General features: G+C 70.6%; 380 protein-coding genes, 7 tRNA genes and 10 pseudogenes (2 of these 397 running past the window's edge). 217 read left to right on the top strand and 180 right to left on the bottom strand.

Annotated elements, in window-relative coordinates; translation table 11 throughout:
- The 6 genes in view from ETAA1_RS14800 to ETAA1_RS14775 are tightly spaced (at most 9 nt apart) and all read left to right on the top strand, a layout consistent with a single transcriptional unit that may run on beyond the window.
- Positions 1 to 3,103: the 3' end of a type I polyketide synthase gene (locus ETAA1_RS14800; protein ID WP_145239671.1), read on the top strand. Its footprint begins 4,208 nt before the window's first position; the window shows 3,103 of its 7,311 coding nt (coding positions 4,209-7,311); its start codon lies off the left edge, out of view; its stop codon occupies positions 3,101 to 3,103.
- 3 nt (positions 3,104 to 3,106) lie between these two features.
- Positions 3,107 to 6,259, top strand: coding sequence for an acyltransferase domain-containing protein (locus ETAA1_RS14795; protein ID WP_145239668.1), 3,153 nt, complete (start codon positions 3,107 to 3,109; stop codon positions 6,257 to 6,259).
- The gene (locus ETAA1_RS14790; protein ID WP_145239665.1) at positions 6,256 to 6,528 is read left to right on the top strand and encodes an acyl carrier protein; all 273 of its coding nucleotides are present in this window, start codon (positions 6,256 to 6,258) and stop codon (positions 6,526 to 6,528) included. Before ETAA1_RS14795 ends, ETAA1_RS14790 begins: the two co-directional genes overlap by 4 nt.
- 9 nt (positions 6,529 to 6,537) lie before the next feature.
- A complete protein-coding gene (locus tag ETAA1_RS14785; RefSeq protein WP_145239662.1) occupies positions 6,538 to 7,386 on the top strand; it encodes an alpha/beta fold hydrolase in 849 nt (282 codons plus the stop codon).
- Between the two features lie 3 nt (positions 7,387 to 7,389).
- Positions 7,390 to 8,565: an ABC transporter permease gene (locus ETAA1_RS14780; protein WP_145239658.1), complete on the top strand. Its 1,176-nt coding sequence runs from the start codon at positions 7,390 to 7,392 to the stop codon at positions 8,563 to 8,565.
- Positions 8,558 to 9,244, top strand: coding sequence for an ABC transporter ATP-binding protein (locus ETAA1_RS14775; protein WP_145239655.1), 687 nt, complete (start codon positions 8,558 to 8,560; stop codon positions 9,242 to 9,244). The genes ETAA1_RS14780 and ETAA1_RS14775 overlap by 8 nt, the downstream gene beginning before the upstream one ends.
- Here ETAA1_RS14775 and ETAA1_RS14770 read toward each other — a convergent pair.
- Complete coding sequence (locus ETAA1_RS14770) at positions 9,231 to 10,094, bottom strand: hypothetical protein (protein ID WP_145239651.1); 864 nt, start codon at positions 10,092 to 10,094, stop codon at positions 9,231 to 9,233. The genes ETAA1_RS14775 and ETAA1_RS14770 overlap by 14 nt on opposite strands.
- A gap of 14 nt (positions 10,095 to 10,108) precedes the next feature.
- Positions 10,109 to 11,041 (bottom strand): hypothetical protein, encoded by a 933-nt coding sequence (locus ETAA1_RS14765; protein WP_145239648.1) that lies wholly within the window; start codon positions 11,039 to 11,041, stop codon positions 10,109 to 10,111.
- Positions 11,042 to 11,164: 123 nt separating this feature from the next.
- On the opposite strand from ETAA1_RS14765, the gene ETAA1_RS14760 reads away from it, so the two are divergent.
- Positions 11,165 to 12,421, top strand: coding sequence for a GIY-YIG nuclease family protein (locus ETAA1_RS14760; RefSeq protein ID WP_145239645.1), 1,257 nt, complete (start codon positions 11,165 to 11,167; stop codon positions 12,419 to 12,421).
- Here ETAA1_RS14760 and ETAA1_RS14755 read toward each other — a convergent pair.
- Positions 12,359 to 12,781 (bottom strand): hypothetical protein, encoded by a 423-nt coding sequence (locus ETAA1_RS14755; RefSeq protein WP_145239642.1) that lies wholly within the window; start codon positions 12,779 to 12,781, stop codon positions 12,359 to 12,361. The two genes, ETAA1_RS14760 and ETAA1_RS14755, sit on opposite strands and share 63 nt — an antisense overlap.
- An 80-nt stretch (positions 12,782 to 12,861) precedes the next feature.
- On the opposite strand from ETAA1_RS14755, the gene ETAA1_RS14750 reads away from it, so the two are divergent.
- Positions 12,862 to 14,148, top strand: coding sequence for an MFS transporter (locus ETAA1_RS14750; RefSeq protein ID WP_145239639.1), 1,287 nt, complete (start codon positions 12,862 to 12,864; stop codon positions 14,146 to 14,148).
- Between the two features lie 18 nt (positions 14,149 to 14,166).
- On the opposite strand, the gene ETAA1_RS14745 is transcribed toward ETAA1_RS14750, so the two are convergent.
- On the bottom strand, positions 14,167 to 16,218 hold the full coding sequence (locus ETAA1_RS14745) for a peptidylprolyl isomerase (protein ID WP_145239635.1): 2,052 nt from the start codon (positions 16,216 to 16,218) through the stop codon (positions 14,167 to 14,169).
- 311 nt (positions 16,219 to 16,529) lie between these two features.
- Positions 16,530 to 16,706, bottom strand: a complete 177-nt coding sequence (locus ETAA1_RS31945) for a hypothetical protein (protein WP_202920904.1) — start codon at positions 16,704 to 16,706, stop codon at positions 16,530 to 16,532.
- 109 nt (positions 16,707 to 16,815) lie between these two features.
- Here ETAA1_RS31945 and ETAA1_RS14740 point away from each other — a divergent pair, with 109 nt between their 5' ends.
- On the top strand, positions 16,816 to 18,213 hold the full coding sequence (locus tag ETAA1_RS14740) for an undecaprenyl-phosphate glucose phosphotransferase (protein ID WP_145239632.1): 1,398 nt from the start codon (positions 16,816 to 16,818) through the stop codon (positions 18,211 to 18,213).
- A gap of 21 nt (positions 18,214 to 18,234) precedes the next feature.
- On the opposite strand, the gene ETAA1_RS14735 is transcribed toward ETAA1_RS14740, so the two are convergent.
- From ETAA1_RS14735 to ETAA1_RS14725, 3 genes are all read right to left on the bottom strand, one after another.
- A complete protein-coding gene (locus tag ETAA1_RS14735) occupies positions 18,235 to 19,110 on the bottom strand; it encodes a sugar phosphate isomerase/epimerase family protein (protein WP_145239628.1) in 876 nt (291 codons plus the stop codon).
- An 86-nt stretch (positions 19,111 to 19,196) separates the two neighbouring features.
- Positions 19,197 to 21,455, bottom strand: coding sequence for a hypothetical protein (locus ETAA1_RS14730; RefSeq protein WP_145239625.1), 2,259 nt, complete (start codon positions 21,453 to 21,455; stop codon positions 19,197 to 19,199).
- Positions 21,456 to 21,490: 35 nt separating this feature from the next.
- Complete coding sequence (locus ETAA1_RS14725; RefSeq protein WP_145239622.1) at positions 21,491 to 22,981, bottom strand: hypothetical protein; 1,491 nt, start codon at positions 22,979 to 22,981, stop codon at positions 21,491 to 21,493.
- Positions 22,982 to 23,151: 170 nt separating this feature from the next.
- Here ETAA1_RS14725 and ETAA1_RS14720 point away from each other — a divergent pair.
- The 5 genes from ETAA1_RS14720 to ETAA1_RS31940 all read left to right on the top strand — a co-directional run bounded on the left by ETAA1_RS14720 (position 23,152) and on the right by ETAA1_RS31940 (position 26,868).
- Positions 23,152 to 23,225 (top strand) — tRNA-Pro (locus ETAA1_RS14720).
- 115 nt (positions 23,226 to 23,340) lie between these two features.
- Positions 23,341 to 24,555 carry a tyrosine-type recombinase/integrase gene (locus ETAA1_RS14715; RefSeq protein WP_145239619.1) on the top strand — a complete coding sequence of 405 codons (1,215 nt, stop codon included), beginning with the start codon at positions 23,341 to 23,343 and terminating at the stop codon, positions 24,553 to 24,555.
- Positions 24,556 to 24,654: 99 nt separating this feature from the next.
- A complete protein-coding gene (locus tag ETAA1_RS14710; RefSeq protein WP_145239616.1) occupies positions 24,655 to 25,644 on the top strand; it encodes a hypothetical protein in 990 nt (329 codons plus the stop codon).
- A 177-nt stretch (positions 25,645 to 25,821) separates the two neighbouring features.
- A complete protein-coding gene (locus tag ETAA1_RS14705; RefSeq protein ID WP_202920903.1) occupies positions 25,822 to 26,130 on the top strand; it encodes a DUF1580 domain-containing protein in 309 nt (102 codons plus the stop codon).
- 60 nt (positions 26,131 to 26,190) lie between these two features.
- Positions 26,191 to 26,868, top strand: a complete 678-nt coding sequence (locus tag ETAA1_RS31940) for a hypothetical protein (RefSeq protein ID WP_202920902.1) — start codon at positions 26,191 to 26,193, stop codon at positions 26,866 to 26,868.
- Here ETAA1_RS31940 and ETAA1_RS14695 read toward each other — a convergent pair.
- The gene (locus ETAA1_RS14695; RefSeq protein WP_145233609.1) at positions 26,852 to 28,246 is read right to left on the bottom strand and encodes a transposase; all 1,395 of its coding nucleotides are present in this window, start codon (positions 28,244 to 28,246) and stop codon (positions 26,852 to 26,854) included. The two genes, ETAA1_RS31940 and ETAA1_RS14695, sit on opposite strands and share 17 nt — an antisense overlap.
- A 573-nt stretch (positions 28,247 to 28,819) precedes the next feature.
- On the opposite strand from ETAA1_RS14695, the gene ETAA1_RS14690 reads away from it, so the two are divergent.
- The 3 genes from ETAA1_RS14690 (at position 28,820) to ETAA1_RS14680 (ending at position 32,227) form a co-directional block, all read left to right on the top strand.
- Positions 28,820 to 29,191: a hypothetical protein gene (locus ETAA1_RS14690; RefSeq protein WP_202920901.1), complete on the top strand. Its 372-nt coding sequence runs from the start codon at positions 28,820 to 28,822 to the stop codon at positions 29,189 to 29,191.
- Between the two features lie 138 nt (positions 29,192 to 29,329).
- Positions 29,330 to 30,727, top strand: a complete 1,398-nt coding sequence (locus ETAA1_RS14685; RefSeq protein WP_145239610.1) for a sulfatase — start codon at positions 29,330 to 29,332, stop codon at positions 30,725 to 30,727.
- A 30-nt stretch (positions 30,728 to 30,757) separates the two neighbouring features.
- On the top strand, positions 30,758 to 32,227 hold the full coding sequence (locus ETAA1_RS14680) for a sulfatase family protein (protein ID WP_202920900.1): 1,470 nt from the start codon (positions 30,758 to 30,760) through the stop codon (positions 32,225 to 32,227).
- A 132-nt stretch (positions 32,228 to 32,359) separates the two neighbouring features.
- Here the strand turns inward: ETAA1_RS14680 and ETAA1_RS14675 are convergent, their stop codons facing one another.
- Positions 32,360 to 33,055 carry an SLAC1 family transporter gene (locus tag ETAA1_RS14675; protein ID WP_145239603.1) on the bottom strand — a complete coding sequence of 232 codons (696 nt, stop codon included), beginning with the start codon at positions 33,053 to 33,055 and terminating at the stop codon, positions 32,360 to 32,362.
- A gap of 88 nt (positions 33,056 to 33,143) precedes the next feature.
- Here ETAA1_RS14675 and ETAA1_RS14670 point away from each other — a divergent pair, with 88 nt between their 5' ends.
- The 3 genes from ETAA1_RS14670 to ETAA1_RS14660 all read left to right on the top strand — a co-directional run bounded on the left by ETAA1_RS14670 (position 33,144) and on the right by ETAA1_RS14660 (position 35,006).
- The gene (locus tag ETAA1_RS14670; RefSeq protein ID WP_145239600.1) at positions 33,144 to 33,749 is read left to right on the top strand and encodes a sigma-70 family RNA polymerase sigma factor; all 606 of its coding nucleotides are present in this window, start codon (positions 33,144 to 33,146) and stop codon (positions 33,747 to 33,749) included.
- Positions 33,749 to 34,006, top strand: coding sequence for an anti-sigma factor family protein (locus tag ETAA1_RS14665; RefSeq protein WP_145239597.1), 258 nt, complete (start codon positions 33,749 to 33,751; stop codon positions 34,004 to 34,006). The genes ETAA1_RS14670 and ETAA1_RS14665 overlap by 1 nt, the downstream gene beginning before the upstream one ends.
- 88 nt (positions 34,007 to 34,094) lie before the next feature.
- Complete coding sequence (locus ETAA1_RS14660) at positions 34,095 to 35,006, top strand: NHL repeat-containing protein (RefSeq protein WP_145239595.1); 912 nt, start codon at positions 34,095 to 34,097, stop codon at positions 35,004 to 35,006.
- 111 nt (positions 35,007 to 35,117) lie between these two features.
- Here ETAA1_RS14660 and ETAA1_RS14655 read toward each other — a convergent pair whose 3' ends face one another.
- The 3 genes and pseudogenes from ETAA1_RS14655 to ETAA1_RS14645 all read right to left on the bottom strand — a co-directional run bounded on the left by ETAA1_RS14655 (position 35,118) and on the right by ETAA1_RS14645 (position 36,422).
- On the bottom strand, positions 35,118 to 35,786 hold the full coding sequence (locus ETAA1_RS14655; RefSeq protein ID WP_145239592.1) for a nitroreductase family protein: 669 nt from the start codon (positions 35,784 to 35,786) through the stop codon (positions 35,118 to 35,120).
- A 57-nt stretch (positions 35,787 to 35,843) separates the two neighbouring features.
- Positions 35,844 to 36,200, bottom strand: a pseudogene (locus ETAA1_RS14650) (redoxin domain-containing protein); the annotation flags it as partial.
- 12 nt (positions 36,201 to 36,212) lie between these two features.
- Complete coding sequence (locus ETAA1_RS14645; RefSeq protein ID WP_145239586.1) at positions 36,213 to 36,422, bottom strand: thioredoxin domain-containing protein; 210 nt, start codon at positions 36,420 to 36,422, stop codon at positions 36,213 to 36,215.
- Between the two features lie 151 nt (positions 36,423 to 36,573).
- Here ETAA1_RS14645 and ETAA1_RS33680 point away from each other — a divergent pair.
- A pseudogene (locus ETAA1_RS33680) lies at positions 36,574 to 36,729 on the top strand (peroxiredoxin family protein); the annotation flags it as partial.
- A gap of 153 nt (positions 36,730 to 36,882) precedes the next feature.
- On the opposite strand, the gene ETAA1_RS14635 reads toward ETAA1_RS33680, so the two are convergent.
- Positions 36,883 to 38,493, bottom strand: a complete 1,611-nt coding sequence (locus tag ETAA1_RS14635; RefSeq protein ID WP_145239583.1) for a sigma-54-dependent Fis family transcriptional regulator — start codon at positions 38,491 to 38,493, stop codon at positions 36,883 to 36,885.
- 215 nt (positions 38,494 to 38,708) lie between these two features.
- Between ETAA1_RS14635 and ETAA1_RS14630 the strand changes: the two genes are divergently transcribed.
- The 6 genes from ETAA1_RS14630 (at position 38,709) to ETAA1_RS14605 (ending at position 42,386) form a co-directional block, all read left to right on the top strand.
- Positions 38,709 to 39,296, top strand: coding sequence for a carboxymuconolactone decarboxylase family protein (locus tag ETAA1_RS14630; protein ID WP_145239580.1), 588 nt, complete (start codon positions 38,709 to 38,711; stop codon positions 39,294 to 39,296).
- A 122-nt stretch (positions 39,297 to 39,418) separates the two neighbouring features.
- Positions 39,419 to 39,814, top strand: coding sequence for a YHS domain-containing (seleno)protein (locus tag ETAA1_RS14625; protein ID WP_145239577.1), 396 nt, complete (start codon positions 39,419 to 39,421; stop codon positions 39,812 to 39,814).
- A gap of 65 nt (positions 39,815 to 39,879) precedes the next feature.
- A complete protein-coding gene (locus tag ETAA1_RS14620) occupies positions 39,880 to 40,368 on the top strand; it encodes a nuclear transport factor 2 family protein (RefSeq protein ID WP_202920898.1) in 489 nt (162 codons plus the stop codon).
- A gap of 62 nt (positions 40,369 to 40,430) precedes the next feature.
- On the top strand, positions 40,431 to 41,345 hold the full coding sequence (locus ETAA1_RS14615; RefSeq protein WP_390621250.1) for an alpha/beta fold hydrolase: 915 nt from the start codon (positions 40,431 to 40,433) through the stop codon (positions 41,343 to 41,345).
- Positions 41,346 to 41,428: 83 nt separating this feature from the next.
- Positions 41,429 to 42,034, top strand: a complete 606-nt coding sequence (locus ETAA1_RS14610) for a pyridoxamine 5'-phosphate oxidase family protein (protein WP_145239571.1) — start codon at positions 41,429 to 41,431, stop codon at positions 42,032 to 42,034.
- A 136-nt stretch (positions 42,035 to 42,170) separates the two neighbouring features.
- A complete protein-coding gene (locus tag ETAA1_RS14605; protein WP_145239568.1) occupies positions 42,171 to 42,386 on the top strand; it encodes a hypothetical protein in 216 nt (71 codons plus the stop codon).
- A gap of 206 nt (positions 42,387 to 42,592) precedes the next feature.
- Here ETAA1_RS14605 and ETAA1_RS14600 read toward each other — a convergent pair whose 3' ends face one another.
- Together ETAA1_RS14600 and ETAA1_RS14595 are read right to left on the bottom strand one after the other, a co-directional pair.
- Positions 42,593 to 42,772 (bottom strand): hypothetical protein, encoded by a 180-nt coding sequence (locus ETAA1_RS14600; RefSeq protein WP_145239565.1) that lies wholly within the window; start codon positions 42,770 to 42,772, stop codon positions 42,593 to 42,595.
- Between the two features lie 50 nt (positions 42,773 to 42,822).
- Positions 42,823 to 44,214, bottom strand: coding sequence for a DUF1501 domain-containing protein (locus tag ETAA1_RS14595; RefSeq protein WP_145239562.1), 1,392 nt, complete (start codon positions 44,212 to 44,214; stop codon positions 42,823 to 42,825).
- Between the two features lie 219 nt (positions 44,215 to 44,433).
- Between ETAA1_RS14595 and ETAA1_RS14590 the strand changes: the two genes are divergently transcribed.
- The 3 genes from ETAA1_RS14590 (at position 44,434) to ETAA1_RS14580 (ending at position 48,634) form a co-directional block, all read left to right on the top strand.
- The gene (locus ETAA1_RS14590; RefSeq protein WP_145239559.1) at positions 44,434 to 45,156 is read left to right on the top strand and encodes an SGNH/GDSL hydrolase family protein; all 723 of its coding nucleotides are present in this window, start codon (positions 44,434 to 44,436) and stop codon (positions 45,154 to 45,156) included.
- A gap of 463 nt (positions 45,157 to 45,619) precedes the next feature.
- Positions 45,620 to 45,919, top strand: coding sequence for a hypothetical protein (locus ETAA1_RS14585; protein ID WP_145239556.1), 300 nt, complete (start codon positions 45,620 to 45,622; stop codon positions 45,917 to 45,919).
- A gap of 129 nt (positions 45,920 to 46,048) precedes the next feature.
- Complete coding sequence (locus ETAA1_RS14580) at positions 46,049 to 48,634, top strand: hypothetical protein (protein WP_145239553.1); 2,586 nt, start codon at positions 46,049 to 46,051, stop codon at positions 48,632 to 48,634.
- 76 nt (positions 48,635 to 48,710) lie between these two features.
- On the opposite strand, the gene ETAA1_RS14575 is transcribed toward ETAA1_RS14580, so the two are convergent.
- The gene (locus ETAA1_RS14575; protein ID WP_202920897.1) at positions 48,711 to 49,124 is read right to left on the bottom strand and encodes a DUF3024 domain-containing protein; all 414 of its coding nucleotides are present in this window, start codon (positions 49,122 to 49,124) and stop codon (positions 48,711 to 48,713) included.
- 523 nt (positions 49,125 to 49,647) lie between these two features.
- On the opposite strand from ETAA1_RS14575, the gene ETAA1_RS14570 reads away from it, so the two are divergent.
- Both ETAA1_RS14570 and ETAA1_RS31935 read left to right on the top strand, forming a co-directional pair.
- Positions 49,648 to 50,253: a hypothetical protein gene (locus ETAA1_RS14570; protein ID WP_145239550.1), complete on the top strand. Its 606-nt coding sequence runs from the start codon at positions 49,648 to 49,650 to the stop codon at positions 50,251 to 50,253.
- On the top strand, positions 50,253 to 50,543 hold the full coding sequence (locus tag ETAA1_RS31935; protein WP_202920896.1) for a DUF3024 domain-containing protein: 291 nt from the start codon (positions 50,253 to 50,255) through the stop codon (positions 50,541 to 50,543). The genes ETAA1_RS14570 and ETAA1_RS31935 overlap by 1 nt, the downstream gene beginning before the upstream one ends.
- Before the next feature lie 51 nt (positions 50,544 to 50,594).
- Here the strand turns inward: ETAA1_RS31935 and ETAA1_RS14560 are convergent, their stop codons facing one another.
- Together ETAA1_RS14560 and ETAA1_RS14555 are read right to left on the bottom strand one after the other, a co-directional pair.
- Entirely contained in the window at positions 50,595 to 51,194 is a 600-nt protein-coding gene (locus ETAA1_RS14560) for a SprT-like domain-containing protein (RefSeq protein WP_145239547.1), read from the bottom strand.
- Positions 51,195 to 51,262: 68 nt separating this feature from the next.
- A complete protein-coding gene (locus tag ETAA1_RS14555; RefSeq protein ID WP_145239544.1) occupies positions 51,263 to 52,183 on the bottom strand; it encodes a transposase family protein in 921 nt (306 codons plus the stop codon).
- 224 nt (positions 52,184 to 52,407) lie between these two features.
- Between ETAA1_RS14555 and ETAA1_RS14550 the strand changes: the two genes are divergently transcribed.
- Together ETAA1_RS14550 and ETAA1_RS14545 are read left to right on the top strand one after the other, a co-directional pair.
- Positions 52,408 to 52,803: a TspO/MBR family protein gene (locus tag ETAA1_RS14550; RefSeq protein WP_145239541.1), complete on the top strand. Its 396-nt coding sequence runs from the start codon at positions 52,408 to 52,410 to the stop codon at positions 52,801 to 52,803.
- 6 nt (positions 52,804 to 52,809) lie between these two features.
- The gene (locus ETAA1_RS14545) at positions 52,810 to 53,316 is read left to right on the top strand and encodes a DUF6933 domain-containing protein (protein WP_145239538.1); all 507 of its coding nucleotides are present in this window, start codon (positions 52,810 to 52,812) and stop codon (positions 53,314 to 53,316) included.
- A gap of 69 nt (positions 53,317 to 53,385) precedes the next feature.
- Here the strand turns inward: ETAA1_RS14545 and ETAA1_RS14540 are convergent, their stop codons facing one another.
- Positions 53,386 to 54,945, bottom strand: a complete 1,560-nt coding sequence (locus tag ETAA1_RS14540) for a right-handed parallel beta-helix repeat-containing protein (protein WP_145239535.1) — start codon at positions 54,943 to 54,945, stop codon at positions 53,386 to 53,388.
- Between the two features lie 196 nt (positions 54,946 to 55,141).
- Between ETAA1_RS14540 and ETAA1_RS14535 the strand changes: the two genes are divergently transcribed.
- Together ETAA1_RS14535 and ETAA1_RS14530 are read left to right on the top strand one after the other, a co-directional pair.
- Positions 55,142 to 55,978, top strand: coding sequence for an alpha/beta hydrolase-fold protein (locus ETAA1_RS14535; RefSeq protein ID WP_145239532.1), 837 nt, complete (start codon positions 55,142 to 55,144; stop codon positions 55,976 to 55,978).
- Positions 55,979 to 56,078: 100 nt separating this feature from the next.
- On the top strand, positions 56,079 to 56,663 hold the full coding sequence (locus ETAA1_RS14530; RefSeq protein ID WP_145239529.1) for a CIA30 family protein: 585 nt from the start codon (positions 56,079 to 56,081) through the stop codon (positions 56,661 to 56,663).
- A gap of 32 nt (positions 56,664 to 56,695) precedes the next feature.
- Here ETAA1_RS14530 and ETAA1_RS14525 read toward each other — a convergent pair whose 3' ends face one another.
- The 3 genes from ETAA1_RS14525 to ETAA1_RS14520 all read right to left on the bottom strand — a co-directional run bounded on the left by ETAA1_RS14525 (position 56,696) and on the right by ETAA1_RS14520 (position 58,275).
- Positions 56,696 to 57,235, bottom strand: a complete 540-nt coding sequence (locus tag ETAA1_RS14525; RefSeq protein ID WP_145239526.1) for a hypothetical protein — start codon at positions 57,233 to 57,235, stop codon at positions 56,696 to 56,698.
- Between the two features lie 138 nt (positions 57,236 to 57,373).
- Complete coding sequence (locus tag ETAA1_RS33460; RefSeq protein ID WP_261342019.1) at positions 57,374 to 57,499, bottom strand: hypothetical protein; 126 nt, start codon at positions 57,497 to 57,499, stop codon at positions 57,374 to 57,376.
- A 122-nt stretch (positions 57,500 to 57,621) separates the two neighbouring features.
- Complete coding sequence (locus ETAA1_RS14520; RefSeq protein ID WP_145239523.1) at positions 57,622 to 58,275, bottom strand: hypothetical protein; 654 nt, start codon at positions 58,273 to 58,275, stop codon at positions 57,622 to 57,624.
- 78 nt (positions 58,276 to 58,353) lie between these two features.
- Between ETAA1_RS14520 and ETAA1_RS14515 the strand changes: the two genes are divergently transcribed.
- From ETAA1_RS14515 to ETAA1_RS14495, 5 genes are read left to right on the top strand one after another with little or no spacing between them, the layout of a single operon-like run.
- A complete protein-coding gene (locus ETAA1_RS14515) occupies positions 58,354 to 58,710 on the top strand; it encodes an ArsR/SmtB family transcription factor (protein WP_145239520.1) in 357 nt (118 codons plus the stop codon).
- Positions 58,711 to 58,766: 56 nt separating this feature from the next.
- Complete coding sequence (gene arsM, locus ETAA1_RS14510) at positions 58,767 to 59,624, top strand: arsenite methyltransferase (protein WP_145239517.1); 858 nt, start codon at positions 58,767 to 58,769, stop codon at positions 59,622 to 59,624.
- Positions 59,625 to 59,664: 40 nt separating this feature from the next.
- A complete protein-coding gene (arsD, locus tag ETAA1_RS14505; RefSeq protein WP_145239514.1) occupies positions 59,665 to 60,036 on the top strand; it encodes an arsenite efflux transporter metallochaperone ArsD in 372 nt (123 codons plus the stop codon).
- 30 nt (positions 60,037 to 60,066) lie between these two features.
- Positions 60,067 to 61,839: an arsenical pump-driving ATPase gene (arsA, locus tag ETAA1_RS14500; RefSeq protein WP_145239511.1), complete on the top strand. Its 1,773-nt coding sequence runs from the start codon at positions 60,067 to 60,069 to the stop codon at positions 61,837 to 61,839.
- Positions 61,836 to 62,810, top strand: a complete 975-nt coding sequence (locus ETAA1_RS14495; RefSeq protein WP_145239508.1) for a cation diffusion facilitator family transporter — start codon at positions 61,836 to 61,838, stop codon at positions 62,808 to 62,810. The genes arsA and ETAA1_RS14495 overlap by 4 nt, the downstream gene beginning before the upstream one ends.
- Positions 62,811 to 62,955: 145 nt before the next feature.
- On the opposite strand, the gene ETAA1_RS14490 is transcribed toward ETAA1_RS14495, so the two are convergent.
- From ETAA1_RS14490 to ETAA1_RS32885, 6 genes and pseudogenes are all read right to left on the bottom strand, one after another.
- Positions 62,956 to 63,498, bottom strand: a complete 543-nt coding sequence (locus ETAA1_RS14490; RefSeq protein ID WP_145239505.1) for a hypothetical protein — start codon at positions 63,496 to 63,498, stop codon at positions 62,956 to 62,958.
- A 27-nt stretch (positions 63,499 to 63,525) separates the two neighbouring features.
- Entirely contained in the window at positions 63,526 to 63,675 is a 150-nt protein-coding gene (locus ETAA1_RS14485; RefSeq protein ID WP_202920895.1) for a hypothetical protein, read from the bottom strand.
- 52 nt (positions 63,676 to 63,727) lie between these two features.
- Positions 63,728 to 63,925 carry a hypothetical protein gene (locus ETAA1_RS14480; RefSeq protein ID WP_145239501.1) on the bottom strand — a complete coding sequence of 66 codons (198 nt, stop codon included), beginning with the start codon at positions 63,923 to 63,925 and terminating at the stop codon, positions 63,728 to 63,730.
- 64 nt (positions 63,926 to 63,989) lie between these two features.
- The gene (locus tag ETAA1_RS31930) at positions 63,990 to 64,151 is read right to left on the bottom strand and encodes a DUF5670 family protein (protein ID WP_202920894.1); all 162 of its coding nucleotides are present in this window, start codon (positions 64,149 to 64,151) and stop codon (positions 63,990 to 63,992) included.
- Positions 64,152 to 64,292: 141 nt separating this feature from the next.
- The gene (locus ETAA1_RS14475) at positions 64,293 to 64,532 is read right to left on the bottom strand and encodes a hypothetical protein (protein ID WP_145239498.1); all 240 of its coding nucleotides are present in this window, start codon (positions 64,530 to 64,532) and stop codon (positions 64,293 to 64,295) included.
- A 208-nt stretch (positions 64,533 to 64,740) separates the two neighbouring features.
- Positions 64,741 to 65,118: pseudogene (locus ETAA1_RS32885) on the bottom strand (nitrilase-related carbon-nitrogen hydrolase); the annotation flags it as partial.
- A 177-nt stretch (positions 65,119 to 65,295) separates the two neighbouring features.
- On the opposite strand from ETAA1_RS32885, the gene ETAA1_RS14465 reads away from it, so the two are divergent.
- Positions 65,296 to 65,631, top strand: coding sequence for a hypothetical protein (locus tag ETAA1_RS14465; protein ID WP_145239495.1), 336 nt, complete (start codon positions 65,296 to 65,298; stop codon positions 65,629 to 65,631).
- Complete coding sequence (locus tag ETAA1_RS14460) at positions 65,600 to 66,157, top strand: hypothetical protein (protein ID WP_145239492.1); 558 nt, start codon at positions 65,600 to 65,602, stop codon at positions 66,155 to 66,157. The genes ETAA1_RS14465 and ETAA1_RS14460 overlap by 32 nt, the downstream gene beginning before the upstream one ends.
- A gap of 27 nt (positions 66,158 to 66,184) precedes the next feature.
- Here the strand turns inward: ETAA1_RS14460 and ETAA1_RS14455 are convergent, their stop codons facing one another.
- From ETAA1_RS14455 to ETAA1_RS14415, 9 genes are all read right to left on the bottom strand, one after another.
- Positions 66,185 to 66,880, bottom strand: a complete 696-nt coding sequence (locus ETAA1_RS14455) for a hypothetical protein (protein WP_145239489.1) — start codon at positions 66,878 to 66,880, stop codon at positions 66,185 to 66,187.
- A gap of 184 nt (positions 66,881 to 67,064) precedes the next feature.
- Entirely contained in the window at positions 67,065 to 67,964 is a 900-nt protein-coding gene (locus tag ETAA1_RS14450; protein WP_145239486.1) for a hypothetical protein, read from the bottom strand.
- Positions 67,961 to 68,653, bottom strand: coding sequence for a hypothetical protein (locus tag ETAA1_RS14445; protein ID WP_145239483.1), 693 nt, complete (start codon positions 68,651 to 68,653; stop codon positions 67,961 to 67,963). The genes ETAA1_RS14450 and ETAA1_RS14445 overlap by 4 nt, the downstream gene beginning before the upstream one ends.
- Positions 68,654 to 69,125: 472 nt before the next feature.
- Positions 69,126 to 69,710 (bottom strand): hypothetical protein, encoded by a 585-nt coding sequence (locus ETAA1_RS14440; RefSeq protein ID WP_145239480.1) that lies wholly within the window; start codon positions 69,708 to 69,710, stop codon positions 69,126 to 69,128.
- Between the two features lie 306 nt (positions 69,711 to 70,016).
- Positions 70,017 to 71,441, bottom strand: coding sequence for a helicase-related protein (locus ETAA1_RS14435; protein ID WP_202920891.1), 1,425 nt, complete (start codon positions 71,439 to 71,441; stop codon positions 70,017 to 70,019).
- Entirely contained in the window at positions 71,441 to 72,379 is a 939-nt protein-coding gene (locus tag ETAA1_RS14430) for an IS630 family transposase (RefSeq protein ID WP_202920350.1), read from the bottom strand. The genes ETAA1_RS14435 and ETAA1_RS14430 overlap by 1 nt, the downstream gene beginning before the upstream one ends.
- Positions 72,318 to 73,331, bottom strand: a complete 1,014-nt coding sequence (locus tag ETAA1_RS14425) for a DEAD/DEAH box helicase (protein ID WP_145239473.1) — start codon at positions 73,329 to 73,331, stop codon at positions 72,318 to 72,320. Before ETAA1_RS14425 ends, ETAA1_RS14430 begins: the two co-directional genes overlap by 62 nt.
- Before the next feature lie 247 nt (positions 73,332 to 73,578).
- Positions 73,579 to 74,064 (bottom strand): hypothetical protein, encoded by a 486-nt coding sequence (locus tag ETAA1_RS14420; protein ID WP_145239470.1) that lies wholly within the window; start codon positions 74,062 to 74,064, stop codon positions 73,579 to 73,581.
- Between the two features lie 159 nt (positions 74,065 to 74,223).
- A complete protein-coding gene (locus ETAA1_RS14415) occupies positions 74,224 to 76,089 on the bottom strand; it encodes a helicase-associated domain-containing protein (RefSeq protein ID WP_145239467.1) in 1,866 nt (621 codons plus the stop codon).
- A gap of 1,004 nt (positions 76,090 to 77,093) precedes the next feature.
- On the opposite strand from ETAA1_RS14415, the gene ETAA1_RS14410 reads away from it, so the two are divergent.
- From ETAA1_RS14410 to istB, 3 genes are read left to right on the top strand one after another with little or no spacing between them, the layout of a single operon-like run.
- A complete protein-coding gene (locus ETAA1_RS14410; RefSeq protein WP_145239464.1) occupies positions 77,094 to 78,011 on the top strand; it encodes a ParB/RepB/Spo0J family partition protein in 918 nt (305 codons plus the stop codon).
- The gene (istA, locus tag ETAA1_RS14405) at positions 78,008 to 79,588 is read left to right on the top strand and encodes an IS21 family transposase (RefSeq protein WP_145239462.1); all 1,581 of its coding nucleotides are present in this window, start codon (positions 78,008 to 78,010) and stop codon (positions 79,586 to 79,588) included. Before ETAA1_RS14410 ends, istA begins: the two co-directional genes overlap by 4 nt.
- Positions 79,527 to 80,336 carry an IS21-like element helper ATPase IstB gene (gene istB, locus ETAA1_RS14400; protein ID WP_202920421.1) on the top strand — a complete coding sequence of 270 codons (810 nt, stop codon included), beginning with the start codon at positions 79,527 to 79,529 and terminating at the stop codon, positions 80,334 to 80,336. The genes istA and istB overlap by 62 nt, the downstream gene beginning before the upstream one ends.
- On the opposite strand, the gene ETAA1_RS31915 is transcribed toward istB, so the two are convergent.
- Entirely contained in the window at positions 80,297 to 80,770 is a 474-nt protein-coding gene (locus tag ETAA1_RS31915; protein WP_238389484.1) for a PDDEXK nuclease domain-containing protein, read from the bottom strand. The genes istB and ETAA1_RS31915 overlap by 40 nt on opposite strands.
- 39 nt (positions 80,771 to 80,809) lie before the next feature.
- Entirely contained in the window at positions 80,810 to 81,565 is a 756-nt protein-coding gene (locus ETAA1_RS31910) for a DUF1016 N-terminal domain-containing protein (RefSeq protein WP_202920890.1), read from the bottom strand.
- A 136-nt stretch (positions 81,566 to 81,701) separates the two neighbouring features.
- Here ETAA1_RS31910 and ETAA1_RS14390 point away from each other — a divergent pair, with 136 nt between their 5' ends.
- Positions 81,702 to 82,115, top strand: a complete 414-nt coding sequence (locus ETAA1_RS14390; RefSeq protein WP_202920889.1) for a DUF3024 domain-containing protein — start codon at positions 81,702 to 81,704, stop codon at positions 82,113 to 82,115.
- Between the two features lie 510 nt (positions 82,116 to 82,625).
- Here the strand turns inward: ETAA1_RS14390 and ETAA1_RS14385 are convergent.
- The 3 genes and pseudogenes from ETAA1_RS14385 to ETAA1_RS14370 all read right to left on the bottom strand — a co-directional run bounded on the left by ETAA1_RS14385 (position 82,626) and on the right by ETAA1_RS14370 (position 86,834).
- Entirely contained in the window at positions 82,626 to 83,414 is a 789-nt protein-coding gene (locus tag ETAA1_RS14385) for an MBL fold metallo-hydrolase (RefSeq protein WP_390621249.1), read from the bottom strand.
- A 10-nt stretch (positions 83,415 to 83,424) separates the two neighbouring features.
- Positions 83,425 to 84,593, bottom strand: a pseudogene (locus tag ETAA1_RS14380) (IS3 family transposase).
- Between the two features lie 60 nt (positions 84,594 to 84,653).
- A complete protein-coding gene (locus tag ETAA1_RS14370; protein ID WP_145239449.1) occupies positions 84,654 to 86,834 on the bottom strand; it encodes a recombinase family protein in 2,181 nt (726 codons plus the stop codon).
- Here ETAA1_RS14370 and ETAA1_RS33455 point away from each other — a divergent pair.
- A complete protein-coding gene (locus tag ETAA1_RS33455) occupies positions 86,833 to 86,955 on the top strand; it encodes a hypothetical protein (protein ID WP_261342018.1) in 123 nt (40 codons plus the stop codon). The genes ETAA1_RS14370 and ETAA1_RS33455 overlap by 2 nt on opposite strands.
- A gap of 8 nt (positions 86,956 to 86,963) precedes the next feature.
- Here the strand turns inward: ETAA1_RS33455 and ETAA1_RS14365 are convergent.
- Positions 86,964 to 88,149: pseudogene (locus tag ETAA1_RS14365) on the bottom strand (IS3 family transposase).
- 72 nt (positions 88,150 to 88,221) lie between these two features.
- On the opposite strand from ETAA1_RS14365, the gene ETAA1_RS14355 reads away from it, so the two are divergent.
- On the top strand, positions 88,222 to 88,512 hold the full coding sequence (locus ETAA1_RS14355; RefSeq protein WP_202920888.1) for a transposase: 291 nt from the start codon (positions 88,222 to 88,224) through the stop codon (positions 88,510 to 88,512).
- Here ETAA1_RS14355 and ETAA1_RS14350 read toward each other — a convergent pair.
- The 3 genes and pseudogenes from ETAA1_RS14350 to ETAA1_RS33830 form a co-directional block, all read right to left on the bottom strand.
- Positions 88,467 to 88,730 (bottom strand): hypothetical protein, encoded by a 264-nt coding sequence (locus ETAA1_RS14350; RefSeq protein WP_145239437.1) that lies wholly within the window; start codon positions 88,728 to 88,730, stop codon positions 88,467 to 88,469. The genes ETAA1_RS14355 and ETAA1_RS14350 overlap by 46 nt on opposite strands.
- Positions 88,731 to 88,802: 72 nt before the next feature.
- The gene (locus ETAA1_RS14345) at positions 88,803 to 89,003 is read right to left on the bottom strand and encodes a hypothetical protein (RefSeq protein WP_202920887.1); all 201 of its coding nucleotides are present in this window, start codon (positions 89,001 to 89,003) and stop codon (positions 88,803 to 88,805) included.
- A 30-nt stretch (positions 89,004 to 89,033) separates the two neighbouring features.
- Positions 89,034 to 89,087: pseudogene (locus ETAA1_RS33830) on the bottom strand (hypothetical protein); the annotation flags it as partial.
- Between the two features lie 100 nt (positions 89,088 to 89,187).
- Between ETAA1_RS33830 and ETAA1_RS33450 the strand changes: the two are divergent.
- Both ETAA1_RS33450 and ETAA1_RS32880 read left to right on the top strand, forming a co-directional pair.
- Positions 89,188 to 89,310, top strand: a pseudogene (locus tag ETAA1_RS33450) (helix-turn-helix domain-containing protein); the annotation flags it as partial.
- Positions 89,289 to 90,119, top strand: coding sequence for an IS630 family transposase (locus ETAA1_RS32880; RefSeq protein ID WP_261342026.1), 831 nt, complete (start codon positions 89,289 to 89,291; stop codon positions 90,117 to 90,119). The pseudogene ETAA1_RS33450 and the gene ETAA1_RS32880, both read left to right, overlap by 22 nt.
- A gap of 35 nt (positions 90,120 to 90,154) precedes the next feature.
- Here the strand turns inward: ETAA1_RS32880 and ETAA1_RS31900 are convergent, their stop codons facing one another.
- From ETAA1_RS31900 to ETAA1_RS14290, 11 genes are all read right to left on the bottom strand, one after another.
- The gene (locus ETAA1_RS31900) at positions 90,155 to 90,313 is read right to left on the bottom strand and encodes a hypothetical protein (RefSeq protein WP_202920440.1); all 159 of its coding nucleotides are present in this window, start codon (positions 90,311 to 90,313) and stop codon (positions 90,155 to 90,157) included.
- Positions 90,310 to 91,473 carry an IS701 family transposase gene (locus ETAA1_RS14330; protein WP_145235098.1) on the bottom strand — a complete coding sequence of 388 codons (1,164 nt, stop codon included), beginning with the start codon at positions 91,471 to 91,473 and terminating at the stop codon, positions 90,310 to 90,312. Before ETAA1_RS14330 ends, ETAA1_RS31900 begins: the two co-directional genes overlap by 4 nt.
- 79 nt (positions 91,474 to 91,552) lie before the next feature.
- Positions 91,553 to 91,711 carry a hypothetical protein gene (locus tag ETAA1_RS31895; protein WP_202920440.1) on the bottom strand — a complete coding sequence of 53 codons (159 nt, stop codon included), beginning with the start codon at positions 91,709 to 91,711 and terminating at the stop codon, positions 91,553 to 91,555.
- Positions 91,708 to 92,871 (bottom strand): IS701 family transposase, encoded by a 1,164-nt coding sequence (locus ETAA1_RS14325; RefSeq protein WP_145239428.1) that lies wholly within the window; start codon positions 92,869 to 92,871, stop codon positions 91,708 to 91,710. Before ETAA1_RS14325 ends, ETAA1_RS31895 begins: the two co-directional genes overlap by 4 nt.
- Before the next feature lie 57 nt (positions 92,872 to 92,928).
- Positions 92,929 to 93,267, bottom strand: a complete 339-nt coding sequence (locus ETAA1_RS14320; RefSeq protein ID WP_202920886.1) for an SEL1-like repeat protein — start codon at positions 93,265 to 93,267, stop codon at positions 92,929 to 92,931.
- Positions 93,268 to 93,290: 23 nt separating this feature from the next.
- Complete coding sequence (locus ETAA1_RS14315) at positions 93,291 to 94,820, bottom strand: sulfatase family protein (protein ID WP_145239422.1); 1,530 nt, start codon at positions 94,818 to 94,820, stop codon at positions 93,291 to 93,293.
- A 9-nt stretch (positions 94,821 to 94,829) separates the two neighbouring features.
- Complete coding sequence (locus ETAA1_RS14310; protein WP_145239419.1) at positions 94,830 to 95,879, bottom strand: sialate O-acetylesterase; 1,050 nt, start codon at positions 95,877 to 95,879, stop codon at positions 94,830 to 94,832.
- An 11-nt stretch (positions 95,880 to 95,890) separates the two neighbouring features.
- The gene (locus ETAA1_RS14305; protein WP_145239415.1) at positions 95,891 to 96,796 is read right to left on the bottom strand and encodes an ATP-grasp domain-containing protein; all 906 of its coding nucleotides are present in this window, start codon (positions 96,794 to 96,796) and stop codon (positions 95,891 to 95,893) included.
- Positions 96,797 to 96,803: 7 nt separating this feature from the next.
- Complete coding sequence (locus ETAA1_RS14300) at positions 96,804 to 98,438, bottom strand: hypothetical protein (protein WP_202920885.1); 1,635 nt, start codon at positions 98,436 to 98,438, stop codon at positions 96,804 to 96,806.
- Positions 98,439 to 98,483: 45 nt separating this feature from the next.
- On the bottom strand, positions 98,484 to 99,866 hold the full coding sequence (locus tag ETAA1_RS14295) for a sulfatase (RefSeq protein WP_202920884.1): 1,383 nt from the start codon (positions 99,864 to 99,866) through the stop codon (positions 98,484 to 98,486).
- A gap of 68 nt (positions 99,867 to 99,934) precedes the next feature.
- Entirely contained in the window at positions 99,935 to 102,004 is a 2,070-nt protein-coding gene (locus ETAA1_RS14290) for a sialate O-acetylesterase (RefSeq protein ID WP_202920883.1), read from the bottom strand.
- A 116-nt stretch (positions 102,005 to 102,120) separates the two neighbouring features.
- Between ETAA1_RS14290 and ETAA1_RS14285 the strand changes: the two genes are divergently transcribed.
- The 5 genes from ETAA1_RS14285 (at position 102,121) to ETAA1_RS14265 (ending at position 108,771) form a co-directional block, all read left to right on the top strand.
- The gene (locus ETAA1_RS14285; protein WP_145239406.1) at positions 102,121 to 103,293 is read left to right on the top strand and encodes a substrate-binding domain-containing protein; all 1,173 of its coding nucleotides are present in this window, start codon (positions 102,121 to 102,123) and stop codon (positions 103,291 to 103,293) included.
- 53 nt (positions 103,294 to 103,346) lie between these two features.
- Positions 103,347 to 104,324 (top strand): FAD:protein FMN transferase, encoded by a 978-nt coding sequence (locus ETAA1_RS14280; protein ID WP_145239403.1) that lies wholly within the window; start codon positions 103,347 to 103,349, stop codon positions 104,322 to 104,324.
- Positions 104,325 to 104,338: 14 nt separating this feature from the next.
- On the top strand, positions 104,339 to 105,625 hold the full coding sequence (locus tag ETAA1_RS14275; RefSeq protein ID WP_145239401.1) for a DoxX family protein: 1,287 nt from the start codon (positions 104,339 to 104,341) through the stop codon (positions 105,623 to 105,625).
- A gap of 63 nt (positions 105,626 to 105,688) precedes the next feature.
- Positions 105,689 to 107,446 carry a Gfo/Idh/MocA family protein gene (locus ETAA1_RS14270; protein ID WP_145239398.1) on the top strand — a complete coding sequence of 586 codons (1,758 nt, stop codon included), beginning with the start codon at positions 105,689 to 105,691 and terminating at the stop codon, positions 107,444 to 107,446.
- A 74-nt stretch (positions 107,447 to 107,520) separates the two neighbouring features.
- Positions 107,521 to 108,771 carry an alpha/beta hydrolase family protein gene (locus tag ETAA1_RS14265; RefSeq protein ID WP_145239393.1) on the top strand — a complete coding sequence of 417 codons (1,251 nt, stop codon included), beginning with the start codon at positions 107,521 to 107,523 and terminating at the stop codon, positions 108,769 to 108,771.
- A 20-nt stretch (positions 108,772 to 108,791) separates the two neighbouring features.
- Here the strand turns inward: ETAA1_RS14265 and ETAA1_RS14260 are convergent, their stop codons facing one another.
- Positions 108,792 to 110,189: an inorganic phosphate transporter gene (locus tag ETAA1_RS14260; RefSeq protein ID WP_145239390.1), complete on the bottom strand. Its 1,398-nt coding sequence runs from the start codon at positions 110,187 to 110,189 to the stop codon at positions 108,792 to 108,794.
- Between the two features lie 209 nt (positions 110,190 to 110,398).
- On the opposite strand from ETAA1_RS14260, the gene ETAA1_RS33445 reads away from it, so the two are divergent.
- Entirely contained in the window at positions 110,399 to 110,521 is a 123-nt protein-coding gene (locus ETAA1_RS33445) for a hypothetical protein (RefSeq protein ID WP_261342017.1), read from the top strand.
- A 50-nt stretch (positions 110,522 to 110,571) separates the two neighbouring features.
- On the opposite strand, the gene ETAA1_RS14255 is transcribed toward ETAA1_RS33445, so the two are convergent.
- Positions 110,572 to 112,251, bottom strand: coding sequence for a YegS/Rv2252/BmrU family lipid kinase (locus ETAA1_RS14255; protein WP_145239387.1), 1,680 nt, complete (start codon positions 112,249 to 112,251; stop codon positions 110,572 to 110,574).
- Between the two features lie 44 nt (positions 112,252 to 112,295).
- On the opposite strand from ETAA1_RS14255, the gene ETAA1_RS14250 reads away from it, so the two are divergent.
- Together ETAA1_RS14250 and ETAA1_RS14245 are read left to right on the top strand one after the other, a co-directional pair.
- Complete coding sequence (locus ETAA1_RS14250) at positions 112,296 to 113,330, top strand: vWA domain-containing protein (RefSeq protein WP_145239383.1); 1,035 nt, start codon at positions 112,296 to 112,298, stop codon at positions 113,328 to 113,330.
- Positions 113,327 to 114,436, top strand: a complete 1,110-nt coding sequence (locus tag ETAA1_RS14245; protein ID WP_202920882.1) for a VWA domain-containing protein — start codon at positions 113,327 to 113,329, stop codon at positions 114,434 to 114,436. The genes ETAA1_RS14250 and ETAA1_RS14245 overlap by 4 nt, the downstream gene beginning before the upstream one ends.
- Before the next feature lie 5 nt (positions 114,437 to 114,441).
- On the opposite strand, the gene ETAA1_RS14240 is transcribed toward ETAA1_RS14245, so the two are convergent.
- On the bottom strand, positions 114,442 to 114,636 hold the full coding sequence (locus ETAA1_RS14240) for a hypothetical protein (RefSeq protein ID WP_145239377.1): 195 nt from the start codon (positions 114,634 to 114,636) through the stop codon (positions 114,442 to 114,444).
- A gap of 253 nt (positions 114,637 to 114,889) precedes the next feature.
- Between ETAA1_RS14240 and ETAA1_RS14235 the strand changes: the two genes are divergently transcribed.
- The 10 genes from ETAA1_RS14235 (at position 114,890) to ETAA1_RS14190 (ending at position 131,120) form a co-directional block, all read left to right on the top strand.
- Entirely contained in the window at positions 114,890 to 116,278 is a 1,389-nt protein-coding gene (locus ETAA1_RS14235) for an amidohydrolase (protein WP_145239374.1), read from the top strand.
- A gap of 76 nt (positions 116,279 to 116,354) precedes the next feature.
- Positions 116,355 to 118,721, top strand: a complete 2,367-nt coding sequence (locus tag ETAA1_RS14230) for a DUF1592 domain-containing protein (protein ID WP_145239371.1) — start codon at positions 116,355 to 116,357, stop codon at positions 118,719 to 118,721.
- A complete protein-coding gene (locus ETAA1_RS14225) occupies positions 118,721 to 119,977 on the top strand; it encodes a DUF1552 domain-containing protein (RefSeq protein ID WP_145239368.1) in 1,257 nt (418 codons plus the stop codon). The genes ETAA1_RS14230 and ETAA1_RS14225 overlap by 1 nt, the downstream gene beginning before the upstream one ends.
- Positions 119,978 to 120,057: 80 nt before the next feature.
- Positions 120,058 to 121,611, top strand: coding sequence for a hypothetical protein (locus tag ETAA1_RS14220; RefSeq protein WP_145239365.1), 1,554 nt, complete (start codon positions 120,058 to 120,060; stop codon positions 121,609 to 121,611).
- A 175-nt stretch (positions 121,612 to 121,786) separates the two neighbouring features.
- A complete protein-coding gene (locus ETAA1_RS14215) occupies positions 121,787 to 122,326 on the top strand; it encodes a hypothetical protein (RefSeq protein ID WP_145239362.1) in 540 nt (179 codons plus the stop codon).
- Positions 122,327 to 122,396: 70 nt separating this feature from the next.
- Positions 122,397 to 123,116 (top strand): hypothetical protein, encoded by a 720-nt coding sequence (locus tag ETAA1_RS14210; protein WP_145239359.1) that lies wholly within the window; start codon positions 122,397 to 122,399, stop codon positions 123,114 to 123,116.
- Positions 123,117 to 123,133: 17 nt separating this feature from the next.
- Positions 123,134 to 125,452: a hypothetical protein gene (locus tag ETAA1_RS14205; RefSeq protein WP_145239356.1), complete on the top strand. Its 2,319-nt coding sequence runs from the start codon at positions 123,134 to 123,136 to the stop codon at positions 125,450 to 125,452.
- 95 nt (positions 125,453 to 125,547) lie between these two features.
- A complete protein-coding gene (locus ETAA1_RS14200; RefSeq protein WP_145239353.1) occupies positions 125,548 to 126,906 on the top strand; it encodes a bifunctional folylpolyglutamate synthase/dihydrofolate synthase in 1,359 nt (452 codons plus the stop codon).
- A 117-nt stretch (positions 126,907 to 127,023) separates the two neighbouring features.
- The gene (locus ETAA1_RS14195) at positions 127,024 to 128,799 is read left to right on the top strand and encodes a hypothetical protein (protein WP_145239350.1); all 1,776 of its coding nucleotides are present in this window, start codon (positions 127,024 to 127,026) and stop codon (positions 128,797 to 128,799) included.
- Between the two features lie 83 nt (positions 128,800 to 128,882).
- The gene (locus ETAA1_RS14190; protein ID WP_145239346.1) at positions 128,883 to 131,120 is read left to right on the top strand and encodes a DUF1549 and DUF1553 domain-containing protein; all 2,238 of its coding nucleotides are present in this window, start codon (positions 128,883 to 128,885) and stop codon (positions 131,118 to 131,120) included.
- A 6-nt stretch (positions 131,121 to 131,126) separates the two neighbouring features.
- Here the strand turns inward: ETAA1_RS14190 and ETAA1_RS14185 are convergent, their stop codons facing one another.
- The 3 genes from ETAA1_RS14185 to ETAA1_RS14175 form a co-directional block, all read right to left on the bottom strand.
- Positions 131,127 to 132,353 carry an RNA polymerase sigma factor gene (locus ETAA1_RS14185; protein WP_145239343.1) on the bottom strand — a complete coding sequence of 409 codons (1,227 nt, stop codon included), beginning with the start codon at positions 132,351 to 132,353 and terminating at the stop codon, positions 131,127 to 131,129.
- Entirely contained in the window at positions 132,350 to 132,694 is a 345-nt protein-coding gene (locus tag ETAA1_RS14180) for a YciI family protein (protein ID WP_145239340.1), read from the bottom strand. The genes ETAA1_RS14185 and ETAA1_RS14180 overlap by 4 nt, the downstream gene beginning before the upstream one ends.
- A gap of 104 nt (positions 132,695 to 132,798) precedes the next feature.
- Positions 132,799 to 134,172 carry a YcjX family protein gene (locus tag ETAA1_RS14175; protein ID WP_145239336.1) on the bottom strand — a complete coding sequence of 458 codons (1,374 nt, stop codon included), beginning with the start codon at positions 134,170 to 134,172 and terminating at the stop codon, positions 132,799 to 132,801.
- 92 nt (positions 134,173 to 134,264) lie between these two features.
- On the opposite strand from ETAA1_RS14175, the gene amrB reads away from it, so the two are divergent.
- The gene (gene amrB, locus ETAA1_RS14170; protein WP_145239333.1) at positions 134,265 to 135,464 is read left to right on the top strand and encodes an AmmeMemoRadiSam system protein B; all 1,200 of its coding nucleotides are present in this window, start codon (positions 134,265 to 134,267) and stop codon (positions 135,462 to 135,464) included.
- Here amrB and ETAA1_RS14165 read toward each other — a convergent pair.
- The 3 genes from ETAA1_RS14165 to ETAA1_RS14155 are packed head-to-tail and all read right to left on the bottom strand — an operon-like array spanning position 135,455 to position 139,433.
- Positions 135,455 to 136,540 carry a WD40 repeat domain-containing protein gene (locus ETAA1_RS14165; protein ID WP_145239330.1) on the bottom strand — a complete coding sequence of 362 codons (1,086 nt, stop codon included), beginning with the start codon at positions 136,538 to 136,540 and terminating at the stop codon, positions 135,455 to 135,457. The two genes, amrB and ETAA1_RS14165, sit on opposite strands and share 10 nt — an antisense overlap.
- 7 nt (positions 136,541 to 136,547) lie before the next feature.
- Positions 136,548 to 137,831, bottom strand: a complete 1,284-nt coding sequence (locus ETAA1_RS14160) for a DUF1501 domain-containing protein (RefSeq protein ID WP_145239327.1) — start codon at positions 137,829 to 137,831, stop codon at positions 136,548 to 136,550.
- 15 nt (positions 137,832 to 137,846) lie between these two features.
- Positions 137,847 to 139,433, bottom strand: a complete 1,587-nt coding sequence (locus ETAA1_RS14155; protein ID WP_145239324.1) for a DUF1549 and DUF1553 domain-containing protein — start codon at positions 139,431 to 139,433, stop codon at positions 137,847 to 137,849.
- Between the two features lie 135 nt (positions 139,434 to 139,568).
- Between ETAA1_RS14155 and ETAA1_RS14150 the strand changes: the two genes are divergently transcribed.
- From ETAA1_RS14150 to ETAA1_RS14140, 3 genes are all read left to right on the top strand, one after another.
- On the top strand, positions 139,569 to 141,368 hold the full coding sequence (locus ETAA1_RS14150) for an ABC-F family ATP-binding cassette domain-containing protein (RefSeq protein WP_145239321.1): 1,800 nt from the start codon (positions 139,569 to 139,571) through the stop codon (positions 141,366 to 141,368).
- 2 nt (positions 141,369 to 141,370) lie between these two features.
- Positions 141,371 to 142,255: an RluA family pseudouridine synthase gene (locus tag ETAA1_RS14145; protein WP_145239318.1), complete on the top strand. Its 885-nt coding sequence runs from the start codon at positions 141,371 to 141,373 to the stop codon at positions 142,253 to 142,255.
- A 106-nt stretch (positions 142,256 to 142,361) separates the two neighbouring features.
- A complete protein-coding gene (locus ETAA1_RS14140) occupies positions 142,362 to 142,844 on the top strand; it encodes a fasciclin domain-containing protein (RefSeq protein ID WP_145239315.1) in 483 nt (160 codons plus the stop codon).
- 52 nt (positions 142,845 to 142,896) lie between these two features.
- Here ETAA1_RS14140 and ETAA1_RS14135 read toward each other — a convergent pair whose 3' ends face one another.
- The 6 genes from ETAA1_RS14135 to ETAA1_RS14110 form a co-directional block, all read right to left on the bottom strand.
- The gene (locus ETAA1_RS14135; protein WP_145239312.1) at positions 142,897 to 143,865 is read right to left on the bottom strand and encodes a PhoH family protein; all 969 of its coding nucleotides are present in this window, start codon (positions 143,863 to 143,865) and stop codon (positions 142,897 to 142,899) included.
- Between the two features lie 5 nt (positions 143,866 to 143,870).
- Entirely contained in the window at positions 143,871 to 144,734 is an 864-nt protein-coding gene (locus ETAA1_RS14130; RefSeq protein WP_145239309.1) for a phosphatidate cytidylyltransferase, read from the bottom strand.
- The gene (gene uppS / locus ETAA1_RS14125) at positions 144,734 to 145,498 is read right to left on the bottom strand and encodes a polyprenyl diphosphate synthase (protein ID WP_145239306.1); all 765 of its coding nucleotides are present in this window, start codon (positions 145,496 to 145,498) and stop codon (positions 144,734 to 144,736) included. Before uppS ends, ETAA1_RS14130 begins: the two co-directional genes overlap by 1 nt.
- Positions 145,495 to 146,787, bottom strand: coding sequence for an adenylosuccinate synthase (locus ETAA1_RS14120; RefSeq protein ID WP_145239303.1), 1,293 nt, complete (start codon positions 146,785 to 146,787; stop codon positions 145,495 to 145,497). The genes uppS and ETAA1_RS14120 overlap by 4 nt, the downstream gene beginning before the upstream one ends.
- A gap of 89 nt (positions 146,788 to 146,876) precedes the next feature.
- Positions 146,877 to 147,842 (bottom strand): class I SAM-dependent methyltransferase, encoded by a 966-nt coding sequence (locus ETAA1_RS14115; RefSeq protein WP_145239300.1) that lies wholly within the window; start codon positions 147,840 to 147,842, stop codon positions 146,877 to 146,879.
- Between the two features lie 84 nt (positions 147,843 to 147,926).
- Positions 147,927 to 150,014, bottom strand: a complete 2,088-nt coding sequence (locus ETAA1_RS14110) for a molybdopterin-containing oxidoreductase family protein (protein WP_145239297.1) — start codon at positions 150,012 to 150,014, stop codon at positions 147,927 to 147,929.
- Between the two features lie 253 nt (positions 150,015 to 150,267).
- Here ETAA1_RS14110 and ETAA1_RS14105 point away from each other — a divergent pair, with 253 nt between their 5' ends.
- Together ETAA1_RS14105 and ETAA1_RS14100 are read left to right on the top strand one after the other, a co-directional pair.
- Positions 150,268 to 152,163, top strand: coding sequence for a serine/threonine-protein kinase (locus ETAA1_RS14105; RefSeq protein ID WP_145239294.1), 1,896 nt, complete (start codon positions 150,268 to 150,270; stop codon positions 152,161 to 152,163).
- 291 nt (positions 152,164 to 152,454) lie between these two features.
- The gene (locus ETAA1_RS14100) at positions 152,455 to 154,926 is read left to right on the top strand and encodes a serine/threonine protein kinase (RefSeq protein ID WP_145239291.1); all 2,472 of its coding nucleotides are present in this window, start codon (positions 152,455 to 152,457) and stop codon (positions 154,924 to 154,926) included.
- Positions 154,927 to 154,928: 2 nt separating this feature from the next.
- Here ETAA1_RS14100 and ETAA1_RS14095 read toward each other — a convergent pair whose 3' ends face one another.
- Positions 154,929 to 155,618, bottom strand: a complete 690-nt coding sequence (locus ETAA1_RS14095) for a sugar phosphate isomerase/epimerase family protein (RefSeq protein ID WP_238389443.1) — start codon at positions 155,616 to 155,618, stop codon at positions 154,929 to 154,931.
- A 286-nt stretch (positions 155,619 to 155,904) separates the two neighbouring features.
- On the opposite strand from ETAA1_RS14095, the gene ETAA1_RS14090 reads away from it, so the two are divergent.
- Both ETAA1_RS14090 and ispD read left to right on the top strand, forming a co-directional pair.
- The gene (locus tag ETAA1_RS14090) at positions 155,905 to 156,204 is read left to right on the top strand and encodes a hypothetical protein (protein ID WP_145239284.1); all 300 of its coding nucleotides are present in this window, start codon (positions 155,905 to 155,907) and stop codon (positions 156,202 to 156,204) included.
- Between the two features lie 20 nt (positions 156,205 to 156,224).
- Complete coding sequence (gene ispD, locus ETAA1_RS14085; protein ID WP_145239281.1) at positions 156,225 to 156,971, top strand: 2-C-methyl-D-erythritol 4-phosphate cytidylyltransferase; 747 nt, start codon at positions 156,225 to 156,227, stop codon at positions 156,969 to 156,971.
- Positions 156,972 to 157,075: 104 nt separating this feature from the next.
- On the opposite strand, the gene ETAA1_RS14080 is transcribed toward ispD, so the two are convergent.
- The 9 genes from ETAA1_RS14080 to ETAA1_RS14045 all read right to left on the bottom strand — a co-directional run bounded on the left by ETAA1_RS14080 (position 157,076) and on the right by ETAA1_RS14045 (position 166,166).
- Positions 157,076 to 157,888 carry an inositol monophosphatase family protein gene (locus tag ETAA1_RS14080; RefSeq protein WP_145239278.1) on the bottom strand — a complete coding sequence of 271 codons (813 nt, stop codon included), beginning with the start codon at positions 157,886 to 157,888 and terminating at the stop codon, positions 157,076 to 157,078.
- Positions 157,889 to 157,911: 23 nt separating this feature from the next.
- A complete protein-coding gene (locus ETAA1_RS14075; protein ID WP_145239275.1) occupies positions 157,912 to 159,165 on the bottom strand; it encodes a M16 family metallopeptidase in 1,254 nt (417 codons plus the stop codon).
- 13 nt (positions 159,166 to 159,178) lie between these two features.
- Positions 159,179 to 159,301, bottom strand: a complete 123-nt coding sequence (locus ETAA1_RS33440) for a hypothetical protein (RefSeq protein ID WP_261342016.1) — start codon at positions 159,299 to 159,301, stop codon at positions 159,179 to 159,181.
- Positions 159,298 to 160,539 carry a M16 family metallopeptidase gene (locus ETAA1_RS14070; RefSeq protein ID WP_145239272.1) on the bottom strand — a complete coding sequence of 414 codons (1,242 nt, stop codon included), beginning with the start codon at positions 160,537 to 160,539 and terminating at the stop codon, positions 159,298 to 159,300. The genes ETAA1_RS33440 and ETAA1_RS14070 overlap by 4 nt, the downstream gene beginning before the upstream one ends.
- 74 nt (positions 160,540 to 160,613) lie before the next feature.
- On the bottom strand, positions 160,614 to 161,012 hold the full coding sequence (locus tag ETAA1_RS14065) for a hypothetical protein (protein WP_145239269.1): 399 nt from the start codon (positions 161,010 to 161,012) through the stop codon (positions 160,614 to 160,616).
- Between the two features lie 147 nt (positions 161,013 to 161,159).
- Positions 161,160 to 163,034, bottom strand: coding sequence for a TolB-like translocation protein (locus ETAA1_RS14060; protein ID WP_145239266.1), 1,875 nt, complete (start codon positions 163,032 to 163,034; stop codon positions 161,160 to 161,162).
- 10 nt (positions 163,035 to 163,044) lie between these two features.
- The gene (locus tag ETAA1_RS14055) at positions 163,045 to 164,070 is read right to left on the bottom strand and encodes a DUF1559 family PulG-like putative transporter (RefSeq protein ID WP_145239263.1); all 1,026 of its coding nucleotides are present in this window, start codon (positions 164,068 to 164,070) and stop codon (positions 163,045 to 163,047) included.
- A 188-nt stretch (positions 164,071 to 164,258) separates the two neighbouring features.
- Positions 164,259 to 164,864, bottom strand: coding sequence for a GNAT family N-acetyltransferase (locus ETAA1_RS14050; RefSeq protein ID WP_145239260.1), 606 nt, complete (start codon positions 164,862 to 164,864; stop codon positions 164,259 to 164,261).
- 63 nt (positions 164,865 to 164,927) lie between these two features.
- A complete protein-coding gene (locus tag ETAA1_RS14045) occupies positions 164,928 to 166,166 on the bottom strand; it encodes a serine/threonine-protein kinase (protein ID WP_202920881.1) in 1,239 nt (412 codons plus the stop codon).
- Positions 166,167 to 166,289: 123 nt separating this feature from the next.
- Here ETAA1_RS14045 and phoU point away from each other — a divergent pair, with 123 nt between their 5' ends.
- Positions 166,290 to 166,961: a phosphate signaling complex protein PhoU gene (gene phoU, locus ETAA1_RS14040; RefSeq protein ID WP_145239253.1), complete on the top strand. Its 672-nt coding sequence runs from the start codon at positions 166,290 to 166,292 to the stop codon at positions 166,959 to 166,961.
- Here the strand turns inward: phoU and ETAA1_RS14035 are convergent.
- A complete protein-coding gene (locus ETAA1_RS14035; protein WP_202920880.1) occupies positions 166,948 to 167,703 on the bottom strand; it encodes a copper homeostasis protein CutC in 756 nt (251 codons plus the stop codon). The genes phoU and ETAA1_RS14035 overlap by 14 nt on opposite strands.
- Here ETAA1_RS14035 and ETAA1_RS14030 point away from each other — a divergent pair.
- Genes ETAA1_RS14030 through ETAA1_RS14020 form a run of 3 tightly spaced genes read left to right on the top strand, consistent with a single transcriptional unit; the run spans position 167,690 to position 170,313 of the window.
- A complete protein-coding gene (locus tag ETAA1_RS14030; protein ID WP_145239247.1) occupies positions 167,690 to 169,330 on the top strand; it encodes a formylmethanofuran dehydrogenase subunit A in 1,641 nt (546 codons plus the stop codon). The genes ETAA1_RS14035 and ETAA1_RS14030 overlap by 14 nt on opposite strands.
- 5 nt (positions 169,331 to 169,335) lie before the next feature.
- On the top strand, positions 169,336 to 169,959 hold the full coding sequence (locus tag ETAA1_RS14025) for a metallophosphoesterase family protein (RefSeq protein ID WP_145239244.1): 624 nt from the start codon (positions 169,336 to 169,338) through the stop codon (positions 169,957 to 169,959).
- A 6-nt stretch (positions 169,960 to 169,965) separates the two neighbouring features.
- Entirely contained in the window at positions 169,966 to 170,313 is a 348-nt protein-coding gene (locus ETAA1_RS14020; protein WP_145239241.1) for a P-II family nitrogen regulator, read from the top strand.
- Positions 170,314 to 170,356: 43 nt separating this feature from the next.
- Here the strand turns inward: ETAA1_RS14020 and ETAA1_RS14015 are convergent, their stop codons facing one another.
- Positions 170,357 to 171,631, bottom strand: coding sequence for a Gfo/Idh/MocA family protein (locus ETAA1_RS14015; protein ID WP_145239238.1), 1,275 nt, complete (start codon positions 171,629 to 171,631; stop codon positions 170,357 to 170,359).
- Positions 171,632 to 171,919: 288 nt separating this feature from the next.
- On the opposite strand from ETAA1_RS14015, the gene ETAA1_RS14010 reads away from it, so the two are divergent.
- From ETAA1_RS14010 to ETAA1_RS13960, 11 genes are read left to right on the top strand one after another with little or no spacing between them, the layout of a single operon-like run.
- Complete coding sequence (locus tag ETAA1_RS14010; RefSeq protein WP_145239235.1) at positions 171,920 to 172,117, top strand: hypothetical protein; 198 nt, start codon at positions 171,920 to 171,922, stop codon at positions 172,115 to 172,117.
- Between the two features lie 18 nt (positions 172,118 to 172,135).
- Positions 172,136 to 172,318 (top strand): hypothetical protein, encoded by a 183-nt coding sequence (locus tag ETAA1_RS14005; protein WP_145239232.1) that lies wholly within the window; start codon positions 172,136 to 172,138, stop codon positions 172,316 to 172,318.
- A 3-nt stretch (positions 172,319 to 172,321) separates the two neighbouring features.
- Positions 172,322 to 173,035, top strand: coding sequence for an RsmE family RNA methyltransferase (locus ETAA1_RS14000; RefSeq protein ID WP_145239229.1), 714 nt, complete (start codon positions 172,322 to 172,324; stop codon positions 173,033 to 173,035).
- Between the two features lie 34 nt (positions 173,036 to 173,069).
- Positions 173,070 to 174,047, top strand: a complete 978-nt coding sequence (locus ETAA1_RS13995; RefSeq protein ID WP_145239225.1) for an NAD-dependent epimerase/dehydratase family protein — start codon at positions 173,070 to 173,072, stop codon at positions 174,045 to 174,047.
- A gap of 13 nt (positions 174,048 to 174,060) precedes the next feature.
- Positions 174,061 to 174,882, top strand: a complete 822-nt coding sequence (locus ETAA1_RS13990; RefSeq protein WP_145239222.1) for a transketolase — start codon at positions 174,061 to 174,063, stop codon at positions 174,880 to 174,882.
- Positions 174,875 to 175,810 carry a transketolase family protein gene (locus ETAA1_RS13985; protein WP_145239219.1) on the top strand — a complete coding sequence of 312 codons (936 nt, stop codon included), beginning with the start codon at positions 174,875 to 174,877 and terminating at the stop codon, positions 175,808 to 175,810. Before ETAA1_RS13990 ends, ETAA1_RS13985 begins: the two co-directional genes overlap by 8 nt.
- A 25-nt stretch (positions 175,811 to 175,835) precedes the next feature.
- Positions 175,836 to 177,164: a lipopolysaccharide biosynthesis protein RfbH gene (rfbH, locus tag ETAA1_RS13980; RefSeq protein WP_145239216.1), complete on the top strand. Its 1,329-nt coding sequence runs from the start codon at positions 175,836 to 175,838 to the stop codon at positions 177,162 to 177,164.
- Positions 177,165 to 177,176: 12 nt separating this feature from the next.
- Positions 177,177 to 178,154 (top strand): glycosyltransferase family 2 protein, encoded by a 978-nt coding sequence (locus tag ETAA1_RS13975; RefSeq protein WP_145239214.1) that lies wholly within the window; start codon positions 177,177 to 177,179, stop codon positions 178,152 to 178,154.
- Positions 178,155 to 178,173: 19 nt separating this feature from the next.
- A complete protein-coding gene (locus tag ETAA1_RS13970) occupies positions 178,174 to 179,832 on the top strand; it encodes a hypothetical protein (protein WP_145239211.1) in 1,659 nt (552 codons plus the stop codon).
- 27 nt (positions 179,833 to 179,859) lie between these two features.
- On the top strand, positions 179,860 to 180,660 hold the full coding sequence (gene rfbF, locus ETAA1_RS13965) for a glucose-1-phosphate cytidylyltransferase (protein ID WP_145239208.1): 801 nt from the start codon (positions 179,860 to 179,862) through the stop codon (positions 180,658 to 180,660).
- Positions 180,661 to 180,679: 19 nt separating this feature from the next.
- Positions 180,680 to 181,672 (top strand): GDP-mannose 4,6-dehydratase, encoded by a 993-nt coding sequence (locus tag ETAA1_RS13960; RefSeq protein ID WP_145239205.1) that lies wholly within the window; start codon positions 180,680 to 180,682, stop codon positions 181,670 to 181,672.
- 263 nt (positions 181,673 to 181,935) lie between these two features.
- Here the strand turns inward: ETAA1_RS13960 and ETAA1_RS13955 are convergent, their stop codons facing one another.
- The 6 genes from ETAA1_RS13955 to ETAA1_RS13930 form a co-directional block, all read right to left on the bottom strand.
- Positions 181,936 to 182,586, bottom strand: a complete 651-nt coding sequence (locus ETAA1_RS13955; protein ID WP_145239202.1) for a hypothetical protein — start codon at positions 182,584 to 182,586, stop codon at positions 181,936 to 181,938.
- A 77-nt stretch (positions 182,587 to 182,663) separates the two neighbouring features.
- On the bottom strand, positions 182,664 to 183,572 hold the full coding sequence (locus tag ETAA1_RS13950; protein WP_145239199.1) for a DUF6807 domain-containing protein: 909 nt from the start codon (positions 183,570 to 183,572) through the stop codon (positions 182,664 to 182,666).
- Entirely contained in the window at positions 183,572 to 184,837 is a 1,266-nt protein-coding gene (locus tag ETAA1_RS13945; RefSeq protein WP_238389442.1) for a Gfo/Idh/MocA family protein, read from the bottom strand. Before ETAA1_RS13945 ends, ETAA1_RS13950 begins: the two co-directional genes overlap by 1 nt.
- Before the next feature lie 45 nt (positions 184,838 to 184,882).
- A complete protein-coding gene (locus tag ETAA1_RS13940; RefSeq protein WP_145239196.1) occupies positions 184,883 to 185,830 on the bottom strand; it encodes a 2-hydroxyacid dehydrogenase in 948 nt (315 codons plus the stop codon).
- A 7-nt stretch (positions 185,831 to 185,837) separates the two neighbouring features.
- The gene (locus tag ETAA1_RS13935; protein WP_145239193.1) at positions 185,838 to 186,785 is read right to left on the bottom strand and encodes an N-acetylglucosamine kinase; all 948 of its coding nucleotides are present in this window, start codon (positions 186,783 to 186,785) and stop codon (positions 185,838 to 185,840) included.
- A gap of 32 nt (positions 186,786 to 186,817) precedes the next feature.
- On the bottom strand, positions 186,818 to 189,223 hold the full coding sequence (locus ETAA1_RS13930) for a S9 family peptidase (protein ID WP_145239188.1): 2,406 nt from the start codon (positions 189,221 to 189,223) through the stop codon (positions 186,818 to 186,820).
- 101 nt (positions 189,224 to 189,324) lie between these two features.
- On the opposite strand from ETAA1_RS13930, the gene ETAA1_RS13925 reads away from it, so the two are divergent.
- Entirely contained in the window at positions 189,325 to 190,344 is a 1,020-nt protein-coding gene (locus tag ETAA1_RS13925) for a ThuA domain-containing protein (protein ID WP_145239186.1), read from the top strand.
- Between the two features lie 18 nt (positions 190,345 to 190,362).
- Here ETAA1_RS13925 and ETAA1_RS13920 read toward each other — a convergent pair whose 3' ends face one another.
- On the bottom strand, positions 190,363 to 192,711 hold the full coding sequence (locus ETAA1_RS13920) for a serine/threonine-protein kinase (RefSeq protein WP_145239183.1): 2,349 nt from the start codon (positions 192,709 to 192,711) through the stop codon (positions 190,363 to 190,365).
- The gene (locus tag ETAA1_RS13915; RefSeq protein ID WP_145239181.1) at positions 192,708 to 193,337 is read right to left on the bottom strand and encodes a sigma-70 family RNA polymerase sigma factor; all 630 of its coding nucleotides are present in this window, start codon (positions 193,335 to 193,337) and stop codon (positions 192,708 to 192,710) included. The genes ETAA1_RS13920 and ETAA1_RS13915 overlap by 4 nt, the downstream gene beginning before the upstream one ends.
- A gap of 548 nt (positions 193,338 to 193,885) precedes the next feature.
- On the opposite strand from ETAA1_RS13915, the gene ETAA1_RS13910 reads away from it, so the two are divergent.
- The gene (locus ETAA1_RS13910) at positions 193,886 to 194,746 is read left to right on the top strand and encodes a hypothetical protein (protein WP_145239178.1); all 861 of its coding nucleotides are present in this window, start codon (positions 193,886 to 193,888) and stop codon (positions 194,744 to 194,746) included.
- An 80-nt stretch (positions 194,747 to 194,826) separates the two neighbouring features.
- Here the strand turns inward: ETAA1_RS13910 and ETAA1_RS13905 are convergent, their stop codons facing one another.
- Positions 194,827 to 195,240 carry a hypothetical protein gene (locus ETAA1_RS13905; protein WP_145239175.1) on the bottom strand — a complete coding sequence of 138 codons (414 nt, stop codon included), beginning with the start codon at positions 195,238 to 195,240 and terminating at the stop codon, positions 194,827 to 194,829.
- A 156-nt stretch (positions 195,241 to 195,396) separates the two neighbouring features.
- Here ETAA1_RS13905 and carB point away from each other — a divergent pair, with 156 nt between their 5' ends.
- Positions 195,397 to 198,696 carry a carbamoyl-phosphate synthase large subunit gene (carB, locus tag ETAA1_RS13900; protein ID WP_145239172.1) on the top strand — a complete coding sequence of 1,100 codons (3,300 nt, stop codon included), beginning with the start codon at positions 195,397 to 195,399 and terminating at the stop codon, positions 198,694 to 198,696.
- Between the two features lie 63 nt (positions 198,697 to 198,759).
- On the opposite strand, the gene ETAA1_RS13895 is transcribed toward carB, so the two are convergent.
- Complete coding sequence (locus tag ETAA1_RS13895) at positions 198,760 to 199,077, bottom strand: hypothetical protein (protein WP_145239169.1); 318 nt, start codon at positions 199,075 to 199,077, stop codon at positions 198,760 to 198,762.
- Between the two features lie 123 nt (positions 199,078 to 199,200).
- On the opposite strand from ETAA1_RS13895, the gene ETAA1_RS13890 reads away from it, so the two are divergent.
- A complete protein-coding gene (locus tag ETAA1_RS13890) occupies positions 199,201 to 199,803 on the top strand; it encodes a 5-formyltetrahydrofolate cyclo-ligase (RefSeq protein WP_145239166.1) in 603 nt (200 codons plus the stop codon).
- A 3-nt stretch (positions 199,804 to 199,806) separates the two neighbouring features.
- On the top strand, positions 199,807 to 199,962 hold the full coding sequence (locus tag ETAA1_RS31890; RefSeq protein WP_202920879.1) for a hypothetical protein: 156 nt from the start codon (positions 199,807 to 199,809) through the stop codon (positions 199,960 to 199,962).
- Positions 199,963 to 199,965: 3 nt separating this feature from the next.
- On the opposite strand, the gene ETAA1_RS13885 is transcribed toward ETAA1_RS31890, so the two are convergent.
- The 5 genes from ETAA1_RS13885 to ETAA1_RS13870 form a co-directional block, all read right to left on the bottom strand.
- A complete protein-coding gene (locus ETAA1_RS13885; RefSeq protein WP_145239162.1) occupies positions 199,966 to 201,063 on the bottom strand; it encodes a type IV pilus twitching motility protein PilT in 1,098 nt (365 codons plus the stop codon).
- Between the two features lie 87 nt (positions 201,064 to 201,150).
- Positions 201,151 to 204,513 (bottom strand): DUF1549 domain-containing protein, encoded by a 3,363-nt coding sequence (locus tag ETAA1_RS13880; protein ID WP_145239160.1) that lies wholly within the window; start codon positions 204,511 to 204,513, stop codon positions 201,151 to 201,153.
- 68 nt (positions 204,514 to 204,581) lie between these two features.
- Positions 204,582 to 206,051, bottom strand: a complete 1,470-nt coding sequence (locus ETAA1_RS13875; RefSeq protein ID WP_145239157.1) for a WD40 domain-containing protein — start codon at positions 206,049 to 206,051, stop codon at positions 204,582 to 204,584.
- Between the two features lie 188 nt (positions 206,052 to 206,239).
- Positions 206,240 to 206,326: transfer RNA gene (locus ETAA1_RS31885), tRNA-Ser, on the bottom strand.
- 37 nt (positions 206,327 to 206,363) lie between these two features.
- On the bottom strand, positions 206,364 to 207,599 hold the full coding sequence (locus ETAA1_RS13870) for an outer membrane protein assembly factor BamB family protein (RefSeq protein WP_145239154.1): 1,236 nt from the start codon (positions 207,597 to 207,599) through the stop codon (positions 206,364 to 206,366).
- A gap of 210 nt (positions 207,600 to 207,809) precedes the next feature.
- Between ETAA1_RS13870 and ETAA1_RS13865 the strand changes: the two genes are divergently transcribed.
- Positions 207,810 to 208,712 carry a TIGR03000 domain-containing protein gene (locus ETAA1_RS13865; RefSeq protein ID WP_202920878.1) on the top strand — a complete coding sequence of 301 codons (903 nt, stop codon included), beginning with the start codon at positions 207,810 to 207,812 and terminating at the stop codon, positions 208,710 to 208,712.
- A 49-nt stretch (positions 208,713 to 208,761) separates the two neighbouring features.
- Here ETAA1_RS13865 and ETAA1_RS13860 read toward each other — a convergent pair whose 3' ends face one another.
- Both ETAA1_RS13860 and ETAA1_RS13855 read right to left on the bottom strand, forming a co-directional pair.
- Positions 208,762 to 209,202 carry a universal stress protein gene (locus ETAA1_RS13860; RefSeq protein WP_145239150.1) on the bottom strand — a complete coding sequence of 147 codons (441 nt, stop codon included), beginning with the start codon at positions 209,200 to 209,202 and terminating at the stop codon, positions 208,762 to 208,764.
- Positions 209,203 to 209,286: 84 nt separating this feature from the next.
- A complete protein-coding gene (locus ETAA1_RS13855) occupies positions 209,287 to 210,819 on the bottom strand; it encodes an FHA domain-containing protein (protein ID WP_145239145.1) in 1,533 nt (510 codons plus the stop codon).
- Between the two features lie 342 nt (positions 210,820 to 211,161).
- Between ETAA1_RS13855 and ETAA1_RS13850 the strand changes: the two genes are divergently transcribed.
- From ETAA1_RS13850 to ETAA1_RS13815, 8 genes are all read left to right on the top strand, one after another.
- A complete protein-coding gene (locus tag ETAA1_RS13850; RefSeq protein WP_145239142.1) occupies positions 211,162 to 213,570 on the top strand; it encodes a DUF1549 domain-containing protein in 2,409 nt (802 codons plus the stop codon).
- Between the two features lie 129 nt (positions 213,571 to 213,699).
- The gene (locus tag ETAA1_RS13845) at positions 213,700 to 214,983 is read left to right on the top strand and encodes a DUF1501 domain-containing protein (RefSeq protein WP_238389441.1); all 1,284 of its coding nucleotides are present in this window, start codon (positions 213,700 to 213,702) and stop codon (positions 214,981 to 214,983) included.
- Between the two features lie 90 nt (positions 214,984 to 215,073).
- Entirely contained in the window at positions 215,074 to 216,270 is a 1,197-nt protein-coding gene (locus tag ETAA1_RS13840; RefSeq protein WP_238389440.1) for a deoxyguanosinetriphosphate triphosphohydrolase, read from the top strand.
- A 57-nt stretch (positions 216,271 to 216,327) separates the two neighbouring features.
- Positions 216,328 to 217,443 (top strand): PIN/TRAM domain-containing protein, encoded by a 1,116-nt coding sequence (locus ETAA1_RS13835; protein WP_145239136.1) that lies wholly within the window; start codon positions 216,328 to 216,330, stop codon positions 217,441 to 217,443.
- Positions 217,444 to 217,457: 14 nt separating this feature from the next.
- Positions 217,458 to 218,210 carry a tetratricopeptide repeat protein gene (locus ETAA1_RS13830; RefSeq protein WP_145239133.1) on the top strand — a complete coding sequence of 251 codons (753 nt, stop codon included), beginning with the start codon at positions 217,458 to 217,460 and terminating at the stop codon, positions 218,208 to 218,210.
- A gap of 23 nt (positions 218,211 to 218,233) precedes the next feature.
- Positions 218,234 to 219,175, top strand: a complete 942-nt coding sequence (locus ETAA1_RS13825; RefSeq protein WP_145239130.1) for a cation diffusion facilitator family transporter — start codon at positions 218,234 to 218,236, stop codon at positions 219,173 to 219,175.
- Entirely contained in the window at positions 219,165 to 220,058 is an 894-nt protein-coding gene (locus ETAA1_RS13820; protein ID WP_145239127.1) for a metal ABC transporter permease, read from the top strand. The genes ETAA1_RS13825 and ETAA1_RS13820 overlap by 11 nt, the downstream gene beginning before the upstream one ends.
- Before the next feature lie 20 nt (positions 220,059 to 220,078).
- The gene (locus tag ETAA1_RS13815; RefSeq protein WP_145239124.1) at positions 220,079 to 221,197 is read left to right on the top strand and encodes a metal ABC transporter permease; all 1,119 of its coding nucleotides are present in this window, start codon (positions 220,079 to 220,081) and stop codon (positions 221,195 to 221,197) included.
- A gap of 29 nt (positions 221,198 to 221,226) precedes the next feature.
- Here ETAA1_RS13815 and ETAA1_RS13810 read toward each other — a convergent pair whose 3' ends face one another.
- Entirely contained in the window at positions 221,227 to 223,860 is a 2,634-nt protein-coding gene (locus ETAA1_RS13810; RefSeq protein ID WP_145239121.1) for a c-type cytochrome domain-containing protein, read from the bottom strand.
- Between the two features lie 100 nt (positions 223,861 to 223,960).
- Here ETAA1_RS13810 and ETAA1_RS13805 point away from each other — a divergent pair, with 100 nt between their 5' ends.
- Positions 223,961 to 225,364, top strand: a complete 1,404-nt coding sequence (locus tag ETAA1_RS13805) for a DUF1501 domain-containing protein (RefSeq protein WP_145239117.1) — start codon at positions 223,961 to 223,963, stop codon at positions 225,362 to 225,364.
- Here ETAA1_RS13805 and ETAA1_RS13800 read toward each other — a convergent pair.
- Complete coding sequence (locus ETAA1_RS13800; RefSeq protein ID WP_145239114.1) at positions 225,356 to 226,324, bottom strand: aldo/keto reductase; 969 nt, start codon at positions 226,322 to 226,324, stop codon at positions 225,356 to 225,358. The two genes, ETAA1_RS13805 and ETAA1_RS13800, sit on opposite strands and share 9 nt — an antisense overlap.
- A gap of 57 nt (positions 226,325 to 226,381) precedes the next feature.
- On the opposite strand from ETAA1_RS13800, the gene ETAA1_RS13795 reads away from it, so the two are divergent.
- On the top strand, positions 226,382 to 227,764 hold the full coding sequence (locus tag ETAA1_RS13795) for an alkaline phosphatase family protein (RefSeq protein WP_145239109.1): 1,383 nt from the start codon (positions 226,382 to 226,384) through the stop codon (positions 227,762 to 227,764).
- Here ETAA1_RS13795 and ETAA1_RS13790 read toward each other — a convergent pair.
- The 3 genes from ETAA1_RS13790 to ETAA1_RS13780 form a co-directional block, all read right to left on the bottom strand.
- Positions 227,754 to 228,638 carry a sugar phosphate isomerase/epimerase family protein gene (locus ETAA1_RS13790; RefSeq protein ID WP_145239106.1) on the bottom strand — a complete coding sequence of 295 codons (885 nt, stop codon included), beginning with the start codon at positions 228,636 to 228,638 and terminating at the stop codon, positions 227,754 to 227,756. The two genes, ETAA1_RS13795 and ETAA1_RS13790, sit on opposite strands and share 11 nt — an antisense overlap.
- Before the next feature lie 28 nt (positions 228,639 to 228,666).
- The gene (locus ETAA1_RS13785; protein ID WP_145239103.1) at positions 228,667 to 229,449 is read right to left on the bottom strand and encodes a lysophospholipid acyltransferase family protein; all 783 of its coding nucleotides are present in this window, start codon (positions 229,447 to 229,449) and stop codon (positions 228,667 to 228,669) included.
- Positions 229,450 to 229,514: 65 nt separating this feature from the next.
- Positions 229,515 to 230,507: a phosphatidate cytidylyltransferase gene (locus ETAA1_RS13780; protein WP_145239101.1), complete on the bottom strand. Its 993-nt coding sequence runs from the start codon at positions 230,505 to 230,507 to the stop codon at positions 229,515 to 229,517.
- Positions 230,508 to 230,651: 144 nt separating this feature from the next.
- On the opposite strand from ETAA1_RS13780, the gene ETAA1_RS13775 reads away from it, so the two are divergent.
- The 9 genes from ETAA1_RS13775 (at position 230,652) to ETAA1_RS13735 (ending at position 246,366) form a co-directional block, all read left to right on the top strand.
- Positions 230,652 to 231,812: a tetratricopeptide repeat protein gene (locus tag ETAA1_RS13775; RefSeq protein ID WP_145239098.1), complete on the top strand. Its 1,161-nt coding sequence runs from the start codon at positions 230,652 to 230,654 to the stop codon at positions 231,810 to 231,812.
- A gap of 69 nt (positions 231,813 to 231,881) precedes the next feature.
- Positions 231,882 to 231,953: transfer RNA gene (locus ETAA1_RS13770), tRNA-Met, on the top strand.
- Between the two features lie 61 nt (positions 231,954 to 232,014).
- On the top strand, positions 232,015 to 234,342 hold the full coding sequence (locus tag ETAA1_RS13765; protein ID WP_145239094.1) for a PSD1 and planctomycete cytochrome C domain-containing protein: 2,328 nt from the start codon (positions 232,015 to 232,017) through the stop codon (positions 234,340 to 234,342).
- Positions 234,343 to 234,355: 13 nt separating this feature from the next.
- The gene (locus ETAA1_RS13760; protein WP_145239091.1) at positions 234,356 to 235,762 is read left to right on the top strand and encodes a DUF1501 domain-containing protein; all 1,407 of its coding nucleotides are present in this window, start codon (positions 234,356 to 234,358) and stop codon (positions 235,760 to 235,762) included.
- A gap of 74 nt (positions 235,763 to 235,836) precedes the next feature.
- On the top strand, positions 235,837 to 237,063 hold the full coding sequence (locus ETAA1_RS13755; RefSeq protein ID WP_145239088.1) for an efflux RND transporter periplasmic adaptor subunit: 1,227 nt from the start codon (positions 235,837 to 235,839) through the stop codon (positions 237,061 to 237,063).
- A 13-nt stretch (positions 237,064 to 237,076) separates the two neighbouring features.
- Positions 237,077 to 240,637: an efflux RND transporter permease subunit gene (locus tag ETAA1_RS13750; protein ID WP_145239085.1), complete on the top strand. Its 3,561-nt coding sequence runs from the start codon at positions 237,077 to 237,079 to the stop codon at positions 240,635 to 240,637.
- Between the two features lie 9 nt (positions 240,638 to 240,646).
- A complete protein-coding gene (locus ETAA1_RS13745; RefSeq protein ID WP_145239082.1) occupies positions 240,647 to 244,006 on the top strand; it encodes an efflux RND transporter permease subunit in 3,360 nt (1,119 codons plus the stop codon).
- A 21-nt stretch (positions 244,007 to 244,027) separates the two neighbouring features.
- A complete protein-coding gene (nhaA, locus tag ETAA1_RS13740; protein WP_145239079.1) occupies positions 244,028 to 245,341 on the top strand; it encodes a Na+/H+ antiporter NhaA in 1,314 nt (437 codons plus the stop codon).
- A gap of 77 nt (positions 245,342 to 245,418) precedes the next feature.
- Positions 245,419 to 246,366, top strand: a complete 948-nt coding sequence (locus ETAA1_RS13735; protein WP_145239076.1) for a calcium/sodium antiporter — start codon at positions 245,419 to 245,421, stop codon at positions 246,364 to 246,366.
- Positions 246,367 to 246,375: 9 nt separating this feature from the next.
- On the opposite strand, the gene ETAA1_RS13730 is transcribed toward ETAA1_RS13735, so the two are convergent.
- Positions 246,376 to 248,403 (bottom strand): S9 family peptidase, encoded by a 2,028-nt coding sequence (locus tag ETAA1_RS13730; protein WP_145239073.1) that lies wholly within the window; start codon positions 248,401 to 248,403, stop codon positions 246,376 to 246,378.
- A gap of 63 nt (positions 248,404 to 248,466) precedes the next feature.
- Here ETAA1_RS13730 and ETAA1_RS13725 point away from each other — a divergent pair, with 63 nt between their 5' ends.
- Entirely contained in the window at positions 248,467 to 249,948 is a 1,482-nt protein-coding gene (locus ETAA1_RS13725; protein WP_145239070.1) for an MFS transporter, read from the top strand.
- Between the two features lie 3 nt (positions 249,949 to 249,951).
- Here the strand turns inward: ETAA1_RS13725 and ETAA1_RS13720 are convergent, their stop codons facing one another.
- Entirely contained in the window at positions 249,952 to 251,742 is a 1,791-nt protein-coding gene (locus ETAA1_RS13720) for a hypothetical protein (protein ID WP_145239067.1), read from the bottom strand.
- Between the two features lie 132 nt (positions 251,743 to 251,874).
- Here ETAA1_RS13720 and ETAA1_RS13715 point away from each other — a divergent pair, with 132 nt between their 5' ends.
- Positions 251,875 to 252,741: a fumarylacetoacetate hydrolase family protein gene (locus ETAA1_RS13715; protein WP_145239064.1), complete on the top strand. Its 867-nt coding sequence runs from the start codon at positions 251,875 to 251,877 to the stop codon at positions 252,739 to 252,741.
- A 15-nt stretch (positions 252,742 to 252,756) separates the two neighbouring features.
- Here ETAA1_RS13715 and ETAA1_RS13710 read toward each other — a convergent pair whose 3' ends face one another.
- Entirely contained in the window at positions 252,757 to 254,571 is a 1,815-nt protein-coding gene (locus ETAA1_RS13710; RefSeq protein ID WP_145239061.1) for a hypothetical protein, read from the bottom strand.
- Positions 254,572 to 254,834: 263 nt separating this feature from the next.
- Between ETAA1_RS13710 and ETAA1_RS13705 the strand changes: the two genes are divergently transcribed.
- On the top strand, positions 254,835 to 255,056 hold the full coding sequence (locus ETAA1_RS13705) for a BON domain-containing protein (protein WP_145239059.1): 222 nt from the start codon (positions 254,835 to 254,837) through the stop codon (positions 255,054 to 255,056).
- Here the strand turns inward: ETAA1_RS13705 and ETAA1_RS13700 are convergent.
- From ETAA1_RS13700 to ETAA1_RS13655, 10 genes are all read right to left on the bottom strand, one after another.
- A complete protein-coding gene (locus tag ETAA1_RS13700; RefSeq protein ID WP_202920877.1) occupies positions 255,038 to 255,820 on the bottom strand; it encodes a nucleotidyltransferase domain-containing protein in 783 nt (260 codons plus the stop codon). The two genes, ETAA1_RS13705 and ETAA1_RS13700, sit on opposite strands and share 19 nt — an antisense overlap.
- 5 nt (positions 255,821 to 255,825) lie before the next feature.
- Entirely contained in the window at positions 255,826 to 256,770 is a 945-nt protein-coding gene (locus ETAA1_RS13695) for a nucleotidyltransferase domain-containing protein (RefSeq protein ID WP_145239056.1), read from the bottom strand.
- A complete protein-coding gene (locus tag ETAA1_RS13690) occupies positions 256,770 to 258,491 on the bottom strand; it encodes an outer membrane protein assembly factor BamB family protein (protein WP_145239053.1) in 1,722 nt (573 codons plus the stop codon). Before ETAA1_RS13690 ends, ETAA1_RS13695 begins: the two co-directional genes overlap by 1 nt.
- 130 nt (positions 258,492 to 258,621) lie before the next feature.
- Positions 258,622 to 259,134 (bottom strand): nucleoside deaminase, encoded by a 513-nt coding sequence (locus ETAA1_RS13685; protein ID WP_145239051.1) that lies wholly within the window; start codon positions 259,132 to 259,134, stop codon positions 258,622 to 258,624.
- An 11-nt stretch (positions 259,135 to 259,145) separates the two neighbouring features.
- A complete protein-coding gene (locus tag ETAA1_RS13680; RefSeq protein ID WP_145239048.1) occupies positions 259,146 to 260,597 on the bottom strand; it encodes a PAS domain-containing sensor histidine kinase in 1,452 nt (483 codons plus the stop codon).
- A gap of 31 nt (positions 260,598 to 260,628) precedes the next feature.
- The gene (locus ETAA1_RS13675) at positions 260,629 to 262,752 is read right to left on the bottom strand and encodes a DUF7133 domain-containing protein (RefSeq protein WP_145239044.1); all 2,124 of its coding nucleotides are present in this window, start codon (positions 262,750 to 262,752) and stop codon (positions 260,629 to 260,631) included.
- Between the two features lie 53 nt (positions 262,753 to 262,805).
- Positions 262,806 to 263,528, bottom strand: coding sequence for a phospholipase D-like domain-containing protein (locus ETAA1_RS13670; RefSeq protein WP_145239041.1), 723 nt, complete (start codon positions 263,526 to 263,528; stop codon positions 262,806 to 262,808).
- 14 nt (positions 263,529 to 263,542) lie between these two features.
- On the bottom strand, positions 263,543 to 265,003 hold the full coding sequence (locus ETAA1_RS13665) for a DUF1501 domain-containing protein (protein ID WP_145239038.1): 1,461 nt from the start codon (positions 265,001 to 265,003) through the stop codon (positions 263,543 to 263,545).
- Between the two features lie 117 nt (positions 265,004 to 265,120).
- Entirely contained in the window at positions 265,121 to 268,342 is a 3,222-nt protein-coding gene (locus ETAA1_RS13660) for a DUF1553 domain-containing protein (RefSeq protein ID WP_145239035.1), read from the bottom strand.
- A 30-nt stretch (positions 268,343 to 268,372) separates the two neighbouring features.
- Positions 268,373 to 269,071, bottom strand: a complete 699-nt coding sequence (locus ETAA1_RS13655) for a GntR family transcriptional regulator (RefSeq protein WP_145239032.1) — start codon at positions 269,069 to 269,071, stop codon at positions 268,373 to 268,375.
- Between the two features lie 149 nt (positions 269,072 to 269,220).
- Between ETAA1_RS13655 and ETAA1_RS13650 the strand changes: the two genes are divergently transcribed.
- From ETAA1_RS13650 to ETAA1_RS13630, 5 genes are all read left to right on the top strand, one after another.
- Entirely contained in the window at positions 269,221 to 269,880 is a 660-nt protein-coding gene (locus tag ETAA1_RS13650; protein WP_145239029.1) for a DedA family protein, read from the top strand.
- Between the two features lie 109 nt (positions 269,881 to 269,989).
- Positions 269,990 to 271,168, top strand: coding sequence for an enolase C-terminal domain-like protein (locus ETAA1_RS13645; protein WP_145239026.1), 1,179 nt, complete (start codon positions 269,990 to 269,992; stop codon positions 271,166 to 271,168).
- Positions 271,169 to 271,171: 3 nt separating this feature from the next.
- Positions 271,172 to 272,092 carry a dihydrodipicolinate synthase family protein gene (locus ETAA1_RS13640; protein ID WP_145239023.1) on the top strand — a complete coding sequence of 307 codons (921 nt, stop codon included), beginning with the start codon at positions 271,172 to 271,174 and terminating at the stop codon, positions 272,090 to 272,092.
- Positions 272,089 to 273,288: an MFS transporter gene (locus ETAA1_RS13635; RefSeq protein WP_202920876.1), complete on the top strand. Its 1,200-nt coding sequence runs from the start codon at positions 272,089 to 272,091 to the stop codon at positions 273,286 to 273,288. Before ETAA1_RS13640 ends, ETAA1_RS13635 begins: the two co-directional genes overlap by 4 nt.
- Entirely contained in the window at positions 273,285 to 274,748 is a 1,464-nt protein-coding gene (locus tag ETAA1_RS13630; protein ID WP_145239017.1) for a hypothetical protein, read from the top strand. The genes ETAA1_RS13635 and ETAA1_RS13630 overlap by 4 nt, the downstream gene beginning before the upstream one ends.
- Here the strand turns inward: ETAA1_RS13630 and ETAA1_RS13625 are convergent.
- Positions 274,724 to 275,602 carry a metal ABC transporter ATP-binding protein gene (locus tag ETAA1_RS13625; protein WP_145239014.1) on the bottom strand — a complete coding sequence of 293 codons (879 nt, stop codon included), beginning with the start codon at positions 275,600 to 275,602 and terminating at the stop codon, positions 274,724 to 274,726. The two genes, ETAA1_RS13630 and ETAA1_RS13625, sit on opposite strands and share 25 nt — an antisense overlap.
- A 13-nt stretch (positions 275,603 to 275,615) precedes the next feature.
- The gene (locus tag ETAA1_RS13620; RefSeq protein ID WP_145239011.1) at positions 275,616 to 276,551 is read right to left on the bottom strand and encodes a metal ABC transporter solute-binding protein, Zn/Mn family; all 936 of its coding nucleotides are present in this window, start codon (positions 276,549 to 276,551) and stop codon (positions 275,616 to 275,618) included.
- 159 nt (positions 276,552 to 276,710) lie between these two features.
- Here ETAA1_RS13620 and purD point away from each other — a divergent pair, with 159 nt between their 5' ends.
- From purD to ETAA1_RS13595, 5 genes are all read left to right on the top strand, one after another.
- Positions 276,711 to 278,000, top strand: a complete 1,290-nt coding sequence (gene purD / locus ETAA1_RS13615) for a phosphoribosylamine--glycine ligase (RefSeq protein ID WP_145239008.1) — start codon at positions 276,711 to 276,713, stop codon at positions 277,998 to 278,000.
- Positions 278,001 to 278,095: 95 nt separating this feature from the next.
- Positions 278,096 to 278,947 (top strand): site-2 protease family protein, encoded by an 852-nt coding sequence (locus tag ETAA1_RS13610; RefSeq protein ID WP_145239005.1) that lies wholly within the window; start codon positions 278,096 to 278,098, stop codon positions 278,945 to 278,947.
- Positions 278,948 to 279,084: 137 nt separating this feature from the next.
- Complete coding sequence (locus ETAA1_RS13605; RefSeq protein ID WP_145239001.1) at positions 279,085 to 279,936, top strand: MlaE family ABC transporter permease; 852 nt, start codon at positions 279,085 to 279,087, stop codon at positions 279,934 to 279,936.
- 1 nt (position 279,937) lies between these two features.
- Positions 279,938 to 280,726, top strand: a complete 789-nt coding sequence (locus ETAA1_RS13600; protein WP_145238998.1) for an ABC transporter ATP-binding protein — start codon at positions 279,938 to 279,940, stop codon at positions 280,724 to 280,726.
- Positions 280,727 to 280,765: 39 nt separating this feature from the next.
- Entirely contained in the window at positions 280,766 to 282,253 is a 1,488-nt protein-coding gene (locus ETAA1_RS13595; RefSeq protein WP_145238995.1) for an MlaD family protein, read from the top strand.
- A gap of 5 nt (positions 282,254 to 282,258) precedes the next feature.
- Here ETAA1_RS13595 and ETAA1_RS13590 read toward each other — a convergent pair whose 3' ends face one another.
- From ETAA1_RS13590 to ETAA1_RS13565, 6 genes are all read right to left on the bottom strand, one after another.
- Positions 282,259 to 283,134 (bottom strand): hypothetical protein, encoded by an 876-nt coding sequence (locus ETAA1_RS13590; RefSeq protein WP_145238993.1) that lies wholly within the window; start codon positions 283,132 to 283,134, stop codon positions 282,259 to 282,261.
- A gap of 70 nt (positions 283,135 to 283,204) precedes the next feature.
- Positions 283,205 to 285,250, bottom strand: a complete 2,046-nt coding sequence (locus ETAA1_RS13585; protein WP_145238989.1) for a sensor histidine kinase — start codon at positions 285,248 to 285,250, stop codon at positions 283,205 to 283,207.
- 7 nt (positions 285,251 to 285,257) lie between these two features.
- Positions 285,258 to 285,965 carry a response regulator transcription factor gene (locus ETAA1_RS13580; RefSeq protein WP_145238986.1) on the bottom strand — a complete coding sequence of 236 codons (708 nt, stop codon included), beginning with the start codon at positions 285,963 to 285,965 and terminating at the stop codon, positions 285,258 to 285,260.
- Between the two features lie 99 nt (positions 285,966 to 286,064).
- Entirely contained in the window at positions 286,065 to 287,111 is a 1,047-nt protein-coding gene (locus ETAA1_RS13575) for a sugar phosphate isomerase/epimerase family protein (RefSeq protein WP_145238983.1), read from the bottom strand.
- Positions 287,112 to 287,313: 202 nt separating this feature from the next.
- On the bottom strand, positions 287,314 to 288,057 hold the full coding sequence (gene aat / locus ETAA1_RS13570; RefSeq protein ID WP_238389439.1) for a leucyl/phenylalanyl-tRNA--protein transferase: 744 nt from the start codon (positions 288,055 to 288,057) through the stop codon (positions 287,314 to 287,316).
- Complete coding sequence (locus tag ETAA1_RS13565) at positions 288,054 to 288,692, bottom strand: hypothetical protein (RefSeq protein WP_145238980.1); 639 nt, start codon at positions 288,690 to 288,692, stop codon at positions 288,054 to 288,056. The genes aat and ETAA1_RS13565 overlap by 4 nt, the downstream gene beginning before the upstream one ends.
- A gap of 178 nt (positions 288,693 to 288,870) precedes the next feature.
- Between ETAA1_RS13565 and gyrA the strand changes: the two genes are divergently transcribed.
- On the top strand, positions 288,871 to 291,576 hold the full coding sequence (gene gyrA / locus ETAA1_RS13560; protein ID WP_145238977.1) for a DNA gyrase subunit A: 2,706 nt from the start codon (positions 288,871 to 288,873) through the stop codon (positions 291,574 to 291,576).
- A 32-nt stretch (positions 291,577 to 291,608) separates the two neighbouring features.
- Entirely contained in the window at positions 291,609 to 292,622 is a 1,014-nt protein-coding gene (locus tag ETAA1_RS13555) for an NAD-dependent epimerase/dehydratase family protein (protein ID WP_202920874.1), read from the top strand.
- Between the two features lie 55 nt (positions 292,623 to 292,677).
- On the opposite strand, the gene panC is transcribed toward ETAA1_RS13555, so the two are convergent.
- Both panC and cyaB read right to left on the bottom strand, forming a co-directional pair.
- On the bottom strand, positions 292,678 to 293,523 hold the full coding sequence (panC, locus tag ETAA1_RS13550) for a pantoate--beta-alanine ligase (protein ID WP_145238974.1): 846 nt from the start codon (positions 293,521 to 293,523) through the stop codon (positions 292,678 to 292,680).
- The gene (cyaB, locus tag ETAA1_RS13545) at positions 293,520 to 294,077 is read right to left on the bottom strand and encodes a class IV adenylate cyclase (RefSeq protein WP_202920873.1); all 558 of its coding nucleotides are present in this window, start codon (positions 294,075 to 294,077) and stop codon (positions 293,520 to 293,522) included. The genes panC and cyaB overlap by 4 nt, the downstream gene beginning before the upstream one ends.
- A 61-nt stretch (positions 294,078 to 294,138) precedes the next feature.
- On the opposite strand from cyaB, the gene ETAA1_RS13540 reads away from it, so the two are divergent.
- Positions 294,139 to 294,456 carry a Rieske (2Fe-2S) protein gene (locus tag ETAA1_RS13540; protein WP_145238968.1) on the top strand — a complete coding sequence of 106 codons (318 nt, stop codon included), beginning with the start codon at positions 294,139 to 294,141 and terminating at the stop codon, positions 294,454 to 294,456.
- Positions 294,457 to 294,641: 185 nt separating this feature from the next.
- The gene (locus ETAA1_RS13535) at positions 294,642 to 295,472 is read left to right on the top strand and encodes a hypothetical protein (RefSeq protein WP_145238964.1); all 831 of its coding nucleotides are present in this window, start codon (positions 294,642 to 294,644) and stop codon (positions 295,470 to 295,472) included.
- 55 nt (positions 295,473 to 295,527) lie between these two features.
- Here the strand turns inward: ETAA1_RS13535 and ETAA1_RS13530 are convergent, their stop codons facing one another.
- The gene (locus tag ETAA1_RS13530) at positions 295,528 to 295,956 is read right to left on the bottom strand and encodes a hypothetical protein (protein WP_145238961.1); all 429 of its coding nucleotides are present in this window, start codon (positions 295,954 to 295,956) and stop codon (positions 295,528 to 295,530) included.
- Between the two features lie 82 nt (positions 295,957 to 296,038).
- Positions 296,039 to 297,070 (bottom strand): magnesium/cobalt transporter CorA, encoded by a 1,032-nt coding sequence (gene corA / locus ETAA1_RS13525; RefSeq protein ID WP_145238958.1) that lies wholly within the window; start codon positions 297,068 to 297,070, stop codon positions 296,039 to 296,041.
- 157 nt (positions 297,071 to 297,227) lie between these two features.
- Here corA and ETAA1_RS13520 point away from each other — a divergent pair, with 157 nt between their 5' ends.
- From ETAA1_RS13520 to ETAA1_RS13510, 3 genes are read left to right on the top strand one after another with little or no spacing between them, the layout of a single operon-like run.
- Positions 297,228 to 297,818: an RNA polymerase sigma factor gene (locus ETAA1_RS13520; RefSeq protein WP_145238955.1), complete on the top strand. Its 591-nt coding sequence runs from the start codon at positions 297,228 to 297,230 to the stop codon at positions 297,816 to 297,818.
- Positions 297,815 to 298,501, top strand: coding sequence for an anti-sigma factor (locus ETAA1_RS13515; RefSeq protein ID WP_145238952.1), 687 nt, complete (start codon positions 297,815 to 297,817; stop codon positions 298,499 to 298,501). The genes ETAA1_RS13520 and ETAA1_RS13515 overlap by 4 nt, the downstream gene beginning before the upstream one ends.
- 17 nt (positions 298,502 to 298,518) lie before the next feature.
- Complete coding sequence (locus ETAA1_RS13510; protein WP_145238949.1) at positions 298,519 to 298,974, top strand: hypothetical protein; 456 nt, start codon at positions 298,519 to 298,521, stop codon at positions 298,972 to 298,974.
- Between the two features lie 7 nt (positions 298,975 to 298,981).
- Here ETAA1_RS13510 and pdxH read toward each other — a convergent pair whose 3' ends face one another.
- On the bottom strand, positions 298,982 to 299,620 hold the full coding sequence (pdxH, locus tag ETAA1_RS13505; RefSeq protein ID WP_145238946.1) for a pyridoxamine 5'-phosphate oxidase: 639 nt from the start codon (positions 299,618 to 299,620) through the stop codon (positions 298,982 to 298,984).
- A 75-nt stretch (positions 299,621 to 299,695) separates the two neighbouring features.
- Between pdxH and recO the strand changes: the two genes are divergently transcribed.
- The 3 genes from recO to lptE are packed head-to-tail and all read left to right on the top strand — an operon-like array spanning position 299,696 to position 302,356.
- A complete protein-coding gene (gene recO, locus ETAA1_RS13500; protein ID WP_145238943.1) occupies positions 299,696 to 300,418 on the top strand; it encodes a DNA repair protein RecO in 723 nt (240 codons plus the stop codon).
- A gap of 27 nt (positions 300,419 to 300,445) precedes the next feature.
- On the top strand, positions 300,446 to 301,681 hold the full coding sequence (locus tag ETAA1_RS13495) for a tetratricopeptide repeat protein (RefSeq protein WP_145238941.1): 1,236 nt from the start codon (positions 300,446 to 300,448) through the stop codon (positions 301,679 to 301,681).
- A 15-nt stretch (positions 301,682 to 301,696) separates the two neighbouring features.
- The gene (lptE, locus tag ETAA1_RS13490; protein WP_145238938.1) at positions 301,697 to 302,356 is read left to right on the top strand and encodes an LPS assembly lipoprotein LptE; all 660 of its coding nucleotides are present in this window, start codon (positions 301,697 to 301,699) and stop codon (positions 302,354 to 302,356) included.
- A gap of 57 nt (positions 302,357 to 302,413) precedes the next feature.
- On the opposite strand, the gene ETAA1_RS13485 is transcribed toward lptE, so the two are convergent.
- Positions 302,414 to 306,337: a hypothetical protein gene (locus ETAA1_RS13485; protein WP_145238935.1), complete on the bottom strand. Its 3,924-nt coding sequence runs from the start codon at positions 306,335 to 306,337 to the stop codon at positions 302,414 to 302,416.
- Positions 306,338 to 306,426: 89 nt separating this feature from the next.
- Here ETAA1_RS13485 and purN point away from each other — a divergent pair, with 89 nt between their 5' ends.
- The gene (purN, locus tag ETAA1_RS13480) at positions 306,427 to 307,056 is read left to right on the top strand and encodes a phosphoribosylglycinamide formyltransferase (RefSeq protein WP_145238932.1); all 630 of its coding nucleotides are present in this window, start codon (positions 306,427 to 306,429) and stop codon (positions 307,054 to 307,056) included.
- Between the two features lie 7 nt (positions 307,057 to 307,063).
- On the opposite strand, the gene mgtE is transcribed toward purN, so the two are convergent.
- The 5 genes from mgtE to ETAA1_RS13455 form a co-directional block, all read right to left on the bottom strand.
- The gene (mgtE, locus tag ETAA1_RS13475) at positions 307,064 to 308,494 is read right to left on the bottom strand and encodes a magnesium transporter (protein ID WP_145238929.1); all 1,431 of its coding nucleotides are present in this window, start codon (positions 308,492 to 308,494) and stop codon (positions 307,064 to 307,066) included.
- A 138-nt stretch (positions 308,495 to 308,632) separates the two neighbouring features.
- A complete protein-coding gene (locus tag ETAA1_RS13470) occupies positions 308,633 to 312,238 on the bottom strand; it encodes a hypothetical protein (protein ID WP_145238926.1) in 3,606 nt (1,201 codons plus the stop codon).
- 15 nt (positions 312,239 to 312,253) lie between these two features.
- Positions 312,254 to 312,799, bottom strand: a complete 546-nt coding sequence (locus ETAA1_RS13465) for a KdsC family phosphatase (protein ID WP_145238923.1) — start codon at positions 312,797 to 312,799, stop codon at positions 312,254 to 312,256.
- A 1-nt stretch (position 312,800) separates the two neighbouring features.
- On the bottom strand, positions 312,801 to 313,838 hold the full coding sequence (locus ETAA1_RS13460) for a KpsF/GutQ family sugar-phosphate isomerase (RefSeq protein WP_145238920.1): 1,038 nt from the start codon (positions 313,836 to 313,838) through the stop codon (positions 312,801 to 312,803).
- A 61-nt stretch (positions 313,839 to 313,899) separates the two neighbouring features.
- A complete protein-coding gene (locus ETAA1_RS13455) occupies positions 313,900 to 315,117 on the bottom strand; it encodes a dipeptidase (protein ID WP_145238917.1) in 1,218 nt (405 codons plus the stop codon).
- Positions 315,118 to 315,426: 309 nt separating this feature from the next.
- Here ETAA1_RS13455 and ETAA1_RS13450 point away from each other — a divergent pair.
- The 3 genes from ETAA1_RS13450 (at position 315,427) to ETAA1_RS13440 (ending at position 317,686) form a co-directional block, all read left to right on the top strand.
- Positions 315,427 to 315,497: transfer RNA gene (locus tag ETAA1_RS13450), tRNA-Gln, on the top strand.
- A 112-nt stretch (positions 315,498 to 315,609) separates the two neighbouring features.
- Complete coding sequence (locus ETAA1_RS13445; protein WP_145238913.1) at positions 315,610 to 316,671, top strand: RNA ligase (ATP); 1,062 nt, start codon at positions 315,610 to 315,612, stop codon at positions 316,669 to 316,671.
- Positions 316,672 to 316,858: 187 nt separating this feature from the next.
- Positions 316,859 to 317,686 (top strand): metallophosphoesterase, encoded by an 828-nt coding sequence (locus ETAA1_RS13440; protein WP_145238910.1) that lies wholly within the window; start codon positions 316,859 to 316,861, stop codon positions 317,684 to 317,686.
- Here the strand turns inward: ETAA1_RS13440 and ETAA1_RS13435 are convergent, their stop codons facing one another.
- The 3 genes from ETAA1_RS13435 to ETAA1_RS13425 all read right to left on the bottom strand — a co-directional run bounded on the left by ETAA1_RS13435 (position 317,687) and on the right by ETAA1_RS13425 (position 324,505).
- Positions 317,687 to 318,301, bottom strand: coding sequence for a Uma2 family endonuclease (locus tag ETAA1_RS13435; RefSeq protein ID WP_202920872.1), 615 nt, complete (start codon positions 318,299 to 318,301; stop codon positions 317,687 to 317,689).
- A complete protein-coding gene (locus ETAA1_RS13430; RefSeq protein WP_145238905.1) occupies positions 318,298 to 321,738 on the bottom strand; it encodes a PVC-type heme-binding CxxCH protein in 3,441 nt (1,146 codons plus the stop codon). Before ETAA1_RS13430 ends, ETAA1_RS13435 begins: the two co-directional genes overlap by 4 nt.
- 115 nt (positions 321,739 to 321,853) lie before the next feature.
- Complete coding sequence (locus ETAA1_RS13425; RefSeq protein WP_145238902.1) at positions 321,854 to 324,505, bottom strand: VPS10 domain-containing protein; 2,652 nt, start codon at positions 324,503 to 324,505, stop codon at positions 321,854 to 321,856.
- A 458-nt stretch (positions 324,506 to 324,963) separates the two neighbouring features.
- Between ETAA1_RS13425 and ETAA1_RS13420 the strand changes: the two genes are divergently transcribed.
- Positions 324,964 to 325,974, top strand: coding sequence for an AAA family ATPase (locus tag ETAA1_RS13420; protein ID WP_202920871.1), 1,011 nt, complete (start codon positions 324,964 to 324,966; stop codon positions 325,972 to 325,974).
- A 46-nt stretch (positions 325,975 to 326,020) separates the two neighbouring features.
- On the opposite strand, the gene ETAA1_RS33435 is transcribed toward ETAA1_RS13420, so the two are convergent.
- Entirely contained in the window at positions 326,021 to 326,149 is a 129-nt protein-coding gene (locus tag ETAA1_RS33435) for a hypothetical protein (protein WP_261342015.1), read from the bottom strand.
- Positions 326,150 to 326,341: 192 nt separating this feature from the next.
- On the opposite strand from ETAA1_RS33435, the gene rpsP reads away from it, so the two are divergent.
- From rpsP to tyrS, 5 genes and pseudogenes are all read left to right on the top strand, one after another.
- Positions 326,342 to 326,656, top strand: a complete 315-nt coding sequence (gene rpsP, locus ETAA1_RS13415; RefSeq protein WP_238389438.1) for a 30S ribosomal protein S16 — start codon at positions 326,342 to 326,344, stop codon at positions 326,654 to 326,656.
- 7 nt (positions 326,657 to 326,663) lie between these two features.
- Positions 326,664 to 327,341 carry a tRNA (guanosine(37)-N1)-methyltransferase TrmD gene (trmD, locus tag ETAA1_RS13410; protein ID WP_145238897.1) on the top strand — a complete coding sequence of 226 codons (678 nt, stop codon included), beginning with the start codon at positions 326,664 to 326,666 and terminating at the stop codon, positions 327,339 to 327,341.
- A pseudogene (gene rplS / locus ETAA1_RS13405) lies at positions 327,338 to 327,682 on the top strand (50S ribosomal protein L19); the annotation flags it as partial. The gene trmD and the pseudogene rplS, both read left to right, overlap by 4 nt.
- Before the next feature lie 177 nt (positions 327,683 to 327,859).
- Complete coding sequence (locus ETAA1_RS13400) at positions 327,860 to 328,267, top strand: YraN family protein (protein ID WP_145238890.1); 408 nt, start codon at positions 327,860 to 327,862, stop codon at positions 328,265 to 328,267.
- A 124-nt stretch (positions 328,268 to 328,391) separates the two neighbouring features.
- The gene (gene tyrS, locus ETAA1_RS13395; protein ID WP_145238886.1) at positions 328,392 to 329,591 is read left to right on the top strand and encodes a tyrosine--tRNA ligase; all 1,200 of its coding nucleotides are present in this window, start codon (positions 328,392 to 328,394) and stop codon (positions 329,589 to 329,591) included.
- Positions 329,592 to 329,697: 106 nt separating this feature from the next.
- Here the strand turns inward: tyrS and ETAA1_RS13390 are convergent, their stop codons facing one another.
- Together ETAA1_RS13390 and hisF are read right to left on the bottom strand one after the other, a co-directional pair.
- Positions 329,698 to 330,870, bottom strand: a complete 1,173-nt coding sequence (locus ETAA1_RS13390; RefSeq protein WP_238389437.1) for a type IV pilus twitching motility protein PilT — start codon at positions 330,868 to 330,870, stop codon at positions 329,698 to 329,700.
- 21 nt (positions 330,871 to 330,891) lie between these two features.
- Positions 330,892 to 331,674 carry an imidazole glycerol phosphate synthase subunit HisF gene (hisF, locus tag ETAA1_RS13385; RefSeq protein WP_145238884.1) on the bottom strand — a complete coding sequence of 261 codons (783 nt, stop codon included), beginning with the start codon at positions 331,672 to 331,674 and terminating at the stop codon, positions 330,892 to 330,894.
- 101 nt (positions 331,675 to 331,775) lie between these two features.
- On the opposite strand from hisF, the gene dacB reads away from it, so the two are divergent.
- The 4 genes and pseudogenes from dacB (at position 331,776) to ETAA1_RS33430 (ending at position 334,857) form a co-directional block, all read left to right on the top strand.
- Positions 331,776 to 333,353, top strand: coding sequence for a D-alanyl-D-alanine carboxypeptidase/D-alanyl-D-alanine endopeptidase (gene dacB / locus ETAA1_RS13380; RefSeq protein ID WP_202920870.1), 1,578 nt, complete (start codon positions 331,776 to 331,778; stop codon positions 333,351 to 333,353).
- 74 nt (positions 333,354 to 333,427) lie between these two features.
- A complete protein-coding gene (locus ETAA1_RS13375) occupies positions 333,428 to 334,426 on the top strand; it encodes an IS66 family transposase (protein WP_145238878.1) in 999 nt (332 codons plus the stop codon).
- A 33-nt stretch (positions 334,427 to 334,459) separates the two neighbouring features.
- A pseudogene (locus ETAA1_RS33825) lies at positions 334,460 to 334,702 on the top strand (IS66 family transposase); the annotation flags it as partial.
- 32 nt (positions 334,703 to 334,734) lie between these two features.
- A complete protein-coding gene (locus ETAA1_RS33430) occupies positions 334,735 to 334,857 on the top strand; it encodes a hypothetical protein (protein ID WP_261342014.1) in 123 nt (40 codons plus the stop codon).
- A gap of 66 nt (positions 334,858 to 334,923) precedes the next feature.
- Here ETAA1_RS33430 and ffh read toward each other — a convergent pair whose 3' ends face one another.
- On the bottom strand, positions 334,924 to 336,366 hold the full coding sequence (gene ffh / locus ETAA1_RS13365) for a signal recognition particle protein (RefSeq protein ID WP_145238874.1): 1,443 nt from the start codon (positions 336,364 to 336,366) through the stop codon (positions 334,924 to 334,926).
- A 152-nt stretch (positions 336,367 to 336,518) separates the two neighbouring features.
- Between ffh and ETAA1_RS13360 the strand changes: the two genes are divergently transcribed.
- Together ETAA1_RS13360 and ETAA1_RS13355 are read left to right on the top strand one after the other, a co-directional pair.
- The gene (locus ETAA1_RS13360; RefSeq protein ID WP_145238871.1) at positions 336,519 to 337,889 is read left to right on the top strand and encodes a PQQ-binding-like beta-propeller repeat protein; all 1,371 of its coding nucleotides are present in this window, start codon (positions 336,519 to 336,521) and stop codon (positions 337,887 to 337,889) included.
- A gap of 13 nt (positions 337,890 to 337,902) precedes the next feature.
- Complete coding sequence (locus ETAA1_RS13355; RefSeq protein WP_145238868.1) at positions 337,903 to 338,190, top strand: hypothetical protein; 288 nt, start codon at positions 337,903 to 337,905, stop codon at positions 338,188 to 338,190.
- Between the two features lie 67 nt (positions 338,191 to 338,257).
- On the opposite strand, the gene ETAA1_RS13350 is transcribed toward ETAA1_RS13355, so the two are convergent.
- Together ETAA1_RS13350 and ETAA1_RS13345 are read right to left on the bottom strand one after the other, a co-directional pair.
- Positions 338,258 to 340,015, bottom strand: coding sequence for an alkaline phosphatase family protein (locus ETAA1_RS13350; protein ID WP_145238865.1), 1,758 nt, complete (start codon positions 340,013 to 340,015; stop codon positions 338,258 to 338,260).
- 102 nt (positions 340,016 to 340,117) lie between these two features.
- The gene (locus tag ETAA1_RS13345; protein ID WP_145238862.1) at positions 340,118 to 342,103 is read right to left on the bottom strand and encodes a prolyl oligopeptidase family serine peptidase; all 1,986 of its coding nucleotides are present in this window, start codon (positions 342,101 to 342,103) and stop codon (positions 340,118 to 340,120) included.
- Positions 342,104 to 342,242: 139 nt separating this feature from the next.
- On the opposite strand from ETAA1_RS13345, the gene efp reads away from it, so the two are divergent.
- The 10 genes and pseudogenes from efp to ETAA1_RS13295 all read left to right on the top strand — a co-directional run bounded on the left by efp (position 342,243) and on the right by ETAA1_RS13295 (position 353,372).
- Positions 342,243 to 342,821, top strand: coding sequence for an elongation factor P (gene efp, locus ETAA1_RS13340; RefSeq protein WP_145238858.1), 579 nt, complete (start codon positions 342,243 to 342,245; stop codon positions 342,819 to 342,821).
- 60 nt (positions 342,822 to 342,881) lie between these two features.
- On the top strand, positions 342,882 to 344,234 hold the full coding sequence (locus ETAA1_RS13335; protein WP_145238855.1) for a mandelate racemase/muconate lactonizing enzyme family protein: 1,353 nt from the start codon (positions 342,882 to 342,884) through the stop codon (positions 344,232 to 344,234).
- 186 nt (positions 344,235 to 344,420) lie between these two features.
- The gene (hpf, locus tag ETAA1_RS13330; RefSeq protein WP_202920869.1) at positions 344,421 to 344,750 is read left to right on the top strand and encodes a ribosome hibernation-promoting factor, HPF/YfiA family; all 330 of its coding nucleotides are present in this window, start codon (positions 344,421 to 344,423) and stop codon (positions 344,748 to 344,750) included.
- Between the two features lie 41 nt (positions 344,751 to 344,791).
- A complete protein-coding gene (locus tag ETAA1_RS13325; RefSeq protein WP_145238849.1) occupies positions 344,792 to 345,298 on the top strand; it encodes a PTS sugar transporter subunit IIA in 507 nt (168 codons plus the stop codon).
- Between the two features lie 49 nt (positions 345,299 to 345,347).
- A complete protein-coding gene (locus tag ETAA1_RS13320; RefSeq protein WP_145238846.1) occupies positions 345,348 to 345,671 on the top strand; it encodes an HPr family phosphocarrier protein in 324 nt (107 codons plus the stop codon).
- 15 nt (positions 345,672 to 345,686) lie between these two features.
- Positions 345,687 to 347,462, top strand: a complete 1,776-nt coding sequence (gene ptsP / locus ETAA1_RS13315) for a phosphoenolpyruvate--protein phosphotransferase (protein WP_145238843.1) — start codon at positions 345,687 to 345,689, stop codon at positions 347,460 to 347,462.
- 176 nt (positions 347,463 to 347,638) lie between these two features.
- The gene (locus ETAA1_RS13310) at positions 347,639 to 348,409 is read left to right on the top strand and encodes a TIGR03936 family radical SAM-associated protein (protein ID WP_145238841.1); all 771 of its coding nucleotides are present in this window, start codon (positions 347,639 to 347,641) and stop codon (positions 348,407 to 348,409) included.
- A 39-nt stretch (positions 348,410 to 348,448) separates the two neighbouring features.
- Positions 348,449 to 348,694 (top strand): annotated as a pseudogene (locus ETAA1_RS33820) (S1 RNA-binding domain-containing protein); the annotation flags it as partial.
- Positions 348,695 to 349,378: 684 nt separating this feature from the next.
- Complete coding sequence (locus ETAA1_RS13300) at positions 349,379 to 351,184, top strand: Rne/Rng family ribonuclease (RefSeq protein ID WP_145244651.1); 1,806 nt, start codon at positions 349,379 to 349,381, stop codon at positions 351,182 to 351,184.
- A gap of 88 nt (positions 351,185 to 351,272) precedes the next feature.
- On the top strand, positions 351,273 to 353,372 hold the full coding sequence (locus tag ETAA1_RS13295) for a sigma-70 family RNA polymerase sigma factor (RefSeq protein ID WP_145238838.1): 2,100 nt from the start codon (positions 351,273 to 351,275) through the stop codon (positions 353,370 to 353,372).
- A 3-nt stretch (positions 353,373 to 353,375) separates the two neighbouring features.
- Here ETAA1_RS13295 and ETAA1_RS13290 read toward each other — a convergent pair whose 3' ends face one another.
- On the bottom strand, positions 353,376 to 353,720 hold the full coding sequence (locus ETAA1_RS13290) for a hypothetical protein (RefSeq protein ID WP_145238835.1): 345 nt from the start codon (positions 353,718 to 353,720) through the stop codon (positions 353,376 to 353,378).
- An 87-nt stretch (positions 353,721 to 353,807) separates the two neighbouring features.
- Between ETAA1_RS13290 and ETAA1_RS13285 the strand changes: the two genes are divergently transcribed.
- Positions 353,808 to 354,719, top strand: coding sequence for a DMT family transporter (locus tag ETAA1_RS13285; RefSeq protein ID WP_145238832.1), 912 nt, complete (start codon positions 353,808 to 353,810; stop codon positions 354,717 to 354,719).
- Here ETAA1_RS13285 and ETAA1_RS13280 read toward each other — a convergent pair.
- Positions 354,698 to 355,312: a hypothetical protein gene (locus tag ETAA1_RS13280; protein WP_145238829.1), complete on the bottom strand. Its 615-nt coding sequence runs from the start codon at positions 355,310 to 355,312 to the stop codon at positions 354,698 to 354,700. The two genes, ETAA1_RS13285 and ETAA1_RS13280, sit on opposite strands and share 22 nt — an antisense overlap.
- Positions 355,313 to 355,490: 178 nt before the next feature.
- On the opposite strand from ETAA1_RS13280, the gene rplM reads away from it, so the two are divergent.
- On the top strand, positions 355,491 to 355,922 hold the full coding sequence (gene rplM / locus ETAA1_RS13275; protein ID WP_145238826.1) for a 50S ribosomal protein L13: 432 nt from the start codon (positions 355,491 to 355,493) through the stop codon (positions 355,920 to 355,922).
- 41 nt (positions 355,923 to 355,963) lie between these two features.
- Positions 355,964 to 356,557 carry a 30S ribosomal protein S9 gene (rpsI, locus tag ETAA1_RS13270; RefSeq protein ID WP_145238824.1) on the top strand — a complete coding sequence of 198 codons (594 nt, stop codon included), beginning with the start codon at positions 355,964 to 355,966 and terminating at the stop codon, positions 356,555 to 356,557.
- A gap of 61 nt (positions 356,558 to 356,618) precedes the next feature.
- On the opposite strand, the gene ETAA1_RS13265 is transcribed toward rpsI, so the two are convergent.
- A complete protein-coding gene (locus tag ETAA1_RS13265) occupies positions 356,619 to 357,188 on the bottom strand; it encodes an SMI1/KNR4 family protein (protein WP_145238821.1) in 570 nt (189 codons plus the stop codon).
- Positions 357,189 to 357,232: 44 nt separating this feature from the next.
- The gene (locus ETAA1_RS13260; protein ID WP_145238818.1) at positions 357,233 to 358,423 is read right to left on the bottom strand and encodes an NPCBM/NEW2 domain-containing protein; all 1,191 of its coding nucleotides are present in this window, start codon (positions 358,421 to 358,423) and stop codon (positions 357,233 to 357,235) included.
- Positions 358,424 to 358,514: 91 nt separating this feature from the next.
- Here ETAA1_RS13260 and ETAA1_RS13255 point away from each other — a divergent pair.
- Positions 358,515 to 358,587 (top strand) — tRNA-Arg (locus tag ETAA1_RS13255).
- A 524-nt stretch (positions 358,588 to 359,111) separates the two neighbouring features.
- Complete coding sequence (locus ETAA1_RS13250) at positions 359,112 to 362,672, top strand: bifunctional serine/threonine-protein kinase/formylglycine-generating enzyme family protein (RefSeq protein ID WP_145238816.1); 3,561 nt, start codon at positions 359,112 to 359,114, stop codon at positions 362,670 to 362,672.
- A 1,655-nt stretch (positions 362,673 to 364,327) separates the two neighbouring features.
- Here ETAA1_RS13250 and ETAA1_RS13245 read toward each other — a convergent pair.
- Positions 364,328 to 365,466, bottom strand: a protein-coding gene (locus ETAA1_RS13245) for an IS630 family transposase (RefSeq protein ID WP_145238812.1) whose coding sequence is annotated in 2 segments (ribosomal slippage) — positions 364,328 to 365,025 and positions 365,025 to 365,466 — 1,140 coding nt in all. Because the reading frame shifts where the segments join, the coding sequence is not laid out codon by codon here.
- Positions 365,467 to 365,571: 105 nt separating this feature from the next.
- Between ETAA1_RS13245 and ETAA1_RS13240 the strand changes: the two genes are divergently transcribed.
- From ETAA1_RS13240 to ETAA1_RS13230, 4 genes are all read left to right on the top strand, one after another.
- A complete protein-coding gene (locus tag ETAA1_RS13240; RefSeq protein WP_145238809.1) occupies positions 365,572 to 368,898 on the top strand; it encodes an Eco57I restriction-modification methylase domain-containing protein in 3,327 nt (1,108 codons plus the stop codon).
- 293 nt (positions 368,899 to 369,191) lie between these two features.
- Positions 369,192 to 369,419 carry a helix-turn-helix domain-containing protein gene (locus ETAA1_RS13235; RefSeq protein ID WP_145238806.1) on the top strand — a complete coding sequence of 76 codons (228 nt, stop codon included), beginning with the start codon at positions 369,192 to 369,194 and terminating at the stop codon, positions 369,417 to 369,419.
- 117 nt (positions 369,420 to 369,536) lie between these two features.
- Positions 369,537 to 369,887: a hypothetical protein gene (locus tag ETAA1_RS31880; RefSeq protein WP_202920867.1), complete on the top strand. Its 351-nt coding sequence runs from the start codon at positions 369,537 to 369,539 to the stop codon at positions 369,885 to 369,887.
- Complete coding sequence (locus tag ETAA1_RS13230) at positions 369,884 to 372,280, top strand: DUF3987 domain-containing protein (RefSeq protein WP_202920866.1); 2,397 nt, start codon at positions 369,884 to 369,886, stop codon at positions 372,278 to 372,280. Before ETAA1_RS31880 ends, ETAA1_RS13230 begins: the two co-directional genes overlap by 4 nt.
- A 188-nt stretch (positions 372,281 to 372,468) precedes the next feature.
- Here the strand turns inward: ETAA1_RS13230 and ETAA1_RS31875 are convergent, their stop codons facing one another.
- From ETAA1_RS31875 to msrB, 3 genes are all read right to left on the bottom strand, one after another.
- Positions 372,469 to 373,047, bottom strand: a complete 579-nt coding sequence (locus tag ETAA1_RS31875) for a hypothetical protein (protein ID WP_202920865.1) — start codon at positions 373,045 to 373,047, stop codon at positions 372,469 to 372,471.
- Between the two features lie 733 nt (positions 373,048 to 373,780).
- Positions 373,781 to 373,861, bottom strand: a tRNA-Leu gene (locus ETAA1_RS13220).
- A gap of 12 nt (positions 373,862 to 373,873) precedes the next feature.
- On the bottom strand, positions 373,874 to 374,347 hold the full coding sequence (gene msrB / locus ETAA1_RS13215; RefSeq protein ID WP_145238800.1) for a peptide-methionine (R)-S-oxide reductase MsrB: 474 nt from the start codon (positions 374,345 to 374,347) through the stop codon (positions 373,874 to 373,876).
- A 205-nt stretch (positions 374,348 to 374,552) separates the two neighbouring features.
- On the opposite strand from msrB, the gene tuf reads away from it, so the two are divergent.
- From tuf to ETAA1_RS13200, 3 genes are all read left to right on the top strand, one after another.
- A complete protein-coding gene (gene tuf / locus ETAA1_RS13210) occupies positions 374,553 to 375,728 on the top strand; it encodes an elongation factor Tu (protein ID WP_145238797.1) in 1,176 nt (391 codons plus the stop codon).
- Between the two features lie 122 nt (positions 375,729 to 375,850).
- Positions 375,851 to 377,386 (top strand): TolC family protein, encoded by a 1,536-nt coding sequence (locus tag ETAA1_RS13205; RefSeq protein ID WP_145238794.1) that lies wholly within the window; start codon positions 375,851 to 375,853, stop codon positions 377,384 to 377,386.
- A gap of 233 nt (positions 377,387 to 377,619) precedes the next feature.
- Complete coding sequence (locus ETAA1_RS13200) at positions 377,620 to 380,346, top strand: protein kinase domain-containing protein (RefSeq protein ID WP_145238790.1); 2,727 nt, start codon at positions 377,620 to 377,622, stop codon at positions 380,344 to 380,346.
- A 59-nt stretch (positions 380,347 to 380,405) separates the two neighbouring features.
- Here the strand turns inward: ETAA1_RS13200 and ETAA1_RS13195 are convergent, their stop codons facing one another.
- Both ETAA1_RS13195 and ETAA1_RS13190 read right to left on the bottom strand, forming a co-directional pair.
- Positions 380,406 to 380,621 (bottom strand): hypothetical protein, encoded by a 216-nt coding sequence (locus ETAA1_RS13195; protein ID WP_145238787.1) that lies wholly within the window; start codon positions 380,619 to 380,621, stop codon positions 380,406 to 380,408.
- 283 nt (positions 380,622 to 380,904) lie between these two features.
- Positions 380,905 to 381,261 (bottom strand): cupin domain-containing protein, encoded by a 357-nt coding sequence (locus tag ETAA1_RS13190; protein WP_145238783.1) that lies wholly within the window; start codon positions 381,259 to 381,261, stop codon positions 380,905 to 380,907.
- Between the two features lie 68 nt (positions 381,262 to 381,329).
- Here ETAA1_RS13190 and ETAA1_RS13185 point away from each other — a divergent pair, with 68 nt between their 5' ends.
- From ETAA1_RS13185 to ETAA1_RS13160, 6 genes are all read left to right on the top strand, one after another.
- A complete protein-coding gene (locus ETAA1_RS13185; RefSeq protein ID WP_145238780.1) occupies positions 381,330 to 382,175 on the top strand; it encodes a carboxypeptidase-like regulatory domain-containing protein in 846 nt (281 codons plus the stop codon).
- Positions 382,176 to 382,245: 70 nt separating this feature from the next.
- Positions 382,246 to 382,989 (top strand): 1-(5-phosphoribosyl)-5-[(5-phosphoribosylamino)methylideneamino]imidazole-4-carboxamide isomerase, encoded by a 744-nt coding sequence (gene hisA, locus ETAA1_RS13180; RefSeq protein ID WP_145238777.1) that lies wholly within the window; start codon positions 382,246 to 382,248, stop codon positions 382,987 to 382,989.
- 107 nt (positions 382,990 to 383,096) lie between these two features.
- Positions 383,097 to 385,244: an elongation factor G gene (locus ETAA1_RS13175; RefSeq protein ID WP_145238774.1), complete on the top strand. Its 2,148-nt coding sequence runs from the start codon at positions 383,097 to 383,099 to the stop codon at positions 385,242 to 385,244.
- Between the two features lie 165 nt (positions 385,245 to 385,409).
- Positions 385,410 to 386,135: a MotA/TolQ/ExbB proton channel family protein gene (locus ETAA1_RS13170; RefSeq protein WP_145238771.1), complete on the top strand. Its 726-nt coding sequence runs from the start codon at positions 385,410 to 385,412 to the stop codon at positions 386,133 to 386,135.
- Complete coding sequence (locus ETAA1_RS13165; protein WP_145238768.1) at positions 386,128 to 386,859, top strand: ExbD/TolR family protein; 732 nt, start codon at positions 386,128 to 386,130, stop codon at positions 386,857 to 386,859. The genes ETAA1_RS13170 and ETAA1_RS13165 overlap by 8 nt, the downstream gene beginning before the upstream one ends.
- Entirely contained in the window at positions 386,856 to 387,482 is a 627-nt protein-coding gene (locus ETAA1_RS13160; protein ID WP_145238764.1) for an ExbD/TolR family protein, read from the top strand. The genes ETAA1_RS13165 and ETAA1_RS13160 overlap by 4 nt, the downstream gene beginning before the upstream one ends.
- 11 nt (positions 387,483 to 387,493) lie before the next feature.
- Here ETAA1_RS13160 and ETAA1_RS13155 read toward each other — a convergent pair whose 3' ends face one another.
- The 4 genes from ETAA1_RS13155 to ETAA1_RS13140 form a co-directional block, all read right to left on the bottom strand.
- The gene (locus ETAA1_RS13155; protein ID WP_145238761.1) at positions 387,494 to 388,504 is read right to left on the bottom strand and encodes a hypothetical protein; all 1,011 of its coding nucleotides are present in this window, start codon (positions 388,502 to 388,504) and stop codon (positions 387,494 to 387,496) included.
- Positions 388,505 to 388,620: 116 nt separating this feature from the next.
- Complete coding sequence (locus ETAA1_RS13150) at positions 388,621 to 389,595, bottom strand: DUF1559 domain-containing protein (RefSeq protein ID WP_145238758.1); 975 nt, start codon at positions 389,593 to 389,595, stop codon at positions 388,621 to 388,623.
- 30 nt (positions 389,596 to 389,625) lie between these two features.
- Positions 389,626 to 390,072 carry a hypothetical protein gene (locus ETAA1_RS13145; protein ID WP_145238755.1) on the bottom strand — a complete coding sequence of 149 codons (447 nt, stop codon included), beginning with the start codon at positions 390,070 to 390,072 and terminating at the stop codon, positions 389,626 to 389,628.
- Between the two features lie 214 nt (positions 390,073 to 390,286).
- Positions 390,287 to 391,351, bottom strand: a complete 1,065-nt coding sequence (locus ETAA1_RS13140) for a sulfate/molybdate ABC transporter ATP-binding protein (protein WP_145238753.1) — start codon at positions 391,349 to 391,351, stop codon at positions 390,287 to 390,289.
- 131 nt (positions 391,352 to 391,482) lie between these two features.
- Between ETAA1_RS13140 and ETAA1_RS13135 the strand changes: the two genes are divergently transcribed.
- The 4 genes from ETAA1_RS13135 (at position 391,483) to ETAA1_RS13120 (ending at position 398,994) form a co-directional block, all read left to right on the top strand.
- Positions 391,483 to 392,556 carry a formylglycine-generating enzyme family protein gene (locus ETAA1_RS13135; RefSeq protein WP_238389436.1) on the top strand — a complete coding sequence of 358 codons (1,074 nt, stop codon included), beginning with the start codon at positions 391,483 to 391,485 and terminating at the stop codon, positions 392,554 to 392,556.
- Positions 392,557 to 392,625: 69 nt separating this feature from the next.
- The gene (locus ETAA1_RS13130; RefSeq protein ID WP_145238750.1) at positions 392,626 to 395,922 is read left to right on the top strand and encodes a glycosyltransferase; all 3,297 of its coding nucleotides are present in this window, start codon (positions 392,626 to 392,628) and stop codon (positions 395,920 to 395,922) included.
- Positions 395,923 to 395,932: 10 nt separating this feature from the next.
- Positions 395,933 to 397,561, top strand: coding sequence for a glycosyltransferase family 4 protein (locus ETAA1_RS13125; protein WP_145238747.1), 1,629 nt, complete (start codon positions 395,933 to 395,935; stop codon positions 397,559 to 397,561).
- Positions 397,558 to 398,994, top strand: a complete 1,437-nt coding sequence (locus tag ETAA1_RS13120) for a hypothetical protein (protein WP_145238744.1) — start codon at positions 397,558 to 397,560, stop codon at positions 398,992 to 398,994. The genes ETAA1_RS13125 and ETAA1_RS13120 overlap by 4 nt, the downstream gene beginning before the upstream one ends.
- A gap of 41 nt (positions 398,995 to 399,035) precedes the next feature.
- Here the strand turns inward: ETAA1_RS13120 and ETAA1_RS13115 are convergent.
- From ETAA1_RS13115 to ETAA1_RS13105, 3 genes are all read right to left on the bottom strand, one after another.
- Positions 399,036 to 399,119: transfer RNA gene (locus ETAA1_RS13115), tRNA-Leu, on the bottom strand.
- Between the two features lie 112 nt (positions 399,120 to 399,231).
- Positions 399,232 to 400,839 carry an AAA family ATPase gene (locus tag ETAA1_RS13110; protein WP_145238741.1) on the bottom strand — a complete coding sequence of 536 codons (1,608 nt, stop codon included), beginning with the start codon at positions 400,837 to 400,839 and terminating at the stop codon, positions 399,232 to 399,234.
- 72 nt (positions 400,840 to 400,911) lie between these two features.
- Positions 400,912 to 401,808 carry an alpha/beta fold hydrolase gene (locus ETAA1_RS13105; protein ID WP_145238738.1) on the bottom strand — a complete coding sequence of 299 codons (897 nt, stop codon included), beginning with the start codon at positions 401,806 to 401,808 and terminating at the stop codon, positions 400,912 to 400,914.
- 77 nt (positions 401,809 to 401,885) lie between these two features.
- Here ETAA1_RS13105 and ETAA1_RS13100 point away from each other — a divergent pair, with 77 nt between their 5' ends.
- The 3 genes from ETAA1_RS13100 to ETAA1_RS13090 are packed head-to-tail and all read left to right on the top strand — an operon-like array spanning position 401,886 to position 403,704.
- Complete coding sequence (locus tag ETAA1_RS13100; RefSeq protein WP_145238735.1) at positions 401,886 to 402,812, top strand: sialidase family protein; 927 nt, start codon at positions 401,886 to 401,888, stop codon at positions 402,810 to 402,812.
- Between the two features lie 29 nt (positions 402,813 to 402,841).
- Complete coding sequence (locus tag ETAA1_RS13095; protein WP_145238732.1) at positions 402,842 to 403,186, top strand: DUF3817 domain-containing protein; 345 nt, start codon at positions 402,842 to 402,844, stop codon at positions 403,184 to 403,186.
- Between the two features lie 26 nt (positions 403,187 to 403,212).
- Complete coding sequence (locus tag ETAA1_RS13090; RefSeq protein WP_202920864.1) at positions 403,213 to 403,704, top strand: DUF4112 domain-containing protein; 492 nt, start codon at positions 403,213 to 403,215, stop codon at positions 403,702 to 403,704.
- Between the two features lie 21 nt (positions 403,705 to 403,725).
- On the opposite strand, the gene ETAA1_RS13085 is transcribed toward ETAA1_RS13090, so the two are convergent.
- The gene (locus ETAA1_RS13085; RefSeq protein ID WP_145238726.1) at positions 403,726 to 404,850 is read right to left on the bottom strand and encodes a sulfotransferase family protein; all 1,125 of its coding nucleotides are present in this window, start codon (positions 404,848 to 404,850) and stop codon (positions 403,726 to 403,728) included.
- A 137-nt stretch (positions 404,851 to 404,987) separates the two neighbouring features.
- On the opposite strand from ETAA1_RS13085, the gene ETAA1_RS13080 reads away from it, so the two are divergent.
- The 7 genes from ETAA1_RS13080 (at position 404,988) to ETAA1_RS13050 (ending at position 417,362) form a co-directional block, all read left to right on the top strand.
- Positions 404,988 to 405,461 carry a hypothetical protein gene (locus ETAA1_RS13080; protein ID WP_145238724.1) on the top strand — a complete coding sequence of 158 codons (474 nt, stop codon included), beginning with the start codon at positions 404,988 to 404,990 and terminating at the stop codon, positions 405,459 to 405,461.
- Between the two features lie 67 nt (positions 405,462 to 405,528).
- A complete protein-coding gene (locus ETAA1_RS13075) occupies positions 405,529 to 406,710 on the top strand; it encodes an ROK family transcriptional regulator (protein ID WP_145238721.1) in 1,182 nt (393 codons plus the stop codon).
- Between the two features lie 32 nt (positions 406,711 to 406,742).
- Complete coding sequence (locus ETAA1_RS13070; RefSeq protein WP_145238718.1) at positions 406,743 to 411,203, top strand: PVC-type heme-binding CxxCH protein; 4,461 nt, start codon at positions 406,743 to 406,745, stop codon at positions 411,201 to 411,203.
- 97 nt (positions 411,204 to 411,300) lie between these two features.
- Entirely contained in the window at positions 411,301 to 413,835 is a 2,535-nt protein-coding gene (locus ETAA1_RS13065) for a PSD1 and planctomycete cytochrome C domain-containing protein (RefSeq protein ID WP_145238715.1), read from the top strand.
- 38 nt (positions 413,836 to 413,873) lie between these two features.
- On the top strand, positions 413,874 to 415,346 hold the full coding sequence (locus ETAA1_RS13060; RefSeq protein WP_145238711.1) for a DUF1501 domain-containing protein: 1,473 nt from the start codon (positions 413,874 to 413,876) through the stop codon (positions 415,344 to 415,346).
- Between the two features lie 14 nt (positions 415,347 to 415,360).
- Positions 415,361 to 416,407: a metallophosphoesterase gene (locus ETAA1_RS13055; protein WP_145238708.1), complete on the top strand. Its 1,047-nt coding sequence runs from the start codon at positions 415,361 to 415,363 to the stop codon at positions 416,405 to 416,407.
- Between the two features lie 118 nt (positions 416,408 to 416,525).
- Positions 416,526 to 417,362, top strand: coding sequence for a phytanoyl-CoA dioxygenase family protein (locus ETAA1_RS13050; protein ID WP_145238705.1), 837 nt, complete (start codon positions 416,526 to 416,528; stop codon positions 417,360 to 417,362).
- 4 nt (positions 417,363 to 417,366) lie between these two features.
- On the opposite strand, the gene ETAA1_RS13045 is transcribed toward ETAA1_RS13050, so the two are convergent.
- The gene (locus ETAA1_RS13045) at positions 417,367 to 418,059 is read right to left on the bottom strand and encodes a DUF2293 domain-containing protein (protein ID WP_145238701.1); all 693 of its coding nucleotides are present in this window, start codon (positions 418,057 to 418,059) and stop codon (positions 417,367 to 417,369) included.
- A gap of 87 nt (positions 418,060 to 418,146) precedes the next feature.
- Between ETAA1_RS13045 and rtcA the strand changes: the two genes are divergently transcribed.
- From rtcA to ETAA1_RS12990, 11 genes are read left to right on the top strand one after another with little or no spacing between them, the layout of a single operon-like run.
- Positions 418,147 to 419,196, top strand: a complete 1,050-nt coding sequence (rtcA, locus tag ETAA1_RS13040; protein WP_202920863.1) for an RNA 3'-terminal phosphate cyclase — start codon at positions 418,147 to 418,149, stop codon at positions 419,194 to 419,196.
- Between the two features lie 40 nt (positions 419,197 to 419,236).
- Positions 419,237 to 419,872 carry a 4Fe-4S single cluster domain-containing protein gene (locus ETAA1_RS13035; RefSeq protein WP_145238697.1) on the top strand — a complete coding sequence of 212 codons (636 nt, stop codon included), beginning with the start codon at positions 419,237 to 419,239 and terminating at the stop codon, positions 419,870 to 419,872.
- Positions 419,869 to 420,936 carry a hypothetical protein gene (locus ETAA1_RS13030; protein ID WP_145238694.1) on the top strand — a complete coding sequence of 356 codons (1,068 nt, stop codon included), beginning with the start codon at positions 419,869 to 419,871 and terminating at the stop codon, positions 420,934 to 420,936. Before ETAA1_RS13035 ends, ETAA1_RS13030 begins: the two co-directional genes overlap by 4 nt.
- Positions 420,937 to 420,960: 24 nt before the next feature.
- Positions 420,961 to 421,533 carry a hypothetical protein gene (locus ETAA1_RS13025; protein ID WP_145238691.1) on the top strand — a complete coding sequence of 191 codons (573 nt, stop codon included), beginning with the start codon at positions 420,961 to 420,963 and terminating at the stop codon, positions 421,531 to 421,533.
- Positions 421,534 to 421,579: 46 nt separating this feature from the next.
- Complete coding sequence (locus ETAA1_RS13020; protein ID WP_145238688.1) at positions 421,580 to 423,745, top strand: AAA family ATPase; 2,166 nt, start codon at positions 421,580 to 421,582, stop codon at positions 423,743 to 423,745.
- Positions 423,746 to 423,767: 22 nt separating this feature from the next.
- Positions 423,768 to 424,022 carry a hypothetical protein gene (locus tag ETAA1_RS13015; RefSeq protein WP_238389482.1) on the top strand — a complete coding sequence of 85 codons (255 nt, stop codon included), beginning with the start codon at positions 423,768 to 423,770 and terminating at the stop codon, positions 424,020 to 424,022.
- Positions 424,023 to 424,032: 10 nt separating this feature from the next.
- On the top strand, positions 424,033 to 427,512 hold the full coding sequence (locus ETAA1_RS13010; RefSeq protein ID WP_145238680.1) for a hypothetical protein: 3,480 nt from the start codon (positions 424,033 to 424,035) through the stop codon (positions 427,510 to 427,512).
- Between the two features lie 42 nt (positions 427,513 to 427,554).
- Positions 427,555 to 430,950 carry a hypothetical protein gene (locus ETAA1_RS13005; RefSeq protein WP_145238677.1) on the top strand — a complete coding sequence of 1,132 codons (3,396 nt, stop codon included), beginning with the start codon at positions 427,555 to 427,557 and terminating at the stop codon, positions 430,948 to 430,950.
- On the top strand, positions 430,947 to 431,174 hold the full coding sequence (locus ETAA1_RS13000; RefSeq protein ID WP_145238674.1) for a hypothetical protein: 228 nt from the start codon (positions 430,947 to 430,949) through the stop codon (positions 431,172 to 431,174). Before ETAA1_RS13005 ends, ETAA1_RS13000 begins: the two co-directional genes overlap by 4 nt.
- A gap of 15 nt (positions 431,175 to 431,189) precedes the next feature.
- Positions 431,190 to 432,140: a glycoside hydrolase family 16 protein gene (locus tag ETAA1_RS12995; protein ID WP_145238671.1), complete on the top strand. Its 951-nt coding sequence runs from the start codon at positions 431,190 to 431,192 to the stop codon at positions 432,138 to 432,140.
- A 46-nt stretch (positions 432,141 to 432,186) separates the two neighbouring features.
- Positions 432,187 to 435,534 carry a PVC-type heme-binding CxxCH protein gene (locus tag ETAA1_RS12990; RefSeq protein WP_145238668.1) on the top strand — a complete coding sequence of 1,116 codons (3,348 nt, stop codon included), beginning with the start codon at positions 432,187 to 432,189 and terminating at the stop codon, positions 435,532 to 435,534.
- A 95-nt stretch (positions 435,535 to 435,629) separates the two neighbouring features.
- Here ETAA1_RS12990 and ETAA1_RS12985 read toward each other — a convergent pair whose 3' ends face one another.
- Both ETAA1_RS12985 and ETAA1_RS12980 read right to left on the bottom strand, forming a co-directional pair.
- Entirely contained in the window at positions 435,630 to 436,598 is a 969-nt protein-coding gene (locus ETAA1_RS12985) for a WD40 repeat domain-containing protein (protein WP_145238665.1), read from the bottom strand.
- A gap of 10 nt (positions 436,599 to 436,608) precedes the next feature.
- A complete protein-coding gene (locus tag ETAA1_RS12980; protein WP_202920862.1) occupies positions 436,609 to 437,511 on the bottom strand; it encodes a DUF1559 family PulG-like putative transporter in 903 nt (300 codons plus the stop codon).
- Positions 437,512 to 437,687: 176 nt separating this feature from the next.
- Here ETAA1_RS12980 and ETAA1_RS12975 point away from each other — a divergent pair, with 176 nt between their 5' ends.
- Positions 437,688 to 438,158 carry a four-helix bundle copper-binding protein gene (locus ETAA1_RS12975; protein ID WP_145238659.1) on the top strand — a complete coding sequence of 157 codons (471 nt, stop codon included), beginning with the start codon at positions 437,688 to 437,690 and terminating at the stop codon, positions 438,156 to 438,158.
- Here ETAA1_RS12975 and ETAA1_RS12970 read toward each other — a convergent pair.
- Positions 438,155 to 438,616, bottom strand: coding sequence for a hypothetical protein (locus tag ETAA1_RS12970; protein WP_145238655.1), 462 nt, complete (start codon positions 438,614 to 438,616; stop codon positions 438,155 to 438,157). The genes ETAA1_RS12975 and ETAA1_RS12970 overlap by 4 nt on opposite strands.
- Before the next feature lie 114 nt (positions 438,617 to 438,730).
- On the opposite strand from ETAA1_RS12970, the gene murB reads away from it, so the two are divergent.
- Positions 438,731 to 439,612, top strand: a complete 882-nt coding sequence (gene murB, locus ETAA1_RS12965) for a UDP-N-acetylmuramate dehydrogenase (RefSeq protein WP_145238652.1) — start codon at positions 438,731 to 438,733, stop codon at positions 439,610 to 439,612.
- Positions 439,613 to 439,621: 9 nt separating this feature from the next.
- Positions 439,622 to 440,275 carry a cell division protein FtsQ/DivIB gene (locus ETAA1_RS12960; RefSeq protein ID WP_145238649.1) on the top strand — a complete coding sequence of 218 codons (654 nt, stop codon included), beginning with the start codon at positions 439,622 to 439,624 and terminating at the stop codon, positions 440,273 to 440,275.
- Here ETAA1_RS12960 and ETAA1_RS12955 read toward each other — a convergent pair.
- Together ETAA1_RS12955 and trpS are read right to left on the bottom strand one after the other, a co-directional pair.
- Positions 440,272 to 442,833, bottom strand: coding sequence for a serine/threonine-protein kinase (locus tag ETAA1_RS12955; protein ID WP_145238647.1), 2,562 nt, complete (start codon positions 442,831 to 442,833; stop codon positions 440,272 to 440,274). The genes ETAA1_RS12960 and ETAA1_RS12955 overlap by 4 nt on opposite strands.
- Before the next feature lie 235 nt (positions 442,834 to 443,068).
- Entirely contained in the window at positions 443,069 to 444,151 is a 1,083-nt protein-coding gene (gene trpS / locus ETAA1_RS12950; protein ID WP_145238645.1) for a tryptophan--tRNA ligase, read from the bottom strand.
- Positions 444,152 to 444,223: 72 nt separating this feature from the next.
- Between trpS and ETAA1_RS12945 the strand changes: the two genes are divergently transcribed.
- Positions 444,224 to 444,958, top strand: coding sequence for a hypothetical protein (locus ETAA1_RS12945; protein WP_145238643.1), 735 nt, complete (start codon positions 444,224 to 444,226; stop codon positions 444,956 to 444,958).
- 107 nt (positions 444,959 to 445,065) lie between these two features.
- Here ETAA1_RS12945 and rph read toward each other — a convergent pair whose 3' ends face one another.
- The 4 genes from rph to argB all read right to left on the bottom strand — a co-directional run bounded on the left by rph (position 445,066) and on the right by argB (position 448,889).
- The gene (rph, locus tag ETAA1_RS12940) at positions 445,066 to 445,785 is read right to left on the bottom strand and encodes a ribonuclease PH (RefSeq protein WP_145238641.1); all 720 of its coding nucleotides are present in this window, start codon (positions 445,783 to 445,785) and stop codon (positions 445,066 to 445,068) included.
- 11 nt (positions 445,786 to 445,796) lie between these two features.
- Positions 445,797 to 446,708: an ornithine carbamoyltransferase gene (argF, locus tag ETAA1_RS12935; RefSeq protein WP_145238638.1), complete on the bottom strand. Its 912-nt coding sequence runs from the start codon at positions 446,706 to 446,708 to the stop codon at positions 445,797 to 445,799.
- A gap of 80 nt (positions 446,709 to 446,788) precedes the next feature.
- Positions 446,789 to 447,997, bottom strand: a complete 1,209-nt coding sequence (locus ETAA1_RS12930; protein ID WP_145238635.1) for an aspartate aminotransferase family protein — start codon at positions 447,995 to 447,997, stop codon at positions 446,789 to 446,791.
- Positions 447,998 to 448,010: 13 nt separating this feature from the next.
- On the bottom strand, positions 448,011 to 448,889 hold the full coding sequence (gene argB / locus ETAA1_RS12925) for an acetylglutamate kinase (protein WP_145238632.1): 879 nt from the start codon (positions 448,887 to 448,889) through the stop codon (positions 448,011 to 448,013).
- A 175-nt stretch (positions 448,890 to 449,064) separates the two neighbouring features.
- Here argB and ETAA1_RS12920 point away from each other — a divergent pair, with 175 nt between their 5' ends.
- A complete protein-coding gene (locus tag ETAA1_RS12920) occupies positions 449,065 to 450,459 on the top strand; it encodes a rhomboid family intramembrane serine protease (RefSeq protein WP_145238629.1) in 1,395 nt (464 codons plus the stop codon).
- A 33-nt stretch (positions 450,460 to 450,492) separates the two neighbouring features.
- Here the strand turns inward: ETAA1_RS12920 and ETAA1_RS12915 are convergent, their stop codons facing one another.
- Genes ETAA1_RS12915 through ETAA1_RS12905 form a run of 3 tightly spaced genes read right to left on the bottom strand, consistent with a single transcriptional unit; the run spans position 450,493 to position 453,418 of the window.
- Entirely contained in the window at positions 450,493 to 451,728 is a 1,236-nt protein-coding gene (locus tag ETAA1_RS12915; protein WP_145238626.1) for a TIGR02996 domain-containing protein, read from the bottom strand.
- A gap of 12 nt (positions 451,729 to 451,740) precedes the next feature.
- Entirely contained in the window at positions 451,741 to 452,367 is a 627-nt protein-coding gene (locus ETAA1_RS12910; RefSeq protein WP_145238623.1) for a polysaccharide deacetylase family protein, read from the bottom strand.
- Positions 452,357 to 453,418 carry a glycosyltransferase family 2 protein gene (locus ETAA1_RS12905; protein WP_145238620.1) on the bottom strand — a complete coding sequence of 354 codons (1,062 nt, stop codon included), beginning with the start codon at positions 453,416 to 453,418 and terminating at the stop codon, positions 452,357 to 452,359. The genes ETAA1_RS12910 and ETAA1_RS12905 overlap by 11 nt, the downstream gene beginning before the upstream one ends.
- Before the next feature lie 120 nt (positions 453,419 to 453,538).
- Between ETAA1_RS12905 and rpmG the strand changes: the two genes are divergently transcribed.
- The 3 genes from rpmG to ETAA1_RS12890 all read left to right on the top strand — a co-directional run bounded on the left by rpmG (position 453,539) and on the right by ETAA1_RS12890 (position 456,207).
- A complete protein-coding gene (rpmG, locus tag ETAA1_RS12900; protein ID WP_145238617.1) occupies positions 453,539 to 453,709 on the top strand; it encodes a 50S ribosomal protein L33 in 171 nt (56 codons plus the stop codon).
- A 111-nt stretch (positions 453,710 to 453,820) separates the two neighbouring features.
- The gene (aroE, locus tag ETAA1_RS12895) at positions 453,821 to 455,365 is read left to right on the top strand and encodes a shikimate dehydrogenase (RefSeq protein WP_238389435.1); all 1,545 of its coding nucleotides are present in this window, start codon (positions 453,821 to 453,823) and stop codon (positions 455,363 to 455,365) included.
- On the top strand, positions 455,362 to 456,207 hold the full coding sequence (locus ETAA1_RS12890) for an alpha/beta hydrolase (protein WP_202920861.1): 846 nt from the start codon (positions 455,362 to 455,364) through the stop codon (positions 456,205 to 456,207). The genes aroE and ETAA1_RS12890 overlap by 4 nt, the downstream gene beginning before the upstream one ends.
- A gap of 594 nt (positions 456,208 to 456,801) precedes the next feature.
- Here the strand turns inward: ETAA1_RS12890 and ETAA1_RS12885 are convergent.
- Positions 456,802 to 457,656, bottom strand: partial view of a hypothetical protein gene (locus tag ETAA1_RS12885; RefSeq protein WP_145238612.1) — the 3' portion only. The gene runs 333 nt beyond the window's last position; the window shows 855 of its 1,188 coding nt (coding positions 334-1,188); its start codon lies beyond the right edge, outside the window; its stop codon occupies positions 456,802 to 456,804.

The raw sequence follows: 457,656 nt of genomic DNA, 5'->3' as shown, positions 1-457,656 counted from the left end.
CAACCACAACTCGCCTCACCAAACGGTTCTCGCCGGCACCGACGCCGGGCTCGCCGCCGCGGCCGCGAAGCTGGACGCCGCGAAGGTCCGGCACCAGCGCATCCCCGTGGCCTGCGGCTTCCACTCGCCGCTGATCGCCGCCGCGAAGCAGCCGCTGGCGACGGCCCTCGCCGCCGCCGAGTGGAGCGCCCCGCGGAAGCCGGTGTACTCGAACACCACGGCCGCCCCGCACGGCACCGACCCGTCGAAGTTGCTGGCCGAGCACCTCGTCTCGCCGGTGAAATTCGCCGACGAGGTGGAGGCGATGTACGCCGCCGGCGCCCGCGTGTTCGTGGAGGTCGGTCCGGGCGCGGTGCTCACCGGGCTCGCGGGTCAAGTGCTAGCGGGCAAGCCGCACGTCGCCGTCGCGACCGACCAGAAGGGGCGGCCCGGCCTGGTGCAGCTGTGCCATGCCCTCGCACACCTGCTCGCGGCCGGCGTGCCCGTGCAGCTGGACCGATTGTTCCAGGGCCGCGGCGTGAAGCCGTTCGACGCGTCGAAGCTCAGCGCCGACACCGGCAAGCCGAAGCCACCGGCGACGGCGTGGGTCGTGAACGGCGTCCGCAGCCGGCCGGTGAACGGGCCCGAGCCGCGGCTTCTGGGCCAGGCGCTACCGCCGCGTGCGGAGCCGCCCGCCCGTACCCTCGAAGTCCCGAAGTCTGTGCCCGCCGCGCCCACGGCTAAACCCGCCCCACCGCCCGCTACACCCCGAGACGCCACCCCGACCCCGCGAGCGCCGATGCACACCCCGACGCCCCCCACGCTCCTCCCCGCCGCGACCGGGCCGCTGCCCGACGGCGCGGCTCAGGTGATGGCTCGCTTCCAGGACGTGATGGCGAAGTTCCTGGACACACAGCGGAGCGTCATGCTCGGCTACTTCGGCGGCGCCCCCCTTCCTGCCCCGAGTGCGAACGGCCACGCGGCCGCGCCGGCCCCCGTGCTCCCGCCGCCGATCGCGGCACGGTTGGCGCCGCCCGCACCGGCCCGGCCCATCGCCCCCCCGCCGGTCGCGGTCGTTCCCGCGCCCGCAGCGAGCGGCAAGTACGAAACGAACGGCAAGCACGAAGCGATCGGCAAGTACGAGCCTGCCCCCGCGAAACCCGCCGCCCCGGCCCTCGACCGCGATGCCCTCGTCGCCCGGTTGCTCGATCTGGTCAGCGACCGTACCGGCTACCCGAAAGAGGCACTGAGCATCGACCTGGACCTGGAAGCCGATCTGGGCGTCGATTCGATCAAGCGCGTCGAAGTGCTGGGGGCGTTGGCCGAAGGGATCGAGGCCGCGGCCGGCGACTCCCCGCCGAATCTCGAGATGGAGAAGCTGTCCGTCATCAAGACCATCCGCGGGATCGCGGACTATGTCGCCGGTGCGCTCGCCGACGCGGCGCCGGCCGCGTCGCCGTCGGCCGTGCCGGCCCCGTCGGCGAACGGCAAGCACGACGCCCCCGCCGAACCGCGACCCGGCACGCGCTCCAGTGACGTGCAGCGGCTCGTCGTGCGGCTCGTCGACGCCCCGCTCCCGGCGCGGCCGCGGTTCGCGCCGCCGGCCGGCACGCTGGTCATCACCGACGACCGCCTCGGCACCGCCCGCGAACTCGCCGACCGACTCGCCGAGCTCGACGTGAACACCGTTCTGCTCCGAATGGCAGAGCCCGGCGAGGCCGCGTCCGCCTCGGCCGCCGACCTGACCGACCCGGCCGCCGTCGAGGGCGTGCTGGCGCGGGTGCGAGAAAAGTGCGGCCCGATCGCGGGGCTGGTTCACCTCCTGCCGCTGGCCGAGGCGCCGGAAGGTGAAGCGCCGTCGGCCCGCGCCAGTCGTGAGGTGAAGTCGCTGTACCTGCTCGCCCGCGGGCTCGAAACCGACATCCGCGCCGCGGGCAAGGCCGGGAGCGCCGTGCTGCTCGCGGTCACCGGCATGGGCGGCCGCATGGGCTACGGCGGCGAACTGCCGGCCGCGTTCTCCCCGACGCACGGCGGCGTCGCCGGGTTCGCCAAGTGCCTCGGGTACGAGTGGCCCGAGGCGACGGTTCGCGTCGTGGACGTGGACCCCGAGGTGCCCGCGCCGCGGCTCGTCGAACAACTGCTCGCCGAGCTCGGCGACCCGGACGGGCCGCTGGAAGTCGGCCGCGACGGCGACGACCGCGTGACCTGGCAGGTGGAGCCCGGCCCGCTCGACACCGACACCCCCGTCGTGGACCTGGGGCCGACCGACACCGTACTCGTCACCGGCGGCGCCCGCGGCATCACGGCCAAGATCGCGCTCGAGATCGCCGCCCGCTACCGGTCGCGGCTCGTGCTGGTCGGCAGTTCGCCCGCCCCGGCCGACGAGCCCGCCGACACCGTGAAACTGACGACGCCGGCCGAAATCAAGGCGGCGCTGCTGAAGCGGACGCCGGGTGCGAAGCCGGCCGCGGTCGAGGCCGAGTTCAAGCGACTGGTCAAGGACCGCGAGATCCGCGGCAACCTCGACGCCATCCGCGCCGCGGGGTCGGCGGTGGAGTACCGCAGCGTCGACGTCCGCGACGCGGCCGCGTTCGCGGCGCTGATCGCGGAGGTTCAGCCGACCGGCGTGATCCACGGGGCGGGCGTGATCGAGGACAAGCTGCTCAAGGACAAGACGCCCGAGTCGTTCGACCGCGTGTTCGGCACGAAGGTGGAGAGCGCCTTCACCCTGGCCCGCACCCTCGACCCGGCGCGGACGAAGTTCCTGTCGCTGTACGCGAGCATCACCAGCCGGTACGGCAACCGCGGCCAGTCGGACTACGCGGCGGCCAACGAGGTGCTCAGCAAGCTGGCGTGCCAGCTCGACGCCGAGTGGCCCGGCCGGGTGGTGTCGGTGGCGTGGGGGCCGTGGGCCGAGGTCGGCATGGTCGCCGACCTGGAGAAGCACCTCGTGGCCCGCGGGCTCAAGCTCATCGCCCCGGCGGTGGGCGCCCGCTTCGCCGTGGACGAAGTCGTGTACGGCGGCAAGGGCGAGGCCGAAGTCGTGGTCGCCGGCGGCACCGAGCACGCGGGCCGACCCGGCCAGGCAGCCCCGGCCGAGCTGGCAACGGTGGGGGCCGAGTAACGCATGACCACCACTGTCGCCGCCCCGCGCCCGGCTGCTGTTCGGACGCGCCCCGGCTGGGACACGGAAGTCGTCCTCCTCACCGCCGCCGACCGCGCCGCGCTCGCCGAGCAGGCGCGGGTCGTCGCCGACGCGGCCGAGTCCGACCCGGCGTTCTCGCTCCCCGCGCTCGCCGCCGAGTTGGCCGTGGGGTTCGTGCCCGTGGGCTCGGTGCTGGCAGTGGTCGCCGCGTCGCCGGCCGACCTGGCGACGAAGCTCCGTCGCGCCGCCGGTCGGATCGACGACCCGAAGTGCGAGCAGGTCCGCGACACGAACGGCGTGTACTTCTTCGCCCGGCCGCTCGGGCTCGAAGGGTCGGTGGCGCTGCTGTTCCCCGGGGAGGGGGCACAGTACCTGAACATGCTCGCCGACCTGTGCGGGGTCTTCCCCGAGGTCGAGGAGACGTTCGCGTGGTGCGACCGGCTCGCCGCCGAGGCCGGCACGCCCGAGGCATCGCTGCGGCGGTTGCTGCACCAGCCGGCCGACGCGACCGACGCGCAGAAGGCCGCGGCCGAGGCGGAGCTGCGGCAGCTCGGGCCGTCCATCTTCGGCGTGCTGCTGGCGGACCTGGCGCTGATCAAGGTGCTGTGGAACCTGCAAATCCCGGTGTCCGCCATCGCCGGGCACAGCGCGGGTGAGATCGCGGCGCTCCTCGCCGCCGGGGCGATGGGGGCCGCGGAGGTGCTCGGGCCGCGGCTCGCCGAGACGATGGCGATGATGCAGCGGCAGGAAGACGAAGCCGGCGGCCCCGACATCACGCTGTTGGCCGTCGGCGCCGGCCGCGCCGCGGTGGACGGCGTCGCCGCCGGCGCGGGCGTGATGGTGGCGATGGACAACTGCCCGCACCAGTGCGTGGCCGTCGGCCCGACCGCGGCCGTGGCGCGCGTCGAGGAGGCGCTGACCGGGCGCGGCGTCATCTGCGAGCGGCTGCCGTTCCGCCGGCCGTACCACACGCCGCTGTTCGAGCCGTGGATGGGGCCGTTCCGCGAGCTGTTCGCGCCGGTCCCGTTCACCGCGCCGCACACGCCGGTGTACTCGTGCAGCACCGGCGAGCTGTTCCCCGACGAGCCGGACGCGATCCGCGAGCTGTTCGTGAACCACTGGGTGAGCCCGGTCGAGTTCACCCGGCTGGTGCGCCGGATGCACGCCGACGGCGTCCGGGTGTTCGTGGAGGCCGGCCCGCGCGGCAACCTGTCCGCGTTCGCGGAGGACGCCCTGCGTGGCGAGCGGTTCGCGGCCATACCGGCGAACCTGCCGCGCAAGAGCGGGCCGACGCAGATCAACCACCTCGTCGCGCAGCTGGCGGCGCACCACGTCACGGTCAACGCGGCGCACCTGCACGCGACGCGGGCCGAACGCCCTCCCGTGGCACCGCCTCGGTCTTCGGCGGACGCCGTGATGACAACTTATTTCGAGGTGATGGAGCAGTTCCTCGACGTGCAACGCGAGGTGATGGCGTCGTTCCTCGCCGGCTGCCCCGCGGGCGTGTTCGAGGTGCCGGCGCCCGAGAAGCCGCTGTGTCTGATCGGCGACGTTGTTCACTTCGAGCCGGGCCGGGAGGTCGTGTTCCGCCGGGTCATGGACCAGCGCGAAGACCTCTACGTCGACGATCACACCCTGGGCGGCCGCGGCGTCAGCCGCGTCGACCCGGCGCAGAACGGCCTCCCCGTCCTGCCGATGACGTTCAGCCTGGAGGCCATGGCGCAGGCGGCCCTGCTCCTCGCCCCCGGCAAGGTCGTCGTCACACTGCAGGACGTCCGGCTGTTCCGCTGGCTGCCGTTCGACCCCGAGCCGACGACGCTCGAAGTCCGCGCCGCTGTCGTGAGCGCGGACGACGGCACGGTGCGGGTGAAGGCCGACGTGCGCGACCTGGGCAATTCCTTCCTTGCCGACGCCGCCGGGAAGCCGGCCTGCGAGGCGACGCTGATTCTCGCCGACGGCTACCCCGAGCCGCCGGAGCCGCTGCCGTTCACGCTCACCGACGAGCAGCCGTGCCGTTCGTCCGTCGAGGACTTGCGGCGAAACATGTTCCACGGGCCGCTATTCCAGATGATCCGCAGCCTCGGCCGTGTCGGCCGCGAGGGCATTGAGGGGACGCTGGAGGTGCAGCCGCGAGACCGGTGGTTCGCGTCCGACGCCGACCCGCGCGTGGCGCTCGACCCGGTGCTCGTGGACGCGGCCATGCACATCCTCGGGGCGTGGCACCTGGAACAACCCGACTGGACGGGCCGCATCCTGCTACCCATCGGTGTGCGGCGGCTCGACTTCTTCGGCCCGCCGCCGCCGGTCGGCAGCCTGTTGTTGCTGCGCGGCCACAACGAGGAGGAAACCGCCCGCCAGGTCCGCCACGGCGTCGAACTGTTCGGCGCGGACGGCCGGCCGTGGTTCCGCATGGCCGGGGCCGGGTACTGGCGGTTCTACCTGCCGTTCGGGAACGTCAACTTCTTCGGCCCGAAGGACCAGTACTACCTGAGCAGCCGCGTGGAGGCGCTGGAAGCCGACGGCAGTCGTTGCTTCGTACTCGACCCGCCGGCCGACCTGCAACAGCCGGTGCTGCGCGCCTCCGGCGTCCACGTCACGATGTCGCCGCGGGAGCAGGCCGCGTTTCTGGCAGTGCCCGAGGCGGAGAAGACGGGTTGGTTCTTCCCGCGGCTCGTGGCGAAGGACGCCGCCCGCTCCGCGTGGGGGGCCCGACACGGCGGCGGCATCTTCCCCGCCGACCTCGAAACGGACGTGACCGACGGCCGCACCACCGTCTCGCACCGCGGCGGGGGCGGCGCGCCGCTGCCGCCGGTCCGTGTCGCGGTGGCGAACGGGACGGTGGCCGCGTTCGCCGCCTTCGCCCCGCGCCGCGGGCTGGCGCTCGAAGCGTTGCCGAAGAAAGCGACGGCCGCCGACGAGCGCGCGGCCCGCGAGCGCGCGGCGGTCCGGGCCGTTGCGGACGCGCTCGGTATCGACTCTGCGGGGCTCGCGGTCCGGGGCGACGGCGCCGGGGCGGCGGTTGCCCTGCCGCCGGCCGCCGCGGGCCGATACCCTGAACTTCAGGCCGGCGTGCGCGTCCGGGTGGCCCGGCACCAGGATTCGATCGTCGCCACCACCACGGCCGAGCCCGCATGAACCCGCAGGAGCGCATCCTCGCCGACCTCGCCGCGGTGGTCCGGCGGGCGTTCCCGGACCGCGACTTCCCGGACGCCGTCGGCCCGGACACGCGCGTCCTCGCCGACCTCGGGCTGGCGTCGATCGACGTTGTCGTGCTGGCCGAGCAACTCGGGACGCACTACGGGAAGCGGCTGCCGTTCGGCACGTTCCTGAAGGGGCTCCGCGACCGCGGTGCGGACGACATCGCGCTCGGCGAGCTGGTCACGTTCCTCCAAGCCAACCTGTAACGGACGCCCATGCCCGAGGTCGAGGCGAACGGCACCCGGCTCTTCTACCAGCAGGCCGGCGACGGGCCGGACGTGCTGCTGGTTCACGCCGTCACCAGCAACCAGGCGGTGTGGCTGTTCAGCGGCCTGTTCGACGCCCTCGCCGCCGACCACCGCGTCACCAGCTACGACCTCCGCGGGCACGGCCAGAGCGCCCGCCCGGCCGCCGGCTACACCTCCGCCGACATGGCCGACGACCTGGCGGCGCTGCACGCGGCGCTCGGCCTCGGCCCCGCCGTGGTCCTCGGCCACAGCTTCGGCGGCGTGACCGGGCTGCACGCGGCCGTTCGGCACCCCGCCGCCGTTCGCGGCGTCGTGCTGTCGGACTCGTTCTTCCCCGGGCTGCGGCACGTCGAGCCGAACTTCGGCAAGATGCAGCTGTGGGCCGACGTGCGGGAGAAGTTCGCCCTCGTCGGCGTCACGCTCGGCGACACGGTCGATTTCGCAGACCTGTTCCGACAGTCGGCCGCGCTCGGCGCCGCGAAGCTGGGCGAACTCGAAGCGATCTACGGCACCTTCGGCCGCGGCTGGGTTCGGCAGCTTCCAATGCTCGCGGAAACGAATTGCGGCGCCGACGTGATGGCCGTCGCCGGCTTGACCGCGGACGCGATCGCGGGCGTGCGGCAGCCCGTGGTCGCACTGTACGACGAGTTCTCGCCGTTCCTGGCGACGTGCCGCTGGCTCGAAGCGCACCTGCCGGCGTGTACGGCCGAGATCATCCCCGGGGCCAAGCACCTGGCGATGCTGGAGAACGCGGCCGGCTTCGCGGACGCGGTGCGGCGGCACCTGGCGCGGATCGAACACCCCACCGGCGGCTGACCCGTGTACTTCGTCACCTTCCTGGCCAAGAACCTCCTCCGCCGGCGGACGCGGACGCTCCTCACGGTAATCGGGCTGGCCGTGGCCGTGGCCGCGGTCGTGGCCATGATGGCCGTCGGGCACAACATCGAGTCGGCCGTCGAGCGGGCGTTCGACGGCCGGCGGGTCGATCTGATCGTGCAGCAGGCCGGCCGCTCGGGCGGGCTTAACTCCGACTTCGGCGAGACGTTCGTTCACAAGGCCCGCGAGTTGCCCGGCGTCGCGGCCGTGGCCGAGGGGGTCGTGAACCTCGTGGACGTGACGCGGGCGAGCGGCACCAGCGACCAGGTGATGATCCAGGGCTGGAGGCCCGACAACTTCGGCTACGACGACTTCACCCTGAAGGCGGGTCGGAAGCTCGCCGGCGGCGACCGCCGCAAGGTGATGCTCGGCGCCACACTCGCGGGGAACCTCGGCAAGGGCGTCGGCGAGACGGTGGTGTTCGGCCGCGACGACCCCGACGACCCGAGCAACCGGTACGAGGTGGTCGGCGTGTTCGACAGCCCGGTGATCTTCGAGCAGGGCTCGGCGATCGTGTCGATCGAAGACGCGCGGGCGCTCACCGGGATGCGCGTGACCGGCTTCTCGGTCCGCGTCCGCCGGTCCCCCGACGTCGACCACGACGCCGCGGTTGAGGACGCGCGCAAGGGGATCGAGGCGCTGCGCGACCCGGCCGACCCGACGGCCCGGCTCGCGGCCCAGCGGCCCGAGAGCTACATCAACAACCTGTCGCACCTGAAGATGCTGCGGGCGGTGTCGTGGCTCGTGTCCGCGCTCGGGCTCGTCGTCGGCGTCATCGGCATGCTGAACACGATGATCATGTCCGTGGTCGAGCGGACGCAGGAGATCGGCATCCTCCGAGCCGTCGGCTGGCCGCCGGCGCGTGTGATCGGCATGGTGCTCGGCGAGTCGGTGCTGCTCGGCGTCATGGCGGCGGCGCTGGGCACCGCCGGGGCCGTCGGCGCGACGTACCTCCTGACGCGCTTCCCGCAAGTGAACGGCTTCATCGAGCCGGGCGTTTCCCCCGCGGTGGCCGCCCGCGGGTTCGGGCTCACGGTCCTGATCGGCCTCGTCGGCGGGTTGTACCCGGCTGTGCGGGCGGCCCGGCTGCTGCCGACGGAGGCGATCCGCCATGACTGAGCCGCTGATCGAGGCGCGCGACCTCTACAAGCAGTACCCCGACGGGCAGGTGCGGGCGCTGAACGGCGTAACCCTCGCCGTTGCCGCGGGCGAGTTCGTCGCCATCACCGGGCCGAGCGGCTGCGGCAAGAGCACGCTGCTGAACCTGCTCGGCGCGCTCGACCGGCCCGACCGCGGCGAGGTGTTCTTCCGCGGCGAGTCGCTGACGCGGCACGCCGACCTCGACCGGTTCCGGGCGCGGCAGATCGGCTTCGTGTTCCAGTCGTTCTTCCTGCTGCCGACGCTCACGGCCCGCGAGAACGTGCAGGTGCCGATGTTCGGCGGCACGCTCGGGGCGTCGGACCGCGCGCGGAAGGCGGACGAGTTGCTGGGGCTGGTCGGGATGTCGAAGCGGGCGGGGCACCGGTCGGGACAACTGTCCGTCGGCGAGCGGCAGCGGGTGGCGCTGGCCCGGGCGCTCGCGAACGACCCGGCGTTGCTGCTGGCCGACGAGCCGACCGGGAACCTGGACTCGGAGAACGCGGCCCACGTCCTCGACCTGCTGACGACGCTGCAGCACCACCGCGGGCTGACGCTGGTGATGGTGACGCACAGCGCCGACCTCGCCGAGCGCGCCGACCGCGTGGTGCGCATGCGGGACGGGCGCGTCGAGTCGGGGGCGGCCGCTACCGCCCCTTGAGCCACTCGCGGCGCATGGCCCGCACGTTGATCTGCACCGCAGCCGGCAGCTTCGACCGCAGCAGGTTCGCCCCCGCGAACCACCCCGCCGGCTCCGCGAACACCACGTGCTGTTCCACGAAGATCGCCCCCGCCGGCTCGTGCAACCGCGTCATCTTCAGGTACATCCCCGCGCCGCCGTAGGGCGTCGCCGGGCCGACCTTCTGCGCCCCGCCTTCCTTCGACAGTGACTTCCACTGGTTCGGGAACTCGGCGTCGGTCGTGAAGCGCGGATCGACCTCGGCCGCGGCGGCGACCGAATCGGCGGTCTTGCTCCACGCCGCGTGGCCGGTCAGCTTCAGCCGCACCTTTTCGAGGAAGTCGAACTCCGCGAGGCCGAAGCCTTCGCGCTTCGGGTCGGGAATGATGATCTTCCGCTTCTCCAGGTCCGCGGGGCTGAGGCTGCGGCCGGTGCCGGTCCCCTGCCCTGTCCGCGTCAGGCGGTCGAGAAACTTCTCGTCGTCGGTCGCGGCGAAGTCGCCGTAGGCGACGAAGTACACGTCCACGGTGCGCGCAGGGGCGGCGGGGTCGCTCGGCCTCGCGTCGCCGATCCGCACCACCTGCGGGGCCACGACCGACTGCCGGGTGAACTCGGCGAACGGGTAGTCGGTGCCGATCACCTTCTCGATCACGGCCTTCTGCTGGGCCGCGGACAGCCCGTCGGCCATGACCGGCGGCGCGAACTTGACTCGTTGCGTGGGACCGACGACGAGCCCGGGGTCGAGCAGCCCCTTGTAGACGGCATTGGCCGCGTCGTGGCTCGGCGGTTGGGCCGGGGCGGCGAGGGCCGCGGAGAGGACGAGGGGGAGCATTCGCACACCGGGTGTCAGGGCGAGAAGTCGCGCGCGAGGCGGCGCAATCCGGCTTCCAGATCGCGTGCCGAATCCGGCGAGAAGCGGGTGGTGCCGGCCAGTTGGCGGAGCGAATCGGGCATCGGCCGGCGAACGCCCGGCGGGAGCACTTCGACCGCGAAGGCGTCGTCCGACGGCATCCCGAGCCGGTTGACCTTTCGGCGGTCTACGACCAACTCGGCGGGGTCGATCGTGTTCGTGGCGACGCGCACGACCTCGGCGAGCGCCGCGCAGCCGGGGCCGTCCGCCCCGAGCGACCACATCAGCACGTCGAGCCGGCCCGTGGCGCGGTCCGCGAGGAGGGCGTAGCGATACCGGACCAGGCGGTTGGTGTCGCCGCAGCGGAACCACACCGGCGTGTCGAGCAGGCCGAACGCGGGGCTCCACAACGGCACCACCGCCTTCCGCTGCACGGCGTAGCCCTTGTCGAGGATCATCCCGCCGAACAGACCGAGAGGGACGCCGTGCTTGCCCGCCGTGTCCGACGTAACGACCACGTCCCGGTCCGTCCCCTTCGCCCCGAGGCCGAGGCCGAGGCGCTTGAGGGCGTAGCTACCGTCCGTGTCGCGGCCGACTTCGGCGAGGAAGGCGGTAAACATCCAACCGGCCTTCTCGACGGTGAGGTCGGGGAGGCCGGCGCGCTGATCGGCGCGGACGCGCGGCAGGCTCTTGATGACGAGGTGAGACCACCCCGGCGGCGCGGACTTGTCGACCACCGTGCCGGGGCCGATCTCCGGCGCGGGCTTCGGCGTCAGGTCGTAGCCGGTGGCGGCGGACGGCGGGGCCGCGCGGTATTCGTCCGACCAGTCCGTGGGCTGTGGCTGGACGGGCCATGCGGCCCAGACGGCGGCGGCGGCACCAAGCGCGGCGACCGCGACCAGCCCGATCGTGACACCGCGGTGTCGCACGCCGCTCCTCCGAGGCGCCGGGCGCGGCCCGGCAACACGCCCGTATGCTACGGCCGGTTGTCAACCCGTTCCAGCCCGCGGTTCACACTCGTACACCGCCCGCACACCCGCTACAATCGTCGCATGTCCCGCAAACCCCAGGACGGGGCCAAACACCCCCGCTTGTTCGCCGCCGGGCCCGCCGACGGGTTCGGGCCGTCGCTGTTCCGCCCCGCGGACCACACCGTTGTGGGCCGGGGCGTCAAAGCGTCGCGGCCGGCGAAGCTGCTGCGCGGGGTCAAGGAGCACTCCCCGAAACTGCCCGGCGTGTACGGCTGGGTGGACGGCCGCGGGCGGGTGATCTACATCGGCAAGGCCAAGAGCCTTCGCTGCCGGCTGATGAGCTACTTCCGCGCCGAGAGCCGAGAGCGCAAGGCCGGGAAGATCGTTGAACAGGCGCGGCTGCTCGTGTGGGAGGAAGCCGCGGACGAGTTCGCCGCCCTGCTCCGCGAACTCGAACTCATCCAGCGGCTGCGGCCGAAGTTCAACGTGCAGGGCATCCCGGGTCAGCAGCGCTACCACTACCTGTGCCTTGGCAAGTCGCCGGCCCCGTACCTGTACGTCGCCGGGCGGCCGGGCAAGGGGACGATCGTCAGCTTCGGCCCGCTGGTGAAGCGCTACCACACCACCGATGCCGCTCGCCGGCTGAACGACTGGTTCAAGCTCCGCGACTGCCCGGAAACGGTGCCGCTCGGCTTCGCCGACCAGCGGTCGCTCTTCACCGACGACCGCGGGGCGCGCTGCCTCCGGTTCGAACTCGGCACCTGCCTCGGGCCGTGCCACGGCTCATGTGCCCGCACGGATTACGCGACCGCGGTCAAGGCGGTGCGGGCGTTCCTCGACGGCCGCGACCGCACGCTGTTGGAGCACCTGAAGCAGCAGATGAGCGCGGCCGCCGCCGGGTTCGAGTTCGAGCGCGCCGGGTCGATCCGCGACCGGCTCCAGGCACTCGAGCGGCTCGACAACCGGCTGTCGCTGCTCCGGCGGGCGCGGTCGCGGCACTCGTTCGTCTACCCGCTCGCGGGGCCGGACGGCGGCGAGCGGTGGTACCTGATACACCGCGGCCAGGTCCGCGCCGTCGCCACGGCGCCCGCCTGCGGGGTGAGCCGCGCGCGCGTCGCCGAGTTGATCCGCACCACGTTCGCCGCGGCCCCCCCGCCCGACGTGCTGACCGGCGGCGCGGTGGACAGCGTGCTGCTGGTGTCGAGCTGGCTGAGGAAGTACGCCGCCGAGAAAGGCAAGCTGCTGACGGCCGCGGAGGCGCTGCGGCGGTGCGCGTCAGGCGGTGTAGTAGTGGGGGACGTGGGGCCAGCCGAAGACGCCGAACGCCATGCAGGCTGACACCACCGCGGCGAGCGAGCCGACCATCACGGCGAAGACCGCGTACAGGTGGCCGATGCGGCGGGCCGGGTGGTTGTCGAGCGTGCGCACGGCCCGCCCGCCGAGCACCGCGGCGACGACCCCGAGCACGAACGGCAGCGCGTACGCCACGACCGCCAGTGCCGTGCGTGCCCCCTCGGAGGCGTGCGTGAACTCGGCCCCGGCGGTGTTCCGCGCCGCGTTCAGCGGACTGCCGGCCAGGTGATCCTCGGCCAGCAGCGCCCCGTAGAGCGAGAAGCCGATCGCGAGCAGCGCCAGGCCGAGTGCGGCAACGGCCTGCGTCGGCGTCTTCGTTTCGGTCGTCGTGGTGAGGTCGGCCATCGGTGTGCGGTTGGGTTGTGGCCGTGGGTCCGAGGTGCGGGTATCGTGTGGGGTATCCCTCCCCCGCCGGCGAGCCGCCCATGTCTTCGGAACCGAGCCAAGCCCCCGCGTCGCCGTGGCGGTGGTGGGTGTGCGGGCTCCTGTTCCTGGCGACAACGCTGAACTATATGGACCGCGTGGGCCTCAACCAGATGGCCCCCCGCATCCAGTCCGCCCTGACGATCGACGACTTCGAGTACAGCCTGCTGGAGAGCGGCTTCTCGTTCGCGTTCGCGGCCGGGGCACTGCTGTTCGGCTTCATCGTGGACCGCGTCAACGTCCGCTGGGTGTACCCCCTGGCGGTGCTCGGCTGGTCGGCGGCCGGCGTGCTGACGGGGTACGCCAGCGGCTTCGCGTGGCTGTTCGGCTGCCGCGTCGCGCTGGGGCTGTTCGAGGCCGGCAACTGGCCGTGCGGCATCCGCACCACCAAGGCGGTGCTCCGCACCGACGAGCGCTCGTTCGGCAACTCGCTGTTCCAGAGCGGAACCGCGGTCGGGGCCGTGTGCACGCCGCCGCTCGTGCTCGCACTGCTCCAGTGGGCCGACGCCAACGGCACCGCCGACAGCTGGCGGTTGCCGTTCCTGGTCATCGGCTACATGGGCATCGGCTGGGTGGTACTGTGGTTCGTCACCGTTCCCGGCCGACTGATCGCGTCGGCCGGCGGCCGGCAGGAGGGCGGCGGGCGCTACACCGACGTGTTCCGCGACCGCCGCTTCTGGGCACTCCTGGGCATGGTCGTCACGGTGAACATCGCCTGGCACTCGTACCGGCCGTGGCTGCCCAAGTACCTCATGCAGGTCCGAGGGCTCACCGAATTCGAGATGACCAAGCTGACCACCGTGTACTACCTCGTGGCCGACGTCGGCTCGTGGACGGTCGGCCTGCTGACGCTCCTGCTCATGCGCCGCTTCCGCGTCGCCGGCCACAACGCCCGGCTGATTGCCTACGCCGGCTGCGGCGGGCTCACGGCCGTGTCGCTGGCGGTGCCCTTCGTCCCGACGGGCTGGGTGTTCACGGGCCTCGTGCTGATCTACGCCTTCGCGGCGCTGGGGCTGTTCCCGACGTACTTCGCCATGAGTCAGGAGCTGTCCGCGGCCCACCAGGGGAAGGTGACCGGCACGCTCGGCGCCGGGGCGCACCTCACGCTGTCGCTGGTCGTGTTCCCGATCCAGGGGTGGGTCGTCAAGAACACCGGGTCCTACGACGGCGTTCTCGCCGTTGCAGGGCTGTTCCCGATGCTCGGGTTCGCGCTGATGGTGGTGCTGTGGCCGCCGGAACGGAACGCGGGAGGCCCGCCCGGCGCGCCGGGCGGGCCTCCGCACGAGTGACGGCGGCCGGCGCTCGCGTCAGACGTTGAAGAGCGAGTTGATGTCGATGCCGTTGCTGCCGGACGACGCGGTCGATGCCGGCTTCGACGGGTCGATAAACTTCGACGGGTCGAACGGCGCGCCCGGCGTGCCCTCCGGTGACCCGAACGGCGTCACGAGAATCGGCCGAGCCGCGGTGGAACTCGGGCGATCGCCCACGTCCACGAGAATCCCCTTGCGGTCGGTCGCGTCGCCGGCCAGGAACTTGCCAACGAACGCCGCCGTGCCCGCGTTGTAGATCGACACCTCCGGACCGGCGCCCGGCCCCATCGAGGTCACGATCATCTGCCCGCGGCCGGCGAAAACGTCGCCCAGTTCCACGTCCACGCCGCCGCGCAGGTTGTCGTCGCCGGCGAAGAAGTTCAGCAGTTCCACGCCGCGCTTGAAGTCCAGCAGCGTCACCCGCGGGCCGCCCGAGTCGCCGGCGCCGACGATGACCTGGTCGTACCCCAGGTTCTGGGCGTCGCCGACCTGCACGTACAACCCGCCGCGGAAGCTGTTCTCGAACACCGTCGCCGTGCGGATCAGCGCCCCGGTCTGAGAGTTCAGCACCACGATCATGCTGGCCCCGCCGAACGCCGGCACGGCCACCACGTCCTCGACGCCGTCGCCGTTCACGTCGCCGGTCGCCACGCGCACGCCGCCGGTGAACCCGTCGAACACCGTGGTGCTGTACCGCACCGAGCCGTCGCTGTTCCGCACCGTTACGGTCCCGGGCGTGCCCGCCGCCGAGCCGGTCACCGTAAACGGCCCCGTCGGGTCGGTCGGGTCCGTCGGCGTGGTCGGGGCCGCCGTCACCGTCAGCCGCACCACCTGCGTGTCGTAGTTGGCGTAGGGGTCGGTGCCGCCGGCGTTGTCCGGCTGGCTGGTGGCGCGGACGCCGACCTTGAACTCGATCGTCCCGGTGAACCCGGCGTTCGGCGTGATCGTCACCTTGCCGGTGGCGCTGTCCACCGTCACCGTGGCGTTGGGGATCGTGTTCGTGGTGCCGGTGAAGGCCAGCGACCGCACCGCGATCGTCGTGGGCACCCCGCTCACGATCGTCACCGGAACGGTGAACGACACGGGCGTGCCGGCGGTCGTCGTCTGGTCCGGAATCGGGGTGGTGATGAACGGCTTGGTCGTCGTCACCGGGTTGGGCACGCCCTGCACCGCGAACGTCTGCTGCGTCGGGCTGGTGCCGTCGTTCGCGGTCACGGTCACGTTCGCCGTGCCGGTGAACCCGGCCGTCGGCGTCAGCTTGATGACGGCGTTCTTGGTGTCGGTGAACACCGCGGCCGAGTTGATCGTGAGGTTCGTCGTGGGCGTGCTGCCGCTCTTCGGCGTGTCCCGCATCTTCAGCAGCGTGTCGAACCCGTCGGTGACGATGCCGAAGATGGTGTGGTTGAAGTTCAGGAACTGAATCTGGTCCGACAGCGGGCGGTTCAGGTCAGTGAAGAAGAACTGCGCGTCGTTGCCGTCGTCGCCGGCGTTCGCCGCGGCCACGAGGCCGTTGCTGACGAACCGCACGTCCGCCCGGTACTCGTCGCGCAGGTCCGGCAGCGCCGAGCCGCCCGAGCCGTCGCCGTTCGGCGAGCCGCCCTGGATGATCACGTTGTCGCCGCCGGCGCCGAGCAGGTCGGTGACGCGGTGGAAAATCTTGCCGTTGTAGTAGCCCGAGTTAATCAGGTCGATGACCCGCTGGGTCAGCAGCGGGGCCACGTCCTCGAACAGGCGGATCGTGACGCTGCCGCTGAACGGCGCGCCGGTCGAGTCCACGCCCGAGACGTCGAACCGGACGCTGCGGCCGCCGGTCAGCACGGCGGCCTGCACGCTGGCGTTGTCGGTGGAGACGGTGGTTGTCACCGCCCCGGCAGGGACGCTGGTGACGTTCACCGGCAGGAAGACCGGCACGTCGTTCGGGATCTGCGGCTGTGAGATCGTGCCGAGCGTCACGGCCGGCACTTCACGCGCCTCGAGCGCCTCGAAGCCGGTGAGGCCGCAGCGGGTGTTACGGGACGGAGACGGGGCGCGGAACAAGCGGCGGAGCACCGTCTAACCTCCTGGCTGCGGCGTCGGGTGGCGTCGGACTGGGCCGGGCACCGGGCGCATCCTGATACGGGAGCTTACCCCAAAGTGCCTCATCCTGTAGACGGGCCGGCCGGTCGAAAGGTCGCAGTGGTTGCGAAAATAACCCGCCAAGCCGCCTCGACCGGCACAGCCGGTGGCCCGCAGATCGGGTCACGGCTCCCCTACACCCGTCGCAATCAGCAACGCGCCCGTAAGACGGACCAGGCTCGTAACGTGAGCCAAACCAGTGTCTCGCCGCAAGGCACGGCAGCGCAAGCAGATCGGTGCGAAAGTCAGCCGGGGGGTTGCTTCGCGGCCTCGGCCTGAACGTACTCCTTGAAGCCGGCCATGTTGTACGAAATGAACAGAAAGGCATGGTGGAGCGCCTGATACGTCTCGTCTTCGGGGTCGTCGGCGTAATCCTTCCGAAGGGCGTACAGGCGGGCGAGCAGCTGGTCGGCGGTCAACACGGGTCGGCTCCGGAAGCAGGGTGACCGGGGCATTCTAGCCGGATTGACACCCCCCGCCGGGGGTGATACTGTCCCGCCACCGCACGGACCGCGGGACGCACAGAAGAAGATGACTAACCGCACCAGTCAGCCGCTCGTTGCGTGGTTCGTGCTCGGCGACCTGGCCCTGACCGCCACCGCCTGGCTCGTCGCCTACTTCGTCCGCTTCCGCACCGACCTCATTCCGATCCTTCACCCCGTGCCCGAGTTCGGGCAGTACGTTGCCAACCTGCCGCTCGTCGCACTCATCGCGGTCGTCAGCTATCGCCTCACGGGGATGTACGAAGTCCACCGCATGCGCCGCTTCCGCGAGGAGCTCGTGGCGGTGGCCCGCGGCGTCGGTCTGATGGCCCTGGCCGTCATGGCTACCAGTTTCGTCCGCCACGCCCAGTACGAGTCGCGGGCCGTCATGGTGCTGTTCGCCACCGGCGGCTTCTTCGCCATTGTGGGGTTGCGGCGGGCGTCGTGGCAGGTCGTGCGCGGGCTCCGGCGGCGCGGCTTGAACCAGAGTCACGCACTCATCGTGGGCACGGGCCGGCTGGCGCGCCGCACGTCGCGGACGCTGCGGCACCTGAACTGGACCGGCATCCGCACCGTCGGCCACGTCGAGGACGACCCCGGCCGCATCCCGACCGACCTCCCCGTCGTCGGGCGGATCGAGGAGCTGCCGGAGTTGGTGCAAAAGCACCACATCGAGCACGTGTTCATCGCGCTGCCGCTGAACCGCTACCCCGACGCCCGCCGCGTGTTCGCCGCCCTGTCCGAGACCGTCGTGGACGTGCGGCTCATCGCCGACGTGCCGGCCCTGGCCGGGTTCGGACTGACGACCACAAGCCTGCACGGGATGACGGTGATCGGCCTCCGCGAGAGCCCGCACCACGGCCTGAACGTCGTGGTGAAGCGCGTCATGGACGTGGTGTTAGCGACGACGGCACTGATCGTGCTCGCCCCGTTCCTGGCCCTGGTCGCGCTCCTCGTGAAGGCGACGAGCCCGGGCCCGGTGCTATACCGGCAGGAGCGCTGCGGGCTGAACGGGCGGTCGTTCCACATGCTGAAGTTCCGCAGCATGCGCGTCGACGCCGAGGCCGGCGGCGCGCAAATGACCGGTACGAACGACCCGCGCAAGACGCGCCTCGGCAGTATTCTCCGGGCGACGAACATCGACGAGCTACCGCAGCTGTTCAACGTGTTGATGGGCGACATGAGCCTGGTTGGGCCGCGGCCGGAACGGCCGGTGTTCGTGAGCAAGTTCCGGAAGTCGATTCCGAACTACATGGCCCGCCACGCGGTGAAGGCCGGTATGACCGGGTGGGCCCAGGTGAACGGCTGGCGCGGCAACTCGTCGCTCCGCAAGCGGGTGCAGTTCGACCTGTACTACATCACCCACTGGAACCCGCTGTTCGACGTGCGGATCATGTTCCTGACGGTGTGGCGGATGGTGTTCGCCAAGCAGAAGCACGCCTACTGAACCGCCGCTCGCGGCGGACCATCACGCCCGCGTCAGCTCCTCCCACAGCTTCTTGTAGCCCTTCAGAAACTCCACCCCCGCGGCAACCTCGTAGCTGCGGCCGACCTCGATCAGCGTGTACCGGTCGTAGTTCATCGCGGCAAGCCGGCGGAACAGGTCGCGGTACGGGTAGGTGCCGCGGCGGTCGTTCTCCAGGTCGTTGATGTGGCACGACTTCACCCACGGCCGTAGCAGCTCGAAGTTCGCCCCGATCGCCTTCTGGTCGTCCAGGTCGGAGGCGTTCGAGTTCCACGTCACGCCGACCGCCGGGCTGCTGCACGCGTCCATGATCGCCTTCATGTTCCGCGGCACCGCCGTCACCGCGCCGTGCACCTCCACCCAAATTTCGACGCCGGCGTCGGCCGCGGCCCGGCCGCACTCGGTAAGCGCCCGGCCGATCTGCTCGAACGTGCGGGCCGGGTCGCCGCCGGGCGGGACGCCGTTCGGGCGGACCTTCACGCCGCGGCCGCCCAAATCCTTTACCAACTCGACGAACCGCTTGCAATCCTCGACGTTCCGCCGCACCACGGCCGGGTCCGCGGCGTGGAACTCGCACACGCTGCCGCACCCCCAGAAGGCGACGCCGCTGTCGGCGAACTGCCGCCGCACGTCGCGGCGGGCGTCGGCTGTCAAGGCGGGCTCGACGCCGTGTCGGTGTGTGGTGCGGCACTCGACGCCGGCGATGCCGACCTCACGGCACACGCGGAGCACGGTCGTCAGGTCCCAGTTCGCCGCGACGTTGTAGGTGACCAGGCCGAGCTTGAAGCGAGGCCCGGCGGGCTGCGCGACGAGAGCCGGGGCGGCGGCGGCAGCGGAGCCGGCGGCGAGGAACGAACGCCGGGTGAGGTTCGGGTGCATGGCGGGCTCGGGAGAGGGGTGAAACGCGAGCGCCGCTCGTGGCGTGGCGACCCGCGGGTCGCCACGCCGCGAGCGGGCGGGACCACTCAGTTCCGCGACGACGGCGGCCCCGGCTGGGGCATCCCGCCGCCGGGCATCCCGGGCATCCCGGTCGGCTGGTTGGCCGACGGCGGCGGCGGAGCGTGCAGCGTCAGGTCCTCGCCGGTCTGCCGCTGCGAGGCGACACCGGTGAACCAGTCCGCCGCGAACTGGTTCACCGACACCTTTCCGGCCTCGGACCCGGTCGTCAGGTTGAACGCCCGGAGGAAGACGTCCCAGTTCGTGACCCCGTCGAACGGCATGTCGCGCGGCAGTTTGCCGAGCTCCTCGAAGTAGCGGCGCAGCTCGGCGGGGTGGTTGGTGGCCAGGTGGTGGTACAACGCCCACGACGTGCTGCGGGCCTTGTTCACCAGGAACTCCTGCCGGCGGCGGGCGTAGCTGACCGGGTCCTCGGCGGCGGGCGCTCCGGTCGCCCCGGCCGCCGTCGGGCCGGACCCCATCGGGCTCAGCGGCGGCGGCCCGGACGCACTCGACCCCGGCCCCGGCGACGAACTCGACCCGGGGCGCGGCCCCGCGCCCACACCCGCGCCCGGGAAGCCGCCGCCGGCCACCGGGCCGGCTCCCGCCGGCGGGTCCTTCGGCTTCGGCAGCTTCGGGTCGTCGGCGTCCAGCTTGGCGCTGACGGCCGCGAAGTAGGCGTCGGTCACGACGTTCTTGAGCACCACGGCCGGGTCCGCCGGCAGCACCTTCTTCGCCTGGAAGTCGCGGAACAGCTTCTGCTGCGCGAAGTTCGGCGCCCCGTACCCGGGAGCCAGCCCCACCGTGGCAATGACCTTGTCCTCCGGCCCGTCGGTGAACACGGCCCCGCGCGGGCGGTGGAAGAACTCCGCCGACCCGTGAGCCAGCCACATCGGGCTGCTGACGTGCTTCGGCATCAGGCCGGTGGCGTAGAAGAGTTGCCGGCAGCCCTCGCGGGTCACCGCGGCCAGCTCGGTGTCGTGCTGGTTGTAGGCGTCGGCCATCGCCCAGGTCATCATCCGCGCCACGTCGGCGGCCTTCATCCCCTCCTTGCCGCGGCCGTCGTCGTTGAGCTTCACGATGGGGCTGTCCGGCGTGTAGGTCTCGGGGTGGAGGAGCCGGTCGCGCTGGACGCCGCGGGCGTAGTTGCTGTTCACCTGCCGCTGGAACGTCAGGCCGACCTCGTCCAGCCGCTCGGGCGACAGCACGAGCACGTCGTGGTCAGGGGAGTAGAACCCGTCGGCGATGATGCTCGGCACGTCGAGCGCCTCGCGGAGCCGGCGGACCTCCGTCGCCGACCCGGCCAGGATGACCGGCAGTTGCTTCTCCGGCAGCGGGAGGCCGACGCCGCGGGCGGCGTGCCACAGATAGAAGGCGCGGAAGTTCGCCTCCAGTTGTTCCGACCGCCGCTGCACTTCGACGGCACGGGTACCGCCGGTCGTCACGACGTGGTAGTGGCTGCTGGGCGTGTTCTGGAGGTCGTTGAACCCGACCCCGAGCCGCTCCTTCCAGTCCGGCCCGTCGCCCGAGTGGAGGACGCGGGCGCGGAGCTTGCCCTGCAGCGGGCCGTAGGCGGCGGCGAACCGCTCGACCGCCGGCGTGTTCGTCCCCTTCTTGTCCTTAACGTCCTTGACGGCGGCCAGCAACTCGTCGGCCATCTTCTCGGCGTCGTCGACGAGGCCGACCTCCAGGGCTTCGGACAGGACGTTGAGGAGCTTCTGCGTATCGTCCTTGGTGCGCTGCCACTCCTTGTGCCGGTCGCGGACCAGGCTCGTGTACGTCTTGGTGGTGGCGGGCTTCCCGGCGGGCTCGGCGTAAAGTTGAACCTGCGTGCTGTCCACGAGCAGGTTAGTGGAGCCGAACGGGTGGTGGAGGATGATCGGCCAGCGCGGGTTGAACGTCGAGCTTTCCTTGAGGGCGGGGTAGAACAGCCCGGCCTGCCCGTTCTTGACCTCGGGCGACTTCGTCACCGGGATGACGACGAAGATCGACCGCGTGGGGTCCTGCGGACTGGAGCCGGCGTCGGCCAAGCCCGTCGGCCCGCCGGACGAGCTACCGGGCGCCGGCGGCGGCCCCATCGGCCCGCCGCGGGTGGGGCCGGCCGAACTCGACCCGGGACCGGGTTGCGGCATCGGCATGCCGCCGGTCGGACCGCTACTGGAGCCAGGGGCGCCTCCGGCCCCGCCGCCGCCGCCGCCCTCCAGGATAATGCGGACGACGAAATAGCCGGCGTCGGCGTGGGCCACGACGAGCGTGGCGGCGAGCACGGCGAACAGGAACCGCCTCATCGCGTCGTCTCCGAACGGGGGTGAATCGGGCGGCGTTACGGGTACTGCACCGGCAGGGCCGGGCTGCCCGCGCCGCCGAACGGCCGCGGGGTGATGTCCTTCGACTTCCGCAACACGTCGCGCTGGAACGTTTGCAGCCCGGTGAGGTTCACCGTGCCGGTGGCCGAGCCGAGCGGCGTGATCACGTTGTCGGCGACGGCCTTGGCCACGTCCTTCGCCGAGGCGGGAACGAGCTCCGGCCGGATGACCGGCTGGGCCGGATTCCAGTTCACGTCGAACAGCCCCTGCCAGGTCTTCAGCCCCTCGTCGAGCCGCTGGGCCGTCCCCCGCCACGGCAGCGCCTTGCTCGCCGGGTCGGTCGAGCGCGGACCAACCCAGGTGATGACGCCGGTGGCGATGACGTCGGCCATCGGGGCGGCGTACTGCTTGGCCGCGGCCCCGCCGCGCGGCGGGGCCATGTTCAGGATGCCGAGCACCGCCTCGCCCGCGTCGTTGGCGTCGCCGATCTGATTCTTGGGGGCCGCGACGACGTCCACCTTCTCGCCGCTGACGCTGAACGTCTCCACGGTCAACTTGTTCAACGCGACGAGGGCCAGGGTGTGAGCGGGGTAGAGGGTTTTCCCCTTCTCCGAATCGAACTCGGCGAACCGGACCTGCCCCAGCGCCCGGACGGCCTGCCGGCGGATGAACTGGTGTACGGGCACCTGGTCGGGCGGCAGCACCTTGCGGACGGCGCCCTTCCCGTCCGGAACGTCGATCAGCGGCAGGATCGCCTCCGGCTTCAACACGCAGTTCTGTACCGCGGTGACAAGGGCGCCGACGGTCTTGGCGTCGGCCGCGTGGCGGCGGGAGCGGTAGTCGTTGATGTCGTAGGCGGCGAGGAGGTTGCCGGCGGCCTGGAGGGCGTAGTACCGGACCTCGGGGTCCATGTTCGGGGCGGTGAGCAGTTCCGTCACGGTCGGCCAGTGGGCGCTGGCCCCCGAGCGGCAGGCGGCGGCGAGCATCCGGGCGGCGCCGACGCGGACGACGCGCTCGTTGGACTGCTTCACCACACCTCCGAGCGCCTTGTCGAGGGCCGCGCCGAACTCGCGGATGTACTCCGCCTCCTTGGCGATCATCTCGGTGTCGCGGGCCGTGGCAGTCGAGAGGTTCGGCTGGCCGGGCGTCGGGTGGAGCGGCACGACCGGGCTGGGGACGATGAGGTGGCGGTAGATTTCGTTGAGGAGTCCGTCCACAGTGAGCGGCGCGTTGGGCGGCGGCGGTTCGGAGCGGAAGTCTTGCGGGGCGGTGTGGGTGACGGGGTTGGCGACGTACTCGGCGTGATACTTGGCAAACACCTCGAACGCGGTCTTGGCCTTGGCAACCTCGCCCTTGAGGACACCGCCCTGCGACTTGAAGGTGGCAACCTCCAGGTACTGGCCGGTTTTCTGGGGCAGGTTGGCGGCCTTGGGCGGCTGTGCGGGCGAGTCGCCGACGGCCGCAACGAACACGACCAGAGCGGCGAAGGAGGCGCGGACGGGTGCCATCGGAACCCCTGCGACGGACGTGGAGTGTGGAATTCAGGCTAACCCCCGCACGGACGGGATTCAAGTGCCGGCCGTGGGTCCAGATACAACGCGATTTGTCGGCTGGCGTTGACAACGCCGAGCGGATCGATAGTATTCCCCCACGCACCCACCGGCCCGGCCGCGGGTGACGGGCTGTAGCTCAGCTTGGTAGAGCGCTTGGTTCGGGACCAAGAGGTCGCAGGTTCGAATCCTGTCAGCCCGACTGAAGTAAGTCCTTTGGCCGAACGCACTTCGCGTACCTCCCCCTTCCGGGGAGAGCGGCCCGAAAGCTGGTCCGATCCAGTACCGTACTGGATTCACCCGCCTCGGGGTCCGCCATGTCCGTCCGCATCCCCACCTACCGTTACCACAAGGCCCGCGCCTGCGCCGTCGTGACCATCCGCGGTCGCGACCACTACCTCGGCCTTTTTAACTCACCCGAGAGCCGCGAGGCCTACCACCGCCTCGTCGCCGAGTTTCTGGCCGAGAAGGCCCGCCCCGCAGCTACCTCCACCTCCGATCCGCACCCCTTCACCGTCGTCGAACTGGTCGCGCAGTACATCCGGTTCGCGACCGGTTACTACCAGAAGGACGACCGACCCACCGGGGAGATGTACCCGCTGAAGCGGGCCCTCGCCCTCCTCCGCCGGCTGTACGGCCGCACCCCGGCCGCCGAGTTCACCCCGGCGAAACTCAAGGCCGTCCGCGAGGCCATGCTCGTCGAGCCCGTCACCCGCCGCGTCAAGGTCGTCGACCCGGCCACGGGGACAACCCGGGTCGAGGACAAGGTGATCCAGGTCGGGTGGTCGCGACGGGTCGTGAACAAGCAGGTGGGTCGCATCAAGCGCGTGTTCGGGTGGGCCGTCGCCCAGGAACTCGTCCCGCCGGCCGTGGCCAGCGCCCTCGGTCACGTCGACGGCCTGAAGCGGGGCCGGTCGGCGGCGCGGGAGAAGCCGCGGGTGGGGTCGGTCGACGCCGCGGTCGTCGACAAGACCCTCCCCCACCTGCCGCCGGTGGTCAAGGTGATGGCCACCGTTCAGCGGCTGACCGGATGCCGGCCGCAGGAGGTGGTGCTGATGCGGGCCGAGGAGGTCGACACCGGCGGCCCGGTCTGGGAGTACCGGCCGGGGCGGTACAAGACGGAACACCACAACCCCGACGCCGACCCCGACCGCGCCCGGGTCGTCTACCTCGGCCCACTGGCGCAGGCGGCGCTGGCGCCATTCCTGGGGGCCGGCGGAACGGAGTTCGTTTTTAGCCCGGCGCGGTCCGAGAAACTGCGGCGCGGACCGAATAGCAAGACACGTCGGGTGTACAACGACCGCTACACGGTCCATGCCTACCGGCAGGCGGTGGTTCGAGCCTGCAAGCAGGCCGGGGTGCGGCCGTGGACGCCGAACCAACTTCGGCACCTGCGCCTCACGGAACTCCGCCGAGGGTACGGCCTGGAAGCCAGCCGGGTGTGTGGCGGGCACCGCGAGGTCGGGGTCACGCAGGTGTACGCCGAACGAGATCACGACCTCGCCCGTCGCGTGATGGCCGAGGCCGGCTGACAGCTTCGACCGGGAAGCTCAGCGGTCCATCGCCGGCGATTCGTTGTACTCCATCTTGACCCTTAACCCCTGACCAGGGGACAAACGAGCGAGAAGTGTATGAACAACACCGCCGACAGCTCGCTGCTCCACCGCCGCTGGCTCCAGTGGGACTACTTCCGGATGGGGATGATCTACGCCAAGTACGTTCCCCCGGAAGAGCTCCGGCGGTACCCACCACCCGTCCCTCAGGATCCGGTGGTTGTGAAAGTCCTCGGGGAGGTGCAATACCTCCGTGGGTGTGACACCGTCGTGCGATTGCGCACCCTCTCCGCGCCCCCAGTCAGCCCCCCCGCGGACTTGGGTCCGTACTGCGACCCGCAGAACGGCTTCCAGGAATGGCACGCGTTGGGGTTCGCACTGATGACCTGGCTCATCTCCGCCCGTGAGCGCGTCGCGGCCCGTGCCGCGGCGGTGACTGGGCTACTGACCGGACAGCCCCCACAGCCCGGCAGCCGGGACCCGATCTACGACTACGTGGCGTTCCCCTTGCCCGATGATGTGCTCACAGCTGCCGATGCTGTCGCCGCGTGGGAGCCGACAGCCCCGCAGGAAAGCCTCCCGACCATCCGTCTCCTGACGAGGGCGGCAGCCGGTCACCGGAACGGCGACCCTCTGGAGAAGGTCTGGGAGGCGATCGGGTTGACGTACGCGGGCCGGGCGTCCGGCTTCGCCCCTAACCTCGACCGCCTGATGGTGATGTACCACCTCAGCGAAGCGGTGGAGCGCGACATCCGATTCGCGGCGCTGGGTCGGACCCCAATCCCGTACTGGGACCGCGACAAGGGGGAGCTGTACCTCCACCACCGGCCAGTTCTCGAGCTCGAGGTGGCCAAGTGTGACGGCGCCCTGGTCTTGCTCGACGGGTTCGAGAATGCCGGCTGGCCCAAACGGCTCACGTTCGGGTCCGGCGTTGACACCCAGAACCTTCGGCAGCAGGCGTCGCAGTTAAACGCGAAGATGAGGAACAAATCGGGTGTCAAGTTCGGTGTGAATCACCGGAAAAAGGGGGGGGACGGGATCCACATCACCTGGGAGCTGAACTTCTGACAGGGCGCCGAGACAGAATCTAATCAACCCCCGACAAGTCACCGATCCCATCCCGTCCACGAGCCCGGCTTCGGCCGGGCTCTATTCGTTTACAGTCGCCGAATAGGTCGGACCCGCTCGGTCTGGTGTGATCCATCTTGATCGGCGCTTCTGCCGAGCAGTTGGAGGCATACGTTCGTGGACCAGCTCAAGTTCGTTAAGTTGACCGATCCGCTCATCCCGTGGCGTCAAATCCCACGCGCTGTCAACCCGCAGGCTCCGCCGCACATCTCGGCGGTCGCCCGCTGGGCGCTCACCGGGGTCGGGTCGCCGCGGGTCAAGCTCGAAACCGTGAAGATCGGCGGCCGCCGGTACACCACGGCCGCAGCGATCGAAGCGTTCATCTTGGCGACCTCCGGCTGCCCCCTTCCCGCGGCCAACACCCCCCCCGCCGTGATGGTGGCCGTGCTGCAGGCCGAGCACGAGCTGGACGCCCAGGGTGTGTAGTATCGCGCTTTTCCGATTGGACGAACACCCCCATTACGCCCGACACAGTGAGCGAGTCATATGACCCAAACCCCACCACCGCCTCCGTCTGGCATCGACCGTACTGGCCAGCCGCCCCCGCCGGACGTCCTCACGCTGCACCGCCGTCTCCCGCCGGCCGGTCGGTTCACCCGCGCCCTCGGGGATCAGTGGACCACCGTCGGCGACCCGCTGACCGAGGACTGGCTCCGCGCCCACGTCCGCGGGGTGCAAATCATCGGAGCCTACCCGGCAGCCGACGGGGTCGCGCGCTTCGGTGTGATCGACATTGACCACCATCCCGCTGACGGCGTGGTCGATCCCGCGGCCGTGCGGGCGAACGAGGCCTACGCCCGCGCGAAGCACGCAGAGCTGATGTCGATGGGCATCGTGGCCGTACTCGTCCGGGGCCACACCGCCGGCAGCCTCCACCTCTGGCTCTCGGTCCAGCCCATGGACGCCGCACGGCTCGGCCGGTGGCTTCAGCGGTTCGTCGCTGACCGCGGCGACGTCCCCGTCGACACTTTTCCGTCGCGGACCGGCGGCGGGAACGCTGTCCGGCTCCCCGGGCGACACCACCGGCACCCGGACCAGTGGTCCGCACACTGGAACGCCGCGGCGGCGACCTGGGAGCCGTGGCCGGCGGCGTGGGAAGCGCTCGCCGCGATACCTGACAATGACCAGGCCATTCACGGTGTGAGACTCACGGATTCCGGCTGACTTTCGCCTGACGGGTCTTCTTCCCCTCGTCGAGCAACCGGGCCGTGGAAACATGTGGGCTCTTGTCCTTGATCCGTCGGGTCGCCGTCCTCGTCGGCTTCCGGGGCGGCGCTTTCTTGATCCTCCCAAGGTCGACCTTGCCCGCCCACTCGCGGAGGTGGCCGGCCAACTCCGGGCTGGGCATCGGACCGAACGCCTCCCATTCCGACGCGGGCAGGGCGATCATCATCCCCGCGTACACCATCGCCCACTCCAGCGCCAGGTAATACCCCGACACCTCCTCCTGCACCTTCTTCTCACCATGCACCGCCCGCAGGGCCGCCTTCAGTACGGCCAGCACGTTGTACGCGGCCACCGCCACGCAGAACCCGAACAGCGCGGCCCTGGGGTACCCCAGGGTGTTCACCTCACAGTTCAAGGCGACTGTCAACTCGTGGAAGGCCCCCTCGATCTTCCACCGCTTGAGGTAGATCTCGGCCACCTTCTTGGCCGGCACCTTCGCCGGCAGGTTGGTCAGGATCTCCACCTCCGCGTCCCCGTCCGCGGTCGGCGCCCGCAGCCGCACCCGCACCTGCCGCAGGCGCACCAACCGCGCCCCACCCCAGCAGACCCAGACCCGCCGCTCGCCCACCCAGCCCCGGTCCGTCGCGACCTCGGCCCCGTACCCGGCTTCGGCCTCGACGCTCAGGTTCCCGTGGCGTCGGATGACGACGTAGGCCCGCCGGGCGGCCACCTCACACAGGAACTCCGCCGTGCAGAAGTTGCGGTCCGCGACCCACACGTCCCGCTCCCGCACCAGCGGCACAATCTGGTCGATCAGCGCCCGCTCCTGGGTGTGGGCGTCCTCGCACGGGACGATGTCGGTGACCAGCATCAGGGCCGGGTCGAGCACGACCAAACTCTGCCCGGGCAAGGGGCCGGCGGTGTGCCCCCGGGTGACGCCCAGCCGCCGCTGGGTGGCGGCCAGGTGGTTGCCGTCGAGGACCCGCACCCGGTAGCCCGGCAGCAGGCTCTTGCACCCCCCGCCCAGCGCGGTGATCAGCCCCTCGCACCGGCCCGACACGTGCGCGACCAGCCCCGCGGACACGCCCGTCTCGATGTTCCGGAGCTTGTCGTAGACGCACTTGAGGGTGACCGGGACGCGGTCCCGCAGGTGCCGGTAGGCGGCCTGGACGTGGAGGGCCTTGCCGCCGACCACCAGGGTCATCAGATCGACCGTCGTGGAGAACAGCAACTCCCGGGTGTACCCGCGCTCGGCGGTCCGGTCGAACAGCGCGTCGAGGGCCGAGGCCGAGAGGGCGTGCTCGATGGTCGCCCGGGACATCACGCTGAGCGGGCTCTCCTCTAGGAACCGCTCGAAGACCCCACCGAACAGCATGGGCGCGCCCTCTCCCTGGCTTGGCCAAGTCCCTGCCAGCGGACGGCTTACGACCGGGATGCGTCACCGTGAATGGCCTGGGTTCCGCCACCTGTGCTGATTGGGTGGTACGGGTGGTACGGGATGTGAGGAGTCGTCGAGAGCTGATGCGGATGGATGCCAGTAATTCGTCTCGATGCTCGGAGGCAGCTCGATCCGTACCCTGCGCTCGCCGCTCGTCCACCTCCTCGCATCACTCTCAAGGCTCTTGGACGCCTGGACGGGACCGACGTAGAGCCGGCCCCGGTCGAACCGTCCTCCCCCTGATACAGCACCCACCGCCCACCCCCGACAACAGCCTTCCCGTCGCGGGCGGACCCGACGGTGTGAGCGTCACGCCGGTGGCGGCTTCTTTTTCTGATCCCGCCGTCGGGGTCGATCACGTGCTCGGGCTCCTCGTCATCGAACGGTTCTCTCGACAGCGTGACCCACACGTCGTCGCCGTCGATCCGGCCTTCCGCCGAGAACTCGTTGCTCATCGTGTCCCACCGCAGTTCGGGCGGTTCGTCGAAGATCCCGATCAGGTGCGAGACGGTGCGCGATGTGCTTTACGGCACGTACAGCGGCGGCACCAAGCCGGGGATGCGGTGCGTGAAGAAGGGCGTCTGGAAGCTCATCAAGTACGACGTGCTCGACGGCAGGGTGGGCGAGACGCAACTGTTCAACTTGGCGGACAACCCGCACGAGTTGCTCGCCGAACACCACGACCCGCGGGTCATCGCCCTGACCCGAAACACGCCGGAGAAGAACCAGGTGAACCTGGCCGGCGATCCGCGGTTCGCGGACAAACTCGCGGAGATGGAAGCCCTCCTACTGGCTGAGCAACGCCGCCTCGACGACCCGTACCGCCTCTGGAGCCAGCCGGCCGACGGCCTTACGCCGCCCGCGGAAGCGAAGAAGAAGTAGCGGAACGGTCCGGCGCGGAGCGAGGTCGGGGATGGTCTACAACTGGCCGGGGGCTCGGCCGGCGGCGTCGTTCGAGGCGTGTCGGCTCGGTCGGCGTAGAACGGCGGGTAACGAGTTCCCCGTCCCGGAGGACCGCCCGTGACTCGCTCACTCACCCTCGCCGCCGCCCTGACTCTCGCGTCGGCGACACCGGCCTCTGCCGCCACCGCCGCGGCCGACCGGCTCAACGTCGTCGTCTTCCTCATCGACGACCTCGGCTGGGCCGACCCCGGGTGCTACGGCAACCGGTTCCACGAGACGCCGAACATCGACAAGCTCGCCGCCGACGGCGTGCGGTTCACGAACGGCTACTCGGCTTGCACCGTCTGCTCCCCGACCCGGGCTTCGCTCCTCACCGGCCAGTACCCAGCCCGACTCAGGGTCACCGACTGGATCGCCGGTCACCGGCGACCGTTCGCGAAGCTCCGGGTACCGGACTGGACGATGCAGCTCCCGCTCGCAACGCACTCGCTCGCGGAAGCGTTCCGCGCCGCCGGGTACGTGAGCGCGAGCGTGGGCAAGTGGCACCTCGGGGGGCCGGGTTCGTACCCCGAGCAGCACGGGTTCGACGTGAACATCGGCGGCACCGACAAAGGGAGCCCGCCGGGGTACTTCGCCCCGGAGCGGATCCCGACGCTCCCGCCCGGAAAGGCCGGCGAGTTCCTCCCCGACCGGCTCGCGGCCGAGGCGGTCAAGTTCATCACCGCGAACAAGGACCGGCCGTTCTTCGTCTACCTCCCGCACTACGCCGTTCACACTCCGATCGGCGGCAAGCCAGATGTAATCGCCAAGTACACCAGGAAGGCCGAGGCGATGGGGGTGAAGGCGAACCCGACGTACGCCGCCCTGTTCGAGGGCGTGGACGACAGCGTCGGCACTGTCCGCAAGGCGCTCGCCGACCTGAAGCTCGACGGCCGGACCATCGTGGTGTTCACGTCGGACAACGGCGGGCTCATGCCGATCACCACCAACCCGCCGTTCCGGGCCGGGAAGGGGTCGGCGTACGAGGGCGGGGTGCGGGTGCCGTTGATCGTCTACTGGCCCGGCGTGACGCGGCCCGGCACGACCAGCGACGCGCCGGTCATCACCTGCGACCTGTACCCGACGCTGGCCGAGGCGTGCGGGCTGCGGGTGCCGGCCGAGCACCCAGTGGACGGCGTGAGCTTCGTGTCGCACCTGCGCGGCGGGTCGCCGCCGGCCCGCGACGCGCTCTACTGGCACTACCCGCACTACCACCCCGGCGGGGCGACCCCGTACTCGGCCGCCCGGTTCGGCGACTGGCGGCTGGTCGAGTTCTTCGAGACGGGCAAGCTCGAACTCTACAACTTGAAGGACGACGTCGGCGAGCGCACAGACCTGTCCGCCCGCGACCCTGCCCTCACCACGCGATTGCGTGAACGGCTGACGGCGTGGCGGCAGAGCGTGGCCGCGCAGGTGCCGACCCCAAACCCGGACTACGACCCGGCCCGCGATGCCCCGAAGAAGAAAAAGATTTAGCCCTCACCCCTCCCCATGCAGGGTGCCGCGATGCTCCGACTCGTCGCACTGGCCGCGCTGGCCGTCCTGTTCCACAGCAACTCCGCCCGGGCCGACGCGGCGAAGCGGCCGAACATCGTCTGGATCGTCGTGGACGACATGTCCGCCAACTTCTCGTGCTACGGCGAGACGCTCGTCCGTACCCCGCACGTCGACCGGCTCGCCGCCGAGGGAACGAAGTTCGCCAAGGCGTTCGTGACCGCCCCGGTGTGTTCGCCGTGCCGGTCGGCCCTCATCACCGGGTGCTACCAGACGACGATCGGCGCGCACCACCACCGGAGCGGCCGCGGCGAGATGAAGATCCGCCTCCCCGGAGAAGTGGTGCCGGTGCCGGTGCTGTTCCGGAGGGCGGGGTATTACACCTGCAACGGCGGGCACAACGTCACCGGCAACCGGCTGGCGAAGACCGACTACAACTTCGAGTGGGACCCGGCGATGTACGACGGGAACGACTGGGCCGGGCGGCAGCCGGGTCAGCCGTTCTTCATGCAGGTGCAGCTCCACGGCGGGAAGTTCCGCGGGCAGGGGCCGACCCCGACCTGGCAGGCCCGGGCCCGGCGCGAACTCGGGTCGAACACCGACCCGGCGGCTGTCGTCCTCCCGCCGTACTACCCGCGCGACCCGGTCCTGCTCCAGGACTGGGCCGACTACCTCGACTGCTGCCGGTTCACCGACAAGCAGGTCGGCGACGTGATCGCCCGGCTGGAGAAGGAGAACCTGCTGGCCGACACGGTCGTGTTCTTCATGACCGACCACGGCATCAGCCACGCCCGCGGCAAGCAGTTCCTGTACGACGAGGGGATTCACGTCCCGTTCGTCGTCCGCGGGCCGGGTATCCCGCGCGGGGCAGTCCGCGACGACCTGGTCGAGCATATCGACATGACCGCCACGTCGCTCGCGCTGGCCGGCATTCCGGTGCCGGCGTGGATGCAAGGGCGCGACCTGTTCGCCGCCGGGTACACGGCGCGCGAGGCGGTGTTCGGCGCCCGCGACCGGTGTGACGAAACGATGGAGCGCATCCGCAGTGTGCGCACCGGTCGCTTCAAGTACATCCGCAACTACATGAACGACCGGCCCCACCTGCAGCCGTGCCGGTACAAGGACGACAAGGCCGTCGTGCAGCGGCTTCGCGAACTCCACGCCGCCGGCCGACTCGACGCCCTCACCGAGCGGCTCCTGTTCGCCCCCACCCGGCCGCGCGAGGAACTCTACGACCTGACCGCCGACCGCTTCGAGGTGAACAACCTCGCCGCCGACCCGCGGCACGCGACGACCCTGGAGCAGATGCGGAAGCGGCTGGCCGACTGGGAGCAACGGACCGGAGACCGCGGCCGCGAGCCCGAGCCGCTGGCGATGTACGACTCGGACATGCGCGTCTACCTCGGCGGAGCCAAGAAGGAAAACGCCGAACTCCGCCGTAACATCGAACTGAACCGTCGGTGGCGGAGCGAGGGGAAGTAATCGCGGCCGCCATCCTGCCGCCCGCCACCGCGGCTTGAACTCGCACGTGTACCCCACGCGGCCGGTCACGTCGCGGAGTCTTTCCCGCGGGAGAACCTGGATTCGCCGCTTCACACCAAACCTGCGAGACCATCACGCCGCCACACCCGCACCGGGCGGCGCAGGATCGCTCAAAGACCCCGCGGGCGGGACCACGAGTCGGTGCACCAGCCCGAGAAACGTGGCCGACCACGCGACCAGGGCGACCCAGACGAAGGCGTCTGGGATCGGCTCCAGGTACGGCAGGCGGAGGGCGTCGATCATCGTCCGGGTGCAGACGGTGTACATGCCGAGCGGGAACACCGCCGCCCAGTACCCGTGGTCGTAGGTCAGCGGGAAGTGGCGGGTCAGGTGCCGCCACACGCCCAGCGCGAACAGGATCGGGATCCACCACGTCGCGGTGGCCCAGAACAGGAGGGGCATCCCGAGGGAGAACTCGTCGAGACGCTTCTTGGTGATCCTGGCACCGTTACCCCGTCTTCCGTCATCCTGGGGTTGGGCGAAGACGACGATCAAGTACGGGGCGGTCTCCAGGAACGGCGTGTGGGCATCGGTGCCGATCGGGGCGAGCGCGTCGAGCCACACTTGCGGGGCGCGGCGGGCGTAGAACTCTCGCTCCTCCTCCTCGGCCGCCCCGCGGATGCGGGCCTTCAGGTCCGGGCCCGACACGACCACGAAGTGCCACGGCTGGAGGTTGGCCCCGCTCGGGGCGGTGCCCGCGGTGCGAATGCACGCCTCGATGACCGCCCGCGGAACCGGCCGGTCGGCGAACTGGCGGACGGTCCGCATTCGCGCGCGTCGGAAGAATCGGTGAAAGGTCTACCACCCCACTGCGACTAAGCTGACTCTGCGATCCGTCGCCCGTCGGGAATCCTGAATGGACCGATCCGCTGCCGCACCAACACTCGATCCCGCGACCTGGGTGGACGCGCACGGCGATTACCTCTATCGGTTCGCCCTGGTACGCGTGCGTGACCGCGACGCGGCTGAAGAGTTGGTTCAGGACGCGCTCCTCGCCGCGCTGACCGCCCGGCACTCGTTCCGCGGCCGGTGTTCCGAGCGGAGTTGGCTAACCGCCATCCTGAAGCGGAAGGCGATCGACTGGCTCCGGGCGGAAGTACGCCGCCGAGCGACGCGAGAACCGCCGCCGGACAAGTGGGCGGACGCCCAGTTCACCCGCGGCGGGAAGTGGAAGGCCAAGCCGGACGAGTGGTCCGCGGACGATCCGGGCCGGGGGATGACCGGGGCCGACTTCCGGGACACCCTCGCCGCCTGTCTGGAGAAGCTCCCGCCGCGGGTCCGCCACGCCTTCGTCCTCCGCCACATCGACGAGGCGGCGGCCGAGGACGTGTGCGACGCGGTCGGGGCGTCGGCGAACAACCTGTGGGTGATGCTCCACCGCGCCCGGTTACGGCTGTGGCGCTGCCTGTCGGTCAACTGGTTGGGAGAGGACGCCGGAACGCCTTCGGAGGGTCGGTCGTGATGACGTGCCGCCGGGCCGCCGAGCTGATCTCGTGGGAGCTCGACGCCGACCTGCCGCTCCACCGCCGGGCCGGGCTGGGGTTCCACACCCTGGTGTGCGGGGCGTGCCGGCGGTTCCGGCGGCAGCTCGGGGCGGTGGACGAGGCTGCCGCCGAGTTCGTCGCCGACCCCCGCGCGGGTATCCGCGCCGCCCTGCCCGACGAGACAAAGGACCACCTCCGGGCGGTGATCGCGGCCCGTCTCGAAAAAGATTCCTGACGCCGTGTAAGATCGGACGCCCCGCGCCGACGAACTCCGCGACCTCACACGCCGGATGCGTGTCGGTCACCCCTCACGAGGAGTTCGCATGGTGACGATTCGCACGGTCCGCATGGTGCTGTTCGCGGTCGCCGCACTCGGCCTCTCCGGGGCCGCGGCCGCCGACGAGTACAAGACCAAGGTGGTCGCCAAGAACCTGAAGAGGCCGACCGGGGTGGCCGTGAACCTGAGCGGGCAGGTGTACTTCACCGAGTTGCCCACCCCCGGCGTCGGCGGCGGGGCCGGCGGGAAGAACACCGTCAACGTCCTGAACCCGAAGAACGGCAAGGTCCGCAACCTGACCACCGGCGAGCCGGAGCCGACGAACCTGGCGGTCAACTTCTTCGACGACGTGTACTGGACCTGCAAGAGCGCCGGGGTCATCCTCAGCCTGGAACGGGGACGCGGCGACGCCCAACTCGTGGCGAGCGGGCTGGACAACCCGTCCGGGATGGCCGCGTACCCGCTCGGCTTCGCGGTGTTCTTCACCGAGGTGCCGACGCCCGGCGTGAACGGGGCGAACGGCGGGCGGAACGCGGTGTACGCCTTCCTCGAAGGGATCGGGCAGGAGTTCCTGCTGGACGCCGGCGACCCCCAACCGACCGACGTGGCCGTGGACCTGTTCGGGAACGTGTACTGGACCTGCACCTCGGCCGGGGTGATCGTGAAGCTGTCCGGCGGCACCGCCGAGGTGATCGCCCGCGACCTGGACAAGCCCTACGGGATCGCCACCGACTACCTCGGCAACCTGTACTTCACCGAGGTACCGACGCCGGGCGTGAACGGCGCGAACGGCGGGCGGAACAAGGTGTCGAAGCTGGACCTGAGCACCGGGGCGATCACCGTCATCGACGAGGGCGACCCGGACCCGATCGACGTGACCGTCCAGCCATTCGGGACCACCGTGTACTGGACGTGCCGGTCCGCCGGTGTCATCGTCGAGGCCAGGCGGAAGTGGTAGTCCACTCGCACGGTCGTCGGCCGCACGGGCCGGCGGCCGGGTCGTCGTTCCCGGAGTTCTGCACATCGTCCGCGTCCGTCCACTCGCTCTCGCCGCCGCGTGCGCCGCGAGTCACCGGAACGTGGCGATCTCGTCCAGCCGTTTTTTCGTGATCCGCGGCACCGTCGCACCTTCGGCCGGGTACCCGACGACGAGCAGCAGGAACGGCCGCTCGTTCGCCGGCCGGTCGAGCAATTCGTTCAGGAACCCCATCGGGCTCGGCGTGTGCGTGAGGGTGGAGAGGCCGGCGTGGTGCAGGGCCGCGATCAGGAGCCCGGTGGAGATGCCGACCGACTCCGCCGCGTAGTAGTGCTTCACCGGCCGGCCGTCGTCGAGCCGGCCGTGACTCTGAGCGAACACCGCGATCAGGTACGGGGCGGTCTCCAGGAACGGCTTGTTCGCGTCGGTCCCGAGCGGGGCGAGTGCGGCGAGCCATTCTTGCGGTGCCCGCCGGTGGTAGAACGCGCGCTCCTCGTCTTCGGCCGCAGCCCGGATGCGGCCCTTCAACACCGGGTCGGCGACAACGACGAAGTGCCACGGCTGCAGGTTCGCCCCGCTCGGGGCGGTGCCGGCGGCGCGGAGGCAGTCCTCGATGACCTCGCGGGGCACCGCGCGGTCGGAGAAGTCCCGCACCGTCCGCCGCCGGCGCAGGTCGGCGTGGAACGAGGCGGCGCGGCGGGCCATCTCGTCGGGCGGGTACTCGCGGTAGTCCGCGAGCGGGTCGAGGATCGGTTGCGACATCGCGTTGTCACTTGAGCGGGCCGGGCGGCCCGGGCGCGCCGCCCGGTCGCGTCACGGCTACTTCTTCTTCAGCCCCTCCGCGGCCTTGACGAGTTCGGCCGTCCCGTGCCGCTCCCGGTAGCCGTCCACGAACAGCTTGGCCTTCACCACGCCGTCCGTCCCGACCAGGATGGTGCCGGGGTACGGGACGCCGTCCAGATCGGCCTTCCCGAACTTCTTCCCGGCCGTCTCCTTGTTCCTCAGGGCGTAGGCCGCGATCGTCTTGCTGTCCGGGTCGGAGAGCAGCGGGAACGTGATCTTCTGCTTGTCCGCGAACCCCTTCAGCACCGCCACCGCGTCGTAGCTGACGCCGACCACCTTGACGCCCGCGGCCTCGATCGTCGCCAGGTCTTTTTGCAACTGAACCAGTTGCTTCTGGCAGTACGGTCACCAGCCCGCGGAGCGGTAGAACACGAGCGCGACCGGCCCGTCCTTCAGGAGCGCGGCCAGGTCCCGCTCGGTGCCGGCCTGGTCCTTGAGCTTGAACGCCGGGGCCTTCTCCCCGACCTTGATCCCGGTCTTTTCCGGGGCAGGGTCGGCCGCGGGCGCGGCGAGCGCGACCCCCAGCACGACCGCGAGCGCGAGAACTCGTGTCACGAAGAACCTCCGGTTGCGGCGGGGCGACGAATAGCCGGGACGCCCCCGGCGTCGGACGTTATACCACGACGCGCGGCCCGCCTGTCCCCCTCGCCCCCATTTCTCCCGGAGGTCGGCCGCGACTCGCTCCATCCTGACGGTCGCCGCGGTCCTGTCGGCCGGCGGCACGGGCCTCGCCGCGGGTTACGCCCCGGCGGTCGGCACCCGACACCCGGACTTCACCCTGCCCTCCACCGCGGACGGCAAGTCGGTGTCGCTGTCCGACTTCCGCGGGAAGAAGGTACTGCTCATCCAGGTCGCGTCGTGGTGATGGGAGCGGCGGCGGACTCTCCACCAAAGAGACGCAATCTGGATTTCCTGGTCATTCGCGTCGAGCCGATCACACTCTGTGCGACCGCATGGCGGTCGTCGAACCGGACCGGCTTCTTGACCCGTTCTCCGCTCGCTTTCATTGCGCCGATCACCCCGTGATGCCGAGGGACTTGATCCGCGACGCCAGCGTGGTGGGTTTCAGGCCGAGCAGTTCCGCCGCCCCGCCCGGACCAGACACCTTCCCCTGGGTCTGCTTCAGCGCCGCCCGGATGTTGTCCGCCTCCACCTGCCGCAACTCGGCGTCGGTCAAGATCCTGCTCGTCGCGGGTGCCGGCGTCGGCGAGACTCGACCGGCCGGGGGCGATGCGGTTGGCAATTCGATGGTCAGGCGTCCGCCCTCGGCGGTGATGACCGCCCGCTCGATCACGTGCTGGAGTTCTCGCACGTTTCCAGGCCAGGAGTACTTCTGAAGTGCCTGGACGTTCGCCAGCGTCAGGCGTGGTTTCGGCCGCCCGAGTTTTCGGCACAGCAGTGCCAGGAAGTGCTCGGCCAACAGGGGGATGTCTTCGGACCGCTTCCGCAACGGCGGCAGTTCGACCGGGAACACGCTCAGGCGGTAGTAGAGGTCCTGCCGGAACCGCCCCGCCTCGGCCTCCGCCTTCAGGTCGCGGTTGGTCGCCGCGACAACCCGCACATCGACTTTCCGAGTCTTCTCCTCGCCGATGCGTTCGAGTTCCCCCTCTTGTAGCACTCGGAGTAGCTTCGCTTGCAGGTCGAGCGGGATCTCGCCGATTTCGTCGAGGAATAGGGTGCCGCCGTCGGCCAGCTCGAACCGCCCGACACGGTCCCGCGTCGCCCCGGTGAACGACCCCTTCAGGTGGCCGAAGAACTCGCTCTCGTACAGTTCGCGGGGGATCGCGGCGCAGTTCACCTTGATGAGCGGCTTGCCCGCCCGCCGACTGCGACGATGGAGTTCGCGGGCGACCAGTTCCTTTCCGGTCCCACTTTCACCCAGGACGAGGACGGCCGAGTCGGTCGGTGCCACCAGATCGATCTGGCGGGACACCGCCTCCAGGGCCGGACTCTGGCCGACGAGTTCGCCGAACGCGCCGCTCCGGGTGACCTCCTCCCGCAGGTACTCGTTCTCCAACTCCAGCCGCTTCTTCAACGCCTCGATCTCTTCGAACGCCCGGGCCGTGGCGATGGCGGCGGCGGTGTGGTCGGCGATCGTCCGCAGCCAGTCCATGCAGTCGGGGCCGATGGGGCCGCGGGCGAACACGGCCAGGACGCCGAGCGTCTCGCCGCGGTGGACGAGCGGTTGCCCGCCGAAGCCGCTGATCCCTTCGGCCCGGAGCCACTCCGGGCGGGCGATCCAGTCTGGGGTGCCGGCCGACAGGTCGGGCGCCTCGATGGACTCCCCACTCGCCCCGATGCGCCCGACCTTGCGAACCCCGAGCGGGAACCGGCGGAACGCGCCGTCCAGCCGGGTCCACTCTTCGGCCGGTGCGGTCTTCGAGCCACCTGCGCTCGCCACCAGGTGCAGGCAACGGACGCGGTTCGGGCACTCACCCCTCATCGGGCAGGCGTCACAGATGTCGCCCGGCCGGACGAGCCACACCCGAGCCAGCGCCACCCGCGGCGAGTCCGCCAGACGGCCGACCAGGAGTCGCAAGAGTTCGGACAGGTGGTGCTCTTTCGCCAGGTCCAACAGCAGTCGCTTCGGGTCGGTGAAGAGGGACGAGGTGAGTGGCAGGTCCATGCGGTTGACTTACGAAAAACCGTGCTTCCGTTACGAAATCTCGTCAATTCACGAAAATTCGTGGCTGTATCACATCTGGTTAGATGACTGTAAAGCAATGTGGAGCAATGCTTTGCGACTTCGATTCCGGATTGGCACGGAACCTGATTTGTTACTGCTTCAACCGCCCAGAACTCCCTGAGCGATCGCCACCCAACCTCGAAAGGATCACGACCATGTCCCGCCTGAACCAGATCGCTCCCGAGTCCGCCACCGGCAAGGCCAAGGAACTGCTCGACGCCGTGAAGGGCAAGCTCGGCCTCGTCCCGAACATGACGCGGGCGATGGCCAACGCCCCGGCGGCGCTCAACGGCTACCTGCAACTGAGCGGCGCGCTCGCCCAGGGGGCCTTGCCGGCCAAGACCCGCGAGCAGATCGCCCTCGCCGTCGCCCAGGCGAACGGGTGCGACTACTGCCTGGCCGCCCACACCGCCATCGGGAAAATGACCGGGCTGACCGCCGACCAGATCCGCGACAGCCGCCACGGCACCGCCGTGGACCCGAAGGCCGACGCCCTCATCCGGTTCGCTCGTGTGGTCGTGGACACCAAGGGGCGGGTGTCGGGGGCCGACCTCCAGACGGTCCGCGAGGCCGGGTACGACGACGGGGCCATCGCCGAGGTCGTCGCCCACGTCGCGCTGAACGTGTTCACCAACTACTTCAACCACGTCGCCGACACCGACATCGACTTCCCCAAGGCCGAGCCGCTTGTCGACCACCACGACGCCTGCGCCACCATCCCAGGCTGTGACCCGACGCGGTAGTCACGGCATCGGTCCCTCATCCCCAGTTCCCAACCCGACGCACTGCGGTTCCAGTGCGACCCCAATCCATGACGGGATCGGCGGCCACGTGGCGGCCGGTTCCGTCCGCCCAGGAGTCCGACATGTCCGCGAAAGTCCAACAACTGCAAGTGGCCGTGAACGGGTACGACGCGGTCGCCTACTTCGCCGGCCGGCCGACCCCCGGCGACCCGCTGTTCGCCAGCACGCACGACGGCAGCGTCTACTACTTCGCGACCGAAGCGAATAAGGGGACGTTCGACGCGAACCCGGCGAAGTACGTGCCGCTGTACGGCGGGTACTGCGCCACGGCCGCCAGCGAGGGCAAGCTGTTCGGCGTCGACCCGACCAACTTCAAGGTCACCGCCGACGGCAAGCTGGCCCTGTTCTACCGCGGGGCCGGTGGCGACACCCTGCCGCAGTGGAACGAGAACGAGGCCGAGCGGCGGGCCGCCGCCGACAAGCACTGGGCCGACGGCACTCTCAAGGCCCACGACTAACCCCGCGCCAGACGGCCGGGGTTGTTCCCGGCCGCCTTCCCTCCACCGCACCGAGTGCTCTTGCCATGACCCAGACCCTGCACACTCCTCCGCCGGTGGTGATCGCCCCGCCGTTCACCCTTGAAACCGCGGCGATGAAAGTCCGCCTCGCCGAGGACGCCTGGAACTCCCGCGACCCGCATCGGGTGGCGCTCGCCTACTCCGAGGACTCGGTGTGGCGGAACCGCGACCGCTTCCTCGTCGGCCGCGACGAGATCCGGGCGTTCCTCGCCGGCAAGTGGGCGCGCGAACTCGAGTACCGGCTGGTAAAGGCGCTGTGGGCGTTCACCGCCGACCGCATCGCGGTGCGGTTCCGGTACGAGTGGCACGACGCGGCGGGCCACTGGTTCCGCAGCTACGGCAACGAGCTGTGGGAGTTCGACGACCGCGGGCTGATGCGTCGCCGCGAGGCGAGCATCAACGACGTGGCGATCCGCGAGGACGAGCGGACGTTCTTCTGGCCCGCGCCCGGCCCGCGCCCGGCGGACCACCCCGGCATCCCGGACGTGAAGTAAACCCAGGACTCGATCCCAACCACCCATTCGGAGTACGACTCGTGTTTCGCACCGCACTGCTCCTGACCGGCCTGGCCGTCACGCTCTCCCCGGTCGGCGCGGCCGAGCCGCCGAAGACGCACCACAAGACGGTGAAGGTCGGCGACCTCGACATCTTCTACCGCGAGGCCGGCCCGAAGGACGCCCCCGTCGTGCTGCTGCTGCACGGCTTCCCGACCAGCTCGCAGATGTTCCGCCACCTCATCCCGCGACTGGCCGACAAGTACCGCGTGATCGCCCCGGACTACCCCGGCTTCGGGCACAGTTCGATGCCGGCCCGCGACAAGTTCGCGTACACCTTCGACCACCTGGCCGAGGTCGTCGAGCAGTTCACCGACAAGCTCGAACTGAAGAAGTACGCCCTGTACGTGCAGGACTACGGGGCGCCCGTCGGCTACCGACTCGCCGTGAAACACCCGGAGCGGGTCACGGCCATCGTGGTGCAGAACGGCAACGCCTACGACGAGGGCCTGGACAACGACTTCTGGAAGCCGATCAAGGCGTACTGGAAGGAGCCGACCAGCAAGGACAAGCGGGAGGCACTCCGGGGCTTCACGAAACTCGCCGCGACCAAGTGGCAGTACACCCACGGGGTCAAAAATCCGGAACTGATCTCGCCCGACGCCTGGACGACGGACCAGTACCTGCTCGACCGTAAGGGGAACGACGACATCCAGCTGGACCTGTTCCTGAGCTACGGCAGCAACCCGCCGCTGTACCCGCAGTGGCAGGAGTACCTCCGCACGCACCAGCCGCCGGTGCTGATCGCCTGGGGCAAGCACGACCAGATCTTCCCCGCCGCCGGGGCCGAGCCGTACAAGAAGGACCTGAAGACGCTTGACTACCACCTGCTCGACGCCGGTCACTTCGCCCTGGAAACGAACGGCGACGAGATCGCCGGGCTGATGCGGGAGTTCCTCGGCAAGCACCTCAAGTAACACCCTCGAACCGCCGTCGGCATCGTCCGACGGCGGCCCCTCGTTCCACATTACGCCCTGATGCACCCGACCGAGGCCATCCGATGAGCCACTTCCCCAGCGACATCGCCTTCACCCCCGCCGTGAAAGCGATCCAGTCCCGGAAGGGATCACGGAAAAGCTACGCCAGGATGGAACAGTCCGGCGGGTGGCAAACGACCGTCACTTCCGACTTGACCGAGTTCCTCGCCGACCTGGACATGTTCTACCTGGGCACGGCGAACGCCGCCGGGCAGCCGTACATCCAGTACCGCGGCGGCCCGCCGGGCTTCCTGAAGGTGATCGACGACCGCACCCTGGCGTTCGCCGACTTCGGCGGCAACCGCCAATACATCTCGGTGGGGAACCTGTCCGAGAACCCGCAGGCGTTCCTGTTCCTGATGGACTACGCCAACAGTCGGCGGGTGAAGGTCTGGGGCACCGCGACGGTGGTGGAGGGCGATTCCGAACTGCTGGCGAAGCTGAGCGACCCGACGTATCCGGGCCGGGTGGAACGGGCGATCGTGTTCACCGTCGAGGCGTGGGACGTGAACTGCCCGCAGCACATCCACCAGCGGGTCTCTCAGCGGCAAGTTGCTCCGGTGATCGAGCAACTGCGGCAGCGGATCAGCGCGCTCGAAGCCGACCTTGCGGGCGTCAGGCGTCCGTAAATCGAATCAACCTACTTCACATTCACTTCGACCGTCGCATCGAGCCGCAGGAATCGGCACGGCCCACCGGCGTCGTCGTACAGGTGGTACACGGCGAACACCGGCATCCGCGTCGGCAAGGGAGAGATCGAGGCGATTGCATGGTCACGCCGCCGTGCCGCCGGGCGTGCTGTTCACCTACTTCCTGTTCCCGCCGAACCCGTTCAACGCTTTGGCCCACCGGGTCGCGGACCCGATCACGAACAACTACCGCTACAAGCTGGCCAAGGCGAAGGTGGTCCGCTTGGGCGAGTCGCCGTACAAGAAGGACCGCCGGTTCATGACCTTCCAGCGGCGAGACTTCGGGGGTTGAGATCAAGGACGCGAGTAGGCGGGGCGTACTCGGGGGCGGCGGTCGCAACGACGGCCACGGCCCGACCGGAGTATCCGTTCGTACGGCGGCGACCGTGCGGTTCGGGGGACGGTTCCTTCGCGGCCACCCCCGCCCGGCGGCACGCGTCCACGGCCTCCGGGTGGGGTTGCGAGGCCGTTTGCGAGGCCGCACGCCCGCACATCCTGTCAGGCCGACAGATCGACCGCCGGGGCGGGGACGGCACGGGCGACGCGGTCCCGGAGGAGCCGCACCATTTCGAGGGCCATGTACCCGTAGTCGTCGGGGACGTCGAGGCACACGACCCGCTTGCCGCGGAGGGCGGCCGGGAACGAGCGGGCGAGCTTCGCCCGGTGGGCCGGCTCCATGACGAAGACGACGTCGGCCCACGCGACCAGCTCGGGGGGTCACCGCGCCCTTAGCGCAGCACCGACTCGATCACCCGCCCGCGGGACACGGGCAACGGCCGCCCCTCGATGTCGTGGATCGTCGCGTCCGGGTCGAAGCCGAGGCAGTGGAAGATCGTGGCGAGGTAGTCGGCCGGCCGCACGGCGTCGTCGGTCGGCTCGCCCGCGTGCCGGTCCGTCCTGCCGACGACCACCCCGCCCCTCACCCCGCCGCCGGCTAGGGCGATGGAAAACACCCGCCCCCAGTGGTCCCGCCCGCCCTTCGCGTTGAACCTCGGGGTGTGCCCGAACTCGGCCACCCAGCAGACGAGCGTCTCGTCCAGCAGGCCGCGCTGGTCCAGGTCCTCGATCAGGGCCGAGTACGTCCGGTCCATGGCCGGCATCAGCCACCCCTTGAGGCTCTCGTTGTGCTTCTCGTGGGTGTCCCACCCGCCGCCGTTGGGCAGCTTCTTGTCCGGCGACGCCCAGTTCACCTGGACCAGCGACACCCCGGCCTCGACCAGCCGGCGGGCGAGCAGCACGCTCTGCCCGTGCTTCGTCCGCCCGTAGCGGTCCCGGACGGTGACCGGCTCCCGCGTCAGGTCGAACGCCTCCCGCCCCCGCCGCCCCGCGATCAGGTCGATGGCCTGCTGCCGGTAGCGGTCGTGGTCGGCGGTCCCGGGGTGATCGGCGAGGTGCCGGTCGAGCCGCCCCAGCAACGCCCGGCGGTGATCGACCCGGGACGCGGGCAGGTCGGCGGACGGTTCGCACCCCGGGGTGGTAAACGTCGGGTCCGACGGGTCGCAGTCCAGGGACCACGCCTCGTACTTGCGGCCCAGTGCCCCGGCGTCGGTCCCGGGCCACGGGTACAGGCCGTCGAAGTTCGCCAGCCGGCGGGGGAGGACGACGGACGACGGCAGCCCGTCGACGGCGGGCCGGAGGGCACGCACCACGGCGTTGTACGGCGGCCAGTCGTTCGGCTTGCCGGGGGTGGCGTTCTCCCGGTTCAGGGGGACGTGCGGGAGGCCGGTGAGCATCTGGTAGCCGCTGGTCGAGTGGGCGTTGTCGCCCGTGACCATGGTGCGGACGACCGCGATCTTGTCCGTCAGCCCGGCCGTCCGTGGCATCAGCTCGCCGACGCGCAGCCCTGGGGTGCGGGTGGGAATCACGCCGAACGCCCCCCGGATTTCGGCGGGCGCGTCCGGCTTCGGGTCCCACGTCTCGTGGTGCGGGATGCCGCCGCCGTTGAACAGGACGATGACGGACTTCGCCCGCGGCCGAGAACCCGTCGCTGCCGCCGCGGCCCGGCATCGGAGCAGCCGCGGTAACGACAGGCCGCCGAGGCCGACGGCACCGATGCGTAGCAGTTCCCGGCGGGTGAAGCCGTCGCAGAGGGGTGCGGTCTCACCCGTGACGCGAAGCATGGGAACGCCCTTCTGGCACGGCAGTCGCCCTTCGAATGTGGGGGCGGGCACGCGTAACCGGCGGGGCACCGCCCGGGTCGGCAGGTGCGGAGGCAGGCGAGGAAACTCTACCCGATTCCCGGGAGGTTGCAACAGCCCTCCGGCCCTCGGCAGGAGGTTAGTGCAGCGGACCGCGACGGTGTACAATCGGACCGCCCCCAACCCCGACCCGGAGGCGTGATGCCCGCCTGGCTGTACTCGATCGCCGTCGCCTTCGTCCTGGCCGCCGGCCTTTCCGCCGGCCAGGACGGGAAGAAGGACGCCCCCAAGACCCCGCCGAAGAAGGCCCCGCAGCCGGCCCTCGCCCCGGTCGTGGACGTGCCCGGCCTCCCCCGCGTGCTCTTGATCGGGGACTCCATCTCGATCGGATACACCCTACCCGTGCGGGAGAAGTTGAAAGCCGTAGCGAACGTCCACCGCCCGCCGACCAACTGCGGCCCGACCACCCGCGGGGTCGCTCAACTGGACGGGTGGCTGGGGGACGGCCGGTGGGACGTGATCCACTTCAACTTCGGGCTGCACGACCTGAAGTTCGTGGACGACAAGGGGCAGAACACCAGCCCGGACAAGGGGAAGGTTCAGGTGCCGGTGGAGGAGTACCGGAAGAACCTGGACGCGCTGGTCGGGCGGATGAAGAAGACCGGCGCGAAGCTGATCTTCGCCACGACCACCCCGGTCCCGGAGAAGGAACCCGCCCGGCGGGCGGACGCGGACCGGGCGTACAACGCGGCGGCCCGGGAGGTGATGGCCCGGCACGGGGTCGCGGTGAACGACCTGGACGCGTTCGTCCGCGGGCGCAAGGGGGAGGGGCAGCTCCCGAACAACGTCCACTTCACCCCCGACGGGTACACCGCCCTCGCCGGGCAGGTCGCGGCCGAGGTGAGAAAGGCTCTCGGCCGGTAGCCTCCCACCCGCGCAATCGTTAACGGGAACCTCGGGACGGATCTTGTGGTTGCTGCGCTCTCCCGGCCGACCGGCGTACGGCGACGCCGTGCGGCCCACCCCCGCTGGCCGCCACCCGTCATTCCGCTGACGTGGACTCGTCCGCGCGGAGGCAGTTCGGGCAGTACCACGGGGCCGGGGTCGTGACCGCCGTCGGACTGCGCTTGCGGCACGTCGCGCACAGGTATCGCTTCCCCCGCACGGCGGTCTTGGGGCGGACACGTTTCCCGCTCCGGTCCCATTTCTCGCCCATCGCGGCCTCCCGGCCTCGCGGCTCGCACTCTCGCGTAGATCACCTCGGTCCGGGCTCCGCGATCCGGCACGGCGGAGTTGCAGAGGATCACCCCTTGAGCATAGGATCTCGCCGAGCGTGAGAATCTCTCCGTCGTCGCCGCCACACCACTCACGGGTCACGAGTAGCTGCATGATCGCCTACGTTCTCTATACGCCACTGGCTATTGCGAACGGCATCCTCCTCTACTTTGCGGGACGCGGAGCCGTCCGCGGGTACGGGAACGGCCGGCTGATTCCCCTCACGCTCCTGCTCGCCGCCGCCCTGGCGGGCAGCCTGTACTTTCTGTTCGCCGTTGACGCCGACTGGGGGCGGTGGGTGGCCGTCGGGTTGGTGGCGGCCGTGGCGGTCCCGCTCCTCGCCCCGGTCGCGCTGCTGGTCGTCGGCGTGTTCATCACGTGGCTTAGCGGGAAGCCGATCCGCTGGAACTGAACCGGGCGGTCGGAGCCCGTGGCCGGTCCGGTCGATCGGGCCGCCTCGTTGCCAACCGCCGGCCCCGGCGTACCCAAAGGTGGGGGCGGTTCCCGGCGGTTCCCAGTGGTCGCTGGAGCGGGAGATCCGATGCGCGCCCTCATCGCTGCCGGTCTGGTCGTACTGGCGTCCGGGTCGGCACCGGGAGCCGACCCGCCGCGGTGGATCAAGCCGCCGGCACTCCACGCCGACGAGCAGACCGGGGCGTGGCGGGTGACCTTCGAGCTCGACGCGCTCACCGACGTCGAGGTCGCCCTCGTCGACCCGGCGACGTCCGCCGTCGTCCGACACCTGGCCGCCGGGGTGCTCGGTCCGAAGGCCCCACCGCCGTTGGCAGCCGGCTCCCGGGCGCAGTCGTTGGAGTGGGACGGCAAAGACGACTACCAGGTCCGCGTCCGCCGGCCCGAGGCCGTGGTCGTTCGCGTCCGCGCGGGGATGGGGGTGGCCCTGGAGCAGATCGTGGGCGGCGACCCGTACGCGTACTACTCCGAGGAGAGCGGCCACAACGACCACAGCCCGTTCGGCATCAACGGCCTCGAACGGAAGCCGGACGGCACGGTGTACGTGCTGGGGCACTCCAGCAACCTGGGGCCGCCCGCCGTGCGCCGGTACGACGCCGCCGGGAACTACCTGCGGACCGTCTTCCCGCCGCCCGCCGGCAAGGCCGTCGCGGCCGTGACGGGGTGGGGCATCAACGTCAGACCCGACGGCACCTACACGCCCAAGTTCACCCGGCTGACGGACCCGTCGCTGACGACGACGATCCTCGACACCGCAACGGGCGGGATGGCCCGGTTGATCCCGACCCCCGACCCGACGCGCCTCAGCTTCTGGCACACCGGCCCCGGCAGGGCCACGTTCGAGCTCCTGACGGTCAACGCGGACGGCACCATCCCCGAGGCCGCCGGCGAACGAATGCCGGGGCCGCTGGTGACCAGCCCGCCGCTCGGGCTGGGGCCGGTGACGCCCGACAGCCACGTCGTCAACGCCCTGCTCGGGCCGGTCTTCACTTGCCCGACCCCAGACGGGAAGCACTTCTACCTGAGCGGCGTCTACGCCGCGACGACGAGATACGGTTCGATCCAGGAGATCAAGGCGGACGGCACCTGGCGGGACGGGCAGGTGTGGAAAGTCGATCGGGAAACGCGGACCGCCCGGGTGATCTTCTCACTGGACCCGAGGACCATTCCTACGGTCGTGAAGGACCGCCGGGCGGCACTCGGCGGCACGCACAGCTACGCCGCCCTGCACGGCGTCGCCGCGGACACGGCCGGGAACGTGTTCGTGTGCGACCGGCTCAACAAGCGGCTCGTCGTTCTGGACCCGACGGGGAAGGTCGTCCGCGCAATCCCCGTCGAACGCCCGGATGCCGTTGCCGTGAGCGCGAAGACGGGTGCGCTCTACCTCACCACCCGCTTCGGCGACGAGCACGCGGGCCGCGGGCGGGTGGCGTTGCTCAAGTTCACCGACTGGCGGAAGGACGACAAGCCGGCGGCCACCATCCCCGTGTCCGAGACGGGGTACACCGACCACCACAAGTGCTCCCACCTCGTCGTGTGCGACACCGACACGGCCGTGAACGTCTGGGTCGCGTACACCGAGATGCCCGTCCGCATCTACCGGGACGACGGGAAGGATCTCACCCTGCTCAAGGACTTCTACCGGGTCGAGGGGGCGCAGCGGTGCCTGGGGTTCGACCGGATGGAAGTGGACCAGAAGACCGACGAGGTCTACCTGCTGGACGACCACGCCGGCGTCTGGAAGGTCGGGGACTGGAAGTCCCCCCGCTTCGTGAAGGTGCCGCTCAGGACGGCGAGCATCGCCATCGACCCGCGGAACCGGCACGTCTACGCCCGCACTCTCGCCGACGGGAGTTCCTCCTACTCGGTCGGCAAGGTGGCCCGCTTCCACCTCGACAAACCCGATTACCCGCCGGCGAACCTCGGGGACACGGGGAGCAACCGCCTCACCCCCGCCTTTCACCACGAGTGGTGCTTCACCGGCAACGGCGACAAGGGGATCGCGGTCGCCCCGAACGGCAACCTGGCGGTCGTCGGCGACCCGAAGGACGGCCTGCGGGTGTTCGCCGGGACCGGGGCGAAGGTGCCGTGGGGGGCGACGACTGTCGCCAGGCTGCCCGACGCCGCCGGCGGGGTACGGTTCGACCCCCGGGGGAACCTCTACGTCGGGTACGTCGACCGGAAGCCGCCGGCCGGGTTGCCCGGGTTCGAGGGCGATCGGTTCGCGGGTGCCGTGGGCCGCATCCACAAGTTCGCGCCGACCGGCACGCTGGAGAGCGGCAACTTGTTCCCCATAGCTCCGATCGGCCCGACCGTCTCTTACGACGTGCCGTACGGCGCGTTCGATACGGACTGCATCACCCGTACCCCCCGGTTCGACGTGGACGCCTACGGCCGGCTCTACTACCCCACGAACGTCGCTCAGCGCGTGGCGGTCGTCGACAACGCGGGCACCGAGATCCTCCACTTCGGCACCTACGGGAACCGCGACTCGACGGGCGGACTGCCCGGGGATCTGGTTCCGACGCGGGGCATCCCGCTGGCCTTCCCGAATAGCGTCGGGGTCACGGACGACCACATCTACGTCGCGGACATGGTGAATCTCAGGCTGCTGCGGGCTCGGAAGACCTTCCGGGCCGAGGCCACGTCGCGGTAGCGCGTCGGCCCGCACGCCGGGAGAGCGTGTCGGTGTCGGCACGCCGGGTTGCCGCGACCGCGGTGCCGTCGATCCGCTATGGCACGAACCACGGGTCGTCCCGGATGGCGTCCAGGCACTCGTCCACCGACAGGGCGTCGAGCACCCCGACCCATTCCTTGCCCGTGTACCGCATGGCGTACAGGGCGAACGTGCCGTTCCCGAGCGGTTCCATCCGGGCGAACATCGCCTCGAACGCGGGGGCGAGGGCGGTCGGGCTCGGGCAGGCGTAGGTCGAGAAGAAGTAGAAGTAGTTCCTGTACCACTTCGCCCCGATGTCGGTGATGGAGTTGAGCGGCCCGTCTGTCGGGGGCGGCAGGACGTGCCGGGGCTTCAACACGGTCTCGACCAGATGCGTGGATTTCGCTTCCACCTCGGTCTTGAGGGCGGCGGGTACGGCGGCCCGCGTCCGGGCCGGTCGGATGTTCCACGGTTCTCTCGGCGTCGCCATCGCTTCCGCTCCTTCCGTTCACCCCCAGTTTCCCCTTCCAGATCCGCCTTGCACGCCGACGCCATTCCGGCGAACGACTCCTATTCGGCCGGTGAACTCCACTGCGATCAGTACGGACGCTGTCGCGCGTGTCTCCAAACCTACAAACCGCGTCACCCGGGACACGATGACCGACCTCTCGCTGGCAGGATGCGGCCCGTTTCCGGGGAGTAATTCCCCGCCGCCCCCCACGCGACAAGAGCAGTCCCCTATAAGGATTCTTTTCTCGGATTTCATCCCACCATCCTGCCAGCACATCAACGAAACACTGGTAATCCTGGGGTTTCGTCATGGCAGGATGCGGTTGCCGGCATCCCGCCATCCTGCCAGGGCGGTGGGGGAGGCTTCACTCGCCGAAGTGAAGGAGGCGGCCCCGGTCGCAAGGACGAAAAACCCGAAAACGTGACTGGCCGGCCCGTCGGCTCTCGCCTGGCACTTGGGGGCGGCTGGAACGCCCCCGTGTCACCAACCAGAGGAGGGGACCATGTCCGGGGACGAGCAGGACGACGAGGTGCGGGACTCGATCGAGCGGATCGACCGGGCGCGGCGCAAGCGGTCGGACGCGGCGTGGCGGCCGTTCGAGGAGAAGTGGGCGGCCCTGATCGCGGCCCGGTACGCCGCCGTCTTGGCGGTGTACGACGACGGCCCGGTCGTGACGGCCCCCGAGGTGGAGGCAGGCTCGGCCCTCGACGCCCTCTTCCCCGAGATGGTCCGGGAGGCAGCGCGTGTGGCGTGTGAGCAGGACTTCGAGACGCGCCGTGGCGTCCGCGTCCTGGACGGCGTGCTGGGCGGTGACGACGTGTGCGTCGTCTACAACAACAATCCGTACCAGCAGAAACTGACCCGCCGGGACCAGGAGCTGGGCGAGGTCCGGCGGTGGCTGGCGGACAACGCTGACGAGGTCGCCGAGTTGGCCTACGCCGAGTACCCCGACCTGGGGAGGGACGAGGGGTACACGTACGCCCTGCTGTTGCGGTGCGACCCCGGGTTTGTCGGCGAGGTCGCGGAGCAGTACCAAGCCGCCACCGACCGAAGCCTCGCCGACTTGACCGAGTCGGTGGACGACGGTGGAGCCTTCGGGGACGAGTGATGGACGGGTCGGTTGACCTGCACCTGACCCGGATCGAAGCCTACATCGCGGAGAAGGGCGGCGGGGTCGTCGTCCGCAAAGTCGGCGGCGGGTACTCCCTGTTCCGCGAGTCGTCCGGCCGGCCCGTGGCCCGGTTCCGCCCGACCGGAGCCGGGGACGCGGTCGAGGTGAAGTGGTGGAGCCACCGCGAGCGGTGGGACGACATCGGCGATTTCGGCCCGATCGTCCTGCCGCTCGACCGGGCGTTGGCCTACCTCGCCGAGGACCCGATGGGCTGCTTCTGGCACTGATCGCCACGAACCCGGACCTGCCGTCAGTCGCCCGAAACCACCCGTGCTTTGCTACCCGGCGTTCGGACCGCCCGGCCCGAACACCCACTCCAACTCGCTCCGGGCGGGGCAGCGGCACCGCCACACACCAGTCTTCGGCCGTCTCGCACGCTTGTGAGTGGTGCCGCAGCCGGCACAGTTCGCTTTCCACCGGGTGGGGGCCGGTTCCGTCACAGTGGGCACCGTGGGCTCGCGGGCTGGGTCTCCGGCGTAGGCGAACACGAGTGGAGTTCGTGCCGGACACTTGCAGCGGTAGCCGGACAACGAGCGGGGGCGTTTGTACCGATGGTGGGTCCGGTTGCAGGACGGGCAGGTGGTCCGCCAGTCGCCGGGCTCCACCACCGTGTCGGGCGAGTCGTCGCACGCCCGCGGGGTCGCCCCGAGGCGGGCGGCGACCGCCTGCCACACCGGGCCGTGCTTGGCCGCCGGGCCGGCGAGGGCGTGGGCGATCTCGTGCAAGAGGGTGTCGAGGACGGTCGCGTCCGGGTTGTGCCGGGCGTGGTACTCGCTGATCTCGATCCGCTTCCGGCGGTACTTGCACACGCCCAGCCGCCGCTTCGAGGCGGCCAGCCCGAACGTCCACCCGGCCAGTCGGTGTTCGGCGAACAGCACGGCGGCGGTCTCACTAGAGGCGCGCCGTAATAGTGGCGGTCACGACCGTCCCCCTCCCCGAGAACGGGTCAGTCCGCCGGCCGGGCGTCGATCATCCGGTTGACCAGCCCGGCCACCGCCCGCACCCGGACCTCGTGCCTCTTCCGCCCGTGCCGGTTCACCTGGGTCAGCGACTGGAACACCCGCAGCCGCCGGATCGTGTGCTCGACCACGATCCGGCGCCGGGACACCGCCCGGTTGTACCGCACGTCCGCCGCCGGCCGCGGCTTCCCCCGCGGCTTCCGCCGCGGGGTCGTACACACCACCCCGGGCCGCAACTCGCCCGCCCCGATGTACGCCTTGTCCCCGATCAACCCGACCCCCTTCGGCAGCCGCCCCAGGAGCCGCGACCGCCCCAACAGCTTGAGGTCGGCCGTCGGCCCCGGCACGCTCGGCGGGACGTGGACGACCCGCCCGGTCTCCTCGTCCACCCCGACCTGACTCTTGACCGTGTGCCGCTTCTTCTTCCCCGAGTAGTCGGCCCGCTGCCGCCGCTTCGGCCGGTGCGTCGGCTGCTCGAACGTGTCCACCAGGACGGCCAGCCCGGGGGTGTGCCGGAGCACGGCCGGGAGGTCGCGGCGGTGGTGCTTGCCCGGGTCGGGCATTCGCATGGTGTCCTTCCCGGCCGCGGCGAGGACCGGGACGGACCACCCGGCGAGGCGGCGGGCGGCCGACTCGGAAACCCCGAACAGGTACCCGAGGACGGCGTAGGTCGGGTACACCCGGAGCCAGACGACGGCGAGCAGGATGCGGTCGGGGTGTTCGAGCCCGGTGGTGCGGCCGCCGCCGACGGCGCGGCTCCGGTCGGGTCGGTCGTGGCGGGCGAAGTCGGCGTCGGCCAGGGCCGGGAGGACGTCGGCGAGGAGGGCGTCGAACACGTCCGGGGTGACCCCGGTGAGGGACCGGAAGACGGCCGGGTTCTTCCGGAGGCGGTCGAGACGTGCGATCATGGGCGAGTGTTGGTGTGGGGTCGGAGCCGTGAGCTCAGCCAGGTTAGAACCCCACCCCTTACCCGGCTATTGCGGCGCCCCTCTACTCAGTATCTTCGGCTCCATGCCCTTCACCCCGAACCACGCTGCGGATTGATGCCCATTTTACCCGCTCTCGCGGCGGGCGGGTGCGGTCGGGGTGTGAGAGGATGACGTGCGGAACCGACCTCGGGCGGGGACCGGCCATGACCTGGGCGGAGTGGTACAACGCGTTGGCGAAACCGAGGTGGACCCCCGACGGGGGCACCATCGGGCTGATCTGGTCGCTCCTGTACCCGGTCATCGCGGTCACCTTCGGGTCCGTGTTCGTGCAGGCGGTGCGGCGGAAGATCCCGCGGTCGGTGGCGGTGCCGTTCGCGGTCAACTTGGTCGCCAACGTGATCTTCACCCCGATCCAGTTCGGGCTGCGGAACCTGCCTCTGGCCGCGGCCGACATCCTCGTGGTGCTTGTTTCCATTGTGTGCTGCATGGTCGCGGTGTGGCCGCATTACCGCTGGGTCGCCGTGGCGCAGGTGCCGTACCTCGTCTGGGTGGGCACCGCCACCGTGCTGCAACTCTCGATCACCCTCTGGAACTGGTGAGGCGACATGCTCCTCCGGCTCCCGCAGACGCTGAACGCCCGCCTCGGGGGCGGCCCGCCGGCGGCCTCGGCGTCGCACGCGAACCCGCTCCTCGACTGGTCGGTCCGGGCGTTCGCGGCGGGAACGAAGGCGTACCTGCTGCTGAGCAACACGCGGTCGCTCTACTCGGTGGTGCTCGTCGAAGTGGCCGGGGAGACGAGAACCCAGTTGGCCGAACGGGTCGCGGGTGCCGTTGAGGGAATCCTCGACGGAGCCGGCCGGCTCGCGGGCGTGGGCCGCGATCTCGCCGCGGAATCGGTGCGGTTCGCCAAGGCCCTCGACCGTTCCGTGACGGGGTCGATGAACGAACTGGTCGCGTACGCCGAGCTGCTGTTGGCCGACGGCGACCTGTCGGTGCCGGAAGTCGGGGTGCGGCTCAACGACCTGCTCCTGTCGGCGGCGGCCGGCGAGGGCAAGAAGTACGGCACGCCGCGGGCGGCGTTCGCGGCACTGGTCGCCGGTTCGTGTTCGTGACCGCACCGGATGCCGAGCCGACCGCTTGTGCCCCCGCCGAAAGCCAGTGGCCACTCCGCTCCGGACGGGTTACTTCTTCTCGCCCGTCACCACCGTGTTGCCCTCGACCAGCCCGGCCGTCCCCTGAACGTCCGCCACCTTCGCCTGCGGGTCGTCGGACCTGGCCGTGTTGCCGGTCACGTGGGGCGGCTTCCGTCCGTCCTTGACGATGATCGCCGTCCCTTGAAAGTTGTGTATCGCGTTGTCGGTGATGGAAACCGTTGCCTTGGTGGCCGAGACGGGGGTGCGGTAGCCGTCGAAGGCGTTGTCGGACACGGTCGCGGTCGAGCCCTCCCAGATCCAGACGGCGTTCCCCTGGCCCTTGCCGCCCCCGGTGAACGTGTTCCCGCTGATGGTGGCCTTGCCCTGGACCAGAACGGCCGCGACCCCACCGCCCGTGATTCGGTTGTTGGTGATCGTGGCCGTGGACCCGTCTTTCACGGCGACCAGCGGCGGCTGGCCGCCCGTGCGGGACAACTCGTTGTCCGTGATCACCGCCTGCGACCCCTCCGTGACGCCGATCGCGACCAGTTTGTTCCCGCCGCACGTGTTCTTCCGGATGACGGCGTCGGCCCTCCCCTGGAGGCCGATCCCCGCGGCCTCGTTGTCCTTGCACTCGTTGCCGACGATGAGCGGTTTGGCCCCGTCCCGGCAGCCGATGCCGGCCAGCTTGTTCTTCCGGCACACGTTCTTCCGGATGACGGGATCGGCCCCGTCCCGGCAGCCGATGCCGGCCATCTCGTTCTCGTCGCACGTGTTCGCCTCGACGACCGGGGCCGTCCCCTCCATCCGGATGCCGATCCCGGCCCGGCGGTTCTTGGAACAGGTGTTGCCCCGCAGCACGGGTTTCGCCCCCTCGCGGCACCCGATCCCTGCCCGGACGTTGCCCGAACACAGGTTGCCGATGACGATCGGGTCCGCCTTCCGACACCCGATCCCGGCCCGCAGGTTCTCCCGGCAGGTGTTGCCCCGAACGACCGGCTCGGCCCCCTCGGCAATGCCGATCCCGCCGCCCATGTTGCGGAACACGACGTTGTCGGCGATGAGCGGTGCGGTCGTCACCTTCTCTTTGCCGAGGATGCCGATCCCGACATCGCCGTTGTGGTGAACCAGGCAGTGGGTGACGGTGCAACTGACGCCGTGAATGCTGACGGCCGGGGTCGTCCCTTCCGCCCGCACCGAGCCCTCCTCGTCGCCCAGTTCCTCGCCCTTCGAGTCGAAGTGCTTCTTCCAGGTCGCCTCGTCGTAGGCCCCGACGTTGGTGACCGTGAAGCCGTCGAGGGTACTGCCCTCGGCCATCACCACGCCGGGCAGTTTCCCCTCCTTGCCGCCGTCGATGACCGTCGCCTCGGCCCGCTTCAGGCCGTCCACCCCCTTGGCGTCGTCCCCGCGGCTCCGCAAGGCGACCCCCGGCGTCAGGCGGACACGTTCGGCGTACGTGCCCGCTGCCACCGTGACGGTGTCCCCCGCTCGCGAGGCGTTGATCGCGGCCTGAATGGTCTTGTGGTCCTCCGGCACGCGAAGGTCGGCCGCCGCGGCCGACGGGGCGAGACCGAGGGCAATCAGAATGAGAAGGGCGTGGCGGAACACGGGTTTCCCCCTCGCGGACGTGACCCGATTCGGGGTGAATGCGGGTGCTCACGTCGTTGTAGTGGGCGGCGACCAAACTCGCGGGTGCGGCAGTATACCAATGGCTGTACGGCTGAGGTCGTGACCGCGACGGGCGTGTTCGCCTCGGCGTGCGGGCGGGTGAAGGCTTCGTCGCCGTGCCCGAGGAGGACAACCCGTGAACCGAGTGAACGGCGTCGGCTTGCTGCTGTCGGTGCTCGTCGCCCCGTCCGTTCGGGCCGACGAAAACGTCACGATCTCGGAGGCGAAGAAGGACGATGGCGGCGTCCTCGTCCACGAGGTCCGCTCCCTCTATCAGGCCAAGACGACGCAACTCCGGGTGCTCCTGCCCGGCGAGGTAGAGAAGGGCAAGACGTATCCGGTGGTGTATCTGCTGCCGGTCGAGGCCGGCACCGAGAGCCGCTACGGCGACGGGCTGAAGGAGATCCAGAAGCTCGACCTGCACAACAAGTTGTCGGCCGTGTTCGTGGCCCCGACCTTTTCGCACCTGCCGTGGTACGCCGACCACCCGACCAAACCCGAGGTCCGGCAGGAGAGCTACCTGCTCAAGGTCGTGGTCCCGTTCGTGGACAAGACCTACCCGGTTCGAACCAAGGCCGACGGGCGACTGCTGCTCGGGTTCAGCAAGTCGGGCTGGGGGGCGTGGTCGCTGCTGCTGCGGAACCCGGACGTGTTCGGCCGGGCCGCCGCGTGGGACGCCCCGCTCATGATGGACAGGCCCGGCAAGTACGGGAGCGGCGACATCTTCGGCACGCCGGACAACTTCGAGGGCTACCGGGTGAGCAAGCTGCTGGAAACCAACGCCGACAAGCTCCAGAACGAGAAGCGGCTGGTGCTGCTGGGTTACGGCAACTTCCGGGCCGAGCACGTGCAGGCCCACGCCCTCATGAACAAGCTGAAGATCGCCCACGAGTACCGCGACGGCCCGGACCGCAAGCACGACTGGCACAGCGGGTGGGTGAAAGAAGCGGCCGAACTGCTCCTCGGCAAGTGACTCCACCCGCCCCGGCGATCCATGGGCGACCGAGAAGCCCCCGCACCGGCCGCCTATCAATGAGCCGGGTGAGGACCGCGTGGGAACGGGGGACGGTGTGATGACCGGCCGCAACTGCTTCTTGGTTACCAGTGTCACGCTACTGCTGTCCGGGGCGGTCCTCATGGCCGACGACCAACCGCGAGTCCTGTTCGAGTTCGCCGGGGCCGACGCCGCGAAACAGTGGCAGGCGGTCAACGACGGGGTGATGGGCGGGGTCTCCGAGGGCACGTTCAAGATCACCGACAAGAAGACGCTGGAGTTCTCCGGCATACTGTCGCTGGAGAACAACGGCGGTTTCGCCTCGGTGCGGACGAAGGCCCAAAATCTCGGTCTTGCGAAAGGTGACACGCTGGTCGCCCGCGTTCGGGGCGACGGCCGGGTGTATTCGATGAACCTCTATCTGAACAAACCGCTGACGGCGTTCTCGTACCGGGCCGCGGTCCCAACCAAGAAGGACGAGTGGATCGAGGTGAAGGTGCCACTGGACACCTTCGAGGCGAGTTCGTTCGGCCGGGTGGTCAAGGACGCCGGGGCGGTGAAGCCGGACGAGGTGGCCGCCTTGGGCTTCCTGCTCGGCGACAAGAAGGCCGGGGCGTTCAAGCTGGAAGTCGAATGGGTCAAGGTGGAGCGGGCGGGTCGGTGAGCCCAACCGACGAAGAGTGGACGGTACACGGGCTATTTCGCCACGACGTACACTTTCACAGAGTCCTTAAACTCCTGAAGCCGAACTTGGTCGTTCACCTTGGTCTCGGCGAACTTGATCTCGACGCGGTACTCGTTGTAGGTGGTGCCGTTGACCGTCTTCTGACCGAGCAATTTGCTTTCCAGTGCCCGGCACGCGTCCGCCGGCAGCTTGACCGTCGCCGCCGGCTCGGGCACGTCCGGGAACAATCCGTCCGAGTGCTGATTGTTCAACCATTTGGCCATGCCCTCCGGGGTCGCCTCCTTGGCGAACTGGCAGACTTTGCCGCTTACGGGAAACCCCTTCTTGCCGTTGTCGATGTCGATCACCACCACCACCCGACGGTCGGCGAGCGTGTAGAACACCTTGGTGCTGGTGAACCCGATCTGGGACTGGCTGACCTCCAGCCGCTGCACCGTCTTCCCGCTCAGGTCGAGCGGAGCGGCCCCCTTGGGCGGCTCGTCCGCCGTCGCGGTCGTCACGAACACGGCCAACAGGGTCACTTTGAGGGTGACGGCTTTCAGGATGAACATCGCATCTCTTTGTTGTGCGAATCGCTGGGAACGGATCGCTCCCGCCCGACGAGGTCCGGGCGGTGCCGGTTCCGGACCAGTGTCTGTCCGCAGCCGGCCCCGGTCAAGCACGTTCCCCCTGCGGTCAGGGGGCGGCCGTCAGTCGATCGCCAGTGAGGCGGCGATCGCTTGCACGTCGGCAGGTTTCGGTGCCATCGGGTCGATGCCGTCGGGCAGCGTGAGAAACCGGAAGTGAGCATCGACCTTCAGCTCGACTTGTGCCAATTCTCAGGCACCTGGAACGCTGGAATTCCTTGAGGATGCGAGCATCCGAGGGATTTTTTGGACAGGCCGGGGTCGGCGCGGCGTCTTATGAAAACCCAAAAACCCCTTGTTTTCGCGATAAATCAGCAAAAGAGCCCCTGAGAATTGGCACAAGTCGAGTTCAGTCGCTCGGTGAAGAAACTGTTCATCCCTTGGTCGAGCGACGCGGCGAATCTAGCGAGTTGCTCGGCGTCCCAGCCGGCGTAGAAGCTGGCCGGGGCGAGCACGCACCAGCGGGCCGCGTTTGTTGCCAGGACCGGACGCAACGTGCCGTCGGTGACGTACCCCATCTCTTCGGCTCGGAAGCGGGCTTGAGCCCACGCCATCGCGTACCCGACGATCTCGAAGGCGGCGTAGGCCGGGTGGTTCGACGCCCATTTCAGCTCGACGAACGCGATCGTCGCCCCGGACCTGTGGGCCAGATCGACGTTGGCCTTTCGGCCGCCGTCGTCGAACAGGCCCCTCGCCGTCGGGATGGCGTTGGCCCAAGTGTCATCCGCGGTGCTTATCAGCAACTTCTCCAGGCTGACTTCTGCTGACCGATTGTCCTCGCTCAGAGTCGGTATCCGCTGCCACCGCCACTTCTCGCTTGAGGGGCGTCTGCCGTCCGTCCGCGTTCTGGCCCGCCACCGACGCTCCAGGTTGGCGTACACCAGCTCGCACGCCAAGCGGCCGTCGAAGTGGGGAGCGGCGAGCACCTTCACCGTCGGGCCGATGGTCGGGAGTGGTCGTACCACCCCCCGATGGTCTACTCGATTGACATCTCGATGCGTGGGCACTATAGTTCATCGTAGATAGACGATAAAAGAGCTCCTATGCCGCCACACCGGAAGACCGCCGCCGATCCCGAGCCCGATTGCTGCGTCCCGGCGGCGGTCGCGGCCCGTGCGGTTCCCGACTCCGCCGCGGCCGACACGCAGTTGGCCGCACTGGCCTGGGCGGTCGCCCACCCGGCCCGGGTCCGCATCCTCCGCATCCTGCTCGCCCGTACGGCGTGCGTGTGCGGCGAACTGGTCGATCAGATGCCGCTGGCCCAGTCCACCGTCTCGCAGCACCTGAAGATCCTCAAGGAGGCCGGGCTGGTGCAGGGCGAGATCGACGGGCCGAAGGTGTGCTACTGCGTCAACGCGGACGGGCTGGCACGGCTCAAGGAGCTCGTCGGCGGGCTGTGAGCCGCCTTTTTTGGGCCGAATCATCGTCCATCGACGATAAACAATAGGAGACCGTCATGTCCGAGTCCGTGGTGGAGAAGGTGCGGGCGAAGTACGCGGCGGTGGCCGCGAGCGGGCTGTTGAACGCCCATGCCGGGGTGGCGGCGGTCGCCGCGGCATTCGGCTACACCCCCGACGAACTCGCGGCGCTGCCCGCCGAGGCCAACATGGGCCTGTCGTGCGGCAACCCGACCGCGACGGCCAACCTCCGGCCCGGCGAGGTGGTCGTGGACCTGGGCTGCGGCGGCGGCATCGACGTGCTCCTCGCCGCGAAGAAGGTCGGGCCGACCGGCACGGCGGTCGGCGTCGACATGACGCCGGAGATGATCGGCCGGGCGACCCTCAACGCCATCAAGGCGGGCGTCACGAACGCGGAGTTCCACCTCGCCCGGATGGAGTCGATGCCGCTCGCCGACGGCTCGGCCGACGTGATCATCTCGAACTGCGTGATCAACCTGGCCCCGGACAAGCCGGCCGTGTTCCGCGAGATGTTCCGGGTGCTGAAGCCCGGCGGCCGGGTCGCGGTGTCCGACATTGCCCTCAAGAGGCCGCTGCCGGACGAGGTGGCGGGGAGCGTGGCCGCGTACGTCGGCTGCGTCGCCGGAGCGATCCCGGTCGCGGACTACGAGCGGATGCTCCGCGAGGCCGGGTTCGAGGGCGTCCGGGTGATCGACGCCGGGAAGGACCTGAACGCCTACGCGAAGGTGGAGGGCGGTGAGGGCTGCTGCTCGCCGGCCCCGAACTCGTCCGGCTCGTGCTGCGGGGCGGCCGGGGAGGCGGCTCCCGATTTGCATCCGGGCCTGGCACAACTGCTGACCCGCTTCGACGTGAACGAGTACGCCGCGAGCGTCCGCGTGTTCGCGGTGAAGTCCTGAGTCCCGTTTCCGCACACCCCCGTGACAGGAGGATACACCCGTGGCCACCCTGCAAGTGTTCGACAAGCCGATGTGCTGCTCGACCGGGATCTGCGGCCCGACGGTCGACCCGGTGCTGCCGAGGTTCGCCGCCGACCTCGCCTGGCTCAAGGACCAGGGCGTCGCCGTCGAGCGGTACAACCTGGCCCAGCAGCCCCAGGCGTTCGTCGCCCACCCGGACGTGACGGACGCCATCCGCGAGAACCACGAGCACGCCCTCCCGCTGGTCCGCGTGGACGGCCACATCGTCTGCAAGGGCGTCTACCCCGCCCGCGAGATGCTCGCCGCGTGGTGCGGCGTGTCGCAGTCGAAGCCGCTGACCGTGGCCGAGCCGACCGGCGGCTCGTGCTGCGGTTCCACCGGCTGCTGCTGACCCGACCCACCCGCACCCGAAGGTAGCGACATGGAGTTCCTGAAGCCCCCGACCCGCGTCCTGTTCTTCACCGGCAAGGGCGGGGTCGGGAAGACCTCCGTCGCGTGCGCCGCGGCGGTGAAACTGGCCGACGCCGGGAAGCGGGTGCTGCTCATCAGCACCGACCCGGCGTCGAACCTCGACGAGGTGCTCGGCGTGCGACTCGGCAACACGCCGACCGCCGTGCCGGGCGTCTCCAACCTGAAGGCGATGAACATCGACCCGGAGGCGTCCGCGAAGGCCTACCGGGAGGCCATGGTGGCCCCGTACCGCGGGGTGCTCCCCGATGCCGCGGTGGCGAGCATGGAGGAGCAATTCTCCGGCTCCTGCACGCTGGAGATCGCCGCGTTCGACGAGTTCGCCCGGCTCCTCGGCGGCACCGCCACAACCGGCGACTTCGACCACGTCCTGTTCGACACGGCCCCGACCGGCCACACGCTGCGGCTGCTGTCGCTCCCGTCCGCGTGGGACGGCTTCCTGTCGGCCAACACGACCGGAACCTCGTGCCTGGGGCCGCTCGCGGGGCTCCAGGCCCAGCAGAAGCTCTACGCCGATACAGTCAAGGCCCTCGGCGATCCGGCGGCGACCACCCTCGTCCTCGTCGCGCGCCCGGATGTGGCGGCGTTGCGGGAAGCAGAGCGGACCGCGGGCGAACTGGCGGCCCTTGGCGTCCGCAACCAGCACCTCGTCGTCAACGGCGTGTTCCGGGCGGTCGAGACGGCCGACCCCGTCGCACGGGCGATGGAGCGGCGTGCGGAGGAGGCCGTGTCGCGCATGCCGACGGGCCTGACGCACCTGCCGCGGACGGTGATCCCGCTCGCCCCGAACGGGCTGGTCGGGATCGACGCCGTGCGGGCAATGGGTTCAACTTCGCCGCGGCCCGCCACCGCCCCCGCGACGCCGGCCTCGGACGTGCCGCCGCTGGGGTCTTTGATCGACGACCTGGCCCGCCACGGGCACGGCGTCATCATGACGATGGGCAAGGGCGGCGTCGGGAAGACGACGGTCGCCGCGGCGGTGGCCGTCGCCTTGGCCGACCGCGGGCTCCCGGTACGGCTGAGCACGACCGACCCGGCCGCCCACGTGGCCGCGGCCCTGAACGGCGAGGTGCCGAACCTGACCGTGTCGCGGATCGACCCGCGGGCCGAGACGGCGGCGTACGCGGCCGAGGGCATGGCCACCGCGGGCAAGGATCTGGACGCGAAGGGCCGGGCCATGCTGGAGGAAGACCTGCGGTCCCCGTGCACCGAGGAGATCGCGGTGTTCCGGGCGTTCGCGGCAGCGGTGGCCGGGGGCGCGGGCGGCTTCGTGGTCCTCGACACGGCCCCGACCGGCCACACGATCCTGCTGCTCGACTCGGCCCTGGCGTACCACCGCGAGGTGACCCGGCAGGCGAGCGGGATGCCCGAGGCCGTCGAGCACCTGCTCCCCCGGCTCCGCGACCCGGACTTCACGCGGGTGCTGATCGTCACCCTGCCCGAAGCCACCCCGGTCCACGAGGCGGCGAAGCTCCAGGCCGACCTGAAGCGGGCCGGCATCGCCCCGTTCGCGTGGGTCGTCAACCAGTGCCTGACGCCGCTCGCGGTGACCGACCCGGTGCTGGTGTCGCGGCGGGCGCACGAGGCCCGGTACGTGCGGGAGGTCGTCACCGAACACACCCGCCGGGCCGCGTTGATCCCGTGGCAGGTCGAGCCGCCCGTCGGGCGGGGACCGCTGCTGGCCCTGACGGCCCCGGCCGCGGCGGAGGAACTCGTCCCGGAATGAACGCACCCCCACACGACCACGGTCGAGCGCACGGCCACCCCGCCGCGGACGCGACGGGCCGGGTGTTCCTCGTCGCCGTCGCCCTCAACCTCGGGTTCGTGGCGGTCGAGGTCGCGGCCGGGCTGTACGCCAACTCGCTGGCCCTGCTGGCCGACGCCGGGCACAACTTCGGCGACGTGATCGGGCTGGTGCTGTCCTGGGTCGCTCTCGTGCTGGCGAGGCGCAGGCCGTCGGAGCGGCTCACCTACGGGCTGCGGGGCTCGACAATCCTCGCCGCCCTCGGCAACGCCATGCTGCTGCTCGTCGCCGTGGGCGGCATCGTGTGGGAGGCGGTCTGCCGGCTCGGCGAGCCGGTCGCGGTCGGCGGGCCGACCATGATCGGCGTCGCGGCGGCGGGCGTGCTGATCAACGGGGCGACGGCCCTGATGCTGATGAGGGGTCGGCAGGCCGACCTGAACGTGCGGGGTGCGTACCTGCACATGGTCGCGGACGCCGGGGTCTCGGTCGGCGTGGTGCTGGCCGGGGTCGGCATGTGGTGGACCGGGTGGGCGTGGCTCGACCCGGCGATCGGGCTGGTCATCGGCCTGGTGATCCTTGCCGGCACCTGGGGCCTGCTCAAAGAGTCGGTGTTGCTGTCGCTGCACGCCGTCCCGGCCGGCATCGCCCCGGGCGAAGTGTCGGCCTTCCTCCGCGGCCTCCCCGAGGTGCGTGACGTCCACGACCTCCACGTCTGGGGCATGAGCACCACCGAGGTCGCGTTAACCGTACACCTGGTCACCCCGCGGGGTCACCCCGGCGACGCGTTCCTCGACCGACTCGCCGGGGAACTCGCGCACCGTTTCGGGATCGCTCACGCGACTGTCCAGATCGAACTGGGCGATCCCGAAGCGGTGTGCCGTCTGGCACCGCGGACCGTCGTGTCGCCCGCCGACGCGACCCGAGACGTTCCGCACTCACCGCGGCAGCCGTAACACCCGATGATCGCCCTCCGTCGCCGCCTCGCCGCCGAGTCGATCGGCACCGTCGTGCTGGTGTTCGCCGGGACCGGGGCGATCGTCACCGATGCCCTGACCGGGTCCGTCGTCCACCCGGGGATCGCCCACGACTCGACCAGGGTCAGCGGTAGAAGTCGATCCACTCGATCAACAACGACTTCGGGTTGTCGCGGAGGAACGCGGCCGGGAGCGTGACCTCGAACTGCCCGCCGTCGAGCGGGACGCCGGCGGCCGTCTTCCCGTCCTTGCCGAGCACCCGGATCGCCAGCCGGCGGGGGTCGGCCGGGGCGAGCGGCGTCTCGTCCTTGTCCGGCACCCACTGCCGGGCCTCGACCTTGCCGTCCCGGACCCCCGCGGCGGCCCCGACCGCGACCGCCCCGGCCGACACCTTCAGGTTCTCCAGCCCCTTCAGGTGTAGCCGCACGACGACGGCCTTCGGCCAGGCGTCGCCCGTCCGCTCGACCACCGCCCGGCTGATCCCCGACGGGCTCTTTACGTCGAGCGTGGTGCGCTCCCGGTCGCCGCCGACCGCCACCGTGTCGTCCGCCTTCCGGGTGGTGACGGTGAACCGGGCAGGTGGGTCGTCGGACGCGGCAGGTGGTATGCCGCGCGCGTGCGACGCCACATACAGCGTGAGAAGTAAGCTCGCAGTCGCCGCACGCATGGTCGGTCCTCCACACCCCGCCGGCCGTCACCCCGGCAGCGTCCGCGACTCGGGCTTGTTCAGCGGGTGCTGGTCCTTCCGCCCGTCGGCCACCACCTCCACCCACTCGGCGAACCGCCGGCCGAGTAGGCGACAGGCGTCCTCGACCTCGGCATCCCGCGGCTCCTTCGCGGCCACCGCCCCGTAGTGGCAGGTCGTCGCCTTCCCGGAGTGGTCGATGACCCCGATGTCACGCCGCCTCGTCCGTCGGCTTCTGCTCGGACGGTGCCGGAACCCGCTCCCACCACTGATGCGGGCACCCCCGGCACCGGTACTTGGTCTCGACGAACTTGCCGTCCACAGCCTCGACCGTCCGTCTGGCCCGGAACAGATAGCCCTTGTGCTGGCACTTCGGGCAGCAGCGGTCGGGACGAACGAACGGCGTCATGCAGCGGACTCCGGGACCGTCATGTCGGTAGTCGTGAGGGGTATCGTCAAGGCGGGCGACCGGGTCAGCCTCGCCGGCGGCCACCGAGCACGCGGAGCACGATCACCACCAGGACGAGGAGGAGGATGAGGTGGATGAAGGGGCCGCCGAACGGGACGATAAACGCCCCGAGAATCCAGAAGAGGACGAAGACCAGGACGATTGTTTCGAGCGGGTAGCGGAACATGGCGGCCTCGGGGCGGGGTCCGGGCGGATACTAGCAACCCGCGCCTCCCGCCAGACGGGTGACTCGCCTGTTAGCGACCGCTGCCGGTCGGCGGAGGGTCTCCTCCGACCGGGCGGCGATGGCGTGAGCGAACCGCGGGAACTACTCGCCGGGGCCGAGGTCGGACTCGATCTCGGTGCAGCTGATCACGTTCGCGGTGTCGTTGAAGTACACCAGCACCTCGGTCCCGTCCGCGTCCTTCCCGGAGTGCACCCCGCCCTTGTCCGGCTTGAAGTCGATCCGTGCGGCCCGTGTGAAGGCCGTGCCGCGCTTCACCGACGGGCTCAGATCCGCCTTCGGGTGCTTGGCCCACAACTCCGCAACCGTCTCCGCAAACGTCATCGCCGCCCACCTCCGCTGGACAGGAAACGGAACGAGATAGGGAGAGGGAAACCTGCCGTCAAGCGCGTCGGCCGAGCCGCCAAGGAGTAGCGACGGACCGGCAAACGACTTGCGCCAGTGGCCCGGCCGGCGGCGGGGCCGGTCTCGCCGGGACGGAACCCCTGGAGCACGCGCCGGCGTAGGTGGGACGCCCGCTCGTCAGGTCCATCAGCGGCGACCCGTCCGGGCCGAAGAACAGGGCGGTGCAGTAGAGCGTCGTGCCGGCCCGCTCGACCGCCCCGACGACCAGGTGGACGCCGAGCTCCCGGGCGACCGCCCCGATGGCGGCGGTGGCCGGGCCGGGCACCTCGACCGCGGCGTCGAATTACCGGCGGAACTCCTCGCGGCCCTCGGGCGAGCGGGAGCCTATCCGGGCGCCGAACCCGAGCCCCTTCGGGTAGCCGCCGACGAACGCCTCCGGGAACACCACCAGCCGCGCCCCACGGCCGGCCGCGTCGGCGGTGAGGGCGGCGAGCTTCTCCAGCGTGCGGGCGGTGTCGAACAGGACCGACCCGGCCTGGACCACAGCGACTCGGACGGTGGGCACGGCGGCCTCGCTCGGGACGATGACCTGGCGGGCACGACACACCCCGCCGGCCGGGCATGATGCCCGAGGCGAAGCCGGTCTTCCGCGCCCTCACCGGCCCGTTGCTCTGGCCCACCACCGCGGTCATCGCGGATAATGCGGGGGTTGCGTTACTGTAGTGCAACCCGGGGGGACGCCGTGGGCTGGGACCGCAAGAAGCGGGGCTCGGGGACCGGGTACTTCTACCTGAGCGTCCGCACCCCGGCGGGGGTCAGGAAGCTGTACTTCGGCCGCCGGACGGCCGGCCACCTCGCCGCCGCCGTGGTCGAGCAGCGGCGGCAGGCCCGACAGGCGGCGTGGAAGGTCATCCGGGAGGAGCGGGCGGCCACGGCCGAGGCCGACCGCCTGGCCGCCGAGCTGACCGCGGCGGCCGAGGCACTGTCCGCGGCCTGGCTGGTGCTGACCGGGCACGAACGCCGCCGCGGGGAATGGAGGAAGCGACGTGGCAAGGAAGCCGAAGGGCGGAACGCGTAAGTGGTCGATCGCCACCTGCCCGCACCACGCCCGGGAGATGATCAAGCTCCTGACCATCCACGCGAGCCACGGGCACCCCGAGGCGGTCGACAGCATCGCCCGCTGGCTGGAGAAGTTCCCGGCGCTGAGGCCCGAGGTGCGGGCGCTGGACGACCTGGCGGCCAAGGCCGAGGCCGCGTGGGTGGCGGCGGTCGGGTTCGGCGACCCCGTGGCCGAGCGGGCGGCCCGGGACGAGGCGGCGGCGATGAAGGCCGAGCTGCTGGGCGACGCCCCGTCGGCCCTGGACCGGGTGCTGGCGTCGGCCGTGGTGGTCGCCCGGCTCAGCCACGACCGGGCCACCCGGGTCGCCGCCCAGACGGCCGACCACCCGGGGGTGCGGGAGGCCCGGGAGCGGCTGCTAACGGCCGCCCAGAAGCGGCTGGTCGCGGCGGTGAAGGCGTGGCAGCTGCTCGCGGGGAAGAAGTCCCGGGGGATGACCCCGAGGGGGAAACTCAAGCTGTTCGAGCCGAGCGGGGCCGCTGCGTAGACCCTACCAGCCCCGGAGCGACGTGCGTCACGTCCTGGTTGTCGCCGGGCCAGTCGGGCCGGCGGGTGCGAGTTCGGCAGCGGCGACCGCCTGGACCCGCTCGACGGCCTTCGCCGCCCGCCCGACCACGACCTTCAACTCGTCCGACAGCTTCGCCCCGGCCGCGGCGCCGAACCGCCGCCACTTCTCGCACAGGGCGATGAGCGCGTGCAGCAGCTCGGGCCGGGCGTCCGGGATCTGCGGCCGGTTGCCCACGTGCTCCCGCCGGCCGTTGACCGCCTGGACCGCCCGCTCCAGCCGGGTCACCCCCCACCGCCCGCGGACCGCCTTCCGGGTCAGGGCGTCCCGCTTCTTCGCGTCGGCGACCGCCATCACCCGGGTCAGGTGGGTCGGGCCGAACCGCGCCGCGTGCCGCTCGACCAGCCCGCACAGCTCCTCGACCTGCTCACTGGTGTAGAGCCGCGACGCCTTCCACGCCTTGGCCAGGGTGTCGTGGTTCATCCCCTCGTCGGCCGCCGCCCGCTTGAGCAGCTCGGTCTTGTTCCCGTGGACGTAGCCGACTTGCTTCCGCCTTCGTGCGGCCCGTTTCTTCGTAACCGCCGGGGCCTCGTCATCCGTCGCTCCGACCCGGCCCCAGCTCGCCCGCCCGGTCTCCCAGAACGACCGGAGGGCGGCGACGGCCGTCGCCACCTGGTCCGGGCTCGCGGGCTTGTTGGTCGGCACGGGTCCACCGGGATAAGCACCGAGTCCCACTGCGGGCTCGTCCCCGGCGTCTTATGCCCGCGGCCGGCCCGCGGGTACACCTTGCCTGCGTCCCTGACCCTCGCGTCGTGGCGATCCCACCCCGACCAAGGGCCGGAGCGAGGGGCCGGCCCCGTCCGCCGCGCCGAACACGCCCTCGGAGCAGTCAGCCGCCGCCTTCGCCGTCGGCCTCGTCGGGCGGAACCAGGACAACGAACGTCCGCCCGTCCCCCCGGCGCGTGAGGATCAGCCCCAGCTCCCGGAGCTGGGCAAGCCCGCGCTTGACGGCGTCCGGGGGCAGCCCGCTCGCCACGGTCAGTTCCTCGCGGGTCGCCGCCAAGTACCGCACCCCGTTCTTCCCGCGGCGGATGAAGTCGCGGTGCCGGGCGGACGCGGAGCCCATCAGCCCGGCCAGCCAGACGTACAGGGCGAACGCCGGCCCGGTGCCGAGCCGCTGGGCCATCCACGGCGAGACGACCGCCGTCACCCCGGCCGGGTCGGGCCGGGCGGTCGGGAGGTCGTCGCCGCCGGGGCCGTCCGGGCACCACCCGCCGGCGGCGAGGTACGCGAGGAGCTGGTGGAACGGCTCGGCCGTCAGACGGTGCGGCGGGGCGTCCCCCGGGATCGGGTACTGCAACCGGACCCCGCCGGTGTCGACCGCCCCGTTGTGGATCACCACGCCGCCGCGGTAGCCGCCGAACGGGACCACCAGCCCGACCGGCCGGCCGCCGGCCTCGTCCCCGTGCCGGGCCAGCGCCTCCGCGTACAGGTCGGTCAGGAAAAGCCTGTCGGGCCGGCGGAACAGATCCGCCAGCTCGACCCGATCGCTGAGGCGGCCGACGTGCCGGGCGTCGAGGACGACCGGGAAGGTCGAGAACCGCCGCCGGAACCCGGCGAAGGTCAGCGTTCGGGTGTTGCACTCCCGCTCGTGTGCGTCCAGCAGTTCCCACTTCTTGTTGCTCAACCCGAACGACTCCAGCACCATCGCCACCCGGCTGTCCTCGAACTGGACTTGAGCCGGGGTGGCGTCGCCGTCGGGGCGAAGGCTGTTGCACCGAGTAATCACGTCCGCACCCCCCGGTCGTGCCGCGCCGCGAACGCGTCGATCAGGCTCGCGTAGAACTCGGCGGCCCGCGTTGTGAACCCGTCGGGCAGGTGCCCGTCGACCCCGTACACGGCCGCGTTCTCCTCCGCGTCGCGGCCGAACTGGAAGAGGGCGTCCCCCTCCAGCCGCCGGGCGATGCGCAACAGCTTGTTGGTGCCGATGTCGCGGGCCAGCACGTAGCAGAACAGCGGGCTGAGGTCGAGGTGGCCGCCGTCGGCGACGACGTTGATCTGGGCGAACTCGGGCTTCTGACCATGCGCCTGCTGGCGGACGGTGAGGTTCCGGCGGGCGGTCTCCTTCTCCCGCCTGAACTGACCCGCGATCTCCAGCCGGACCGTCGGCAGCGTGCCCTCGTAGAGGTCGAGCCGCCGGGCTTCCAGGAGGCGGTTGGGCTCGGGCACCTTCGGCGGGTAGCCCACCTGCGGGGCGTCCAGACACCACCGGACGTACCGGGCGGGGTCGAGCCCGCGGGCACCGGCGGCCGAGCGGAGCTTCCGCCAGACGCTGTGGTCGGGCGACCAGACGGCCGGGAGGACGTACCCGTTCCCGGCGGCAGGGATGATCCGCGTCAGCCGGTCGCGCTCGAACTGGTACACCCGCGCCAGGAACGCGGGGGTTGCCCCCGGATGCTTGATCGTCGTCGCCGGCATAAAGATACCTCAAAAGTGGTTTTTGGATTAACTCGGATCGCGTCACACAATGGGTCATCACTCGCCCGCTCGCAGCACCCGCCCGTCGGTGATGAAGTCGCACGTCACCAGGTTCTGCTTCCCGCCGTCGGACACGAGTCCGGGTCGGGGCACGGCCGGGTGTCGAGCCCGAGAGCCTGATCGGAGACGGAGTCGTCGGTCGGTGCGGACCCGGTCGCGTCGGTCATGACCATCGTCTCCGACAAAACAAGAAAAGGGCCTCGCTCCCGGCGGAGCCGGAGCCCAGTCAATTCTTGTCTCTGAATGGTGATCTCTGGTGGTAGCCTTCTGGGTAATCTCTCTTAGATGGACTGGCGTCGTACGCCACCCCCCTGACGTCGTACGCCACCCCCCTGGCGTACGACGCCACCCCCCTGGCGTATCACACCGCCCTCACAGTGCGATTTCGCCCAGTCACGATTCAGCGCCACCATCACCAATCCTCCTGCTTCCGCCCGGCCGCCTCGATACGCCGCTCGGCCGCCTCGTCCAGCTCGCCGACCACCCCCGGGTCGATCCGGTACAGCTTGGGCTTCCGCCGCCCCGGGTTGTAGTGCGTGATTAGGATTCCCTTCTTCACGAGCGACCGGACCCCCCAGCGGACCTCGGACGGGGTCAGCACCCGGACGTCCGCGGCCAGCTGCCTGTAGAACTTGTACAGCCACCACCGGTCCTGCCAGAACACTGTCACCTTCAACTTGCCCTTCTTGGTCGCGGCGAACCAGTACGCGATCTGGGCGAGGACCAGGTACTCGGCCTTGTTCGACCCGGTGACGCGCGCGACCCAGTCGGGGCCGAACGTGCCGGGCTGGCCGTCGCCGGCGGTCCGCTGGTACTTGCTCCCGACGAAGTCGGGGGGTGAGCCCGGGTCGAGGTACTCGCCGTCCGACTCGTCCTCGTCCTCCCCCTGGGTGAGCGAGTTGAACGTGGGCTCCTCACGCGGCGATAGGAACCGCGGCGCACCGGTGGCGCTGCCGTTCGGGGTGCCGGCGAGCAACGCCGGCAGGCAGCCGGCCAACCGCTTCGACGCCGGGGCGCGACCCCGTACGCCCTCCCCACGAGCGGGCGTGGGTCTTGATCCTAAAAGTGGTTTTGAAAACTGATCCCCCGTCGTCGTCGGGCTGGGCTCGTCGGCCGTACCGTTCTTGACCGCCCTCTTGGAAGCGCGTACACTCACGTCGTTTTCTCCTGGACGCCGGCCGAGCGCTGTCCGCAAAAACAGCTCGGCCGGCGTTCTTCGTATCTGGGTCCGAGCCGAACACCGTATCGCGTCCCACCCTATCGGGTCAACAGAGGCCGTTGACTTGTGCGAGACCGACCCGTGTCAGTCGTACCAGCCGTCCGCCTTCCACCGCCCGACCCGGTTCCACATCACCTTCTCCCAGGCCGGTCGTAACTCTGTCCGCCTGTCCCGCAGCAGGCGTTCGAACTCGGGGGTGAGCAGGACGCCCTCGGCCTTCAGGAGGGCGACGATGTCCTCCTGTTGAACGTCGGCCAGTGCGATCCGGCGGTTGCGCCCGGGAAACACGAGCCCCGGCCGGGCGGGGCCGCCCCACTTGTAGTGGGCGGCGTTGAACAACTGCATCCACAGCGACAGCCAGAGTGCGATCTTGTTGAAGTCGTGGGTGCCGTGGTGCATACGCACTTCGAGCAGCGGCACGCCGCCCCGGGCCTTGGTCAGGTTGACGGTGTGGTAGCGATTCCGGTAGGCCCGCACGAACCCGCCCAGGTCGAGCTGGTCGGGCTCGCCGAGGCCGCGGAGCGGCAGGCAGAATTCGTTCCCCGCACGGCGAGAATACCCGCCCCCGTGCAGGTCGAAGGGGTAGAGCCGCGACGGGGCGACGAGAGTGAACAGCCCGGGTTCTAGCCGCTGGACGAGCTTCACGAACCCGCGGTGCCGGTCGTCCGTGTCCAGCCGGGTCGCCAGCGCCAGGTGCAGCCCGGTGCGGTGGTTGACGCGCACCTCGCCGCCGCTCCCCTCAACCAGTTCGGTGATCGCCCGACACGCCCGCTGAAGTTCGTCGACCCCGCCCGCGTCCACGAGAATTGGGCTGACGACCTCCCAGCCCGCCGAGCCGTCGTACGTGACCCGCCAGGCGGTGAGCGGCCCGCCCTTGCCGGTCAGCGGCTCCGGGTGGACCGGGGCGGTGACGTGTCGGCCCAGGTGGTCGATCAGGCTCCGGGCGACCCGCCGCCATTCGGGTCCGACGTCGGGGACGTCATCCCGCGCCGTCAGCTCGATCTCGAACCCGAACGTCTGCCCCAGCGCGATCGTGATCGTCCCGAACCCGGGGATCACGTAGTTCTCGAACTTCGGGACGTCGGGCGGCTCGGTGTGGCGGGCCGGGGGGTGGTACGTACGCGGCCTCGCTTCCCGAGCCAGCGACGGGTAGACCGTGCCGGCCCGCACCACCTCGCCGCCGAACCGGGTGATGTTGTCGGCGAAGTCCACCACCAGGAAGGTGTCCTTGCCCGGGGCCATTCGGGCACCCCGGCCGACCATCTGAACCCACCGCCGGAGGCTGCGGGTGGGGCGGGTGAGCAGCACGGCGTCGACCGGCGGGTGGTCGAAGCCCTCGGTCAGTTGGTCCACGTTCACCAGGACGTTCACCGCGTCGGTCCTGAACAGCCGCTCGGCCTCTTCCTGCTCGCGGACGGACTGTTGCGAGTGGACGGCCCTGGCCGGCACACCCGACTCGGACAGCCGCCGGGCGAGTTCCTGGGCGAGGGGGATGTTGGCGGCGAACACTAAGCAGCCGGCCGTAGTTGTTTCCCAGGTTCTGGGCGGAGCTTTTGGGCATATGAGTTGAAGCCCTGCTCGACGGCCGCCCGCAGATCGGACCGGGTGGCGTAACTGCGGGTCGGGATCTCGTGGTGCTTGACCTGCTTGAACACGGCCTCGATCCGGTTCAACTCGGGGCTGTACGCCGGCAGGTAGTACAGGTAGACCCCCGACTTCGCCAGCTCGGGCCGGGCGGCCTTGACCACCTTGCTGGTGTGGATCGGGGCGTTGTCCAGAACCACCACCCGGGGTCGCCCGACCGCGGGCCTCCCCCGCAGGTAGGCCACGAGGTCGTCCGACGTGAGCGTCCGCTCGAACGGCACGGCATCCAAGCGGGGGGCCGGGCCGAGCGGCTCGTAGGTGGCCAGGACGTTGACCCGCCGACCTTGGGGGTACTCGTACCGGACCCGCTTCCGCTGGCCCGGCAGGCACCACGAGTACCCACCGGGCAGCGACGGGGCGAACCCGCACTGGTCGAGATAGTCCAGGACCAGCCGGCCCTCCCGGGCCTTCCGTTGCAGGCCGCCCAGGACGGCCGCCGCCCGGGCGACCTTGGGCCGGTTCTGCTTGTGCTCCAGGGTCGAGGCCGTCCGCCGGTACCCGGCCCGCAGTCGGGCGAGGTACCGACGGACCTGACGGGCACGGAGCCGGATCCCGTTGGGGCGGAGGGCGTCGGCCAGTTGGGCCGCCGTCCACGTCCGGTCCTGGCCGAGCAGGTCGGTCAGCCGGGCGGCCACCTGATCCCGGCGGGCGTAGTTGGGGGCCGGCCCGGGCTTGCCGGGGTAGAGGGCCGGCACCCCCCGGGCGTTGAACCCGTGGATCACGGCCCGGGCGGTCTGCGGGTCACACCCGAGGTGCCGGGCGATCCGGGGCGGGGACCACCCGGCGTCGGACAGCAGGACCATCTCCAGCCGATCCCGTACCCGGGGCGGGAGGGGGTCCCGCCGGAGAGCCTGCAACTCGGACTGCGTCGCAACGGTGAGGTGAACGCGGATCATGAAACATGGTACGCAATCGGGGCCAACTGCTTAGGATGCTCTTGGCCCGGCCGGTCGTCAGTAGTTCGACCACCTTGCCCACGACCAGAGCGTTCCGGCCGCCGTCGGCCGCCAGCACCCGGAGCGAATCGGAGGTGAACTCATCGCGCCGCACGTCCGGGGTCCAGACCACCCCGGTTTCCACATGCTCGAACTCGGGGGTGGCCAGCACCGTCCCGAAAAAGTCCTCGGGCGTCTTCCGGTAGATCACTTCGGCCCAGTTCGACGCCATTGGCGTCGCACTCAGGCCGAGGATCGGCACCTGCCTCCGGTACACCTCGCGGAAGGACCGCCCGATCGACTTGTGGAACGCCCAGTGGACCTCGTCCCAGACCACCGCCGGGTTCGCGGCGGGGGAGATCGTGTCCGGGAGCCGGTGCCGCCGGCGGTGCCAGGACTGCAACGTCGTGAACACCAGGCCGCCGCGAAGCAGCCGCCCAGGACACCGCTTGCTGTCGAGCCACCGGACCCGGCCGGCGTACTCGGGGAAGTAGCGGGCGAACTCGCCGGCGGCCTGCCGCAACAGCCGCCGGCTCTTGCACACCCAAAGGACCGTCTGCCCGGCCTCCATCAGACAGGCGGCGACAGCGACGCCGACCCAGGTCTTGCCGGTGCCGGTGGGCAACTCGACCACTTTGACTTTGTTGCGGTCCCGGATGCCGGCGAAGTACGCCCGGACGGCATCTTTCTGGTAATCTCGCAGCGGCATCCGAGACAGTGTCGCCTCGACCGCTTCGGGGGTGATGGTCGGACCTCGTCGAGATCCACTGGCAGTCGATGGAGACGCTAACCTCTGGTCAGCTTGGACCGGCATGTACATTCCTTCAGACACCCCTACTCTGCAAGCTCGGAACGCCAACCTGAGATGGGTGTCCTGGCTTTTCGGCACGTCGGGCCTCCCTTGGGGGGAGGCCCTCAGAGGCGTTTTCGCCCCTGCTTCATTGCGGATTCGCACTCGTCTGCTCGTTACCCCTTCCGGCCCGCCCGCGGCGACCGGAGTACGCCCTGTGCGTTCTGTGATTGCCCGACAAGCCGGGGGCAGAAAATCCGCCCCCGGCCGAGTCCTTCTACTCGTCCGCGTCGACCGGGATCGGACGCCGGTCGACGACGTCGAACCGATACCGGGTCTGCGGCTCGCCGCCCTCGAATCGGCGGCGGGCCTTCTGCAACTGGAGCGTGATGAGCGCGTCCTCGGTCTCGGCCACGACGGTCTCCCCCGCGTGGTTCGACAGCACGACGCCCGTCCCCCGGACCCGCCCGTCGGCCGTGTCCTGGTCCGCGACCGGGATCCACACCTTCGTGAGCCCGAGTTTGGCCACCCGGGCGGCCCAGTCGTCGGTCCGGTCCCACGCGGCCGGGTACGCCGCCCCCAGGAGCGCCAACCCCCGTCGGACCGGATCGTCCTCCGACAGCCGCGTCACCCGGTTCGCCAGGAACCCCTCGAACCCGCTCACCATCAAGATCCCGCCCACCTCCCTGGCCCACTCGGGGAACGACGGGTGCCGGGCCGCCTCGTCCGGCGGCCGGCCGGCGGCCTTCCACTTCTCCACCATCCCGCGCAGCTCTCCGGCGATCCGGTCGCGGTTCCGCGGCAGGGGCTTCGAGTCGCTTGTGAACTGGGAAGAATTGCAGCGACTAATCGCTGACGGTTGACAGCCAGACGAGGGGAACGGCACGCTGCAAAGCCGGCATCCGGGTTCCACCCCAGGCCCTCACCCGGGCGGGACCGGCCAGACGAAACCGAGCCGCCAGGCCACCTTCCGTACCGCGTCCAGATCGGACTCACGGACCACCACGAACCTGTCCCCGGCCCGAAGGCACATCCCCTTCAATCGCCGGTCGGACGCCAGCTCGGCCGCTATGTGTTCGTCGGCACACGCAATCAGCCGGGCCGGCCCGGCGTCGACCAGCCGGCCGGCCTTGGCCCGCAGGTCGGCCAGAAAGGTGGTGACCGTGCGGGGCACTTCCCCCGCCGCCCGCGACGCCAGGAACTGCTCCAGCTCGTCCACGCTCCCGCCCTTCTCGACCACCCCGAGGATCTTCTCGGCCGACAGCTTCCACACCCCCTCGGACGCCGGGTCGGCAAACCGCCCCAGGGTCAGCCGGTCGGCCGCCGGGAGCGGGCCGGCGGCGACCACGTCCCGGTTGGCCAGCACCCGCAGCACCCCGGTCCGGGCCGGGGCCGCCGGACGGTATGCGTCGGTGGTCCCAAGCAGCCACGCCCCGAGCGGGTTGACCCGCAGGCACAAGAGCCCGTCGTACCGGGACAGGCACTCGAACTCGTCCGCCCCCCACCGGCCGTGGAAGTCGTGCCGTACCCCCTGCGGCGGAACGTAGGCCACGTCGACCACTCCGAGGGTGGCGGCGGACTCGAACAGGAAGGCCAGCACGAACCGCCCCTGAAGCTGCTCCCAGGCGTGCTCGTCGTCGTACCCCAGGTTCCCGTAGTAGTGCTCGGCGATGTACAGCGCGTGGGCCGCGTTGGCGACCACGAACTCCCGCCCCGTCGCCCGCAAGAGCCGGAAGAAGTCCTCCACGGTGAACCACCGCCCGGCCGGGCAGGCGGCCAGGGCGTCGGCCACCAGCTTCCGCCTCCCGGCGGCGGCACTCATCCGTGCCCGGCCCTGCCCCTTGATCGCGTCCACCCGGGCGAACTCGTCGAACTGCCGGGTCTTCAGCCAGGCCGCCCAGAGCTTGCGCAGCACGTCCGCGGGCGGGGCGGTCAGGGCCTTCTTTCCGGCCGCGGTGAGTTTCAGAGCGTCCCCGCTCTTCTCGGCCAGCCCGCCGGCCTGCACCAGCACCGGCCAGGCGAACGCCTTGATCGAGATGTCCGCGGCCGGGTCGTACCTGGACTCGGAGGCGTCGTCCGGGGCGTAGAAGTCGCCGCCGGCCAGTACCCCGGCCACCGCCTGCCGGGCGGCCTCGGTCGGGATCAGCTTCTTGTCCGTCACCCGGAGCCTGCCGGCGTCGACGAGCCGGAGCACCGCCCGGACGTCGGCCTCCGCCTCGGACGCCGTCTCCCGCACCCGGACCGGCTCCTCCTTCTCCTCCTTGACGCTGCCCCGGTCGTGCCAGACCTGCTCGTACAGGATGTGGGTCGCCGGTGGGGCGTCGACGGTCGGGACGGCGAACGCGTCGGGCGGCGGGACGAACCCGCGGAGGATGTCCCGGGTGTCCGTCGGCAGGTAGTCGAACCGGGGGAAGAACAGCCGCAGCGGGGTCGGCGGTCGCTGCGACCGTCCGTACCCGTACGCCCGGCCCCGGGGAGCCGGGCCGGGCTCGTCGAACCGCGGCGGCTCGCCGAACCACGCCCGGAATTTCTCCCGGTCGAGCCGCCCGTTGGCGTCGGCCGCGGCCACCCGGACGGCGTCCCGCGACAGCGGGTCGAGGCCGTCGTACAGCTCGCGGACCCGGGCCTCGTTCGTCATCACCCGGGCCAGGAGCGGGACGATGTCGCTCTTCTTCGTCGGCGGGTCGGCGGCGACCAGCTCGGCCAGCGGCCGGAGGTCGTCGAGGGTCAGCTTCCCGAACGCCTCGCGGGCGGTCAGGGCCTCGTAGTCGGTTTTGCCCCACGCCATCGGACACCCCCCGTCACGAACCGCCGGCCCCCCGGGTCTCCAGGGCGTGCTTGGTGGCCAGGATTGTCGGCAGCGGCTTAAGACCGGGCCATTTTCGCGGTGTGGCCCGGGCCAGGGCGCGCGCGGCTGATCGCGGTGTGGCCCGAGCCAGGGCGCGGGAGTGGGCGTGTCGTTCGCGGGGACGGGTGGGCCGGGCGGTGTGGTAGTCTGGAAGCACTTCGTGATGTGAACTGGATCCACCCGCAAGAAGTCGCCTCGGAGCCAGGCGTCAACCTGGCTCCGAGACTTGACCGTCGGGGACAAGCCTCCCTGAAGGCCCGTGTCATTTCACTGTTCGACACCGCTTCGGCCAGAGCCGGGGCGTCGTTCTCGGGTTCGCCGGTGCCTGCTCAAGGGGTGCGAGCAGGCGTTTGTGCCGTCGCGTCCGCAGTCGCGGTACTGCCGCGAGGCGTGTGCGCGGTCGGCGCAGCAGTGGCGGCGGTGGCGGGCCAGTCGTCGGTATCGGGTGAGCGAGTCGGGTCGGGAGCGGCGGCGGGCGCAGCACGTTCGGTATCGTCTGCGACGACAGGAGCGAGCGGCGGCGATGGAACCTGCCGTTGTTGCGACGGCGACCACGGCGGCGTGCGAGGGCCAGCGCCCGGCGGAAATCCCCGAAGATTTCGCGGCGTGCTCGTGTCATCGGCCGGGGTGCCACGTGGAGTTCGCGGTCCGGTCCGAGGGTTCGAGCCGTCGCTTCTGCAGTGTGGCGTGCCGGCTGGCGTTACGTCGCGTCCTGGATCGGGAATCGCGCTGGCGCTGGCGTCGCCGGCGTGGGCGGCCGCGTCGAGTGACGGGGCGTTGGCACTCGCCGGACACGTCGTGAGTCACGTCTTTGGCCCTGGAGTCGGCTTCACAGCGCGTCTACAGTCCCACGACCCCACGGAGGAAGGAGCGGACGCGTCGGAAGACCCTTCCGTCCGTCCGCTTCCGTTCTTCGGGCGGGGTCGTTCGGGGAGGGTCCGCGCATGGACTGGGAGCACGGCGTGGTGCGGCCGGTGCCGCTCGACCGACTGGGTCAACGCTACCGCCGCTACCGCCTGGCCGATCCGCTCGCGGAAGAGGCGATGGCCGGTTCGCTGCGTCGCTGGGGGCAGTTGTCGCCGGTCGTGGCGTGCGTCCGCGGCGACGGCCTGGAGTTGCTCGACGGCTTCAAGCGCCTGGCGGCGGCGCGGCAGGTGGCGGGATCGACGAGTCTGAGCGTGCGGGTGGTGGAGCTGGACGAGCCGCTGGCGAAGGCGGCGATCCTGGGCCTGAACCGCGGCCAGCGTGCGGCGCGGGAGCTGGAGGAAGCGTGGGTCGTGCAGGGGCTCGTCCGCGACGACGGGTTGACGCAGGTCGAAGCGGCGCACCTGCTGGGTCAGCACAAGAGCTGGGTGTGCCGGCGGCTGGCGTTGCTGGAGCGGCTGAGCGAAGCGGTGGTGGAGGACCTGCGGCTGGGGCTGCTCGGCCCGGCGCTGGCGCGGCAGCTGGTGCGGTTGCCCGCGGGCAACCAGGAGGCGGTGCTGGCGTTGACCCGCCGTGCGTCGCTGACGGCGCAGGAAGTCGGCGGCGTGATCGACCTGCTTCGCGGCGCGAGTCCGGAGCAGGCGGCGTTCGTGCTGGCGAAGCCGCGGGAGGCGTTGCGGCAGGTGAACGGCGTGCCGACGGCGCTGCGCGACCCGCGGCTGAGCCGGGCCGGCAACTGGCTCGTCAAGCACCTGACCCAGGCCGCGGACGTGCTGACCCGTCTGGAGCAGTGGCTCGTCTCGCCGGGCGAACGCGAACTGGCCGACCGCGATCGTCGGATCGTGGAGCCGGTGCTGGTGCAACTGGGGGATCAGGCGAGCCGCGTGGCGGAACGGGTGCTCGGTCCGGCAGTGCTGCGGGAAGGGAGGCGGCCATGAACGAGGCCACGCGGCTGGAGATCGTGCAGCGGCATCAGCAGGGCGCGTCGGCGCGGTCGATCGCGCGTTCGCTGGGGATCTCACGCGGCACCGTCGATCGCGTGCTGGCCCGGATCGAAGCCGCCCGCACGGGCTCGACCGGTCCCGGCGATCCGCCGCCGCGTCGCGGCAGTCGCCTCGACGCGTACGAGCCGATCCTGAAGGAACTGCTCGACCGCTACCCGAACCTGACCGTGGAACGCGCCCTGCAGGAGTTGCGGGCACGCGGCTTCGCGGGCGGGTACACGATCGTCCGCCTGCGGGTGAAGCGACTCCGTCCGCGGGCCACGCCGCCACCCGTGCCGCGCTTCGAGACGGGACCGGGCGACCAGGCCCAGATGGACCACGGCGTCTACGACCTCGACTTCACCCGCGAAGGCCGCCGCCGCGTCTACCTGTTCAGCTACCTGCTCGGCTACTCCCGCCGCCAGTACCTCCGCTTCGTCGAGTCGACGGACCTGCCGACCACGCTCCGCGAGCACGTCAACGCCTTCCGCCACCTGGGCGGCGTGGCGCGGACGTGCCTGTACGACAACTTCAAGGCGGTGGTGTTGCGGCACGACGCCGAGGGGCCGCTGTACAACCCGAAGTTCCTGGCCTTCGCCACCCACTACGGCTTCCGACCCCGGGCGTGCCGCGTGCGACGGCCCCAGACCAAGGGGAAGGTCGAGAGGAAGTTCCACTACGTCGAGGTCAACCTGCTCAACGGCCGCACCTTCGACTCGCTCGATCACCTCAACGAGGTGACGGCCCGGTGGCTGGCGACGGTCGCCGATGTTCACACGATTCGCGACTTCCGGGAGACGCCACGCGACCGCCACGAGCGCGAACGGCCGCACCTGCTGCCGCTCCCCACCCGCGACTTCGACACCGCTCTCGTGGTCTATCGCCACGTCAACGTCGAGGGCTTCCTCACGCACCGATTGAACCACTACTCGGTGCCGTGGTCGTTCATCGGCCAGGTCCTGCCGGTCCGCATCGCCGACGGCGAGGTCATCGTCTACTCGGTCGGTCTGGAGGAGGTCGCCCGCCACCCCCTGGTGCCGGCCACACGCAGCGGCGTGCGGCAGTCGATCAAGAGCCATCATCCGACCGGCGATCCCGAGGAGCGGACGCGGCTGTTGCGACAACGCTTCGCGGACCTCGGCCCGGTCGGCACCGCGTTCCTCGACGGCCTGCTCGCCCGGCAGATCCAGGGCAAGTTGCAGGCCCAGCACCTGCTCGCCCTGGCCGCGCAGTACACGCGGGACGACGTGCGTGCCGCCCTCGACCGCGCCGTCCGCTTCGGCGCCTTCTCGCTCGCCGCCGTCCGCCGCATCCTCGCCGCCCGGGCTCGACCCCGGCCCCGGCTCGACGAACTCGCCGAACTCCACCGCGATTCGCTCGATCCCACCCTGCGCGACGATGTCATCGGGCCGCGGTCCACCCGCGACTATCAACACCTGCTCGCGTCCGACGAGCCCGAGGAACCCGGCGATGACACCCCGCCCGAAGACCGCCCCGAACACGACGCCGGCCGCGACCCCGGGCCGGCGTGACCAGATCCTCGCCGACTTCGCGACCCTGCGCATCCCCGTGACCGCCGAGCAACTCGACGCGGCCTTGCAGCAGGCGCAGGATGCCGGCCTCGCGCACCTCGACTTCCTGCACCGCTTGCTCGCCGACCAGGCCGGACTCCGCCGCGAGCGTCGCATCGAGCGACTCGTCCAGCAGGCCCGCTTCCGCGAAGCCCTGCCGCTGTCCACCTTCGACTGGACCTTCAACCCCGCCATCCCCCGCGTGCAGATCGAGGCCCTGGCCCAGGGCGACTTCATCCGCCGCAACCAGAACGTCGTCTTCGTCGGGCAGTCCGGCCTGGGGAAGAGTCGGCTCATCCAGAGCATCGGCCTGGCCGCGTGCCTGCTCGAACAGGCGGTGTACTACACCACCAGCGGCGACCTCCTCGAAGACCTCACCGCCGCGATGGCCGATCAGACCATCCACGACCGCGTCCGCTTCTACGCCCGCTTCCCGCTGTTGATCATCGACGAGTTCGGCTTCGACCGCATCGAACGCAGCCTCTGCCCGCAGGCGGCGAGCCTGTGGTACAAGATCATCGACGCCCGCAGCCAGCAGCGTTCCACCGCCCTGATCACCAACATCGACTTCGGCGACTGGGCCGAATACCTCGGCGACGCGCCGCTGGCGATGGCGTTGCTGGACCGCGTCGTCGACGGCGCGACCATCGTGAAGCTGAAGGGCCAGTCCTACCGCGTCCACCGCCCCGACAAGCCCGCCGCGAAATGACCGTCCGCTCGCTCCGCCCGGCAACTCCGACTGGCCCGCCTCCGACCGCGAAAGTGGCCCTGTTTCAAACCGCGATCGACAGCCAGGATCTCCCGCCGCAGGGTGGCCTCGTCCGGGAGCACCGTCCTGTAGGTGGACGCGAACACCCGGGCGTTGATCCCGCCCATCGCGTAGTGGACCACCGCGTCGTCCTTGTCGCTGCACAGGATCAGCCCGACCGGGTCGGCCTCCCCGGCCACGACCAGGTGCTCCCTCGCGTAGTTCAGGTACAGGTTCATCTGCCCGGCGTCGGCGTGGGTGAACGCCCCGAGCTTCAGGTCGATCACCACCAGGCACCGGAGTACCCGGTGGAACAGCAGCAGGTCGATCTTGTACCACGAGTCCCCGACCCGGACCCGCTTCTGCCGGGCGACGAACGTGAACCCGGTCCCCAGCTCCAGCAGGAACGCCTCCAGGTGGCGGACGATCGCCTCCTACAGGTCGCTCTCGGCGTACTCGTCCTTGAGGTCGAGGAACTCCAGCACGTACGGGTCGCGGATCGCCTCGGCCGGGGTGACCACGTCCGCCGGGTCGCCCGCCCGTCCCCGGGCCAGCACGGCGGCCTTGTTCTTGGCCGCCCCGGTCCGCTCGAACAGGAGCGTCGAGACCTGCCGGTCGAGCTGGCGGACCGACCACCCGCCCTTGATCGCCTCGTCCTCGTAGAACCACCGGGCGAAGTCGTCCCGGACGGCCATCAGCCGGACGTAGTGGGACCACGGCAGCGGGAACGCGTCCAGCAGCGTGGCCGCCGGGTCGAGCGGGACCGCGGGCACCGGGGAGGTGCCCGGGGCCAATTCCGCAGACACCGTCTGCGCTTTTCCGGCCGGGGGTGATTCAGGCAGCTCGCAGCGGACCCGCACCTGGGACTTGCCGGACGGCGTCTGGCCGAACTGCCAGCCCAGGTAGAACGCCCGCATTTGCTCCAGGTTCCGGCGGGAGAACCCGCGGCCGAACCGGGCCACCAGGTCGGCGGTCAGCCGCTTGAGGAGTTCCTCCCCGTACCCGGCCTTCCGCCGGCCGCCCTGCTCGCGCTCGACGACGTGCCGGCCGACCTGCCAGTAGCTCGCCGCGAGGACGGCGTTGACGGTGCGGGCGGCCGACCGCCGGCCCTGCTCCAGCACCGCCGAGACGCGGGCGAGCAGGTCGGGGTAGTCGGCCTCGGCGGCAGGCTTGGCGGGCTTGCGGGGCATCAACGGTTCCGGGCGACGACGGAGAGCGAGCCGCAGTGCAGCCGGTCGCCATTCTACCGACGGCGGCGTGAACCGCGGGATCGCCGGTGGTAGGCTGGGGACAGAGGCCCGCGCACCCGGATCACGGAGATAAGCCGTGGCGAAGCAGAAGAAGACCTGGGTGTACTCCCCGGGCCTCGACCCGCGGGCCAGGGCGTCGGACGCCCTCAAGGCCGAGGTCGAGCGGAAGGCGAACGAGCTGATCGGGACGGCCCTGACGCCGAAGTACGTGCAGCCGCCGCCGCAGAACCCGAAGTTCAACTACGTGACCGGGCTCTCGACGAAGTGGCACGGCCGGTACTTCTACTTCGTGGCCACCTACGCCTGCCCGTTCCCCGACGCCGCGTCGCCTACGTTCGAGGTGAACTTCGCCCGGCTGGAGCACACCACCGTGGGGCGGTTCAACCTGGCGTACCTGCGGCACACCGGGAAGTGGCACCAGCTGTTCGCCGGGCTGACGCTGGACGAGTGCCTGAAGTCGGTCCGCGACGACCCGTGGTTCCAGCCGTGAGCCCGGCCCCCGCACCCGTCACATTGATCACACCCGCCACACCCAGCACGCGTGGGGGCCATGAAGTCGGGCGGTGTGGCGTACCGTTCTGTACCGTCGATGTACCGAATAACCCCCTCCGTACCGTCTCAAGCCGCCCTTCCCTGCCCTCCTTCGCCTGTGCTTGCCATCCCATCAGAGGGGATGTAAAGTGCTTGTGGAACACGGCTTCTTTGCCAATCTGACGGCTGTTCTGCTGAATGCTTCGGGACCAAGAGGTCGCAGGTTCGAATCCTGTCAGCCCGACTTGTAAGTGTCTTGGGGATAAGGGTTTGCGACGACGAGTTTGGTGCAAATCCCCAGTGTAAAAGTTGGTGTAAGCGGCGGTGTAAAATCCCCGCCCCAAAGTGACCGAGCAAGACACCACGAAACCCCACCCGATCGGATCGGGTGGGGTTTTCGCTTGGCGGGGCCGAACACCGACCGCCGGGGCCGTATCGACCGCCCTTCCCTCCGCCACGACGCACGCCTTCAGACTTCCCCGCTCCGCATCTCGTCGGCCAGCCGCAGGACTTCGGCCCGCATCTCGTCGGCAGGTAAACGCACCCGCTGGCCGTGGCCGGGCAGCACCCACTCGAAGCGGTAATCCGCCAGCCGCCGCATGGAATCCGCCTGCTGCGGCCACGAGTACCAGCAGTAGTTCTCGGAGGCCGCAAGGCGCTGTTTGTCCCGGTCCCAATCCAGGTGGTCGCCGGTGAACAGGAAGCGGTCCTGGACCAGCAAGGCGCAGTGGCCCTCCGTGTGGCCCGGCGTCGGGATGGCGAGGAAGCCGGGGGCCAACGCCCACGGCCCGCCGCCGTCGAGGACGACTTCCGCACCCGGCTGCGAGGACAACTCGGCCCGGTGGATGACCCGGTGGGCGTGGAAGTGGGCGGCGAAGCGGTCGGCGTCGGCCACGTCGTCCCGGTGCGTCAGGAAGAAGTGGGCGACCCCGCCCAGCGCCTCCAGCCGCCGCACCAGCGGGGCGACGAACTTCGGGGCGTCGATCAGCCAGTTGCCTGCGGCGTGCCGGACGAAGTAGCTGTTGCCGCCGTATGACTTCGGGGAGTAGTACCCGCAGTAGTACACCGGCTCCTCAATGACGTGCGGGAAGTCGTCCGTCACGGCCTTCACGTCGTCGTCGCCGAGGCAGCCGATGGACCCGGTGGGACACGCCAGCAATGCCTGCAACGCAACTCGCCGCTCGGCCCTGGCGGTGGGCTGGGCCTTCACGAAGGACGTGCCGACGGCCTCGCCGAACTGATCTTCCCGAAGAAAAATGGAGTCGAAGTTAACGGTGGGTCTGGTGGTACGTCCGCTCGAACTCCTCGGGGGACACGGACCCCAGGGAGGAGTGGCGGCGGACGCGGTTGTAGAACACTTCCAGGTACTCGAGGATCACGGCCTGGGCGTCCTCCCGGGTGGCGAACATCGTGCCCGGCGCGATCCCGACCTCGCACTTCAGCCGGCCGAAGAAGCTCTCGACCGGGGCGTTATCCCAACACTGCCCCACCCCGCTCATGCTGCACACGATCCCGGCCCCGGTGAGGACGCGTTGGTAGTGCTCGCTCGCGTACTGGCTCCCGCGGTCCGAGTGCGCGAGCAGCCCGACCCCGGGACGGCGGCGGGCCAACGCCAACTCCAGGGCGTCCACGACCAGCCGGCTCTCCATCGTCGCCGCCATGCTCCACCCCACGATCATCCGGCTGAACAGGTCCTCGACGACGGCCAGGTACACCCACCCCTCGCGGGTCGGGACGTAGGTGATGTCGGCCGACCAGGCGGCGTTCGGGCGGGCCGGCGTGAAGTCCCGGTCGAGTCGGTTGTCGGCGACCGGGTGGGCGTGCCCCGAGTCCGTCGTCCGCACGAACCGACGCGGCGTTCTCGCCCGGATTTCGTGGGCCGTCATGAGCTTGGCCACGGTGTTCTCCGAGCACGCCTGACCCCGGGCGTTCAACTCGGCGGTCATGCGCGGGCTGCCGTACCGCTCCCTCACCTCGGCGTGGACCTCCCGGATCGCCGCGACCAGCTCCCGCCGCCGCTGCTCGGCCGCGCTGTCGGCCCGTGACGCCCAGGCGTAGTACCCGCTGGCCGACACCTCCAGGGCGTCGCACATCCACCCGACCGGCCACTCGGCGGCGTGGTCGGCGACGAACCGGAACGTCAGGTCGGCGGGTTGGCGAAGTACGCGGCGGCCTTTTTTAACAAGTCCCGCTCGGCACGAAGTCGTGCGTTCTCGGCGCGGAGTTGGCGGAGCTCCTCGTCGGCCGGGGACGGGTTGCCGTGCCCCGGGAAGGCGGCGTCGCCGCGACCCCGGTGGGCCTTCCGCCACTCGTGGAGGACGTTCTCGCTGACCCCGAGGCGGCGTGCGGCCTCGGCGACGGAGAGCTTCTGGTCGGTGATCATCTTTACCGCGCGGAGCTTGAACTCGGCGGTGTACGTCGCACGCAGTCGGGCCATCGGTGTACTCCTCCTCGGAGCATACACCGTTAACTTCGACTCCACGAAACTTGGGGAGGGTCAGTTCCCTCCACTCTGCGAATGCGTTGTCGCACCCCTCGGACCCGGTCGCCTCGCCGGTACGGTCAGATCTGGCGAGGGCGTCCGCCGGCCGTGGTGCTTGATCTCGAACGCACGCAGTCGGCGGAGTCGCTTGAGTTCCGCCGCGTCGGCCCACACGATCCACCTCCCATTCTCGCCCCGCAACTGTCGCGCGTGTAGCCACCCCGACCACCGCCACCGGTGCACCACGATCGGCTTCACACCCAGACGCTTCGCCAACTCCGGCAGCCAGCACTCGTCGACCCCCGGCAGGTCGCTCGCGTCCCGCACTCCCGGTGGGACGCCCGTCTGCCCGAACCGGGCCAACAACTGACGCACCCGGTCACCGGTGAACCCGTCACCGCGCGCCACCCGGTGCCCCTCGCGGTTGAGCACCTCGGCGATTGCATCCGCGGTATGACCGTCGCCCCGCAGCTCCAGGATGCGCTCGCGGAGCTGCGCCAACCCGCCGAGCGCTCGGTAGGCCCGCAGCCCTTGGCGGATCTCGTGTCGCGTCACCAACCCGCCACGCCAGTGGACCGTCACATCGGCCCGTTCCGTCTCGCCGTGCCGCGCCAACTCTACACGCTCGATCAGGAGCCGGACGACGGCCCGCCGGTCGCCCCCGGTCGTCGTTCGGCTGTGCCACAGCCCCGGCAGGTCGGCCGCCAGCGCCACGATCCGCTCCCGGTCGGCGGCGCTGAGGTGCCGCGGCCGCTCGGCCTGGAACCGGGCGTAGTCCTCCGCCAGCCGTTGCTGCTCGACCAGCTTTGCCTCCCACTGCCGCTCCAGCGCCCGGGCCACCAGCCGGTTCTCCGGGTCCACCGCGTCGTACTGCCGCCGCGCCCGGTCCGCCTCGTACCCGGCCCGCTCCAGCCGCTGCTTCCAGTGGGCGTGCAGCCGCTCCCGGTCCTGCTCGGCCCGCTCGGTCGCCCGCAGGCTCAGCTCCAGCGACGCCGGCTCGACCGCCTTGAGGACCGACTCGACCAGCCGGTCCGGGTACGCGGCCACCAGGCTCTGGCACCGCGGCCCGCCGTACTCCCGGAACTCCCAGTCGCAGGCGTACCGCGGGTTGGCCGACGCCCGCGCGTTCCGCGCCCCCATCGCCCGGCCGCACCGGCCGCACCGCACGATCCCGTTGAGGAGCGTCGGCGCCCGACCCGTGGCCTGCTTCGACCCACCCCCGCGATCGTTCGCCGACGACCGACGCCGGGTCTCCTCGTACTGCTCCCACGAGATGTACGCCGGCACCTTGTCCCGGAGCAGGCACACCCACTCCTCGGGCGGGGCGTTGCGGCGTCCGCCCTTCGGCCGGGTCGGCCCGCGCCGGGTCGGGTCGAGCGGGCTGCGACCGTAGGCGTAGGCTCCCGCGTAGAACGGGTGCCGGAGCATCTCGTAGAGGGCGCTGCGCCGGGGCCGGTGCCACACCAGCCGCCCCTTGCCCGGTCCCTTGTACACCCGCAGCCCGAGCTGGATGTTGTTCGCCACGAGGTACGCGTGCGTCTTCGTCAGCGACCCGAGTTCGGCGTACTTAGCGAACACCAGCGACACCACCCCGCGGACCTGCTCATCCGGGTCCAGGGCGATGCCGCCGTCGGGCGACCGCACGTACCCGACCGGCACGCAGGTGAACAGCTCGCCCCGGCGGGCCTTGTTCAGCTTGCCCTGATGCATCCGGGCCTTGAGGACATGAAGTTCGGCCTCGGACATCATGCCGCGCAGCCCGAGCAGGAGGCGGTCCGACGGGTCGGTCGGGTCGTACACCCCGTCGGCGTCGGCGATCAGCACCTGGAACAGGGCGCACAGCTCCAGCAACTGGTGCCAGTCCCGGCACGACCGGGACAGCCGGCTCACCTCCCGGCCGAACACGACCCCGACGTGGCCGAGCGACACCTCGGCCAGTAGCCGCTGGAACCCCGGCCGGTTCTCGACGGAGGAGCCGCTGATCCCCTGATCGTCGTCGATCACCAGCACGCGGTCCTCGCCCAAACCCAGGGTGACAGCCCGCTGTCGCAGTTGGTACTGCAAGTCGGTCGACTCGCGGTTGCAGGCGACCTGTTGCGGGCTGGACTGGCGGACGTAGACGACGGCCAGCCGGTCGAGGTGCCGGGGGCGGAGCTTGTGGCCGAACGGGGAGGCCGGAGGGTTACCGCCGCTCATGCGTCCCCTCCTGGGGCGAGTCGGCGACGGCGATCCGCTCGGCGAGCATCCGGCCGAGGTGCCGGAGCAACTCCTCCTGCTGGTGGGTCGGCAGATCCTGCCACCGGGGCTCGGCTGGTGACGGGGGCGTCAAGCGCGGGGGGGTGTGGGGGCGGGGCGGTCGAACATGGTGCGGCTCCTCCGGTGCGGGCGCGGTACTCCTGGCAGAAGCGGGCCAACTCGAGCAAGGCCCACGGGCACGCGATCACCGCTGTTGTATCCGGCCTGACAACGGGTGTGTCGAGCGCCGGTCGTTGTCCGCTCCGTCTTCACGCTCGCGAAGAAGCTCTCCATCGGCGCGTTGTCCCAGCAGTTCCCCCGCCGGCTCATGCTGCACGTGATCCGCCCCTCCGAGAGCCGACGCCGGTAGTGCTCGCTGGCGTACTGACTGCCGCGGTCCGAGTGGGCCACCGGGGCCGAGACCGAAGACCCCGGGAGACGGTCGGCCACCGCCATCTCCAGCGCGTCCACGACCAACCGGCTGGTCATCGTCGCGTCCATCGACCAGCCGACCACCGCGCGGCTGAACAAGTCCTCGACCACGGCCAGGTACAACCACCCCTCCCGGGTCGGGATGTACGTCACGTCCGCGACCCACGCGGCGTTCGGCTCGTCCGGGTCGAACGCCCGGTCCAACACGTTCCCGGCCACCGGCAGCGCGTGGTTGGAGTCCGTCGTCTGGCGGAACTGCCGCTTCGTCTTCGCGGCGATCCCGGCCTCGCGCATGACCCGGGCGACCGTGTTCACGCAGCACGGCGTACCTCGCGCGACCAGCTCGGCATGGACCCGCGGGCTGCCGTACCGGCCCTTCACCTCGGCGTGGATGGCCGCGACCTGCTCGGCCAGCTCCGCGCGCTTCTTCTCGGCGGCACTCGGCTCCCGCGACCGCCAGGCGTAGAAGCCCGAGCGGGACACCCCCAGGACGCGGCACTGCACCGCGACCGGCCACTGCTCGCGGCGTTCCTCGATCCAGGCGAAGGTCACTTCATCTGGGTGACGAAGAACGCCGTGGCTTTTTTAGGATGTCGCGCTCCATCTCCAGTCGCTTGACATCGGCCCGGAGGCGGCGGAGTTCCTCCTCGACGGGGGTGAGGTGTCCCGACCCCGGGAAGGCGTCGGCCCCCTTCTGGAGGACCGCCTTCTTCCAGTCGTGGAGCCGGTTCTCGGTGACCCCGAGGCGGCGGGCGACCTCGGCCACGGACAGCTTCTGCTCGGTGATCATCCTCACGGCCTGGAGCTGGAACTCCGGCGTGTAGACCTTGCGGGAACCGGCCATCGGTGTGTCTCCTCGTGATGAGAGCTTACACCGCTTTCCCGCTGTCCACGATCAGTGGGGAACTTCAAAGAAGTGTTCGTCCTCGTCTGGGACAACGCCGCGTGGCACGTCAGCAAGCGGGTGCGGGGGTGGGTCGAGCGACACAACCGGCGGGTGCGGCGGAGCAAGACCGGGTGTCGGATCCGGGTCTGCCGGCTGCCGGTCAAGGGCCCGTGGCTCAACCCGATCGAGCCGAAGTGGGTCCACGGCAAGCGGGCCATCGTCGAGCCGGATCGGAGGTTGACGGCGGACGAGGTTCGGCAGCGGGCGTGCGACTACTACGGGTGCAAGCCCCATCCGCTGTTGGCAAAGCCAGCGACCTGATCCGGCACTAGGATCTGGTGGATGATCGGCAGGAACGGCCCGAGCTCGGGCTTCGCCCGCGCGGCCTTGCCTTGAAACCCCGGCGGCTCCTCGTGGGCCAGGATCTTCTTGAGCGTCTGCCAGTGGATCTCGTACTCGACGCACGCCTGCCGCTTGCTGATCTCGCCGGTCAGTACCCGGCGGCGAATCTCGACCCAGATCTCCATGTTCTTGAGCACTCCTGCCTCCAGCCGTTCGGGGGTGAACCACGGGCGTGATCCCCACCGTAGGGCGGAGGCTGAACAGGAGCGCTACACTTCTCGATCGGCGGCCCGGCCGCCGACAGGCGCTGCACTTCTCGGTCGGCGTTTACAGTCGAGTTCGCCGGCTCGAAAATGCATCTCGCCCATCAAGATGAGGCCGGACGGGTCGTCCAACTCGGCCGCGCGTTCGGCCAGTACCTGCGCCGCCTTCGGGTCGGCGCGAACGCCGTCACCGGCGAGGTACACCATAACGGCGACCGCGGCCGACCGGCCGTGGCCCATCGCGGCGGCCTGCTTCCAACAGTCGAGGGCTTTGGGGATGTCGTGATCGACGCCCTGGGTGGCGGCGTAGCACTAGAGCAGTTCCAGTTTCAGTCTGGCGCTGAGCTCTTGGGTCGCGTACCCTCGGCGGCGACCCAGGAGGGCGTCGCCGATGAAGACCCTGCCCGTCGAGTACCGACTCCGCGTCGTCCAACTCACCGAGGAGGGCGCCTCCACGGCCGAGGTGGTCGAGGCGCTCGGGGTCAGCCCGTCCTGGGTCCGGTCGATCAAGGCCCTGCACCGGGCGGGGGAGCCCCTCGCCCCGAAGTCCAAGGCCAACCACCGGCGGTCACTCGCCGACCGGGAGGGCGACCGGATCCGCGCCCGGGTCCGGGAGAAGCCGGGCACCACCCTGGCCGACCTCCGCCGCGACCTCGGGCTGACGACCTCGATCGCCAACCTCTGGAACGCCCTCCGGGCGCTCGGCCTGTCGCTCAAAAAAAGTCGGTCCGGGCGGCCGAGCGGGACCGGCCCGATGTCGTCACCGCCCGGGCCGAGTGGGCGGTCGCCGCCGCCGGCCTCGACCCCCGCCGGCTCGTCTTCCTCGACGAGACGTTCGGGACGACCAAGATGACCCGCCTCTACGGGTGGGGGCCGACGGCCGAGCGGGTGCCCGGGGTGGTCCCGTTCGGGCACTGGAAGACGACCACCTTCCTGGCGGCGTTCCGGCTCGACGGGCTGTTCGCCCCGCTGGTCATCGACGGGGCGCTCAACGGCGACCTGTTCCGCGCGTACGTCCGGCAGGAGTTGGCCCCGCGGTTGCGGCCCGGGGACGTGGTGGTGATGGACAACCTGGCGACGCACAAGGTGGCCGGGGTGGCCGAGGCGATCCGCGGGCGGGACGCCGGACTGGTGTACCTGCCGGCGTACAGCCCGGACCGGAACCCGATCGAGCAGGTGTTCTCGAAGGTCAAGAACGAACTCCGGCGGCGGGAACTGCGGACGGTACCCGAGGTGGAGGATGCGTTCGGGCAGAGCCTCGACTGGATCACCCCGACCGACGCCCGGAACTACTTCGCTCACGCCGGATACCCGCCAGACTGAAACTGGAACTGCTCTAGTCCTACAGCCGTAGTTGGTCAGTCGGGCGGCTTGGCCCCCCGCTTCCGGTAGTGGTAGCAGCGGGCGCGGTGCTGGTGCGCCCGCCGCCACGCTGACCAGGCCAACACCTTCTCGGCGTCCGGCACCACCGCCCACACGAGTCGGAGCAGCAGCCTCCGCACCTCCGGGACGCTCACCCGGACCAGCCCCGCGCCCCCTTTTTCGGCCGACCCGACGGCCCGGCCGCCACCCGGATCGCCGCCACCACCGCCAGGGCGAGCAGGCTCAGGGTGACGTGTCGGTGCCACCCGACCCACGACCGCACCTCGTACTCGTCGAGGCCGCAGTCGCCCTTCGCCAGTTCCAGGCACTCCTCCACCCGCCACCGGCTCCCCGCCACGCGGACGAGCTCGGCCGGGGCCGTCGCCGCCGGCCCGCGGGCGAAGTAGTAGGCCCGCTCGTCCGGCCGGTCCCGGTGCCGCCGGACCACCAGCCACAACTGCCACCCCCGCTCGTCCACCGGGCCGAACGCCCGGACCGCCCAGTCGTACTCCCGCGGCCCCTTCGACCCGTCCCCCGCACTGGCCCGCTCCCACGCGGCAACCGGGAACCCCTCGGCGACGGCCTTCACGGTCGAGCGCTGCTCCCCGTCGAACAGCGGCTGGTTGGCCGGGACCGCCAGCAGGTACGCCTGCCGGTGCCCCTCCAGGAACCGGCGGAACGCCCCGTCGTGCCCGTACACCGTGTCCCCCGTCACCCACCCGGCCGTCACCCCCCGCGCCCACGCCCGCGCCAGCATCCGCTCGGCCAGCCGCGGCTTGGTGGCGAACCCGACGGCCGCCGGCACCCCGGCCGCGTCACACCGCGGCCGGTCGTCCGTCCACTCCTTCGGCAGGTACAACGCCCGGTCGATCAGGGCGTGCCCCTTCGGCCCCGCGTACGCCAGGAAGACCCCGACCTGGGCGTTCTCGATCCGCCCGGCGGTGCCGGTGTACTGGCGGGCCACCCCGCACGACTTGGTCCCCTTCTTCAGGAACCCGGTCTCGTCCACGACCAGAACCGCGGCCGGGTCGCCGAGGTGCTCGTGGACGTACCCCATGAGGTCGTCGCGGACGGCGTCGGCGTCCCAGTCGGCCCGGGCGAGCAGGTGCTGGACCCCGTCCGGGGTCGGGTCGCCGAGCGCCTCGGCGAGTTGCCACCCGTTCTTCCGGTCGGCGTCGCCCAGCAGCCCGCGGATGTACCCGACGGCCCGGGCGCGGGGCTCGGACCGGGCGAAGTGCCGGCCGATCCGGTCGCCGACCGCCGTCACCTCGTCCGCCCAGGCCCGCACCTGGGCCGCCGTCGGTCGTCCTGACATCGCCCACCCTCGCCACAAGTCCTGGCGAGGGCTGTTGTAGCAACTACGGCTGTAGGACTAGTCCTACAGCCGTAGTTGGTCAGTCGGGCGGCTTGGCCCCCCGCTTCCGGTAGTGGTAGCAGCGGGCGCGGTGCTGGTGCGCCCGCCGCCACGCTGACCAGGCCAACACCTTCTCGGCGTCCGGCACCACCGCCCACACGAGTCGGAGCAGCAGCCTCCGCACCTCCGGGACGCTCACCCGGACCAGCCCCGCGCCCCCTTTTTCGGCCGACCCGACGGCCCGGCCGCCACCCGGATCGCCGCCACCACCGCCAGGGCGAGCAGGCTCAGGGTGACGTGTCGGTGCCACCCGACCCACGACCGCACCTCGTACTCGTCGAGGCCGCAGTCGCCCTTCGCCAGTTCCAGGCACTCCTCCACCCGCCACCGGCTCCCCGCCACGCGGACGAGCTCGGCCGGGGCCGTCGCCGCCGGCCCGCGGGCGAAGTAGTAGGCCCGCTCGTCCGGCCGGTCCCGGTGCCGCCGGACCACCAGCCACAACTGCCACCCCCGCTCGTCCACCGGGCCGAACGCCCGGACCGCCCAGTCGTACTCCCGCGGCCCCTTCGACCCGTCCCCCGCACTGGCCTGCTCCCACGCGGCAACCGGGAACCCCTCGGCGACGGCCTTCACGGTCGAGCGCTGCTCCCCGTCGAACAGCGGCTGGTTGGCCGGGACCGCCAGCAGGTACGCCTGCCGGTGCCCCTCCAGGAACCGGCGGAACGCCCCGTCGTGCCCGTACACCGTGTCCCCCGTCACCCACCCGGCCGTCACCCCCCGCGCCCACGCCCGCGCCAGCATCCGCTCGGCCAGCCGCGGCTTGGTGGCGAACCCGACGGCCGCCGGCACCCCGGCCGCGTCACACCGCGGCCGGTCGTCCGTCCACTCCTTCGGCAGGTACAACGCCCGGTCGATCAGGGCGTGCCCCTTCGGCCCCGCGTACGCCAGGAAGACCCCGACCTGGGCGTTCTCGATCCGCCCGGCGGTGCCGGTGTACTGGCGGGCCACCCCGCACGACTTGGTCCCCTTCTTCAGGAACCCGGTCTCGTCCACGACCAGAACCGCGGCCGGGTCGCCGAGGTGCTCGTGGACGTACCCCATGAGGTCGTCGCGGACGGCGTCGGCGTCCCAGTCGGCCCGGGCGAGCAGGTGCTGGACCCCGTCCGGGGTCGGGTCGCCGAGCGCCTCGGCGAGTTGCCACCCGTTCTTCCGGTCGGCGTCGCCCAGCAGCCCGCGGATGTACCCGACGGCCCGGGCGCGGGGCTCGGACCGGGCGAAGTGCCGGCCGATCCGGTCGCCGACCGCCGTCACCTCGTCCGCCCAGGCCCGCACCTGGGCCGCCGTCGGTCGTCCTGACATCGCCCACCCTCGCCACAAGTCCTGGCGAGGGCTGTTGTAGCAACTACGGCTGTAGGACTAGCCGAGGTTCCAAGCGGCGGCCGCCGACTTACCGGCCGCAGCGCGGAAGTACCCGGCCGCCACCTCCGGGTTGTGGCGGACGCCGAGCCCCTGAAAAAACATCCAACCGACGAAGTCCTGCGCGGCTGGGTCGCCGCGGTCGGCCGCCAGTCGGGCCCAGAGCAGGGCCGCTGCGTAGTCGCGGCTAACACCCTTTCCGTCGCGGTAAGCGTAGGCCAGCGACAACTGCGCGCGGATGTCGCCCGTCGTGGCACGGTCGAGCAGCTCGGCCGGTGGCTCGGCGTCGGCCCGCACCGCCAGCGCGCCGACGCGCAGGAGAAGGCTCAGGTGCTTCATCGGCGTCGCTCCGCGTGCTCGAATCATCTCCCACGCCGGTCCCAGACGATGTCCACGTCGTTCCGCTGGCGCGGGCCGGGGGTACTCCGGCCTTCTGACACGTAGCGAGCCATGAGCACCGCGAGTTCGTTCACCTTCGCCGGCTCGGCCGCGTACCGGTTGTGCTTCTGCGACGGGTCGGTGGCGAGGTTGAACAACTCGCCCGGCTCGGCGTGCGGGGTGTACCCGCGCTCGGCCTGGAACCACGGCGGCTCGCCGCGCTTGCCGTTGTCGTCGCCGGTCGGCGCGAGGATGAGCACCCAGTCGCCGCGGCGGATGGCGAACTTCCCCTGCCCGCTGTGGTGGACAGTCGCCTCGCGCAGGGGGGCGCGGCGCGGCTCGCCGAGTAGCGCGGGGAGGATGTTCACGCTGTCCACGCCGGCGTCGGCGGGCAGCGGCACGCCGAGCAGGGCGGCCACGGTCGCCAACAGATCGACGTGGCAGACGGTCTCGTCACACGTGCCGCCGGCGCGGATTCGGCCCGGCCAACGGGCGACGAACGGGACGCGGTGGCCGCCTTCACAGGCGTCGCGCTTCGCGCCGCGGAGCGCCCCCATACTCGCGTGGCCGAACTGACGCAGGCGGTCATACGCCCCCGGGCTCACCTCACCCGTGATTTCCGGGCCGTTGTCACTCGTCAGGATCACCAGCGTGTTCGCGGCCGCACCGCTGCGCTGAAGTGCGTCCGTCACGGCGCCGACGAAATTGTCGGTCTGCGTTACGAAGTCGCCGTAGGCGCCAGCCGCGCTCCGGCCGCGAACGGCGTCGGTCGGCACGACCGGGAAGTGCGGTGACGTGAGCGGCAGGTACAGAAAGAACGGCTTGCCGCCCTTCGCGGCCGACTCGATGGTTTCGACCGCGCGCTTCTCCAACCCCGGCAGCACCTCCACGAGCTTCCAGCCGGGCACCATCGGGCCGGCGATGTTGAACGAGTCGCGGCCGACGGGCGCCGGTTCGCGCGGGATACCGACGGTGCGGTCGTTGTCGATGAAGCAGTACGGCGGGTAGTTCGGCACGTCGGTGCCGAAGTAGAGGTCGAAGCCGCGGGCGGTCGGGCCGTCGGGAATGGGGCGGGTGAAGTCGCGGGCGCCGCCGACCGGCGCGGGCCAGCCCCAGCCGAGGTGCCACTTACCGACGCAAGCGGTGGCGTAGCCGTGGCGGCGCAACAACTCGGCGACGGTGAGCCGTCCCGCGTCGATGAGCGGTGGCGAGAACGGGCCGATGACGTTCCGCTGGAGTCGCGTCCGCCAAGCATACCGGCCGGTGAGCAGGGCGTAGCGTGTGGGCGTACACACGGCCGACGGCGAGTGCGCGTCGGTGAAGCGAACGCCCTCTTTCGCCAGCCGGTCGATGTGAGGCGTCGGAATCTTCGACGCCGGGTTGTAGCACCCGGGGTCGCCGTAGCCGAGGTCGTCAGCGAGGATGTAAACGATGTTCGGCTTCGGCGGGTCGGCGGCCCGCAGAGTGGAGGGCGCGGCGAGCGCCAGCAGCGCCGCCGCGAGTCGCGTCGTCATCGGGGTGCCCTACTTCTTCAGGAGGTCCGTCATCGCGCCGCCGAGGCGGAGGCCGACTTCGAGGAACGTCTCGGCGTTGCGGTTGTAGTGGAAGCCCTGGTTCTTGGGCGACACGTCCACCTCCCGCCACAGGTCGCGGACGTCCACGGCCTTCACGTTGCCGGCGAACGCGGGGTACTTCTTGGCGTCGCCGATGGCCAGCTGCGCCTCGGCGATCTTGAGGCCGTTCCCCTCCCGGCCGGGGTTGCCGCAGCCGGTGGCGAGGACGAACTTGGCCGCGGGCGCGGCGTAGTCCTTCCGCAGGCTCCCGATCAGCCGCTCCAGGTTCTCCTCGTACTTGCTCGTGTGGGCGGCGCTGAAGTGGTCGCGGTGGCCCTGCCACCACACGAACCCGGCGATCTCGTAGCCCTCGTCCTTGTAGCCGGGGTACCACTTGCCGAGCGACGCCAGCGCGGCCTTGGCGTTGGCCATGTCGTCGTCGTACTGCTTGCCGGCGTACCAGTTCACTTCCTTCTTCGGCTGCCCCTCGACCCACCACTCGGCCTTGTCCCCGGACCCGGCGTAAGTCTTCCCGTCGTACGTGTACCGCTTGCTACCCGGCGGGAGCAAGTCCCACCCCAGGGCGCGGTTGCCGATGCACGACTTCAGCACCAGCACCGGCTCGTCGAGCGCCGCCCCGACGACGTACCCGAAGCCGACCTCGGGGCCGAACGCCTTGCCGCCGTTCGCGGCCGGGCTCAGCCACGCGCCTTTCTTGACGCGCGCGTCGTAATAGTACACGTCCTTCCGCTCGGTCCACTTGCCACCGGCGTCGAGCAGGAACGGGTACTTCTTCTGCCCCTTCGTGAAGTATTCCAGCGTCCCCTTCGTGGCTTCCGGGCCGATGTCGCCCATGCCGACCATGTTCGACTGGCCCATCAGGATGAACACCTTTAGCGGCTTCCCGGCGGCGGCCGGCTTGCCGTCGGGCCGCAGCGGGTGCGGCGGCGCGTCCTGGGCGACGGCGGTCGCGGCGGCGAGCAGCAGCACGCCGGCGAGGAGCGGACGGGTTCGTGACATGTCGGACTCGCTCACGGGGTGAGGAAGGCGGCGACACCGGCGGCGAAGTGCTCGGCGGCGGGCGGGTGGTGGCGGAGCCACAACTCCGGTTCAATCAGTTCCAGTTCCATCACGGCCAGTTGGCCGGCGTTGTTGCGGACCAGGTCCACCCGGCCGTAGACCGGGAGCGGGTGGCACGCGGACACCGCACGCTCGGCCAACTCCACCTGCTCGGCCGTCGGCGTGTAGTCGTGGACGGTGCCGCCGTGGTCGTCCTGCACGCGGAAGTCGCCGGCCTTCGGCACCTTCCGCACGGCGTGCGAAAAGCGACCGCCGAACACCATCAGCGTGTCCTCGCCGGTCCTCACCACGTCGGCCTGGAACGGCTGCACCAGCATCGCTTCGGCCGCGAGCAAGCCGTCGAGCAGCGGTTGTAGGTCGGCGGCGGTGCGGCGGTTCACGCGGTACGTGTGTCGCGCCGCACCGGACACGCACGGCTTCACAACGGCCTCGTCCCACCCGGCTTCGGTCAGCACGTCGGCAAGGGGTTGCGCCGAGCCGCGTTCGAGGAATCGCGCCGGCACGACCGGCACGCCGCGGGCGTCCAGGTCGGCGAGGTAGTGCTTGTCGAGGTTCCAGCGCACCGTCGGGCTGTGGTTGCACAACCGCGTCTGCCGCTCGACGCGGTCGAGCCACGCGGAGAACTCGGGAAAGCGGTCGAAGTAGTCCCACGTGGTGCGGAACAGGGCGCACCGGAACCGCGACCACTCGACACCCGGGTCGGCCCAGTCGACCCGCTCCGACGTGAGCCCACGCCGGGCGAGCGCCGCCTGGAGCAGCCCGTCGTCGGCGAGGATGTTGCTCATGTACCAGTCGCCTTCGGCCGCGGCGGTCGCGGTGTAGCGGCGGTCGGTGAGGAGGGCCACGTCGCACGTCATCGGTTCGCTACTCGGGAAGTCCCTGACGGGTGACGATCGGCACGTAGCCGACCTCCAGCCCCTTCGGCGGCGTCACGAGGACGGCCGGGTCCAGGTCGGCAAGTTTACCGGTGGTCGGCGGCGGCAGGTACTCGCGCTCCTTCGTCCAGGTGCGGTGCAAGAGCTCGACCCGCTTCTGAACCGTCTCGCGCTCGGCGGCGGTCAGGTCGGCGTTGAGCAGCGCGGGTTGGTCGGCGAAGCGGTACCAGTAATACGTCGCCACGCTGCCGTCGCCGAGCTTCGCCTGGAACGGGCCGGCCACCGGCCCCGGCCGCTTCCAGCTGCTCGCCGACTCATCGGGCGTGATGTACGGCTTGGCGGCTGCGTCGCGTTTCCGCGGGAACTCTACCTTCGCCAGCCCCGTTTCCGCGGGCACGTCCTTCGCGCTCACCACCGTCCAGCGCTCCTTGTCCTTGGCGTCTTTCGTCAGCCGGTAGTATTCGGGGAGGGTCACAAGCGCGGCGTCCGTCGTCACCGCGTCCTTCGCCCATTTGTAGCCGAAGGTGTCGGCGTTAATTGCGGTCGGCGTGGCGAACGAGTTCCACGCCACCGGCGCCTTCTTGTCCTTAGGCGTTTCCGAGGTGTAAATCTGCCACGTCGCCCCGCCGCCGCCCTTGAAGGTGTGAACGCCGGCCGCCTTCGGGTCGATCGCGCCCGTCGCCGCCGGCCCGCCGTCGAACCACGCTTTCACGCCGTCCCACAGCGCGGCCCGGTTGTACGCGGTGACGCGGTGGATCAGTACCGAGTCGCCGTCCGGCTTCACCGGAAATTGCGTCGGGGCGACTCGGGCGTAGGTTTCGCCCTTCGCGTCCTTCGCCACGAACGCGGGGATGTGCTGCGTCTCCATCTGGATCGCCTTGTTCGGCTCGGACGGCCGGGCGTCGAGGAACGTGCCGGCGAAGTCGGTCTTCTCGACGGTCGGCTTCGACCAGAAGTAGGGCACGAAGAACGCGACCGGCCCCTTGAAGTTGCCGCTGTTGAGGAACAGCGTCCAGCTCTGGTCGCCGGTCGGCACGTCCTTGCCGGCGGTGGTCTTCTTCGCCGCGGTGAGCGGCAGCGGCAGGTAGCCGTAGCCGAACAACTCGCCGTTCGTGCCCTGCTTCAGGTTCAGCCCGTCCGGCGGCCAGATCACCCACGGGGTGAGTTGCGCGATGGCGTAGTGGCCGGCGGGCTTGGCCCAGTCGCGGCCTTTGCCGGCGCCGGGGCCGTTCGCCCACTCGCTGAAGTTCAGCGCGACGCCGCCCATGATGAACTTCGGCGTCTCGGTGGCAAAGCGGGTGTCGCGCCACCAACCGAGGCCGCCTTCGATGTCCGAGTAGTGGCCCTTGCGCGGGATGCCGTCGTTACGGGCGAACATCCAGGTGCCGAACAGGCCGCTCTGGAAGCGGTTCCCCGGGTAGTTCTTCAGCAGCGGCCAGGCGGCGACGTACATCGAGAAGCCGGCGTCGTAGCTCTGGGCGACCTTCTCGTGCGGGACGAGGAGGTAGCCGGCCATCTCCGCCGCCCGCGGCGGCGCCGGGTCGGCCGCCGCCGCGACCGTGGGCAGAAGGCACAGGGCGCACAAGCCGAGTGGGAAACAGAGTCGCGCGGTAACAGTTGGCATGTGAGGTCGCACTTGAGGGTAATCGGTCGGTCCCGGGTCGCGCGCCTAGCGGCGGTCGGCGAGCACCTTCTTGAGGTCGGCGAGCACGGCGGCGTTGGCCGGCATGCGCGCCAGGTCGTGCCATTCGCCCGGGTCGTTTTGGTGGTCGTACAGTTCGGCACCGCCGTCGCTCCACTCGGTGTAGCGCCAGCGGTCGGTGCGCAGGCTGAAGCCGGTCACGTTGGGGCCGCGGGTGACGTGCGTCAGCGCGGAGTCGCGAACGGTTCTGGTCGGGTCGGCGAGGAGCGGTCGGAGGCTCTTCCCCTTCACCGCGTCCGGTACCGGGAGGCCGCACAGTTCGGCGACCGTCGGGTAAATGTCGAGGAACTCCACGAGGCCGCGGCACACGGCCGGCCTCACCCCCGGCGCGACGATCAGGAACGGCGCGCGGCACGATCGCTCGAACAGCGTGTTCTTGTTCCACCAGCCGCGCTCGCCGAGATGGTACCCGTGGTCCCCGACGAAAACGACCACCGTCGTGTCCCAGAGTTTGAGGCGGTCCAGCGCGGCCATCAACCGACCGACCTGCGCGTCGGTCTGGGTGACGCCGGCGTAGTAGTGGGTGAGGAACGCCATCCGGTCGCGGTCGTCGAACCTCTTGAACGCCTCCGCGGCCGCACCGCCGCCGAGCGCGTGCTTCGAGAGCGGGCTGGCGTCGGCGGGGTCGCGGTGCACCTCGAGCGCGCCGGCGGGGTACTGGGCGACGTACTTCTTCCCCACCACGAACGGGTCGTGCGGGCGGAGGAACCCCGCACCGATGAACCACCGCTTGCCGGTGTGCCGCTCCATCGCGGCGATCGTGTGTTTCGCGGTCTGGCCGTCGGACTGGTCGTCGTCGGTGCCCTCAAGCGCGGCCACCTCGCACCACTTGAGGATGCCGCCGGTGAGGTTCCGGCGCGGCCCGGTGTTGCCCTCCTTGGTGGGGCGGAACAGCCGCGCCTCGTCCCACGACTTACCCGCGTCGAGGAACCGGTTCACGGCCTCCCCCTCGGCAAGAGCCGCGTGGAAGATCTTCCCGAAGGATATGGCCACCGCCCCGTGACTGCGGAACAACTGCGGGAGCGTCACGACGTCCGGAAGCTTGTCGCGGAAGAAGGTGTCGTTGCCGGTGACGCCGTTAGTCTCCGGCCGCGTGCCCGTGAGCAGGGAGGTGCGACTCGGGTTGCACACCGGGTACTGCACGTACGCGCGGTCGAAGCAAACCCCGCGCTCGGCGAGGCGGTCGAGGTTGGGCGTCTTCGCCCGCGTGTCGCCGTAGCAGCCCATCGCGGGCCGTAGGTCGTCCGCCGTTATCAGCAGCACGTTGTACCGGGGCACGTCGGCCGCGCGGGCGACACGCGCGCCTGTGCCTGCGGCGACGAGCGCGAGTAGGAGCAGGTGGAACCGCATGGGGAGCCTCGTTGCGCGGTCTGCGGGGTAGCCGGCCCGCACGTCGGGCATTGCAGGCTGTCGCGCGGTCACTTGGCGGCCGGCGGCGCGCACAGCCGCGTCATCGCCCGGCCCATCGCGTCGCCGATCAGGTAGTACGTCTCGGCGTTGGTGTTCCAGTGGTACGCCTGCCCGGTCGGCGACACGGCCGCGTCGCGCCAGAACGCCTTGGTGCCCACGAACGCCACGTTTCCCCGGAACTCCGGGTGCTCGGCCGCGGCCGCCTGGGCCTTCATCAGCGACAGCGCCCGCGGGTGCTTCTCCTCCGGGCCGCTCATCCCCGTCTCGGCGATCACGAACGGGAGGTGCTTCACCCCCAAATCCTTGCGGATGTCGCGGACGAAGTTCGCCATGTTCTTCTCGTACTCGTCGTTGAAGGCCTGGTTGACGCGGTCGTTCCACCCCTGGTGCCAGCCGAACCCGGCCAGCTCGTACCCGCGACCCGCCAACTCGGGGAACTCCTTCCCGAGGTTCCCGAGCACCTCCTTGCTCCGCTTCACGATCTCGGTGTAGTACGGCCCGACCTGCCCGCCCGAACTCGGTGGGCGGAAGTCCTGTCCGAGGCTCTTGCCGCCCCAGCACAGTTTCACGAGCAGCACCGGCTCGGCGTAGGCGTCGCCGACGACGTGGCCGAACCCGAGTTCCGGCCCGATGCGGTCCTCTTTCACGCCGAAGCCGGCGGTCAACTTTCCCCTGCGGTCGAGGTAGTGGACCCACACGTCGTCGCGGACGGTCCACTTGCCGTCCGGGCCCACGAGGTGCTTGTAGCGGTCGGCCGAGGCCGCGTCCTTTACCAGGAATTCGAGGCTCCCCCTGCCGCCGTTCCGCTTCGGGTCGGCCGGCACGAACCCGTGCCCCTCCATGTTCGACTGCCCGGCGAGGAGGAACACCTTCACGGGCTTCGGTGGCACCAGGGCTTCGGCGAACGCCTTGCCGATCGGCGCCATGACCCGCGCCGCGCCGAGGTAGTGGTAGCCGCCGTTCGACACGCCGCCCTTGTACCTGGCCCACTCTGCCGGCGTGAAGTTTTCCGAGGCCGCCTTCTTCCGGGCCTCCTCCTTCTGCGGCCCGGTCAACGCCGGCCCCTTCTTGAACTCCTGTTCCAGCTTGCTGTTCACCCGCTCCCAACGCTGGGCCAGCGCCTCCAGGTCGTCGGCCCAGAACGGCGAAGTGGGCACGGCGAACACGTTTCCCTTGAACTCGTCGAGGGTCGTCGGCTTCACCTGGGCCTCACGGAAGTGCTTCTGTGAACCTTTCGCCCCCTCCTTCTCGCCGCCGATGCCCATGACGCCGATCACTACCGGCAGCTTCGGGGCGGCCAGGTCTTTCCGCACGTCGCGGATCAGGTGGCCGAGCAGGTCGGCGTACTGGTCGTACCCGCCGGGCTTGTTCTGGTCGGGGTATGCCCAGCCGTCGACCAGGTCGTTGAATCCCTGGAACCACACGAACCCGGCCAGCTCGTAGCCCTGCTTCGCGTCGTAGTCGGGCACCACCCGCTTGATGTCCTTCAGCACCATCCGGGTGTGGTCGATCATGTGCTTGTAGAACACGCCGCCGATCTGCCGAATCTTGGCCGACTCCTTTTCGGGGTCGAGGCCGCGCTTCTTCCACTGGTCGAGGGTGAAGGCGTTGATCTGTTCGGGGCCGGCGCCCGGCGAGCGGAACTCGGTGTGCAGGTTGCGGCCGCCCCACGCGGTTTTGATGAGGAGGATCGGCCCGTCGTGCAGCTTCTCCATCGTGAGGCCGAACGTGAACTCGGGGCCGAACTTGTCGGTGCCGGGGCCGTAGCCGGCGGTGAGCTTGCCGTGCTTCTCGCGCACGTCGGAGTAGGCGTCGCCGAGGCAGCCGACGGACGAAATCCACACCCGCTCGCACACCTTCGGCTTGCCGTCCGGGCCGCGCATGTCCCTCAGCAATGCGGCGGTCTTCGGGTCGTCCGCCATCGAGTCGAGTGTTGTGACGCGGGCGTGGCCCTGCATGTTCGACTGCCCAGCCAGGAGGTACACCTTGAGCGGCTTGTCGGCCGCCGGCGCGGGTGGGGACCACGTGGCCGCCAGGAGGCAGAGAGCGAGGCGTACGTGGGAATGCCGCAGGTTCACGTCTACTCCTCGGTCGGGGGGTGAGGCACTGGCCACGCCGGAGCTACCGTCGGACATTATGACCACCGCCGCTCACGTTCCGGGGAAAAAAGCACACGAATCCGGGAAGCCTGCTCATGACCCGCTCGGCGCGCCGCGTCGCCCTCATGCTCGACCTCCAGTGGCCCTACAAGCGGCACGCCGAGGTCTTCGCCGGCATCCAAAGGTACGCCGAGGAGCGCAGCTGGGTGTCGATCATCGACGAGTTCGCGCACGACACGCTCCGCCGCGGCCGGGGCACTCCGGCCCCGTACGACGGCATCGTCGCCCGGGCCAACCACCCGCTCGCCCGCCGGGCCGCCGCGCGGGGTGTGCCGGTGGTGAACGTGTGGCCCAGTTCGCCAGCGCGGCACCTGCTCCCGGGGGTATTCCCCGACTCGATGGAGACTGGCCGGCTCGTCGCCGAACACCTCCTCGCGCGCGGCTTCCGCTCGTTCGCGACGCTCACCTCGCGGCAGAACGCGGACAACGAGTTCGAAGTCGCCGAGTTCGTCACGCTCGTGCGGGCCGCCGGGTTCGAGTGCGCGTCGGCGTTCGTCCCGCAGGACTCGCACCGCGACCTGAGACACTGGCGGCGAACGGTACAGAGCATCGACCGGGCGATGGCCGGGTGGGTGCCGCCGGTCGGGGTGTACGTCGGGCAGGAGGTGTGCGGGCGCCTGGTGGTGCAGGCCGGGCACCGCCGCGGGTGGCGGATCCCGCAGGACGTGGCGATCGTCGCCGGGAAGAACGAGGAGACGCTGTGCGAGCAGCCGCGGCCGTCGCTCACGAGTGTGGAAGTCGGCTACGACCGTATCGGCTACGCCGCTGCGGGCTTGCTCGACCACCTGATGACCGGCGGTGCCCCGCCGGCCGAGCCGGTCCGCGTCGCCCCGGTAGGGCTGGTGGTGCGCGAGTCCACGGACTTTTTTGCCGTCGGCCACCCGGTGGTCGCGGCGGCGCTGGCATACATCTCTTCGAACAGCCACCGCCCCATCGGGCCGGCCGACGTGGCGCGGGCGGTGGGCGCGGAACCGCGGACACTGCAGAACTACTTCCGGGCGACGATCCAGCGGCCGATCGCCACCGAAATCCGCCGAGTCCGCATCGAGCGGGCGAAGCGGGAACTGGCCCGGAGCGGCCGCACGCTCGACGCCATCGCCCGCGCCGTTGGCTTCGGAAACATCCAGCGGCTGTACGAGGTGTTCCGCCGCGAACTCGGCATGAGCCCGGGCGAGTACCGCGCGCAGCGGCGCGTGCGCGCGGAGTGATAGGCCTGGCTCTGTACACTTGCGGTGACCGCCCTCCCCTCGCGGCCGGGTCGATGCTCGATCTGCTGTTCCCCGACGACCCCGCCCCGCCGAGCGGCTTCGCGCTCCTCCGCGCGTCCCGCCGGGCGATGGCCACCACGTTCGAGGTCGCCCTCCCGTTCGGCACCCGCTACGCCGTCCCCGCCGCCGAGGCGGCGCTCGACGTGATCGACGAGTTGGAGGATCAGCTCACCGTCTACCGCGACCACAGCGAGATCAGCCGCCTGAACACGAGCGGCATCGCGGACGTGGAACCGCGACTGTTCGAGTTACTGTCCCGCTGCGCGGGGTGGACGCGCGAGTCGGACGGCGCCTTCGACATCGCTGCCGGCGCGCTGATCAAGGCGTGGGGCTTCTACCGCCGCGAGGGGCGCGTCCCCACGGCGCGCGAACAGGCCGACGCCATGAGCCGCACCGGCATGCGGCACGTCGTGCTGAGCGAGAACGCCGTGCGGTTCCGCGCCGTGGGGCTGGAGCTCAACATGGGCGCCGTAGGCAAAGGCTACGCCCTCGACCGCGCGGCTGAGGTGCTGCGGCGCGACTGGGGCATCCACTCCGCCCTGCTCCACGGCGGCGGCAGCAGCGTATTGGCGCTCGGCACCCCACCGGACGACCCGCGCGGCTGGCCGGTTCGCCTTCGCCACCCGAGCGTAGACCGGTCGCTGGGTGTGGTCTACCTGAACGACCGCGGGCTGGGAACGTCGGCGGCCACGTTCCAGTTTTTCGAGTACAATGGGCGGAAATACGGGCACGTGCTCGACCCCCGCACGGGTCGCCCGGCTGAGGGCACCGCCGCGGCCAGCGCCACCGCCCCGACCGCAGCCGAGGCCGACGCGATGTCCACCGCGGCGTTCGTCGCCGGCCCCGCCCTCGCCGACCGCCTCAGCCGCACCCGCCCGCAGCTCGGGCTCGTCGTCCTGGAAGACGACGCGGACACGCCCCAGGTGTTCAACCTCGCCCCGGACGAGTACGCCCCGCCCGACCCCGCGTAGCCGAGCCGAACCCGATGCCGACCGAATACCTCCCCGCCCTGATGTACGCCGGCCTCGCCGGCACCGCCCTGGCGCTGATCGTCGCCACCGCCCAAAACCAGTGGTCGCCGCGCGTCCTGTTCCTCCTGGCGCTCAGGCTGTCGATCGGCTGGCACTTCCTGTTCGAGGGGCTGCACAAGCTCCACTCCGTGAACCACGGGCCGAGCGAGACGGTTCGCGTGTTCAGTAGTGAGCCGTACTTCAAGGTCGCCCCCGGGCCGCTCGGCGAGAAGATGCGTCAGACGTTCAGCGACCCCGGCGCCGTCTTCGCCGACCGGGTTCGGCCGACGAAGGAAATCACTCCGGCGGCGTTCGACGCCCTGCCGGTGGAGCAGCAGGCGGAGGCGTGCCCGGCGTCGGTGGCGAAGAAGCTCGGCGACGTGCCGCTGGAGAAGGTCGTGGCGGCGATCAAGGCCGAGGCCGCGGCCGACAAAAAGGCCGCGGACGCCGCCGAGAAGAAGGGGCTGGCCGACGCCGAGGCCGAGATCAAGCAGTACAAGATGGCGGAGAAGCAAGCCAAAGGCGAAAAGGACGCGGTGACGAAGAAGGCGGCGAAGGCGCGTGAGGCCGCCGACAAGCTGGCCGCGTCTGCTGACGCCGAGGCGCCGAAGCGTGTCGTCGGGGCGAAGGCCGCCTACGCGGCGTGGGTTCACGGCGCCGACCGGCGGGACGTGACGGTCAAGTTCATCACTGGCGCCGCCCCGCAAAGCGCACCCGAGCGGCTGGCACACATCGACCGCCTTCGCAACATGTTGCGAGAAGAGGAAGCCAAGCTCGGCGCCGACCTGGGTCAAGGGAACGGCATCGAGTCGAAACGGATCGCCGAGATCCGGTCGGACATCATCGCGGCGGAGGCGGCGCTGGCGAAGGACGCCGACGACTACGTCGCCGACCTGCGCAAGGCGCTCGGCGACGACTCGAAGGACGAACCGGTCAAGAGCCTCGGCAAGACGATGGACGGCGTGACGATGTGGTTCCTGGTCGGCGTCGGGGCGTGTCTCATGGGCGGGCTACTCACGCGGCTGTCGTGCGTCCTGGCGGCCGGGTTTCTGGTGATGACGTACCTGGCGCACCCGCCGTTCCCGTGGTACCCGCTCCCGCCGAACACCGAGGGGAACCCGCTCTTCATCAACAAGAATGTCATCGAGGCGGTCGCGCTGCTGACGATCGCCAGCTTCCCCACGGGCCGCTGGCTCGGGCTCGACGCGCTGATCGGCCGCGTGTGCTGCCGCGCCCGGCCGGACGAGCGGCCGGTCGCCTGACGAACCCCACCCCGACGGCTGACGCCGCCGGTTCAGTGAAACACTCACTCCCCGGAGTTCACGATGTCCCTCGATCTCACGCCCGAGCAGAAGGCCACGGGCAAGGCCAACTTCGAGCAGGCCGTCGGCGACCTGGCCCGCGGCGGGAAGATGAACGGCACGATGGTCGTCGGCGGCTCGCCGCAGACCACGCCGGCCACCCCGACCCGCCGCGACGTGCTCCGTACGGGCCTGGCTGCCGGGGCCGTCATCCCGGTGTCCGCGGCCGTGTACTTCGGCTACGAGTCGCTTCGCGGGAAGGCCGTGAAAACGGCCCTTATCGGCTGCGGCGACGAGGGCGGCGTCCTCGTCGGCGAGCACAACCCGGAGTTCAACGAGATCGTCGCCGTGTGCGACATCCGGCCGTCGAACCTGGAGCGCATCTTCAAGGGCGACAGCGGCCCGCGGAAGGGGCTGAACAAGGTTTACGGCGAGGCGTCGGCCGCCAAGATCGAGAAGTTCGAGAACGTGGACGACCTGCTGGCGGCGAAGTCGCGGCTGGGGCTGGAGGCGGTCATCATCGCCACCCCGCTGAACACCCACGACCCGATCACGAAGAAGTGCCTGGAGGCCGGGCTGCACGTGCTGTGCGAGAAGCTGATGGCCCGCAGCATCGGCCGCTGCAAGGCCATGATCAAGGCCGCGAAGGACAACGGGAGGGTGCTGTCGATCGGCCACCAGCGGCACTACAGCACGCTGTACGCACAGGCGCTCGAGGTGCTGAACAGCGACGTGCTCGGCGACATCAAGTTCATCCGCGCCCTGTGGCACCGAAACAACTCGTGGCCGGCCGAGTACACCGCCGCCGAGAAGGCCGCGTTCGCCGACGGGTTCGACCTGCCGAAGTACGTGGACGGCTGGTACAAGCCGGTGCTGAAAAAGGACGCCGAGGCGCTCCCCAAGAGCAAGCTCGACACCCTGGCGTTCGGCGACCCCAAGAAGTACGGCTTCAAGGACGTGGCCGAGCTGATCCGCTGGCGCATCTCGGAGTCGGCCGGCGGCGGCCTCATGGCCGAGCTCGGCAGCCACCAGCTCGACGCCTCGTCCATCATCCTCGGCCACGCCCGGCCGTTAGCGGTGACGGGCGTCGGCGGGAAGTGGTTCTACGGCCCCGGCAAGAATGACCGCGAGAGCATGGACTCGGTGTTCGTCACCTACGAGTTTCCGGGCCGCACCCACCCGAAGGGTCGCGACCACGGCAACAACCCCGACGACATCGTGGTGGTGACGTACTCGTCGATGAACACCAACGAGTTCGAGAGCTACGGCGAGTGGGTGATGGGCTCCAAGGGGACGATGTTCCTGGAGAAGGAGGCGAGCGTCTACCTGTGGCGGGAGAAGGACAAGACGAAGAAGGGCGACGCCGGCGGCGGCAAGGACATGCGGCTGACGGTCGGCGCGGCCGGCGGCGGCAAGCCGACGCTCGACGCGAGCAGCACGTGGGGCGGCGGCGGCACCGCGACGCTCACCCGCGGCCCGGCCGGCACCAACGAGTGGGACACCGCCGTCCGCGGCTACCGCACCGAAATGGAGCACTTCGCCTACTGCATCCGTCAGTGGGGCACCGACAAGGTGAGCTACGAGGCGGCGAGCGACGGCCACGGGCTGAAGCACGCCGACAAGCTGCCGCGGTGCCACGGCGAGGTGGCGATGGCCGACGCGATCGTCGCGCTCACGGCGAACATGGCGATGGAGAAGCGGACGCGGATCGAGTTCGAGGACAACTGGTTCAAGCCCGAGAGCGCCGACGTGCCGGAGACGAAGTACGGCAAGCCTCTCTGATTCGGGCGCGGTAGCTACCATAAAGCCCGGGGACGGCCGTCCCCGGGCTTTTTCGTTTCTCCTGGAGCCTCCCCATGCGCCTCCCCCTCGCCGCGCTCGGAGCCCTCGTCGTGACTCTCCCCAGCACCCGTGCCGACTTCCCCCCGCCGGCGCAGCTCCCCACCCGCCCCGGCCTGCCCGACCCGACCGTCATGCTCGACGGCACCCGCGTCGGCTCGAAGGCCGACTGGGAGGCGAAGCGGCGGCCGGAACTGAAGGCGCTGTTCGAGCACTACATGTACGGTCGCCGCCCCGCCGACCCGGCGAAGGTGACGGCGAAGGTTCTGTTCAGCGACGACAAGGCGTTCGACGGCAAGGGAACGCTCACCGAGGTCGAGTTGACCGTCGGCGGCCCGGAGTGGCCGAAGGTGTACCTGCTGGTGGCCCGGCCGAACACGAGCGCCCCGGTCGGCTGCTTCGTCGGCCCCAACTTCGGCGGCAACCACCTGTTGACCACCGACGAGCGCGTCCGCATCCCGTCGGCGTGGGTGCCGAAAAACTACCCCGGCGTCGTGAACGAGAAGGCGACCGCCGCCGGCCGCGGCAAGCAGGCCGAGACGTGGCCGCTCGGTGAGATCGTGGCTCGCGGGTACGCCGTGGCGACGTTCTATTGCGGCGACATCCAGCCCGACCGGCCGGACGTGAAGGAGGGCGTCCGCGCCGTCGCCCCCGGCACCGGCGGCCCCGCCGACACGGCGACGATCATGTGGTGGGCGTGGGGCGTGAGCCGGGCGGTGGACTACCTAGTGACCGCGACCGGTATCGACGCGCGGCGCCTTGCGGTGGTGGGTCACTCGCGGCTCGGCAAGACGGCGCTACTGGCGGGGGCGTTCGACCCGCGACTGGCTGTCGTGATTCCGAATCAAGCCGGCTGCGGCGGGAGCGGACCGAGCCGGCACAGCGACCCGAAGGCCGAGCCGGTGGAGCGGATCAACAAGGCGTTCCCGCACTGGTTCAACGGCCACTTCAAGCAGTTCGGTTCCGACCCGTCGAAGCTGCCGTTCGACCAGAACGGGTTGGTGGCGCTGTGCGCCCCGCGACCGGTGCTGTTCACGAACGCGGCCGATGACCTGTGGGCGAACCCGTCGGGCCAGTTCGAGGTGCTGCGGGCGGCGACCCCGGCGTACAAGCTGTACGGCGTGGACGGCATCACGGCAGCAGCGATGCCGGGGCACAACCAGCTGGTGGCGTCGCGGCTCGGCTACTGGATTCGCCCCGGCAAGCACGCGATGACGCCGCCGGACTGGAAGACGTACATGGACTTCGCCGACGTGTGGCTGAAGTGACGGCGCCGAGGCCACCGTCGTCAGCCGATCAGGACGCGGCCGACAATCAGCAAGAGCCCCGATAGCGTCATGCAGGCCGGCAGCGTCAGGCCCCACGCGATCAGGATGCGGCGCACGGTCGCGCCCTGGATGCCGGAGCGGTTCGCGGCCATCGTGCCGGCCACGCCGCTGCTCAGTACCTGAGTCGTACTCACCGGCAGCTTCAGTACGTCGGCCACCGAGATCGTCGCGGCCGCCACAGCCTCGGCGGCCGCGCCCTGGGCGTAGGTCAGGTGCGACTTGCCGATCCGCTCCGCCACCGTCACCACGATCCGCTTGTAGCCGACGCACGTGCCGACGCCCAGTGCGACAGCCGTGCCGATGATCACCCATATCGGCACGAACTCGATGGCCCCGGCCAGCGTTTTGCGGTGCGGCTCGAGGCCGGCCCGCAGTTCCGGAGGCAGGTCCGCGCCCGCCACCGCGCGGCGGCAGCGGAAGATCGCCTGTCGCACCGCCCAGCGGTCGTCGGCTTCGCGGCTGAGCTGCTCGAACGAGTCCTTGCCGTCCAGCACCGTGCTGAGAAACGTCAAGTCGCGGTCCAGCGCCGGCGGCACCGCGGCCTTGTGCTTCTCGAACTCGGCGCGGATCGGCCCGACGGCCGCGGCCACGTCCTTCGCCTCGCCGGGGTTGTTGGTGTCGAGGGCGTAGTGCGCCGGCAGGAAGCCGATAAGCACGAGGAGCAGCAGGCCCATCCCCTTCTGCCCGTCGTTCGAGCCGTGGGCGAAGCTGACGCCGCCGCAGGTGAGGATTAGCACGCCGCGAACCCAACGCGGCGGGGCGTCGCCGTCGGCCGGCGGGGCGTACAGCCGCGGGTCGCGGAAGACGCGCTTCATCACCAACAACAGGGCGCCGGCACAGAAGAACCCGACCATCGGCGACAGCAGCAAGCCGAGCCCGACCTCGCCGGCCTTGCCCCAGTTCACGCCTCCGATGCCGGCCCCGTTCCACAACCCGTTGGCGATGCCGACGCCGAGGATCGAGCCGATCAGCGTGTGCGAACTGCTCACCGGCAGGCCCAGGTACCACGTCCCGAGGTTCCAGCCGACGCCGGCCAGCAGCAGCGCCAGAACGGTCACCAGCGCGGCGTTCGAGTTGGCCTCCGCGAGCAAGTCCACGGGCAAGAGATTGACGACACTAAACGCAACCGCTGCCGTGCCGACCACGACGGTCATGGCGGCGCCGAAGAAGTTCATGACGCCGGAGTACAGCACGGCCGGCGTCGGCCGCATCGTCCGCGTGTAGATGACGGTGGTGACGGCGTTGGCGGTGTCGTGGAAGCCGTTGATGAACTCGAACCCGAAGGCCACGAGCAGGGCGACGCACAGGCACAGGAGGGGGACCGTCGGCAGGGCGGCGGCGGCGTCCCAGAAGGACATCGGCACCTCGTCCAAGTAGCGGGCGGGGGGTGGTACTGAGGGTACGGCTGGACTGCCGTCGGGGGTACCTCGAATCGGTCGGCCACGCGCGAATCCCGGCGGACGTCGCCGGCGCGACCGGTTCGGCACGCCCTTAGCATTTCTAACCGGCATCCGACCCGCGACCGAATCGCGGGCCGAGCCGCAGCCCTCGCACAGGAGGAAACGATATGACGCCGCACGACGAGACGCGAGACGGGAAGATCAAGTACGGCCTGGCCGCGTGGCTGCTCGGGCTGCCGCTGCCGATCATCATCATCGCCCTGCTGTGGGGCGGGTGTACGAACTGGTAGGCCGGGTCATAACGGTTCTGCGGCCGCGTGCGGCTTGGCGTCAACGGACGCTAGGCGGCACGCGGCCGCTTCGTTCGGTCGGTCGCGTACCGACGCGCCATCAGGCAAGCCGCCGCCCAGGCCGCCGCGGCGAGAGCCCCGGCGATCACGTCGGTCGGCCAGTGGACGCCGAGATAGACGCGGCTCCAGCACACGCCAACCGCGACTCCTGAACAAGCAACCGCGACGAGCCACCAGCCGAACCGCTTCTGCTCCCAGCCCCGGATGACACACAACGCCGCAAGGAAGCCGAACAGCCCGACGCCGCGGAGCGCGTGCCCGCTCGGGAAGCTGAAGCCGTCCGCCTCGACGGTCCGCGGGAACAGGTCAGGGCGGGCAATTCCGAACAGCGGCTTCAACAGGAGTTCCAGTACGACGACACCGCCGAGCACGGCACCGAACGCGGCCGCGGTCAGATAGTGTTTCCGCCACAGGAAGCCGCCGAGGCACCCGATCGTGAGCACAGCGGTGCCGGAAGCGTCGCCGGGCCACGTTGCTACGACGGCCACCCGGTCGAGCGCCGGAGTCGCGCCCGCGTGCAGGGAATTTGCGACGCTCTCATCCCAGGCACGCAGTTCGTTGTTGCCGACGCCCCGCGCCAGCCAGGCGAGCGCGACGACCGCCAGCGACGCGAGGCCCAGCCCGGCGGCGGCCCACCTCGGGGTCCGCTTCGTAAGCAACAGCACAGCCGTGAGGAAGCCGAACAGGCGATTGCCGACGCGCCCGTCCGCCGCCACCGGCAACTCCTCGGTACCGTCCGCTTCCACCGGCGATTCTCGCGTCGGCTCCGGCTCGTAGCCCGGGCCTGCGAGCACGCGCACCGCCTTCGGCACTACGGTGAAGAGTACGCGCCCGCACTCACACCTCTCGCCGTCCAAACTCATCGGTATCGGCGGGTCGGATTCGATCGCCACCGACCGCGCACGGAGGTGCGTCACGTTCTCGTCGTGCGTGTAGTCGCCGTGCATGAGCCGGGCGGCGACGACGGACAGGTCGAGGGTGTCAGCGGCGTGAACAAAGACTACGTCGAGCAGGCCGTCCTCGGGGTTCGCACCCGGTGCCACGATGAAGCCGCCGGCCGCGCTCCGGGCGTTGGCCACGACCACGTTTAGCACGTCGTGCCACTTCGGCGGGCCGTCGTCGAACCTCACGGTGAGGCGGTACGTCGGCGGGTCGGTGACGGGGCCGAGAGCCCCACGGAGGTACGCCAGCGGCCCCCACGCGGCCTTGAGCTCCGAAGTTACTTCGGCCGCCACCTGGCCGCTGAAGCCGCCCGTCGCGGCGTTGATGAGGTATTCTCGGTCCCCGCCCTCTACGCGGAGCACGTCCACGTCCCGCGGCGTGCCGGTGAGCAAGAGTTCAGCCGCGGCTAGCGGGTCGAGCGGAATCGCCATCGTGCGGCAGAAGTCGTTGCCGGTGCCGAGCGGGAGCACGGCCAGTGTCGCGCGGCGATTCGCGGTCGCCAGCCCGTTCGCGGCCGCCTGCACGGACCCGTCGCCGCCGGCGACCGCGACGGTGTCGAAACCCTCGTCGGCGGCAGCGCGCACGAGTGCGGCCAGGTCCTCCCCCTGCGCCAGTTCGCGGACCTCGACGCCGAGTTCGGTGAGGCGGTCGAGCAGCCCGGCGAGTTGGGCGGCGGTGCCGGCCCGGGGGTTGAACAGTAGACGGGTACGCCCGGCCGACGGCTTCATGCGCACGCTCTCGTGGGGACTACTCCGCCCGCTATCATGGCAGGATGCCCGGGTTTGCGGCGCCGGAATTCCTTTGGCTCGCACCGCTGGCCCTGCCGCTCGTGTGGTGGTGGGCTCGGCGCCGCCGCACCGCCGTGCGCTACTCGGACCTCCGACTCGTCGCCGCTCTGCCGGGCAGCCGCCCCGCCCGCGCCCGCTGGGGCGGTGCCCTCCTCCGCGGTCTCGCCTTCGCGTCGCTGGCCGTGGCTTGCGCGGGGCCGCGGACAACGGACGAACGCACCCGTCTGCCGGCGGAGGGGATCGCCATCGTGCTGGCCCTCGACGTCAGCGGCAGCATGACGGAAAAGGACGCCGTGTGGTCGCCGGCCGAACCACCGTTGTCACGGCTCGAAGCGGCCAAGCGGGCCTTCCGCCTGTTCGTGGCCGGCGGCGACGCCCCGGACGGCACCCGGTTCGACCCGCGGGAGTCGGACGCCATCGGGCTCGTCGCGTTCGCTGTCGTTCCGCAAACCGTGTGCCCGCTCACACTGAACCACAGCGTGCTCCTCAAGGTCGCCGCCGAGCAGGAGCCGCGGTCCGTCCTCGACGCCGGCACGAACGTGGGCGACGCCTTGGCCGAGGGCGTCATCCGGCTCGACCGTGGCGGCGGCACCCGGAAGAAGGTGCTGATCCTCCTCAGCGACGGCGAGCACAACGTGAGCAAGGAGGGCGACCGCAACCCGCTGACTCCGCGGCAGGCAGCGCAGCTGGCCGCGAACCTCCAGGTGAAGGTGTACACCATCGACGCCGGCGGGCCCCCACCACCGGACGCCGCGCCGGAAGCCGCGGAGCAGCGAGCGGCCGGCAAGGAGGCTCTGAGGGTGGTCGCCGAGATGACCGGCGGGCGGTCGTTCGCGGCGTCGAGCGGGGCGGACCTCCTCGCGGCGTACCGGGAGATCAGTGCCCTGGAGAAGACGGCGTTCGTGACCTTCCAGTACCGCCGCTACTTCGACCACACGCCGTGGGCTGCCGGCCTCGCGGCCGCGCTGCTGGCCGTCGCTCAGCTCCTCGACCGCACGCGATGGCGGGTGCTGCCATGACCGCCCTACCCACCGGCCTCGCCGGCCTCCTCGCCGATGCCCGCGAGTTCCTGCTCGGCATCCGCTTCGCGCACCCCGAGTTGCTCCTGGCGTTGCTCGTGTTTCCGGTGTTCGCCGCACTCAACGCCCACGCCGCGCGTCGCCGCCGGCGGGAGTCCGACGCCGTCGGCCGCCCCGCCGCCGTGGCCGGCCTGCTGACGAAGCCGCGCGTCGTCCGCCGCTGGGTCGGGCTGGCGTACCCGCTGGCGTGGGTCGCTCTCGTGCTCGGGCTGGCAGGGCCGCGCTGGGGGCGCAGCGACGAGCCCGGCATCGCCGTCGGCCGCGACGTGGTGCTCGTACTCGACCTGAGCCGCAGCATGTTGGCGACCGATCTTTCGACCGGCATTACTCGCTGGGAGGCGGGCCGGAACGGGCTGCACGACCTGCTCGACGCCGTCCGCCGCCGCGGCGGGCACCGCGTCGCCGTGATCGTGTTCGCGGCCCGACCCAAGGTGGTGGTGCCGCTCACCACCGACTACGACCACGCTGCCGCGGTCCTGGACGAGATCGACGGCCGGCACCTGCCGCCGGACATCCGCCCCGCCCCGGACGCGACATCCGGCACACGCATTGGCGCCGCCCTACTCCTGGCCCTGGCGACGCACGACCCGCGCTTCCCCGGCGCGCAGGACATCATCCTCGTATCCGACGGCGACGACCCCGCCGGCACGACCGACCTCGAGTGGCGCCGTGGCTCCGACGCGGCCCGCGCCCTGAGAATACCCGTTCACACAGTCGGCATCGGCGACCCGAGCGAGGCCGGGGTGCCGCTCTTTCTCGACGGCGAGCCGCTCGAGTTTCAGCCGCGCGAAGACCTACCGCCCGACTGGGTGCGGACGCGGCTGCAGGAGGAGCCTCTGAGGCAGATAGCGGCCGAGACGGGAGGGAAATACGTCGCCGCCCGGAAGGACACTCCCAGGCTCGGGGAGTTCTTCCGGGCGGCGGTGGAGCCGAACCCGAGCCGGACGGTGTCCGAGGATTCGGTGCCGCAGCCGAAGGACCGGGCGGCGTGGTTCCTGGCGGCGGCGCTTGGCCTGTTTGTGGTCGGGTGGCTCCGCGGCCGCTGATCGTATCAGCTGTCCAGCGGCGGCCAGTCCTTGTCGACGCCTTCCTTCTCGATGAGGTCGAGTTGCTCGCGGCTAATGTGGAACTCGGCTGCGACCTTCTTCTTCGATTCGGGGACGTTCCCCGGCTGCTGGTCCTGGGCCGCGACGAGGGCACTGAAGATCGACTTCCGCTGTTGGACGGTCAGACCCTTTGAAGCCATGGGTGCGTACTCCGGGTGCGTGCCGGCGCTCGGCCGGCACGGGTGTTATTGGTCGCGGACCGAAATCTCGCTGCGAAACCGGGCCGGCAAAAGGGCGATGCACGGCCGGGGGCGACGCCGAGAGGCGGTGAAACGACTACCTTACTATACGCCCGCCGAGCGGGTCCATTTGCCGAAAACTGCCGAAATCCACGGACTTCTCTCCCGCCCCCCCGTCCCGCCCGCCCCGCCCTCACACACTGAAAGGTCGGACATGTTCACACCCCGGCTCGCCCTGATTCCCCTGCTACTGTCGGCGCTCGCGGTGTCCGGTTCGCAGCCTGGTCCGCGCCCCGACGGCCAGAAACAGCCCACCGAACCGGCCCCCGACCGCCCGGCCGCGTGGGTCCAGGAGCGCCTCAAGGCGATCGACGCCCGGCTGGACGCGGAGACGAAGGAGCTCGTCGCACTGTACCAGCATTTACACGCGAACCCCGAGCTGTCGCTGATGGAAGTGAAGACCTCGGCCCGGATGGCCGACGAGGTGCGGAAGCTCGGCTTCGACGTGACGGAGAAGGTCGGAGGCAATGGCGTGGTGGCCGTGCTGAAGAACGGCCCCGGCCCGGTTGTTCTGGTCCGCACCGACATAGACGCCTTGCCGATCACCGAGCAGACCGGCCTCCCCTACGCCAGTCGCGTACGGATGAAGGACCGCAGCGGCACCGAAGTCGGCGTAATGCACGCCTGCGGCCACGACATCCACATGAGTTGCTGGGTCGGCGCCGCCCGCGTCCTGACCGCCATGAAGGACCGCTGGAGCGGCACCCTCGTAATGATCGCCCAGCCCGCGGAAGAGATCGTCGCCGGCGCCCGCATGATGCTCGACGACGGCCTGTACCGCCGCTTCCCGAAACCGGACGTGTGCCTCGCCCTGCACTCCGACCCGCACCAACCGGCCGGCGTCGTCAGCTACGCGGAGGGGCTGGCGCTCGCCAATTCGGACAGCGTGGACATCGTGGTGAAGGGCCGCGGCGGGCACGGCGCGGCCCCGCACAACACGATCGACCCCGTGGTGCTGGCCGCGCGGATCATCCTGGATCTGCAGACGATCGTAAGCCGGGAGCGGAACCCGTTCGACCCCGTGGTGATCACCGTCGGCTCGATCCACGGCGGCACGAAGCACAACATCATCCCCAACGAGGTGCGCCTGCAGCTGACGGTGCGCACGACCACGCCGCAGGTCCGCGACGACGTGCTGAAGGCCATCGACCGAGTCGCCCGCGCCGCGGCGGTTGGAGCACGCGCCCCCGAACCGGAGGTGCGCGTGAACCTGGAGGAGTTCACGCCGGCGACGTACAACGACGTGCCGCTCGCCCGGCGGACGGGGGCGGTATTCCGGGCCGCACTCGGCGACGCCAACGTGAAGCCGCGCCCGGCGATGATGGGGGCCGAAGACTTCGGTCGCCTCTCGACAGGCAACACGCCGATTTTCATGTTCTTCCTCGGTACCATCGGCGCCGAGAAGCACGCAGCCGCACAGCAACCAGGGGGCGCACCGCTGCCGGGGATGCACACCGACGCCTACGCCCCGCTGCCGGAGCCGAGCATTCGCACTGGCGTGCGGTCGATGAGCGTCGCTGTGCTCAACCTGATGGGGAAGTGAGAATGGTCGAAGCCCACCGGTTGCGGCGGGTGGGCGGTCTGTGTGATAATCGAATCACCCTCGAACCGGACGCCTGATGCCTCTCCCGCGCGGCGCCGCCGCTCTCCTGCTGCTCCTCAGTGCCCCGGCGGCACGCGCTCAGCCCGACCCGGCGAGTCCGTTTCTGTCGGCACACTGCCTCGGCTGCCACAGTGGCGACAAGGCGAAGGGCGGCTTCCGCGCCGACCGCCTCACCGCCGACCTGAACGACGCCTCCAACCGCGAACGCTGGCGCGATGCGACCGAGCGCGTCCGTAGTGGCGAAATGCCGCCAGCCGGCCGACCGCAGCCGCCGGCCGCGGCGAGTGCGGAATTCGTCGCGCAAGTCGAGAAGGCCGACGCCGCCCGCCGCGCGGCCACCGGGCGCGTGCCGCTGAGGCGGCTAAACCGCCTCGAGTACGAGCGCACCGTCTGCGACCTGCTCGGCGTCGAGCTCGACCTGCGGGAGTACCTCCCGCCCGACGCCGCGGCGAACGGCTTCGACACGAACAGCGGCGGGCAGCACGTCTCGTCGTTCCTGATGGAACGCTACCTCGACGCCGCCGAGGCCGCGCTCGCGGTCGCCGTCAGTAACAGCCCGAAGGCGCCGCCGGTCGTGAACAAGCGGCTCAGCCTGACGGACGAGCGGCACGTGAAGGTGACGACCGAGAAGGTGTTCCGCCACACCGACGACGGGCTCGTAATGTTCAGCTCGTCGGCGTGGCAGGCCGTCACGCTGAGCCAGTTCTACCCACCCGACCGCGGCCGCTACCGCTTCCGGATCACGGCTTCCGCCGTGCAGAGTGACAAGCCGGTGTCATTCCGCGTGGACGCCGGCCCGATGCTCATGGGCACGAAGAACCGTCACGTCGGCTACTTCGACGCCCCGCCGGGGAAGGCCGTGACGATCGAGTTCACCGAGGCGATCGAAGCACGCAACACGATCCGCATTCTCCCCTACGGGCTGGCGTCGGCGCAGGCAGTCCACAAGGTCGGCGCCGACGCCTACGACGGCCCCGGATTGTTAATCCATCACGTCGAGGTGACGGGACCGCTGCACGACGCCTGGCCGCCGGCGAGCCACCGCCGGCTGTTCGGCGACCTGCCCCAGGCGCCGACGCCGACACGCCGCGACCGCGTGGAAGTGACCTCGAAGGCGCCCGAGGCCGACGCCGAGCGGCTGGTCCGCGACTTCGCCGCGCGGGCGTTCCGCCGGCCGATCGCCGTCGCCGACGTGCGAGCGTTCGTGGCGCTGGCGAAGCGACGGCTTCAGGAGGGTGCGTCGTTCGAGCAGGCGGTGCGGGCCGGGTTCGCCGGCGTGCTGTGCTCGCCGAAGTTCCTCTACCTCCACGAACAACCCGGCCGGCTCGACGACCACGCCCTCGCCGCCCGGCTGTCTTACTTCCTCACCACCAGCACCCCCGACTCCGAACTCCTCGCGCTCGCCGCGGCCGGCAAGCTCGACGACCCCGCGGTCCTGCGCGTGCAAACCGACCGGCTCGTCCGCGGCCCCCAGTCGGCGGCGTTTGTCGAGAGTTTCGTGGGCCAATGGCTCGGCCTGCGCGACCTCGACTCCACCGAGCCGAGCCACATCCTTTACCCCGAGTACGACCACGCCCTGCGCGTGGCGATGCAGCGCGAGGCCGAGTTGTTCTTCGCCGCCGTGTTGGCCGACGACCTGCCGCTGACGAACTTCGTGGCGTCGGAGTTCACCATCCTGAACTCCCGCCTCGCCCGTCACTACGGCGTCCCCGGCGTGGACGGCTGGGACTTCCGCCGCGTCCGCCTGCCGGCCGACAGCCACCGCGGCGGCGTACCGACGATGGCCGCCGTCCTGAAGGTGACGGCGAACGGCACCAGCACGAGCCCCGTGATCCGCGGGGCGTGGGTGGCCGACCGCATCCTCGGCGTGCCGCCGCCCAAGCCGCCGCCCGACATCCCGGCCGTGGAGCCGGACATCCGCGGCGCGACGACGATCCGCGAGCAATTGGCGAAGCACCGCTCCGTCGCGAGTTGTGCGGCGTGTCACGCGAAGATCGACCCGGCGGGGTTCGCGCTGGAGAGCTTCGACGTGATCGGCGGATACCGCGAGTTCTACCGCACGACCGGCCGCGGCCAGCCGGTGACGCTCGACGGCCGGCGGATGCCGTACCTCCGCGGGCCGCGCGTGGACCCGGCCGACGTGCTGCCCGACGGCGCCCGCTTCGCCGACATCGACGAGCTGAAGCACCTGCTGCTCCGCGACAAGGATGCTCTGACGCGAGCACTGGCGGTGAAGCTCGTCACCTACGGCACCGGCGGCCCGCCCGAGCCGGCCGACCGCGCCGAGTTGGCCGCGGTCGTGGCCCGGGTGCGCGACCAGGGCTACGGGTTCCGGGCACTCGTTCACGCGATCGTTCAGAGCACGCTGTTCCGGGAGAAGTGATGCACACCGCCCGCCGCACCCGCCGCACGTTTCTGAAGGCCGCCGGCGTCGCCCTCGCGCTGCCGCGGCTCGACGCCTTCGCCCAGCCCGCCGCCGCAGTGCCGCGCCGGGCCGTCTTCATCTGTGCCCCGCTCGGCCTCCACGCGCCGTACTTCTTCCCCACGGCCGCCGGCCGCGACTACGCCCTCACGCCGTACCTGGAACCGCTCCGCGACCTGCGGAACGACTTCACCGTCGTGTCCGGCCTCGCCCACCCCGACGTGGGGCCGTCGCACGACTCGATCTTCAGCTTCCTGACCTGTGCCCCACACCCGGAGCGGCGGGCCGGCTTCCGAAACACCGTTTCCGTGGACCAACTCGCGGCCGAGCACGTTGGTGGCGAGACGCGCTTCCCGAGCCTGCCGCTGTCGGCCGAAGGCTTCGGACTGTCGTGGACGCGAACCGGCGCGCTCGTGCCGCCCGACCTGTTCCCGGCGTCCGTGTTCGCCCGGTTGTTCCTCGACGGCCGGCCCGAGGACGTGGCGAACCAGGCCCGCCGCCTCCGGGACGGCCGCAGCGTGCTGGACGCCGTCCGCGACCAGGCCGCCGACATGCGCCCGGCCCTCGGCACCGCCGACCGCGACAAGCTGGACGAGTATTTCACGAGCGTCCGCGAGCTGGAGCGCCGCCTCGCCCGCGCCGAGGAGTGGTCGCGCCGGCCGAAGCCGAAGGTGGACGCCCGCCCGCCGCAGAACGTCCTCAACCCCGCCGACCTGGTCGGCAAGACGCGCTCGCTGTTCGACCTGATCCACCTCGCGCTGCAAACCGACTCGACGCGCCTGGTCACGATGCTGATGCTCGGCACGAGCCTCGTCCCGCCGATCGCCGGGGTGTCGTTCGGCCACCACGACCTCTCCCACCACGGCCAAGACCCCGCAAAGATCGCCCAGCTCCGCACCGTCGAGCAGGAGAAGATGAAGGCGCTCGCCGACTTCTTGACGAAGCTGAAGGCCACGCGCGAGGACGGCGCCTCGCTCCTGGACCGCACCACGGTATTCTTCAGCAGCAACCTCGGCAACGCGGCCACGCACGGCGTGCGGAATCTGCCCGTTCTCGTCGCCGGCGGCGGCTTCCGCCACGGCCAGCACCTGGCGTTCGACCCGTCGAATGGCCCGCCGCTCGGCAACCTCTTCGTGTCGATGCTGCAGCGGCTCGGCGTCCCGGCCGACCGCTTCGGCTCCGGCACTGCCACCCTCCGCGGCCTCGACCCGGCGTAACATAAACGCTTGCACACGGATCCGGGCGCGGGTACGCTTCACTCGTCACTCGCCCTCCACTCTCCCACCTCGAGGGTTCCATGTCCCGCCCCAGCCGCCGCGACGCACTTTCCGACATCGGCCGCGGCATGTTCGTCGCGACCCTCGGCACCGGCGTCGCCGGCGACCTCGGCCTCGGCACCGCCTGGGCCGACGACGAGCCGGCCCGCCTCACGTTCGGCGACCTCGACCCGCTCGTGAACTTCATCCACGAAACGCCCGCCGACCGCATCCTCCCCGCGGCTGTCGAGAAGCTGCGGACCGGCACCGACCTGCGCCGGCTCGTCGCCGCCGCGGCCCTGGCCAACGCCCGCGCCTTCGGCGGCGAGGACTACGTCGGCTTCCACACGATGATGGCCCTCACGCCGGCCTTCCACATGGCCGCGGAGGAGTCCGACGCCAAGAAGCGGCCCCTGCCGGTGCTGAAGGTGCTGTACCGCAACGCGGCGCGGCTCGGCGAGGTGGGCGGGCCGCGCGCCGAGGTGCTGCGGCCAGTTACCCCCGGCGGCGAGGCCAGCGGCGAGCGGCTTCGCGAACTCGGCCGGCAGAAGGACATGGCCGGGGCCGAGCGGGCGTTCGCCGCCGTTGCTGCCGGGCCGGTCCCGGACGCCGTGGACGGGCTGATGATGCTCGTGGACGACGGCACCGAGGTGCACCGCACGGTAATCGTGTCGCGGGCCATCGACCTGCTCGACTTCGTCGGCCGGGAGCGGGCGCACACGCTGCTGAGGCAGTCGGTGCGGTACTGCGTCAAGAGCGAGACGCACCCGAACACCGCGGTCCACAACCAGGAGGTGCGGGCACTACTGCCGAAGGTGCTCGACCAGCACCGCCTCCTGAGCGCGACGCCCGGCACCCGCGCCCCCGACGACGCCTGGGTGGAGCACTTCGCCGACACGGTCTTCCGCGCCACGCCGGCGCAGGCCGCGGACGCCGTCGCCGCCGCACTCGCCGAAGGGTTCAGCCCCTCGGCCGTCGGCGAGGCGCTGGCGCTGGCGTCGAACCAGCTGGTGCTGCGCGACGCGGGGCGTCCGCCGCAGTGGGCGCAGGCGAACAAGCCGGCCGGCAGCTGTCACGGCGATTCGGTCGGCGTCCACTCGTGCGACTCGACGCACGCCTGGCGGACGATCGCCCGCGCCGGCGGCCGCCGTACCGCCGTTACGAGTCTGATCCTCGCCGGCTACCAGATCGCCCGCGACCGCGGCGGCCGCAGCGAGTTCCTGACGTGGAACCCCTACCCGCGGCCGGAGCACCTCGAATCCGTCCGCGGCGTCGCGGCCGACGCCCTGCTCCGCGAACTCGACGGCGCCGTGCGCGAGAAGAACCAACCCCGCGCGGCGGCCCTGGCCCACCGGATCGGCGAGGCAAACCCGGGCGCGGCCCGTGACGTGTTCGCGCTGCTCCGCGGCTACGCGATCTCGGAGGACGGGGCGCTGCACGCCGAGAAGTATTACCGCACCGTGACCGAGGAGTTCGCCGCCGCCCGCCCGGCGTTCCGGTGGCGGCAGCTGACGGCACTGGCCCGCGTGACTGCGAGTGCCCACGGCTACCCGGCCCCCGGCGTCGCCCAGGCGCGAGAGTTGCTAAAGGGTTGAGCCCGTCGAGCCGGTCCGGCACACACCGCCGGACCGGCACCACGCGACGATCTCGGCGAAAAAAATTGATTCTGCTCTGGACGCACGGCTGTCGTGTTCGTATGCGGCGTGCGTAGAATACCGGTGGCCGCCCGCCCCGGTCACTTCCCCGGAGCCCTATCGAGGACACGTTGTCATGTGGGATCCTCCCGCGGAACACCCGCTCCGGCGGCTGTTCGCCGGGCTGACCGAGCACGCCTTCTTCTCCCACCTCGGCGTCGCCGACCCGCCCCTGACCGATTACCTGTCGTCTCTCCTGTCGCGGTTCGTCCACTGCGACGCCGTCCACCGCCTGCCCGGCTCCGACGGCCGACCGCTCACCGAGTTGGTCGGCATGGTGCTGGAGGCGGACCAACTGCCCGCCGGCCGGACGCAGGGCGAGTTCTACCGCCACGTCGGCGACTTCGCCCTGTTCTGGACGGGGGTCTACCCCGAGGCGCTGAACCGCGGCCGCGCCCGCGGCCCCCGCGACGCGCTCGTGGACTACACCGCCCAGGGGAAGCGCGGCTACCTGCTGACGAGCCGCATCGCCGCCGACCGCGCCCCCGGCCAGGCCGACTTGTTCCGCCGGCTGAGCGAGCAGTTCGAGGTGTGTGCCGTCGGGTTGCGCGAGGTGCGCCGCGAGTGGGAGGAACGCCGGCCGGACCTGCCGCCGGGCACGCCGCTGATCGGGTAAAAGCCCGGGGTTGCACGGGCGGGGCGGGCTGGCGTACCATGCCGGCCCGAATCCCGCACGGAAGCGGACCGTGGCCGACAAACTCACGTACCACGTCATCGACGCACTCAGCCGTGCCGCGGCCGAGCCGGCCGGCGTGGCGCTCGTCGCGACGAAGGCCGAGCCCGGGTTGTTCCCGGCCGTCCCCGCCGGGAAGACCGCGGCACAGAAGGCCGTGGCCGACGGCCTCCTCAAGGCGACCGACGCCCGTCAGAAGCTTTACACGCTCACCGACGCCGGGTGGGCGTACCTGCTCGCGGCCGCGAACCCGAAGCAGGTGCTCGAAGACTTCGTCCGCGTCCTCGAAGCCCGACAGACCGAGGTGAACGACCTCCTCACCGCGGCCCGCCGCATGGCCGACAGCCTCTTCGGGCTGCGCGATGCGGTTTCGCGCGTGCTCCCGAAAGTGACGACTAACCGCGTCGCGTCTGAAACAGCCGGCGCACCGCCGACCGATCTGGCGGACGTGCTTCTGGCGAAACTTGCGGACTGGGCCGCGACTGCCGGCGAGGACTGCCCCCTTCCCGATCTGTACCGGCGGTGCGCCGCCCCGAGCGTCGGCGCCTTCCACGACGCCCTCCGTACGCTGCACGACCGCGGGGCCGTGTACCTCCACCCGTGGACCGGCCCGTTGTACGCCCTGCCCGAGCCGGCGTTCGCCTTGCTCGTCGGCCACGGGATCGCGTATTACGCCTCGATCCGCACGGACACGGTGTCGCGCCGGGCCGACCGGCTCGCGGCCGCCGTCTGACCCCCGGAGGGAACCGGATGACGACCGCCGCCGCCGACCGCCCGCTCACCGACCGCGCCCGGGACGTGTTGAAACGGGCCGGCAACCCGTTCCGCAACTACTTCGCCCGCAACCCGGACGACGAGGTCTGTGCCCGCTACCACGTCCCCGAGCTGTTCGCCCCCGAGCGCGACCTGCTCCACGCGATCATCGACCTGTACCGCTACGACCCCACCGCCCACTCCGAGGTGGTGCCGGTGCTGGGCAACAAGGGCGCCGGGAAGACGCACCTCCTCCACAGCATCAAGCACGGCGTCGGCGGGGCGTGGCAGCTGCTCGTCACCCCGGGCGTGTACCAGAAGGACACCGACTTCCTCGAATACCTGCTGTTCCAGATCATCGACACGCTCCTCGGCGGCGGGAAGCAGAAGGGCGTGCGGCCGCTCGACCAGGTGGGCGAGAACCTCGTCCGCCGGCAGCTCGGGGTCGCGCTTCGCGACCTGAGCCCGGCCGACAAGGTGGAACTGTTCCCGCCGCCGGGCCTGGGCCGGTGGGCGCGGCGGCTCGGGCTCGGAGGGCAGCAGGCGCAGGAACGCTCGGAGTGGCTCGCCGAGAACCTCAGTGGCTACTCCAACTTCGCGCGGATGCCGACGCCGCTGCCTCAGGCGTTGGCTGACGCCGGGCTGACGCCACAGCGTGCCTTTGACCTGCTGGCCGCACACGCCGGCCGCACCGAGGCGCACAACACCGCCGGGTTGATGCGGCGGCACATCCTCACCGGGTTCGCCAAGGCCACGCTCCTGAAAGACGAGGCCGAGCTGGCGAACTTCCTGACCTACGGATTCGCCGAACTCGACTTCCAGGTCCGGCCCACGCGGCAGGATTTGGTTCTGGCGTTGTTCAAGGTGCTGGCCGAGCTGTTCCGCAGCCTCAAGACGCCGGTCGTGGTCGCGTTCGACCAGCTCGAGGACCTGCTCCTCGCACGCCGGAGCGACGACGCCCACAAGACCGCGGAAGCGTTCTTCGCCGGCATCGTGCAGGTGATGCACCAGGTGGACGGGCTGTTGTTTCTGGTCTTCGCCGAGCGCGGCCTGTGGAACCGCTTCGTCCCCAGCCTCGACGGCTACATTCAGGACCGGCTCAACAACCCGGTGCACGTCCCGAAGCACGGCACGGTGAAGGCCATTCGCCTGGAAGCGCCGGACGGCGGGCTCGTGCGGCGCGTCGTCGAAGCGAGGTTGCGGCCGGTGCTGGACGAGCTCCCGGAGGGCGAAGCGGACTCGGACGTGACGCCGTTCGCGGAAGAGGAGATCGCCCGCGTGGCGGCCACCGAGCCGACGTTGCGCGACATGCTACAGCAGTTCCGCCACCTGTTCGATCACGTGGTGTACGGCCCGGACGACATGCAGACCGGGCCGCGCGGCGCACGCGCGAACGGCGTCTCGCAGCTGTACGACGAGCCGGTAACGCCGGTGACCCGCCTTCCCGCCGCGGAGCCGCCGGCGCTCGCAGCGCCGGCCCCGCTCTCGTACGGCGGCCTCGACCGTGGCACGCTCAACCGGCTGGCCCAGCTCCTCGGGCACGACGACGACGACTACCGCGTCGGTGCCGTGGACATCATCCACGTCCCCGCCGATCCGGTGGCCGCGCTGCCGCCGCCGGAGCCGGCCGTCCCCGTCGTGGTCGAATCGGCCCCGATCGTCGAGCCGCCGGCACGGTCGTCCATCCTGTCGCACGCGGCTCTACTCGAGTTGTGGGATCAGGAGCAGCGGGCGGCCCGGCGGAAGCTCGAACCGGACGGCGCCCTGACCGGCGCGACGCGCGAGTTGCAGGCGGGGCTGGGGGCGTTCCTGGCGGCGTGCCACGAGCACGGCGTAAAGGTCGGCCCGTGGCGGCTCCAGCACGTCGTACCCGAGTGGAGCTTCGGCGACCACCCGACGTACGGCATGGTCACGCTTGCACACTGGGCCTGCAAGGACGGCCAGCCGTGGAAGGTGGGCGTCGGCCTGTTCCTGTCGCGCGGGGCCGGCAAGCCGAAGGATTTAGAGGTGAAGCTCGGCGCGATGGACACCCGCCCGACGGTCGTCGATCACCTCATCCTGCTGCGGCCCGAGGACGACCTGGGCATGACCGGAAAGAGCAAGTCGCTGTGGGCCGAGGCCGAGCGGGCGGGCAAGCACGCCCGGCTGGAGCCGGCGGCGCTCGACGGGCTGGCCCAGGTGTACAGCTTCCCGCGGTGGATCGCCGCGGTCCGCGAGGCGCTGCCGGACGGGGCGCCGCTACCGAACCTCGCCGACGTGATCCAGGAGCGGTGCGAGAAGCTGCTGGAGCAGGTGTGCATGCCGGTGGTCGGCTGACGCCGGGCCGTTAGAATGAGGTGGTGGGTACAACACCCCCCAGAGCCCGGGGACGGCCGTCCTCGGGCTCTCGTCGTTCACCCCCGCGCGGCCGCATGACCTACCCCGAGGCTCTGGCGTTCTGGTACGCCCGGGTCAACTACGAGGTCCGGGCGGCGCACCCGACCGATTTGAAGCTGGAGCGGATGCGCGCACTGCTCCGCCGCCTCGGCGACCCGCACGAGCGCGTCCGCCTCGTCCACGTTACCGGCACGAAGGGGAAGGGTTCCACGTCGGCGATGCTCGCGGCCGTGCTGCGGGCGGCCGGCTACCGCGTCGGGCTGTTCACGTCGCCGCACCTCACCGACGTACGCGAGCGCATCCAGGTGGACGACGCCGTCATCACCGAACGCGAACTCGCGGCGCGGATGACGGAGCTGGCCCCCGCGGTCGCCGCGATGGACGCCGACGGCTTCCCGCCGCCGACGTTCTTCGAGATCGGCACGGCCCTCGGTTTCCTCCACTTCGCGTACCGCCGCTGCGACCTGGCCGTGATCGAAGTTGGCCTCGGCGGCCGGTTCGACAGCACGAACGTGTGCCGGCCGTTGGTGTCGGTGGTCACGTCGGTCGGGCTCGACCATACGGCCCAGCTCGGCGGCACGCTCGAAGCGGTGGCGTTCCAGAAGGCCGGCATCATCAAGCCGAACGTGCCGGTAGTGAGTGGCGTGACCGAGCCGGGGCCGCGGGACGTGGTGCGAAAGGTTGCGGCCGAACTGGCGGCGCCAGTGTGGGAACGCGGAGCGGATTTCGGTTTCGACTACCGACCGGGTGAGTCCGAAGGCCCGCCCGTAGTGACGATCTCCACTCCCCGGAGCACTTACGGCCCGACGGCGCTCGCGCTTCTCGGCGAGCACCAGGCGCACAACGCCGCGCTGGCCGTGGCCGTCGTCGATCGGCTGCGCGACGGCGGGCTCCACGTCCCCGCTGCCGCCGTCGCCGCGGGGCTGGCGAGCGTCGTGTGGCCGGGCCGCGTGGAGGTCGTGCGCCGATCGCCGGTCGTCATTCTGGATACGGCCCATAACGTGCCGAGCGCCGAGGCGCTGGTGCGAACGCTGGCCGAGTCGTTCCCGCGGGTGCGGCACCGGGCGGTCGTGTTCGCCGTTTCGTCGGACAAACCCGTCGCAGACATCCTGCGCGTACTAGCCCGCTATTTCGACCGATTCCACCTGACGAGATACGGGAACAACCCGCGGTGCCTGCCGCCGGAAGAATCGGCACGACTGCTCGCCTCGGTCGCGCCGGCGGCGGCGTTCGCGCTTCACGCCACGGCTGCGGACGCCTGGGCAGAAGCCCGGACAGCCGCCACCGGGGATGACGCCCTCGTGTGCGTCACCGGGTCGGTGTTCCTTGCCGGGGAACTGCGGCCTCTGGTGCTGACCGACCGCGGCTTGAGCGGAACAGGATCGAAATCCTGACCCGGGGTGCTGAACTGTGCCGGTCGTGCGGGTAGAATGACGTGCGCCCGTCGGTCCGTGGGGTGCGGATTTATCCGGTAGGGTGGCGAGCCGCCCGCGGTGTGGTGAAATACGGACATGAAGCTCCTCGCCTCGTCGCTCCTTCGAGACTCCCAGCTCGCCCTGACCGGCTGGTGGTTCACCCTCGTCGTAGTCGGGAGCCTGGCCGGGCTCGAAGTCGCCGGCCGGCATGCATCCAACGACGCCCACGACGGGTTCGCCGCGTTCGCCCTGCTGGCGCTCGGCGCGGCGGTGGCCGTGCGACACCGCCGCGAGCCGCTCCCGTGGGTGCAGGCCGCTCTCGGTTGGGGCCGCCGCCTCGGCGCGTCCGCCGCCGGCTTCCGGTACGACCACGGATTCGACCTGCGCGGCACCCCGCCGTACCCGCGCCGCACGCCGCCGCTCGTGTGGACGATCCTCGCCGCCCTCGCCGCGTGGGGGGCGCTCGCCGGGCTGGCGTGGGCACTCTTCCCGAGCGGGTGGCGCGTCGTCGGCCAGTACTCGTCGTACGTGCTCTACCTCGCCGCGTTGTTGCTCCTCTGGGGATCGCTACTCCTCTGCACGCTCGTCGGCGTGTTCGTACCCGTGACGGTGATCGACCGCTGGGTTCGCGGGTGGGTCGGCGAGACCGACCGCCGCGGGGCCGAACTCGCTGCCGTCGTCGGCTACGCCGTGCTGGCCTCGGTCGTGGCGTGGCTCGTGCCCCCGACGGCCGTGCTCGGCGTCTGCGCCGCTGTCGCGGCCGCGGCGGCGGTCGCCTACACGCTTCCGGGTGGTGACGGGGCGGCGATCTTGTGGCGCTCCGCCCCGGGGACGCCGGTCTACGCGCTGCCGCTGCACCGCGTCATGGCGATGGTCGTCGGGCTCGCGGCTGTTGTGATGTTCAACTTGCTCCTTACCGCGTGCGGCGGCCGGCTCACCGGCGGCGAAGACGCGATGGCGGTGACCGCGTTGTTCGGCGCCATGACCGCGTGGCTCGTCCCCGGCCTCGTACTCGTCGGCGTGTACTGGCTCGGCTCGGCGGCACGTTCCGACCCGGCGCGCCGCACACGCCCGGCCGTGTCGTTGGTCGGTGGTAACGCGGCGGAGCGGAAGGCGGCGGCGGGTCGCGTCCGGCAGTGGGGTTTCCGCGCTGCGACCGGCGACGGCGCGACGGCGGGTTTGCAACTCGTGCCGGCCGAGAAATCCGAGGCGTCCGAGTTCGACCCGCAGTGGCCGCTCCGCGTGTGCGCCGCCGACCTGGACGGCGACGCTGTACGCGACCGGCTCGCGCGGCGCGACGAGATTCAGCTGCGGCGGCACTTCTTCCGCGGCGTCGGCAAGTTGTTCCGGCGGGCGAGTGCGTTCAAGGCTCCGGGCGGCGGCGGGTTCTGGTTCGCACCGCACTGGTGGTTCATCGAGTGCCTCGGCCGCGACGACGCCGACAGCGGCGAAGAGGCGGCCCCGCCGCTGGTCGGCCCGCCGTACGCGCGCGTGCTCCCGGTCCGCTGCCGACAGCACCTGCACGCCGTACTGCGGGCCACGCGGGTGGACATGTTCTTCGTCGAGGACGGCGTCGGCTACCGGAAGTTGGAAAAGGTGATCCGCGTGCTGATGGAGCTGTACGACGTCCACGGCGGAACGCGGTACGCGGAGGAGCACCACTTCCGCGGTCTGCCGAAGGTGCGGGTGATGATTCACGACTACGAGCCGGGTAACCCGTTCCGCTCGGACTTGTACCCGGAGCCGAAGTTCGACGACCTGAGCCGGGTGCGGGTGCTGCACGTATTCCGCGACCGCGGCGGGGACGAGGAGTTGGTCGAGCCGCCGTTCGACTGGTCCTCCAGCCCGGCACCCGTCGGCCTGGTGGGCTGAGCGCGACGGATGGTTGCGGGCGACGGGCCGGGCCGGGTACACTTCTTCTACCCGCCCCGCACGCCGCCCGTGGTTCCGCACCCATGCCCCGCCTGACGCCACTCTTGATCCTGCCGCTCGGTCTTCTCCTCGCCCCGGTCCGTGGCGCCGACCCGCGCTACGAAGACCCGGACCTGACTCCCGCCGATAAAGCGCACTGGGCGTTCCGCGCCCCGGTCCGCCCGGTCCCCCCGACGGGAAGCTTCACCTTCCGAGTTCGTACGCCGGTGGACGCCTTTATCCTGGCGAAGTTGGAAGCCGCGGGTATTCCGCCGACACCCGTGGCCGACCGGCTCACTCTGGTCCGGCGCGTCACACTCGACCTTACCGGCCTACCGCCGACGCCGGCCGAAGTCGCCAGCTTCCTCGGGGACGACACGCCCGACGCCTACACCAGGCTCGTCGATCGGCTGTTGGCGTCGCCGCGGTACGGCGAGCGATGGGCGACGCACTGGCTCGACGTGGTGCGGTTCGCCGAGTCGAATGGGTACGAGGCGGACGGCGAGCGGCCGCACGCCTGGCGCTACCGCGACTACGTTGTCCGCAGCCTGAACGCCGACAAGCCGTACGACGTGTTCGTCACCGAGCAGTTGGCCGGCGACGAACTCGCGGCCCGGAAGGACGCCCGCGAGGCGGCCGACCTGTGGGTCGCCACCGGGATGCACCGGTGCGGCCCCGTCCACATGGTCGGGGGCAACCTCGACGCCGACGTGCTGCGGCAGGAGGTGCTGACCGAGATGGTGAACGGCGTCGGGGCCGCGTTCCTCGGCCTGACGCTGGCCTGCGCCCGCTGCCACGACCACAAGTTCGACCCCGTCTCGCTCGGCGACTACTACCGCATCCAGGCCTTCTTCGGCGGCACGCGGTACACCGACGTGGACCTCGCTACCGCCGACGAGAAGGCGGCGCGGAAGTCGAAGGCCGACGCGCTCGAGAAGGAGGCCGCGCCACTGAAGAAGCAAGTTGCCGACCTCGATGCTCCCGTTCGCACCAAGGTTGCTGCCCAGAAGCGGGCCGCGCTCGAGCCGCGCTACAAGGACGCGCTGGACACACCGGCCGAGAAGCGTACCGCGGAGCAGAAAAAACTCGCGGCCGACGCCGGCACGCTGGTTCGCGTTTCGTGGGACGAGGTACTCGCCGCCATGCCGCCGGCCGAGCGCGCGAAGCGGGCGGCGCTCCGGGAGCAGATTCACGCCCTCGCCGCGAGGGCGCCCGAGCCCGCGGCCGCGGCGTGGGCCATCAAGACGACCGACGCCGACGCCAAGACGCACGTCCTGAAGCGCGGCAGCCCGAAGACCAAGCTCGACATCGCTTCGCCGGCGTACCTGCGAGTGATGGCCACTCCCGATGCCCCAAAGACGCGCGCCGACCTGGCCCGATGGATGACACGACCCGACCACCCGCTAACGGCACGGGTGATTGTGAACCGGCTGTGGCAGCACCACTTCGGCCGCGGCCTCGTCGCCACGCCGAACGACTTCGGCCTGAAGGGCGCGCGGCCGACGCACCCCGAACTCCTCGACTGGCTGGCGACCGAGTTGGTCGCCAACCGCTGGTCGCTCAAGCACCTCCACCGACTGATGGTACTGTCCTCCACCTATCAGCAGTGCCAGGCGGCCCCGCACCCGGCCGACCCGGACAATAAGCTCCTCGGGCGGATGCCGCGACGCCGACTCGAAGCGGAAGCCGTGCGCGATTCCGTGCTCGCCGCGGCCGGGACGATGAACCCGCAAGTCGGCGGGCCGTCGGTGAAGGTGCCTCTGGAGCCGGAGGTGTACGACCTGATCTTCACCGAGGGCGAACCGGACGGCCTGTGGCCGGTGACGCCGGACGCGACGCAGCACACGCGCCGGTCCCTGTACCTGTTCAACAAGCGGAACGTCCGGCTCCCGGTGTTCGAGGCGTTCGACCAGCCGGACACCCTGAACTCGTGCGCGGTGCGCCCCGTGAGCACGTTCGCCCCGCAGGCGCTCATTCTGATGAACGGCCCGTTCGTTCAGGAGCAGGGGAAGGCGCTCGCCGTGCGGTTGGCCGGCGAGGCGGACCCGTTGGAAGCGCTGTACCGGCGAATGCTCGGCCGCGCTCCCAAGGTGGCGGAGCGGGCGGCGGCAGAATTGTTCTTGCGCGACCAGGCGTCGTCCGTGCGTGACCGGCTTCGCGCCCGACTGCCCGTCGGTCTCGACGTGGCGCTGCCCGCGGGGGCGGACCCCGCACACGTGCGGGCGCTGGCCGACCTGTGCGTCGTACTGTTCAACACGAACGAGTTCGTACACATCCCGTAGCGGCGGTCAGCAGTCGTCCCGCTTCGCGCGGAGGAACTCCCGCTCGCGGTCGTTCCCGGCCAGCGCCAGCGCCTCGGCGAAGTGGAGTCGTGCGGCCGCGGCGTCGCCACAGCGGCGGTGAAGTTCGCCCAGCGCCGCGTGCCAGTGGCTGTACCGCTCCGCTCCGTCGCACCGAACGGCCAGCAACCCGCGCAACCCGGCCTGTGGGCCGTGCAGGTGGGCGACCGCGATCGCCCGGTTCAGCGCGTGCAGCCAGCCCGGGTCGCGGCCGCAGAGTCGGTCGTACAGTTCGACGATCCGCCGCCAGTCGGTCGCCGCGAACGTCGCCGCCGCACAGTGCTCCGCAGCAATCGCCGCCTCCAGGTGGAACGTCGTCAGTTCGTCGCCGCGTGCGGACCGGGCCAGCCACGTCCGCGCGGCGCGGAGAAGGTCTCGGTCCCAGAGCGAACGATCCTGCTGTTCGAGCAGCACCAGCCGGCCGTGGTCGTCTTCTCGGGCGGGGAAGCGGGCGGCGTGAAAGAGCATGAGCGCGAGCAGCGCCTCGGCCGCGGGGCCGCCCAGGTCTGGGTGGCGCGCCAGGGCGTCGGTCTGCCGCAGCGCCTCGGCGCAAAGATCGTGTCGGATGAGGGCGTCGGCGTGCGAAGCGTGGTAGCCCTCGTTGAAGACGAGGTAGAGCACCGCCAGCACCGCCGGCCGCCGCGCGGCCAGCTCGCCGGGCGGCACAGGGTCGGCAGACAGCCGCGCGGCCGCCAGCGCGTCGCGGGCTCGGGTCACACGCTTGAGAACGGCGGCGTCGGTCGTGAGGAGGGCGCGCGCGATCTCGGCGACGCCGAACCCGCACACCACCTTGAGAGCCAGCGCCACACGCGACTCCGGCGTGAGTGCCGGGTGGCAGCAGGTGAACAAGAGCCGCAGCGATTCGTCTGCCACGGGCGAATCGTCCGGCTCGGTCACGACCGCCGCCGAAACAGCGACGGCGGCCCGTCGGTCGGTGGCTGTCGCCTCGCGGCGCAGCGCGTCCACGGCGGCATTACGCGCCGCACGACGCAGCCAGGCCGCGGGGTCGTCGGGGACCCCGCGGCGCGGCCACGTCTGCACCGCCCGCAGCAGTGCCGATTGCACCGCGTCCTCGGCCAGGTCCAACCGACCCGGGCCGAGCCGGCGGACGAGGCCGGCGACCAACCGCCCGTACTCGTGACGGAAGGCATGGTCGGCCAGCCCCACCGGGGTCACGACAGCCCTGCCAGTTCGCGCACCTCCACCGGCCCGTGCAGAATCGCCGGGCACTCCTTCGCCACCGCCACCGCCGCGTCGTACGAGTCGGCGGTGATGATCGAGTAGCCGCCGAGCACTTCCTTCGTTTCGAGGAATGGCCCGTCGGTGACGCCGGTCGTCCGGACGACGCGGCCGGTCGGCTGGAGGCCGTCGCCGGGGTCGGTGATGAGCCCGATCTTGGCGAACTTGTCGATCCAGGCGCCCCACGCGGCGAGGAGCTTCTGCATGTCCTCGGGGCCGGGCGGGGCGGCGTTCGGGTCCTCGGCCGGGCCGCGGTAGATGAACAGGAACTTGGGCATGGCAGGCTCTCCGTCGGGGTGCGGCGCCGCGTGTCGGCGCCGCTCACAACCAGGACGTGCGACGGCTCGCGGTTTGGACACGGCCGCGAAAATAATCGGTGGCGTTAGTCGATCACGAACGTCGCCAGCCGATCGAGGTTCACCTGCTCCGGCGGATAGTCCTTCCGCACCGGCATCCGCGGGTACACCTCGGGGAACGAGAACGCCCCCGCGGCCCAGTCGTTCGGCCAGTCGTCGGGTAGGCCGGACACGCCGAACCGCTGCTCGGGGCCGGGCGGCAACTTCTTCCCGTCCGCCCCGCGGAGCGGCACGCCGACCAGAAAGCGCTTGCCGTCCTCGGCCGGCAGCGGCTTCGTGGACACCACCGACGCCAGGTTGAAGAAGTCGAACGTGAGGCCGTCGCGGTTGTCGGCGTACCGGGCCACCATCCGCCGCATCAGGCCCAGCATCCGGTCGCGGTCGGCCGGGTGGACCAGGTCGAGCTTCGGGGCGACGAACGCCAGCCGCGTGATCCAGCCGGGTCGCAGCTGGTGCGGCAGGAACACCTTGCTGAGCCCGCGGGCGATCGGGCCGAAGACCGGGTGCTCGCCGGGGTTCAGCACGTCGAGCAGGTCGCGGAGGATGAGCCGGTTGTCGTCGTACATGCCGACGCCGCCGGCCAGCAGCATCGTCACGTCGATCAGCACGACGAGCGACGTACAAGACTTCAGTGCGTCCACCGCTGGCCGCACGACTCGATCGACGTACTCGGCGAACCGCCCCTCGAAGACCACTTCCAGCTCCGGGCGCGCGGCGCGGACGGCTGCCGGGAGCGGGCAGAACTGTGACCCTTCGGCGAGGCCGGTGAAGCGCGAGTCGGCCAGCGCCTCGGGCGTGTCGGGCTTCGCCGGTTGGCCGTTCACGTCGAGCAGGAATGTGGACGGGCTCACCAGCGGCTTGAAACTCAGGATGAGGTTCGCCAGCGACAGCCGGTACGCCCGCAGCAGGTCGCCTTCCTTCACGCCGGGCTCGGCGACCGCGGCCAGGAACGGGGCGCAGGCGGTGCGGTAGGCGGTGTCGTTGGCGATGACGGTGAGGAGGTGCTCGGACCACGCCGCGAACGACCGGCCGAGCATGGCGGCGTCGGCGATCCGCTCGCCGGGCAGGTCGTAGACCTTCAGCAGGCAGTCGCTGAACGTCCAGTCCGACCGCTCGAACCGGCACACGTACTGCGCCCGGTCGCGCGTCTTCGCCGGCCAGCGGCCGCCGTGGACCAGCGCGTCGCGGCAGCCGGTGTAGTTGAACGGCTCCCACCCCGGGTCCGGCGGCAGCACGGTGAACTTTCGCAGCCGCGTGCCCGGCCCGCCGAGCGGGAAGCGGTCGGAGTCGTGGTCCTGGAGGTGGTTGATGAGCGACGTGAGGAGCACCGTCTTGCCGGCGTTGTACAGTCCGACGACGCCGACTCGGCACTCGGTGGTCTTCACCCGCAGGATGCCCATGCCCGCCCTCTCAGCCGGTCCGGTGCCGCTACTCTATTCGCCGCGCGGACACACTGCTTGACCTTCCGCCGGGCGGCGCCGACAATTCGGCGATGACCACCTCCGCACGGCCGAAGCTCCGCGACCGCCTCGCCGCCGAACGGGCCGAAGGCTCGTTCCACGTAACCGACCCGTACCGCGTCGGCAGCCCGGTGCAGCTTAGCCCGTTGGCGCTGGAGGTGGTGAAGCGCCTGGACGGCACCCGCACACTGAGCGACATCCAGGCCGAGCTCACGACGCTCACCGGCGGCACGATCCTCCCACTCGACACGCTCGACGGGCTGGTGAAGGCTCTCGACGACGCCCTGCTTCTCGACTCGCCCGCACTCGCGGCACGGATCGGCGGACCGGTACGGCTGCCGTCGTGCGTCGGCGCCTACGACGGCGACCCTGCGCGACTGCGTGCCCAGGTCGATGCGCTGTTCACGGCCCCCGGCGGCCCGGGGTTGCCCGGTAAGCCCGCGCCGTCGCCTCACGGCCGCCTGCGTGCCGTGCTGGTGCCGCACATGGACTACGCCCGCGGCAACGTCACCTACGGTTGGGGCTTCAAGGAGCTGGCCGAGCGCACCGACGCTCGGCTGTTCGTGGTCGTGGCCACGTCGCACTACTCGCCACACCGGTACACCCTGAGCCGCCAGCACTTCGAGACGCCGCTGGGCGTGTGCGAGACCGACTCGTCGTTCGTGGAGCGCCTTGACGCAGTGTACGGTCCCGGGCTGTTCGACGACCCGCTCGCACACGTCCCCGAACACTCGATCGAGCTGGAAGTGGTCGTCCTGCAGCGCCTCCTTGGCGAGCGTGTCCGCATCGTGCCGCTGCTGTGCGGCTCGCTCGGCGATTGCGTGGACGACGGCACCGACCCTGCAGCGGCCGCCGACGTGGCGCGGATGGTGAACGCGCTGCGGGCCGCGGAAGCGGCCGCGGGCGAGCCGGTGTGCTACGTCATCAGCGGCGACCTGGCGCACATCGGCCCGAAGTTCGGCGACCGACGGAAGGCCGAAGGGGCGTGGCTGAAGCAGAGTGAAGGGCAGGACCGCACGATTCTCACGGCGCTGGAGAAGGCCGACCCGGCGGCGTACTTTGGGGTGATCGCGGCTGAAGCGGACGAGCGTCGCATCTGCGGGCTGCCGCCGACATATCTGACGCTCGCGGCCGCGGGGCCGACCTCGGGCCGGGTGCTCCACTACCAGCAGTTCTTGGACCCGAAGGGCCGCGAGAGCGTCAGCTTCGCGGCGGCGGCGTTCTACGATTGACGGCGCAGCGTGTACACGACCGCCGCCCCGGTCGAACACGCGACTGCGAAGCGGTCGCCGGCCGGGTGGATCGCCAAATCCCGGATGTGGGCGGCGTGCGTTAGCGTGTGCGTGCTCGTCGTCTCACTTCCGGTCCAGAACCAAACCCGGCCCCCGCTGCCACCACCGGCCGCGACGACGGTGCCGTCACTCAGGAACCCGACGCCCCACGCCGTACCCTGGAAGGCGTCCTTGGGCTTCAGCGGCTTCGGCTTGCCCTCGGCCCAGTCGAACAGCACCACCAGCGGGTTGCCGACGCCGGCGAAGGCGTTCGACACGTTCGTGATGCCGGCGCACGCCACCCTGCCGTCCGGAGCCACGGCCATGCCGCGGGCGCCGCCGATGTCGGCGCGGAACGTCGGGTCGTACTTGTGCATCTGCTTCGCGTCCAGCTCGCGGACGCACGCCCCGGTCGTGGTGTCCCAGTCCTTCACGGTGCCGAGCAGGTCGGCCGACACGAGCCGGGTGCCGGACGGGTGAAAGGCCACGTTGTAGACGTGCGACGTGTGCCCGGTCAGCGTGCGGCGGGGAGCGCCGGTCGCAGCGTCCCACAGCTTCACGAGGGTGTCGTTGCCGCAGGTGGCGAGCGTGGCGCCGTCCGGGCTCAGGGCGACGGCACGGCACCAGCCGGCGTGCGCCTCGACGGTGCGGACAGGCGTCGGTGTGGCGTCGTGTCCGTTCCACCAGATCAGCTTGCCGTGGTAGTCGGCGGTGACGAGCGCGAACGGGTCGGCGGGTGGCGAGGGGATGGCTACCGCGGCAGACCCCAGCGCACCGCCGCGAGCGGCGCGCAGAGCCGCAGCCTTCTCGACAGACGAGGTTGCGGCACCGACGGCACGCACGGCCATGCCGCGCCCCCAACCCGCGTGGCCGACCAGCGCCGTCCGTGCGCCGGAGACGAGGTCGAAGCGCTGGACGCTGTTGTCCTGTGCCGAGGCGAACAGGAAGCGGCCCGCGGGGTCGAACCGGCACCCGAGCAACGGGCTCGTGTGCCGGAACTCGCGCTGCACGCGGGCCGCGGTCGGGTCGAGCGGCATAGGTGCCTCACGCCAGGATTTCGCTGATCGCGCTCGCGCGCGGGTCGGCCACCGGCACCGGCCGCTGGTTCGGGTGGAAGTTCCGCTCCGGGTCGAGGCCGACCGCCCGCAGGTACGTGTGGAACAGGTGCCACGGCCCCACCTCGCGGTCCGCGATCGTTGACCCGTTCGCGTTGGTGCGGCCGACCACCGCCCCGCCCTTGATGCCGGCCCCGCCCATCACGACCGACCAGCCGTTCGACCAGTGGTCGCGGCCGAAGCGGTCGTTGATCCGCGGCGTGCGGCCCATCTCGCTCATCACCACCACCAGCGTGCTCTCCAGCATGCCGCGGTCGGAGAGGTCGTCGAGTAGGGCCGAGAACGGGCGGTCGAACTCGCCGAGCTGCTCGATGTGGAAGTCGAAGTTCTCGTGGTGCGTGTCGTAGTTCGAGTGGCTCACCTTCACGTAACTCACGCCCGCCTCCAGGAGCCGGCGGGCGAGCAGCAGGTGGCGGCCGAAGTCGTGGCGGCCGTAGCGCTCGGCCGTCTTCAGGCTCTCGCGCTCCACGTCGAACACGTCGGCCCGGTGGAACACGCGCTCGGCCTGGGCGAACGACGCGGCGTAGGCCTCACTCGCGGCGCTGCGGCGCGAGCGCGAGAAGCGGTCGGTCAGCGACTGGCGTAGTGCCTCGCGGGCGGCGTCGGCATCGGCGGTGAGGCCGGCCGGGCGGAGGAGGTTCGTCGGCGGCCGGCCGTCGGGCACCGGCACGGACGCGAACTGCGGCCCGAGGAACGCCGCGTCCGCACGACCGCCGCCCCCGCCGCCGGGCAGGATGTGTATGTGGCCGGGCATCTCGGCCTGCTCGCCGCCGAGCATTTTGGCGGCCACAGCCCCGATGTGCGGGTACTCGATGCCGGCCTCCGGCCGCCGGCCGGTGAGCATGATTTTTTCACCCTGGGCGTGGTCGGGCGTGGTGCTGTTCAGGCTCCGCACCACTGCCAGCTTGTGCATCCGCGCCGCCGTGTGCGGCAGCAGTTCGCAGATGTGCGTCCCGGTGACCGAGGTGGGAATCGCGCGGAACGGCCCGCCGGTGTCGGTGCCGGGCTTCGGGTCCCACGTCTCGAGCTGGCTGACGCCGCCGGCCAGGAAGATGACCAGTACCCGCTTCTGATTCCGTGCCAGCTCCGCGGTCGAGCCCGGCGCCGCGAACCCGGCCGGGCCGAGCGCGGCGGTCGCCCCCGCGGCGGCGAGGAAGCCGCGCCGCGACACGGCATGAGCGGCGGACCCGCAGGCGTACTTCGCGTTTGGCATCGGGCACCGGGCGGGTTAGTGGTTGAAGCGGAATTCGGCCGAGGTCACGAGCGCCCACACGAGTTCGCCGCAGAACACGGGGCGCTCGGCGGCGGGCGTGCGGGTCAGGGCGGCGGTCACGTCAGTCTTTTCGTCGGCAGTCGGGCGGCGGGTCAGCACGCTGAGGAACAGCTCGTCGGCGATGCGATCCGGCGGCAGCTTGCCGAGCCGGTCCGCTAGATTCCCCGCCTTCGGCTGCGTCAAACCGCGGACGACCGGACCGTTCTTAAGGAACAGCGTCTGGCTCAAGGTCTGCGTCGTGCCGTCGTCGGGCTCGCCGGCCACGCCTCCGTACATGCCGCGGAACGTCGCTACCAACGGGGCCGCCTTCGCGTCGGCGCTGGTGTTACCGGTCGCCTCACTGAGGGCGTAGGCCAGTTGCTCCGCGGCCAGCGGCTTGAGCGGGCCGACGAGGTAGCGGTCGGCCGGAACGTCGGTCAGCGTCGCGGGCACCTCGCTGCTCCGCTGGTAGGTGCGGCTCAAGACGATCTCGCGGACGAGCCGCTTCACATCGTAGTTGTGGGCGACGAAGTCGCGGGCAAGTGTATCGAGCAGCTCGGGGTGGCTCGGCGGGTTGTCGGCGTGGTCCTGGTCCACGGGGTCGATGATGCCGCGGCCGAGCAACAGCGCCCACAGCCGGTTCACCGCCGTGCGGGCGAACGCCGGGTTGTCAGGAGACGTGACGGCCGCCGCCAGCCGCTCGCGGCGGCTGTAGGCCGGCACGGGCCGCACGTCCTTCGCCGGGGCCACGGCGTACTCCTTCCCCTTCTCCGCCTTCGGCTCGTCGAGCGGCTTCAGGCCGGGCATCCGCGGGCCGGTGCCGCTCGTTTTCTTCGCCTTGTCGAACACGCTGGTGAAGTTCACCTCGCCGTCGGCCTTCTCGGCGATGACCGCGGTCGGTGCCTGGGCGTTCGGGAACAAAAAGGTACGGTTGATGAACGCCTGGATGCCGTAGTAGTCGGCCTGCTTGTAGTCGTTGACGGTGGGGTGGTCGTGGCACTGCGCGCAGCCCATGTTGCGGCCGAGGAAGACGCGGCCGAGGTCGCGCGTGATCAGGTTCGGTTCGAGGTCGCGGTCGAGGAAGAACTTGGCCGCCGGCCGCAACTTGGCGTCGCTCCCGTCGGCGGACAGCAGCTCGCGCGCGAAGGCGTCGTAGGGCCGGTTCGCGGCAAAGGTGTCGCGGAGGTACGTTTCCCAGGCTGCTCGCGTGACGCGCGTGTCCTTGCGGCGTTCCATCAGGATCACGTCGAACGCCTGCGCCATCCGGCGAGCGTAACTGGGGGCCGCGAGAAGGCGGTCGATCAGCTTGACGCGCTTGTCGGGGGCGGTGTCGGCGAAGAAGGCCGTGGCTTCTGCGGTACTGGGGATCGTGCCCGAAAGGTCGAGCGTCACGCGGCGGAGGAATTCGCCGTCGTCGGCAGCAGGGGCGGCGAGTTTGGAGTGGTTCGGATGACCGGCGGCGATGAGGCGGTCGATGCGGGCGTGGAGCGGCTCGTCCGCGACAGCGGAAGACGCGTAGGCGAGTATCAACAACGCGGCCACGGGGCCGGAGCGGGCGGGCATGGACCGGTCCTCGGGGGGAAGCACCCGGTCGGCGGGACCACGCCGGCGGGTCGGTGAGCTACCCAAATACTCCGGTGCGACGGGGCGGCTGTCAAGCGCGAATCCGGAGCACTGTCGCGGCCATACCATAGCCCCATGAGCGTTCTGCTGGCCGCCCGCGACCTGACCAAGTCATTCTCCGCCCGCCCGCTGTTCGACGGGCTCACGTTCGACCTCCGCGCCGGCGAGAAGGTCGGCCTCATCGGCCCGAACGGCGCCGGCAAGTCCACCCTGCTCCGCCTCCTCACCGGCCGTGAGGCGCCCGACGCGGGAACGATCACGTCGCGCCGGGGGGTGGTTGTCGGCTACCTGGCGCAAGACGACGTGTTCCCCGCCGACCGCTCCGTGTGTGAGGTCGTGGTCGGGGGGCTCGCCGACACCGGTCTCGAAGAACACGAACGCGACACCCGCGCGGCAATCGCCCTCACGCGGGTCGGATTCGACGACCACGACCAGCCGGCGAGCACGCTGTCCGGCGGCTGGCGTAAGCGGCTGGCCCTGGCCCGCGAGTTGGCCCGCGAGCCGGACGTGCTGCTGCTCGACGAGCCGACCAATCACCTCGACCTGCCCGGCGTCGTGTGGCTCGAAAAGCTGCTGCGGTCGGCCCCGTTCGGCTACCTCGTCGCCACCCACGACCGGGCGTTCCTCCGCGCCGTCGCCGATGACGTGATGGAGGTGAGCCGCACCTACCCCGGCGGCGTCTTCCGCGCGGAGGGCGGCTACGACAGCTTCGCCGACAAGCGCGACGACTTCCTGGAGGCGCAGGCCCGGATGCGCGAGGCGGTGGCGAACCAGGTCCGCCGCGAGACCGACTGGCTCGGCCGCAAGGAGAGCGCCCAGCGCCGCAAGAGCCGGTCGCGCATCGGCGAGGCCGCCGACCGCCGTGCCGAGCTCGCCGAGTTGGACGTGCGGACCGCCGCCCGCGGAGCCGCCGGCATCGACTTCGCCGGCACCGGCCGTCAGACCAAGAAGCTCGTCACCGCCACCGGCGTGAGCAAGTCGCTCGGGGGGAAGCCGCTGTTCTCCGGGCTCGACGTGCTCCTCGCCCCCGGCACGCGGCTGGGGTTGCTCGGCCCGAACGGCGGCGGCAAGAGTACGCTTCTGAAGGTACTCGCCGGCGAACTCGCCCCCGACGCCGGCACCGTCGTCCGTGCCGACGGGCTGCGCGCGGTGACGTTCGAGCAGGGCCGGGCCTCGCTCGACCCCACCCTGCCCTTGCGGCGTGCGCTCAGCCCGAACTCGGAGATGGTGACGTTCCGCGACCGGCAGCTCCACGTCGGCGGGTGGGCGAAGCAGTTCCTCTTTCAGGCCGAGCAACTCGACATCGAAATCGGTGCCCTCTCCGGCGGCGAGCAGGCTCGCGTTCGCATCGCCCAGTTGATGCTGAAGCCGGCCGACGTGCTGTTCCTCGACGAGCCGACAAACGACCTGGACATCCCCGCGCTCGAAGTGCTCGAGGACAGTCTCGGCGACTTCCCCGGGGCGGTGGTGCTGGTCAGCCACGACCGCGACCTGATGGACCGCCTCTGCACCAGCGTCATCGGCCTGGACGGCCGCGGCAACGCGGCGCACTACGGCAGCGTCACGCAGTGGCTCGACGCGATGACGCGCGAGGAGCCGGCCAAGGCGAAGGAGCCGGCCAAGGCCGCCGCGGCACCCGCAAAGAAGACGAAGAAGCTGAGCTACAAGGAGCAGCAGGAGTGGGACGGCATGGAAGCCGCCGTCATGGTCGCGGAGGAGGCGGTGGCGGCGCGACAGGCGGAGGTGGAAGCCGCCGGCACGGCGGGACACACGGTGCTGATGGCGGCCTGTAAGCGGCTCGACGACGCGCAGGCAATCGTCGAAAAGCTGTACGCCCGCTGGCAGGAGCTCGAAGCCCGCCGGGCCGGGGAGTGACGATGCGCGAGCTGCCGCCGCCGACCCCCGGTCCGCTCTTGCCGTGGCTACTGAACGTTCTCGCGCCGACAAACCGCACCCGCGTCAAACAACTCCTCCAGCACGGCCGCGTCCTCGTGAACGGCCGACCCGTCTCCCGCCACGATCACCCGCTGACACCCGCCGACCGCGTCTCCATCGCCGCTAACGGGGCCGCGCCCCGTACCGCGCCGTCGCTCACGGTCGTCTACGAGGACGACTCCCTCGTCGTGATCGACAAGCCGGCTGGGCTCCTGAGCGTCGCCACCGACGCGGAGAAGGACGACACCGCATTCACGCGACTCGCCGCCCTGCTGGAGCGCCGCAAGGCCGGGCGGCCGTTCGTCGTCCACCGGCTCGACCGCGGCACGTCGGGGCTACTGCTATTCGCCAAAACCGCACCCGTCCGCGATCGATTGCAAGCCGGGTGGGAGGCCGTGGAGAAGACTTACCTGGCGGTGACCGAAGGGGTGCCGCGGCCGGCCGAAGGCGTGATCGAGAACCACCTGTTGGAAGGTGCGAACCTGCGGGTTCGCCCAACTCCCGCCGACGCGCCGGGCGCCAAGCGGGCGGCGTCGCGCTTCCGCGTACTCGGCGAGCACGCCGGTCGCGCGCTGGTGGCCGTCGAATTGCTCACCGGTCGCAAGCATCAGATTCGCGTCCACCTCGCCGGCCTCGGCTGCCCCGTCGTCGGCGACCGCGACTACGGGGCGAAGGACGACCCCGGCGGCCGCGTCTGCCTGCACGCCTGGCGGCTCGCGTTCGACCATCCGGACAGCGACCGCCGCGTCGCGGCGGGGGCCAGCCCGCCCCCGGAACTGTGGCGGGCCTACGGCGCCCCAGCGGATCAACGCCCGCGAATGAATTGATTCGCGCCAATTTGTTGGATTGCCGGCACGATGCCCGCTACCAATGGTTCGCCGCGTCTGGGACTAACCCGGGCGGCACGCCCAGCACCACAACCGGAGTCCGTTCATGAAGGCGAAGCTGTTCGTCGCGGGAGCCTGCGCGCTCGTGCTCGTCCTGTCCGTCGGCACCCCAACCCCCGCCGCCGAGGACAAGGACATCGTCGACATCGCCGTCGGGTCGAAGGACCACACCATCCTCGTCACCGCGGTGAAGGCGGCCGGGCTCGTGGACGTGCTCAAGGGGAAGGGGCCGTTCACCGTCTTCGCCCCGACCGACGCCGCGTTCAAGAAGCTCGGCGACGAGAAGCTCAAGGCGGTGGTGGGCAACAAGGCGCTTCTGACGAAAATTCTGCTGGCTCACGTCGTTCAGGGGAAGGCCGTGTACGCGGCCGACGTGGTCAAGATGGACGGCAAGGAGGTGAACGGGTTCAAGATCGCGGCCGGTAGCGGCGGCGTGTCGATCGGCGACGCGAAGGTGACGAAGGCCGACCTGAAGGCCAGCAACGGCGTCATCCACGTCATCGACACCGTGCTGGTCCCGAAGGAGTAGTTAACCCCCGCCGCCTGCGGCGCAGCACCGCGGTGCTGCGTCGCAAGCGGTACTACTGCCGCCGCCCCCGCGGCGTCTCGTCCTCGTAGGCCTTCACGATCCGCGACACGAGCGGATTGCGAACGATGTCCGACTCGTCCAGGTACACGATCGACAGCCCTTCGACGTCGCGGAGCCGCTGCACGGCGTCCGCTAGTCCGCTCGGAATGGTCTTCGGCAAGTCGGTTTGCGTCAGGTCGCCGGTCACCACCACGCGCGAGTTGTTCCCCATACGGGTGAGAAACATTTTGGTCTGCGGCACCGTCGCGTTCTGGGCTTCGTCCATGATGATGACGGAGTTGTTGAGCGTCCGGCCGCGCATGTACGCCAGCGGGGCGATCTCGATCACGTCGTTGTCCATGTACTTGCGGACCTGCTCGGGCTCCATGATGTCGTTCAGGGCGTCGAACAGCGGTCGGAGGTAGGGGTTCACCTTCGCCGCGAGGTCGCCGGGGAGGAAGCCGAGCCGCTCGCCCGCCTCGACCGCCGGCCGCACCAGAACGATCTTTTTGACCTGCCCGGCCCGTAGCAGGCTCACCGCCATGCCGACGGCGAGGTACGTCTTGCCGGTGCCGGCCGGGCCGACGCAGATGACCATGTCGTGCGTCTTCATCGCCTGCACGTAGCGACCCTGGCCGTCGGTACGCGGACGGAGGTGCCGGCCGCTCTCCATCACCGTCACGGCCGCGCCGGCACCACGGTCGGTCGGGCCGCGCACCACCTCGACCACCGTCCGCACGTCCTCGGCGGTCAGCTTGCCGTGCTTGCGCAGTACGATGCGCAGCTGTTGGAACGCCCGCTCGGCCTGCTCCACGGGCTCGGTCGTCGAGCCCTCGATCTGGATGAGGTCGCCGCGGGCCACGACCTTGACGTTGAGCGCGTCGCGGACGGTGCGGAGGTACTGGTCGCGCGGGCCGAACAGCAGCACCGCCTCCTCGCGGCTGTCCAGCGTGACGGTGCGGGTGACTGCCGTGTCGGCCATGACGGTTACCGGGCGGGGTTCAGATGCTGCGACAGGGCGAACCACAGGTACGCGACCGGGGCGGCGAACAGGACAGAATCGACCACGTCGAGCAGACCGCCGAACTCGGGGATGCGGTTGGCCGCGTCCTTCGCCCCGCCGTCGCGCTTGATGAGCGACTCGGCCAGGTCGCCAAGCACCCCCACCGCGCCGACGACGATGCCGAACGCGACTGCTTCCATGATACCCGCGCCGAACAGCCCCCCGGCAAGGTAGTCGAACCCGGCGGCGGTCGCGGCCGACCACGCCAGCCCGCCGACGAGGCCTTCCCACGTCTTCTTCGGGCTCAGCACCGGCGACATCTTGTGCCGCCCGAACGCCCGCCCGGCGAAGTACGCCCCCGTGTCCGCGCCCTTCGGGATGAAGATCGCCAGCGCCAGCAGCCAGCTCGACCGGTAGGCGTCGGGCGTGACCCAGCGGAGCTGCGCGAACACGCTCCCGAGGAGGCCCAGGTACGCCGCCGCGAACACGACCAAGCCGAGACGCGGCACGATGCCGCCGGGTTCGCGGAAGCGGGCCATTTCCACCAGGATCGCCACCAACAGCACGACGACGAACGCCCCCAACACGGCCTCCGACCACGACACCGCGCCGGTGAGGCGCGGCACCCAGTTCGCGACCATGACGAGCAGCACGCCGCCGACCGCGAGGCGCCAATCGGGCCGGATCACTGCGGGGAACAGCGTCAGCAACTCGCGGGTGGCGACGACGCCGATGAAGCCGAGGGCGACGAACAGGATCGGGAACCACGGGTCGAGGTAGCGGTCGCCGATGAGCAGCGCGATGGTGAATGCGGCGAGGAGGTTACCGATGATGATGCGGGTGCGCATCAGTTCGATCCCGCGGTCGTGAGGCCGCCGAACCGCCGCTCCCGGCGGGCGAAGTCGCGGAGGGCGTCGTGCAGGAGTTCCACGCCGAACTCGGGCCAGAACCGCGGCGTCACCCACAGCTCGGCGTAGGAGATCTGCCACAGCAGGTAGTTGCTCACGCGCATCTCGCCGGCCGTGCGGATGAGCAGGTCCGGGTCGGGCATCCCGGCCGTGTACAGGCTCGCGGAAATCGCGTCCTCGTCGATCGCCGCCGGGTCCAGTTCGCCGCGCCGCACGCGCCCCGCGATGGCCTTCACGGCGTCCACGATCTCGCCGCGCGAGCCGTAGTTGATCGCCAGGCACAGCGTCAGGCCGGTATTCTCGCGGGTGAGGCGGACGTTCTCGTCGATCTCGGCGAGCACGTCGGCGGAGAGCCCGTCGCGGCGGCCGATGACGGCGAAGCGGATGTTCTGCCGCAGAATCTTCGCCCGCTCCTGGAGGAGGTACTGCTTGAGGAGCGCCATCAGAAATTCGAGTTCGGGCTGCGGCCGCTTCCAGTTTTCGGAGCTGAAGCAGTACAGCGTGAGTTGCCCGACGCCGAGGCGGCAGCACTCCTCGGTGACGTCGTCCACCGACTTCGCGCCGCGGGCGTGGCCCTCGACACGCTCCTTGCCTTGCGTCCGGGCCCAGCGGCCGTTGCCGTCCATGATGACGGCGACGTGCCGCGGCAGCTTCGCCGGGTCGAGCCCGACGGACCGAGCGTAAGCGGCTGGGTCGTGGATCATTTGGTGAGGATCGTCTGCGCCCGGTCGGGACCGACCGACACGACCGACACCGGCAGCCCCACCAGTTCGCCGACGCGGTCGATGTACCGCCGCGCCGCCGCCGGCAAGTCAGTGAGCTTCCGCGCCGCGGTCAGGTCGTCGGTCCAGCCGGGGGTCGTCTCGTACACCGGCGTGCAGCGCTCAAGCTGATAGGCGTCGCTTGGAAAGTGCGTCGTCCGCTCGCCGTCGATGTCGTACGCGGTGCAGAGCTTCAGCTCGGGGAGGCCGCTCAGCACGTCGAGCAGCATCACGGTAATCTCGTCGGCCCCGGCCAGGGCGGCGGTGTAGCGGACGGACAGGGCGTCGAACCAGCCGACGCGCCGCGGGCGGCCGGTGACGGTGCCGTACTCGCGGCCGATCTTGCGGATCCGCTCGCCGGTGGCGTCATCGAGCTCGGTCGGGAACGGGCCCTTGCCGACGCGCGTGGTGTACGCCTTCACCACGCCGATGGTCCGCTGGATGTTTTTCGCCGGCACGCCGGTCCCGCCCCAGATGCCGCTTGGCAGGCTGCTCGAACTCGTGACGTAGGGGTAGGTGCCGTGGTCCACGTCGAGCAGGCTGCCTTGTGCGGCCTCGAACAGGACGTGCTTCCCGGCCGCGAACGCCTCGTGCAGCAGCCGGGCCGTGTCGGTGACGTGCGGGCGGAGGGCGTCGGCGTAGCCGAGGTACTGGTCGGCGATGGCGTCCGCGCTCATCGGCGCGAGCTGGTCGGCGTGGCCGTTGGCGTACACCTTCATCAGCCGGTTCTTGAACGGGACGACGAACCGCAGTTTCTCGCGGAGGTGGTCGGGCCGCAGCAACTCACCGACGCGGATGCCGAAGCGGCGGCCCACCTTGTCCTGATAGCACGGCCCGATGCCGCGGCCGGTGGTGCCGATCTTCCCCTCGCCGCCGCTCTCGGCCAGCCGTTCTTCTTCCATGTGGTACGGGAAGATGACGTGGGCGTGGTCGCTCAGCTTCAGCGCGTCGCCGAGGTCGATGCCACCGGCCTTAAGCGTGCCGACTTCCTCGATGAACTTGGGCGGGTAGACGACGACGCCGTTGCCGATGACCGACGTGACATTCGGCCGTATGACGCCGGTGGGCAGCAGCGACAGCTTGAACGTCTTGCCGTGGACAACGACCGTGTGCCCGGCGTTGGCCCCGCCGTTGTAGCGGACCACGTAGTCGAAGCCGTCGCCGAGGAGGTCGACGATCTTCCCCTTGGCCTCGTCGCCCCACTGTAACCCGACGACGCACGTACCCGGCATCTGGGGACCGCCTGCTGCTGACTCGGGGAGAGGGTCCGTACAACCCCCCTCACGGTAGGCGGCAGGGTGGAGGGAGTCAAGGGAACGGGCTACGGCCGCCCGGCCACGGCCATCATGCAGTCGCTCATGCCGGCGGCGTAGCAGAGCCACGCCACCGCGCGCGCGGCCGGCTTCCACGTCAGTGCCTTCGCGGCGAAGCCGCCGCGGGTCCGCGCCGCCAGCCGGGCGCTGGATCGGAGCCAATCGGAGTGCCGCAACTGCTGCACGCGCTCGACGCGATAGCCGGCCGTTTCCAGCGCCGAGCGGAGCGTCTTGGGGGTGAAGTGGGTCAGGTGTCGCGGCAGGTCGAGGCCGAACCAGTCGGAGCCGAACCAGTAGAACGGCAGGCTTTCAATGTTCGGGCAGGCCACGACCAGCTTGCCGCCCGGGACGAGCAGCCGGAACGCCTCGCGGAGCACGTCCAGCGGCCGGTGGACGTGCTCGAGCGAGTGCCACATCGTCACCACCTCGAACGAGCACGGCGCCAGGTCCGGGTGTGGCAGCGAGCCAGCCAGCACGCGCAGCCCAAGTTCCTCCTGAACCGCCCGGCCGGTCTCGACGGCGGAGTCGAGGCCGGTCACGTCCCAGCCGCGGTCGGCCATGCGCTTCAGGAAAGCGCCGCCGCCGCAGCCGAAGTCCAGGAGCCGGCCGGTGCCGGGCCAAGGCAAGTCGCCCCGGCGCTCGCCGCACGGCCGGCCGAGGAGGCGGCTGGTCAGCGGCCTTGCGGGGCGAGACTCACGCATCTTTCGCGGCCGGCGGTGCGGGGCGTAGTCCGACGGGTAGAACCGGGCGATGGTGCGCGGCGTCGGGCGGGGGTTGGTGTACGTGAGGCCGCACGTCTCGCAGCGGACGACGGCGAAGCGCAGGCCGGTTCCGTTGGGCGGGAGAGGGTCGGGGGCTTCGAGGAGAAGAGCGTGCTCCTCACGGCCGCAGAGGGGGCACGCGGCGTCCTCCCACGCGACGGCCGGCCGCGGGGCGTCGGTCGCGTCGGGGACCGGCGGGCGGTGGAGCATCATTTGGCGCACGGACCCGGGTGCGTGGGAACCGGTCGGAGCGTATTCCGGCCGGCGGGACGGCGTCAACCCCGACCCCGGTCCCGCTCAAACTCTCTCCACCTGCACGAGGTTGTCGAAGAACGTCGCCCCGCCGCCGAGGTCGGTTAGCGCCGTGCTCGTCGTCGTGTTGCCGTTCACGCCGTCCGGCGTGTAGCGGTTCCACCAGATGCCCAGCGACACTACCACTCCTGGCTTGACCGTGCCCCCCACCGACGCCGTCGCCCGGAAGCGGCCGCGGGCGTTGAACACGCTCACCGCCGCGCCGTCGGCGATGCCACGGGCCGCCGCGTCCTTCGGGTGTATCTCCAGCGTCACCCCGCCGGCACTGTTCCGTTGCTTGTCCACGTTCACGAACGTCGAGTTCAGGAACGCCGGCACCGGCGGCGTTAGCAGTTGCAGCGGGTAATCCGCCGCGAGGTCGGGGCGGGTCTGCGGGTCCTCGTGCGGCGGCCGGTAGTGCGGCAGCGGGTCGCGGCCGGCGCGGGCCTCGCGCTCCGAGTACAGTTCGCACTTGCCGCTCGGCGTCGGGAATTTCCCCTCCGCGAACGGTGCCCACCCGGCGGGCAGGTTCAGCCGCACGGGGCCGCGCCGGGTGTCTTCGAGCGTGATCCCCTCGAACTCGCGGACGCTCGAGAGAGCGCCGCGGGCCAGTTCCTCGTCGGTGATGTCGAACAGCTCGGGCTCGTAGCCCATCTCGCGGGCCAGCAGTCGAAACACCTCCGTGTTCGGCTTCGCCTCGCCGAGCGGGGCCACGGCCGCGTTGCTCGACTGCACGTACAGGTGACCGTAACTGCCGTGCAGGTCGAAGTGCTCGAGCTGCGTCGTCGCTGGGAGAAGGATGTCGGCGTAGTCGGCGGTGTCGGTCTGGAACTGATCGTGAACGACCGTGAACAGGTCGTCGCGGCGCAGGCCCGACAGCACGCGGGACTGGTCCGGGTTCACAGCCGCGGGGTTCGAGTTGTACACGAACAGCGCCCGCACCGGCGGCCCCGGCAACTCGCCGTGCAGCGCCTCGGCGAGGCTCGTCATGTTGATCGTGCGCGTGCCCCGCGGGATGAGGTCGGGCCGCGTGAGGAACGTGTCGTCGAACGGGTACGCCTTGCTCGTGCTGAGGAGCGCCCCGCCGCCGCCGTGGCGCCAGTCGCCGGTCAGCGCCGGCAGGCAAACCACGGTGCGGACCGCGATGCCGCCGCCGCCGTGGCGCTGCAGGCCGTAGTTCAGGCGGATCAACGCCGGGCCGCCGAACAGATTCTGCGCCCAGCCGTACTCGCGGGCGAACTGCTCGATCTCGTTCACCGACAGCCCCGTGATCCCGGCGACGCGGGCGGGTGAATACTCGCTCATCACGCGGTCGCGCAACGGCTCCACGCCGACGCAGTGGTTGTCGAGGTAATCCCGGTCGAGCCAGCCCTCGCGGAACAGGACGTGCATTACCCCCAGTGCCAGAGCCGCGTCGGTGCCGGGCCGCACGGGAATCCACCAGTCGGACTTCGCCGCGGTCGGCGAGCGGTAGGGGTCGATGGTGACGATCCGCGCCCCGCGCTTGCGGGCCTCGTGCTCGATTCGCCAGAAGTGCGTGTTCGTCACCGCCGTGTTCGAGCCCCAGTTCACGATGTACCGGGCGTTAACCGCGGCTTCCGGGTCGATCATCGCGCGCGTGCCGAGCGTCACGTCGCAGCCCGCTGCGCCGGCCGTGGCGCAAATGGTGCGGTCGAGCAAGCTCGCCCCGTAGCGGTGGAAGAAGCGACGGTCGAGGCTGCCGTACATCAGCTTCCCCATCGTGCCCGCGTAACTGTACGGCAGCACCGCCTGCGGGCCGTCGGCCGACCCCGCGATGTCACGGAAGCGGTCGGCGATGGTGCGGATGGCCTCCGCCCAGCTGACCCGCTCGAAGCGCCCCTCACCCTTGCGCCCGACGCGCCGCATGGGGTGCAGAACCCGCCCCGGGTGGTAGACGCGGTCCAAGTAGTTGGCGACCTTCTGGCACAGGAAGCCGTGCGTGAACGGGTGCTCGGCGTCGCCGCGCAACTTCACGGCCTTCCCGCTCGCGGGGTCCACGGTGACGACGAGCCCACACGTATCCGGGCAGTCGTGCGGGCACACGGCGCGGACCGTCGGCAGTTCCCGGACCATTGTGACTCCCGTCCCGGGGGCGAGGCGACCGATATGATACCGGAAGCCGCCCGGTCCGCGGGGGCCGGGTAGGCTGGAGTAACTCCGCGGGTTCCGCCGAAAAATCTGATTCGGCCGCTTGCGGACGCCGCCGCGCCTCGGCAGAGTAGACACATTGCCGCCACGGACGCGGTGGACCGACCCGACCTTGGGGCAGTCCCAGGGACCGGGACCGGGTGACGCCCACCCCGGCCCGGGGACGAGGAAACCCAGAATGCCGGCACCCGCCACCGTACCAGAGTTCCTCGACCTGGTCCGCAAGAGCGGTCTCCTCCCCGACGCCACCGTCGACGAAGTCATCGACCGCCACCGTGCCGCCGGCACCCTGCCGACAACGCTCGACCCGACCGCCGCGCTCTTCGTCCGCGAAGGCCTGCTCACCTTCTTTCAGGCCAAGCAGCTGAAGCTCGGCCGGTACAAGCGCTTCACAATCGGCTCGAAGTACCGACTGCTCGAACTCATCGGCGCCGGCGGCATGGGGGCCGTGTACCTGTGCGAGCACACCCTCATGAAGCGCCTCGTGGCGCTGAAGGTGCTGCCGGTGGAGAAGTTGGAAGACCCGTCGAACTTGGAGCGGTTCCACCGCGAGGCGCGGGCCGTAGCCGCGCTCGACCACCCGAACATCGTCCGGGCGTACGACATCGACGTCCACGACAAGTTGCACTTCCTGGTCATGGAGTACGTGGACGGGTGCAGCCTCCAGGACATCGTGGCCCGGCACGGCCCGATGGACCCGGTCCGCGCCGCCCACTACGTCGCGCAGTCCGCCGTCGGCATCCAACACGCCCACGAGCTGGGCATGGTCCACCGCGACATCAAGCCGGGCAACCTGCTCCTGGAGCGGACCGGCGTCGTGAAAATTCTCGACATGGGGCTGGCCCGGTTCTTCAACAAGCCCACCGACAGCGTGACCGAGAAGTACGACGACAAGTGCGTACTCGGGACTGCCGACTACCTGGCCCCCGAGCAGGCCGTGAGCAACACCGTGGACGTGCGGGCCGACATCTACAGCCTCGGCGGCACGCTCTACTACCTGCTCACCGGCCAGACGCCCTTCCCGGACGGCACCATCGCCGCGAAGCTGGTCGCCCACCAGACGCGCGACCCGAAGCCGATCGAGGCCTACCGCTCGGACGTGCCGCAGGGCATTCTCGACGTGCTCCAGGTGATGATGGCGAAAAACGCCGACGACCGCTACCAGTCGCCGATCGAGGTGGCCGACGCGCTCGCCGAGTGGGCGGACTTGCCGAGCGACCCGCCGCCGGCGAAAGAGATGCCCGGCCTCTGCCCACTCGTGCTGGCACTGACCGGCCACGCCGTGGACAAGGCGAGCGGCACCGGAGCGTCGGTACCACTGGGCCGCGCACTCTTCGGCCCCGGGCGTTCTGCGCTCCGCGGCGGCGGTACCGGAAGTTCCGGCCGTATGGTGACGGGCGGGTCGGGGCGGTTCGCTCCTGCGTCCGGGCGGGTCGGAGTCGCCGGCAACTCGTCGCCCAGGAATCCGCCCGCGGGGAGCCCCAAGTCCACGACCCGCAACGCAGCCGCGGCTACGGCCCCGATGCGGCAGCGCCCGTCTCCTGAGCCGATCACCGAGCCGACCGACAGTTCGGCAACCGACTACCGCTTCGCGCCGCAGGCGTCGTCGCGGCGTGGCCTTTATGTCGCGTCCGCCGTCGCGGTGGGGCTGGTGTTCTGCGGCGCAATTGCGGCCGGGGCTTACTTCCTCGGCAAGGGGCAGATGCCGGACGGAGTAACGACGAAGGGGACTGGTCCCGACGACGCCCGCCGCGCCCCGACGCTGACCGAAGCCGCCTTCGCCCCAGAGGCCACTGCTCAGCTCGACGGCAAAGTCTGCACCGTGGAGTTCCGTGTCGCCGCGGTCGGTGGCGGGGATGCCGTGTGCCTCAAATCGACGATAGACGACAGGGCGCCGACGGCGTTCGTGGCCAAACTCGACCGTGAACTCGCAGACCCGGCGAATGCAAACGAGGTGGCGATCCGGTTCGACGGGAAGACGGTCCGCGTCCGCGGCACCGTGCAGAAGACGCCCTCCGGCCCGGCGACGGTCGAGGTCGAAACGTACCGCCAACTATTGGTTGTGCCGAGATAACCCTTTGCCGGCACGCCGGTTCGATCGACGCGGCCATGCAGAATAGATTCCAACACACTTTCGCCTGACCAAGTCGATACCTTCGGTAAACCCTCCACCCCACCGCCATGATGCGTGAGAGTGGCCCAAGCAGGGGCTGACGCGCCCGCCGTCCCGTTTGCAGAGTTCGCAGTTGAACCGCGCACGAAAAGCGCTCACACTGAGCGTGTTGGGCGTCTCCCATCTGTGGCTCATGCCCTATAGTAACAACGCCGTCTAACCGCCTCAGCCGCCCGGCGAGGATCTCGACACATGGCTCCCCCCGCTTCGGTTCCCGAGTTCCTGGACCTGGTCCAGAAAAGCGGGGTCGCCGACGAGGCCAAGCTGAAAGCGTACCTGGGCAAGATCGGCGGGGTGGCCGCCCTCCCCGCCGAGCCGGCCAAGGCCGCCGGCCAACTCGTCCGCGACGCCATGCTGACGTACTTCCAGGCCGAGCAAATTCTCCAGGGGAAGTGGAAGCGGTTCACGATCGGCAAGTACCGCGTCCTGGAACGGCTCGGGGCCGGCGGCATGGGCACGGTGTTCCTGTGCGAGCACAAGCTGATGCGCCGCCGGGTGGCGGTCAAGGTGCTGCCGACTGCCAAGGCCGCCGACCAGGCGAGCCTGGACCGGTTCAACCGCGAGGCGCGCGCCGCCGCCGCCGTGGACCACCCCAACATCGTTCGCGCCTTCGACATCGACCAGGACGAGAACCTGCACTTCCTGGTGATGGAGTACGTCGACGGCACCAACCTCCAGGACCTGGTCAAGAAAACAGGCCCGCTCGACCCGGTGCGGGCGTGCCACTACGTGTACGCCTCCGCGGTCGGGCTCGACCACGCCAACGCGATCGGGATGGTGCACCGCGACATCAAGCCGGGTAACATCCTGCTCGACCGCGCCGGCGTGGTGAAGATTCTCGACATGGGCCTGGCCCGCCTGACGTTCGACACGGACGACCACATCACACGCAAGTACGACGAGAACATCCTCGGGACCGCAGACTACCTCTCCCCCGAGCAGGCCGAGGACAGCCACACGGTCGACATCCGCTCCGACATCTATTCGCTGGGCGCCACGTTCTACTTCCTGCTGACGGGGAGCCAGCCCTTCCCGGAAGGGACGATCCCGCAGAAGCTCATCTGGCACCGCACGCGCGAGCCGCGGCCGGTGCGCGAGTACCGCGCCGACGTGCCGGACGCGGTCGTCGCCGTGCTGGCGCGGATGATGGCGAAGAAACCCGAGCACCGCTACCAGACGCCGGCCGAGGTGATGGCCGCGCTGCAGCCGTGGGTGAGCATTCCGATCGCCCCGCCCACCGACGCCGAGATGCCGCAGTTGTCTCCGGCGTTGGCCGCGTCTCTGGGCGGTCGCCCGGCCGTTCGTTCGACGGCCAGCCCGACGATGCAACTCGGCGCTGAAGCCGGAAGCGGCATCCGGCTCAGTTCACCTGCGAGTCTGAGTTCGGCCCCGACACAGATTGCCGTGGTGACGACCGCCCCGACTCCGTCGCCCGGCGTGTGGGAGTCGCTGGACGACGCTTCACCGCTAGCCGCCGGCGATACCCCACCGAACGGCCGGGCCCAGCCCGAAGCCCGGGCGACGCGCGCCCCGAGCGGCCCGTCGCGGCGGCGGACGCGACCGCTCCTCCTGGCGGCGGGTGCGGCTGTTGTGCTGATCGGCGGCGGAATCGTCGCGTACTTCCTCCGTCAGCCACCCGAGCCTCCTCTTCCGCCCGTGGGGTCCGGGGCCAAGCGACTGATCGTCTCGAAGTCGAAGTCCGGCGAGGGGACGTTTCAAACGCTGGCGCAGGCCGTAGCCCGTGCGGCCAACGGCGACACCATCGCGGTCGAGGAGCCGACGCTGACGGAGAGCCTGGTCCGCGTGTCGCGACGCGACGTGACCATCGAATCGGCCCTCCCCGACGGCAAGCCGGTGGCACTAACGCTGAGCGCGGCCAACCCCGGCACGGCGCTCGTGGAGGTGGTGAACGGGGCCGAGAGCTTTCGGCTGCGTGGGTTCGTGGTCGATGCCCAGGGCGGGGCCGACTACGCCATCGGCATGAGCGGCAACATCGCCGGAGCGACGCTGGAAAACGTGACCGTGCAGGGTGGCAAGAAGGGCGGCGTACGGCTCTTCAACGTCGCAGGCAACTCGGCCAAGCCCGTCGTGCTGGACCGGGTTCGCGTTGTGGTCGGCCCCAATCAGGACGCCGGGGTGAAAGTGGAGACGCAGGGGAACCTGTCGGCCCGCGCCCTCGTCGTGCGGTTCTGCCGGTTCGAGGGGCCCGGCCGCGCGGGCATCCGCTTCGAGGCTCCCGTGGACGGCGTTGACGTGACGAACTGCCGCTTCTTCCAGCTGGACTCGGCCATCTCCGCCGCCCGCCCAGCAGACCGTCAACCGCTCAAGCTGAGTGTGACGCAGAACATGATCGCCGAGTGCAAAACCGGCCTGGTCGTGACCGGCAAGGACCGCACCACGCCGAACGTGGTGCTGACCGTGAGCCGCAACTACTTCGCCCGCGTCCCCGAGGCGATCGGGCGGACCGATGCCGACCTGCCGGGCGTGACCGCGAAGCAGAACGGCCGGGCGCCCGACGCCAACGCCGGCAACCTGATCCCGAATGCCGTTGTCGTCAACCCCGCGCCCGAGTTCTCGACCAATCGGGCCGACGACCCGGCCTTCCTCCGCTTCCTCCCCGGCGGCGCGCCGACCGTCGAGGGGCTGCGCGTCGGCGCCGAGTAGCGTCAGATCAGCGACTCGAGCAGGTACTTGAGCTTGCGCACCTCGGGCTCGACCGGGAACGGGCTGTCCGGCACGTCGCGCACGTCCACGGTCAGGGCGCGGTCGTAGTGGACGCGGTCGAGCTGTGTCAGCACGCGGCTGTACTCCAGCTCGCCCTGCCCGACGCGGACCTGGAACTGTTCCGGGGTCGTACCGCTGTCGCGGAGGCGGACGTGCCGCACGTAGGGGAACGCGGCGTCGTGGCCGACCGGGCCGTGCGGGGTGACATGATAGTGGCTGGGGTCGAGCGTCAGGCCCAAGCCCGGCACCCGGCGGCACAGCTCGACCGCCCCTGCCGGGTCGGCCGTGACCGTCTCGCCGTGGGTCTCCACGGTGAGGATCACACCCTCGGACTCGGCCGTCCGGACCCAGTCGGACAGTCGCGTCGTCTCGGCGTCGAGGTCGGCCCCGATCGGGGCGGCGGGCACGGTGACGGTCGGAACGGTCATGACCCTGGCGAGCCGGCACACGGCGCGCAGCTCGGCCCGCGCCTGCTCGGGGTTCGGGTTGTCGATGACTACGTGGAACGCCGCGAGCGGCAGGTTCGCGGCCTTGAGCCGCTGAGCCGTGCGGCCGGGGTCGGCGAGCACCTCCGCGGGCGTCAGGTGCGGGCCTCCGCTGTGTACAGCGAGGTCGGCCTTGGGAAAGTGCATCTCCCGGATAGTCCGGAGGGCGTCCTCCAGTGGCATCCGGGTGAAGCACAGAGTCGAGCAGGCAACGTACACGGCGTGGCCCTCCCCGTGGGCGCGCGTCGGACATCCGTTTCGGCCGCCCGCCCCCGCGGAAGCCGAGTCCGTCCCCCAAAGACGAGCCGCCCGCATACCCGCGGCGACGGGCGGACGCAAGGAAAAAACTGGCGAAAACGGCCTTCCACGCGGCGGTCGCGGCCGGTATCTGCTCGCCCCGGTTGCCCGCCTTGCCGCACCACCCGGGGCCGCGATGACGCTCCCGACCGCCGACTGGCTCGCCGCCCTCGCCGAGATGGACGCGGCCGTCGCGACCGCCCTCGCAGAACTCGACGCGTTCGAGGCCCGCTGGCCCGACGCGCCGCCGCTGCCGACCCAGTCGCCGCTAGAAGCACTCGAGGCACGGCTGACGGGCTGGGACGAGCGACTGGTCGCGGCGGGGCGACTGGCCGAGGGGCTGGAGCGGCAGTTCGCCGACGGCGCCGCGGCAGTCGGTCGGTGGAATGAAGCGTTCACCACGTGGCGGGGGCGGATACAACAACCGGCGGAATAGCCGCCCGCTCCGGAGCTGCCATGCCGTCGGTCGCCGTCGTCATCCCCGCCGCGGGGCAGTCGTCGCGGTTCGGCGGGCTGGAGAAGAAGCCCTTCGTGTCGCTCGACGGCCGGCCGGTGTGGCAGCGCTCGGCCGAGTTGTTCTGGAACCGGCCGGACGTGAGCCGGGTCTACCTCGTGCTCTCGCCCGACGACCGCGCCGACTTTCGCGCCCGGTTCGGGCACCTCATCGCGTTCGCCAACGTGGAACTCGTCGACGGCGGTGCCGAGCGGTTCGAGTCGGTCGCCAACGCCCTGGCCCGTGTCCCTTCGGGTGTCGAGTTAATCGCGGTCCACGACGCAGTCCGACCGCTGGGTACGCCGGCGCTGATCGACGCCGTGTTCGGCGCCGCCGCGGAGCACGGCGCGGCGCTACTCGCAGTTCCGGTCGCCGACACCCTCAAGCGCGTGGACGCGGCGACGAACCGCGTCGTCGGCACGACGCCGCGGACGGGTTTGTGGCAAGCCCAGACGCCGCAGGTGTTCCGCCGCGACTGGCTGCTCGACGCCTACGCCCGCCGGGCTGACGTGCCGCAACCGGTGACCGACGACGCGCAGCTGGTCGAGGCCGCCGGCTACCCCGTCGTCGTGGTGCCGGGCTCGGCGACGAACTTCAAGATCACGACGCGGGACGACCTGTCACTGGCCGAGTTGATCCTCAAGGCCCGGACTGGCTCCCGCGAGGCGGATCAGCCGCCGGTCCGGTTCGACGACGAAGCGAAGTGGTGACTCCGTCACACCGCAGGACTGCTGGCGTCATCCCCCGCCGCCCGCTGCTGGGTGGAAGGCCGACCTGTACCGCTTCTCGCAGCGGCTGTTCCGCTGAGTGGTGCTCAGCGGTTGTGGATTAGGCGGCCGAGCTCGGCGTGCAGTTTGCCGTTCGTCACCAGGCTGTCGTGGCGGAACGGGTCGGGCTCGCCGCCGTCGAGCGTCGTCACGGTGCCACCGGCCTCCGTCACCATCACGAACCCGGCAGCCACGTCCCACGCCCAGTTGTCGAACGCCCAGTACCCGTCGAACCTGCCGCACGCCACGTAGGCCAGGGCGAGCGCCGTCGAGCCGTTGCGCCGCAGCGACTGCGCCTCGGCGCTGACCGCCTTCCACACCTCCAGATTCCGCAACTGCCGTTCGTAGTTCGACGGGAAGCCGGTGGCGATCATGCCGTCGCGGACCGTCGCAATGCCGCTGACGCTCATCGGCTTGCCGTTGAGGGTCGCGCCAAGCCCGGCGGCGGCGGCGAACATCTCGTCCAACCGAGGGTCGTAGATCACGCCGACGACCGGCGTGCCGTCCACCACGAGGCCGATCGACACGCAGTAGGCCGGCACGTCGTGGACGTAGTTGGCGGTGCCGTCGAGTGGGTCCACCACCCACGCCGGGGCTGACCCCGCCGCCGGCCGCGTGGCCTCAATCGGCTTGCCGAACGACTCTTCCTCGCCGACGAACTGGTGCTCGGGAAACCGGCCGAGCAGGTACGCCTTCACCACGTCTTGCGACGCCTGATCGGCCTCGGACACGAGGTCGGCGCGGGCCTTCTCGCGGACGACGAACCGGCCGCGCCACGACTCCAACACGGCCGCTCCGGCGCGGGCGGCCTCCTGCGCGGCGGCCAGGTATTCGGGGAGTCGGGCGGAGTCGTAGGGCATCGGGTCGGCGTCCGTGCGGTGAGCTAAACGGGCTTCCCGGCCACGCCGGCGAGCGTGTCCAGCGGGCCGAAGGCGATGACGGTGCTGCGGTCGATCGGGTAGGCGTCCAGGTACGCCCGCACGTCGGCGAGCGACACGGCGTCGAAGTTGGCCAGCTCGGCGTCCACGTCGCGGTACTCGCCGGTGTAGCTCCACGCCGCGGCGATGGCCTGCATCCGCCCCATCGGCCGCTCGCTGCCGCGGACCACCCGGCTGGCGATCTTGCTCTTGGCGGTGTGAAGCTCGTCCGCCGTCAGGCCGTCGCGCTGCACCTCGGCCAGCACCGCCCGCACGATGTCGAGGTTCGCGGCGGCCCGCTCCGGCTCGCAGCTGAACGCCGTGTACGCGCAGCCGGCGCCGTCGTACTCGTAGTACGCGCTGTCGGCCGAGTCGGCGTAGCCCGGGTCCACCAGCGCCCAGTACAGCCGGCTGCCCGAGTCGTCGCCGAGTGCGAGTGCGAGCGTGTCCGCGGCATACCGTAGGCGGTTGTCGGCCGGCGGACCGCCGGCCTGGAACATGACGTGTTCCTGCTGCACCTTCTCCCGCGTCAGCACGTGGAGGCCGCCCTCCCCCGCCCACTCGCTGCGCGGGCCGCGGCCGGCCTCGCCGCGCGCCCACCCGCCGCACGCCGCGGTCACCAACTTCACCAGTTCGTCCCAGTCGAAGTGCCCCGCGGCGGAGACGACGATGTTGGTCGGCGCGTAGCGGCGGCCGAAGTAGGCGTGCATTCCGTCGCGGGTCAGCGCCGTCACGCTCTCCTTCGACCCGAGCACGCTGTTCCCGAGCGGGTGCGGGCCGTAGAAAATCTTCCGCGCGTGGTCCGACGCCGCCCACGCCGGCTGGTCCTCGTACATGCCGATCTCTTCGAGAATCACCTGCTTTTCGGTGTCGAAGTCGTCGGTGCGGAGGCTCGGGCGGAGGATGTCGGCCAGAATGTCCACGGCCCGCGGCAGGTACTCGGGGAGCACCGCCGCGTAGTAGACGGTGTTCTCCTCACTGGTGTAGGCGTTGTAGCTGGCCCCGATGCGGTCGAAGTCGAGGTTCACGTCCAGGGCGGTGCGCCGCGGCGTGCCCTTGAACATCATGTGCTCGAGGAAGTGACTGACGCCCGATTCGTCCGGCCGCTCGTCGCGGCTGCCGGTGCGAACGAAGAAGCCGACGGCCGCCGACCGGGCGGCGGGGCTCGGCTCGCCGATCAGGGTCAACCCGTTCGGCAGTGTGTGGGTAAAGAACGGCACGGCCGCAGACTCCTCAGTTGCTGAAGAAGCGGGACCACACGATCATCGCGGCCCCGAGGGTCCACACCGTCAGGCCGGTGATGATGACCCACTTGAAGGACGTGGCCGGTTCGCGCTGCTCGGTCGGGTCGTTCACCGGTCCTCCGGCATGGTCAAGGGGGCGGGGCCGAGCGTCACGAGCGTCATCCCGCGGACCGGGTAGCGGCCCAGGTACCCGACGACGGCCGCCGGCGTCAGCCCGTCGATGGCCGCCTGCACCTCGTCGAACGACCGCACCCGGCCGAGGTAGTACCAGTCGGTGGCGATGGCGCCCGCGCGGGCGGACGTGGACTCTTCCTGCATGATGAGCGACGACTTCAGTCCCGCTCTGACGCGGTCGATCTCGTCGTCGGTCACGCCCAGGCTCAGTCGCCGCAGTTCGCCGACGGTCACGTCGAGCGTCTCCTGGGCGCGCTCGGCGCGGGTGCCGGCGTACGCCAGCATCGAGCCGCGGTCCTTGAACGTCTCGTGCCACGCCGACACGCTGTAGCACAGGCCCCGCTTCTCGCGCACTTCCGTGAACAGGCGCGACGCCATGCCGCCGCTCAACACCGACGCCGCGGCCCGCGCCGGGTAATAGTCCGGGCTGCCGATGGCCGCCGCCGGGTACGCCAGTGCGATCTGCGTCTGCTGGGTGTCCTTGTGCAGGTGCTCGGACAGCGGCGTGCTCGCGGTCAGTGGTAGGGTGGCGTCCTCGCCCGGCTTCCAGTCGCCGAACAGCCGCTCCACCTGGGCCTTCAGCGGCTCCCATTCCACGTTCCCGGCCACGGACAGGATCGAGCCGTTCGGCCGGAACAGGCGGGCGTACTGGTCACGCACGTCGTCGATGGTGAGCGCCTCGATGTGCTCGGCGACGCCGCGGCGGTCCTGGTTCAGCGGGCGCGGGTAGTAGCGGCGGCGCAGCTCGACCATGACCTTCTGCTGCGGCGCGTCCTCGAGGCTCTGCAAGTCCTGCAGCGCCAGCGCCTGCACCGGTTCGAGTTCGTCGTCGGGCAGGTGCGGGCGGCGGAGTACGTCGGCGAAGATGTCCAGGGTCGCGGGAACGTTGCGGGCCAGCGTCGAGCCCCAGAAGCGCATGTTGACGGCACCGACACTCTCGTCGCGGTCCACGCCGAGGTTGTCGAGTGCGAGCGCGAGTTGCCGGCTGTCGCGGTCGCCGGCACCGCGGGTCATCAGGTCGGCGACTACCGACGCGAGGCCGAGTCGGCCGGGCGGGTCGTAGGCGGCGCCGGCCGGGACGAGGAAGTTGATGGCGGCCGAGCGGACGTGTTCCATCCGCTCCGCGAGCAGTACGAGGCCGTTGGCGAGGGTGTGCTGGAAAACCTGCTGTCCCACGACCGCCCCTTTTCCGTCCGGGGCGGCCGGGCGGCCGCCGCTGGGGCATTCTACGACCTCCGACCCGTGGCGGGCTACTTGCGGCCCGGCGTGGGATTCGTCGGCAGGTCGATGTTCAGCACCTGGCCGTCGGCGGTCACGTCCACTTCGTAGTCGGTGTGGCCGGGGTCGTAGCGTCCGCCGAGGGCGTCCATGAACCGCGGGCTGAACTGCTGTACCGCCACCAGGTACTTTCCGGCCGGTACGCCGGACAGCTTGTACGAGCTGCTGGCGGTGTCGGTGTCACGGGCGGTGTAGCGTTCCGTCTTGGCCGGGTCGACCGGGAGGAAGATGATCAGCAGGCTTCCACCGTCGGGCCACGTCAGCTTCTCGCCGCCACGGGTGACGGTGCCGCTGACGGTGCAAATTGGTACGCGTGACCCGCAGCCGCAACTGAGCAGGAAGAGTGCAATCGCCGGGAGAGTTCGTTGCATCGATCCATCCTCGTGCGAAGCCGCAAAGTCATTTACGGTCGAGGTTTAACCACCTTGTAGAGTCCCCGCATCGCTCCGATACCAATTTGTGTACTGGACTCATTGCGTGCCCTGAAGGGGGGTGGGTGAGCCGTACACAAATCGGCGTCAGTGTGGGAATTGCTCCGCGTGCTTTCGGTGGTCGGCCGGCGGCATGCCGCTGTGGCCGGGGTGGCATCCGACGCAGAAGTGCCGGCCGCCGGACGTCGCCAAGCTGTAGTGGTCACCAGCGAAGGCGTAAAACGCCGCCCGCCGCCCCGCCGCATCAGCTGCCGCCGACTCCCAACGCACCACTTTACCATCGCGGCCGAAGCCGGCGAGGACGGTTGGCGCGTCGGTCGGTACCGGTCCGCCGGCGGTGTCACCTGCGGGGTATTCGACCAGGGGCTCCCACGCCCCTGGCACCCGCGGCCGGACGGGGTCGTCGAACCGGTCGCGGCGCGACGCCCACACCTTCAGCTTGACGATCGCCCCGGCCGGCGGTGCGGCGAACACGGGGCCGCTCCCCGTGTCGGTCCGCTGGCCGGGCAGGTCGGCCATCTGCATCCCGGTCAGCCCGGTGGCGAACAGGTTGCCGGTCGGGCCGACGTACTTCTTGCCCGAGAGTAGTTGCAGCGTGCGGTCTGGCGCCGAGTTGTCGTTGCTCGCGGCGGGCACCTCGTAGACCGAGCGGCGGTACACGGCTACCGGCTCCGCGTCGACCAGGTCGGGGTCGTCGAACAGGAGCTTCAGCTCCACTGGTCCTGCCGTTGCACCGTCTTCCGGCCACTCCTCGGGGGCGAGGTAGAGGCCGAACGCTCCCGGCGCTGAGCCTCCAGCCGCTGACAGGAGCACGCCAGCGGGTGGACAGGGCGACGGCGTGGCGAGCGACATTGCTCGACCGGCTTCGGGAATACGGTGCAACCGCACTCCCGACAGAGTCGGTAGCGGAGCCGCGGCGGCACTGGGCACAGCGGCGATGGTGCCCGGCACGACCTGGGCCACCGTGAGGCGGCCGTCTGGTCCGGGGGTCATGAATGCCACTCGGCCATTGGCCAGAAGCCTTGGCCGCCACACCGGCACCGGCGGCTTCGCCAGCATCCCGAAGTGGCCCGACGAACTCAACCGCACGAACGCCCCGAGCCACGCATCGGTCGGCGGCGTCGCCGACGGCACCGCGGGGTCGAAGGGTCGCACGTCGGTGGCATCGGCGCTGACCACCTCGCGGTTCCGGCTCCAGAGGCTGAACGCGACGTAGCCGCTGGCCATCGGCCACGGCCAGCGGTCGTTGTTGCGGTTGGCCGTCGCTTGCGTCAGTCGCCCGCGCTCGTCGCGCACCCACAGTTGCGTGGACCGGCGGTCGTGGTCGCGGCCGAGATCCGGGTCGCGGCTCGACGCGAACACGATCTGCCGCGGCTCGGCCCGAACCTCGACCGGGTCCACGTCGTCGTAGTCGATCCGACAACGTTGAGCGTCGGACAGAGGCGACCCGTCCGCGGCGAAACGGAGTGGCGGCACGGCGACAGCTCCGAGGTCGCCCGGCTGGCCGGTCAGCGGCCGCAGGTCGGAGCCGTCGAGCTGCACCTCGTAGAGGCGGAAGTGCCCGGGGTCGTCGCCGCCCTTCCGGCCCGCGAACAGGATCGACCGACCGTCCAGCGTCACGGACGGGCTCATCACGTCGATCAGCGTGCCGCCGTCGGGAAGTGCGCGGCCCCACGTGAGTTCGTGGACGGTGCCGCGAGTCGAGAGAAGCCGAAGCCTCCCCTCGCGTGCGGCCCACAGGCGCCGGCCGGGGTAGCGGAACTCTTCGCCGTCCGGGGCGGCGGCCTCGAAGCTAGCGGGCTCCGAGCGAGACGTGAAGACGACGGCCACCGGCGGCCGTGCGGCGACGAACCCGTTCAGCCGGGGGTCGCCCGGGTCGGGGCGGAGGAGAAACCAGTAAGCCACGACCCCGGCCGCCACGGCGAGCGCGGTGACCAGGGTCGGGCGAGTGCGGCGGGTCATCGGCGGCGCGTCAGTTGTCGGTCCAGTTCAGGCCGTCGTTGCGGCTGAGCATCAGGAACCAGTTCGCCTTGCTGACCGAGTTGCGGACGAAGCGCGTGCTGCCGTCGCCGAACCCGACCACGACGCCGCCGGTGTGCTTCCCGCGCGACGTGGCCTGCTGGAAGGGACAACCGGGCCACGCGCCCATGCCGTTCCTGGGGTCGTTGATGCAGCCCTCGCAGTCGTCGGCGTTGTCCTCGGTCGTGTTCGGGGTGGTGCAGTCCCACCCGTTGCCGGCGATGACGCTGGCCCCGGGGAAGCCGAGCGCCCACACGCCGCGCGAGTCCTGCGACCCGAGCTGCGAGCCGATCCGCAGCTCTGCCAGCATGATGGTGTTTGACGAGCCGTCTTCGATACGGTTGACCATGGTGGCCCAGTTGATGCACATCACGCCGCCGGACAGGGTGTTGTTCGGTACGCCCAGGTTGGTCGGGTTGTTGGTCAGCCGCGGGCTGTTCCCCATCTCGCTGCTGATGTAGCCGACGCCGTTGTCCGGGCTGACGGTGGCCCCCTGGTGGAGGCCGCCGGCGTTGCACGCATAGTTACCGCGCGCCCACCCGCCGCCGTCGCCGGTCCATGCCGCGTCGATACCCAGGTCGGACGGACACAACATGGTCGGAATGAGCGTCGTGCGGATGGCCTTCCACGCCGCGCTGCCAGTCGCGGCGTAGGCGGTGATGTTGGCGGCGTGCGCGTTGTACAGCGGCCCCTGCTCGATGTCGGGGAGGATGAATACGGCCCAGTTCGGCCCCTGTCCGCCGGAGTTGGTTCGGCTCACACCCGGGCGCATCTGCACGGCCACCGGCAGCGCCCCGGTCCGGTCCTGGTAGCTGTGGCAGGCGATGCCCAGCTGCTTGATGTTGTTCATGCACTTGGCGCGGGCGGCGGCCTCTCGGACCTTCTGCACGGCCGGCAACAGCAGCCCGATCAGCACGGCGATGATGGCGATGACGACGAGCAGTTCGATCAGCGTGAACCCGATACGACGGCGAAGCATCGGAGACCCCCGGGAGATGAGGGAGGCACCGGGAAGGGCCGGGCGGGCGCGAGTGAGTGCGAGTTCGTCGCGGGCCGGCGAGCCCGGTGAGAGCTATGAGTCGAGTCCCACCATACACCGAGAATCGGCCGGCCGCCAGCGCGATCTTAAAAAGTTGGCTCGCGGGTGCCGGCGCCATACGGCCCGAGTCAGATGCCGGCCCGGACCTCGGCCGCGGGCACGCCACGGTACGTGGTGCGGGTGCAGCGGAAGCCGATCGAGCGGTACATCCGCACGGCCGGCTCGTTCAGCGCCGTCACCTCCAGGAACACGCGCTTCACGCCGACGGCCGCGAACCCGGCGAGCGCCTTCAACAGAAGGGCCCGGCCGATGCCGCGGCCGCGGAGTTCGGGTAGGACGCCGATGTTTTGCACGCCCCCGTGGCCGGCGTCGTCGATCAGCCCCTGGATGGTGCCGACACAGCCACGGGCCAGCGCGGCGTGGTCGGGAGTGGTACCCACGAGCCACGTGGCCTGCGGGCAGAAGCCGGGCCTCGTGCGGATGGCGGTCATCAGGTCGTGGCACCCGGCGAGCGAACCGAGGCAAGGGAATACGGCCGTGTCGAGTTCGTCGAGGAAACTCAGCGCCTTGACTTCGGCGTGGGTGCCGAGGAGGGAGTCGTGCCACGGCAGCCAGTGGCAGCCGGCCGGTAGCGTGGCGCGGAGGATGTGGCCACTCTCGTCCGCGGCGCCAGTCGGCGGGCGGCGCAGGTCGAGTTCCATCCGGTAGCGTTTGTAGTATTCGATCCGCCGCATCGGTCGATCCGCCTGCGAGTGGCCCTTGCAATCGTACCCGGTCCTTGCGGCGTGGTCAAAGAGTCAGAGCCGCGACACGAGCCCGACCAACACGACGAGGCCGACCAGCGCGGCGAGCACGCCGCACCCGGCCGCGACGAGCACCCACGGCTTCAGGTCCGGAGCACCGACCGCCACACCGGGAATGGGCTCCGCGTCCCACAACTCCGGGTCGCTGCCGGGAGCATCGAGAGCGGCGACGGTCTCGCGCGTGCTGTTTACGGCGGGATCGCCCGACGGCCGGCTCAGGGCGTCACCCGCCCACGGCTTCAGAACGGCTTGCACGGCGTCGGCGCTGGACGGCCGGTCCGCAGGGTTCTTCGCCATGAGCGAGCGCACGAGCGCGACCAGCGGGGCCGGCACGGCGGGGTTGAACTGCGCGAGCGGCGGCGGCTCCTCGGCCCGCTGCCGTTGGATTTTTTGCTTCGACGTGCCGCCGGGAAACGGCGGCAGGCCGGCGAGCGCGAAGTACAGCGAGCACCCGAGAGCGTACAGGTCGGCGGCCGGACCGACGGCCGTGGGGTCAGTCGTCTGCTCGGGGGCGATGTAGTCCATCGTGCCGAGGACGTACCCCTTGGTGCCGAGGATCTTTGAATCATCCAGTTGGCGCTCGCCGGCCATGATGGCGAGGCCGAGGTCGAGCAGCTTCGCACGGCCCTCCGGCGTCACCATGATGTTCGCCGGTTTCAGGTCGCGGTGGACCAGCCCTCGGGCGTGGGCGTGGGCCAGCCCTGCGGCAACGTCGGCGAACACCCGCGCAGCGTCGGGCACAGACAGCGGCCCGCCGCCCTCCACGAGTTGACGTAGCGACAGGCCCGGGACGTACTCCATGGCGATGAAGTACGTCCCGTCGGCCTCGCCGGCGTCGAGGGTACGGGTGACGTTCGGGTGCTCCAGGTGCCGCCCCAACTGCATCTCGCGGAGGAACCGTGCGAGCGTCCGCGCCTCCGCCTTCGCGCGCTTCGGCGACAGCACCTTCAGCGCCAGGAGGCCGCCGGTTCGGTCGCGGCGGCGGGCGAGGTAGACGGCCCCCATGCCGCCACGGCCGACCGGCGCGAGGATGACGTAGGGGCCGATGAAGAAGCCCTGCCAGCGGCCGCGGAGGAGTTTCTCGGCCTGGAAGTGCGTCAGCTTCTCGGCGGCGACGAGGTGGTCGGCCGCGGCCCGGCTGTCGACGCGAGGGACGGCGGCGAGGTCGTCCGCGCTGATGAGCCCGCTGCGGGTTGCGGCGAGGAAGAAGTCGGCCGGGTCCGTCTCGGCCATCGCTCGCGTCTCGGGTGGGATTCGACTCATCGTAGACCGGCCGCGCCGCGCCGGCCACCGGGCTGTTCCTGCGGCTCCGCTTCGGTTAAGAAGTCCGAATCCGTTCTGTCCGCGGAGGGGGTCGTGTCCAAGCACCTCGACATGGACCTGGAGCGCCTGCACCGGTCGCTGTTGCGAATGGCCGGGTACGTGGAGGACGCCGTCGTCACGGCCGCGACCGCGCTCCAGGCCCGCGACCCCGACGGCTGCGCCCGCGTGATCGCCGGCGACGCCGACATCGACCGGCTCGAAAACGAAGTCCAGGACGAGTGCCTGAAGATCCTGGCGCTCCACCAGCCGGTCGCGGTCGATCTGCGGCGCGTCTCGGCGGTGCTGATGATTACGACCGACCTGGAGCGGATCGGCGACATGGCCGTCGGGATCGCCGAGCGCGCGGCGGTGGTGGCGCGGGCGCCGTACGTCCCGATCCCGGAAGCGATCGGTGGCATGACTCGGCGGACGCTCGAAATGCTGCGGGCGAGCCTCGATGCGTTCGTGCACCTCGACACGACCGCGGCCTGCCGGGTGATCCGCGCCGACGACGAGGTGGACCGCGACAACGCCGAGATCATCCAGGGGCTGATCGCCCGGATGCAGGCCGAGCCACACCTCGTCGAGCCGGCGATGTCGCTGTTCACCGCGGTGCGGCACCTGGAGCGGATCGCCGACCACGCCACGAACATCGCCGAGGACGTGATCTATTTGGTGAGGGGCGAGATGGTTCGCCACCACCCGGAGGTGCTCAGCCCCCCGTGAGGCGGTCCAACTCCGCGCGGACCGCGGCAACTTGCTCGGGATCAGTTCGCGTGGTCACTCCCATCCCGGCCGCGACCCTCATACTCCGGCCCGGCGACCCGGTTTCTCGCCGGAACGACCCGTGGACTTGGTCGCACCCCGTCGCCCGGACGAGGTCGGCCGCGGTCCCCGGCTTGATCCCGCCGCCCGGCAGCACCTCGATCCGACCCCGCGCCCACCGAATGAGTTCCCGGATCATCCCCTCACCCGCAATCGCGGTCGGCCCTCCGCCGCTCGTCAGGACGCGTGAGAATCCCAGGTCTATCGCTTGCGACATGGCGTCGTACGGGTCCGGGTGGAAATCGAACGCGCGGTTTAGCACTGCCCGCCCTGAGGCGAGTCGGACCAGGTCCCGGCACGGTTCGAGGCGGCCGGCGTCGTCGTACCCGCCGCAAACGATGGCGTCCGACCCGTGGGTGAGGAACCAGTCGGCGTCGCCGTGGAGCGTCGTCCAGTCGCGCGGAGAGTAAACGAATCCCCCGGGCCGAGGGCGGAGGAGTACGCACACGGGCACCGCTACCGCCTTTCGCACGTCAAGAAATGTCGCCGGCGAGGGGGTAACTCCCCCGACCTCCAGCACCGAACACAACTCCAGCCGATCGGCTCCCGCCCCGACGGCGGCGACGGCCTCGTCGGCTGTGGTGACGCAGACTTCGAGCGTGATTCGTCGGCCCGATACACTGGTTGGCATGGGGTTGCTCAAGCTCGCCGGCGGCACCGTGTTCGACCCCGCCAACGGGATCGACGGTCAGGTCCGCGACATTTGGATGGACGGGGGTCGCATCATCGACCCGCCCGCGGAACCTGCCGGGCGCGTGTTCGACTGCACCGGCCTGGTCGTGATGCCGGGCGGCGTGGACATTCACGCCCACATCGCCGGCCCGAAGGTGAACGTCGCCCGCAAGCTCCGCCCCGAGGACCGCCGCGACCACGCCCCGTTCCGCCGCACCGACAGGCTCCGCTCCGGCACCCTCGGCAGCACGCCGACCACGTTCGCCACCGGCTATTTGTACGCCGGCCTCGGCTACACCACCGTCTTCGACGCCGCCATCCCGCCGCTCGGGGCGCGGCACACGCACGAGGAGTTCCACGACACGCCCGTGATCGACAAGGGCTTCTTCGTCCTCGTCGGTAACAACCACTACGTGATGGACCAGATCGCCGCCGGCGAGCACGCCCGGCTCCGCGGCTTCCTCGGCTGGCTGCTGCACGCCACCCGCGGCTACGCCCTCAAGGTGGTGAACCCCGGCGGCGTCGAGGTGTGGAAGCAGGGCGGCGCCATGTCGGGCTTCGACGAACTCGTGCCCGGGTTTGGCGTCACGCCGCGCGCAATCGTGCGCGAGTTGGCCCGCGCCGCCGACGACATCCGCGTGCCACACGCGCTGCACGTCCACTGCAACCAGCTGGGGATGCCCGGCAACTGGGCCACGACGCTGGAGACGATGCGCGCCGCGGAGGCGAGCCGTGCGCACTTCACGCACGTGCAGTTCCACAGCTACGGCGGCGGGCCCGACGACCAGGGCACGTTCTGCTCGAAGGTTCCACCGCTGGCGGACTACGTGAACGCCCACCCGAATCTGACCGTGGACGTCGGGCAGGTGCTGTTCGGCGACACGACTTCGATGACCGGCGACGGCCCCCTCGGGCACTTCCTGCACCGAGTGACCGGGCGGAAGTGGTTCAACGGCGACGCCGAGTGCGAGGCCGGCTGCGGCATCGTGCCGATCGAGTACAAGGAAAAAAGCCTCGTACACGCCCTCCAATGGGCCATCGGCCTCGAGTGGTATCTACTCGTGGACGACCCGTGGCGCGTCTGCATGAGCACGGACCACCCGAACGGCGGGTCGTTCCTGGCGTACCCGGAAATCTGCGCCCTGCTGATGAGCCGCGACTACCGCCGTGAGGTGCTCAAGCGACTACCGGAGAAGCTGCGCGATCGCTGTTCACTCCCGGACCTGACGCGCGAGTACACGCTGAACGAGATCGCCATCATCACCCGCGCCGGCCCCGCCCGCATCCTCGGGCTCACGCACAAGGGCCACCTCGGCCCCGAGGCCGACGCCGACGTGACGGTCTACACGCCGGCCGCGGACCGGCGTGCGATGTTCGAGCTACCACGCTACGTATTCAAGGCCGGCGAGTTGGTCGTCGAGCAGGGGGAACTGCGGTCGGTGCCCTTCGGCCCGGCGCTGGTGTCGCGACCGGATTTCGACCCGGGCGTGCTGCCCCACGTGCGCAAGTGGTTCGGGTCGGCTTACTCGCTGGCGTTCGACAACTACGCGGTCGGACCGGAGTACGCGACACACGGGGAGCGGGTCGTCACCCGCTGAACTCGATGCGGATCGGTGTCGTCACCGACATCCACGACGCGGCCGAGGAATTGGCCCGCGCGCTGGCCGTGCTTCGGACCGAGCGCGTGGACGCGGTCGTCTGTCTGGGAGACGCGACCGACCAGTTCGGCCCCCGCAATCGGGCCGCCGAGGTCGCGACGTTGTTCCGGGATGCCGGGGCCAAACTGGTTTGGGGTAATCACGACCACGGCCTGTGCCACGACTCCGACCCGGTGGTAAAGGCCCGGTACGACGCCGACACGCTCGCAACTTTCGCGTCCGCATCGCCGCGCATCGAACTCGCGGGTTGTCACTTCTCGCACGTCGAGCCGTGGATCGACGCCCACGACCCCGCCGCGCTCTGGCACTTCGGCGGGCTGCCGCGGACGGACGAGATGCTGGGGAAGACCTTCGCATCGTTCCCGCACCGGGCGGCGTTCGTCGGCCACCATCATTGCTGGTTCGCGACAACGCCGACCGGACGGGTTTCTTGGGACGGGTCGGCCCCGCTCCGGCTCGCCGCGGAGGACCGATACTTGATCGTCGTCGCCCCGATCTTTCAGCGCTCGTTCGCGGTCGTGGACACCGACCGCGGCGTTGTGATCCCGCACACCCTTCCCGACTGCTGAGGTGCCATGAAACTCATCCTCGCCATCATCAAGCCCGAAAAGCTCGACGCCGTGAAGGAGGCGCTGAACAAGGTCGAGGTCTTCCGCCTGACGATGGTGGACGTACTCGGCTTCGGTCGGCAGAAGGGGCACACCGAGGTCTACCGCGGGCACGAACTCACCGTCAACATGCTGCGGAAGGTGCAGTTGCAGATCGCCGTGAACGAGGACTTCGTCGAGCCGACGGTGAACGCCATCATGGAAGCCGCGCGCACCGGACCTGAGGGGCGGATCGGCGACGGCAAGATTTTCATCCTTCCGCTCGAAGACTGCGTCCGGATCCGCACCGGCGAGCGCGGCCCCGAAGCAATTTGACCCGGGAGTGCCCACCCGCCGGGGCGGGTGGGAACTGGTCGTTTTACCCCAACCGGTACGGCGCCCGGTACGGCCGCGTCAGCATCTCGTTCGCCGCGGCGTCGCCGACGATCTGTTCCTTCACCGCGTCCCACGTGATCTTCCGCTTCGTCCGCAGCGCGATGTTGCCCAGGTGACAGACCGTTGCGCTGCGGTGGCCGATCTCCGCCTCGCAGATCGGCGCCCGCCGACTTCGCACGCAGTCGAGCCAATTCTGGTGGTGGTTGTTGCTCACGTAAAGCCGCGTCTCGCCAGTCGGCAGTGCGTAGGGGTCGGCCACGCGCTCGCCGTTCAGCGTTACCGTCAGGCCGCTCCGGTTCACGTGGATGGTGCCGCGGGCGCCCTCGAACGTCACGCCACCCGGGAAGCCGCCGCCGAGGCTGCACTGGAGCGTCACATTGTTCGGGTACGAGTAGGTGAGCGTCGCCTTCTCCGGCGTCTCGAACCAGCCGTCCTTGTGGAACGTCGCCGTGCCCTCGACCGACAGCGGGCCGGCGCCGTCCGTGCCGAGGCCCCACTGGGCGATGTCGAGGTCGTGGGCGCCGAAGTTGGTCTGCTGGCCGCCAGAGTAATCCCAGAAGAAGCGGAACAAGTAGTGGACGCGCTTCTCGTTGAACGGCCGGTCCGGCGCCGGCCCCAGCCAGGCCGGGTAGTCGAGCGCCGCGGGCGGGGTGCCGTCGGGAACGGCCGGGCCGCGGAAGTTCGGGCCGGGCAGCCCGACCTTCACGGTGCGAATGGCGCCGAGCGCCCCGTTGCGGACCAACTCGCAGGCGTGGCGGAAGCCGCGGTTCGATCGCTGCTGGCTCCCCGTCTGCACTACCCGGTTGTGCTTTTTCGCGGCCTCGACGATTGCGCGGCCCTCGGCCACGAACAGCGTCAGCGGCTTCTCGCAGTACACGTCCTTGCCAGCCTCGCAGGCGTGGATCGTCGGCAGCGCGTGCCAGTGGTCCGGGGTTGAAACGAGGACGGCGTCCACGTCGCGGCGATCGAGCAGCCGGCGGTAGTCGGACGCGGTCGTGGCGGTGACGTTGTTCTTGGCCAGGTCGGCGGCGGCGGTGGCGAGGTGGTCGCGGTCCACGTCGCACACGGCGACGACGTTCCGCCGGACGGCGTTCATGTTCCCCTTCCCCTGCCCGCCGACGCCGACGCACGCCACCCGCACCCGCTCGCTCGGGGCGTCCTGACCGAGCGCCGTGCGGTAAGTGCCCGCGCTGAGCCCGAGGAACGCCCCACCCGCCAGCCCGGACCGCAAGAACCCCCGCCGCGTCTGCCGTGCCATCGGTTCGCCCCTGTGGAGAAATGTGAGCCGGTGCCCGTACTTTACCCCACCCGCGGGCTGGGACCAGCTCGAAGCCGTTCTATCGAAGGCACCGGTTGCGACGGCGCGGGCTTGGGTTGTACGGCGGTTACGGGGTCGACGGCTCAACCCGGCGGCGGCGGGATGCCGACATTGAGTGAGCGACGAACCGCCCCCTCCGCCCGGCCTGGGGCCGGTCCCGGCCGCGATTCGCCCGCCAGGATGACACGCCCCCGGCTTCCGCCGGGGCACACCGTCCGGGAGGCCGACATGACCCCGCTTTCGCCGCTCGCCGTCGTCCCGCCCACGCGCCCGAATTTCGAGCTTCTCCGGTGCGCCGGCTGGGCCATCTCGTCGTTCACCGGGTCATACTGCGTCGCCTGGCGCGGCCGCGACGAGGTGGTGTTCGAGTGGCGCGAAGGCGAGTGGCATCGGGTTGGCGCCCGGGCGTGTGGCGTCGCCGCCTGACCGACCGAGGGACCGCCGATGACCCGCCCGCCAGCCGAGGACGCGTCACCCGCCCAGTCGTACCCGACGTTCTGGGACGCCATACCGGTGGACACGCCCCCCGCAGCCAAACCGCCGACGGGTGACGCGTACGCCCATTTCGCCCACGCGGCCGAAGCCGCGCCCGCCGTGCTCACGGTGGACCGGCTCGAAGTAGACTGACCGATGGCCGACCGCTTCTACACGCCCGACGCACTCCCACCGGGCGAGTACGTCCTGACCGGGCCTGAGGCACATCATCTCGCCGCCGTCCGCCGCTTCGGCCCCGGTGACCGCGTCGTGCTCTTCAACGGCGACGGCGCCGATCACCCCGCCGAGGTCGTCGCCGCGGACCGCAAGCGAACGCTCTTGCACGTGCACCCGGCGGTGCCCGTTGACCGCGAACTCCCCTTCCCGCTCGAACTCGCGGTGGCACTGCCGAAGGGCGACCGCGGCGACTTTCTCGTCGAGAAGCTCACCGAGCTTGGCGTCAGCCGCTTCACACCGCTCGTCACCGAACGCACGATCGTCCAGCCGAAGGAGGCACGGCTGGAGAAGCTCCAACACGCGGTGATCGAGGCGAGCAAGCAGTGCGGGCGGAACGTGCTCATGCGCGTCGCCCCGCTGACGACGTGGGGCGCGTTCCTGGCGTCGGCCGACCTTCCACCGCGGCGGCTGATTCTGCACACCGCAGTCGAGAGGATGCCACTCGGGGCTGCCAGCGCGGGCGGAGTGGTGATCGCGGTCGGCCCCGAAGGCGGGTTCACCGACGCCGAAGTCGAGGCTGCCACCGGCTGGGCGCGCGTCGGGCTCGGGCCACGGGTGCTCCGGGTCGAAACGGCCGCGGTCGCTGCCGCCGCGTGGGCCGCCCACGCGGCCGTCGTGCCTCCCCCAGAGTGACGTTGACCGCCTCCCCGGTGTGGGACTATAAGCCGTGCCCGGCCGGGCGGCCGTGTGCGCCAGCATGGAGTGCGTCATCGGGCGACACCAGCGAGTCCTGATCACCGGCGGGAGTGGGTTCCTCGGCGCGACCCTGGCCCGCGCCGAAGTCGCCGCCGGCCGCGACGTTCACCTCTTGCTGCGCCCGGAAGCCCGCCCGGGTCGGCTCCTGGAATTGACCGGGCGATTCACGCGGCACGACGCCGACCTCCGAGAGGCGGGGGCCGTCCGTCGGGCGGTCGAGGCCGCGCGGCCGGACGTGGTGTATCACCTGGCGACGCACGGGGCACACCCGTCGGAGCACGACCGCGGGACCATCTTTGCCACGAACCTCGGCGGCACCGCGAACCTGCTTGGCGCCCTCGCCGGCCGCGACTACCGGGCGTTCGTTCACGCCGGCAGCTCGTCCGAGTACGGCCACAAGGCCGCGCCGATGAAACCGGGCGACTCACTGGAACCGCGCAGCGACTACGGCGTGACGAAGGCCGCGGCGACGCTGCTGTGCCAGGCCGAGGCGTTCCGCGGGGCGCCGGTCTGCACCGTCCGCATCTTCTCCGCCTACGGCCCGCTCGAAGACCCGACCCGGCTCGCGTCCAGCGTCCTCGCCAGTTGCGCCCGCGGCGAAGCCCCGCGCGTCACCGCCGGGCACCAGCCGCGCGACTGGGTGTACGCCGACGACGTGATCGAACTGCTTCAACAGGCCGCGGACTGCCCCGCGGCGCGCGGGCGAATCCTGCACGCCGGCGGCGGCCGGCGGCAAACCGTGCGAGACCTTGTGGAGACGGCCGTGGCGGTTTCCGGCGGGCGCCTGCGGCCCGAGTACGGCAGCGAGCCGCCACGGCCGGACGAGCCGACGACGTGGGTCGCGGACCTGACGGACACGACAGCGCTCACCGGCTGGGCGCCGCGGACGACACTGCGGCAGGGGCTCGAACGGATGTGGGCGGCACTGGCCCCCTCGCGGGCGGCGTGAAAGGGAGCGGCGGATGACGCGGTTCGACCCGACCCGATTGCGCGCGACCGTGCTGCGGATGGCCCACGCCGGGTCCACCGTCCACATCGGCTGCGCGTTCTCGCTGGTCGAGGTGCTCGCGGTGCTGTACCGCTCGCACCTCCGGCTCGGCGCCGGCCCCGACGACGTAACCCGCGACTACCTCGTGCTCAGCAAGGGGCACGGCGTCATGGCCCAGTACGCCTGCCTGTACGAACTCGGCTGGCTGACCGACGCCGATCTCGACCGCTACTTCGCCGACGGCACCCGCCTCAAGGGGCTGTCCGACGCCCACGTCCCGGGGCTGGAGGTAACGTCCGGTTCGCTCGGGCACGGGTTGTCCGTCGGCGTCGGGCTGGCGCTCGCCGCGCGGCGGAAGGGCACCGGCCAGCGCTGCTTCGCGGTGGTCGGCGACGGCGAGATGAACGAGGGGTCGATGTGGGAGGCGCTGCTGTTCGCGGCGCACTTCAAGTTGTCGAACCTGGTAGTGGTCGTGGACGCCAACGGGTTCCAGGCGATGGGCCGCACCGACGAGGTGATGGGCCTCGGCAAGCTGGCCGACAAGTTCGCCACGTTCGGCCTCCACGCGCGGGAAGTGGACGGGCACGACGAGGCGGCGTTCGACGCGGCGGTCCGCGCGGCACTGGCTGACCCGGAGCCGCGTCCGAAGGCGATCGTCGCCCGCACCGTGAAGGGCAAGGGCGTGTCGTTCATGGCGGACGACAACCGCTGGCACTACACCCGGTTGACGCCGGAAACCTACGCCGCGGCCGTCCGCGAGTTGGCCCCCGCGGCCGGGGGTGTTCAACATGCGTGACGCCTTCTCGACCGCCCTTGTGGCCGCCGCCCGTGCCGACGAGCGGGTACTGCTGCTGACCGGCGACCACGGGTACGCCCTGTTTGACGGCATCCGCCAGGCCTGCCCGGACCGCTTCCTGAACGCCGGCGTCGCCGAGCAGAACATGGTCGGCGTCGCCGCGGGGCTTGCCAAGGGTGGCTTCCGGCCGGTCGTGTACGGGCTCAGCGCCTTCGTGCCGGTGCGGGTGCTGGAGCAGATCAAGATCGATGTCTGCTACGAGAACCTGCCGGTGCTGTTCGTGGGCGACGGGGCCGGATTCGTCTACAGCCACCTGGGCACCAGCCACCAGAGCACCGAGGATGTGGCCGCGATCCGGGCCGTACCGAACCTCACCATCCTCTCCCCCGCCGACGCCGCCGAACTGACCGCCTGCTTCGAGCTAGCCCTGACGCTTAACGGGCCTGTCTACTTGCGGATGGGTAAGGCCGACCTCGGCGTCGTACACGACGCCCCGCCGCGGATGACGCTCGGCGGGCTGGTGCCAGTCCGCGCCGGCGACGGGCCGCTGGCCTGGATCGCCACCGGATCAATGGTCCGAACCGCGATGGTTGCCGCGGCGCGCTGGCCGGGGAGCGCCGTCTACAGCGCCCCGTGCCTGAAGCCGCTCGACGCCGAGGAGGTCGCCGCCGTGTGCCGCCGGCACCGAACCGTGGTGACGGTCGAAGAACACAGCGTCTTCGGCGGGCTCGGCGGGGCGGTCGCGGAAATCGCCGCCGACCGGGCGCCGACGTTCGTCTGCCGCGTCGGCGTTGACGACCGCTTCTCGGAGAAGTGCGGCAGCTACCAGTACCTGCTCGGCGAGCACGGGCTGGACGCCGGTTCGGTCGCGAGGCGGGTCGAGGAGTTCTTGCGCCGCCAGACCGCGGGGCTGAGCTGGGCCGCGTGACACACCGCGAAGGAGTCGCACCCCGATGTGGGAACCGCTGCACGCCGAGATTCTCGACAAGGTTCGGGACTACGTCGCCGCCCGGCACGGCCCCAAGCCGTTCCTGCCGGGGTCGAGCCGCGTCCCCTACGCCGGCCGCGTCTTCGACGAGGCGGAAGTGGTCGCCGCGGTGAGCTCGGTGCTCGACTTCTGGCTCACGCTCGGGCCGCAGGGCGACGCCTTCGAGCGAGAGTTGGCGAAGTACGTCGGCACCCGTAACGCCTTGCTCGTGAACTCGGGTTCGAGCGCCAACCTCGTCGCCTTCGCCACCCTCACCAGCAACCAGCTCGACCGGCCGCTCAAGCCCGGGGACGAAGTCATCACCGTGGCCGCCGGTTTCCCGACGACGGTGGCGCCGATCGTCCAGCACGGCTGCGTCCCGGTGTTCGTGGACGTGCGGCTCGACACCGCCAACGCCATCGTGGACCGCGTCGCGGCGGCGGTCGGCCCCAAGACCCGCGCCGTGATGATGGCGCACACCCTCGGCAACCCGTTCGAGCTCGACGCCGTGATGGACGTGGTCCGGCGGCACGACTTGTACCTCGTCGAGGACAACTGCGACGCCCTCGGCAGCACCTATGGCGGCGTCCGCACCGGCACGTTCGGCCACCTTGCGACGCAGAGCTTTTACCCGCCGCACCACCTGACCATGGGCGAAGGCGGCGCCGTGCTGACGAGCGACGGCCGGCTGAAGCGGATCGCCGAGTCGTTCCGCGACTGGGGCCGCGACTGCTGGTGCCCGTCGGGGAAGGACAACACCTGCAACAAGCGCTTCGGGTGGAAGCTCGGCACGCTCCCGGAGGGGTACGACCACAAGTACGTCTACAGCCACCTCGGCTACAACCTGAAGCCGCTCGACGTGCAGGCCGCCATCGGCCGCGAGCAGCTGAAGAAGGTGGACGGCTTCACCGCCGCCCGCAAGGCTAACCACGCCCGCGTCCGCGCCATGCTGAAGCCCTACGAGGAGTTCGTGGCGCTGCCCGAAGCGACGCCGGGCAGCGAACCGTCGTGGTTCGGCTTCCTGGCCACGGTCCGCGACGGATCGCCGTTCTCGCGCCGCGAGATCGTCCAGTACCTGGAAGCCCGGCAGATTCAGACGCGGCAGCTGTTCGCCGGCAACTTGCTGCGGCAGCCGGCGTTCGAGGGGGTGGAGCACCGCGTCGTCGGCGACCTGGCGAACACCGACAAGCTGATGGCCGACGCCTTCTTCCTCGGCGTCTACCCCGGGCTCACGGGGCCGATGCTCGACTACCTCGGGACGGTGCTCGACGACTTCTTCGTCGCCGTCCGCCGCACCGGCCGCGCCGCCGCCTGACCCCGGAAAACCATGCCCGCGCCGAAGGTCATCAGCGTCGTCACCCCCTGCTACAACGAGCAGGACAACGTCGGCCCGTGCCACGAGGCCGTGCGGGCGGTGTTCGCGCGCGAACTGCCAGGGTACGACTACGAACACGTCTTTTGCGACAACGCCTCCACCGACGCCACGCCCGGCGTGCTCCGCGAGCTTGCCGCGCGCGACCCGCGGGTGAAGGTCATCCTCAACGCCCGCAACGTCGGCCCGTTCCGCTCCGCCTTCAACGCCATCCTGGCCACCCGCGGCGACGCCTGCCTGCTCATGCTCGCGGCCGACCTGCAAGACCCGCCCGAGTTGCTACCCCAGATGGTGCGGCTGTGGGCGGAGGGGAACGAAGTCGTATTCGGCGTGCGCAAGGTCCGCGAAGAAGGCGGCCTGATGCGGCTCACACGCCGGCTGTACTACTGGACCGTCAGCAAGTTCGCCGACATCTCCATCCCGCAGAACACCGGCGAGTTCCAGCTCGTGGACCGCCGAGTCGTCGAAGCGCTGCGGCGGTGCGACGACTATTACCCGTACATCCGCGGGCTGGTCGCCAACTGCGGGTTCCGCCGCACCGGCGTCGAGTACACGTGGCGGGCGCGGAAGCGCGGGTTCTCGAAGAACCGGCTGTACCACCTCATCGACCAGGGGCTGAACGGACTGATCTCGTTCACCAACGTGCCGATGCGGGTGTGCATGGCGACCGGCTTCACCGTCGCCGGGCTGAGCCTGCTGTACGCGGCGTTCACGGTGGCCTACCACCTGTTCGTGGGCGGCACGGCCCCGCCGGGCATTCCGACGCTCATCACGGCGCTGTTCCTGTTCTCCGGCATCCAGCTGTTCTTCTTCGGCGTCCTCGGCGAGTACGTGTCGGCGATCCACGCGCAGGTCCGCAAGCGACCACTTGTGGTGGAGCGCGAGCGGATCAACTTCGACGCCGAGCCCGCCGCCCCGGCCCGCGCCGCCTGACCCACCCGGAGACGCCGCGATGACCACCGACCTCCCGCCGCGGACCGACCGCCTGTGGATCGCGCTCGTCGCGTTCTCGCTGTTCCTGTTCGGCTGGACGATCCGCGAGGGGCAGTCGGCCGGGCTCCACCGGGTCATGCCGGAGGCGATCGAGCGGCACGAGTCGTGTGTCTCGGTGGCCGTGTCGGACCTCCGCTACGGGCTGAAGGGCTACACCGCCTATCGCGCAGTGCGGGCCGAGTTGCAGACCAACGGCTGGACGTGGAACACCGACATCCTGAAGCAGACCGGCCTGAGCTACCCGGAGAACATGACCGCCCGCGACCGCCTCGACTACGGCCTGGCGCGGGCGACGAGCCTGTCCCATCCGGAAAAGGACGGCGTGGACCACCTGCCGGTCTTCGCCGAGGACGTGGGGTATGCCGACTTCGTCAAGCTCGGGTTCGTGCTGTTCGGCTACAAACTCGGGGCGTTGTACGGGGCGTATTTCGTTGTCCTTGGGGCGAGCCTGGCGCTCTACCTGTTCGCCTACCGCCGCGACGTGCCGATGCTCTTGCTGATCGTCGCGTTCCAGATCACCCTGTTCCTGCTCGTCCGGGCGCTGCCGCAGATCGGCGCTTACGACGTCTCGCCGCAGACCCGCTTCCAGCTGGCGACGGTGACGAACGGGCGGTTTCTCGGCACCCTCGGGCTGGTGCCGTTCTTCCACCTGGCCGGCTGCCTCCTGACGTGGCCGCGGGCGACGGCGGGGCGGGTGGCCGTGGCCGCCGTCCAGGCCGGGCTGCTCGGGCTCGCGCTCCACTTCCGCGGCTCGGCGATGTGGATGTTCGCCACGCTGTTCGTGCTCGCCGCCACGCCCGCCGCGCTGTGGCTGTGGCGGAACCGCCGCGGCATGCTCACGCACCCGGTCACGGCCGCGGCCGCCGGCAAGCTCGCGGCCGCGCGGTGGCCGGCGGTGCTGGTCGTGATCGGCCTCGTGGCGCAGAAGGCCTACGTCTCGTCGGCGACGCACTGGACGTACCACGGGGACGACGGGCTGCCGAACCACCTGTTCTGGCACAACGCGCTGATCGCCCTGGAGTTTCACCCGGAGTGGAAGCAGCAGGCGATCTACCCCGGCAAGGGGAACAACGACTCGACCGCGTGGGAGACCGTGGCCAAGCGGCTGGACGACGAGGGGATTGGCCACAAGTACGCCGTCTCGCCGTTGACCGGTGCGTACAAGGCCCGGCTGCACGACCGGCTGTGCAAGCAGATCTACCTCGAGTTCGCGCGGTCGCACCCGAAATACATGCTGGAGCTGTTCCTCGTGCATAAGCCGAAGTTGTTGGCGAAGTTCGTCGCCGACGACTGGAAGTGGATCCGCCCGGGCACCCGCCGGCCGGACGCGATCGGTATGTTGGCCGCGTTCGCCGGCTGTCTGCTGCTGGCCGCCCGTCGGCCGACCGCAGACAGCTGGGGCGTGCCGGCGGTCGTCGCCCTGGCCGGCTTCGGCGGGTCGATGCTGCCGCTGTTCTGGGCGTACCCGTTCTTCCACGTCCTCGGCGAGGCGCTGATGCTGGCCGGGCTGTGCGGCGTGGTGCTCGGGGTCGCGGCGGTCGTGGGGCTGACGCGGATTAAGGTGCCGACAAGGTGGCGGGTGCGGCTCCCCGGCGCGGCCGGGCGCGTAAACAGCTGAGTGGGGTACGCCAGGGAGGGCGGGCCGATGCAGGTTGTGATTCTGTGCGGCGGGATGGGCACGCGCATCCGCGACGTGGCCGACGACATCCCCAAGCCGATGGTGCCGGTCGGCGGCAAGCCGATTCTGTGGCACATCATGAACGGGTACGCCCGCCAGGGCTTCCGCCGGTTCGTGCTCTGCCTCGGGTACAAGAGCTGGGTCATCAAACAGTACTTCCTCAACTACGGGCTCGCGTCCGCCGACGTGACCGTCGGGCTGCGGCCGAACGCCCCGGTGAAGGTCCACGCCCACCCGGCCGGCGACGACTGGCAGATCACCATGGCCGAGACCGGCCTGAACACCATGACCGGCGGCCGCGTCCGGCAGGTGGCCCGCTACCTCGACGGCGACCGGTTCATGCTCACCTACGGCGACGGCCTCGCCGACATGAACCTGCACGCCCTGCTGGACGCGCACACGGCCGCGGGCCGTATCGGCACCGTCACGACGGTCCGCCCGCCGGGCCGCTTCGGCGAGGTGGAGATCGACGGCCCGCTGGTGACCGAGTTCGCCGAGAAGCCGCTGCTGTCGCGCGGGCGGATCAGCGGCGGGTTCTTCGTTTTCGAGCGCCGCTTCCTCGATCGGCTGAGCGACGACCCGAGCCTCGTGCTGGAGCAGGAGCCGCTGATCCAGTTGGCCCGCGACGGAGAGCTGGCGGCGTACCAGCACGACGGGTTCTGGCAGTGCATGGATAGCAGCCGCGACCACCAGTACCTGAACCAGCTGTGGGACAGCGGCACGGCCCCGTGGGAGTCGAAGCCGCCCGGCCTGCGGCTCGCCGCGTGACCACGGAAGGAACCCACCGATGACGACGCCCCCCGCGTTCTGGCGGCACCGCCGCGTGTTCGTGACCGGCTGCACCGGCCTCGTCGGCGCGTGGACGGTCCGCGCCCTGCTCGACCGCGGCGCCCACGTCATCGGCCTGATCCGCGACCAGGTGGCCGGCTCGGAACTCGTCCGCGCCGGCCTCGACCGCCGCATCGACGTGGTGCGCGGCGACCTGGGATCGGCCGAGTTCCTGGAGCGGGTGCTGGCCGAGTACGAGGTGCAGACGGTGTTCCACCTCGCCGCCCAGACCATCGTCGGCATCGCCAACCGCAGCCCGCTTTCGACGTTCGAGGCGAACATCAAAGGGACGTGGTGCCTGCTCGAAGCCGCGCGCCGCTGCGGGTTCAACCCGCAGGTGGTTGTGGCGTCGTCGGACAAGGCCTACGGTGACCAGCCGGTGTTGCCGTACACCGAGGACGCGCCGCTGCAAGGGCGGCACCCCTACGACGCGAGCAAGTCCTGCACCGACATCCTGGCGCTGACGTACGCGCACTCGTACAAGATGCCGGTGTGCGTGACGCGGTGCGGTAACTTCTACGGGGGCGGCGACCTGAACTGGAACCGGATCGTGCCCGGCACGATCCGCAGCATCCTCGCCGGCGAGCGGCCGGTGCTGCGGTCCGACGGCACGAACGTCCGCGACTACTTCTACGTCAAGGACGGCGCCGCGGCTTACCTCCACCTCGCTGAGTGCATGGCGGCGAACCCGGCGGTGAACGGCGAGGCGTTCAACTTCTCGACCGAGATCCGCGTCCCCGCCATCGACCTGGTGCGGCAGTTGCTCGCGCTGATGGGCTCGTCGCTAACACCGGACGTGCAGAACACCGCCGGGAACGAGATCAAGCACCAGTACCTGTCGGCCGAGAAGGCCAAGCGCGTACTGGGTTGGGCGCCGCGTTACACGCTGGACGCCGCCCTCGGTGAGACGATCGACTGGTACCGCGCCTTCCTGGCCCCCTCTTCCCCGTGACACGGCTCCGAGCTACCTGACGGAACGTCGAACACGTTCGTGGTGGCGGAAGCGGCCGACGCGGTGCCGGAGGCCAAGCCGGACGACCTCCCCTACGACGGCCGCCTGCCGCTGCCGCGATTCGGCGGGCCGAACGGGTTCTTCGCCATAAGCTTGGGCAACGGCAGCGTTCGCTTCATCGGGGTGAAGCCCGACGAGGCTGCCGTCCGCGCGGCCGTCACCCGCGACGGCGGAGAGGTGCTAACGTTCCCGCCAGGTGATTCTCAACCGTTCCACGGTAACGACGACTTCTTCCCCGTCCCCCGGCGCGGCCCGACGGGGGCGGGAGTAGCCGGCAGCGGCGGCGGCAACTCGACGCGGCCGAAGTAGGTGACGACGACCGCGAACTTGACCGCCCGCACGCCCTTCGGCACACCGAACAGCATCCGGAGTCGCTGCGGGCCGGTCAGGTTCCCCTCGCGCGCCGACTTCCAGTTCCCGTTCACGAACCGCTCCGCCGAGTGCATCGCGCCCGTGTGTTCCGAGCATTCGGCTGGGTCGTCCGGCGAGAAGTCGGCCGGCGTCACGCCGAGCCCGGTGGGGTCCCAAAGCACTGTCGGGTCGGCCGGCGTGATCGTCGCGTCGATGACGTAGAAGTCGGCTTCGTCCGCCTCCCAGGGCGTGCCATCGATCTCCTCACAGTAATCCTCGTCGCCCTCGACCGCGTCGTAGGGCGACGGCTCCTTCGGGGCCGCGACCGCGACGACGGAATGCACGACGGCCGTGGCCCCCGCCAGCGCGGAGCCGGCACCCAGGACCGCATCGTGAACAATCTGGTCGAACAGCAGGCGGACATACCACGCAAACACCTTCCAGCCGACGAACAGGACGACGGGCACGACAACGAGACCGACCCACCACGGCAAGCCGAGCACGGCGCACTCCCGGGTTGGAGCCACGTCCCGGTCAGGGGCGAGGACGTGCCGAACCGTAGGACGTGTGCGTGGGGCGGTCAACCGCGGCGGCGGACGCCCCAGGTGACGTGCCGGGACGGGGCGCGGACGAGCTCCATCGGCGGCCGGTCGCGGAAGCGGGCGAACTCGTCCGCGGCGCGGCCGGCGTCGAGAACTCCGGCGTGGGCGTGGAGGAGGTAGCGGAGCGTCAGCGGATCGGCCTGCGTCGTCGTCCGCGGCCCGGCGAAGCAGGCCGACGCTCCCATCCAGCCGTCCTCGCGGACGTGCCACGCGGCCGGATGGCTGGGGTTCGTCGGGTGGTCGAAGTACGTCACGCCCTCGCGGTGACCGCCGGGCTGTTCGCCGCTGTAGTCCACCCACCGGGCCGACTTGCCGAAGATCGCCGGTTCCCCGACGGCGCCTTCGCTGTTGGTCAGCGTACCGCCGCCGAAGAACGCCGAGATCGGCTTGGCGACGCGGACGGCGAGGAAGCCGAAGTTCGACATGCCGAATTCGAGCTGGTTCGCGGTTGGGCGGAATGACGTCTGCAGTTCGAGCAGCGTCTCGCGACCGGGGCCGGGGATGAGAGCGACGAACAGGTCTTGTGTCAGCAGTTCGCGCGGGTCGTGCCCGTCGGCCCAACCGAGGCGCACAGCCATCACCGCCTCTGCGTCGCCGTCGTGGTAGGCGAGCCACTCCTTCTGGCGGATTCGCGCCGTGCCCGTGTCGCCCCAGAAGTTGACGCCAGCGACCTTCTCGTGGGCGAACCACACGGAGCGGTGGTGGTCGTGGTTCGGCGCGCCCGGGTGCCCCATCCGCGTGAGCGACAGACCGCTGGCCGGACCGACGAGCGGGTAGAAGAACGGCCGCGGGTACTGCGGCCCGAAGTGCCATCGGAGGCGCTCCGCCCCGTCCACCAGGAACGCGACTTGGTGGTCGGGCAGCGGCAGTAGCGTACAGCGCGGCATCAGACGCGCGGCTCCCAGCCGGGCTGGTACTCGCGCCGCCACATCGCCTGCGCGGCCGCGTCGTTGGTGATGGCGCCCTTCTTGGCCGGGTCGCAGATCAGTCGCTTGCCGGTGCGGTGGGCGATGTTGCCGAGGTGGCAGAGGAGCGTCGTCTTGTGCCCCTCCTCGATCTCACTGTTCAGACGGGTGCCCTCGCGGATGCCGGCCAGCAGGTTGTTGAAGTGGAGGTTGTCGCTGGTGGCGCCGCCGGCCTCCTTCTTCACCTCGCGGCCGCGCTCGTCGTAGACGGTGTAGCCGTTGTCGTTCAGCGCCAGGCTCCCCTTCTCGCCCTGGAACAGCGCGGTCGGCTTCGAGCCCCCCGGAATCTGGTTGCAGCTCGTGCCCTCCCAGGTAATCGTCTTGCCGTCGGCGAAGTCGAAGCTGACGACGTGCGTGTCGGGCGTCTCCTGGTCGTCCTTGAAGCGGTAGCGGCCGCCGGCCGACGTGACGGCGGTGGGGTAGTCCACGCCGAGCCCCCAGCGGCACAGGTCGATGGTGTGCACGCCGTTGTTGCCAAGTTCGCCGTTGCCCCAGTTCCAGAACCAGTGCCAGTTGTAGTGCAAGTAGTTCGACCGGAACGGCTTCGCCGGCGCCGGCCCCTGCCAAAGGGCGTAGTCGAGCCCGGCCGGCATCCCGCCCTCCGTGCCGATTCCGATTGTGGGCCGGTTGTTCGTGTACCAACTCTGCGCGAAGTAGACGCGGCCGATGACGCCGTCGCGGAGCGCCTGGACGCCCTCGATCACCTTCGGCATCGAGCGGCGCTGGTTGCCCATCTGCACCTTGCGGTCGGCGCGGCGGGCGGCGGCGACGAGCATCTCGCCCTCGGCGGCGTTGTGGCTGCACGGCTTCTCGACGTACACGTGCTTTCCGGCCTGACACGCGAGGATGCCGGACACCGCGTGCCAGTGGTTCGGCGCGGCGCAGACGAACAGGTCGATGGTGCGGTCGTCGAGGATGCGGCGGAAGTCGGCGACGACGCGCGGCGACGACCGCATCCCCTCGGCGACGGCCTTCTGCACCGAAGCCGCCCGGCCCGGGTCGGGGTCGCTGACGACCGCGACCTCGACGTTCGGCAGGGCCGCGAACGACCGGGCCAGGTGCATCCCGCGGCCGCCGCAGCCCATCACGCCGACGACAACCTTGTCGTTGGCCGCGGCCGTGAGGGCGGGGGCGGACGCGACGGCGGCGGCCGACGCGCCGAGGAACGTGCGGCGGGTGAGGGACACGGCGAGACCTCCGGTGGGTGAGATGGATGAAGCGTAACCGGTGGGTCAGCCGTGAGCAAGCGGCTGAACCGGGTGCAGGAGCGCCTTCCCCGCGAGGCCGAGCATCAGGTTGTCGATTGACACCTCGGCCATGCGGCGGCGCGTCTCCACCGTCGCGCTGCCGAGGTGTGGGGTGATGATGACGTTCGGCAGCGCCAATATCGGGTGGTCGCGCGGCAGCGGTTCGGGGTCGGTGACGTCGAGCGCGGCCGCGTGGATGCGGCGGCCGCGGAGAGCGTCGGTGAGAGCGGCCACGTCCACGACCGCGCCGCGGGCGACGTTGATTAGGCTGGCCGTCGGCTTCATCCGCGCCAACTCCGCCCGGCCGATCATGCCGCGCGTCTGGGCGGTCAGTGGCACCGTGAGCACGACGTAGTCGGAGCGCTCGAGCAGGTCGTCGAGCGGGGCGAAGGTGGCTCCGAGCGCCACCTCGGCGGCCTCGTTGCGGCGGCGGTTGCAGTACAGCACGGTCATGCCGAACCCGCGGGCACGCTTCGCCACCTGCTCGCCGATGCGACCCATGCCGACGACGCCGAGTGTGCTGCCGTGGCCCTCGCGGCCGAGCATGAACGACGGGTCGAAGCGGTGAAAGTCCGGGCCGCGGGCGTATCGGTCGCCCTCGACGAGCCGCCGCCCGGCTGCGAGGAGGAGCGCGAACGCCAGGTCGGCCGTGGCGCCGTTGAGCACGCCGGGCGTGTTGCCGACGGGGACGTTCCGCGCCGCGGCGGCGGCCACGTCGATGTGATCGACGCCGACGCCGTTGTTGCTGATGACCTGCACCGCGGGGAGTGCGTCAAGCAGCGCGGCGTCCACGGTCGGGTGGCCGTAGGTGTAAATGCCGACGACGCCGTGCGTGTTGCCGGTCCACGGCACGAGTTCGACCCGGCCGGCGCACAGTTCAGTCACGTCGGCCGAGACGGGCAGGTCGGCGAGGACGCGCGGCAGGTTCGACATAGGCGGCTCAGCGGGAGGCGGCGGCTTTACGCGCCAGGACGACGGCCCCGACCGCGGGGTCGTCCACGACGGTGACGGCGCCGGGGTGGATGCCGTGGCCTCGGAGGGCTTCCACGAACAGGCCACGGTAGAAGGGGCTGCCCGCGATCAGGCCACCCGCCACGGCCACCGGCAGGCCCAACTTCGGCAGCTTCGCCGCGTCCACCGCCGTCGCCGCGGTGCGGGCAAGCTCGGTGACCTCGCGCACCACGAGCTTGTGGGCCACGTCGTCGCCGGCCTCCGCGGCTTCCAGCACCAGCGGAGCCAGACCGGCGATGGCGGAACGGTCCCACACCCCACGATAGGTCGCCGGGATGAAGTCGCGCGGGTCGGTCGTGCCGAGGCGCTTCAGGAAGTCGTCCACGAGGCGGGTCGGCGGGCCGGCGCGGTCGGCGGCGCGGCACGCGGCACGGAGGCCGTTCAGGCCCACGAGCCAGGCGCTCCCCTCGTCGCCGAGGAGGTAGCCCCAGCCGCCGGCGCGGCCGTCGTTGCCGTCGCGGTCGAGGGTGAAGGCGATCGACCCGGTGCCGGCGATCACCGCCAGCCCCCAGCCCTCGGGTGTGCCGGCGGCGAACAGCAGCGTCGCGTCGTTCGCCACGGAGACGTGGTCGGCCAGCCCAACCCGCTGCGCCCAGCCACCGATGATGTCCAGCCCTTCGGCCAGATCGACGCCCGCGAGACCGAGACACGCCGCGGCCACGTTCGCGCGCGGCCGCGCGGCCGCGGCGAAAGCGGCGGCCACCGCGACATCCAACTCCTTCAGAGCGGCTTCGACGCCGACCGCCTGGATGTTCGACGGGCCGGACTCGCCGCGGCCCAGCACCGTTCCCGTCGCCGCGTCGGCGAGCAGCGCGGCGGTGTGCGTGGCGCCGCCGTCGATGCCGATGACGAGGGCCGGGAGGGAGGGCGTGGTCATGTCGTTGGTTTATCGACGCGGCCGGCCGCGTGCTACTTTCGCGGCCCGGCCTGCTTCACGTGCCGGTCGAACCACGCGATCTGCTCGGCGAGCACGTGCTCGACCGACTCGCGGGCCTCGTACCCGTGCGACTCGTGCGGCAGCAGCACGAGCCGGCAGGTGCCGCCGTTGCCGCGGACGGCCTGGTACAGCCGCTCACTCTGCACCGTGAACGTGCCGGGGTTGTTGTCCGCGGCGCCGTGGATTAGCAGTAGCGGCTCGTTGATATTGTGGGCGGCGTTGAACGGCGACATCTTCGCGTACACATCCGGCGCCTCCCAGAACGTGCGGCGCTCGTTCTGGAAGCCGAACGGCGTGAGGGTGCGGTTGTACGCCCCGCTGCGGGCAATGCCGGCGCGGAACAGGTCGGAGTGGGCGAGCAAGTTCGCCGTCATGAACGCCCCGTAGCTGTGCCCCATCACGCCGACGCGGCCCGGGTCAACGACGCCGAGCTCCGCCCCCTTGTTAATCGCGGCGCTGGCGTTGGCGACCAGCTGTTCGACGAACGTGTCGTTGGCCGACGCCGGTGGACCAACGACGGGCATTGACACTTCCATGACGGCATAGCCCTGCGTGAGGAAGAACTGGTGCGAGTAGCCGGTGAAGGTCGTGAACCGGAAAGCAGACCCCTTGACCTGCCCGGCGGTGTCGCCGTCGGCGAACTCGGTCGGATAGGCGTAGAAGACGGTCGGCAGCTTCTGCCCCGGGGTGTGTCCGGGCGGCGTGAAGAGGGTGAAGTTGACGGCCGTGCCGTCGGCGCGCTTGGTGGTCACGATCTCCCGCTTCACCGACCGGAGCGCGGGCGCCGGGTCAACGGGTTCGGTCAACTTCACCTCGCGCGAAGCGTCGCCTAGTTCGGCCCTGAAGACGACGTGCGGCGCGAGCGTCGGCGACTCACGCTCGATCAGGAGGCGCTTGCCCAGGTCGTCGAGAACGGCGACGACCTTGTGGTACTCATCCAACGGGCATTCGTGGACGGCCACGCTCCGGCCCGTGGTGAGGTCGTACCGGAGTACCCACGGGCGATCCCCCTTCGGGGTCGCGCCTTCGTTCGCCATCAGCAACCGATCACCGAGTTCGTTCAGTACCCGCTGGCCGTTCGAGAGGGTGCGCGTCAGCGGAGTCCCTGGGTTCCCGTAGCGGTCCTGCGTCGAGCGCTCGAAAAGCACCTTCGGCGGACCGCCGGCGACCTCGGCGACCATCATGCGCGCCCATTTCCGGTCGCGGTCGTAGTCCTTCAGCAGCACCCGCTTGCCGTCCTCAAAGAACCCGATGGTCGTTGTCGTGCTGATCGCCGACTGGCGGTGCGTGAGCGTGACCGACGACTGGGCCGCCTTTCCGAGGACCGGCTGGAACACGACCTTGTCGCGGGCCTCGGCCTTCACCCGCGGGTCGCCGCCGTCGAGCGCCTCGACCCAGCACAGTCCGGCCGGCCGCGTCGGCATCCACTGCACCAGCCGCGGGCCGGTGGGGACGCCCTCGATCGGAATGCGGTCCTGCAGCGGCTTGTCGGCGATCGTGGCGACCACCCCCCCGCTCCGGTCGCGGACCTCGACCGTCTTGGGGAACGAGGCGTAGCTTAACAGGTATGAGAACGGCTTGTTCAACCGCGTCAGCAGCACCAGCTTTCCGTCGGGCGACACGTCGCAGCCGGACACGATGGCCGGCGGCCCGACTGGCTGCGACCCGCCCGTCACCACGTTCACGAACGCCAGCTGCGACGTGCCGTAGTAACTGAAGAGTGCCTCGTCGTGCGTGTTCTGCAACAGGTCTTGAAGGGTGCGAACCGGACCTGCTTTGCCACTCGATTCCTGGATCACCGGGCCGGGCGGTTCCGGCGGCGCGACCGGCGGCGTGCCGCGGGTGGCAGGGATCGACTGCACCAGCAGCTCGTCGGCCGACGCCCACTGCACGGGAACGCCGATCGCGGCGTTCACGGTCACGCCCGGCAGCTGCGTGAACTTCGCGGCGGCGAGGTCGTAAACCCAAACGCCGATACCCTTTTCCGTCGTGCCGAGGGCCGCGAAGCGCTTACCGTCTGGCGACCAGCGGGCGGTGCCGAGCCGAACACCCACCGGGAGCGGGATCTGCGTCTTGGTGCCGTCGAGGGCGGCGAGCGTGAAGCCGACGACCCGGCCGGGGCGGGACGGGCCGTTGGTCGCCGGGTTGATGCGCAGCCCGGCCAGCTTCAACATCGGCTCGGCCAGTTCGGCGATCGGCGGGTAGCGGTCTTTGTGCGTCAGCAGCACGCGGTCCCGGGCCGGGCTCACCGACACGTCCGGCGGCGGCGGGGCGTTCAAGATGGCGGACACGCCCGGCGGCGGCTTCGAGTATCCGGTCTGGCCGTCGGCGGCGGCGGCGGACGCGAGCAGGACGCTGGACACGACAAGAACCCGCATGGGGCGGACTCCGCGGCGGGGAGGCGGTGCCAGTGTACCCGGCCGACCCGCCGCCGTATACTGGCCGCGGTTCGCTACCCGCCTCACCCACCGGACCCGCCATGACCCGGTTCGCACCCGCCGCCCTCTTCGCGGCCCTCGCCCTCGTCCCTGCCGACGCCCGGCCCGAGGGCCCGCCGTCCTCAATCACACTGCCCGGCGGCGAGGGCATCGGAAAAGGGAAGCACGTCGTGCTCCTCAGCGGCGACCAGGAGTACCGGTCCGAGGAGGCGATCCCGCAGCTGGCCAAGATCCTCAGCACGCACCACGGCTTCAAGACGACGACGCTGTTCACCGTGGACAAGAACGGCCACGTGGACCCGCACGTGAACAACGTCCCCGGCACCGACGTGCTCAAGAGCGCGGACCTGTTCCTGATCTTCACGCGGTTCCTGGCCCTGCCCGACGACCAGATGGCGCCGATCGCCGAGTACGTCGCCGCGGGCAAGCCGGTGGTCGGGCTCCGCACCTCGACGCACGCCTTCAACTACCCGGGCGGCTCGAAGTCGCCGTTCGCCAAGTTTGGCAACGGGAGCGGCGTGAAGCGCTGGGAGGGCGGCTTCGGCAAGGTCGTGCTCGGCGAGCGGTGGGTGGCTCACCACGGCAACCACGGCAAGGAGGGCACCCGCGGCGTGGTCGCCCCCGGGCAGGAAAAACACCCGATCCTGAAGGGGATCGCCCCCGGCAGCATCTTCGGCACTACCGACGTGTACACGGTGACGCTGCCGCTACCCGGCTGTACGCCGCTGGTGATGGGTGAGGTGACGGAGACGCTGGAGCCCACGTCGAAGGCGGTGACGGGCAAGAAGAACGACCCGATGATGCCGGTGGCGTGGACGCGCGAGTACCAGGTGCCGGAGGGGGCCAAGGGGCGGGCTTTCAACACGACGATGGGCGCGTCGGAAGACCTGTCGCACGAGGGGACGCGGCGGCTGATCGTGAACGGCTCGCTGTGGGCGATGGGTCTGGAGAGCCGCATCCCGGAGGCGACGAAGGTGGACCTGGTCGGCAGTTACGCCCCGACGCGGTTCCGCAACCCGGGCCACAAGAAGGGGCAGACACCGGCCGACCTGTTCCGCTGATCGAGTCTCCGCTCAAGGTCACTTCTTCGGCGGCGGGTTCGGGCGCGGCTGACCGCCGCCCGGCCCGCCGGGAAACCCGCCCGGCGCCATCCGCCCGATCTCCTGCCGCGTGCGAGCCGCAGCAGGGTAGTCGCCCATCGTCTCCAGGACGCCGGCGAGCTGGTTCAGCGTCGCGGTCGGGAATTCGCCGCCGAACCGACCCGGCCCCCCCCCGCCGAACGGCCGAACGTCCGCAACGGCCTCCTCCAGCACACGCCGCGCGGCTGGCATGTTCCCCTCGGCGGCCAGCAGTGCCGCGAGTCGCCGGCGGGCCATCGCCTGCTCGAACACCACGACCGGCGGTCGCCCCTCGCGGCCCGGCCCGGCCGCCAGGTGCACGATCGCCGTGCGGTACGCCGCAGCCGCGCCGACGGGATCGTTCGACTGCTCCCGCGCGGCGCCGAGCTTCAGTTCGACCGAGCCGACCGCCCAGCGTCGCGGCGGGTCGGTGAACCCGGCCCCGAGCGCGACCGCGGCGGCCAACTGGTCCGCGATCGACGGCATCCCGACGATGGCAGGCGGGGCGTGTGCCAAGAGCTGCATCCGCTCGAACCGCACGTCGGCGTCGTCGGGGAATTCGGCGGTCAGTCCGGCGAGCAGTGCGGCGCTGCGGCGGAACGACGCGGTCGCCTTCTCCTGCCGGCCGAGCCACTGGTGCAGCTCGGCGACGCGGCGGTGGGCCTTCGCGGCTTCGAGCTGCAGCGCCGGCTGCGTCGCGTTCCGCTCGGCGAACTTGTCGTAGAAGCCGAGTACCGCCTCCAGCACGGACGCCCGATCCGCCGCTTCACCAACCATCGGGCCGTCTTTGGAGCCGTCCTTCGGCCCGTCCTTCGGGCCGAAGCCGTCCTTCGCGCCGAAGCCGTCCTTCGGGCCGAAGCCCTTCATCGGTCCGAATCCGAGTGCGAAGCCCGGCCGGTTCTCGCCTCCGGCTGCGGCCTCGAACACTTTTTCGAACTCCTGAAGCGTCAGCCGCAGATTGGCCTCCAGCTTCTCCGACGCCTCCTTCGCCTCCTTCTGGCCGTGCTCTGCGTCGCCGCGGGCGGCCGTCTCGTCGGCCAGCGCCTTCGTCGTCCGCGCGTAGGCGACCCAGCCCACGACCGCGGCCAGCAGCAGCGCAGCGGCGGTCGTCAGCGAGAGGCCGGCGACGGCCGGGTTTCGCCGGCACCACCGTGCCGCGCGGCTCGTCAGCGACTCGCGGCGGGCGCGGATGGGGCGGTCGTCGAGGAACGCGCGCAGGTCGGCGGCCATGTCGCCGGCGGTGGCGTAGCGTCGCTCCGGCTCGCGGGCCAGCGCCTTCAGCACGATCGTTTCCAGGTCGCGCGGCACCGCCGGGTTCACCTTCCGCGGTGGGACGGGGACGCCGTCGGCCAACTGCTTCATCAGCTCGGCCGGAGTCTCGCCGGTGACCGGCGGCCTGAGCGTCAGCAACTCGTACAGCGTGGCGCCGAGGCCGTACACGTCGCCGCGGGCGTCCGGCGCCCCGGTCAGCCCTTCGGGGGCCATGTACTGCAACGTGCCGAGCACGTGCCCGGTCGCGGTCAGCCCGCCGGCGTCGTCCAGCTTGGCGAGGCCGAAGTCGGCGACCCACACCTGCCCGCGGTCGTCCAGCAGCAGGTTCGCCGGCTTGATGTCGCGGTGGACGACGCCCGAATCGTGGGCGTACTGCAGGGCGTCGGCCACCTCCACGCCGACGGTGGCGACGAACCGCCAGTCGTCGTACCTCGGGCCGTCCAACACCATCTCGAACGACGGCGCAGCGGTCGGGGCGGCGTGCGGCCAGGTGTCGTCGGCACGGGCGGGGGCGGGCGTGTCGGCGTGGGCCGCGGCGTGCCACGCCGACACGACGGCGTTCAGCCCGCGGCCGGGGATCAACTGCATGACGTAGTACGGCAGCCCGTCGTGCTCGCCGGCCCCGAACACCGGCACGATGTGCGTGTGATGCAACCGGGCGGCCGCCTTCGCCTCGCGGACGAAGCGTTCGCGGCGGTCGGCGTCCATCGACGTGTGCGTCGCCAGCACCTTGAGCGCGACGCGGCGGCCGAGCGACTCCTGCACCGCCTCGAAGACGACGCCCATGCCGCCGCGGCCGAGTTCGCGGACGATGCGGTAGTCGCCGAACCGGTCGGGCAGCGACCGCTCCGCCGGCAGCGACTGACGGTGGCGCTTCAGGAGTTCGATTTGCGCGACGGCGGGGAGGAGGTCGCGCAGCTCGGCGGCGTGTTCCGGGTGCGCGGCGGCGTAGTCGGCGACGCTCGGGCGCTCCCCGCGGCGTAGCCGGGCGGAGAAGTCCTCGGCCAGCAAATCCAACGGATCACGGTCCACGGTCATCCCTCGAATCCGGGCACTTCTTCGAGAATCTGTTTCAGCCGGGCCAGCGCCCGGACGTACCGCTTGCTCGCGGCCGGCGGCAGGATACCGAGCAACTCGGCCGTCTCGGTGTTGCTCAGCTCCTCGAAGTGCCGCAGGGCCAGCACCTCGCGGTCGAGCGGGTCCATCCGCGCCAGCGCCGCTTCGAGCTGGGCGAACCGCTCGTTCCGGTTCGCCGCCGCGCTCGGCGACGACCCGCCGGCCAGGAGGCACGCCGCGATGCACGCCGAGTCGGCGCCGGGCGGGCCGGCGTGCAGCCCGACCTCGCGGCCGGCGTCGCGCTTGCCGGCCAGATGTTCCCGGTGCACGTCCGCGAGCCGCTGCCCGACCACCAGCCGCAGCCACCCGAAGAACGGCTGATCCGGCTTGGCGAAGTAGTGCTCGACCCGTTTCAGCGCGTCGATGTACGCCTCTTGCAGCACGTCCGACGCGGACACCCGGCCGGCCAGCCGCGCGTCGAGGCGGAACGAAATCATCCGCCGCAGCTTGTCGCGGTGCCGGTCGAACAGGACGCCGAGTGCGGCCTGGTCGCCGGTGCGGAGCCGGTCCACGAGTGCGACGATCTCCGGGTCGGGGTCGGTGGCCATCAGCGGAGCCCTGGGGTTTCACTCCCCCACCATCGTAAACGGCAGCGGGGCAGCGGCGTAGACCGCGAATGAGCAACTATGCCACTCGGGCGGCAGGCGGAACGCCAACCGGCGGCCGTGGGCCGCGCGGGAACGCGGTGCAACGGCCGCCGGCGGCGGGGTGTCGGGTTTCGGCACAGTCGCGCCCTATCCGGGCCGCACACGTTTGTCAGGGGCTTGCAGGCTCGTCTCCTGCGGCCAGTCGCCCGGACGACCGGCGACACCCGACGCCCCCCTCTAGGGGCCGGTGCGTCTCACGTTGGGTCCGCGGGTCGAGCGGGGTTGACCGGCCATTTTTCGTTGCGCGGTTCCGGGCCGCGGCGAACTCAGGCTTGAACCCCACCCGACACCACACCACCACCATACGGAACATCCGTTCACTAATCAAGCCCCCGTGGCGACAATCTCCCCCGAGCCGGCCGAGTGTCGCGACCGGCGGCGAATTTCGTTTCCACCAGATGGGCCACGGGCGACAATCGGACGGGACGATCTCTCCGGGAGGGTGTGCGATGAGATGGACATCGGTGGCGGTCGCGCTGCTGACCGCGGGCGTGGCGTGGGGGCAGCCGCCGGGTGGTGGCGGCCCGCAGCCCGGCTTCAGGCCGGATGGGCCGGGCGGGCCGGTCGAGAAGGCCGACCCGCAGGTCGAGGCGTGGGTGAAGACGCTGACCGACAAGATGAACGACCCGCACGACGCCATCCGCGAGAGCGCCCGGGCCGCGCTGGTGGCGGTCGGCAACCCCGCGCTCCCAGCACTCCGCGGGCTGGCCGGCGGGAACGACGCGAAGGCGTTCACCGCGCGCCGGCTTGTCCAGCAAATCGAGCGCGGCGCCGTCATGGGCGGCTTCGGTGTGGCCGGCGGCATGGCCGTGCCCGGCGGGTTCGGTGGTCCGGGTGTGTTCCCGTCGCCGGGTGGTCCGCCGCCGATGCCGGTCCCGGGTGGCCCGATGGGAACGCCACCGGGTCGCCGCCCCGTCCCCGACGCAGCCCCCGGCTCGCCCGTTCCGCTGCGAGGGGCTCTGGACGAGCTCAAGCTCGACGCGAAGCAGCAGACGCTAGTCGAGAAGGCGATCGAGAACTACACCACGAAGTTGCGCGAATTGCTGGACGGTGTTCGGGGCGGGAAGATCGACCGTGACGAGATGCGCGAGGCGGTCCCGAAATTGATCGCCGAGGCGACCGCGGAACTCAACCGCGCGCTCACGCCGGAGCAGCGCGCGACCCTCGAACGGCTGATGCCGCGCGGGCGGCCGCTGTTCCCGACGCCCTTCCAGTATGGCGAGACGCCGCCTGGCCGACCCGAGCGGGGGGAACCAAACACCCCTGAGCGGCCGCGGACACCGCGGCCCAACCCGGACGGTGGGCGGTAACTCGGTTCGGGGCTTCGCCGCTTGCGGCGTTGCAGCGCGGACGCCGCAACGCCGCAAGCGGCGAAAGGCAAACTCAACCATCACTCCTTCGGCAGGGGCTGCCCGTTCACCGACTTCACACCGTCCCGCGACACCGACTCGATCGCGTAGCGGAAGCCCGGTCGCAGGTCGCGCGTGGAAATGGCGAGTACCTTGAGATCGCCGTTCGTGACCCGCGGCGTCAGCTTCAGCTGACTGCCGCGGGTAGTGGCGACGACGAGGATCGTCTTGCCGAAGTCCAGCTTCGGCGCGTCCTTGATCCCCCACACCTCCTGCAGTGTCTTCCACCCGGCCGCGCTCACCACGACCCCGCTCTTGGGCGCCTTGTCCTGGAGCGTCAGGTCGTCCACGCTCCCCTTGAGGCTCACGCCGGCGTCGGCCTTGTCCTGCGCCGGCGTAGCGGTGCCGAAGAACAGGTACGCCGCGGCGGTCAGGAGCGTTGCACATCGGATCACGAGCGTTCCTCCGGGAAGGGTGGGCACTCTGATTGTGAGGGCACCACCGCGAGGGTCAAGCGGGTCGGCGCCCAGGTTCGGTAGACTCCCCGCCGGGGGTCCATAAGCTGATCGGAGTTTGCGCCGACCACGCCCCCGACCGCCACCTTGGATTCCATGCCGAAACGCACCGACATCAAGAAGATCCTCCTCATCGGCTCCGGCCCCATCGTCATCGGACAGGCCTGCGAGTTCGACTACTCCGGCACCCAGGCCTGTAAGGCGCTGCGCGAGGAGGGGTACGAGATCGTCCTGGTGAACTCCAACCCGGCGACGATCATGACCGACCCCGAGACCGCCGACCGGACGTACATCGAGCCGATCACCTGGCAGGTCGTCGAGAAGATCATCGCCAAGGAGAAGCCCGACGCCCTCCTGCCGACCCTCGGCGGGCAGACGGCACTGAACACCGCGATGGACCTCGTCAAACACGGCGTACTGGCGAAGTACGGCGTCGAGATGATCGGCGCCCGCGCCGACGTGATCGACAAGGCCGAGGACCGCCAGAAGTTCAAGGACGCCATGCTCAAGATCGGGGTGGACGTGCCGCGGAGCGGCGTCGCCCGGTCGCTGTCGCAAGCGCTCGACATCGTCGAGAGTATCGGCCTGCCGTGCGTGCTCCGGCCGAGCTTCACCATGGGCGGCAGCGGCGGCGGCATCGCCTACAACCGCGAGGAGTTCATTGACCTCGTCACCAAGGGGTTACAGCTCTCCCCGGTCGGCGAGACGCTCATCGAGGAGTCGGTCATCGGCTGGAAGGAGTTCGAGCTGGAGGTGATGCGCGACGTGGCCGACAACGTCGTCATTATCTGCTCGATCGAGAACCTCGACCCGATGGGCGTCCACACCGGCGACAGCGTCACCGTCGCCCCGATCCAGACGCTGAGCGACAAGGAATACCAGCGGATGCGCGACCAGGCGAAGGCCATCATCCGCGAGATCGGCGTCGAGACGGGCGGGTCGAACATCCAGTTCGCGTGCAACCCGGCGGACGGCCGCATGATCGTGATCGAGATGAACCCCCGCGTCAGCCGCTCCAGCGCCCTGGCGTCGAAAGCGACCGGCTTCCCGATCGCCAAGATCGCCGCGAAGTTGGCCGTCGGCTACACCCTCGACGAGCTCCGCAACGACATCACCCGCGAGACGCCGGCGTGCTTCGAGCCGACGATCGACTACGTGGTGACGAAGGTGCCGCGGTTCGCGTTCGAGAAGTTCCCGGAGGCCGACCCGACGCTGACGACGCAGATGAAGTCGGTCGGCGAGACGATGGCGATCGGCCGGACGTTCAAGGAGTCGTTGCAGAAGGCACTTCGCGGCCTGGAGGTTGGTCGGTTCGGGCTCGGGTGCGACCGCCGCGACCGGTGGGGCTCCGACAACCCGCCGACGCCGGCCGAGATCGCCCAGAAGCTGGCCCGGCCGAACAGCGAGCGGCTGTGGTACATCCGCTACGCGATCAAGGGCGGCATGTCGCTCGACGACCTCCACCAGCGCACCAAGATCGACCCGTGGTTCCTCCGCGGCATCGCGGACCTGGTCGCCGTCGAAGACGAGTTGGCGGCGCTCGGGTCGCTGAGCGCGGTGACGCCCGAGTTGATGCTAAAGGCCAAGCAGCACGGCTTCGTGGACCGGCAGTTGGCGAACCTGTGGAACTGCCCCGAGTCGGAGGTGCGCCGCGTCCGCCAGGGGTTCGGCGTCGAGGCGGTCTTCAAGAGCGTGGACACCTGCGCCGCCGAGTTCGAGGCGTACACGCCGTACTACTATTCGACCTACGAGACGCCGACGCGGACCGCGGCCGGCACGGCCGTGGAGGACGAGGTCCGGCCGGCGACCGGCAAGTCTCGCATCATGATTCTCGGCGGCGGCCCGAACCGAATCGGCCAGGGGATTGAGTTCGACTACTGCTGCGTGCAGGCGGCGTTCGCGCTGCGCGCCGCGGGGTACGAGGTCATCATGGTGAACTCGAACCCCGAAACCGTCAGCACCGACTACGACACGTCCGACCACCTGTTCTTCGAGCCGCTGACGGTCGAGGACGTGCTGAACATCCACGACCGCATGAAGCCCGAGGGCGTCATCGTGCAGTTCGGCGGGCAGACGCCACTAAACCTCGCCAAGCCGCTCGAGGCCGCGGGCGTGCCCATCATCGGCACCAGTGTGGACTCGATCGACGTTGCCGAGAACCGCAAGCGCTTCGCCGTGCTCGTGGACGAAATCGGCCTAAGGCAGCCGGCCAACAGCACCGCCGTGGACGCCCCGGCGGCGGTGTTCGCGGCGCGGAAGATCGGCTTCCCGGTCCTCGTCCGCCCGAGCTTCGTGCTCGGCGGCCGCGACATGAAGATCGTCTACACCGAGGACGAGCTCGAAGCGTACATGGAGCGAGTCGGCCCGGACGTGAGCAAGGACCGGCCCGTCCTCATCGACCAGTTCCTCGAAAACGCGACCGAAGTCGATGTCGATTGCCTCTCGGACGGCACCCGCACGGTGATCGGCGGCGTGATGCAGCACATCGAAGAAGCCGGCATCCACAGCGGCGACTCGGCGTGCGTCATCCCGCCGTACAGCCTGCCGGCTGCCGTCATCGAGGAGATCAAGAGTCAGGCGCGCAAGCTGGCCGCGGCCCTGAACGTGAAGGGGCTGATGAACATCCAGTTCGCCGTCGCCGGGATGCGCGGTGCCGCCCCCGTCGTGTACATCCTGGAGGCCAACCCCCGCGCCAGCCGCACAGTCCCGTTCGTGAGTAAGGCGACCGGCGTGCCGTTGGCCCGGCTCGCGGCGCTGGTGATGGCCGGAAAGACCCTCGACGAGCTGGGCGTGAAGGACGAGGTGGTGCCGACGCACTACTCGGTCAAGGAGAGCGTGTTCCCGTTCAACAAGTTCCCCGGCGTGGACATCATCCTCGGCCCCGAGATGAAGTCGACCGGCGAGGTGATGGGGATCGACGACCAGCTGCCGATGGCGTTCGCCAAGAGTCAGATGGCCGCGAGCGCCCCCCTGCCCCTGAGCGGGACCGTGTTCGTGTCGGTGGCCGACCGCGACAAGGAGGGCGTGGCCCCGGTCGTGAAGGCGTTCGCCGACATGGGCTACAAACTGATCGCCACCCGGGGCACAGGAAAGTTCCTGGCCGAGCGCGGCATTCCCGTCGAGGTGGTGCCGAAGATCGCCGAGGGGCGGCCGAACCTGCTCGACAAGATGAAGAACGGCGAGGTGGCGCTCGTCATCAACACCCCGAGCGGCCGGGGCAGTTCGTCCGACGAGCGCAAGATTCGGGCCGGGGCGGTCTCCAACCGGGTGACGTGCATCACTACGCTGTCCGCCGCGGAGGCCGCCGCCGATGCATGCCGGGCACTCCGCGAACAGGAATTGACCGTGGTGCCGCTTCAAGACCGGTTCCCAGTTCGGGGCGAACGGCCGTCGTGAGCCGGCTATTCAGGATGGCAGGCACTTCCACCAACGACCAGCCGGCTCACACCGGCCGTTCGCCTACGCCGCCCGCGGGAGTGTGTCACGCAGGCCGCTGACGTGCTTGCAGTGGTGGGCGTGGTCGTTCTCGCCATGGAACACCGCGTCGGCACAAGTGCAGTGCCAAACGGTGTTGCCGGCGTCGGTCCGCTCCAGGGCGATCTGGTACGGCTCGCGGCCGCCGAGCACGTCCCACGTCATCACACAACCGGGCTCCGACGGGTCCGGGTTACGGTAAGTGATTCGATAGTGGTACGGGCTCGGCTTCCGCTTGCGGTCGGGGCCGGGCAGCAACAGCGTGATGAGGGCGAACGACGGCTTGGGTGTGAGGGTGGTCATGGCTACAGGTTGGAGGGGTCGTTCGGGTCTTCCTATTCATTTTACCCGCATGGCCACTCACCCCCATGTCGGTAGCCGCGGCGGCCGGTAAGTTATGGGAAATCGACCCTCCCGAGGCGCGACATGGCCGACGACCCGCAGGCCCGCAAGGCCGCCATCCGCGAGCAGGCCCGCAAGAACCGCGTCGCCCAGAAGGACAAGGACGAACTGAGCCGCACGATCTGCGGCCGGTTCATGGCCCTGCCGGCGTACCAGGCCGCGAAAACGGTGATGTGGTACGTGGACGCCGGCAGCGAGGTCCGCACGCGCCACACCCTGCCCGAGGCACTCACCCACGGCAAGCGCGTCGTCGTGCCGTGGTGCGTGGTCGAGACGAACACGCTGGAGCTGTTCCTGCTCGAAGACATGAGCGAACTGGTGGAGGGGGCGTACAAGATTCTCGAACCCAAGGACGAACTCCGACGCTTGCCGGCGAAGGTGGTACAGCCCGAGGAGCTGGACCTGGTGATGGTGCCGGGCACCGCCTTCGATGCGCGCGGCGGGCGGATGGGTCAGGGGAAGGGTTATTACGACCGCTTGTTGGCGAACGCCAGGCCGGACGCGCCGCTCGTCGCCCTCTCGTTCGACTGCCAAATCTTCGACGAAATCCCGGTCGCGCCGCACGACGTGTTCATGGATCAAGTGCTGACCGAGACACGGGCCATCGCCGGCCGCGGGCGGAGTTGAGCCGTGCGGCGCCCCGAACCGCCGTTCTGGGCCGGTGTGCTGTTCCGGCTGGCGGGCGTGTTCGTCGCCGGGCTGGCGCTGATGGTGTTTTTCCGCGAGGTGATGGTGCCGATACTTCGCGGCGACGCCGAGCGCATCCAGAAGGACGCGGCGAAGTAGCGGTCAGCGGTACAGCAGATTCGGGTCGCTGACGTTCTGCTCGGCGACCGCCCGCGTGATCCGGCCGGCGATCAGGAGCTGACGCAGCGACTCGTCGAACGACTGCATCCCCTCGGCCCGTCCGGTGACGATCAGCATGTCGATCCCCTCGACCTTCCCGAGGCGGATCGCAGACGCCACCGGGTGCGTCACCCAGAGCACCTCCAGCGCCAGTTCGCGCTTCGTCCCGCGCTCGACACCCGGCAACAACCGCTGGCTCACGACCGCCCGCAGCCCGAGCGCCAGCTGCGCCCGGATCGGCTGCTGCAGGTCCTGCGGGAACAGGTCCGCGAAGCGCGTCACGGCCCCCTTCGCGTCGCGGGTGTGGAGCGTCGTGAACACGAGGTGCCCGGTCTCGGCGGCACTCAGGGCCATCTGCGCCGTCTCGCGGTCGCGCACCTCGCCGACCAGGATCACGTCCGGGTCTTGCCTCAGGCCCGAGCGTAGGCCGTCGGCGAAGGTCGGCACATCGGCACCCACCTCTCGCTGTGTTACGACCGAGTGCGGGAGCCGCGGGAAGACGTACTCCACGGGCTCCTCGACCGTGATGATGCGGTAGCCGCCGGCGAGGTTGAGGCGGTTCACGACCATCGCCAGCGTCGTCGTCTTCCCCGAGCCGGTCGGGCCGGTGAGGACGACGAGCCCGTCGCGGAGCGTGGCGATGCGGTCGGCGAGCGGCTGCGGAAAGCCGGCCCACTCCAGGTCGGGGATGTCGGCAGGGATGACGCGGAAGCACGCCGCGAGCTGGCCGGCGGCGTGGAACAGGTTCGCGCGGAACCGCGCCGAGCGGCCGCCTACCACGAGGTCGAACGAGTAGTCGGCGCTGCGCTGTGCCGCCAGCCGGTCGGCGGCTACGGGAGGGCACCCGGTGAGCAGCAGCGGGCCGAGCGCGTCGGCGCTCAGCGGCGGGCCGGAGAGCGCGGTCAGCTCGCCGTGCAGGCGCAGGACGGGCGGGTGGCCGGCAATCAGGTGCAGGTCGGACGCGCCGCCCTCGACGGCGACGGCGAGCCAGCCGCGGAGCGGGTCCGGAACGGTGAGTGAGGTCGCTGCGGGTTCGCTCATTATGTCTTCCTCACACCTCCAATAGTGGCAAAGGCCCGGGGACGCCTGTCCCCGGGCCTTGTACCGACCGTCACGCCCAGCCCGCGATCAGCGGTTGAACAAGAACGCCGGCGTGTTGATGAGCGCCCACGCCAGGTCCTGCGCTCCGAGCACGCGCGGGTCGGTCGGGGGCACGTCGGCGGCGTCGGCCGCGAGCCGCTGGTACTCGCGGTCCTGCGCCAGATACATCGCCCTTAGCCGGGCCTTCTGGGCATCCGTCCGCTCGGCCGCAGGCGTTTCCAGCAGCGCCACCTCCGCGGCCGATAGCGGGCTCGTCAGCTTCGGGTTCGCGTCCGCCGTCACCGACAGCCGGAACTTGCCGACGACGTGACTCGTGCCGAAACGCTGGTCGAGCGTTGCGGTGAACGTGACCCCGTCGGCCACGGCGGGCACCGGGCTCTGGAACTTGAACAGTGCCGCCTGGTTTTTGCTGACGCCGTTGCCGACCGCCCATCCGGTCGCGGGGTTGTTGTCCACCGCGTTCCCGACCGGGAAACCGTCCTGCTGGATGGTCGCCTGGCCGCCCGTCAGCCGAACCACGGCTGGCTTCGCGGCGTCGTCCTTGCCGGCCTTCTGGTACGTCAGCTTGAGCTCGTTCAGGACGAAGTTGCCGTTCTCAGCGCGGCCCGGCCCCTTGTTCGGAAGCGCCGGGTCGGACAGCGTCTCGATGCGGACCGCGGTAATCGCCTTGCCGATCTTCGCCTTGCCGACCACCGTGTACACGTCCACCTGAGCCGACTTGCCGCTGGCCAGGATTGACCCGTCCTTGCCGATCGTCAGCGTCGCCCCGTCCTTGAGCGATGCCGGCGTCGGCCCCTGCTTCGACTCGGCCTTCACGACCTCGAGCGGCATCCACGCCGTCGGCTTCTCGGCGATGCGGGCCTGCTCCCACGCCGTCTGCCGGCCGTCGAGCGTCGTCTTGTACGCGGCGAAGGCGTCGGCCTTCACCTTGTAGTCGGCCAGGATGCGGGCGTGGTCCGGGCCGGCGGCGCGGAGCGCGGACACCCCCGCTTCCCGTTCCTTCGCCGACGGCTGCCGTGCCAGTACGGCCAGGTAGATCTCGTTCACCACCTTCGCGTCGTCCTTCTCGCCGGTCACCAGCTTCGCCAGCCGGTTGTTCGGATCCTTCAGGGCGTCGCCGACGATAGGCCCGTTCACCATCGCCAGCACCGGGCCGAGGTTCATGCCGCCGGTGCGCTCGCACTCGCAGGCGCTCTCGCGGACCGGCTTGCCGAACAGGTCGAGGAAGCCGCCCGGCAGATCGACGTTGCTGTCCGGCAGCAGCGCCGCCCGCGACCCCGGCGGAAGGCCCGGCAGCCGGCTCACCGAACCCGTTACGCGGTGGATACTGTCGTACAGCACCTCGGCCGGCAGCCGGCGGGCCAGGGCGTGCGAGTAGTTGATGTCGTCGTCGCGATTCCATTTATTCGTGCCGATGCTCAGCTGGTACGTCCGGCTCTTGCAGATGGTGCGGATCATGGCCCGCACGTCGAACCCGGACTTCACGAACTCGGTCGTCATGCGGTCGAGGAGTTCGGGGTTCGTCGGGGGGTTGCCGGCGCGGATGTCGTCGATCGGCTCGATCAGCCCGACGCCGAGGAGGTAGCCCCACAGGCGGTTCACGTAGCTGCGGGCGAAGTACGGGTTCTCGGCGGACGTGATCCACTTCGCGGCCTGCTGCCGCCGCTGGGCCGCGGGGCCGACGTCAGCGTTGATGACGAACGGGAACCGCGGCGCCGCCACCTCGCCGGTGCGGTCGTGCTTGATCTCGCCTGTGGTGCCGTCGCTCACGACCTCTACCAGCGCCTTGGCGGTCTCGACCGCGGTGCCGCCGATCCGCTGACCCTTGTAGGCGGGGTCTTCGTTCAGCTTCACCTGCGCGAAGTAGGCGGCGAGGTTGTAGTAGTTGTCCTGCGTCCACCGCTCGAACGGGTGGTCGTGGCACTTGTTGCAGTTGAACCGCACGGCCAGGAAAAGTTGCGTGGTGTTCTCCATCACGGCGTCCGGCGCGCGGAGCACCTTGTAGTACGACGCCGGCGGGTTGGCGACGTTCGAGCCGCTCGCGGTCAGGATGTCGTGGGCGAACTTGTCGTAGGGCTGGTTCGTGGCCAGGGCGTTGCGAATCCAGCCGCGGAAGCTGCTGGCGCCCACGTCGCCGAGAAACTTGCGGTTCACCTGGAGCAGGTCGGCCCACTTGTTCGTCCAGTGCTCGATGAATTGCTCGCTGCCGACGAGCCGGTCGATGAGCGCGTCGCGCTTCGCCGGGCTCGGGCGGGCGTCGGCCAGGAACGCGCGCACGTCCTCGGGCTCCGGCGGCAACCCGGTCAGGTCGAGGAACACGCGGCGGACGAACTCCTCGTCGGTACACAGCGGGCTGGCCTGCACCATCACCTGCTTCAACTTCCGGTCCACCAATTCGTCGATCCAGTTCTGTACGGGCCGCTGCTCCCAGACGAACCCGGCCCGGTCGCCCAGCACGATGACGGTGGAGGCGGCGTAGGCGCCCTCGTAGCGGGCGAGCATCGTCGCCTCGCCGCGGCGGACGCCGGTGACGACGCCGCCCCGGTCGGCGGCCACGACCTCGGTGTTGCTGCTGTCGATGAACGCCTCGGCGGTCACGTCGCGGGTGCGGCCGTCGGCGTAGGTGGCAATCACGGCGAACTGCTGCCGCGTGCCGATCCGCGTCAACGTCGGATTCTTGGGGAAGATGTCGATCGATTTCACGCGAACGGCGTCCAGGTCGAGCTTCGCCCCCTGGGCGACCCAGCGGCGGATGACCTCGTAGTTCGGCTCGCCGGGCTGCGTCAGCACGCCGCCCTGGTGGGGCACGGCGCCGCTCGTCTTCAGCAGCAGCAACGACCGCTCCGGGGCGGCGCGGTTGATGCGGCGGCTCTCCAGGTCGTCGGTAAGGGCGCGGTAGTCGAAGATGGCGTCGTAGCCGCGGAGGGACAGCTTGAAACCGTTCTTCCCGGCCTGTGCCCCGTGGCAGGTGCCGGCGTTGCACCCGAGCTTCGACAGCACTGGCTGCACGTCGCGGACGAAGCTCACCGCCGGGTCGGCCGTCGCGCCGCGTACCTCGACGGGGACGCGGAGGGACTTCTCGCCGACGACGATCGAAATGTCGCCCTTCCCGTCCGCGGCGGGGCGGACGAGCCCCGCTTTGTGCGTGATGAGCTTCCCGGGCAGCGTGAACTGCGCGATGCGGGTGGCGTCCACCGTCTCGCCGTTGTCGAGTTTTGCGGTTACGAGTAGCTGCGTGTACTGGAACGGCCCGTCAAGCGCGACCGCGGCCGGCTTAACTTCCAGCGCGACGACCTTGGCGCCGGGCGGGAGCGATTCGGCCGCGGGCTGCGCGATCGCCGGGGCGGCGGTGAGCAGGAGGGCCACCGCCGCGGGGAGGAAGCGGGTCATCTCGGGGTGCCTCGGAGTGTGTACGGGGCGAAGCCCACCGGTCGCGACCGGTGGGCTTTGGGGTGCTGTTAGCGTGAAGCGGCGGCCGCGGTGGGCCGCACGACGAAACTTTTGAGTAGCTTGCCGGTCGCGGGGTCGTGCAGCCACACGGTGCCGTCGAAGCCGGCGGACGCGATCGACTTGCCGTCGGGGTGCCACGCCACCGCGTAGGCCGGGCCGGAGACGCCCTCACACACCACCTTCTTGCCGGTGTCCGTGTCGTAGACGCGGACCTCGCCCTTGCCGTCGAGGCTGCTGGCGGCGGCGAACAACTTGCCGTCGGCGTTGAATGCGAGGCCGGAGATGCGGCCGGGCATCTTCTCGTACTCGCGCAACTTGTTGGCGTCGTCGCCGATCTGCCGCTTCACCTCGCGGTGCATCTTGTACAGCCGCGGCGTGCCGTCGGCCCCGCCGATGATGAGTTCGTCGTACACCTTCGGGGGCACGCCCGGCGTGTCCTCCGGCACCTTCTGCATCTTCTTGTCCTTCATCGGCCGGCGGTCCACGGCCATCAGACCGCCGCGGAGGCCGCCGGGCGTGATGCTCGTCACGTTGTCAACGAACCGTTGCGTCGGCACCTCGGTCAGCCGCAGGCTCATGTCGCGGCTCACGGACACGAGGTGCTGGCCGTCCTGGCTGAAGACAGTGCCGAGCACCCAGTCGGTGTGCGTGCCCATCTGGAGCGTCTGCTTGCCGGTGGCCGTGTCGATGGCGCGGACGGTGTTGTCGATGCACCCGAAGGCCACTGTCTTGCCGTCCGGCGACCAACTGACGCCGTACACCGTGTCGAACGTGACCGGGGCGGAGACCACGAGGTCGTCGCGCTTGTGGTTCCAGACCTGCACCTCGCCGAAGCGGCCCGGGGCGCCACCGGCGACCGCAAGCCGCTCGCCGTTCGGACTAAACGCGACCGCGTTAATCCGCTCCGAGATGCCGACGAGCCGCGACGACAGCTTGTAGTCCTTCCCTGAGTACAGCAGCACCTCGTGGAAGCCCGCCACGGCAAGGAAGTCGCCCTGCGGGTCGAACGCCAGCGAGGTGACGACCGGCGGCGCGGCGTACTTCGGCGGGTTGGCCATGTCGATCAGCGCTTCCTTCGCGGAAGCGGGGGTGTCGTCGGTGGCACCCTGGGCGATCCAGTCGGCGATCAGCTTCACCTGCGGGGCGGCGAGCGGGTCACGGTTCTTCGGCATCTCGGCCTTGCCGTTGTGGCCGCGGACGAGCTCCAGCAGGTAACTCTTGTCCGCGTTCCCGGCCACGACGCCCGCCTTGCCCCGTTCGCCGGCCTTGAACAGGTCGGGGAACGCGGTCATGACGTAGCCGCCCTGCGCCTTCGCCGGCTGGTGGCAGCCGTTGCAGTGCTGCGCGAACAGCGGGCGAACGTCCTTGTAGAAGCTGACCTTGCCGGGGGTAGCGGGTTGCTTGGCGTCCTGGGTCGTGCCGGTAACGGTACCGGCAACGGCGACGCCGAGCGCGAGAAGTGCGCGGGGGAGGGTCATGGAACGGCCCCGGGGGGAGGTCGCGCGGCGGCCCACGAGCGGGCCGGGTGGGTAAGTACAGTTTAGACCCCGGACGGGGGTCATTCAACAGAATTGGCGGGTGAGTCGCACCGGAGGGAATCGAACCCCCATCCCTCAGGCGTGATCCGGCTACCTTGTGCCGTTAGACGACGGGGCTGGGCGGCGAGCGGAAGCGGTGGGACTCGAACCCACGACGGGCCGCAAGCCCGTTACCTGTTTTCGAGACAGGCTCCTCATCCGGCCGGGTCGCTTCCGCGAACAGGGACGCGGCCCGGGGCGGGCGGGTTCACGTTACTTCACCCCGAAGCAGAACAGGTGCGTCGCCCCACGGACGTACAGCCGCCCGTCGGCGAGCGCCGGTGACGCCGACACCGGCTCGCCGATCGACCCGCGACGGACCAATTCGTACTCGCGCTCCGCCTTCAACACGAAGAACTCGCCCGTCGTGACGATCGCCAGGATTTCGCTGCCCGCCATGATCGGAGACGACAACACCTCCTTCGTCGTCGGCCGATCCTCCCACAGCTTCGTGCCCGACTTGGCGTCGGCGCACGCGACCACGCCGTTGTCGGCCACCCAGAACAAGAGGCCGTTCTTTTCCAGCAGGCACGGCACGTACGGAACGCCGCTGTTCTTGCTGTCCCAAACCTTTTTCGGGCTGCCGCCGTTCGGGTCGACGGCGAGCATGTAGCGCGACCCGCCGCCGTCGCCGCTCGGGCACACGATCAGCCCGCCGGACGCGACCGGTGAGCCGACCACGCGCAGCTTCATCTTCGCTCCGCCCCACTCGATCGGGTGGGTCCAATTGGCCTTGCCCGTGGCCGGGTCGTAACCCGTGATCTCGGTCGTCGTGCCGACGACGAGTTCGGTCCTCTTCCCCGGCCGCTCCCAGACGAACGGCGTCGAGAAGCTGGCCCGGTGCGCCGGCCGCTCGACGGCCCACTTTTTCTGCCCCGTCGCGGCGTCGTAGGCGACGAGGGTGGCGTGGCCGCCCAGGTCTTTGCTGCCGTCGGCGTTCAGGTAGACGACGCCGTCGTGAACCATCGGCGAGTGCCCGGCCCCGTGGTCGCTGATGTACGAGCCGAGCGAGGCGGTCCACTTCTCGTTGCCGGCGAAGTCGTAGGCCGCGAGCGTCATCGCGTCGCCGTCCCACCACGCGCAGTAGACGTGCTTGCCGTCGCTGGCCGGGGTGCCGGAGGCATAACTGTTCTTGGCGTGCTTCTTCGCCGCGTGGCCGGGCACGTCCTTCGTCCATTCGGTCTTGCCGGTCACGGCGTCGAGGCACGTCAGCATTCGCTTCGAGCCGTCCTTCGCCCCGCTCTGCACGAACACCTTCCCGCCGACGACGATCGGCGAACTGATTCCCTCCCCGGGCACAGCCACCTTCCACAGCGGCGCCTTCGCGTCGATGTCGGGCAGCTTGCCGGCGGCGACGCCGGTACCGTTCGGGCCGCGGAAGCGTGCCCAGTCGGCGCCGAGGCCGACGAACGACGCGAGGAGTACAGCGGGCAACGCGAGGCGGCGCATGGAAGTGATCCGCGTGGGGCAAGGGTGGGTATGGTGATTATCCCAAACACCCGGGCGGATGCAACCACCCGGCTCGCAAACGATGAGGGCGCCGTGAGCGTTTCCCCGCTTGTCGGCGGACGCTTGCGGACCTACTTCCTTTCGGTGAGACTGTCGTCGCCGCCCTCCCCCCGACGGCCGCCCCCGCGCCTGGTTCCAGAAAGGACCCCGATGTTCACGCTCCGTCACGCCCGGCTCGCCGGGCTCACCGCCGTAGCGGTCGCGGCCGCCGGGTTGCTCGGGGCGTACGCCCCGGCCACGGCCCAGGACAAGAAGGCGACGACCAAGGAGGCCCAGCCGGCCGCCGGCAAGAAGGTCAAGTCGAAGCTCAAGGTCACCGTCCCGCAGGACGACACTGAGTTGAAGATCGAGGGCAAGGACACCAAGACGCCGGACAAGAACCCGGCCGTCCGCGAGTTCGAGACGCCCGAGATCGACGCCGGCAAGCTCTACGAGTACACGTTCAGCGCGACCTGGCGGCCGAACAACTACACCGTGCTGACCCGCACCAAGACGGTGGAGTTCAAGGGCGGCGACGACGTGGTCGCCGACCTGACGAAGGTCGACCCGAAGGTGCAGGACAAGGCCGTCATCCGCTGGGTGCCCACGCCGGACGACGTCGTCGCGGAGATGGTGAAGCTGGCCGGCGTGAAGGACGGCGACGTGGTATACGAGCCGGGGCCGGGCGACGGCCGCGTCTTGATCGCCGGCGTGAAGGCGGGCGCGAAAAAGGCCGTCGGCATCGAGCTCGACGGCAAGAAAGTGCTCGAAGCCAAGGACAACGTGAAGAAGGCCGGGTTGGAGAAGCAGATCACCGTGATCGAGGGCGACGCGCTGAAGGACCGCGACTACAGCGAGGCGTCGGTGGTGTTCCTGTACATGGGCAACGAGTTCAACAACCTGCTGCGGCCGATCCTCGCCCGTCAGTTGAAGCCGGGCACGCGGATCGTGTCGCACCGGTTCATCCTTGGCGACTGGGCGCCGGACCGGTCGATCACCGTGATGGGCGCCGACGGCGACGAGTACCGACTGCACCTGTGGGTCGTCAAGGACGCGAAGAAGCCGAAAGAGTGAGCGCGTCATCGAGCCCACCCGCCGCGGCGGGTGGGCTCGATCGTCTCCGTCACCTCGCGGTCACCACGTGCGGCCGACTCCCACCACCGCCCTTCGGTAGCTTCACGACCAGTACCGAGCACGGCGCCTCGCGCATCACCCGCTCGGCGACACTCCCCATTACTAGCCGGTCCACGCCCGTTCGGCCGTGGGTGCCGATGACGATCACGTCGATGCCGGCGTCGGCGGCGTAGCGGGCGATCTCTCCGGCCGGGTCGCCTTCGAGGAGGACGTGGTGGACGGCGATGCGGTCGTTCGCGGGGCGGACCTGCTCCAATTGGCCGTGCCAGTAGTCGCGGCCCTTCGCCGCTTCGGCCGAGCCGGGGGCGACCACGTAAACGACTGTCAGGCTGGCTCGGTACGTCTCGGCTAGGCCGACGGCGTGGAAGTACGCCAGGTTGGAGTAACTGCTGAAATCGGTCGGGTACAGTATGCGGCGGACCTGGATCATGGGCGGGCTCCGCGCCGGGGAGAGGGGTTGGCGTCCGAGCCCCCGCATCCTACCCCCAGGGCAGTCGCAGGGCCAGAGGGCAAATCAGACGCGGGGGCCGACCGGCTCCAGTGCAAACGTCACGCCGTCCGCCTCGACCGACGCCGGCAGCGGCAGCGGCGCGCGCTCGGCGTGCGGCCGGTCGTTCACCAACACCTTGCCACCCGGCACGCGCACGCCGAGCCCGTCCTTCGAGCGGTACAGCAGCACCCGCTCCGTCACCCCGGGCACGACGACGTGAGACGCCCCGGCTGGACCGAGGATGATCTCGTTGGCCATTAGCAGGACACCCTCGACGCAGTGGACGAGTCGGTGGCCGCTGGTGAGTTCCAGCTTGGCCGTGCTGCTGACCGGCACCGGGCGGTGGAACTGAAACTGGCACGTCGCGCCGAGCGTGATGCGGTCGCCGGGGCTGAGGACCGAGCGGCCAACGTCCTTGCCGTTCACCATCAGCGTCCGCGCGCCGGCGGCGGCGGTCGCCTTTCCGGCCTCGATGAGGAAGCCCTCGCCGTCGCGGGACAGTTCGGCGTGGATGCGCGACACGTCGGCGAACAGCGGCACGTCGACGGGGCCGCCCTCCAGCACGGCCTGTCCGAACGTCACGCGGTTGCCGGTGCAGACCAGGTAGCCGGCCACGCCGTCCACCCACAGCAGGAAGCGACGCGGCAAGCCGGGGCCCGAGCCGAAGTCGCGGTCGGTCGGCGGCGGGCCGGAGCGCGAGCCGCGTATCGACCGCGGCTCGTCGTCGTCCGGTCGGGCCAGCAGCCGCGACGACATCGCCGGCCGGCCTGGGAGCGTCGCCGCGGCGGGCTTCTCCGCGGGCGTGCTGCCGGGGTGGCTCAGCGTCACAGCCGTGCCGTTCACGGGTTCAGGGGTGCCGGGGTGGGCCGCCTGCCAGGCCTTGTCGCGGAGCGTGCGGGCGGCGTGGTACGCCGGCGCCGCCGCCAGCGCCTCCTCGGCCGCGACCACCGCGTCGCGCCACTCTCGCAGCGTCGCCGCGTCCTGGGCGCGGCCGACGGCATCGAGGAACCGGGCGTGCCGACCGCGGACGGCTTCGCGGAAGCGGTCGAGCGCGTCTGTCGGGGCGGGGAACTGGTCGCGGAGGCGGTGGAGGTCGTCGATGGCGGGAAGGAAGTCGCCGCGGTCGGCCTTCGCCGCGGCTTCCAGCCAGCCGGCCGCGCCGGACGCCACCCGCGGCAGCTCGGGGTGCCGCACCCCGCGGTCCTGCAACCGCGCCACACGCTCGGCGGCGCGCTCGGGGTCGCCGGCCTCCAGCGCCGCACGCGCCTGCACCAGCCCGAATCGGGACAGCGTCTGCCGCAGGTCGATGACGCACTTCTCGCCGGTGTTCAGCGCCTCCGCGGCCAGCAGGTCCTGCCACGCCGCCTCGGGGTTGTCGCGGTCCATCAGTTGGGCGGCGCGCTTGCAGTACCCGCGGGCCACGTCCTTGGCGGCCTTCCACGCCTTGCGGTGGCCGGCCTCGATTAGCGGCGCCAGTAGGCGGTGGGCGTCGTCCGGGCGGCCGGCGGCCACGGCGTCCGAGGCCTGCCTCAGCGTTAGCCAGGGGGGTAGGTCCATGACTCGGGCGGTCGTCCGGGCGGGCGAGTGCTTTCCGTCCAGTGTACCAGTGGCGGCCGAACCCGCGAGGCGGATTACGCCGCAACCGCCGCTCTGGCGCACATTCTTGTTTCCGGCCGAGGGGGGTCGATTCCCGGAATCATGTCACCGACTCATAAAAAAGTCTGTTGACGCGAACCGACCGCAGACGAATTCCCCGAACCCGAGCAGCCCCGGGTGGTTAATCCGATCGCACGACGGCTCCGGGAAGAATCCTTGCCTCTGATCCGCGAAGGGATTATCGTTGTGGGTGGCCCACCCCCGCCCCCCGGCCCGGTTCCGTCCCGCCTGCCAGGCCGCCCGATGACACCCGCCCGCCTCCTCGCCGCGCTCGCGGTCGTCGCCGCGTCACACGCCACTGCGTCCGCCGCGGTCACGTGTTCCGTCGCCGCCGTCGAGCTGCGCGACGCCTTCGAGGGGAAGCAGCTCCTCGTCCGCGACGGCGACCGCGACGCCACCCGCGACGCGAAGTACGCGAGCAGCAACGCCGCCGTCGCCACCGTGGACGAAAAGGGCCACGTCACCCCGACCGGCGACGGGACGTGCGTCGTGCGGATCGAACACGCCGCGGGGCGGCTCGAAATTCCGGTCACGGTTCGCGGATTTACTCAAAGCCGTGCCGTGGACTTCCGCACGGAAGTGATGCCCCTTCTGAGCCGCCTCGGGTGCAACGCCGGCGGCTGCCACGGGAAGGCCGGCGGGCAGAACGGCTTCCGGCTGTCGCTGTTCGGGTTCGACGCCGAGTTCGACCACGCCGCCATCACCCGCGAGGCCCGCGGCCGCCGCGTCTTCGCGTCGAACCCGGACGAGTCGCTGTTCCTGCTGAAGGCCACCGGTCGCTCCCCGCACGGCGGCGGCAAGCGGCTCAACCCGGCGGCCGCCGAGTACGCCGTCGTCCGCCGCTGGATCGCCGCCGGGGCCCCGGCCTCGGCCCCGGACGCGCCGAAGGTGGTCCGCATCCGCGTCACCCCCGGCGACGGCGTGCTTGCTCCGGAAGCCCGCCAGCAGCTTGCCGTGACCGCCGACTACTCCGACGGCACGAGCCGCGACGTGACCCGCCAGAGCGAGTTCCAGAGCAACCTCGACGTGGTCGCGTCGGTGGAAGCGGACGGCCTCGTGACCGCCCACCGCCTCAGCGGCGAGGCGGCGGTGATGGCCCGCTACATGGGCTACGTCGGCGTGTTCCTGGCGATGGTGCCGCACGGCCCGCCGCTGGCCAGCATCCCCGACTTCACGCCGACCAACTTCGTCGACGAGCTCGCGGCAAAGAAGTGGCAGCGACTCGGGCTGCGGCCGAGCCCGCCGTGCGACGACGCCACGTTCCTCCGCCGCCTCTGCCTGGACCTGTGCGGCCGGCTGCCGACCGTCGACGAAACCCGCGCCTACCTCGCCGACACAGCCGCCGACAAGCGCGTGAAGCTAATCGACCGGCTGCTCGCGTCGCCGGACTACCCCGCGTACTTCGCCCTTCGCTGGGGCGCGATCCTGCGGAACTCCAACCTCGCCGGGGCCGACCAGGCCGCGGTCGCGTTCCACCACTGGCTGCGCGACGGCATCGCCCGCAACCGCCCCTACGACGAGTTCGCCCGCGGCATCGTCGCCGCCGCCGGCGAGTGGCAGGACGCGCCCGCCATCAACTGGCTGTGGCAGAACCGCGACGACCAGTTGCACCAGGTCACCGCCGACGTGGCACAGGTGTTCCTGGGCGTGCGGCTCCAGTGCGCCAAGTGCCACCACCACCCCTACGAGCGCTGGGGGCAGGCCGATTATTACGGCCTCGCCGGGTTCTTCACCCGCCTCGGCCGCAAGAACTTCGGCCAGCCGCCGCCGTACTACGCCAGCGCCACCCCGACCACCGGCGAGCGGAACCCGCTGACCGGCAAGACGCCCGAGCCCAGGTACCTCGACGGGGTGGAGCCGAAGTTCAGCCCCGACGAAGACCCGCGGCACGCGCTGGTGGACTGGATGGCGAAGGCGGACAACCCGTTCTTCGCCCGCACGTTCGTCAACCGCATGTGGGGGCACTTCCTCGGCCGCGGGCTGCACCACGAGGTGGACGACCTGCGCGAGACGAACCCGCCGTCGAACCCCGAACTGCTGGACCGGCTGGCGAAGGAGTTCGTGGACCGCAAGTTCGACATGAAGTGGGTGGTGCGGACGATCGTGACGAGCCAGGTGTACGCGCTGTCCAGCGAGCCGACGGACGCGAACCGCAACGACAAGCAGAACTTCGCCCGCTACTACGCCCGCCGGCTGCCCGCGGAAGTGTTCCTGGACGCGGTGAACGGCACCTGCGGCGTGAAGGGCGGGTTCAGCGGCGTGAGCCAGAACGCCCGCGCCGTGGACCTGCCGCACGAGGGTTTTGGCTCCTACTTCCTCGACACGTTCGACCGCCCGAAGCGGGTGACGGTGTGCGACTGCGAGCGCTCCACCGGCGCGACGCTCGGGCAGGTGTTGCTGCTGGCGAACTCCGACGAGATCGAGAACAAGATCGCCGACGGCAACGGCCGCATCGCCAGGCTGGTGAAGGCGAAGGCCGAGCCGCGGGCGGCGGTCGAGGAGCTGTACCTGGCGGCGCTGGCGCGGCGGCCGACCGACGTGGAACGCAACCGCGCCGCGAGCTACGTCGCGGAAGCGGCGGACAAGCCGAAGGCGCTCGAGGACGTGCTCTGGGCGCTGCTGAACTCCCGCGAGTTCATGTTCAACCACTGAGTGACGGCATTTTTGACAGGATGAACAGGATGGAACAGGATTGAAAAGTCAGTCTGATTTCGATTTGTCTTTTAATCTTGTTCCATCCTGTTCATCCTGTCAACAATGTCTTCTTCGCCGGAGATCGCTATGCCCACGCGGCGGACGTTCCTCCAGGTCGGCGGCCTCGCCCTCGGCGGGCTTACGCTCCCCGGCCTCCTCCGCGCCCGCGCCCAGTCGCCCGCGGCGACCCGCAAGCGGTCCGTCATCCTCGTGTGGCTCGCCGGCGGGCCGAGCCACATCGACATGTACGACCTCAAGCCCAATGCCCCCGCGGAGGTCCGCGGCGAGTTCCGGCCCATCCCCACGAACGTGACCGGCATCCAGATCGGCGAGCACCTGCCGCGGCAGGCCGCGATCATGGACAAGTTCAGCGTCGTGCGGTCGGTCACGCACACGCAGGCCGGGCACGGCATGGGCTCGCAGTGGATGCAGACCGGCTACCCGGTCACCATCGAGGTGAACGACAACATCCACCCAAGTACCGGCTCGGTCGTCGCCCGGCTCAAGGGGCCGAACGACCCGGGGCTGCCGGCCTACGTCAACCTGCCGCGGCAGGTGAGTTTCGGGAAGGCGGCGTACCTCGGGGCCGCGTTCAACCCGTTCTCGCCGGACGCCAACCCGAACGACGCCGCGTTCCAGGTGCGGAACATGCGGCTCCCCGGCCGCGTGGACGCGACGCGGCTCGACCGCCGCCGGCAGCTGTTGCAAGACCTCGACACCACCCGCCGCGACATCGACCTCCGTGGCGACCTCGACGGCCTCGACACGTTCTACCGCGACGCCCTCGACATGGTGACGAGCCCGAAGGCGCAGCGGGCGTTCGACATCAGCCGCGAGGCGCCGCGGCTCCGCGACCGGTACGGTCGCAACGACCTCGGCCAGAGTTGCCTCCTGGCCCGGCGGCTCGTCGAAGCGGGAGTGACGTTCGTGACCGTGCAGGCCGGCGGCGGCTGGGACACGCACGGCAACAACTTCGCCGAGCTGAAGCGCCGCCTGCTGCCGCAGTACGACGCCGGGGTCGCGTCGCTCATCGAAGACCTGCACGACCGCGGGCTGAGCGACGACGTGCTGGTGATGTCGCTCGGCGAGTTCGGGCGGACGCCGAAGATCAACAAGGACGCCGGCCGCGACCACTGGCCCGGCGCGATGAGCGTGCTGTACGCCGGCGGCGGGTTGAAGACGGGGCAGGCGATCGGCACCACGAACGCCCTGGCCGAGTACCCGACGAGCAAGCCGTTCACGCCCGGCTGCGCGCTGGCGACGATGTACCACGCCGTCGGCGTGGACCACCGCCACACCTTCTACGACGACGCCCAGCGGCCGCTGAACGTGCTGCCGGAGGGCGAGCCGATCCGTGACCTGGTGGGCTGACGGTTCGGTGGGACCGGCGTCCCGCCGGTCGTCCGGTCAGACCGGCGGGACGCCGGTCCCACCGGATAAGTCGCCTGGTACAATGCCGTCGTGCCGACACCTCCCTCCCCCGCCGACGACGAATCTTGGCTCGCGCCGTTCGCCATGCGGGCGGCCGCCAGCCGCGGCCGCCGCTACCCCGAGCCCGACCACGCCTTCCGCTCGCTGTACCAGCGCGACCGCGAGCGCGTCGTACACTGCACCGCCTTCCGCCGCATGACCGGCAAGACGCAGGTGCTCGTCGCCAGCGTCAACGACCACCACCGCACCCGCCTCACGCACACGCTCGAAGTCGTGCAGGTGGCCCGCACCGTGGCCCGCCGCCTCCGCCTGAACGAAGACCTGACGGAAGCGATCGCGCTGGCCCACGACATCGGCCACCCGCCGTTCGGGCACGCCGGCGAGGACGCGCTGAACGCCTGCCTCGCCCCGCACGGCGGCTTCAATCACAACCTGTTCGGCCTCCGCCGCGTGGACGAGCTGGAGGAGCGCTACCCCGGCTTCCCCGGGCTGAACCTGTCGTTCGAGGTGCGCGAGGCGTTCGTCCAGCACGCCGGCGCCGACGTGGAGGAGTTCCGCGCCGCCGGCCGGCCGCTGCTCGAGGCGCAGGTCGTGGACGTGGTGGACAGCCTGGCGTACGACACGCACGACACCGACGACGCCCTCGGCCTGGGCTTCATCACGCTCGACGACCTGGCCGCGGTCGAGTTCTGGGGCCGCGCCGCGGAGCGGGTGCGGGCGCACACGCCCGGCCTTTCCGGCAACCCGTTCCGCACCGCGGTCGTGCGCGAGCTCCTGGCCTGGCAGGTGACCGACCTGCTCGACGAGACGGCCCGCCGGCTGGCGGGAGCGAACGTGCGGACGCTGACGGACGTGCGGGCCGCGCCGGCGCCGCTGGTCGGCTTCTCGCCCGAGGTGCGGAAGCTGAAGGCCGGGCTGGAGCGGTTCCTCCGCGAGCGCGTGTACCGCCACCACCGCGTGCTGCGGATGACCGCCAACGGCAAGCGCGTCCTGACCGCCCTGTTCCACGAGTACGTCGCGCACCCGGAGTTGTTGCCGGAGAAGCACCTCCGCCGGTGGGACGGCGCCGACGCCGTGATCGGCCGGCCGCCGCCGGGGTGGGTGACGGCGAACCGCCAGCCGCTGCCGGGGCTGGAGCGCGTCGTCGGCGACTACCTCGCCGGCATGACCGACCGGTTCGCGCAGGCCGAGTACCGCCGCCTGTTCCTGCCGTCGCTCGACCTGTAGGCCCCGCCGCGGCGCGTATCATAGCACCGTCCGAGGCCGCTCTCCGCGAGACCCACCATGCTCCTTTGGCTCCTCCGCGGCGCGTACGTCGCGCTCCTGCTCGGCGTCGCCGCCTTCGCCGCGAACGTGTACTTCGAGGACGACCACGGCAAGGGCGTGCTGGTGGCGCTCGGCGTCATCGCGGTCGGGGCGCTCGTGATGTTCACCGACGTGCGCGAGAGGCAGAAGCAGATCACCACCATCTCGGCGGTGTACTTCGGGCTGATGCTCGGGCTGCTCCTCGGGTGGCTGTTCTCGCTCGCGGTGGAGCCGCTGCTGACGTACGCCTTCCCGTACCGCCCGCAGGCGGTGCAGGTGTCGCGCGTGCTGGTCACGCTGATCTGCTGTTACGTGACGATTTCGACGCTTCTGCAGACCAAGGACGAGTTCCGGTTCATCATCCCCTATGTCGAATTTTCCAAGCAGGTGAAGGGCGGCCGGCCGCTGGTGCTCGACACGAGCGTGATTATCGACGGCCGCATCGCCGACGTGTGCGATACTCGACTGATCGACACGAAGCTGCTCGTGCCGCGGTTCGTGCTGCAGGAGTTGCAGGCGATCGCCGACAGCTCGGACAAGCTGAAGCGGGGCCGCGGCCGGCGCGGGCTCGACATCCTGAAGCGGCTCCAGACGAACCCGAAAATCCAGCTCGAGCTGCACGACGGGAACGTCCCGGAGCTCCGGACCGCGGAGCGGATCAAGGTCGACGAGCGGCTCGTGATCCTGGCCAAGGCGCTCGGCGCCAGGGTCGTGACGAACGACGTGAACCTGAACAAGGTGGCCCAGCTGCAGGGCGTGGACGTCATCAACCTGAACGAGCTGGCCATCGCCATGCGGACGGTGGCGCTGCCGGGCGAGCTGATGACGGTGAAGCTGGTGAAGCCGGGCGACCAGATCGGGCAGGCGGTCGGCTACCTGGAAGACGGCACGATGGTGGTCGTCGAGCAGGGCCGGCCGCTGATCGGGCAGGACGTGCCGGTGGTGGTGACGAGCGTGTACCCCACGCCGGCCGGGCGGATGATCTTCGGCCGCCCCGACGGCCGCGCCAGCGGCACGAACGTGTCCGGGTCGGCGGCCGCCGCCCCGCCCGGCTCGGCCGTCCACGACCCGCTCCGCCCGCCCAGTAAGCCGTGACCTCGGAGGTAGGCATGACCCGCGTCGTACCCGTCGGACTGTTCGCGGCGGGCGTCGCGGCCCTTCTCGCCGCCGGCGGCCCGCCGGCGGCCGCCCGCCAGGACAAGAAGGCCGACGCGCTGCCGCCCCCCGCCGCCACGTCCGACGTGGAGGCCGTGGAGAAGGTGCTGCTGGCGCGGAAGGACTACGAGGCGAGCCTGAAGAAGCTGTGGCAGCACTACACCACCACCGGCGACAAGCTCCGGCAGAAGTGGACCGAAGACGAGTTGATGGCGTACCACCTCATGTTCAAGCCGTCCTACAACCTGGACGTGCACGACGTGCCGCCGCCCACGCTGCAGGCGACGACGAACGTCCGCGAGGCGAACGAGCTGTACCGGATGGCCATGGAGTACCGCGGCAAGGGGACCGGCACCGAGTACGTCCTGAACATGCGCCGGGCCGAGGTGCTGCTGCGGGAAATCCTGGAGAAGTACCCCAACTCGGACAAGATTCCCGAGGTCGCGTACGCCCTGGCGGGGCTGTACGAGAGCCGGGCGTACAACCAGATGGACCGCGCCGCCCGGTACTACGAGCGGTCGTTCCAGTGGGCCCGCGGCAGCCGCACCGACGCCCGCCTCCGCGCCGCGATCCTGTACGACCGCCAGCTCAACGAGCGGTCGAAGGCCATCACCCTCTACCGCGACGTGGTCGAGCACGACATCGACCCCGAGCGGATCCGCACCGCCGAGCGCCGCCTCGCGGAGCTGACCGGCGGGAAGAAGTAATTCCCGGGCCGTACAATCCCCGCATGGCGCCGTCGCACCTCCGCTGGCCGCTCAAGTTGTCCATCGCGGCGGCGGTCGTCACGATCGGGATGAAGGGGACGGCCTACGCCGTCACCGGCTCGGTCGGCCTGTTCTCGGACGCGCTCGAGTCCGGCGTCAACCTGTTCGCCGCGGTCGTGGCCTACCTGTCGCTGCTGTACGCGGCCCGCCCCGCGGACCCGGGCCACGCCTACGGCCACGAGAAGATCGAGTACCTGTCCAGCGGCCTCGAAGGCGCCCTCGTACTCGCCGCCGGCCTCGGCACCGCCGGGTACGCCGTCCGCCGCCTGATCTACCCCGAGCCCCTGGCGAACCTCGAAATCGGCACCGCCATCGCCCTCGCGGCGTCCGCGGTGAACCTCGCCGTGGCGCGCGTGCTCCTCCACCACGGCCGCAAGCACCGCTCCGTCCTGCTCGAAGCCGACGGCCACCACCTCATGTCCGACGTGTGGACGTCCGTCGGCGTCGTCGCCGGGATCGGGCTCGTGCTCCTCACCGGCCGCCAGTGGCTCGACGCGGTCGTCGCCGCAGCCGTGGGGTTGAACATCATGTGGACCGGCGGCGATCTCATCCGCCGCTCGTTCGACGGGCTGATGGACCACGCCCTCCCCACGGCCGAGCAGGACCAGCTCCGCGCCGTCATCACCGCCCGCCTACCGCCCGGAGCGACCTTCCACGCGCTGCGCACGCGACAGGCCGGGGCGCGGCGGTTCGCCGAGTTCCATTTGCTCGTCGCCGGCGACCAGTCGGTGCGGGCCGCCCACCACCTCGGCCACGAGATCGAGGCCGCCCTCGTGGAAGCGCTGCCCGGCCTGGAGGTGCTGTTCCACGTCGAGCCGGTGGAGGAGCGCGAGTCGTGGGAGGGGGAGTACCTGGAGCGGCTCGGCGAAGCACCGCACCCGCCGGGGGCGGCCGATGCCCGCTGACGCCCTGCTGTCGCTGTGGGAGTCGGCGGCCGTGCGGACGGTCGCCGCGGGCACCGCCGGGCTCGGCCTCGCGGCCGGGGCGGTCGGCACGTTCGCCGTGCTGCGGCGGCAGAGCCTCCAGGGCGACATGGTCTCGCACGCCGCACTGCCCGGGCTGGCGGCGGCGTTCCTGCTGGGGGCGCGCGAGGCCGGGGCGCTTGTACTCGGCGGCGCGGTCGCGGGGTGGCTGGCGATGCTCGTCGTTGGCGCGGTCACGCGGCGGTCGCGGGTGCCGTTCGACGCCGCCCTCGGCGGGGCGCTGGCGGTGTTCTTCGGCCTCGGCCTCGTTCTCATGACGTACGCGCAGCACCACGTCCCCGACGCCTCGCGGCACCCGCTCGACCGCTACCTGTTCGGGCAGGCCGCCCTGCTCCGCGACGACGACCTGCTGATGATCGGCCGGCTCGGCGCGGCCGTGGCGCTGGTGCTCGTGCTGTTCTGGAAGGAGTTCAAGCTGCTGGCGTTCGACCCCGACTACGCCCGCAGCCTCGGCTACCCCGTCCGCCGGCTCGACCTGCTGCTGACGACGCTGACCGTCGTCGCGGTCGTGGTCGGGCTGAAGGCGGTGGGCGTGGTGCTGATGACCGCACTGCTGGTGGCCCCGGCCGCGGCCGCACGGCAGTGGACCAACCGCCTCGGCGGCGTGGTGCTACTGGCGGGCGTGTTCGGGGCCGTGTCCGGGGCCGGCGGCGTCGTGTTCAGTCACCTCGCCCCCGGAAACGTCAGCGTGCCGACGGGGCCGACGATCGTGCTGACGGCGACCGCGATCGTCGGCCTGTCGCTGGTCTTCGGCACAGCCCGGGGGCTGGCGTGGGCGCCACTGAGGCGTGCCCGCGCGGCCTGACTCACCGGACGAACCCTGTCGTGTCTTCGACCGCCCTGACCGCCGTCATCCTCTCGCTCGTCGCCGCCGCGTGCGCGCTGCCCGGTGTTTTCCTGCTCCTGCGCCGGATGTCGCTGGTCAGCGACGCCGTGGGCCACGTCCTCTTGTTCGGTATCGTGCTGACGTACTTCGTGGTCCGCGACGTGGACTCGCCGTGGCTCTTCGCGGGCGCGGCGGCCGCCGGCCTCGCCTCGGTGGCGCTCGTCGAACTGCTTCAGAAAACTCGGCTCGTGAAGGAAGACGCCGCCATCGGGTTGGTCTTCCCGGCCCTGTTCGCGGGCGGCGTCCTTCTCGCGTCGGTGTACCTGCGGAACACCCACCTCGACGCCGACGCCGTGCTCCTCGGCCACCCCGACCTGGCGACCGGCGACGAGCGGCAGATCGGCGGCGTGTTCGTCCCCGCCGCCGGGCTCAGGCTCGCCGGCGTGCTCGCACTCAACCTCGCACTGCTGCTCCTGTTCTTCAAGGAACTGAAGCTGACGACCTTCGACCCCGCCCTGGCTGCCGCGCTCGGCTTTCGCCCCGGCCGCGTCCACTACGGGCTGATGGCGGTGGTGTCGGTCACCGCGGTCGCCGCGTTCGACGCCGTTGGGCCGGTCCTGGTCGTCGGCTTCTTCGTCGTCCCGGCTGCGGCCGCGTACCTGCTCACGGATCGGCTCGGCGTGCTGCTCGTGGTCGCGGGGGTGATCGGCGTCGGGGCCGCGTGGGCGGGGACGTACCTCGCGGCGGTCGTGGACGCGAACACGGCCGGCGCCGTCGCGGCGGTACTCGGGGCGATGTTCGCGGCGGTGTTCGTGTTCGCCCCCGGTCGCGGGCTGGTCGCGCAGGCGGCACGCCGGTGGCGCCAGCGGCGCGACTTCTTCGAGACGATGCTGACGGTCCACCTGCTGCACCACGAGGGGACCGCGACCGAGGCGGACGAGTCGGCCGCGGCGGGGCTCCACACGCACTTCCACTGGACGCCGCGGGACACGGCCGCGGTGGTCCGGCGGGCGGTGCGGCACGGGCTGGTGGAGCGGGCGGGAGAGGGGCTGAAGTTAACGGCGACCGGGCGGGAGCGGGCGCGCGACGTGGGTCCGGCTTCCGGCCGGCCGGCGTGACCCGGCCGGCCGGAAGCCAGCCCCACGAATCACGGTCGCGCCGGCGGGATGCGGTCCGGCGCGGCGGGCGGCGTAACCGGCACCGGCCGCGGGGCCACGAGCGGCCCGACTGACCACGGCAGGATGACGAGCCCGCGGTCGGCCGACACCGTCTGCGTGCCGTTCGCCAGGAACGCGGCCGACACCACCGGCGCCGCGTGTCGGCGGAACGTCGCCGGATCGCGCCCCGGCAGCGCCGCGTCCCAGAGCCGCAGCGTGCGGTCCGACGACGCCGACAGTACCATCCGCCCGTCGCGCACGGCCACCGCCCGCACCGGGCCGGCGTGCGTTCCTATCAACACGCCGGACGTTTCCGCCCGCGAGTCCCACATCCGCACCCGACCCGCGTCGTCTCCGGTGACGATCGCGATGCCCGAGGGGTCGAACGCGACCGCCGACACCGGGGCCGCGTCGTGGGCGAAGCGGCGCACTTCCGCGCCGGTGTGCAGGTCCCAGAGCACGGCCGACCGCCCGGCGGCGACCAGCGCGTGCTTCCCGTCCGGCGAGACGGCGACGGACGCGACGTAGCCGCCGACCTCGCGGCGCCGCAGTTCCTCGCCGCTGCCGGCCTTCCACACCGCGACCACGCCGTCGAACCCGCCGGTGACCCCCCACTTGCCGTCCGGCGTGAACGCGACCGCGGAGACGAGCCCGTCGTGGCCCGTGAACCTGGACACTTCCAGGCCGGTCTGCACGTCCCACACGCGGGCCGTGCCGTCGAGGGAGCCCGACATCGCCCGCTTGCCGTCGGCCGCCAGTGCGACCGCCCACACACTGGCGCCGTGGCCGACGAAGCGCTTGAGGTCGCGGCGGCCTTCCACGTCGTACAGGCGGACGCTGCGGTCGCCGGAGGCGATGACCGCGCGGCGGCCGTCACTGCTGAACGCGGCCTGGTTGGCCGTCTCGCCGCGGGCTTCGAGCGGATCGATCTCGCCGGTGTTGTCCGGGAGCGTGGGGCCGTTCAGGTTCCCCTGGTAGAGCGCGCCGAGTTGCAGCTCGCGAACGTGGTCGCCGAACGCCTGCACCCAGATCTGCCGGCCCACGGTCCCGCCGGCCGCCCGCAGCGAACCGACGTGCCGGGCCAGCGTCTCGGAATCGTTGATTCGCCGCACGAACTCCTCGGGCCGCAGCCCGACCTCGGCCGCGGCGGTCGGCAGGTCGAGGTCGGCTTCGTAGCGGCCGGTGATGGTGCTGACCGGCTCGAACCGTGTCACCTTCGAGCCCGTCCTGGCCAGCGCCGCGGCGTAGCGCTTCATGTCGTCGGCCATCAGCTCCAGCGACTTCTCCTTCGGCGGGTACAGCGCGCGGATCAGGTCCGCGTCCTGGCGGCGGAACGCGGCGGGGTTCTTGCCCAGGTGGTCGCGCACCTGGTCGGGCTTGGGCAGGATGCCGGTGACGTGGCACGACATGCACGACACGCCGGCCTCGACGGCGCGGTCGGGCCGCTTCGGGTCGGAGACGATGGCGACGGGCGCCTTGTCGAGCCGGGCGTTCACCGCGTTGACGAGGAAGAAGGCGTGCAGGCCGTTGGGCAGCGCGAAGATGGCCTCGCCGCCGGCGTGCTGGAACGGCTGCTCGGCCGCGACCGGGCCGAGCGGGTGCGCGAACACGTTGCGGCGGTCGGCCAGCAGGTTGCCGTTGGCGCGCTCCGTCAAGTTCGCGGGCGGCTCGTCGAAGTCGTAGGTGCGCCAGTACATCCCCTGGGCCGAGTCGTGCCGCTCCAGCACGCGGTTGAACCGCGACACCCCCGAGCCGTTGAACCCGACCCGGGCCACCCGCTCCTGCTGGATGTTGAGCGTGCTGTCCACCCGCAGCTGGCGCTCCAGGTCGGCGAGGTTGGCGGGGAGTTGCAGCACGTCGTAGTAGAGCGGCGCCCGGCTCGCGGTGGCGACGAACCAGTCGGCGCGGACCACCGGCAGGCGGGCGGCGGTGTTCACGCTCACGGCCCGCGCGGCGATCGTGTCGTCGAGCACGCCGTAGGGGTATTCCAGGAGGATGCGGTTCCAGGTCGTGGCGTCCCACTGGTACCACCGCAGGTCGATGCGGAGCACGGTGCGGGCGGCGTCCACCGGCACGGGGACGCGCACGGTCGAGTTCCACGACAGGCTGTTGACCAGCTTCGACAGCGCGTTACGGTACGTCTGCAACTCGTCGTCGGAGAGGCCGGCGTTGTGCAGGTGCGTGAGCGTGAAGTACCGCTGGAAGCGGCGGGCGCGGCGGTCGTGCGTGTCAAGGTCGGCGAGGACCGCGGCGTGAACCTCGGCCGGCGTGATCGCGGCGCGGTTCGCCAAACTCGCGCCGGGGGCGCCGGCCTGAATCCACGCCCGCACCGCGGCCAGTTCCGCCTCCGACGGCCGCGGCTGCTCGTCGGGCGGGGGCATGGTGCCGTCGGTCATCCGCTTGAACAGCCGGGATTCGTCGGCGTTCCCGGGCACGACCTTTTTGCGGCTCACCAGCTTGCCCAGGTCGCCGACGTAGTTCAGCCCACCCTCGACGGCCCCGTCCTGGCCGTGGCAGCGGACGCAGTGCGTCTTCAGCACCGCCCGCGCCTTCTCGGCCAGCGGCTCCTGCCCGGCGACAGGCGCGGCGAGAAGCAGCGCGGCGACCAGCGACCTGACGTGCATCCGGCGTCCTCCCGGGCTCGGCGCGCGCCGCGGAACCCCTTATCATCGATACCACAACCCGCCGCCGGTTCCCACCCGGGGCGTGTCACGCGGACGTAACATGACCCACTCCCGCCGCGACTTCCTGAGCTTCCCCGCCCTCGGCCTCGGGGCCGCCGCCGCGGTGCACCTCATGGCCCGCGACGGCGTCCTTAGCGCCGCCACGCACCACGCCCCGAAGGCGAAGCGGGCGGTGCAGATCACCCTCGTCGGCGGCCTCAGCCACCTCGACTCCTTCGACCCCAAGCCGGCGCTAGCGAAGTTCCACGGCCAGACGCTCAAGACCGACGAGCGGCCCGACGTGTTCTTCAACCAGGTCGGCCTCCTGCGACAGCCCGACTGGGCGTTCCGCCCGCGCGGCCGGAGCGGCCTCCAGGTCAGCGAGTTGTTCCCGCACCTCGCGCGCCAGGCGGACGAGTTGTGCGTCATCCGCTCGATGACGGCCGACAGCGCAAACCACACGCCGGCGCTCTTCGTGCTCAACAGCGGCTTCCAGTTCAACGGCTACCCGTCGCTCGGCGGCTGGCTCAGCTACGGCCTCGGCACGCTGACCGACGAGTTGCCGGCGTTCGTCGTCCTGCCCGACGGCCGCGGCGAGGCGAACGGCGCGGCGTCCAACTGGACGAGCGGGTTCCTTCCCGCGCAGCACCAGGGCGTCGTCTTCCGCAGCGGCGACGTGCCCGTGAACGACCTGACCCCCGCCCGCCCGATCGACCCCGCCGCCGAGCGCGCGACACGGGCTTTCCTGGAGGAAATCAACGGTTCGCACCTCGACCGTGTTGGCGGCGAGGCCGACCTTACGGCGCGGATGCGGAGCTACGTGCTGGCGGCGCGGATGCAGCGCGCCGTGCCCGCGGTCGCGGACCTGTCGCGGGAGAGCGAGCGCACGAAATCGGCCTACGGCCTCGACCGCGCCGAAACCGCCGACTGCGGCCGGCGCTGCCTGCTCGCCCGTCGCCTGCTCGAGCGCGGCGTGCGGTTCGTTCAGGTGTACAGCGGCGGCCCCATCGCCGGCAGTCCGCGCACGAGCTGGGACGCGCACGAAAACGTCCGCGAGAACCACGGCGCCGAAGCCGCCCGCATCGACCAGCCGGTCGCGGCGCTACTCGCCGACCTGCGGCAGCGCGGCATGCTCGACGACACGCTCGTGCTGTTCACGACCGAGTTCGGCCGCACGCCGTTCGCGCAGTCCGCGGCGGGTACGGTCGGCCCCGGGCGCGACCACAACAAGTACGCCTTCAGCTGCTGGCTGGCGGGGGCGGGCGTGAAGGCCGGCAGCGTGTTCGGCGCGACGGACGACATCGGCTGGAAGGTGGCCGAGCACCCGGTGCCGTGGCACGACTTCCACGCCACGGTGCTGCACGTCCTCGGCATCGACCACGAGAAGCTGACGTACTACCACAACGGCATCCGCCGCCGGCTGACGAACGTCCACGGCGAGGTCGTGCGCGGGGTGTTAGCCTGAGTTCGCTTTCACGAACGCCGCCACCTCCTCGACCTCGTCCACGGTCAGCCGCCAGTCGGCGGCGCCGACCAACGCCGGCAACTGCCCCGCCCGACGCGCACCCACGATCGCCGCGGTGACGGCCGGGTGCCGCAGCACCCACGCGATCGCCACCTCGCCCGGCGATTTCCCATGCCGCGCCCCGATCGCCGTCAGCAGCTCGACGAGTGCCAGGTTTCGCGACAGCAGCGGCTCCTGGTAGTGCCGGTTCTTCTCCTTCCGCCAGTCGTCCGCCGGCAGGGCCGCGATCCGCTCGCGCGTCATCGCCCCCGTCAGCAGCCCGCTCGCCATCGGCGAGTAAGCGATGACGCCGACGTTGTGCTCCAGGCAGTACGGCAGGACGCTCGCCTCCACCTCCGGCCGCACCATCGAGTACGGCGGCTGCAGCGACGTGATCGGCCCGAACGCGGCCACGCGGGCCATCTGCTCGGCGCTGAAGTTCGAGACGCCGATCCAGCGCACCTTTCCCTCGTCTTTCAGCTTTACCAGCGTCTGCCAGCCCTCCTCGATGTCCTCGTCGGGCTCCGGCCAGTGGACCTGGTACAGGTCGATCACGTCCACCTTCAGCCGCTTCAGGCTCGCCTCGCACTCGCGGCGGATACTCTCGGCCTTCAGGCACTTGCCGATCTGCCCGGTCGCGTCCCACACCCGCTCGCACTTCGTGAACACGAACGGCCGCTTGTCGGCGGCGATGCCGTCGAGCGCCTTCGCCACCACCTCCTCGGAGTGGCCGAGGCCGTACACGGCGGCGGTGTCGATCCAGTTGATGCCGAGGTCGAGCGCCTCGCGGATCGCGGCGACGCTGTCGGCGTCGTCCTGGGCGCCCCAGCCGAACGCCCACCCGCCGCCGCCGACGGCCCACGCGCCGAAGCCGATCGGCGTGACGTGCAGGTCCGAGTTGCCGAGCCGTCGCGTCTGCATCGTCGCCCCTCCGCAGTGCCGGCGGACGCCGGCCCCTCAGTGCCCTACCCTCACGGTATGCAACCCCTCGTGCTCATCAACGCCGTCGGCCTCACCCCGCGGCTGCTGGAATTCGCCCCGCGCCTGAAGGCCGTCGCCGCCGCGGGGTGGGTGGCAAACATGCCCGAGGTGCTGCCGGCCGTCACCTGCACGGCGCAGGCCACGCTTCTGACCGGGAAACTGCCGCGCGAGCACGGCGTGGTGGCGAACGGCTGGCTGTTCCGCGACACGAACGAAGTCCGCTTCTGGCAGCAGTCGAACCGGCTGATCGACGCCGAACCGCTTTACGCGACCGCTCGGCGGCGGGCGACGGAGCGCGGCCGGGCGGTCAAGACTGCGAAGCTGTTCTGGTGGTTCAACCAGGGCGCGGCGGTGGACATCAGCGTCACGCCGAAGCCGTGGTACGGGGTGGACGGGAACAAGGTGTTCGGCGTGAGCGGCACGCCGGCGGGAGTCGCGGAAGGCGTTGAAGCGAAACTCGGAAGCTTCCCCTTTCCCGCGTTTTGGGGGCCGATGGCCGGAAAGCCGAGCACCGAGTGGATCGCCGCCGCAGCCGGTGTGGTACTGACGGACCACGCCCCCGACCTGACACTCGCTTACCTGCCGCACCTCGACTACGACCCGCAGCGGTTCGGCCCCGCCGGCACCGACATGGCGAAGTGCGTGAAGGAACTCGACGACGCCTGCGCACCGTTGCTCGACGCCGCAGCAAGCCGCGGTGCGCAGGTGTGGGTGGTGAGCGAGTACGGCCACTGCGACGTGACGCGGCCGGTGTTCCCGAACCGCGAATTGCGGAAGGCCGACATGATCGGCGTGCGCGGCGGGCCGTTCGGCGAGCAGCTCGACCTGTTCGCCAGCCGGGCGTTCGCCGTTTGCGACCACCAGCTCGCCCACGTCTATGTGCCGGACGCGGCGGACGTGCCGAAGGTCGTCGAGCGGCTAGCGGCGCTACCGGGAGTGGCCCGCGTGCTGGTCGGCGACGGACGCGCCGAAATCGGCCTCGATCACCCGCGGTCCGGTGAAGTGATCCTGCTCGCGGAGCGCGACAGTTGGTTCGCCTACCCCTTCTGGAGCGACGACCGCGTCGCCCCGGACTACGCCCGCGCCGTGGCGATCCACCACAAGCCCGGCTTCGACCCGTGCGAGCTGTTCTTCGACCCCGCGCTGCGGTTCCCGAAGCTGCACGCGGCCCGGCGGCTGGCGCAGAAGAAGCTCGGCTTCCGTACCGTGTTCGACGTGGTACCGCTCGACGCATCGATCGTCCGCGGCAGCCACGGCCTCGCGGCGGCCGTTCCGCTCGACCGGCCCGTTCTGGTCGGCCACGGGCCAAACCCGGGGCCGACGGTGCCGATGACCGCGGTGCGCGATCTGATCCTCGGCGCCCTCGACCTCAGCCAATGAGCCGGCGCAACTCGCGGACGTGGCGAGGCACCGCCACCTTGGGGTCTTCCGCGGCCTCGTACTCCAGCGCGACGTAGCCGTGAAAGTTGCCGTCCTTCAGGATGCGGACCACCCGCGCCAGGTCGGCCTCCTCGCGCTTGCCGCCCGGGAACATTTCCGTCTTCACCTGCGCCACCACGCCGTACGGCACGATCGCCGCAATTTCGCGGTACGGGTCGGCGGTGCGGAAGTTGCCGGTGTCGATGTTCACCCCGAGGGCCGGGCTGCGGACCGGCCGCACCAGTTCCAGCAGGTGCTCGGCCGTGTCCGTGATGCCGCCGTGGTTCTCCAGCGCCAGTTGCACGCCGAGCCGCTCGGCGACCGGGCAGCACTCGTTCAGGCACGCCACCACGCGGCGCTGGGCGTCGGCGAACGCCTCCCCCTTCTCGACGTTGCCGGCGAAGATGCGGACGGTCCGCGCCCCGAGCCGGGCGGCCCGAGCCGTCCAGTCCTTCACATGCTGCACCTCACGGGCGCGGCGGGCGTCGTCCCTCAGCGTGAACTCGCTGCGGACCGGCACCCCGGAGATTGGCCGCCGCTTCCGTGTGGCGTGGTCGCGGAGCTTGTCCAGGTAGGCGTCCGAGGTCTCGGCGAAGTAGTACGACGTGAGCTCGACGCCGTCGAGCGGCAGGTCGGCGGCGAGGTCGATGAAGTCGAACAGCGTCATCGACCCGCCCTTCGGGTCGAGGAACTGCCGGAAGCTGTACGCGGCGAGGCTGAGCTTCAGGTCGGCGGTGGGGCCGGGGCGGCGGATGGGGTCGATGGCGGCGGCGACGCCGGGCGACGCGGCGAGGGCGGCGGCGGCGCGGAGGAAGTCGCGGCGGGTGCGGGGCATGGCGGGGCTCCGGGAGGGAACCCCTACTCTACCGGCCGGCGGCGTCGGCCGCGAGCGCCTTCACGCGCTCCTCCACGACCGTCATCACCCGGTTCCAGCCGTGCTTGTCGTTCTTCACGTCGTCGAACGTCGCCGCCGGGCCGACGCGGATGGTGATGCGCCGCGGCCGCGGGAACCGTACCCCGGCCGGCATGGCGTCGAAGGTGCCGCTGATGTGGCACGGCACCACCGGCACCGACGTGCCGGCCACCACCATCCCGACCCCGCCCTTGAACGGCGTGAGGTTGCCGTCGCGGGTGCGGCCGCCCTCGGGGAACACGACGTACCCGCACGGCGTGTTCACCAGCTTCTCCCGCAGTTCCTTCAGCGCCTGCGGCGTCCGCTTCTTCCGCCAGATCGGCAGGGCGTTGATGAACCCGGCCGCGAACGCCGTGGTCCACGCGCTCTCGAAGAACGTGTCGCCGGCCGCCAGCGCGAACGTCTTCGCCCGCAGCCCCATCCGCAGGGGCGCGACCAGGGCCAGCGCGTCGAGGTGGCTCGAGTGATTCGAGCACAGCACGAACGGGAACTGCGTCGGCAGGTGTTCCTTGCCGACGACGCGGAGGCGGTGCCACAGCGAGAAGTACGTCCGCGCCAGAAGTGCCCATCCAGTGTGGACGGCGGTGAGGAACGGCCCGCTCTCTCGCCGCACACTCGACAACCGCTCCCAGACCTTCAGGCCGAGGTCTTCGGCGGGGCGGAGTTTGAAGTCGTCCATCGCGGGGGTTGCGGAGTGCGGGTTTCGGAACGCGGAATACCGGACAAGGGTCATGCGGTCGCTCGCCTGGGTGGTGGCTTTGTATGCCGCGTTCCGAAATTCGCATTCCGCAATCCGCCTCACCCGGTCAACACCCGCCCCGCCTCCAGGTTCAGGCCGCCGAAGAAGCTGATGCCGTGGTACGCCACCGGGGCCACCAGGATCATGCTGTCGAAGCGGTCGAGTACCCCGCCGTGGCCGGGGATAACGTTGTCCAGCGTGTCGACGCCGGTGTCGCGCTTGATCGACGCGAGCATCAGGTCGCCGAGCTGGGCCGCGACGGCGAGGAGGGCGCCGAGGGCGAGCAGCGGCAGCGGGTTCTCCAGCGGCGTGCCGGCGAACACCAGCGGGCCGACGCCGTACACGAGTGCCAGCACCACGACCGCCCCCGCTACCGAGCCGGCGACGGTGCGGTCCGGCGTCGTGTTCGGGGCGAGCTGTCGCCCTCGGACCGTTTTGCCGACGACGTAGCGGGCCACGTCCCAAAACCCGACCGCGACCAGCACCAGCGCCAGCTTCGGCCGGTAGTTGGGGTCGTTCGCCAGGTAGCTGAGGTGGCCGAGGCAGCTGCCGAACAGCGCGAACGCGACCGCGCCCAGCGCGACGCGCTGGAGGTAGCCTTTCGGCCGGTCCTGCGCGGCCGCGAACCCGGCGACGCAGGCGATCGTGAGCGGGAACGCGGCGGCGAACAGGCCGGGGAAGTTGTCGAGCGCCGCGAACTGGATCACCGCCATGCCGAGGAGGACGGCGTAGCAGATGAGCTTCTCGCGGAACAAGCCGGTGACGCGGGTGAAGTCGCGGAAGCACAGCGCGCTGAGGGCCGCGACGCCGACGATGACCCACGCCGCGCCGAGGAGCACGGGGGCGGCCATCGCCGGTACCACCCAGAGCCAGCCGCGGGCGCGGCGGCGGGCGTCGTGCCGCGTCTCGGTCGTGATCCGCTTGCGGGCCAACTTCAGGAAGACCGGGCCGATCACGAGCGGCGCGAAGGCGAGGGCGAGGAGGACGAGCGTGGCCGGGTGGTCGAGCGCCGCGAGCGGGTTGATGAGGCGGTCGCGGGCGGCGTCCGTCACTGGGCACCCGGTATCGACGGGGGGGCGGTTCGGTGGGGGGAATGCTACCGTAACGCGGCGCAACGACCACCCGCCCGCGGCGTGCTTCCGCGCCCCTGTTGCGGTATGATCCCCCCTGCCCACTCCCGTCCCCCCGGAGCTCCCATGCCCACGCCTCTGTCTGTCCGCGCCGCGGCCCTCGGCCTGGCCGCGGCCGCCGCCGTCGCCGGCACCGCCCCGGCGCGGTACATGCGCGTCGAGACCGAAAAGGTGCCGGTCGAGCGCGTCGTGTCTAACCTCGAAGCCCACGTGAAGGAGAACCCGAAGGACGCGAAGGCCGTGCTGAACCTGGCCCGGGCGCACGCCATGGCGTACACGACGCGCGCCGGCGCGCTCGAGGTCCGCAAGGACGGCAAGAACGGCGGCCTGTGGTTCGGGTACGAGCCGCCGTTTGTGCCGTTCGGAAAGTCGGGCAAGGGTAAGGACGCCGGCGCGGAGGCCGCCGCGAAGGACCACCTCCTCAAGTCGATGGCCCTGTACGAGAAGGCGGTGAAGCTCGCCCCGGGCGACCCGGCCGCGGTGCTCGGGCGGGCGTGGGTCATCGACCAGTCGGGCGACAAGGCGAAGGCGGTCGAGGCGTACCGGGCCGTCCTGCGCGACGGCTGGGCGAAGGACAAGGACCTGACGGCACTCGGGCTCGGCGGCCACACCGTCACCGCGGAGGCCGCCGGCTACCTCGTGCCGCTGCTGGACGCCACGAAGGACGCCGCCGAGATCGCCGACCTGAAGACGAAGACGGAGAAGCTGAAGCAGTTGCCGCGGCCGATCACGCCGATCGCGGTGCCGCTCCGCGACGGGCTCGGCGCCGCCGACCTGGAAGACACGCGCGCCGCCGTCCGCTTCGACGCCGACGGCTCCGGCATCAAGAAGCGCTGGACGTGGATCACGAAGGACGCCGCGTGGCTGGTCTACGACCCGGCCGGCCGCGGCGAGGTAGACTCGGCGCTGCAGTTCTTCGGCAGCGTCACGTTTTGGCTGTTCTGGGAGCACGGCTACGCGGCACTGTCGGCCCTGGACGACGACCGCGACGGCCGCCTCACCGGGGTCGAACTGCGCGGGCTGGCCCTGTGGCGCGACGCGAACGGCAACGGCGTCGCCGACCCGGGCGAGGTGCAGTCGGTCACGGAAGCGGGGATCGTGGCTGTGTCGTGCCGGCACGAGCGCGACGAGTCGCACCCCGACCGGATCGCGTTCAGCCGGGCCGGGGTCACGCTCCGCGACGGCCGCACCCGGCCGACGTTCGACCTGGTCCTGAAGCCGCGGTAGCCACTGGCGAAAAGCCCGGGGACGGCCGTCCCCGGGCTTCCTCACGTCTGCTACAATGCCCTTCCGCCGGGGCCGGAAGCTCAACGGTCGAGCAGTCCGCTCATAACGGATTGGAAGTGGGTTCGACTCCCACACGGCCCACTGCCGGACCCGATACACTAACCCCCCTGCCCGCCCCGCCACCCTTCTCCGAGCGGTGCCCATGCGGTTCCCCCTCGCCGCCGCGCTACTGACCGTCGCCGCCGCCGGCGCCGCGGCCGACCCCGTCGATTACGCCAGGGACGTGCGGCCGATCCTGGCGACGCAGTGCTTCACGTGCCACGGCCCCGACGAGAAGTCGCGCAAGGCCGACCTGCGGCTCGACGTCCGCGACGACGCCGTGAAGGCCGGCGCGATCGCCCCGGGCAAGGCCGACGCCAGCGAGTTCCTGAAGCGCCTCACCACGGCCGAGCCGACCGAAAAGATGCCGCCGGCCGCCGCCAAGAAGCCGCCGCTGACCGCGGATCAAATCGACACGCTCCGCCGCTGGGTAAACGAGGGGGCGAAGTACGGCGAGCACTGGTCGTTCGCCAAGCTGAAGCGCCCCGCCGCGCCCGACGCCGCGGGCGTGACCCTGATCGACCGCTTCGTCCGCTCCCGGCTGGCGAAGGAGAAGCTGCCCCCCGCCGCGCCCGCCGACAAGAGCACACTCGTCCGCCGCCTCACCCTCGACCTGACCGGCCTGCCGCCGACACCGGCCGAGGTGCGGGCCTTCGTGACCGACGCGGCCCCGGACGCCTACGAGAAGCTGGTCGAGCGGCTGCTGGCGTCGCCGCACTACGGCGAGCGGATGGCGGTGTTCTGGCTCGACCTCGTGCGCTACGCCGACTCCATCGGCTACCACAGCGACAACCCCATGAACGTGTCGCCGTACCGCGACTACGTCATCCGCTCATTCAACGCGAACCTGCGGTTCGACCAGTTCACGATCGAGCAGCTGGCCGGCGACCTGCTGCCGCAGCCGACGCTGTGGCAGCAGGTCGCGACGGCCTACAACCGGCTGCTGCAAACGACCGAAGAGGGTGGGGCGCAGGCGAAGGAGTACGAGGCGAAGTACGCCGCGGATCGGGTGCGGAACTTCGGCCAGGTGTGGCTCGGCGGCACGATCATGTGCGCCGAGTGCCACAACCACAAGTTCGACCCGTACACCGCCGCCGACTTCTACAGCATGGCCGCGTTCTTTGCCGACGTGCAGGAGGGGGCCGTCGGCCGCCGCGAGCCGGGCCTGCCGGTGCCGACGCCCGAGGAGGAGAAGCGCCTCGCCGCGCTGACCGCAGCCGCGGCGGCCGCGCAGAAGACGCTGTCGGCCCGCGCCGCAGTCGTACCCGTGGCCGCGCTGAAGGCCGAGCGTGCCGCCGCGACCGCAGCCGAGAAGGCGCGGGCCGAGCTGGAGGCCAGCGTCCCCCGCGCCCTGGTGACGAAGGCCGGTGCGCCGCGGACCGTACGCGTCCTGCCGCGCGGCAACTGGCTCGACGCCACCGGCCCCGTCGTGGCGCCGAACACGCCCGCCTTCCTGCCGCCGATGCAGCGCGGCGACGCGAAGCAGCGACCGACGCGGCTCGACCTGGCCCGCTGGACGGTGTCGGCGGACAACCCGCTGACGGCCCGCGTGTTCGTGAACCGCGTCTGGAAGCAGTTCTTCGGCACCGGCATCTCGAAGTCACTCGAAGAATCCGGGGCTCAGGGCGAGTTGCCGACACACCCCGAACTGCTCGACTGGCTCGCGGCCGAGTTCCAGAGCGACTGGGACGTGAAGCGGCTCGTGCGGCTCATCGTCACGTCGGAGACGTACCGCCAGTCGTCGGCCGAGACGCCCGCGCTGCGCGAGCGTGACCCGTTCAACCGGCTCCTGGCGCGCCAGGGCCGGTGGCGGCTCGACGCCGAGTTCGTGCGCGACGGGGCGCTCGCGTCCGCCGGCCTGTTGAACCACCAGATCGGCGGCAAGAGCGTGTTCCCCTACCAGCCGCCCGGCTACTGGGCGGCGCTGAACTTCCCCACCCGCGAGTGGCAGAAGGACGCCGGCGAGAAGGTGTACCGCCGCGGCCTGTACACGCACTGGCAGCGGACGTTCCTGCACCCCGCGATGGTGGCGTTCGACGCCCCGAGCCGCGAGGAGTGTACGTGCGACCGGCCGCGCTCGAACATCCCGCAGCAGGCACTCGTGCTGCTGAACGACCCCGTGTTCGTCGAAGCCGCTCGCGCCTTCGCCGCCCGGGCGCTCGCCGAGGGCGGGGCCGACGACGGCGCGAAGTTGGCGTGGGCGTTTACCACCGCGACGAGCCGCGCCCCGAAGCCGGAGGAGGCGGCGGTGCTGCGGGAACTGCTGGCGCGGCAGCGGGCCGAGTACGCGGCACAGCCGGCGAACGCGGCCCGGCTGCTGGCCGTCGGCGACCGGCCGGCGCCTGCGGGCGTGAACCCGGCCGAACTGGCGGCGTGGACGAACGTCTGCCGCGCCGTGCTGAACCTCCACGAATCGATCACGCGCCAGTAACCGAGGTCGAGCGATGAACCCGATCCACCTCCTGAAGCGCCGCACGTTCCTCGGCCAGGCCGCGCGCGGCGTCGGCGGCGTGGCCCTCGCGTCGCTGTTCGCCCAGGACGCCGCCGCGCAAGCGGCCCGCGGCGTGCTCACGCAGCCGCACCTGCCGCCGAAGGCGAAGCGCGTCATCTTCATGGTGATGGCCGGCGGCCCGAGCCACCTGGAGTTGTTCGACAACAAGCCCGTGCTGGCCCAAATGCACGGCCAGCCGATGCCCGACTCCGTCACCCGCGGCCAGCCGATCGCGCAGCTGCAAGGCGCCCGGCTGACGTGCTTCGGCCCGCAGTGGGGCTTCAAGAAGCACGGCCGCGGCGGCGTCGAGATGAACGAGCTGTTCACCCACCTGCCGCGCGTGGCCGACGACCTGTGCGTCGTCCGATCGCTGCGGACGGAGGCCATCAACCACGACCCGGCCCACACGTTTATGAACACGGGTTCCACCGTGTCCGGCCGGCCGAGCATGGGCAGCTGGCTCACCTACGGCATCGGGGCCGAGGCCCAGGACTTGCCGGGCTTTGTGGTACTCACGTCGAACGGCCGCGGCGGGCAGAACCAGCCGATCGCCGCCCGCCAGTGGGGGCCGGGCTTCCTGCCGGGCCGCTTCCAGGGCGTGCAGCTCCGCGGCCAGGGCGACCCGATCCTGTACCTCACGAACCCGCCCGGCGTCGCCCCCGCCCAGCAGCGCGACGTGATCGACGCCGTCTCGCGCCTCAACCAGTTGCACGGCACCGCCGTCGACGACCCGGAAGTGGCCACCCGCATCGCCCAGTACGAGCTCGCGTTCCGGATGCAGACCAGCGTGCCGGCGCTGATGGACCTGTCGAACGAGCCGCGCAACGTGCTCGAGGGCTACGGCACGAAGGGGGCCGACGGCTCGTTCGCGGCCAACTGCCTGCTGGCCCGCCGGCTCGCCCAGCGCGGCGTCCGCTTCATCCAGCTGTACCACCGCGACTGGGACCACCACGGCGGTGTGAAGGACGGCATCCGCCTGAAGATCGAGGAGGTGGACCGGCCGTTCGCGGCGCTGGTGGAAGACCTGAAGCGGCTCGGCATGTTCGACGACACGCTGATCGTGTTCACCGGCGAGTTCGGCCGCACGCCGATGTCGCAGGGCGGCAACGGCCGCGACCACCACATGAAGGGCTTCTCGGCCGTGCTCGCCGGCGGCGGCATCAAGGGCGGCGTGACGCACGGCGCCACCGACGACTTCGGCTACCACGCGGCCGAAAAGGTGGTCGAGGTGTTCGACCTGCACGCCACGATGCTCCACCTGCTGGGCATCGACCACGAACGGCTCACCTTCCGCTTCCAGGGCCGCGACTATCGGCTAACAGATGTCCATGGCAAGGTGGTCAAAGAGATTCTCGCCTGATCGGGCGGGCCGGTGTAAGCCGTGCCCGCCCGCGCGGTATCCGCTACCGCCTCCCTCCGGTTCTCGCGGAACCCATGACGCAACTCCCCTTCCCCGCCCTGGCCCGCCCCGCCGCCGCGTTCGCGCTCGGCCTGCTCGTCGCCGTCGCACTCGGGTGCGCGAAGCCGCCGCCGCCGCTGGTGAAGGCGTCGGCGCCGGACGTGGTCGTGGCCCTGCCGGTGGTGAAGGGCGTGACCGACTTCGAGGACTTCACCGGCCGCACCGAGGCGTACAAGGTCGTGGACGTGAAGCCCCAGCTGACGGCGCTGCTGGACCGCGTCCACTTCAAGGACGGGGCGTTCCTCCCCGAGGGCACGCCGCTGTTCGACCTGGACGCCCGCTTCTACAAGGCCCAGGCCGACGGCGCGGACGCCAGCCTCAAGCTGTCGCGGGCCAAGCGTGACCTGGCCAAAACGCTGCTGAACACGGCCGAGAAGTCGCGCGACCAGGGCGTCATCTCGGCCGACGAGTACGCGAAGACGGCCGCCGAGTTCCAGGCCGCCGAGGCCGCGGTGAAGGTCGCCGAGTACGACCTGGAGAAGGCCGCCACCACGCTCGGCTACACCCGCATCAAGTCGCGCTACACCGGCCGCCTCGGCAAGGCGATGGTGGACCCCGGCAACGTCGTCAAGGAGAACGAGACGGTCCTGACGCGCCTCGTCGTGCTCGACCCCATCTACGTCGTGTTCGACATCGACGAGCGCACCCTGCTCCGCATCCGCCGGCTGGTCGCCGAGGGCCGCGTCCCGTCGGCGCGGGAGAGCCCGATCACCGTGCGGGTCGGGCTCGCCGACGAGGACGGCTACTCGTTCACCGCCCCGCTGACCTTCGTGGACAACCAGCTCGACGTGGGCACCGGCACCCTCCGCTTCCGCGGCGAGATGCGGAACCCCACGCTCCAGCGGGCCGGCCTGCCGGCCGTGGTCGGCGGCGCGGCCGCGACCGGGGCCGACATCAACGCCGCGCGGCTGCTGTCGCCGGGGATGTTCGTGCGGGTGCGGTTCCCGGTCGGCCGCGAGCACCCGGCGGTGCTGATTCCCGAGGAGGCGATCGGCGCCGACCAGGGGCAGCGGTTCGTGTTCGTGCTGAACGACAAGGACGAGGCGCAGTACCGCCGGGTACAGCTCGGGGCGCAGGAGGGAAGGCTCCGCGTGATCGACGACGGCGTGCGGCCCGGCGAGCGCGTCGTGGTGAGCGGGCTGCAGCGCGTGCGCGCCGGCCTGAAGGTGAACCCGAAGGCGGCGCCGACCGCGAAGCAATAACCCGGCGAGCCGCGTGATCCCCCGCTTCTTCATCGACCGGCCGATCTTCGCGGCCGTGCTGTCGCTGGTCGTCACCCTGGCCGGGGCGCTCGCCGCCCCGGTGCTGCCGGTGTCGCAGTACCCGTCGGTCACGCCGCCCACCGTCCAGGTGGACTGCAACTACCCCGGGGCCAGCGCCTCGGTCGTCTCGCAGACCATCGCCTCGCCCGTCGAGCAGCAGGTCAACGGCGTCGAGGAGATGCTGTACATGACCTCGCAGTGTACCAGCGACGGCAGCTACACCCTCACCGTCACGTTCCGCCCCGGCACCGACCTGAACATGGCGCAGGTGCGCGTGTTGAACCGCGTGGCCCTGGCGATGCCGCAGCTCCCGGACGTGGTCCGCGCCACCGGCGTCACCACGCGAAAGCGCTCGCCCGAGCTGCTGATGACCGTCAGCATGAACAGCCCGGACGGCACCTACGACCAGACCTACCTCAGCAACTACGCCCTGCTCCGCGTCCGCGAGGAGATCGCCCGCGTCCCCGGCGTCAGCGACGTGACCATCTTCGGCCAGCGCGACTACGCCATGCGCGTCTGGGTGAACCCCGAGCGGCTCGCGGCGCTGTCGCTCACGCCCGCCGACGTGGTCGCCGCCCTGCGCCAGCAGAACCTCTCCATCGTCGCCGGCCGCGTCGGGCAGGCCGACGGCGACGGGGCGACGCCGTTCGAGTTCACCGTGTCGGGCCTCGGCCGGTTGACGCACGAGGCGGAGTTCGCCGAGATCGTCGTGAAGGTCGGCGAGGCCGGTCAGGTGGTGAAGATCAAGGACGTGGCCCGCGTCGAGCTCGGGGCGAAGGCCCAGGACGTGAACAGCCGGTTCGACCGCAAGCCGACCACCGGCCTCGGCATCTTCCTGATGTCGAACGCGAACGCCGTCGAAACGTCGGCCGAGGTGCTGGGGCGGATGGAGCGGCTGGGCAAGGAGTTCCCGCCGGGCATCCGGTGGGAGATCGGCTACGACACGGCCCCGTTCATCAAGGACTCCATCAAGGAGGTCGTGTACTCCCTCCGCGACGCGATCATCCTCGTGGCGCTGGTGGTGCTCGTGTTCCTGCAGAGCTGGCGGGCGGCGATCATCCCGCTGGCCGCGGTGCCGGTGGCGATCGTCGGCACGTTCTCGGCGATGTACCTGGCCGGGTTCAGCGTGAACAACCTGACGCTGTTCGGCCTCGTGCTGGCAGTCGGCATCGTCGTGGACGACGCCATCGTCGTGGTCGAGGCGGTGCAGCACAAGCTCGACCAGGGGCTCCCCCCGCGCGAGGCGACCATCCGCGCGATGGACGAGGTGAGCGGCCCGGTCATCGCCGTGGGCGTGGTGCTGGCCGCGGTGTTCGTGCCGTGCGCCTTCCTGTCCGGCATCATCGGCTCGTTTTTCCGGCAGTTCGCCCTCACCATCGCGGTCAGTACGCTCCTGTCGACGCTGAACTCGCTGACGCTCAGCCCCGCCCTCGCGGCCATCCTTCTGCGCCCGAAGCACGGCGCCGCGCCGACCACGTGGCTCGGCCGGCAGGTGTCGCGCGTGCTGCTCCCGCTGACGCTGTTCGGCCGCGGCTTCGACCGCTTCTTCGGCTGGTCGAACCGCACGTACGTCCGCGTCGTCGGCTTCGGCCTCCGCGTCCCGGTGCTGATCCTCGCCGGCTATGCGGGCCTGATCGCGGCCGGCGTGTACGGCTACCGCCAGCTCCCGACCGGGTTCATCCCGCAGCAGGACAAGGGCTACCTGATCGCGAGCCTGCAACTCCCCGACGCGTCGTCCGCCGAGCGCACGGTGGAGGTGTTGCAGGAACTGGCCCGCGTCGCACTGGAGTACGAGGTGCCGGTCGCCGCGAGGGAAGGCGAAGAGGGTGCGGAGATGGTCGAGAAGGACGGCGCGACGACGTGGCAGAAGAAGGTACGGCCGGTCGCCCACGTCAACGGCATCGCCGGCAACTCGTTCGTGCTCAGCGCGTACGGCTCGAACTTCGGGTCGATGTTCGTCATCCTCAAGGATTTCGACGAGCGCCGCGACCCAAAGCTGTTCGCGCCGGTGGTGGCGAAGGCACTCGCCGACCGGTACGCGCAGAAGGTGCCGGGGGCGCAAGTGAACGTGTTCGGGGCGCCGGCCGTGTCCGGCCTCGGCCGCGCCGGCGGCTTCCGCGTCATGATCGAGGACCGCGGCGGGGCCGGCGCCGACGCGCTGGAGCGGACGACGAAGGCGTTCGTGGACCGGGCCAACCAGCAGCCGCAGGTGAACGGGCTGTTCACGGTGTACAAGACGAACAGCCCGCAGGTGTTTCTCGACGTGGACCGGGCCGCGTGCCTGACGCACGGCGTGGACCTGACCGACGTGTACGCCACGCTCCAGGGCGGCATGGGGAGCCGGTACGTCAACGACTTCAACCGGTTCGGCCGGACGTGGCAGGTGAACGTGCAGGCCGACGGCCCGTTCCGCAACCAGCTCGAAGACATCCGCAAGCTGAAGGTTCGTAACAACGCCGGCCAGATGGTGCCGCTCGCGGCGGTGACGGACGTGCGGGTGCAGGCCGGCCCCCTCGTCATCTCGCGGTACAACACGTACCCCGCGGCGGCGGTGAACGGGAACGTGGCCGCCGGCGTGAGCACCGGCGACGCCCGCGCCCTGCTCGAACGCCTCGCCGAAGACGAGCTGCCTCAGGGGACCATGGCCGCGGAGTGGACCGAGCTGTTCTACCTCGAAGACCTGGCGAACCGCGCCGAGCTGCGGCTCCCCGGCGGGTTCTCGTTCCGCGGGCAGACGACGGTGCTGGTGTTCCTGCTGTCCGTGTCGTTCGTGTTCCTCATCCTGGCGGCGCTGTACGAGAGCTGGGCGTTCCCGATGGCCGTGATCCTGGTGGTTCCGGTGTGCGTGGCCTGCTCGCTCGCCGCGGTGTGGGTCACCGACCCCGGCTCGGCCGCCGAGTCGCTGCGACAGGCGGGTGTCACTCCCGACTGGTGGGGCGGGTTCGGCGGGCGGCTGCTTTCGGGCGGCGAGTGGCTCGACGCGAACGCCATTTCCCCGGTGTCGAAGCCGCTCGGCCGGCTCGGGACGTTCAAGCAGGACATCAACGTCTTCACGCAGGTCGGGTTCGTGGTGCTGATCGGTCTGGCGTGCAAGAACGCCATCCTGATCGTCGAGTTCGCCAAGGTCCGCCGCGACGCCGGGGCCGACCTCCGCACCGCCATCCTGGAGGCGTGTACCCTCCGCTTCCGGCCGATCATGATGACCTCGGTGGCGTTCATCCTCGGCGTGCTGCCGCTGGCCGTGGCCCGCGGGGCCGGCGCCGAGATGCGCCAGGCGCTCGGCATCGCCGTGCTCGGCGGCATGATCGGCGTTACCGTGTTCGGCGTGGTACTGACGCCGATCTTCTTCGCCGTCGTGGACCGGGTCACGCACTCCCGGCTGTTCACGCACCCGTACGCGGTCGCAGCCGGCCGGGGGGTGCTGTACGTGGTCGGATTCCGGTTCGTCCGCCCTGCCCTCCTGTCCGCCGCGGCCGGCGTCCGCCGCCTCGCCCGCAACCGCTTCGGAGCGTAAGCCCCACCCATGACGCGGTTCTTCATCGACCGTCCGATCTTCGCCACCGTGCTGTCCACACTCATCGTGCTGGCCGGGGCGGTGGCGCTGTCCACGCTGCCGGTGGCGCAGTACCCGGAGATCACGCCGCCGACGGTCGAGGTGTCGGCGGTGTACGTGGGGGCGAACGCGCGCGTCGTGGCCGACACGGTCGCGGCCCCGATCGAGGAGCAGGTAAACGGCGTCGAGGACATGCTGTACATGTCCAGCACCTGCACCAACGACGGCACGTACACGCTGACGGTGACGTTCCGGCCCGGGGTGGACCTGAACATCGCGCAGGTGCTGGTGCAGAACCGCGTGAACCTCGCCGCCCCGAAGCTGCCGGCCGAGGTGACCCGCCGCGGGCTGCTGGTGAAGAAGAAGTCGCCGAGCCAGCTGATGATCATCAACCTGTACTCGACGGCGCCCCTGACCGACCCGCCGGCCGACGCCCCGAAGCGGGAGCGCGACGCGGCCGAGGCCCGGCGGCAGGAGGCGCTTCTGTACCTCAGCAACTACGCCACCATCCGCCTCCGCGACGAGCTGGCCCGGCTCCCCGGCGTCGGCGACATCACGTACCTCGGCCAGCGCGACTACTCGATGCGGCTCTGGCTCGACCCCGACCGCATGGCGTCGAAGGGCGTGTCGGCCGACGACGTGGTGAAAGCCGTCCAGCAGCAGAACGCGCAGGTCGCGGCCGGGCAGGTGGGCCAGCCGCCGGCCCCGACCGGGCAGGCGTTCCAGTACACGATCAACACGCTGGGCCGGCTGGCGGTGCCCGAGCAGTTCGCCGACATGATTCTGAAGAGTGACGCCGACGGCCGCGTGGTGCGGATGCGCGACGTGTCCGAGGCCGAGCTCGGGGCGCTGAATTATGACCAGACCTGCACCCTCGACGGCCGGCCGTCGGTGGCGCTCTCGGTGTACCAGCTGCCCGGTACGAACGCCCTGGACACGGCCCGCGGTGTGAAGGAGAAGATGGAGGAGCTTCGCTCCAAGTTCCCCGAGGGGATCGACTACGCGATCGTGTACGACACCACGCCGTTCATCGACGAGTCGATCGTCGAGGTGTTCCGCACTCTCCGCGACGCCGTCATCCTCGTCGCGGTCGTGATGCTCGTGTTCCTGCAAAGCTGGCGGGCCGCGGTGATCCCGCTCGCGGCCGTGCCCGTGGCCATCGTCGGCACGTTCGCGGCAATGGCGGCGCTCGGCTACACGGTGAACAACCTGACGCTGTTCGGCCTCGTGCTGGCGGTCGGCATCGTCGTGGACGACGCCATCGTCGTGGTCGAGGCGGTGCAGCACCACGTCGAGCGCGGCCTGGCCCCGCGCGACGCGACCATCCTCGCCACGCAGCAGGTGGCGGGGCCGGTCATCGCGGTGGGGCTGGTCCTGTCGGCGGTGTTCGTGCCGTGCGTGTTCATCAGCGGCATCGTCGGCGAGTTCTACCGCCAGTTCGCCGTCACCATCGCGGTCAGCACGCTCCTGAGCGTGTTCGTGTCGCTCACGCTCAGCCCCGCGCTTTGCGCCCTGCTGCTGAAGCCGCACACCGACGCCTCGGGGCGCGAGCCGCTGCCGCGGGTCGCGTTCCCGCTCGCCGGCGCCGCTCTCGCGTACCTGTACCTCACCGACCACCTCCGGCCGCACCTGCCGCCGCTCGCCGGGTGGGTCGTGCCGCTGGCCGCGGGAGTCGTCGGCGCGGTTGCCGGGTATGCCCTGCGGGTCGTGCTGAACCGCGTCCTCGGGGTGCTGTTCACCGGCTTCAACCGGGGGTTCGACGCCGCGACCGAAGGCTACGTCCGCGTCGTGGGGCTGATGCTCCGCGGGGCGCCGCTGGTGCTCGTCGGCTACGGCGGGCTGCTGTACCTGACGTACCACGCCCTCGCCACCGCCCCGAGCGGCTTCATCCCCGACCAGGACAAGGGGTTCCTGCTGGTGAACGTCCAGCTGCCGGACGCCGCGTCACTCGGCCGCACGGCCGCGGAGATGCGGAAGCTCGAAGACCTGGCCCGGGGCACGCCGGGGGTGCGGCACACGGTCAGCGTGTCGGGGCAGTCGGTGCTGCTCGGGGCGAACGCACCGAACTTCGGCACGCTGTACGTTCTGCTCGACGACTTCCCCAACCGCCGGTCGCACGAGTTGGGCGCGGAGGCCATCGCGGCGCGGTTGCAGGCCGACTTTAATGCCAAGCTGCCGGGGGCGCGGGTGAACGTGTTCGGCGCCCCGGCCGTGGACGGCCTCGGCACCGCGGGCGGGTTCAAACTGGTGATCGAGGAGCCCGGGGCGACCGACCCGGCGGAGCTGGAAGCGGTCGGGAAGGCCGTCGCCGACGCGGCCGGCGAGGGGAAGGAACTGCGAGACACCTTCAGCGGCTTCCGCGCCGACACGCCGTGGCTGTACCTGGAGATCGACCGCGTCGGTGCTCAGATGATCGGCGTGCCGGTGTCGGAGATCGTGAGCGCGCTGCAGGTGTACTTCGGGTCGCTGTACGTGAACGACTTCAACCGGTTCGGCCGGACGTGGCAGGTGAACGTGCAGGCCCGCGCCGACTACCGCCGCCGCGTCGACGACCTGAAGCGGATCCGCGTGCGGAACCCCCGGATGCCGGAGGGCGTGGAGCACATGGTGCCGCTCGGCGGCGTGCTGAAGGTGCGCGACGACGTGACCGGCCCGGTGATGGTGTACCGCTACAACCTGTACCCCGCGGCCCCGGTCACGGCGACGCCCGCGCCGGGCGTGAGTTCCGGCGAGGCGATCGCGGCGTTGGAACGGGCCGCTGCCGACAAGCTGCCGCCGAACATGCGGACCGAGTGGACAGAGTTGGCGTTCCTCCAGCTCCAGACGAAGGACACGGCCGCGAAGGCGTTCCTGCTGTCGGTGGTGCTGGTGTTCCTGGTGCTGGCCGCGCAGTACGAGAGCTGGGCGCTGCCGCTCGCGGTCATCCTCGTGGTGCCGATGTGCCTCCTGAGCGCGGCCGCGGGCGTGCGGCTGGCGGGGCTCGAAATCAACATCTTCACGCAGGTCGGGTTCGTGGTGCTGGTCGGCCTGGCGTGCAAGAACGCCATTCTGATCGTGGAGTTCGCCAAGCAGCGGCACGACGACGGGGCCACCCGCCGCGCCGCGGCCGTCGAAGCGTGTCGGCTGCGGCTGCGGCCGATCGTGATGACCTCGGTGGCGTTCATCATCGGCGTGGTGCCGCTGGTGCTGGCCGAGGGCGCGGGCGCCGAGATGCGGCGGGCGCTCGGCACGGCGGTGTTCGCGGGGATGGTCGGCGTCACGGCATTCGGTATCTTCCTCACCCCGGTCTTCTACGTCGCCGTGCAGTGGGTGACGGACCGCATCCGGTAACGACCGATTCTCGGGGTCGCCGTGCAACCGCAGACATCCGGTTCGAGCCACATCCCGGACACGCCCGTCCGCCGGTTCACCCGGCCGCTGGCCCAGTTCCTGGCCGTCGAGTCGGCGGGCGGAATCGTGCTGCTCGTGTGCACCGCCGTGGCGCTCGCTGCGGCCAACTCGCCGATCGGCCCGGCCTACGAACACTTTTGGCACACCCCGGTGTGGCTCGAGGTCGACGGGTTCCGGCTCGGCGGCGAGCTCGGCCACTTCGTCGTGAACGACGTGCTGATGACGATCTTCTTTTTCGTCGTCGGCCTGGAGATCAAGCGCGAGATGGCGGCCGGCGAGCTGCGCGACCCGCGGAAGGCTGCGCTCCCGGTCGCGGCCGCGCTCGGCGGCATGCTCGTGCCGGCCGGCATCTATCTGGCACTCCGCGGCGGCTCCCCGGCGGCCCGGGGGTGGGGCGTGCCGATGGCCACCGACATCGCGTTCGTCGTCGGCGTCATGGCTCTGCTCGGCCGGCGGGTGCCGTTCGGGCTGAAGATCACGCTGCTGTCGCTTGCGATTGCCGACGACATCGGCGCGGTCGTGGTGATCGCCGCGTTCTACAGCGGGGGGCTGGCGTGGGGCATGCTCGGGCTCGCGGCGCTGGGGTTCGGGGTCACCTACGGGCTGAACCGGGCCGGCGTGCGGGCCGTGCCGGTGTACGTCGTGGTCGGGGCCGGCATCTGGCTGGCCGTGTACAAGTCCGGCGTCCACCCGACCGTGGCCGGCGTGCTGCTCGGCCTCCTCACCCCGGCCAGCGCCTGGGTCGGCGACAAGACGCTCACCGACGTGCTCCGCGACGCCCTCGTCCGCGCCCCGGGCGACGGCGACGAGCGGTTCGACGCGCTGAGGTCCGTCGGGTACGTGGCGCGCGAGGGGTTGTCGCCGCTGTCGCGGCTCGAACACGCCCTGCACCCGTGGGTCGGGTTCGTCATCATGCCGCTGTTCGCGCTGGTGAACGCCGGCGTCGCGTTGCGGCCGGGAGCGGTCCTCGACCCGGTCGCGCTCGCAGTCGTCGCCGGGCTGGTCGTCGGCAAACCGGTCGGGGTGGTCGCGTTCGCCTGGCTGGCGGTCCGGGCCGGCGTGGCGCAACTGCCGGCCGGGGTGAACTGGCTGATGATGGGCGGCGGCGGGGCTCTCGCCGGCATCGGGTTTACGATGTCGCTGTTCGTCGCCGGGCTCGCGTTCGACGACCCGGCCCACCTCACCGCCGCGAAAGTGGGCATCCTCGCCGGCTCGACGGCGAGTGCCGTTCTCGGGGCGGTCGTGCTGATGATTGCCGGCCGTGCGAAGGCCTGACCGACCGGCCTGCGCGGGTGCGAAGCGGGCCGCGTGGGCGGCGCCGCCGACACCGTACGATCACCGATCGGAGCCTCATGCTGACCCACCTGCTACTCTTCGTCGTAGGGCTGGCAGTACTCGGGACCGGTGCCGAGTGGCTCGTCCGCGGGGCGGGGAGGGTGGCCCGGGCGCTGGGTGTCCCCCCGTTCGTCGTCGGGTTCACCGTCGTGGGGTTCGGCACGTCCGCCCCGGAACTGGTCGTCTCCCTCTCGGCGGCCCTCGCCGACACCCCGGAAATCGCGGTCGGGAACGTGATCGGGAGCAACGTCGCGAACGTCGGGCTGGTTCTCGGGGTTGCGGCCGTGGTGGCCCCGCTGGCCGCCGGCATGCGGCTGTTGAAGGTCGAGGTGCCGTCGGTCATCGGGGCGTCGCTGCTCCTCTGGGTGCTGAGTTGTGACGGGCGGGTGGGTCGGGCCGACGGAGGTGTTCTGCTGCTCGGGTTCGCCGGGGCGGCGGTGTACATGTACCGGGTCGCGCGGGCCGAGCCGCCGGCGGTGAAGGCCGAGATCGGGCAGGCCGTCGCAGGCCAGTTGCGGGTCTCGGTCGCGGCGGTGCTGGTTGTGGCCGGGCTGGGTGGACTGATCGGCGGTGCTCACCTCATGGTCACGGCTGCGGTCGAACTGGCCCGCGGGCTCGGGGTGAGCGAGTGGCTAATCGGCCTCACCGTGGTCGCCGTCGGCACGTCCCTGCCAGAACTTGCTGCGTGCATCGCCGGGGCGATCCGCGGGGAGGCCGACCTGGTGCTCGGCAACGTCGCCGGGTCGAACCTGTTCAACATCCTCCTCATCCTGGGGACGACCGCACTCGTCCGGCCGGTGCCCGTCCCCGCCGCGGCCCTGACCGCCGAGTTGCCGGTGATGACAGGGTTCGCCGTCCTGCTACTCGCGGTCGTCGGCAACGGGCTGCGAGTCCACCGGTGGGAGGGGGCCGGGCTCGTCGCCGCGTACGCCGGCTTCGTGGCCTGGCAGGTATCGCGCACGTAGCGGATCGAGCTACCGGTCCGCTCGGAGGTAGCGGTTGAACCACGCGAGGTCCCACTCCATCTTGGCCCGTCGGTGTGACAGCTTGCCGAGGCCGTGCGGCTCGCCGGGGTACACGCACAACTGCGTCGGCACGCTCAAGTTCTCGCGCAGCGCCCGGTACAGCATCCGGCTGTGGCCCGGCGGGCAGCGGTCGTCCTTCTCCCCGACGTGGATCAGCGTCGGCGTCTTGACGTTACCGAGCTGGTACGTCGGCGACGTGCGACGGTACAGGTCGGGCTGCTCCCACGGCAGCCCCTTCTTGAACACACGCGGGTACGCCGGCTCGTCGTTGAAGCCCCACTCGGCGACCGTGTCCAGGATGCCGGCCCCGCTGCTGGCCGCGCGGACGCGGACGGGCGAATCCGCCAGCGAAATCAGGCAGTTGGTGAGGTAGCCGCCGTTGCTCCAGCCCATCACTGCGACGCGGTCCGGGTCGGCGATGCCGGCGTCGATCAGGTGCCTGATGCCAGCCAGGATGTCCTTCACGTCGAGGTCGTTCTCGCGGCCGATCAGGTTGGTGGTGAACTTGTCGCCGTAGCCGGTCGAGCCGCGGTAGTTGGGGGCGAGTACGGCGTACCCCGCGGCGGCGAAGTACAGCCGGCCGTTGTGCGGGTCGAACTGCAGCGCCGCCGTGCTGCTCGTGGTCGGGCCGCCGTGGATGGCCACGACGAGCGGCAACTTGCGGGAACCCTTCTTGTAGTCCGGCGGGAGTTCGAGGGCGCCGCCGACCTTCGTACCGTCCGGGGCGGTCCAGGTGACGCGCTCGACGCTCGGAAGTCGCCAGTCCTTCGCCTGCGGGTTGAGATCGCTGATGCCGGTCCGCGCGCCCGGCCCGCCAAAGTACCACAACTCGCCGAGGCTCTGAGGCGTGCCGAGAATCGCCACGCGCCGCCCGCTCCCACCCGGGACGTAGGCGAACCCGTAGGTCACGCCGTCGAGCGGTTGGCGGTCGGTGGTTTGCTTCGTCGTGTCGTATTCCGCGAAGCCGACGCGTGCCTGGTCGTCGGTGAGGAGGCCGAGCACCGCGTCACTCCTCCACGCCAGCGGGGAGCCGTAGCCGCGGACCTGCCAGCCGTCGCGCTTCACCTTTCCCGCGGCCCAGTTCCCGCCGTCGTGGTCGCACACAACGACCTCGGCGGGATAGGCGTCGAAGATCGTGCCGTACGCGAGGCGGTTGCCGGACGGGTTCCACGCTAGCCCTTCGAGCCACGGCCACGGCGACGACGCGGACTTTTTCCACGCCTGGTCGGTGACCGTGACCTTTCCGGCCTCCCACACGTCGACGCGCGAGTCGCCTTCCCAGCGGATGACGGTGTCGTCCGGGGCGGTAATCATCGCCACACGCTTGCCGTCGGTGGTGACGGCGAACTCGCGGATGTACCGCTTTCCGGCGTGGATCGTGAGCACATCGCCCTCGGATGTGGGCACGCGGTACAGCACCGACACCTTCCGCTTGCCATGGCCGTACTCGATCCGCGGGTAGCGCTCGCGGAGCTTCAGGAAGTCGTCGGGGTCGGTCACTTCATCGTCGGCGGTGTAGAACACGTAGCCGGCTGCGGCGGCGAGGTCGTAGCCCGTCACGCCGCCCTTCACCGTCGTGAGCGCGGCCGATGCAGCCTTGTCGTTCACGCCGACTCGCCACACCTGCGACGACCCGTCGCGCGGCGGCACCTTCGCGTCCTTCTCCTTGACGTTGCGGACGACGTACACCGCGGAGCCGTCGGCGGCCCACTTCGGGTGGCGGTCGTTGGCACGCCCGGAGGTCAGCCGTCGCGGCGTCCCCTTCCCGTCGGTGGTCGTCACCCACAGGTCGGTGCGGCGGTTGTCGGCCGTCTCGTCCCACGTGGCGACGGTGTACGCGACCTGAGTACCGTCCGGCGAAACCGCGACTTCGTTGGCCGTCGCGACGCCGGCATAGTCGGCGGGCGTGACCGGCCGCGGTTGTGCCGCAGCGGGTGGTACGACGAAGAGGAGAACGAGGAACGCGGTTCGGCGCATGGGAGGCTCCGGGCGGGAATCCCGATACTGTAACCGGACACACGCCCTCCCGCGAGACTCGACATGACCGCCGCCCGCGGCCGCCGCCTCGCCCTCGCCGCCGCCCTCCTCGGCTGGATGTTCGACGGCATGGAGATGGGCCTGTTCCCGCTCGTCGGCAAGGACGCGCTCCGCGAACTCCTCGGCGGCTCGCCGGCGCAGGCCGAGCTCGACCTGTGGTACGCGGTGGTGCTCGCCGCGTTCCTCATCGGGGCCGCGACCGGCGGCGTCGTGTTCGGGTGGCTCGGCGACAAGGTCGGACGGGTGCGGGCGATGACGGCCAGCGTGCTGCTGTACTCGCTGTGCAGCGGCCTGAGCGCCGCGTCGGCCACGCCGTTGCAGCTCACGGCGCTGCGCTTCCTCGGGGCGCTCGGCATGGGCGGCGAGTGGGCACTCGGCGTCGCGCTGGTGATGGAACTGTGGCCGAACACGTCGCGGGCGGCGCTCGCCGGCTGGATCGGGGCGTTCGGCAACCTCGGCTACACCGTCTGCGGGCTGATCGCGCTCGGCCTGACGCGCGTCGGCGCCACCGAACTGGCTGCCGCGCTGCAGTCCGTCGGCCTCGCCGAAGGTACGGCCGACGCACTGACGGCGAACCGCAACTGGCGGTTGCTAATGCTAGCGGGCGCGGTGCCGGCGCTGCTGACGCTGTTCATCCGGCTGTTCGTCCCCGAGTCGGAAAAGTGGGAGCGCGAGAAGGCGGCCGGGCGGGCGTCGTACTGGTCGGGCGTCGATCTGCTCGCGGTGCTCGGCGGAGCCGCGGCCGCCGGCGGCGTCGTTTTCCTGTGGGCGCGGAAGGACGTGCCGTTCGCCGCACAACTCGGCGGCTCGCTGCTCGGCGTTGTGCTCGTGACGCTCGGCTACCTCCACCCCGCACGCGGCTACCTCCGTCGCAGCGGCCTGGCCCCCGCGGCCCGGCGCGAGACGCTAGGACGAATGCTCCTCGCCGCCGGACTGAGCGGCGTGCCGCTGCTCGCCACGTGGAGCGGCGTCATGTGGATGTACCAGTGGGTCGGCAAGCTGCCCTTCGGCGACGTGCCCGAGGCGCGGCCGATCATCCAAATCTCGTCGTCGCTCGGGGCGGCCGCGGGGTGCGTGGCGGCGGCGCTGCTCGGGGGCTTGATCGGCCGGCGACCCGCCTACGCGGCGTTGTGCGTCGCGTCTCTCGCGACCATCGTCGGGTTCTACCAGCTGAACACGGAGTACGGGCCGACGTTCGTGATGACGGCCGGGCTGATGGGGTTCGTGACCGCGGGGTTCTACGGCTGGCTGCCGCTGTACTTGCCGGAGCTGTTCCGCACGGCTGTCCGCGCTACCGGGCAAGGCTTCGGGTTCAACTTCGGCCGCATCATCGCTGCGGCGGGGAACCTCCAAATGCCGGCGTTGCTGGCCGCGTTCGACGACGACTACGGCCGGGCGTGTGCGGTCGTGGCCGGCGTCTACGCCGTGGGGCTGGTGCTCATCATGATCGCCCCTGAGACAAAGGGCCGGCCGCTGCCGGAATGATCGCTACGGCTTCGCGGCGGGTCGTACACGGCGGCGCAGGTCGTCGAGCGCCGCCTGGAAGCGTGCGTCCGTTGCCGAGCCGTAGCGGGCGGTGAACCGCTCCGCCGAGAAGCCGTCGGGCAGACCGACCACGTCCGGCATTAGGCCCGTCGTGTTCGGCAGCGACGCGAGCTGCGTCAGGCGTGCCAGGTCTTCACGCGGCAAGCGGGTGAACTCGATGCCGGCTAGTTCCGCGGCCAGCGGCGACAGACCAATCCCGGCGGGGCGCGGGCCGTCGAGCGCCTGAAAGGTGCGGGACACGGCCGCGGCTTCGGCGGCCTGTCGCGGAAGGAGTTCGCCCAACGCAACTCCCGCGGCGAAGCGGCGGCACAGGTCGCGGCGGCCGTGGACCGTCGGGTTCCCCAGCACCTCGCGCCGCTCGGCGCGGGCGCTATCGGATTCCACGCCCGCCACCTGCTCGCGGATCGCCTCTTCAGTCCCAAGCGTGTCGGTGTCGTCGAGCGCCACCGCGAGCCCGAGCAGGAAGCCGCCGACGCGGTCGTCGGCTGAGACCCCGTCGACGTCGGCCGCGAGGGCTGCGGTCGCCGCGGCGCGGACGTACTGCACGGTCAGGCCGTCGCCCGTCGGGCCTCCGGGCGCGGCGGCCCGACGGGCCTTCGCAGTCACCGCCGCCACCACCAGGCGCGCCACCAGGTCACGCTTGAGCTCGGCCTTCGGCGGCGCGGCGGGTTCCGGCGGTACTGCTTTCTTCGGCACCGCGGCCAGGTCGCGGTCGAACTCGTTGAGGTAAGCCAGCGCCGCCGGCTCGCCCGGCTTCGCCTTCAGCAGCGCCGCGTACACGCGCTTCAGCCGGGCGCGGCCGGCCGGGCTCAAGTCGTCCGCCTTCTCGATCTTCCCGCTGCGGCGCTCGTCGGCCCACACGTTCAGCACCAGGGCGTTCAGTGGGTCGAACCGCATCTTGTACTGGGCGTGGAGCGCCAGGCCGTTGCCCAGTTGCGCGCGCATCACCGACCCCACGTCGGGTACCGGCACTGCACCCATCGCGAGGGCGAGGTGGTGGACCAGCGTCTCCGTCCGCTCGGCTTCGTCGCGCGGCGTCCACTCGCGCATCAGCAGGTGACCCGAGGGCGCCGCACGACTGCCGCCGAACGGGGCCGGCTCGCGTGGCTTCTCGTCCACCTTGCGGCTCGTCCAGCCGACGGCGATACCCCCAGGCGGTGCCTTCACCTTCTGCTGGAAGTCGGCCAGGAGTTCTGGCACCGTGGACGCCTGCGGCTCGGACTTCCACACGGCGAAGCCGGCGACCTCGAAGCGGATGCCGCAGTGGGCCTCGAACACGGCCGACGCTGCGGCCAGTCGCTTGCCGACCAAGTCCTTCCACAGCGCCTCGGCTCGCGGGTCGGCGTCGTCCACCAGCAGCGTCACTGGCACGCGAACAGGGTCGCGCTTCGGGGCAGCGCCGCGTTTCGTGTCCTGCTCCAGCGGCATCCCCGGCAGTTCGACGCCCTCCAGCCGGCGGCCCGTCTGGGCGTCGGGGAGAATGACGAAGGCGTTGTACGGCTCCACGTCGTAGGCCAGGTGCTGCGGCGTCGCCGGCACCACGAGCACGGCCGGGCCGCCGACGCCGATCGGCGCCACCTGTGCCGGCTGGAGCGTGATCGTCTGCTTGTCGCGTTCCGGCTCGGTCACCGTCAGCGTCACCTCGGCGGGGGTGAAGTTGGCGACGACGATCACGCCCGCGTCCGCCGCGGGGCCGACCGCACACGCCGCCAGTGCCAGCAGGAGCCGACGCATCACCACCCCCAAATCAGAACCATCCCGAACTCTAGCACCGGGTCGCGGCCCGCTCAACCCGGGCGTCCTTCCCTTCGGCCGCGGGACTCATTCAATACAGGCATCAGCCTCACCCACCGGAGCCCGCCCCCGATGCGCCTCGCCACCGTCGTCACCCCCCACGGCCCCCGCGTCGTCGCCCACGTCGGCGACCACTACGTCGACCTGCACGCCACCGACCCGGGCCTACCGACGTGCATCAAGAATCTCCTCGCGGGCGGGGCCGGGGTGAAGGTTGCGGCCGCGGACGCGGCCAAGTGCTCGAAGGCCGTCCGATACGCCACGAATGCCGTGAAGCTGCTCCCGCCGGTGCCGAAGCCGTCGAAAATTCTTTGCGTCGGTCTGAATTACCGCGACCACGCCATTGAGGGCGGCAAGGCCATCCCCACCGAGCCGGTCCTGTTCGCCAAGTACCCGAACACCCTCATCGCCAGCGGCGACCCGATCAAGCTGCCGAAGGTGGCCCAGAAGGTGGACTACGAGGCGGAGCTCGTCATCGTCATCGGCAAGCGCGGCCGCCACATCCCGAACGATGACACGGCGTTCCAGCACGTCGGCGGCTACACCTGCGGCCACGACGTGAGCGCCCGCGACTGGCAGTTCCGCGGCGAGGAGAAGCAGTGGAGCATCGGTAAGACGTTCGACACGTTCGCCCCCACCGGCCCGGTGCTGGTGACGCCCGACGAGCTGGGTGACCCCCACAAGCTCCAGGTGCAACTGCGGCTGAACGGCGAGACGATGCAGAACTCCAACACCAAGGAGTTCATCTTCGGCGTCCCGCACATGCTGTGGTTCCTGTCGCAGGTGGTGACGCTGGAGCCGGGCGACCTGATCTTCACCGGCACGCCGCCGGGCGTCGGCATCGCCCGCAAGCCGCCGGTGCTGCTCAAGGCCGGGGACGTGGCCGAGGTCGAGATTCAGGGGATCGGCGTCCTCCGCAACCCGGTCGTGGCGGAGTAACGGTGGGGCGGTCCGTCAGGGGACGTAGATGTCCCCGACGGGGCGGGTCAGGACGTGGACGACGTACCGCCCACGGCCGCCGCCGGAGCGGAACACCGTGGGCTGGTTCAGCGGGAAGAGTTGCCGTTCCTCCGGGGGCACGACCGGCGGGAGCAAGTCGCGCGGCCCCGGCCCCGGCTTGGTGAAGTGGTGTTGATCCTCGTTCGCGTAGAACGACGACAGCCGGAGCAGGTCGGACACGACGAACCGGACGCCGGGGGCGGCCCGCTCCACCTCCTCTTGGACCCACCTGCGCTGGTTCTCCCCCATACCCGCGGCCGTACTCAGGTGCATGAAGCGGATCGGCGGCCGGACGCCGAGCGCCAGGTACACGGCGTGCGGCGAGTCGTTCCACGCCATCACCTCGCGGTCGCCGACGCCCTGTGTCCGAAGGAACGCCGCCACCTCGTCGATCTCCGCCGAGTCGATTCCGGCGAAGTAGTCGGACTGGAACGCCACCCCGTCGCGGACCTCGCCCGACACGCCGCGGGTGAAGCACGCCGGCCACCAGCGCAGCCGGTTCGGGCTGCGGTCGGGGTACGCCCACACGACGTGCCGGAACGCGTCCCCTCCCCACGTCCACGGCCCGACCGGGGCCACGACCAGCCACGCCATCACCGCCGTCTGCACGGCCAGGACCGGTGCCGCGATTACCCACCGGTTCGCGCCGAAGAGCGCGATCATTAGCACGGTCTCGGGGACGTGCACGTAGTGGAACCGCTTCTGGAGGCAGAGCGCGGTCAGCAGCCACGAGAGGTACAAGGCGCCAAGTACGGTGCGGGCGAAACGGGCGTCGGCGTCCTCGGGGACGGAGTACAGCCAGTTCGGCAGCAGCCGCTCGCCGGGGTCGGGCAGGTCCGCCGCGCCGGGGACGCGCCACGGCCGGCCGACGACGACGTTCAGCACCGCAAGGGGTACGGCGACGACGACGAACAGGCTCCACGGCGGGAAGTAGCCGGGCTGGTACGCGAGCCGGTCGCTGAACTCGACGGCCATCTGCCCGAGGTACGACGTGTTCCAGTTCCGGAACACGTCGAGGAAGTACGGCCACGCGCCGGACGCGACCAGCCACACGAGCCCGGCCGCCCCTGCCACGAGCCCGCCGGAGAGGGAGCCCACCAGGTCGGCCGCGGCCCGCCGCCCGCGCGCGCCGGGCGGGGCGCCGGCCGCGAGCCCCGCCTGCGACACCGCCCACAACACGACCGCCACTGGTACGATGTGCGGCTTGATCCACACCGCCGCCCCCCACACCAACCCTTCGAGTGCGGCCGACCGGAAGACGCTACCGTCGGTCATCGCTCCGGACCGTGAGGCGGCGACGCGGCGCATGCGTAGGTGCGTCGCCCCAAGGACAGGGAGCATCATCCACACGTCACGCTGGAGGTGGTTGAACTCCGAGACGTAGAGGTAGAAGCCGGCGACGCCGGCGGCCGTCCAGGCCACACCGGCCGCGGTCGCCCCCGCGGCGCGGGTCAGCCGCAAGAGCAGCGCGGCCGCGGCCGACACGACGACGAGGTCGGCCGCACGCGCGGCCTCGATCGAAGTACCGAACACCGCCCGGATGCCGCACATGATCCAGACGAACCCGGGCGTGTTGGTGTCGAACACGTCGCGGTAGTGGACTCCGCCGGCGAGAACGGTGCGGGCCGCGAGGTCGTACAGGGTGGCGTCGATCCAGAGGGGCATCCGCAGGAACAGCGGAACGCCGACGACGACGAGCACGGCGAACGCGAACCAGCCGAGTCGCGGCGACCGCCACGGGAGCCAGGACCGGGCGGGCGGAGCAGTCATCAGCGGGTGGGTCCGGTGGGGACGTGCGCGGCGCGAACCGACTCGTTTTACGGCCGCCGCCACGCCCCAGCAAGGAGCCGGGCCCGTGTGACGGAGTCGCGAGAATTCGGCGAAAAAACCGGAAAGGCCGTTGCAACCCGCCCATCGGCCGTTTACGATCTGAGAGGAATTTGGGGTCCACTGGCGCCGTGAGGAATCGGCGGCGCCGACCCCGCAGCTCCGGCCCGCGCCCGGGTGCCGCTCATCAACAAGGGAGTGCCGCGATGAGTGCGTCTGATTACCCGCCGTCGTTCGAGCCCGCCGACGTGTTGTTCGCCAGCCCGCACACGTACCTTCGCCGGCTCGTGGTAACCACGAGCGAGGTGGAGGTGGTCATCACCGGTCGGGTGCCCAGCTACTACCTCAAGCAGATGGCCCAGGAGGCCATCCGCGGCTGCCTCGGCCCGCGAAGGCTTCGGAACGAGGTTCAGGTCTGCTCCGCCTGACTCGCGCCCAGGCGCAGGTTTACCAGGAACTCGTCAACGGCGTCCGCCGGCGCCGCGTCCGGTAGTTGGCCAGTCGCGTGCGCCGCGTCGAGCCGCGCCTCCCAGCGGGCCAACTCGGCGCGGTGGAACGTCACGTCCTCGCCCGGCAGGGTCCCCACCTCCGCAGCCGACTTGCGGCGGATCAACTCCGGGATGTAGTCGAGCCCGAACCGCTCGTTCAGCGTCGGCAGGTGGGCCTGCACCTCGCCCGTCTCCAGCAGGTGGATGCCGGTCAACACCACGCGGTAGGCGTATAGCAGCGTCTTGGCACGCACCTCGTTCTGCTTGTCGAGCATGCGTAGCTGCGTCTGGAGGAACCCGCGGTAGTGGTGGTGGCAGCCGCGCGTGACGCACCGGGCCGCGACCGGCCGCAGCCGCGCGAGAAAGTCCGCCCCGTGAGCCACGAGCGGCGAGAACACCTGCTCCAGTACGTAGCCGTTGTCCTTCGCGAGCAGCCGTAAGTACTTGCCGATCTCGTGCGCCACCGCCTCCGTCTCCAGGCCGTCGAATTCCCCCTTCGGCTCGACCGTCTCGACGGGCCGGCGCAACCCCACCACGCGCCGCAGCGGGGCGAGGAAGGCGCCGCGCAGGTCGATGTCGCTGTCGGCGGACGGGAAGCCGTACAGGTGCGCGCCGCTGACGGTGAGGAAGAGGGCGTCGGGGATGCGGCTGGTACCCCACCGGCCGAGCGCCGGCAGGTCGAGGTTGTGAACGACGTCGGCCACGGTCGCTACTCCTTCAACGCCTCCGCCGCCCGCCGGCGGCGTGCCGCGATCAGGAAGCGGTTCGCCGCGTCGGTGTCCGGCCGCTCCGGCAGCGCCGTCCGCTCGAAGGCCTCCTGGAACAACCGGTCCAGCTCGAGAGCCCGGGCCTTCACCTCGGCGAAGGACCACCGGCCACTGCGAACGTCCAGCAACTCCGCTCGGTGCTCACCGACGTCGACGCGGATGTCGCCGGTGGTCAGGGCGTGGATGCCGCTGTGGAGCAACCGCAGCAGGTGCATTGCGTGCTTCGGCTTGTACGTGCCGCCGGCCGCGTGCCGCTTCTCGATCAGGCCGAACTGCGACAGTACGTAGCCGGAGTAGGTGCGGTACAGGTGCCGCGACAGGAACGCACCGCGGACGCGGCGCAGCTCCTCGCCCGTCTCGTCGGCGAACGACACCACAGGAACCCAGAGCGTCTCCAGGATGTTCGGGTTCGCCTGGAGCGCCAGCCGGACGAACTTCTCCACCTCCCAGACGACTTCCTCCACGCCAACACTCGTCGTCTCGGCCTGCTCCGGCGGGCGGGTCAGTGACCAGTGCCAGTCGGCCGGCGGCAGGTAGACGCCACGCCGGTCTTCGTCCGACGTCTCGGTGGCGAGGCCGAACGCGCGGGAGCCCACCGTGACGCGGTAGATCACGAACGGCGACACGTCCGGCCCCGGCGTCGCGGCCGGCGCCTCGACGGAGTGGTCGCCGCGGCGGACGAGGAGTTCGCCGAACTTCAACCGGGCGGTGGCGCCGTCCAGGAAGCGGACGACGTACGGACGGTCGTTGGACGCCGGGGACTCAACCACCACCGCGACGCTGCCCGCTGGGCGGGTAGCGTCGGTGCCCGGAAGCTTGCGGTCGGCGCGGAGGACGACGTGTGTCCCCGGTGGGAGGAGGAACGACGGCGGCAGCGGGTCGGACATCAGTTCTTCGGCGGCGCCGGCGGCGGTTCGACCTTCGGCATCGCCTCCATCGGCGGCATCCCTGCCGGCGGGGCAGCCTGCCGCGGCACCGGATCGACCGTGACTGGCGGGGCCATCCGCACCGGCGACTCGTACTTGCGGGCGGCGTCGCGGAGGCACACGATCAGCCCGTTGTCGGCGGCCAGGAACAGCCGGTCGGACACGGTGTTGACCACCGGGATGTTGAACTCCGGGATGCCGAGGCTGGTCAGCGGGGCGGCGCGGCCGTTCGCCTCGGTCGGCCGGCGCGCGTCGTACACGAGCAGCTTGCCGAGGTTGTCGCGGACGTACGCGAAGTCCTGGTTCACCGCCAGCAGCCGGTCCGCCTGCCGGTCCGTCCGCCACACCTGTGCGCCCGTCTTCCGGTCCACTCGCACTACGCCCGAGTGGTCGCCGCTGGCGAACACCGCGTCCTCGGTCACTAGCGGGGTGTGGTTCAGGATGCCGCCGACGTTCGTCCGCCACAAGATGTTCACGCCGCTGATGCGGTTGCCGCCCTCCAGATCGACCGCGAGCAGGCTCCCGTCCGACAGCGGCACGTAGGCGATGACGCCGGCCCTCCCGGGGGGGGCGGCCACCTCCTCCCACATCGGCCCGTCCACCTCGACGACGCGGTCGGCCTTGCCGAGGGCGAGCTTGCTCTTGGAATCGGTGACGATCCACACCCGCGACGGCGTCAAAACCGGGGCGAAGCGGATGCGCGTCGTCAGCCCGTACTCCCACCGCACCTTCGGCTTCACGCCCTGCGGCCGCAGGTCGGTCAGGGCCAGTGCCGCGGACACAGACGGCGGAATGGTGCCGATCGACGGGGTGCGCTGCACGTTTTTTCCGGAGTCGTCGCGGAGCCGGTACGGCTGGCGGAGTGACGGCACCGTCTGCAGCGACGGCGAGGTCGGATGGCCCTCGATCGTGTACGGCGGCGTGACGCGCGGGACGGCTGCCAGCGACGGACTGCGGCTGCCGCCGCCACCCCCACTGGCCCGAGGCTGCTCGAAGCCCCCGGTCGGCGGGCGGTCGAACTGATCGGGGTTAGACGACCGGTACACCCCCGGCGCGGGGTAGCGGTCCGTCAGCTGGTCGACCGGGTTCGCGCGGCCGATGACCGCCTCGCCGGCCTTCGGTGCCTTCTCTCTCGTCAGGTCGGGGATGACGATCGGGTTCGGGAGTTCGAGCGCGAGCACGCGGTGCTCGCCGGCCGCGCCGGGCTGCGTGGCCAGCGGCGCGTACAGCCCGCGGGCATCGGCCGACAGGCCCGCCACCGGCGTGGTGCCGAGCTCGGCCGTGAACTCGAGCACGCCGGTGTCGCGGTAGAAGGCGTAGGCCCGGGTGACGTGCGCCACGTACACGAACCGGTCGTTTGCCGCCACCGGGTAGACGTTCGAGTACCCGCCGTTGCCCAGAGCCGCCTGCCACTGGATGCGGCCGGTGCGGGCGTCCACGGCGATCAGGTGGCCGGTCCGCGTCTGGACGAACAGCTGGTCGCCGATCGTCTGCACCATCTGCACGGTGTCGCGGCCGCCGGCGATCGGCAGGAATTGCGCCCACTCGACGCGGAGGTTGAGGCGGGCCAGCGCCGCGGCGTCTGGCGGCACCGCCCGGGAGTAGGGCGACGGTGACTGGCCGGTGGACAGCGCACCCAGTCCGAGGACGAGGCCGGCGGCGGCAGCCGAGCGGGACCACATGGCGGACTCTCCGGGGCGACGGGGCCGATTCCATCACTCTACCAGCCGCCGCGGCCGGGCTGAAGCAGCGACCCCGGATCGTGCCGGGCCGGGGGTGCGACAGGTGCCGGCCGTGCGGGTTGTGCCGGCGTTACTTCTTCCCGAGCGCCCGCTTCCGCGCGAAGAACGTCGTGAGCACGGCGGCGCACCGCTCGGCCAGCACACCGCCGACGACGGACGCGCGGTGGTTCAGCCGCGGGTCGGAGGCGATCTGGTACAGCGTGTGGCACGCCCCCGCCTTCGGGTCGGTGCAGCCGTACACGACGAGCGGCAGCCGGGCCTGCACGATCGCCCCCGCGCACATCGGGCACGGCTCGAGCGTGACGTACAGCACGCACCCTTCGAGCCGCCACGACCGCAGCGCCGCCGCGGCCTGGGTGATGGCGATCATCTCGGCGTGGGCCGTCGGATCCTTCAGCTGCTCGCGCTGGTTGTGGGCCGACGCGATCACCCCGCGGTGCGGGTGGATCACGACCGCGCCGACCGGGACTTCGTCTTCGGCGTCGGCGACGGCGGCCTCGGCGAGGGCCAGTTCCATGTGGTGGACGTGGAACGGGTGGCCGGGGTCGGTGAAGGTCAGGTCGGGTGGGCTGAAGGGGTCCATTCGACTCCGGGTCAGGCGTGGTACGCCGGCAGCGACACGCGGAACGTGGTGCCCGCGCCGGCTGCCGACTCCGCCGCAATTGTACCGCCGAGGTCGCGGACTATCCCGGCCACGGCCGCGAGGCCGAGCCCGCTGCCGTCCGGCTTGGTGGTGAAAAACGGGTCGAACACCCGCCCCAGATGGGCCGCGGGGATGCCGCACCCGTCGTCGCTCACCTCCATGATCACGCAATCGTCCGCGGCCGACACGCCGACGCGAACCGTACCCGGGTTCCGGCCGATCGCCTGGACCGCGTTCGTCACCAGGTTGAGGACGACCTGACTGAGCTGCGACGGGTCGGCCCACACCGGCGGTAGGTTCGACTCGGCCGCGACCACCACGCGGACGCCACTCGTCCGCGGCGGCTGGCTCATCCGGAGCGTGTCGCGTGCCACCGCTCCCAGGTCGGTCGGCCCCGGTCGCGGCTGGGCGCCGCCGGCGAACGCGAACATCTGGGAGCACAGTTCCGCCGCCCGGTCTCCGGCGAGGCTCAGCTGGCGCAAGTACTCCCGCGCCGGCGATTCCGCCGGCACCGCGCCCGCCGCCAAATCCGCGTTCCCGAGAATCACCGAGAGCACGTTCTTGAAGTCGTGCGCCGACCCGGCCGCCAGCAGGGCGAGTGCCTGTATCTTCTCCGCGCTGACGAGCCGGGCGTCGAGCTCGCGGCGGGCGGCGGCCTCGCGCTCGCGGTCGGTCACGTCGATCCCCACACCGCCGACGTACCGCACGCCGTCCGGGCCGGTGAACGGGAATTTCACGTTCAGCCACGACCGCGGCGTGCCGTCCGGTTCCGGGGCCACCTCCAGGAACTGCTCGGCCCTCCAGACGGCGTACACCCGCTCGTCGGTGGAGCGGAACCGGGCGGCCACGTCGGCCGGCCAAACCTCGTCCACCGTCCGGCCGATCACGTCCTGGGGGCGGAAGCCGTAGTGGGCCAGGTAGGTGCTGTTGACGAACACGTAGACGCCCGCCTCGTTCCGCATCCAGGCGTTGGCCGGGAGGCGGTCCATGAACGCGCGGAACCGCTCCTCTTCGGCGCGGAGTTCGGCCCGCAGTTCCTTCACCTCGTCGACCGTGAACGCGGCCACGAGTACGGACGCGACCGCGCCGTCGGCCCCGCGCTCGGGTACGAACCGGTACTCGAAGAGCATCTCGGCCGGGGGCGGCGGGCGGAGGTACTGGAAGCGACCGGGCTGGCCGGTGCGGAAGGCGGTGCGGAGGTGTTCGACCCACCGGCCGTAGGTGGCCGGCTCCATGCCCACTTCCAGGCACGACCGGCCGACCACCTGGGTGGGAGTGAGGCCGAGTAGTTCGCAGGTCGGGCGGTTGGCGTAGGTCAGGCGCAGGTCCGGGCCGATGCGGAAGACGACGACCGGCAGCGAATCGAGGATGGCCGCCGACTCGGCGGCCGGGAACGATTTCATCTCCAAGCCCTCGGCCGGCGTCCCGCCGGCGCTAGCGGACCGTCTGATTCACAGTGTAGTAGGCCTCGGGGTGCACGAGCCGCTCGCCCGTCCGGGTGCGGATCGACTCCGGCCGCAGGGCGTACACCCGCCCCGGCCGCACACCCGGCACGTCCAGCGACAGAGTCCGCCCGTCCGCCGACAGCCGCGCGGAGGCGACCGCTTCCGCCCGGCGGTCGGTCTCGGGGCATCCGTAAGCGCTGGAGTAGATGTAGGTGTACGACTCCACCGGCACCGCCGCCTCGGCCGACTTCACGTCAACCGGCTTCGTGAACGTCAGGTCGAACCCGGTTTTCGTGAGCGCGACGTGGTGAATTTCCGCCGGCTCGGTGCCTGTGAACGTCACGCGCTGGAGCCCGAACGGCCGGCCGCCGGCGGAGCCCCAGCCGCGGTTCGTCTCGCCGACGAGCAGGGAGCCGTCGGGGGCAAAGGCGAGCCGATTGACGCCGGACTGGAAGCCCGCGCGGAACGGGAAGCACGCCCCCTGGAACACGCCGTTCACCTTCTCCAGCGCTACCCGCATGACCACGGACGTGCTCTGGTCGCCGACGAAACACTGCCCGGCGAACGGGCCGAACTTGCCGCGGGTCGTGTCCCAGATCGGCTCGCTGAGCGAGCGCCCCATCCGGCCGTAGGGGAACCAGATCGCCGGCGGGTCGAGCTGCGGCATCCCCGCGGGGGCGTTCGCGCCCGGCCCCTTCTGGCCGTCGTACATCATGCCACTGGCCACCTTCTCGGGCACGAGCCCGGCGAACGGCGAGAACGGCAGCCAGCGCAGGCCGGCCTGGTGGCCGAAGAACTTGCCGCGCTGGATGTGGTGGAGCTTGTTGGTGGCCACCCACTCGCCCTGGTTGTCCGCGTAGAACAGGTCGCCGTCGGGGCTGAAGTTTACGCCGTTCGGCGACCGCAGCCCGTACGCCCACGGCTCCATCGAGCCGGTCCGCGGGTTGATTTTGACGCACCACCCGCGCCACGGCGCCTTCGCCTGGTGGCCGCCGCCGAAGCCGACGTTCAGTGTGACGTAGAAGTTGCCGTCGCGGTCGCGGGCCGGGCCGAAGGCGTACTCGTGGTAGTCGCCGGACACGCCCCACTTGTCGCACACCGTCTCGACCGCGTCGGCCACGCCGTCGCCGTCGGAGTCGGTCAGCTTGCAGACTTCCGGCCGGTGGACGACGAACACCGTCTTGTCGTCCTGCACCCACATGCCGAGGGCCTCGTGCAGGCCGGTGGCGAAGCGGGTGACCTTCACGTTCCGCGGGTCGGCTTCGAGCGGGTTGTGGACGAGCCACACCTCGCCCCGGCGGGTGCAGGCGAGGAGCTTGCCGTCGGGCCGGAACGCCAGGCCGCCGACTTCCAGAACGCAGTCGTCGGGGAGTGGTAGCGTGCTCACGGCGTAGTGCGTCGCCTCCGCGCCCGCCGCGGCTTGCGCGGCCTGAACCTCGCCCGACGCCGGGAAGTCGCGGGTGACGCGGCGGCGGATCGTCTCGGGCACGACGAGCGGGAGTTCGGGGGCGACGTAGGCCTCCCACCCGCCGGCGTGCTGCGCGATCTTGATGAGCAGCCGGTTCTTCCCGGCCACGACCGGCAGCTCGACCCGGTCCTGGTCCGGCGCCGCGGCGCGCTCGTGCGGCTCGTGCAGCAGCCGGCGGCCGTTGAAGTACACGCTGAGCGTGTCGTCGGAGCCGAGGGACAGCGGGAGGCGGAACTCGCGGTCGGAGTCAAACTCGTGGTACAGGTAGACGACGCTGTTGTTCTTGTGCTCCTGCGGGAAGAGCGCGGCGAGGTCCAGCACCTGGCCGAGCCTGAAGCCCTTGAACTCGGCCCAGACCGCGTGCTTGCCGCCCTTCCCCGGGTACTTCGCGGTCAGGTCCACGGCCCCCTTCTCGGGGCCGAATTCGCGGTCGAAGCCGGTCTTGTCCGGGTTGTCGAACGGGCCGACGAAGTACCACTTGCCGCCGAGGTTCGGCAACTTGTGGGACGCGAGCGTGGCCGCGACCGTGTCCGCGCGGGTGGCCTTTTTCACGTAGTCGCCGTCGGGCGGCTTCGGCTGCGCCGTCAGGAGGGCGGCGGTGAGGGCCGCGAGGAGCGCGGCGGGTGGCAGCGTGCGGAGGAGCATGAACGCGCTCGGCGCGGGAGGGGGTGGGTGGCGGGTGCGGCCAGTTTACGGGATCAGAACTTGTTCCACAACCGCTCGAACTCTGCGGCGAACACACCGACCAGCTTCGGGTCGGCACTGTCGACGACGTTCTCGTAATTGCAGTCGGCCGCGCCGCGGGTCCAGTTGTAGCTGCCGTTCACGAGGCGGGCGCCGTCGAAGACGGCGAACTTGTGGTGCATGTGGCCGGTGAGCCCGGACACGCCCGGCCCGGGCACGTCGTCCACCTTCACGGGGATGCCGGCGGCCTGGAACTTGTGGACGTCGGAGCCGGCGTCGTGGGCCTTCTCGTTGTCGGTGATAATCCGCACCTTCACGCCGCGGCGGTGGGCGTCGAGGATGGGGTGCGAGACACGATCGTCCGTGATGGTGAAGACGCACAGGTCGAGGGTGCGCCGCGTCTGGCTGATGCGGCTGACCAGGTGCCGCCAGCAGCCGTCGCCGGGTGAGAAGAACACGAGATCGGCGGCCGCCGGTCCGCCGCGCGGCGGCGCTGCCGCCTGGACCGGCGCCACGGTTCGCATCACGTCTTCGAGCCAGGTGATGATCCGGTCGGCGGGGAGGTTCGCCGACGCCTTCCGCGCCAGATCGAACGCCGCGTGCCGGACGACGCCGCGCTGCGCGTCGGTCCTCGCGTTGGCCGTCACCCACGCCGCGAGCGCCGTCTTCTCGCTCCCGGAGAGGGTGAGGTCGTCGAGCGTCTGGGCGAGGACGCGCTCGGCGTCGGCGGCATTCATCGGGCGGCTCCGGGCTACGCGATCAGCTCGCGGATCGGCTTCGCCGGCTCGACGCCGGTGAGGCGCTGGTCGAGTCCCTGGAAGCGGTACGTGAACCGCTCGTGGTCGATCCCCATCAGGTGGAGGATCGTCGCCTGGAAGTCCGGGATCGAGCACGGGTCCTTGACGATGTTGTAGCTGAAGTCGTCCGTCTCGCCGTAGATCGTGCCGCCCTTCGACCCGCCGCCGGCCATCCACATCGTGAAGCAACGCGGGTGGTGGTCGCGGCCGTAGTTCGTCTTCGACAGTCCCCCCTGGCTGTAGATCGTCCGCCCGAACTCGCCGCCCCAGATGACCAGTGTGCTGTCGAGGAGGCCGCGGGCCTTCAAGTCCTGAATCAGTGCCCAGCACGGCTGGTCCACGTCCTTGCACTGGAACTGCATGCGGCCGGTCAGGTTGCCGTGGTGGTCCCAGTTGTTGTGGTACACCTGCACGAACCGCACGCCCTTCTCGACGAGTCGCCGTGCGGTCAGCGCCGTGTGCGCGAACGAGCCGGGCTTGTGAACGTCGGGGCCGTACATGTCGAGGGTGCGGGCCGACTCGCGGTTCAGGTCGGCGAGTTCCGGTACGCTCGTCTGCATGCGGAAGGCCATCTCGTACTGCGCGATCCGCGTCAGCGTCTCGGGGTCGCCGGTGCGCTGGTGTTCGAGCTGGTTGAGTTGACCGATGCCGTCGAGGGTGCGGCGGCGAACGGCGGGGTCCACGCCCGGCGGGTTGTTGATGTAGAGGATCGGGTCGCCGGCCGCGCGGAAGGACACGGCCGCGTGCTCGCCGGGGAGGTAGCCGCTCTGCCACAGCCGGGCCGAGATGGCCTGCACCTGGTCCTGGTTGGTCGGCTTGGCGACCATGACGACGAACGTCGGCAGGTTCTGGTTGAGGCTGCCGAGGCCGTAGCTCATCCACGCCCCGAGGCACGGCCGGCCGGTCACCTGGTTGCCGGTCTGAATGTACGTGATGGCGGGTTCGTGGTTGATGGCTTCGGTGTGCATCGAGCGGATGAACACCATGTCGTCGGCCATGCGGGCCGTGTACGGCAGCAGCTCGCTCATCCACATGCCGCAGCGGCCCTGACGCGCGAACTTGTACACCGACGGGGCGATGGGGAAGCGGGCCTGGCCGCTGGTCATCGTGGTGAGGCGCTGGCCGCGGCGGATGCTGTCGGGCAGGTCCTTGTCGTAGAAGTCCACCATCTTCGGCTTGTAGTCGTAGAGGTCCATCTGGGCCGGACCGCCGACCATGTGCAGGTAGATCACGTTCTTGCACTTCGCCGGGAAGTGCGTCTCGCGGAGGGCGGCGCCGTGGGCCGTGGGGCTGCCGGCGGCGCGGGCGGTGCCGCCGAGCAGCGACCCGAGGGCGGCGCCGCCGAGCGAGAGTGCAGACGAGCCGAAGAAGTGGCGGCGCGTCTGGGCCAGCAGCGCAGGGTTTTCGAAGATCATGGCCGGTCCTCGCGTGTGCTATGGGTGAGGCGAGCGGCCCGCGTTAGCGGGCTGTTGGTGTGTTGTTCGTATCGCAAGAGCAACAGCCCGCTGACGCGGGCCGCTCGCCGCGCTCGACTACTTGTTCAGAACCTCGTCCAGATTCATCAGCTGGTTCACGGCCATCGTGTACGCCGCCAATTCGATCGGGTCGAGTGTCGCGTCGGCGCGGCTCTCGCCGAACGCGATCAGCCGGCGGGCCTCGTCCGGCTTCGCGCGGTAGTGCGCCAGCAGGTCGGTCAGCACGCCCTCGACCACCGGCCGCTCGTTGTCGCGGAACGGGCGCGACAGCAGCCGCCGGGCCACGAAGTCGAGGCGCGTCTGCGGCGTCGCGCCGCCGGTCTTGATCGCCCGCTCGGCCAGCACCCGGGCGGCCTCGACGTACTGCACGTCGTTCAGCGTCAGGAGGGCTTGCAGCGGCGTGTTCGTGCGGTCGCGGCGGACCGTACACAGCTCGCGGTTCGGGGCGTTCAGCACCTCCATCGACGCCGGCGGGGCCGACCGCTTCCAGAACGTGTACAGGCTGCGGCGGTACAGGCTCTCGCCGGTGTCGCGGCGGTAGTCGCGGGTGTTGCTCCCGATCATCGCCACCGCCTCCCACACGCCGTCCGGTTGGTACGGCCGCACGCTCGCCCCGCCGATCCGCCGCACCAACAGCCCGCTCGCCGCGAGCGCCGAGTCGCGCACCATCTCGGCGTCCATCCGGAAGCGCGGCCCGCGGCTCAGGAGCCGGTTGTCGCGGTCCTTCGCCACCTTCTCCGGCGTCGCCACCGCCGCCTGGCGGTACGTGGACGACGTAACGAGCAGCTTGAAGAACTGCTTCACATCCCAGCCCTTCTCGCGGAATTCGATGGCCATCCAGTCGAGCAACTCGGGGTGGCTCGGCAGCTCGCCGGTGGTGCCGAAGTCGCCGGCGGTGCGGACGAGGCCGGTGCCGTAGAGTTCCTGCCAGAAGCGGTTCACCGTCACGCGCGTCGTCAGCGGGTGGTCGGGCCGCAGCAGCCAGTTGGCGAAGCCGAGCCGGTTCTTCGGCAGGTCCGCGGGGAACGCCGACAGTGCGACGGGGGTGGCCGCCCCGACCTTGTCGCGCCGCTTGTCGTAGTCGCCGCGGTGAAGGATGAACGCCTCCGGCGCCCCCGCCTTTTCCACCGCCACGTGTGCGATGGTGCCGCGGCCGCGGATGGAAACTTCCTCCTCCTGCAGCTTGCGGTAGGCGGCCGAGAGCTGCTGGTAGGTGCGGTCCTGCGACACGAGCCACCAGTTGAATAGCTCGGCGGTCTCGGCGGCGGAGCGGGTGGCGGCGTCCTTCGAGAGCAGGTCAGCGACGCGGCGGGAGCCGGCCAACTGTGAGGCATCGAGGGCCGTGAACGTACGGGCGTAGATGCGGAGGTCTTCGAGGGCGACGCCGTTCAACCGGCCGGTCGTGTGGCGCTGGCCGATCGTGAACGGTACGGCGGTGCGGGTCGTGGACTTCAGCGCGTCGGCCTCGGTGTCGAACGGCTGCGGCTCGCCGTTGTAGTAGATCTTGGTGCCGGCCGCCTTGCCGGTGCCGTCGTGGGCCACGGTCACGTGGGTCCACTTCCCCGGCTGGATGACGCCCTTCGCCACCACCTTCATGGCGTCGCCCGGCCACGTGTTGACGACGTGCGTGCCGATGCGGTCGGCCTGAATCCACACGTCCCAGCCGCGGTGCCCGTTGGCCTCGTCCATCCGGGCCACGACGGCGCCGTTGCCCGAGCCCTTCTTGTCGATCGTCACCCAGAACGACACGGCGAACGGCTGCGTCCGGTCGAAGTCGCCCACGTCCTTGAAGCTCAGCTTCTCGCCGGCGCGGATGGTGAAGGCTTTGCCCTTGTCGGCACGGGCGACGGACCAGTCGTAGCCGCCGGCGAACTTCGCCTCACGGGCCTTGCCGTTCACCACCACGCCGACCGACTTGCCCGCGTCCTCGCGGAGCGGGGCGTGGAACTCCAGCGACCCCACCGGCGCCTGCTTTCCGAAGTCCTCGGCCTTCGCCGTCTTCAGCCAGGCGGCGAAGTCGGCCTTCGCGGCGGTCTTGCGGCTGTCGACCTTCGCCTTCGCGGCGGTCATCTCCGGCGTGAGCTGATCGAGCCGGGCGCGGTCCTCGCCGCGCGGCACGGGGATGATCGGGTTCGGGTTCGGAATGTTCCCGTCGCGGACGGGCACGGCCAGGTTGTTGAAGAACGCGGCCATGCTGTAGAACTCGCGCTGCGAGATCGGGTCGAACTTGTGGTCGTGGCAGACGGCGCACCCGGCCGTCAGCCCCATCCACACGGCGTTGATCGTCTCCGTGCGGTCGCGGGTGTACAGGACGGCGTACTCCTCGTCGATGATGCCGCCCTCGTTGGTCGTGATGTTGCAGCGAATGAACCCGGTGGCCACGCGCTGGTCGAGCGTCGGCTCGGGGAGCATGTCGCCGGCCAGTTGTTCGACGGTGAACCTGTCGAACGGCAGGTTGCGGTTGTAGGCGTTGATGACCCAGTCGCGGTACGCCCAGATCTCGCGGAAGTTGTCGAAGTGGATGCCGTGGGTGTCGGCGTAGCGGGCGGCGTCGAGCCAGTACCGGCCGCGGTGCTCGCCCCACTGCGGCGTCGCCATGAGCTTCTCGACGTAGCTCTCGTACCAGTTCGGCGACTGGTCGTTCACGACGGCTTCGACGTCGGCCGGCTCCGGCGGCAGGCCGGTGACGTCGAGCGCGAGGCGGCGGGCGAGCGTCCGGCGGTCGGCTTCGGGCGCCGGCTCCAGCCCGTTCGCGCGGAGCTGCTTCAGCACGAAGGCGTCGATCGGCGTGCGAACGAACGCCTTGGCCTTTTCGTCGGTGAACGCCGGGACGGCCGGGCGGGTGGGGGCGATGAACGACCAGTGCGGCTGGTACTGGGCGCCTTCCTGGACCCAGCGGCGGAGCGTCGCCTTCTGCGCCTCCGTGACAACCTTCTTGGTCTTGGGCGGCGGCATGATCTCGGTCGGCTCGGTCGAGCAGACGCGCTCGATGAGCGAACTCTTGGCCGGGTCGCCGGGCACGATCGCGCCCGACTGCACCGCGTCGTCGCGGCGGTCGAGTCGAAGGTCGGCCTTGCGGGCGGCGCTGTCGGCGCCGTGGCAGGCGAAGCAGTTGTCGGCCAGGATCGGCCGGATGTCGCGGTTGTATTCGAGCTTCGCGGGTGTCGGCGCGGCCGCAGGCTGCTGGGCCTCGACGGCACGCGGGGTGAACGGCCAGCCGACGGCGGCGGCGAGGGCGAGGAGGCCGGCCGGGCCGGCGAGGCGGGAGAAGCGTGACATCGGCGTGCCCTCGCGGGGTCGTCTCGGTGGTCAGTTCAAACGGGTCGTGATCCGCGTCCAGTAGGCCTCGCCGCTGCGGATGTGGCGGGCCATCGCCCGGCCGGCGGCTTTCGCGTCGGCCGCCTCCAGAGCGCGGATCAGGTCGAGGTGCTCGCGCGCCTCCACGCCGATCCGGTGGTAATCTTTCCGCTCTTCCTCCTGCTCCCACGCCACGTCGCGGAAGGCGCGGAACAGCGTCTTCAGCCGGGCGAGCTCGGCGCGGAGGAAGCTATTCCCGCAGGACGCGGCGATGGCGTCGTGCAGGCGGTCGTCCACGTCGCGGGCCTGAGTGATCGTGTCGGGTGTGGCCCCGGCCGTGACGAGCGTCTCGCTCTCGGCGCCGAGGCCGGCGAGTGTCTCGCGGTCCACCCGGCCGCAGGCGTGTCGCGTCGCCAGGCATTCGAGCGACCGCCGCACCTGGCAGACTTCGCGCACGTCTTTGGCCGTGACCCGCCGCACGACGGCCCCGCGGTTGGGCAACAAATCGACGACGCCGATGCCGGCGAGTTCGATGAGCGCCTCCCGGATTGGAGTGTGGCTGACGCCGAAACGGTGCGCGAGGGTTTGCGTGACGAGCCGGTCGCCGGCCTTGAGCCGCCCCTGGAACACATCCGTGAGCACGGCGCGCACGACCGACGGCCGGCGGCGGCCGTGGTCGAAGCCCGGTTCGGCGGAGCGCGTCGTCGGCATGCGGGAGAGCGTGCGGGAAAACGGAGTCAGGCGGGCATGTGCAGGATAACCGGCGGCCCGAACACAGGCAACCTGATTCTACAGAATCCGACCGCGACTACGGAACGCGACGTGCATCGTGCCTCACGACACGTTCCCGGGGGTCGTCCATGTCCGAGGCGCTTTACTGGTACGGTTCGATTTGGGTGGCGTTGTTCATGACGGGTATTGGTCTGCCGCCAATCCCCGAGGAGGCGGGCATCCTGTACGCCGCCGGGCTCACGGCACTCCACTCGGATGTTCGGTGGTGGGGGGCTTGGCCATCGGCCGCCCTCGGAATTCTGTCGGCCGACTGCCTCCTCTACGGCATCGGGTGGAAGATCGGCCCGAAACTGTTCGAGTATCGCTGGGTGCAAAAGGTGCTGAGCGCGAAGCGGCGTCAGCGGCTGGAGGGGCGGATCCACGAGCACGGCATCAAGCTCCTCATCATGGCCCGCTTCCTGCCGCCCGTGCGGACCGGGGTGTTCCTCATCGCCGGGGCGGCACGCTACTCGTTCACGAAGTTCCTCATCGCCGACCTGATCTACTGCGTGGTCGGGGTGGGAATCTTTTTCTTCGGCGGGGCGTGGCTGATGGACCTGCTCAAGCAGGCCGGGCACGCGGCCGTGTGGTTCGTGGCGATCCCGGTGGCGGGGTACGGCCTGTACCGGTACTTCAAATACCTGCAGAAACGGGAGGCGGGGCCGGTGTCCCCGGCTGTTGCTGCCGTCGAGGTCGCGGCGGGCGACCCGGGGGCGACGAACCCGGCCGGGGCGGTCCCTGCGATGTAAAGAAGCGAAGGCGATGCTGGAAGAGTGAAGCGCGAATTCCACCCGTTGCACCGGATGTGCTTTCGTGTGATACTCGGCGGCACCCCGCCCCGCCGCCCCGGCCCGCCGCATGAAAATCGCCCGCGTCGAGACGCACGTCTGTCACGCCCGGATGCGGAACTGGGTGTTCGTAAAGGTGGTGACCGACCAGGACGGCCTGTTCGGCTGGGGGGAGGCCACGCTCGAGTGGCACACCCGCGCCGTGGTAGGGGCCGTCGAGGACATCGCCGAGCTGGTGGTGGGCGAAGACCCGACGCGGGTCGAGCACCTGTGGCAGATGATGTACCGCCAGCACTTCTGGCACGGGCACGGCATCGTCCGCGCCACCGCCATCGCCGGCATCGACCTGGCGCTCTGGGACATCCTCGGCAAGGTGTGCGGCGTGCCGTGCGCGAAGCTGTGGGGCGGGCCGGTCCGCGACCACGTCCGCACCTACTGCCACCTGGGCGGCGGGCGGATGGAAGACTTCTACGAGACGGCCGCGGACGACGCCAAGCGCTTCGCCGACTTGGCCCGGCAGGCGGTGGCCGACGGCTACACCGCGTTCAAGTGCATGGCCGTGCCGCCGACGCTACCGCTCGACGGACTGAAGCCGATCCGCACCGCGGAGGCGGCTGTCGCCGCGATGCGTGCGGCGGTCGGCGACGGCGTCGACATCATGGTGGACTGCCACGCCCGGCCGTCGCCGGCGATGGGGCTCCAGTTCGCCCGGGCGCTCGAACCCTACGGCCTGTACTTCCTCGAAGAACCGTGCTGGCCCGAGTCGGTGGACGGGCTCGCGGCCATCAACCGCGCCGTCGTCACGCCCATCGCCACCGGCGAGCGCGTCACGAACCTGGCCGAGTTCCAGCGGCTGTTCGCGGCCCGCGCCTGCGAGGTGTGTCAGGTGGACATCACGCACTGCGGCGGCCTCTCCGAGGCGCGCCGCATCGCCGCGCTCGCCGAGGCGCACCGGATCGCTCTGGCACCGCACAACCCGCAGGGACCGGTCAGCACCGCGGCAAGCCTGGAATTCGGCTTCAGCCAGCCGAGTTACGCCATCTGCGAGACGGTGACCGAAGACGTACCCTGGCGGCGCGACGTGGTCGCCGAAGGGTTCACGATCGAGCCGAAGGGCCGGCTCGTGAAGCCGAACTCGCGGCCGGGCCTCGGCATCACCATCGACGAGACCGAGGTGAAGCGGCACCCGTTCCAGCAGGAGTTGCCGCAGCGCGTGTTCTACCCCGACGGCAGCGTCGGAGACTGGTGAGCGATGCCGAAGCGACTTGAGGGTGTGCTGGCTATCGCCCACACGCCGTTCACCGACGACGACCGCATCGACGCCGCCGCGCTGACGCGCGCCGTGGACTGGTCGTTCGCCGTCGGGGCCGACGGGCTCGGCACCGGCATGGTGTCCGAGACGCTGAAGCTCACGGCCGACGAGCGCGTCGAGCTGCCGCGGTTGCTGGTCGAGGCCGCCGCCGGGCGCGGGCCGGTGTTCGCGGCCGTCGGGGCGGAAGGGACGAAGCTGGCGGTCGCGTTCGCAGTCGCCGCGGAGCGCGTCGGCTGCGACGCCGTGATGGCCGTGCCGCCGCTGTCGGCGCGGCCCGGCGTCGAACAGCTCACAGACTACTTCCGCGCCGTAGCCGACGCCATCGCGGGGCCAGTCATCGTGCAGGATGCGTCCGGCTACGTCGGGCAAGCCATCCCGCTCGGGGTGTACGTGAAGCTCCTTGAGCGGTACGGGCCGGACAAGATTCTGTTCAAGCCGGAAGCCGCGCCGAACGGGCCGACCATCTCCGCGTTGCGCGACGCGACCGGCGGCGCAGCCCGCATCTTCGAGGGTTCCGGCGGCGTGTACCTCATCGACAGCTTTCGCCGCGGCATCGCGGGCACGATGCCCGGCATGGACCTTCTCGACGGTGTGGTCGCCGTGTGGCGGGCGCTGCGCGCGGGCGACGAGACCGCGGCTTACCGCGCGTACTTCCCCGTGTGTGCGGTCGTGAGCCTGCAACTGCAAGCGGGCCTCGACGGGTTTCTTGCGGTCGAGAAGTACCTGATGGTGAAGCGCGGCCTGTTCCCGTCCGCCCGCCGCCGCGGCCCCTACGGGTGGGAGCTGGACGCCGAGACCGCCGCCGAGGTGGACCGGCTGTTCGACCGGCTCCAGGATTTGCTCCACGGTGTGCCGTGGTGACGCGCTACACGCTGCTGGCATTCCTGTGCCTTATCACGCTCGTCGCATACCTCCAGCGGTCGGCGCTGGGCGTGCCGTCGAAGGCGATCGAGGGCGAACTCGGACTCACCCCCGAGGCGATGGGCATCGTCTGGTTCGCGTGGTACGCCGGCTACGCCGCCTTCCAGCTCCCCGCCGGCTGGCTCGCCGACCGCCTGGGCAGCAAGCCCGCACTCTTGATCTTCGCCGTGACGTGGTCCGCACTCACGGCCGTGGTCGGCTTCGCCGGCGGGTTCGTCGGGCTGGCACTGCTTTGGGGGCTGATGGGAGCCGCACAGGCGGGCATCTTCCCGTGCGCGACGAAGGCGATCGGCGCCACCTTCCCCAAAACCGAACAGGGGCTCGCGTCCGGGGCGCTCGCGTGCTTCATGGCCGGCGGCGCGGCGCTGTCGCAGGAAGTGACCGGCCGGCTGTTCGGCCCGCTGACGTGGCAGGCGGTGCTGGTCGTATACGCGGTGCCGGGCCTGGCGTGGGCACTGCTGTTCGCCGTCGCGGTGCCACGACCCGACGCCCCGCGTCCCGTCGTGAAGAACGAACCGTTTGACTGGACGCTCCTCGTCGCCGACCGCGACATGGTGCTGCTGTGCCTCCAGCAGTTGATGCGGGCCGGGGCGACGGCGCTGTTCTTCACGTGGTTCCCGCGAGTGCTCCAGGAGACGAAGCACGTCACGCCCGCGGAGTCCGGCAGCCTCGCGACGTGGCCGCTGCTCGCGGGCGTCGTCGGCGCCCTGGTCGGCGGCAGCGCGTCCGACTGGCTTCTGCGGCGGACCGGCCGCGAGAAGCTGAGCCGCTGCGGGCTCTCGGCCGTGTGCATGGCCGTGGCAGCGGTCGCGGCCGTGGCCGCCTACTTCGCCAGTGCGGCCGTCGATGTGGTGGTGCTGCTGAGCGTCGCGGCGTTTTGCGCCTACGTGGCCGGGCCGGCGGCCTACGCGGCGGCGCTGTCGATGGGCGGCACCCGCGTGGCGATCGTGTTCGCCACGATGAACATGGCCGGGAACGTCGGCGCCGGGCTGTTCCCCTACGCCGCCGGGAAGCTGGTCGGCACGGCCGGCGACTGGAACGGCGTGTACCTGCTGTTCGGCGGGATGTGCGCCGGGGCCGGCGTGTGCTGGGTGTTCCTGAACCCGGCCCGCACGCTGTACGAGGAGCCGACGTGACGACTCGCGTGACCACGCCGCAGACGCGCTGCCGGGCCGCGTTCGCCCGCGCCGACATCACTCCACCTGCGGGCATCTACCACCGCATGTGGGGGGCCGCGCTGCACGAGCGCGCCACCGGCGTCCACCGCCCGCTCGCCGCGACGGCGCTCTTGATGGAAGCCGCCGACGGACCGGCTCGACTGCTCGTCCTCGGCATCGACCACTGCCTCCTCGACGGCGCGGAGGCGGACTGCATCCGCGCGGCCGCGGCGGCGGCGGCCGGGATCGGTGTCGGTCGTGTCCACCTGGCGCTGTCGCACACCCACGGTTCGGCGTGGCTGTCGCGGTCGCGCGCGGACCTCCCCGGCGGCGACCTCATCGGCCCGTACCTCGACCGCGTCGCGGCCGTGTGTGCGGAACTGGCCGCGGACGCCGCACGGGACCTGACGCCGGCGACGATCGTGTACGGCTTGGCGAAGTGCGACCTCGCCCGCCACCGCGACTACTGGGACGCCGCGACCGAGCAGATCGTGTGCGGCTTCAACCCCGCCGGCCCCGCCGACGACACCGTGACGCTTGCCCGCGCCGTGAGTGACAGCGGGGTGACACTCGGCACGGTGGTGAACTACGCCTGCCACCCGACGACGCTGGCGTGGCAGAACACGCTCGTGAGCCCCGACTACGTGGGGGCGATGCGCGAAGTGGTCGAGCGCGAGACCGGCGCGCCGTGCCTGTTCCTCCAGGGGGCGTCCGGCGACCTGGGCCCGCGGGAGGGCTACGTCGGCGACCCGGCGGTCGCGGACCGCAACGGCCGGCGGCTGGGGTTCGCGGCGCTGTCCGGGCTCGAAGCACTGCCGCCGCCGGGGACCGTGTTCGCTTACACCGGCCCGGTCGTGTCCGGAGCGACCCTCGGCACCTGGGCGCACCGGCCACAAAGCCCCGAGGAGGCTACCAGTCAGGCGTCGTTCGGCGGGGCGCAGGACGTGGTGCCGCTGCCGTACCGGCACGACCTGCCGACCCGCCCCGCGACGGAGGCCGAGTTGCGGAAGTGGCGGGACGCGGAGGCGACGGCCAGCGCGGAAGAGAACACCGAGCGCGTCCGCGAGGCGCGGGCGCACGCCGAGCGGATGACGCGGCAACTCGCCCGACTGGCGGCGCTGCCGGCGGGGCCGACGTACCCGTACCGCGTCGGCGTGTGGTCGCTCGGCGGGGCGTGGTGGGTGTTTGCCGCGGGTGAGCTGTACCAGTGGTTCCAGGTCGAACTGCGGCGCCGCTTCCCCGGACGGGCCGTGATCGTGGCGACGATCTGCGACGACTGGCAGCCGGGGTACGTGCCCCCGGCGGCGGCGTACAGCCACGTCATCTATCAGTCGGAGATCGCGGCCGTGGCCGCGGGAAGTTTGGAGACGCTGCTGGAAGCCGTGGCGGGGATGATGAACGTCATCGACGGCGTTCACCCGTCGTCGATGCGCGGGTGACCGTCGTGGGGCCGGTTTCCACCCGGCCGGGTCAGGCCGGGGGGGGTGGAAACCGGCCCCACGACGGTCACCCGCTCGCCGTAGGCGGCCCGCAGGTTCGCCGGCGTGAACGCCTCCGCGACCGGGCCGGACGCCACCACCCGCACGTTTAGAAGCGTCACCCAGTCGAAGTACGCCGGCACGGTGTTCAGGTCGTGGTGCACCACCACCACCGTCCGGCCGCGCGAGCGCAGGTCGCGCAGGATGTCGATGATGGAGCGCTCCGTCACCGCGTCCACGCCCTGGAACGGCTCGTCCATCAGGTACACCGGCGCGTCTTGCACCAGTGCCCGCGCCAGGAACACCCGCTGCTGCTGCCCGCCCGACAGCTGGCTGATCTGCCGCCCGGCGAACCCCGCCATGCCGACGCGGCCCAGCGCCTCCGTCGCCTCCGCCCGCTCCTTCGCCCCCGGCCGGCGGAACCAGCCGAGGCGGCCGTAAGTGCCCATCGTCACCACGTCGAGCACGGTCGTGGGGAAGTCCCAGTCCACGGTGCCACGCTGCGGGACGTAGGCGACCAGCCGGTCGCGAGCCGAGTACGGCTTCCCCTGGACCAGCACCCGTCCGGCGACCGGTTTCAGCAGGCCGAGCATGGCGCGGATGAGCGTCGTCTTGCCGGCCCCGTTCGGGCCGACCACGCCCATCAGCACGCCGGCCGGCACCGTCAGGTCGATGTCCCACAGGACCGGCTTCTCGCCGTAGGCGACGGTCAGGTCGTGAACGTCGATCGCGGGGGGACTCTCAGGCGCGGGGACCGTGGGCCCATGGGACGGCCCGCAACCCGACCGCTCGGCGGCAACATCCGGCGACCGCATCACAACCGCACTCCTAGTTCGCAAGGGCGTCCACGATCACCTTCACGTTATGCCGCACCATGCCGGCATATGTGCCGCCCGGCGTGCCCGGCGCGCCGAGGGCGTCCGAGTACAGGGCGTTGTCGCCGCCGACAAGCCGCACGCTGTGGCCGTACTTCTTGCGGGTATTTTCGAGCACCGCTTGAAGGCCGTCGTCGCGGATCGACGTTTCGGTGAATACGGCCGGGATGCGGTTCGAGCCGAGGAAGTCGGCCAGCCGGTCCAGGTCGGCGGTGCCCACCTCGCTGGCCGTGCTCACGCCCTGTAACCCCCGTACCTCGACGCCGTACGCCTGGCCGAAGTAGCCGAAGGCGTCGTGGCCCGTCACCAGCACGCGCCGCTCCTTCGGCAGCCTCCCCAGCGCCGCGCGTACTTCGCCGTCGAGGACGTCGAGTTCCTTGCGATACGCCTCGGCGTTCGCCGAGTAGGTGGCGGCCCCGGCCGGGTCGAGCTTCGACAGTTCCGTCTGCACCGGACCGATCGTTCCGGCCCACAGCTTCACGTCGAACCAGACGTGCGGGTCGTGTTCGCCGCCGTCGGTGTCGGCTGCGCGAAGTTTGTCGGCCGGCAGGTCGCGGGTGACGGCAAAGGCGCGGAACCGGCGGCGCGACTTCTCGAACGTGTCCGTCATTTTGCCTTCGAGGTGCAGACCGTTGAAGAGGACGAGGTGCGCCCCTTCCAGTTTGGCCCGGTCGCCGGCCGTGGGGATGTAGCGGTGCGGGTCCACGCCCGGCCCCATCAGCACGTCCACCGTCACACGGTCCCCGCCGACGTGCTTCACGAGATCAGCGACGATCGTGGTGGTACACACGACCTTCACGGGCGGCGCGGTGAACTCGGGCGGTCCGCCGCCGCCGCATCCAGCGACTACACCACAGCCCAGCACAAGCAACCAACGGGCGAGGGACATCAGCACTCACTCGTGGGCGAGAAGCACAGACTAATCAATGCTGTTAGTCTAGCCGAAACTCCAACTGAAGGCAAGCCGTTGCTTGAAACCCGTCCCGCCCGAGCAACTCGTGAATACACTTGCGGGGTGTCGGCATCGCACCCCCGTCCGCGGCTGTCCATGAACGTACTGGTGATCGGCAAGGGCGGCCGGGAGCACGCCCTGGTCTGGAAGCTGAAGCAGTCGCCGCGGCTGGGGAAGCTGTTCTGCGCGCCCGGCAACGCCGGCACGTCCCGCGACGGGGCCGTGAGTGTGGCCATCGACCACACCGAGACGGACAAGCTGAACCGCTTCTGCGCCAAGGAGCAGATCGGCCTCGTGGTGATCGGCCCCGAGGACCCGCTGGCCGCCGGCCTCGCCGACTTCCTCCGCGACAAAGGGTACAAGGTGTTCGGCCCGTCCAAGGAGGCGGCGCGGGTCGAGGGGAGCAAGGTGTTCGCCAAAGAGTTGATGCGCCACGCCGACGTGCCGACCGCCGACTTCCGCGTGTTCGACCACCCCGACCCGGCCCGCGCCTACGTGCAGAGCCGCGACTACCCCGTGGTGGTGAAGGCCGACGGCCTCGCGGCGGGCAAGGGCGTGGTGGTGTGCAAGGACACGCTGGAGGCGCAAAAGGCCGTCGAGCGAATCATGGTGCGCGACGAGTTCGGCCGCACAGCCGGCCGGCGGATCGTGGTCGAGAAGCGGCTCGACGGCGAGGAAGTCAGCGTGCTGGCGCTGGTAAGCGGCCGCACCATCCTTCCACTGCCGCCGTGCCAGGACCACAAGGCCGTCCACGACGGCGACAAGGGGCCGAACACCGGCGGCATGGGCGCGTACTGCCCCGCCCCGATCGGCACGCCGGAGTTGCTGAAGGAGTTGGAGGACCGCGTGTTCGTGCCGACGGTCCACGCCATGAAGCGCGGCCGCTTTCCCTTCCAGGGGGTGCTGTACGCCGGCATCATGATGACGAACCAAGGCGTGCGGGTGCTGGAGTTCAACGCCCGCTTCGGCGACCCCGAGACGCAGCCGCTACTGATGCGGCTCAAGACCGACCTGCTCGACCTACTCGAAGCCGTGGCCGACGAGCGACTCGACCAGTTCGACGGCAAGATCGAGTGGGACGCCCGGCCGACCGTGTGCGTGGTGCTGTGCTCGGGCGGCTATCCCGGCAAATACGACACCGGCAAGCAAATCCTGGGCATCGACGAAGCCGATGCCCTCTCGGGAGTGAAGGTGTTCCACGCCGGCACCAAGCTGGACGTCAAGGGCCGCGTCCTGACCGACGGCGGCCGGGTGCTGGCGGTCACGGCGCTGGGAGACGACCTGCGGGCGGCGAAGGCCAGGGCCTACGAGGCAGTGAAACTCATCAGTTTCCCCGGGATGCACTTCCGCACCGACATCGCGGACAAGGCGCTGAAGAAGAAGTGACGGCGATCCCCGCACCCAATCCCGTCCGGTTCCCCTCGAATAGAGTGTGAGGGCGGGGCCGCGTGGGCGGTATCCCCTCCCGAGGGGAAACACCCATGTTCGGCTCACTGCGGCTCGGCAAGTTCTTCGGCATCGACACGTACGTCCACGGCACGTTCTGGCTGCTGCCACTGTTCGTGCTCGTCGGCGGCGTCGCCGGTGGGAACGTGAGCGGGGCCGCGGGCGAAGTACTGTTCCTGTTCTCGCTGTTCGGCTGCGTCGCCCTCCACGAAGTCGGCCACGCCCTCGCCGCGCGCTACTACGGCGTTCGCACCCGCGACATCACGCTCTACCCGATGGGCGGTGTGGCCAGCCTCGAACGGATGCCCGAGAAGCCGGGGCAGGAGGTGGTGATCGCGCTGGCCGGGCCGGCGGTGAATCTCGCCATCGCGGCCGGCATCTTCGTCGGGCTCCTCGGCGGCGGCGTGGCCTTGCCCGGCTCGTTCGACCCCAGCGCCCTCGACGCGGTGGACGGCTTCGTCGTCCGGCTGATGCAGGCGAACCTGTTCCTGCTGCTGTTCAACCTGATCCCGGCGTTCCCGATGGACGGCGGCCGCGTGCTGCGTGCCGTGCTCGCCACGGGAATGTCTCGCCTCGACGCGACGAAAGCCGCGGTCGGCGTCGGCAGCGTGCTGGCGGTGGTGGGCGGCGTGTACGGCCTGATGGCGGGCCACTTCATGCTGACGTTCGTGGCGGTGGTCGTGTTCCTGCTCGGCCACGCCGAGCTGGCCGCCGTCCGCGCCGAGGACAGCCGCTGGCGATGGGGCCGGTCCGGCGAAGACGGCGGCGCGATACGTGTGATCGACGTGCGGCCCCACGAGACGTTCAGCGGCTGGGTGTGGGACGCCCGCCGCCGGGCGTGGGTGGAGTGGCGCGACGGCGTCGCCGTTCGAGAAATCTTGAACTGAGCAGAGAAAGCCCGCCGGCCGCGACCGGCGGGCTTTCTGCGTTCGGCCTCAACCCGCGCGAACTCCCGCGCCGATACAATCGTTACGGTCCGTACCGCCGCCCCGGTCGGGAAGCCGACACCAACCCCGGGTGGCCGATGACCGTCGAGACGCCGCCCGCCCCGCCGAAGCCGCCCGACGCGGACGTGCTCCCGATCGGCGGCCCGATCGCTACCGCGCTCGTCGGCCTCGGCGACTGGACGCTCTTCTCGACCCGCGCCATCTCGGGCATGTTCCGCCGCTCGTTCAGCGGCCGCGAGTGGCTCCGCGTCGCCGTCGACATCGGCCTGAACAGCCTGTCCGTGGTCATCATCACCGGGCTGTTCATCGGCATGGTGCTGGCGGTGCAGACCTACAACCAGTTCCACACCGTCGGCCTCGAAACGTCGCTCGGGGCGGTGATTCACCTGTCCGTGGTGCGCGAACTGGGCCCGGTGCTGTCGTCGGTGATGCTGGCCGGCCGCGTCGGCGGGGCGATGGCCGCGGAGCTGGCGACGATGCGCGTCAGCGAGCAGCTCGACGCCCTGGCGTGTCTCGGCGTCGACCCGGTGAAGCACCTCGTGGCCCCGCGGTTCCTCGCCTCGCTGCTGATGATCCCGATGCTGACCGTGTTCGCCGACGTGGCCGGCCTGGTGGGTTGCACCATCATCTGCCTCCACGTCTACGGCATCGACACGCATCACTACTGGGAGCACTCGCGGAACTACGTCGGCGTGTGGGACGTGTTCGTCGGCGTGGCCAAGGCGTTCGTGCTGGGCGGCGTGATGGCGCTGATCGCCTGCCACCGCGGCTTCCACAGCAAGCCCGGGGCGGCGGGCGTCGGCCGGGCCGCGACGCAGGCGTTCGTGTTCTCCTTCGTGTCGATCATCGTGCTGGACTTCGTGCTGTCGATGTTTGCCAACAGCGTCCACGACATGATCTGGCCCGACGCCAAGTCGAAGGTGATATGACGTGGCCGACCCGCTCATCCGACTCCGCGGCGTGTCCGTCCGGTTCGGCCGGCACGCGGTGCTGCGCGACCTGAGCCTGTCGGTCGAGCCACATCAGACCGTGTGCGTGATCGGCGAGAGCGGCTGCGGTAAGACGGTGACTTTGAAGCTCCTGGTCGGCCTGCTGAAGCCGACCACCGGCGACGTGCTGTTCGAGAACCGCAGCGTGTCGGACCTTGGCGAGTCCGAGCTGACGAAGATGCGGCTGCGGATGGGCTTCCTGTTCCAGCAGGCGGCCCTGTTCGACAGCCTGACGGTGTTCGAAAACGTGGCGTTCGGCCTCCGCGCGAAGGGCGGGTACGCCGAGGCCGACATCCGCAGTCGGGTGCGAGACCGGCTGACCGAAGTGGGGCTCACCGAGGCCGCCGAGCCGAAGATGCCGGCCGAACTGTCCGGCGGGATGCGGAAGCGCGTCGGCCTGGCGCGGGCGCTGGCCCTCGACCCGGACGTGATGCTGTACGACGAGCCGACCACCGGCCTCGACCCGATCATGACGGACGTGATCAACGAACTCATCCTCCGCACCCGGAGCCGCCGGCCGGTGACGAGCATCGTCGTGACGCACGAGCTGCGGACGGTCCACAAGGTGGCCGACCGCGTGGTGATGCTGGAGCCCGTCGGCCGGCTGAAGGCGGACGAGCCGCAGGTGCTGTACGACGGCCCCCCGGCGGGGCTGGCGACCGCGACCGACCCGCGTGTTCGTGAGTTCGTGGAGGGCGACGCCGCCCGTCGGATCGGCGCGGAGGAGTAGCTCCCGGGGGTTCGTGGCCTTCCTGTCCACCGGTGCAACGTGGCAGAGCAGAAGATGCGGATGCGGCTCGGGCTGTTCGTCGGGGCGACGCTCGTCGTCCTCGCGGTGCTCGTCGTGTTGTTCGGGAAGGCGCCGCAGCTGTTCGCCACGAAGCTGAACTACACCGTGCTGTTCCCCGAGGCGCCCGGCCTGACGCAGGGCACGCCCATCCGCAAGTCCGGCGTCCGGATTGGCGAGGTGAAGCAGATCGACCTCGACGCCGCCACCGGCGAGGTGCGGGTGCACATCACCGTGGACCCGAAGCACCCGCCGCGGACGAACGAGGCGCCGACCATCACCCGCGGCCTCCTCAACGGCGACACCGCCCTCGACTTCCTCCCGAAGCTCGACACCGCCGGCCAGCCGCTGCCGCGCGGCGACGACATCCCTCCCGGTAGCGAGATCGCCGGCGTGCCGCCCATCACCCCCCGCAGCCTGCTGACTCCGGCGTCCGGCGTGCTGTCGTCGGCTCAGCAGTCACTCGACCGCGTCGTCGCGTCGTTCGAGAAGATCGAGCGGGTCGCCCCGCAGCTCGAAAAGACGTTGCGAGAGTACGAACTCCTCGGCCGGGACGTGCGCGCCTTCATCCCCGAGGTGCAGAAGACCAACAAGGCGATTCAGGACTTCGTCGGCGGTGCCGAGAACCCGGCGCCCCCGCCGGGCGCCATCTCTGCGCTCGGCCCGCCGATCGACAGGGCTGAGGCGGACAACCTGCGTAACACACTCCGCGACATCCGGTCACTCGTCGCCACCGTCCGCCCCGCGGTGGACGAACTCCGCGGCAGCGTGAAGCGGATTGAGCCCGACGTGGCCGGTGCCGCCAAGGCGGCGCGGGAGGCGCTGGAGTCGGTCAATCAGGTGCTTTCGCCCGAGAACCAAAAGGAAGTGACGGCCCTCCTGAAGAACCTGAATGCCATCGGGCTGAACATCCTGAAAGTGTCCGGCGGGCTGCAAGCCGTGTTGGACGAGACGGAAAAGACGATCCGGAACTTCGACACTCGCACGTCTGCGGTGCCGGACGCGATTACCGAGCTGCGCGGGGTCGTCCGGCCGTTCGCGGCGCGGTCGGAGGCATTGACGAAGGACGTCGCCGAGACGGCGGCGTCGCTCAACGCGGTACTGACCGACGTGCGGGGCGTGGTGCAGGCATTCGCCCGCGAGAACGGCACGGCGCAACGACTGCTGACCGACCCGACGCTGTTCAACAACGTCGACGCGGCCGCGGCGTCACTGGCCCGGGTGCTGGCACGGGCGGAGCGGATCGCCGGCGACCTGGAGGTGTTCGCCGACAAAGTAGCACGTCGCCCCGAGTTGATCGGCGTGGGTGGCGCGGTCCGCCCGAGCAGCGGGCTCAAGGACTCGCCGTTCGCACCCACGCCGGTGCCGCCCGGGCTGCCGGCCTACCGCCCCGACTGGCCGCCCGCGGTGCCCGCGACCCGCCCGGCGCCGGACGGCGGCCGCGGTCCGGTGCAGGGCTACCGTCCCTGACCGCGTCACTTGGGAGGGTCGAATCCTCCCTCCTCGATCCGCTCCGGGAACTCCCATCCCTCGACTGCCCACTCCTCCAGTGGCAGCGGCAGCGCGCTCTGCCGGTACTCGATACGCCCCGGCACCATCAGGCCGTCGGTCGCGCGATGGTCGCGGAGCGTGAACACTTTGTCGGTCGGCTTCGTGTTCCCGGGCTCGACCTGTGAAAAGCCCACCTGAAGCAGCAAGCCGGACTTCTCGTCGAACCACAAGGTGAAGACCGGCGTGCCCGGTGCGGCCGCGCGGATCACGTCGGCGGGCTGGCCGTTCAGCAGCAACTTTTTGGCGTCGAACACGACCGTGCGGGAGTCGGCGAGCGGGACCAGGACGGCCATCCAGTGCCGCCCGACCGACTCGGCCGCGATCGCCGCCTCGGGCGCCTTGCCGTCGGCGAATTCGACCGGCACCGCCTTCCCCTCGGCGATACGACCCACCCACAGTACCGGCCGCCGGAGGCGGACGAGCGTCTTACCGAACCCCGAGTCGGAACCGAACTCGTCGGTCTGGGCCAATCGGTCGGGCCAGACCGCTTCGACGAGGCGCCGCGAGGGGACTGGGCCGTTCGGCCCCATAACCGTGCCCTTCATTCTCAGGCGGTTCACCTTCGCCCGCTCGACGCGCGCCGGGTTGCCGTCGGTGGCCGCCTTGACGGCGCGCCCCACGACCGCGACGGCGGCCGGCTCAGACTTGTCCGGCACGGCGACAACCGCAGTAGCACCCGCCTGGCCGGTGTTTTCCGGGACGTGCTGGGGTAGCGACTTTTCGGACCCGCCGCATCCTGTGTTGAACGACATGACGGCCGCGGCCGTGACGAACAGGACCGACACCCACACGCCGCGCATCGTCGTGCCCCCCCGCCGGAAACCGGACCTACGTGTCCGTTCTACCCGGTCGGGCGGGCGGGCGTCTATTTCAGGACGCGGCGGGCGTGGGGCGGGACCGCACCCGGGGTTCCGGGCGCGCGGCGTCGGGGGGCGGGGCGAGGGATTCCGGTTGTCCGGCCGCCGCAGGGAATGTGGCACGGAACACCGAGCCCTCGCCGGGGGTGCTCTCAACCTCGATCGCACCGCCGAGCCGCTCGACGTACTCCTTGACGATCGCCAGCCCGAGCCCGGCGTGGACGCCGGTCGCGGTGCGGGAGGCGTCGGCCCGGTAAAACCGCTCGAAAATCTTGGCCCGCACCTCGTCGGTCATGCCGATGCCGGTGTCGCGCACTTCGAACACAACCCGCCCCGCGTCCGCCCGGACCGCCAGTTCGACGCGGCCGCCCGCGCGGTTGTACTCGACCGCGTTGTGCAGCAGGTTCATCAGCACTTCACGAAGCCGGTCGGGGTCGGTGTCGAGCTCAGCAGGGCCGACCGCGGACAGCGTGAACGACAGCCCGTGGGCCTCTGCCAACGGGCGGATGACGACGGCACAACTGCCGGCGAGTTCGGTCGCGTCCACCCGGCTGACGGCACCGCGCGCGGTGCCGGCGTCGAGGCTGGCGAGCGTCATGATCCGCTCGACGAGTTGGCCGAGTTGTTTGGCGATGCCGCGGCAGTCTTCGAGCGTGGCCCGGTACTGCTCCGGGGTGCGCGACTTCCGCAGGGTCACGTCGATGGTGGCGAGGAGCGACGCGATCGGCGTGCGGAGTTCGTGGGAGATGTCGGCCACGGCATCCTTCTCCCGGGCGAATGCGGCCCGCAGTTGGTCGAGGGTCTGGGTCAGTCGGGCGTGGATCGGGGCGAGTTCGACCGACAGCGCCGCCGACGAGACGGGGAGGGCGAAGTCCTTCTCCGAGACGCGACTGACGGCGTCCGACAGTGTCCGCACCGGGGCGAGCCCGCGGGCGACAATGAACCACCCGCCGATGACGAGCGCCAGGAACGACCCGACGGCGATGGCGGCGAGGCGGGTGCGGAGCTTGGTCAGTTCCTCCCGCGACTCGGAGTGGACGCGCACGATTTCCTGGTCCCGCTCGGCGGCCGCGGCGACGAACCGGCTGTCGAGTTCCGCCTGCGGCCGCGCGGCATGGACGAAGACGCGGAGCCAGAAGTCGGGGCGGAAGGCCCGCGGGCTCGGGCCGATCGGGGGGTAGAAGAACGAGGTCGCACGCGCCCCCGCGCCTGAGGAGTACGACTGATTCTCGTGCCATACGGGAATGAGCAGCGGTCGTGACCCCTGCGGAGTGACCGCGGTCCACACGACGGCCCGCCGGAATACCCCCTGACCCTCGACACGAACTTCGTCGGCGGGGAGAAGTTCACGTTCGGAGTCCTCCACGCGCGCCAGGTCGAGCGGCAGGTCGTGGTGGAGGCGAGCCGGGCGGACCGTGCCGATCGCCTGCCAGGGCCGGCCGGGGTAGTCGGCAACGACGTGGAACTGGTAGTAGCCCGTGTGATCGCCGCCCTCCACGAACGGCCGGTGCAGCATCTCGGGTATCTGCACCCGCGTCGCCGTGCGCGGCGAGGCGAACGAAATCCATCCCGGGCTCCACGCCCTGTGGGTCGCGGACGCCGCCTCCGCGGTCGGCAGCCAGTTCCCGGCTGCGGGCGGTTGCAGCATCAGGGCGGTCACACGACGGAGGTACTCGCGGCCGTCCTCGTCGGGCGCCTTACCCGGGAAACTCGGGCGGGGTTCGATGCCCTTCAGCTCGGGTGGAGACTTCGGCTCCGGCGGGCCCTTCCCCCCTGGCCGCGGTTGGTCGGGCGGGCGGAACCGGCCCCAGGCCTTGAAGAACGTGCGGTTCAGTTCCCCGGCCAGGCTCCGGGCCTCCTGCACGAGTTCCGCGTCGAACTTGGCTTGGGCTTCGAGTTTGCGGGCGTCGAACGCCGCGGTGATCCGGTTCGACTCCGACTCCTCGCGGGCGCGGACGGCCCCCACGGCGTAGCGGTCCACGAACGCCGCGATCAGCCCGAGGGCCACGGCGAGCAGCAGGAGGAAGTAGCCGAGGAGCGACCGGCGGATGGAACGCATGGGGCTGTCACCCCTTTTTCGCGGCCGGCGGGGCCGGCGGGTCGTCGTCGCCGCGGAGCATGTAGCCTTCGCCCCACCGCGTCAGGATCAGTGCGGGGTCGAAGCCCTTGTCGATCTTGTTCCGCAGGTAGCGGATGTACACGTCCACCACGTTCGACGTGTTCTCGTCGTACTCGTCGTACAGGTGCTCCCAGATCATGCTGCGGGTCACGACCTTGCCGCGGTGGAAGGCCAGGAACTCCAGCAAGGCGTACTCGCGCGGCGTCAGGTGGATCACCTGCCCGGCCCGGCGGACGGTGCGGGCCGCGGTGTCGATCTCCATGTCGTAGCAGCGCAGCACGGGGTCCTTCTGCTGGTGCCCGCGGCGGATCAGGGCGCGGACGCGGGCGCACAGTTCGTCGAAGTCCACCGGCTTTGTCAGGTAATCATCGGCCCCGGTGTCGAGGCCGGTCACCTTGTCCGACACGGTGCCGCGGGCGGTGAGCAACAGGACGTGGGTCTTGATACCGTCGGTCCGCCACCTCTTCAGCAGCGTCAGCCCGTCCACCTTCGGCAGCATGATGTCGAGCACGACCACGTCGTACCCGGTGGTGCGGGCCTTCACGTCGGCCTCTTCGCCGTCGGTGGCCACGTCGACGGCGAAGCCTTCCTCTTCGAGCCCTTGACGAAAGGCGCGGACGAGTGAGGAATTGTCCTCGACGAGTAACACGCGCACGGACTGCCCTCTGGGGCCGACGAACCAGTCCCTACTGGAGTTTACCCCCGCCGGCATGAAGTGCGAATGAGAAACCCGATGGCCGATTCGCCGTTCCATTCACCCGGCCAGAAGCCGCGTGCGGGCCGCGAACGCGAACGACTCGCGCACGTGTCGCTCCTCCGCGGCCACCTGCTGAGCCGGCGGCAGTTGCGAGACGCGCGGGAGCGGTTCCTTGCGGGAAGTGCGGCGAGCGAGCGCCAGCGTTCGCGCCAGGTCGCGGCCGGGGACGCGACCGAGCGTCGCCCAGTAGCGATCGGTCAGGCACGGAACGAGGAGGGGGTCGCGCGTGATCATTTCGAGTTGGAACCGGACGCGCGGGTTCCCCTTGCGCAGGGCGGCGACGACGGCGGGCAGGTCGAGTACGCCCTGCCCCAGCGGCACCTCCGCGAGGCGGAAGCCGTCGGCGTACTCTTCCAATCCCATGTCCTTCAAGTGAACAGTAAACGCGAGCGGCGCCAGGGCGGCGACCGTGGCGGCGGGGTCCTCGAGCAGCGCGAGGTTGTTGCCGGTGTCGACACACACACCGACCCACGGACTCGCCAGACCTCGCAACAGGTCGAGCAGTTCGTCCGTGCGGAAGTCCTTGTGATTCTCGACGGCCAGCTTGACGCCGGCGCTGCGAGCGACCGGCTCGGCCCGTTCCAGCGTCGCCTTTGCGGTCCGGGCGAACGCAGCGTACTCGTCGGCCCGTGAGAACAGCTCGTAGCGGCGGCCCGCCATCAAGACCGTGCGGACGACTTCCGCCCCACAGGCGCGGGCAGTCCCCAACTCGGCCGCGAACTGGTCTCGCCCGGCGCCCGTGTCCGGGGGCGGGCTCACGATTCCCTCGACCGCCACGCCGGCCGCCTCGGCGGCCCGACGGATCAAAGCTGCGGCGGCTTCCGTCCGCCGACCGAGCGGCACCTGCACCGCACTCGCGCCCCGCTCGCGAGCCAGTGTGATGAAGCTCGCCGGGTCGGTGAACCCAGCGCCTTCAGCACGCGCTCGAATGCCGTAGGAGTAAAGCAGCAAGCCGAGGTTCGTAGCCGCAGGCGGTGGCTCGTCGGCTAGTGATACTGCTGGTGTCAGTCCGGTAGCCAGGAACGCTCTACGTGTCGGGTACATGTCTGTCTCCGATCACACCAGCCCGAGCTCCCCAGCTCGCGGCCACTGGACGCACGATTCGGTCGCGTGAGCATCGTCCCGGCTTCGCCACCGCCAGGTGTCGTCTTCGCTCCTGGGTCCCACGGGACAGCGCGGCCGAGTCCTGTGGCGACGCTACCGAGGTGGCACGAATCGGCCAGACGTAGGGCGCCGGCCCGAGCAGTCACGGCTGTTCGCCGCGATCGGGTGCGATCGAAGACGGCGCCGACGCAGAATCGGCGAACCGGACGTGCGTCAGGGCCACCGCGTCGCGCAGTCGGGCAAGGTACTCGGCCCGGGAAATGTTCGTCGCCCCCATCCGCTCCGTGTGGTCGGTCGTCATCTGCACGTCGAACAGAACGAACCCACGCGCCTTCAGCCGCTCGACGAGCGTGGCCAGCGCCACCTTCGAGGCGTCGGTGCGGCGGTGGAACATCGACTCCCCGGCGAACAGCCCGCCGACCGCGACGCCGTAGATGCCGCCGGCCAGTTCCCACGCCCCCGAGTCGGTCGGCGCCCACACCTCGACGCTGTGCGCGTCCCCTGCGACGTGCAGCGCCGTGTACACCGTCACCATCTCTTCGTGGACCCAGGTCCCCTCGGCGCGGTACTCGCCGCAGCCGAGCATCACGTCGCGGAAGGCCTGGTTGACCGTGGTGCGGAACTTCCCCGAGCGAATCGTGCGTGCCAACCGCCGGCTGACGTGGAGGCCGTCCAGTTCGATGACGGCGCGCGGGTCCGGCGACCACCACAGCACCGGCTCGCCGGGGTTGTACCACGGGAAGACGCCGGCCGCGTAGGCCTTCCGCAGCAGATCCGGCGTCAACGACCCGCCGTACCCGAGCGGCCAGTCGCGGGGGCCGTTCGCGGGGTCGAGCCACGGCACGTCCGGCGCGCGGCCGCGACGGTTCGGCCGGTCGGGCGTCACTTGTTCAGTTTCTCCAGGATGTCCTTCGCCTCCGCCCCCGCCTTCGTCTTGCCGTACTTGCCGATCACCACGTTCAGGATCAGCTTGGCGTCGGCCGCCTTCCCCTCCGTCAGCAGCCCCTTCGCAGCGTTGAGCCGGGCCAGCCCTGCCGCCTCGTTCGGGTCGTCGGGCACGACCGCCGGCGTGGTCGGCGTCGTCGTGGTCGGCGGCGCGAGCACCAGTGGGGACAACTTCTTGACCTCGCCACGCTCCTTGCCGGGGCCGAGGCGGACCCAGCCGTCACGCGGGTGGTCGTCTCCGGAGAGCACCGTGAACCCGAGACCGTGCTGCTTGAACAGGTCGTCGAGAATCGCCTCGACTGCCTTATCCTTGCAGTTGTACGTGACCGGCACGTTCGGCACGCCGCCGTCCGCGGCGTAGGTCCAGAGGATCGGCTTCTCGGTGTTCTCGGTCACCAGGTGTGCGATCTCCTTGAGCGCCTCGCGCAGCGGCATCCGGTTGAAGTTCAGCGACAGCTTCACCTTCAGCAGCTTTGACCGCGTCTCGTCGGCGGCGGGCGTCACGCCACCGGCCTGGCCGGACGCGGTCGCGATAGCCAGAACCAACCCCAGAAGCGCCCCCAGCGGTCGTCGCATTGCTCGCTCCCAGAACCCGTTGCCGCGGTTGACGTTCGGGCGAGGAAAAAGGTACCACGAACGCCCCTACGCGGGTGGTTCGAACCCCCGGCTTCCACTAAAATAACGTCCTTACGCCCGACGTGCATCGCAATCCGGTCCGGGCCGCGAATTTCTCCCGGAACCACAGGAGCCGACGTTGGCCGACGACACCCCACCGCCGCCCGCCCCCGGCGGCCCGGCCGAGGCGAGCGGGGCTCCCATCCCGCTACTCGACATCGTGGACGAGTTGCGCGACAGCTACCTCACTTACGCCCAATCGGTCATCGTGTCCCGGGCATTGCCGGACGTCCGCGACGGCCTCAAGCCGTCGCAGCGCCGCATCCTCGTGGCGATGAACGACCTCGGCCTCGGCCCCACCGCCGCGACGAGCAAGTGCGCCGGGATTATCGGCGAGACGATGAAGCGCTACCACCCGCACGGCGACGCGTCGATCTACGACGCGCTCGTGCGACTCGCCCAGGACTGGGTTCTCCGCTACCGCCTCATCCACGGGCAGGGCAACTTCGGCTCGATCGCCGGCCTGCCGCCCGCCGCCCACCGGTACACCGAGGCCAAGCTCTCGCCCGTCGCGGCCGAGTTGCTCGACGACCTCGACCACGAGACGGTCGATTTCGTCGACAACTACGACGGCAAGTACCGCGAACCGCTCGTGCTACCGGCGCGGTTCCCGAACCTGCTAGTGAACGGTGCGGACGGCATCGCCGTGGGCATGGCCACGCACATCCCGCCGCACAACCTCAGGGAGGTGTGCGCGGCGCTGGTTCGGCTCATCGAAGACCCCGACACCACCCTCGGCGACCTGATCCAACTCGTGCCCGGCCCGGACTTCCCGACCGGCGGCATCGTGATGGGTCGGCAGGGGATCGTGGACGCCTACGCCCGCGGCCGCGGCAAGATCACCCTGCGGGCGCGGGTGGACATCGTCGAGGAGGGCAAGGGGAAGTCGCCGAGCATCCTCATTCGCGAGGTGCCGTTCCAGGTCAGCCGGATCAAGCTCCAGGAGGTCATCGCGGAACTGGTGAAGGAGGAGCGGATCGCCGGCATCAGCGGCGTGCGCGACGAGTCGAGCGCCCGCACCGGCGAGCCGGTCCGCATCGTCATAGAGTTGAAGCGCGGGGCCGACCCGCATCTAGTGTTGAACCAGCTCTACCAGTTCAGCCCGCTGCAGGACACGGTCAGCATCATCCTGCTGGCGATCGTCGACGGCCGGCCGCAGTTGCTGACGCTCAAGGAGATGATGCAGAAATTCCTGGACCACCGCGTCCAGGTGATTCGGCGGCGGACGGAGTACCTGCTGCGGGAGGCGAAGCGGCGCGGGCACGTCCTCGAAGGCCAGCTCATCGCCATCGCCGACATCGACGAGGTGATCCGCATCTGCCGCACGTCGCCGAACCGGTCCGAGGCCAAGCTGCGGTTGCAACAGATGGAAGTGCCTGCGGCGTTGATGGAGCGGGCCATCGGGGCCGAGGCGTTCGGCGGGTTACAACGCGAGTTGGGGGCGCAGGCGGTGTACCGCATGACGGAGCTACAGGCCGAGGCCGTGGTGCGGCTGCAGCTCGGCCAACTTGCGGCGCTGGAGAGCGAGGAGATTCTGAAGGAGTACACCCACCTCCGCGAGCAGATTCGAGGCTTCGAGACGCTCCTGGGCGACGACGCGAACGTCCGCAAGGTCATCCGGGACGACCTGGAGCACATCGGCAGCCGGTTCGGCGACGCCCGCAAGACGGAGATCAGCGGCGACGCGGCGGACGTGTCGATGGAAGACCTGATCGAGGACGAGCAGGTGGTCGTGAGCGTCAGCCACCAGGGGTTCGTGAAGCGGATGCCGGTGGGCGAGTACCGGGTGCAGCACCGCGGCGGCAAGGGCGTCCAGGGCGGCCTGCGTGACGACGACTTCGTCGAGCACTTCTTCACCGCCGCGACGAAGGATTACCTCCTCTGCTTCACCGACAAGGGGCAGCTGTACTGGCTCAAGGTGTGGCAGGTGCCGCAGGCCGCGCGCACCTCGCCGGGCCGGTCCATCGCCAACGTGCTGTCGCTGAAGCCGGAGGAGAAACTGTCGGGCATCGTCGCGGTGCGGGAGTTCGTCGAGGGGGCGTTCCTGCTAACGGCCACCCGCAAGGGGCTCGTGAAAAAGTCGAAGCTGACCGACTACAGCCGGCCGCGCGCCGGCGGGATCATCGGCATGGGCCTGGACGACGACGACAAGTTGATCGGCGTCGGCCTGACGAAGGCCGGCGACGAGGTGGTGCTGAGCAGCCGCAACGGCATGGCCATCCGCTTCTCCGAGGCGAACATCCGCGCCACGGGCCGCGGCACGTACGGGGTGAAGGGGATCAACCTGGTCGGCGACGACGAGCTGGTCGGCATGACGGTCGCCGACCCGGACGGCTTCCTGCTGACGGTGTGCGAGCTGGGCTACGGGAAGCGAACGCCGTTCGGCGCGAACACGGCCGACGCCGCGGACGGCGACGACGACGCCGGGCCGGAGCCGACGGAGACCGAGCCCGAGGAGGGGACCGAGACGGAGGGCGGCGAGGACCGGTCGTCGATGCGCTACCGCCGCCAGCGCCGCGGCGGCAAGGGGCTCCGCGACGTGAAGGTGACGGCGAAGAACGGCAAGGTGGTCGGCGTGTCGTCCGTCCGCGACGGCGACGAGGTGATCCTCATCACCGTGGGCGGCATGGTGACGCGGTGCAAGGTGGACACGATCCGCCTGGTGGGCCGCAACACCCAGGGCGTGCGGGTCATGAACCTGAACGAGGGGGACAAGCTCGCCACGCTGGCGAAGGTCGCCCCCGAAACGGTGGAGCCGGCCGGGACCGCGGTCGAGCCGGCGTAGCGAACTCTCCCAAACTCACGGGCTGGCTTCCGATGCGTGTGCTGATCACCGGCGGGTACGGGTTCATCGGGGCGTGGATCGCCCGCACCCTCCTGGCCCGCGGCGACGACGTCTTCGTCTTCGACCTGAAGGAAGACCCCCGCCGCTTCCGCCTGATCCTGTCCGACGCCGACGTGGCGAAGTGCAAGTTCGTCCCCGGCGACGTGACCGACCTGGCCGCGCTCACGGCCGCGATCCGCACCCACGGCATCACGCACGTCATCCACCTGGCCGGACTTCAGGTGCCGACGTGCCGCGTCGACCCGATGCTCGGCGCGAGGGTGAACGTGCTCGGCACGCTGGCCGTGTTCGAGGGCATCAAGGCGACCGGCTCGCAGGTGCAGCGGCTCGTCTACGCCAGCTCCGCAGCGGTATTCGGCGGCCCCGACAAGTACCCGGCCGGCAGCCAGCCCGACGACGCGCCACTGATCCCGAGCACGCACTACGGCGTGTTCAAGTGCTGCAACGAGGGGAACGCTCGCATCTACTTCCAGGACCACGGCATCAGCAGCGTCGGCCTGCGCCCGTGGACCGTGTACGGCCCCGGCCGCGACCTCGGCATGACCAGCGAGCCGACCAAGGCGATCAAGGCCGTGCTCCTCGGCCGACCCTACGCCATCAGCTTCGGCGGGTGGAGCGACTTCCAGTACGTCGACGACGTGGCCCAGGCCTTCATCCTCAGCCTGGTGCGGCCGTATCAGGGGGCCAAGAGCTACAACCTCCGCGGCGCCGTCGTCACGCTCGCCGACTACCACCAGGCGTTGACGCGGGTGCTCCCCGCGGCGGCGACGCTGGTCACGGTCGGCACGTCGCAGATCGCCATCGCGTACGACCTGTCCGACGCCGGCATCGAGCGCGACCTGGGGCCGATGCCGAAGACGCCGCTCGAGGACGGGATTCGCGCGACGGTGGACGTGTTCCGCCGGTTGCAGGTCGAGGGGCGGCTCGATACCAGCGACCTCGATGCGCCAAAGCCGCCGCCGGTGACGACGGCGGACGAGGTGTAAGCAGCACGACCGCTTGCGGCTTCGCGTCGGGCAGCATGAAGCCGCGAGCGGCAACTCAGGTGTCGATCACCACGTTGTCGATGAGCCGCGTCGTGCCCAGGAACACGGCGACTGCCGCCACCACGGGCCGCTCGACGCGCGCCACGGGTTGCAACGTCTCGGCGTCCACGACCTGCGCGTAATCCAGCCGCGCCCCGGGTATCGCCTCCAGTTCGGCCCTCAATCCGGCTTCGAGCGCCGCCACGTCACGCTCGCCCGCCGCACGAGCCCGCACACCAAGAAGCGCCCGGTGGATCGACGGCGCGGCTACCCGCTCGGCCGCGCTCAGGTAGCGGTTGCGGCTGCTCATCGCCAGCCCGTCCGCCTCGCGGACCGTCGGCTCGACCACCACCTCGACCGGCACGTTCAGGTCGCGCACCATCTGCGTGACGACGCGGGCCTGCTGGTAATCCTTGGCCCCGAAGTAGGCGCGGTCCGGAAGCACCACGTTGAACAGCTTGAGCACCACGGTGCAGACGCCGCGGAAGTGCCCCGGCCGGCGCGGGCCGCAGAGCTCGCGGTCCAGCTCCGTCACCTCCACAAACGTCACCGACCGCGCGGGGTACATATCGGCCGCATTCGGGGCGAAGACCAGGTTGGCGCCGGCCTCGTGGCACAGCGTGCGGTCGGCGTCCAGGGTGCGGGGATACTTGGCAAAGTCCTCCGACGGCCCGAACTGGGTCGGGTTCACGAACACCGACACGACCACGAACCCGCCGGCAGCGCGGGCCGCGCGGACGAGCGCCGCGTGCCCCTCGTGCAGCGCCCCCATCGTCGGTACGAAGCCGATTGCATCGCCCCGCCGTCGCGCAGCCGCGACCGCGGCGCGGACCTCGGCGATCGTCGTCACCACCGGCGTCACTCCCGGCCCTCCGCTACCAGCAGCATTCGCAGATACGAACGCGGTTCGGGGTCCCGCAGCCCGAGCTCGGCCGCGAGCGTCAGCACCGTCGCCTCCGCGAGCGCGGCCTGGGCTTCGCCGCAGACCACCTCCACCTCGACGAACGTGCCGACGTTGACGACGACGTCGAGGCAGACGGTGGCGGTGAAGTCGCCGCGCGGCAAGTCGTACACGGCGCGAGTCTTCTTCACGACCGCAACCGCGCTGAACCCGAGCGCCTGGACGAGCCGCTCGGCGTCCGCCGCGCCGCCGTCGCCGTCGGCGACGGCCAGTTCGATCTCGGTACGCGTCTTGGTCACCGCCGCTTGCTTCGGCCCCTTGTACGTGAAGCGGTTGCTCGCGCCGTCGCGGCGGAGGCGAAACGCCTCGCCGGTGGAGCGGAAATCACGGTCGGGGGCGTTGAAGTAGTGGTCGACCTCGACCGCCTCACCGACGTGCACCGCCCCGAGTGCGGTCAGGCGGGCCAGCACGACGGCTTGGTCCGCGACGCGGTACTTCAACTCGACTTCGAGCACGGCGGCGCCCCCGGTAACGGCTGATACACTACGAACAATCGTTCCGTGGCGGAGGTGCGACGTGGGCCAGCGGATTCCCCTCGGCAAGACGACAGACCTGCCGGCCGGCGCGACCACGGTCGTGGAGGTGAACGGCAAGGACGTCGCCGTGTTCCACCACGAGGGCCGGTTCTTCGCCGTCGACGACCTGTGCCCGCACATGGGGGCGTCTCTGTCCGGCGGGTTCGTTGAAGGCGGCGTGGTGACGTGCCCGTGGCACTACTGGCGGTTCCGCCTCGACGACGGCAGTTGGGCCGACAACCCGAAGGTACGAATCGGCTGCTACCCCGTACACGTCGAGGGCGACGACGTGGTGCTGGAGGTGCCGGAACAGGCGTGACGCTTGACTCCGGGGCGCCGCGGGTCTAGCCTAGCCGCGCTCCCGTGCCAAGAACCGACCGCGGCGCCCGAATACCCCGGACAACGCCGCCGCGGCGGCGCCACCCCACGAGGCCGAACCCGATGTCCAGCGCCCTCCCGCCTTCGTCGGCCCCGCCCGGCGCTTCGACCGCCGGCGCCTCGCAAATGCCCGCCACCACCAACTCGCGCGAGATCAAGCTCGTCAGCCACTCGCCGATCTTCTACTGGTGGCCGATCTGGCTCCTCGGGTACGTGATGGCTCTCATCACGCTGTTCGAGAACCACCGCCTCGCCGTCATCCCGGCCGACGCGCTGGTACACAAGATGGCGTCGGACGAAAAGACGGACCGGTACGAGCTCATCGTGCCAAAAGACGCCAAGACCCGCTCCCTGGAAAGGGCCGTCTCCGCGTCGAGCGATCCGGCCCGGCCGCAGGCGTTCACCCCGCGTATCTCCGAGAAGGCGTGGATGGGGCCGCTTTACTGCGTGATCCTCCTGCTGACGATTCTGATCACCAACATCCCGCTCCGCGGGCTGTGGTCATTCCTGGTACTGATGTTCCTGTTGATCCTGGCGCTGGCGATCACACTGATACCAAACGGGTGGGACAACTTACTCGGGGCAGTCGGCAACCTCCACATCTTCATCAACATGGCCGGCTACCTGTTCATCGCCACGGCGACTCTGATCCTGTGGGCGGTGTCGGTGTTCGTGTTCGACCAGCGGACGTACATGATCATCACGCCAGGCCAGTTGCGGGTGTGCGAGCACATCGGCGACTCGGTCCGCAGCTACGACACCACCGGCATCGCCTTCGAGAAGCAGCGCGACGACCTGTTCCGCCACTGGATTCTGGGCTTCTTCTCCGGCGACCTGATCGTGCGCACCAGCGGCGCCGAGAAGCACGAGATCCGCTTCCCGAACGTGCTGTGGATCGGCTACCGGCTGGAGCAGATTCAGACGGTCCTGCGCGAGCGGGCCGTCGTGGCAGGGTGAGTTGTGGTGTGAGATGGGTGAAGCCCACCCGCTGCGGCGGGTGGGCTTTTGATCGTTACTCGAGCGGTTCCTTGACGAGGTTCAGGTAGAAGACGGCCTTCCCCTCCTTCTCCGCGATCTTCTTGGCGAGCAGCGCCTCGGCGTCGGGCTTCTGGTTGAACGGGAACTTCTCCACGATCTTGCTGCCGTTGTCGAAAACGACCCACAGCGCCTTCATCCGCACTTCCTTGGCGGTGCGGGTGCGCTTGGCGGCCGGCTTCTTGGCGGCGGGAGCCTTCTTCTTGGCGGGAGCCTTCTTCTTCTTTTTCGGTTTCCCCTCGTCGTCGCCGTCATCGGCCTCGGCTTCCGCGTCCGGCTCTTCCGCTTCCTCTTCCTCGGCGGCCTCCTCGACGTCTTCCTTCTCCTCGTCCTGGGCTTCGGCCGCCTCCGCCTGCCGGCGAAGGTCCATTCGGCTCGGCCGCCCGCCACCCGCCCGCTTCGCCATCGTATCGCCTCCGTCGGGGCCGACGTGTGATCGCTATTCCGGCTGATAACCTAAGCCCGTGAGGGGGTCACGACAAGGGCCGTCAGAGCCACCGCCGCCAGCGGAACAGGCCGTAGGCGACCAGGCCGACGACCGTCATCAGGCCGAGGGCGAAGCCGAAGCCCCAGTCGGTGTGGTAGCCCGGTGCCGCCGACTCCTCGAAGTTCATGCCGTAGACGCCGGCGATGAGCGTCATCGGCAGGATGACCGTCGAGATCATCGTCAACAACTTCATCACCTGATTCAGCCGGTTAGACGCGGCGGCGAGGTGACTCTCCATCAGGTCGCTGACCATCTCGCGGGCCGACTCGATGAGCTCGGTGTACCGCACGAGATGGTCGTAGACGTTGCGGTAGTACGCGATCTCGCGGTCGTCTACGAGTTGGAACTCGCCGCGCGTCAGCCGGGACAGCACCTCGCGCTCGAGGATGAGCGTCTTCCGAAGGCCCGAAACGAGTCGCTTCAGCCGCAGCAGCCGGGCAAGCTCCTCGGGGCTCGGGTTGCGGAACACCCGAGTTTCGAGCTTGTCGAGGCGGTCGGCAACCCGCTCGACCACTGGGGCGTACTCGTCCACCACGGCGTCGAGGATGAGGTGGAACACGTAGTCCGGGCCGCGCTTGGCGCACTCGCCGTGCCGGGCGACGTAGCCGGACACGGCGGCGACGCAGTCCATCGCGGTGTAGTGGTGAGTGACGAGTACGTGCCGGGTCAGGACGGCGCTCAGTTGCGGGCGGTCGCGGAGCCGGATCCGCCTGCCGCCAGTCGCCTTCGGGTCGGCGAGACCGGGCGGGAGTGGGTTCACGACGATGAACAAGTAGTCGGCGAACTCCTCGACCTTGGGCAGGTGCGCCCCCTGCTCCGGTTCGCGGCGCGGTTTGGTAATGTCGCCGAGCGTCAGCGCGTGTACCGGCAGGAACTGCTCGAAGACGCGGGACTCTTCTTCGGGCGTCGGGTCCATGAGGTCGATCCACAGCATGTCGTCGGGCGGCATCTCGCGGGCCGTCGAAGGGAGCGCGAAGCCTGGGACGGCCTCATAGGTGTGGGTGGCCGCGTTCCATCGGTGTGGCGACAGCATGGCAGAAACTCCGGGCGAGCTGCGGACGTGTGTCCACTGATATTGGTACGACGGGGCGCGGTGAATTCCGGGGACTGTCGTCGCGTCTAGCCAGGTGGCGGGGTAGAATGCGCGTGTCGGGTGCCCACGGACCGGACCCCAGAGTGCCCCCCGCGCCATGCCCGCCGCCCCGGCCATCCCCACTCCGCAAGTGTCGGACGCCGCACTGTTGGAGCGGTCGGCCGGCGGCGACGCGTCTGCGCTGGACGAGTTGTTCCGCCGCTACCGGATGGTGGCGTACCGGGTGACGTTCAGGCTGCTCGGTAACGAGGCAGACGCCCTCGACGCAGTGCAGGACGCGTTCGTAAAGGTACTGTCGAACCTGGACCGGTTTCGTGGCCACAGCACGTTCAAGACGTGGCTGTTGCGGATCGCGAGCAACGCGGCCCTGGACATGGGCCGCCGCCGCAAGCGCGACGGGTGGAACGACAGGCCGCCGGTGCCGGCCACACCCGAGAGCGCGGGGCCGGACGGCCGCCCGCCACCGGACCACGGTCTGCAACGGGCCGAACTGCGGCGCCTGATCGACACGGCCCTCGCGGCCCTGCCGGCGGCCCAGCGCCAGACGTTCGTCTTGCACGTGGACGGCGAGCTCTCCTACCGTGAAGTCGCCGACGTGCTCGGGATTTCGATCGGCACCGTGATGAGCCGGCTGTTCTACGCCCGACAGAAACTCCAGAAGCTGCTGGCCGACCGCGTACTCCCATGACTCCCGCACCCGACCCTGCCGACCTCCCCGGCCCCTGGCCGGACGTTCTCGCCGCCTACGCCGACGGCGAGTTGGACGACCGCGCCCGCGCCGCCGTCGAGCGCTGGGTCACGGCGAACCCCGCGGCGGAGCCGTGCGTTGACGCTCAGCGGCGACTGTCGCCCGAGAACTGGCGGCTTTGGTGTCAGGCGTCGCCGCCAAGGCCGAGCGATGAAGCCTGGGACTCGACCCGAGACGGAATCGCGGCGCGGCTCACCCTCGCCCGGCTGTCGGAACCGGTGGGTGTGCCGTGGGAGCGGCGGCTCGCGCGGGCGGTCGCTGTCGCCGCTTACGCCCTGACGGCGTGCGTCGTCCTGTTCGCCGGCTTCGGCTACCTGCTGTTCCCCCGCCTGCCCCAGCAGGTGGCCGAGCGCGTCGCCCGTGCAGACGACCCGCTCGCCGGCATCCCCGTGCTGCTGATCGCCGCCGATACCGAAGTCGACGTTCACCGCGTGGACGGCGCCGGGGCCGGCGGCTGGCTGCCGGTCGGCGGGATGCCGCTGGCCGGTCCGCTGACACTGGCGACCTCGGACGACGTGGAGCTTGAGGAAGCCGAGGAGCACCCGGCGTGGCCGATGGGCGGCCCGCGGATGACGCGCAACCCGACCGACGCCCCGCTGCTGTTCCCCGGCGCGACCCGTTAACCCGAATGGAGCCTGCGATGCTCGCCGTGGCCGGGCTGTTCGTGGCGGTGTGTGCGCCGCGGGAGTGCCAGCCGGCGCCGGACCAGCCGGTGCGCATCACCGTCGTCACGGTGCTGGCCACCCGCGCGAATAAGAGCGTGGACGAGCGGCTCGTCGAACTGGCGAAGGAAGTGCAGAAGCGCGACGCGGCGCTGACTGGCTTCAAGCTCCACGCCTCGGAAGCGAAGTCCGTGGCCCCCGGCGACAGCGTCCGCTTCGATCTCGTGGACGGCAAGAAGCTCGAGGTGAAGGTGGAGCGGCCGCGCGACGAGAACGGCCGGGTGGCGCTGAAGATCCGCCCGCCGGGGCTCGGCGAGGTGACGTACACCTGCACCTGCGACCGCTTCTTCCCCGTAGTGACTCCGCACCGCACCCGCGACGGCGAGACGCTGATCGTGGCCGTGATGGCCCGGCCGTGCATGTTGAAGAAGTAGCCACCCTTCACGGCGCCAGCCGGTCCCGCACCCACCCGTCACCGCCGCGCGTGAAGCGGATGCGATCGTGCAGCCGACTCCGCCGCCCCTGCCAGAACTCGATGACCCGCGGCAGCACCCGGTAGCCCCCCCAGTGCGGCGGCCGTGGCACGTTTCCGTCGGGGTAGCGAGCCGTCAACTCGGCGTGCTGCTGCTCCAGCACCTCACGGCCGGCGATCACCACGCTCTGCGGCGACGCCCACGCCCCGAGCCGACTGCCGAGGGGGCGGACCGTGTAGTACTCGTCCGACTCCGCCGCGCTCACCACTTCGACCGTACCCTCGACACGCACCTGCCGCTCGACCGCCTGCCACAGGAAGACGAGCGCGGCACGCGGGTTAACCTCGAGCTCGCGGCCCTTGCGGCTATCGTAGTTCGTGAAGAAGGTGAAGCCGCGCTCGTCGAGGCCCTTCAGCAACACGGCCCGCGCGGACGGCCAACCGTCGGGCGTTGTGGTGGCGAGTGTGAAAGCGTTCGGGTCCGGCAGACCGGCGGCGATGGCCTGATCGAGCCAGCGGCGGAAGAGCGCGAACGGGTCGCGACCGGCGTCGTCCTCCGAGAGGCCGCCGGCGCTGTACTCCTGCCGCAGGTCCGCGAGTGACGCCATGCTTCCTCTCCGTGCCGGGCGGGCTTCGCCGCGCCCCTCTACTGTGCTATCACGGAACGACCCCCGGGGGAAGCGATGGCGGCCGAGCAGGCGTTGGCACTCGTGGTCCGCGGCACCGACTGGAGCGAGACCAGCCGGATCACGACGCTGTTCACCCGCGAGTTCGGCAAGCTGCGCGGCCTGGCGAAGGGCGGCCGTCGGCTCAAGAGTAGCTTCGACTGTTCGTTCGACCTGCTGACCGTGTGCCGCGTCGTGTTCCTGCGGAAGGCCCAGGGCGGGCTCGACCTGCTCACCGAGGCGCGGATGGAGGAGCAGTTCCCCGCCCTGCGCGAGAACCTGGCGGCGCTCAACGCCGGGTACTACGTCGCCGAGTTGCTGTCCGACGGGACGCAGGACTACGACCCGCACCCCGAGCTGTTCGACGCCGCGCTCGACACGCTGCGGAAGTTGGGCGAACCGGGCGAGTCGCCGGTCGACGCGGTGACGCGATTCGAGCTTGTTTGGCTCAAGGAACTCGGCTATCGCCCGCGGCTCGACGTGTGTACCGGGTGCGGCAAGGCCGTGCCTGGGGGCGTGACGCGGGTGTGGTTCAGCCCGGCCGCCGGCGGAGTGGTCTGCACCCCGTGCAGCCCAAGCCAGCCGGACCGCCGGCCGCTCACCGGCGACGCCCTGCGGGCCATCGCCACGGGGGTCGTGGCCGAGCCGGTGCGGGCGGAAGTGCGGGCGGTGCTCGGGCAGGTGGTCAGCTTCGTGCTCGGCCGCCGGCCGCGGATGCACCGGTTCCTCACCGACCGGTAGCGACCGAACGGAAACGGGGGAGAGGTCATGGCCGACGCTGCCGGGCGGGTGTGCCGCGGGCTCCAGCTCCTCACCGGGGCGCTGGCCGTGGCCCTCGTCGCCCCGGGCTGCCAGGGCTTCACCAAGTTCAAGGAGCGGGTCGCCGAATTCCGCTTCTCCAAGAGCTACGAGGACGCCCGCGCCGAAGAAAAGCTGGCCGAGGCCGAGGGCGAGTTCACCGCCGCCAACTACGCCGACGCCCGTGACAAGTTCAAGCGGCTCGCCGACAACACCGGCAACCCGGCCACGCTCGCCGAGCGCGCCCGCTTCATGCAGGCCGAGTGCGACCGGATGCAGAGCAACTACCCCCGCGCCGTCGACACTTACCACCGCCTGCTGATGGACTTCCCGACCGGTGCCCACCGCCGCGAGGCGTGCGCCCGGATGTTCGAGATTTCCGATTACTGGCTCGACGACTTCCGCGACGAGATCACCACACGCACCGCGGCCGGGGAGAAGGGCGTCATGCGGTGGACGCCGAAGTGGAACAACCCGCTCGACAAGTCGCGGCCGTTCCTGGTGCAGGAGGGGCGGGCGACCGAGGTGCTGGAGAACATCCACACCCACGACGTGACCGGCCCGACCGCCGACACGGCGCTGTTCTGGTGCGGCTACGTCAACTTCGTCCGCGGCAACTTCGACGAGGCCGACCACTTCTTCAGCCAGCTGGTCGAGCTCCACCCGGACAGCCGGTGGCGGCCGCAGGCCATCGCCTACGCCGTGCAGGCGAAGAACAACGCCACCGGCGGCGCCATCTACGACGGCCGCAAGTGCGCGGAGGCGCTCCACCTCGTTCAGATGGCCGAGGCGACGGTGCCCGAGATCACCCAGGACCCGGCCATGGCCGAGCGGATGACCCGGGCCCGCTTCGCCATCCGGTTCCAGCAGGCCGAGAAGGATTTTGAGACGGCCCGGTTCTACGAGCGGACTGGGCACCCCGGCTCGGCCGTGTTCTACTACGAACTCGTCCGCCGTCGCTACGCCGGCACCCGTTACGCCGACCTGGCCACGGAGCGCAAAGAATTCCTGATGCGGACGATCGCCGAGGGCCGCACGCCGCCGGGGACCGATCCCATCCGTGTGCTGCAAGCGAAGTGGGACGAACTGATGGGCCGACCGAACGTGGTGCAGCCCGAGGCTCTACCCACGGACGCGCCGACGGCCGCCCCGACGGCCCCCGTCAGGCAGCCCGCGACGTTGCCCGGCTATAACGCCGCCCCCTGACCCGGCGAGGCCCGCATGACCCGCACGCTCCCCGCCGTCGGCGGGGTCATCGTCCTCGCCGTGGCCGTCGGCTGCCAGGGCGGTGCGCCGACCGTGTTCGGCTACAAGCTCGGTGCCGACGCCCTCTACGACTGCAACATCCACACGGTGTACGTCCCGACATTTACGAACCGGGCGTTCCAGACTGGGCCGTACCGCGGGCTCGAACTCGATCTGCAGCGTGCCGTGGTCCGTGAAATCGGCCGGCGGACGCGGTTCAAAGTGGTTTCCGACCCGGAGCGGGCGGACACCGAGTTGCAGGCCAACGTCGTGGGCATCGACAAGTCGGTGCTGAATCGTAATCTTCAGAACTTGATCCGCGAAGCCGACCTGGTGCTCAGCGTGGACGTGCTGTGGCGAGACCTGCGGAGCGGGGAGATTCTCTCCGCGCCGAAGCGCGGGCGGCAGCCGGGGCCGGCGGGCGTGCCGGTGATTCCGGGCGACGCGCCACCGGTGTTCGACCCGACCAATCCCACCCCGCCGCCCCCGGAGGTGGTGCAGTTTGCCCCTCCGACGCGGCTGGTAGCGACGGGCCGCGAGCTGCCCGAGTTGGGCGAATCGAGCACGACGGCCGAGCAGCGGGCCGTGAACGCGATGGCGATTCAGATCGTGTCGATGATGGAAAAGCCGTGGTGACGGAACTGGATTTCACAGCCGGCGGCGTAGCACCGCCGCCGCCGATACCCAGCCCTCTCACTCCCCCAGCGGCCGGTCCCACTCCTGGATTTGCTTCTTCAGATCCGCGAAGTCGAGCGGCAGAGGCACCGTGTCGGCCGCGTCCGCGGCGTCCGGGTCGCGCGACTGGCGCAACGCGTCCTCGAGCCGCCGCACCCACACCGGCACCTCCAGCCCCACGCCGCTGACCGTGTCCCGCAACGGCGACATCGCCACGAGCAGCCGCACGAACGCCGGGCCGTCCTCGGCCTCGCCGGCCCTCGCCGCCTCGGCCGCGGGGCCGACCTGAGCCGCCGCGCGGTCGATCTCTAGTGGCAGGAGGAACCGCTCCTCGAGCCGGTCGCGCACGGTCCGCAACCGGACCGCGTAGCGCGTCTCGCGCTTGCCCAGTTCCTCGAGCAGTTCCTCGGCGAGCTTCTGCGTGCGGCCCTGGATCGTCTCGCGCCAGCGGGCCGCGAGCACGTCCTGGCCGCGGCGGCACAGCACCTCGTGGGCCAGCGCGAACGGCCGCATCCGCCACGCGGCGCGGTCGTACTTCACCTTCAGCCGCAGGAAGTCCAGGAGGATGTGGATGTTCTCCCCGTAGTCGCTCTGCGTCGTCGTGGTGTTGTAGTCGCGGTACTCGTCGTAGTGCTCGACCAGCGCCTGCAGCACCAACTCCGCCGCGCGCGCCGTCCGTGGCTTGTCGAGCTTCCCCTCTTCCCAGTCGTCCACGAGCCGTGGGCGGCGGTCGGGGTCGGCGAACTCGGCCTCGTGGTCGAGCCACGGCCCCACGCCGCGGGCCAGGATGCCGCGCATGTTCGACAGGCCCAGGAACGGAACCGTGAACAGGTCGCTGCCGTACCGCGCGACGAACCCGCGGACCGCCTCCCAGTCGGCCTCGTCGGTCACGGCTTCCAGCACCGAGAGCCGCAGCGACTGGCTGTGCTCGACCCACAGCTTCTGGAACTCGTCGGCGATGCGGAACAGCATCGCGGCGAGCGGGCCGTCCGGGGCGCCGTCCTTGCCCCACGCCGGGGCCGACGCCAACAGGGTGTCGACGACGCCGACCAGGGCGGTGCGGAACAACTGGTCGAAGCTACTGACCCGGCGGCCGGTCGGCGGGCTGTTCCACTCCATCGTGCGGCCCAGCTTCGTGAGGTGGAACGTCTCGCGGAGTAGGCCGAGCCGGGGCAGCCGCGTCAGCAGGTCCTCGAGGGCGTGCAGCGCGGTCTGCGCCCGGAGCACCGGGGCGGGTTGGCCCCCGTCCGACGGCGGGCAGTACAGGAGCGGCTCGCCGCGGAAACGGGCGACGAACGCCGGCAACAGCCGCCGCACCTGAGCCGCGTCTCGCGTCGCCACGGCGCGCTCGACCGGGATCAGCAGGGGTTCCCAGTCCGGCGGTGCGGCGGGGTCGTCGGCCGCCTCGGGAGTGGCCCCGCCGGGAGCGGGCAGCTCACCACCCGCGGCGAGTACGGCGGACAGCGCCAGTGCCGCTCGCCCCGCTTCGACACAAGTCGCGACGCCGAGATCGAGCAGGTGTCCCTTCAGGGCGCGGCGGCGGTCGAATTCGATCATCCCCTCGTGCCCGCCGATCGGCTCGGGGACGGCGATCTCGCGCACCCGATCCAGGAATCGCGCGAACGCCGCCCGGCTGCGTCGAGCCGAGCCGAGCCAGCCGGCGAGCGTGTCGTGGGCGGCCGGGTCGCCGCGGCCCCACACTTCCGGGCGGGCCGCGACGCGCCAGAGCCGTGCGACCATGTGGAAGAATTTGAGCCGGGTTTCCAGGTCATTCGCCTCGCCCTCCAGCGGGAAGTCACCGACCGACTGCGGGGCGCCGTCCGCGACCGAACCCTCCTCGCCGTCGTCGGCCGAGTCCTGAAACGTCATCCCCTCGTAGGCCGACGCGAACGTGTCGTCGTCCTCATCGTCCTCGTCATTCTCATCGTGAGGGGCCACGACACCCGGCAGCCACTCATCGGCGGGCGTGAACTTGTCCTCCGCGTTCACCTCCAACAGCTCGAAGAAGCGGCGCACGAGCGCGGCGCGCTCGGCCGGCGGAAAGGTAGTCGTTCCAACGACGCCGGTCAGCCACCTCTCGGCCAAGTCGTCGAACGACGCGGACGGGTCTTCGAGCGGCACCGCGTCACTCTCGGACAGCCACGTCATGAGGAGGCCCATGCCGGCCTTCCACTCCTCGTGGCGGAGCAGTGCGGCAATCACCTGCGCGAACGCGGCGGGGCTCGTGAAGCCGTCGCGGTGCTGACGCCAGAAGGCCAGGTCGTTCCCGCCCGGGTCGCGCCTCGACCACGCCGCCAGGGCCGCGGCGACGTGCCCGGCGGCGTCGGCGCGTTCGCCGCCGTGGATGCGCGGCAGGTCGGTCACGGTGCAGGTGGCGAATCGGTCCCACCACTCGGCCAGGGCGCGCATCGCCCGGTCGAGCCGGTTGTGGATCGTGGAGTCGCCGGCGACCGCGGCCGCGCTGACGGCCTTCGCGTACAGGTCGAACTGCCGACCGACGGTGTGGATCAGTTCCTCCGCGCGCGGGTCGCGGACGGTATCCTCGCGGCCGGGGAAGATCGGGAACAGCCCCTGGTAGCCGAGCACGTTCCACGGGTCGAGTACGGCCCCACAGTCGATGCCGCGGCGCAGCAGGTCTTCGACCTCGCCGAGCAGCCGGGCCGCTTCATCGAGTTCGCCGCGGTCGGTCGCGAAGTCGGCTTCCGTCTGCCGGACGCGGACCTCGGTCCCGACGCGGACCGCGGGCGCGGCAATCTTCTTCGCCTGCTCCCGGGCCGCGAACGGGTAGCCCATCGCGCCGAACAACTGCGCGAGTCGACGGTCTTGGAGGTGGGCCGCGCGCTGGGTGGCGATGGCCTGGTTGAGGTACTGCCGGACCCCGGCGAACGGCTGCTTCCGCGTCTCCGCCTCCTCGCGAAGTCGGTCGCCGTGTGCGCCCGGGAGGTTGGCGAGCAGTTTCTTGTAGAACCCGTCGCGGTAGCGGGCGATGCGCGGCACGAGCTTCGATAACGTGACTGTGGAGTCGTAGGTAGTCGGCCCGGAGCCACTGACGCCGGCGCCCATCAGGATCGTTCCGGCGAGTACGGCCGACGCCTCGAACAGCCGCTCGCCGCGGTCACCGACAGCCACGCCAGCCGGCGGGTGAACCCACGTCAAGAGCGTGTCAAGGGTCATCTGACGTAGCACGAACCGCCGGTAGAACCCTTTCGCGTCGATGGTGTGCGGGTCCCACTCACCGAACAGCACGTTCGGCCGCTTGTTGATTGGATGGAAGTGGTCGTGGGCGCGCGGGTCGAAGGCGAGCTCGTCCATCCGTTCGGGGTCGAAGCAGGCCTCGTCCAGTAGCTCGGGCGCGGTCTGCGCCAGAAGTTCGAGAGCCGGCCGAAGTAGGTCGGCGTAGCGCCCCGGAGCAACGCCCGCGCCCTTGAGGTAGAGCGGGATCGGGCGCACCTTCTCGTGCGGGTAGAAGTCCGTGTTCGGGCGCGTCTCCAGGACGGCTATCGGCCGGTAGCCGACGAAGTCGTTCAGCGCGCGGACGGCACCTGCGACGTCCCACGGCGCCCCGTGTCGCAGGATGGCCTCGAAGCCGCGGGCCAGGAAAAACGGCGTGAACAGCTCCGCGTCCGGCTGGTGGGCGAGCAGGTCGGCGTGGTGGTCGCGGTACGCCTGCGGCAGGAGCACCGCCGCGGCGAGAACGCCGGAGGCCTGCGCGGTGTCGCGGAACGCGGCGGCGCCGGACGCGGCCAGGTCGCCAAGTGTTCGGCCGAGCCAGTCGAGGAGCGTGAGCCACGGCGCGGCGTCGCCGTGCTCGTGCAGCAGCGCGTAACCGTCCGCGAGCCCCTTCTGGAAGCGGGGGTCGGGGCGGCCGTCGGAGAAGTTGAGGTAGCCGAGGAGCTTGGCCGGGTCGGTCCGGCGGGCCAGCTCGGGGTAGATGCCGTCCATCCGCGGGTCGGTCCTTTCGCCCGGGGGTCAACCCCGTTCCCTGATAGCATAAAACACCCGCGTCGATTCCCCAAGCCCGGCGGCCCCCGATGCCCGACCCGTTGCGCCTCGTCTGCTTCGTCAGCGGCGGCGGCACTACCTTGCAAAACCTACTGGATCGCTGCGCGGACGGCTCACTCCCCGCCCGAGTGGTCGGCGTGGTATCGAGTCGGTCGGACGCGTTCGGGGTCGAGCGGGCGAGGCGGGCCGGCGTGCCGGCGACGGTGGCGGCACGCGGGCCGGGGTTCGCCGAGCGCGTGTGGGACGCCGCCCGCGGCTTCGCCCCCGAGCTAGTATGCTTCGCCGGCTGGCTCCACCTCCTGCCGATCCCACCCGACTACCGCGGCCGCGTGCTGAACATCCACCCCTCGCTGCTACCGGCGTTCGGCGGCCACGGCATGTACGGCCGGCACGTCCACGAGGCAGTGCTGGCCTACGGCGCGAAGGTGAGCGGCTGCACCGTCCATTTCGCCGACGACACTTACGACACCGGCCCCGTGCTGGTACAGAAGTGCGTGCCGGTGCTGGGCGAGGACACGCCAGACTCGCTCGCCGCGCGGGTGTCCGCGGCCGAGTGCGAGGCTTACCCCGAGGCGGTGCGGCTGATCGCCAACCGCCTGGTGCGGGTCGAGGGGAGGCGCGTGATCGTCTCGGGCCAGGGGACTGCTGCAAAGGGATGAAAGGGGATCAGAAGAACAGGCCGATGATGCTGAAGTAGATGATGATGCCGAGCACGTCCGACAGCGTGGCGATGAGCGGCCCGGACATCAGTGCCGGGTCCCACCCGATCGACTTGATTCCGAGCGGCAGCATAGCGCCGACGAGCGCGCCGGTCAGGCAGATGCCCATGACGGAAAACGTCACCACCCACACCAGGCTCCAGAACCCGTCGTCGGGCACCTTCACCAGCACGTCCGTGGGCGTGAACCAGTACGTTCGCGCGACCGAAAGGACGCCGAGCGCCGCGGCGAGGGCGAGAGCCATGAGCAGTTCCCGGCGGAACACCCGCAGCCAGTCCCGCGCCCGAATCTGTTCGAGCGCCAGCGCACGGGTTACGAGCGTCGAGGCCTGCGAGCCGGCGTTCCCGCCCACCGACAGGCACAGCGGGATGAACACGATCAGGAACGCCAGCCCGCGGCCGTCGGGCCGCCCCGCCCCGCCGTCGAGCTTTCCCTCGTAATGGGCCATCACGTTGATCGTGACCATCTGCATGAGGAATAGAAACACCAGCCACACGGCCCGGCTCAGCCACACCTGCCGGAACGACGCCTCCAGGTAGGTCCCCTCGATACGGCCGACGCCGGCCTGTCGTTGCAAGTCCTCCGTCGCCTCGGCCTGGACGACGTCGAGCACGTCGTCGTGGGTGACGATGCCGAGGAGGCCGAACCGGTCGTCCACGACCGGCACGGCGATGAGGTCGTACCGCGCGAACAGCTTCGCCACCGCCTCCCGGTCCTCGTCGTACCGCAAGGCCTCGACCTCGCTCTCCATCAGGTCTCGGATCAGGGCGTGCCGCGGGGCGAGGATCAGGTCGCGCAGCGACACCACGCCGAGGAGCCGCCGCGGGGCGAGCGTGCCGTCGGGCTTCCGGGCCGCCTCGTCGAGGACGTACACGTAGTAGATCGTCTCGCGGTCGGGGGCTTGCTGGCGGAGTTGGTCGATGGCCTCGGCCGCGGTCAGGGTGCCGGGGAGCCAGGCGTAGTCGGTCGTCATCATCGCGCCGACGGTGTCCGCGCCGTACTGGCCGAGGGTGGCGATGTCGCGGCGGTCGGCCTCGTCCACCAGCCGGAGCAGCTTCTCGTGAACGTCCTCCGGGAGGCGGCGGACGAGATCGACGCGGTCGTCGTGGGACATCTTGCCGAGCAGCTGGCCGACCTGCGGGCGGGCCTTCTCGATCATCTCGACCTGCCGGGCCGGCGGCAGGTACTCGAACACCGACGCCTGGGTGCGGATGTCGGCGTGGCTGATCGCCTCCCACACCTGCTCGGGGGTGAAGTCGTCGTCCAGCGCCTCGGCGACGGTGGCCGGATGGAGCGACTCGCAAAACTCGCGCAGCCCGGCGTCGCTCCGCTCCTGGAGCATCATCCGGACTTCGGGGGTGAACAGCGGGTGCGGCATCGGCCCCTCCTAGTGGAGGTTGTAAGCCTACTGGTGTGTTGTGGGACGTGACGGGGAACCCGTGAAGGGGTGCGGGGGTGGGAGGGCGACGGGGTGACACCCGGGTGTCACCCCGTCGCCCTCCCACCCCCGCGCGGCTCAGCGGGGCGGCTGGATCGTTGCCCCTGCACTCTCGGTGACGCGGTAGTCGCCGGTCGCCCGGTCGTAAACGATCCGCCGCGCGATGTTGCCGCTGCCGTTGAACCGGTGGGTGATACGCGCCAGGGCGTTGCCGGCCGCCGACAGCGTGACGTACCGGCCGTCCGAATTCACCACCTCGCCCCAGCCGTCGTACTCGTCGGACCGAATGAAGACGTTCCCGTAAGCATCCATCCGCTGGGCCGCGGGCTGCCCCTCCGGGCGGTGGGTGGACACCACCAGCCGCTCGGCGCACCGAAGCGTGACGGTGCCGACCGGCGGGTTCGCCGGTGCGATCGCGGCGCCGGGCTCGGACGCGGGGGCGTGGACGACCTCGATCGGCGCGCTTCCGTTCTGTTCCGTGAAGAACTCCGCCTCCTGGTACAGCCGGCCCTTGTCCTTGGCCACCATGCGGCCGGCGAACTTCACCACGGTGAGCTTCATCTCACCCTCGGCCGGCGCGGGGCGGACGGGGGGTGTCATCGGTTGGGTGGAGGGCTGCGCCCGAGAGACGTTCTTCTCGCCGTACTGCCAGATGCGGACCTCGCCGGGACCGGTGGCGAGTAGCTGCTGATACGGTTCCTGGCCGGGGGCGTCCGCAGTCTTGGCCGTCATTTCCAGCGAAGCGGAGCGGAGGAATTGCCACTTCGTGAGCCGGCCGGTGGGGTCGCGCTGCACCTCGGTGTAATGCACTTCGTGGGCGTCGCGTGGTTCGTCGGGGGCGTCACCCGGGGCGTTGTAGCAGTACACGCGATCGATCTTCGCGTCGCCGCGCGGGCCGGGGGTGGCCCCCGCCGGGCGGGCCGGGTTGAACACCACCGGCTTGTCGAAGAACACCTGCATGGTGTGGCACACCACCGACGCTTCACCCTGAATCGTCCGCACCCGGCCGATGAACTCCGCCGTCTTCAGCGCCCCCTCGAACCGCATTTCGTCGCGCCAGTGGATCACGATGGGCGGCGCGGGCGGCGCGTCCTTCTTGCCGGCGGCCACGGGGGCTTTCTGCGGCTCGCTGCCGGCGAGCGTACTCCCCACGGGCATCGCCAGCGACCCACCCCCCTCGACGGACAGTCGGTTTCGCAGTTGGTCGATCACGACCTTCGGGCCGACCACGGACATCCCTTCGTGGTGCACCTGCCCCGGACGGCCGGTTTCGCCGGTCACGGTCATCACGGCGCCGTCCGGCGTCTGGTCGAGGTGCAGACTCGTGCCGTAGATGTCGATGCCACGGGGCTGCTTGCCCGGGTCGGTCGGGTCCTGGTGGACGAGCGGCGCGTCCTGGCCGCGAACCTTATCGCTCCCCTCACAGCTGACGTGCTTCAGCTGATACTTCGTACCGCCGGTCGGCGTCCGCGACACCGGGTCGGACGGCGAGAGGCCGGGCATCTTCGTGCCGGGCCGGTCCAGCCCCTCGAAGTCGTTCTTGAAGGCGACCCGCTCGACGGTTGTGTTGATGAGTCGGGCGCGGATGCGGATTGGCGGTTTCGGCCGCGGCTCCTCTTTCGGCTGTGGTGCGGACGCGACCGCGGGGGCTGGAGTCGGCGAATTCGGTTGCGCCGTGACGGGCTGTGCCGGAGCCGCGGGAGTTGGCGCCGCGGGCCGCACGGTTGGGGTGTTCACGCCCTCCGTGAATACCACATTGAGGTGGTCGGCCCGCTCGATGTCGTAGTCCGTCGAGTGGCTCGACACGTCGCCGAGCGCCTGCACCTGGTGCGGCAGCGGTTGGCCGCCGCCCTGGCCCGCAGCCGGGTCGAGCCACAGTTTCAGCACGTTCCCTTTCAGCCAAAAATCAGCCTTGCGATCGTCGAACGACGCGGCGCCAGTGAACGTGAGGAGGTCCAGTTCGCGGTTCTGGGCGGTCTCGCGCGTGTGCGACATCGACTGCGCCCACGCCGCCTCAACCGACTGCGTGCCGCTGTTCGGGTCGAACAGCTTCATCGTGCCGGCGCCCTCGATCAGTGCCGCCGTGGACTTTTTCGCGCCTGTCGTAGTGCTGGTCATCGTGAGCGTCGCGGGGCGGCCGGCGGCGCCGGCGGTCAGCACGCTCTCGCCGGCTTCCTTCTTGTCGGCCCGCGCCTCGTTACCGCGGATCGCCGTCAGAGGCGCGCCGGTCAGCACCGACTTGTTGGACGTCTCGTCGTGGACCAACTTCGTGCCAAAGGCGTTGAGCCGGTCCGCGTCGGACGACACCATGACGAGTCGGCCCGGGGTGTACGTCCACGCCCGCAGCTCCTTGAACGACGGCCCCGCCCCGGCCGCCTTCGGCTCGGGCGCCTTACCGCCGGTCGGCGGGCCGTTGAACTCGATCTCGAGCACCTGGCTGAACAACCGCTGGGTCCCGCCCCGCGGCGGCAGCTTGTGGACCTGCACGTAATCCTGCACCCCCGCCTCGGCCGCGGGCACCACGTCGAACCGGCCGACGTTCTTCTCCGCGTCGTAAGCGAATGGGCCGAGCGTCTCGATCTGCAACAGCGCGCGGTCGAGCCGGCGGACGGACTGGACGGCCGCGAACAGCCCGCCGACGACCGCGGCCGCGGCCGGCGGTTCCTCGACGACGCTGAGCGGACTCGTCGCCCCTCCGGGGCTCGCCATCACGGACTGCCGCGCGTCCACCCACAGGTTCAGCAGCACCTTCTCGCCGAGTTCCAGGCGGCGGACGCCGGAGAAGCCGGCCGAGCCCTTCTTGACCGCGACGAGCTTCGCGTCCTTGTCTTCGAGAAACACCTTGAGGCCGACGGCCGTCACCGTCGGCGGCGGGAAGCGGCGGCCGGAGAGGATGTCGGGCACGACTCCGGCGTCCTGCAAATCCTTGGCCCGCGTGGTCGCCGTCGGCGGCGCCGGGGCGCCGTAGGCCCGCGGCAGGTTCTGCTTATCGACCACCTCGATCGCCGCGTCGGTCCACACGTCCGGGCCGGCGGCCTTGCGGTCCGCGTTCTTCGGGTCGCGGTAGAACACGGGGCCGGGCGTCCGCACCACCAGCGACCGGTTCGGGTCGGAGGTGCGCTGGTTGTTGGTGATGTGGACGAGGCCGCGCCGCTTGTCCGCGGTCGTCGCCTCGGGGTCGCTGACGAGTTCGAGCCGCAGCACCTTCGCCTTGACCATGTCGGCCAGGCCCGTCACGACCCGGTCGAACTCCAGCACGGCCTTGTCGGCGTGGAACGTGCTGACCTCGGACACCTCGCCCGGCGCCCGCAGGTGCGGCGGCTTCGGCTTCCCGAACACGGCGACGCTGAACGGGCTGAGCGTGACCGACTTGCCGTCCGGGTTCGGCACCCGCCCGGTGGCCACGACGACCCACGAGTCGCCGCTCTTGAACGTGAACTGGTTTGCGTAGGTGGTGGTGTTCTCCTCCTCACAGCCGGGGCCGAACGCCTCGCGGAGGAGTTGCACCGTCGGCAGCACCGGCCGCTCGGGCGGCCGGAACGTACCGTCGGAACGGGCCAGCGCCTTGGCCGGGAGTTGTGGCAGGCCGTCGATCCAGCCGAGGGCGCCGGCGTACGCCCCGTACACCGCGGCGAACAGCGCGGTACCGGCGAGAAGGAGCAGAACCCGCCGCGGCGTCCACACGATCGCTTGCCCCCGTCAGCGGAACGACGCGACAACCCGCTGCCACTCGCCGGTCAGCGTCATCAGCCACTCGATCGCTTCGCGGACCGCCCCGGCCCCGCCCGGCGCCGCGGTCACGTAATCGGCCGCGGAACGAACCTCGGGTGCCGCGTCGGCTACCGCCACGGCCAATCCGGCTCGCAACAGCACGGGAAGGTCCGGCAGGTCGTCGCCGATCGCACACACATCGTCGGCCGACACGCCGACCTCGGCCAGCACTCGCTCGAACGCCGGCACCTTGTCCGCTTGCGCCTGCAGCACCGGCGCGATCCCCAACTCAGCCGCGCGGCGGGTCACGGCCGCGGAACTTCTGCCCGACACAATCGCAGCCCGCTTACCGGCGTCGCGCCAGAACTTCAACCCCGAGCCGTCGCGGACGTGGAACCGCTTCACCTCGGTGCCGTCGTCGGAGTACACGATGCGGCCGTCTGTCAGCACGCCGTCCACGTCGAGGAGCAGCAGCCGGATTCGGGCGGCACGGGCGGCGAGGTCGGGCATCAGTGCCGGGGGAGAGTGGTGCATCCTACGCGCTGCGGCGGTCGGCGAGGCGGAGCGGCGGGCGAGTTTCCGCCGGAACGGACGGCGGCGCGAGCCCGATCAGGTCGGTGATGTCGATCATGCCGACGGGCCGGCCGTCGTCGTCCACGACCGGCAGCTCGCTGAACTTCCGCGCCCGCAGGATGTCGAGCGCCTCCCCGACCCGTGCGCCGACGCCGGTCACGACCGGCGCCCGCGTCATGACCCGTTCGACCGGCTCGTCCATCGAGCCGTCGCGGCGGGCCTCGAACAGCCGGGCCAGGTCGCTGTCGGTGAACAGTCCGGCGAGTCGGCCGGCGTCGTCGACGAGCATCACGGCACCGGTGCGGCGGCCCTCGTGATGCACCCGCGCGAACACCTCGCGGACGGTCGCCGCGGCGGGGGCGATGCGGAGTTCGCGGCCGGTCCGCATCACGTCGGACACGGTGGCAAGCCGGCGGCCGAGGCTGCCGGCCGGGTGGTATCGGGCGAAGTCCTCGGCCGTGAAGCGGCGTTCTTGGAGGAGCGTGAACGCGACCGCGTCGCCGAGTGCGAGCATGACGGTCGTGCTGGAACTCGGGGCAAGCGCCAGCGGGCACGCCTCCTGGACGGGGCCGTACACCACCGCAATGTCGGCACACCGGGCCAGGGTGCCGGCTGGGTTGCCGGTGACGCCGACGAGCGCGGAGGCGAGTTTGCGGAGCGGCCCGATCAGACGGACGATCTCGTCCGACTCACCGCTGTGGGAGAGGAGCAGCGCTGCGTCGTCGGCGTGAACCATGCCCAGGTCGCCGTGAACGGCGCGGGTGGCGTCGAGGGTGTAGGCGCGGGTGCCGGTCGAGTTGAGCGTGCCGGCGATCTTCGCCCCCACGTCGGCCGACTTGCCGACGCCCACGACGGCGACTCGGCCGCGGCAGTGGAGGAGCGCTTCGACGGCGGCGAGGAACGACGCCCCGAGCCGGTCGGCGACGCCGGCGACGGCCGCGGCCTCGGCGCGCAGCACGTCCCGGGCGAACGCGAGGCGGTCGGCGGGCGGGGTCGGCATGGCACGTCCCTGTGCCGGGTGGGGCCGACCGGTATACCCCGCGGCGGCGGCGGACGCAACCTCAGGGTTTCGCCGCCGCCGCCCGCTCGGCCGCGGAGAACGCCCGCATCGCGTTCCCGCCTAGGACCTTGTGGATCGCCTCCCGGCTGTACCCGCGCGTCAGCATCTCTTGCGTGATGAACGGGTAGCACGACACGTCGTGCATTTGGTGCGGCAACCGCGGCACGCCGTCGAAGTCGGAGCCGAGCCCGACGTGGTCGATCCCCGCGTGCTTCACGACGTGGTCGATGTGGTCCACGATCGTGCCGACGGTCCCGGCCGGGTAGTCGTTCTCCTTCGACCACGCCTTCATCGCCTCCTGGAAGGCGTCCTCGTCGGGGAACTTCTTGCGGAACTCGCGAGCGACCTCGAACATCCGCCGGGTGGCGCGGGCGCCCTCCGGTACCAAGAACCCGGAGTAGAAATTGATCATCACCACTCCGCCGTTCTGCTTCACGAGCGGCAGCACGTCGTCGGGCACGTTCCGCGGGTGGTCGGCGACGCCGCGGGCCGACGAGTGCGAGAAGATGACTGGCGCCCGCGTCACCTTCAGCGCGGCCTTCATCGTCTCCGGCGACACGTGCGACAGGTCCACGAGCATCCCAAGGCGGTTCATCTCGCGGACGACCTCTTCGCCGAACGGGCTGAGGCCGTTGGCCTTCGGGGCGTCGGAGCAGCTGTCGGCCCAGTCGAGCGACTCGGAGTGAGTGAGTGTCATGTAGCGAACGCCGAGGCGATAGTAGTCGCGGAGGACGCCCAGCGAGTTGTCGATGGAGTGACCGCCTTCCACGCCGATGAGCGAGGCGATCTTGCCGGCCTTGCGGATGCGGGCGATGTCGGCGGTGCCGTAAGCCATCTCGAACGCCTCGGGGTGCCGCGCGCACAGCTGGTGGACGATGTCGATCTGCTCGAGCGTGGTGCGGACCGCGACGCCCTTCTTGACCGTGTCCGTGGGCACGTAGGCCGACCAGAACTGCACGCCGACGTTACCCTTCTTCAACCGCTCGATGTCGGTGTGGAAGCGCGGCTGCGGCACGCCGATGTTGATCGACCGGAATGCGGGGCCGTCCTTCTGCCGTAGCTCCCACGGCAAGTCGTTGTGGCCGTCCACGAGGAGGGCGTCACGGTGGACGGCGAGCGCTTCCGGCGTGACGACAATATCTTTGGGGGTGGCCTTCGGCGCCGGTTGGGCGGGGGCGACCCCGGCGGCGAGCGCGAGGAGCAGGAAGGCGAGGCGCATGGCGGTGTCTCGGCGGCGGGGAGGCACGGTGAGAATACCGCCCCGGTGGCCGGCGGGCACGTCCATTCCCAACCACACTCGCACGGCGATTCTTGTTTCCGGCCGGGGTGGGTCGATTCGCGGCAACATGTCACCGACTCATAAAAAAGTTTGTTCCGACGAGTCGAAGTGCCCAACTGTGCCGGAACCATGATCGACATCAAGGGATTCGTCGGGTTCCCGCGCGGGACGCGACCTGCCGGCCCGTGGGAGGCGACCTTGCCGACCGCGGAAGTTGTGAGTAAGATGCCGGCGTTGAGTCAGAACCGCTGGGGATTGGTGTAACGGTAGCACGACTGACTCTGACTCAGTTAGTCTAGGTTCGAATCCTAGATCCCCAACTCGGTGGGATGAGGCCCGCGGCGAGGCGACTCGCGGCGGGCCTCTCACTTTTCCACTTCCCGAACCCCGCACCCGGCCGGCCGCTCTCTTCCGTCACAACCGGAGGCCGCCGTGCGCACCCTCGCCAGCATCCAGACTGTCAACGCCGTCGAACCCATCCCGGGGGCAGAGGCCATCGAGCGCGTCCGCGTCCTGGGCTGGTGGGTCGTCGGCAAGACGGGCGAGTACCGGCCCGGCGACCGCGTCGTCTACTGCGAGATCGACTCGCTCCTGCCCGAGCGGCCGGAGTTCGAGTTCCTCCGCGCCGGCAGCTTCAAGCCGGCCCTCACCGACCCGGTCACCGGCGAGGTCACGCCGGCCGGGTTCCGCATCAAAACCGTCCGCCTCCGCGGCCAGGTGTCGCAGGGCATCTGCTTCCCGTTGGCGATCTTGCCGGCCGACGCCCCGACCGCCGAGGGGGCCGACGTGACGGCCGCGCTCGGGGTGCGGAAGTGGGAGCCGCCGGCGCCGGCCGGGTTCGCGGGCCGGGTCAAGGGGCCGTTCCCCGGCTTCCTGTCGAAGACGGACGAGACGCGCGTGCAGTTGCTGGAAGCCGTGCTGGAGCGGCACCGCGGGCGGACGTTTGTCGTCACCGAGAAGCTCGACGGGACCTCGTTCACCGCCTTCCTCCGCGACGGCGAGTTCGGCGCGTGTAGCCGCAACCTGTGGCTCGACGAGACGGACGAGTCGAACGGCCTGGTGCGCGTGGCGCGGGCGCTGAACCTGGAGGAGAAACTGCGCGAGGCCCGCGACCGTCTCGGGGCGGACGTGGCCGTGCAGGCCGAGGTGATCGGTCCCGGCGTGCAGGGGAACAAGTACGGGCTGAACGACATCGGCCTGCGCGTCTTCAGCGTCCTCGACCTGGGCGCCGGCCGGTGGGTGGATCACGCCGCGGCGGCGGACGTGCTCGCCGCGGTCGGCCTCCCGCCGGTGCCGCAGCTCGGCACGCTCGTGCTCGACCACACGGTCGACCAGCTCGTCGCGTTCGCGGAAGGGACGAGCGCGCTGAACCCGAGGGTACAGCGCGAGGGGGTGGTGTTGCGGCCGCCGGCCGAGGAGTACGACCCGGACCTGGGCGGGCGGCTGAGCTTCAAGGTGATCAACCCGAAGTTCTTGCTGAAGTTTGACGAGTGACACCACGCCGGCCGGGAGCCGCGGAGCTCCCGGCCGGTGTTAACGGATGTGAACAGGCTTCCGCGCGCGAACCCCACGACTGACCGGAATTCCGACGCTTTTTCTTGCACGTCACCCGATCCTGCTCTAGCTTCGCGGCCCGCGGCCTGCTTATCTAAACCTCAGTTCCTCGCCCGCGGAGCGACCGATGGATCGTCGCACGTTTCTCAAGTCCGCCGTCGCCGCCGGGGTCGTCGGCCCGGTTGTTGGTGCCAGCTACGGCCTCTACGAAGCCGGGGCGGTCGTCGTCGAACGGCCTGAAGTCGTCGTGCCGCGGCTGCCGGCGGCGTTCGACGGGCTCCGCGTCGCGTTCCTCGCCGACATTCACCACGGCCCGTACGTCGACCTCGACCACGTCACCGCGGTCGTCCGCACGACGCTGGCGCTACAGCCGGACGTGGTCGTCCTCGGCGGCGACTACTCGACCCGCGAGGCGCGGTACATCGGGCCGTGCTTCGAGGTGCTGACCGGGCTGAAGGCGCCGCTCGGCGTGTTCGGCGTGCTCGGCAACCACGACTACTGGCACGGCATCGCCGAGTCGCACGCCGGCTTCCGGTCGTCGCGAATCATGGAGCTGACGAACGCCGGCGTGTGGCTCGAACGCGGCAGCCACCGCCTCCGCCTCGCCGGCGTGGACGACCTGTGGTGCGGCAAGACGCACCTGGAGTCGGCCCTCGGTGACGCCCACGCCGACGACGCCTGCGTGGTGGTGAGCCACAACCCCGACTTCGCCGAGAAGCTGCGTGACGACCGCGTCGGCCTCATCCTGAGCGGCCACACCCACGGCGGGCAGTTGTACGTGCCGGGCTTCGGCGCCCCGATCGTGCCGAGCCGGTACGGGCAGAAGTACCTGAAGGGGCTGGTTCAGGCGCCGGCCACGCAGGTCTACGTGTCGCGCGGGCTGGGCACGGTCACGGCCCCGATGCGGTTCCGCAGCCCGCCGGAGCTAACGCTCCTCACCCTCCGCTCCGCTTAGTCACGCCGTCCACGTCTGCCCCGTGCCGGTGTGCGTGATGACGATCGCCGGTCGCGGCGAATTTTCACGCACGCGGAACGTCAGCGGCATGACCGCGGATGTGAGCACCGCCGCGGTCGCCTCATCGGCCCGCCCCTCGGACAGCAGCACCAGCCCGTCGAGCCGGAACAACTCCAGCGCCCACGGGTCGCGGTCGATGACCAACACTTCGCGGGTGCCGACGGCGGCATAGAAGTCGAGCTTGTCGCGCGGGTCTTCGCTCGGGCTGCGAATCTCCACGACGAAGTCGGGGCCGCCGCACCAGTGCGTGCCGCAGTCCTTCGCCCGCCCGCCGGCAAAGGTCACGACCACGTCGGGGCAGCGGTAGTTCTGCTTCCAGCCGGCTACCCGGTCGCTGACGTTCGCGCCGGGCTGCACGCTGTCGCCAGCCTCCCAGTCCACGACCGTGGCGAACGGGACACCAAGCCGCATCACGAGGTTCTGGTGCTCGTTATTCGGCAGTGCGGGGATGACGACGACTCCGTCCCAGACCTCGGTGTACCGGTCGCCGTCGGATTCCGAACGGGCCTTCACCACGTCCGCGGCCAGGTCGGGGTCGGTGATCAGCACGCTCACGGGCGGCCTCCCTTCGGGGCGGGGTCGCGGAGACTGCCGAGGAATTCGACCAGGTCGCGCAGCTCGCGGCGGGTGAGCTTGGGGTGCAGGTCCTCCGGCATCGCCGACGGGCCGGTGCGGCGGCCCTCGATCTCCTCTTTCGGGATGACTAGTTCGCGGTTCTCGGGCGTCACGAGCTTCAACTGCTGCGGGGTGTCTTCCTTCACGACGCCGCTCACGACGCGGCCGTCGGCCAGCGTCACGACGGCCGTCTCGAACCCCTTGGCGATCTGGGCCGACGGCAGCACGACGGCTTCGAGCAGGTAGCGGCGGTCCTTGCCGGGCTGGGCGGCAATGCCATTTAGCGCCGGCCCCACCTCACCGCCCTGGCCGTCGAGCTGGTGGCAGCGCTGGCAGTACACGGCGTTGTTGTTCAGGAACACGCTCCGCCCGCGGGCCGCGTCGCCGCCGGCCAGCGCCTCGGCCCACGGGGCGAGCTTGTCGGCCGACTTGCCCGCGGCCGTCCGGTAGGTCGAGGCGTCCTGCTTTAGAGCAGCGTGCAGCTTCGCCTTCCCCTTCGCCCGCGCGTCGGCCGCCTCCAGCACGTCGAGCAGGATGTCGGTCTGGCCCTTCCCCGCGGTCGCCGTCGCCAGGAGTTCGGACAGCAGCTTATCCCCCTCGGCCGTTTCACCAGCCTTGCCGAGGATCGCCAGCGCCGCCTGCTTCTCGGCCACGCTCGTCTTGTCGTCGCGGACGAGGCCCGGCACGTCGCGGAGGACCGCGGCGGGGTCGGCCTTCGCCTTCGCAGTGAGGCCGGCGGCGCGGAGCCGCGGCAGCGGCGAGGCGAGGGCGTAGCTCGTCATCTCGGCGAGGTTCGCCGCCTTCACCGCGACCAGCGCGGCGAGTGCGTCGGCACGGTCGCCGGGCGACGCCTTCTCGTCGCGGACGACGGCGCTGAGGAGCGGGCCGACCTCGGTGATGCCGAGCTTCGCGGTCACCTGCGTGGCCTCGGCGCGGACCGCGTCGGAGCCGGCGAACACGCCCGCCAGCAGCGGCCGCAGTGCCGCGGCCACGGGCGCCGAGTCGCGCCGCGGCAGGTCGTGCGTCAGCCCGGTGATCGGGTCGCGGCGCGGCGGGCTAGTCCAGTCGGCAAGTAGCTTCAGGGCGAAGACGCGCTGATGGTCCGGCTCGGTCGTGCGGGCGGCGAATCTAGCGACGCGGCCGACCGCTTCTGGCGTACCGAGGACGTAGTTCGCGGCCAGCGCCCGGTAGGCGATCGGGTCGGGCCGGCTGCCGTCGCTCAGCGCCGCGAGCGCGGGCAGCGCTCCGGCGATCCGCTCGTCGTAGACCCCACGGGCGGCCTCGGCAGCGATCTTCGCGTCGGGGTCGGCCAGGAAGCCGGCCAGCTCCGCGCCGCGGTGCCGGCGCAGGGCGAGCACCACCCCGAGCCGCACGGCCGGCACGTCGTAGCGGTCACGAACGGCCGCCCACATCCGCGCCAGCTCGCGCGAGTCGGCGGTCTGCCCGACGAGCCCGACCACCGCCGAGTGCCGGAGGTAAGCGTCCGCGTCGGCGTTCGCCTTGAGCACTTCGAGCAGGGGCACGACGCGTTCGGCCTCGGACCCCGGGGTGATCACGGCGATCGGGCGGTCGAGCCGGCGGAACGCCGCGGCCGCGAACGCCCGAACGCGAGGGTCGGCGTCCGTGCAACCGCGCGAGAGAACGGAGGCGAGGACGTGCGGGAGGTGCGGGAACGAGTCCAGCGTTCGGAACACCTGGGCGCGGATTTCGGCGTCGGCGTCGGTCACCAGTCCGGTGAGCCGCGCGATCGCGTGCGAGTGTTGCCGCCCGACGATCCCCAGCGCCCATACGGCGTGAACGCGACTCAACCGGTCTTTCGACGTGGCGGCGACCGCGGTGAGCCCGTTCGCCACGGCGTTGTCCGCACCACGGGCACCGAGCTCGATGCCGGCTTCGGTGCGCACCTGCTGGTGCGGGTGGCCCAGCAGCTTGAGCAGCTCGGCCGTGTCGCGCTTCTCGAAGCCCGCGGCGAGCAGCGTCTTGGCCTCCCCCACGGCCGGGTTCTTCATCGCCTCGGGGTCGGTGACGCGGTAGATGCGGCCCTTGTTCGGCGGGTTCCAGCCGCCCGTCCAGTCGGACCAGTAGAACGCGCCGTCCGGGCCGAACTCGCAGTCCGTCGGCACCATCCCGCGGACGAACGGCTCGTGCTTCGCCACCTCGAACCCGGCCCCCTTCGGCTTCACGGCCACGGCCCAAATCCGGCTGCTCGGCGACGAGGTGAAGTCGCAGGCGAAGAAGTGGTCGCGGTACTTGTCGTTCAGGCCGACGCCGGGGTAGTGCGTCAGGCCGGCGGGGCCGCTGCCGAAGTTCGCCAGCGCGGGAACGACGAACGCCGGCGGCTCACTGGTCGGGCTAATCGGCAGCCACATCTTTTCGACGTTCCACGGGCCGCGGTTCCCCTGCGGCGTGCCCGGCGGGTGGTACAGCGTGCCGTACTGGTAGCCGCCGCGCCAGCCGCTATCCCCGCCCTGCACCACGTACACCCACCGGGCCTGGTCGCCGCTGTCGGAGTTGTTGTCGTAGGTGAACAGGTTGCCGAGGTCGTCGAACGCCAGCTCCTGCGGGTTGCGGAGGCCCGAGTGCACGACTTCGAGGTTGCTCCCGTCCGGCTCGCAGCGGAGGACCGCCCCCGTGTTCGGGTAGCTCAGCTGCTTTCCTTCCTTCGTCGTGACATTGAAGCCCCGGTCGCCGATGCTGAAGTACAGCCGGCCGTCCGGCCCCATCCGTAAACCGTGCAGGTCGTGGCCGAGGAATTGGGCCGTCGGGCCGAAGCCGGTGAACAGGCTCTCCTTCACGTCGGCGGTGTTCGTGCCCTTCGTGTCCTTGAGCCGGTACAGGTCGGGTATGCACGCGAAATACACGCTTCCGCGGCGGGCCAGCACGCCGGCGGCGAGCCCGTCCTGCGCGCGGTTGTAGCCGCCGGAGAAGACGCCGCTCTTGTCAGCACGGCCCTTCCCGGTGCTGTCCCACACGACCCGCAGCTGGTCGGAATACTTCTCGAAGCCCTGGTACTTGTGCTTCTGGTACATCGCCAACAGGTCGGCGATGCTGCGGTTGGCGAGGTCCTCGTCGAGCCACTTCATGTGGCTGCGCGTGTCCGGGACGCCGTTGCCGAACCGCGTCGTCTCGGCGACGTAGGCGCGGCCCTGCTCGTCGAACGCGAACGCCACCGGGTTCGCCATCAGCGGCTCGGCCGCCCACACGCCGACCTTCAGCCCCTTCTCGATCTGCACCGTCACCAAGGCTTCCTCGGCCGAGCCCTTCCCGCCCGACCCGGCGGGGCCGTCGATCTGGTCCGGCGGGACGGCGGTGGCGACGACACCGGCGGCGAGCAGGCAGGCGAACGCGGCGGCGATGAGGCGGGCCGGCGGGGTCATCGGCGGACTCCGGAAGGTTGCGTAACTTGAGGCTACCGGACCAGTGCGGGGCGGGCAACGGCAGCGAACAAGCCCGGGGGCGGCCGTCCCCGGGCTCCGCGGACTGGGACGGAATCTACTGGTCGTCCGCTGGCATCTCGCCTTCCTTGGTCACGACCGCGGTGCGGGTCTTCGTCGCCCCCGCGGCCTTGAGCGTCACCGTGTACTCGCCCGGGGGCGCGGGCAGCGCCGCGCCGTACAGGCCCGGCGCGAGCCCGTCGAACGCCTTCGACGCGATCGTCTTGCCCGCCTTGTCCGTCAGCGTCACCTCGGCCTTTGCGGCGCCCTTGCCCAGGTAGAACGCCACGGGCACACCCGCCGGCGGGTTCGCGGCGGCGAACGCCTTGCCGAGCAGCTCCGCACCCTTCGCCGGGGCGGGCCGCGGCACCTGCTTCACCGCCACCGACGGCTTCACGTCGAACAGGTGCGCAGGGGCGGCCAACACCTCTTCCGAAAGCTGCTCCAGCGGGGCGATGTCCATGACCCACACGCCGCGGCCGTGCGTGCCGATCACCAGCTCGCGCTCGCGCGGGTGGATCACCAGGTCGTCCACGCGCACGCCCGGCGGCAGGCCCGTGTTCTTGAGGTGGTGCCAGTTCTTGCCGCCGTCCGGCGTCACGTACAGGCCCATCTCGGTGCCCGCGAACAGCACCTTCGGGTTCTTCGACGACTGCCGCACGACGCCGACCACGGCCCCGGCCGGCAGCCCCTTCACCATCGGCTCCCACGTCTCGCCGAAGTCCGTCGTCTTGAAGATGTAGGGCTTCGTGTCGTCGTTGCGGTGCCGGTCGATGGCCACGTAGGCGGTGCCGGGCTCCTTGTGGTCGCACTCGATCTTCGAGATGGCCCGGTCGTTCGGCACGTCCTCCAGGTTCTGGCCGACTTCCGCCCACTTGTTCCGCGTCTGGTTGCTGACCCAGATGTTGCCGTCGTCGGTGCCGGCCCACAGCACCAGCCCCTTCACCGGCGACTCGGCGAGCGTCAGGATCGTGCGGCCGTTCGCGGCCGCGCCCTTCACCCGGCTCAGGTCGGGACTCTGCTTCGTCCACGTGTCGCCGCGGTTCGACGAGCGCCACACGTACTGGCTGCCGAAGTACAGCACCTTGGTGTCGTGCGGCGACAGGATGAACGGGGCGTTCCAGTTGAACCGGTTCGGGGCCGCGGGCTGCTGCGGCTGACCGGGCGTCGGCTGGTTCGTCGGCGGGCCGGGGCGGATCTTCTTGGTCTGGTCCCCCTTCTGAGCTTTCAAGTTCGTGCGGTTCAGGCCGCCGAACAGGATTTCGTGGTAGATCACGTCCGGGTCGTCGCGGTCCACGGCCACCTGGAAGCCGTCGGCGGTGCCGCCGATCCGCTTCCAGTCGGCCACGGTCACGCCGTCCGCGAAGGGTGTGGACACGGGGGCGCCCCAGGTGCCGTTGTCCTGCAAGCCCCCGTACACGCGGTACGGCGTGCGGCTGTCCACTGCCACGCCGTAGAACTGGCTGATGACCATGCCGCGCCTCATCGCCCAGTTCTTCCCCTGGTCCTTGCTGACGTACAAGCCGCCGTCGGTGCCCAGGATCATGTGCTTGGGGTCTTTCGGGTTCACCCACAGGGCGTGCATGTCGCTGTGGACGCCGGCCGTCGGCGCCGTCTTCATGTGCTTGCCGCCGTCGGTCGAGTAGTGGAACGACACGCCGAGCACGTACACCCGCTCGGGGTCTTCGGGGTCGACCCGCACCTGGCCGTAGTAGAACGGCCGCGGCACCAGCTGGTTCACGACCTCCCACGTCTTGCCGCGGTCGGCCGAGCGGAAGACGCCCCCGTTGTCCGCCGGGCCGCCCGGCTCGGCGACCTGGCCGATGTTGGTGACCGCCTTCGTCTTGTCGGTCTGGACGACTGCGTAAACGATGTTCGGGTCTTTCTTCGACACCGCGACGCCGCAGCGGCCGTAGCCCCGCTCGGGGAGGCCGCCGGCCATCTTGTCCCACGTCTTGCCGGCGTCCTGCGACTTGAACAGGCCGCCCTTCGCGTTCGTCTGCTTGGCCGGGTTTGGGCCGCTGAAGCCGTCGCGGCGGACGCCCCACGCCGCGGCGTACAGGGTGTTCGGGTCGGCCGGGTCGAGCGCCACGTCCACCACGCCGGTGTCGTCGTCGATCTTCAGGCTGTGCGCCCACGTCTTGCCGCCGTCGGTCGTCTTGAACAGGCCGCGCTCGGGGTTCGGCCCCCAGAAGTGACCGACGGCCGCGACGTAGGCCGTGTCCGGGTCGGTGGGGTGGGCCACGACGCGGCCGATGTGGTGAGTGTTCTCCAGGCCGCACGCCTTCCACGTCTTGCCGCCGTCGGCGCTGCGGTACACGCCCTTGCCCCACGACACGCTGTTCCGCGGGTTCCCCTCGCCGGTGCCGACGTACACCACCTCCGGCTTCGCCTGACACACCGCCACCGCCCCGATGCACTGCGTCGGCTGCGCGTCGAAGACGGGGTTGAACGTCTCGCCGCCGTCGGTGGTCTTCCACACGCCGCCGCCGGCGCTGGCGACGTAGAACGTGTCCGGGCTGCTCTCCACGACCGCCACGTCGGTGACGCGGCCGCCCGTGTTCGCGGGGCCGATGCACCGCGCCTTCAATCCGCTCAACACCCTCTGGTAGGGCGTCGGCGGCGCGGGTGCGCCCTCGGGCTGCGAGCGGACGGCAGACGTGGCCAGGAGGCCGCAGAAGGCCGCGGCACAGAGGATCGGTCGGACCATGACGGCTCCCGGTGCAGGGTGCCGCCAGCATACCGCCGCCCGACCGTTGTGTCTCGCGCGAACCCGCGGTTCGTGACACCCGCCCGAGTCGGCAGTTCACTTCCCATTTTTCGGCAGTGTGTTGCTCAACACGCCCGCCGTGGCACCCACGACAAAACGAACGTGCCCGGCCGTTCTTTCACGGTTTCGAGGCGTAATTGCTAGTTTTCGTGGGGGATTTCGCAGGCAGTGCGGCTGCGAAAACGAAAAGAGGCGGGGCACGGGTCTGGATCGTCGCCCATTCGATCCAGACTCTCATGCCCCGCCCACATCCAGTAATGCAGCCCGCGTGCCAATTCAGGCTCAACCGACATTCTTCCCGCTCGCTCCAGCGGCGATCATTGTTTCCGGCCGAGGGGGGTCGATTCGCGGAAACATGTCACCGACTCATAAAAAAGTCCGTTCGAGGAAGTCACATCATGAGCACCACCGCCTACGCCCCGGAGTTGCTGGACCACGTTGACCCCGTTCCCGACGCCCACGCCGGGTGGCTCTGGGACGGGCTCCTCGCCCGCGGGGATGTCGCCCTCCTCACCAGCGTGTGGAAGACCGGCAAGACCACGCTCCTCGCCGGCCTCCTCCGCGCCCTCGACGCCGGCGAGCCGTTCCTCGGCCGGGCCACCGCACCGGGCCACGCCGTCGTCGTCTCGGAGGAGGCGCGGCACCACTGGGCCGCGCGCCGGGCCGCGATCCCGTGCGGCCAGCGCACGCGGCTCGTGTCGCGCCCGTTCCCCGGCCGGCCGACCGCGGCCGAGTGGGCCGCCCTGGTCCGCGCCGCGGAGGACGACCGCGCGAAGACCCCGATCGACCTGTTCGTCGTGGACCCGCTCGCCACCTTCCTCCCCGGCCGGAGCGACTGCGACCCGGGCGCGCTCCTCGACTTCCTCCACCCGCTCCGCCGGCTGGCCGAGGGCGGCACGGCGGTGCTGGTGCTCCACCACCCCCGCAAGGAGAAGTCGGAGGACGGCAGCGCCGCGCGCGGCAGCGGCGTGCTGCTGGGGTACGTGGACGCGACGCTGGAGCTGGGCCGCTTCGGCCGGCTCGCGTCCGACGCCAACCGCCGCCGGCTGACGGTGCGGTCGCGGCACCCGTCGGCCCCGGAGTCGGTGGTGTACGAGTGGGTGGTGGGGACGCCGGAGTTCCGGGTGGTGGCCGACGGGGCCGACGCCCGGTTCCGCGAGAACTGGGAGGAGGTGCGGCGGCTCCTGGCCGGGCGGCCGACGGCGGCGAGCGTCCGCGACCTGCTGGCGACGTGGCCGGAGGACCGGCCGGCGCCGTCGAGTCAGCAGTTGTACGGCTGGCTCCACCGGGCGGTGCGGGAGGGCCTGGCCGAGCAGTGCGGCCGCGGCACGAAAGGCGACCCGTTCCGCTTCGAGCTACCGCGGAAGCGCAGCCGCCTCGCCGACCTGCCGCCCCTCCCGCCGCTGTGACGGGAGGGACGGGCCGACTGGACATCATCCGACGTGGTTCGCACCCTCACCCCGCGTGCTTCGCCGCGACCCTCTCCCCCGAGGGGAGAGGGTACATAGCCTTGTCCTGACCCTCGGTCGGCGTGGCTGCGACGAGCAAGGCGGTGGTCGTGAACAGGAACACCAGTCGGAGCATCGCGAGTCTCCGGATAGTGCCACGGCGCCTGGTACAGCCGATCGGCCCCAGAGAGTACCGCCGCGAACCGCCACGGCCCCGCGGGAAATCCGAAACTTGCCGGCTCAATTCCGCCCCCACGCTGGCCGCTCCGTCGCCCGCCCGCTATCACAACCGTTCCTGGTGAACCGCCGCCTTGTGGGGTCTCGCGCCGTGGCAGTCCGCATCCGTATGAAGCAGATGGGCCGGACGCACCGGCACTACTACCGCATTGTGGCCATCGACGGCCGCCAGCCGCGCGACGGCCGGGCCATCGAGGAGCTCGGCTCCTACGACCCGCACGTGCCGGATGCGGACAAGTCCGTCACCCTCCGCCCGAGCCGGATCAAGTACTGGCAGAGCGTCGGGGCGAAGGCGTCCGAGAACGTCGAGGCCATCCTGCGCAAGCACATGAGCCGCTGCGAGACGCTGGAGGCCGAGGCCGCCGCGAAGGCCGAGGCCGCCAAGAACCCGCCGCCGGCCCAGTAACACGCCCATGGCCGCCGTCCGCTTCGACGTCCTCACGCTGTTCCCGGGGATGTTCGACAGCTACGTCCGGCAGAGCCTCCTCGACGACGCCATCGCCGCCGGGCTCGTCGAGGTCCACGCCTGGAACATGCGGGACTGGACGCAGGACAAGCACACCCGCGTGGACGACCGCCCGTTCGGCGGCGGCCCCGGGATGGTGCTGATGGCCCAGCCGGTGGTGGACGCGGTCGAGGCGGTGCGGGCGAAGGCCGAGCCGCCCGGCACCCTGGTGATGCTCACGCCCGCCGGCGAGCGGCTGACGCAGCGGGTGGTCGAGCAGCTGGCCACCGAGCCGCGGCTGCTCCTGCTCTGCGGGCGGTACGAAGGCTTCGACGACCGCATCCGGCAGGTGCTGAAGCCGCGCGAGATTTCGGTCGGCGACTTCGTGTGCAACGGCGGTGAAGTCCCGGCGATGGTGGTGATCGACGCCGTGATCCGCCTGGTGCCCGGGGTGCTCGGCGACGCCGCGAGCGCGGCCGACGAGAGCCACAGCGAGGACGGCCGGATCGAGTACCCGCAGTTCACCCGGCCGCGCGTCTACCGCGGGCTGGAAGTCCCGGAGGTGCTGCTCGGCGGCAACCACGGGGCGGTGGCGAAGTGGCGGAAAGAACAAAGCGACCAGCGTAGCAGGAACCCGAGGCCATGAACGCTCCCCACATCCGGCTCGTCGAGGAGCCGCAGCTGAAGTCCGACGTGCCCGACTTCCGCGTCGGCGACACGATCGAGGTCCACCAGAAGCTCCTGGACGGCGCCAAGGAGCGCGTCCAGGTGTTCGAGGGCACCGTCATCGCCCGCCAGAACGGCGGCGTCCGCGAGACGATGGTCGTCCGCCGCATCGTGCAGGGCGAGGGCGTCGAGCGCATCTTCCCGGTCCACTCGCCGCGCATCGCCAAGATCGTGGTGAAGAAGGCCGGCAAGGTCCGCCGCGCCAAGCTCTACTACCTCCGCGACCGCGTCGGCAAGGCGACGAAGGTGAAGGAAGACGTGAAGCGGCAGGCGACGCTCGACGCCAACCTGAAGGCCGCCGCGATCGCCGACGCCAAGGCCGCGCAGGAGGCGGCGGCGGCCCGCGTCTCGACCGAGGGCGGGGTGTCGAAGACGGCCGCGAAGAAGAAGGCGAAGAAGGAGGCCGAGAAGGCCGCCGCCGCGAAGAAGAAGTAAGCCGTGTTCGCCCGCCGGCCGTGGTGGCGGCGCTGGTTCGGCCGCCGCAGCGAGCGGGCGGCCGCCCGCTTCCTCCGCGGCCTCGGCTACCGGGTCGTCGCCGCCAACGTGACCGACCCGGCCGGCGAGATCGACCTGATCGCTCTCGACGGCGAGACGGTGGTGGTGGTGGAGGTCCGCAGCACCGCGACCGACGACTGGGAACGCACCGCCGCCTCCGTGGACCTCCGCAAGCAGCGGAAGATCACCGGGGCGGCGGTTCGCTTTCTCGCCCGCCGCCGGCTGCTGGAGGGCGTCGCCGTCCGGTTCGACGTGCTGGTGCTGTGCTGGCCGCCGACGGCGCGCGAACCCGTCGTCCGCCACTTCCCTCACGCCTTCGAGGCCACCGGCCGCTTCCAGTTCCACGGGTAGAATCACACTACGGCCGCCCTTCCGCTTGTTAGGCCGGGGCGCAAGCCCCGTCGGGTTGTATCAGCCCGACGGGGCTTGCGCCCCGGCCTAACGGCTCACACGAGCCGCCATCCACGGACCACCAATGCCCACCGCAGACGAGCAGTTCGCCCTCCTCACCCGCGGCGCGGCCCACATCGAGAAGGCCGACGAGCTCCGCAAGAAACTCGCCGCCGGGCGCCCGTTGCGCGTCAAGTACGGCATCGACCCCACCGGCTTCGACGTGCACCTGGGCCACACGGTGCCGCTGCGGAAGCTGCGGCAGTTCCAGGAGCTCGGCCACACCGCGGTGCTCATCATCGGCACCGCCACGGCCGCGGTCGGCGACCCGAGCGGCCGCGACTCCTCCCGCGCCGGCCTCACCCCCGAGCAGATCGAGAAGAACGCCGCCACCTACCTCGAACAGATCGCCAAGGTGGTGGACATCACGAAGGCCGAGGTGCGGCCGAACGCCGACTGGTTCAACAAGTTCGGGTTCGCCGACATGCTCAAGCTGCTCGGCAGCACCACGGTCCAGCGGATGCTCGAGCGCGACGACTTCTCGAACCGCATCAAATCCGGCACGCCGATCTACCTGCACGAGTGCCTGTACCCGCTGATGCAGGGGTGGGACAGCGTCGAGGTCCGCGCCGACGTGGAGCTCGGCGGCACGGAGCAGCTGTACAACCTGATGGTCGGCCGCGACCTCCAGCGGGCGGCGGGGCAGGAGCCGCAGGTGTGCCTGACGATGCCGATCCTCCGCGGCACCGACGGCGAGAAGAAGATGGGGAAGTCGGTCGGCAACTACGTGGCGCTGGCCGAGCCGGCGCGGGAGCAGTTCGGGAAGACGATGCGCATCCCCGACGGTCTGATGCGCGAGTGGTACACGCTCCTGACCGACCGCACGCCGGGCGAGATCGACGCGATCCTGGCCGGCAAGCCGAACGAGGCGAAGAAGGCGCTGGGTGCCGAGATCGTGCGGCAGTACCACGGGGCCGCGGCGGCGGAAACGGTGCTGGCCGACTGGCGGAAGCAGTTCGAGGAGAAGGGCGACCCGGAGGCGATCGCCGAGTTCACGGTCCCGGCCGCGGAGGTGGCCGACGGGGCGGTGTCGGCGGTGAAGCTGATCGTGCTGGCGAAGTTCTGCGCGAGCAACGGGGAAGCGCGCCGGAAGATCGACGAGGGGGCGTTCAACTACGGCCCCGACCGCACCAAGCCCGCCGACGCGAAGGCGGCGGTTCCCGTGGCCGACGGCCTGGTCGTCCGCCTGGGTCGCAAGGTGGCCCGCCTGCGGCTCGGCTCCTGAGCCCGGCGGGCGTCGGCGGGTGGCCCGGGGTGCAGCCCCGGGCGGGCGTTGGCGTGGCGTGTGGGACCGACGCGAATCGACCTCCGCCGCGGGCCGTACCCAGAGGCTAGACGAGGCCCGACGTGGCGACCTTGATCCCCTTGATCATCATCTTCAGCTGGTCGGCGTTCGGGCTGAACTCGAGCGCCGTCGACTTGTCCACGTCGCCGCGCTCCACGAGCTGCCGCAGGTTCTCGTTGAAGTCGAGCATCCCCTCGTTGTAGAACGAGCGGATCGCGTCCAGCAGCTTCTCGTCGCGGTGCTTCAGGATCAGGTCGCGGATCGTCGGGTTCACGATCATGATCTCGTTCGTCGGCACCCGGCTCTTGCCCGGCTTGATCGACGGGATGAGCTTCTGCGCCACCACCGCCTTGAGGTTGAACACCATCGACTGCCGCACCGCCCCGTGCTGGCTCGGCGGGAACAGGCCGAGGATGCGGTCGATCGTGCTGTAGGCGTTCGACGCGTGGATCGTGCCGAACACGACGTGCCCGGTCTCGGCCGCGTGGACGGCCGCCTCGAACGTCTCGGCGTCGCGCATCTCGCCCACCAGGATGATGTCCGGGTCCTCGCGGACGGCGTGCTTCAGCGCCGTGTGCCAGTCGGACACGTCGAGGAAGACCTCGCGCTGGTTCATGATGGACATCTTGTCCTTGAACACGAACTCGATCGGGTCCTCGATGGTGAGGATGTGGAGCGCCTCGGTCGCGTTCATGTAGTCGAGCATCGACGCGATGGTGGTGCTCTTGCCCGACCCGGTCACGCCGGCCAGCAGCACCATCCCCTGCTCGTAGTGGCACAGCGTCTCGATGCTGTCCGGCAGGCCGAGGTCGGCGAACGACGGGATGCTCTGGTTCACCAGCCGGGCCACGACGGCGAACTTGCCGCGCTGCTTGAACAGGTTCACCCGGTAGCGGGCCTCGTCGTCGCCGATGACGTGGGCGAAGTCGGCCCCGCCGGTGTCCTCCAGCACCTTGCGGTCCTTCTCGCGGAGGATCGGGTAGATCAGCTTCTCCAGGTGTTCCTGCGACAGGGTGGGCGTGTTCATCTTCTGGATGACGCCCCGGAGGCGCATCATCCCGGGCAGGCCCGCCTTGAGGTGCAGGTCGGAGCCCTTGTGGAGCATGACGGTGCGGAACAGCTGGTTGATCATCGGCTCGCCGGGGACCGGCTGCGCGACCTTCAGCCCCGGCTCGGTGCCGTTGATCGGGTGCGGCGACTGGAACGACATGCCGGCCATGAACGGGCTCCGTGATGTGAGTCAGGCCGTCAGCTTCGGCGCGACCCGGACCGGCACCCCGCGGGCGGCGAGGTACGCCTTCGTGTCCGGGATCGAGAACTCGTTGTAGTGGAAGATGCTGGCCGCCAGCGCCGCGTCGGCCCCGGCCGCGAACGCCGCCCGCAGGTGCTCCGGCGAGCCGGCCCCGCCGCTCGCCACCACCGGAATGTTCACCGCCCGGCTGACCGCCTCCACCATCGGCAGGTCGTAGCCGTTCTTGGTGCCGTCGGCGTCCATCGACGTGAGGACGATCTCGCCGGCCCCCAGCTCCTCGACGCGCCGCGCCCACGCCACGGCTTCGAGCCCCGTGGGGATTCGGCCGCCGTTCACGAACACCTCCCACGTCTCGCGCCCGTCGCGCGTCACCCGCTTGGGGTCAATGTTCACCACGGTCGCACAGCGGCCGAACTTCTCGCTCACCTCGCGGATCAGCCCCGGCGTCCGCACCGCGGCCGAGTTCAGGCTCACCTTCTCGGCCCCGGCCTGGATGATCTGCGTGGCGTCGTCGAGGGTGCGGATGCCGCCGCCGACGGTGAACGGCATGAAGATGGTTTCGGCCACGCGGCGGATCATGTCGAGCAGGATCGCCCGGCCCTCGTGGCTGGCGGAAATGTCCAGGAAGACGAGCTCGTCGGCGCCTTGTTCGTCGTACCGGCGGGCGACCTCGACGGGGTCGCCGGCGTCGCGGAGGCCGACGAAGTTGGTCCCCTTCACAACGCGGCCGCGGTCCACGTCCAGGCAGGGGATGATCCGCTTGGTCAGCATTGAACTGATGCTAGCGGCCGCGGACGGCGCGGTCAACGGGGCGAAGCCGGGGCCGTTGTGCTACCTTGTCACCAAACCCGTCATCCCCCGAGGTCGCCCCCGTGCGCCGACTGCTCCGCTTCCTCGCCCTCTCGGCCGTGCCCGCCGCCGCGGTCGTGTGCCTCGTCGCCGTTCCTGCGCCGGCCCGGCCGCCGGCCGGCCTCGCGCGCCTGATCGACGAGGTCGTGACCGGCCCCGACTACACCCACGCCAGCTGGGGCATCCTCGTCGTCGACGCCGACGGCAACCCGGTGTACGCCCGCAACCCGGACCAGATGCTCGCCCCGGCGTCGGTCACGAAGCTGTTCACGTGTGCCGCGGCGCTGCTCGCGCTCGGGGCGGACCACACCTTCGTCACCGACGTGTTCCGCCGCGGGCTGTTGCTCAACGGCACCCTCCGCGGCGACCTGATCCTCGTCGCGTCCGGCGACCCGATCATGGGCGGCCGCACCGGCCCCGACGGCAAGACGGTGTGGAAGAACAGCGACCACACCTACGCCGGTAGCGGGCTGGCCGAGGCGTACCTTACCGACGCCGACCCGCTCGCGGGGTTGAACGACATCGCCCGGCAGGTGAAGGCCAGCGGCGTCAACGCCGTCGAGGGCGAGGTGATGATTGACGACCGGCTGTTCGCCCGCGCCCGCAGCTCGGGCAGCGGCCCGGACGTGGTCTCGCCCGTCACCGTCAACGACAACGTCGTCGACGTGATCGTGACGCCCGGGGCGAAGGCCGGCGACCCGGCGACGGTGAAGACGCGGCCCGAGACGGCGTTCTTCCAGGTGGACGCGCAGGTGAGCACGGCCGACGAGAAGGCCAAGGCGCAGGTCGAGGTACTGGCCGTGGGGCCGAACCACCTCGCGGTGCGCGGCCGGGTGCCGGCCGCGGGCAAGGCGGTCGTGGCCATCCATCCGGTGGCCGAGCCGGCGCTGTTCGCGCGGGCGCTGCTGGTCGAGGCGCTGCGGCGCAACGGCGTGCGGTGCGAGGCGGCGGTGATCCGCCCCGGCCTCCCGACGCTGCCGCCGCGCGGCGACTACGCCACCCTCACGAAGGCGGCGACGCTGAAGTCGGCGCCGCTGAGCGACCTGACGACGGTGACGCTGAAGGTGAGCCACAACCTGTACGCCAGCACGCTGCCGTGCCTGGTCGCGGTCGGCGACGGCCGCACCACCGCCGCCGACGGACTGCGCCGCGGCCGGCGGCTGCTGACGGACCTGGGCGTGGACGCGGGGGCGTTCTCGTTCGGCGGCGGGGCGGGCGGGGCGGAGGCGGATTGCGTGTCGGCGCGGGCGACGGTGCAACTGCTGCGCGGCATGGCGGCGCGGCCGGAGTGGGCCGCCTACCGGGCCGGGCTCCCGGTGCTCGGGGTGGACGGGACGCTGGCCGCGGTCGTGGGCCGCGACAGCCCGGCCCGCGGCAAGGTGTTCGCCAAGACGGGTACGCTGTACTGGACGGACGTGGCCAACGACCGGTGGCTCCTCCGCAGCAAGGCGCTGGCCGGGACGATGATCACCAAGGGCGGCGCGACGCTGTACTTCGCCATGTTCGTGAACAACGTGCCGGTGTCGCGCGAGACCGGATCGGCGCGCGAGGGCCGCGTCCTGGGCCGGCTGTGCGAGATCATCCACGACAACGGGCCGTAACCTGGAATGACCGTAACCCTTCAGCCTCCAGAACAGGGCTTGCGCTTCTCGGCGGGATCCCGAGAACCGCGGGCATGCCCGCCGTGGCCCCGATCCTCGATGACGCCTTCGTCGCGGCCTTCCGCGCCGGCACCCTGACCGCCGGGCAGGCCGAGGCGGCGTTGCCCCGCGACCGGGCCGCCGCCATCTTCTTCCTCCTCCAACTCTGCACCGCCCTCGGCTCACCCGCGCCCGCCGGCGGTGCCCACACGCCCCCGGGCACCGTCCCGCCGTATGCCAGGCCGTCGGCCACGCCCCCGCGGAAGAAACGCCGGGCCGTGCCCGGCCACCCCGGCACCCCACGCCCGCGACCCGAGCACATCGACCGCCACCAGTCGCACCAACTCCCCGCCTGCCCCGACTGCGGTGGGCGGCGCACCCGCACCGGACGGACCCGCACCCGCCTCGTCGAGGACGTCCCCGACGACCTCCGGCCCGAGCTGACCGAGCACACCATCCACCGCGACTGGTGCCCGTGCGGCCGGAAGCCGGTCGAGCCCCCGGTCCCCGACGCCCTCCCCGGCTGCACCGTCGGCAACCGCACCGTCGTCTTGTCCGCCGGGCTCCACTACGGGCTGGGGGTCACGACCCGCCAGATCGTGGACGTCTTCAACGGCCACCTGCACCTCCCGATCACCGACGGCGGGCGGACCCAGATGTGGCACCGCCGGGGCGACGTCCTGGGGCCGTGGTACGAGCAGGTCCACCGCCACGGCCTCGACGCCGGCGTCCCCCACGCCGACGAGACCGGGTGGCGCGTCGAAGGACGGACGCACTGGCGGTGGTGCTTCACCGGCGCCGACGCCACGTACGACCGGATCGACGAGTCCCGCGGCCACCCGGCCCTCGACCCGTTCTTCGTCGAGGAGTTCGCGGGTCTGCTGGTGACGGACTTCTGGGCGGCGTACGACGCGGTCGGGCGGGCCAAGCAGAAGTGCTGGCCGCACCTGCTGCGGGAACTGAAGGAGATGGGCGCGGGGTCGGACGCGGGGGGCGACTGGCCCGACTTCGCCCGGCGGTTGCGGCGGGTGTAAGCCGACGCCGTACGGCTGGAACTGACGCGCCGGGTGAAGCCGTCGGACGAGTACGGCCTGAAGCTGTCGCGGCTCCACGCCCGGGTCGTCGATCTGAGCATCGGCGACTGGTCGAACCCGCACGCCCGGCGGCTGGCGAAGCGGTTGCGCAAGTACGGTGAGGAGTTGCTCACGTTCGTGGAGTTCGAGGGGGTGCCGTCGTCGAACAACCACGCCGAGCGGGAGGTCCGGCCGGCGGTGCGGATGCGGAAGGCGAGCCACGGGAGCCAGGGCGCGCGGGGGGCGGCGACGCGGGGCGTCCGGAGAGCGTGTGCCGGACCCGGAACAACCGGGACCTGGACCCGCTGCAAACGATCCTCGACGCCCTGCGGGCCTACCCCACCACCGGGACGCTGCCACCGCTGCCGGAGAAAGCCAGTTCAGGAGGCTGAAGGGTTACCGAGGGACAACTCGCGACGAATTCAGGGGTCTCTTCCTTCCAGTAATCTCTATTACCGCTACTTCTTCTTCTTCTTCTTCTTCCGCTCCTCGGCCCGCTGCTTGGCGCTCTTGCGGGTGCCGGTGTCGCCCTTCGTCTTCAGCATGTCCATCCCGCCGGGCATGAACGCCCCCGCCTTCCCGAGGCCCGTCACCATCTTCAGCCGCTGCCACATCGACATGCTCGCCATCTGCTTCATCAGGAACCGCACCTGCTCGAACTGCTTCAGGAACTGGTTCACCTCGTGCGGCTCGACGCCGGCCCCCCTGGCGATGCGGCGGCGGCGCGGCGTGTCGATGATGTCCGGGTCGTCCTTCTCCTTCTTCGTCATCGAGTCGATCATCCCCTGGACGCGCTTCAGCGCCTCCTCGGGGTCTTCGCCCTCGGGGATCATCTCGCTCATCCCCGGCATCCGGCCGAGCATGTCCTTCATCCCCATCTTGGCGATGGTGGCGAACTGCTGGCGGAACATGTCCAGCGTGAACTGCCCCTTGGTCAGCGCCTCCTGCTGCTTCTTCAGTTCCTCCTCGGACACCTGCGACTGGATGCTGGCGATCTTCTCGACCACCCCCATCAGGTCGCCCTGGCCCATGATCCGGCCGGCCATCCGCTCGGGGACGAAGTCTTCGAGCTTGTCCACCTTCTCGCCGACGCCGATGAACTTCACCGGCACGCCGGTCACGCCCTTGATCGACATGGCGGCGCCGCCGCGGGCGTCGCCGTCGAGCTTGGTGAGGATGCAGGCGTTGAGCTCCAGCGCGTCGTTGAACGCCTTGGCGACGTTCGCCGCCTCCTGGCCGATCATCGCGTCCACGACCAGGTAGCACTCGTCCGGCTTCACCAGCTTGTCGATCCGCTGCAGCTCCGCCATCAGGTCGTCGTCGATCTGCAGCCGGCCGGCGGTGTCGAGGATGACGGCGTCGCACAGCGTCCTCTTCGCCTCGGCGACGGCGTTGCGGCACACGTCCACGGGGTTCGTGGCTTCGGAGTAGACCGGGACGCCGATCTGCTCGCCGAGCGTGCGCAGCTGCTCGACGGCACCGGGGCGCTGCAAGTCGGCCGCGGCGAGGAGCGGCTTGCGGCCGCGCGACTGGAGCGTGAGCGCGAGCTTGGCGGCGGTGGTCGTTTTGCCGGCGCCCTGGAGGCCGCACAGCATCAGCACGACGGGCCGGTCGGCGCGCTGGGGGATTTTCGGGTCCACCGGCCCCATCGTGGCCACGAGCTCGTCGTGGACGATCTTGATGATCTGGTCGGACGGGTTGACGCGGGCCAGGACTTCCTGGCCCACGGCCTTCGCCTCGACCCGGCCGATGAAGTCGGTGACCACGTCGTAGTTGACGTCGGCCTCGATGAACGCGCGGCGGACCTCGCGCAGGCCGTCGCGGACGTTCTCGGCGGTGAGCTTACCGCCGCGGAACTTCTTGAACGCCTCGGTCAGCGACTTGGTAATGCCTTCGAACATCGAGTCACCGTCCCGGTATCGTCGTGCGGGCCGCCGGCGGGGCGGACGATAGGTTACTGTAAGGCCGCACCCGGCGCGGTTCAACGGGACGGAAAGCGCGGCGGGTCTCGCCGGTATCCCCGGAGTCGCCGCCGCTCACCCAAGGAACACGCATGCGCTACGCACTCGTTCTCGTCGCGGCCGCCGCCGCGACCGCCGCCCGCGCCGACGACTGGCCGCAGTGGATGGGGCCGCAGCGCGACGGCGTCTGGCGCGAGGACGGCGTCCTCGACAAGTTCCCCGCCGGCGGGCCGAAGGTGCTGTGGCGGCAGCCGTGCGGGCCGGGCTACTCGGGGCCGTCGGTGGCGGCCGGGAAGGTCTACGTCCCCGACTTCATGCCGAAGGACAAGCTACCGGACGGCGGATTCGCCAAGGGCGAGTTCCGCGGCGAGGAGCGCCTGGTCTGCCGCGACGCCGCCACCGGCAAGGAGCTGTGGGCCGACGCCTACCCGGTCGAGTACCGGATCGGCTACCCCGGCGGGCCGCGGGCCAACGCCACGGTGGACGGCGGGAAGGTCTACGCCCTCGGGGCGATGGGCGACCTCCGCTGCCTCGACGCCGCGACCGGGAAGCTGGTGTGGGCCAAGAACTTCATCCGCGACTACGGGGCCGGCACCCAGATCTGGGGGCACGCCGCCCACCCGCTCATCGACGGCGACCGGCTCGTCTGCCTCGTCGGCGGGACGAACGACCGCATGGTGATCGCCTTCGACAAGCACACCGGCAAGGAGGTCTGGGCGTCTCAGAGCACTGCCGGCGACTTCGGCTACAGCGCTCCGGTGGCCCACGAGTTCGGCGGCAAGCGGCAGATCGTCGTCTGGCACAGCAAGGCCGTCGTCGGGCTCGAACCCGCGACCGGGAAGCGGCTGTGGAAGCAGGACTTCGACGTGAAGTTCGCCCTCACCGCCCCGATGGCGCGGAAGGTCGGCACCGACGGGCTGTTCGTCACGTCGTTCTACAACGGGTCGATGTTCCTGAAGGTGGGCGCGGACAAGGCCGACGTGGTGTGGAAGAGCAAGACGAAGGGCGAGGCGGCGAGCCAGACGACGGACCTGAGCTCGATCATGCCGACGCCCGTGATCGACGGCGACACCGCGTACGGCGTGTGCAGCTACGGCCAACTCCGCGGCCTGGACGTTCCGAGCGGCAAGCGGCTGTGGGAGACGATGCAGGCGACCCGCGGCAAGCGGACCCCGGCGAAGGTGGCGGCGAGCGACGAGCCGGCCGGGAGCGAGCGGTGGAGCAACGCCTTCCTGACGCCGCAGGGTGGCCGCTACTTCCTGTTCAACGAGCAGGGCGACCTGATCATCGCCAAACTGACGAAGGCCGGCTATGCGGAGATCGACCGGGCGAACGTGATCGAGCCGACGAACACGATGGCCGGCGCCGGGCGGAAGGTCGTGTGGGTCCACCCGGCCTACGCGAACAAGTGCATGTTCGTGCGGAACGACCGCGAGGTCGTGTGCGTGGACCTCCGGCAGTAGGGGAGCGTGGTCGATGGATCACGCCGCCGACCGCGGCCGGCCGGCCGGCCGGCCGCGGACGGCGGTGCGGATGCGGAAGGCGAGTTACGGGAGCAAGGGCGCGCGGGGGGCGGCGACGCGGGGCGTCCGGATGAGCGTGTGCCGGACCCGGAAGAACCGGGGCCTGGACCCGCTGCAAACGATCCTCGACGCCCTGCGGGCCTACGCCACCACCGGGACGCGCTGCCACCGCTGCCGGAGAAAGCCAGTTCAGGAGGCTGAAGGGTTACCGAGGGACCAATTCCCAATGACCCACCAATGACCAAGGAATTCCCGCGGGAATTCCTTGGTCATTGGTGGGTCATTGGGAATTGGTCATTCCGGGCCAGTCACCACGTCAGAGGTTCTCGCGCGGCTTCGGGTGGGGAGATGCCCAGCGCCTTCGCTGCGATCGGCGCCACTAGCAGCGCCGACGCCCGCCGGTCTTGTTTCCCGAGCGCCGGAACCCCCTGCCCCGCGGCGAGCACCGGCACGTGCGTGTCGTACGGGTGCGGGCTGCCGTGGCTCGTCCCCTCGGCGTAGCCCGTCACCAGCACGCCGGGCTGCGGGATCACGATGATGTCGCCGCAGCGGTCGGCGTGGTACGCGAGCTTCACCTGCTCCAGCAGCGGTCGCAACTCGGGGCCGGCGCCGGGCGGCAGCGTGCCCGTCTCGATCTGCTTGCGGGTGAAGGCCACCAGCTGCGAGTTGTGGCGGTTGCCGAGCCACTGCGCGGCGAAGTCGGCCACCTTGTCCAGGTCCGCCCCGCGGGCGCGGATCGCCGCGTGGTTGAGGTACACCCACGGCCACACCTGTTGCGCGTCCTTGCCGTCGAGTTCGAGCCAGCGCGTGAGGCCGGTCGGGGCGGGGCCGAACACCTCGTCCAGCGCCGCGGGCAGCCCCGGCAGCAGTGCGTTCACCGACAGCCGCTCCGCCCGTTGCAGCCTCTTCCCCTCCGGGATCGGGCAGATGCCGTGGTCGGCGGTCACGACGACCGTGTGCCGGCCCTTACCGACCGTGGTGTCGAGGAACGTGAGCAGGTCGGCCATGAGCCGGTCGGAGCGGAGCGTGATGTCCAGCACCTCGTGCGAGTCCGGCCCCCACTGGTGGCCCACGAGGTCGTTCGACGAGAAGCTCAGGCACAGCAGGTCGGCCGCTTCGCCGTTGCCGAGTTTCTCCGCGGTCACGGCCTGCTTCGCCAGTTCGAGCAGCAGCTCGTTGCCGAACGGCGACGTTTCCACCGAGGCGAAGTAGCGCGGGCCGGCGGCCTCCTCGTCGCTCATCGGGTGCGGGAACTTACGCCCCTGCTTCGCCCCGTACCCCTCGCCGGGGGCGTCGTCCTTGCCGGCGAGCGCGTCGTAGTTCAGGTCGGGGCGCAGCCGCTCCCACGTCTTGCCGACCCACCGGGTCGCGGTACCGGAGGCGTTGAACTCCTCGACCCACGGGTGCGGCTGTGGCCGGTAGTTGCTGCCGGTGTGGAAGCGGCCGTCGCGCGTGTCGAAGCAGTAGGCGGCGTCCGGCTGTTTGCCGCCCAGCATCGCGGCCGAGCGGTCCTTGATCGAGAGCACGACGACCCGCCCCTTGCCGCCGGTGGCGACGCGCAGGCGGTCGGCGAGGGTTTCGACCATGACGCGGTCGGGGCCGAAGCCGAGGCCGCTGCCGCGCGCCGGCTGCCCGCCGACGAGCAGCGGCGGGACACGGTCGTGGGCGCGGTCGGGCTGGGCGCAGTAAACGCGGGCGGCGGCCTTCCGGTCGTACCAGTCGTTCTCGACGACGCCGTGTGCCGACGGCGGAGCACCGGTGGCGATGCTGGCGTGACCCGGCCCGGTGGACGTGCAGGCGTAGGGGAAGTGGGCGTCGGCGTACCACACGCCCTCGCGCTGGAGGCGGGCGAACCCGTCGGGGCCGAAGTGCTCGGCCCAGTGGGCGAGGTAGTCGCCGCGGAACTGGTCGAACACGACGACGACGACGAGCCGGCCGGGGCCAGTCGGGGTGCCGTCGGGGACGAGGCCGTTGGGCGCGGGGCCGCGGCGGGTGAAGTACCAGACGCTAGTCGCGACTACGACGACGAGCAGGGTCAGAACGATCAGGAGCGTGACGCGGCGCATCGGATCACCCGCCGAGCGGGGTCGCGTCAGCGCCCCGTGCTTACGCAGTACGTCCAGTCTCGGGTACGCACGGGGCGCTGACGCGACCCCGCTCGATGGCGTCTATCGCCCGTCGTTCGCCAGCAGCTCCCACTTCTCGCCGAAGAACCCGGCCCGCACGACGTTCCCCGGGTAGCGGCTGTTCGGCGGCGTCGTGATGTCCACGACCGCGTAGTCCGGCAGCATCGGCACCTGGCGGGCGTTGTTGAGGTACGCGTACTCGCGGAACGTGAACCCGCTGTTGAGCACCACGTACTTCGTCGGGTTCAGCGGGTTCGGGTAGATCAGCACCGGCACGTGCGTCCCCGCCGGGTACGTCTTGTCGCCGACCGTCACACCCGCGGCCGTCCACTTCACCGGCAGCTTGTCGGCGATCTTCGCCAACACCGCGTTGCTGTTCGGGTCGCCCCACAGGACGAGGTTGGCGTTCTTGATCTGCTCGTCGGTCAACTTCGTGTCGTCGGTCACAGGTGCGTCGCCGCGGAAGTGCTTCCGCCAGTGCGTGACGGCGTGTTTCATCTCGGCGTCGGCCCAGGCGCCGACCTTCTCGTTCAGCGCCTTGCCAGTCGGCCGCACCATCACGAAGCGGCTCAGGAAGGCGTCGTCGATCGGCCCCTGCAGCCCGGGGGTCTTCGCCAGCCCCGACGCGGGTGCCGCGCCGACTGCCGGCCCCCCCGCGACGTCGGTAAAGCGGAACTCGTTCGGGCGGCCCACGTCGGGAAGCCCCTTCTGGTCCAGGACGACCTTCCCGTTGACCGTCACCTTCACGTCGCGGGCGCGGCTCCGCAGCGTGAACGCCGTGACGCCGGTCGTGGTGATGTCGTACGCGCCGTCCTTCATCGTCGCCCGCACGGTCGCCGGCTCCCAGTGCTTGACGAGCCCGTCCAGCAGGATCGGGTCGCACTGGTTGTAGCTCAGCGTGTACGTCGTGAACCGGATCTCGTCACGCTGTTTCGGCAGCCCCTTCGCCACGACCGCGTCGATCCGCTTGTTTACCTCCTCCTTCGCCGCCTTCTCGTAGCTGTGGGCCGTCTTCGGGCCGACGACGTGGGTCAGTTCCAGGCCCACCTTCTTCATCTCGCGGGCCATCACGTCGGCGGCCTGCTTCTGCTTGTCGATCTCGCCGCTGTACGCGACCGTCGGCACGTTGAAGATGTTCTGCGCGTAGTCGGTGGCGTTGTACATCCGCCACAGCTTCTGCTCGTACCACTTCGGCTGGACCTTTTCGCCCTGGAAGTTGTTGAGGAACTCGGGCGTCTCGCTGAAGCCGGCCCCGGGGGCGGCGGCGCACCACAGGGTCGGGAAGTGGACGGCGTACTGCCAGCACGCCGCACCGCCCATGCTGAACCCGCGGGCGACGAGCCGCGACCAGTCGATGCGGTAGTGGTTCGAGACGTGGGCGAGGCACTCGAACGTGTCGATCTCGCCGGCGAACTTGTTGGCGTTGCAGTAGCGGCCGTAGGGGGCCAGGATGAATGCCCCGGGCGCCGGGATGATGCCGCCCGCGTTCTGCGTGACGGCCAGGAAGTTCACTTCGCTCAGCGTCTCGCCTCGGCCGTGCCACCAGAAGTCGAGCCGGTGATCGGCATTCCCGACGAACTGGTAGTTGGCCGGGACGTGCAGCCCGTAGGGCTGCGCGGAGCCGTCGATCTTCGAGAAGTAGCCGCGGACCACGTAGCCGGTCTGCGTCGTCCACGGGTGCTTGCCGTCCTTCAGCAGCCGGGCGCGCTCCAGCCCGGCCTTCAGGACGTTCTTCACCGCCGGGATGCCCTTCGGGTCGAACACTTCCTTGTACTCGACGGCGTACCGCACGGCCTTCTCGTAAATCGCGACATCGGCGAGCAGCGGGTGCCTACCGATGTCCTTGATGAGCCCTTGCAGCTCGGCGAGCCCCTTCCGCAGCTCGGCGTCGTCGGCCGGCGGCAGGTCGATCCCCTTCGGCGGGACGGGGCGGACGTTGTCCGGGATGTTGTCGGCCGGGCCGTCGGCGGCGGCGGGGAGGGCGACGAGCGCCGCCAGGAGGGCGGCGGGGAAGGCGCGCGCGAACATCGGAGGCTCTCGCGGGGTCGGTGGGATGCGGTGAGTGTAGGGACCGCACCCTACTCCGCCGCGGGCGGATCCGATAAACCAACAGCCACGACCGTGTCCCCCGTCCGAGCCCGCGCGGCTCGCACCGCGGAGAGTTCCGATGGCAGCCGTGAAGATGATCGATGTCCGCAAGGGCATGGTGCTGAACATGGGCGGCACCCTGTTCTACGTCCTCGACCGCGACCTCAACACGCCCGGGAACTGGCGGGCCATCTTGTACCTCAAGATGAAGAACCTGACCACCGGGAGCATCACCGACGAGCGCGTCCACCCGGACGACAAGGGTGAGGTTGTGTACCTCGACACGAAGGACTTCAACTACTCGTACAAGGACGGCGACGAGTACGTGTTCGTGGACGGCGAGACGTTCGAGCCGGTCAACCTCGGCGCCGACATGGTCGGCGACATGATGAAGTACCTCCGCGAGAACGACCCGGTGAAGATCACCTTCTACGACGGCAAGGCGCTGTCGATGGAGTTGCCGCAGACGGTCACGCTGAAGGTGACGGAAACGGAGCCCGGCATCAAGGGCGCCACCGCCGCCGCCCAGACGAAGGCGGCGACGCTGGAGACCGGCGTCGTCGTACAGGTGCCGTCGTTCATCGCCGTGGGTGAGCAGATCGTCATCCAGACGGAGGACGGCAAGTACCTCAAGCGGGCGGCGAAGGAAGGGAAGTAGCCGGACCCCGAGCCCACCGGCCGTGGCCGGTGGGCTTTTCCGCGCGCCGAGGAGCCCGCCGTGAAGCCCACCGACGTGCGCGTCGCCGAAGTGTCGTACACCACCGACGACTACCAGTACCGCACGCCCATCAAGTTCGGCGGCGTCGCGCTGGACAAGGCCACCGTCCTCACCGCCCGCGTGACGGTCGAAGACCGGCAGGGCCGGCGTGCCGAGGGCGTCGGCTCGATGCCGCTGAGCAACGTCTGGGCCTTCCCGTCGCGCACACTCGGGTATGATCAGACCCTCGGTGCCATGACGGCGCTGGTCGCCGCCTTCCGTGACACCACCGCGGCACACGCCGGCTACGGCCACCCGGTCGAACTCGGGCACGCCCTGGAACCGCAGTTCCTCGCGCACCTCGGCCCCACCGGCGAGCGCCTCGGCCTCGGGGAACCGATCCCCGTGCTGGCCGCGCTCGTCGCCGCGAGCCCGTTCGACGCCGCGCTCCACGACGGCTACGGCAAGCTCCTCGGCCGCAGCGTCTACCAGTGCTACGGCCCCGACTACCTCACCGCCGACCTCGGCCACTACCTCGGCGCCGACTTCGCCGGCCGCACCCTCGACCGCTACGTGCTGCCGGCTCCGAAGGCGAAGCTGCCGCTGTACCACCTCGTCGGGGCGCTCGACCCGCTCACCTCGGCGGACGTGAAAGCCCCCGTCGGCGACGGCCTGCCCGAAACCCTCGGCGAGTGGATCGCCCGCGACGGCCTCACCCACCTGAAGGTGAAGCTGAACGGCGACGACCTGGGCTGGGACGTCGAGCGCGTCGTGCGCGTGAACGCCGTGGCCGAGGAGGTGAACGGCGCCCGCGGCGTGGCGACGTGGTTCTACTCCCTCGACTTCAACGAGCGCTGCCAGACGGTCGAGTACCTCATCGAGTTCCTCCGCCGGCTGCGCGAGCAGGCGCCCGCCGGGTACGACCGCGTGCAGTACATCGAGCAGCCGACGGCCCGCGACCTGAAGGCGAACCGGCAGAACGTCATGCACGCCGCCGCGAAGCTCAAACCCGTCGTCATCGACGAGTCGCTCGTGGACCTGGAGAGCCTCCACCTGGCGCGTGAGATGGGGTACACCGGCGTCGCCTTCAAGGCGTGCAAGGGGCAGACCCAAAGCCTCCTCCTGGCCGCGGCGGCGCAGGAGATGGGGCTGTTCCGCTGCGTCCAGGACCTGACGTGCGTCGGCCGGTCGCTGATCCACTCGGCCGGGCTCGCCGCCCACATCCCGGGCGTGGCCGCGATCGAGTCGAACGGCCGGCAGTACTGCCCCGCCGCGAACGCCGGGTGGGACGACCGCTACCCCGGCGTGTTCACCGTCGCCGACGGCACGATGAACACGGCACTTCTCGACGGCGTCGGACTGGGCGCGGGCTGAGCCTGGGACTTTGGGACGAGGGGGCCGTGGGACACAGGGACGGAAACCCTTCACCAGTCCCACAGTCTCCACGTCCCAAAGTCCCCGCCGGTTGCTCCCCGCCGCAACCACGGATACAATCAGGCCGTTCAGCCCGACCGCCCGGGCGGTTCGCCCTCCCCGCGACGTGAGGTTCTACCGGTGCAGGTGACCGTATCCGCCCGCCACGGGCATCTGGACGACCAGACCCAGGCCGCCCTCCGCGAGAAGGCCGAAGGCCTCCTCAAGTACTTCGAGCGGCTCGTCTCCGTCGCCGTCGTCGTGGACCTCCACCAGGACCACGCCCACAACGTGAAGGTGGAAATCACCGCCACCGCCGGGCACAAGCACGAGTTCGTCGCCACCGAGGCGAACGGCGACGTGGTGGCCGCGTTCGGCCTCGCGCAGGACAAGATCAAGCAGCAGATCAAGCACTACAAGGAGAAGCTGCACGACCACCGGCGGGACCCGTCGCACAACGACGCGGGTGGGAAGTGACCGCGGCCGCCCCGCCCCCCGCACCCGGCCCGGAGCCCCCCATGCGGCTGCCGAACTTCATCGTCCCGGACGCCATCATCCCGGCCCTCGCCACGTCCGCCGCGGACGTCAACCCGAAGGACGCCGCGGCCGTGGCCGGGGTGAAGGAGCGCGTCGTCCGCGAGCTGGTAGGGGCGCTCCAGGCGGCCCGCGCGTTCGGCCCCGAGCACACGGACGACGTGGTCAAGGAGGTCATGCGGCGCGAGCAACTCGGCACGACCGGGATCGGCCGGAACATCGCCATCCCCCACTCCCGCCACGCCGCCGCCGAGAAGCTCATCGGCGCCCTCGGGATCGCCCCCGCCGGCCTGCCGTTCGACAGCCTCGACGGCGAGCCGGTGTACGTGTTCGTGCTGCTGGTGTCGCCGAAGGACCGCCCCGGCGACCACCTCCGCGCCCTGGAAGCCGTGGTGCGGACGATGCGGAACGAGGACTTCGTCAAACAGCTGCGGGCCTGTACGACGAAGGCCGAGGTGTGGAACCTGCTCGAAGCCGCCCCCGGCCTCTGACGCGGCCGGGCGGCGGGGTCTTACCTGAAGGCACCGGGCGGGGGCGGGCATGGCGGCGAACGGGCGAACCGGAAACGGCGAAACGGGCGGGAACGGCCCGCTGCGCCGCACCGTCAAGGTGGTGAACCCGCTGGGGCTCCACCACCGCGTCGCCGACCGGTTCAGCCGGGCCGCCCGCCAGTTCGCCGCCGCCGTCGCCGTCTTCCACGGCGACTCGCGGGCCGACGGCAAGAGTGTCTGGGACCTGATGATGCTGGTGGTTCTGCCGGACGCCGAGGTGGTGGTCGAGGTGGACGGGCCCGACGCGGCCGCCGCCCTGGACCCGCTGGCCGCCATCCTCGGCTCCCCCGGCGGGGAAGACTACACGATCTGACCGCCCACGGGCGACATGGAATACAGGTACGGTACCGCCGTCTCGCCCGGGATCGCCATCGGCCCGGCCCTGGTGCTCGACACCGAGGGCGTCCGGATCCCCAACAAGCTCGTCCCCGCCGACCAGGTGGACGCCGAGGTCGTCCGCCTCCGCGGGGCGCTGGACGACGCCGCCTCCGAGGCCCGCGAGAAGCGGCAGCGGTACACCGCCCGGTTCGAGCCGGCCATCGGCAACATCTTCGCCGCCCAGCAGTCGGCGTTCGAAGACCCGTCGTTCCGCGACCGGCTCGAGCACCTCATCCGCACGCAGACGTACTCCGCCGAGTACGCCGTCAGCCGCGGCATCCGCGAGCAGGTCAAGAAGCTGGAGGAGGCCCAGCGGAAGGTCGGCGACCTGGCCGCGTCGGAAGTGCTCCGCCGCCGCGCCGGCGACCTGATCGACCTGGAAAAGCAGATCCTTTCGACCCTCCTCGGCCAGGTTCCGAACGCCGTGGCCCCCCTCGGCGGCGACCGCGTCGTCATCCTCGCCAACGACCTGATGCCGTCCGACACGGCCGACTTCTCGCCGCGGACGGTGTGGGCGTTCGCCACCGAGAGCGGCGGCCCCACGAGCCACACCGCCATCCTGGCCGGGGCCCTGGAGATCCCGGCGGTCGTCGGCGTCGGCCGGTTCCTGACGGACGTGTCCGGCGGCGACATGATCATCGTGGACGGGAACGAGGGGAAGATCATCCTCGACCCGGACGAGGAGACGGTCCGCAAGTACGAGGCGAAGCGGATCGCGGCGCTGAACCGCGCCGACCGGTACGACGCACTTCGAGGCAAGCCGGCCGTCACGCACGACGGAGTGGCAATCCGCCTGCTCGGAAACATCGAGTTGGCCCCCGAGGCCGCCCACTGCGCCGACCGCGGCGCGGAGGGCGTCGGCCTCTACCGCACCGAATTCCTGTACCTCAACAAGTCGTCCGACCCCACGGAGGCGGAACACTACGACGCCTACCGGGCCGTCATCGACGAGATCGGGGCGAACCGGCCGGTCGTGATCCGCACGCTCGACCTGGGGGCGGACAAGTTCAGCAGCGTGTCCGGCCTCCTGAGCGTGGAAAAGAACCCGTTCCTGGGCCTGCGCAGCGTCCGGCTGTGCCTGCGGAAGGTGGACCTGTTCCGCACCCAGCTCCGGGCGATTCTGCGGGCCGCGGCCCACGGCGACATCCGCATCATGTTCCCGATGATCAGCACGCTCGGCGAGCTGCGCCAGTGCAAGACGCTGCTCAACGAGGTGAAGGAGGACCTGGACGAGGCGGGCGTCCCCTACAAAGCGGACATCCCGGTTGGTACGATGATCGAGGTGCCGTCCGCCGCCATCCTGGCGGACGTGCTGGCCCGCGAGGTGGACTTCTTCTCGGTCGGGACGAACGACCTGATCCAGTACACCCTCGCGGCGGACCGGAACAACGAACACGTGGCCCACCTCTACGACCCGGCGGACCCGGCCGTACTGCGGCTGATCCGGACGGTGGTGGAGGCGGCGGGCAAGGCCGGGATCGACGTGAACGTGTGCGGGGAGATGAGCGGCGAGCCGCTCTACACCCCGCTCCTGATCGGGCTGGGGCTGCGGTCGCTCAGCGCGACGCCGCGGAAGATACCCGAGATCAAGCGGGTGATCCGCCAGCTGAGCGTGGCCGAGGCCGAGACGGTGGCCGGGCAGGCGCTGTCGATGGACACCGCCCGGCAGGTTCAGAACCTGTTGCGCGACCAACTACGCCGCATCCTCCCGGAGGCGGTCGAGTAGCGGGCCGGGCTCTCGGGCCGGGGGGCACCAAACCCCGGCCGAGGTTCGGTCGACGCACCCGACACGCACGGGGGGCAACGGGCGGACGACCGACGAACGACGAACGACGAACGACGGCCGCGTGCCGTCGGCCGTTGTTCATCGCCGTCCGAAATCCGCCGGGAAGACCGGACGCGATGCTCGGGGACAAGTTCCGCCTCCGCTTCGAGAAGGCCGGTGTTCTCCGGCTGCTCAGCCATCACGATTTGATGCGCGTGCTGGAGCGAATGCTCCGCCGGGCCGGCCTGCCGTTCAAGTCCACCGCCGGGTTCCACCCCGGCCCCCGCGTCGTCTTCGCGCAGTCGCTCCCGCTCGGCGTCGTCGGCCGCGACGAGGTCGTCGAGCTGGAACTGACCGAGGTGCGCGACTCCGGGGCCGTGCTGACCGGCCTGAACACCCAGGCGCCCGAGGGGCTGCGGTTCACACGCGCGGCGGTCGTCCCGATGCGGACGACGGCGATGCCGCGGCGGATCGTGTACTCGCTGCCCCTGCCGGCGGAGCGGGCGGGCGAGGCGGCCACGGCGTGTGCGGCCCTTCTCGCGCAGGACGCCGTGTGGGTGGAGCGGGTGCGGCCGAGCCGGAAGGGGCTGAACGTCCGCCGGTACCTCCGCTCGGTCGCCGTCCGCGACAACACCCTGACACTCGACCTGTGGGTCACCACCACCGGCACCGCCCGCGCCGACGAACTGCTTCGCCTCCTCGGCGTGGACGATCTGCTCGACGCCGGCTGCGTGCTCGAACGCACCCTCGTGGAACTCCGGGACGAGGCGGCCGCGCCCCTCGACCCGACCGACATCCCGCCGGACGGCCCGGCGGACACCCGGCCCGCGGACCCCTCGCGCGCCATCCCCGACCAACCCGTTGCCTCGACTAGCGTCGCCGTCCCCGGCGACCTGGCGGCGGAGTAGGACCATCACGCCCCCGCCCCACGGGCGGCAGGAGATTCGATGAAGAAAGAAATGCTGATCAACGTCCTCCAGCCGGAGGAGTGCCGCATCGCCATCGTCGAGGACGGCCAGCTCGAGGAGTTGTACGTCGAGCGCTCCAGCCAGGAGAGCTACGTCGGCAACATCTACAAGGGCCGCATCGTCAACATCGAGCCGAGCATCCAGGCCGCGTTCGTGGACTTCGGCATCGGCCGCAACGGCTTCCTCCACGTCTCCGACGTGGACCCCGCCTACTACAAGCACCTCCTCTCGAAGGAAGCACTCGCCGAGTACGAGGCCGAGATCGACCGCGAGTACGGCGGGGGTGGAGCCCAGCGCCAGAACCAAGGCGACCGCGGCGGCCGCGGGCGTGACCGCGGCGAGCGGGGTGACCGCGGCGAGCGCGGCGGCGGCGGGCAGAACTTCCGCGAACCGGCGCAGCCGAGCAGCTGGCTCCAACCGCAGCCGGCCGGCCCCGCGTCGGTCGACGACGACGGCTTCACCGAAGGCCTCGACGGCGCGGCGGCCCCGGCCGCCGAGGCGCCGGACGAGGAGCCGATCGCGCCGTTCGCCGACGGGCCGGACGAACCGCCGGCCGCCGTCGCCCCCCCGCCGCGGCCGCCGCGCCAGGCCCGGCCGCCGGCCCCGCCGGTCGAGGACGACGAGTTCGGCGCCGGGCTCGACGACGACGACGGCTTCGCCGAAGGAATCGCCGAGTCGCCCGCGCCGTCCGAGGAGACCTCGGCCCCCGAGGCCGAGGCCGAGGCCGAGGAGCCGAAAAAGAAGCCGCGCAGCCGCCGGCCGCGGAAGACGGACGAGGCGAAGCCCGAGGACGCCGCCGGCGAGGAGGGCGAGGCCAAGCCGAAGCCGCGTCGCCGCAAGAAGAAGGCGGACGGCGAGGGCGACGCGCCCGAGGGCGGCGACGCCCCGCCGGACGTGCCGCCGCTGACGATGGGCGGGGCCGAGCACCGCACCAGCCCGCCGGGCGACGAGCCGGAGATTCGGCCGTTCTTCGAGGGCGCCGACGACTTCGACCCCGACGCCCCGAACGACCGCTTCGCCGACGGCACCCCGCCCGAGCTGCCGGCGATCCCGGTTGACGACGCCGAGGACTTCGAGCCGGAGACCGCGGAGGCCGCCGAGGAGGAGGCCCGCGAGGTCGAGAAGGCCGAGCGGGAGGCACCCGTCGGCGAACCGGGCCGCGGCTTCAACGACGACTTCGACGACGCCCGCCCCGAGCCGCGCGGCGACCGCGGCGGGCGCGACCGCGACCGCGACCGCGGGCGTGGTGGGCGGGACCGCGACCGCGGGCGCGGTCCCGGTCGCGACCGCGACGACCGTGGCCCCCGCCCGGCGGCCGGGCGCGGCCCGGACCGCGGCCCGCGCTTCGGCAACGGCGGCCCCGGCGGGCCGAAGGGCGGCCGCGACCGCGGGCTGCCGAAGCCGCCGATCCAGGAGATCTTCAAGCGCGGCCAGGAGGTCATCGTCCAGGTCATCAAGGAGGGCATCGGCACGAAGGGGCCGACGCTCTCGACGTACATCAGCATCGCCGGCCGGTACCTGGTGCTGATGCCGAGCCTGAACCGCGTCGGCGTGTCGCGGAAGATCGAGGACCACGAGGCGCGCCGCCGGCTCCGCGACATCATGGCCACGCTCGGGCCGCCGAAGGGCGTGGGGTTCATCGTGCGTACCGCCGCCATCGACCGCGACGCCCAGGAGCTGCGCAACGACCTGGCGTACCTGCTGCGGCTGTGGCAGGTGGTGGTGAAGCGGATCAAGCGGGTCGCGGCCCCGGTCGAGATCTACCGCGAGTCCGACCTGATCACCAGGACCATCCGCGACATCTTCACCGCGGACGTGAGTTCCATCTACGTGGACGAGCAGACCGCGTTCGACCACGCCCGGGAGTTCCTGCAGATCGTCATGCCGAAGTACGCGGACCGCATCCGCCACTTCGACGGGACCGAGCCGCTGTTCCACAAGTACGGCATCGAGGACGAGATCGCCCGCATCCACCAGAAGCGGATCGAGCTGCCCGAGGGCGGGTCGATCATCATCGAGCAGACCGAGGCGCTGGTGGCCATCGACGTGAACAGCGGCAACTTCCGGGCGGAGAACAACGCCGAGGAGACGGCGTACCAGATGAACCTCCGGGCCGCGAAGGAGATCGCCCGGCAGCTGCGGCTCCGCGACCTGGGCGGCGTCATCGTCAACGACTTCATCGACATGCGGAGCGAGTCGCACCGGCGGAACGTCGAGAACGTGCTGCGGGACGCGATGCGGCGCGACCGGGCGCGGACGAAGATTCTCCGCATCAGCCAGTTCGGCATCATCGAGATGACGCGCCAGCGGATCCGGCCGAGCCTGAAGCGAAGCATCTTCGCCGACTGCTCGCACTGCAAGGGCACCGGCTTCGTCAAGACCTCGGAGAGCGCGTCGATCGAGGTGATGCGGCTGGTGCAGCTGGCGGCCCACCGGGCGCCGGCGGTGCAGTCGGTCCACGTGACGGTCCACCAGGACGTGGCCCACTACCTGCAGAACCGCCGGCGGCGCGAGCTGGCGCGGCTGGAGGAGAAGGCGAACTTCGAGGTGGTGGTGACGGGGCAGATGGGCGTGTCGCCGGACACGTGCCTGGTGAAGTGCTTCGACCACAACGGCGCCGAGGTGCGGCTGATCCCGCCGGCCCCGGTGCGGCTGGCCGGCGGCCGCATCCCGCCGGGGCGGCCGCAGCCGCGCTTCCCGCAGCAGCTGGATTGAGTCACAAGTGTCAGCCGCGAAGCCCGGGGACATTCGTCCCCGGGCTTTTTTTGTCGCCCCGGCCGCCGCCCCGGGGCACTATCAGGTGATGACCGCGACCCGCCTCCCCGCCGGCGTCCGTGACCTGCTCCGCGGCGGTACGCCCGACGCCGATCTGCTCACCCGCTTCGTGGCGGCGCGCGACGAGGCGGCGTTCGCGGAGTTGGTGCGCCGCCACGGCGGGCCGGTCTGGGACGTGTGCCGGTCCGTCCTCCGCAACGCCGCCGACGCCGACGACGCCTTCCAAGCGACGTTCCTCACCCTTGCTCGCCGGGCCGACGCGCTGCGGAAGCCGGCGTCGGTCGGGGCGTGGCTACACGGAGTCGCCGTTCGCGTGTCGCGGAAGGCCCGCGCCGCGACGCTGCGGCGCGCCAGGTACGAAGCGTCGGTGTTACCGCCGTCCGCCGCCGATCCGAGTTGGAGCGACGCGCATGCGGTCGTTCACGAGTCGCTGGCGGCGCTGCCGGAGCGTTACCGTGAGCCGCTGGTCGCGTGCTACCTCCGCGGTCTGACGCACGACGACACCGCGGCCGAGCTCGGGCTGTCGAAGGCAGCGCTGAAGAAGCGCCTCGAACGCGGCCGCGCGCAGCTGCGCGCAGCACTCAGGCGACGCGGCGTCGGCCGAGTCGTGTTGCTCGGCACGGTCGCCGTTCCCGCCCCACTGCTCGACGCCGCTACCCGCATCGCCGCAGGCGCGGTGCCGATCCCGCCCGCGGTTCTCCGACTGGTCGAAGGAGGGTTCTCGATGACGTTCGCCAAATTCACCGCGGCTCTGGTTCTGGCCGCGGGCGTGGGTCTCGCCGCCGTCGCGCAGGAGCAACCGGGCCGGACGCGGAACGCGCCACCGCCGCCCGCCGAGCGGGCGCCGAAGCGGCCGCCGCCTGCGGCGAAGGTCGATGCCCCCCCCGAAAAATCGGAGCTGGACGGCACGTGGACGGTGACCCTGATCGAGACCGGAGGCAGACCCGTCAACACGGCCGCGGCCCCCGACGAATTCGCGCAGCCAACGACGTTCGTGATCGCCGGCGGCCGCTGCGAGGTGAAGGGCGTTCGCGTGCTGCACCTCACCGACTTCCGCGTCAAGACCGACCCGGCGGCCGAACCGAAGCAGATCGACGCGACGATGCTCGACGGCCCGAAGCAGGGTGAGACGTATCCCGGCATCTACGCCGTCGACGGCGACAAGCTGCGAATCTGCCTGCGGCTCCAACGCACTGAACTCGGCCGGCCGAAGGGGTACTCCACGACGAGCGGCACCACGCTATTCACGTTCTCGCTGACCCGCAGCAAGGCCGCAGCCGTGGACCCGCGGGCGGAGGTGCGGTTCGACGACGTGCTGCGCTCTGGGAAAAAGCTCTATCTCGTGTTGAATGGTCCGCTCACGAAGAACTTAACCGACGACTTGGCGCCGTTCGCGGAGCGGCTGAGCCTCGCGGTCAAGACCGCCGACCGGGTGAAGGACAAGGACGTGACGGTGGTCCTGTTTCGGCGGTTCGATGCGAAGACCAACGACGGCATCCTTAGCGGCTTCACCCGCGAGCAGCTGACCCGCTACGCCGCGGAGGGACCGGCCCGCCGGATCGACAAGCTGGCCGAACACGCCTGGACGCCAGGCCGGCTGCCGAAGGACGCAACCCCGCTGCCGCCCGAGCCGGCCCCGCCCAATGCGGTCGAGGCTGGGCCGGAGTTGTCGGCGCGTGTCGTGGTTCGGTCGGACCGGGTGCCGCCCGAGCCGCCGGGCGACCTCGCCAACGCCCGCGTGGGCTTGGACGGCCGACTGGAGTTGCTGACCCACGCGCGAACCCCGGTGCGAGTTGTTGTCACGCCGTCGCAGGTGCGAGTCACGATCCGAGGGTCCGGCTGGTCGTCGATCCCACCCGTCCAACTCGGCCGGGAAGGCGTGGAGAAGGAGCCGCCGCCCCGCCCGCGTGCGGTCGAGGTGCCGCCCGACGGGTACGTCGGACTGGACACGCAGGCCGGGCAGCGGGTCGTCATCACGGGCCGGCCGTCCGGGGCGGACGTTCACACCGGACCGCACGTTTGGCGGCTGCCACCGGGCCGGTATCGGGTCGAAGGCGAGGTAGACGTAACCGTCGGCGAACGGCCCATGACCGTTCGGCTAGAACCGACGGCGTTCACCATCCCGTGATCGTCAGCCGATTTCCTGGATCGGCTCGTCGCCGGCCGGCCGGCGCACCACGGGGCGGATCAGGAACGGGCCGCTGCCCAGCTCGCCGATGTGCCACGTCCCCTGAATGCAACCTTCCCCGTCGGGTCGACCGCGGTACGTCACGGTGTGGCGCCGCAGGTACTTCTTCACCATCACCACCGCCCCCGTCCGCTCGTCGTAGGTGCCGCGGAAGGCGAACGGCGCGATCACGTCGCGGCCGCGGCCCGTGATCCGGCCGTCTGCGAAGCGGAGGTTGAACGCCTGCATCGACTGCCGGCCGTAGTGCTCCTGCACCCAGAACCCTTCCCACTCGCCCGACGGGTACACGGCTCGCCCCCTCGATCGGAACCCGCGGGCTGACGCCCTCGGCTCGCCCGACTCGCCCCCATCATACGCGGCGCCTATCGTTGCAGGATGACCCGCCCCGACGCCCGGCCGTACCTGTGGATGCTCAGCGGCAGCTTCTCGTTCACCCTGATGGCCGAATTCGCCCACGTCCTCACCCGCGAGTGCGACTGGCAGCTCGTCGCCGTCGCGCGGGCCGGATTGGTCGCGGTGCTGGCCGCGGTCATCGCCGGCGTCGCGGGGGCGAGGCTGGTGTTCTGGCCGTGGCGGCTGTGGGTGCGCAGCGTCGCCGGGAGCTGCAGCATGGTCTGCACCTTCTACGCCTTCGCCAAGCTCCCCGCGGCCGACGTGCTGACGCTCACGAACACCTTCCCCATCTGGGTCGCCGTGCTGTCGTGGCCACTCTACGGCCGGCCGCCGGGCGTGAAGATGCTGCTCGCCATCGGCGTCGGCATCTCCGGCGTCGTGTTGGTGGAGCAACCGCACCTGGAGAGCGGTAACCCCGGCGTCTACTCGGCGCTGGCCGCGGCGCTGCTCACCGCCGTGGCCATGCTCGGGCTGCACAGCCTGAAGGGGATCGACCCGCGGGCGATCGTCGTCCACTTCTCGTCGGTCGCCACGGTGGTGTGCGTCGCGGCGTACTTCGTGGGGCCGGTCGAGCGCGACCCGGCGGGCGTGGCCGAGCCCGGCGTGCTGCTGAAGCTGGCGGGCATGGCCGTGACCGCCACCGTGGGTCAGCTCTTCCTGACGCTGGCGTTCGGCGGCGGGGCGCCGGCCAAGGTGTCGGTCGTGGGGCTCAGTCAGATCGTGATGGGCCTGGCGTTCGACGCCTGGCTGTGGGGGCGGGAGGTGAACGCCGTGGCGCTCGTCGGCACGGCGCTGGTCATCGCGCCGACGGCGTGGCTGCTGATCCTGGAGGCGAACTGGGGCGCGAGCGCGCCCCACCCCGCGGACGCGGCTCACACGCGGGTGCCGAAGTAGGCGGAGACGAAGGCGATGATGACGCCCTCCCACACCTTCATGGCCGCGTCCGACGGCGGCTCCGACAGGCTCGGCCGGATGGCGAACTGGAACACCGTCTCCGCGATGAGCAGCAACGAGGCGATGACGCCGGTCCAGCCGCGGATCGTCATGAACAGGTTGTTGTTACGCCCCATGAGCTTGCGACTCAGGAGGCCGACCGCGAACCCGGCCGACAGCGTGCCGAGGAGGACCGGCCACTGGCCGAGTTCGCTGGCGTTCGGCGTCAGCCGGGTGGCGAGGCGGTCCGGGTGGGCGTACGCCGTGTAGCCGACGACGCCGATGCTGCCGAACACGAACACGATGCGGATGATCCACGGCAGGAACTCGGAGCCCTCGGGCGAGTTCGTGTGCTGGTGCGAGGCGAACGCCATGAACACGAGCGTGAGCAGGAAGAAGTGCCCGAGCGGGGCCGTGTGCGGCAGGCCGGAGCTGTCCGGCAGCAGCAGAAAAATCCAGAAGAACGAGCAGATCAGCAGCGACATGAACCCGCGGACGGTCCCCATCGGGAGGCCGTAGGGGTGCTGCGCGGCGGGGTAGGACGCGGTACTCATCGGGTGCGGGCTCCGGAAGTGGGGACTTCTCTATACCTGGTTTCGGCCGTCCGGGCAAAACCTTTCCGCGGTTCCGGCTTGACGGTCGCACCGGCCGGTCTAGGATGACTGTCTTCCGGATCGGCCGCCCCCCGGCGGTTTGTTCGTTTCCGGGCGCGACACACGGCACGGGTGAGCGATGTCCACGACAATGGCGAAGGCTTCGACGGTTACGCAAAAGTGGTACGTCGTGGACGCTACCGACCTGGTCGTCGGCCGGCTGGCGGTGCTCATCGCCAACGTCCTCCGCGGCAAGCACAAGCCCGAGTACACGCCCCACTGCGACACCGGCGACTTCGTGGTGGTGGTGAACTGCGAGAAGGTGCAGTTCACCGGCAAGAAGTGGGACCAGAAGAGCTACCAGGACTACAGCCACTACGCCGGCGGGCAGAAGGTCACCCCGGCGAAGGAGATGCTGGCCCGGAAGCCGGAAGAAATTATCCGCCGGGCGGTGAAGCGGATGATGCCGCGCGGCCCGCAGGCGTACAAGCAGCTGACGAAGCTCCGCATCTACGCCGGCGACCAGCACCCGCACCAGGCCCAGCAGCCGCAGGAACTGAAGCTGAGCTGAGGCCCGCACCCCGCACACCCCGACCCACGGACCCCCCGACCATGGCCGAGAAGAAGCCCGCCGAGAAGAAGCCCGCGGCGAAGGAAGCGAAGACGTACTACATCGGCACCGGCCGGCGGAAGAGTGCGGTCGCGCGGGTGCGCGTGACCGAGGGCAAGGGGAGCATCACGATCAACGGCCGGGCGCTGGACGACTACTTCACCGAGGACAAGGACCGGGCCGCGGTGCTCGGGCCGCTGAAGGTCACCGACCAGGTGAACCGGGTGGACGTGATCGTGCTTGCCAACGGCGGCGGCATCACCGGCCAGGCCGGGGCCGTGTGCCAAGGGCTGGCCCGGGCCATCAAGACGATGTTCAGCCCGGCCGAGGACCAGAAGCGGTACGTGTTCCACCGCACGACGGTGGTGAAGCTGTACCGCGACGAGAAGAAGGAGCGGGAGAAGGCCCGGGCGCTGGTGGCCGCCCCGGCCGCGGCCCCGAGCGCCGACGCCGCCGCGGCCCCGCTGGACGAGGCCGGCGGCATGGTGAAGAAGCTCCGCGACAGCGGCTTCCTCACCCGCGACGCCCGCATGAAGGAGCGTAAGAAGTACGGCCTCCGCGGCGCCCGTCGTGGCACGCAGTTCTCGAAGCGCTAAGCGTCACGCCCCCCGATCACGCCCACCCGTCAAACCGGGTGGGCGTTTTCACGCGCCCGGCTCACTCACTTCGGTACGGTTCCAACCGCTCGACGAACTCGGTAAAGCTCCGCGCCGCGAGGTACAGGTTCTCGAACCCGGGCGGCTTGGGCGGCAGCCTGCCGGTTCGACGCAGGTCCAGGTAGTGATGAATCTCGGGGGCCAGGTTCGGCCACTTCCGGAACTCGTCGTCCGGCCAGGCCGAGCGGCCGTAGTGGTCGTGAACGAACACATGCCCGCGGTACGGCTCCGCGCAGAACAGCCAGAACATCCGGCCGAGCGGCGTGTAGCCCAGCGCGACGACGTCGGGGGCGCCCTCGATCAGCTCCGTCGCGTCCGCGAGGCCGTCCGGCTCGAACCCGAAGAAGTAGTCGATGCACTCGGCGTTGCCGAACGGCGTCGGTTCCAACAGCGGGCAGGACGCCAGCCCGCGGACGCCGGCGTGCTTCGACAAGAAGGTCCGGTAGTCTTTCGGGAGCGTCAGCCCGAATTGCTCCTCGTAGCCACGGACCAATCCGAGGGTGGGGGTGACCGCCTCGGCCGGCAGGGCGAACCCGAGTTCGCGAAGTCGCGTGGTGAGGGTGGCTTTCATTTCTGCACCGCCTCGAGCCGCCGACGCGACGCCGGCGGTCAGAGCTACTCGACCAGCCGCGCGTCGGCCCAGTTCACGTCCGCCTGCACGTCCCCCGCCGGCCCGCTGTCGACCGTCAACGCCATCTGCCGAGCCCCTGCCAGCTCCTGACGCACCGAAACCGCGGGGCCGGGTATCAGTTCAACCGTGCCCACGTCCTTGCCGTCGACGGCGACGCGAACGACCGCTCGCCCCTGCCGCCCGGTCACGGGGTCGAGACCGACGAGTGACTCGAACCGGCGGTACTTCCCTCCGAGCTCGAAGGTCAGCACCGTGCGCGGGTGCGTGCCCAGCCCGCGGTCGAACGTCTCGACGCCGTTCGCCGTGAGCAGCGACAGCGGCTCGCCCCGCACCGTGCGGTCCGCGGCCCACGGCCAAACCACGCCGAGGAACCCGCCCTGCTCCGCCTTCGGCCGCATCGCCGACAGTTCGGTCGCCTTCCCGCGCAGCGTGTCGAGCGCGACCACCCGCGACATCGGAAGCTCGACCGCCGGCCCGAACAGCGTCTTGCCGCGGAGTGTCGTCTCGTCCGCACTCGCCCCGACGAGGTGGAGTCGCGTCCCGTCGCGGAGGACGGCGAGGGTGTACGCCCCCTTCGGCCGCCGGGCCGACGCCAGCGCCGGGTTGAACGCGACCGCACCGACGGTGGCGAGCGGCACCGCCCGCTCCTCCCCGGCGTCCGGCTTGAACGTGACCGCGTCTCCGTCGGCCGCAAAGCCGACGACCGTGCCCGCGGTGGTGTCGCCGTTGCGGAAGCGGAGTACGTCGCGCTTGCGGGTCGGGCCGAGCCACGTCATGCGGGCGGGGTCTGGCGGCGTGCCGGCGGGTTGCGTCCCGAGCCACGACACCGCGACCGCCGGCAGCGGCACCGCCCACGGCTCCTCGACGCCGGCCGCCTGGAACCGCAGCACCTCGGCCCCACCGCCGACGAGCCGGCCGGGGACGCGGTCGTCGGTCGTAGTAAGGAGCCCCGGACCTCGTGGGAACGCCGGCCGCGGCACCCCGACGCGCCGCAGACTCACCAGGTCGGTGACCGTCACCTCCCCGTCTGCGGTGTCGAGTGCGGCCCGGCCGTCGGCTAGCCGCACGAGCCGCCCGACGGACCGCTCGGCCGCGGGGCCGACGGCTTCGAACGTGGGTCGGTCCGGCTGCCCGGCGGCGAGCGCGGCGAGGAGGAAGAAGGAGCCGGCACCCATCGGGCCTCGGGGCCGGCGAACCCGGCGTCGGGGGGTGGTGTCTGGCAGGCGTTGGTGCGCGCCGCCCGCAGTGCTATAACAGGAAAGGTATGCCCCCGTAGCTCAGGGGATAGAGCACCGGTTTCCTAAACTGGGGGTCGTGCGTTCAATTCGCACCGGGGGCACTCGGGCCGCGCCGCACACCGGCGCGGCCCGCATCGTTTTCGAAGTGTGTGGCCAAGGTGGGACTCGAACCCGCCGGCGAAATCGTTACGAATCCTAGTATTTCCTGCGTTCCGGCCGGCAGCGCGACGCAGAATCCGACGCACTCCCCTTCCCCGCTACTCACGACCCGCCTCGCCGACCCCGATCTGGCCGCCGTGGCCGCGGCATGGCCGACTCTCCCCGAGCCGATCCGACGGGCCATTCTCGCCCTCGTCGCGGCAGGGGGTGGGGCGGGGGCGTGACAACGAACTCGGGTCGTCACCCGGTGAAACCGTCCCCAAAGTCCCCACAATTCGAGCCTCACCAGACCGACGCCGGGCCGTGCTTTCACCCGTAGCGGCTTGGCCGGTAGATTGTGCGTCCGGGCGAGAGCCGGCCGCCACCGCATTCACTCAAGCATCCGCAGCCGCGTCGCGGCGAGTCCCGCCCGTTGCCGGCCTCGATCCGTCGTGTTAGCATCGGGCGGTCCCCCGAGGTCGCCCCGATGTCTCACGACCGGACGCAGCCGGCCGCCCCTATCCGCAACCCGGTCGCCACCGGCGACTACACCCCCGCCCCCGCCCCGGACCCCGCTGGCACCCAGCCGAGTAGCCGGCCCGCGGGGGCGCGGCCCGACGGGCTCCTCGACGTGCCCGGGTACGCCGTCACCGGCGAGATCGCCCGCGGCGGCATGGGCCGGGTGCTCGCTGCCACCGACCTCGCCTTCGGCCGCGAGGTCGCCGTCAAGGTACTCCTCCCCGGGCACGAGGCGGGCGAGGAGGCCGAGCGGTTCGTCCGCGAGGCGCGGATCACCGGCCGGCTGGCCCACCCCGGCATCCCGCCGGCCTACGAGCTCGGCACCCTGGCCGAGGGCTCCCCGTTCCTGGCGATGAAGCTGGTCCGCGGCCGGACGCTGGCGGCGCTACTCGCCGACCGTCCCGACCTGGCCGACGACCGGCCGCGGTTCGTCGGCGTCGTCGAGCAGATCGCCCAGGCGGTCGGGTTCGCCCACTCGCAGGGGGTGATCCACCGCGACCTGAAGCCGGCGAACGTCATGGTCGGGGCGTTCGGCGAGGTGCAGGTGATGGACTGGGGGCTGGCCCGGGAGCGGGAGGAGGAGCGGCCGGCCGACGGGCCGGGGGTGCGGGAGACGGCGCTGGAGGTCCGGGCGGCGGCGCTGACGGTGGCCGGGGCGGTGATGGGGACGCCGGCGTACATGGCCCCGGAGCAGGCCCGGGGCGAGGACGTGGACGCCCGGGCCGACGTGTTTGCCCTCGGCGGCGTCCTGTGCGAGGTGCTGACCGGGAAGCGAACGTTCACCGGCGCGACTACGGCCGAGGTGATGGCGAAGGCCCGGGCCGGCGACCTGTCCGATCCCTTCGCCCGGCTCGACGCCTGCGGGGCCGACTCGGACCTGCTATCGCTGGCAAAGCAGTGCCTGAGCCCGCGGCCGACGGACCGCCCGGCCGACGGGACGGTGGTGGCGGCGGAGCTGGCGGCGTACCGGGCCGGGGTGGAGGCGCGGCTGCGGCAGGCGGAGACGGACCGGGCGGCGGCCGAGGCGAAGGCCGAGGAGCAGCGGAAGCGGCGGCGGGTGCAACTGGTGCTGGCCGGGGTGGTGGTGCTGGTGGCGATCGGCGGCGGGGTCACGGCCGTGCAGGTGCAGGCGCGGCGGGAACAGGACCGGATCGCCGCGGACGAGACGACCCGGCAGAAGGAGCGGGAAACCCGGGCGGCGGCGCTGGTCGATTCGCTGGCCGGGGCGGACCCGGCGGCGGTGCCGCGGATCGTCGCCGACCTCACCGACCTCCGCGACCTGGCCCGGCCGCGTCTGGTCGAGCTGGCCGCGCAGCCGGTGACCACGCCGGCAGGGCTCCACGCCCGGCTGGCGCTGCTCCCCGACGAGCTGGGGCGGGCGGCGGAGCTCGCCGCGTACCTGCCGGCGTGCCAGCCGGGGGAACTCTTGCCGATCCGCGACGCCCTGAAGCCGCACGCCGTGGTCGTGTCGCCGCCGCTGTGGGCGGTGCTGGCGAACGAGTCGGCGGCTCCGGGGCGGCGGGTGCGGGCGGCGGCCGCGCTGGCGGGGTTGGCGCCGGCTGACCCGCGGTGGGCGGGGCTGGCCCCGGCGGTGGCGGAGGCGGCGGTGCAGGCCAACCCGGTCGAGTTCGTGGCGTGGTCGGCGGCGCTGGAGCCGGTGCGGGGGGCGCTGCTGCAGGCGCTGGTGAAGCGTTACCCCGCGTCACGGGAGCGGATCGAGTCGGGCAAGCTGGCGGTGTCCGCCCTGTCGGCCGAGGCGTCGGGGTTCGATCTGACGGCGAACCTGTTGGCCCGCTACGCCGCGGACCGGCCGGCGGAGCTGGCGGAGCTGGCGGTGACGGTGGACGCCCGGCACCACGCCCTGTTCGCCGGGGCAATCACGACGAACCGGGCGGCGGTAGTGCCGCTGCTGACGGCCGAACTCGGCCGGCGGGTGGTGGTGCCCGAGGACAAGCCTGTGGCCGACTACCTGGGCGAGATCACGGCTGCCGACCTGCGGGTGAAGCACGCGACGGCGAAGGCCGCGATGGCCGCGAAGCGGTTTGAGGTCCGGCTGTTGGGCGGAAAGTCGTACCGGCTGACGCTGGAGAGCGCGGACTTCGATTCTTACCTGGCCGTTCGGGACGCGGCGGGGAAGGAAGTGGCCGCGGACGACGACGGCGGGGGCGGCGAGAACGCGCTCCTCAACTATACCCCGTCCGGAGACGGGAGCTACGCCGTGTACGCCTCGTCGTTCAAGGGGGTCGGTGCGTTCATTCTGCGGGTCGTGGAGACGGCGACCGGGGTCGAGGAGGCGAAGGAGGCGCTGGCCCTGCGGCAGGCGAACGCGGCGGCGGTGCTGCTGTCGCCGGTGGAGTCCGAGGCGGTGTGGCCGCTTTTCAAACACACGCCGGACCCGACGGTGCGGAGCTATCTGGTGCACCGGGCGGCGAGGGTGGGTGTCGATCCGGTCGCCCTGGTCGGGCGTTTTCGTGCGGAGGGTGACATGTCGGCGAAGCGGGCGTTGCTGCTGACGCTGGGGGAGTACCCTCCCGCGGCGGTGCCGGATCGTGCGGGGCTGACGGCGGAGCTCCTCACGCTCTACAAGGAGGACGCGGACGCGGGGCTGCACGGGTCGCTGGACTGGCTGCTGCGGCAGAAGTGGGGGCAGGCGGCGGCGGTGGCGGTGATCGACGCGGGGCTGGCGAAGAAGGGTGGCGACGGGGCGAAGACGGGGAAGGGATGGTACGTGAACGGGGAGGGGCAGGCGTTCACCGTGATCCGTGAGCCGAAGGAGTTCACGCTGGGGTCGCCGGCGACGGAGCCGGGGCGGGTGGAGGTGAACGAGCCGGCTCACCGGAAGCGGATCGTGCGGTCGTTCGCGATCGCGACGAAGGAGGTGACGGTCGATCAGTTCCTGCGGTTCCGGCCGGGTCACTCGTGGGTGAAGCGGTACAGCCCGGACGGGGACTCGCCGGCGGTGTCGGTGAAGTGGTATCAGGCGGCGGCGTATTGCAACTGGCTGAGCGATCGGGAAGGAATCCCGGAGGATCAGTGGTGTTACGAGCCGAATGCGAAGGGGGAGTATGGGGAAGGGATGACGATGCGGAAGGGTCATCTGAGTCTGACGGGGTACCGTCTGCCAACGGAGGTGGAGTGGGAGTATGGGTGCCGGGCGGGTGCGGTGACGGGGCGGTACTTCGGCCGGCCGGAGGGGCTGTTGCCGTTCTACGCGTGGGGGTTGAGGAATGCGGACGACCGGTCGTGGCCGGTGGGTCGGCTGAAGCCGAACGACCTGGGTCTGTTTGATATGCTGGGGAACGTGCTGGAGTGGGTGGAGGACCCGGCCGTGCCGTACGCGACGGGGCAGGTGGAGGATAGGGAGAACGCACAGTATCTTGAGATTAATGAACAATTAAACAGACTTCTTCGTGGTGGCTCATTCAGCAGCACGCGGGAGCTCCTGCGGTGTGCGCTCCGCGGCAGCGTCCGGCCGTCCTACGGCGACATCACGGTCGGGTTCCGCCCCTCCAGGACTTTGCTTGATTAGCCGATTGTAATCCGGCTCGTCATCGCTTCGCTAGATTCTCGCAGTTACTCGACGTGCGGGCGGTTGAGTTCGAGGCCGAGGGGGAGTTGCTACACCTAAGGGAGGAGTTGCAGACCGGCACGCCCACCCCTTCGGCCCGTGACCCTTTCCCCGTCACCAAGCCGAGGCCCCGCCTCATCCGCGCTGCACCGCCCGTCGCATCTGTACGCACGTCCTGATCCCGGCGCGGACCCGTTACAATCCCAGATGTGACCGCACGCTGGCACGGACCGAGGCATAACCTTCGCTCCCGGGATCGCAACATGAGCGTGGCGTTCTCCTGCCGGTCCCGGCCGCGGGTGGCGTGGTCACGGAACTGCCCCCGGTGCCGGCTGGGGAAGGTGAAGGTGCGCACGGGGGCGGCGTACTCCCGGTTCTGGTACTGCGCTTCCGGCGGGTGCGGGTGGGCGTGCTGGCGGCCGCCGGCCGTGATGGACTGCCCGACGTGCCGGGCCGGGATGATCTGGTCTCACAGCAGGTTGTCGGTCGGATGCCCCGGGTGCGGGTTTCGGGTGGCCCTCCGACGAGCCACGGAAAAGGACAACTGACCCCGCCCGCCACGCCGGCGAGTATCCCTTTTGGCACTCTAACTTCGCCCGGGTCGATGCCACCACCCGGGCCGAATTACCCCCCCACTAACCTCGCCGGGGAATCGGCGCGGGAGGCAGCGACGAGTTTCGGCTGACGCCCCCGCAACCGTCCCCAAAATCCCCCGAGTGAGAAGCTCGTCAGAGGGCGAATACGGATCAGGACCGAAGCGGGGCAACGACCGAACTGTTGCACAACCACTGGGGACACCGACCCCGACGTGACCGCGGTCGCGGCGTGCTGGCTGCACCTTTCAAAGACTATCCGTGGCGCCGGTTTGGCGAAGGTGCAAGCCAGTATCGAAAGGCAGTGAACGGCTTTTGATTTCGACGCCCCGAACGCTCATGAATTCTCACAAAAGCTTCGATTCCCACGGCGATTGAGGGTGCGGCGGTAAGGCCGCACCGCCCTGAAAAACCCGATATCGGAGTACCCTGTAGCGTGGATCGGAGGGCCACCCATGCCGCTGTTCGTCGAGTACGTCCGCCCCGCCTGGCGCATCTCCCGTGACGGCCCCCGGGACTTCTCGGGAGGCGAGTTCTGGGGCAGGTTGAGCGTCGGCGCCCGTGTCGTCGAGTGGACACTGAACGACGACGACAGCGTGACCGTGAGGCACCCGGGTTGCCGCGGGATATTCGCCGCGCTGGCCGGCCAACCGTCGGAGCCTCAGCGCTATCGCGTTTACACTGTGAAGGCGCCCGCGGCGCACGGCGGGTTGCGGACGTGGTGGGCGTGCCCCGGATGCGCCCGTCGCTGCGGATTGCTGTACCTCGTCCCCGCCCGAGACCGGCTCGGCTGTCGCGTCTGCTGCCGACTCGTCTACCGAAGTCAGTACGAGCGCCGGACACGAACTCAGCACCGTGGCAGTGGCAAGGCGCAGGGACGTACCCGAGCGGGGTAGTGCCTGAGAATTTCCGACGCCAAAAAAAGCCGATCGTGCCGATCGGGACGTGGGGTTATAGTCCCGCGCGGACGTTCGGGCGGAAGTTGGTTCTTGTGCCAACCTTGCCGACTGGTAGGCTAGTCGGTCAGCACTTTTGAGGTGCGGGGTAGAGCCGGCGGAGTTTGACCCGGGCGTCGGCCGTCGTGAAGCGCCAGTTCACTCCGACCTTCCGCTCGTTCCGCTCCTTCACCCACGCCGTCACCACCTGGCTCAGCCGGGCCGCCGACCCGATCCGGCGGTCCAGGCACTGACCCGACAGGGCGGCCAACTCGCACTCCGCCACGTTCAGCCACGACCCGTGCTTCGGGGTGTAATGCCACTCCAGCTTCGCGGCGATCCGCCGCGCCCGGTCCGGCTCGAACGCCTCGTACAGGCACCCCGGGTCGTGGGTGTTCAGGTTGTCCGTCACCAGGACCAGCTTGTCGGCCCCGGGGTGCCGCTCCTCCACCAGCCACCGCAGCACCTCGGCGAAGTCCTTCGCCGTCCGCCGGTCCGTCACCGTCACCTGCCGCCAACCCGCCAGCGGCTCGGAGATCATGAACAGGTTCGCCGTCCCCTCCCGCTTGTACTCGTAGTCGTACCGGGCCGGGGCGCCCGGGGCGGTCGGCAGGGGCTCACGGACCTCGCTCACCAACTGCTTGGACGACTCGTCGATGCAGACCAGCGGCCGCTTCGGGTCCGCCGGCCGGTGGTACACCTCGATCACGTCCTCCATCCGGGCCACGAACTCCCCGCTCGGGCCGTCCGGCAGGCACCACTGCTCCTTCAGGTGCGGCTTCACCACGTTTTTTTCATCACCCGCCGGACCGTCTCGGCCGAGACGGCGGGAACGACCTCCAACTCGACCAACTTGTCGGCCAGCATCCGCAGGGTCCACCGGGTGCGCTCGTCCGGGGGCGGGGAGCAGGCGAGGGTGATGAGCCGGGCCTCGGCCGCCCCGTCCAGCACCCGCTCCCGACTCGGCTTGGCCTGGGCCTTCCGGGTCAGCGCGGCGGCCACCCCCGACTCGACGAACCGCTGGCGGACCCGCCCGACGGTGTCGGTGCTGACCTCCACGGCCTCGGCGATCCGGTCGTCCGTCCACCCCGGCCCGCCGTCGGCGGCGTCGGCCTTGAGCAGGATGCGGGCGTGGGCCACCTTCTGGGCGGCCGTCCTCCCGGCCGCCAGCAACCCGGTCAACTCGACCCGCTCGTCGGCGGTCAGGGTCACAACGTACTTCTTCATGGCGGATTCCTCCCGATCGCCCCAGTGGAGCTGATCGGGGGGCTGTCCGCAACTCGAAAGCGTCAGCCGACTAGGGGCCGGCACCCTGCCCCGCCCCGGTATGCAATGGCCGTCGAATCCAAACCGCTGTTCCGCCCCGAGGCGATTCGGCCCGTCGTCGAGTCTGTCGTCCTGATGCCCGCCAGTACCCAGCCGCGGGTCAAGCTCGGGAAGTGGGCGGCGCTCCTCTCGACTGCCGCCGCGGACAAGAAGAAGGAAACTGAACTCCTTCCGGACTACCTGCGCGATGTGTTCGTCGAGCTGCTCGGCTACACAGGCCCGGCCGACGGCGGTCCGGTGTACACGCTGAAGCGGGAGGCGCTCGTTCAGGTGGACGGCAAGTACGCCGACGCCGCCCTCGGGCGGTTCGGGGCAGCGGGCGACACCATCATGGTGGCCGTCGAGGGGAAGGGGCCGCGCGACCCACTCGACCGCCCGTTTGCGGGGCGGAAGCGGTCGGCGGTGGAACAGGCCGCGCTGTACGCCCTCCAGCTCCGCGCCGACTGGTACGTCGTCACGAACCTGAAGGAGATTCGGCTCTACCACAAGGGGCACGACACCGCCCACTACGAGCGGTTCGAGATGGGCACGCTGGCCGCGGACGAGGCCGAACTGCGGCGCTTCGTCGCCATCCTCGGAGCCGCCAGGGTGGCCCCCGACACCGGCGTGAACCACCTCGACATGCTGTTCGTCGAGTCCAAGAAGATCGGCCGGGCGCTCACGGCCGACTACTACCGCGAATACCGCCAGCTCCGCGAACAGACCTTCGCCGCACTCTGCCAGCACAACCCCCAGCGCCCGCCGCGGGAGTTGCTGGCCCTCACGCAGAAGATTCTTGACCGCGTGCTGTTCATCGCATTCGGTGAGGACCGAGGGCTACTGCCTCGTGACACGATTGCTGACGCCTATAAGCACCGAGACCGGTATACCCGCCGCCCGATTTGGGAGAACTTCCGCGGGCTCTTCGACGCCGTGAATGAGGGCAAACCGGACTTGGGCATCGACCAATACAACGGCGGGCTCTACAAGCCCGACCCCGCGGTCGATTTGCTGACTGTCCCGGACGCGGTGTGCGAGGGGTTCAAGCGGCTGGCGGACTACGAGTACGGGAAGCCCGGCAGCGGCAGCGCCACATACATCGACGTGGACATTCTGGGGCACATCTTCGAGCAGTCGATTACCGACCTCGAAGAGACGCAGACCCAGCTCGCCGCCGGGGCCGACGCCGACGCGGCCGGGCCGAGCAAGCGGAAGCGCGAAGGCGCGTTCTACACCCCCGAGTTCATCACCGGGTACATCGTCGCCGAAACGCTCGGGCCGGTGCTGCGCGACCGGTTCGAGACGCTCCGGGCCGCCCACCAACTGGCCGCGAAGCGGTCGAAGAAAGCCAAAGCCCTCGATGACCCGCGCGTCTTCGACGCCGACATGCTCGACACGACCGCCCGGAACTTGCTCGTCGGGTTCTGGCGGGATTGGGCGAATGGGCTGGAGACGGTGCGGATCGTGGACCCGTCGTGCGGCAGCGGGGCGTTCCTCATCGAGGCGTTCGACCAGATGTTCGCCCACTACCGGGAAGCCGAGGGGTATCTTCAGGCGCTCGGGAGCGGCTCGAACCTGTTCGAGCCGCAGCGGACCATCCTCACGCACAACCTGTTCGGCATGGACCTGAACGGCGCCGCGGTGGAGATCGCCCGGCTGTCGTGCTGGATCAAGACGGCCGCCCGCGGGAAGCTCCTGACGGCCCTCGACCGGAACATCATCGAGGGGAACAGCGTCGTCGCGCCGGCCGCGGACGTGTCGCCGCGGGACCACTGGCGGGCCACGTTCCCGGACGTGTTCGCCGCCGGCGGGTTCGACGTGGTCATCGGCAACCCGCCCTACGTCCGCCAGGAGTGGATCAAGGGCGACAAGCCGTACCTTCAGCGGCACTATCGGGCGTATGACGGCGTGGCCGACCTGTACGTCTACTTCTACGAGCTCGGATTGAACGTCCTGCGGCCCGGCGGGCGGCTCGGCTACATCGTCACGAACAAGTGGATGAAGGCCGGCTACGGCGAGGCGCTGCGGCAGCTGTACGCCGAAGCCGCGTGGCTCGAAACGGTGGTGGACCTGGGGCACAACAAGCAAATCTTCCCCGACGCCGACGTGTTCCCGTGCATCCTGACGGCCCGGAAGCCGGACGCCGGCCCGGCCCCGGAGTCGGCGCGGGTGTGCGTCATCCCGCGGGAGCAGTTCCGGGTCGATGACCTGTCGCGGCAGATTCGGGCCGAGGGTGTGTCGGTCCCACGGTCGCGGTTCGGAGCTGACCCGTGGAACCTCGAACCGCGGGGCGTGGCCGACCTCATGGCAAAGCTGAAGGCAGTGGGTCTGACGCTCCGGGAATTCGCCGGGGTGTCGCCGCTGTACGGCGTGAAGACCGGGTGCAACGAAGCGTTCGTCGTGGACACACCGACGCGGGATCGGCTGGTCAATGAACACCCGAGTAGCGCAGCGGTGCTGAAGAAGTACCTGCGCGGTCAGGACGTGGACCGCTGGCGCTCCGAGTGGGCCGGGCAGTGGATGATCTTCGCCCGCCGTGGGATCGACATCAACCAGTTCCCCGCGGTGAAGCGGCACCTTGAGGCGTACCGAATCCAGCTCGAACCGAAGCCGAAGGACTGGGCAGGCAAGGAATGGCCGGGTCGGAAACCGGGTGCGTACAAGTGGTACGAGTTGCAAGACCCGGTGGAGTACTGGCAGGCGTTCGGGAACCCCAAGCTCGTCTATCAGGTGATTCAGTATCACCCGTCCTACGCGCTCGACGTTGCAGGGATGCTCGGCAACGACAAGACGTTCTTCCTGCCCACCGCAGACCTCTACCTGTTGGGCGTACTTAACTCGCCCGCGATGTGGTGGCACAACTGGCGGGCGCTGGTTCACCTGAAGGACGAAGCCCTCTCCCCAATGGGCTACTTGGTGGAACAAACTCCGATCCCGCGACCGACGGCCGACCAGCGCGCCGCGGTCGAGGCCGCGGTCGGGCAGTTGGTTGAGCGGACCCGGGAACGGCAGACCGGCCGCGCCGCGGTGGTGGACTGGCTGCGCGCCGAGTTCGGGGTCGAGAAACCGTCCCAGAAGCTCCAAGACCCCGCCGGGCTCGACAGTGACGAGTTCACCGCGGAAGTGAAGAAGGGGCGGAAGAAGGGGCTCACCGTGGCCGACGTGAAGCGGTTGCGGGACGAGTTCGAGGCGTCCGTGCGACCCCTCCAACGGCTGACGCGTGAGGCCGACGCGCTCGAACATCGCATCTCCGACACTGTGAACGCGGCGTTCGGGCTAACGCCGGCCGAGGTGAAACTGATGTGGGACACCGCCCCGCCGCGAATGCCCGTTCAAAGACCAATCACCGGCTAGTTCTGGGCGCGTGCGGGGGAAGCACCCGTCGTGCACCTGAAGCTGTAATCGCAAGTGACTTTATGCCAGCAAGTTACGCCTTCATGTCAAACAGCTAAACCAAGTGCCGATCGAGTAGACCGCCGCTGCTCCTTGCTCACTTCTCTCTCATCATTACAGGTGCCCCGCATCCCAGCAATGCTGCCCCATGTCCGGACTGGGCGTGATCGAGGGTGCCGGGGGCGACGTGCTCCCGCCTCGACGACAGGGCGAACGGTCGCCCGCAGCCCGGCCGGCGGAGCGGGGATCACGCCATGACGGGAGCGATTCACCTCACCCCACACGCTGAAGGTCACCCGGCCCTGACGGTGGACCAGGGCGCGGCCGAGCGGCTGAGCGGACTGAGTTACAAGACCCTCGGCCGGTTGGCCGACCAGGGCGAGCCCGTCGGCCGGCTGAAGGTCGGCCGCCGCGTACTGTTTCACGTCCCGACGCTCGCCGCGTACCTGACGGCGAAGGCCCGAACCAACCCCACCACCTGACACCCCCAATCGGAACGAGCCGCGGCGCCCGACTCCCCACGAGGCGACGCCGCGGCCCGGTCCGCAGGAGAACCTATGACCACCTTAACCGGTGACCGACCCGAGGGCGAGACCCTGATGCGTGTCGCCCACCGCCTCCTCGAGTGCACCCGCGGCCGGCTGATCCTCGCCGCGCGGCGGGCGCTGCTGACCCGACTCCTCACCCACCCGACCGCGACGATCGACGACGTGCGGGTCGTTGTGGCTGTGCCGCCGGGGTTCGACCCCAAGCTGTTCGGGCCGGTCGCTGGACCGCTGGCCCGCGCCGGGATCATCCGAGCGACGGGTTACGCCCGAACGGGCCGAGCCGTCGGCCACGCCCGCCCCGTGACCGTGTGGGAGCTGGCCGACCGCACCGCCGCGGTCGCGTGGCTCGCTACGAACCCGGCGACGGGCGACACCATCGCCGCAGAAGGGGGTGGCCAGTGACAACGCCCAACGTGCGGCTCGCCGCGGCGCTCGACTACGCCGCCCGCGGCTGGCCCGTGCTCGCCCTTCACAACCCCGTGGACGGCGGCTGTAGTTGTCGCAAATCCGACTGCGCGCAGGCCGGGAAGCACCCCCGAACCGCGCACGGCGTCAAGGACGCCAGCACCGACGCGGCGACGATCCGCGGCTGGTGGGTGAAGTGGCCGGACGCCAACGTCGGCGTGGCGACCGGCGCCGCGGCGGGAATCCTGATGGTCGGGCCGGACGGCGACGCGGGGCTGGCCGACCTGGCCCGGCTGAACGACGAGCACGGCCCCGTGCCGCCGACCCGCCGCGGCCGGTCCGGCTCCGGGGGCGCGCACCTCATCTTCAATTGGCCGGCCGACGGGGTGCCGCTGACGAACCGCAAGAACCACCGCGGGCTCAAGATCGACGTGCGCGGCGAGGGCGGTTACTTCGTGGCGCCGCCGTCGGTCAACGCCACCGGCGCCTACGCCTGGACCGACACCCGCGACCCCGCCGACGCGCCGGCGTGGCTGCTGGCGTGGGTGCGCGGTACGTCGCTCAAGCTCACCGCCACGGCCGGGCCGGGGGCGGAGGAGCGGGCGCGGGCGTACCTGAAAAAGTGCGACGGGGCGGTGAGCGGGCAGGACGGCCACGGGCGGACGTTCGCCGTCGCCCGGGCGCTCGCCTGGGGGTTCGCCCTCCCCGACGACGTGGTGCTGCGGCTGCTGCGCGACGACTACAACCCGCGCTGCACGCCCCCGTGGTCCGAGCCCGAGCTCGCCCACAAGGTGAAGGACGCCGCCACGAAGGACTACGGCAAGCCCCGCGGCTACCTCCTCGACGCCGCCGACGACGGTGGTGGTCGTGCGACGAACTCCACCCGGTCAGCCGTAACGCCACCCCCGGGGTGGGCGCCCCCGGTGCCGCTGCCGACCCTGCCCCCGGTGCCCCCATTCCCGCTGGCGGTCTTCCCGCCGAAGGTGGCCGACTACTGGCAGGCGGCCGCCGCCGCGCTGGCCGTGCCGCCCGAGTACGTCGCCGCGCCCGGGTTGGCCGTAGTCGGCGCCGCCGCCGGCCGGTCCCGGGCGGCGCAGATCAAGAGTTCGTGGTCCGAGGTGCCACTGTTCTGGACGGCAGTGCTCGCACCGCCCGGCTCGACGAAGAGCGCGGCCCTGAAGATGGCCCGGGCGCCGCTGCTAAAGGCCGAGCGGGTATGGCAGCGGACGTACCGGGGCGAGCTGTCCGTGTTCGACACCGAGATGGACCGGCACAAGTCCCGGCTGAAGGAGTGGCGCGAACAGGGGTGTGAGGGCGAGCCGCCGAGCCCCCCGCGGCGGCCGACGCTCCGGCAGGCGGTACTCGACGACGCCACCACCGAGGCGGTGGCCCGGGTGCTGGCCGACAACGAGCGCGGCGTGGTGGTGCTGAAGGACGAGCTGAGCGGGTTCGTCCGCGGCATGGACCAGTACCGGGGCGGCCGCGGGGCCGACCGGCAGTTCTGGCTCAGCGCCTGGGCCGGGGCGCCCGCGAAGGTGAACCGGGTGAAGGACCACGCCGCGGGGCCGCTGGTCATCCCGCACCCGTTCGCGGCCGTCGCCGGGATGATGTGTCCCGATTCGCTGGCCGAGCTCCGCGGCGAGAACCGCCACGGGGATGCGGCCGCCGACGGGTTCCTCGACCGCTTCCTGTTCGCCTACCCCGACCCGTGCCCGGCGATGAAGGAGTCGTGGCGGACCGTGACCCCGGACCAGGAGGCCGGCTACGCCGACGTGGTGTTCGACCTGCTCGGGTTGGAGTTGGTGCCGGACGGCCCCGCCGCCGACCCCGAGTACCGGCCGCACTTCGTGCGGTTGAGTCACGACGGCCAATTGGCGTGGGAGGAGTTCACGGAGATGAATTCCGCCCGCACGAACGCCCTCGACGAGGCCGACCCGTTCCGGGGCGTCTTGGCCAAGCTCCGCGGTTACTGCGCCCGGTTTGCGGCGCTGCTGTGGTCGGTCCGCCGGGTGTGCGGGCTCGTGGAGGAGAACGCCCCGATCGGCGTGGACGAGTTGGCCGGCGGGGCGGTGCTTGTGGACTACTTCGAGCGGCACGCCGGTCGCGCCTACGGCCGGAAGTGGCTCGACCGGCCCGGACGTGTTGCACGACGGCTGCTGGCGTGGTTGGCCCGCAACCCCGAGCGGACCGCGTTCACCCGCACGGATGCTTACCAACAGGTGAAGGACGAGCGCGACGTGTCGAGCGCCGCGGGGTTGGCCACGGTGTTCGCGCTGCTAGTGGACCACGGCTACATCCGGCCCGTGGACCGGCCCGAGAACGCCCGCCCGGGGCCGATCCCCGAGACGTATGAGGTGAACCCGAGCTGGAACCGTCGTACCTGGGAATGAGTCCCCAAAGCCCCCGTAGTTCGACCGTGGTTCAACTATGGGGACTTTGGGGATGGTTTCAGGTGTCGGCGGGCGGGAGCGATCGACTACCGAGCTGGCGCGCCGCGGTGGCCGCCGGTATGATCCACACGCCTTTGGCCGGGCCGGCGGGATGCGACCTGAGAACCGCACCCGCCGGCCGGCCGTTCTCAGAAGGGCACAACTCGATGGCCAGCATCAGCACCGACAACGGCGGCAACGTCCGCATCCTGTTCGCCGCCCCCGGCGGGGGGCGGAAGACGATCTACCTCGGGAAGGTGACGCAGAAGGTCGCCGCCGCGGTCAAGCTGCGCGTCGAGTCGCTGGTCGGCAGCATCGCCGCCAGGGCGCCGGTCGATCCGCAGACGGCGGCGTGGACGGCCACCATTCCCGACGACCTCGCCGCGAAGCTCGCCGCCGTGGGGCTGATGGCCGAGCGTCAGTCCCAGAAGCTGGGCGCATTCCTCGACGAGTACGTCCGCCGCCGAGCGACCGACGGGCACACCAAGCCCGCCACGCTGGTGACGATCCGCCGGGTCGCCGCCGACCTGGTGGCCGAGCTCGGGGTCGGGACCGACCTCCGGGCCGTCACGGTGGCCGAGGCCGAGCGGTTCAAAGCGGCATACACGGGGAAGGCCGGGGCCACGGTCTACCGCCGGCTCAAGATGGCCAAGATGCTGTTCAAGTACGCGCTCAAGCTGAAACTCATCGCCGAGAACCCGTTCGCCGACGTGGGCGGCAAGAACCACAACCCGCTCGAGCGCCAGTTCTACGTCACCGAGGCGGACACCCTCGCACTCCTCGACAAGGCGACACCCCTCTGGCGGGTCATCATCGCACTGGCCCGGTTCGGAGGGCTCCGCTGCCCGTCCGAGGTGCTGTCGCTCAAGTGGGAGGGCGTGGACCTGCCCCGCGGGCGGATGGTCGTGGACTCGCCGAAGACGGAGCACATCGAGGGGAAGGCGTCGCGGGTGGTGCCGATCTTCGCCCGGCTCCGGCCGTACCTCGAAGAGGCGTGGGAGCTGGCCGGCCCCGGCGAGGTGTACGTGATCGGCGGCGCGCAGGGCGACCGCTACCGGGCCACGACCCAGAAGCCGGGCGGGTGGGTGAACACGAACCTGCGGTCGGTGTTCGAGAAGCTCGTCCGCCGGGCCGGACTGGTGGCGTGGCCGCGGCTGTTCCAGAACCTGCGGTCGAGTCTCGAAACCGACCTGATGAAGCAACACCCCATACACGTCGTGACCGCCTGGGTCGGCAACACGCCGAAGATCGCGCTCGGCCACTACTTGCAGACGCTGGAAGGGGACTTCGAGAAGGCCGTGCGCGGCGACGCAACTTCCGACGCACCGGCGACGCAAAAGCCGACGCAGACCCGGGCGGACGGAATTAGACCCGACGGGACAACATCGGCGGAAGTGCTTGCGGGCAGACCGGTTAGTCCGGTCCTGACCGCTCCCGTCTCATACTGTCCAGATGTTCAGGTGGCCAAGGTGGGACTCGAACCCACACGTATTGCTACGCTCGATTTTGAGTCGAGTGCGTCTGCCATTCCGCCACTTGGCCCGTCGATTTAACCTAAGCCGGCCCCGTTGCAGGGGCAAGGGACGGACCCGCGCCCGGCGGCGGCGGTTCGGTCCTGAACGCCAGCGACACCGAGTTCAGGCAGTACCGAAGACCCGACGGCGCCGGGCCGTCAGGGAAGACGTGGCCGAGGTGGCCGTCGCAGCGGGCGCAGCGAATCTCGGTGCGGACCATGCCGTGGCTGTCGTCCACGACCTCCGCGACGTGGGCCGGGTCGTACGGCGTCGTGAAGCTCGGCCAACCGGTGCCGGACTCGAACTTCGACCCCGAGCGGAACAGCGGCAGGCCGCACAGCCGGCACACGTACACGCCCGCTTCCTTGTTCTTCAGCAGCCCGCCGCAGAACGGCCGCTCCGTGCCCTGGTGTAGTATGACGCGCCGCTCGTCCGGCGTCAGTGTCGCCTCGGCCGCGGCGCGGGCGTCGGCGGTCAGCGGCGACAGGTCATACCCACTCGCGGATCGGCCCATGTGCGGCTCCTGTTGTGTGAGGCATTGTAGCGCCGGCCCCGCCGAACCTCCACCGAACCGTCCGTGTCCTTGACCCGCCATTTGGCACCGCCGGGTGCCCCGCCCTGGATCCGCTCGTCGCGGAAAAAAGGCCGCAAGCCGCGGCCGGGCGGCGGACCCCGGACAACCGCCGCCCGCTCGTCGCGGCCGGCAGGGGCTCGCTCCCATGAAGAAGGTTCACGTCAACGTCGGCACCATCGGCCACATCGACCACGGCAAGACCACCCTCACCGCCGCCGTCCTCGCCGTTCAGGCCGAACTCGGCCTCGCCGAGCGGAAGGACTACCACGCCATCGCCAAGGGCGGCGTGCGGCGCGACGAGACGAAGACGGTCACCGTCGTCGCCAGCCACGTCCGGTACGAGACGGAGCACCGCGAGTACGCCCACGTCGACTGCCCGGGGCACGCGGACTACGTCAAGAACATGATCACCGGGGCCGCCCAGATGGACGGGGCGGTGCTGCTGATCTCGGCCGTGGACGGCCCGATGCCGCAGACGCGCGAGCACGTCCTCCTCGCCCGCCAGGTCGGCCTCGACCGGCTCGTCGTCTTCCTCAACAAGGTGGACCTCGTGACGGACGCCGAGTTGGTGGACCTGGTCGAGCTGGAGACCCGCGACCTGCTGGCGAAGTACGGCTACGACGGCGCCGGCACGCCGGTCGTCCGCGGCAACGCGAAGGGCGCCCTCGACAACCCGGCCGACCCCGTGTTCAACGGGTGCGTCCGCGAGCTGCTGGCGGCGCTCGACGCCCACGTCCCCGCACCGGCGCGGGAGGTGGACAAGCCGTTCCTTCTGCCGGTCGAGGGCGTGTACTCGATCGAGGGGCTCGGCACGGTCGTCACCGGCCTGGTCGCCCGGGGGCGGGTCGGCCCCGGTGACCGCGTCGAGGTGCTTGGCGCCGCCGACGGCCTGGAGGCGGTCGTCACCAGCGTCGAGGCGTTCCACCTGCCGACGGCCCGGGCCGAGGCCGGCGAAAACGTCGGCGTCCGGCTGCGCGGCGTGAAGGCCGACCAGGTGTGGCGGGGCTGCGTGCTCGCCGCCCCGGGGTCGGTGACGCCGAACACGCGGTTTCGGGCGTCGGTGTACGCGCTGACGAAGGCGGAGGGCGGTCGTCACACCCCGTTCTTCAGCGGGTACAAGCCGCAGTTCTTCGTCCGCACCACCGACGTGACCGGGGCGTTGACGCTGCCGGCGGGCGTCGACATGGTGATGCCGGGCGACTCGGCCCCGGTCGAGGTAACGCTCGACCGGCCGGTGGCGCTGACGGCCGGCGGCCGGTTCGCCATCCGCGAGGGTGGCAAGACCGTCGGCTCCGGTGTCGTCACCGAGTTGCTGGGCTGACCCGGGCGAAGCCCACCCGCCGCGGCGGGTGGGCTTCGTTCCTTTCACCCTTCCCGAAATCCCCCAAGCCACGTGACCGCCCGCGCCGATACTCCCGACACGTCTCACCCCAGGAGTCGCGGATGCGTCGGGCCGGCTGGCTGCTCTTCCTCGCGGCCACGACACCCGCCGTCGCCCAGCCGCCGCTGCCGAACCCGTTCGGCCCGCCGGAGGCCACACTCCCGCAGAGCGCTGGCGACCTGGTGCCGAGGAACCTCTACGGTGCCCTCACACCCAGCGCCTACCCCATCGACTTGCCCACGGTGCTGAAGCTCGCCGGGGCCAACAACCCCACCGTCGGCATCGCCCGCGCCCGTGCCCAGGAAGCCGTCGCAAGGCTGGACCGCTCCCAGCTCCAGTGGGTTCCGACGCTCTCGTTCGGGCCGTCGTTCTTCTACCACGAGGGGATCGACCAGAACCGCCGCGGCGACATCTTCGACGCCTCGCGCGGGTACTTCGCCCTCGGCGTCGGGCCGCAGTGGCGGTTCGACCTGGGTGAGGCCCTCTACGGCCCGCTCGTCGCCCGCCGCGTCGTCCGGGCCGAGGAGGCGAGATCGGTCGCCGCGGCGAACAGCGTGCAGTACGACGCCGCGTCGGCGTACCTGGACTTGCTCGAAGCGCACGGCCTCCTCGCGGTGAACGCCCGAACGCTATTCCGTGCCGAACAGATGCTCACGGCCGCGGAAGCAGGCGCGAAGGCCGGCGCGAACAAGACCGTGGCAGACGTCCAGCGCGCCGCCACGGAGGTCAACATCCGCCGGCAGGAGGCGCTCGTGCTCCGCGCCCGCGCGGGGGCCGCGTCCGCGCGGCTCGCACGGTTGCTACTTCTCGACCCGGCCGTCGAGCTGCGGCCGTTCGAGGTCGCCGTCGTGCCCGTGATCCTGGTGCCGGGGGAAAACACGCTTCCGCAGCTGATCGACGCCGCCGTGCAGGCCAGGCCCGAAATGACGGCGGTGCTCGCCGAATTGGAGGCAGCCACGAGCCTCGTGCAGCAGGCGAAGATGGCCCCGCTCTTACCTCGTGTGCAGGCCGACTTCATCGGCGGCGGGATGCAGGCGGGGCGCGGGCTCGTCAAGCCGGTGCCGGCCGGCACGACCTACGGGTGGAGCGAGTTCCGCGGCCAGTACAACGCCAGCGCCGCGCTCGTGTGGCAGCTCGACGCCCTCGGCGCCGGCAACGCGGCGACCGTCCGCCAGCGCCGCGCCGTGTTCGAGGCGGCGCAGTACCGCGTCGCCGAAGTCCGCGCCGCGGTGTCGGCGGAAGTGGCCGAGTCCGCCCGCACCGCAGCCGCGCGGTACGACGCGCTCCTCGCCGCACAGGAAGCGGTCCGCGAGGCGACCGAGATGGGTCGGAAGTTCCGCGAGGCGGCGTACGGCGCCGACGGGCCGAAGCGGCAGTTCGACGCGCTCGAGCCGCTGACCGGCATCCAGGCCCTGAACCAGGCGCGGACCCAGTACCTGCAAACCGTCATCGAGTTCAACCGCGCCCAGTACCGCCTGTTCACCGCCCTCGGGCAGCCGGCCGAGTCCTCGCTCGGCCGTGGCGTCGCGCAGCCGCTCACGGTGCCGGCCGTCCCTCCACCGCCGGAGCGCGGCGCTGTCCCCGTTCCCAAGAAGTAGCGAATTTCGGGTAACGGACTCAGCCGTCTGCCGGCCGCGGTCTCGCGGGTAGGGATTCCGCCCGTTTTTGTTGCACGCCGCGTCGTCGCGTGCTACATGCTCGTAACCGTTGATACAGCCGTCGCAGCCGTTACAACCCGCACACTATTTTTCTCGTGTCGGTTGAACGTGGCGACGACCCCCAAGCCCGGGACGGACCCCGGCCCTGCTCACGGGAGCGCCCGGAGTCGTCCGTGACGATTACGCCCAGCATTCCCATCCCGCCGTCTCGCCGGCTGCCGGCTCCGCTGGACCAGACGCCGCCTCCGACCATCCTGTTCGGCCCGCCCCCGCCTCCCGCCGTGTTCGGGTCCAGCAGGACCGGTAGCTCCGCGTTCGGCGACGACCCCGCCGCCGGCCCGTCGATGCCGGAGGTCGGCGACGTGTTCGTGGGCTTTCGGCTCGTCGAGGAGTTGGGCCGCGGCACGTTCGGGCGGGTGTTCCTCGCCCACCAACTCGACCTCGCCAGCCGCCCGGTTGCTCTGAAGGTCACGCTCCGTCCGACGCGCGAGCCGGAGCGGCTGGCCCGGCTTCAGCACCTGAACGTCGTGCCGGTCTACTCCGTTCACGCGGTCGGGCCGATGCAGCTGATCTGCATGCCGCTCCGCGGCCGGCGGACACTCGCCGACGTGTTGAAGTCGCACCGCGGTAGCTCCGGCGGGTGGAGCAAGAAGACCCGCGCCCTGCGCGGCTCCACGACCGTGACCACCAAGGTGCGGCCGCAGAAGACCGCACCGGCACCGACCCCGACGCCCGCCGCCGACGTACCGGACGACCTGGTCGGCAACCCGGTCGCGGTCCTGAGGGTGTTGTCTCAGCTCGCCGCCGGGCTCGACCACGCCCACGGCCGTGGCATCCTCCACCTCGACATCAAGCTGGGTAACGTGCTCCTCGCCGACACCGGCGAGCCGATGCTCCTCGACTTCAACCTCTCGACCGACGCCACCGAGGCGAGCCGCGAGCTGGTCGGCGGCACCGTGCAGTACATGGCCCCGGAGCAACTGCTCGACCTGCGCACCCGCGGGCACGGCGGGGTGGACGCGCGCACCGACCTGTACGCGCTCGGTGTGGTCGCGTTCGAGTTGCTCGCGGGCGAACCGCCGTTCCCAGGCTCGTCGCGCGCGCTGGCCAACTTCGACAGCCTGATGGCCGCCCGGCAGGCGGGGCCGCCCGACCTGCGCGCCGCGAACACCGCGGTGACGCCGGCGGTCGATGCGATCGTGAGGAAGTTGCTCGCCCCCGACCCGGCCGACCGGTACCAGACGGCCGCGGACCTGAAGGAGGACGTGGACCGACAGCTGGCCGACCGGCCGCTCCGGTTCGCGCGCGAGCGGTCCGTCGCGGAGCGGGCTCGGAAGTGGCGGCGGCGGAACCCCCGGCTCCTGGTCGGCGGCGTGATCGCTGCCGTGGTCCTGGCGGCCGGCGGAAGCGCCTCCTACGCCGTGCAGGCCGCCGACGGCCGCAGTACCGCCGAAGCCCACTTGAAGGCCCAGACCACGACCGAGTTGCTCCACCCACTGCGGATCGACCTGACGACGACGGACGACCCCCTGGCGGTCGCGCGCGGCATGAGCCGCGCTCGGGTACTGCTCTCCGACTACGGCCTCGCGGACGACCCGAACTGGCGGGAGCGCGACACACTACGCCGCCTCCCGCACGACCGACGTGCCGCCCTCACGGCCGACCTGGGTGAGGTGGCCCTGCTGTACGCCAGCGCCCGACTGGCCGAGTCGCGGGTGGAGCCCGGCCCCGACGGGGACGCCGTCCGCAACGACGCCGCTCGGTTCGCCCACGCCGCGACCGCGTGCTTCGCAGAGGCGCCGCCGGCCCTCGTGCGACTCCTCCGTGAGTTCGGGCTGAGCGCCGCCGAGCCCGGACCGCCGTCGACGCCGCGCGACCACTTCCTGAACGCCGTCGAGGACTTCCGGGCGGCCCGCACCGCGGAGGCTGCCGCGGCTCTGGAAGACGTGACGTTCGCCGACCCGACGCACGCCGCGGCCCAGTTCCTGCTCGCCACCTGCCGGGACCGCCTGGGCCAGGCGGACGCGGCCGTCGAACGGTACGCCGTCGCCGCGGCGCTCCTTCCCCGCGACCTCCGCACCTACCGCCACTGGGGGCGGGCCGAGTTGAACGCGAAACGGCCCGACCGCGCGCTGAAGGTGTTCGACCGAAGCGTGAGGCGGATGGAGGGCGTCGAGCCGGGGGCCGACTTCCGTGACCTGCGCGGTAGCGCCCGGCTCGCGGTCGGCGACTACCCGGGCGCCGCGGACGATTTCACGGTGGCGATCCGCAGCGGCGTTCGGCCGGTGGCGTCGTTCCTCGGCCGGGCCGCGGCCCGGGACGCCAGCGGCGACCCAGCCGGGGCTGCTGCCGACCGACGCGCACTGGCGTCGGTCACGCCCGTACGGGCGGTCGATTGGCTGGAACGGGGGTTGGCGATCGAGGCCCACGACCCCACCGGAGCGCGACGCGACTTTGAGAAGGCCGTCGCCGGAGGCGCCGCCACGCCGGACGCCTTCCGGGCGCTGTTGCGATCCGTGCTCGGTCACACGAACGACGCGGAGGCCGCGCTGCACGCCGCCGAGGAGGCCGTCTACCGCTTCCCCGGGCGTGCCGAATTCCACGCCGCCCGCGCGTTGGCGCTCGCCCGTCTCGGCCGGGCGGCCGAGGCTCGTGACGCCGTTGCCGCCTCGGCCGCGCGGCAACCCACGGACCTCGACTCGTACCGCCTCGCGGCCGCACTGGCTCGGTCGAGTAACCCGGCGGACCAGACCGCAGCCCTGCAGTGGCTCCGGCAGGCCTACCTGGCGGGCGTTCGAAACGTGTCGAGGTATGAGAGCGACAACGACCTGGCTGCGCTTCGCGAGACGCCCGAGTACCGCGAGTTTCGGGCAGCGGCTGTCGAGTTGATGCGAAAGTGAAACCGACGCGGCCCCGGTGGTGAACAGGGAGCCCACCGGGGCCGCAGCGACAACCGGAATCACGGGCCGGGAACGTACGGCGGGGTGCCGCCGCTGCTGGTGCCGCCGCCGCCGATCGGCCCTTGGCTGGGGTCGATGCCGCTGCCGTTGCCCGGGTCGTAGATCGGCGGGTTGCTGCCGCTGGGCGGCGGAATGATGACAGTCGGGTCGACCCCGCCGCCGTCCGGGACGTCGCGGGATTCGAGCCAGGTTAGACTGAGGCGCGTACGAAACATGGAGTCCTCTCCGTGAGGGGGTGAAAGAACATCCGCTGCTAGCTGAACTCGCTGCCGCTAGTTTCGCCGGACCTCAATTAATCCGCAAGGGGTATTGAGGCCGATTTCTGGCGTTTTGCGCCCCGGCACGCCCGGATTCAGGCGGCAGGCCAATAAGTTTCGTGGCACCACAAGAAAATCGGCTCAGAACGCAACGCGGCTGTCAGATTTCTGACCGGAAATGAGCTCATACCCGGGAGCGAAGTTGTGCCGAAGATACAATTATTGCTCGGGCAAATGCGCGTCAGTCGAAAAACTCGTCTTCAGGATTAAACGCTGGTAGCGCGACGACCACGGTTGTCACTCCCGTCTTGCTCACGAGTCGGTGCCTCGTCCCGGGCTCGACCCACAGCACCGTGCCGGCTTCCACGTCCACCCAGTCGCCGTTCAACTCCATCTTGCCCGTGCCCGACAGGATGTAGTACACCTCGGTCGTCTCGCGGTGGTAGTGCCGCACCGCGTCGCGGATCGACGTGACGTGTAGCGACAGAGGCGCCCCGTCGGCGGCGGTCAGGATGCGGGTACTGTCGCCGCACGGGCACGGCACCGTCGGGGCGTCGGCGGCGCGGCGAACCAGGTAGCCGCGGGTCGCGGTCGGCATCGCTGTGTCCCCGTGAACCAAGTCCACTTCAGGCTAGCCGCACGGCGGCCCCCCGACGAGGTGCGTGCGTGTTCCGCCGAGTGAGTTGCTTCGCCCTACTTTTTGCGGTCGGCTGCGGGACGCAACCGACGTTTCTTCTCCCCGACCCCGCGGCGCCGAGTCCGACGAGCTCCGAGCAGCGGTTCGATCCCGCACGCTGCGGCACGATCACCGGCCGGGTGACGTGGGGGGGCGCGTCGCCGGACCAGCCGACGTTCCTGTACGGCGTCGCAGCCGCCGGTGGGAACTTCGTGACGAAGTCATTGAGGGGTCCCTATCAGCCGCGAATCGATCCGACGTCGCGTGGCCTCGCGGGCGTCGTCGTCTCGCTGCGCGGGGTCGATTCAGCGGCAGCGCGGCCGTGGGACCATCCGCCGGTGCGGGTGGAAATCGCGGACGGCGCCATCCGCGTGATTCAGGGCGGCGTCGGCCGCGTCGGGTTCGTGCGGCGGTTCGCCGAGGTGCAGTTCGCGTCGGGCGAGCCGGTGTACCACATCCTCCGCGGCCGCGGCGACGACTTCTTCAGCCTGGCACTGCCGGCCGCCGACTCGCCGCGGGTGAGGAAGTTCGAGCAACCGGGCCGGGTCGAGCTGTCGAGCGGTACCGGGCTCTACTGGGCGCGGGCGGACCTGTTCGTGTCCGACCACCCGTACTGGACGCTCACCGACGACGCGGGTCGGTTCTCGCTGCCGCAGGTGCCGGCGGGGCGCGTCGAGGTGGTGGCGTGGCACCCCAACTGGCGGCCGGCCCGGCAGGACCGCGACCCGGAGACGGGGCTCGTCAGCCGGATGACCTACGGACCGCCGTTGGAGCGCACGACGCCCGTCGGCGTGACGGCGGGCGCGACGAGCGACCTCGCGTTATCATTCGAATAGCGCCAACCCCCTTGCTTCCGCCGCGCGGCCGCCGGAGAATAGCGGCGGCTTCTCCCCGCGGACGGATTCGATGTTCCTCTACCCCGCGATCGACCTGCTCGGCGGCCGCTGCGTCCGCCTCCGGCAGGGCGACTACTCGCGGGAAACCGTCTTCTCCGACGACCCAGCTGCGGTTGCCCGCCAGTGGGTGAGCCAGGGCGCAGACCGCCTTCACGTCGTCGATCTCGACGGCGCGAAGGCCGGCACGCCCGTCAACGGCGAGGTCATCCGCCGCATCGTGGGCGCCGCCGGTGTACCCGTTCAACTCGGCGGCGGCATCCGCACCGACGCCGACCTCGACGCCGTTTTTTCGTGGGGCATCCGCTGGGCCGTCCTCGGTTCGAAGGCCCTGAAGGACCCCGCGTGGCTCCTCGCCGCCGCCCACAAGCACCCCGGGCGAATCGTCCTGGGGTTGGACGCGAAGGACGGCTACGTCGCCACCGAGGGGTGGCTCGACGTGTCGCGCGTGAAGGCCGTGGACCTCGCCCGCCGGGTGCAAGACGCCCCGCTGGCCGCGGTCGTGGCCACCGACATCGCCACGGACGGCATGATGGCCGGCCCCAACTTCGCCGCGCTGGCGGAGCTGAAGGCGGCGATTTCCCTCCCCGTCATCGCCAGCGGGGGGGTCAGTTCGGCCGACGACGTGCTGCGGCTAGCTCAAGCGGGGCTGCCGGGGGCGATCATCGGCCGGGCGCTGTACGAAGGCGCGATCGATCTCGGGTCTGTTCTTCAACTGGTCCGCGCGACCGCCGTGCCCGACAGGCGACTCCTCTGACGCGCCACCCCGCGGGGGCTCCCCCGCGAGGCGCGCACGCCGCCGAGCCACCTCTCCCCGGGTACTCCGACCCGCCGGGCCGCCCTTCCCTTCCGTGGAGGCCCATCATGGCCGTCAAGCACCTGGTCGAGAACGTCCGCGACATTGCCCTCGTGGGGCACCGGGCCGCGGGCAAGTCCACCCTCGCCGACGCCCTCCTGTTCGACGCCCACGCCGTCGAGCGCCTGGGGAGCGTGGACGACGGCACCTCGGTCGCCGACGCCGACGACGAGGAGCACAAACACCACTTCAGCATCGACACCCACGTCCTCCACGCCGACCACGCCGGCAAACACCTCAACATCCTCGACGCCCCCGGCTCCCCCGACTTCATCGGCGCGGCGCTCGAAGCCCTGGCCGCGGTCGAGACCGCGGTGGTGGTCGTGTCCGCGGTCAACGGCATCGAGCCGGCCACGCGAAAGATGTTCCACGAGGCCACGAACCTCGGCCTGTCCCGGGCCGTCGTCGTCAACAAGCTCGACGCCGAGGGCGTGGACCTGCCGACGCTCGTCGGCCAGATTCAGGAGGCGTTCGGCAAGAACTGCGTGCTGTTCAACGTGCCCGACCGCACCGGCCCCGGGATGCGCGAGGTGTACTGCCTCCTCGACCCCAAGACGTACATCCCGCCCGGGTGCCCCGTCGACGTCGCGGAGGCCCGCAGCAGGCTGATCGAGGCCGTCGTCGAGAGCGACGAGGCGCTGCTGGAAAAGTACCTGACCGAGGGGCAGGTGACGGTCGCCGAGTTGGAGGCGGACATCACCCGAGCGCTTGACGCCGGCACGCTCATCCCGATCTTCTGCACCGCGGCGAAGAAGGACAAGGGCGTCCGCGAGTTGCTCGACGCGCTCTCCCGCTACGGCCTGTCGCCGAGCTTCGCCCGTAAGCGGCTCGACGGCCTCATGGTCGGCGCCAACGGGAGCACCCACCAGCTGCAGCCGACCGAGCAGGAGGAGTTCGTCGCGCAGGTGTTCAAGGTGGTGAACGACAAGTTCGTCGGGCACCTCAGCTTCGTCCGCGTCCTCGCCGGCACGCTGCACCACAACCACAACGTCGTCAACCTCCGCAACGGCTCGACAATCCGCGTCGGCCACCTGCTCGAAGTTCAAGGCAAGACGACGAGCCAGGTGCAGGACGCCGGCCCCGGCGACATCGTCGCCATCGCCAAGGTGGAGGGGCTCGAAATCGGCGACACCATCGCCCACACGGCGCACGCCCCGAAGCTGCCGCTGCCGCACTTCCCCACGCCGATGTTCGGCCTCGCGGTCGAGCCGAAGAACCGCGGCGACGAGCAGAAGATTTCCGTCGGCCTGCACAAGATCGCGGAGGAAGACCCGACGGTGAAGGTGAGCCACGACCCGCAGACGCACGAACTCGTCATCAGCGGCGTGAGCCAGCTCCACCTCGACATCATCCGCGAGCGGCTCAAGGCGCGGTTCAACGTGGAGGTGAACACGAAGGAGCCGAAGATCCCGTACCGCGAGACGATCCACGGCGAGGGGGCGGGCGACCACAAGCACAAGAAGCAGACCGGCGGCCGCGGCCAGTTCGCCGAGGTCCACATCCGCACGTACCCGCTGTCGCGCGACATCAAGACGCAGCAGGACTGCGAGGAGCAGTTCGCCAACAAGAGCCGGTTCGAGAAGCTGCGGCACGTCCACTACGACCCGAGCTGCAACTTCGCGTTCCTCGACCACATCGTCGGCGGCACGATCCCGAACAACTTCCTGCCGGCGATCGAGAAGGGCTGCAAGGAGATGCTCGAGCGCGGCGTGCTGGCTGGGTACCGCATCCAGGACGTGGCGGTGGAAGTTCACTTCGGGAAGTACCACGACGTGGACTCGTCGGAAGCGGCCTTCAAGACGGCAACCCGGCACGCGTTCCGCAAGGCGTTCCTGGCGTCGCGGCCAGCGCTGCTGGAGCCGGTGGTGAAGCTGGAGATCACCGTTCCCGGGAAGTACGTCGGGGCGGTGCTGGGCGACCTGCCGACGAAGCGGGCGCACGTGGAGAACCAGGACAGCCTGCCGGGCGACATGACGGTGATTTACGCCCGCGCCCCGCTGTCGGAGGTGACGCGGTACGCCGCCCAGCTGAGCGGCATGACTCAGGGCCAGGGCTCGTACGCGATGGAGCTGAGCCACTACGACCTGGTGCCGGCGGCGGTGCAGCAGCAGATCGTCAGCAAGGCGAAGGTGGCGCACGACGAGGACGACGAGTAACCGCACCGAGCCGGCGTCGTCAGCCGTCGTAGTCTGCGGCGCTTGCGGAAGGCTCCGACGGCTGACGCCGCCGGCTCGGGGAGACTCTTGTTGTTTCCGCGTGGCGCTCTCCGATAATGAAGTGCAGCGCCGTCCCCCGTCACGTCCCCGCCCGGGTGAGCCCGCATGAAAGCGGTTACCGACTTCTTCATCGGCGAGTGGTACTTCGCCGCCCCGCTGGTCATCATGTCGCTGATCGGCGCCGGCCTCGTGATCTGGCGGCTCCTCCTCAACAACACCGCCCGCACCGACCTCGACGACTTCCTCCCCGACTTTCAGGAGACGCTCCGCAAGCGCGGCATCGCCGGGGCCACCGAGATGTGCCGCGAGGAAAAGGGGCTGATTCCGAGCCGCCTGTTCGTCGCCGGGCTCGAAGCGTCGGACCAGGGTGCGGCGGCGATGCGGCGCAGCATGGCGGCCGAGACCGAGCTGGAAATCGTGCCCCGGCTCAACGCCCTCCTGCCGACCATCCTGGCGTTCGCCAAGATCGCCACGATGGTGGGGCTGCTGTTCACCGTCATCTCGATGATCAACACGTTCAACGCCATCGGCGAGGCGGCGAACAAGGGCGGCGCCAAGGACATCGGCGGGCACTCGTCGAAGATCGGCCTGGCGCTGTTCGCCACGGCGCTGGGGCTGTTCACCGCCATCCCACTGGTGTTCAGCCACGTGCTGTTCAAGGCGTGGATCGCCAACTTCGAGACGAAGACGAAGCAGGCCGGGTCGAAGCTCATCGCGCTGGTCACCAACTTCAAGAAGGACCCGAACCTCCTCGCCCCGCCGAAGAAGCGCGAGGACGAGGAGGACGCTCGGCCGGCCCGCGCCCCGGCCCGGGGGGCGAGCCGTGGCTAGCGCCCCGAAGGCCCTCGACGTGTGGTACGTGACGGCGAACACCGTCTACCGCGGCGTGCCGTACCAAGTCGTCGCCGACTGGGTCCGCGAGGGCCGGCTGGGCGCCGCCGACCAGCTCCGCCCCGCCGGCAGCGGCGACCGCGACTGGCGCACCGTCGGCACGTGGGAGCTGTTCGCCGACTACCTGCCGGGGTCGGGTACGGCCCCGGGCGCGGAGGGCGGCGAAGTCGAGCTGCCGGAGCCGGTCGAGCCCGAAAGCCACGGCCGGAAGGTCCGCGAGGCCGAGGACGACGAGGTGGACATGATCCCCCTCATCGACATCAGCATGGTGCTGCTCGTGTTTTTCGTCATCGTCTCGGCCACGGGCGCGCTCTCGCCGGTAGACGTGCCGGACATGAAGCACGCGGGCACACTGACCAACGACCCCAACGCCATCACGATCAACATCCAGAAGGCGTCCGAGGAGGACGTGTACTACGCGCTGCGGGTCGGCAAGACGGCCCCGCGGCCGGAGTACGCCCGGCTCGGCAGCCCCGAGGACGCGTTGAAGGCGCTCGACGCCCTGCTCGGCGAGGCGACGCAGCCGCCGCACGTGCAGGTGGCGTGCGAGAAGGCGCTGCCGAGCAAGCGCGTCGTCGAGATGCAACTGGAGCTGAAGAAGCGGTTCGACAAGCGGCTCATCCAGTCCTTCGACGCGACCGTGAACGAGGCACCCCCGGGATGAGTACGTGGCACGTCCGCCAGGAGGGCTCGCCGACCGCGGCCTCGGTGCCGTCGGCCCAGGAGATTGCAGCCGGGCTGGCGGACGGCGTGTGGCTGCCGACCGACGAGGTCCGCGGGCCGGGCGAGACGACGTGGACGCAGTTGGAGCTGCACCCCGTCTTCGCCGAGGCCGCGGCCGAGCAGGAGGACCACGGCCACGCCGAGGCCGACGAGACGCACCTCGACATGAACCCGCTCATCGACGTGTGCCTCGTGCTGCTGATCTTCTTCATCCTCACCATCAGCTACGAGTCGCTGGAGCGGTCGATTTCGATCCCGGAGACGGCGCCAGAGGACAAGGGCGCCGCGGTGCCGAAAGTGAACCTGAAGGACATCCGCGACAAGGTGTTCATCGTGTCGGCGGCGATGGAGGGCGAGAAGGTGGCGGTGAAGCTGGAGAAGGAGGCGGTGCCGATCGAGCAGCTGCAAGGCCGCATGAAGGACGTGATGAACAAGACCGGCCGCAGCGAGATGCTGTTCGACCTCGACACCGACGTGCCGTGGGGCGTCCAGACGACGATCCTGGACGCGGCCAAGGGGAACGGCGTCCACAACGTGCTGCTGCGGCCGCGACCCGTGCGATAATTATCGAGTGGTCACCGCTTCGGCGTCTGGTCCACCACGACCAGGTCGTAGCTGCCGCCGCGGACAATCACCTTGAAAATCGTCTCCTCAATGTCCTCCGCCCGGCGGTTGCGGTAGGCCAGTTCCTTCCGCGACAGGTCGTCCTCCAGCCCGCGCGGGAAGAACGCCCAGAACGACTGCGCCGGCTGCGTCACCCGCAGCACCGCGCACACGCCGGCCACCGACCCCGGCCGCGTATCGCTGAACTTGATCTGGCCCGAGAGCGACTTCAGGTCGTCGTCGGTCGCCATCCGCGGGTTCGGCGTTCGCAGGTCGCTGAAGTGCAGACACTGCTTGTTCTCCGGCGGCAGCGGCACCAGGATCGTCGCCCCCATCGCCGCCAACTGGTTGACGTAGTCGTGCCCGTCGCTGGTCTGGAAGCGGAGCACCCAGCGGAGGGAGCGGGCGCGGGTCGAGTCGGCGCCGGAGCCGCCGGGCCCCTTCCCCGCCTCGCCGGTGTTCCCCTTGCCGTCGCCCGGCCCGTCGCCCTTGCGGCTGCCGAGAATCTTCTTCAGCAACTCCTCGTCCGACTTGGCGAACGCGGCCCGGTTCGCGGCGGCGACCGGCAGCGTCCCCGCGTCGTCGAGCAGGACGCGCTTCATGGCCACCTCGGCCTGCGCCAGTTGCTCGGGCGTCGGCAGTTCGTTCTTCTGGGCCTTGAACTGGTTCTCGCCTTCCTTGATGTCGTCGGTCGTGCCGCCGGACCCCTTCGACCCCAGGCCGATGTCGTCGTCGCCGCCCAGGTCCACGAGGGACACGGGGACCGCGGAGCGGTCGGGGCCGGCACCCATGACCTTGACGAACAGGAAGATCACGAACGCCGCGACGGCGACGTGGAGCAGGACGGCGGCGACGGCGGAGAGCGGGAATTCGAGGCGGCGGTTGTAGCGCTCCCAGAACTCCTCCTCCGGCGGGCCGCGGAACTCGCGGTCGGGGTCGAGCGGCGGGCGGCGGTCCGGCTTCGCGGCGGGGGTGGGGGGCATGACGGAACCTCCGGCCCGATTGGGGTCACCTACCAGCGTACACGCCGGGCCGGCCGATGCAAACGCGAACGCCCGGGGAACACACCCCGGGCGCTGCGGCGGACCGGCGCGTCTGCTCAATCCAGGTTCGAGCCCGTCTCACCGCCGTTGCGGCTGACCAGCGCGGCGACCGTTGCGATCGGCGCGCCGGACTTCAGGAACCGTACGCTGCCGTCGCCGAGCAGGGCGTTCACCCCGCCGGTGTGGAAGCTGTAAATCTGCCCGGTGCCGTCCGTGTTGTAGAACGGGTCGGGGTAACCGTTCAGCTGGATGCCGTTGGTCACGTTGATCGCCGACGTGCCCGGGGCCGTGGTGCCGCTGGCGTCCGAGCCGCGGAGGATGTTCAACTCGCTCGCGGGCCGGCACCAGCCGCCGCCGTTCACCCGCGTGCCGCCGTTCGCCTTCACCACCAGCTTGCCGTTGCGGTAGATGTCCGGGCGGCCGGCCGACTCCGTCAGCTGGAGCGTGTTCGAGAGGCCGTCCGTGAACGAGCCGAAGGACAGCTTAATCGTCTTCGAGATGGCGCCGTTGTCGGCCCGCGCCGTCGTCGCGCTCAGCCCGGCGACAGTCACCAGTTCCGGCGACACGCCGTAGAAGCCGGCGTAGTCGCCGTTGGCCACGATCGACGTCCATTGCGGAGACGTGTCCGGCGCGCCGTCGACGACCTGCCCGTTCGGGGCCGACGGGCACTCGACGACGTTGAGCTTGACGCCGAACACCGCCGGCTGGAGGTGCCAGTTCTGGTTCAGGTTGGCCTGCTGGAACAGCGGTGCCTGTTCGATGTACGGCAGGACGTAGGTGAGCCAGCGGACGCGGACGGTGCTGACGGCGTCCGGCCGGATGTTCGCCGGCAGGCCGCTGTTCGCGTCGTGGTAGGCGTGCAGCCCGAGGCCGAGCTGCTTGAGGTTGTTCTGGCACTTGGCGCGGGCGGCGGCCTCACGCACCTTCTGCACGGCCGGCAGTAGCAGGCCGATGAGGATGGCGATGATGGCGATCACCACCAGCAGTTCGATGAGCGTGAACCCGCGGCGGGTCCGGGCAAGGCGGGGCATTCGTGTCTCCGGTTCGGGGGCGGGGTGCTGTTAGCGGGTGATCTCGATGGCCTTGAGTTCGGTCGCCCCGGCGGAGATCGTGGCGGTGAGGCCGGACGTGTTCGGGTCGGCGTACTTCGCCGGCAGGCGGTTCGCCGGCGGGTCGTCGGACCGGGCACCGGCGAGCCACTGCTCGACCGTGACGCGGTACTCGCCGGCCGGGGCGCCGTCGCCGACGGTGTGCGTCGTGAGGGTGAAGGAGCCGTCGGCGTTCACCTTGCCGCGCGGCTTCGGTGCGTCGGGCGTGGCCGGGTTCACCGGGTGAAGTACGACCGTGGCGTGTTCAGCGGCCTTCTTGTTGACGAGAACCGTGCCCTTCACCTGGTACAGCTCCGGCCCCTTAGTGCCGCAGCCGGTGAAGGTCACGCCGGCACAGGCGACGAAGCCCGCGAGGATGCGACGGAGTGGCGGCGGGGAGCGAAACGCGGCGACGGTCACGACGGCCTCCGATCATAAACACGACCAGAATCATCAACTTGGTCGTGTAGCAACTCTATCGGCCTAATCGGGACACGTCCAGCGGGAATTTTGACTTTACCGATGTGAATGGTGCAAATTCTGATTTCAAAGAGGTTTATAAGCCGAAGCGGACGCTTGCGGCTTCGCCGAACGCGAAGCCGCAAGCGTCCGCCAAAGTGAATCGACTTCCGTGCTAGATCGCGTAGTCGGGCGTGAAGATGGTCGCTGACTTTGGTGTGACGTACACCGCCTCCCGCGCCTGGAGGCCGAGCTGCCGGTATCGCTCCAGCGGCAGATCGACGTTGAGCATCAGCCCGAAGTCCTCCGCGAGCAGCCGCACCTTCACGACCGAACCGGCCGGGTTGATGTGGACCACCTCCGCGGACATGCAGTTGCCGGCGTCCGCGGTGCGCGAGATGTCCAACTCGTGCGGCCGGATGTAGGCGTCGGCGTGGCCGTCGGCCTGCTCGAACAGCTTGCCCGGCAGTTCGACCCGGTGCTTCTCGCCGAACAGCGCCCGGCCGCCCTCCACGCGCACCGGCAGCTTGTTCACGTTGCCCAGGAAGTCCATCACGAAGGCGTTCGCGGGGTGCTCGAACACCTCGATCGGGCTGCCGACCTGCTCGATCTTCCCCTTGTTCATCACGACTACGCGGTCGGCCACCTCGAACGCCTCTTCCTGGTCGTGCGTCACGAAGATGCTGGTGACGTGCGACTCGTCGTGGAACTGCCTCAGCCAGTGGCGCAGCTCGGTGCGGACCTTGGCGTCGAGCGCCCCGAACGGCTCGTCGAGAAGCAGCACCTTCGGTTCCGGGGCCAGCGCCCGTGCCAGCGCGATCCGCTGCCGCTGCCCGCCGGACAGAGCCGCGGGGTAGCGCTCGGCCTTCTCCGGCAGGCGGACGAGGTTCAGCAGCTTCATCACCCGGTCGCGCACCTTCTCCTCCGGCCACTTCCGCACGCGGAGGCCGAAGGCCACGTTCTCGAACACGGTCATGTGCCGGAACAGGGCGTAGTGCTGGAACACGAAGCCGACGTGCCGGTCCTTCGCGGAGCGGTGCGTGATGTTTTCCGCCTCGTGATGCACGCTGCCACTGTCGGCGACTTCGAGCCCGGCGATGATCCGCAGGAGCGTCGTCTTGCCGGAGCCGCTCGGGCCGAGCAGCGCCACCAACTCCCCGGCGGGGCACTCGACCGAAACGCCGTCGAGGGCGACGAACTCGCCGAACCGCTTACTCACGTTCGTGGCGGTGATGCTCATGGCTTCCCGGGGCGGGCGCGGTATCCTGACCCGAACCATCGGCCGAACCGGACCGCGGCTTGAGCCGAATTCGTCGGTTGATTTATCAGATTAGTCGGCAATCTGCCACACCCGTCCTCCGGGCCGCACCCATGTCGCGCCGTCCGAAGTCGCCGCAGCCGCAGCCGAAGAGGCTGTCGTGGCTCCTGATCGTCGCGGTGGTTGGCGTGGGGGCGCTCGTCGGCGTCCTCTCCGTGGTCGGCTTTAAATCGGGGGACCCGTCGGACCGAGTCGCACTCGGCCTCGCCGACAACGCGGCCGGCGAGATGGTGCTCGTCCCCGGCGGCACGTTCACGATGGGCCGCGCCGACGGCCCCGCCGACGAGCAGCCGGCCCACGAGGTAACGCTGGCCCCGTTCTACCTCGACAAGACCGAGGTGACCAACGCCCAGTTCGCGGCCTTCGTGCGGGCCACGGGCTACGTCACCGTCGCGGAGCGGAAGCCGGACGCGCGGAAGTACCCCGGCGCGGACCCGGAAAAGCTCGTGCCGGGGTCGGCGGTGTTCTACGCGGCGGAGGCGTCCCTCGACCCGCGGACGTGGCCCGCGGCCTACCCGCCGTGGTGGAAGTACGTGCCGGGGGCGTGCTGGCGCCGGCCCGAGGGACACGGCACCGACCTGACGGGGAAAGCGAACTTCCCCGCCGTGCAGATCGCGTGGGACGACGCCGCGGCCTACGCCCGCTGGGCCGGCAAGCGCCTGCCCACGGAAGCGGAGTGGGAGTACGCGGCCCGCGGCGGCCTGGCGAACAAACCGTACTGCTGGGGCGACGCCCACCAGGGCCAGGAGGGCAAGTGGTACGCGAACGCCCACCAGGGCAGCTTCCCGAAGACCGACACCGGCGCGGACGGCTACGCCGGCGTCGCCCCGGTCGGCAGCTTCCCCGCGAACGGCTACGGGCTACACGACTTGAGCGGCAACGTGTGGGAGTGGTGCGCCGACTGGTACGACCCCGACTACTACGCCCGCTCGCCGCGGTCCAACCCGCCCGGCCCGGACGGCGGCGTACTCGGCCCGGACGGCGTGGCCGAGCGCGTGCGCCGCGGCGGCTCGTACCTGTGCGACGACACGTACTGCAAGCGCTACCTGCCGTCGGCCCGCGACAAGGACCCGACGGACAGCAGCGCCACGCACACCGGCTTCCGCTGCGCGAAGAACGCGCCGTGAGTTGGGGTTGAGTGCGGCGGCGCGGGCGCTGTACCCTCCCCGCTCGAACCTTCCCCATCGGGCCGCGGCATGGACGCCGAGCCGAGTACGTCCGTCGCCGTCGAGCGGGTGACCGAGCCGTTCTCGGGGATGCGCCTGGTCCGCGTCACCGGGTACTGGCAAGGCGCGACCGCGCCGCCGACCCACTTCGACGTCCGCCTCGACGGCGAGACGGTCACGCGCTGCGAGCCGGTGCCCGTGACCGTCGGCGGGCAGGCGCGGGTCAACTTTGGAACGCAGTTCCCTGAAGAATCCGCCGTCACGCTGGCCGTCGTGGCGGTCTTCGCCGCGGGCGAACACGTGCTCGCCTCGCGGCCCGTCGCCTCGCTCGACACCGTGGCCGACACGCCGCACCAGCCCGGCTTCCTCGGCAGGGTGTTGAAGTCGGTGGCGTCCGGCGAGGTCGTCTCGCCGGCGAGGTGGGCGGCGCGCCTGGGCCGCGCCGCGGCGAAGGCGAGCGAGCTGCGCGAGAAGGTGCAGGGCCGGTTGCTCGCCCGCCGCTTCCGCCCGCGCGACCCGCACCTCGGCTACGTCGAGAACACCGCCGTCACGCCGCGCCTCCAAGCGGCGATGACCGCTGAGATCGATCGCTTCCGACACGGGCCGACGTTCAGCATCCTGGTGCCGGTCTACCTCGACGCCAAGAAGCGGATCGGCTCGCGCTGGCTCCGGCGGGCCGTGGAGTCGGTGCGGGCGCAAGCGTACCCGCACTGGGAGCTGTGCCTCGCCGACGACGGCTCCACCGACCCCGACCTGCTCCGCTACCTGGACCGCCTCCCGGCCGACCCGCGCATCAAGCTCGTCCGCCGGGCCGAGAACGGACACATCTGCCGGGCCACGAACAGCGCCGCCGACCTGGCCACCGGCGAGTTCGTGTGCCTCCTCGACCACGACGACGAACTCGCGCCGCACGCCCTGTTCGCCGTCGCCGAGCGGTTGCAGACGCGGCCCGACGCCGACCTGATCTACTCCGACGAGGACAAGACCGACGCCGCCGGCCGCCGCTACGACCCGCAGTTCAAGCCGGCCTGGTCGCCGGAACTGCTCCTGAGTTACAACTACGTCAACCACTTCACGACGATCCGCCGCAGCGTCTTCGAGGCCGCCGGCCGCTTCCGCCCCGGGTTCGAGGGTTCGCAGGACCACGACCTCCTCCTGCGCGTGACCGAGCGCACGGACCGGGTCGAGCACATTCCGCAGGTGCTGTACCACTGGCGGTCGCTGCCCGACTCCACGGCGACGGCCGCGGGCGTGAAGACCTACGTCCACACCTCCGGCCGCCGGGCCGTGGAAGAGGCACTCACCCGCCGGGGCATCGCCGCCGAGCTGTACGTCCCGCCGTTCGCCACGAAGTTGGGGCTGCCGGTGCTCGCGCTCGACGGCCCCGACGACGGCCCGAGTGTGGCGGTGGTCGTGAGCGGCGAGGCCGAGGCTGCCCGGCGCACGGTGCGAGCGCTGCGGCAGACGACGGCGTACCGCGGTTTCACCGACTACCTGGTGATCGACCGCGACCCGCCCGCCGAGCGGCTCAACCGCATGGCCGCGGGCCGCACGGAAGACCTACTCCTGTTCCTCGAAGCCGGCTGCGAACCGACCGACCCGCGCTGGCTGTCGCGGCTCGTAGCGAACCTCCGAATTCCCGGCGTCGGCGCCGTCGGCGGCCGAATCGTGGACGCGACCGGGGCCGGAATAGACGCCGGGATCGTGACCGGGATGCGCGACGGCATCGCCCCCGCGCCGGCGTTCGCGGGGCTGGAGCCGACCGCGATCAGCTACTACTTCCTCGCCGAGGTGACGCGGACCGTGTCGGTCGTGAGCGGCCGCTGCCTCCTGACGCGGCGCGACACGTTCGAGCAACTCGGCGGGTTCGACGCCCGCCGCTACCCGCACTCGCTGTGGGACGTGGACTTTTCGCTCCGCGTGCGTGGCCGCGGGCTCCGCTGCGCCGTCGTACCGGGTGCGGAACTGAAGCGAACGGGCGCCGCGCCGCCGGAGTTCCTGCCGTCGGAACTCCTGTCGCTGAGGCGCGCCCACGGCCGGCTGCTCGACCCGTACCACAACCCGAACTGCTCCGAACGCACGCCGTGGAAGCCGGTCTGTGACGCCCCGTTGTCACTGCCGTCGGAGGCGACGCGGCCGGCGGTGAGGGCGCTGGTCGTGGCCCACAACCTGAACAACCCCGAGGGCGCGCCCCGCTACCTGTCCGAGATCGTGCTGGGCCTGCGCGACCGCGGCGCGCTCGCCCCCGTGATCGTGTCGCCGTTCGGCGGCCCGGGGGCGGCGGTGTACGCCGACGCCGGCATCCCCGTGGACGTGCGCGAGACGCCGCAGAGCCGCCGGTTCGTGGACGGCCTGTGGACGCCCGCCGAGTACCGCGCCGCCCGCCGCACGGCCGACGCCGTCCTGAGGCAGCACCGCCCCGAAGTGGTGATCGCCAACACGCTGACGACCTTTCCGCTCGTGGAAGCCGCCGCGCGGGCCGGCATCCCCGCGGTGTGGATCATCCACGAAAGCTACTCGCGGGAAACCCTGGTGCGGCTGTTCCCGCCGTTCGCGCGGATGCGCGTCGAACTGGCGTTCGCGTTGGCGGCGCGCGTCATCCCCGCGTCGCACGACACCGCGGCGCTGTTCACACACCTGAACACGCGCGGCAACGTCCGCGTGATCCACAACGGGCTCGACCCGGCTGCCTTCCCGCCGGTCCGGAAACTTCCCGCCGGCCCCGTCCGCTTCCTCGCCGTCGGCACGGTCTGCGAGCGGAAGGGGCAGCACACGCTGATCGAGGCCGCGGCGCGGCTGGCGCGCGAGCGTACCGACTTCGCCTGCGACCTGGTCGGCCTCCGCAGCGGCATCCCGTACGCCGACTACTGCCGCGAGCTGGTTCGCCGCCACTGTCTCGACGGCATGGTGAACCTGGTGCCCGAGACGGACCGTGTGACGGACTACCTCCGCGCCGCGGACGTGTTCGTCTGCACGTCCCACATGGAGACGTTCAGCCGGGCGGTACTCGAAGCCGAGGCGTTCGGGCTGCCCATTCTCTCGACACCCGTTCACGGCGTACCGGAGCAAGTGTTCTGGGGCGCGAACGCCCTCCGCTTCGAGTTCGGCGACGCCGCCGGCCTCGCCGAGCGGATGCGCGAGGTGCTCGCGAACCCGGGCCTGCGTGCGAAGATGGCCGCCGAGTCGCGGGCCGCGTTCGACTTACACCTGACGCAGAACGAAATGCTCGACCGCTACGCCGCGGTGATCCTGTCCGCCGCCCGGCAGGGGCCGCGGGCTCGAACGCCACTCGCGGCGCCGCCCACCGCCGCCCGGCGGGCCGCCTGAGGAGCCGGACGTGTCGCCGAGTGTCACCCCACTGTCACCCCTGCTCGTCCGCCTGGGCCGGTGCGCGCGCGCCGCCCGCCGGCGAGTCCGGCTGGCGCTCGCCGGGGAGCGGCGCGAACACTTCTTCGACCTGACCGACACCGAGCTGGTGACCCGCGCCCTCGGCGCCCCGCCGACCGGCACCGGCGACGCGGCCCGCGGCGAGCAGCTCTACGAGCTGCGCGACGACCTCCGCACGCACTTCCCGCTCGGCCTCACGCCGGCGCAGCGCGGCGCGTTCTTGCGCTGGCACGCCGACCACGGTTGGGACGCGATCCCCGCACAACCGCTCGACCTACTCGCGTACCTCCGCGAACTCGACGCGACCCCCGACCGCGGGCTCGTGGCCACGTATCTGGTGCAGCCCGAGTGGCAGGCCGCGCAGCCGGACGCGCTCACGCCCGCGGGGTGGGAACCGTTCAAGCAGTGGCTCACCGCGAAGTACGGCGTCCAGAGCGGATGGCTCCGCCGCGCCACGCTGCCGCGCGACCTCCCCCCGGCCCGCGGCGACGGCGTGAACCTGCTCGGCCTGTTCCGCTACGTCTCCGGCCTCCAGCAGGCCGCGGTCGGGGTCGCCGAGTCGTTCGCGGCCGTCGGCGTGCCGCTGACCCTGCGCGACATCCCCACCCGCAACAACCGCGACGGCCGCCGCCGCGGCGCGTTCCTGTCGCTCGAACCGCACCCGGTCACGGTGCTGAACGCCGGCCTCGACATGCCGGTGCCCGAAGCGTACCGCCTCGCCGGCCTCCACCCGCGACCCGGCGTGAAGCGCGTGGCCGTGTGGTTCTGGGAGCTGGAGGAAGTGCCCGCCGCGTGGCACGACCGCGGCCGCGACGTGGACGAGGTGTGGGCGCCGACGCGGTTCATCGCCGACGCCCTCCGCGTGCTCGGCAAGCCGGTGTACCCCATGCTCCCCGCGGTGCGACTGCCGGCGTTCACGCCACGGCCCAAGACGCACTTCGGGCTGTCGCCGGACCGGTTCACGTTTCTGTTCGTGTTCGACATGAACAGCCGGCTGCCGCGGAAGAACCCGGTTGCTCTCATCCGGGCGTTCCGGCGGGCGTTCCGGCCCGACGAGCCGGTCGAGCTGGCGATCAAGGTGAGCCCGCAGGGCGAGTTCTACCCCGACTGGTGGCGCGAACTCCGCACCGCGGCGCGCGACGCCGGCGTTCGACTGATCGACAAGAATTTGAGCCGCGACGAGTTGCTGGGGCTCATGAACGCCGCGGACGCCTACGCCTCGCTGCACCGCTCCGAGGGCTTCGGCCTGACCATGGCCGAGGCGATGCTGTTGGGCAAGCCGACGATCGCTACCGGCTACTCCGGCAACCTCGACTTCATGACGCCGGAGAACAGCTTCCTCGTGGACTACACCCGGACCGTGATCGAGGACGACACGCCGCCGTACCCGAAGGGCTGCGTCTGGGCCGAGCCGTCGGTGGCGCACGCCGCCGAGTTGCTGCGCCGCGTTTTCGACCATCCGGCGGAGGCGCGTGCGAAGGCCGAGCGCGGCCGCAGTGAACTGCGCGAGTTGCTCTCGCCCGCGGCCGCCGGCGCACGAATGACGGCGCGGCTCGACGTACTCCGAGGGGCCGTATGACGCCGTCGCCCGTCCGCCTCCGCTCGCCCAAGCTGTCGCCGACGAGGCTCGGTCGGCTCGCCGTCGATGCGGTCGTGATCTACGCCCTGTTCTGGGCGTCGCACGCCGTCTACCGCGGCTCGACGGGCGTGCCCCAGGTGTGCGACTCGGCGTACTCGATGGCCGTCGCCGAGACACTCGCGAAGACCGGCTCGCCCGACATGACCGCCACCGTGCCGACGGACGCCGCCGCGCGGGGATCGCTCCCGGGCTACCAGGCCGCCGGCGACCTGCCGTATCACGTCGTGCCGCACCCGGCGGGCTCGGGCCGCCTGTACTATGGCTACCCCTACGGTTCCGTCCTGCTGTCGGTTCCGTGGGTCAAGCACTACTCCGCCCGCGGGCTGTCCGCGCTCGACGCCGACGGCCACCTCAGCTACTCGAACGAGTGCGAGATTCAGACGCGCGTCGCGGCGCGGGTCGGGGCGCTACTCGTCGTGCTGTTGTACCTCGTCGGCCGGGCCGTTCTGCCGACGTGGGCGGCGGCGCTCGTCGCGGTCGGCTTCGCGTTCGGCTCGCCGGTGTGGAGCACGCTGGCCCGGTCGCTGTGGTCGCACACGTGGGCCGCGGTGTGGCTCAGCGCGGCAATCGGGCTGCTGCTCGCCGGGCGGCGTGTCGCGCGACCGACGTGGCGCTCCGACCTGATCCTCGGCGTCGGCGTGGGGACGTGCCTGTTCTGGGCCGCGTTCTGCCGCCAGCACCTGGCCATTTCCGGGCTCGCGGTCGGCGCTTACATGCTGGTGTGGAACCGCCGTCAGCTGGCGTTCCTGATTCTCGGCGGCGGCAGCTGGGTGGCTGTGATGGTCGCCGCGAGCCTGGTCTACTTCGGCACGCCGACGCCGCCGTCGGTGTACACGGCGGGGATGATCGACGGCCGCGACGTGGCCGAGCGGTTCTTCTGGCTGATGCTGTCGCCGAGCCGCGGGCTGCTGGTGTACTGCCCGTTTCTGGTCGTCGTCGCCGGAATGCTCGTCGCCTTCCGCGGCACGCTTCCCGACCGGCCGCTGTTGGCGCCGGCGCTCCTCGCGGTCGGCGTGCATACCGCGGTGTTCTCGTGCTACGTCGGCTGGTACGCCGGATGGAGCTACGGGCCGCGCTACTTCTGCGACGTGCTGCCGTGGTTCGTGTTGCTCACGGTGCTCGCCGTGCGCGGGATGCTGGCCGACGACGGACGCGGCCGCCGGGCGTTGGCGTTGGCCGCGCTCGCGGCGACGACCGTGTGGTGCGTGTGGGTCCACGGCCGCGGGGCGAACGTGCCGGCGACGTGGATGTGGAACGACCGCGTGAATCTGGTCGGCGACGAACCCGCGATGAAGGAGTGGCGATACCCGCAGTTCCTGGCGGGGATCACGTTCGAGGTGCGGCCCGACGGCTCCGTCGTGGAACTGCGGTAACGAAGAAAGCCCACCCGTCGGAACGGGTGGGCTTTTCGGTGTGCCCAGGACAGGACTTGAACCTGCACGGTATTGCTACCGCCAGCCCCTCAAGCTGGTGCGTCTGCCAATTCCGCCACCTGGGCTCGGCTCCTGAAATTATGGCGGGTTCCCGCCGCGAATCAAGAGGGTCAGCGAGAAGTGCAGCCGCTTGCGGCTCCGCGTTGCCCGGCGCGAAGCCGCAAGCGGCTGCGCAGGTCACGCGCACCCGTACCGCAGCACGCCGCGCATCTGGTCCAGCGTCACGACGCCGCCCGGGTACAGAATCTTCGCCAGCCGCGTCAGGTTGCGGATCTGCCGGCCGTTCAGTATCGTCTCGGCCAGTTCCATCACCGCCCCGTCGATAAGACTCAAGCCCGCGGCCGTCAGCATCGTCCGCCAGATCACCGCCCGCGCCGCCTGGTCCAGGTCCGGGTAGTCGAGTCGCAGCATCACCCGGCTGCGGACCGCGTGGTCCAGCACGTCGGCGCGGTTCGTCGTCAGGAACAGGATGCCCTGGTAGTAGTCCAGCAGCCGCAGGAAGCTGCCGACGATCGCGCTCCGCTCCAGGTCCTCGCCGCGCTGCGAAAGGAAGATTTCGCACTCGTCAAACTGCAACACCGCGTTCCACCGGGCGACGCGGTCGAACACGCGGTTCAGGTTCTCCTCCAGCTGCTGCACGTTGGTGCCGAGCTCGCCCAGCTCCAGCACGTACAGCGGCCGCCGCGTCTGCTCGGCGTACACCTCGGCGGTCAGCGTCTTGCCGACGCCGGGGTTGCCGGCCGCGAGGATCACCACGCCGCCGTGCTTCCCCTTGATCACGTCGCCGAACAGCCCCTCGACCGGGGTGTTGAACACCCGCGAGAGGATGCCGAGCATCTCGCCGGGGAGGTGGAGTTTCCCCATCGCCTCCTCGTCGAACTCGCAGGGGCGCACGTCGTCCACGTCGGCGTAGACGTACTGCTTGGTGTCGAGGCTGAACACGCGGACGAACGGCAGCCGGCTCATCCCCTCCTGGCTGCCGCCGTAGGGGGCGTAGTAGTTCCGCTGCTCCTCCGCCACTTCCAGTTCGGCCTCCACGACGCAGCGGCGCGGCATCTCCAGGGTGCCGAGCGCCCGGCTTTCCGGACCGGGGAGCCAGCGGTTGCTGATCGTCACCACCGGGCCGCTCACCAGCACGACGCTGCCGCGCTCGCGGCTGTGGCGCTCGGCGCGGAGCAACTTCAGGTTGAACTCGCCGGCCGTGGCCTGCACGCCGCGGTAGCCGAAGTGGTTGAGCACCTGAAGGACCGTCAGCTCGCGGGCCATGCCGGCGTCGTCCAGGAACAGGTCCGGGTAGACGTACCGGCTGAAGCCGTAGGCCGTTTCGCACAGCGACAGCGTGCCGTGGACGAGAACGCCCTTGCTGAGGTGGTTCCCCTCGCGGTTGTCGTTCAGGAACTGCACGTTCAGCGTGACCGGGTACCACCGGCCGTTGAGGAACAGCTCGGCGTTCGGCGTCTTGGTGCCGAGCATGGCGAACGTGCTGCCGAATTCGACCGGGTTACCGACGACCGTCTGGTAGACGTGGTCGCGGTCCGACCCGCTCGCCCCGGACATGCCGTGGACGTGCATGACGATGACGGCGCGCTGGTTCGGCGACAGCCGGCTGTCGTCCAGCAGTGCCCGCAGTGCCGGGGGCGGAATCTGGGCGATCTCGGCGGCGACCGGCCCCTTCGCGGCGGCGCCGGCGAGGAGGCGTTCGAGTGTGGTCCGCTCGGCCTCGGTCAGGATGGCTCGGTCCACCGCCGACTTCAGGATCTCCCGGCCGATCCGCAGCTTCGCCATGGCAGTCACCTCGACGGGGTCTACCGGTAGATTCGTCGCACCGGGGAGAGGTTCGCGGGAGGTGGGAGAAGTTTAATCCGGGGGTGCGGGATCTTGAATGTCGGAAGCCCGGAGCCGCTCACCCAGGAGCGCCGCAATTGCCCGCGCCATCGGCCCGGGGTGGGTGTACTGCGGGTAGTGCCCGCACTCCGCGAACTCGACCCGCTTCGCCCCCGGCACCCCGGCCGTGACTTCAAGTTCGTACTGCTTCGGCACCAACGGGTCGCGATCGCCGCCGAGTTGCAGGAGCGGCACCCGGAGCCCTGACAAGACCGGGCGGAGGTCGGTCGCGCCGATCGTCAGGGTCCGGAGCGCGGCGGCCCGGAACGGGGTGCGGCCGTGGTTGGCGAGGAAGAACCGCCAAACCTCCGGTGGCACATTCGCCTTCAGATGCGCCTCGACGCGGGCCATCACGAAGGCGTGGATCGCCGGCCAGTCACCCTGGTAGCCGGGCCAGAAGCGGGCGAGTTGTGCGAGGCGGTGCTGCCACCGCAACAACGGCCGGCGGGCGAAACCGCCCTGCAAGACCCCGTGCGAGAACCGCCCCGGGGACGTGGCGAGCGCCGCCAGCGCGATCGTCGAACCGAACGACGAGCCGACCACTGCGGCGCGCCGGAAGCCGAGGTGGTCGAGCAGTGCGGTCAGGTCGGTGACGTATCCGCGGTGGGTGTAGCCACCCAAGGCGCTGCCGTCGGTCAGGCCGTTCGGCAGATCGTATTCGATTGTGGTGAACCGGTCGGCGAGGCCGGCCATGACCATCACGAAGGACCGGCCGACGTCGGCCATGCCGTGAACGAAGACCACCGGCGGGCCGCTCCCCCACGCCCGGTAACCGAGGCGGTAGCGACCCGTGTGGACCACGCCCGGCCGCGCCTCGCGTCGGAAGCGAGCGAGGGCGGTGCGGAATTCGTCGGCCGTCACGGTCGCCATCCCGCCCCCCTCGCGTCCCCGGTCGTGCCCGGGTAGGATAGCGGCCGACCCCGCTCTCCCCTTGCCCCGGAACCTCAATGTTCATCTTCGAGAAGGCGCCGTTCAAGCAGTGCCACGCCTCCACCGTCGTCGAGCACGAGCCGGGAAAGCTCCTCGCCGCGTGGTTCGCCGGCGACGCCGAAGGCGCCAAGAACGTGCAAATCTGGCTGTCCGCGTTCGACGGCCGGGCGTGGAGCGAACCCGCAGTCGTCGGCAGCGAGCCCGGCCAGCCGACGTGGAACCCGGTGCTGTTCAAGAGCGCCAAGGGCACGCTCCGCCTTTGGTACAAGGCCGGCCCGAAGCCCGACACCTGGACCGGCTACGACCGCACTTCGGCGGACGGCGGCCGCACCTGGACCGAACCGCGGATGCTGCCGACGCCGATGTACGGCCCGGTGCGGGCGAAGCCGCTCCAGCTCGCCGACGGGGCCATCCTCGCGGGCACGAGCGTCGAAAGCTACCGGAACTGGACGCCCTACGTCGACCGCTCCGACGACGACGGCCGGTCGTGGACGCGGTCGAACCCGTTCCCGCTGCCGCGGCTGTTCGGGCAGATTCAGCCGGCGCTCGTCCCCACGGCGGACGGCAAGAGCGTGGTGGCGCTGATGCGGTCGCGGACGATGAAAGTGTGCCGATCGGTGTCCACCGACGGGGGCCGAACGTTTTCGGCGTCGGAGGAAATCGACGTTCCGAACCCCAGCGCCGGGATCGACGCCGTCCGCACGAAGGCCGGCCAGTTGGTGATGATCTACAACCCGACGGCGGTCGCCCGGACGCCGATCAGCCTGGGCGTGTCCGCGGACGACGGCAAGACGTGGCGGAAGGTCCGCGACCTGGAGACGGAGCCGGGCGAGTACTCGTACCCCGCCCTGATCGAGACCGCGGCCGGCGAACTGGTGATGACCTACACGTGGCGCCGGACGCACATCAAGGTGGTTCGCGTCGATCCGGCCACACTCCGGTAAAATGGGCGGACACACCCGGAGTTCTCGCCTTGCTCTCGACCCCCGTCGGCCGCCTCCGCGTCGTCGCCTTCGCGGAGGGCGTGTCGTGCCTGCTCCTGTTCTTCGTGGCGATGCCGATCAAGTACGTCGAAGCGCTCGGGAATAACCCAGCGCCGGTGAAGTACGTCGGCTGGGCCCACGGGCTGCTATTCATGCTGTTCGGCGTCGCCGGCCTGCTGGCACTGGCCGCCCGCCGCTGGCACTGGAGCGCCGCGGCGTGGGGCTTCGTGGCTGCGCTCCTGCCGGGTGGCACGTTCGTGTACGACGCCAAATTCCTGAAGCCCGAACACGACCGGGAGCGGGCCGAGGGTTCTTCGGCAAGGGGTTTGCAATGAACACCCCGGACGTACCCGGAGACCCCATGCCGACCACACTGCCACGCCCCGAGCTGATTACCGACCTGGACCCCAAGGCCGCCCTGCCGGCCGTGCGGGCACTGGCGAACATCATGGACCGGGCGGTCACGATTCCCGGCACGCGCGTCTCGTTCGGCCTCGACGCGCTGCTGGGGCTCATCCCCGGAGTCGGCGACACGGTGAGCTCGCTGGTCGGCAGCTATATCATCCTCGTCGCCCACCGCCTCGGGGCGCCGACGAGCGTGCTGATGCGGATGGGGCTGAACCAGCTGATCGACGCACTCGTCGGCATCGTGCCGTTCGCCGGCGACCTGTTGGACCTCGGCTTCAAGGCGAACGTGAAGAACGCCCGGCTGCTGGAGCAGACGCTCGAAGACCCCCACCGCGCCCGCCGGGGGAGCACGTGGGTCGTGGTCGGGCTGCTGCTGGTGGTCTTCGCCATCGGCGCGGGAACGGCGCTGCTCGGGTACTGGCTACTGTCGAAGCTGTTCAGTTGAGGATTGCGGGCCGCTTGGCGCTCACCTCGCACTGTAGCCGTACCGCCGGATCACGTCGCCCCACCGGGCCGTCACCTCGGCGCGGTCCGCGTCCGACAGCGTATACTTGTTCGCCTCGTACCCCTTCGTCGCCGCCTGGTACTCGCGCAGCCGCGGCTCGTAGTCGGCGAACCCGCCCAACTCCAGCGCGTCGAACACGCGCCGCATTTGGCCCGGCGTGTCCTTCACCAACTCCTCGTACCGCACTTCGTGGAACTGACCCGCCGGGATGAGCGGCTTCGCCTCTTCGAGCCGGTCGTAGACCGTGCGAAACTCGGCGAACACCTTCTCGCGGATGCGGGTCGGGTCGTTCGGCGTCTGGAGCCCGTGCTTGCGGCCGAGCGAGGTCCACAGGTTCACCGTGGACGGGAACACCACGTACGGGTCGCGGACGATGTGGACGAACCGCGCGTCCGGAAACATGTCCAGTAGCACCCTCACGCGCGCGGTGTGCGGCGGCGACTTGAGCACGAGCCGCCGCGGGTCGCGGTACGTCACGGTTTGTAGGAAGCGGCGGAAGCCGCGCTTCCAGCCCGCGAGTTGGGCCGGCGTCAGCCCCGACAGGTCGAGCGAGCCGGGGAACACCGCCGGGCGGTTGGGGAAGGCGATGTCCGCGTACGGCGAGGGGAGCCCGAGCAGGCACAGGGCGAACTCGTCTTCCTGCGGGCGGTCCCAGCCGGCGGCCATGTTGTCCATCGGCCGCTTGTCCGGCACCATGAACTTCAGCGGCCCCTTGAGCAGCCGCTCCGACAGGAGGAAGTGGTTCGGCGCGAAGCACTGCAGGTAGGTCGGGCTGGCGAACCGCGGGTCGAGGCACAGCAACTCGTGCAGCAGCGTCGTACCCGTGCGCCAGTGGCCGATCACGAACACCGGCGGGCCGACGAGTTGCGTGCGCCGCACCGCGTCGCCGTGGAGGCCGGTCGTGAACCACCGACCCACCATGTTGGCGAGCGTGACGACCGACGCGATGGCGGCGATGTACAACTGCGGGGGGTGGACGGCGAAGTGGTTGCGGGCCAGGAGCCGCAGGTACGCGGGGTAGTCGGACCCCTCCCACATCCGCGGCGACCACGGGTCGCGCTTCGGGCCGGGGCCGGCCGGGCTCATCCGAAGCACTCCCGCGGGGCGACGAAAGGGAAGTTGAAGCGAAACCCCCGCCCCGGGGCAAGTCGTCATTGTCCACCGGAACGATTTGACACGCCGCGCCGGGAGCTTATCATCGGGTCGTAGCAGGGAGGACGCTCGTGGTTCCGTTCCGGCTACAGTACGCAGTCGGCCGACGCGACCGCCTCGCGGTCGAGAGTGCGCCGCACCTCCCGGCCTGCGCGGCCGCCCTCGGGTTCAGCAGCGGCATCCTCTATCTCGCCGTCGCCGTATCGCCGTGGTTCCTACTGCTCCTGGTCTGGCCGGCGTTCACAAGCCGCAAGTTTTTCGCTTTCCTGCTTGAGCTGATCCGAGTCCCCCGCCGTCCAGTCGATGTCCTGGTCGAAGCCGACCGGTTGGGGCTTCTCAGCGGCGGCGACCGCGTCTGGCTGTACCTCGATGGCGTGATTCAGCTGTACCGCACCGAGGGCGGTCGGACGTGGACGATGCTTCACGTCAACGGCTCCGTGCTGACGATCCCACGCGACGCGATAACGGCCGAACAGGTGAAGTTTCTTCAGGGGTTTGCCCTCGCAGCGTGGCGGCAAAGGCGGTGGACGCAGCCCGCGGCGTGATTTGTAAATCGACTTTACTAAAGCTGCTTTACAAAGCCCGCCGTAGCCCGTAGCTTAGCGGGTAATCATGGCACCCTCCGGCACCCTGCCCACGATCACAACCATCCGACCGTCGCAGGTTGGGCGGCTCAACGAGCGGCAGGTCCTGCGCGTACTCCAGGACCGCGGGCCGCTCTCACGCGCCGACGTGGCGCGCGAGTGTGGCCTGAGCCCGCCGACGGTGTCGAAGGCGGTCGCGTCACTGTTGAAGGTGGGGTTGTTGGAAGAGGCCGACGCACCGGAGACAGCCCGCGGCCGACCCGCGCCTCGGCTCCGGCTGGCGAGCGCGACGGCCCAGGTGCTCGGCGTGACGATCGACGGCGGGCACTGCGAGGTGGTGTCGGCCGGGCTCGACGGCGAGTTACACGCCGACCTGGTCACCGTTCCGACGCCGACGAGCTACACGAAGCTCCTGGACGCGCTTGAGGCCGCCGCTCGCGAGCTGATCGCCCGGCCGGGCGTGCGAACGCTCGGACTCGGGGTGAGCCTTCCGGGGCTGGTTGACTATCGTAAAGGGTGCGGTGTGCTGTCGCCGAACCTGCCGATCACAAACGGCCACGCCCCCGCCGCAGACCTGGCCGACCGACTCGGCATTGAGTGTTCTCTGCTGCAAGAGTCGCACGCCCTCTGCCTCGCGGAGCGCGAGTACGGCCTGGCCCGAGGGCACGACGACTTCGCCATGCTCGACGTGGGCACCGGGGTCGGCCTCGGCGTGATGAGCGGCGGCCGGCTGGTCACGGGGCACTCCGGGCTGGCCGGCGAGGTCGGGCACTTGACCGCGGTCGCGGACGGCGGCCGGGTGTGCGGCTGCGGCAACCGCGGCTGCCTCGAAACCGTGGCCAGCGACCGGGCACTCGCCCTGCGTGCCTCGGAGAAACTCGGCCGCGACGTGGACGTGGACGAGGTGATGGACCTATTGCGGGCCGGGACCGTTGACCTGGCCGACGAACTGCGGGCGGCGGTGAAGTACCTGGCGGTAGGCGTGGCGGCGGTGCTGAACCTGTTCAACCCGGCCACGCTGTTCATCCACACCCGCCTGTTCGAGACCGACCCCGACCTGTTCGACGAGGTGGTACGGCAGGCGGCCGCCCGCGCCCTGCCGCCGGCGTTCGCCGACTGCCGCATCGTCCCCGCGAAGGGGAGCAAGCGGCAGGGCGCGGTCGCCGGCATCGTCCGCCGCCTGACCGACGCCGTGGCACAAGACAACTAATGCTCTCTACGACGCTCCAAGGAGTTTCCGCGATGCGTGCTCTCCCGCCGCTGATCGCCGCCCTGCTCGCCGGGTTCGTCGTGAACGGCGGCAGCCGCGGCGCCGACCTGCCGCCGCTGAAGCTGTTGTTCCTTGGCGACTCCGCCGGGCACCAACCCGCCGCGCGCTTCGAGCAACTTCGCCCGGTGTTCGCCGCCCGCAACATCAGCGTCACCTACACCGACAAGCTGGACGACCTGAACGCCGCGAAGCTGAACCAGTTCGACGGCCTCATGGTGTACGCCAACCACACCAAGATCGCGCCCGAGCAGGAGAAGGCGCTGCTGGACTACGTCGCGTCCGGGAAGGGGTTCATCCCCGTCCATTGCGCCAGCTTCTGCTTCCTGAACTCGCCGGCGTACATCGACCTGGTCGGCGCCCAGTTCCGCAGCCACACCACGGGCACGTTCCGCACCACGGCCGTCGCCCCCGATCACCCGATTCTCAAGGGCTACCGCTCGTTCACGAGCTGGGACGAGACCTACGTCCACCACAAGCACAACGAAAAGGACCGCACGCTCCTCGAAGTCCGCGACGAAGCGGGCGTGAAGGAGCCGTGGACGTGGACGCGCACCCACGGCAAGGGCCGCGTCTTCTACACCGCGTGGGGCCACGACCAGCGCACCTGGGGCAACCCCGGCTTCCAGAACCTCCTGGAGCGCGGCGTCCGGTGGGCGTGCAACCAGGACCCGGCGCTCGCGGGGACCTTCTTCGACCGCCCGGACATGACGACGCAGGCGAAGGGGCTGGCGCCGTTCGAGTACGTCCCGGCGAAGGTGCCGTTCTACCCCGGGGGCAAGAAGGGCGGGGGCGCCAAGGGCGACCCGGGCGGCCGGATGCAGAAGCCCCTGCCGGCGGCCGAGAGCGTGAAGCACTACGTCACCCCGGTCGGGTTCGAGGTGCGGCCGTTCGTCACCGAGACGAAGCTGGGCGGCAAGCCGCTGGCGATGGCCTGGGACGAGAAGGGCCGGCTGTGGGTATCCGTGTCGCTCGACTACCCGAACGAGCTGAAGCCCGCCGGCCAGGGCCGCGACCGCATCGTGATCTGCACCGACACGACCGGCGACGGCGAGTGCGACACCGTCACCACCTTCGCCGACAAGCTCAGCATCGTGACCAGCCTTCTGCCGTACGCCGGCGGCGTGATCGCCCACCAGGCGCCGGTGACGCTGTTCCTGAAGGACACGGACGGCGACGGTACCGCCGACGTGCGGCAGGAGCTCCTCCGCGGCTGGTCCACCGGCGACACCCACGCCGGCCCGAGTAACCTCCGCTACGGGTTCGACAACTGGGTGTACGGGGCGATCGGCTACGCCGGGTTCAACGGCGAGGTGAACGGCGAGCGGCTGAACTTCCGCCAGGGCTTCTACCGCTTCAAGGTCGAGGCCGATGCGGGCGCCTTGAAGGTGGCGAAGCTGGAATTCCTCCGCAGCACGAACAACAACACCTGGGGGCTGAACTTCGACGAGGCCGGCGAACTGTTCGGCAGCACGGCCAACGGCTGCCCGCTGGTGCACATGCCGATCCCGAATCGGTACACGGAAAAGGTCCGCGGGTTGAGCGCCGGGCCGCTGCCGAACATCGCCGCCGACAACCACATGGAGCCGATCACCGACAAGGTGCGCCAGGTGGACTGGCACGGCGGGTTCACCGCGGCGTCGCACGTCGCCCTGTACACGGCCCGCACCTACCCGCGCGAGTACTGGAACCGAACGGCGTTCGTGAGCGAGCCGACCGGGCACCTGACGGCGGCCTTCACCCTTCGCCCGAACGGGGCCACGTTCGCCGCCACCTACGGCTGGAACATCCTGGCTAGCGACGACGAGTGGGCCGCCCCGATCGACGCCCAGGTAGGGCCGGACGGGAACATGTGGGTGAACGACTGGTACAACTTCATCGTCCAACACAACCCGACACCAGCAGGGTTCAAGAACGGGCCGGGCAACGCTTATGAGACCGAGTTGCGCGACAAGACGCACGGCCGCATCTACCGCGTCGTCCATAACGGCAAGGCCGACGTCGGCCCGAAGTTGGCCGGGGCGTCGCCTCTGGAGTTGGTCGAGGCGCTGAAGAACCCGAACCTCGGCTGGCGCCTCCACGCCCAGCGGTTGCTCGTCGAGCGCGGCCAGCGCGACGTCGAGCCGGCGCTTCTGAAGCTGGTGCAGGACAAGTCCGTGGACGAAACCGGCCTGAATGCCGGCGCCGTTCATGCGATCTGGACCGTGTCCGGGCTCCGCGGCCCGCGGGCGGTGCCTGAGGGGCTGACGGAATTCGTACAGGCCGCGGTCACACACCCGTCCGCGGCCGTGCGCCGGGCCGGGTACCTCGGCCTGGTGGCGAAGTTGACCGAGCACGCCGACGGGCTGATCCCCGCGACGGCCCCGCGGTCGCCGTTCGCCGACGCGGACGTGCCCGTCCGCGTCGCGGCCCTCCTCGCCACCGCCGACCTGACCGACGCCGCGAACCTGAGCCGGGTGCTCGCTTCGCACCTGAGCGACCCAGCCTTCCTCGAACCGGTCGGCCTCGCCGACGCGACCGCCGCCGCCGGCGTGGCGCATCCGTTACACTTCCTGACGGCCGTGGCCGCGACCCCGAAGGAGCGAACGCTGCCGCCGGCGTCCGCGAAGGTGGTCGAGTTGGTGGCGCGGACGTTTGCCACGAACCCGAAGGCGCCGCCGGCCAAGGGCATCGGTCCGGCGCCGGTCGGAGCCCCGACCGGCGGTACGGCGGCCCAGCCGGCCGCGGGGCCGTCGCCCGTCGAGCAACTGTTGCGGAGCCTCGGCACGAACCCGAAGGCGGACGATGCCATCCTCGCCGGCCTCGCCGCCGGGTGGCCCGCCGGGAAGGCGCTGACTCTGACCCCGGACGGCGATAAGGCGGTCGGCGACCTCCTCGGCAAGCTCGCCCCCTCCGCCCGCGGCAAGCTCCTACGGTTCGCGGCGGCGGGCGGCGTAAAGGGGCTCGACGCCCAGATCGCGGGGGTTGTTGCCGGCTTCCTCGCCACCGCCGCCGATGCCAAGGCGGCCGACGCCGACCGCATCGACGCCGCGAAGGCGGCGATGGACTTCCGCCCCGACGACAACGACGCCGCGGCAAAGCTGCTGTCCGCGATCACGCCGCAGACGCCGCCGGCGGTCGCGGCCGGCATCTTCGAAGCGCTGAGTTCGTCGCGGTCGAAGGCGGTCGGCCCAGCGGTCGTCGGCCGGCTCCGCGAACTGCCCACGACGGCCCGCCCCGCCGCGCTGCGGCTGGTGCTCGGCCGCCCCGACTCGGCCGCGGCCTTCCTCGACGCCGTCGAGAAGGGGCAGCTTCGGTTCGACCTCCTCGCCCTCGACCAGAAGACGGCGCTGGCGAACAACGCCGACAAGGCCGTCGCCGCGCGGGCGCAGAAACTCCTCGCCCTCGGCGGCGGACTGCCGAGCCCGGACCGGCAGAAGGTAATCGACGAGTTGCACCACGTCATCTCCAAGGCGGGCGACGTGGCGAAGGGGAAGACGGTGTTCACGGCCCAGTGTGCGAAGTGCCACAAGTACGCCGGCGAGGGGACGCAGGTCGGCCCCGACCTGACCGGCATGTCGGTTCACCCGAAGGAAGAGCTGCTGATCCACATCCTCGACCCGTCGCGGAGCGTGGAGGGGAACTACAAGGCGTACCGCGTCGTGACCCTGGACGGCCGCTCGCTCACGGGGCTTCTCGCGGGCGAGACGAAGACGTCGGTGGAGGTCGTGGACGCCGAGGGGAAGCGGCACCCACTTTCTCGCGACGACATCGAGACGCTCGCCGAGACCGACAAGTCGCTGATGCCGGAGGGGTTCGAGAAGCAGATCAACCCGACCGAGCTGACGGACCTGCTCGAGTTCCTGACGCAGAAGGGGAAGTACGTCCCCGTGCCGCTCGACCGCGTGGCCACGGTCGTGACGACGAAGGGGATGTTCTTCGAGGACGCGGGCACGGCCGAGCGGTTGGTCTTCCCCGACTGGAAGGCGAAGACGTTCAACGGCGTGCCGTTCCTGCTGTTGGACCCGCAGGGGGACAAGACGAAGAATGCGGTGATGCTGTACGGCCCGAACGGCAAGCGCGCCCCGGACATGCCCAGGAGCGTGTCGCTCCCCTACGCCGGGAAGGCGAAGGCGCTCCACCTGCTCAGCGGGATCGGCGGCTGGAACTTCCCGGCGATCCCGAAGGGGTCGGTGAGCATGACGGTCCGCCTCCGCTACGAGGACGGCAAGACGGAGGACCACGACCTCGTCAACGGCGTCCACTTCGCCGACTACATCCGGCGGGTGGACGTGCCGGGGTCGCAGTTCGCGTTCGGGATGCGCGGCGGACAGCAGGTGCGCTACCTGGCCGTGACGCCGCGGCGGCCCGATGTGGTGATTCGAGCGATCGAGTTCGTGAAGGGGCCGGACGCGAGCGCGCCCGTCGTCATGGCCGTGACCGTGGAATCGCCTTGAGGACGAGTCCGCTTGCGGCGTGGCGGCGTAGTCGCCGCCACGCCGCAAGCGGCGGCCAGAAACCCCCGTGACACTCCCGCCCGCCGGACACGTTGCCATGTTTCGCACCCGCCTCACCGCTGCCGTCGCCCTCGGGGCCGTCGCCGCCGGGCTGACCGTCCGCCACGCCGGCGGTCAGCCCGCCGCCGCGCCGAAGGCGTTCGCCCAGGCCGACGTGGACTTTTACGAGAAGGAAGTCCGCCCCATCCTGGCCGCGAACTGCCTCAAGTGCCACGGCGCGGACGAGAAGATCAAGGGCGGCCTCAGCCTCGCCACGCGCGAATCCGTGCTCGAAGGCGGCGACACCGGCCCGGCCGTGGACCTGAAGACCCACGCCGCCAGCCTGCTCCTCAAGGCCGTGGACTACAAGGACGAGTCGATGCGGATGCCCCCCAAGGGCAAGCTCCCCGACAAGGACATCGCCGTCCTGCGGAAGTGGGTCGGCGCCGGCCTTCCTTACCCCGCCGACAAGCTGACCGCGAAGGGCGGGGCGAAGCACAAGGAGAAGGGCGGCGTCGTCACCGAGGAGGCGAAGCGCTACTGGGCGTTCCAGCCGGTGAAGCGCCCCGCCGTGCCGGCGGTGAAGAACCCGGCGTGGGTCCAGACGCCGATCGACGCCTTCGTCCTGGCGAAGCTCGACGAGAAGAATTTGCGCCCCGTACGCCCCGCCGACCGCGCGGCGATCGTCCGCCGGGCCTACTACGACCTGTGGGGGCTGCCGCCGACGCCGGAGCAGGTGGACGCCTTCGTGAAGGACCCGGCGGCGGACGCCTGGCCGAAGCTGATCGACGCCCTCCTCGCGTCGCCGCACTACGGCGAGAAGTGGGGCCGCCACTGGCTCGACGTGGTCCGCTACGCCGAGACGAACGGCTACGAGCGCGACGGCCCCAAGCCGTACGCCTGGCGGTACCGCGACTACGTCATCCGGGCGTTCAACGCGGACAAGCCGTTCGACGTGTTCGTCAAAGAGCAACTCGCCGGCGACGAGTTGCCCGGGTACAACCCGGAGGCCGTGATCGCCACCGGGTTCTACCGGCTGGGCATCTGGGACGACGAACCGGCCGACCCCAAGCAAGCGCTCTACGACGGCTACGACGACCTCGTGACCGTGACCGGCCAGGGGTTTCTTGGCATCACGCTGAACTGCAACCGCTGCCACGACCACAAGGCCGACCCGTTCCCGCACGCCGACTACTATCGGTTCCTGTCGTTCTTCCGCGACATCCGCCCGTTCAGCGACACCCGCGGCGTGTCGTCCAGCACCAACATGACCGACATCACCCCGCCCGAGCGGCGGAAGGTGTACGAGGCCGAGTTGCTGGAGCGGCAGGCGAAGGTCGCCGACCTGACGACGAAGATGCGGGCTGTCGAGGACGCGGCCATCAAGAAGATGCCCGCCGAGGACCAGCGTGCCAGTGAGGGCCCGGACCGGCCGCAGGTGGTGGCCAAGGTGCCCGGCTACCTCAGCGCCCGCGAGAAGGCCGACTACGTGGCGCTGAAGAAGGACCGCACCGAGCTGGAGAAGCGGCCGCGGCCACTCGGGCAGGAGTTCGCGTTGTCGGTGAACAACTGCGACCCGCGGCCGCCGGCCGTGTTCGTGCTCCCGCGCGGCAACCCGCACGCCAAGGGGGCCGAGGTCCAGCCCGGCTTCCCGCAAGTGCTCGGCGTGCCGGACCCGACCATCCCCGCACCGCCGGCTGGCGTTAAGACGAGCGGCCGCCGCACCGTGCTGGCGAACTGGATCGCGTCGAAGGACAACCCGCTGACCGCACGGGTGATGGTGAACCGCGTGTGGCAGGGGCACTTCGGCCGCGGGATCGTGCCGTCGTCGAACGACTTCGGCAAGCTCGGCGAGGCTCCGACGCACCCCGAGTTGCTCGACTGGCTCGCCGCCGACTTCGTTGACGGCGGCTGGACGCTGAAGCGCCTCCACAAGCTCATCATGACCTCGGCCGTGTACCAGCTCGCGTCCGCCGGCGACGACACGAACCTGCGAGCCGACCCGGCGAACACTAGGCTGTGGCGCTTCCCGATGCGGCGGCTGACGGCCGAGGAGGTCCGCGACTCGGTGCTGGCCGTCAGCGGCTCGCTGAACCCGAAGATGTTCGGCGCGAGCGTCTACCCGAAGATCCCGCGCGAGGTGCTGGCCGGGCAGTCGGTTCCCGGCCAGGGGTGGCCGGAGACGAAGGGCGACGAGGCGAACCGCCGCACGGTGTACGTCGGTGTGAAGCGGTCGCTGCAAGTGCCGATCCTGGCGACGCACGACCAGGCCGACACCGACAACAGCTGCCCCGTCCGCTACACGACGACGGTGCCGACACAGGCGCTCGGATTGCTCAACGGCGAGTTCACGAACGAGCAGGCGGTCACGTTCGCGGTCCGGCTCCAGCGCGAGTCGCCCGGCGACGTTCCCGCGCAGGTGACGCGCGCCGTCCGCCTCACGACCGGCCGCACGCCCCCGCCGGCCGAGGTGGCGAAGGACGTGGCGTTCGTGAACGACCAGCGATCGCGCCACGGGCTGGACGAGCGCACGGCGCTGGCCCGGTACTGTCTGCTGCTGCTGAACACGAACGAGTTCGTCTACCTCGACTGACACCCCGCCCGCACACGACCTCCGCGAGGAGTTGATCGATGTCCCGAAACCAGTTCTGCGGCCGCACCCGCCGCGAGTTTCTGTGGGAGGCCGGCGCCGGGTTCACCGGCCTGGCCCTCGCCTCGCAACTCGACCGCGACGGCTTCTTCCCCCGAGCCGCGGCCCAGGACGGCCCCGCGCCCGCCGCACCGCCGCGGTCGTTCGTCAACCCGATGGCGCCGAAGCCGCCGATGTTCCCGGCCAAGGCGAAGTCGGTCATCTTCATCTTCTGCTACGGCGGCCCGAGCCAGGTCGATACGTTCGACCACAAGCCCGAACTGTATCGGCTCGACGGCCGTACCATCCCGGTGCGCACGTTCGGCCGCGGCGGCCACAAGGCCGAGGGACGTGTGGTCGGCCCGAAGTGGCAGTTCAAGCCCTACGGCCGCTGCGGCAAGCTCGTCAGCGACCTGTTCCCGAACGTCGGCAGCTGCGTGGACGACATCGCGTTCGTCCACTCGCTGTACGCCGAGAGCCCGATTCACGGCTCGGCCCTCTTGATGATGAACAGCGGCCGCATCCTCAGCGGCCACCCGAGCCTCGGCGGCTGGGTCACGTACGGCCTCGGCAGTGAGAACGAGAACCTGCCCGGGTACGTGGTCATGCTCGACAAGACCGGCGGGCCGATCAGCGGGCCGAAGAACTGGTCGAGCGGCTACATGCCGGCGGCGTACCAGGGCGTCGTCATCCGCGCCGACCGCACCCCGATCCACGACCTGGCCCCGCCACCCGGCTTCACCCGCGAGCAACAGCGCACCCTGCTCGACCGGCTGAAGGAGAAGAACGAGGAGCACCTGGCCGCGCGCCGCGACAACACCGAGTTGGCGGCTCGCATCGCCAGCTACGAGCTGGCGTTCAAGATGCAGCAGCACGCCCCCGAGGCCGTGGACTTCGCCCAGGAGACGGCCGAGACGAAGGCGCTGTACGGCATCGGCGACGAGAAGACGGACGACTTCGGCCGCAAGTGCCTCCTCGCCCGCCGGCTCGTGGAGCGCGGGGTGCGGTTCGTGCAGGTGTACAGCGGCGGAGCCCACAACGACGACAACTGGGACGCCCACACGGACATGGTCCGCAACCACGGCAAGCACGCCGGCGCGACCGACAAGCCGGTCGCCGGGCTGCTGAAGGACTTGAAGCGGAAGGGGCTGCTCGACGAGACGATCGTGGTGTGGGGCGGCGAATTCGGTCGGCAGCCGACGGCCGAGTACGCCCAGGGGACGGGCCGCGACCACAACTCGTACGGGTTCACGATGTGGCTCGCCGGCGGCGGCATCAAGGGCGGCGTGAGCGTCGGCAAGACGGACGAGTTGGGGAACAACGCCGTCGAGGACCGGTTCCACGTCAAGAACCTGCACGCGACGATTCTCAACCAGATGGGCCTCGACCCGAACCGGCTGAGCTACTTCTACGGCGGCCTCGACCAGAAACTGGTGGGCGTCGAGGGCGCGGAGCCGATCCGCCAAATCATCTGACCCCCGGAGCGCCCATGCCCGCCCTCTCCCGCCGTGAGTTCATCGCCGCCGGCGCCGTCGCGCCGGGGCTCGTCGGTGCGCAGCCCGCCGACGAGCCGGTGTCGTTCTTCGTCGTCGGCGATACGCACTACCTCGCCGACCGCGAGGACGTGAAGAAACTCGACTCGCGCTCGGGGCCGGTCACGACGCGGCTCGTCGATACGCTCAACCGCCTCCCTGGCACCGCCATCCCCGCCACCGCTGGCGGCGGCACGGTGCGCACGCCGCGCGGCCTCCTCCACGCCGGCGACCTGATCGACACCGGCGACAAGCCGAACGTCGCGGCGCACGAAACGGAGTGGAACGCCTTCGCCGCCGACTTCGGCCTCACCGGCACCGACGGCCGGCTCAAACTCCCCGTCTACGAGGTCCACGGCAACCACGACTCGCCGCGCGGCGATGGTCTCGTCGTGAAGCAGATCGCCGCCCGCAACCGCCGCCGGCCCGGGGTCGTAAACGTGTCGCCAAACGGCGTCCACTACTCCTGGGACTGGGGCCTCGTCCACGGCGTCGCGCTCGGAATCGTGGTCGGGCAGGTACCGGCCATCACGCGCCGCCGGCGGTATGCGCCGCTGGACAGCCTCGACTTCCTCGCCGCCGACCTACGCGAAAAGGTCGGCACGTCCGGCCGGCCGGTCGTGATCCTGCACCACGTGGACATGCTCCGCTACGCCGGCCCGACCGACGTGCCCGACGCCGCGGCGACCGCCCGCGAGTGGGACCCGGCCGACGTGAAGGGCTATCACGACGTGTTGAAGGGGTACAACGTGGCGGCCGTGTTCTACGGCCACACCCACGCCCGCAACGTGTTCCGGTGGGACGGCTCGAACCGCGCCGCGGCGGCCGGCATCCCGGTGTTCAACGTGGACAACGGGTCTCACTTCGCCATGCAAGCTCAGGCGTTCTACTACGTCGAGATCGGGGCCGACCGCACCACCGTCCGCGAGTACGCGACGCCGGACAACTACCAGACCGGCGGCTGGACGCCGCAGACGTGGACGGCGCCGGTCGCGGCCAAGTAGCTGTCAGGCGCCGCTGTTGAAGCCCGGGGACAGCCGTCCCCGGGCTTTCGTGTTGGACGACGCCGCCACCGATTCTATAGAATCAATTTCGCCACTGTCTCTCCTCCCGAGCCATCCCATGAACGCCGCACCGACCGCGTTCCGTGCCGTCCTCGGCCAGGACGAACTCTCCAACATCCCGCGCGACCTCTCGTTTCACCCGTCGGTCAACGAGCAGCCGAAGGTGCTCACGCCGGAGCAAATTGCGCGATTCAACCGCGACGGCTACCTCAAGCCGTTCCGCTTCTTCAGCCCCGAGGAAGCCGCCGACATCCGCTGCTACTTCGACCAGTTGCTGGCCCGATATGCGGCCGAAGGGAAGGACAGTTACTCGATCAGTTCGGCCCACCTGCGGCACGGCCGGGTGTGGGACATCCTCACGAACCCGCGGATCGTCGCGGTCGTGTCGGACCTGCTGGGGGCGGGCGTGATCGCGTGGGGGTCCCACTTCTTCTGCAAGATGCCGGGCGACGGCAAGGCCGTGAGCTGGCACCAGGACGCGAGCTACTGGCCGCTCTCGCCGAGCAAGGCGGTGACGGTGTGGCTCGCCATCGACGACGCCGACCGTGGCAACGCCTGCATGCGCGTCATCCCCGGGACGCACGTCCTCGGCCACCTGACGTGGCAGTTGAGCGAGCAGGACGAGAGTAACGTGCTGAACCTGACGGTGCCGGGCGTCGAAAAGTACGGCGACCCGGTCTACGTCGAGTTGAAGGCCGGCGAGGCGTCGCTCCACTCGGACCTGCTGCTGCACGGGTCGGAGATGAACACGTCGTCGCGCCGCCGCTGCGGGCTGACGCTGCGGTACACCGCGTCCGACGTGACGGCCCACCTCGGCTGGGCCGACAAGGGCGTGGTCGTGGCCGGCCCGCCGCCGGCGCACTGGGCCAACCGGCCGCGGCCGACCGAGGAGTGACGCGTCACCCCGCCCGCGCCGCCTTCGCGAGCCCACGTTCGAGAACGCATCCCGTCGGCGGCACCGGCTCCCCCCGCCGGTAGCGGTCGAGCAACGCCTTCGACCCCGCCGCCAGCTTCCGCCGCACCTCGCGGCGAGCCCCCTTCACCCGCGCGACGTGCATGTCGTCGTAGGCCGTCGTCTGGTGGCGCAGCCAGGCGATGACCGCCGCCTCCGCCCGCCGTTCGACGGGGATGCGCTTCGTACGGGCCACCGTACCGCTACCGACTGGCGTGGCGTGCGCCGCGACGGCAACCGCGAAGCGGCCCGCCAGATCGGCATACCGCGCATCGAACCGCAGGTAGTCCCGCACGGCAGCGGTGAAGTCCTCGACGTATTCCGCCTGTGCCGCCTCCCGCCGCTTCGCGCCCGCGGCCAGTTTGCGGGCGTAGGCCGGGTCGGCGCGTTCGACCTCCAGTTCGGCGCGCACGGCCGCGATGGTCGCGGCGGGAGCCCACACGCCGCGGGAGAACACCTTGCGGCCGCGCTGCTCCTGCACCGTCCAGCTCGGGCCGGCGGCCTTCACGCGGCGCGTCACACCCGGGTCGCCGGGCGGGAGCAGTTCCCAGCCGTCGGGAACGGGAATCACCTTGCCGTCGGCGGTGCGGACGGTGCGGTCGGTTGGGCCGGGGCGGGCGGTCAGCGTCTGGTCGGACATGCGGGGTAGGATCGGCCGGCGGGCGGCGTAATCTGAACCCGGCGTGGCCGCCGCGTGTCCGACGTGGGGAACAAGCGGAGCACGGGTGTGTCAGCCGGCATGATCGAACTCGACGGCAGCCGCGGCGAAGGCGGCGGACAAATCCTCCGCAGCGCCCTCGCGCTCGCCGCCCTCACCGCCCGGCCGTTCAAGCTCCTGAACATCCGGGCGAACCGCCCCAAGCCGGGGCTCCAGCCGCAGCACCTGATGTGCGTGAAGGCCGCGGGCGCGATCTGCGGCGCGATTTACAAAGGCGCCTCGGTCGGCTCCGCGGTGCTGTACTTCGAGCCGGGGCCGGTGAAGGCGGGGAACTACACCTTCTCCATCGGCACGGCCGGGTCCACGTCGCTGGTGCTGCACACGGTCGCGCTGCCGCTCGCCCTTCGGGGCGACGCGCCGAGTACGGTCACGGTCACCGGCGGCACGCACAACACGCACGCCCCGTGCTACCACTTCAACACCACCACCTGGGGCGGCTACCTGAAGCGGCTTGGCATTGACCTGGACCAGGAGATGATCCGCCCCGGCTTCTACCCGCGCGGCGGCGGCGAGGTCCGCGCCACCATCCACCCGTGTACCCGCGTCCGCGGAATGACCCTCACGACCACCCCCGAGCTGACCACCGCCGGCGGCTTCTCGGCCGTCGCCGGACTGCCCGAAGGGATCGCCCGCAGGCAAGCCCGGCGGCTGTCGGTGCGCCTGAAGGCGGACGGCGTCGAGTCGCATATTCCGCTGGAGGAGTGGGAGGCCGCGAACCCCGGCACCGTGGCCGCGGTGATCTTCCGGCAGGCACCCGTGCCGACACTGTTCTTCGGCCTGGGCGAGCGCGGTAAGCCGGCCGAATCGGTGGCCGACGACGCCGCGGACGAGGCCCTCCGCTACCGCGCCGCGGCCGCCCCGGTCGACCCGCACTCCGCTGACCAACTCCTCCTGCCGCTGGTGTTCTCGCCGGACGGCAGCACCTTCCGCACGTCGGAGGTGACGCGCCACCTGACAACGAACATCGACACCGTGCGGGCGTTCGTCGATCGCGAGGTGGTGTTGGAGGGCCGCGAGGGCGAACCCGGCACGGTGAGGGTGGCGCCGGCGCCCGGTTGATGGGGTATAATCGGGGGGTACGCTCCGGAACGGACCCCGCATGACCCGCACGACCGAACAGCCGACGGTGCGCATCGCCCAGGTGGTGGCGTGTACCGAGGCGGAGGGGCCGGGGAAGCGATTCGCGGTGTGGTTCCAGGGCTGCCCCCTCCGCTGCCCCGGCTGCTGCAACCCCGAGTTCCTGCCGTTCGACGGCGGGGACCAGCGCACGGTGGCGGACGTAGCGGACGAGATGGAGCGCGCCCGTGACCGCGAGGGCGTCGAGGGAATCACGTTGCTCGGCGGGGAGCCCTTCTCCCACCCTGTCGGTGCAGTTGAACTCGCGGACGCGGCCCGGTTATTGAACCTCAGCGTGATGGTGTTCAGCGGCTACACCCTCGACCAGCTCCGCGACCGACCCGACGCCGCCGGCCTGCTCGACCGCACCGACATCCTCGTGGACGGCCCGTACCTGCGCGACCAACCGGACACCGAGCGCCGCTGGATCGGCTCTCGCAACCAGGGCATTCACTTCCTCACCAATCGTTACCGCTTCGACGACCAGTGGCGGAAGCGAAACACGCTCGAAATCCGCGTCCGGGGCGGCGAGGTGACCGTGAACGGCTTCCCGGCCGGGGCCGCCGCGGGGTTGTGGAAGGGGTGGCGCCGCACGCCCGTCGCGGGCGCCGCGTCATGACCGACGCCCCGCGCCCGTTGTCGAAGTTCGAGGCCGACTTGATCCGGCTGGTGAGGTTTTGTCTCGGCCGCTTCCCCGCGGAGGACGGCTACAAGCTCCTCCGCACGAGCCACACCCGCCCCGCGTGCCTGAGCCGCAACGCCGTCGAACTGGTGCAGGACAGCCTGGCGAAGGCGTGCGTGCTGTTCCTGGTCCGCGCCGGCGGCTGGCGGGCCGACCGCCACCTCCGCAGTGGGCAGCCGAAGTCGGGTCGGGCGTGGGACCGCACCCCGCTCGACGAGCGGGCACTGACGTTCTCACCACACGTGGTCGAGTTCCTGCTGTGGGCGACGGCCGAGCGGGTTCACGACACGCGGACCCCGTGGGACGCCCCGCCCGCGGACCTGACCGCGGCCGACGAGTTCTTCTTCTGGCTGGCGTTCGAGGCCTGTCGGCCGGACCCCGAGGTCGCGGCCGTGTTGAGGCGGAAGGCGGCGTTCCGGTCGAACCGGTTCGCCTGGCTCGGCTCGGCGGCCGACCTGGCGGACGAGGCCGAGCCCGCGCCGCCGGACTTCGCTCCGATGTTCGCCGGCGAGCGGGCGGTGATGCTGGAGTGCCTACAACCGCTGCTGACGCAGCGCTGGTTACGGGCCGAACGGGCGAAGGGGCAGATCGACGACTGGCGGCGGATGCGGCAGCAGGGCCGAGCCGAGGCGGCGGGCCTCGCGGCGTACCTGGGGGCGGCTGAAAGCGCGGGTCGGCCCGACCTGGCGCGGTTCGTCCTGCACGCCAACGCGGGGTTGTTCCAGAATGACCTCCTGCCGGCGTTCTGGACGAGCGGCCTCGGCGGCCCCGGTCCCGCCCGGCTCGCCGACCGGCTCGACACCCAGCGCGCGGCGGTGGCGCTGCCGCGGCAGATGGCGGTGCTTGCCAGCTGGCAGGAGAAGTACCGGGCGGTCGGCTACTTCGACGAAGGGTACGCCGCGAGCCAGCTGTGGAAGCAGGACTGGGAGGCGGCCGGCGGCGACCGCGTCGCCGCCCGCGCCCGGGCCGCGGTCGAGGCGATCGAGCCACTCCGAACATAGGCGACAGCCGACGACGAGGGTGCCATGAGCCGAGCGTACCGGATCAGCGTGAAGGAGTCGGAGACGCGCCACCTCAAGGCCGGGGACGAGATCGGCACCACGCTCGAACTCCTCGAAATCCTCCCGCCCGAGGACATGGCCACGCTGCTGCGCCAGGAGTTGAAGGAGCGCGGCTTCGAGGAGCAGCCCGACGGCACGCTCGTGCGCAAGGACGGCTCCACCACCGTGACCGTGGACCCGTGCAGCGGGGAAGTAACGGTGAAGGCCGAGTCGGAGGCGACGGTGGAGCAGGAGGCGAAGCGCGACGCGACCGGGTTCAACGACGTGGGGCCGACCGAGACGAGCCTCCGCGACCGCGTCCGCGAGCAGCTGAAGCAAGACCTGGACAAGCGGTTCGACGAGAAGCAGTCGGACCTCCAGAAGGAGGCGACGGACCGACTGGAGAAGAAGCTGCAAGAGCTTCAGCCCGAGGTCGCGGACGTGGTCAACAAGGTGACCCGCGACGCGCTGAAGGAGAAGGCCAAGCAGCTCGGCACCGTCAAGGAGATCAGCGAGGACGCCGCGAGCGGGTCGCTGACGATCACGATCGAAGTGTGACACCCCGCGCCCGCCATCCACCCCCTGCTGACGGCGACAACAGCCCATGAACCTGGTCGAGAACCTCCTGCCGAAAGACCTGTCCGCCGACCAGGCGGTCGAGGCGGCGTACGCCCAGGAGCTGGCCGAGGTCGCCGGCCGGCTCGTCCGCGGGCTGCCCGTCCTCATCGAGTGCGACAAGGAACTCGCCCCGTACCTCTATCTGAACCTGCGGACCCGGCTGAAAGAGTTCAAGCTCCAGTGCCTGTACCTCGACGGCCGCACCCGCGACGGCGCGACCCAGGGGGCGGTGCAGCAGGGGCTCATCGGCACGATGATCGGCCAGCTCCGCGACGCCGTCCGCGGCGCGGTCGAGCGGCGCGTCGTGGTGCTACCGCACCTCGACCTGCTGACCACCAGCCAGGGCGGACTCACGGGTGAGGCGCGGGAGGTGATCCCGCTGCTGTACGAAAACCCGGAGCTTGTGTGGCTCGGGTTCAAAGACCCGTCGTTCCCGCTCCCGAAGGTGATCGAGAACCTGTTCCCGCACTGGGTCAGCATCCTCGGCATCTCGCGCACGAAGCTGAAGCACCTCGTCACGCAGAAGGAGTCGCGGAAGTTCGGCAAGACGTTCTCGCCGCTGCAGCTGTACAAGTACGTGTCCGGCGTCAACGCAGTGCGCCTGCGGAAGCTCCTGAGCACGCTGGACGGCGAGGACTACCCCGCCGACCCGAAGCGGGCCTACACGCAGTTGCGGCAGGCCACGCTGTCCGGCGCGATGGAGATTCCGACCGTCGATCTGGACGCCGACATCGGCGGCTACGCCAAGGTGAAGCAGCGGCTGAAGGCCGAGATCCTCGACGTGCTCCGCAAGCGCGACGCCGCGACCGACGCCGACGACGTGGCCCGGCTCGAAGAACTGATCCCGCGCGGGATGATCTTCTGGGGGCCGCCCGGCACCGGAAAGACGTACTTCGCCAAGGCCATCGCCGCAAGCATCGGCGCGGCCATCACCGTGGTGTCCGGGCCGGAACTGAAGAGTAAGTGGGTCGGCGAGTCGGAGGAGAACCTGCGGCAAATCTTCCACAAGGCCCGGCAGTCGGCCCCGTCGATCATCGTGTTCGACGAGCTGGACTCGTTCGCCACCGCCCGCGGCACGTACACCGGCAGCGGCGTCGAGCACTCGATGGTGAACCAGCTCCTCACCGAAATGGACGGCTTCCACAAGGACGAACTCGTCTTCGTCGTCGGCACCACGAACTTCGTCGAGAGCCTGGACCCCGCCCTGCTCCGCCCCGGCCGGTTCGAGTTCCACCTCCACATTCCCTACCCCGACGACGACGACCGCAAGGACATCCTCGCCATCTACGACCGCAAGATGCGGCTGAAGATGACGGACGAGGCACTCGACTACTCCGTCCGCCGGACCGGCGACAACTACATGACGCCGACCGGCACGCCGTTCAGCGGCGACCACCTGAACGCCCTGTGCCGCGCCGTCGCCCGGTTGCGGATGCGCGACGAAATCACCGACGCCACCACGCCGAAAGTCATCGAGCGGGCGCTGTCCGAGTTCGAGGACAAGGTCGAGCTGGCCGACAACGACGCCGCCATGGTGTCGACCCACGAGGCCGGGCACTTCGTGTGCGCGATCTTCTGCCCGAACCACCCGCCGCCCGAGAAGGTGACCATCCAGAGCGACATGCCGTGGGCGCCGTTCTTCACCGCGTTCAAGCACGACAAGCGCCGCATCGGCCACAGCCGCAACGAACTCCTCGACATCCTCACGGTGCTGTACGGCGGCATCGAGGCGGAGCGGCTCGTGCTCGGCGACGTGTCCACCGGGGCGAGCGGGTTCGGCAACCCGCGCTCCGACCTGGCCCGCGCCACCGAGCTGGCCAGCGTGTTCGTCGATACGCTCGGCATGAGCAGCCTGGCCGCCCCGCTCCGCACGTTCCGCGACAAGGACGGCCGCCGCGAGGTCCTGTCCGCGTCGCAGGCCGAGGCCATCGACCGGCAGGTGAACACGCTCATCGTGCAGTGCCAGGCCCGCGCCGCGGCCATCCTGAAGAAGCACAAGGCCGACCTGGTTCGGGTCCGCGACGAGTTGCTGGAGAAGAAGACGATCGAGGGCGGGCGGGTGGCCGAGATCGTCGCCGAGCTGCGGGCCAAGTTCCCGGCCGACGTGGGCGCCCCCGGCCCGGCCGTGCCCGACCCCGCCAAGCCGTCCTGACCCGGAGCCCGCCGTGGCGACCATGACCATCCTGCTCCGCCGCGACCCGGACAGCGGCAAGCAGAACATCATCGTGAAGCTCGACTCCGACCCCGACGCCCTGCCGGTCGAGCACGAGAACCTGCACCGCACGCTCGTCGAGAAGCTCGTCGGCAAGGGCGTCAACGCCGAGGACCTCGGCGAGATCGTGATCGTGCGCGAGCCGGCGCGCGAGCCGGCCGCGCCGGCCGCGGAGCCCGACGCCCCGCAGCGGCACAAGTCCAGCAACCCCGGTTGACCCCCGTCGCATGATCCTGCACTTCCCCGACCCCGAAGCCGTGCGCCTGGCCCTCACCACCGGGCTGGTCCCCGCCGACGTCACGCTCGCCCCCGCGGCCGTCAGCACGGACGCGCACGGCCGGCTGTACGTCGAGCCGACGCAAAGCATCTCCAAGACGACGCTCAAGGTGCTCGACCGGCTCGGCGTTAAGGGCTCGAAGCGGCACGGCTCCGACGACATCCGCAAGGTCGGCAGCTGGGTCGAACTCGTGCCCCTGGCGAAGGAGTCGGGCACGCCCGAGGTGGCGAGCGGGGCCGCGGTGCTGTTCGAGCTGCCGAGCGCGGACGACCTGCCGGCCGTCGTCACGGAACTGCTGCGGCTCGGCAACGACCGCCAGGGCTTCCGCTGGTTTGCGGCCGACGGCGACGACCGCCGCGTGCTGCTCCGCGTGATCGGCCCGCCGTACTACACGCTGCTGCGGGCGCTCGACGGGCCGGCCGGCGGGATGCGGGCGTACCTCGAACGCGCGCCGCGGGTGTGGGTCGAGCTCGGCTACACGCACCCGCTCGCCGCGCAGCTCCGCGTCGCCGAGGGGCAGTTCGCGCTGCTGACCGCGCCCGCGACCTGGCAGTTCCTCGACGCCGCCCCGTTCCACGACGTGTACGAGCTGACCGAGTTCCCGCTGCCGGCGGCGCCGGTGGCGTGGGAGCCCGCCCCGACCCCGGAGCCGGTGTCGGTGCCGCTCCGCCTCACCGCCGGCAATGCGGCCGACGTGGCCGAGTTGTGGGTGCTCCGCGACGACCCCGTCGGCCAGCTCGACGCCCTCGTCCGCGACGCCGACGAGCGGCTGACGCAGCGGCTGATGTTCGCCGTCGCCGCGGCCGCCGACGGCACCCGCGTCGCGGTGCTGCGGACGCGGCCGTCCAAACTCGCGCCGCCGGAGTTGGCGCTGGAGAAGGCCGTCGCGTTCAAGCCGTACTGGAAGCTGCCGAACCTGTTCCTCCCGGTCGGCCGTCGGCTCCACCCGCAGCTACGGCGCGACGCCGTCCGTCGGCTCCTCGCCGACGACCCCGACCGCGTCGTCTGGCTCTACCCTTCGGGCGCGTCCGGCTTCACGCCCGAGAGCGTGCCGGACGCGGCGTTCCGGTCGCTGGAGGACTGGGTCGATTACGTCATCGAGGCCGAGCAGGCGCCGCTCGCGGCGTGGATCGGGGCGACACGGTTCGACTTCGAACACTTCGTCTGCACCGACGCCGGCGGCCCGCCGCCGAAGCCCGACAAATCGAACCGCGAGCCGACCGCGAAGGACAACGTGCCCGTCCCCGAGCCAGCCGCCCCGAAAACGAAGGCGACGCGCCCGAAGCTGGTGAAGCCCGAAGCAACTTCCTACGTCGCGCCGGCGCCGGAGGTGGTGGCGCCGAACGAGTGGAAGCTGCGGGCGAAGGAACTGGCCGAGGAGTTCCTGGCGGTCGAGGGGCCGCTCGACTCCGCGGAGCGGACGGCCCTGTGGCCCAAACTCGCGGAGGCGTTCAGCCGCGCCGGCGATGCCACCTCCGACGCCGCGGTGTGCTGGTTGAACGCGCTGTGGGAGCACGGCGAGCCGCACCCGGAGTGGGAGGCGGCGTGGGCCGCGGCCGAGTTCCCGCAGCTGGCCGGCCGCCCGGTCGGCCCCGCCGAGCTCGACGCGAAGCTGAAGGGCAGCTCACCATCGGTCGCGGAACCGCGGGCGGCGGTGGCGGCGTTCCTGGCCGCGTCGTCGCGGTCGCCGCTGCCGGAGTGGCTCGCGACGCGGCTGCCGGCGGTGCAGAAGTACGTGGACGCGCACCAGGAGGCGCTGCCGATCCGCGCCGTGTGGCTGGCCGCGGCCAGGCTGGCGAAGCTGGCGGGCGGCGACCAGAAGGGGCTCGCCCGCGCCCGCGACCGGCTGCTCGAACGACTCCTGACACAGGGGCTGCGGGCCGAGCGCGACCTGCCCGGCTTCCTCCGCTTCGCCGGCCTGCGGGACGCGGAGCGAATGGTAGCGGTGCGCGAGAAGGCGCTCGACCTGCACGCCGCGGCGCGGGCGTGGGTCGGCCACCACCCGCCGACCGTGCCCTACGTGGACCTGTTCTTCGCCTTCGCCCTCGCACGGCTCGGCGAGGCGGCCGCCGCGAAAGAGTTGGTGGACGCCGCCGGGCGTGTGATGGTCCGGCCGGTGCCGGAGGACTGGCAGCTCAACAAGAGCTTCGACGCCGTCGCGGCGTCGGTCACGGCCGGGTTCCTGCACGGCGCGTTCGCCCACCGCGTCGCCGACGCGGCGGCCGGCAGGCCGCACGCCGGGCCGCTGCCGACGCCCGTCCTCGACGCCCTCGACGCGATCGTACAGAAGGGCAAAGTGGAGATGAGCCGGCGACAGGGGGAGAAGTCGGACAACCCGTTCAAGACCTCGACGCACCACATCGACAAGATGCGCGAGGTGTCGCGGGTGGTGGACCCGGAGGAGTCGCGGGACGCCTACGTGATGTTCAACACCGCGTACTCCGACCCGCTCCGCAAGGAACTGCTGACGCTGGCCCAACTCCGCGAACCCGCCCGGCTGGCGGACAAGGTGCGGAAGCTGGCGCGCGAGGGCTTCCCCGGCAAGGAACTCCGGGAAGTCCACTTCTACCTGCTCCACGAAGCGTTACCGCTGGCCGGCCGGGCGGGCGAGGCGCTCGCGGCGGAACTCCTGCGGCTCGTCCCCGGCGTACTAGCCGGCCTCGCGGCGAAGCCCCCGGCGGCGGGCGAACCCGCGGACGTGCTCCGGCGGCAGGGCGAACTCGTCGAGCGGGCCGTGTTCGCCGCCGCACACTTCGGTCGCACCGATCTCCTGCGGCCGGTCGTGGACGGGTTCGCGGCGCTGCTCCGGTCCCGCCCCGAGGAGGCGCGGTACAAGCTCATCAACATCGTCGCCGGGGCGTTCCTCCGCGGCCTGAAGCGGCTCGGCCTCCGCGACGAGGTCGATCGGTTTCTCACGCGCCTCCAGGCGGAGGTCCTTCAGGGCGCGACGCCGGACGCCTTACGGCGAAAGTTCTCGGCCCGGCCCGACAGCTGGTCCGCGGCGCTGCAAACGCTCCTGACCCTGGCCGGCGGGCAGCTGACGTTCGGCATGATCGACCGTGCCGTACCGCTACTCGACGTGGCCCGCGAGGAGCTGCTCGGCGGCAGGTGGGTGAAGAACACTCTGATGGCGAAGCCGCTCGCGGAGTTGCTCCGCGCCTACGTCGCCGCCCTCGGCCACGGACCGGCCGAGCTGGGCCTCGGGCGCATCGGCGAGCTCTTCCACCGGTTCGAGGGGAAGAACCTGGGGAACTCCTGGACCGGGAATTCGGCGTTCTCGCTGTTCCACGTGCGGGTTATCGAAGAAGTGGTGTGGGCGCTGGTGAGCGACGAGTTCGCCCTCGGGCCGACCGGGAAGAAGTGGCTGGACGACGACGAGTACCTGGTCCGCAAGCGGGTCCACGCCGACCTGCACCGGGCCGGGGCGTGAGCCGGCGTTGGCCGGGCGCCCTTTTCGAGCTACATTCCAGTCATGCCGGCGCTCTTCTTCCCGAACCCCGACGCCCTCCGGCTGGTGCTCGCCAGCGGGGTGCTGCCGGCCGCGGTGACCGCCGCCCCGGCCCGCGCCGGGTGGGACGCCCTCGGCCGCCTCTGGGTCGAACCTGCCGCCCCGATCCCGCAATCGACGCTCGCCGCACTCGGCCGCTTCGGCGTGCAGACGCTCGGCGGCGGTCACCCCACCCCCGAACAGGTCGGCGGCTGGGCCGAGCTCCTGCCCCTGCGACCCGCGACCGGCCCGCTCGGTAACCAAGTGCTGTTCGAGCTGCCGGACGAACTCGTCGGTCGATTCCTTCGCGCACTCTCCCGCGGCGGGCCGCGGCCCGTCGGCGTGCGACAACTGCCCGGCGAGGACCGGCGGACGTGGGTCCGCTGCGAGAACCCGCCGGCCGACCTGGTCGATCGCGCGACCGAACCGGGAGTCGAGCTGTTTACCGAGCAGGCCCGCGGCGTTTGGGTAATCGCGGGGTGGGAGCACCCGTACCCCGACGGCTTCACGTTGCCGCCGGGCCACGTCCTGCTGCTGCGGCCGCCGCGGTCGGTCACGTTCCATGCCGGCGTCCCCGACCCCAAACTCGAGTCGTTCGCCGTCGCCGGCCCCGCAACCGCGCGGCCGCCGGATCGCGTACTACCCCGCATCGAGGTCCGAGTCCGGCTGCGTCGGTCGGCCGAGCCGGCGGAGCCGCAGTTGTGGGTGGTGCCGAACGCCGACGCCGAAGCAGTGCGGCAGCTCTGCCGGGAAGCTGCGGAGCGCACGCTAGCGGGGTACGAGGTGGCCGTCTGCCGGGACGGGCTCGTGGTCCGGTGCGCGGGCCCCGCCGCTGGGCCGCTGCCGATTCTGCTCAGGGGCTATCAGCCGGACCCGCTGGCGGCCGGGTGCTTCGTCCCGGCCGGTCACGCACTTCACCCTCCGCTCCGCCCGCGTGAGTTGGCCCGGTTGCTGAACATCCGCGACGATCATCTCACCTGGGCAGACGCCGCCGGCGCGGAACTCGTAACGCGATCCGTCCCGCGCTCGGCGTTCCGGCCGCTCACGGGCTGGGTGTCGTACACCGCCCCGACCGCCACGCCGCTGGTCGCTTCGGGCGTGTGGCCGGACCCGTTCGCTCTCGCCGGGTTCGATGCCGACACGCCGGACGAAGCCGACGACACGACCCTCGACGAGGTCGAACTCGCGCCCCTGCCGGCGTACCCACTGGACGAGTCGCAGCTCGATCCGGCTGCGCACGGCGGGTGGCTGTCCCGCACGCTCGGCCGGCTAGCCGCATGGCGACCCGCCAAACCCACGGCGCCGCGGCCGAGCGCGGCGGCGGCAACGAGGCCGGCGAGTCCGGCGGCGTCGGTCGATGTCCTGCTCCACGGTGCCGACCGCGCCGCCCGGCGACAGCAACTCGAGGCCCGGCTCGTGCGGTCAGTTCACCGGCTCGGCCCCGAAGAGCGGGCGGCGGCGTGGGCGGAACTCGCCGGCGTGTACGGGGCGACCGGGAACGCCGGGGATGCGGCGGTGTGCTGGGCGAACGCCGCGTGGGAGGCCGACGCCCCGCCGACGGACTGGCTCGACGAGTGGTACGCGGCCGAATGTCGCTCCGCCCGCCGCCCGCCGGCCGAGCCGCTCGAGCGGTTGCTCGCCGACCCCGGCCGCGTCGGGGTGGCCCGCGTCGTGGCCGCGTACACCGCCCGCGCCGCGTTCGCGGCGCAGCCGCCGGCCGAACTTATCGGCGAGTTGCCGCGCGTGCTCGCGCTGCTGGACGAGCGGTTCGACGACCTGCCGGCGCGGTCCGCGTGGCTGGCCCGGCGTGGGGCGACGCGGCTGAGCGGCGGCGACGCCCTCGGGCTGGCCCGGTGGCGCGACCGACTCGTGGCCCGTCTCCGCGAGAAGGGACCGGGGCTCGACCTGGACGGGCCGTCGTTCCTCCGCTTCCACGGCACCGCGTCGCCCGAGCGGTTCCGCACCGCCCGCGACTGGCTCGTCCGCGTCAAGAAGCCCGTGGTGGACTGGGTCGAACGACTCGGCCCGGCGGGCCGGCTGCGGGCGGTCGGCATCGACCCCGAGACCGAATGCACGGCCGCGTACGCGCAGCTGATGCTGGCGTGGGGGCTCGGCTGCCTCGGCGAGCGGTCGCTGTCCGTGGACTGGGCGGCGCGGGCGCGGAAGGCGCTGGGCCGGGCCGCGGGGCCGGGCGTCGAGCCGGAGACGCACGCGGTGCTGTCCGGCCTGTTCGCCGACCGCATTCGTGGTGTGCAGGACGGCCGCCCGCCGGCCGGCGGCATCCCGGCCGACCTGCTGCCGCGGTACGACGCCCTGCCGCTGCTCGCGCGCCACGCCGTGGACCGGCTCCGCGACCACTCGCGCGTCCTGGAACCGGTCCGCGAGGGCGTCGGCTTCCGCGGGTACGACGTGCGCCCGGTCCGCGGCACCGACCGGCTCGGCGAACGGTTACAGTTGCTCGCGGACAACACCGACCCCACCACGAGCCGGCGGGAGGCCCGCGAGTTACTCGACGTCTGCGCCGCGGACCCGTGTTCGGCCACCGTGCCGCGCGTGGCCCTGACGCTGCTCGACGCCTCCGGTCGGCTCGACGAAGGGGCCGTCCGCGAGACGCTCGGCCACGTCGTCCCCGCGGCGACGTGGTTCGACGCCTGGCTTCAGGTCGGCCGGTGGACGGAGGCCGAGCGCGTCGACCGACTCCCGAAGTACCTGGCCCGGCTGTTCGTCGGCGCCGCCGGGGCCGCGGCGCGGTACGGGCTCGCGGCAGAACTGCGGCCCGTGGCCGACTACCTGGCCCGCCACGCGGGCGCCCAGGCGACCGTCCGCGCCGCGCTCGTTCGCTCCGCGAGGCCGGTGTTTCGGGCGTTCCACAAGCTGGGGATGTCGGCCGATTCGGCGGCGATTCTGGACCGACTCGACCCCGACCGCGGCAACTGGCCCGCCGACGCCCCGCTGCCGCCGGCGCGGCTCGGCATCGCGGTCGGCTGGTTCGCCGCCGGCGACGACGACGCCGCGACCCGCCTCCTCGACGACGCCCGCCGGCGCCTCCTGTTCGCGCCGAAATCGGACGACGACCGCGACCGTACCGAGCTCGCCATCGGCTACGCCGACGCGCTCGGGTTCGCCCCGCCGCGCGTCGCCCTGGGCCGGCTCGAAGAACTGTTCCAGCAACTCGACCGCGTCTCCACCACCGGCTCCACGAACCGCTACTTCACGCTCAAGCCGCTGGAGTTGGTGGACACGGTGGTCCGCGCCGTGGTCACGGACGACTTCGCCCTCGGCCCCGCGGTCCGCGGCTGGCTGGCCGACGACGAGTTCCTGATCCGCCGCCGCATCCACCGCGACATGGCCGCGGCCCGGCGCGACGGGGCGGGCGAATGACGCCGCCGTTCGCGTGCCTGCCGCCGGTGTGTAGGCTGCTGGCGAGCCTGTGTCTGGTCGGCCTGGTGCTGGTACTCGGCGGCATGGTGAAGGACCCGCCGCCCGACCCGAACGCCCCACCGGCGCCGCCGTCCACCTTCCCCGGCTGGTGGGTCACGCTGCTCATCTTCGCCGCGGTCGCCGCGCTCATGGGGTTCATCGGCCTCATCGCGGCTCCCGTTTAACTCCCGGAGTTTCCCGTGCGCCGCCTCCTCCTCCTTGCCCTTGTCGCGGGCCTTTTCCCCGCCACACCCGGCGACGCGCAACCCGCGGCCGACTGGAAACAGAGCTGGGCCGACGAGTTCGACGGCACCACGATCGACCCCGCGAAGTGGGACTTCGACCTGGGCAACGGGTTTTTCAACTACGACGCCAACCAGTGGATCAGCGGCTGGGGCAACAACGAGCTGCAGTACTACACGAAGGAGCCGAGCAACGCCTTCGTGAAGGACGGCCACCTGCACGTCCGCGCGGTGAAGGAGTCGCTGCACGGCTGCGGGTACACGTCGGCCCGGCTGCGGTCGAAGAAGCGCGACGGCACGGCGCTGTTCGCCCAGAAGTTCGGCAAGGTCGAGTTCAAGGCGAAGCTGCCGACCGGAAAGGGCGTGTGGCCGGCGCTGTGGATGCTGCCGCAGGACGACAAGTACGGCCCGTGGCCGACCTCCGGCGAGATCGACGTGATGGAGGCCCGCGGGCAGGAGCCGACCAAGGTGCTCGGCACGCTCCACTACGGGTCGCGCTGGCCGGCGAACACGCACACGAGCCGCGAGCACGTCTTCCCCGCAGGGCAGACCATCGCCGACTGGCACGTCTACGGCGTCGAGTGGGAGCCGGGCGAGTTTCGGTGGTCGGTCGATGGCAAGGTCTACGGCTCGCACTCGTTCTGGTGGTCGAGCGGCAAAGTGGCCGGTACCAAGGGCGTGAACCCCACCGCGGAATCGGACCTGCTGCCGTGGCCGGCGCCGTTCGACCAGCCGTTTTACCTCATCATGAACGTCGCCGTCGGCGGCCAGTTCCTCGGCAACCCCGACCGCAACACCCCGTTCCCGGCCGAGATGCTGGTGGACTACGTCCGCGCCTACGACAAGGCCGGCGGGTACGGGCCGCCGAAGCCGCGCGGGCCGGGGCGGTTCCCGTTCACGAAGTCGTGAGGTACACTAAGCCGCGAACCCTCCCGCCCGCCGGAGCCGTCCCTTTATGCCCCTCCCGAAGCTGGCCCGCGCCGCCGCGCTGTTCGCGGCCGCGGTCGCATTCTCGGCCTACGCCCCGTCCGGGGCCGACGCCCAGAAGAAGAAGGCCGAGCCCAAGCAGACCGCCGACCGGCCGAAGCGGCCCGAGCTGCCGCCGAGCGCGCTGCCGCTCGCGCTGCTGCAAGGCGAGCGGATTGCGCTCGTCGGCAACAGCACGGCCGAGCGGATGAACCTGTTCGGGAACTTCGAGGCGATGCTGCACAAGCGGTTCGCCGACAAGCAACTCGTCGTCCGCAACTTCGGCCGCCCCGCGGACGAGGTGGCGATTCAGCAGCGCTCCGGCGACTACACCAAGATCGACGACCCGCTTTACGCCTTCGGGCCGGACACGTTCCTGTGCTTCTTCGGCTTCAACGAGTCGTTCGCGGGCAAGGACGGCGTCGCCAAGTTCGAGCAGGACTACGAGCGGTTCCTCGACGACTACAGCCGGAAGTACCAGCGCGACAGCAGCGGCAGCAAGCCGCGCTTCGTGCTGGTGTCGCCGGTCGCCTTCGAGGCGCCCGACCCCGCGCTCGGCATCACGCCGACGCTCCCGGTCGATCAGCGCTTCCTGCCGTCGGGCAAGGCCGAGAACGACAACCTGAAGCTGTACGCCGCCGCGGTGAAGGCCGTGGCCGACCGGCGGAAGCTGGCGTTCGTGGACGCCTTCGCCGACACCCTCGCCATGTTCCAGGCTCAGCCCGGACTCCAGTTCACCATTAATGGCTGCCACCTCAACGAGGACGGCGACCTGTTCCTCGCGGCGCTACTGTACGGCAAGTTGTTCGGCGGGCCGCCCCCGGCGATCGACGCTCGGTTGCGGGCGGCGGTGGTGGACAAGTCGTTCGTGCACCAGCAGGACTACCGGATGCTCAACGGCTGGTACGTCTACGGCGGCCGGCGGACCTACGACACCGAGACGTTCCCGAAGGAGTACGCCAAGCTCCGCGCGATGGCGGCCGTGCGCGACCGCTACGTCTGGGACATCGCCGCCGGCAAGGCGGTGTCCGCGGGCGTGGACGACAGCAAGACCGGCGAGCTGTTCACCCCGCCGACGCGGTTCGGCCAGCCCGGCCAGAAGTACAGCGAGAACCCCGGCGAACTGAAGTACCAGACGCCGGAGGAGTTTGTCCGCACCGCGGCCGTCGCCCCGGGCATGCGCATCATCCCGTTCGCGGACGAGACGAAATTCCCCGAGCTGGCCAAGCCCGTGCAGCTCGGGTTCGACAGCAAGGGCCGGCTGTGGGTGTCGTGCATGCCGAACTACCCGCTGTGGAAGCCGGGCGACCCGAAGCCGAACGACAAGCTCGTGATCCTGGAGGACACCGACAAGGACGGCAAGGCGGACAAGAGCACCGTCTTCTACGACCAGCTCCACTGCCCGACCGGATTCGAGTTCTGGAACGGCGGCGTGCTGGTGATGGATCAGCCGCGCATCCTGTGGCTGAAGGACACCGACGGCGACGGCAAGGCCGACCTGGTGGTTCACCTGTTCGACGGCTGGGCGAGCGACGACACGCACCACCGCGGCGGCTGGGAGTGGGGTCCGGGGGGCTACCTCCACCTGCTCGAAGGCATCGCCATGAGCACCACGCTGGAGACGCCGTTCGGGCCGCACCGCAGCCAGGGGGCGGGCGGCACGTACGTCATCGACCCGCGGAACCAGAAGGTGCGGCAGTTCAGCCTGCCGGGCATGTACAACATGTGGTGCTACGTGTTCGACGAGTGGGGCCAGGGGATCGTCGGCGACGGCACCACCGCCAACCAGACGTGGGACACGCCGCTCTCCGGGGCGCAGTTCAGCGGCCGTAAAGGCATCAACTTCATCCTCCCCAACGGCGAGCGGCCGAACCTCGGCAGCGAGTGGCTCGTGTCGCGGGCGCTGCCGGACGAGGTGCAGAAGCAGTTCACCTACGCCTGCGTCATCAACCTGAACGGCCTGCCGCGCTACACCATGAGGGACGACGGGGCCGGGTTCATGGGCACCCGGGTGAAGGGGGCCGACGGCAAGAACTCGGACCTGGTGAAGTCGCCGGACAAGCACTTCCGCCCGGCCGACCCGCACATCGGGCCGGACGGCGCGCTGTGGTTCGGCGACTGGGCCAACGCCCTCATCGGCCACATGCAGTACAGCCAGCGCGACCCGAGCCGCGACCACACCCGCGGCCGCGTCTACCGGCTCATCGGCGTGGACAAGCAGCCGCTGACGCCGGTGACGCAGTTCGGCAAGACGGTGCCCGAGTTGCTGAACCAGTTCACCGAGTACGAGTGGCGAACGAGGTACAACGCCCGCCGCGAGCTGCGCGACCGGCCGACCGCGGAGGTGCTGGCCGGCACGTCGCAGTGGGTAGCGAAGCTCGACCCCAACGGGAAGGACTTCGAGCGGCTACGGACGGAGGCGCTGTGGGTGCAGCAGGGTCACCACGCCGTACAGCCGGAGCTGCTGAAGGCAGTGCTCGGGTCAAAGGCCCACGAGGCCCGCGCGGCGGCGGTTCGCGTCGCGGCCGACGACCGCGGCTACATCGCGGACGCGCTGCCGATTCTCAAGGCCGCGGCGACTGACCCACACCCGCGCGTCCGCACCGAGGCGCTGCGCGGGCTCAGCTTCTTCAACTCGACCGAATCGACGGACGCCATGCTGGCGGCGGCGCGGATGCCGCTCGACTACTGGACGAAGTACACGCTCGAAGCGTCGCTGGGGGCCACCGAGGCGACGTGGCGGCCGACGTTCCTGGCCGGGAAGGTGAAGGACAACAAGGCCGCGGAAGAACTAATGGTCGGCATCCTGGCGTCGTCGAAGGCCGGCGGCGCCGCGGCCCCGCACCTGCGGATTCTGCTGTCGGCGGAGCCGCAGCCGGCCGAGGTCAAGAACCGCGCCATGACCGCACTCGCCGGCCTGAAGGGGAACGCGACCAACGGCCGGGCGGTGTTCACCCGCGGGTGTATCGCGTGCCACAAGGTCGGCAACGGCGACGGCCAGGACTACGGCCCGAACCTCGCCGGCGTGGCCGCGAAGATGCCGCGGACCAAGATCATCGAGTCGATCATCGACCCGAACGCCGAGGTGGACGCCAAGTACGTGTCCACCCGCATCGTGACGCTCGACGGCAAGACGGTGACGGGGCTGCTCGTGACCGAGAACAAGACCGACCTGACGATCTTCGACGGGATGATGCGGCGGGTGATCCGCCTGGACGACATCGACACGCGGGTGGCGCTGAAGCAGAGCAGCATGCCCGAGGGGCAGGCCGCGGCGATGGCGCCGTCGGAGTTCGTGGACCTGATCGAGTATCTGGATTCGCTGAAGCAGAAGTAACAACGTAGCGCCAGGCGAGCCGGCCGCCGTCAGGCGGCGGGTGAGGCAGCAGTAACGCCTCACCCGCCGCCTGACGGCGGTCGGCTCGCCGTGTTTTAGCGTCCCGGCACCGGCCACAGCTTCACCGTGCCGTCCCCGCCGGCCGTGGCGACCAGCCGCCCGTCCGGCGACACGGCCGCGTCCAGCACCACCTTGTCGTGCCCGCGGTAGCTCGTCAGTTGCTTGCCGTCGGCGGCCCCCCACACGCGGACGGTGCCGTCCTCGTGCGTCGTGGCGAGCACCGACCCGTCTCCGGCGAAGGCCACGCCGACCGCCATGCCCGAGCCTTCCAGCGGTGGCAACTCCGTCCGCCCCGACAACGCCCAGCGCTTGACTCCGGCCCCGGTCGCGGCAGCCACCACATCCCCGGCGGGCGACACCGCGAGTGAGTGGACGTGCCGCGGGCCGATCGCCAGTTGACCGGCCGCGGCCCCCTTCTGCCAGTCCCACACGCGCAGGGTGCCGTCGTCGCCAGCGGACAGCAGAGTTTTGCCGTCGGGTAGGAACGTCAGCGCGTGGACGTGCTTCTTGTGCCCGGTCAGCGCCTTCAACGGCGACCGGTCCGCGACGTTCCACAACCGCACGACGCCTTCCACGCCGCCGGCCCCGACCACGCTGCCGTCCGGCGAGACGGCCAGCGACTCGAGTGCCTTCGCGCCTCCGGGCGCGGTCCCGATCTCGGTTCCGGCATGCCAGTCCCACAGTCGTAGGGTGTGGTCGTCACCGACGGACGCGAGCACGCCACCGGCCGCGAAGCCGAGCGCCCGCACCCGCCCCGAGTGGCCGGCGAGCGAGCGGAGTTCGCGCCGGCCGGCCGTGTCCCACAGGCGGACCGTGCCGTCGTCGCCGCCGGACGCGAGGGTGCCGTCCGGGGCGAAGGCGACGGCACGGACCGGCCCGCGGTGGCCGCGCAGGGTGGCGACCTCGTCGCCGCGGGTGAAGTACCAGGCGGCGCCGGCGGCGGCCACGAGCAGAACGACGCCGGCCGCCACAAGCGTGCGGCGGCCGGCGGGTGAGGCGGACATCGGTTCGGCCTCAGTTGTCGGTGACGACTTCGCTACCGGCCCGTGTGCCGAGCGCGGACCACGTCACCGGGCTGATGGTGTTGCGGATGAAGCGGACGGAGCCGTCCGAGTACAGGGCGTTGACGCCGCCGGTGTGCTGGCTGCCGGCGTCCTCCACGTGAACCAGCGGGTTGTTCGGCGTCCGCCCCTCGTCCGGCTCGCCCACGTTCGTCAGGCACAGCGTCGGCGGCCCCTCGTCGTCGTAACCGGGAGTCACCGGCGGGTTCACGCTGTTCGTCACCGCCCCGACCCACGTCGTCATCGGCGACCGGCGGCTCGTGCGCTCCACGACCATCAGCGTGCCGGACGTGCCGTCGGTGATGTCGGCGACGCGGAACCGGCTGTTGCGGAGCAGCACGCCGGTGTTCACGTCCGGGTTGTCCGTCACCTCGTAGACGCCGCCGAGGCCGACGTAGTTGGCGAACGCCACCTCGCAGATCGCGGCGCCGCCGTCGGCCACGGCCGTGAACGTCGGCGCGCGGGGTGCGTCCGAGGGGCACAGATAGCCCTTCAGACTCGTGGTGCGGACCGCGGCGTTGGACGGGTGTGAAATGTCGAGCGCGAGATTCGCCTGCCGGTAGAGCGGCTCTTGTTCCATGAACGGCAGCAGGTGCGCCCCCCAGCCCCAGCCCGGTCCGGTGCCCTCGGCGTTCGGCGACGGCGCCCCCGACGTGTAGCCGGGCGGGAAGTACCCGTACGCGCCGTGGTAGGCGTGCATGGCGATGCCGACCTGCTTGAGGTTGTTCTGGCACTGCGTCCGGGCGGCGGCCTCGCGGACCTTCTGGACCGCGGGCAACAGCAGCCCGATCAACACGGCGATGATGGCGATGACGACCAGCAGCTCGATCAGCGTGAACCCGCGGCGGCGACTCATGGCGAACCCCCGGATCGGTCGGGCCGGAATGACAGAATGAAATCCGCCTCTCGACATCGATACTAGTTATGAAAAAGTTATACGTCAAGCGCCGGCGTCACATTTTGGCCCTCGCACAGAAATCGGGCACACGGTTCGCGGACTATCGCCCGGTTCCGCTCCCCCGGAGGAATGTCATGTCCCGCCTGTCCCTCGCCGCCGTACTCGGCTTCGCCGCCGCCGGCCTCGTGAGCCTCGGCACCGGCCGTGCTCAGGAAAGCAAGGCGCAACCGAAGGCCCACGAGCACGCGCAGCACTTCCAGGATTGCGCCAAGGCCTGCGACGACTGCGCCCGGCTGTGCGAGGCCTGCGGCGCGCACTGCACCCGCCTGGTGGCCGACGGCAAGAAGGAGCACCTGGAAACGGTGCGGACGTGTCAGGACTGCGCGACCGTGTGCGCGGCCGCGTCGGCGATCACCGCCCGCTCCGGGCCGTACTCCGACGCCATCTGTCAGGCCTGCGCCGACGTGTGCAAGCGCTGCGGCGACGCCTGCGAGAAGCACGCCGCCGACCCGATGATGAAGCGCTGCGCGGACGAGTGCCGCAAGTGTGAGAAGGCCTGCCGCGACATGCTGGCCCACACCCGCCCGCAGGCCGCGTCGCGCTAGTAGAGCCGGCACGCCTGCCCGAGAAGGAAGCCGAGCCCCGACAGTGCCACCATCGCGCCCGCCAGCCGCTGCCCTTCGCGGCGGTAGCGGGCCGACTCGTCTGGCGCGGCCATGCTCCGCCACGGCCAGTGGACGTAGGACACGTACACGAACAGCCCCACCGCGGCGACCTGCACGACCACCTTGGCCGCCATCAGCCCGAGCCACCCAGCGCTGTCGGGGGTCCACCGCACTCCCGCGAGGGCGAACCCCGACGCGGCGCAGGTGAGCATCCCGGCGGTCACCACGTAGCGCATCCCGTGGGCGAGGTGGGTGCAGAACCGCTCGTAGTCGGCGGCGTCGGTGAAGTAGCGGGCGGCCTTCCCGTCCACGACCGCGAACCGGTAGAAGATCGCGCCGAACCACGCGGCCGCGGACATGCCATGAACCCAGAACAGCACCTGCTCCAACAGCTTCATCGTCGGCCCTCCGGGCGGGTGACAGGCCTTCGCCATGTCAACTGCGCCCGGCCGGCGGGATTAACGGCCGGGGCGCGATAAACTGTCCCCCATACCGTGGTTCGGAGCCGCCCCATGCCCTCGCTGGCCGACCAGTTCCCCGAGATCACCCGCCGCAACGAGCCGCTCGCCCCGCACACCCGACTCAAGATCGGCGGGCCGGCCGAGTTCCTCGTCGAACCGACCGACGTGGACGACCTCCGCGCCGTGCTGAAGGTGTGCGGCGACGGCAGCATCCCCGTGCGGATGCTCGGCGGCGGCTTCAACCTCCTCGTCCGCGACGACCCCGTCCCCGGCGCCGTCGTGCGCCTCACGTCGGCCGCGTTCACGATGATCGAGTGGGACGGCAAGAAGGTCGTCGCCGGCGGCGGCGGCCAGCTGTTCGACCTGATCGCCTTCGCCGTCCGCCAGGGGCTCGCCGGGCTCGAAACGCTCGTCGGCATCCGCGGCACCGTCGGGGGCAGCGTCCGCTGCAACGTCGGCGACAAGTCGGGCGAGATCGCGCAGGCCGTCCGCAGCGTAACCGTGCTGACGGAAGCCGGCAAGGTGCAGACCCGCACCCGCGAGGAGCTGACCTTTTCCGAACACGGCAGCGACCTGGACGAGCCGGTCATTCTCGCCGTCGAATTCGCCCTCGACCGCGACGACCCGGCGGCGATCCTCAAGCGGATGCGGAAGTCGTGGATCGTGCGGAAGACGACCGAGCCGCTGAGCTTCCAGCACGCGGCCCGGCTGTTCCACAACCCGCCGGGGAAGACCGCGGCCGCGCTCATCGACCGGGCCGGGCTGGCGAAGTCCCGCGTCGGCGGGGCCGAACTGAGCGAGCGGAACGCGAACTACGTCGTGGCCCACCCCGGTACGACCGCGGCCGACATCCTGCAACTGGTCGATCACGTCCGGGCCCGGGTCAAGGAGCGGACGGGCGTGCAACTCGACCGCGAACTGCACGTCTGGTAGGAGGCCGCCGTGCCGCGCCGCAAGCCGCCCGCCCCGCCTCAACGCCGGTGGCGGGCCGGTCTCGCCGTCCTCATCACGCTCGCCGTGGCTGCGGCCGTGCTGGTCACATTGAACGTAATCGGCGGCGACGCCCTCCGCCGCATCGGCGGCCGCGACCGCTACCGCGTTCCGTTCGCCGACATCACGTGCGACTCCCCGCCCGGCCTCGACCGGGCGACGTTCCTCGCCGAGGTCCGGTACGCGGGCGAGTTGCCCGAGACCGTCAGCGCGCTGGACGCCGCCGACCGCGACCGCCTCGCGGCCGGATTCGCCCGGCACCCGTGGGTCGAGTCGGTGGAAGCCGTGACGGCCGTACCAGGCGGCGTCCGCGCCGCCCTCCGCTTCCGCACGCCGGTTCTGGCCGTGACCACGACCGCCGGCGAGCCTCGGTTGCTCGACGCCAACGGCGTCCTGCTGCCGGTCACGCCGACGCCGCCGGGCCTCGCGGAGTTGGTGGGGCGGGTGCTGCCGCCGCGGGTTCCGGCGGGCGAGATGTGGGACGACGCTGAAGTGCGGCAGGCGCTCGATCTGCGGCTGTCATACGGCGCGAGCCGCGTCGAGCGCGTGGCCGCCGGCTGGAAGCTGACGCTCGCCGACGGCCGCCTCCTGCTGGTCGGCCGCTAGCGAGTGCCGGTGCGGAAGCCGACGAACGCGACGACGGAGCCAAGCATCAGCCCGACGTGCGACTCGCGGAGCGGCTCGACCGTCTGGATGCCGAGGTGGTGCCCGGCCACGACCAGACCCGCCCCGGCGAGTACGAGCAGCCCCATCAGGTTGCCGCGGAAGCACAGCGACCCCAGCAGCAGCAGGCCGGCGAGGCCGACGTTCCAGCTGTCGGCCCACGCCGTCAGCCCCGCCGGCACGCCGTCCACGACGAGCGGAGCGGCCACGACCTTCCCCGCCTCCGACGCCACCTCGTGCAGCGTTCCCAGGTCTTGCGCCTCCACCGCGGCCACGGCCCGGCGGCCCGCCTCCATCCCCGGCAACAACCCGTTCTGGTGTGCCCACAGCCCGCACCCGGCCAGCAGCACGGCCGCGCCGAGTGCACGAACCGCAGGGCCGACGCAGCAGCCGACGACGCGCGTGAACAGGTTCGGGCTGGTCGGTGCGAAGTCGAAGTCGGCGGCGGGTGCCGCCGCGGCAGGTGCGACGCGTCGGACTCGCTCCGCCTCGCGTACGATCGCCGCGGCCGCGACGGCCGCCTGGCGCTCGGCCTCGGCGCGGCCCACGCCCTCGGCCTGCAACCGCTCGCGCTCCACGGCTTCCAGGAGGCGCCGGTCGCGCGCCTCCCGCCGGACCCGCTCCACGCGGTCGATGAGCGCCAGCAGCGGCTCGCGCCACGCGGCGAACTTCTCCCGCCGGCCGGCCGACCCGCCGCGGAGGAGCACGGCTCGGGTCAGGAGTTTGCTCTCGTAGCCGAACAGCGCCTCGAAGAATTCTTCCCAGTACCGCCCCGCGAAGCGGGCGACGAACAGCCGCACCTCGTCCTCGTCCAGCCCCTGCGCCCGCAGCTGCCGCACCAGGCGCTCGGTGCCGCGGAGTGGGTCGGCCCGCTGCGCCTCCGCCCGCCGGTCGAGCCAGCGGCGCACGGCCAGCGCCAGCCCGAGGCCGACGACGCCGGCCGCTGCCGTGTGCCAGAACGCACCCGACATGGCGAGCAGGAGCACGAACAACCCCGCGCCCGCGGCGGCGATGCCGCGGTCCGCCCAGCCCAGCCCGGCGGCGAACTGGCGCACCCGCGTGAACACCGGTCCGCGGGCCGACAGGCCGTTCAACACGAAGGACGCGAGTCCGAACTGGGCCAGCGCTGCGACCAGAGCGAACGCCCACACCAGCTTCCCGAAGAATAGCAACAGCCCCGCCAGCGCCACCGTTCCGACCACCCCGCCGGCGACGACGCGCCCGCGGAGCACCGCCGCGGGGGCGGTGACGAAGGCGTGCGCGAACCCTTCGAGCCGCGTGATCTGCTCCTCGCGCGGCACGAACCCGCCGGCCGCGGAGCGGACGCCCAGCCAGTCCTCGAGCGTGCGGACGACCTCGCCCATGTCGGGGAACCGCTCGGCGGCGTCCTTCGCCATCATCCGCAGGATGACCGACGACAGCTCGGCCGGCACCCGGGCGACGATCCGCTCCGGCGGCACGAGCGGCTCGTAGGCGTGCTTGCTCATCACCTCCACCGCCGTCGTCCCGTCGAACGGCGGGCGACCGGTGAGGAGCACGTACAGGGTGCAGCCGAGCGAGTAGATGTCGGCCCGGTGGTCGACGGCGGTGGCGTCGCGACACTGCTCCGGCGACATGTACGCCGGCGTGCCGAGGGCCATCCGGAACCCGGTCAGGTCGGGCCGCGACGACGCGGGGCCGGTCGACGCGGCCGGCGTGTCGTCGCCGTGAACCTTGACGAGCCCCAGGTCGGCGACCTTGACGAGCCCCTGGCCGTCGAGGAGCAGGTTGTCGGGCTTCACGTCCCGGTGGACCATGCCGCGGTCGTGGGCGTGCCGCAGCCCGCGGGCGGCCTGGAGGACGTAGCCGACGGCCGTCTCCGGGTCGAGCTTGCCGCGCTCCGCGATCAGGTCCGAGAGCGACCGGCCGGGCACGTATTCCATGCTGAAGAAGCGGGCGCCGTCGGCCTCCCCGATGTCGTGAATCTGGACGATGTTCGGGTGCGACAGCCGGGCCGCGGCGAACGCCTCTCGCGTGAACCGGGCCACGAACTTCGGGTCGGCCGCGTACCGCTTCGCCATCAACTTCAGCGCGACCGGCCGGTCCAGCGACAGCTGGCGGGCGAGGTACACGGTCCCCATCCCGCCGCGGCCGAGTTCTTTCTCGACGCGGTAGCCGGGGACACTGGCGCGTGGTGGGGCGAACCGCGGTTCTTGGGGTCGAACCTGCGGCGGGGCGGGATCGATTTGCGACTTCGGCGCGGGCGTCTGGACCGGCGTCGCGGGGCGGTGCGCGATCGTCTGCCCGTTCGCCTCCGCGGCCGTCGCGGGATCCGCAATCTCCGCGACTGCGCAACCGTCGCCGGCGTTCGTCGGCACGGTCAGGAGGAAGGCCCGCGCGCACCCCGGACACTTCGGCCGGAAGCGGCCGGGTTTCGCGTTGCGGAGCGTGAGGCGGTGACCGCAGTGCGGGCAGGCGACGCCGACGACTGCACCCTCGGACGGGGCGGACGAACGCGGCATGATTGGAGCCGTTGGCAGCCGGTCGCCGCCGTCCGGGGTGGCCCGGCGGCTCCGGCTCACTCAAGGTTAGGACAGGAATTGGTCCGTCGGACGGGTTTTGCGGGATGGGGGGCGTGAGCCGGGCACAGTTCACGCCGGGCGCGAACGCGTGGCGAGCCGGGGGCGTCAGCCGCCAGATTCTCTCTCCGCGCTCGAAGGAAAACCCGGGGGCTGACGCCCCCGGCTCGCCCTCACATCAAGTCGGCCGGTCCGTCATCCCGACCGCCCGCCGCACGAGTTGCATCGTCACGCGGGCCACCTCACGCGCCCGCTTCGCCCCGGCTTGCAACACTTCCTCCACCAGCGCCGGGTTCCGCACCAGTTCCTTGCGGCGCTCGCGCGCGTCGGCGAAGTACGCCTCGATCTTCGCCAGCAGCAGTTGCTTCGCGTCGCCGTACCCGAACGGCCGGCCGCCGCGCCCGTCGGCCCCGCGCATCGGCTCGCGGTACAGGTCGGCCATCTCCTCGACCTCCCGGCCGTCGGCGAACAGGCGGTAGAGCGCGAAGGCGTTGCACGCGTCCGGGTGCTTCGGCTCGTCCACCGGCGTCGAGTCGGTCTTGATCCCCATCACGGCCGACTTCAGCGCCTTCCCCTCGGCGAAGATGTCGATCGTGTTACCGTAGCTCTTGCTCATCTTTTGCCCGTCCGTGCCGGGCACCACCGCCGCCTCGCCGAGCCGCTCCTTCGGCACCGGGAACACCTCGCCGTACGCCTGGTTGAAGTAGCCGGCCATGTCGCGGGTCATCTCCAGGTGCTGCACCTGGTCCTTGCCGACCGGCACGAGGTGCGACCGCACGATGAGGATGTCCGCGGCCATGAGCACCGGGTAGGTGAACAGCCCGACGCCGGCGGCGATGCCGCGCTCCACCTTGTCCTTGTACGAGTGGGCCCGTTCGAGCAGGCCCATGCCGGTGACGGTGGACAGGAACCACGCCAGCTCGCACACCTCGGGCACGTCCGACTGGCGGTAGAAGGTGGCCTTCGCCGGGTCGAGGCCGAGGGCGAGGTAGTCGAGGGCCACGTCGCGGACGTTGTCGCGGAGGATCTCACGGGCCGGGCGGGCAGTCAAACTCTTGTTCTTCGCGGCGGCACCGGCCTCGGCGTCTTCCGCGCCCCTCAGCGAGGTGAGGGCGTGGTAGTCGGCGATGAAGTAGAAAGCCTCGCCCTCGTCTTGCAGGGCGATGTGCTGCTTGATGGCGCCGAAGTAGTTGCCGATGTGGAGCTTGCCGGACGGCTGGACGCCGCTGAGGATGCGCGGGCGGGACTGCGGGGCGGGCATCGACGGCTCCGGGCTTTCCTTTTCCGACGGGACACGGTTACAGTACGCCCGGTTCACCCCCGGGACACCCGCATGGACGCCCCCGACGTTCTGCTCGCCGCGCTCAAGGCCGCACTCGCCACACCCGGCGAGCACCGCCTGTTCCGCTCCGGCAAGCTGCCCGGCCTGTTCCCGTCGCGCACCGGCGAGTCGGCGGAGGTGGCGCTGGCGGCGCTGAAGGACGGGCTTCTCGAAACGGTCCGCACGGAGGTCCGCGGCAAGATCATCACCGAGTGGGTGACGGCGACGCCGAAGGCGGCGCCGTTCGTACACGAACACGACTCGCCGCGGGCCGCGCTGCTGGAGTTGAAGGACGTGCTGACCGCGACCCGCGCCGGCGTCCCGGCGTGGCTCGACGAGGCGCGGCAGGAGGTGGCGCAGCTGTCGGCCCGCTTCGAGAGCCACGCCGCCGCCCTGCTCCGCCGGCTGGACGACCTCGCCGACCGCATCGACGCCGCGATCCGCCGCAGCGAGTTGCAGGCACCGGCCGTCTCCGACACGCTCACCGGCGTCGTACCGTGGGCCGCGTGGGCGCTCGAATGCCTCGACCGCCGGCGCTCGGTCGGGCACGGCTCGGCGTGCCCGCTACCGGAGCTCTTCGCCGCCGTCCACGGTCGCTACCCGGAGCTCACGCTGCCGAGTTTCCACGAGGGTTTGAGACGGCTCCAAGACGCCCGTGCGCTCCGACTCCGACCCGCGGCCGAGATGCCCGAACCGGAACATGCCCTTCTGGCGGACGGGGCGTTGATGTATTTGGCAGAGCGATAAGGAGTTGCGCCTCAACGTAGCTTCGACATGAATTTGTGTATTTGACTCAATGCGTGCCACGACCCCCCGGGGGGGTCGGCGGCACACAATGAAAGCGATCGGAATGATCAGAACGGCCAGCGGTCGCCGAGGGCGGCCTGCTGGGCGGTGGTGATGCTGCGGATGCCGGCCTCACCGAGTTCGAGCAGGCGGTTGAGTTCGTCGCGCGAGAACGTGGCTTCTTCGCCGGTCCCCTGCACCTCGATGAACGCCCCGGCGCCGGTCATGACGAGGTTCAGGTCCACGTCCGCGGCCACGTCCTCGACGTACTCCAGGTCGAGCCGCGGCTCGCCGTCCACGACGCCGACGCTCACCGCCCCGACGCTCGTGGAAATGACCTCGCGCACGGGGAGTTGCACCTTCGAGACGGCGTCCACGACGGCGACGAGCGCCCCGTTAATGGCCGCGGTGCGGGTGCCGCCGTCGGCTTCAAGCACGTCGCAGTCGATCCACAGGGTGCGCTCGCCGAGTTTGGCGAGGTTCACGACGGCCCGCAGGCTGCGACCGATGAGCCGCTGGATCTCGACGCCGCGGCCGTCCACCTTACCCGCCTTGTCGCGCGGCTTGCGGCTGTGCGTCGAGCCGGGGAGCATGCCGTACTCGGCGGTGAGCCAGCCCTTTCCCTTTCCGACGAGGAAGTCCGGCACCTTCGGCTCGACGGAGCAGGTGCAGAGCACGGCCGTCCGACCGCAGCGCACGAGGACCGAGCCGGGCGCGTTGCCGGTGTAGCCGCGCTCGAAGGAGAGCGGGCGGAGTTGGTCGGGTCGGCGGCCGTTCGGGCGGGGCATGGGTCACCAGGTTACTTGAGGAGCCACCCCAGCACCGCCTTCTGGGTGTGGAGGCGGTTGCCGGCCTGCGGGAACACGGCGGCGGCGGGGCCGTCCATGATGTCGTCGGTGATCTCTTCGCCGCGGTGGGCCGGCAGGCAGTGCAGCACCTTGCACCCGGGGGCGGCCTGGGCCAGCAGCTTCGCGTTCACCTGGAACGACTCGAACTTCTTCAGCCGCTCCTCGCGCTCGGCCTCCTGGCCCATGCTGGTCCACACGTCGGTGTAGATCACGTCCGCCCCCTTCACCGCCGCGGCCGCGTCGTTCACCTCGGCCGGGAAGTCCTTCGCCACCCGCGCCACGTAGTCGGCCTTGAACTTCGGGTCGAAGCCGTAGCCGGCGGGGCAGCCGAGGACGAACCTCGCCCCGAGCCGGCCGCAGCCCACGGCCAGCGACCGGGCCACGTTGTTGCCGTCGCCGATGAACGCCACCGTGCGGCCCTCCACGGAGCCGAACAGCTCCTGGATCGTCAGCAGGTCGGCGAGCGCCTGGCACGGGTGCGACCAGTCGGACAGCGCGTTGATGACCGGGACGGAGGCGTGCTGCGCCACCGCGTCCAGGGTGTCGTGACGGTAGACGCGCAGCACGAGCGCGTCGAGGTAGTGGGCGATGGTGCGGGCGAAGTCGGCGTGCGTCTCGCGCCAGCCGAGGCCGACCTCGTTCCCCGGCAGGTACAGCGACGTGCCGCCGAGGTGCGCGATGCCGCTCTCGAAGCTCACCCGCGTCCGCAGGCTCGGCTTCTCGAAGATGAGGCCGACCACCTTGCCGGCGAGCGTCCGCGTCGGGATGCCGCGGGCGTGCGCGGTCTTCAACCGGGCCGCCTCGGTCAGCAGGTGCTTGACCTCGTCCGCGGACAGGTCGATGAGGTTCAGGAAGTGCGTCATCGGGGTTCAACCCCTTCAAGGTGGCGAGCCCGCGGGTTCTGCCCGCGGGCTCCGGTGAATCGAAACCAGACTGTGGAGGCTCACGCCTTCAGGTTCAGGATCACGTCGTCGAGGATGTCGCAGCCCTCGTCGATCTGCTCGTCCGCGAGGTTGATCGCCGGCAGCAGGCGGAGCACGGTGCCGTGCGTGGCGTTCACCAGCAGGCCGCGTTTCAGGCACTCCTGCACCACGGCCGCACCGTCGGTCGCCAGCTCGACGCCGATCATCGTCCCCTTTACTCGCACGTCGAGGACGTGGGGGCACTTCGCCTTCAGGGCATTGAACCGAGCGGCGAACCGCTCGCCGATGCGGACGGCGCGGTCGAGCAGGCCGTCCTGCTCGATCGTCTCGATGGTGGCGAGGGCGGCGCGGGCGGCGAGCGGGTTACCGCCGAAGGTCGCGGCGTGGGTGCCGGGCTTCAGCTTTTCGCCGACCTCGGGCGTGGCGATGACGCCGCCCATCGCCACGCCGCCGGCCAGCGCCTTCGCCAGCGTCACCACGTCGGGCTTCACGTTCCAGTGCTGGTGGGCGTACCACGCGCCGGTGCGGCCCATGCCGGTCTGCACCTCGTCGAGCATCAGCAGCATGCCGTGGCGGTCGCACAGCTCGCGGAGGCCTTCGAGGAACCCGGCTGGCGGCAGGTTGATGCCGCCCTCACCCTGGATCGGTTCGAGCAGCACGGCGGCGGTTTCGGCGTCGATCGCCTTCTCGGCCGCGGCCAGGTCGCCGAACGGGGCGTACACGAAACCCGGCAGCATCGGCTCGACGCCGGCGTGGTACTTGGGCTGCGCCGTCGCCGACAGCGCACCCATCGTCCGGCCGTGGAAGCTGCCGGTGAAGGTGAGGATCTTGTACTTCCCCTTCGGCTTGCCGTTCAGGCGGGCGAGCTTGATCGCGGCCTCGTTCGCCTCCGCGCCGCTGTTGCAGAAGAAGCACACGCCGCCGAAGTCTGTCCGCTCCGACAGCGCCTGCGCCAGCAACGCCTGCGGCTCGGTGTACCACGTGTTCGGGACGTGAATGAGCGTGTTCACCTGCTCCCGCACTGCCTCCACGACGCGCGGCGGGCAGTGGCCGAGGATGCCGCAGCCCCAGCCGGGGAAGAAGTCGAGGTAGCGGTTCCCCTCGGCGTCCCACACCCACGAGCCCTCGCCCCGGACCAGGCACACCGGGTACCGCGTGTAGTTGCCGATCAGGAAGCGCTTCGCAAGGTCGATGACCTGGGGGCTGGTCAGTGTGTCGGTCGCGGGCATGGGGGCTCCGAGGCTACCGGGTGATTTCGGTCCCGGTGAAGCGGTCGTGCAGGAACACGTCGAGGAGCGAGTACGGCACCCGGCCGTCGAGGATGAGAGCGGACTGCGCCCCGGCGGCAAGCGCCTCGAAGCACGCCTCCACCTTCGGCACCATGCCGCCGTCGATCACCCCAGAAGCGATGAGTGCGCGGCACTCGACTTCGGTCAGACGCGGGATCAGTGACGCGGGTTCGTGGCGGTTCCGCAGAACGCCGGGCGTGTCGGTGAGGAAGACTGCCTTTTCAGCCTGAAGCGCGCCTGCCACAGCGGATGCCGCGGTGTCGGCATTGACGTTGAGCCGACCCGCGGGACACTCCGAACACTCGGCGAGTGACGGAATCACGGGCACTTCGCCGCGCTCGATCACTTCGACCGTCAGCGGCGCAGTATCGACCGCGGTGACGTAACCGACCCAGCCCAGGTCGATCGGCTCGCCACCGGGGTTCGGCAGCTTCAACAGTTCGCCGTGGAGCGGGAAGTAATCCGCATCGATCTGCGCGGTGGCGTCCACGCCAAGGGACTCGAGCCGGCGGACCAGGTCGCGGTTGATGTCGCCAAGGACGCGATTCACGATGGCGAGCGTTGCATCGTCCGTGTAGCGGCGGCCGGCGACTTTCCGCGGCGTCAGGCCGGCGTCGGCCATGGCCCGGTCGATCGGCTTGCCGCCGCCGTGGACCAGCACCACGGGAACGCCGAGGAGGTGAAGCGTCGCCACAGACCGCAGACAGGCGTCGGTCGCGGCTGGGTCTTCCATCGCGCTGCCGCCGAGCTTCACCACCACCGGCCCGCGGACGCGCGACAGCCGGAGGACGGCGTCGGCGAACGCGGCGGACGACAGCGGGGCCGGCGACATTCTGCGGGGACCAGCGGTAGGCGCGGTCGCGGAAAGAAACCATCGTAGGAGCACCACCCCCAGTCGTCAACAGGGCGGCGTGCGATCGACCCAATGAAACCCGTCCGGTTCCGATCGACAACCCCCCGCCCGTTCGGCACAATGACGCCGAGAACCTGGCGACCGAGGTGCCCCCATGCCCGCCGACGACCGGCCCAGCGCCGACGCGATACTCCGCGCCGTCGTCGCCGCCGGCCGGCCCTGGTTCCCCTCCGCACACGTCAAGTTGACCGGCGCCCCACGCACGGCACTCGACGACGCCCTCGCCGAGTTGCGCAACGCCGGCCTCGTCCGCGTCGCGGCGTGGGAGAAGGGCGCCGGACAGGGGTACGTCGCAACGCCGGACGGCGAGCGCGTCGCGGCCCGCGCCGTCGTACCGACGCCGGCCGGGTTCGAGCCCGTCTCCCCCACGCTCGCCGGCCTCCTCGACTTCCGCCCGCCACTCGTCACGCCCGTCCTCATCGGGTTGAACGTCCTGTGGTACGCGGTCGGGGTCGCCGTGGCGCTGAAGTGGAAGCAGTCGCCGGCCGGGGCGCTCGGGGCGCCGTGGGTCAGCGTCCTGGAGCGGGTCGGGGCGGTTTCCGCGCAGGACCTGCTGAACGGCCAGTGGTGGCGGCTCGGCACCAGCATGTTCGTCCACGCCGGGTTCTGGCACATCGCCCTGAACATGATTCTCCTCGGCACCACCGGCCCTGCCGCCGAGTTGTTCTGGGGCCGCTGGCGGGCGGTGCTTTTGTACGTCCTCGCCGGCGTCGCCGCGTCCACGGCGGCGATGGCGGCGCGGCCGCTCGAGGGCCCCGGCGACGTGCCAGTCATCGTGGCCGGCGCGTCCGGCGCTATCTGGGGGCTGATGGGGGCCGTGCTGGCGTGGTACGTCCACTTCCGCGACGACCTTCCGGCCGACCTCGCCGCCGACATGGGCCGTCGACTACTTTTCGCGTTCCTGCTCAACGCCGGCGTCTGCCTCCTGCCGCAGGTCAGTTGGGAGGGCCACGCCGCCGGCGGACTCGTCGGCTTCGTCGGCGCCGGGCTCCTAAACGCGATCCGCTTCAACCCCCGACCGTGGAAGCTGCTCGCCTCCGGGCTGCTGGTCCTGACCCCGGCACTTTGCGTGGCCGGGCTGCTGACCGCGATGTGGTACGGCGACGAGTGGGCGCCGCTGCGTTACAAGCCGAAGCCGGTCGATCCCGCGGCTGTGGCCGAGCCGCTGCGGCCGGAGGCGGCGAGGGCGGCGCGGTGGGCGACGCAGCGGGTGTGGCTCGTCAGCGAGCCGCACCGCGACCGGCACCGCGCCGCGGCCCGCGCCGAGATCGACGCCCTGGCCCGCCGCGTCGGTGCGTCCGTCGGGATGATGTCAACCGGCGACGACTCAACGCCCCACGCCAGAGCCGCGGCGATGACCCGCATGCGCGAACTGGACCACCTTCGCGCCCTGGTGGACGGCCCCGACATGCCGACGGTCGAAGAATGGCAGGCGTGGGGCGCCCTGAAACGCGAGGCGGACCGATTCTGGCCGTCCCCCGGGCAATGAACTCACTGTCGGTTTACGCCCTGGCTCCGTCGGTCAGAGCAACACGCGGTCGCCGAATCGGTCGCGAAGAGCCTTCCGAGACGTACTCGGAATCGGATTCCCACCCAGATCGAGCTCGATCAGTCCGCCCAACTCGTGTCCCGCCGCCAGAGCCTCGGCCCCGGCCGCGCCAATGTCATTCTCTGACAGGTCCAGTTGAAGCAGTCCCGTCAGCCACCGCGCCCCGGCGAGTTGAGTCGCGCCCTCGTCGCCGAGGCGGTTGTCGCGCAGGTCGAGGACGCGAATCTCGCTCAGGGGCATCGCTCGTAGGACGGTGCCCACGACGGGTCGAAGTGCGTTGCCGCCGAAATTCAAGACTCTGACGCGCCGCAACAGCGGCTGCCCCGCCAACCCCGCGACGCCCGCGGTGCCGGGGCCGGTCCGCATCGCGTCGAGCCGGCGGAGCGCGGGGAGCGGGTCGCGGACGATCAGTTCGTGGAACCCGTCCGCCCCGAGGTGGTTGTCCGAGATGTCGAGCGATTCCAGCCCGGCCGCGATCGGCGAGTCGAAGAGCCGGCGCAACCCGGCGGGCGTGAGGCGGTTCCCCTGGAGGTCGAGCGACCGCAGAGGCGGCGGGTCGGGGAGAGCGGCGAGGGCCGACACCAGCGCCCCTCCTTGAGACTCGTCACGGTAGGAAAACGTTCGAAGTCGTCGAAACGCCCGCGACGCCGTCACGGCCCGCGCCGTCTGGGCCGAGGTGAGGGCGGCGCCGATCACCAGTTCGTCGAGCGCGGCCAGGTGGGGCGAGTTCAGCAGGACGAGGGCCGTCGCCTGCCCGAGGCCCGCGCGAATCACGAGTCGGCGAAGTCGGGCCAGCCCCGGGCACGCGGCCAGTGCGGCGACACCGCCCGCGGGGGTGGACAATAGTTCCAGCGACTCCACGGGAGCGATGTCGAACAGCGTGCCCGCGGCGGCGACGAACGCGGCCCCGTCGGTGGCCTGAACGGCCGCGGGGAAGCCGCGGCGGAACGGCGGCATCGCCCACTGGAGGCCGTGGGGTAGTTCGGGCAGCGAGTTCCACCACTCCTCGCCGGGATTCCCGCGGAAGCAGCGGGCGCGGATCGCCGCCGATTCCCACGCCTCGCCGCGGGCCGCTTCAACCTGGAGGCGGACGAACGCGGCCCGGCCGGCGTCGCCGAGGTCGTCGAGGGCGTCGGCGTAGACGAGGCGCGGGGTGTCGTCGTCGGGGCGGTCGAGGACGGCGCGGACGAGGGCGTCGAGGTCGGACATCACGCCGACATTCTAGACGAGGCCGCGGTCGCGGAGGCCCGGCAGGAGCACGTCCAGTAACGGCAGCACCGTGGGCCGGTCGTCGTGGAGCAGGATCACGTCTCCGGGCCGGGCCGATGCGAGCAGGCCGCGGGCGCACGCGGCGGCGTCGGCCAGCGTGCGGCAGCGCCAGTCGTGGGGGTCGAGCGACCACCCCGCCGGCGTGAGGCCGAGCCGGCGGGCGGCGCGCCAGAGTCCCGGCGTCAGCCGGCCGAACGGCGGGCGGAAGTGCGTCGCGTCGGGAAGCAGGCGTTGACAGCGGCTCAATTCGGCATGTGACACCGCGGTGTCACGCCACGGGAGCCGCGGGTGGCTGAACGTGTGGTTCCCGACGACGTGCCCCGCGGCGCGGATCGTCGCCGGCAATTCGGGCGCGGACGCGGCGCGGCGGCCGACCAGGAAGAAGGCGGCGGCGTGGCCGTGGGCGGCGAGGCGTTCGAGGACGGCCGGGGTGTACGCGGGGTGGGGGCCGTCGTCGAACGTGAGCCGCACGCGGCCGGGCTCGGCGGCAGGACCGGGGGGCAGCACCAGCCGCTTCAAGAGATTCGGGCGCGTCGAGCCACGCACGACGCCGGCGATCACGGCAGGATCACCCGGCACGGGCCGGCTCCCACCCGCGGTCCGGCTTCAGCCACCCCGCCACGGCGACACACGCCAGGCGCCCGACGACCACGGGTGCCGCCAGCGCGAACCCCAGCCGCCGGCGCGTCAGCCCCACTTCGGCGGCCGCACTGCCGTAGAGCAGAATCAGCGTCGCCGCCAGCGCGCACGCCCATCCGACGAACTGACTCAGCGCCAGCGCAGCCGTCACCGCCGCAGCCGCCAGCACCAGCCCGAGCGGCTTGCTTTCTGCCGGCCCCGCGGCAGCCCAGCGGCGGCGCTGGCGGCACAGGTCCTTGAGCCGCGGCGGGGCGGCGGCCGACACCTCGGCGCCCGGGCAGTAGCGCACGCACAGCCCGGCGTCCCGCAGCTGCCGCTCGTACTCGGCGTCCTCAACCGGACTCGCCGTCGCCCAGCGGACACGTCCGAGGGCCGATCGGCAGAATGCCATACCGGTGCCACGCAATCGGCCGCGGAAGCCGAGGCGCTCACGCCCGGCGGCGACCGCGGCATCGACCACGGACCCGACCGCGGCAACGAACCCACCCGGCCCGGCGTCGGCGTTCAACGACCGCAAGCTCGCCTGCACCACTCCGGCGCCGCTGGCCAACGTCGTCGCGATCTCCGCGAGCGCGGCGCGGTTCAAGGTGCAATCGGCGTCGAGGATCAGGACGGCGTCGAACGAGTCGTCCCGGAGTGCGTGCAGCCCCGCAGCGACGGCGTACCCTTTCCCGCGGCGCGCGGCGTCGGAACGAGTCACGACGCGCGCCCCATACCCGGCCGCCACGTCGGCCGTGCGGTCGGTGCAGTTGTCGGCGACGACTACGACGCGGACGGCCGGGTGCTCCTGCTCGGCGACCGATCTCAGCGCCCGACTAAGACTGCCTTCCTCATCGTGCGCCGGGATCAGCACGACGATCGCCGGAAGCTGGGCGGACTGCGGGGATTGGCGACGACGGGGGAAGCGGCCGAGGGCGGCGAGCGCGGCCTGGGTCGCCGCGACGGCGGTGGCGGGGGCGAGAAGGCCGAGGCAAACCGCCGTCCCGGTCATGGGTTCTCCAGGTTCCGCGAAGATTCCCCCCTCCTCCTTTCGACCGGAACCCGCTAAGGTATTCAGTCTACCGCCGGGGACCGCCCCGGTGCTGCCCCCTCACACCCCCCGGAGGCCGCGATGGCCAAGGCGAAGGAGGCCCGCTCGACCATCAAGCTCAAGAGCGAGGCCAGCGACCACTGCTACTTCACCGAGAAGAACCGCAACAACACCAAGGAGCGCATCCAGCTCCGGAAGTACGACCCGATCGTCCGCAAGGTCGTGATGTACAAGGAAGCCAGCAAGCTGTAACCGAACGGTAGCACTCGACGGCACGGACACAGGGGGCTCGCGCCCCCTGTTTTCGTTTTCGGGTCGTGCTAAGGTAATGCCATCGCAACGACTTCGGGCGGGGGGCGGGTCATGTCCGTGGGACCGGACCGGGTGCTGGTAGTGATCGGCCGGACCCGGCACAAAATGATCACCGCCGAGCTCCAGGAGGCCGTCAAGCGCGGGGCCAAGTTCATCGAATTGCGGCTCGACTTCCTCGCCAAGGCCGTCGAGTTCAAGCGCTTCACCCCCGTCAAGCAGTGCCCCTGGGTAGCCACCCTGCGCCGCCCCTCCGACGGCGGCCGATACCCCGGCACCGAGACAGAACGCCAGACGATCATCCGCCAGGCCATCGTCTCCGGCGCGTTCGAGTGGGTGGACCTGGAGCACGACATCGCCAAGGCCATCCCGCGGTTCGGCCCGGTGAAGCGGATCGTGAGCTACCACAACCTCAACGAGACCCCCGACAACCTGGAAGACCTGTACGCCGACATGCTGAAACTCGACGGCGACGTGTACAAGCTCGCCGTCATGGCGCAGAGCCCGGCCGACGTGGCCCGCGTGCTGCGGCTCCAGAAGGCGGCGCCGAAGCCGACCGTGGCGTTCTGCATGGGCGACGTGGGGGCGCCGAGCCGCTACCTGTCGCTGAAGTACGGCGCGCCGTTCATCTACGCCGCGTTCAACAAGGAGCGCGGCATCGCCCCCGGCCTGCCCAGCCTGGAGGAGTTCCGCACCACCTACCCCGTGCGGTCCATCGACGCCAACACGCGCGTGTTCGGCGTCGCCGGCGACCCGGTGGGGCAGAGCCTCAGCCCCGTGCTACACAACCACGTCTACCGCAGCATGAAGCTGAACGCGATCTACCTGCCGTTCCGCATCCCGCGCGGGCAGTTCCCGCAGGCCGTGGAGGAGTACGGGCAGATCCCGGTGGAGGGGTACAGCGTCACCATCCCGCACAAGGAGGCGGCCGCGGCGATCGCCCGGGAGAAGGACGCGACGGTGGAGCAGACCGGCGCCGCGAACACGCTGGTGCGGCTGCCCGACGGCAAGTTCTCGGCCGCGAACACGGACTACCACGCGGCCATCGACTCGCTGAGGGAGCACGTCCGGGGCAAGACCGGGTCGGACGGCAAGCCGGTGCAGCTGAGCCAGTGCGCCGTGCTCGTGCTCGGGGCCGGCGGGGCGGCGCGGGCGGTGTGCCACGCTCTGCACAAGGAAGGCGCGCACATCACCATCGCGGCGCGAACGCCGGAGAGGGCACACGCCCTGGCCGAGGAGGTGAACTGCAAGACGCTCGACTGGCACGCCCGGCACAGCGTTTTCTTCGACGTGCTCATCAACTGCACGCCGGTCGGCATGCACCCGAACGTGGACGAGAGCCCGGTCCACGTCAGCGTCATGAAGCCGGGCGTGACGGTGTTCGACACCATCTACAACCCCGAGACGACGCTGATGATCCGCGAGGCAAGAGCCCGCGGGTGCGACACCATCACCGGTGTCGACATGTTCGTCCGGCAGGCCGCCCGGCAGGTGGAGCTATTCACCGGCCAGACACCCGACCTGGAGGCGATGCGCGGCATCGTTCGAAAGGCGCTGTCGCCGCTGACCCGGGCACTCGACACCGAGGAGACGGCGTGAGCGAGTCGCTCCGGCGCCGCGCGGCTCGCTTCTTACTAAAGCGCATTCTCGTCTACGCCGGCATCTACGTCGCGGTGGTGGCCGTGTTCCTGTTTCTCGAATCGAAACTCGTGTTCCACCCGCACACGGCCGCGGAGGCGTGGCTGCAGCCGGCCGACCGGCGGACTCGGGATGTCGAATTCAGTTCGGCCGACGGCACGAAGTTACACGCGTGGTGGCTGCCGCCGACGCGGCCGGAGGCGGGGGCGTTCCTGGCGTCACACGGGAACGGCGGGAACCTGTCGTACCGCGGCGACCTGGCGTTGTACCTGAACAATGCTACCGACGCCGGCGTGCTGATGTACGACTACCCCGGCTACGGCAAGAGCGACGGCTCGCCGACGGAAGCTGGCTGCTACGCCGCCTGCGACGCGGCGTATGCCTGGCTCACGACCGAGGGCAAGATTCCGCCGCGGCACGTGATTCTTCTCGGGGAATCGATCGGCACCGGCGTCGCGGTCGAGTCGGCGACGCGGCACGAGCACCGGGCGCTGGTGCTGATGTGCCCGTTCACGACGCTACCGGCCGCGGCCAAGAGCCACTACCCGTGGCTGCCGACGCACACGCTCATGCGGTCGCGGTTTGACAGCCTGGCGCGGATCGGCCGTTGCACCCGGCCCCTGCTCGTGGGTCACAGCACCGACGACCACGTCGTGCCCTTTTGGCAGGGAGAGGCGTTGTTCCACGCCTCGAACGAGCCGAAGGAGCTTCATCGCACGGAAGGTGCCGGCCACAACCTCGCCAGCGAGGAATTCGCCCGTGTGGTGGCCCGGTTCCTGGAGGCGCACCCGGCGTCGGACTGAAGTGCCCAAGTCAGTCGGGGCGGCCGGATTTGAACCGACGGCCTCCTGCTCCCAAGGCCAGCGACGATCGACCCGAAAACACTCCGAACCACTACGTTTTCCAGCATTTCCACCCTACCCGCCGGTCGTGCAGGGGTCAACATGCGTTGCGTGGAATGGCTTGGAATTGTGGAACTTCCACAGTGATTGTGGAACGGACTGTGGAAGGCGGTTTGCCACCGTGTATCCCCCGCTCGTGAACGTGGATAACGCTCAGCAACAGCGGACCGTATCGCTTCCGCTTGGCGAACGGGGGTGAATGGTGACGCGGCAGTACCGCACCTGGACCGTGGCCGACGAGACCAAGCGGTGATCATCCCGCACCTCGGTCTCATGGTTGCCGCGGCTGTACTGGTGTGCCATCAATTTTGGGCAACCGTGGCGCCTCCCCCGGCCGCCCAGCCGATCCGCGGCCATGCCGACCAGGAAGTGCGTCCGGACTCTCGGGACGGCTGGGGCTCTTCCCTCCGAACCAAACTGTCGATTCCGAGTCCAGCCCAGACGCTTCGCACATCGTTCCCAGGATCGATCCGCGCCAACTCGTCTGTCCCGTAGTTACGCCACCGCCTTGGCGAGCAGTTCGATGATCTGGCCGACCGGCATGACCAGGAGCAACAGAGGCAGGCAGGGAAGGCTCGTCACGAGCGCCAACTGGAGGATCGCACGCACGCTGAACGGGTAGGCCGTCATTTCTTGGATGAACCGGAAGCTGTTCCCCAGGTCGGCCAGCGACTGAATGTCGGCGCTGCCCAGTAGCGGTTCGTCCGCCGGGGCCGCCCCCCCGATCCACTTGTCGTGGAAGCCCCGGTTGTACCGGTCCACGAGCAGGCTGTACTCGCGCAACGCCGCCAGCCGGGTCCGGACCAGGATCGGGACGAACACGAGCAGCGGCCCGAGCAGGAGCAGTTCGGCGACCACCAGAAGCGCGGCGTACGGGACCTTGAACGTCTCGATGTCGACCTGCTCGAACACGATGAGGAAGGCGGCCTCGGCGCTCAGGACGGCGCTCAGGCAGAAGGCGAAGATCCCGAGTGAGGTGTGCGCCGTGCCGAGGAACCCCAGGCCACCCGCCCGGTCGGCGTGCGTGGCAATCAGGGCGAGGTCGAGCCGGGAGACGGACCACAGGAACTTGCCCCAGACGAGCAGACGGCAGAGCCAGCGGAGCCAGAAGTACAGCAGGACGGGCACGGCGACGAGGTGATACCACAGCCCGGTCAACGACACCCCGGGGCCGCCGCTCCGCGTGGGCGAACGCCAGGTCGCGAGCCCCTCCCCGTACACCGTGTCAATCGTCGCCGTCCACGAGACGATCACGGCCACGCCCAGGATGATGAAATCGGCCCACGCCGACTCCCGCCATTTCGCCGCGCGGGCGATCGCGCCGTCGAACGCGGGGAAGTCCTTGGCCCG

Source organism: Urbifossiella limnaea (assembly GCF_007747215.1).
Classification (GTDB): domain Bacteria; phylum Planctomycetota; class Planctomycetia; order Gemmatales; family Gemmataceae; genus Urbifossiella; species Urbifossiella limnaea.
The sequence above is the reverse complement of the archived record's forward strand: the minus strand, read 5'-3'. Positions and strand labels throughout refer to the sequence as shown.

Bases quoted from the DNA above. Each gene is read 5' to 3' on its own strand.
- ETAA1_RS14795 (WP_145239668.1), top strand. From the start codon at position 3,107: ATGACCACCACTGTCGCCGCCCCGCGCCCGGCTGCTGTTCGGACGCGC.
- ETAA1_RS14790 (WP_145239665.1), top strand. From the start codon at position 6,256: ATGAACCCGCAGGAGCGCATCCTCGCCGACCTCGCCGCGGTGGTCCGG.
- ETAA1_RS14785 (WP_145239662.1), top strand. From the start codon at position 6,538: ATGCCCGAGGTCGAGGCGAACGGCACCCGGCTCTTCTACCAGCAGGCC.
- ETAA1_RS14775 (WP_145239655.1), top strand. From the start codon at position 8,558: ATGACTGAGCCGCTGATCGAGGCGCGCGACCTCTACAAGCAGTACCCC.
- ETAA1_RS14770 (WP_145239651.1), bottom strand. From the start codon at position 10,094: ATGCTCCCCCTCGTCCTCTCCGCGGCCCTCGCCGCCCCGGCCCAACCG.
- ETAA1_RS14760 (WP_145239645.1), top strand. From the start codon at position 11,165: ATGTCCCGCAAACCCCAGGACGGGGCCAAACACCCCCGCTTGTTCGCC.
- ETAA1_RS14755 (WP_145239642.1), bottom strand. From the start codon at position 12,781: ATGGCCGACCTCACCACGACGACCGAAACGAAGACGCCGACGCAGGCC.
- ETAA1_RS14750 (WP_145239639.1), top strand. From the start codon at position 12,862: ATGTCTTCGGAACCGAGCCAAGCCCCCGCGTCGCCGTGGCGGTGGTGG.
- ETAA1_RS14740 (WP_145239632.1), top strand. From the start codon at position 16,816: ATGACTAACCGCACCAGTCAGCCGCTCGTTGCGTGGTTCGTGCTCGGC.
- ETAA1_RS14735 (WP_145239628.1), bottom strand. From the start codon at position 19,110: ATGCACCCGAACCTCACCCGGCGTTCGTTCCTCGCCGCCGGCTCCGCT.
- ETAA1_RS14730 (WP_145239625.1), bottom strand. From the start codon at position 21,455: ATGAGGCGGTTCCTGTTCGCCGTGCTCGCCGCCACGCTCGTCGTGGCC.
- ETAA1_RS14725 (WP_145239622.1), bottom strand. From the start codon at position 22,981: ATGGCACCCGTCCGCGCCTCCTTCGCCGCTCTGGTCGTGTTCGTTGCG.
- ETAA1_RS14715 (WP_145239619.1), top strand. From the start codon at position 23,341: ATGTCCGTCCGCATCCCCACCTACCGTTACCACAAGGCCCGCGCCTGC.
- ETAA1_RS14710 (WP_145239616.1), top strand. From the start codon at position 24,655: ATGAACAACACCGCCGACAGCTCGCTGCTCCACCGCCGCTGGCTCCAG.
- ETAA1_RS31940 (WP_202920902.1), top strand. From the start codon at position 26,191: ATGACCCAAACCCCACCACCGCCTCCGTCTGGCATCGACCGTACTGGC.
- ETAA1_RS14695 (WP_145233609.1), bottom strand. From the start codon at position 28,246: ATGCTGTTCGGTGGGGTCTTCGAGCGGTTCCTAGAGGAGAGCCCGCTC.
- ETAA1_RS14680 (WP_202920900.1), top strand. From the start codon at position 30,758: ATGCTCCGACTCGTCGCACTGGCCGCGCTGGCCGTCCTGTTCCACAGC.
- ETAA1_RS14675 (WP_145239603.1), bottom strand. From the start codon at position 33,055: ATGCGGACCGTCCGCCAGTTCGCCGACCGGCCGGTTCCGCGGGCGGTC.
- ETAA1_RS14670 (WP_145239600.1), top strand. From the start codon at position 33,144: ATGGACCGATCCGCTGCCGCACCAACACTCGATCCCGCGACCTGGGTG.
- ETAA1_RS14665 (WP_145239597.1), top strand. From the start codon at position 33,749: ATGACGTGCCGCCGGGCCGCCGAGCTGATCTCGTGGGAGCTCGACGCC.
- ETAA1_RS14660 (WP_145239595.1), top strand. From the start codon at position 34,095: ATGGTGACGATTCGCACGGTCCGCATGGTGCTGTTCGCGGTCGCCGCA.
- ETAA1_RS14655 (WP_145239592.1), bottom strand. From the start codon at position 35,786: ATGTCGCAACCGATCCTCGACCCGCTCGCGGACTACCGCGAGTACCCG.
- ETAA1_RS14635 (WP_145239583.1), bottom strand. From the start codon at position 38,493: ATGGACCTGCCACTCACCTCGTCCCTCTTCACCGACCCGAAGCGACTG.
- ETAA1_RS14630 (WP_145239580.1), top strand. From the start codon at position 38,709: ATGTCCCGCCTGAACCAGATCGCTCCCGAGTCCGCCACCGGCAAGGCC.
- ETAA1_RS14625 (WP_145239577.1), top strand. From the start codon at position 39,419: ATGTCCGCGAAAGTCCAACAACTGCAAGTGGCCGTGAACGGGTACGAC.
- ETAA1_RS14620 (WP_202920898.1), top strand. From the start codon at position 39,880: ATGACCCAGACCCTGCACACTCCTCCGCCGGTGGTGATCGCCCCGCCG.
- ETAA1_RS14610 (WP_145239571.1), top strand. From the start codon at position 41,429: ATGAGCCACTTCCCCAGCGACATCGCCTTCACCCCCGCCGTGAAAGCG.
- ETAA1_RS14600 (WP_145239565.1), bottom strand. From the start codon at position 42,772: ATGGAGCCGGCCCACCGGGCGAAGCTCGCCCGCTCGTTCCCGGCCGCC.
- ETAA1_RS14595 (WP_145239562.1), bottom strand. From the start codon at position 44,214: ATGCTTCGCGTCACGGGTGAGACCGCACCCCTCTGCGACGGCTTCACC.
- ETAA1_RS14590 (WP_145239559.1), top strand. From the start codon at position 44,434: ATGCCCGCCTGGCTGTACTCGATCGCCGTCGCCTTCGTCCTGGCCGCC.
- ETAA1_RS14585 (WP_145239556.1), top strand. From the start codon at position 45,620: ATGATCGCCTACGTTCTCTATACGCCACTGGCTATTGCGAACGGCATC.
- ETAA1_RS14580 (WP_145239553.1), top strand. From the start codon at position 46,049: ATGCGCGCCCTCATCGCTGCCGGTCTGGTCGTACTGGCGTCCGGGTCG.
- ETAA1_RS14575 (WP_202920897.1), bottom strand. From the start codon at position 49,124: ATGGCGACGCCGAGAGAACCGTGGAACATCCGACCGGCCCGGACGCGG.
- ETAA1_RS14570 (WP_145239550.1), top strand. From the start codon at position 49,648: ATGTCCGGGGACGAGCAGGACGACGAGGTGCGGGACTCGATCGAGCGG.
- ETAA1_RS31935 (WP_202920896.1), top strand. From the start codon at position 50,253: ATGGACGGGTCGGTTGACCTGCACCTGACCCGGATCGAAGCCTACATC.
- ETAA1_RS14555 (WP_145239544.1), bottom strand. From the start codon at position 52,183: ATGATCGCACGTCTCGACCGCCTCCGGAAGAACCCGGCCGTCTTCCGG.
- ETAA1_RS14550 (WP_145239541.1), top strand. From the start codon at position 52,408: ATGACCTGGGCGGAGTGGTACAACGCGTTGGCGAAACCGAGGTGGACC.
- ETAA1_RS14545 (WP_145239538.1), top strand. From the start codon at position 52,810: ATGCTCCTCCGGCTCCCGCAGACGCTGAACGCCCGCCTCGGGGGCGGC.
- ETAA1_RS14530 (WP_145239529.1), top strand. From the start codon at position 56,079: ATGACCGGCCGCAACTGCTTCTTGGTTACCAGTGTCACGCTACTGCTG.
- ETAA1_RS14525 (WP_145239526.1), bottom strand. From the start codon at position 57,235: ATGTTCATCCTGAAAGCCGTCACCCTCAAAGTGACCCTGTTGGCCGTG.
- ETAA1_RS14515 (WP_145239520.1), top strand. From the start codon at position 58,354: ATGCCGCCACACCGGAAGACCGCCGCCGATCCCGAGCCCGATTGCTGC.
- arsM (WP_145239517.1), top strand. From the start codon at position 58,767: ATGTCCGAGTCCGTGGTGGAGAAGGTGCGGGCGAAGTACGCGGCGGTG.
- arsA (WP_145239511.1), top strand. From the start codon at position 60,067: ATGGAGTTCCTGAAGCCCCCGACCCGCGTCCTGTTCTTCACCGGCAAG.
- ETAA1_RS14495 (WP_145239508.1), top strand. From the start codon at position 61,836: ATGAACGCACCCCCACACGACCACGGTCGAGCGCACGGCCACCCCGCC.
- ETAA1_RS14490 (WP_145239505.1), bottom strand. From the start codon at position 63,498: ATGCGTGCGGCGACTGCGAGCTTACTTCTCACGCTGTATGTGGCGTCG.
- ETAA1_RS14480 (WP_145239501.1), bottom strand. From the start codon at position 63,925: ATGACGCCGTTCGTTCGTCCCGACCGCTGCTGCCCGAAGTGCCAGCAC.
- ETAA1_RS31930 (WP_202920894.1), bottom strand. From the start codon at position 64,151: ATGTTCCGCTACCCGCTCGAAACAATCGTCCTGGTCTTCGTCCTCTTC.
- ETAA1_RS14475 (WP_145239498.1), bottom strand. From the start codon at position 64,532: ATGACGTTTGCGGAGACGGTTGCGGAGTTGTGGGCCAAGCACCCGAAG.
- ETAA1_RS14445 (WP_145239483.1), bottom strand. From the start codon at position 68,653: ATGCCGGCGACGACGATCAAGCATCCGGGGGCAACCCCCGCGTTCCTG.
- ETAA1_RS14430 (WP_202920350.1), bottom strand. From the start codon at position 72,379: ATGGTCCTGCTGTCCGACGCCGGGTGGTCCCCGCCCCGGATCGCCCGG.
- ETAA1_RS14425 (WP_145239473.1), bottom strand. From the start codon at position 73,331: ATGTACATGCCGGTCCAAGCTGACCAGAGGTTAGCGTCTCCATCGACT.
- ETAA1_RS14420 (WP_145239470.1), bottom strand. From the start codon at position 74,064: ATGGTGGAGAAGTGGAAGGCCGCCGGCCGGCCGCCGGACGAGGCGGCC.
- ETAA1_RS14415 (WP_145239467.1), bottom strand. From the start codon at position 76,089: ATGGCGTGGGGCAAAACCGACTACGAGGCCCTGACCGCCCGCGAGGCG.
- ETAA1_RS14410 (WP_145239464.1), top strand. From the start codon at position 77,094: ATGGACTGGGAGCACGGCGTGGTGCGGCCGGTGCCGCTCGACCGACTG.
- istA (WP_145239462.1), top strand. From the start codon at position 78,008: ATGAACGAGGCCACGCGGCTGGAGATCGTGCAGCGGCATCAGCAGGGC.
- istB (WP_202920421.1), top strand. From the start codon at position 79,527: ATGACACCCCGCCCGAAGACCGCCCCGAACACGACGCCGGCCGCGACC.
- ETAA1_RS31910 (WP_202920890.1), bottom strand. From the start codon at position 81,565: ATGCCCCGCAAGCCCGCCAAGCCTGCCGCCGAGGCCGACTACCCCGAC.
- ETAA1_RS33455 (WP_261342018.1), top strand. From the start codon at position 86,833: ATGCGTCCCCTCCTGGGGCGAGTCGGCGACGGCGATCCGCTCGGCGAG.
- ETAA1_RS14370 (WP_145239449.1), bottom strand. From the start codon at position 86,834: ATGAGCGGCGGTAACCCTCCGGCCTCCCCGTTCGGCCACAAGCTCCGC.
- ETAA1_RS14345 (WP_202920887.1), bottom strand. From the start codon at position 89,003: ATGGTGTACCTCGCCGGTGACGGCGTTCGCGCCGACCCGAAGGCGGCG.
- ETAA1_RS14330 (WP_145235098.1), bottom strand. From the start codon at position 91,473: ATGTCAGGACGACCGACGGCGGCCCAGGTGCGGGCCTGGGCGGACGAG.
- ETAA1_RS14325 (WP_145239428.1), bottom strand. From the start codon at position 92,871: ATGTCAGGACGACCGACGGCGGCCCAGGTGCGGGCCTGGGCGGACGAG.
- ETAA1_RS14320 (WP_202920886.1), bottom strand. From the start codon at position 93,267: ATGAAGCACCTGAGCCTTCTCCTGCGCGTCGGCGCGCTGGCGGTGCGG.
- ETAA1_RS14315 (WP_145239422.1), bottom strand. From the start codon at position 94,820: ATGACGACGCGACTCGCGGCGGCGCTGCTGGCGCTCGCCGCGCCCTCC.
- ETAA1_RS14310 (WP_145239419.1), bottom strand. From the start codon at position 95,879: ATGTCACGAACCCGTCCGCTCCTCGCCGGCGTGCTGCTGCTCGCCGCC.
- ETAA1_RS14305 (WP_145239415.1), bottom strand. From the start codon at position 96,796: ATGACGTGCGACGTGGCCCTCCTCACCGACCGCCGCTACACCGCGACC.
- ETAA1_RS14300 (WP_202920885.1), bottom strand. From the start codon at position 98,438: ATGCCAACTGTTACCGCGCGACTCTGTTTCCCACTCGGCTTGTGCGCC.
- ETAA1_RS14295 (WP_202920884.1), bottom strand. From the start codon at position 99,866: ATGCGGTTCCACCTGCTCCTACTCGCGCTCGTCGCCGCAGGCACAGGC.
- ETAA1_RS14285 (WP_145239406.1), top strand. From the start codon at position 102,121: ATGACCCGCTCGGCGCGCCGCGTCGCCCTCATGCTCGACCTCCAGTGG.
- ETAA1_RS14280 (WP_145239403.1), top strand. From the start codon at position 103,347: ATGCTCGATCTGCTGTTCCCCGACGACCCCGCCCCGCCGAGCGGCTTC.
- ETAA1_RS14275 (WP_145239401.1), top strand. From the start codon at position 104,339: ATGCCGACCGAATACCTCCCCGCCCTGATGTACGCCGGCCTCGCCGGC.
- ETAA1_RS14270 (WP_145239398.1), top strand. From the start codon at position 105,689: ATGTCCCTCGATCTCACGCCCGAGCAGAAGGCCACGGGCAAGGCCAAC.
- ETAA1_RS14265 (WP_145239393.1), top strand. From the start codon at position 107,521: ATGCGCCTCCCCCTCGCCGCGCTCGGAGCCCTCGTCGTGACTCTCCCC.
- ETAA1_RS14260 (WP_145239390.1), bottom strand. From the start codon at position 110,189: ATGTCCTTCTGGGACGCCGCCGCCGCCCTGCCGACGGTCCCCCTCCTG.
- ETAA1_RS33445 (WP_261342017.1), top strand. From the start codon at position 110,399: ATGACGCCGCACGACGAGACGCGAGACGGGAAGATCAAGTACGGCCTG.
- ETAA1_RS14255 (WP_145239387.1), bottom strand. From the start codon at position 112,251: ATGAAGCCGTCGGCCGGGCGTACCCGTCTACTGTTCAACCCCCGGGCC.
- ETAA1_RS14250 (WP_145239383.1), top strand. From the start codon at position 112,296: ATGCCCGGGTTTGCGGCGCCGGAATTCCTTTGGCTCGCACCGCTGGCC.
- ETAA1_RS14245 (WP_202920882.1), top strand. From the start codon at position 113,327: ATGACCGCCCTACCCACCGGCCTCGCCGGCCTCCTCGCCGATGCCCGC.
- ETAA1_RS14240 (WP_145239377.1), bottom strand. From the start codon at position 114,636: ATGGCTTCAAAGGGTCTGACCGTCCAACAGCGGAAGTCGATCTTCAGT.
- ETAA1_RS14235 (WP_145239374.1), top strand. From the start codon at position 114,890: ATGTTCACACCCCGGCTCGCCCTGATTCCCCTGCTACTGTCGGCGCTC.
- ETAA1_RS14230 (WP_145239371.1), top strand. From the start codon at position 116,355: ATGCCTCTCCCGCGCGGCGCCGCCGCTCTCCTGCTGCTCCTCAGTGCC.
- ETAA1_RS14225 (WP_145239368.1), top strand. From the start codon at position 118,721: ATGCACACCGCCCGCCGCACCCGCCGCACGTTTCTGAAGGCCGCCGGC.
- ETAA1_RS14220 (WP_145239365.1), top strand. From the start codon at position 120,058: ATGTCCCGCCCCAGCCGCCGCGACGCACTTTCCGACATCGGCCGCGGC.
- ETAA1_RS14215 (WP_145239362.1), top strand. From the start codon at position 121,787: ATGTGGGATCCTCCCGCGGAACACCCGCTCCGGCGGCTGTTCGCCGGG.
- ETAA1_RS14205 (WP_145239356.1), top strand. From the start codon at position 123,134: ATGACGACCGCCGCCGCCGACCGCCCGCTCACCGACCGCGCCCGGGAC.
- ETAA1_RS14200 (WP_145239353.1), top strand. From the start codon at position 125,548: ATGACCTACCCCGAGGCTCTGGCGTTCTGGTACGCCCGGGTCAACTAC.
- ETAA1_RS14195 (WP_145239350.1), top strand. From the start codon at position 127,024: ATGAAGCTCCTCGCCTCGTCGCTCCTTCGAGACTCCCAGCTCGCCCTG.
- ETAA1_RS14190 (WP_145239346.1), top strand. From the start codon at position 128,883: ATGCCCCGCCTGACGCCACTCTTGATCCTGCCGCTCGGTCTTCTCCTC.
- ETAA1_RS14180 (WP_145239340.1), bottom strand. From the start codon at position 132,694: ATGCCCAAGTTCCTGTTCATCTACCGCGGCCCGGCCGAGGACCCGAAC.
- ETAA1_RS14175 (WP_145239336.1), bottom strand. From the start codon at position 134,172: ATGGGCATCCTGCGGGTGAAGACCACCGAGTGCCGAGTCGGCGTCGTC.
- amrB (WP_145239333.1), top strand. From the start codon at position 134,265: ATGACCACCTCCGCACGGCCGAAGCTCCGCGACCGCCTCGCCGCCGAA.
- ETAA1_RS14165 (WP_145239330.1), bottom strand. From the start codon at position 136,540: ATGCCGCTCGACCCGACCGCGGCCCGCGTGCAGCGCGAGTTCCGGCAC.
- ETAA1_RS14160 (WP_145239327.1), bottom strand. From the start codon at position 137,831: ATGCCAAACGCGAAGTACGCCTGCGGGTCCGCCGCTCATGCCGTGTCG.
- ETAA1_RS14155 (WP_145239324.1), bottom strand. From the start codon at position 139,433: ATGCCCGCCCGCTCCGGCCCCGTGGCCGCGTTGTTGATACTCGCCTAC.
- ETAA1_RS14150 (WP_145239321.1), top strand. From the start codon at position 139,569: ATGAGCGTTCTGCTGGCCGCCCGCGACCTGACCAAGTCATTCTCCGCC.
- ETAA1_RS14145 (WP_145239318.1), top strand. From the start codon at position 141,371: ATGCGCGAGCTGCCGCCGCCGACCCCCGGTCCGCTCTTGCCGTGGCTA.
- ETAA1_RS14140 (WP_145239315.1), top strand. From the start codon at position 142,362: ATGAAGGCGAAGCTGTTCGTCGCGGGAGCCTGCGCGCTCGTGCTCGTC.
- ETAA1_RS14135 (WP_145239312.1), bottom strand. From the start codon at position 143,865: ATGGCCGACACGGCAGTCACCCGCACCGTCACGCTGGACAGCCGCGAG.
- ETAA1_RS14130 (WP_145239309.1), bottom strand. From the start codon at position 144,734: ATGCGCACCCGCATCATCATCGGTAACCTCCTCGCCGCATTCACCATC.
- uppS (WP_145239306.1), bottom strand. From the start codon at position 145,498: ATGATCCACGACCCAGCCGCTTACGCTCGGTCCGTCGGGCTCGACCCG.
- ETAA1_RS14120 (WP_145239303.1), bottom strand. From the start codon at position 146,787: ATGCCGGGTACGTGCGTCGTCGGGTTACAGTGGGGCGACGAGGCCAAG.
- ETAA1_RS14115 (WP_145239300.1), bottom strand. From the start codon at position 147,842: ATGATGCTCCACCGCCCGCCGGTCCCCGACGCGACCGACGCCCCGCGG.
- ETAA1_RS14110 (WP_145239297.1), bottom strand. From the start codon at position 150,014: ATGGTCCGGGAACTGCCGACGGTCCGCGCCGTGTGCCCGCACGACTGC.
- ETAA1_RS14105 (WP_145239294.1), top strand. From the start codon at position 150,268: ATGCCGGCACCCGCCACCGTACCAGAGTTCCTCGACCTGGTCCGCAAG.
- ETAA1_RS14100 (WP_145239291.1), top strand. From the start codon at position 152,455: ATGGCTCCCCCCGCTTCGGTTCCCGAGTTCCTGGACCTGGTCCAGAAA.
- ETAA1_RS14095 (WP_238389443.1), bottom strand. From the start codon at position 155,618: ATGCACTTTCCCAAGGCCGACCTCGCTGTACACAGCGGAGGCCCGCAC.
- ETAA1_RS14090 (WP_145239284.1), top strand. From the start codon at position 155,905: ATGACGCTCCCGACCGCCGACTGGCTCGCCGCCCTCGCCGAGATGGAC.
- ispD (WP_145239281.1), top strand. From the start codon at position 156,225: ATGCCGTCGGTCGCCGTCGTCATCCCCGCCGCGGGGCAGTCGTCGCGG.
- ETAA1_RS14080 (WP_145239278.1), bottom strand. From the start codon at position 157,888: ATGCCCTACGACTCCGCCCGACTCCCCGAATACCTGGCCGCCGCGCAG.
- ETAA1_RS14065 (WP_145239269.1), bottom strand. From the start codon at position 161,012: ATGCAACGAACTCTCCCGGCGATTGCACTCTTCCTGCTCAGTTGCGGC.
- ETAA1_RS14060 (WP_145239266.1), bottom strand. From the start codon at position 163,034: ATGACCCGCCGCACTCGCCCGACCCTGGTCACCGCGCTCGCCGTGGCG.
- ETAA1_RS14055 (WP_145239263.1), bottom strand. From the start codon at position 164,070: ATGCTTCGCCGTCGTATCGGGTTCACGCTGATCGAACTGCTCGTCGTC.
- ETAA1_RS14050 (WP_145239260.1), bottom strand. From the start codon at position 164,864: ATGCGGCGGATCGAATACTACAAACGCTACCGGATGGAACTCGACCTG.
- ETAA1_RS14045 (WP_202920881.1), bottom strand. From the start codon at position 166,166: ATGGCCGAGACGGACCCGGCCGACTTCTTCCTCGCCGCAACCCGCAGC.
- ETAA1_RS14030 (WP_145239247.1), top strand. From the start codon at position 167,690: ATGGGGTTGCTCAAGCTCGCCGGCGGCACCGTGTTCGACCCCGCCAAC.
- ETAA1_RS14025 (WP_145239244.1), top strand. From the start codon at position 169,336: ATGCGGATCGGTGTCGTCACCGACATCCACGACGCGGCCGAGGAATTG.
- ETAA1_RS14020 (WP_145239241.1), top strand. From the start codon at position 169,966: ATGAAACTCATCCTCGCCATCATCAAGCCCGAAAAGCTCGACGCCGTG.
- ETAA1_RS14015 (WP_145239238.1), bottom strand. From the start codon at position 171,631: ATGGCACGGCAGACGCGGCGGGGGTTCTTGCGGTCCGGGCTGGCGGGT.
- ETAA1_RS14010 (WP_145239235.1), top strand. From the start codon at position 171,920: ATGACCCCGCTTTCGCCGCTCGCCGTCGTCCCGCCCACGCGCCCGAAT.
- ETAA1_RS14005 (WP_145239232.1), top strand. From the start codon at position 172,136: ATGACCCGCCCGCCAGCCGAGGACGCGTCACCCGCCCAGTCGTACCCG.
- ETAA1_RS14000 (WP_145239229.1), top strand. From the start codon at position 172,322: ATGGCCGACCGCTTCTACACGCCCGACGCACTCCCACCGGGCGAGTAC.
- ETAA1_RS13990 (WP_145239222.1), top strand. From the start codon at position 174,061: ATGACGCGGTTCGACCCGACCCGATTGCGCGCGACCGTGCTGCGGATG.
- ETAA1_RS13985 (WP_145239219.1), top strand. From the start codon at position 174,875: ATGCGTGACGCCTTCTCGACCGCCCTTGTGGCCGCCGCCCGTGCCGAC.
- rfbH (WP_145239216.1), top strand. From the start codon at position 175,836: ATGTGGGAACCGCTGCACGCCGAGATTCTCGACAAGGTTCGGGACTAC.
- ETAA1_RS13975 (WP_145239214.1), top strand. From the start codon at position 177,177: ATGCCCGCGCCGAAGGTCATCAGCGTCGTCACCCCCTGCTACAACGAG.
- ETAA1_RS13970 (WP_145239211.1), top strand. From the start codon at position 178,174: ATGACCACCGACCTCCCGCCGCGGACCGACCGCCTGTGGATCGCGCTC.
- rfbF (WP_145239208.1), top strand. From the start codon at position 179,860: ATGCAGGTTGTGATTCTGTGCGGCGGGATGGGCACGCGCATCCGCGAC.
- ETAA1_RS13960 (WP_145239205.1), top strand. From the start codon at position 180,680: ATGACGACGCCCCCCGCGTTCTGGCGGCACCGCCGCGTGTTCGTGACC.
- ETAA1_RS13950 (WP_145239199.1), bottom strand. From the start codon at position 183,572: ATGCCGCGCTGTACGCTACTGCCGCTGCCCGACCACCAAGTCGCGTTC.
- ETAA1_RS13940 (WP_145239196.1), bottom strand. From the start codon at position 185,830: ATGTCGAACCTGCCGCGCGTCCTCGCCGACCTGCCCGTCTCGGCCGAC.
- ETAA1_RS13935 (WP_145239193.1), bottom strand. From the start codon at position 186,785: ATGACCACGCCCTCCCTCCCGGCCCTCGTCATCGGCATCGACGGCGGC.
- ETAA1_RS13930 (WP_145239188.1), bottom strand. From the start codon at position 189,223: ATGCGGGTTCTTGTCGTGTCCAGCGTCCTGCTCGCGTCCGCCGCCGCC.
- ETAA1_RS13925 (WP_145239186.1), top strand. From the start codon at position 189,325: ATGACCCGGTTCGCACCCGCCGCCCTCTTCGCGGCCCTCGCCCTCGTC.
- ETAA1_RS13920 (WP_145239183.1), bottom strand. From the start codon at position 192,711: ATGACCGTGGACCGTGATCCGTTGGATTTGCTGGCCGAGGACTTCTCC.
- ETAA1_RS13915 (WP_145239181.1), bottom strand. From the start codon at position 193,337: ATGGCCACCGACCCCGACCCGGAGATCGTCGCACTCGTGGACCGGCTC.
- ETAA1_RS13910 (WP_145239178.1), top strand. From the start codon at position 193,886: ATGAGATGGACATCGGTGGCGGTCGCGCTGCTGACCGCGGGCGTGGCG.
- carB (WP_145239172.1), top strand. From the start codon at position 195,397: ATGCCGAAACGCACCGACATCAAGAAGATCCTCCTCATCGGCTCCGGC.
- ETAA1_RS13895 (WP_145239169.1), bottom strand. From the start codon at position 199,077: ATGACCACCCTCACACCCAAGCCGTCGTTCGCCCTCATCACGCTGTTG.
- ETAA1_RS13890 (WP_145239166.1), top strand. From the start codon at position 199,201: ATGGCCGACGACCCGCAGGCCCGCAAGGCCGCCATCCGCGAGCAGGCC.
- ETAA1_RS13885 (WP_145239162.1), bottom strand. From the start codon at position 201,063: ATGAGCGAACCCGCAGCGACCTCACTCACCGTTCCGGACCCGCTCCGC.
- ETAA1_RS13880 (WP_145239160.1), bottom strand. From the start codon at position 204,513: ATGACCCGCTTCCTCCCCGCGGCGGTGGCCCTCCTGCTCACCGCCGCC.
- ETAA1_RS13875 (WP_145239157.1), bottom strand. From the start codon at position 206,051: ATGACCCTCCCCCGCGCACTTCTCGCGCTCGGCGTCGCCGTTGCCGGT.
- ETAA1_RS13870 (WP_145239154.1), bottom strand. From the start codon at position 207,599: ATGCGCCGCCTCGCGTTGCCCGCTGTACTCCTCGCGTCGTTCGTCGGC.
- ETAA1_RS13865 (WP_202920878.1), top strand. From the start codon at position 207,810: ATGTTCACGCTCCGTCACGCCCGGCTCGCCGGGCTCACCGCCGTAGCG.
- ETAA1_RS13860 (WP_145239150.1), bottom strand. From the start codon at position 209,202: ATGATCCAGGTCCGCCGCATACTGTACCCGACCGATTTCAGCAGTTAC.
- ETAA1_RS13855 (WP_145239145.1), bottom strand. From the start codon at position 210,819: ATGGACCTACCCCCCTGGCTAACGCTGAGGCAGGCCTCGGACGCCGTG.
- ETAA1_RS13850 (WP_145239142.1), top strand. From the start codon at position 211,162: ATGACACCCGCCCGCCTCCTCGCCGCGCTCGCGGTCGTCGCCGCGTCA.
- ETAA1_RS13845 (WP_238389441.1), top strand. From the start codon at position 213,700: ATGCCCACGCGGCGGACGTTCCTCCAGGTCGGCGGCCTCGCCCTCGGC.
- ETAA1_RS13835 (WP_145239136.1), top strand. From the start codon at position 216,328: ATGCTCCTTTGGCTCCTCCGCGGCGCGTACGTCGCGCTCCTGCTCGGC.
- ETAA1_RS13830 (WP_145239133.1), top strand. From the start codon at position 217,458: ATGACCCGCGTCGTACCCGTCGGACTGTTCGCGGCGGGCGTCGCGGCC.
- ETAA1_RS13825 (WP_145239130.1), top strand. From the start codon at position 218,234: ATGGCGCCGTCGCACCTCCGCTGGCCGCTCAAGTTGTCCATCGCGGCG.
- ETAA1_RS13820 (WP_145239127.1), top strand. From the start codon at position 219,165: ATGCCCGCTGACGCCCTGCTGTCGCTGTGGGAGTCGGCGGCCGTGCGG.
- ETAA1_RS13810 (WP_145239121.1), bottom strand. From the start codon at position 223,860: ATGCACGTCAGGTCGCTGGTCGCCGCGCTGCTTCTCGCCGCGCCTGTC.
- ETAA1_RS13805 (WP_145239117.1), top strand. From the start codon at position 223,961: ATGACCCACTCCCGCCGCGACTTCCTGAGCTTCCCCGCCCTCGGCCTC.
- ETAA1_RS13800 (WP_145239114.1), bottom strand. From the start codon at position 226,324: ATGCAGACGCGACGGCTCGGCAACTCGGACCTGCACGTCACGCCGATC.
- ETAA1_RS13795 (WP_145239109.1), top strand. From the start codon at position 226,382: ATGCAACCCCTCGTGCTCATCAACGCCGTCGGCCTCACCCCGCGGCTG.
- ETAA1_RS13790 (WP_145239106.1), bottom strand. From the start codon at position 228,638: ATGCCCCGCACCCGCCGCGACTTCCTCCGCGCCGCCGCCGCCCTCGCC.
- ETAA1_RS13785 (WP_145239103.1), bottom strand. From the start codon at position 229,449: ATGACCCTTGTCCGGTATTCCGCGTTCCGAAACCCGCACTCCGCAACC.
- ETAA1_RS13775 (WP_145239098.1), top strand. From the start codon at position 230,652: ATGCCCACGCCTCTGTCTGTCCGCGCCGCGGCCCTCGGCCTGGCCGCG.
- ETAA1_RS13765 (WP_145239094.1), top strand. From the start codon at position 232,015: ATGCGGTTCCCCCTCGCCGCCGCGCTACTGACCGTCGCCGCCGCCGGC.
- ETAA1_RS13760 (WP_145239091.1), top strand. From the start codon at position 234,356: ATGAACCCGATCCACCTCCTGAAGCGCCGCACGTTCCTCGGCCAGGCC.
- ETAA1_RS13755 (WP_145239088.1), top strand. From the start codon at position 235,837: ATGACGCAACTCCCCTTCCCCGCCCTGGCCCGCCCCGCCGCCGCGTTC.
- ETAA1_RS13745 (WP_145239082.1), top strand. From the start codon at position 240,647: ATGACGCGGTTCTTCATCGACCGTCCGATCTTCGCCACCGTGCTGTCC.
- ETAA1_RS13735 (WP_145239076.1), top strand. From the start codon at position 245,419: ATGCTGACCCACCTGCTACTCTTCGTCGTAGGGCTGGCAGTACTCGGG.
- ETAA1_RS13730 (WP_145239073.1), bottom strand. From the start codon at position 248,403: ATGCGCCGAACCGCGTTCCTCGTTCTCCTCTTCGTCGTACCACCCGCT.
- ETAA1_RS13725 (WP_145239070.1), top strand. From the start codon at position 248,467: ATGACCGCCGCCCGCGGCCGCCGCCTCGCCCTCGCCGCCGCCCTCCTC.
- ETAA1_RS13720 (WP_145239067.1), bottom strand. From the start codon at position 251,742: ATGCGTCGGCTCCTGCTGGCACTGGCGGCGTGTGCGGTCGGCCCCGCG.
- ETAA1_RS13715 (WP_145239064.1), top strand. From the start codon at position 251,875: ATGCGCCTCGCCACCGTCGTCACCCCCCACGGCCCCCGCGTCGTCGCC.
- ETAA1_RS13710 (WP_145239061.1), bottom strand. From the start codon at position 254,571: ATGACTGCTCCGCCCGCCCGGTCCTGGCTCCCGTGGCGGTCGCCGCGA.
- ETAA1_RS13705 (WP_145239059.1), top strand. From the start codon at position 254,835: ATGAGTGCGTCTGATTACCCGCCGTCGTTCGAGCCCGCCGACGTGTTG.
- ETAA1_RS13695 (WP_145239056.1), bottom strand. From the start codon at position 256,770: ATGTCCGACCCGCTGCCGCCGTCGTTCCTCCTCCCACCGGGGACACAC.
- ETAA1_RS13690 (WP_145239053.1), bottom strand. From the start codon at position 258,491: ATGTGGTCCCGCTCGGCTGCCGCCGCCGGCCTCGTCCTCGGACTGGGT.
- ETAA1_RS13685 (WP_145239051.1), bottom strand. From the start codon at position 259,134: ATGGACCCCTTCAGCCCACCCGACCTGACCTTCACCGACCCCGGCCAC.
- ETAA1_RS13680 (WP_145239048.1), bottom strand. From the start codon at position 260,597: ATGAAATCGTTCCCGGCCGCCGAGTCGGCGGCCATCCTCGATTCGCTG.
- ETAA1_RS13675 (WP_145239044.1), bottom strand. From the start codon at position 262,752: ATGCTCCTCCGCACGCTGCCACCCGCCGCGCTCCTCGCGGCCCTCACC.
- ETAA1_RS13670 (WP_145239041.1), bottom strand. From the start codon at position 263,528: ATGAATGCCGCCGACGCCGAGCGCGTCCTCGCCCAGACGCTCGACGAC.
- ETAA1_RS13665 (WP_145239038.1), bottom strand. From the start codon at position 265,003: ATGATCTTCGAAAACCCTGCGCTGCTGGCCCAGACGCGCCGCCACTTC.
- ETAA1_RS13660 (WP_145239035.1), bottom strand. From the start codon at position 268,342: ATGTCACGCTTCTCCCGCCTCGCCGGCCCGGCCGGCCTCCTCGCCCTC.
- ETAA1_RS13655 (WP_145239032.1), bottom strand. From the start codon at position 269,071: ATGCCGACGACGCGCTCCGCCGAACCGGGCTTCGACCACGGCCGCCGC.
- ETAA1_RS13650 (WP_145239029.1), top strand. From the start codon at position 269,221: ATGTCCGAGGCGCTTTACTGGTACGGTTCGATTTGGGTGGCGTTGTTC.
- ETAA1_RS13645 (WP_145239026.1), top strand. From the start codon at position 269,990: ATGAAAATCGCCCGCGTCGAGACGCACGTCTGTCACGCCCGGATGCGG.
- ETAA1_RS13640 (WP_145239023.1), top strand. From the start codon at position 271,172: ATGCCGAAGCGACTTGAGGGTGTGCTGGCTATCGCCCACACGCCGTTC.
- ETAA1_RS13625 (WP_145239014.1), bottom strand. From the start codon at position 275,602: ATGCGGTCGCCGGATGTTGCCGCCGAGCGGTCGGGTTGCGGGCCGTCC.
- ETAA1_RS13620 (WP_145239011.1), bottom strand. From the start codon at position 276,551: ATGTCCCTCGCCCGTTGGTTGCTTGTGCTGGGCTGTGGTGTAGTCGCT.
- purD (WP_145239008.1), top strand. From the start codon at position 276,711: ATGAACGTACTGGTGATCGGCAAGGGCGGCCGGGAGCACGCCCTGGTC.
- ETAA1_RS13610 (WP_145239005.1), top strand. From the start codon at position 278,096: ATGTTCGGCTCACTGCGGCTCGGCAAGTTCTTCGGCATCGACACGTAC.
- ETAA1_RS13605 (WP_145239001.1), top strand. From the start codon at position 279,085: ATGACCGTCGAGACGCCGCCCGCCCCGCCGAAGCCGCCCGACGCGGAC.
- ETAA1_RS13590 (WP_145238993.1), bottom strand. From the start codon at position 283,134: ATGCGCGGCGTGTGGGTGTCGGTCCTGTTCGTCACGGCCGCGGCCGTC.
- ETAA1_RS13585 (WP_145238989.1), bottom strand. From the start codon at position 285,250: ATGCGTTCCATCCGCCGGTCGCTCCTCGGCTACTTCCTCCTGCTGCTC.
- ETAA1_RS13575 (WP_145238983.1), bottom strand. From the start codon at position 287,111: ATGTACCCGACACGTAGAGCGTTCCTGGCTACCGGACTGACACCAGCA.
- ETAA1_RS13565 (WP_145238980.1), bottom strand. From the start codon at position 288,692: ATGCGACGACCGCTGGGGGCGCTTCTGGGGTTGGTTCTGGCTATCGCG.
- ETAA1_RS13555 (WP_202920874.1), top strand. From the start codon at position 291,609: ATGCGTGTGCTGATCACCGGCGGGTACGGGTTCATCGGGGCGTGGATC.
- ETAA1_RS13535 (WP_145238964.1), top strand. From the start codon at position 294,642: ATGCCCGCCACCACCAACTCGCGCGAGATCAAGCTCGTCAGCCACTCG.
- ETAA1_RS13530 (WP_145238961.1), bottom strand. From the start codon at position 295,956: ATGGCGAAGCGGGCGGGTGGCGGGCGGCCGAGCCGAATGGACCTTCGC.
- corA (WP_145238958.1), bottom strand. From the start codon at position 297,070: ATGCTGTCGCCACACCGATGGAACGCGGCCACCCACACCTATGAGGCC.
- ETAA1_RS13520 (WP_145238955.1), top strand. From the start codon at position 297,228: ATGCCCGCCGCCCCGGCCATCCCCACTCCGCAAGTGTCGGACGCCGCA.
- ETAA1_RS13515 (WP_145238952.1), top strand. From the start codon at position 297,815: ATGACTCCCGCACCCGACCCTGCCGACCTCCCCGGCCCCTGGCCGGAC.
- ETAA1_RS13510 (WP_145238949.1), top strand. From the start codon at position 298,519: ATGCTCGCCGTGGCCGGGCTGTTCGTGGCGGTGTGTGCGCCGCGGGAG.
- pdxH (WP_145238946.1), bottom strand. From the start codon at position 299,620: ATGGCGTCACTCGCGGACCTGCGGCAGGAGTACAGCGCCGGCGGCCTC.
- recO (WP_145238943.1), top strand. From the start codon at position 299,696: ATGGCGGCCGAGCAGGCGTTGGCACTCGTGGTCCGCGGCACCGACTGG.
- ETAA1_RS13495 (WP_145238941.1), top strand. From the start codon at position 300,446: ATGGCCGACGCTGCCGGGCGGGTGTGCCGCGGGCTCCAGCTCCTCACC.
- lptE (WP_145238938.1), top strand. From the start codon at position 301,697: ATGACCCGCACGCTCCCCGCCGTCGGCGGGGTCATCGTCCTCGCCGTG.
- ETAA1_RS13485 (WP_145238935.1), bottom strand. From the start codon at position 306,337: ATGGACGGCATCTACCCCGAGCTGGCCCGCCGGACCGACCCGGCCAAG.
- purN (WP_145238932.1), top strand. From the start codon at position 306,427: ATGCCCGACCCGTTGCGCCTCGTCTGCTTCGTCAGCGGCGGCGGCACT.
- mgtE (WP_145238929.1), bottom strand. From the start codon at position 308,494: ATGCCGCACCCGCTGTTCACCCCCGAAGTCCGGATGATGCTCCAGGAG.
- ETAA1_RS13465 (WP_145238923.1), bottom strand. From the start codon at position 312,799: ATGCACCACTCTCCCCCGGCACTGATGCCCGACCTCGCCGCCCGTGCC.
- ETAA1_RS13460 (WP_145238920.1), bottom strand. From the start codon at position 313,838: ATGCCGACCCCGCCCGCCGACCGCCTCGCGTTCGCCCGGGACGTGCTG.
- ETAA1_RS13455 (WP_145238917.1), bottom strand. From the start codon at position 315,117: ATGCGCCTCGCCTTCCTGCTCCTCGCGCTCGCCGCCGGGGTCGCCCCC.
- ETAA1_RS13440 (WP_145238910.1), top strand. From the start codon at position 316,859: ATGGATCGTCGCACGTTTCTCAAGTCCGCCGTCGCCGCCGGGGTCGTC.
- ETAA1_RS13430 (WP_145238905.1), bottom strand. From the start codon at position 321,738: ATGACCCCGCCGGCCCGCCTCATCGCCGCCGCGTTCGCCTGCCTGCTC.
- ETAA1_RS13425 (WP_145238902.1), bottom strand. From the start codon at position 324,505: ATGGTCCGACCGATCCTCTGTGCCGCGGCCTTCTGCGGCCTCCTGGCC.
- ETAA1_RS13420 (WP_202920871.1), top strand. From the start codon at position 324,964: ATGAGCACCACCGCCTACGCCCCGGAGTTGCTGGACCACGTTGACCCC.
- ETAA1_RS33435 (WP_261342015.1), bottom strand. From the start codon at position 326,149: ATGCTCCGACTGGTGTTCCTGTTCACGACCACCGCCTTGCTCGTCGCA.
- trmD (WP_145238897.1), top strand. From the start codon at position 326,664: ATGGCCGCCGTCCGCTTCGACGTCCTCACGCTGTTCCCGGGGATGTTC.
- tyrS (WP_145238886.1), top strand. From the start codon at position 328,392: ATGCCCACCGCAGACGAGCAGTTCGCCCTCCTCACCCGCGGCGCGGCC.
- ETAA1_RS13390 (WP_238389437.1), bottom strand. From the start codon at position 330,870: ATGGCCGGCATGTCGTTCCAGTCGCCGCACCCGATCAACGGCACCGAG.
- hisF (WP_145238884.1), bottom strand. From the start codon at position 331,674: ATGCTGACCAAGCGGATCATCCCCTGCCTGGACGTGGACCGCGGCCGC.
- ETAA1_RS13375 (WP_145238878.1), top strand. From the start codon at position 333,428: ATGCCCGCCGTGGCCCCGATCCTCGATGACGCCTTCGTCGCGGCCTTC.
- ffh (WP_145238874.1), bottom strand. From the start codon at position 336,366: ATGTTCGAAGGCATTACCAAGTCGCTGACCGAGGCGTTCAAGAAGTTC.
- ETAA1_RS13360 (WP_145238871.1), top strand. From the start codon at position 336,519: ATGCGCTACGCACTCGTTCTCGTCGCGGCCGCCGCCGCGACCGCCGCC.
- ETAA1_RS13355 (WP_145238868.1), top strand. From the start codon at position 337,903: ATGGATCACGCCGCCGACCGCGGCCGGCCGGCCGGCCGGCCGCGGACG.
- ETAA1_RS13350 (WP_145238865.1), bottom strand. From the start codon at position 340,015: ATGCGCCGCGTCACGCTCCTGATCGTTCTGACCCTGCTCGTCGTCGTA.
- ETAA1_RS13345 (WP_145238862.1), bottom strand. From the start codon at position 342,103: ATGTTCGCGCGCGCCTTCCCCGCCGCCCTCCTGGCGGCGCTCGTCGCC.
- efp (WP_145238858.1), top strand. From the start codon at position 342,243: ATGGCAGCCGTGAAGATGATCGATGTCCGCAAGGGCATGGTGCTGAAC.
- ETAA1_RS13325 (WP_145238849.1), top strand. From the start codon at position 344,792: ATGCGGCTGCCGAACTTCATCGTCCCGGACGCCATCATCCCGGCCCTC.
- ETAA1_RS13320 (WP_145238846.1), top strand. From the start codon at position 345,348: ATGGCGGCGAACGGGCGAACCGGAAACGGCGAAACGGGCGGGAACGGC.
- ptsP (WP_145238843.1), top strand. From the start codon at position 345,687: ATGGAATACAGGTACGGTACCGCCGTCTCGCCCGGGATCGCCATCGGC.
- ETAA1_RS13310 (WP_145238841.1), top strand. From the start codon at position 347,639: ATGCTCGGGGACAAGTTCCGCCTCCGCTTCGAGAAGGCCGGTGTTCTC.
- ETAA1_RS13300 (WP_145244651.1), top strand. From the start codon at position 349,379: ATGGGCGGGGCCGAGCACCGCACCAGCCCGCCGGGCGACGAGCCGGAG.
- ETAA1_RS13295 (WP_145238838.1), top strand. From the start codon at position 351,273: ATGACCGCGACCCGCCTCCCCGCCGGCGTCCGTGACCTGCTCCGCGGC.
- ETAA1_RS13285 (WP_145238832.1), top strand. From the start codon at position 353,808: ATGACCCGCCCCGACGCCCGGCCGTACCTGTGGATGCTCAGCGGCAGC.
- ETAA1_RS13280 (WP_145238829.1), bottom strand. From the start codon at position 355,312: ATGAGTACCGCGTCCTACCCCGCCGCGCAGCACCCCTACGGCCTCCCG.
- rplM (WP_145238826.1), top strand. From the start codon at position 355,491: ATGTCCACGACAATGGCGAAGGCTTCGACGGTTACGCAAAAGTGGTAC.
- rpsI (WP_145238824.1), top strand. From the start codon at position 355,964: ATGGCCGAGAAGAAGCCCGCCGAGAAGAAGCCCGCGGCGAAGGAAGCG.
- ETAA1_RS13265 (WP_145238821.1), bottom strand. From the start codon at position 357,188: ATGAAAGCCACCCTCACCACGCGACTTCGCGAACTCGGGTTCGCCCTG.
- ETAA1_RS13260 (WP_145238818.1), bottom strand. From the start codon at position 358,423: ATGGGTGCCGGCTCCTTCTTCCTCCTCGCCGCGCTCGCCGCCGGGCAG.
- ETAA1_RS13250 (WP_145238816.1), top strand. From the start codon at position 359,112: ATGTCTCACGACCGGACGCAGCCGGCCGCCCCTATCCGCAACCCGGTC.
- ETAA1_RS13240 (WP_145238809.1), top strand. From the start codon at position 365,572: ATGGCCGTCGAATCCAAACCGCTGTTCCGCCCCGAGGCGATTCGGCCC.
- ETAA1_RS13235 (WP_145238806.1), top strand. From the start codon at position 369,192: ATGACGGGAGCGATTCACCTCACCCCACACGCTGAAGGTCACCCGGCC.
- ETAA1_RS31880 (WP_202920867.1), top strand. From the start codon at position 369,537: ATGCGTGTCGCCCACCGCCTCCTCGAGTGCACCCGCGGCCGGCTGATC.
- msrB (WP_145238800.1), bottom strand. From the start codon at position 374,347: ATGGGCCGATCCGCGAGTGGGTATGACCTGTCGCCGCTGACCGCCGAC.
- tuf (WP_145238797.1), top strand. From the start codon at position 374,553: ATGAAGAAGGTTCACGTCAACGTCGGCACCATCGGCCACATCGACCAC.
- ETAA1_RS13205 (WP_145238794.1), top strand. From the start codon at position 375,851: ATGCGTCGGGCCGGCTGGCTGCTCTTCCTCGCGGCCACGACACCCGCC.
- ETAA1_RS13195 (WP_145238787.1), bottom strand. From the start codon at position 380,621: ATGTTTCGTACGCGCCTCAGTCTAACCTGGCTCGAATCCCGCGACGTC.
- ETAA1_RS13190 (WP_145238783.1), bottom strand. From the start codon at position 381,261: ATGCCGACCGCGACCCGCGGCTACCTGGTTCGCCGCGCCGCCGACGCC.
- hisA (WP_145238777.1), top strand. From the start codon at position 382,246: ATGTTCCTCTACCCCGCGATCGACCTGCTCGGCGGCCGCTGCGTCCGC.
- ETAA1_RS13175 (WP_145238774.1), top strand. From the start codon at position 383,097: ATGGCCGTCAAGCACCTGGTCGAGAACGTCCGCGACATTGCCCTCGTG.
- ETAA1_RS13170 (WP_145238771.1), top strand. From the start codon at position 385,410: ATGAAAGCGGTTACCGACTTCTTCATCGGCGAGTGGTACTTCGCCGCC.
- ETAA1_RS13160 (WP_145238764.1), top strand. From the start codon at position 386,856: ATGAGTACGTGGCACGTCCGCCAGGAGGGCTCGCCGACCGCGGCCTCG.
- ETAA1_RS13155 (WP_145238761.1), bottom strand. From the start codon at position 388,504: ATGCCCCCCACCCCCGCCGCGAAGCCGGACCGCCGCCCGCCGCTCGAC.
- ETAA1_RS13150 (WP_145238758.1), bottom strand. From the start codon at position 389,595: ATGCCCCGCCTTGCCCGGACCCGCCGCGGGTTCACGCTCATCGAACTG.
- ETAA1_RS13140 (WP_145238753.1), bottom strand. From the start codon at position 391,351: ATGAGCATCACCGCCACGAACGTGAGTAAGCGGTTCGGCGAGTTCGTC.
- ETAA1_RS13135 (WP_238389436.1), top strand. From the start codon at position 391,483: ATGTCGCGCCGTCCGAAGTCGCCGCAGCCGCAGCCGAAGAGGCTGTCG.
- ETAA1_RS13130 (WP_145238750.1), top strand. From the start codon at position 392,626: ATGGACGCCGAGCCGAGTACGTCCGTCGCCGTCGAGCGGGTGACCGAG.
- ETAA1_RS13120 (WP_145238744.1), top strand. From the start codon at position 397,558: ATGACGCCGTCGCCCGTCCGCCTCCGCTCGCCCAAGCTGTCGCCGACG.
- ETAA1_RS13110 (WP_145238741.1), bottom strand. From the start codon at position 400,839: ATGGCGAAGCTGCGGATCGGCCGGGAGATCCTGAAGTCGGCGGTGGAC.
- ETAA1_RS13105 (WP_145238738.1), bottom strand. From the start codon at position 401,808: ATGGCGACCGTGACGGCCGACGAATTCCGCACCGCCCTCGCTCGCTTC.
- ETAA1_RS13100 (WP_145238735.1), top strand. From the start codon at position 401,886: ATGTTCATCTTCGAGAAGGCGCCGTTCAAGCAGTGCCACGCCTCCACC.
- ETAA1_RS13090 (WP_202920864.1), top strand. From the start codon at position 403,213: ATGCCGACCACACTGCCACGCCCCGAGCTGATTACCGACCTGGACCCC.
- ETAA1_RS13085 (WP_145238726.1), bottom strand. From the start codon at position 404,850: ATGAGCCCGGCCGGCCCCGGCCCGAAGCGCGACCCGTGGTCGCCGCGG.
- ETAA1_RS13075 (WP_145238721.1), top strand. From the start codon at position 405,529: ATGGCACCCTCCGGCACCCTGCCCACGATCACAACCATCCGACCGTCG.
- ETAA1_RS13070 (WP_145238718.1), top strand. From the start codon at position 406,743: ATGCGTGCTCTCCCGCCGCTGATCGCCGCCCTGCTCGCCGGGTTCGTC.
- ETAA1_RS13065 (WP_145238715.1), top strand. From the start codon at position 411,301: ATGTTTCGCACCCGCCTCACCGCTGCCGTCGCCCTCGGGGCCGTCGCC.
- ETAA1_RS13060 (WP_145238711.1), top strand. From the start codon at position 413,874: ATGTCCCGAAACCAGTTCTGCGGCCGCACCCGCCGCGAGTTTCTGTGG.
- ETAA1_RS13055 (WP_145238708.1), top strand. From the start codon at position 415,361: ATGCCCGCCCTCTCCCGCCGTGAGTTCATCGCCGCCGGCGCCGTCGCG.
- ETAA1_RS13050 (WP_145238705.1), top strand. From the start codon at position 416,526: ATGAACGCCGCACCGACCGCGTTCCGTGCCGTCCTCGGCCAGGACGAA.
- ETAA1_RS13045 (WP_145238701.1), bottom strand. From the start codon at position 418,059: ATGTCCGACCAGACGCTGACCGCCCGCCCCGGCCCAACCGACCGCACC.
- ETAA1_RS13035 (WP_145238697.1), top strand. From the start codon at position 419,237: ATGACCCGCACGACCGAACAGCCGACGGTGCGCATCGCCCAGGTGGTG.
- ETAA1_RS13030 (WP_145238694.1), top strand. From the start codon at position 419,869: ATGACCGACGCCCCGCGCCCGTTGTCGAAGTTCGAGGCCGACTTGATC.
- ETAA1_RS13025 (WP_145238691.1), top strand. From the start codon at position 420,961: ATGAGCCGAGCGTACCGGATCAGCGTGAAGGAGTCGGAGACGCGCCAC.
- ETAA1_RS13020 (WP_145238688.1), top strand. From the start codon at position 421,580: ATGAACCTGGTCGAGAACCTCCTGCCGAAAGACCTGTCCGCCGACCAG.
- ETAA1_RS13015 (WP_238389482.1), top strand. From the start codon at position 423,768: ATGACCATCCTGCTCCGCCGCGACCCGGACAGCGGCAAGCAGAACATC.
- ETAA1_RS13010 (WP_145238680.1), top strand. From the start codon at position 424,033: ATGATCCTGCACTTCCCCGACCCCGAAGCCGTGCGCCTGGCCCTCACC.
- ETAA1_RS13005 (WP_145238677.1), top strand. From the start codon at position 427,555: ATGCCGGCGCTCTTCTTCCCGAACCCCGACGCCCTCCGGCTGGTGCTC.
- ETAA1_RS13000 (WP_145238674.1), top strand. From the start codon at position 430,947: ATGACGCCGCCGTTCGCGTGCCTGCCGCCGGTGTGTAGGCTGCTGGCG.
- ETAA1_RS12990 (WP_145238668.1), top strand. From the start codon at position 432,187: ATGCCCCTCCCGAAGCTGGCCCGCGCCGCCGCGCTGTTCGCGGCCGCG.
- ETAA1_RS12985 (WP_145238665.1), bottom strand. From the start codon at position 436,598: ATGTCCGCCTCACCCGCCGGCCGCCGCACGCTTGTGGCGGCCGGCGTC.
- ETAA1_RS12980 (WP_202920862.1), bottom strand. From the start codon at position 437,511: ATGAGTCGCCGCCGCGGGTTCACGCTGATCGAGCTGCTGGTCGTCATC.
- ETAA1_RS12975 (WP_145238659.1), top strand. From the start codon at position 437,688: ATGTCCCGCCTGTCCCTCGCCGCCGTACTCGGCTTCGCCGCCGCCGGC.
- ETAA1_RS12970 (WP_145238655.1), bottom strand. From the start codon at position 438,616: ATGAAGCTGTTGGAGCAGGTGCTGTTCTGGGTTCATGGCATGTCCGCG.
- murB (WP_145238652.1), top strand. From the start codon at position 438,731: ATGCCCTCGCTGGCCGACCAGTTCCCCGAGATCACCCGCCGCAACGAG.
- ETAA1_RS12955 (WP_145238647.1), bottom strand. From the start codon at position 442,833: ATGCCGCGTTCGTCCGCCCCGTCCGAGGGTGCAGTCGTCGGCGTCGCC.
- trpS (WP_145238645.1), bottom strand. From the start codon at position 444,151: ATGCCCGCCCCGCAGTCCCGCCCGCGCATCCTCAGCGGCGTCCAGCCG.
- ETAA1_RS12945 (WP_145238643.1), top strand. From the start codon at position 444,224: ATGGACGCCCCCGACGTTCTGCTCGCCGCGCTCAAGGCCGCACTCGCC.
- rph (WP_145238641.1), bottom strand. From the start codon at position 445,785: ATGCCCCGCCCGAACGGCCGCCGACCCGACCAACTCCGCCCGCTCTCC.
- argF (WP_145238638.1), bottom strand. From the start codon at position 446,708: ATGACGCACTTCCTGAACCTCATCGACCTGTCCGCGGACGAGGTCAAG.
- ETAA1_RS12930 (WP_145238635.1), bottom strand. From the start codon at position 447,997: ATGCCCGCGACCGACACACTGACCAGCCCCCAGGTCATCGACCTTGCG.
- argB (WP_145238632.1), bottom strand. From the start codon at position 448,889: ATGTCGCCGGCCCCGCTGTCGTCCGCCGCGTTCGCCGACGCCGTCCTC.
- ETAA1_RS12920 (WP_145238629.1), top strand. From the start codon at position 449,065: ATGCCCGCCGACGACCGGCCCAGCGCCGACGCGATACTCCGCGCCGTC.
- ETAA1_RS12915 (WP_145238626.1), bottom strand. From the start codon at position 451,728: ATGTCCGACCTCGACGCCCTCGTCCGCGCCGTCCTCGACCGCCCCGAC.
- ETAA1_RS12905 (WP_145238620.1), bottom strand. From the start codon at position 453,418: ATGACCGGGACGGCGGTTTGCCTCGGCCTTCTCGCCCCCGCCACCGCC.
- rpmG (WP_145238617.1), top strand. From the start codon at position 453,539: ATGGCCAAGGCGAAGGAGGCCCGCTCGACCATCAAGCTCAAGAGCGAG.
- aroE (WP_238389435.1), top strand. From the start codon at position 453,821: ATGTCCGTGGGACCGGACCGGGTGCTGGTAGTGATCGGCCGGACCCGG.